This is a genomic window from Aerococcus sanguinicola, assembly GCF_001543145.1.
GTDB lineage: Bacteria > Bacillota > Bacilli > Lactobacillales > Aerococcaceae > Aerococcus > Aerococcus sanguinicola.
The window spans coordinates 1,326,443-1,787,815 of sequence record NZ_CP014160.1 but is presented as its reverse complement, the minus strand read 5'-3'; the positions used below and the strand labels follow the sequence as shown (position 1 = coordinate 1,787,815).

Annotated in this window: 397 protein-coding genes, 16 tRNA genes, 3 rRNA genes, 5 pseudogenes and 1 riboswitch (2 of these 422 only partly in view); of the genes and pseudogenes, 92 read left to right on the top strand and 329 right to left on the bottom strand. The window is 46.3% G+C overall.

Annotated elements, in window-relative coordinates; all coding sequences use genetic code 11:
- From AWM72_RS07995 to AWM72_RS07985, 3 genes are all read left to right on the top strand, one after another.
- Positions 1-305: the 3' portion of a biotin transporter BioY gene (locus AWM72_RS07995; protein ID WP_067976014.1), read on the top strand. 247 nt of this gene lie to the left of the window's left edge; 305 of the gene's 552 nt are visible here — the last part of the coding sequence; the start codon falls outside the window, past its left edge; the stop codon is at positions 303-305.
- A 360-nt stretch (positions 306-665) separates the two neighbouring features.
- On the top strand, positions 666-1,502 hold the full coding sequence (locus AWM72_RS07990) for a MetQ/NlpA family ABC transporter substrate-binding protein (protein ID WP_067976011.1): 837 nt from the start codon (positions 666-668) through the stop codon (positions 1,500-1,502).
- Positions 1,503-2,195 carry a 5'-methylthioadenosine/adenosylhomocysteine nucleosidase gene (locus tag AWM72_RS07985; protein WP_067976006.1) on the top strand — a complete coding sequence of 231 codons (693 nt, stop codon included), beginning with the start codon at positions 1,503-1,505 and terminating at the stop codon, positions 2,193-2,195.
- Positions 2,196-2,229: 34 nt separating this feature from the next.
- Here AWM72_RS07985 and hflX read toward each other — a convergent pair whose 3' ends face one another.
- The 12 genes from hflX to AWM72_RS07925 all read right to left on the bottom strand — a co-directional run bounded on the left by hflX (position 2,230) and on the right by AWM72_RS07925 (position 13,112).
- Positions 2,230-3,450, bottom strand: coding sequence for a GTPase HflX (gene hflX / locus AWM72_RS07980; RefSeq protein ID WP_067976003.1), 1,221 nt, complete (start codon positions 3,448-3,450; stop codon positions 2,230-2,232).
- 24 nt (positions 3,451-3,474) lie between these two features.
- Positions 3,475-4,419 (bottom strand): tRNA (adenosine(37)-N6)-dimethylallyltransferase MiaA, encoded by a 945-nt coding sequence (gene miaA / locus AWM72_RS07975; RefSeq protein ID WP_067975996.1) that lies wholly within the window; start codon positions 4,417-4,419, stop codon positions 3,475-3,477.
- On the bottom strand, positions 4,416-6,131 hold the full coding sequence (gene recN / locus AWM72_RS07970) for a DNA repair protein RecN (RefSeq protein WP_067975992.1): 1,716 nt from the start codon (positions 6,129-6,131) through the stop codon (positions 4,416-4,418). Before recN ends, miaA begins: the two co-directional genes overlap by 4 nt.
- A gap of 32 nt (positions 6,132-6,163) precedes the next feature.
- Positions 6,164-6,982, bottom strand: coding sequence for a TlyA family RNA methyltransferase (locus AWM72_RS07965; protein WP_067975989.1), 819 nt, complete (start codon positions 6,980-6,982; stop codon positions 6,164-6,166).
- A gap of 21 nt (positions 6,983-7,003) precedes the next feature.
- Positions 7,004-7,876, bottom strand: a complete 873-nt coding sequence (locus tag AWM72_RS07960) for a polyprenyl synthetase family protein (RefSeq protein WP_067975986.1) — start codon at positions 7,874-7,876, stop codon at positions 7,004-7,006.
- 7 nt (positions 7,877-7,883) lie between these two features.
- On the bottom strand, positions 7,884-8,114 hold the full coding sequence (locus tag AWM72_RS07955; RefSeq protein ID WP_067975983.1) for an exodeoxyribonuclease VII small subunit: 231 nt from the start codon (positions 8,112-8,114) through the stop codon (positions 7,884-7,886).
- Position 8,115: 1 nt separating this feature from the next.
- Entirely contained in the window at positions 8,116-9,492 is a 1,377-nt protein-coding gene (gene xseA, locus AWM72_RS07950; RefSeq protein WP_067975981.1) for an exodeoxyribonuclease VII large subunit, read from the bottom strand.
- On the bottom strand, positions 9,492-10,337 hold the full coding sequence (locus AWM72_RS07945) for a bifunctional 5,10-methylenetetrahydrofolate dehydrogenase/5,10-methenyltetrahydrofolate cyclohydrolase (RefSeq protein ID WP_067975978.1): 846 nt from the start codon (positions 10,335-10,337) through the stop codon (positions 9,492-9,494). Before AWM72_RS07945 ends, xseA begins: the two co-directional genes overlap by 1 nt.
- A 75-nt stretch (positions 10,338-10,412) precedes the next feature.
- A complete protein-coding gene (gene nusB / locus AWM72_RS07940) occupies positions 10,413-10,973 on the bottom strand; it encodes a transcription antitermination factor NusB (protein ID WP_083272352.1) in 561 nt (186 codons plus the stop codon).
- A gap of 22 nt (positions 10,974-10,995) precedes the next feature.
- A complete protein-coding gene (locus AWM72_RS07935; RefSeq protein WP_067975972.1) occupies positions 10,996-11,355 on the bottom strand; it encodes an Asp23/Gls24 family envelope stress response protein in 360 nt (119 codons plus the stop codon).
- Positions 11,356-11,388: 33 nt separating this feature from the next.
- A complete protein-coding gene (efp, locus tag AWM72_RS07930; RefSeq protein ID WP_067975967.1) occupies positions 11,389-11,946 on the bottom strand; it encodes an elongation factor P in 558 nt (185 codons plus the stop codon).
- An 86-nt stretch (positions 11,947-12,032) separates the two neighbouring features.
- Positions 12,033-13,112: a M24 family metallopeptidase gene (locus AWM72_RS07925; protein ID WP_067975963.1), complete on the bottom strand. Its 1,080-nt coding sequence runs from the start codon at positions 13,110-13,112 to the stop codon at positions 12,033-12,035.
- Between the two features lie 160 nt (positions 13,113-13,272).
- On the opposite strand from AWM72_RS07925, the gene comGA reads away from it, so the two are divergent.
- From comGA to AWM72_RS07840, 16 genes are all read left to right on the top strand, one after another.
- On the top strand, positions 13,273-14,334 hold the full coding sequence (comGA, locus tag AWM72_RS07920) for a competence type IV pilus ATPase ComGA (RefSeq protein ID WP_067975960.1): 1,062 nt from the start codon (positions 13,273-13,275) through the stop codon (positions 14,332-14,334).
- Complete coding sequence (gene comGB, locus AWM72_RS07915; protein ID WP_067975957.1) at positions 14,240-15,322, top strand: competence type IV pilus assembly protein ComGB; 1,083 nt, start codon at positions 14,240-14,242, stop codon at positions 15,320-15,322. The genes comGA and comGB overlap by 95 nt, the downstream gene beginning before the upstream one ends.
- Positions 15,319-15,627 (top strand): competence type IV pilus major pilin ComGC, encoded by a 309-nt coding sequence (gene comGC, locus AWM72_RS07910; protein ID WP_067975954.1) that lies wholly within the window; start codon positions 15,319-15,321, stop codon positions 15,625-15,627. The genes comGB and comGC overlap by 4 nt, the downstream gene beginning before the upstream one ends.
- Positions 15,611-16,045 carry a prepilin-type N-terminal cleavage/methylation domain-containing protein gene (locus tag AWM72_RS07905; protein ID WP_067975950.1) on the top strand — a complete coding sequence of 145 codons (435 nt, stop codon included), beginning with the start codon at positions 15,611-15,613 and terminating at the stop codon, positions 16,043-16,045. The genes comGC and AWM72_RS07905 overlap by 17 nt, the downstream gene beginning before the upstream one ends.
- Positions 16,023-16,322 carry a hypothetical protein gene (locus tag AWM72_RS07900; RefSeq protein ID WP_067975947.1) on the top strand — a complete coding sequence of 100 codons (300 nt, stop codon included), beginning with the start codon at positions 16,023-16,025 and terminating at the stop codon, positions 16,320-16,322. The genes AWM72_RS07905 and AWM72_RS07900 overlap by 23 nt, the downstream gene beginning before the upstream one ends.
- Positions 16,276-16,779: a competence type IV pilus minor pilin ComGF gene (comGF, locus tag AWM72_RS07895; protein WP_083272350.1), complete on the top strand. Its 504-nt coding sequence runs from the start codon at positions 16,276-16,278 to the stop codon at positions 16,777-16,779. The genes AWM72_RS07900 and comGF overlap by 47 nt, the downstream gene beginning before the upstream one ends.
- A complete protein-coding gene (locus tag AWM72_RS07890) occupies positions 16,760-17,554 on the top strand; it encodes a hypothetical protein (protein WP_067975940.1) in 795 nt (264 codons plus the stop codon). The genes comGF and AWM72_RS07890 overlap by 20 nt, the downstream gene beginning before the upstream one ends.
- 315 nt (positions 17,555-17,869) lie before the next feature.
- A complete protein-coding gene (locus tag AWM72_RS07880; RefSeq protein ID WP_067975933.1) occupies positions 17,870-18,193 on the top strand; it encodes a hypothetical protein in 324 nt (107 codons plus the stop codon).
- The gene (locus AWM72_RS07875; RefSeq protein ID WP_067975929.1) at positions 18,193-19,206 is read left to right on the top strand and encodes a V-type ATPase subunit; all 1,014 of its coding nucleotides are present in this window, start codon (positions 18,193-18,195) and stop codon (positions 19,204-19,206) included. The genes AWM72_RS07880 and AWM72_RS07875 overlap by 1 nt, the downstream gene beginning before the upstream one ends.
- A 17-nt stretch (positions 19,207-19,223) precedes the next feature.
- Positions 19,224-21,179: a V-type ATP synthase subunit I gene (locus tag AWM72_RS07870; protein WP_067975926.1), complete on the top strand. Its 1,956-nt coding sequence runs from the start codon at positions 19,224-19,226 to the stop codon at positions 21,177-21,179.
- A gap of 17 nt (positions 21,180-21,196) precedes the next feature.
- Positions 21,197-21,637 carry an ATP synthase subunit C gene (locus AWM72_RS07865; protein WP_083272349.1) on the top strand — a complete coding sequence of 147 codons (441 nt, stop codon included), beginning with the start codon at positions 21,197-21,199 and terminating at the stop codon, positions 21,635-21,637.
- A 16-nt stretch (positions 21,638-21,653) separates the two neighbouring features.
- Positions 21,654-21,962 carry a V-type ATP synthase subunit F gene (locus AWM72_RS07860; RefSeq protein ID WP_067975922.1) on the top strand — a complete coding sequence of 103 codons (309 nt, stop codon included), beginning with the start codon at positions 21,654-21,656 and terminating at the stop codon, positions 21,960-21,962.
- A 15-nt stretch (positions 21,963-21,977) separates the two neighbouring features.
- Entirely contained in the window at positions 21,978-22,559 is a 582-nt protein-coding gene (locus tag AWM72_RS07855; RefSeq protein ID WP_067975917.1) for a hypothetical protein, read from the top strand.
- Positions 22,559-24,319 carry a V-type ATP synthase subunit A gene (locus AWM72_RS07850; protein ID WP_067975912.1) on the top strand — a complete coding sequence of 587 codons (1,761 nt, stop codon included), beginning with the start codon at positions 22,559-22,561 and terminating at the stop codon, positions 24,317-24,319. Before AWM72_RS07855 ends, AWM72_RS07850 begins: the two co-directional genes overlap by 1 nt.
- Positions 24,320-24,331: 12 nt before the next feature.
- Entirely contained in the window at positions 24,332-25,744 is a 1,413-nt protein-coding gene (locus AWM72_RS07845) for a V-type ATP synthase subunit B (protein ID WP_067975908.1), read from the top strand.
- Complete coding sequence (locus tag AWM72_RS07840) at positions 25,744-26,376, top strand: V-type ATP synthase subunit D (RefSeq protein ID WP_067975904.1); 633 nt, start codon at positions 25,744-25,746, stop codon at positions 26,374-26,376. Before AWM72_RS07845 ends, AWM72_RS07840 begins: the two co-directional genes overlap by 1 nt.
- 217 nt (positions 26,377-26,593) lie before the next feature.
- On the opposite strand, the gene AWM72_RS07835 is transcribed toward AWM72_RS07840, so the two are convergent.
- The 3 genes from AWM72_RS07835 to pflB form a co-directional block, all read right to left on the bottom strand.
- Positions 26,594-27,838, bottom strand: coding sequence for an MFS transporter (locus tag AWM72_RS07835; RefSeq protein ID WP_067975900.1), 1,245 nt, complete (start codon positions 27,836-27,838; stop codon positions 26,594-26,596).
- A 225-nt stretch (positions 27,839-28,063) separates the two neighbouring features.
- Positions 28,064-28,828, bottom strand: a complete 765-nt coding sequence (gene pflA, locus AWM72_RS07830; protein ID WP_144435184.1) for a pyruvate formate-lyase-activating protein — start codon at positions 28,826-28,828, stop codon at positions 28,064-28,066.
- A gap of 32 nt (positions 28,829-28,860) precedes the next feature.
- Positions 28,861-31,098, bottom strand: coding sequence for a formate C-acetyltransferase (pflB, locus tag AWM72_RS07825; protein ID WP_067975894.1), 2,238 nt, complete (start codon positions 31,096-31,098; stop codon positions 28,861-28,863).
- A gap of 264 nt (positions 31,099-31,362) precedes the next feature.
- Between pflB and gpmA the strand changes: the two genes are divergently transcribed.
- Positions 31,363-32,040: a 2,3-diphosphoglycerate-dependent phosphoglycerate mutase gene (gene gpmA / locus AWM72_RS07820; protein ID WP_067976620.1), complete on the top strand. Its 678-nt coding sequence runs from the start codon at positions 31,363-31,365 to the stop codon at positions 32,038-32,040.
- A 79-nt stretch (positions 32,041-32,119) separates the two neighbouring features.
- On the opposite strand, the gene AWM72_RS07815 is transcribed toward gpmA, so the two are convergent.
- From AWM72_RS07815 to AWM72_RS07800, 4 genes are all read right to left on the bottom strand, one after another.
- Positions 32,120-33,859: an ABC transporter ATP-binding protein gene (locus AWM72_RS07815; protein ID WP_067975890.1), complete on the bottom strand. Its 1,740-nt coding sequence runs from the start codon at positions 33,857-33,859 to the stop codon at positions 32,120-32,122.
- On the bottom strand, positions 33,852-35,585 hold the full coding sequence (locus AWM72_RS07810; protein ID WP_067975887.1) for an ABC transporter ATP-binding protein: 1,734 nt from the start codon (positions 35,583-35,585) through the stop codon (positions 33,852-33,854). The genes AWM72_RS07815 and AWM72_RS07810 overlap by 8 nt, the downstream gene beginning before the upstream one ends.
- Before the next feature lie 327 nt (positions 35,586-35,912).
- Positions 35,913-36,647: a YebC/PmpR family DNA-binding transcriptional regulator gene (locus AWM72_RS07805; protein WP_067975883.1), complete on the bottom strand. Its 735-nt coding sequence runs from the start codon at positions 36,645-36,647 to the stop codon at positions 35,913-35,915.
- A gap of 74 nt (positions 36,648-36,721) precedes the next feature.
- Positions 36,722-37,618 (bottom strand): diacylglycerol/lipid kinase family protein, encoded by an 897-nt coding sequence (locus AWM72_RS07800; protein ID WP_067975880.1) that lies wholly within the window; start codon positions 37,616-37,618, stop codon positions 36,722-36,724.
- Between the two features lie 115 nt (positions 37,619-37,733).
- On the opposite strand from AWM72_RS07800, the gene AWM72_RS07795 reads away from it, so the two are divergent.
- Positions 37,734-40,238, top strand: a complete 2,505-nt coding sequence (locus AWM72_RS07795; protein ID WP_067975877.1) for a transglycosylase domain-containing protein — start codon at positions 37,734-37,736, stop codon at positions 40,236-40,238.
- A 91-nt stretch (positions 40,239-40,329) separates the two neighbouring features.
- On the opposite strand, the gene AWM72_RS07790 is transcribed toward AWM72_RS07795, so the two are convergent.
- The 3 genes from AWM72_RS07790 to AWM72_RS07780 form a co-directional block, all read right to left on the bottom strand.
- A complete protein-coding gene (locus AWM72_RS07790; RefSeq protein WP_067975873.1) occupies positions 40,330-41,340 on the bottom strand; it encodes a substrate-binding domain-containing protein in 1,011 nt (336 codons plus the stop codon).
- A gap of 356 nt (positions 41,341-41,696) precedes the next feature.
- Positions 41,697-42,260, bottom strand: a complete 564-nt coding sequence (locus AWM72_RS07785; RefSeq protein WP_067975868.1) for a YtxH domain-containing protein — start codon at positions 42,258-42,260, stop codon at positions 41,697-41,699.
- Between the two features lie 20 nt (positions 42,261-42,280).
- On the bottom strand, positions 42,281-42,790 hold the full coding sequence (locus tag AWM72_RS07780) for a DUF948 domain-containing protein (RefSeq protein WP_067975865.1): 510 nt from the start codon (positions 42,788-42,790) through the stop codon (positions 42,281-42,283).
- Between the two features lie 212 nt (positions 42,791-43,002).
- Here AWM72_RS07780 and AWM72_RS07775 point away from each other — a divergent pair, with 212 nt between their 5' ends.
- The gene (locus AWM72_RS07775; protein WP_067975860.1) at positions 43,003-43,890 is read left to right on the top strand and encodes a mechanosensitive ion channel family protein; all 888 of its coding nucleotides are present in this window, start codon (positions 43,003-43,005) and stop codon (positions 43,888-43,890) included.
- A gap of 47 nt (positions 43,891-43,937) precedes the next feature.
- Here the strand turns inward: AWM72_RS07775 and AWM72_RS07770 are convergent, their stop codons facing one another.
- Positions 43,938-44,537, bottom strand: coding sequence for an XTP/dITP diphosphatase (locus AWM72_RS07770; protein ID WP_067975855.1), 600 nt, complete (start codon positions 44,535-44,537; stop codon positions 43,938-43,940).
- Between the two features lie 11 nt (positions 44,538-44,548).
- Positions 44,549-45,349, bottom strand: coding sequence for a glutamate racemase (racE, locus tag AWM72_RS07765; protein ID WP_067975851.1), 801 nt, complete (start codon positions 45,347-45,349; stop codon positions 44,549-44,551).
- Positions 45,350-45,440: 91 nt separating this feature from the next.
- Here racE and mgsA point away from each other — a divergent pair, with 91 nt between their 5' ends.
- Positions 45,441-45,902: a methylglyoxal synthase gene (gene mgsA, locus AWM72_RS07760; RefSeq protein WP_067975847.1), complete on the top strand. Its 462-nt coding sequence runs from the start codon at positions 45,441-45,443 to the stop codon at positions 45,900-45,902.
- A gap of 536 nt (positions 45,903-46,438) precedes the next feature.
- On the opposite strand, the gene trxA is transcribed toward mgsA, so the two are convergent.
- The 4 genes from trxA to zapA all read right to left on the bottom strand — a co-directional run bounded on the left by trxA (position 46,439) and on the right by zapA (position 50,336).
- A complete protein-coding gene (trxA, locus tag AWM72_RS07755; protein ID WP_067975842.1) occupies positions 46,439-46,750 on the bottom strand; it encodes a thioredoxin in 312 nt (103 codons plus the stop codon).
- Between the two features lie 82 nt (positions 46,751-46,832).
- The gene (locus AWM72_RS07750) at positions 46,833-49,235 is read right to left on the bottom strand and encodes an endonuclease MutS2 (protein WP_067975838.1); all 2,403 of its coding nucleotides are present in this window, start codon (positions 49,233-49,235) and stop codon (positions 46,833-46,835) included.
- Between the two features lie 24 nt (positions 49,236-49,259).
- Complete coding sequence (locus tag AWM72_RS07745) at positions 49,260-49,835, bottom strand: hypothetical protein (protein ID WP_067975834.1); 576 nt, start codon at positions 49,833-49,835, stop codon at positions 49,260-49,262.
- Positions 49,836-49,856: 21 nt separating this feature from the next.
- Positions 49,857-50,336, bottom strand: coding sequence for a cell division protein ZapA (zapA, locus tag AWM72_RS07740; RefSeq protein WP_158444759.1), 480 nt, complete (start codon positions 50,334-50,336; stop codon positions 49,857-49,859).
- 229 nt (positions 50,337-50,565) lie between these two features.
- Here zapA and AWM72_RS07735 point away from each other — a divergent pair, with 229 nt between their 5' ends.
- Together AWM72_RS07735 and AWM72_RS07730 are read left to right on the top strand one after the other, a co-directional pair.
- Positions 50,566-52,206, top strand: coding sequence for an ABC transporter permease subunit (locus AWM72_RS07735; RefSeq protein WP_067975828.1), 1,641 nt, complete (start codon positions 50,566-50,568; stop codon positions 52,204-52,206).
- Entirely contained in the window at positions 52,199-52,942 is a 744-nt protein-coding gene (locus AWM72_RS07730) for an amino acid ABC transporter ATP-binding protein (protein WP_067975825.1), read from the top strand. Before AWM72_RS07735 ends, AWM72_RS07730 begins: the two co-directional genes overlap by 8 nt.
- 45 nt (positions 52,943-52,987) lie before the next feature.
- Here the strand turns inward: AWM72_RS07730 and AWM72_RS07725 are convergent, their stop codons facing one another.
- The 13 genes from AWM72_RS07725 to guaA form a co-directional block, all read right to left on the bottom strand.
- Entirely contained in the window at positions 52,988-53,872 is an 885-nt protein-coding gene (locus AWM72_RS07725) for a DUF368 domain-containing protein (protein WP_067975820.1), read from the bottom strand.
- 147 nt (positions 53,873-54,019) lie between these two features.
- Complete coding sequence (locus AWM72_RS07720) at positions 54,020-55,825, bottom strand: DUF2207 family protein (protein WP_067975816.1); 1,806 nt, start codon at positions 55,823-55,825, stop codon at positions 54,020-54,022.
- Positions 55,819-56,370, bottom strand: a complete 552-nt coding sequence (locus AWM72_RS07715; protein ID WP_230080815.1) for a LemA family protein — start codon at positions 56,368-56,370, stop codon at positions 55,819-55,821. Before AWM72_RS07715 ends, AWM72_RS07720 begins: the two co-directional genes overlap by 7 nt.
- A 19-nt stretch (positions 56,371-56,389) precedes the next feature.
- Positions 56,390-57,076 (bottom strand): tRNA (N6-threonylcarbamoyladenosine(37)-N6)-methyltransferase TrmO, encoded by a 687-nt coding sequence (gene tsaA / locus AWM72_RS07710; RefSeq protein WP_067975813.1) that lies wholly within the window; start codon positions 57,074-57,076, stop codon positions 56,390-56,392.
- A gap of 62 nt (positions 57,077-57,138) precedes the next feature.
- Positions 57,139-58,062, bottom strand: coding sequence for a pseudouridine-5'-phosphate glycosidase (locus tag AWM72_RS07705; RefSeq protein WP_067975809.1), 924 nt, complete (start codon positions 58,060-58,062; stop codon positions 57,139-57,141).
- A 117-nt stretch (positions 58,063-58,179) separates the two neighbouring features.
- Entirely contained in the window at positions 58,180-59,151 is a 972-nt protein-coding gene (locus AWM72_RS07700; RefSeq protein ID WP_067975807.1) for a diaminopimelate dehydrogenase, read from the bottom strand.
- Between the two features lie 15 nt (positions 59,152-59,166).
- Entirely contained in the window at positions 59,167-60,480 is a 1,314-nt protein-coding gene (gene lysA / locus AWM72_RS07695; protein ID WP_067975804.1) for a diaminopimelate decarboxylase, read from the bottom strand.
- 181 nt (positions 60,481-60,661) lie between these two features.
- The gene (locus tag AWM72_RS07690; protein WP_067975802.1) at positions 60,662-61,573 is read right to left on the bottom strand and encodes a magnesium transporter CorA family protein; all 912 of its coding nucleotides are present in this window, start codon (positions 61,571-61,573) and stop codon (positions 60,662-60,664) included.
- A 391-nt stretch (positions 61,574-61,964) separates the two neighbouring features.
- Positions 61,965-62,534: a serine O-acetyltransferase EpsC gene (gene epsC / locus AWM72_RS07685; RefSeq protein WP_067975798.1), complete on the bottom strand. Its 570-nt coding sequence runs from the start codon at positions 62,532-62,534 to the stop codon at positions 61,965-61,967.
- Positions 62,524-63,438: a cysteine synthase A gene (gene cysK, locus AWM72_RS07680; RefSeq protein WP_067975794.1), complete on the bottom strand. Its 915-nt coding sequence runs from the start codon at positions 63,436-63,438 to the stop codon at positions 62,524-62,526. The genes epsC and cysK overlap by 11 nt, the downstream gene beginning before the upstream one ends.
- A 193-nt stretch (positions 63,439-63,631) precedes the next feature.
- Positions 63,632-65,908 carry a CAMP factor family pore-forming toxin gene (locus AWM72_RS07675; RefSeq protein WP_067975791.1) on the bottom strand — a complete coding sequence of 759 codons (2,277 nt, stop codon included), beginning with the start codon at positions 65,906-65,908 and terminating at the stop codon, positions 63,632-63,634.
- A 337-nt stretch (positions 65,909-66,245) separates the two neighbouring features.
- Positions 66,246-67,469, bottom strand: coding sequence for a mechanosensitive ion channel (locus tag AWM72_RS07670; RefSeq protein WP_067975787.1), 1,224 nt, complete (start codon positions 67,467-67,469; stop codon positions 66,246-66,248).
- Positions 67,470-67,677: 208 nt separating this feature from the next.
- Positions 67,678-69,219, bottom strand: a complete 1,542-nt coding sequence (gene guaA, locus AWM72_RS07665; protein ID WP_067976615.1) for a glutamine-hydrolyzing GMP synthase — start codon at positions 69,217-69,219, stop codon at positions 67,678-67,680.
- 215 nt (positions 69,220-69,434) lie between these two features.
- On the opposite strand from guaA, the gene mvk reads away from it, so the two are divergent.
- Genes mvk through fni form a run of 4 tightly spaced genes read left to right on the top strand, consistent with a single transcriptional unit; the run spans position 69,435 to position 73,592 of the window.
- Complete coding sequence (mvk, locus tag AWM72_RS07660) at positions 69,435-70,397, top strand: mevalonate kinase (protein ID WP_070485805.1); 963 nt, start codon at positions 69,435-69,437, stop codon at positions 70,395-70,397.
- 10 nt (positions 70,398-70,407) lie between these two features.
- A complete protein-coding gene (gene mvaD / locus AWM72_RS07655) occupies positions 70,408-71,397 on the top strand; it encodes a diphosphomevalonate decarboxylase (RefSeq protein ID WP_067975780.1) in 990 nt (329 codons plus the stop codon).
- Between the two features lie 23 nt (positions 71,398-71,420).
- A complete protein-coding gene (locus AWM72_RS07650; RefSeq protein ID WP_083272346.1) occupies positions 71,421-72,506 on the top strand; it encodes a phosphomevalonate kinase in 1,086 nt (361 codons plus the stop codon).
- Between the two features lie 21 nt (positions 72,507-72,527).
- Positions 72,528-73,592 carry a type 2 isopentenyl-diphosphate Delta-isomerase gene (gene fni, locus AWM72_RS07645; RefSeq protein WP_067975772.1) on the top strand — a complete coding sequence of 355 codons (1,065 nt, stop codon included), beginning with the start codon at positions 72,528-72,530 and terminating at the stop codon, positions 73,590-73,592.
- 61 nt (positions 73,593-73,653) lie between these two features.
- Here the strand turns inward: fni and AWM72_RS07640 are convergent, their stop codons facing one another.
- The 4 genes from AWM72_RS07640 to murB form a co-directional block, all read right to left on the bottom strand.
- Positions 73,654-73,971 (bottom strand): AzlD domain-containing protein, encoded by a 318-nt coding sequence (locus AWM72_RS07640; protein ID WP_067975769.1) that lies wholly within the window; start codon positions 73,969-73,971, stop codon positions 73,654-73,656.
- Positions 73,968-74,681, bottom strand: a complete 714-nt coding sequence (locus tag AWM72_RS07635; protein ID WP_067975766.1) for an AzlC family ABC transporter permease — start codon at positions 74,679-74,681, stop codon at positions 73,968-73,970. The genes AWM72_RS07640 and AWM72_RS07635 overlap by 4 nt, the downstream gene beginning before the upstream one ends.
- 15 nt (positions 74,682-74,696) lie before the next feature.
- On the bottom strand, positions 74,697-76,367 hold the full coding sequence (locus AWM72_RS07630) for an ATP-binding cassette domain-containing protein (RefSeq protein ID WP_067975763.1): 1,671 nt from the start codon (positions 76,365-76,367) through the stop codon (positions 74,697-74,699).
- 152 nt (positions 76,368-76,519) lie between these two features.
- Complete coding sequence (gene murB, locus AWM72_RS07625; protein WP_101603535.1) at positions 76,520-77,419, bottom strand: UDP-N-acetylmuramate dehydrogenase; 900 nt, start codon at positions 77,417-77,419, stop codon at positions 76,520-76,522.
- A 178-nt stretch (positions 77,420-77,597) separates the two neighbouring features.
- Between murB and AWM72_RS07620 the strand changes: the two genes are divergently transcribed.
- Complete coding sequence (locus AWM72_RS07620; protein WP_067975756.1) at positions 77,598-77,840, top strand: hypothetical protein; 243 nt, start codon at positions 77,598-77,600, stop codon at positions 77,838-77,840.
- Between the two features lie 76 nt (positions 77,841-77,916).
- On the opposite strand, the gene AWM72_RS07615 is transcribed toward AWM72_RS07620, so the two are convergent.
- The 14 genes from AWM72_RS07615 to AWM72_RS07550 all read right to left on the bottom strand — a co-directional run bounded on the left by AWM72_RS07615 (position 77,917) and on the right by AWM72_RS07550 (position 96,956).
- Positions 77,917-78,456: a GNAT family N-acetyltransferase gene (locus tag AWM72_RS07615; RefSeq protein WP_067975752.1), complete on the bottom strand. Its 540-nt coding sequence runs from the start codon at positions 78,454-78,456 to the stop codon at positions 77,917-77,919.
- A gap of 2 nt (positions 78,457-78,458) precedes the next feature.
- The gene (tsaE, locus tag AWM72_RS07610) at positions 78,459-78,926 is read right to left on the bottom strand and encodes a tRNA (adenosine(37)-N6)-threonylcarbamoyltransferase complex ATPase subunit type 1 TsaE (RefSeq protein ID WP_067975747.1); all 468 of its coding nucleotides are present in this window, start codon (positions 78,924-78,926) and stop codon (positions 78,459-78,461) included.
- Positions 78,927-79,246: 320 nt separating this feature from the next.
- A complete protein-coding gene (gene pta, locus AWM72_RS07605) occupies positions 79,247-80,227 on the bottom strand; it encodes a phosphate acetyltransferase (protein WP_067975744.1) in 981 nt (326 codons plus the stop codon).
- Positions 80,228-80,323: 96 nt separating this feature from the next.
- Positions 80,324-82,753, bottom strand: coding sequence for a phenylalanine--tRNA ligase subunit beta (pheT, locus tag AWM72_RS07600; RefSeq protein WP_067975738.1), 2,430 nt, complete (start codon positions 82,751-82,753; stop codon positions 80,324-80,326).
- 8 nt (positions 82,754-82,761) lie between these two features.
- Positions 82,762-83,808 (bottom strand): phenylalanine--tRNA ligase subunit alpha, encoded by a 1,047-nt coding sequence (gene pheS, locus AWM72_RS07595; protein ID WP_067975734.1) that lies wholly within the window; start codon positions 83,806-83,808, stop codon positions 82,762-82,764.
- A 428-nt stretch (positions 83,809-84,236) separates the two neighbouring features.
- Positions 84,237-84,578, bottom strand: a complete 342-nt coding sequence (locus tag AWM72_RS07590) for a winged helix-turn-helix transcriptional regulator (RefSeq protein ID WP_067975730.1) — start codon at positions 84,576-84,578, stop codon at positions 84,237-84,239.
- Position 84,579: 1 nt separating this feature from the next.
- Positions 84,580-85,119 (bottom strand): HD domain-containing protein, encoded by a 540-nt coding sequence (locus tag AWM72_RS07585; protein WP_070485794.1) that lies wholly within the window; start codon positions 85,117-85,119, stop codon positions 84,580-84,582.
- A gap of 23 nt (positions 85,120-85,142) precedes the next feature.
- On the bottom strand, positions 85,143-85,901 hold the full coding sequence (locus AWM72_RS07580; protein ID WP_070486003.1) for a TrmH family RNA methyltransferase: 759 nt from the start codon (positions 85,899-85,901) through the stop codon (positions 85,143-85,145).
- A gap of 4 nt (positions 85,902-85,905) precedes the next feature.
- Complete coding sequence (gene pepV, locus AWM72_RS07575) at positions 85,906-87,300, bottom strand: dipeptidase PepV (RefSeq protein ID WP_067975721.1); 1,395 nt, start codon at positions 87,298-87,300, stop codon at positions 85,906-85,908.
- 206 nt (positions 87,301-87,506) lie between these two features.
- Positions 87,507-89,432, bottom strand: a complete 1,926-nt coding sequence (locus tag AWM72_RS07570) for a LysM peptidoglycan-binding domain-containing protein (RefSeq protein ID WP_067975716.1) — start codon at positions 89,430-89,432, stop codon at positions 87,507-87,509.
- Positions 89,433-89,686: 254 nt separating this feature from the next.
- Positions 89,687-91,369, bottom strand: a complete 1,683-nt coding sequence (locus tag AWM72_RS07565; RefSeq protein WP_067975710.1) for a putative polysaccharide biosynthesis protein — start codon at positions 91,367-91,369, stop codon at positions 89,687-89,689.
- Between the two features lie 182 nt (positions 91,370-91,551).
- Positions 91,552-92,415 (bottom strand): pyridoxamine kinase, encoded by an 864-nt coding sequence (locus AWM72_RS07560; protein WP_067975706.1) that lies wholly within the window; start codon positions 92,413-92,415, stop codon positions 91,552-91,554.
- Positions 92,416-92,426: 11 nt separating this feature from the next.
- Entirely contained in the window at positions 92,427-94,841 is a 2,415-nt protein-coding gene (leuS, locus tag AWM72_RS07555) for a leucine--tRNA ligase (RefSeq protein WP_067975703.1), read from the bottom strand.
- A gap of 357 nt (positions 94,842-95,198) precedes the next feature.
- Positions 95,199-96,956, bottom strand: coding sequence for a muramidase family protein (locus AWM72_RS07550; RefSeq protein WP_067975700.1), 1,758 nt, complete (start codon positions 96,954-96,956; stop codon positions 95,199-95,201).
- Positions 96,957-97,132: 176 nt separating this feature from the next.
- On the opposite strand from AWM72_RS07550, the gene mnmM reads away from it, so the two are divergent.
- The 4 genes from mnmM (at position 97,133) to AWM72_RS07530 (ending at position 99,578) form a co-directional block, all read left to right on the top strand.
- The gene (mnmM, locus tag AWM72_RS07545) at positions 97,133-97,717 is read left to right on the top strand and encodes a tRNA 5-(aminomethyl)-2-thiouridylate-methyltransferase MnmM (protein ID WP_067975696.1); all 585 of its coding nucleotides are present in this window, start codon (positions 97,133-97,135) and stop codon (positions 97,715-97,717) included.
- Entirely contained in the window at positions 97,704-98,384 is a 681-nt protein-coding gene (locus tag AWM72_RS07540) for a hypothetical protein (protein WP_067975693.1), read from the top strand. Before mnmM ends, AWM72_RS07540 begins: the two co-directional genes overlap by 14 nt.
- Positions 98,385-98,498: 114 nt before the next feature.
- The gene (radC, locus tag AWM72_RS07535) at positions 98,499-99,197 is read left to right on the top strand and encodes a RadC family protein (protein WP_067975689.1); all 699 of its coding nucleotides are present in this window, start codon (positions 98,499-98,501) and stop codon (positions 99,195-99,197) included.
- Between the two features lie 180 nt (positions 99,198-99,377).
- Positions 99,378-99,578 carry a cold-shock protein gene (locus tag AWM72_RS07530; protein ID WP_067975685.1) on the top strand — a complete coding sequence of 67 codons (201 nt, stop codon included), beginning with the start codon at positions 99,378-99,380 and terminating at the stop codon, positions 99,576-99,578.
- A gap of 259 nt (positions 99,579-99,837) precedes the next feature.
- On the opposite strand, the gene glmS is transcribed toward AWM72_RS07530, so the two are convergent.
- The 8 genes from glmS to AWM72_RS07490 all read right to left on the bottom strand — a co-directional run bounded on the left by glmS (position 99,838) and on the right by AWM72_RS07490 (position 110,063).
- Entirely contained in the window at positions 99,838-101,646 is a 1,809-nt protein-coding gene (gene glmS, locus AWM72_RS07525) for a glutamine--fructose-6-phosphate transaminase (isomerizing) (protein WP_067975681.1), read from the bottom strand.
- 298 nt (positions 101,647-101,944) lie between these two features.
- Entirely contained in the window at positions 101,945-104,584 is a 2,640-nt protein-coding gene (locus tag AWM72_RS07520) for a valine--tRNA ligase (protein ID WP_067975677.1), read from the bottom strand.
- 287 nt (positions 104,585-104,871) lie between these two features.
- Complete coding sequence (locus AWM72_RS07515) at positions 104,872-105,516, bottom strand: DNA-3-methyladenine glycosylase (protein WP_230080817.1); 645 nt, start codon at positions 105,514-105,516, stop codon at positions 104,872-104,874.
- The gene (locus AWM72_RS07510) at positions 105,516-105,911 is read right to left on the bottom strand and encodes a rhodanese-like domain-containing protein (RefSeq protein ID WP_067975674.1); all 396 of its coding nucleotides are present in this window, start codon (positions 105,909-105,911) and stop codon (positions 105,516-105,518) included. The genes AWM72_RS07515 and AWM72_RS07510 overlap by 1 nt, the downstream gene beginning before the upstream one ends.
- A 6-nt stretch (positions 105,912-105,917) precedes the next feature.
- Positions 105,918-106,892, bottom strand: a complete 975-nt coding sequence (locus AWM72_RS07505; RefSeq protein ID WP_067975672.1) for an ROK family protein — start codon at positions 106,890-106,892, stop codon at positions 105,918-105,920.
- A gap of 31 nt (positions 106,893-106,923) precedes the next feature.
- Positions 106,924-107,586 (bottom strand): rhomboid family intramembrane serine protease, encoded by a 663-nt coding sequence (locus tag AWM72_RS07500; RefSeq protein WP_067975669.1) that lies wholly within the window; start codon positions 107,584-107,586, stop codon positions 106,924-106,926.
- A gap of 140 nt (positions 107,587-107,726) precedes the next feature.
- Positions 107,727-107,882, bottom strand: coding sequence for a 50S ribosomal protein L33 (gene rpmG / locus AWM72_RS07495; protein WP_067975665.1), 156 nt, complete (start codon positions 107,880-107,882; stop codon positions 107,727-107,729).
- A gap of 93 nt (positions 107,883-107,975) precedes the next feature.
- Positions 107,976-110,063, bottom strand: coding sequence for a penicillin-binding transpeptidase domain-containing protein (locus tag AWM72_RS07490; RefSeq protein WP_067975663.1), 2,088 nt, complete (start codon positions 110,061-110,063; stop codon positions 107,976-107,978).
- A gap of 160 nt (positions 110,064-110,223) precedes the next feature.
- Between AWM72_RS07490 and AWM72_RS07485 the strand changes: the two genes are divergently transcribed.
- Positions 110,224-112,902, top strand: coding sequence for a YfhO family protein (locus AWM72_RS07485; RefSeq protein WP_083272345.1), 2,679 nt, complete (start codon positions 110,224-110,226; stop codon positions 112,900-112,902).
- 92 nt (positions 112,903-112,994) lie between these two features.
- Here the strand turns inward: AWM72_RS07485 and AWM72_RS07480 are convergent, their stop codons facing one another.
- The gene (locus tag AWM72_RS07480) at positions 112,995-113,600 is read right to left on the bottom strand and encodes an NUDIX hydrolase (protein WP_067975659.1); all 606 of its coding nucleotides are present in this window, start codon (positions 113,598-113,600) and stop codon (positions 112,995-112,997) included.
- Between the two features lie 100 nt (positions 113,601-113,700).
- A complete protein-coding gene (locus AWM72_RS07475; protein WP_067975654.1) occupies positions 113,701-114,309 on the bottom strand; it encodes a superoxide dismutase in 609 nt (202 codons plus the stop codon).
- Between the two features lie 172 nt (positions 114,310-114,481).
- Here AWM72_RS07475 and AWM72_RS07470 point away from each other — a divergent pair, with 172 nt between their 5' ends.
- Positions 114,482-115,330 (top strand): DUF1189 domain-containing protein, encoded by an 849-nt coding sequence (locus tag AWM72_RS07470; RefSeq protein ID WP_067975651.1) that lies wholly within the window; start codon positions 114,482-114,484, stop codon positions 115,328-115,330.
- Between the two features lie 378 nt (positions 115,331-115,708).
- Here the strand turns inward: AWM72_RS07470 and AWM72_RS07465 are convergent, their stop codons facing one another.
- The 14 genes from AWM72_RS07465 to nagA all read right to left on the bottom strand — a co-directional run bounded on the left by AWM72_RS07465 (position 115,709) and on the right by nagA (position 131,717).
- The gene (locus tag AWM72_RS07465) at positions 115,709-117,061 is read right to left on the bottom strand and encodes a DEAD/DEAH box helicase (RefSeq protein WP_067975648.1); all 1,353 of its coding nucleotides are present in this window, start codon (positions 117,059-117,061) and stop codon (positions 115,709-115,711) included.
- A gap of 21 nt (positions 117,062-117,082) precedes the next feature.
- The gene (locus AWM72_RS07460) at positions 117,083-118,042 is read right to left on the bottom strand and encodes a DHH family phosphoesterase (RefSeq protein WP_067975644.1); all 960 of its coding nucleotides are present in this window, start codon (positions 118,040-118,042) and stop codon (positions 117,083-117,085) included.
- A 7-nt stretch (positions 118,043-118,049) separates the two neighbouring features.
- The gene (locus AWM72_RS07455; protein WP_067975640.1) at positions 118,050-119,372 is read right to left on the bottom strand and encodes a DRTGG domain-containing protein; all 1,323 of its coding nucleotides are present in this window, start codon (positions 119,370-119,372) and stop codon (positions 118,050-118,052) included.
- Positions 119,362-120,531, bottom strand: coding sequence for a DNA polymerase IV (gene dinB / locus AWM72_RS07450; RefSeq protein ID WP_067975637.1), 1,170 nt, complete (start codon positions 120,529-120,531; stop codon positions 119,362-119,364). Before dinB ends, AWM72_RS07455 begins: the two co-directional genes overlap by 11 nt.
- A 143-nt stretch (positions 120,532-120,674) precedes the next feature.
- Positions 120,675-121,331, bottom strand: a complete 657-nt coding sequence (locus AWM72_RS07445) for a metal-dependent transcriptional regulator (protein WP_070485782.1) — start codon at positions 121,329-121,331, stop codon at positions 120,675-120,677.
- A 187-nt stretch (positions 121,332-121,518) separates the two neighbouring features.
- A complete protein-coding gene (locus AWM72_RS07440; protein ID WP_067975630.1) occupies positions 121,519-121,815 on the bottom strand; it encodes a post-transcriptional regulator in 297 nt (98 codons plus the stop codon).
- Positions 121,816-121,821: 6 nt separating this feature from the next.
- On the bottom strand, positions 121,822-122,283 hold the full coding sequence (gene yajC / locus AWM72_RS07435; RefSeq protein ID WP_070485780.1) for a preprotein translocase subunit YajC: 462 nt from the start codon (positions 122,281-122,283) through the stop codon (positions 121,822-121,824).
- Positions 122,284-122,375: 92 nt separating this feature from the next.
- Positions 122,376-123,515 (bottom strand): tRNA guanosine(34) transglycosylase Tgt, encoded by a 1,140-nt coding sequence (tgt, locus tag AWM72_RS07430; RefSeq protein WP_067975627.1) that lies wholly within the window; start codon positions 123,513-123,515, stop codon positions 122,376-122,378.
- 305 nt (positions 123,516-123,820) lie between these two features.
- The gene (ptsP, locus tag AWM72_RS07425) at positions 123,821-125,548 is read right to left on the bottom strand and encodes a phosphoenolpyruvate--protein phosphotransferase (RefSeq protein ID WP_067975624.1); all 1,728 of its coding nucleotides are present in this window, start codon (positions 125,546-125,548) and stop codon (positions 123,821-123,823) included.
- A gap of 78 nt (positions 125,549-125,626) precedes the next feature.
- The gene (locus AWM72_RS07420) at positions 125,627-127,588 is read right to left on the bottom strand and encodes a PTS fructose transporter subunit IIABC (protein WP_067975621.1); all 1,962 of its coding nucleotides are present in this window, start codon (positions 127,586-127,588) and stop codon (positions 125,627-125,629) included.
- 22 nt (positions 127,589-127,610) lie between these two features.
- The gene (gene pfkB, locus AWM72_RS07415) at positions 127,611-128,537 is read right to left on the bottom strand and encodes a 1-phosphofructokinase (RefSeq protein WP_067975618.1); all 927 of its coding nucleotides are present in this window, start codon (positions 128,535-128,537) and stop codon (positions 127,611-127,613) included.
- Positions 128,534-129,295, bottom strand: a complete 762-nt coding sequence (locus tag AWM72_RS07410) for a DeoR/GlpR family DNA-binding transcription regulator (RefSeq protein ID WP_256364773.1) — start codon at positions 129,293-129,295, stop codon at positions 128,534-128,536. The genes pfkB and AWM72_RS07410 overlap by 4 nt, the downstream gene beginning before the upstream one ends.
- 174 nt (positions 129,296-129,469) lie before the next feature.
- Complete coding sequence (locus AWM72_RS07405; protein ID WP_067975611.1) at positions 129,470-130,540, bottom strand: alpha/beta fold hydrolase; 1,071 nt, start codon at positions 130,538-130,540, stop codon at positions 129,470-129,472.
- Positions 130,541-130,568: 28 nt separating this feature from the next.
- Positions 130,569-131,717 (bottom strand): N-acetylglucosamine-6-phosphate deacetylase, encoded by a 1,149-nt coding sequence (gene nagA, locus AWM72_RS07400; RefSeq protein WP_067975607.1) that lies wholly within the window; start codon positions 131,715-131,717, stop codon positions 130,569-130,571.
- Between the two features lie 203 nt (positions 131,718-131,920).
- Between nagA and AWM72_RS07395 the strand changes: the two genes are divergently transcribed.
- Complete coding sequence (locus AWM72_RS07395; RefSeq protein ID WP_067975605.1) at positions 131,921-132,628, top strand: glucosamine-6-phosphate deaminase; 708 nt, start codon at positions 131,921-131,923, stop codon at positions 132,626-132,628.
- Between the two features lie 59 nt (positions 132,629-132,687).
- Here the strand turns inward: AWM72_RS07395 and thrB are convergent, their stop codons facing one another.
- From thrB to AWM72_RS07370, 5 genes are all read right to left on the bottom strand, one after another.
- Positions 132,688-133,563 (bottom strand): homoserine kinase, encoded by an 876-nt coding sequence (thrB, locus tag AWM72_RS07390; protein ID WP_067975602.1) that lies wholly within the window; start codon positions 133,561-133,563, stop codon positions 132,688-132,690.
- 12 nt (positions 133,564-133,575) lie between these two features.
- Complete coding sequence (locus tag AWM72_RS07385; protein WP_067975599.1) at positions 133,576-134,856, bottom strand: homoserine dehydrogenase; 1,281 nt, start codon at positions 134,854-134,856, stop codon at positions 133,576-133,578.
- Positions 134,857-134,877: 21 nt separating this feature from the next.
- On the bottom strand, positions 134,878-136,413 hold the full coding sequence (locus AWM72_RS07380) for a Mur ligase family protein (RefSeq protein ID WP_067975596.1): 1,536 nt from the start codon (positions 136,411-136,413) through the stop codon (positions 134,878-134,880).
- Between the two features lie 97 nt (positions 136,414-136,510).
- A complete protein-coding gene (locus tag AWM72_RS07375; RefSeq protein ID WP_067975593.1) occupies positions 136,511-136,738 on the bottom strand; it encodes a YkuJ family protein in 228 nt (75 codons plus the stop codon).
- A gap of 415 nt (positions 136,739-137,153) precedes the next feature.
- Positions 137,154-137,420 (bottom strand): phosphocarrier protein HPr, encoded by a 267-nt coding sequence (locus tag AWM72_RS07370; RefSeq protein ID WP_067975590.1) that lies wholly within the window; start codon positions 137,418-137,420, stop codon positions 137,154-137,156.
- A gap of 368 nt (positions 137,421-137,788) precedes the next feature.
- On the opposite strand from AWM72_RS07370, the gene AWM72_RS07365 reads away from it, so the two are divergent.
- On the top strand, positions 137,789-140,047 hold the full coding sequence (locus AWM72_RS07365) for an ATP-dependent Clp protease ATP-binding subunit (RefSeq protein ID WP_067975587.1): 2,259 nt from the start codon (positions 137,789-137,791) through the stop codon (positions 140,045-140,047).
- Positions 140,048-140,120: 73 nt separating this feature from the next.
- Here AWM72_RS07365 and AWM72_RS07360 read toward each other — a convergent pair whose 3' ends face one another.
- Positions 140,121-141,695, bottom strand: a complete 1,575-nt coding sequence (locus tag AWM72_RS07360) for a peptide chain release factor 3 (protein WP_067975583.1) — start codon at positions 141,693-141,695, stop codon at positions 140,121-140,123.
- 143 nt (positions 141,696-141,838) lie between these two features.
- Here AWM72_RS07360 and AWM72_RS07355 point away from each other — a divergent pair, with 143 nt between their 5' ends.
- The 4 genes from AWM72_RS07355 (at position 141,839) to AWM72_RS07340 (ending at position 146,653) form a co-directional block, all read left to right on the top strand.
- Complete coding sequence (locus tag AWM72_RS07355) at positions 141,839-142,279, top strand: GNAT family N-acetyltransferase (protein WP_067975580.1); 441 nt, start codon at positions 141,839-141,841, stop codon at positions 142,277-142,279.
- Positions 142,280-142,543: 264 nt separating this feature from the next.
- On the top strand, positions 142,544-145,174 hold the full coding sequence (gene ppdK, locus AWM72_RS07350) for a pyruvate, phosphate dikinase (protein ID WP_067975577.1): 2,631 nt from the start codon (positions 142,544-142,546) through the stop codon (positions 145,172-145,174).
- Between the two features lie 40 nt (positions 145,175-145,214).
- Positions 145,215-145,847, top strand: a complete 633-nt coding sequence (locus AWM72_RS07345) for a CBS domain-containing protein (protein WP_067975573.1) — start codon at positions 145,215-145,217, stop codon at positions 145,845-145,847.
- Positions 145,844-146,653, top strand: a complete 810-nt coding sequence (locus tag AWM72_RS07340) for a pyruvate, water dikinase regulatory protein (RefSeq protein ID WP_067975571.1) — start codon at positions 145,844-145,846, stop codon at positions 146,651-146,653. Before AWM72_RS07345 ends, AWM72_RS07340 begins: the two co-directional genes overlap by 4 nt.
- An 83-nt stretch (positions 146,654-146,736) precedes the next feature.
- On the opposite strand, the gene metA is transcribed toward AWM72_RS07340, so the two are convergent.
- From metA to AWM72_RS07320, 4 genes are all read right to left on the bottom strand, one after another.
- Positions 146,737-147,675, bottom strand: coding sequence for a homoserine O-acetyltransferase MetA (metA, locus tag AWM72_RS07335; RefSeq protein WP_067975568.1), 939 nt, complete (start codon positions 147,673-147,675; stop codon positions 146,737-146,739).
- Positions 147,676-148,140: 465 nt separating this feature from the next.
- Positions 148,141-149,511 (bottom strand): magnesium transporter, encoded by a 1,371-nt coding sequence (gene mgtE / locus AWM72_RS07330; protein WP_180754557.1) that lies wholly within the window; start codon positions 149,509-149,511, stop codon positions 148,141-148,143.
- Positions 149,512-149,542: 31 nt separating this feature from the next.
- Positions 149,543-150,466, bottom strand: coding sequence for an RluA family pseudouridine synthase (locus AWM72_RS07325; protein WP_067975562.1), 924 nt, complete (start codon positions 150,464-150,466; stop codon positions 149,543-149,545).
- A gap of 34 nt (positions 150,467-150,500) precedes the next feature.
- Entirely contained in the window at positions 150,501-151,295 is a 795-nt protein-coding gene (locus AWM72_RS07320; RefSeq protein WP_067975559.1) for an NAD kinase, read from the bottom strand.
- Positions 151,296-151,652: 357 nt separating this feature from the next.
- Between AWM72_RS07320 and AWM72_RS07315 the strand changes: the two genes are divergently transcribed.
- Positions 151,653-152,243: a CYTH domain-containing protein gene (locus tag AWM72_RS07315; protein WP_067975555.1), complete on the top strand. Its 591-nt coding sequence runs from the start codon at positions 151,653-151,655 to the stop codon at positions 152,241-152,243.
- Positions 152,244-152,276: 33 nt separating this feature from the next.
- Positions 152,277-153,014 carry a DsbA family protein gene (locus AWM72_RS07310; RefSeq protein ID WP_067975551.1) on the top strand — a complete coding sequence of 246 codons (738 nt, stop codon included), beginning with the start codon at positions 152,277-152,279 and terminating at the stop codon, positions 153,012-153,014.
- A 61-nt stretch (positions 153,015-153,075) separates the two neighbouring features.
- Here AWM72_RS07310 and pepF read toward each other — a convergent pair whose 3' ends face one another.
- The 3 genes from pepF to trpS all read right to left on the bottom strand — a co-directional run bounded on the left by pepF (position 153,076) and on the right by trpS (position 157,119).
- Positions 153,076-154,872 carry an oligoendopeptidase F gene (pepF, locus tag AWM72_RS07305; protein WP_067975549.1) on the bottom strand — a complete coding sequence of 599 codons (1,797 nt, stop codon included), beginning with the start codon at positions 154,870-154,872 and terminating at the stop codon, positions 153,076-153,078.
- A 26-nt stretch (positions 154,873-154,898) separates the two neighbouring features.
- Positions 154,899-155,918: a competence protein CoiA gene (locus AWM72_RS07300; RefSeq protein WP_067975547.1), complete on the bottom strand. Its 1,020-nt coding sequence runs from the start codon at positions 155,916-155,918 to the stop codon at positions 154,899-154,901.
- Positions 155,919-156,126: 208 nt separating this feature from the next.
- Complete coding sequence (gene trpS, locus AWM72_RS07295) at positions 156,127-157,119, bottom strand: tryptophan--tRNA ligase (protein ID WP_067975545.1); 993 nt, start codon at positions 157,117-157,119, stop codon at positions 156,127-156,129.
- Positions 157,120-157,568: 449 nt separating this feature from the next.
- Between trpS and spxA the strand changes: the two genes are divergently transcribed.
- Both spxA and AWM72_RS07285 read left to right on the top strand, forming a co-directional pair.
- Entirely contained in the window at positions 157,569-157,964 is a 396-nt protein-coding gene (spxA, locus tag AWM72_RS07290; RefSeq protein ID WP_067975540.1) for a transcriptional regulator SpxA, read from the top strand.
- Positions 157,965-158,234: 270 nt separating this feature from the next.
- Complete coding sequence (locus AWM72_RS07285; RefSeq protein WP_067975537.1) at positions 158,235-158,882, top strand: adaptor protein MecA; 648 nt, start codon at positions 158,235-158,237, stop codon at positions 158,880-158,882.
- Between the two features lie 590 nt (positions 158,883-159,472).
- On the opposite strand, the gene lplA (AWM72_RS07280) is transcribed toward AWM72_RS07285, so the two are convergent.
- From lplA (AWM72_RS07280) to AWM72_RS07220, 13 genes are all read right to left on the bottom strand, one after another.
- The gene (gene lplA / locus AWM72_RS07280; protein WP_067975534.1) at positions 159,473-160,492 is read right to left on the bottom strand and encodes a lipoate--protein ligase; all 1,020 of its coding nucleotides are present in this window, start codon (positions 160,490-160,492) and stop codon (positions 159,473-159,475) included.
- Positions 160,493-160,502: 10 nt separating this feature from the next.
- On the bottom strand, positions 160,503-161,018 hold the full coding sequence (locus AWM72_RS07275; RefSeq protein ID WP_067975530.1) for a GNAT family N-acetyltransferase: 516 nt from the start codon (positions 161,016-161,018) through the stop codon (positions 160,503-160,505).
- Positions 161,019-161,156: 138 nt separating this feature from the next.
- Positions 161,157-162,074, bottom strand: a complete 918-nt coding sequence (locus tag AWM72_RS07270) for a MetQ/NlpA family ABC transporter substrate-binding protein (protein ID WP_067975526.1) — start codon at positions 162,072-162,074, stop codon at positions 161,157-161,159.
- A gap of 26 nt (positions 162,075-162,100) precedes the next feature.
- Positions 162,101-162,781, bottom strand: coding sequence for a methionine ABC transporter permease (locus AWM72_RS07265; RefSeq protein WP_371325972.1), 681 nt, complete (start codon positions 162,779-162,781; stop codon positions 162,101-162,103).
- Positions 162,778-163,830, bottom strand: coding sequence for a methionine ABC transporter ATP-binding protein (locus tag AWM72_RS07260; RefSeq protein WP_067975518.1), 1,053 nt, complete (start codon positions 163,828-163,830; stop codon positions 162,778-162,780). Before AWM72_RS07260 ends, AWM72_RS07265 begins: the two co-directional genes overlap by 4 nt.
- Positions 163,831-164,166: 336 nt before the next feature.
- Positions 164,167-165,078 carry a DUF975 family protein gene (locus AWM72_RS07255; RefSeq protein WP_067975515.1) on the bottom strand — a complete coding sequence of 304 codons (912 nt, stop codon included), beginning with the start codon at positions 165,076-165,078 and terminating at the stop codon, positions 164,167-164,169.
- 54 nt (positions 165,079-165,132) lie between these two features.
- On the bottom strand, positions 165,133-166,080 hold the full coding sequence (locus AWM72_RS07250; protein WP_067975512.1) for an LCP family glycopolymer transferase: 948 nt from the start codon (positions 166,078-166,080) through the stop codon (positions 165,133-165,135).
- A 115-nt stretch (positions 166,081-166,195) separates the two neighbouring features.
- The gene (gene brnQ, locus AWM72_RS07245) at positions 166,196-167,527 is read right to left on the bottom strand and encodes a branched-chain amino acid transport system II carrier protein (protein ID WP_083272341.1); all 1,332 of its coding nucleotides are present in this window, start codon (positions 167,525-167,527) and stop codon (positions 166,196-166,198) included.
- Positions 167,528-167,969: 442 nt separating this feature from the next.
- On the bottom strand, positions 167,970-168,560 hold the full coding sequence (locus AWM72_RS07240; protein WP_067975506.1) for a YdcF family protein: 591 nt from the start codon (positions 168,558-168,560) through the stop codon (positions 167,970-167,972).
- A gap of 135 nt (positions 168,561-168,695) precedes the next feature.
- The gene (locus AWM72_RS07235; protein ID WP_067975504.1) at positions 168,696-169,055 is read right to left on the bottom strand and encodes a metal-sulfur cluster assembly factor; all 360 of its coding nucleotides are present in this window, start codon (positions 169,053-169,055) and stop codon (positions 168,696-168,698) included.
- Between the two features lie 15 nt (positions 169,056-169,070).
- Positions 169,071-169,535 (bottom strand): hypothetical protein, encoded by a 465-nt coding sequence (locus AWM72_RS07230; RefSeq protein ID WP_067975501.1) that lies wholly within the window; start codon positions 169,533-169,535, stop codon positions 169,071-169,073.
- Between the two features lie 59 nt (positions 169,536-169,594).
- Positions 169,595-170,188 (bottom strand): sugar O-acetyltransferase, encoded by a 594-nt coding sequence (locus AWM72_RS07225; protein ID WP_067975498.1) that lies wholly within the window; start codon positions 170,186-170,188, stop codon positions 169,595-169,597.
- A 9-nt stretch (positions 170,189-170,197) separates the two neighbouring features.
- Positions 170,198-171,685: an FAD/NAD(P)-binding protein gene (locus tag AWM72_RS07220; protein WP_067975494.1), complete on the bottom strand. Its 1,488-nt coding sequence runs from the start codon at positions 171,683-171,685 to the stop codon at positions 170,198-170,200.
- A 257-nt stretch (positions 171,686-171,942) separates the two neighbouring features.
- Between AWM72_RS07220 and AWM72_RS07215 the strand changes: the two genes are divergently transcribed.
- Positions 171,943-172,443 (top strand): ECF transporter S component, encoded by a 501-nt coding sequence (locus tag AWM72_RS07215; RefSeq protein ID WP_067975491.1) that lies wholly within the window; start codon positions 171,943-171,945, stop codon positions 172,441-172,443.
- Positions 172,444-172,515: 72 nt separating this feature from the next.
- Here the strand turns inward: AWM72_RS07215 and AWM72_RS07210 are convergent, their stop codons facing one another.
- The 9 genes from AWM72_RS07210 to AWM72_RS07170 form a co-directional block, all read right to left on the bottom strand.
- Positions 172,516-173,262, bottom strand: coding sequence for an SDR family NAD(P)-dependent oxidoreductase (locus tag AWM72_RS07210; RefSeq protein ID WP_067975488.1), 747 nt, complete (start codon positions 173,260-173,262; stop codon positions 172,516-172,518).
- A gap of 28 nt (positions 173,263-173,290) precedes the next feature.
- A complete protein-coding gene (locus AWM72_RS09540; protein ID WP_067975487.1) occupies positions 173,291-174,184 on the bottom strand; it encodes a methylated-DNA--[protein]-cysteine S-methyltransferase in 894 nt (297 codons plus the stop codon).
- 834 nt (positions 174,185-175,018) lie between these two features.
- Positions 175,019-175,669 carry a pyroglutamyl-peptidase I gene (pcp, locus tag AWM72_RS07200; RefSeq protein ID WP_067975484.1) on the bottom strand — a complete coding sequence of 217 codons (651 nt, stop codon included), beginning with the start codon at positions 175,667-175,669 and terminating at the stop codon, positions 175,019-175,021.
- A 21-nt stretch (positions 175,670-175,690) separates the two neighbouring features.
- Complete coding sequence (locus tag AWM72_RS07195) at positions 175,691-176,614, bottom strand: DUF979 domain-containing protein (protein WP_067976607.1); 924 nt, start codon at positions 176,612-176,614, stop codon at positions 175,691-175,693.
- A 5-nt stretch (positions 176,615-176,619) separates the two neighbouring features.
- Entirely contained in the window at positions 176,620-177,318 is a 699-nt protein-coding gene (locus AWM72_RS07190; RefSeq protein ID WP_067975481.1) for a DUF969 domain-containing protein, read from the bottom strand.
- Positions 177,319-177,532: 214 nt separating this feature from the next.
- Positions 177,533-178,831 carry an SLC13 family permease gene (locus AWM72_RS07185; RefSeq protein ID WP_067975478.1) on the bottom strand — a complete coding sequence of 433 codons (1,299 nt, stop codon included), beginning with the start codon at positions 178,829-178,831 and terminating at the stop codon, positions 177,533-177,535.
- A gap of 380 nt (positions 178,832-179,211) precedes the next feature.
- Positions 179,212-179,967, bottom strand: a complete 756-nt coding sequence (locus tag AWM72_RS07180) for an SDR family NAD(P)-dependent oxidoreductase (RefSeq protein WP_067975474.1) — start codon at positions 179,965-179,967, stop codon at positions 179,212-179,214.
- A 12-nt stretch (positions 179,968-179,979) separates the two neighbouring features.
- Positions 179,980-180,420 (bottom strand): lipocalin-like domain-containing protein, encoded by a 441-nt coding sequence (locus AWM72_RS07175; protein WP_067975471.1) that lies wholly within the window; start codon positions 180,418-180,420, stop codon positions 179,980-179,982.
- An 88-nt stretch (positions 180,421-180,508) separates the two neighbouring features.
- Positions 180,509-181,522, bottom strand: a complete 1,014-nt coding sequence (locus AWM72_RS07170) for an amidohydrolase family protein (RefSeq protein WP_067975469.1) — start codon at positions 181,520-181,522, stop codon at positions 180,509-180,511.
- A gap of 99 nt (positions 181,523-181,621) precedes the next feature.
- Between AWM72_RS07170 and AWM72_RS07165 the strand changes: the two genes are divergently transcribed.
- On the top strand, positions 181,622-182,734 hold the full coding sequence (locus AWM72_RS07165; RefSeq protein WP_067975465.1) for a mechanosensitive ion channel family protein: 1,113 nt from the start codon (positions 181,622-181,624) through the stop codon (positions 182,732-182,734).
- A gap of 74 nt (positions 182,735-182,808) precedes the next feature.
- Here the strand turns inward: AWM72_RS07165 and AWM72_RS07160 are convergent, their stop codons facing one another.
- The 7 genes from AWM72_RS07160 to ribD all read right to left on the bottom strand — a co-directional run bounded on the left by AWM72_RS07160 (position 182,809) and on the right by ribD (position 190,773).
- Complete coding sequence (locus AWM72_RS07160; RefSeq protein WP_067975461.1) at positions 182,809-183,312, bottom strand: VanZ family protein; 504 nt, start codon at positions 183,310-183,312, stop codon at positions 182,809-182,811.
- A gap of 113 nt (positions 183,313-183,425) precedes the next feature.
- Complete coding sequence (locus AWM72_RS07155; RefSeq protein ID WP_067975458.1) at positions 183,426-184,643, bottom strand: sodium/glutamate symporter; 1,218 nt, start codon at positions 184,641-184,643, stop codon at positions 183,426-183,428.
- A 698-nt stretch (positions 184,644-185,341) separates the two neighbouring features.
- Entirely contained in the window at positions 185,342-187,210 is a 1,869-nt protein-coding gene (locus AWM72_RS07150; RefSeq protein ID WP_067975455.1) for a flavocytochrome c, read from the bottom strand.
- A gap of 137 nt (positions 187,211-187,347) precedes the next feature.
- A complete protein-coding gene (ribH, locus tag AWM72_RS07145; RefSeq protein ID WP_067975452.1) occupies positions 187,348-187,830 on the bottom strand; it encodes a 6,7-dimethyl-8-ribityllumazine synthase in 483 nt (160 codons plus the stop codon).
- Positions 187,831-189,039 carry a bifunctional 3,4-dihydroxy-2-butanone-4-phosphate synthase/GTP cyclohydrolase II gene (locus AWM72_RS07140; RefSeq protein ID WP_067975448.1) on the bottom strand — a complete coding sequence of 403 codons (1,209 nt, stop codon included), beginning with the start codon at positions 189,037-189,039 and terminating at the stop codon, positions 187,831-187,833. It lies immediately after the preceding gene.
- A gap of 13 nt (positions 189,040-189,052) precedes the next feature.
- Positions 189,053-189,688: a riboflavin synthase gene (gene ribE / locus AWM72_RS07135; RefSeq protein WP_067975446.1), complete on the bottom strand. Its 636-nt coding sequence runs from the start codon at positions 189,686-189,688 to the stop codon at positions 189,053-189,055.
- Positions 189,673-190,773 (bottom strand): bifunctional diaminohydroxyphosphoribosylaminopyrimidine deaminase/5-amino-6-(5-phosphoribosylamino)uracil reductase RibD, encoded by a 1,101-nt coding sequence (gene ribD / locus AWM72_RS07130; protein WP_067975442.1) that lies wholly within the window; start codon positions 190,771-190,773, stop codon positions 189,673-189,675. Before ribD ends, ribE begins: the two co-directional genes overlap by 16 nt.
- A gap of 138 nt (positions 190,774-190,911) precedes the next feature.
- A riboswitch (FMN riboswitch) is annotated at positions 190,912-191,025 on the bottom strand.
- Positions 191,026-191,239: 214 nt separating this feature from the next.
- Between ribD and AWM72_RS07125 the strand changes: the two genes are divergently transcribed.
- Positions 191,240-191,422: a hypothetical protein gene (locus AWM72_RS07125; protein WP_067975439.1), complete on the top strand. Its 183-nt coding sequence runs from the start codon at positions 191,240-191,242 to the stop codon at positions 191,420-191,422.
- 552 nt (positions 191,423-191,974) lie between these two features.
- Here the strand turns inward: AWM72_RS07125 and AWM72_RS07120 are convergent.
- From AWM72_RS07120 to AWM72_RS07040, 17 genes and pseudogenes are all read right to left on the bottom strand, one after another.
- The gene (locus AWM72_RS07120; RefSeq protein ID WP_067975436.1) at positions 191,975-193,054 is read right to left on the bottom strand and encodes an extracellular solute-binding protein; all 1,080 of its coding nucleotides are present in this window, start codon (positions 193,052-193,054) and stop codon (positions 191,975-191,977) included.
- The gene (locus AWM72_RS07115; RefSeq protein ID WP_067975431.1) at positions 193,038-193,799 is read right to left on the bottom strand and encodes a response regulator transcription factor; all 762 of its coding nucleotides are present in this window, start codon (positions 193,797-193,799) and stop codon (positions 193,038-193,040) included. Before AWM72_RS07115 ends, AWM72_RS07120 begins: the two co-directional genes overlap by 17 nt.
- A complete protein-coding gene (locus tag AWM72_RS07110) occupies positions 193,777-195,363 on the bottom strand; it encodes a sensor histidine kinase (protein ID WP_067975428.1) in 1,587 nt (528 codons plus the stop codon). Before AWM72_RS07110 ends, AWM72_RS07115 begins: the two co-directional genes overlap by 23 nt.
- A 521-nt stretch (positions 195,364-195,884) precedes the next feature.
- Positions 195,885-196,991 (bottom strand): annotated as a pseudogene (locus tag AWM72_RS07105) (PTS sugar transporter subunit IIC); the annotation flags it as partial.
- 674 nt (positions 196,992-197,665) lie between these two features.
- On the bottom strand, positions 197,666-198,073 hold the full coding sequence (locus tag AWM72_RS09595) for a protein-export chaperone SecB (protein ID WP_083272371.1): 408 nt from the start codon (positions 198,071-198,073) through the stop codon (positions 197,666-197,668).
- 15 nt (positions 198,074-198,088) lie between these two features.
- A complete protein-coding gene (locus AWM72_RS07095; RefSeq protein WP_067975422.1) occupies positions 198,089-198,364 on the bottom strand; it encodes a hypothetical protein in 276 nt (91 codons plus the stop codon).
- A 2-nt stretch (positions 198,365-198,366) separates the two neighbouring features.
- Positions 198,367-198,924: a hypothetical protein gene (locus tag AWM72_RS07090; protein WP_067975419.1), complete on the bottom strand. Its 558-nt coding sequence runs from the start codon at positions 198,922-198,924 to the stop codon at positions 198,367-198,369.
- A 263-nt stretch (positions 198,925-199,187) separates the two neighbouring features.
- On the bottom strand, positions 199,188-200,339 hold the full coding sequence (locus AWM72_RS07085; RefSeq protein WP_067975416.1) for an ImmA/IrrE family metallo-endopeptidase: 1,152 nt from the start codon (positions 200,337-200,339) through the stop codon (positions 199,188-199,190).
- 140 nt (positions 200,340-200,479) lie between these two features.
- Positions 200,480-201,565 (bottom strand): DUF5067 domain-containing protein, encoded by a 1,086-nt coding sequence (locus AWM72_RS07080; protein WP_067975412.1) that lies wholly within the window; start codon positions 201,563-201,565, stop codon positions 200,480-200,482.
- A gap of 222 nt (positions 201,566-201,787) precedes the next feature.
- Positions 201,788-203,299 carry a DNA/RNA helicase domain-containing protein gene (locus AWM72_RS07075; RefSeq protein WP_067975409.1) on the bottom strand — a complete coding sequence of 504 codons (1,512 nt, stop codon included), beginning with the start codon at positions 203,297-203,299 and terminating at the stop codon, positions 201,788-201,790.
- Between the two features lie 56 nt (positions 203,300-203,355).
- Positions 203,356-203,886 (bottom strand): HEPN domain-containing protein, encoded by a 531-nt coding sequence (locus tag AWM72_RS07070; protein ID WP_144435182.1) that lies wholly within the window; start codon positions 203,884-203,886, stop codon positions 203,356-203,358.
- Complete coding sequence (locus tag AWM72_RS07065; protein WP_067975401.1) at positions 203,834-204,838, bottom strand: hypothetical protein; 1,005 nt, start codon at positions 204,836-204,838, stop codon at positions 203,834-203,836. Before AWM72_RS07065 ends, AWM72_RS07070 begins: the two co-directional genes overlap by 53 nt.
- 584 nt (positions 204,839-205,422) lie before the next feature.
- A complete protein-coding gene (locus AWM72_RS07060) occupies positions 205,423-206,118 on the bottom strand; it encodes a hypothetical protein (RefSeq protein WP_067975398.1) in 696 nt (231 codons plus the stop codon).
- Between the two features lie 73 nt (positions 206,119-206,191).
- Positions 206,192-207,292 carry a hypothetical protein gene (locus AWM72_RS07055; RefSeq protein WP_067975394.1) on the bottom strand — a complete coding sequence of 367 codons (1,101 nt, stop codon included), beginning with the start codon at positions 207,290-207,292 and terminating at the stop codon, positions 206,192-206,194.
- Positions 207,293-207,534: 242 nt separating this feature from the next.
- Positions 207,535-210,225 (bottom strand): G5 domain-containing protein, encoded by a 2,691-nt coding sequence (locus AWM72_RS07050; RefSeq protein WP_067975390.1) that lies wholly within the window; start codon positions 210,223-210,225, stop codon positions 207,535-207,537.
- Between the two features lie 189 nt (positions 210,226-210,414).
- The gene (locus AWM72_RS07045) at positions 210,415-210,957 is read right to left on the bottom strand and encodes a hypothetical protein (protein WP_067975386.1); all 543 of its coding nucleotides are present in this window, start codon (positions 210,955-210,957) and stop codon (positions 210,415-210,417) included.
- 7 nt (positions 210,958-210,964) lie between these two features.
- Positions 210,965-211,849 carry a Kiwa anti-phage protein KwaB-like domain-containing protein gene (locus AWM72_RS07040; RefSeq protein WP_067975382.1) on the bottom strand — a complete coding sequence of 295 codons (885 nt, stop codon included), beginning with the start codon at positions 211,847-211,849 and terminating at the stop codon, positions 210,965-210,967.
- Between the two features lie 277 nt (positions 211,850-212,126).
- Between AWM72_RS07040 and AWM72_RS09715 the strand changes: the two genes are divergently transcribed.
- Complete coding sequence (locus tag AWM72_RS09715; protein ID WP_083272370.1) at positions 212,127-213,122, top strand: acyltransferase family protein; 996 nt, start codon at positions 212,127-212,129, stop codon at positions 213,120-213,122.
- Positions 213,123-213,497: 375 nt separating this feature from the next.
- On the opposite strand, the gene AWM72_RS07030 is transcribed toward AWM72_RS09715, so the two are convergent.
- From AWM72_RS07030 to AWM72_RS06955, 16 genes are all read right to left on the bottom strand, one after another.
- Positions 213,498-214,919, bottom strand: a complete 1,422-nt coding sequence (locus AWM72_RS07030) for a lipopolysaccharide biosynthesis protein (protein ID WP_067975376.1) — start codon at positions 214,917-214,919, stop codon at positions 213,498-213,500.
- A 203-nt stretch (positions 214,920-215,122) separates the two neighbouring features.
- Entirely contained in the window at positions 215,123-215,653 is a 531-nt protein-coding gene (locus tag AWM72_RS07025; RefSeq protein ID WP_067975372.1) for an Ltp family lipoprotein, read from the bottom strand.
- Between the two features lie 229 nt (positions 215,654-215,882).
- Entirely contained in the window at positions 215,883-216,794 is a 912-nt protein-coding gene (locus AWM72_RS07020; protein WP_067975368.1) for a glycosyltransferase family 2 protein, read from the bottom strand.
- Between the two features lie 8 nt (positions 216,795-216,802).
- On the bottom strand, positions 216,803-217,735 hold the full coding sequence (locus AWM72_RS07015; RefSeq protein ID WP_067975364.1) for a glycosyltransferase family 2 protein: 933 nt from the start codon (positions 217,733-217,735) through the stop codon (positions 216,803-216,805).
- A 20-nt stretch (positions 217,736-217,755) separates the two neighbouring features.
- A complete protein-coding gene (locus AWM72_RS07010) occupies positions 217,756-218,841 on the bottom strand; it encodes an EpsG family protein (protein ID WP_067975360.1) in 1,086 nt (361 codons plus the stop codon).
- 135 nt (positions 218,842-218,976) lie between these two features.
- Positions 218,977-220,125 carry a glycosyltransferase gene (locus tag AWM72_RS07005; RefSeq protein ID WP_083505589.1) on the bottom strand — a complete coding sequence of 383 codons (1,149 nt, stop codon included), beginning with the start codon at positions 220,123-220,125 and terminating at the stop codon, positions 218,977-218,979.
- Position 220,126: 1 nt separating this feature from the next.
- Positions 220,127-221,251, bottom strand: a complete 1,125-nt coding sequence (gene wecB, locus AWM72_RS07000; protein ID WP_067975357.1) for a non-hydrolyzing UDP-N-acetylglucosamine 2-epimerase — start codon at positions 221,249-221,251, stop codon at positions 220,127-220,129.
- Entirely contained in the window at positions 221,251-222,363 is a 1,113-nt protein-coding gene (locus tag AWM72_RS06995) for a polysaccharide biosynthesis C-terminal domain-containing protein (protein ID WP_067975355.1), read from the bottom strand. Before AWM72_RS06995 ends, wecB begins: the two co-directional genes overlap by 1 nt.
- A gap of 2 nt (positions 222,364-222,365) precedes the next feature.
- Positions 222,366-223,415: a polysaccharide biosynthesis protein gene (locus AWM72_RS06990; RefSeq protein ID WP_067975350.1), complete on the bottom strand. Its 1,050-nt coding sequence runs from the start codon at positions 223,413-223,415 to the stop codon at positions 222,366-222,368.
- A 7-nt stretch (positions 223,416-223,422) separates the two neighbouring features.
- Positions 223,423-224,643, bottom strand: coding sequence for a glycosyltransferase family 4 protein (locus AWM72_RS06985; RefSeq protein WP_067975347.1), 1,221 nt, complete (start codon positions 224,641-224,643; stop codon positions 223,423-223,425).
- Position 224,644: 1 nt separating this feature from the next.
- Positions 224,645-225,490 (bottom strand): NAD-dependent epimerase/dehydratase family protein, encoded by an 846-nt coding sequence (locus AWM72_RS06980; RefSeq protein WP_067975344.1) that lies wholly within the window; start codon positions 225,488-225,490, stop codon positions 224,645-224,647.
- A complete protein-coding gene (locus AWM72_RS06975) occupies positions 225,490-226,116 on the bottom strand; it encodes a sugar transferase (RefSeq protein ID WP_067975341.1) in 627 nt (208 codons plus the stop codon). The genes AWM72_RS06980 and AWM72_RS06975 overlap by 1 nt, the downstream gene beginning before the upstream one ends.
- A gap of 26 nt (positions 226,117-226,142) precedes the next feature.
- Positions 226,143-227,942, bottom strand: a complete 1,800-nt coding sequence (locus AWM72_RS06970) for a nucleoside-diphosphate sugar epimerase/dehydratase (protein WP_067975339.1) — start codon at positions 227,940-227,942, stop codon at positions 226,143-226,145.
- A gap of 62 nt (positions 227,943-228,004) precedes the next feature.
- Positions 228,005-228,742: a CpsD/CapB family tyrosine-protein kinase gene (locus tag AWM72_RS06965; protein ID WP_067975336.1), complete on the bottom strand. Its 738-nt coding sequence runs from the start codon at positions 228,740-228,742 to the stop codon at positions 228,005-228,007.
- A complete protein-coding gene (locus tag AWM72_RS06960; protein ID WP_067975333.1) occupies positions 228,742-229,509 on the bottom strand; it encodes a YveK family protein in 768 nt (255 codons plus the stop codon). Before AWM72_RS06960 ends, AWM72_RS06965 begins: the two co-directional genes overlap by 1 nt.
- A 673-nt stretch (positions 229,510-230,182) precedes the next feature.
- Positions 230,183-231,601 carry an alanine/glycine:cation symporter family protein gene (locus AWM72_RS06955; RefSeq protein WP_067975331.1) on the bottom strand — a complete coding sequence of 473 codons (1,419 nt, stop codon included), beginning with the start codon at positions 231,599-231,601 and terminating at the stop codon, positions 230,183-230,185.
- Between the two features lie 325 nt (positions 231,602-231,926).
- Here AWM72_RS06955 and AWM72_RS06950 point away from each other — a divergent pair, with 325 nt between their 5' ends.
- Positions 231,927-232,907 (top strand): nuclease-related domain-containing protein, encoded by a 981-nt coding sequence (locus AWM72_RS06950; protein ID WP_067975325.1) that lies wholly within the window; start codon positions 231,927-231,929, stop codon positions 232,905-232,907.
- Between the two features lie 552 nt (positions 232,908-233,459).
- On the opposite strand, the gene rplT is transcribed toward AWM72_RS06950, so the two are convergent.
- From rplT to AWM72_RS06930, 4 genes are all read right to left on the bottom strand, one after another.
- Complete coding sequence (gene rplT / locus AWM72_RS06945; RefSeq protein ID WP_067975321.1) at positions 233,460-233,819, bottom strand: 50S ribosomal protein L20; 360 nt, start codon at positions 233,817-233,819, stop codon at positions 233,460-233,462.
- A gap of 34 nt (positions 233,820-233,853) precedes the next feature.
- The gene (gene rpmI / locus AWM72_RS06940) at positions 233,854-234,054 is read right to left on the bottom strand and encodes a 50S ribosomal protein L35 (protein WP_067975318.1); all 201 of its coding nucleotides are present in this window, start codon (positions 234,052-234,054) and stop codon (positions 233,854-233,856) included.
- 30 nt (positions 234,055-234,084) lie between these two features.
- Positions 234,085-234,609, bottom strand: coding sequence for a translation initiation factor IF-3 (infC, locus tag AWM72_RS06935; protein WP_101603559.1), 525 nt, complete (start codon positions 234,607-234,609; stop codon positions 234,085-234,087).
- A gap of 430 nt (positions 234,610-235,039) precedes the next feature.
- A complete protein-coding gene (locus AWM72_RS06930) occupies positions 235,040-235,876 on the bottom strand; it encodes a MetQ/NlpA family ABC transporter substrate-binding protein (RefSeq protein WP_067975315.1) in 837 nt (278 codons plus the stop codon).
- A gap of 168 nt (positions 235,877-236,044) precedes the next feature.
- Between AWM72_RS06930 and AWM72_RS06925 the strand changes: the two genes are divergently transcribed.
- The gene (locus AWM72_RS06925; RefSeq protein WP_067975312.1) at positions 236,045-236,569 is read left to right on the top strand and encodes a DNA-3-methyladenine glycosylase I; all 525 of its coding nucleotides are present in this window, start codon (positions 236,045-236,047) and stop codon (positions 236,567-236,569) included.
- A 662-nt stretch (positions 236,570-237,231) separates the two neighbouring features.
- Here the strand turns inward: AWM72_RS06925 and lplA (AWM72_RS06920) are convergent.
- From lplA (AWM72_RS06920) to AWM72_RS06825, 21 genes are all read right to left on the bottom strand, one after another.
- The gene (gene lplA, locus AWM72_RS06920; protein ID WP_067975309.1) at positions 237,232-238,260 is read right to left on the bottom strand and encodes a lipoate--protein ligase; all 1,029 of its coding nucleotides are present in this window, start codon (positions 238,258-238,260) and stop codon (positions 237,232-237,234) included.
- Between the two features lies 1 nt (position 238,261).
- Positions 238,262-239,155: an SIR2 family NAD-dependent protein deacylase gene (locus AWM72_RS06915; protein WP_101603546.1), complete on the bottom strand. Its 894-nt coding sequence runs from the start codon at positions 239,153-239,155 to the stop codon at positions 238,262-238,264.
- Positions 239,156-239,699: 544 nt separating this feature from the next.
- Positions 239,700-241,637: a threonine--tRNA ligase gene (gene thrS / locus AWM72_RS06910; RefSeq protein ID WP_067975305.1), complete on the bottom strand. Its 1,938-nt coding sequence runs from the start codon at positions 241,635-241,637 to the stop codon at positions 239,700-239,702.
- A 925-nt stretch (positions 241,638-242,562) separates the two neighbouring features.
- The gene (locus tag AWM72_RS06905; RefSeq protein WP_067975301.1) at positions 242,563-243,039 is read right to left on the bottom strand and encodes an Asp23/Gls24 family envelope stress response protein; all 477 of its coding nucleotides are present in this window, start codon (positions 243,037-243,039) and stop codon (positions 242,563-242,565) included.
- A gap of 91 nt (positions 243,040-243,130) precedes the next feature.
- A complete protein-coding gene (locus tag AWM72_RS09235) occupies positions 243,131-243,304 on the bottom strand; it encodes a DUF2273 domain-containing protein (protein WP_083272369.1) in 174 nt (57 codons plus the stop codon).
- 20 nt (positions 243,305-243,324) lie between these two features.
- Entirely contained in the window at positions 243,325-243,894 is a 570-nt protein-coding gene (gene amaP / locus AWM72_RS06900; protein WP_067975298.1) for an alkaline shock response membrane anchor protein AmaP, read from the bottom strand.
- Positions 243,895-244,500: 606 nt separating this feature from the next.
- A complete protein-coding gene (gene dnaI, locus AWM72_RS06895) occupies positions 244,501-245,427 on the bottom strand; it encodes a primosomal protein DnaI (RefSeq protein WP_067975294.1) in 927 nt (308 codons plus the stop codon).
- A 1-nt stretch (position 245,428) separates the two neighbouring features.
- Positions 245,429-246,871 (bottom strand): DnaD domain protein, encoded by a 1,443-nt coding sequence (locus tag AWM72_RS06890; protein WP_233419254.1) that lies wholly within the window; start codon positions 246,869-246,871, stop codon positions 245,429-245,431.
- Positions 246,872-246,894: 23 nt separating this feature from the next.
- On the bottom strand, positions 246,895-247,401 hold the full coding sequence (gene nrdR / locus AWM72_RS06885; protein WP_067975287.1) for a transcriptional regulator NrdR: 507 nt from the start codon (positions 247,399-247,401) through the stop codon (positions 246,895-246,897).
- 62 nt (positions 247,402-247,463) lie between these two features.
- Complete coding sequence (coaE, locus tag AWM72_RS06880; protein WP_067975285.1) at positions 247,464-248,081, bottom strand: dephospho-CoA kinase; 618 nt, start codon at positions 248,079-248,081, stop codon at positions 247,464-247,466.
- Position 248,082: 1 nt separating this feature from the next.
- A complete protein-coding gene (mutM, locus tag AWM72_RS06875; RefSeq protein WP_067975283.1) occupies positions 248,083-248,916 on the bottom strand; it encodes a bifunctional DNA-formamidopyrimidine glycosylase/DNA-(apurinic or apyrimidinic site) lyase in 834 nt (277 codons plus the stop codon).
- 547 nt (positions 248,917-249,463) lie between these two features.
- Positions 249,464-252,133: a DNA polymerase I gene (gene polA / locus AWM72_RS06870; RefSeq protein WP_067975280.1), complete on the bottom strand. Its 2,670-nt coding sequence runs from the start codon at positions 252,131-252,133 to the stop codon at positions 249,464-249,466.
- On the bottom strand, positions 252,126-252,656 hold the full coding sequence (locus tag AWM72_RS06865) for a hotdog family protein (protein WP_067975277.1): 531 nt from the start codon (positions 252,654-252,656) through the stop codon (positions 252,126-252,128). The genes polA and AWM72_RS06865 overlap by 8 nt, the downstream gene beginning before the upstream one ends.
- Before the next feature lie 646 nt (positions 252,657-253,302).
- Complete coding sequence (locus AWM72_RS06860) at positions 253,303-253,800, bottom strand: Asp23/Gls24 family envelope stress response protein (RefSeq protein ID WP_067975274.1); 498 nt, start codon at positions 253,798-253,800, stop codon at positions 253,303-253,305.
- A gap of 267 nt (positions 253,801-254,067) precedes the next feature.
- Positions 254,068-254,571, bottom strand: a complete 504-nt coding sequence (gene folK, locus AWM72_RS06855; protein ID WP_067975271.1) for a 2-amino-4-hydroxy-6-hydroxymethyldihydropteridine diphosphokinase — start codon at positions 254,569-254,571, stop codon at positions 254,068-254,070.
- Between the two features lie 14 nt (positions 254,572-254,585).
- The gene (gene folB / locus AWM72_RS06850; protein WP_067975268.1) at positions 254,586-254,954 is read right to left on the bottom strand and encodes a dihydroneopterin aldolase; all 369 of its coding nucleotides are present in this window, start codon (positions 254,952-254,954) and stop codon (positions 254,586-254,588) included.
- 11 nt (positions 254,955-254,965) lie between these two features.
- Positions 254,966-255,523, bottom strand: a complete 558-nt coding sequence (folE, locus tag AWM72_RS06845; RefSeq protein WP_067975265.1) for a GTP cyclohydrolase I FolE — start codon at positions 255,521-255,523, stop codon at positions 254,966-254,968.
- Positions 255,524-256,819 (bottom strand): bifunctional folylpolyglutamate synthase/dihydrofolate synthase, encoded by a 1,296-nt coding sequence (locus tag AWM72_RS06840; RefSeq protein ID WP_067975262.1) that lies wholly within the window; start codon positions 256,817-256,819, stop codon positions 255,524-255,526.
- Between the two features lie 9 nt (positions 256,820-256,828).
- Entirely contained in the window at positions 256,829-258,634 is a 1,806-nt protein-coding gene (locus AWM72_RS06835; RefSeq protein WP_067975260.1) for a M3 family oligoendopeptidase, read from the bottom strand.
- A gap of 793 nt (positions 258,635-259,427) precedes the next feature.
- The gene (locus AWM72_RS06830) at positions 259,428-259,982 is read right to left on the bottom strand and encodes an ECF transporter S component (protein WP_067975257.1); all 555 of its coding nucleotides are present in this window, start codon (positions 259,980-259,982) and stop codon (positions 259,428-259,430) included.
- Positions 259,983-260,003: 21 nt separating this feature from the next.
- Positions 260,004-261,005: a nucleoid-associated protein gene (locus tag AWM72_RS06825; protein WP_067975254.1), complete on the bottom strand. Its 1,002-nt coding sequence runs from the start codon at positions 261,003-261,005 to the stop codon at positions 260,004-260,006.
- A gap of 142 nt (positions 261,006-261,147) precedes the next feature.
- Between AWM72_RS06825 and AWM72_RS06820 the strand changes: the two genes are divergently transcribed.
- A complete protein-coding gene (locus AWM72_RS06820; RefSeq protein ID WP_067975251.1) occupies positions 261,148-261,687 on the top strand; it encodes a DUF924 family protein in 540 nt (179 codons plus the stop codon).
- A 344-nt stretch (positions 261,688-262,031) separates the two neighbouring features.
- Here AWM72_RS06820 and AWM72_RS06815 read toward each other — a convergent pair whose 3' ends face one another.
- Genes AWM72_RS06815 through ytpR form a run of 4 tightly spaced genes read right to left on the bottom strand, consistent with a single transcriptional unit; the run spans position 262,032 to position 265,746 of the window.
- Positions 262,032-262,928, bottom strand: a complete 897-nt coding sequence (locus tag AWM72_RS06815) for a UTP--glucose-1-phosphate uridylyltransferase (RefSeq protein ID WP_067975248.1) — start codon at positions 262,926-262,928, stop codon at positions 262,032-262,034.
- 38 nt (positions 262,929-262,966) lie between these two features.
- Complete coding sequence (gene murC / locus AWM72_RS06810) at positions 262,967-264,286, bottom strand: UDP-N-acetylmuramate--L-alanine ligase (RefSeq protein ID WP_067975245.1); 1,320 nt, start codon at positions 264,284-264,286, stop codon at positions 262,967-262,969.
- Positions 264,279-265,079 carry a hypothetical protein gene (locus AWM72_RS06805; protein WP_067975242.1) on the bottom strand — a complete coding sequence of 267 codons (801 nt, stop codon included), beginning with the start codon at positions 265,077-265,079 and terminating at the stop codon, positions 264,279-264,281. Before AWM72_RS06805 ends, murC begins: the two co-directional genes overlap by 8 nt.
- Positions 265,080-265,110: 31 nt before the next feature.
- Positions 265,111-265,746, bottom strand: a complete 636-nt coding sequence (ytpR, locus tag AWM72_RS06800; protein WP_067975239.1) for a YtpR family tRNA-binding protein — start codon at positions 265,744-265,746, stop codon at positions 265,111-265,113.
- A gap of 303 nt (positions 265,747-266,049) precedes the next feature.
- Between ytpR and AWM72_RS06795 the strand changes: the two genes are divergently transcribed.
- Positions 266,050-266,412, top strand: coding sequence for a hypothetical protein (locus AWM72_RS06795; RefSeq protein ID WP_067975236.1), 363 nt, complete (start codon positions 266,050-266,052; stop codon positions 266,410-266,412).
- A gap of 236 nt (positions 266,413-266,648) precedes the next feature.
- Here AWM72_RS06795 and trmB read toward each other — a convergent pair whose 3' ends face one another.
- The 4 genes from trmB to AWM72_RS06775 form a co-directional block, all read right to left on the bottom strand.
- Positions 266,649-267,305 carry a tRNA (guanosine(46)-N7)-methyltransferase TrmB gene (trmB, locus tag AWM72_RS06790; protein WP_067975233.1) on the bottom strand — a complete coding sequence of 219 codons (657 nt, stop codon included), beginning with the start codon at positions 267,303-267,305 and terminating at the stop codon, positions 266,649-266,651.
- A 417-nt stretch (positions 267,306-267,722) separates the two neighbouring features.
- Positions 267,723-268,523, bottom strand: coding sequence for a phosphotransferase family protein (locus AWM72_RS06785; RefSeq protein WP_067975230.1), 801 nt, complete (start codon positions 268,521-268,523; stop codon positions 267,723-267,725).
- A 99-nt stretch (positions 268,524-268,622) separates the two neighbouring features.
- On the bottom strand, positions 268,623-269,858 hold the full coding sequence (locus tag AWM72_RS06780) for an ABC transporter permease (RefSeq protein WP_067975221.1): 1,236 nt from the start codon (positions 269,856-269,858) through the stop codon (positions 268,623-268,625).
- 2 nt (positions 269,859-269,860) lie between these two features.
- Positions 269,861-270,589 carry an ABC transporter ATP-binding protein gene (locus tag AWM72_RS06775; protein ID WP_067975216.1) on the bottom strand — a complete coding sequence of 243 codons (729 nt, stop codon included), beginning with the start codon at positions 270,587-270,589 and terminating at the stop codon, positions 269,861-269,863.
- A gap of 189 nt (positions 270,590-270,778) precedes the next feature.
- Between AWM72_RS06775 and AWM72_RS06770 the strand changes: the two genes are divergently transcribed.
- The 3 genes from AWM72_RS06770 to AWM72_RS06760 all read left to right on the top strand — a co-directional run bounded on the left by AWM72_RS06770 (position 270,779) and on the right by AWM72_RS06760 (position 272,650).
- The gene (locus tag AWM72_RS06770) at positions 270,779-271,210 is read left to right on the top strand and encodes an HIT family protein (protein WP_067975213.1); all 432 of its coding nucleotides are present in this window, start codon (positions 270,779-270,781) and stop codon (positions 271,208-271,210) included.
- 7 nt (positions 271,211-271,217) lie between these two features.
- Positions 271,218-271,592 carry a YtxH domain-containing protein gene (locus tag AWM72_RS06765; RefSeq protein WP_067976598.1) on the top strand — a complete coding sequence of 125 codons (375 nt, stop codon included), beginning with the start codon at positions 271,218-271,220 and terminating at the stop codon, positions 271,590-271,592.
- A gap of 95 nt (positions 271,593-271,687) precedes the next feature.
- Complete coding sequence (locus AWM72_RS06760; RefSeq protein ID WP_067975210.1) at positions 271,688-272,650, top strand: peptidylprolyl isomerase; 963 nt, start codon at positions 271,688-271,690, stop codon at positions 272,648-272,650.
- A gap of 846 nt (positions 272,651-273,496) precedes the next feature.
- Here the strand turns inward: AWM72_RS06760 and AWM72_RS06755 are convergent.
- The 9 genes from AWM72_RS06755 to queG all read right to left on the bottom strand — a co-directional run bounded on the left by AWM72_RS06755 (position 273,497) and on the right by queG (position 285,616).
- Entirely contained in the window at positions 273,497-274,645 is a 1,149-nt protein-coding gene (locus tag AWM72_RS06755; RefSeq protein WP_067975196.1) for a 5-methyltetrahydropteroyltriglutamate--homocysteine S-methyltransferase, read from the bottom strand.
- A 127-nt stretch (positions 274,646-274,772) separates the two neighbouring features.
- Positions 274,773-275,351, bottom strand: a complete 579-nt coding sequence (locus tag AWM72_RS06750) for an LOG family protein (protein WP_067975193.1) — start codon at positions 275,349-275,351, stop codon at positions 274,773-274,775.
- A gap of 334 nt (positions 275,352-275,685) precedes the next feature.
- The gene (locus tag AWM72_RS06745) at positions 275,686-276,642 is read right to left on the bottom strand and encodes a 3'-5' exoribonuclease YhaM family protein (RefSeq protein ID WP_067975191.1); all 957 of its coding nucleotides are present in this window, start codon (positions 276,640-276,642) and stop codon (positions 275,686-275,688) included.
- 32 nt (positions 276,643-276,674) lie between these two features.
- Complete coding sequence (locus AWM72_RS06740; protein WP_067975189.1) at positions 276,675-279,437, bottom strand: ATP-binding protein; 2,763 nt, start codon at positions 279,435-279,437, stop codon at positions 276,675-276,677.
- Positions 279,438-279,450: 13 nt separating this feature from the next.
- Entirely contained in the window at positions 279,451-280,716 is a 1,266-nt protein-coding gene (locus AWM72_RS06735) for a metallophosphoesterase family protein (protein ID WP_067975186.1), read from the bottom strand.
- A gap of 531 nt (positions 280,717-281,247) precedes the next feature.
- Complete coding sequence (locus AWM72_RS06730; RefSeq protein ID WP_067975183.1) at positions 281,248-281,616, bottom strand: YlbF family regulator; 369 nt, start codon at positions 281,614-281,616, stop codon at positions 281,248-281,250.
- A gap of 31 nt (positions 281,617-281,647) precedes the next feature.
- The gene (locus AWM72_RS06725) at positions 281,648-283,789 is read right to left on the bottom strand and encodes a transglycosylase domain-containing protein (RefSeq protein ID WP_067975180.1); all 2,142 of its coding nucleotides are present in this window, start codon (positions 283,787-283,789) and stop codon (positions 281,648-281,650) included.
- 118 nt (positions 283,790-283,907) lie between these two features.
- The gene (gene trmL, locus AWM72_RS06720; protein ID WP_067975178.1) at positions 283,908-284,420 is read right to left on the bottom strand and encodes a tRNA (uridine(34)/cytosine(34)/5-carboxymethylaminomethyluridine(34)-2'-O)-methyltransferase TrmL; all 513 of its coding nucleotides are present in this window, start codon (positions 284,418-284,420) and stop codon (positions 283,908-283,910) included.
- Positions 284,417-285,616 carry a tRNA epoxyqueuosine(34) reductase QueG gene (gene queG, locus AWM72_RS06715; RefSeq protein ID WP_083272368.1) on the bottom strand — a complete coding sequence of 400 codons (1,200 nt, stop codon included), beginning with the start codon at positions 285,614-285,616 and terminating at the stop codon, positions 284,417-284,419. Before queG ends, trmL begins: the two co-directional genes overlap by 4 nt.
- Before the next feature lie 235 nt (positions 285,617-285,851).
- Between queG and AWM72_RS06710 the strand changes: the two genes are divergently transcribed.
- Positions 285,852-286,433 carry a xanthine phosphoribosyltransferase gene (locus tag AWM72_RS06710; protein WP_067975167.1) on the top strand — a complete coding sequence of 194 codons (582 nt, stop codon included), beginning with the start codon at positions 285,852-285,854 and terminating at the stop codon, positions 286,431-286,433.
- Positions 286,434-286,508: 75 nt separating this feature from the next.
- Here AWM72_RS06710 and AWM72_RS06705 read toward each other — a convergent pair whose 3' ends face one another.
- The 21 genes from AWM72_RS06705 to AWM72_RS06600 all read right to left on the bottom strand — a co-directional run bounded on the left by AWM72_RS06705 (position 286,509) and on the right by AWM72_RS06600 (position 298,110).
- Positions 286,509-287,465 (bottom strand): NAD(P)-dependent oxidoreductase, encoded by a 957-nt coding sequence (locus AWM72_RS06705; RefSeq protein WP_067975164.1) that lies wholly within the window; start codon positions 287,463-287,465, stop codon positions 286,509-286,511.
- A gap of 479 nt (positions 287,466-287,944) precedes the next feature.
- Positions 287,945-289,339 (bottom strand): L,D-transpeptidase family protein, encoded by a 1,395-nt coding sequence (locus AWM72_RS06700; protein ID WP_067975161.1) that lies wholly within the window; start codon positions 289,337-289,339, stop codon positions 287,945-287,947.
- Between the two features lie 414 nt (positions 289,340-289,753).
- Positions 289,754-290,497, bottom strand: coding sequence for a beta/alpha barrel domain-containing protein (locus tag AWM72_RS06690; protein ID WP_067975157.1), 744 nt, complete (start codon positions 290,495-290,497; stop codon positions 289,754-289,756).
- A 201-nt stretch (positions 290,498-290,698) separates the two neighbouring features.
- Positions 290,699-290,784, bottom strand: a tRNA-Leu gene (locus tag AWM72_RS06685).
- 21 nt (positions 290,785-290,805) lie between these two features.
- Positions 290,806-290,876, bottom strand: a tRNA-Cys gene (locus AWM72_RS06680).
- A gap of 18 nt (positions 290,877-290,894) precedes the next feature.
- Positions 290,895-290,966 (bottom strand) — tRNA-Gln (locus tag AWM72_RS06675).
- An 8-nt stretch (positions 290,967-290,974) separates the two neighbouring features.
- Positions 290,975-291,047: transfer RNA gene (locus tag AWM72_RS06670), tRNA-His, on the bottom strand.
- A 19-nt stretch (positions 291,048-291,066) separates the two neighbouring features.
- A tRNA-Trp gene (locus AWM72_RS06665) sits at positions 291,067-291,137 on the bottom strand.
- 39 nt (positions 291,138-291,176) lie between these two features.
- Positions 291,177-291,257, bottom strand: a tRNA-Tyr gene (locus AWM72_RS06660).
- 4 nt (positions 291,258-291,261) lie between these two features.
- A tRNA-Phe gene (locus AWM72_RS06655) sits at positions 291,262-291,334 on the bottom strand.
- Positions 291,335-291,351: 17 nt separating this feature from the next.
- Positions 291,352-291,424, bottom strand: a tRNA-Asp gene (locus AWM72_RS06650).
- Between the two features lie 23 nt (positions 291,425-291,447).
- Positions 291,448-291,520: transfer RNA gene (locus AWM72_RS06645), tRNA-Val, on the bottom strand.
- Between the two features lie 20 nt (positions 291,521-291,540).
- Positions 291,541-291,612, bottom strand: a tRNA-Glu gene (locus AWM72_RS06640).
- Positions 291,613-291,636: 24 nt separating this feature from the next.
- Positions 291,637-291,723, bottom strand: a tRNA-Ser gene (locus AWM72_RS06635).
- A 33-nt stretch (positions 291,724-291,756) separates the two neighbouring features.
- A tRNA-Asn gene (locus AWM72_RS06630) sits at positions 291,757-291,830 on the bottom strand.
- A 10-nt stretch (positions 291,831-291,840) separates the two neighbouring features.
- A 5S ribosomal RNA gene (gene rrf / locus AWM72_RS06625) occupies positions 291,841-291,956 on the bottom strand.
- Between the two features lie 84 nt (positions 291,957-292,040).
- Positions 292,041-294,946: ribosomal RNA gene (locus tag AWM72_RS06620) — 23S ribosomal RNA — on the bottom strand.
- A 172-nt stretch (positions 294,947-295,118) separates the two neighbouring features.
- Positions 295,119-295,191 (bottom strand) — tRNA-Ala (locus AWM72_RS06615).
- Between the two features lie 22 nt (positions 295,192-295,213).
- Positions 295,214-295,287: transfer RNA gene (locus AWM72_RS06610), tRNA-Ile, on the bottom strand.
- Between the two features lie 78 nt (positions 295,288-295,365).
- Positions 295,366-296,915 (bottom strand): 16S ribosomal RNA (locus AWM72_RS06605).
- Together the 16S, 23S and 5S rRNA genes with 14 tRNA genes alongside form the textbook arrangement of a ribosomal RNA operon.
- Before the next feature lie 400 nt (positions 296,916-297,315).
- On the bottom strand, positions 297,316-298,110 hold the full coding sequence (locus AWM72_RS06600) for a hypothetical protein (RefSeq protein ID WP_067975154.1): 795 nt from the start codon (positions 298,108-298,110) through the stop codon (positions 297,316-297,318).
- A gap of 80 nt (positions 298,111-298,190) precedes the next feature.
- On the opposite strand from AWM72_RS06600, the gene proC reads away from it, so the two are divergent.
- Positions 298,191-298,997: a pyrroline-5-carboxylate reductase gene (proC, locus tag AWM72_RS06595; protein ID WP_067975149.1), complete on the top strand. Its 807-nt coding sequence runs from the start codon at positions 298,191-298,193 to the stop codon at positions 298,995-298,997.
- An 86-nt stretch (positions 298,998-299,083) separates the two neighbouring features.
- On the opposite strand, the gene AWM72_RS06590 is transcribed toward proC, so the two are convergent.
- A complete protein-coding gene (locus AWM72_RS06590) occupies positions 299,084-299,539 on the bottom strand; it encodes a Fur family transcriptional regulator (RefSeq protein WP_198434471.1) in 456 nt (151 codons plus the stop codon).
- A 206-nt stretch (positions 299,540-299,745) separates the two neighbouring features.
- Between AWM72_RS06590 and AWM72_RS06585 the strand changes: the two genes are divergently transcribed.
- Positions 299,746-300,852: an FUSC family protein gene (locus tag AWM72_RS06585; protein WP_067975142.1), complete on the top strand. Its 1,107-nt coding sequence runs from the start codon at positions 299,746-299,748 to the stop codon at positions 300,850-300,852.
- 71 nt (positions 300,853-300,923) lie between these two features.
- Here the strand turns inward: AWM72_RS06585 and pulA are convergent, their stop codons facing one another.
- Both pulA and AWM72_RS06575 read right to left on the bottom strand, forming a co-directional pair.
- Entirely contained in the window at positions 300,924-302,888 is a 1,965-nt protein-coding gene (pulA, locus tag AWM72_RS06580; RefSeq protein WP_067975140.1) for a type I pullulanase, read from the bottom strand.
- Between the two features lie 590 nt (positions 302,889-303,478).
- Positions 303,479-304,747 carry an SGNH/GDSL hydrolase family protein gene (locus AWM72_RS06575; RefSeq protein WP_067975136.1) on the bottom strand — a complete coding sequence of 423 codons (1,269 nt, stop codon included), beginning with the start codon at positions 304,745-304,747 and terminating at the stop codon, positions 303,479-303,481.
- 170 nt (positions 304,748-304,917) lie between these two features.
- Between AWM72_RS06575 and AWM72_RS06570 the strand changes: the two genes are divergently transcribed.
- Positions 304,918-305,484, top strand: a complete 567-nt coding sequence (locus AWM72_RS06570) for a DUF402 domain-containing protein (protein ID WP_067976595.1) — start codon at positions 304,918-304,920, stop codon at positions 305,482-305,484.
- A 523-nt stretch (positions 305,485-306,007) separates the two neighbouring features.
- Here the strand turns inward: AWM72_RS06570 and mutY are convergent.
- The 5 genes from mutY to AWM72_RS06545 all read right to left on the bottom strand — a co-directional run bounded on the left by mutY (position 306,008) and on the right by AWM72_RS06545 (position 311,946).
- Positions 306,008-307,255, bottom strand: coding sequence for an A/G-specific adenine glycosylase (mutY, locus tag AWM72_RS06565; protein WP_067975133.1), 1,248 nt, complete (start codon positions 307,253-307,255; stop codon positions 306,008-306,010).
- A 1-nt stretch (position 307,256) separates the two neighbouring features.
- Positions 307,257-308,300: a recombination regulator RecX gene (gene recX, locus AWM72_RS06560; RefSeq protein WP_067975130.1), complete on the bottom strand. Its 1,044-nt coding sequence runs from the start codon at positions 308,298-308,300 to the stop codon at positions 307,257-307,259.
- Positions 308,301-308,341: 41 nt separating this feature from the next.
- Positions 308,342-309,058, bottom strand: coding sequence for a hypothetical protein (locus tag AWM72_RS06555; RefSeq protein WP_067975127.1), 717 nt, complete (start codon positions 309,056-309,058; stop codon positions 308,342-308,344).
- Between the two features lie 283 nt (positions 309,059-309,341).
- Positions 309,342-310,886 (bottom strand): ClC family H(+)/Cl(-) exchange transporter, encoded by a 1,545-nt coding sequence (locus AWM72_RS06550; protein WP_067975124.1) that lies wholly within the window; start codon positions 310,884-310,886, stop codon positions 309,342-309,344.
- Between the two features lie 172 nt (positions 310,887-311,058).
- Positions 311,059-311,946, bottom strand: a complete 888-nt coding sequence (locus AWM72_RS06545) for a DMT family transporter (protein WP_067975117.1) — start codon at positions 311,944-311,946, stop codon at positions 311,059-311,061.
- Between the two features lie 241 nt (positions 311,947-312,187).
- On the opposite strand from AWM72_RS06545, the gene AWM72_RS06540 reads away from it, so the two are divergent.
- From AWM72_RS06540 to AWM72_RS06520, 5 genes are all read left to right on the top strand, one after another.
- A complete protein-coding gene (locus AWM72_RS06540; protein ID WP_269465291.1) occupies positions 312,188-312,922 on the top strand; it encodes an amino acid ABC transporter ATP-binding protein in 735 nt (244 codons plus the stop codon).
- A 15-nt stretch (positions 312,923-312,937) separates the two neighbouring features.
- A complete protein-coding gene (locus AWM72_RS06535; protein WP_067975113.1) occupies positions 312,938-313,765 on the top strand; it encodes a transporter substrate-binding domain-containing protein in 828 nt (275 codons plus the stop codon).
- 1 nt (position 313,766) lies between these two features.
- Positions 313,767-314,408, top strand: coding sequence for an amino acid ABC transporter permease (locus tag AWM72_RS06530; protein WP_067975110.1), 642 nt, complete (start codon positions 313,767-313,769; stop codon positions 314,406-314,408).
- A 20-nt stretch (positions 314,409-314,428) separates the two neighbouring features.
- Entirely contained in the window at positions 314,429-315,088 is a 660-nt protein-coding gene (locus AWM72_RS06525) for an amino acid ABC transporter permease (protein ID WP_067975107.1), read from the top strand.
- 413 nt (positions 315,089-315,501) lie between these two features.
- Complete coding sequence (locus AWM72_RS06520; RefSeq protein ID WP_067975104.1) at positions 315,502-316,470, top strand: glutathione S-transferase family protein; 969 nt, start codon at positions 315,502-315,504, stop codon at positions 316,468-316,470.
- A gap of 72 nt (positions 316,471-316,542) precedes the next feature.
- Here the strand turns inward: AWM72_RS06520 and recQ are convergent, their stop codons facing one another.
- Positions 316,543-318,324, bottom strand: a complete 1,782-nt coding sequence (gene recQ / locus AWM72_RS06515; RefSeq protein WP_067975101.1) for a DNA helicase RecQ — start codon at positions 318,322-318,324, stop codon at positions 316,543-316,545.
- A gap of 270 nt (positions 318,325-318,594) precedes the next feature.
- On the opposite strand from recQ, the gene AWM72_RS06510 reads away from it, so the two are divergent.
- Positions 318,595-320,091, top strand: a complete 1,497-nt coding sequence (locus AWM72_RS06510; RefSeq protein WP_067975099.1) for an AcpB/EbpR/MafR family transcriptional regulator — start codon at positions 318,595-318,597, stop codon at positions 320,089-320,091.
- A 32-nt stretch (positions 320,092-320,123) separates the two neighbouring features.
- Here AWM72_RS06510 and mmuM read toward each other — a convergent pair whose 3' ends face one another.
- Complete coding sequence (gene mmuM / locus AWM72_RS06505; RefSeq protein ID WP_070485656.1) at positions 320,124-321,011, bottom strand: homocysteine S-methyltransferase; 888 nt, start codon at positions 321,009-321,011, stop codon at positions 320,124-320,126.
- Positions 321,012-321,153: 142 nt separating this feature from the next.
- Positions 321,154-322,689, bottom strand: a complete 1,536-nt coding sequence (locus AWM72_RS06500) for an AbgT family transporter (protein ID WP_067975092.1) — start codon at positions 322,687-322,689, stop codon at positions 321,154-321,156.
- Positions 322,690-322,953: 264 nt separating this feature from the next.
- On the opposite strand from AWM72_RS06500, the pseudogene sdaAA reads away from it, so the two are divergent.
- Both sdaAA and sdaAB read left to right on the top strand, forming a co-directional pair.
- Positions 322,954-323,835 (top strand): annotated as a pseudogene (gene sdaAA / locus AWM72_RS09680) (L-serine ammonia-lyase, iron-sulfur-dependent, subunit alpha); the annotation flags it as partial.
- A gap of 12 nt (positions 323,836-323,847) precedes the next feature.
- On the top strand, positions 323,848-324,531 hold the full coding sequence (gene sdaAB, locus AWM72_RS09675) for an L-serine ammonia-lyase, iron-sulfur-dependent subunit beta (protein WP_305781701.1): 684 nt from the start codon (positions 323,848-323,850) through the stop codon (positions 324,529-324,531).
- A gap of 447 nt (positions 324,532-324,978) precedes the next feature.
- Here the strand turns inward: sdaAB and AWM72_RS06490 are convergent.
- The 16 genes from AWM72_RS06490 to AWM72_RS06415 form a co-directional block, all read right to left on the bottom strand.
- Positions 324,979-325,059, bottom strand: a tRNA-Leu gene (locus AWM72_RS06490).
- A gap of 131 nt (positions 325,060-325,190) precedes the next feature.
- Positions 325,191-326,117: a KPN_02809 family neutral zinc metallopeptidase gene (gene ypfJ, locus AWM72_RS06485; RefSeq protein WP_067975087.1), complete on the bottom strand. Its 927-nt coding sequence runs from the start codon at positions 326,115-326,117 to the stop codon at positions 325,191-325,193.
- 89 nt (positions 326,118-326,206) lie between these two features.
- Positions 326,207-327,259: a uroporphyrinogen decarboxylase family protein gene (locus AWM72_RS06480; protein ID WP_067975086.1), complete on the bottom strand. Its 1,053-nt coding sequence runs from the start codon at positions 327,257-327,259 to the stop codon at positions 326,207-326,209.
- Entirely contained in the window at positions 327,259-328,134 is an 876-nt protein-coding gene (locus AWM72_RS06475; protein WP_143485108.1) for a uroporphyrinogen decarboxylase family protein, read from the bottom strand. Before AWM72_RS06475 ends, AWM72_RS06480 begins: the two co-directional genes overlap by 1 nt.
- Positions 328,135-328,136: 2 nt before the next feature.
- Positions 328,137-329,195, bottom strand: a complete 1,059-nt coding sequence (locus tag AWM72_RS06470; protein WP_067975084.1) for a uroporphyrinogen decarboxylase family protein — start codon at positions 329,193-329,195, stop codon at positions 328,137-328,139.
- Between the two features lie 11 nt (positions 329,196-329,206).
- Entirely contained in the window at positions 329,207-330,994 is a 1,788-nt protein-coding gene (locus tag AWM72_RS06465) for an ASKHA domain-containing protein (RefSeq protein WP_067975081.1), read from the bottom strand.
- Positions 330,995-331,004: 10 nt separating this feature from the next.
- Positions 331,005-331,670, bottom strand: a complete 666-nt coding sequence (locus AWM72_RS06460) for a cobalamin B12-binding domain-containing protein (RefSeq protein WP_067975078.1) — start codon at positions 331,668-331,670, stop codon at positions 331,005-331,007.
- A 258-nt stretch (positions 331,671-331,928) separates the two neighbouring features.
- Entirely contained in the window at positions 331,929-332,831 is a 903-nt protein-coding gene (locus tag AWM72_RS06455; protein WP_067975076.1) for a diacylglycerol/lipid kinase family protein, read from the bottom strand.
- A gap of 138 nt (positions 332,832-332,969) precedes the next feature.
- Complete coding sequence (gene folP / locus AWM72_RS06450; protein WP_067975073.1) at positions 332,970-333,953, bottom strand: dihydropteroate synthase; 984 nt, start codon at positions 333,951-333,953, stop codon at positions 332,970-332,972.
- Positions 333,954-333,976: 23 nt separating this feature from the next.
- On the bottom strand, positions 333,977-334,510 hold the full coding sequence (locus AWM72_RS06445) for a SixA phosphatase family protein (protein WP_067975070.1): 534 nt from the start codon (positions 334,508-334,510) through the stop codon (positions 333,977-333,979).
- A gap of 741 nt (positions 334,511-335,251) precedes the next feature.
- Positions 335,252-336,451, bottom strand: a complete 1,200-nt coding sequence (locus AWM72_RS06440; protein ID WP_067975067.1) for a coenzyme F420-0:L-glutamate ligase — start codon at positions 336,449-336,451, stop codon at positions 335,252-335,254.
- A gap of 97 nt (positions 336,452-336,548) precedes the next feature.
- A complete protein-coding gene (fabV, locus tag AWM72_RS06435) occupies positions 336,549-337,751 on the bottom strand; it encodes an enoyl-ACP reductase FabV (protein ID WP_195852684.1) in 1,203 nt (400 codons plus the stop codon).
- Between the two features lie 62 nt (positions 337,752-337,813).
- A complete protein-coding gene (locus AWM72_RS06430) occupies positions 337,814-338,482 on the bottom strand; it encodes a YoaK family protein (RefSeq protein WP_067975058.1) in 669 nt (222 codons plus the stop codon).
- A gap of 10 nt (positions 338,483-338,492) precedes the next feature.
- Positions 338,493-338,792: a DUF4298 domain-containing protein gene (locus tag AWM72_RS06425; protein ID WP_067975055.1), complete on the bottom strand. Its 300-nt coding sequence runs from the start codon at positions 338,790-338,792 to the stop codon at positions 338,493-338,495.
- 129 nt (positions 338,793-338,921) lie between these two features.
- Positions 338,922-340,004 (bottom strand): dual-specificity RNA methyltransferase RlmN, encoded by a 1,083-nt coding sequence (gene rlmN, locus AWM72_RS06420; protein WP_067975052.1) that lies wholly within the window; start codon positions 340,002-340,004, stop codon positions 338,922-338,924.
- A 179-nt stretch (positions 340,005-340,183) separates the two neighbouring features.
- Positions 340,184-341,332, bottom strand: coding sequence for an MFS transporter (locus AWM72_RS06415; protein WP_067975049.1), 1,149 nt, complete (start codon positions 341,330-341,332; stop codon positions 340,184-340,186).
- 220 nt (positions 341,333-341,552) lie between these two features.
- On the opposite strand from AWM72_RS06415, the gene AWM72_RS06410 reads away from it, so the two are divergent.
- Both AWM72_RS06410 and AWM72_RS06405 read left to right on the top strand, forming a co-directional pair.
- Entirely contained in the window at positions 341,553-342,824 is a 1,272-nt protein-coding gene (locus AWM72_RS06410; protein ID WP_067975046.1) for an amidohydrolase family protein, read from the top strand.
- 206 nt (positions 342,825-343,030) lie between these two features.
- Positions 343,031-343,103 (top strand) — tRNA-Lys (locus AWM72_RS06405).
- 585 nt (positions 343,104-343,688) lie between these two features.
- On the opposite strand, the gene AWM72_RS06400 is transcribed toward AWM72_RS06405, so the two are convergent.
- The 11 genes from AWM72_RS06400 to AWM72_RS06355 all read right to left on the bottom strand — a co-directional run bounded on the left by AWM72_RS06400 (position 343,689) and on the right by AWM72_RS06355 (position 349,793).
- Positions 343,689-344,108: an ArpU family phage packaging/lysis transcriptional regulator gene (locus AWM72_RS06400; RefSeq protein WP_067975043.1), complete on the bottom strand. Its 420-nt coding sequence runs from the start codon at positions 344,106-344,108 to the stop codon at positions 343,689-343,691.
- Positions 344,109-344,198: 90 nt separating this feature from the next.
- Positions 344,199-344,585, bottom strand: a complete 387-nt coding sequence (locus AWM72_RS06395) for a type II toxin-antitoxin system HicB family antitoxin (protein WP_067971970.1) — start codon at positions 344,583-344,585, stop codon at positions 344,199-344,201.
- A gap of 30 nt (positions 344,586-344,615) precedes the next feature.
- Positions 344,616-344,807, bottom strand: a complete 192-nt coding sequence (locus AWM72_RS06390) for a type II toxin-antitoxin system HicA family toxin (protein WP_067971975.1) — start codon at positions 344,805-344,807, stop codon at positions 344,616-344,618.
- A 304-nt stretch (positions 344,808-345,111) separates the two neighbouring features.
- Positions 345,112-345,279: a hypothetical protein gene (locus AWM72_RS09410; RefSeq protein ID WP_158444756.1), complete on the bottom strand. Its 168-nt coding sequence runs from the start codon at positions 345,277-345,279 to the stop codon at positions 345,112-345,114.
- A gap of 14 nt (positions 345,280-345,293) precedes the next feature.
- Positions 345,294-346,106: a bifunctional DNA primase/polymerase gene (locus tag AWM72_RS06385; RefSeq protein ID WP_067975040.1), complete on the bottom strand. Its 813-nt coding sequence runs from the start codon at positions 346,104-346,106 to the stop codon at positions 345,294-345,296.
- A gap of 313 nt (positions 346,107-346,419) precedes the next feature.
- Complete coding sequence (locus AWM72_RS06380) at positions 346,420-348,033, bottom strand: hypothetical protein (protein WP_067975036.1); 1,614 nt, start codon at positions 348,031-348,033, stop codon at positions 346,420-346,422.
- A 14-nt stretch (positions 348,034-348,047) separates the two neighbouring features.
- Positions 348,048-348,344 carry a hypothetical protein gene (locus tag AWM72_RS06375; protein WP_067975033.1) on the bottom strand — a complete coding sequence of 99 codons (297 nt, stop codon included), beginning with the start codon at positions 348,342-348,344 and terminating at the stop codon, positions 348,048-348,050.
- A 186-nt stretch (positions 348,345-348,530) separates the two neighbouring features.
- Complete coding sequence (locus tag AWM72_RS06370; protein ID WP_067975031.1) at positions 348,531-348,824, bottom strand: helix-turn-helix domain-containing protein; 294 nt, start codon at positions 348,822-348,824, stop codon at positions 348,531-348,533.
- A 114-nt stretch (positions 348,825-348,938) separates the two neighbouring features.
- Positions 348,939-349,256: a hypothetical protein gene (locus AWM72_RS06365; RefSeq protein WP_067975029.1), complete on the bottom strand. Its 318-nt coding sequence runs from the start codon at positions 349,254-349,256 to the stop codon at positions 348,939-348,941.
- A gap of 12 nt (positions 349,257-349,268) precedes the next feature.
- On the bottom strand, positions 349,269-349,475 hold the full coding sequence (locus AWM72_RS06360) for a hypothetical protein (RefSeq protein ID WP_067975023.1): 207 nt from the start codon (positions 349,473-349,475) through the stop codon (positions 349,269-349,271).
- Between the two features lie 102 nt (positions 349,476-349,577).
- On the bottom strand, positions 349,578-349,793 hold the full coding sequence (locus AWM72_RS06355) for a helix-turn-helix transcriptional regulator (RefSeq protein WP_067975020.1): 216 nt from the start codon (positions 349,791-349,793) through the stop codon (positions 349,578-349,580).
- Between the two features lie 108 nt (positions 349,794-349,901).
- On the opposite strand from AWM72_RS06355, the gene AWM72_RS06350 reads away from it, so the two are divergent.
- Both AWM72_RS06350 and AWM72_RS06345 read left to right on the top strand, forming a co-directional pair.
- Complete coding sequence (locus AWM72_RS06350; protein ID WP_067975018.1) at positions 349,902-350,846, top strand: helix-turn-helix domain-containing protein; 945 nt, start codon at positions 349,902-349,904, stop codon at positions 350,844-350,846.
- 102 nt (positions 350,847-350,948) lie between these two features.
- Positions 350,949-352,106: a tyrosine-type recombinase/integrase gene (locus AWM72_RS06345; protein ID WP_070486175.1), complete on the top strand. Its 1,158-nt coding sequence runs from the start codon at positions 350,949-350,951 to the stop codon at positions 352,104-352,106.
- 291 nt (positions 352,107-352,397) lie between these two features.
- Here AWM72_RS06345 and AWM72_RS06340 read toward each other — a convergent pair whose 3' ends face one another.
- Together AWM72_RS06340 and AWM72_RS06335 are read right to left on the bottom strand one after the other, a co-directional pair.
- The gene (locus AWM72_RS06340; protein ID WP_067975013.1) at positions 352,398-352,670 is read right to left on the bottom strand and encodes a type II toxin-antitoxin system RelE/ParE family toxin; all 273 of its coding nucleotides are present in this window, start codon (positions 352,668-352,670) and stop codon (positions 352,398-352,400) included.
- Positions 352,663-352,914, bottom strand: a complete 252-nt coding sequence (locus tag AWM72_RS06335) for a type II toxin-antitoxin system RelB/DinJ family antitoxin (protein WP_067975011.1) — start codon at positions 352,912-352,914, stop codon at positions 352,663-352,665. Before AWM72_RS06335 ends, AWM72_RS06340 begins: the two co-directional genes overlap by 8 nt.
- Positions 352,915-353,166: 252 nt before the next feature.
- Here AWM72_RS06335 and AWM72_RS06330 point away from each other — a divergent pair, with 252 nt between their 5' ends.
- A complete protein-coding gene (locus AWM72_RS06330) occupies positions 353,167-354,429 on the top strand; it encodes an NRAMP family divalent metal transporter (protein ID WP_067975008.1) in 1,263 nt (420 codons plus the stop codon).
- A 101-nt stretch (positions 354,430-354,530) separates the two neighbouring features.
- On the opposite strand, the gene AWM72_RS06325 is transcribed toward AWM72_RS06330, so the two are convergent.
- From AWM72_RS06325 to AWM72_RS06290, 8 genes are all read right to left on the bottom strand, one after another.
- Positions 354,531-356,735: a glycoside hydrolase family 3 protein gene (locus tag AWM72_RS06325; RefSeq protein ID WP_067975006.1), complete on the bottom strand. Its 2,205-nt coding sequence runs from the start codon at positions 356,733-356,735 to the stop codon at positions 354,531-354,533.
- 165 nt (positions 356,736-356,900) lie between these two features.
- The gene (locus AWM72_RS06320) at positions 356,901-357,812 is read right to left on the bottom strand and encodes a LysR family transcriptional regulator (RefSeq protein WP_067975003.1); all 912 of its coding nucleotides are present in this window, start codon (positions 357,810-357,812) and stop codon (positions 356,901-356,903) included.
- Positions 357,813-357,877: 65 nt separating this feature from the next.
- Positions 357,878-359,107 carry an oxidoreductase gene (locus AWM72_RS06315; RefSeq protein ID WP_067974996.1) on the bottom strand — a complete coding sequence of 410 codons (1,230 nt, stop codon included), beginning with the start codon at positions 359,105-359,107 and terminating at the stop codon, positions 357,878-357,880.
- A gap of 177 nt (positions 359,108-359,284) precedes the next feature.
- Positions 359,285-369,082, bottom strand: coding sequence for an Ig-like domain-containing protein (locus AWM72_RS09625; RefSeq protein ID WP_067974993.1), 9,798 nt, complete (start codon positions 369,080-369,082; stop codon positions 359,285-359,287).
- A 619-nt stretch (positions 369,083-369,701) separates the two neighbouring features.
- Positions 369,702-371,231, bottom strand: a complete 1,530-nt coding sequence (locus tag AWM72_RS06305; RefSeq protein ID WP_067974989.1) for a helix-turn-helix domain-containing protein — start codon at positions 371,229-371,231, stop codon at positions 369,702-369,704.
- 340 nt (positions 371,232-371,571) lie between these two features.
- Entirely contained in the window at positions 371,572-372,921 is a 1,350-nt protein-coding gene (locus AWM72_RS06300) for an aspartate aminotransferase family protein (RefSeq protein WP_067974986.1), read from the bottom strand.
- 633 nt (positions 372,922-373,554) lie between these two features.
- Positions 373,555-374,577, bottom strand: coding sequence for a PTS sugar transporter subunit IIC (locus AWM72_RS06295; protein ID WP_067974983.1), 1,023 nt, complete (start codon positions 374,575-374,577; stop codon positions 373,555-373,557).
- A 563-nt stretch (positions 374,578-375,140) separates the two neighbouring features.
- Positions 375,141-376,217, bottom strand: a complete 1,077-nt coding sequence (locus AWM72_RS06290) for a PTS sugar transporter subunit IIC (RefSeq protein ID WP_067974979.1) — start codon at positions 376,215-376,217, stop codon at positions 375,141-375,143.
- A gap of 285 nt (positions 376,218-376,502) precedes the next feature.
- Between AWM72_RS06290 and AWM72_RS06285 the strand changes: the two genes are divergently transcribed.
- The 5 genes from AWM72_RS06285 to AWM72_RS06265 all read left to right on the top strand — a co-directional run bounded on the left by AWM72_RS06285 (position 376,503) and on the right by AWM72_RS06265 (position 381,550).
- Positions 376,503-377,174, top strand: coding sequence for a helix-turn-helix transcriptional regulator (locus AWM72_RS06285; RefSeq protein ID WP_067974975.1), 672 nt, complete (start codon positions 376,503-376,505; stop codon positions 377,172-377,174).
- A 184-nt stretch (positions 377,175-377,358) separates the two neighbouring features.
- Positions 377,359-378,420, top strand: a complete 1,062-nt coding sequence (locus tag AWM72_RS06280; RefSeq protein ID WP_067974971.1) for a siderophore ABC transporter substrate-binding protein — start codon at positions 377,359-377,361, stop codon at positions 378,418-378,420.
- Positions 378,421-378,795: 375 nt separating this feature from the next.
- Positions 378,796-379,782: an ABC transporter permease gene (locus AWM72_RS06275; protein ID WP_067974968.1), complete on the top strand. Its 987-nt coding sequence runs from the start codon at positions 378,796-378,798 to the stop codon at positions 379,780-379,782.
- Positions 379,779-380,801, top strand: a complete 1,023-nt coding sequence (locus AWM72_RS06270) for an iron chelate uptake ABC transporter family permease subunit (protein WP_101603914.1) — start codon at positions 379,779-379,781, stop codon at positions 380,799-380,801. Before AWM72_RS06275 ends, AWM72_RS06270 begins: the two co-directional genes overlap by 4 nt.
- On the top strand, positions 380,798-381,550 hold the full coding sequence (locus tag AWM72_RS06265; protein ID WP_067974965.1) for an iron ABC transporter ATP-binding protein: 753 nt from the start codon (positions 380,798-380,800) through the stop codon (positions 381,548-381,550). Before AWM72_RS06270 ends, AWM72_RS06265 begins: the two co-directional genes overlap by 4 nt.
- 160 nt (positions 381,551-381,710) lie before the next feature.
- Here the strand turns inward: AWM72_RS06265 and AWM72_RS06260 are convergent, their stop codons facing one another.
- The 6 genes and pseudogenes from AWM72_RS06260 to AWM72_RS06230 form a co-directional block, all read right to left on the bottom strand.
- Positions 381,711-382,589, bottom strand: a complete 879-nt coding sequence (locus AWM72_RS06260) for a glycine betaine ABC transporter substrate-binding protein (RefSeq protein WP_067974962.1) — start codon at positions 382,587-382,589, stop codon at positions 381,711-381,713.
- A gap of 93 nt (positions 382,590-382,682) precedes the next feature.
- Positions 382,683-384,437, bottom strand: a pseudogene (locus AWM72_RS09575) (ABC transporter permease/substrate binding protein).
- Positions 384,430-385,659, bottom strand: coding sequence for a quaternary amine ABC transporter ATP-binding protein (locus AWM72_RS06245; RefSeq protein ID WP_067974949.1), 1,230 nt, complete (start codon positions 385,657-385,659; stop codon positions 384,430-384,432). Before AWM72_RS06245 ends, AWM72_RS09575 begins: the two are co-directional and overlap by 8 nt.
- A 227-nt stretch (positions 385,660-385,886) precedes the next feature.
- Positions 385,887-386,753, bottom strand: a complete 867-nt coding sequence (locus AWM72_RS06240; RefSeq protein ID WP_067974947.1) for a PPK2 family polyphosphate kinase — start codon at positions 386,751-386,753, stop codon at positions 385,887-385,889.
- 38 nt (positions 386,754-386,791) lie between these two features.
- Entirely contained in the window at positions 386,792-388,219 is a 1,428-nt protein-coding gene (locus AWM72_RS06235) for a DASS family sodium-coupled anion symporter (RefSeq protein WP_067974945.1), read from the bottom strand.
- 12 nt (positions 388,220-388,231) lie between these two features.
- The gene (locus AWM72_RS06230) at positions 388,232-388,681 is read right to left on the bottom strand and encodes a pyridoxamine 5'-phosphate oxidase family protein (RefSeq protein WP_067974942.1); all 450 of its coding nucleotides are present in this window, start codon (positions 388,679-388,681) and stop codon (positions 388,232-388,234) included.
- 143 nt (positions 388,682-388,824) lie between these two features.
- Here AWM72_RS06230 and AWM72_RS06225 point away from each other — a divergent pair, with 143 nt between their 5' ends.
- From AWM72_RS06225 to brnQ (AWM72_RS06205), 5 genes are all read left to right on the top strand, one after another.
- Positions 388,825-389,874 carry an LLM class flavin-dependent oxidoreductase gene (locus tag AWM72_RS06225; protein WP_067974940.1) on the top strand — a complete coding sequence of 350 codons (1,050 nt, stop codon included), beginning with the start codon at positions 388,825-388,827 and terminating at the stop codon, positions 389,872-389,874.
- A gap of 2 nt (positions 389,875-389,876) precedes the next feature.
- Positions 389,877-390,953, top strand: coding sequence for an LLM class flavin-dependent oxidoreductase (locus tag AWM72_RS06220; RefSeq protein ID WP_067974938.1), 1,077 nt, complete (start codon positions 389,877-389,879; stop codon positions 390,951-390,953).
- A gap of 3 nt (positions 390,954-390,956) precedes the next feature.
- Positions 390,957-391,523, top strand: a complete 567-nt coding sequence (locus AWM72_RS06215; protein ID WP_067974936.1) for an NADPH-dependent FMN reductase — start codon at positions 390,957-390,959, stop codon at positions 391,521-391,523.
- Positions 391,524-391,591: 68 nt separating this feature from the next.
- Positions 391,592-392,134 carry a glutathione peroxidase gene (locus tag AWM72_RS06210; RefSeq protein WP_067974933.1) on the top strand — a complete coding sequence of 181 codons (543 nt, stop codon included), beginning with the start codon at positions 391,592-391,594 and terminating at the stop codon, positions 392,132-392,134.
- A gap of 273 nt (positions 392,135-392,407) precedes the next feature.
- Positions 392,408-393,721, top strand: a complete 1,314-nt coding sequence (brnQ, locus tag AWM72_RS06205) for a branched-chain amino acid transport system II carrier protein (protein WP_067974930.1) — start codon at positions 392,408-392,410, stop codon at positions 393,719-393,721.
- A 378-nt stretch (positions 393,722-394,099) separates the two neighbouring features.
- Here the strand turns inward: brnQ (AWM72_RS06205) and AWM72_RS06200 are convergent, their stop codons facing one another.
- The 6 genes from AWM72_RS06200 to AWM72_RS06175 all read right to left on the bottom strand — a co-directional run bounded on the left by AWM72_RS06200 (position 394,100) and on the right by AWM72_RS06175 (position 398,184).
- A complete protein-coding gene (locus AWM72_RS06200) occupies positions 394,100-394,294 on the bottom strand; it encodes a hypothetical protein (RefSeq protein WP_067974927.1) in 195 nt (64 codons plus the stop codon).
- A 1-nt stretch (position 394,295) separates the two neighbouring features.
- Positions 394,296-396,434, bottom strand: coding sequence for a ferrous iron transport protein B (gene feoB, locus AWM72_RS06195; RefSeq protein WP_067974925.1), 2,139 nt, complete (start codon positions 396,432-396,434; stop codon positions 394,296-394,298).
- Positions 396,435-396,444: 10 nt separating this feature from the next.
- Positions 396,445-396,666, bottom strand: a complete 222-nt coding sequence (locus tag AWM72_RS06190; protein WP_067974923.1) for a FeoA family protein — start codon at positions 396,664-396,666, stop codon at positions 396,445-396,447.
- Between the two features lie 18 nt (positions 396,667-396,684).
- Positions 396,685-396,897 carry a FeoA family protein gene (locus AWM72_RS06185; RefSeq protein ID WP_067974918.1) on the bottom strand — a complete coding sequence of 71 codons (213 nt, stop codon included), beginning with the start codon at positions 396,895-396,897 and terminating at the stop codon, positions 396,685-396,687.
- Positions 396,898-397,147: 250 nt separating this feature from the next.
- Complete coding sequence (locus tag AWM72_RS06180) at positions 397,148-397,450, bottom strand: hypothetical protein (protein ID WP_067974915.1); 303 nt, start codon at positions 397,448-397,450, stop codon at positions 397,148-397,150.
- Positions 397,450-398,184: a YaaA family protein gene (locus AWM72_RS06175; protein WP_067974909.1), complete on the bottom strand. Its 735-nt coding sequence runs from the start codon at positions 398,182-398,184 to the stop codon at positions 397,450-397,452. Before AWM72_RS06175 ends, AWM72_RS06180 begins: the two co-directional genes overlap by 1 nt.
- Positions 398,185-398,490: 306 nt before the next feature.
- Here AWM72_RS06175 and AWM72_RS06170 point away from each other — a divergent pair, with 306 nt between their 5' ends.
- Together AWM72_RS06170 and pcaG are read left to right on the top strand one after the other, a co-directional pair.
- A complete protein-coding gene (locus AWM72_RS06170; protein WP_070486210.1) occupies positions 398,491-399,240 on the top strand; it encodes a dioxygenase family protein in 750 nt (249 codons plus the stop codon).
- Positions 399,233-399,919 carry a protocatechuate 3,4-dioxygenase subunit alpha gene (gene pcaG, locus AWM72_RS06165; protein WP_067974907.1) on the top strand — a complete coding sequence of 229 codons (687 nt, stop codon included), beginning with the start codon at positions 399,233-399,235 and terminating at the stop codon, positions 399,917-399,919. Before AWM72_RS06170 ends, pcaG begins: the two co-directional genes overlap by 8 nt.
- A 60-nt stretch (positions 399,920-399,979) precedes the next feature.
- Here pcaG and AWM72_RS06160 read toward each other — a convergent pair whose 3' ends face one another.
- The 22 genes and pseudogenes from AWM72_RS06160 to rlmD form a co-directional block, all read right to left on the bottom strand.
- Complete coding sequence (locus AWM72_RS06160; protein WP_067974904.1) at positions 399,980-400,888, bottom strand: class II fructose-bisphosphate aldolase; 909 nt, start codon at positions 400,886-400,888, stop codon at positions 399,980-399,982.
- Between the two features lie 187 nt (positions 400,889-401,075).
- The gene (locus AWM72_RS06155) at positions 401,076-402,530 is read right to left on the bottom strand and encodes a Na+/H+ antiporter NhaC family protein (protein WP_067974903.1); all 1,455 of its coding nucleotides are present in this window, start codon (positions 402,528-402,530) and stop codon (positions 401,076-401,078) included.
- A 13-nt stretch (positions 402,531-402,543) separates the two neighbouring features.
- Positions 402,544-403,593: an aldo/keto reductase gene (locus AWM72_RS06150; RefSeq protein ID WP_067974899.1), complete on the bottom strand. Its 1,050-nt coding sequence runs from the start codon at positions 403,591-403,593 to the stop codon at positions 402,544-402,546.
- On the bottom strand, positions 403,587-403,940 hold the full coding sequence (locus AWM72_RS06145) for a TIGR04076 family protein (protein ID WP_067974895.1): 354 nt from the start codon (positions 403,938-403,940) through the stop codon (positions 403,587-403,589). The genes AWM72_RS06150 and AWM72_RS06145 overlap by 7 nt, the downstream gene beginning before the upstream one ends.
- 363 nt (positions 403,941-404,303) lie before the next feature.
- The gene (locus tag AWM72_RS06140; protein ID WP_067974893.1) at positions 404,304-404,729 is read right to left on the bottom strand and encodes a hypothetical protein; all 426 of its coding nucleotides are present in this window, start codon (positions 404,727-404,729) and stop codon (positions 404,304-404,306) included.
- Positions 404,730-404,856: 127 nt separating this feature from the next.
- Positions 404,857-407,292 (bottom strand): ABC transporter permease, encoded by a 2,436-nt coding sequence (locus tag AWM72_RS06135; protein WP_067974892.1) that lies wholly within the window; start codon positions 407,290-407,292, stop codon positions 404,857-404,859.
- Positions 407,285-407,965 (bottom strand): ABC transporter ATP-binding protein, encoded by a 681-nt coding sequence (locus AWM72_RS06130; protein ID WP_067974887.1) that lies wholly within the window; start codon positions 407,963-407,965, stop codon positions 407,285-407,287. Before AWM72_RS06130 ends, AWM72_RS06135 begins: the two co-directional genes overlap by 8 nt.
- 401 nt (positions 407,966-408,366) lie before the next feature.
- Positions 408,367-409,158, bottom strand: a complete 792-nt coding sequence (locus AWM72_RS06125; RefSeq protein WP_233419249.1) for a sensor histidine kinase — start codon at positions 409,156-409,158, stop codon at positions 408,367-408,369.
- 44 nt (positions 409,159-409,202) lie between these two features.
- The gene (locus AWM72_RS06120; protein ID WP_067974880.1) at positions 409,203-409,844 is read right to left on the bottom strand and encodes a response regulator transcription factor; all 642 of its coding nucleotides are present in this window, start codon (positions 409,842-409,844) and stop codon (positions 409,203-409,205) included.
- Positions 409,845-410,358: 514 nt separating this feature from the next.
- Positions 410,359-411,309 (bottom strand): ABC transporter permease, encoded by a 951-nt coding sequence (locus AWM72_RS06115; protein ID WP_067974878.1) that lies wholly within the window; start codon positions 411,307-411,309, stop codon positions 410,359-410,361.
- A gap of 2 nt (positions 411,310-411,311) precedes the next feature.
- Positions 411,312-412,052 carry an ABC transporter permease gene (locus AWM72_RS06110; RefSeq protein ID WP_067974875.1) on the bottom strand — a complete coding sequence of 247 codons (741 nt, stop codon included), beginning with the start codon at positions 412,050-412,052 and terminating at the stop codon, positions 411,312-411,314.
- 11 nt (positions 412,053-412,063) lie between these two features.
- Positions 412,064-413,005, bottom strand: coding sequence for an ABC transporter ATP-binding protein (locus tag AWM72_RS06105; protein WP_067974872.1), 942 nt, complete (start codon positions 413,003-413,005; stop codon positions 412,064-412,066).
- Positions 413,006-413,016: 11 nt separating this feature from the next.
- Positions 413,017-413,595, bottom strand: a complete 579-nt coding sequence (locus AWM72_RS06100; RefSeq protein ID WP_067974869.1) for a TetR/AcrR family transcriptional regulator — start codon at positions 413,593-413,595, stop codon at positions 413,017-413,019.
- Between the two features lie 206 nt (positions 413,596-413,801).
- Positions 413,802-414,182 carry a YbgA family protein gene (locus AWM72_RS06095; protein ID WP_067974864.1) on the bottom strand — a complete coding sequence of 127 codons (381 nt, stop codon included), beginning with the start codon at positions 414,180-414,182 and terminating at the stop codon, positions 413,802-413,804.
- A gap of 84 nt (positions 414,183-414,266) precedes the next feature.
- Positions 414,267-414,917, bottom strand: a pseudogene (locus AWM72_RS09670) (sensor histidine kinase); the annotation flags it as partial.
- A 407-nt stretch (positions 414,918-415,324) separates the two neighbouring features.
- Positions 415,325-416,021: pseudogene (locus tag AWM72_RS09665) on the bottom strand (response regulator transcription factor).
- Between the two features lie 41 nt (positions 416,022-416,062).
- Entirely contained in the window at positions 416,063-416,773 is a 711-nt protein-coding gene (locus tag AWM72_RS06080) for an ABC transporter permease (RefSeq protein WP_067974858.1), read from the bottom strand.
- The gene (locus AWM72_RS06075; protein ID WP_067974855.1) at positions 416,774-417,568 is read right to left on the bottom strand and encodes an ABC transporter permease; all 795 of its coding nucleotides are present in this window, start codon (positions 417,566-417,568) and stop codon (positions 416,774-416,776) included.
- Positions 417,558-418,271 (bottom strand): ABC transporter ATP-binding protein, encoded by a 714-nt coding sequence (locus AWM72_RS06070; protein ID WP_067974851.1) that lies wholly within the window; start codon positions 418,269-418,271, stop codon positions 417,558-417,560. Before AWM72_RS06070 ends, AWM72_RS06075 begins: the two co-directional genes overlap by 11 nt.
- Before the next feature lie 259 nt (positions 418,272-418,530).
- On the bottom strand, positions 418,531-420,234 hold the full coding sequence (sppA, locus tag AWM72_RS06065) for a signal peptide peptidase SppA (RefSeq protein WP_067974848.1): 1,704 nt from the start codon (positions 420,232-420,234) through the stop codon (positions 418,531-418,533).
- A gap of 214 nt (positions 420,235-420,448) precedes the next feature.
- Positions 420,449-420,922 carry a hypothetical protein gene (locus AWM72_RS06060; protein ID WP_230080870.1) on the bottom strand — a complete coding sequence of 158 codons (474 nt, stop codon included), beginning with the start codon at positions 420,920-420,922 and terminating at the stop codon, positions 420,449-420,451.
- Between the two features lie 219 nt (positions 420,923-421,141).
- Positions 421,142-422,542 (bottom strand): 23S rRNA (uracil(1939)-C(5))-methyltransferase RlmD, encoded by a 1,401-nt coding sequence (rlmD, locus tag AWM72_RS06055; RefSeq protein WP_067974843.1) that lies wholly within the window; start codon positions 422,540-422,542, stop codon positions 421,142-421,144.
- A 459-nt stretch (positions 422,543-423,001) separates the two neighbouring features.
- On the opposite strand from rlmD, the gene AWM72_RS06050 reads away from it, so the two are divergent.
- Positions 423,002-423,730: a lysophospholipid acyltransferase family protein gene (locus tag AWM72_RS06050; RefSeq protein ID WP_067974841.1), complete on the top strand. Its 729-nt coding sequence runs from the start codon at positions 423,002-423,004 to the stop codon at positions 423,728-423,730.
- 19 nt (positions 423,731-423,749) lie between these two features.
- On the opposite strand, the gene AWM72_RS06045 is transcribed toward AWM72_RS06050, so the two are convergent.
- The 4 genes from AWM72_RS06045 to AWM72_RS06030 form a co-directional block, all read right to left on the bottom strand.
- On the bottom strand, positions 423,750-424,697 hold the full coding sequence (locus tag AWM72_RS06045) for a linear amide C-N hydrolase (RefSeq protein WP_067974838.1): 948 nt from the start codon (positions 424,695-424,697) through the stop codon (positions 423,750-423,752).
- 52 nt (positions 424,698-424,749) lie between these two features.
- A complete protein-coding gene (locus AWM72_RS06040) occupies positions 424,750-426,486 on the bottom strand; it encodes an Mbeg1-like protein (protein ID WP_067974835.1) in 1,737 nt (578 codons plus the stop codon).
- Positions 426,487-426,950: 464 nt separating this feature from the next.
- Positions 426,951-428,126 (bottom strand): aminotransferase class I/II-fold pyridoxal phosphate-dependent enzyme, encoded by a 1,176-nt coding sequence (locus AWM72_RS06035; protein WP_067974831.1) that lies wholly within the window; start codon positions 428,124-428,126, stop codon positions 426,951-426,953.
- Complete coding sequence (locus AWM72_RS06030) at positions 428,123-428,617, bottom strand: Lrp/AsnC family transcriptional regulator (RefSeq protein WP_067974828.1); 495 nt, start codon at positions 428,615-428,617, stop codon at positions 428,123-428,125. The genes AWM72_RS06035 and AWM72_RS06030 overlap by 4 nt, the downstream gene beginning before the upstream one ends.
- Positions 428,618-428,762: 145 nt before the next feature.
- Here AWM72_RS06030 and AWM72_RS06025 point away from each other — a divergent pair, with 145 nt between their 5' ends.
- Together AWM72_RS06025 and AWM72_RS06020 are read left to right on the top strand one after the other, a co-directional pair.
- On the top strand, positions 428,763-429,557 hold the full coding sequence (locus AWM72_RS06025; protein WP_067974825.1) for a polysaccharide deacetylase family protein: 795 nt from the start codon (positions 428,763-428,765) through the stop codon (positions 429,555-429,557).
- A 91-nt stretch (positions 429,558-429,648) separates the two neighbouring features.
- Positions 429,649-430,629: a DUF1002 domain-containing protein gene (locus tag AWM72_RS06020; RefSeq protein WP_067974821.1), complete on the top strand. Its 981-nt coding sequence runs from the start codon at positions 429,649-429,651 to the stop codon at positions 430,627-430,629.
- A 57-nt stretch (positions 430,630-430,686) separates the two neighbouring features.
- On the opposite strand, the gene rlmH is transcribed toward AWM72_RS06020, so the two are convergent.
- Entirely contained in the window at positions 430,687-431,166 is a 480-nt protein-coding gene (gene rlmH, locus AWM72_RS06015; protein ID WP_067974818.1) for a 23S rRNA (pseudouridine(1915)-N(3))-methyltransferase RlmH, read from the bottom strand.
- A 157-nt stretch (positions 431,167-431,323) separates the two neighbouring features.
- Here rlmH and AWM72_RS06010 point away from each other — a divergent pair, with 157 nt between their 5' ends.
- Both AWM72_RS06010 and AWM72_RS06005 read left to right on the top strand, forming a co-directional pair.
- Positions 431,324-432,703, top strand: a complete 1,380-nt coding sequence (locus AWM72_RS06010; protein ID WP_083272423.1) for a TrkH family potassium uptake protein — start codon at positions 431,324-431,326, stop codon at positions 432,701-432,703.
- A gap of 9 nt (positions 432,704-432,712) precedes the next feature.
- Positions 432,713-433,387, top strand: coding sequence for a potassium channel family protein (locus AWM72_RS06005; RefSeq protein WP_067974816.1), 675 nt, complete (start codon positions 432,713-432,715; stop codon positions 433,385-433,387).
- A gap of 507 nt (positions 433,388-433,894) precedes the next feature.
- Here the strand turns inward: AWM72_RS06005 and AWM72_RS06000 are convergent.
- The 9 genes from AWM72_RS06000 to AWM72_RS05960 form a co-directional block, all read right to left on the bottom strand.
- Complete coding sequence (locus AWM72_RS06000) at positions 433,895-435,175, bottom strand: S1C family serine protease (RefSeq protein ID WP_067974810.1); 1,281 nt, start codon at positions 435,173-435,175, stop codon at positions 433,895-433,897.
- Between the two features lie 81 nt (positions 435,176-435,256).
- Complete coding sequence (locus AWM72_RS05995; RefSeq protein WP_372595698.1) at positions 435,257-436,066, bottom strand: MBL fold metallo-hydrolase; 810 nt, start codon at positions 436,064-436,066, stop codon at positions 435,257-435,259.
- 127 nt (positions 436,067-436,193) lie between these two features.
- Positions 436,194-437,843, bottom strand: coding sequence for a DUF2207 family protein (locus AWM72_RS05990; protein WP_067974804.1), 1,650 nt, complete (start codon positions 437,841-437,843; stop codon positions 436,194-436,196).
- 12 nt (positions 437,844-437,855) lie between these two features.
- Positions 437,856-438,704 (bottom strand): two-component system regulatory protein YycI, encoded by an 849-nt coding sequence (locus AWM72_RS05985; protein WP_067974801.1) that lies wholly within the window; start codon positions 438,702-438,704, stop codon positions 437,856-437,858.
- Between the two features lie 10 nt (positions 438,705-438,714).
- On the bottom strand, positions 438,715-440,181 hold the full coding sequence (locus AWM72_RS05980; RefSeq protein ID WP_067974797.1) for a YycH family regulatory protein: 1,467 nt from the start codon (positions 440,179-440,181) through the stop codon (positions 438,715-438,717).
- Positions 440,178-442,040, bottom strand: coding sequence for a cell wall metabolism sensor histidine kinase WalK (gene walK, locus AWM72_RS05975; RefSeq protein WP_067974794.1), 1,863 nt, complete (start codon positions 442,038-442,040; stop codon positions 440,178-440,180). Before walK ends, AWM72_RS05980 begins: the two co-directional genes overlap by 4 nt.
- A gap of 3 nt (positions 442,041-442,043) precedes the next feature.
- Positions 442,044-442,751, bottom strand: coding sequence for a response regulator YycF (yycF, locus tag AWM72_RS05970; protein ID WP_067974791.1), 708 nt, complete (start codon positions 442,749-442,751; stop codon positions 442,044-442,046).
- Positions 442,752-442,978: 227 nt separating this feature from the next.
- Positions 442,979-444,460 carry a C40 family peptidase gene (locus AWM72_RS05965; RefSeq protein WP_067974789.1) on the bottom strand — a complete coding sequence of 494 codons (1,482 nt, stop codon included), beginning with the start codon at positions 444,458-444,460 and terminating at the stop codon, positions 442,979-442,981.
- Between the two features lie 396 nt (positions 444,461-444,856).
- On the bottom strand, positions 444,857-445,684 hold the full coding sequence (locus tag AWM72_RS05960) for an exodeoxyribonuclease III (RefSeq protein ID WP_067976588.1): 828 nt from the start codon (positions 445,682-445,684) through the stop codon (positions 444,857-444,859).
- Between the two features lie 118 nt (positions 445,685-445,802).
- Between AWM72_RS05960 and AWM72_RS05955 the strand changes: the two genes are divergently transcribed.
- Positions 445,803-446,165 (top strand): TIGR02328 family protein, encoded by a 363-nt coding sequence (locus AWM72_RS05955; RefSeq protein ID WP_067974786.1) that lies wholly within the window; start codon positions 445,803-445,805, stop codon positions 446,163-446,165.
- 129 nt (positions 446,166-446,294) lie between these two features.
- Here AWM72_RS05955 and AWM72_RS05950 read toward each other — a convergent pair whose 3' ends face one another.
- The 12 genes from AWM72_RS05950 to AWM72_RS05895 form a co-directional block, all read right to left on the bottom strand.
- Positions 446,295-447,554: a YkvI family membrane protein gene (locus tag AWM72_RS05950; protein WP_083272434.1), complete on the bottom strand. Its 1,260-nt coding sequence runs from the start codon at positions 447,552-447,554 to the stop codon at positions 446,295-446,297.
- A gap of 233 nt (positions 447,555-447,787) precedes the next feature.
- Entirely contained in the window at positions 447,788-449,215 is a 1,428-nt protein-coding gene (gene gatB / locus AWM72_RS05945) for an Asp-tRNA(Asn)/Glu-tRNA(Gln) amidotransferase subunit GatB (protein WP_067974780.1), read from the bottom strand.
- Positions 449,216-449,226: 11 nt separating this feature from the next.
- Positions 449,227-450,681 (bottom strand): Asp-tRNA(Asn)/Glu-tRNA(Gln) amidotransferase subunit GatA, encoded by a 1,455-nt coding sequence (gene gatA / locus AWM72_RS05940; protein WP_067974776.1) that lies wholly within the window; start codon positions 450,679-450,681, stop codon positions 449,227-449,229.
- Positions 450,681-450,986 carry an Asp-tRNA(Asn)/Glu-tRNA(Gln) amidotransferase subunit GatC gene (gene gatC, locus AWM72_RS05935; RefSeq protein WP_067974773.1) on the bottom strand — a complete coding sequence of 102 codons (306 nt, stop codon included), beginning with the start codon at positions 450,984-450,986 and terminating at the stop codon, positions 450,681-450,683. The genes gatA and gatC overlap by 1 nt, the downstream gene beginning before the upstream one ends.
- Positions 450,987-451,171: 185 nt before the next feature.
- Positions 451,172-452,305: a CamS family sex pheromone protein gene (locus tag AWM72_RS05930; protein ID WP_067974770.1), complete on the bottom strand. Its 1,134-nt coding sequence runs from the start codon at positions 452,303-452,305 to the stop codon at positions 451,172-451,174.
- A 67-nt stretch (positions 452,306-452,372) separates the two neighbouring features.
- A complete protein-coding gene (gene ligA / locus AWM72_RS05925; RefSeq protein ID WP_067974766.1) occupies positions 452,373-454,367 on the bottom strand; it encodes an NAD-dependent DNA ligase LigA in 1,995 nt (664 codons plus the stop codon).
- A 20-nt stretch (positions 454,368-454,387) separates the two neighbouring features.
- Positions 454,388-456,862 (bottom strand): UvrD-helicase domain-containing protein, encoded by a 2,475-nt coding sequence (locus tag AWM72_RS05920; protein WP_067974760.1) that lies wholly within the window; start codon positions 456,860-456,862, stop codon positions 454,388-454,390.
- A gap of 610 nt (positions 456,863-457,472) precedes the next feature.
- The gene (locus tag AWM72_RS05915) at positions 457,473-458,129 is read right to left on the bottom strand and encodes a GntR family transcriptional regulator (protein WP_067974756.1); all 657 of its coding nucleotides are present in this window, start codon (positions 458,127-458,129) and stop codon (positions 457,473-457,475) included.
- Positions 458,130-458,205: 76 nt separating this feature from the next.
- The gene (locus AWM72_RS05910) at positions 458,206-458,847 is read right to left on the bottom strand and encodes a glycoside hydrolase family 73 protein (protein WP_067974752.1); all 642 of its coding nucleotides are present in this window, start codon (positions 458,845-458,847) and stop codon (positions 458,206-458,208) included.
- Between the two features lie 133 nt (positions 458,848-458,980).
- The gene (locus AWM72_RS05905) at positions 458,981-459,688 is read right to left on the bottom strand and encodes an ABC transporter ATP-binding protein (protein WP_067974749.1); all 708 of its coding nucleotides are present in this window, start codon (positions 459,686-459,688) and stop codon (positions 458,981-458,983) included.
- A 1-nt stretch (position 459,689) separates the two neighbouring features.
- Positions 459,690-460,454 (bottom strand): ABC transporter ATP-binding protein, encoded by a 765-nt coding sequence (locus tag AWM72_RS05900; protein WP_067974746.1) that lies wholly within the window; start codon positions 460,452-460,454, stop codon positions 459,690-459,692.
- 1 nt (position 460,455) lies between these two features.
- Positions 460,456-461,373: the 3' portion of a branched-chain amino acid ABC transporter permease gene (locus AWM72_RS05895; RefSeq protein WP_067974743.1), read on the bottom strand. The gene runs 69 nt beyond the window's last position; 918 of the gene's 987 nt are visible here — the last part of the coding sequence; its start codon lies off the right edge, out of view; its stop codon occupies positions 460,456-460,458.

Here is a 461,373-nt window from a genome sequence, read left to right as displayed (position 1 = left end):
CTTTCTATGGACCATCTTCTACCTATCTCTTCGCTTATCTCATGACAGCCTTCCTCATCGGCCTTGCCCGAGACCATCAACTCCTTAGTCAGGATCGTCCTCTCTTTGTCCAATACTTGGCTATTTGGATTCCTGGCGTCTTGCTCACTAATCTCGTTGGTGCGATTGGAATGAGTCACTTCGGCAATATGCCCTATCTAACTGCCGCTGCCAGTACACTCGTTTTCTATATTGGGGACTCGATCAAAGCTTTCTTAGTTCTCATCTTAGTCAAAAGGCTCAATAAACTTGCCATTTTTAAATAGCCCTAGCCTTTGTAAAAGGTCAACTGAGGCTGGGACAAAAGTTCCGGCCTCTTTTAAAAAAGCGAACATTTTTCAAAAACGTGTTCCAAAAGTCAGGCCTGACATCCACTTCACGAACTATGTCCAATCGTTTACCAACGATTTCCCATAGTTCGTTCCAGTGGTTCAGGCCTAATCGACTTTTGTCTCACTCTCTTTCTTTTAAAGGTTCACGATTCTTCTAGATTAGTTTAGCTAAAAGTCGTGAACTTTTAAAAGCCTTTGATCAGCCTTGGTCGCTTTTTGATATCTACTTAGCCCGAATTCAATCTTTCCCCAGCTATCATTTTAGCTTATGATGGCATAAAGGAGTTTTTTACTATGAAGAAATTAATTAGTCTACTATGTCTAACACTCTTGGTCTTAACGGCCTGCCAAAACAATTCAGCTAAGGAAGAAGCTGAGCAAAGTAACACCGTCAGTGTGGCGACTTTTGGCTCTGACTTGGATATCTGGAAGCATGTGGCCCAGTCCCAAGCCGCTAAAGATGCGGGGCTTGAAATAGAAGTTAAAGACATTACGTCCAATGCCCAACTCAATGACTATACAGCCAAGGGCGAAGTCGATGCCAATGCCTTCCAAACCCTAGACTTCCTAGAGACTTGGAACGCTGACCACGGCAATAGCCTAGCTCCCGTCGCAACTACTTACATCGAGCCAATGGGCATCTACTCCAAGCGCATCGATTCCCTCGATGAGCTTCAGGATGGCGCGACTGTTGCGATTGCTAATAATCCTTCCCAGCAATCCCGCGCACTTAAACTTTTAGCCAATGCTCAACTGATCAAGCTCAAGGAGAGCGATGGACTAGTCAGCCTGAGAGATATCCAGGATAACCCTAAAAATTTAGAATTTATTGAAGTCGATGACACGCTAGGTGTACGGGTCCTAGAAGATGTTGACATTGCACCAATCGGTAATACCTTTGCTATGGAAGGCGGCCTTCGGGTCCAAACAGACGCTCTTTTCAAAGAAGATCCTGCCCATTCTTCTAAGGAAAACTACAATGTCATCGTAAGTCAAAAAGAGCATGCAAATGATGACAAATTAAAAAAATTAGCTGAAGTCTACCACGCCCCCGAAAATGTTCAATTTATTGAAGATAAGTTCCAAGGGTCCAAGGTAGTTATTAAGGAAAGCTTAGAGGGAGCCCAATAAATGAAAATTGCTATTATTATCGCCATGGAAGAAGAAGTCAAGCCAATTCGCCAGGCCCTAGAGCTAGAAACAGTAGACCACTTCCAACAGGTAACGGTCCAAAAAGGCCAGATTGCAGACCAGCAAGTCTACGTGATTGAGTCCGGTATTGGGAAAGCCAATGCTGCCATGGGGGCAACTTTGGCTATCGAACGCTTCCAACCCGATCTACTCCTTAATTTTGGTGTCGTTGGGGCGCTCAAAGACCACTTAGGCATCGGCCAGGTCTTTATTCCCAATGACTTTTGCTACCATGATGCTGATGATACAGCTTTTGGCAGCCCCTTAGGACGGGTTCCCCGCATGCCCGTATCCTACCCCCTCCACCAAAAAATCAAGGCCTTTGCTGATCAATTTATCCAGGACCAAGGTCTAGAAACAGGTTTACTCCTAAGTTCGGATGCCTTCATGGCAGACCCCAAACGCATCGCTTGGGTAAAAGACCACTTCCCCACTGGCCAAGTTGTGGATATGGAGGCAACTGCTATTGCCCAAGTCGCTTATACTTATGACCTACCCTTCCTCTCGCTGAAAACCATCAGCGACCATTCCGATAGTCCGGAAGATCCCGCCCGACTCTACCAAAACCATAAAGATCAAGTCGCCAAAAATGCAGCCCAAGTCTTTTTTGACTTAATCGACGCCTTAAAATAAGCATTAAAAAAAGCTAGTTTAAAAGCTAGCTTTTTTAATGGCTTATTTTACTTTGCGGTCGCTTATAGCCTTTGACCAAGTAAGTATTCTTTTCCTCATCAAAAATAAAGGATTCAATGTATAAGCTGTCTGCCTGACCGAGAAATTGCGAAGCTTCCTGGCTAGGCAGGTCGATTTCAAAATAATCATAAATAGATTGAATCTGGGTAATAATCCCCTCTTCTAACTTTTTAATACCTTGTGGCGAACGGGCGGAGATCGCGACATAAGGTGAAGATGGGGATACGAAGTCCGCGGTTTCTACCTGGTCCATCTTATTGTAAACAAAGAGATGAGGAATTTTGAGCATATCTAGGTCATCTAAGAGCTGGCAGACCGTTTTTTCTTGGGCTTTGGCATAAGTTGACGAAGCATCGATCACGATCAATAAGAGGTCCACATCCCGGCTCTCTTCCAAGGTGGAATGGAAGGCATCGATAACCATGGGTGGCAGGTCTTGGATGAAACCAACTGTATCAGTTAAGGTCATTTGAAAGCCATTCTCTAAGCTAAAGCTCCGGGTTAAGGGGGTCAACGTAGCGAAAAGCTGGTCTTCTTCGTAAGTATCGGCCTGGGTGAGACCATTGAGAATGGTTGATTTGCCAGCGTTGGTGTAGCCGACAAGACCAATCTTAAAACGGCTGGATGATGTTCGCCGGTCCCGGCTAATTTCCCGGTGTTTCTCTGCTTCTTTCAATTGTTTCTTGATTCGGCTGATATCATCACGGAGAGTCCGCCGGTTGCGTTCGAGCTGGCTTTCACCCGGTCCCCTAGTGCCGATACCACCGGCTAAACGTGAGAGGGCCAGTCCTTGACCGGCTAAGCGAGGAAGCAGGTACTCATTTTGGACGAGCGCCACTTGGAGCTTAGCCTCTTTAGAATGGGCCCGCAAGGTAAAGATATCCAAAATGAGCTGAACACGGTCAATCACTGGCCAATCCAGGGCTGCCTCAATATTACGAACTTGTGAAGGGCTCAATGCATCATAAAAAATAATCAGGTCAGCAGACAGGGTTTCTGCTAAGGATTTTAATTCAGCTAACTTTCCTTGGCCAATATACGTTCTGGGATCAGGATGGTCTCGGCTCTGGGTTAGCGTCGCAACGAGCTTACCTCCAGCCGTCTTAATCAATTCTTGGCACTCTTCTAGACGCATCTGGAAATCCTGGTCAGTTTCTGACTTATCTTCTAATAATACAGCAATAACTTCTTGCATAGAGACTCCTTTCTCAACTAGTGACTAAGTTTTAAGGAAGCGCTTAACTTCTTCTACTAGACGCTGGTAGTCGGTTGCTTGGGGATCATCCACAAGGTCATAGGTCTGAGCAGCAGGCAAGCGGTGGCGGATCCAAGTTAATTGTCTTTTGGCATAGTGGCGAGTATTTTTTTGCAGGCGCTGGATGCCTGCCTCGAGGCTTTCTTGACCGCTCAGGTAGGGAAAGAGTTCTTTATAGGCAATAGCCTTCATCGACTGGGCATCAGGCGGTAAGTCTTGCTGGTAAAGCCACTTGGCCTCTTCGAGGAGACCTTGGTCTACCATTTCAAGCACCCGCTGGTTGATCTGTTCATAGAGCTTCTGCCGGTCCCGAACTAGAGCAATAATTAATAAGTCATAAGGACTGTCCTGGTGTCGGGACTGCTTCTGGTCAGAAAATTTCCCTGACGAAAACTGGCACACTTCAAGCGCTCGAATCACCCGGCGTTGGTTATTGGGATGGATGGCTTCCGCTGCTTTGGGGTCAACAGTTTGCAATTTTTGATGGAGAGCTAGGGCCCCATACTGGTCAGCGTAGCCTGCCATAGCTTCACGAAAGGCCGGGTGCTCAGCAACTTCCGACCCTAAGTCAAAATCATAAAGCAAGGCCTCAAGGTAGAGACCCGTTCCGCCCACTAAGAGTGGCAAGTGCCCCCTTTCATGGATCTTCGTGATGACTTCTGTGGCATCCCGCTTAAAGTCGGCCACACTATAGCTTTCGTGAACTTCCCGTAGATCAAAGAGATGGTGGGGAATGGACCCGCGTTCTTCTGGACTGATTTTAGCGGTACCGATATCTAGGTGGCGGTAAACCTGCATGGAATCGCCATTAACTACCTCGCCGGAAAATTTTTGCGCAAGGTCTAAACTTAATGCGGTTTTTCCGACACCGGTGGGGCCACAGATGACAATAAGCTTCTCTTTAGTCATAAAACCTCCTCATAAGCTTGGTGCATGGCTTGGCGGTCCTTCGCTGCTTGGTCCAGCTGGTCTTCTGCAGCTAAGCGCGAACTTTCTGTAATCTGTTCGCCGGCTAAGATACGAGCTAATTCTTCAACCCGCTCTTCTCGGTTCAGATCTTTAACTTGGGTCATAGTCCGTCCATCCTTCTCAGACTTGTGGATGTAGAGCTGCTGGTCTGCCATGGCAGCGACTTGGGCCAAGTGGCTGATACAAAGTACTTGAGCACCTAATGAAATTTGATACATTTTCTCTGCTATGGCTTGGGCAACACGGCCGCTAACACCTGTATCGACCTCATCAAAGACGATGGAAGTCACCCCTTTAGCCTCTTGGAAGACGGCTTTCATCGCCAACATCAAGCGTGAAAGTTCTCCGCCAGAAGCCACTTTAGTTAAAGCCTTAAAGGGTTCGCCCGGATTAGTAGCAATGTAGAATTCCACCCGGTCCATCCCATTTTTGTAGAAACGGTTAGATAGGTCGATCTGCACTTTGAACTTAGCCTTAGCCATATAGAGTTCCTTCATCTGGTCCATGATGACTTGTTCCAAGTCTTTGGCCGTTTGACTCCTATCTTCATGCAGCTGGTGACCCAAGTCGAGCAAACGGTCTTTGGACGTCTGGAGCTTGCTTTCAAGGTCTTCCTGGTGGCTCTCTCGGTGGTCCAGCCGTTCCAATTCTTCCCGTGCTTGATCAGCATAGGCCAGGATCTCTTCAATACTCTGTCCGTACTTGCGTTTTAATTTTTGAATAGCATTGAGCCGCTCTTCAATCTGGTTGAGTCGGTCCTGGTCATAGACCATATCCTCCATGTAATGGTGGATATCCGAAGACAGGTCTTGGAGGCCATAATAAGCGGCATCCATTTGTTCAATAAACTGGTCAAATTGCTGGTTCATTCCCGCCAAACGGGCTAATTCACCAGACATTTGCCCCAAGTGGTCGATGACATTCACTTCTTCGTAAGAGAGACCAGCTGTCACGAACTGCAGGACTTCCGCAATCTTTTGGTAGTTCTGTAGTTCTTCCCGTTCCTCTTCAAGGACTTGGTCTTCATCAACTGTTAATTGACTAGCATCGATTTCCGAAATTTGAAAGCGGAGCAAGTCCACGCGTTGGGCCAGTTCCTGTTCATTTAAGGAAAGTTGGTCCAGTTCATCTTTTAAACTTTGATAGTGCTCGTATTCTTTCTGGAAGTCTTCTAGATTGCCTTGGATTTTTTTACCGGCAAAATAATCCAAAAATTCAATATGGCGACTGGCATCCATTAAACTTTGGTGTTCATTTTGGCCGTGGATATCTACCAAGTAGCTGCCGATTTTCTTTAACAAGGCTACGGTCAAGATCACTCCATTGACGCGGATGACATTCTTCCCTGACCGGTGCATCTCCCGACTGATCAACAGTTGAGAATCCTCAAAGGGAATCTTTAAATCTTCAAGTAAGCGCCGGCCATCCTCTGCGAGCTCTGGCATAAAGAAAATACCCGACAAGAAGAAAGAGTCACAATGGTAACGGATAAAATCAGAAGCCCCCCGGCCTCCAATCAAAAGCCCGACCGCATCAATGATAATTGACTTACCGGCCCCGGTCTCTCCCGTTAGGACGGTCATCCCATCTTCAAAATCAATTTCTAGTTCTTCAATAATAGCGAAGTTACGAATGGTGAGATGCTGTAACATGGTGTCAATCCCTTCTTCTCTTCAAGTCATCACTAAGCATGAAATTGGTCATGGGCAGCTTTAACTACTTCTTCTGGAGAAGTAGTCAGTAAATTCTGCCCCTGGTCACGCCGCTGATTCTCCAATAAGGCCAAAAATTCAATATTACCTGATCCGCCCGTGATTGGGGAATAGGTTAAGTTGAGGATATCGTAACCCAGGTCCTGAGCCATCTTAAAGGTCCGGTCCAAAACTTCCAGGTGGACCTTAGGATCTCTTACAATCCCCTTCTTGCCCACCTGGTCACGCCCTGCTTCAAATTGCGGCTTAATTAAGGCAACCACTTGCCCCCCTGCTTTTAGGATCGGAACAAGGGGTGGGAGAATCAAACTAAGGGAAATAAAGGAGACATCAATGCTAGCAATATCTGGCTGGCCAGCTTTGAAATCTTCCACTTTGGCATGTCTAAAATTTGTCTGTTCCATAACAATTACCCGGTCATCCGAGCGCAGCTTCCAATCCAACTGGTTGGTGCCGACATCTAGGGCATAAGACTGCTTAGCTCCTGATTGCAAGGCAACATCAGTAAATCCACCCGTTGATGACCCAATATCTAAGAGAATCAAATCCTTAAAGTCGATATCAAAACTATCCCGAGCCTTAACTAATTTCAAGCCGCCCCGAGAAACATAGGGCATATCCTCCCCCTTTAATTCCAATATAGAAGTATCCGGAATTTTCTCCCCGGCTTTATCCAGGCGTTCATGCTTTTCATTATAGATTTGTCCTGCCATGATGTAGCGTTTGGCCTTCTCCCTGGAATTGGCGAGACCTTGGCGGACAACAAGGACATCTACGCGTTCTTTGCCCATCTTTCTCCTATCTCCTCATGCTTAAACTTTCAAATAATCGAGAAAATCGCGGATCAAAGTAGTATCCATGACTTCTTCTAAGCGACTTAGTATTTCTTCACAGCGTTTGATTTCTCCCCTCAAGGCCTCTTGGGCAGCTTCTAGGCCCAGGAGCGCTGGATAAGTATTCTTTTCCAGCTCCTGGTCAGAATGGGTGTGTTTTCCTCGTTCTTCATCTGTCCACAAGACTTCTTGGAGGTCATTTTGGATCTGGAAGGCAAGGGCATAGGCTTGAGCAAAACTAGCCATTTCAAGCTTGGTTTGGTCACTGACTTGGACCAGTCCAAGGGGGGCCTGGAGACTAAAGCGAATCAAGGCCCCGGTTTTTTGGTCGTATAAAGCTTTCAATTGAGCCAAGCTAACTTTTTGCCCTTCATAAATGATATCCTTCATCTGGCCAGCCACCATTCCCTGGTCCCCAGCAGCTTTGGCTAATTGGGCGAGTAAGCTGACCCGACTTTCAGCTGCTAGATCAGTATCCTGACTGATCACTTCAAAAGCCTTAGCCTGCAGGGCATCGCCAGCTAGAATAGCCGTTGCTTCATCGAAAGCTTTGTGGTTACTTGGTTTTCCCCGGCGATAATCATCATCATCCATGGCAGGTAAATCGTCGTGGATCAGTGAATAGCAATGGATATATTCGATCGCCTTGGCCAGGCTAAAGGCTGACTTAGGGTCTCCACCGAAAGCCTGGACAAGAGCCAAAATAAAGAAGGGACGGAGTCTCTTACCACCATTTGTTAAACTATAACGGATACTGGGGTGGATGCTAGTGGCGTCTTGTTCAGGAAATTCTTCTAACAGGGCCTCTTCAAAGGCAGCTGCATAAGACCGCCTAAAGTCTTGTAAATTCATCTTATCCCTACCCTTGCTTATCAAAGTCTTCGAGTTCATCATTCTCGTTCATCAATTTAACCATGGTCTCCTCAGCCTCTTGCAAGCTGTCATTACAGTACTTGCTTAGGGCCATTCCGTCCTGGAAATAAGTCATGGAGTCAGCTAGGGGAATATCCCCGTTCTGTAATTTAGCAACAATTTCTTCTAATTTTGCCATGGCTTGTTCAAATGTCAAATTTTCTAAGTCAATTGCCATTCTAATTCTCCTTTTTATCTTCTTTATCCCATAAGGAAGCCTCTTCAATCCGGTCAACCTGAGCGAAAACTTGACCATCGAGTAGTTGAACTTCTAAATGATCGCCAGCTTGGAGGTCCTGCACGCTGTTAACATGCTGGCCATCCTTACTCAGATAGGCATAGCCTCCTGACAGACGTTTGAGAGGGGACAACAAGTCCAATTGGGTAACAAGTCGGTGCAAATCTTGGTCCTTCTTTTTCACTTGGTCGGCAAAGGCCTGGGCAAGCTTCTGACTCGTCTGTTGATAGAGGTGCTTGGACTGTAAGAGCTGATAGCGTGGGTTATATTTAGCTAGCAAGTCTTTTAGACGGCGTACCTGGTCCTGCTGGCTCTTTAATTTTTGCTGCAAGTTAGCTTGCAAGTCGCCTTCCAAGCCGATCAGTTTCATCCGATAGCCATCGTAAAGTTTCTGTGGCTGGGTAAAAATATAGGACTGCTGGCTACTAGCTAGTCGCTGCCTGTAATACTTCAAACGCTGGCCCTGGACAGTATAGAGACGTTTTCTAAGTTCTTGGATCCGAAAGACCAAATCTGCTAAGAGAACCGGCGTTGCTAGTTCGGCGGCAGCAGTCGGCGTCGGTGCGCGCCGGTCGGCCGCTTCATCGGCTAAGCTGTAGTCCGTTTCGTGGCCGACCGAAGAGATAACGGGGGTCTTACAGGCAACAATCGTCCGTGCGACTTCTTCTTCATTGAAACACCACAAGTCTTCAATCGAGCCGCCGCCCCGTCCGACAATAATCACATCATAGGCCCCAGTCTGGTCCGCACGTTTGAGATTGTTAACGATACTGTCCTTGGCCCGGTCGCCCTGAACTACTGTGGGATAGACCACAATTTCAACAATGGGATAGCGCCGACGGACAGTCGTTATAATATCGCGAACCACAGAGCCCGTGGGTGAGGTGACTACGGCAATTTTTTTAGGATAGGGAGGAAGCGCCTTGCGTTCAAAATTAAAAAGACCTTCCTTACTTAATTTGTCTTTGAGCTGTTGGTAGGCGATATAAAAAGACCCAATCCCATCAGGTTGGATGTCTTCAACATAAAGTTGATAGGAGCCTTGCTTTTCATAGAGCCCCACCCTTCCTTTAACTAGAACTTTCATCCCTTCTTCAAGGTCAAAAGGAATACGCTGAAATCGGCCGCGAAAAATCACAGCCGAAATCAGCGCATTATCATCTTTTATGCTGAAATACTGATTGTTTGCCTTGCCCCGCGACCGGTAACCAGAAATTTCACCCGTGAGATAGACTGTCTCTAAGTAAGGATCTCGGGTAAATTTAGCTTTGATATACTGGGTGAGCTGGCTCACTGTCAAGTATTTACCTTGCGTCATTAATTTGCCTCTTTTTCTAATCGCGTAATCATTTGATCAAAAAGCATCACTTGGGTAACAGGGCCTACACCACCTGGAACTGGGGTTATCGCCCGTGTCTTAGGGGCAACATTTTCATAATCCACATCACCTAAGAGTTTGCCATCTTCGGTATAGGTTGTCCCAATATCAACGACAGTCGCCCCTTCTTTAATCATATCTTCAGTCACAAGATGGGGCACGCCCGTTGCGGAACAGACAATGTCAGCTTCACGCGTAAATTTAGCCGTATCATTGGTGAAGATATGGCAGAGGGTAACCGTTGCTTCTTTTTGCTCTAAGAGTTCAGCCAATGGACGGCCAACAACCGTACTGTTACCAATCACCACGCAGTCTTTACCTTTGAATTCAGTATCTGCTAGTTCGAGCATTTTCATCGCAGCCAAAGGAGTATTGGGGATAGTTGAAGGACGCTGGTGGAGTAAGTTACCTAAATGGATAGGATGGAGAGCGTCTACATCCTTATTAGGATCTAGGGCCACACGAATTTGAGACTCGTCGATATGTTCAGGCAGAGGCATTTCAACCATAATCCCATGGGTATTAGGATCTTGGTTTTTCTCTTCAATTGCCTTAATAAGATCTTCCGTAGTGGTTTCAGCGTCTAGTTCAACTAAGTGGTAGTCCACGCCAACAGTTTCCGCAAAGCGGCCTTTTACTTTAGCGTATTGGGCATTAGCGCTGCGTCCTTGGACTAAGAAAGTTGTCATCGAGGGATGAATACCTTTTGCCTTTAGGGCCTCAACACGTTCAGCCATTTTTTTCTTTTGCTCTTTCACATAATCTTTAGAATAAATTTCAATCATTTTCTGTTCCTCATTTCTTATATTTTTAAGCAGTCTGGGACATCCCAGTGATTGAATTAATCCTCAAGGTCATTTTTATTTTTCCATTGTATTTGACAAAACACCATTAATAAAGCGTCGCGACCGGTCGTCCGAATAGCGTTTGGCGAGTTCAATCGCCTCATTAACCGCTACTACCTTAGGAACCCGGTCTTCTGCAACGTAGAACATTTCATATAGAGCTAGACGTAAGATAGCTAAATTAATTTTTTCCAAACGTTTGACTGACCATTTACCTGAGATAGACTGGTCCAACCTCGCATCAATGGCTTCTTGGTTGGCCAGAACACCAGAAACTAATTGTAAGAGATAGGGAGGAAGTTCTTCCCCCTCTTCAAAATCAATTGCCGTAAAATCATTGCCTTTGCTAGGGCTTTGTTGCTGTTTTTCGAAAAATTGTTCTTTATCTTTGAGCGCTTCTAATCCCTCTTCATCGACTTCCTCATACTTAACGACCTGCTTCAACTGGTCTAAGTTTTCTAGAACATAAGTCATACATGCTTCTGGAGCCAGTTCCGGATTTAATGCTTGCTGGTAGAGAACTAGGAGAGCAATTTCTCTAATTTGTGAAGTGCCTAATTTCATTCCTTTATTCATCCTTTAAGCTTCAGACCCTATCCTAAATATTAAGTTCAGTCACTTTAATATTGATAGCGTCAAGTTGTACATCTGTCATAAAATAAACTTCTTCGAACACGTGTTGTTGCAAGCGGGTCATGGTTTCTGGCACATTGACACCATACTTTAAGGAAAGTGCAATTTCCAAAAAGATCTCATGGTCCTCATTCTGATAGAGGATTACCGCTTGGTCACGGTTCATCCAGTCATTAAAATTGGCACGCCAAGAAGAAAGCAAGTTTACTTCTTCAAAATCTCTACAAGCCTGGCTTGCAATATCTTCGATAACTTTTGGTGCAATGTTGAAAGAACCGAGACAAGCCTGGTCTTCAGCTGTTAGCATTCCCGTTCGTTCTGCCATGTTCACATTCCCCCCACTCTCTATTTTACAAGCTTAAGCGCGTGATACATATTCTCCGTCATTGGTGTTGATGATCAGATGGTCTCCCTCGTTAACGAAAAATGGGACATTAACCACCAAACCTGTTTCCATAGTAGCTGGCTTGCTACCACCTGAGGCTGTATCCCCCTTGATACCGGGTTCTGTTTGTTTAACTTCTAATTCTACTGTTGTTGGCAGGCTAACCCCTAAGATTTCACCTTCATAAGAGGTTACTTGAACTTCCATATTTTCTAATAAGTACTTCAGTTCTTCTTCAATCTGTTCGCTTGGAATTTCAATTTGTTCAAAAGTTTGATTATCCATGAAAACATGCATATCCCCAGAAGCATAAAGATATTGCATGGCATCATTGTCAATATGAGCAGTTTCTACTTTTTCGCCAGCGCGCCAAGTCTTATCGAGAAGCGCACCTGTCCGTAGATTTTTTAATTTAGAGCGAACAAAGGCACTCCCCTTACCTGGCTTAACGTGTTGAAAATCCACGATGCGGTAGAGTGTATCGCCATCTTTAATGGTTAAGCCGTTTTTAAAATCATTTGTTGTAATCATAACTCGTCCTCCAATTCAAATACGTTATAACTAATCTTATCATATAAAAGCCAACTAGCGAACAAATATCCTTATTTTATTTTAATTTAGAGAATAATTAATTCGCGGCTAGCTGGGGTTAAGATGCGGTTACCTTCTTCAGTAATGACTAGGTCATCTTCAATGCGGACCCCACCAATGCCTTCTAGATAAATCCCCGGTTCATTGGTAATCAGTTGGCCCACTTGAAGGGCTTCATCGTAAGATGGGCTGGCATTGGGAGCTTCATGGATTTCTAAGCCAATGCTGTGGCCTAGCGAATGGCCAAAAGCGTCGCCGTAGCCAGCTTGACTGATATAGTCTCTGGCGACAGCATCCAAAGCCTGGCCGCTGATTCCTGGTCGGGCAGCTTGGCTGACCCGGCGGTTGGCTTCTTGGACAATGGGATAGATTTCTTTTAATTTGGCGCCTGGATCCCCCAAGGCAAAGGTCCGCGTCATATCGGAACAGTAACCTTGGTAGTAGCAGCCATAGTCTACTGTAATCAAGTCACCTTGCTCAATTTTTTTCTGACTCGCTACACCGTGTGGCATAGCTGACCGTAAGCCTGACGCCACAATGGTATCGAAGGAAACGCCAGAAGCACCTAAACTTCGCATGTGGAAGTCGATAGCATTAGCAAGTTCAATTTCTGTCATACCGACCTTCACTTCATTGAGCATGAAGTCATAAGTCTGAACGGCAATCTCACAAGCCTTTTCAATTAGAGCGATTTCTTCTTCGTCCTTGAATTGTCTGAGCACTTCAATCGCACCCGAAAATGGCACTAGATCAATTTCTAAAGCTTCATCGAGGGCCATATAGCTTGCAACTGAAACGTCCTCATCTTCAAAGGCCAAGTGGTCACAAGAAATAGCATTGAGCGTGCGTTTGATAAAGGCCAGGGGTGAATCCTGACTCGCTGAACCCCCGGCAATCACGACTTCAAGATCAGGGCACTGGCTTTCCGCTTGCTCACGGTAGCGAAAATCAGTAATAAGATAAGCTTTCTCCTGGGTCACAAGGACTTTAGCTGAGGTCCCCGTGAAACCACTGAGATAGCGGATATTATAAGGATTGCTGACATAGAAGGCCTTGATATCTTCTTCTTTAAGTAAGTCCTGTAATTTTTTAATTCGTCTCTTCATTAAGACACCTTCTTCTCTAAAACATCTATGAATTTATTATAACATAGATAAATCCACTTCAAAAAATGAATCGTTCTTTTACTTTTTTAATATGACTTAGTGAATTTTTGATCTGAGGCGTTTATATATCTATGACCGATAAAAATGAAAGGAGTTTCTTATGGAAAATTTATTTGAAGAGGTGATTGCACGCGCCCGACAGGTTCAGTCAGAAGATATTCAAATCTTCCCTCAGAGCGATCACTATCAAGTGCTCTTGCGAACCGCTACGGGCATTGAAGAAATCATGACTTTAACGGATGAAATAGGACTCCGACTCATCCGTTTCTTAAAGTACCGCAGCAATATGGATACCGGCGAGCGTCGCATACCCCAAGACGGCAGCTTCGTTTACCAAGAGGGTGAAGACCCGATCGAATTAAGGCTCTCTAGTATTGCTAATTACCGCCTGGAAGAGTCCTTGGTTATCCGCTTGCTCTACTCCCAAAAAGACCACAAGCCCTTCCTCGAAGACTTGGATCCCTCCAGCTATCGCGCCCTCTCGAGCGCTATGCAAAAACAAAGCGGCCTGATCATCTTCTCTGGTCCAGTCAGTTCAGGAAAAACGACTACCATGTATGAATTACTGAGGGAAAACTATGAAAAGAAACGGCGGTCGGTTATTACCATGGAAGACCCTGTTGAAATTAAGGACGACCGTTTCCTCCAGACACAGATCAATCGAGCAGCTGGGGTGGACTATGACCAGCTCATCAAAGCAAGTCTACGCCACCATCCCGATATCTTACTCATTGGCGAAATTCGTGACGCCCAGACGGCTCGCATGACCATCCGCGCGGCCCTGACTGGCCACCTGGTTCTGGCGACGATCCATGCTAAGGACTGTGTGGGCGTTATTGGTCGGCTAAAGGAGCTCGGCATCACGAATGAGCAACTCATCCAAACCCTGCTCATTATCTCTTCCCAGCGCTTGGTACCCTGTCAGAAGCCCCATCCTAGTCAGCATGACCGCATCTGTTTAATCGAATGGATGGCTGGACAAACGATTGCTTCGGTCGTTGTTCACGGACAAGTTCCTCCAAGCATGACCACTCTGAACCAAAAATTAAAGGAGGCCCGCGAACAAGATGTCATCAGTCAAAGAACCTTCCAAGAATATTACCTGGAAGAAAATTATCCATTACGAAATTACCAGCAGCTGGACCAGTCAGCTCCAAGCTAGTGTGCTCAGCTACATTTCAGAGATGCTGAAGGAAGGTTTCTCCTTACAGGATACCCTCCCCTTCCTAAGCATTGTCTACCCCAAGCAGGCTACAACTTTCCAAGCCATGGAAAATGATATCCTCTTGGGCAAGAGCTTCTCTGAAGCCTGCCAGCACCTTAAACTCCAAGGCAACCAACGCTTTCAAATTAAGATCGCAGAAGCCCACGGTGCTTTTGCTGATAAGTTGATGGAAGTCGCAAACTATCTGAAATTACGAGAAGCCAATACCAAGCAGATCCGTCAAACCTTAACCTACCCTTTTTTCTTAGTATTCCTCATCCTAGGTATGCTTTTTGTCATGCGGTCCTTTCTCCTCCCCCAGATCCAGGAGATGGGTTCAGGCGAAGAGTCTTCCTTAGTCATTTTTCTCCGCTATTTCCTAGAGAACCTACCTCTCATCCTGGTCTACAGCAGCCTTATCACCGGCCTCGTCGGCTTAGTTACTTATTATTTTCTAAAAAAATTAACAGCGCTCAAACGCGCTCAAATTTATGTTGCCCTGCCCTTTATCGGTCATTACTTCCGTCTCTATTATACCTATTTTTTTGCTTATGAATTTAGCCAGCTATTTGCTCTGGGCTTTCCCATCCAGGAGATTATCCAGAGTTTTCAAGAGCAGAATGAATCGGATTTCTTAAACAGTTTTGGTTATTTTATGGCCAAGCGTTTGGAAGAAGGTCGGGCGACCGATGATATTTTAAGTCAAGCAGGTATCTTCACCCAAGAATTCCCTGCCATAGTCCTTCAAGGCGAGTACCTGAATCAATTAGCAGTCAAAATGCGCCTCTATAGCCAGCGCTGCCTTAAGGACTTTTTTACAAAGAGCCAGCAGGCCATCCAGATTGCTAAAAATGCCCTCTTTATCTTTGTCGCCCTCCTCATCCTGCTCGTTTATCTCAGTCTAATGTTACCCATGCTCAATTTACTAGGAGGTTTAAACGCATGAGACACACCATTAAAAAGTATCTAAAAAAACTCAAAAGCAGTGACCGACGAGGCTTCACGCTTTTAGAAATGATCATTGTTCTCTTCGTTATCGCTGTTCTTTTACTACTGGTTATTCCAAATATTGCCCAACAAAGAGATAATATCCGCTCGCAGGGAGATGAAGCCCTACTGACCACCTATGAAACCCAAGCCTCCCTCTTTCTTACCAATGAAGGGCGAGAAGCTAATAGCATCCAAGAACTAGTAGAAACTGGCTACCTCAGCCAAGACCAGGCTGACCGTCTCAATGAAATCCAGCGCTAGGCCAGGCTTCACCCTATTAGAAATGGCCCTGACCCTGCTAGTGGTTGCCGCCATTAGCCTGGCAACTTGGAAGGGCTTTCGCTTGATTAGTTTAGAATTCCATGCCAGAAATCAAATCCAAAGCGTGATGGCTTATTACGACCGCTGCTATAAGCGGGCCTATCTAAATGGTGAGCGCTTTTTTATGGTTGCTATAAGCCAGCAGGTTAACTTCTACCAGGATTCGACCCAAAGCCAGCCGATTAAAAGTTTTCAACTGGACGATGGGCTTAAGTTAAACCGGCCAAGCTACCTTATCCTTAATGGTTACCAGACACAACTTCCTCCAAGCAGTCTCTACTTCAAACATCCTGAAGGACATATCCGCGTCACAATTCAGATGGGAGGTAGTCAGTATGTTATTCGAGAATATGACTAGGAAGCGCGGCTACTTGCTGGTAGAAGCAGCGGCCTCCCTCTTCCTACTCAGTCTTTTGATCCATTACTTAGTCACCGCTACGCAGCTTCAAATCGACCAGCTTAACGCTGCCCAAGCCAGGCTAGACCAGGCAGAGCTGCATTTCCAGTCCCTCCAAAGCTTGAGTCAAGATCCGACCTGGCTCAAGCAATTAAAAACAGAGGGCTACAAGTTAGGAGAGGAGTTTGGGGATGAAGAAACCATCTATATCCAACTATTGGCCGAAGAAACTTTCTAGATCGGACCAAGCCTTCACCCTCTTAGAAGCATGCTTGAGTCTCTTTTGTTTTTCCCTCCTGCTCCATGGCTTTTCAACTATTATAAATCATGAATTCACCTATTTTAAGACCCTTCAAGCAAGCTATGCAGACGACTGGGCTTTCTTCCTCATTAAACTACAGAGGCAAAGCTATCGAGGAGAGCTCGTGTCCTGTCAGCCCCGAGCCTTTGTCTTCCGCTTAGCAGACGGGCGCGATTACCGCTATGAATATTACCAAAATGCAGAAAGCCAAATGATTCGCTTGCGGATCGACCGCCAAGGCCACCAACCCCAGCTAATGGAGGTCGAAGACTTTAGCTGTCAACAGATTGGACCTCAAAGTATTCACATTAAGCTGAGCTTTAAAAATGGTAAAACTTACCAAAGTCGCTTGTTCTTTAAGGGAGGTGACCGCAATGAAACAAACCTCCCCTAAGCGAGCTTCGATCTTTTTGACCAGTCTCTCTTGTTTTTTTACCATCCTCTTGCTTTACCAATTGAATCTTCAACTTTACCAAGCCCAAGTAGAGAATGTAATTACTATGGAGGGAGCTTTAAAGGCTGAAAGTCTAGCCCTACTTGCCCTGGCTTTAGAGGACGAAACTAGGACTGAACAACGCGATCAAAGTCAATCAGTTAGCAAAAGTTTAGAAGAAGAGCTTTCCAAAGAGAAAGAATTAAGTCAAAATTTAAAAAAGCTGGAAAAAAAGCAGAAAGAAAAAGAGGCTAAATTTAAGCATGGCCTGCGAGAAAAAGAAGCAACTATTGAGGGCTTGCTTGAAGAATTGCACGAATTGGAGATGAAATTTGCTAATTTCGACGCGATAGCCTATGATAGAGACATAGTTGACGAGGAGGACAGCTCTTCTCCTGTAGCCCATGCAGAAGCATCAGAGTGGCTAGCCAACTATGAAGACTTAGCCCAGCAAATTGAACATGAGCAAATGGAAGTCCAGGCTCTAAAAGAGCACTGGGACCAGGAACGCTTGGTCAGTCAAAAAGAAAGTGATCGGCTCAAAAAGGAGCTAAAAGAAGCTCAGTCAGCTAAGGCAGATAAAAGACAAGAGCTCAATCACTTAAATGAGCAAAGTAAAGCGCCTAAATATTATCGATTTAACTTAGGTGAGGTAAAACTCAAACTAGAAGAAGACATCTGGTATTGCCAAGTCATTCTCGATAACAATGGTGAGAGCTATCAATTCACCTACTGACTGCCTTTGATATCACAGCTATCCTGGCCATAGGATTCTAGTGAACCAAGACATGAGCAAAGAAAGTGCATTATTCCTGACTTTTGCAAGGGATTCTTGAAAACGTTCGATATTAAAAAGGCTGGAGCTTTTTTGTTCCGGCCTCTTTTTTATACCGACAATCAGTTCGTGCAAAAATCCAGGCCCTAGGAGATTTATTGATTCCTTTTGCATCTTTGTGACCTTTTTACACAGCTATCATATCTTGAATTACCTATAATATACTCATGTTCTGAAAAGAATATTAATTTCAAATAGAAAGGGAGGCGAAAGCAAGTGAATCAGGTCATTGAACGACTTGTCGCGATTGAAAAAAAGGCTGAGAACAGTGAAGCTAAGGTACAGGAAGAAAAATTCCAATTGCGTCAATCTTATGATGAACGCAAAGCCAAGTACCGGGAAGAAAAAGCCCAAGCTTACCAAGCAGAACTCGATCATTACCGGCAAAAATTCTTAAAACGTCGGGATGAGGAAAAGGCCAGCTTGACCCAGCATTTCAACCAGCAAGTCGATACCATAAAGAACTTGGTTGAACAAAAGCAATCGACATATGTTAATGATTTCATGGAAAAAGTGAAAAAATTAGGGGTGAAGCCGTAATGAATGATTACACTGCTATTGAAAGCAAAATTCGTGCCATGCGTGCCAAACTCTTGAGTCCTAGCTTTATCCAGGAAGACTTGACAGCCAATACCATCGATGAATTTTATCGCTTTCTTTCTAGCCAAAGTAATTACCGGCAAGTGATGCCGGAACAATTGCCAAGACAAATCCCTCGTGATGAGCTCGAAGCCGTTATTATGCATGGTGTCCAGCTTGATTTCATCAAACTTTACCGTTTCGCAAGTATCAAGCAAAGACAAGCCCTGCAACTCTTTGGGGTACGCTATGAAGTTTCCTTTATTAAAGAAGTCATGCACCAAATGGATAACCTGCACCAGCTAAATTTAAGCCTTAATCCCTTTACGGACTACCTGGATAAAAACCGCCGCTTTCATACGGCGGAATTGCTGGTTGCTCACTCTATCCATGATGTCATCCATAGCTTTAGGGATACTATCTATGCGCCATTTTTTGAAAATTTTGCGCTCAATAACCAGGTGGATTCCTACAATCATTATGAATTAGAGTCGGCCCTCGACCAATATATCGCCTTATATGTCGACCGCAAGGCACGCCGGGTGTTAAAAGCAAAGGAATTAACTTACTTTAAAAAACTGAATGGAACGAGCTACGATTTGATGAATATTTGTATCGTTTACCGTTTAAAATTTCTTTTTCACTATGATGAAACAGAAATCCGTCCAGCTCTTTTTAAGACCTACCACCGCTTGACAGACCCCGTTCTTGACCAATTACTCCTGACTAATGATGTATCAAGCTTCCAAGCCATCGTTGATGACTTAGGCTACGGTCAAACTCTAGACTTTACGCAAGCATATTTCCCACTGCTAGCCCAACATAAACTTGTGGACCAATTATTTCAGCGTTATGTCCGGGCCCTGCCCCACTCCATGCTCACTATCTTCGAATATTTAGAAGATAAGGAGACAGAAGCTCGCCTACTCATTCAAGAGCTTGAAAAAATCAGCTATGCTCATCTAACTGCATAAGAAAGGAGTCTGAATAGATGATCACACAGATGAATCTAGTGAACATCACTGGCCCACGCGATGACATTGACCGCATGGCTGACCAGTATCTCAGTCACTATGATGTCCATTTAGTGAATGCCTTAAAAGAATTATCCGAAATTAAAACCCTAAAATCTTATACTTCCCCTAATCCTTACCAACCTTGGGAAGACCGGGTGGATAAACTTTTAGCTAATGCCAACTATAAGGAAGAAACCTACCGCGATATGCGCGACGACCAACTGACCTTCGAGGGCGTCAAGGACCTCATCGAGCAAACCGAGGAACAATTATCAGGTGAACGTCAAGAGCTTGCTAGCTATGAGGCTTCCTACCAAGAATTAAAGGACCACTATGATGCCTTTAAACCCTTTACCGGTATTGATTACCCACTCGAAGACATCCTGGCTATGACCCATTTAAAATTCCGCTTTGGTCGTTTTACCAAAGAAAATTTCTACAAATTCAAAAAATATATTGATGCCATGGTCCCCTCCATCTTCGTTGAATCGAAAGAATTAGCGGACTATGTCTATGGCGTATACTTCACGACCACAGAAGCCCGGCAGCGGGTAGACGCCCTCTACTATTCCCTAGCTTGGGAACGAATCCGCCTACCGGAAGGCAGCGGGACCATCCAAGAGATTGTGGATGACCTTGGCCAAGAGCTCGGTATCCTGGAACAAAAAATTAACCAATCCAAACGCCGGCTCCATGACCTCACTAAGCCTTATATCAATGGCCTAATCAAGGCCAAACACCGGCTGCGGGACTTCTCCCAAGCTTACGGCGTCAGAAAATACGCCGCGATTACGCGAGAAGAATTTGCCCAAAAAGAAACCCGCTACTTGCTGATTGGTTGGATGCCTAGTGACCAAACAAAGAGCTTGGAGGATGCTGTAGCGCATGATGACCAAGTCACCATGTACATTGAAGACGAGAAAGACTCCTCTTCCAGCATGACCCCTCCAACTAAAATGAAAAACAATTTTTTCGTAAGACCCTTTGAATTGATCACGCGCATGTACGGTGTCCCTAACTATCACGAGATGGATCCAACGGGGTTAGTCGCAATTACCTATTCGCTACTATTTGGGGCAATGTTTGGGGATGTTGGACACGGCATTCTTCTAATGTTGCTCGGTTTCATCGGTTTCTTACAGCCCAAACTTGCTTTGGCTAAGATGTTTATCCCCATCGGCTTATCGTCGATGATCTTCGGTTTTCTTTATGGGACTATCTTCGGCTTTGAAGATGTCCTAGAAGCTATCTGGCTGCGTCCCATGGGAGCCATGACCCAGGTTCCTTTCTTTGGGCAATTGAATACCGTCTTCATCGTATCGGTGGCCTTCGGGATGTTCCTGATTTTAATGACCATGCTCTTAAACATCCAAAAACGCCTTAAGAACGGCGAGAAGCTTGAAGCCATCCTCGACCGCAATGGAATAGCTGGTTTCATCTTCTACGGTATCCTGGTTTTCATGCTTGTGATGTATATGAGCGGTCATGCTATCCCAGCCCTAGGCCTGCTCTTACTTATCTTAGCCCTAAGCTTTATCACCATTGCCTTCAATGAACAAATTAAAAACTTTATCTTGAAGCAAAAAAACCAGGGCCAAGATGGACTAGTCATTACCCTACTTTCAATTTTCTTTGAAAGTTTCGAAACCCTCTTAACCTACTTCTCAAACACCATTTCCTTCGTCCGGGTCGGTGCTTTTGCACTAAGCCACGGTGCGATGATGGGAGTTGTCCTCATGTTTGCGAATGCAGAAGCAGGTTTAGACCATGTCAACTGGCTCGTCTTCATTCTCGGCAACCTATTTGTGGTTGGTTTTGAAGGGCTTGTTGTCTTCATCCAAGTGCTCCGGCTAGAATTCTATGAAATCTTTAGCCATTTCTATGAAGGCAACGGCATTGAATTTAGAAGTATTTGGAACAATATAGAATAAAAAAAGGAGTTTTATAAATGACGATTGAAATGATGATTAAAGTAACCCTCACTGCTACTTTTGTACTAGCTTTTGTCCTTCCTTTTGCTTACTATTTCTCTGGTAAAGCCTCCCGTAATCGGTATAAGAAGACCCTGGCAGGCAATATTTTAACCCTAGTCTCTGGTGTTGCTATTGCTTTGATCTTAGCCTACCACCCCGAAAGTGTCCAAGCGGCAGAAACAGCTGCAGCTAGCGATGGTTTAGCAACTGGTCTAGGCTACTTAGCAGCTGCCCTATCAACTGGATTATCATGTGTCGGCGGCGGGATTGCCGTAGCGAGTGCAGCCAGTGCAGCCCTTGGTGCTATTAGTGAAGACGATTCAATTTTTGGTCGTTCCCTAATCTTTGTCGGCTTGGCCGAAGGTGTGGCTCTTTATGGTTTGATTATTTCCTTTATGATTTTAGGTCAACTCTAGGAGGGAGATCTACCCTGTGAAACAGTACGTCATTAGTGATAACCTAGATAGCTTAACGGGTATGCGTTTGGCGGGAATTGATGGGGTGCTTGTTCAAGAAGCAAAAGACTTTCGGCCCAACTTTGACGCAGTCATCAAGGATAAAGACTACGGCATTGTGATGATTTCCCCTGCCTTAATAGAAGCCAATCAAGAAATCATTGACGAGGTTCGCTTTAACCAAGCCACCCCTTTGATTGTCGAATTACAAGGTCCCAAAGATTTCCAAACAGCTGAAAATCAAATTGCCAAGACCATCCGTCAAGCAATTGGTATATCAATCTAGTAAGGAGTGTCCCCTTTGGAATTAAATGAAAAAATCGACTATTTCAACCAAGAAGTTAAGCTCCAAGTCAAAGAGCATGTGGATGAACAAGTCGACCAATATCGCCAAAACTTAGAGGCTGATTTCAATGAGTTCATCCAAAAGACTGACCAAGACTTTGATGAACAATTGCAAGCCAATAAGCAAGCTGTCCATAAAGAATACAACAAAGAAATTTCCGAACTACAAATCAAGCAACAAAGAGAACTCTATTTGAGCGAGAACAAAGTAAAAGAAGCCCTCTTTAAAGAATTTGAAGCAGCCATTCAAAATTATAAGGAAAGTCCAGCCTATCTCGACCAGCTTAAAGAAGTCGTCAAGAATATCCTGGCCTTTGCCCAAGGCGAGAAATGCGATATCTATCTCGACCAATCCGACGCCAGCCTACAAGCTGAACTAAAAGAAGCGGTCCAACACGACATTACCCTATCAGACCGGGACTTCACCGGAGGCATTCGGGGGGTCATGCGGGAACGGAATATTCTCCTCGACTACTCTTTCTCGACTTTGCTTAACTTAGAAGATGAGAACTTTACAATTAAAGAGGTGATTAATTAATGGCTAGCGTGATTTATGCAATCAATGGTCCAATTGTCCGGGTCAAAGGAAAAACCAATTTTTCCATGCAAGAAATGGTTTATGTCGGTGAACAAGGCTTAATTGGTGAAGTGATCCGGATCGACCAAGCCTACACCACTATCCAAGTTTATGAAGAAACCGAGGGACTGAAACCAGGTGAAGTCATCCATGGAACAGGCATGCCAATCAAAGTGTCCCTCGGTCCAGGTATGCTCGGCAACATTTATGATGGGATCCAACGTCCGCTTAAAGAAATTGAAAAGCAGACAGGTTTCTACATTAAACGTGGGGTCCAAGTCGATGCCTTAGACCAAGATAAAGAATGGGAGGTTAGCCCCCTCGTTAAAGTGGGTGACCAAGTAAGCGGCGGAGATATCATTGCTGAAATTCCAGAAAGTCGGTCTCTAGTCCACAAAGTCATGGTCCCCTCTGGTATGATTGGTGAAGTAACTGAAGTCGTCCCAAGTGGTAGCTACCGAGTTAGCGATACCTTGGTCAAGCTGCAGACTTTCGATGGTTCTATCCAAGAAATTAAGGCCTTCCAAGAATGGCCCATCCGCCAAGCTCGGCCTGTCGCCAACCGGCTAAAAAGTTCTAAACCTCTCCTCACCGGCCAGCGTATTATAGATAGTGTCTTCCCAATTGCTAAAGGTGGGACGGCTGCTATTCCAGGCGGTTTCGGAACAGGTAAAACCACTATGCAGCACCAGATCGCTAAATTTGCGGATGCCGATGTGATTGTCTACATTGGTTGTGGCGAACGGGGTAATGAAATGACAGAAGTACTCGAAGACTTCAGTAAGTTGATCGACCCACGAACTAATGCTCCTTTGATGGAAAGAACCGTTCTGATTGCTAATACCTCGAACATGCCGGTAGCCGCTCGGGAAGCCTCTATCTACACGGGCTTAACCATTGCCGAATACTACCGGGATATGGGCTATGATGTAGCGATTATGGCCGATTCCACCTCACGCTGGGCGGAAGCCTTGCGGGAACTCTCAGGTCGTCTGGAAGAAATGCCAGCCGAAGAAGGTTTCCCTGCTTATTTAGCCAGTCGGATTGCCACCTTCTATGAAAGAGCCGGTGATATGGAAACCTTGAACAACCAAAACGGTTCCGTCTCCATCATCGGTGCTGTTTCACCTCAAGGGGGCGACTTCTCTGAACCTGTGACCCAGAACACCAAGCGCTTTGTCCGTTGTTTCTGGGGGCTCGATTCTAACCTCGCCCACTCCCGCCACTATCCCGCCATTAATTGGATGAATTCCTACAGTCAGTATGTAGATGAATTGTCCGGTTGGTATAATAAAAATGTCAGTGAAGACTTTATCAAAAACCGGGCTGAAATGATGGCCCTCTTGCACGAGGAAGACCAACTCAACGAAATCGTGAAGTTAATTGGTTCAGATATCTTACCGGACCACCAAAAACTTGTCCTACAAACTGCTAAGGTTATTCGCTTAGCTTTTCTCCAACAGTCTTCCTTCCATGAGATTGACGGGGATGTGCCTATTCAAAAACAAGCTAAGATGCTGGACGTCATCCTCTACCTCCACCACCGATCCAAACAACTGATCCAATGGGGGATGCCGATGTCCTATCTCCAACAGTCACCCATCTTTAATGAAGTCATCAATATGAAATTTAATGTAGCTAATGATAACTTGGATGCCTTTGATCATTACTATCAAAGCATCGACCAATTCTATGACCAAGCTATCGAACAAAACGGATAAGGGGGAATATAAATGCCAATAGAATATCTCGGTTTAGCGTCCATTGACGGTCCTCTTGTTGTCGTCGATGGCGTACGCGGTGCCGCTTATGGTGACATTGTGAACTTTCGCGTCAACCGCAGTGAATTAAAAAAAGGCCAAGTCATCGCTATTGAAGGCGAACGTGCTATGGTTCAAGTTTTTGATGCTACCACCTCCATGTCCTTAGACAACACGCACTCTAGTTTTAGCGGACATGGGATGGAGATTGAACTTGCACCAGAAATCCTAGGACGGGTCTTCAATGGGGTTGGGGAAGCAATCGATGGCCTTGGAGCTATCCACTCCAATATCTCTCGTGAAGTCAATGGAGCGCCCTTAAACCCTGTCTCACGGATCTATCCCCGGAACTATATTGAGACGGGCTTTTCCGCAATCGATACCCTGATGACACTCATCCGGGGACAAAAGTTACCTATCTTTTCAGGCGACGGGATGCCCCACAATGAGTTAGCTGCCCAAATTGTAAAACAAGCCAAACTTGGGGATAACAGTGATGAAGAATTTGCTATTGTCTTTGCAGCCATGGGCGTTAAGCATGATATTGCCGACTTCTTCCAAAGATCCTTCGAGGAAAGTGGCGCTCTCGACCATGTGACCATGTTTGTCAATACCGCAGACGATCCGGCCATGGAACGTCTGATCACACCACGGGTTGCCCTAACCACAGCGGAATACTTAGCTTACGACTTAGGCAAACAAGTCCTAGTCATCCTAACCGACATGACCTCCTTCTGTGAGGCTTTACGTGAGGTTTCTTCTGCCAAGCAAGAAATCCCATCACGTAAGGGCTATCCAGGCTATCTCTATTCTGAACTTGCAACCATTTATGAGCGGGCCGGCATCGTCCAAGGTCGCAAGGGGTCAGTAACCCAAATCCCTATTCTAACTATGCCCAATGACGATATCACCCACCCTATCCCTGACTTAACCGGCTATATTACGGAAGGACAAATCGTTCTGGACCGTGACCTCTACGGTAAGAATATTTTCCCTCCAATCGGTGTACTCCCCTCCCTATCGCGTTTGATGAAAGACGGAATCGGTGAAGGCTATACCCGGGAAGACCATGAAGATGTGGCCAACCAACTCTTCGCCGCTTATTCAGGCGCCGCGGAAGCGAGAAGCCTAGCCTCCGTTATTGGGGAAGAAGAACTATCCGATATTGACAAAAAATATCTGGAATTTGGTGAAAAATTCGAAGAAGAATTTGTTGGTCAAGCTGCTGATGAGACCCGGACGATCCAAGAGAGTTTAGACCTAGCTTGGGAACTCCTGCGGGCCTTCCCACGTGAAGAATTGAACCGAATGGATACTAAGATTCTAGACCGCTACTATGACTCCAGTGATCATGAGCCAGAAAGTGAAGAAAATGGTGAGGCCTAATGGATATTAATGCTGCCCCTACTCGGGGTAACTTGATGCAGGTTGAAAAATCGCTCAAACTCTCCCGCAACGGTTATAATCTGATGGACCGCAAGCGGATGATTCTCATGAACGAAATCATGACCTTATCTAAAGAAGCCAGTCAAATCCAAGAAAAATTAAAGGCCGCTTACGGCGAAGCCTACAAACAATTGAGTATTGCTACCGGTGAGATTGGCATGGTTAATGTCGAACAAGCCGCTTATGGTGTTCCTATTTCCGACGCCCTGGACATCAAGATCCGTAGCGTTATGGGGACAGAAATCCCTGAAACGCGGCTGCCTAAAGAAAAACTTGAACCTAATTATTCACTCTTTGATACAAGCATTGCTGTTGACCAAGCCCGCATTGCCTTTGAAAAGGTCAAAGAGCTCCAAGTTAAACTAGCTGAGATTGAAAACTCAGCCTATCGTTTAGCGAATAACATTCAAAAGACGCAAAAGCGGGTCAATGCCCTGCAAAATATTACCATTCCACAGCTAGAAGATGCCCAAGTTGCCATCTCCTCAGCTCTGGAAGAAAAAGAAAGGGAAGAATTTACCCGCTTGAAGGTGGTCAAAGCGATCCTAGCCAATAAGGCAGAAGAGGCCTAAACATTGACCCCAGCCTAAAATACCAAAAAGAGTGTGACAAAAGTCGATCAGGCCTGAACCACTGGAACGAACTATGTCCAATCGTTGGTAAACGATTGGACATAGTTCGTGAAGTGGATGTCAGGCCTGACTTTTGGAACACGTTTTTGAAAAATGTACGCTTTTTTAAAAGAGGCCGGAACTTTTGTCCCAGCCTCTTTTTTCTTTCGTATGTAACTTATTTGGTCATAAATTTTTGTGACCGTTGATAAGCGCCTACCCAAAGAACAGCCATCAAGATCGACAAGATGGCTAAAGTAAGCCATGAATAGTTGTAAGAACCGCTGACATCAGCGATTGTTGCTGCTAAGAGTGAGCCTGAAGTCATCCCGAGCATCAAGGCACTCTGCATGTAACCATAAGCCTTAGGATAGTCTTCAGAGCTAAAGATAGCTGAAGCCATCAGTGGCGGTAAGACCGTACCGATCGCATTCCCTAAGCCGAATAATACAGACATGATGAGAACAAAGCTGTAATTAGCCCCTAACATCATCAGGAGATAGGCCAAGGTGCAAAGAGCAGACGCATAAATCGTCGCTAGCCGTACACCAAACTTGTCGTTAACTACACCAAGGATCAGTTTGCCTAGGATACCAACACCAGAGTAGATGGAAACCATGAGAGCCATCTTTTCAGCACCGTGTAAATTTTGAACGGCCGGTGGGAATTGTCCTAAGCCCCCATTATTCGAAATACCAATAAAGGCTGTCCCAATCAGAAGCATGATAAAGAATGGTTTCTTAACAACTTCTGTCATCGGTAAATTAACCCCAGCTTGGCTGGTCGTATCTTCAGAATTTTGATCAACTTGCCCAGCTCCTAAAGCATGAAGGCCCTTGTCTTCAGGTTTCTCAACAAAGAGGAAGAGAACAATAGGCAAGCAGACAAGCAGCATGATAATAGCATAAGTCAAGTAGGACATCCGCCAACCCACTTCCTGGATCAAGAAAGTGAGTAATTGACTAAAGATAATACCACCAACACCTAAGCCAGCGAAGGATAGACTTAAGGCAGTCCCTTTTGATTTGACGAACCAATTATTAACCAGCATGGATACTGGAATAATCGTCGTGGCTGTGTACCCAAAACCAACAAAAATAGATAAGAAATAAAAAACATAAATATTTGGTGCAAAGCCATACAAACCATAAGCAATGGCATAAACGAGAATACCAATCAAATAAAAACGTTTAAAATTACCACGCTTAGCAAACATTTGAGAGACAAAGGGTGATACAAAGATCCCCATGCCTAAAACAATTGAATTCACAATTGCAAAAGCACTATTAGCAATACCAAACTCCTCAACCACATGTGGTTGGAAAAGATTAGCAACTGCGACAGAGGCTGGTCCCATACAGGCTAGGATTAAGATGGCCCCGAGGACAATCCACCAACCATAAAATAATTTACCTTTTTCCATTAAATTCCTCCCATTTCAAATTCATTACTTATTAACTATAGCAGATATTTATCAATTTGTTTGATTTTTTCAGGAAAATCTTTGATTTTAACTAATATTCTTATCATTTCAAAGCAAAAGTGTGCAAAAAGGAGCATATTAAAAGATAAAAACACCCCCAAACAAGCCTCAAGAGACTTGTTTGGGGATGTTGAGATGCTTTGACCAGGATGCTGGCCAAGCCTATTACATGGACCGGTAACCTTGGTAGTCATCGACTTTCAGGATACGTTTAGCGTTGGCTACGCGGTCTTCTGTTGGTGGCTCCACACCTTCAAGTTTATATGGAATGCCAAGTTCATGGTACTTATAAACTCCCATGGTGTGGTAAGGAAGGATTTCAACCTTTTTAACGATATCACCTAGACTCTGGATAAAGTCAGAGAGCCCCTGTAGGTCTTCGTCAAAGTCCGTCCGCGTTGGTACGAGGACATGGCGAATCCAGATAGGCTGACCTTTTTCCTGCAAGAAGCGGAAGAGGTCTAAGATATTCTCATTAGGTGCTGTCGTTAGCTTGAGGTGACGTTCAGGATTAATTTGTTTCACGTCCATCAAGATCAGGTCTGTATATTCCAAAAGTTCTTCAAACTTAGCCAACCACTCTGGCTCGCGGGTGAAAGGCCCCCCCCAAGAATCCAGAGTTGTATGAACACCATGCTTTTTGCACAATTTGAAGTATTCAATTAAGAAATCAATCTGTAATAATGGTTCTCCCCCAGAAACGGTTACGCCACCCTTTTTCCCCCAATATGGCTGATATTTGACAGCTTCTCGGAAGAGCTCTTCGGCCGTATAAGGCGTTCCCGCATTAATCTTCCAAGTATCTGGGTTATGACAGAATTGACATCTTAAGCGACAGCCCTGCATGAAGGAAACAAAGCGAATCCCAGGACCATCTACAGAACCAAAACTTTCAAGAGAGTGGACATAGCCAATTGTTTCTGTCATCATGATTCCTCATTTCATTACTTAAGTCGTCGAGCTTACATCCCTTCGTGCATGGTACGGTTAATAACTTCTAATTGTTGTTCGCGAGTCAATTTAACGAAGTTCACCGCATAACCAGATACACGGATGGTTAATTGTGGGTATTCTTCTGGGTGATCCATCGCGTCAAGCAAGGTATCACGGTCGAAGACGTTAATGTTTAAGTGGTGGCCACCTTGTTTAGAGTAACCGTCTAACATTGACACTAAGTTATCAATCTTAGTTTCTTCATCACGACCTAAAGCCTTAGGTACGATTGAGAAGGTGTTAGAAATACCGTCCATTGAGTAGGTGTATGGTAATTTAGCCACTGATGAAAGACTTGCTAAGGCACCGTGTGAGTCACGTCCGTGCATTGGGTTAGCCCCTGGTGCAAAGGCCACGCCGGCTTCACGGCCATCAGGAGTTGACCCTGTATTCTTACCATAAACGACGTTAGAAGTGATGGTTAAGATAGAAGTTGTATGGACAGAACCACGGTAAGTAGGTGTCTTACGGATCTTAGTCATGAATTTCTTCAAGAGTTTAACCGCAATTTCATCAACACGGTCATCATTGTTACCATATTTTGGATAGTCGCCTTCGATTTCGAAGTCAACAGCTACCCCATTTTCATCACGGATTGGTTTAACTTTAGCATATTTAATTGCTGAGAGTGAGTCAACCGCTACGGAGAAGCCAGCAATACCTGTTGCCATGGTCCGTTTAACATGGGAGTCATGGAGGGCCATTTCCAGGCTTTCATAGGAGTACTTATCATGCATATAGTGGATCACATTTAATGTATTCACATAGAGTTTGCAGATCCAGTCCATCATGTCATCGAATTTGTCAATCACTTCATCATAGTCTAAGTATTCACTATCGATTGGTTGGTAACGAGGTCCAACTTGTACTTTAGAAATTTCGTCTACCCCACCGTTAATAGCGTAAAGTAAAGTCTTAGCTAAGTTAGCGCGGGCACCGAAGAACTGCATTTGTTTACCAATTTCCATAGCAGACACGCAGCAGGCAATCCCATAGTCATCACCGTATTGTGGGCGCATAACTTCGTCATTTTCATATTGGATAGAGCTGGTCTTAATTGAAATTTCCGCACAGAATTCCTTGAAGCCTTGTGGTAAGTCTTTAGACCAAAGAACAGTTAAGTTTGGTTCTGGAGCAGTACCCATGTTCTTCAGGGTTTGTAGGTAACGGAAGCTGTTCTTAGTTACTAAGGAGCGTCCATCTAAGCCCATACCTGCAATCGATTCAGTTACCCAAGTTGGGTCCCCAGAGAAGAGTTCATTGTATTCAGGGGTACGTGCAAATTTAACGATACGCAATTTCATGATTAAGTGGTCGATGAGTTCTTGCGCTTCAACTTCAGTTAAAGTTCCGTTTTCAAGGTCACGTTGGATATAGATATCCAAGAAGGTAGACGTACGTCCGAATGACATTGCAGCCCCATTTTGTTGCTTAACGGCAGCTAGATAAGCTAGGTATAACCATTGGATAGCTTCGTGAGCATTTTCTGCAGGACGGCTTAAGTCAAAGCCATATGTCTTACCAAGTTCTTTTAATTCAATTAAAGCACGGTATTGGTCAGATAACTCTTCACGGTGTTGGATAACGTCTTGTGACATATCCATGCCATCACCATCGTTGAATTCTTGTAATTTTTCATCCATTAAGAAGTCAATACCGTATAGGGCAACACGACGGTAGTCACCGATAATCCGACCACGACCATAAGCATCTGGTAAACCAGTGATGATCTTGTTGTGACGAGCTTTACGCATTTCAGGTGTGTAAGCATCGAATACCCCTTGGTTGTGGGTCTTACGCCAATCGCGGAAGATATGAGAAATTTCAGAGTCAACTTCATAGCCATAAGATTTAGCAGCTTGTTCACTCATCCGAATACCACCGAATGGTTGTAAGGAGCGTTTGAATGGTTCATCAGTTTGAACCCCAACGATTTTTTCTTTATCTTTATCGAGGTAACCTGCATCATGAGAGGTGATAGTTGATACAATCTTTGTATCCATATCAAGAACGCCACCATTTTCTCGTTCTTGTTTGGTTAAGTCCATCACTTGATCCCATAATTCAGTAGTATTTTCAGTTGGCCCTTCTAGGAATGAAGAGTCACCCGTATATTCTGTATAGTTATTTTGGATAAAATCGCGAACATTAACTTCTTCCTGCCATTTTTTACCAGTGAAGCCTTTCCATGCTTTAGTCGTATCCATTATAAATTCATCTCCTTTTGTAATTAATTTCACAATATAACAGATCTGTCTCTAATTATAACAGCTTACCAAACAGATTGCTACACTTTTCACGTGGAAAATTATTAAAATTTAATAATATTTTATGGAAGCGCTTTTAATTTAAGGATATTAGCAAAAGGATTTGCCCCTAATCTTCAAATAGCGTAAAATATAGGTTAGCAAAGCAAATTTGCTTTGGTGAATAATAATGCTTGTTCATTAATTATTTTTAGGAGGAATTTTATAATGAAATTAGTTTTCATCCGTCACGGCGAAAGTGAATTAAACTTAGCCAATGTTTTCACAGGTTGGTTAGACCCTCGCCTCTCAGAAAAAGGGGTTAAAGAAGCTCAAAAAGCTGGTCAAGACCTTAAAGAAGCTGGCATTGAATTCGACACGGTGCATACTTCCATGTTATCACGTGCCATCCAAACGACTTATAATGTCTTAGACCAAATGGACCGTCTCTACTTACCCGTCAACAAAAACTGGCGCTTAAACGAACGTCATTATGGAGGCCTACAAGGCTTAAATAAAGCTGAAACCGCTGAAAAATATGGGGATGAACAAGTCCACATCTGGCGTCGTTCTTTCGATGTTCGCCCACCATTAGCTGAAGAAGGCATCGATGATCCACGCTATGCTGACTTAGACCAAAACCGTCTGCTTGCTGGCGAATGCTTAAAAGATACCCTAGCGCGTACCCTACCTTACTGGGAAGACCACATTGCTCCTGAATTAAAACAAGGCAAAAATGTTTTAGTTGTGGCACACGGCAATAGCCTCCGTTCCATCACTAAATACCTAGAAAACATCTCTGACGAAGATATTCCTTCAGTAGAAATCGCAACTGGTGAACCTATCGTTTACGATTTAGACGAAGACCTTAATGTTGTTAACAAAACTATCTTAGAAAAATAATCAGTAAGCTTTTAGAAGCTATAACAAAAGCCAGGTCAATCACTTCCTATAAGTTGATTGACCTGGCTTTTTATCTGTTCTATTCTTTACTGAAATGGCTAAACTGACTATTATAGAGCTGATAATAGAAGCCTTGGCGGGCGAGCAAATCCTCATGCTTGCCTTGTTCAACGATTTGCCCCTGGTCAAGGACGAGGATCACGTCAGCATTCTGAATGGTGGATAGGCGGTGGGCGACGACAAAACTTGTCCGCCCTTGCATCATCTGGTCAAAGGCTTCTTGAACCAAGGCTTCCGTTAAGCTGTCGATGGAACTCGTTGCTTCATCAAGTATAAGCATTTTAAAGTTCGTCAGCAGGATGCGGGCAATACAGATTAATTGCTGCTGGCCAGAAGATAGGTTGGCTCCAGCAACCTGGACGGGACTGTCATAGCCCTGGTCCATCTGCTCGACAAGGGGGTGGAGGCAGGCTTTTTTACTTGCAGCAATCACTTCTTCATAAGTCGCGTCAGGCTTGCCGTAAGCAATATTGTCGTAGATGGTCCCTTCAAATAGCCAGGAATCTTGGAGGACCATGCCGAAGAGCTGTCTCAGATAATTCTTGTCCAGCTGACGGCTATCCACCCCATCAATTAGGATACGCCCACTATCAAGCTCATAGAAACGCATCAAGAGATTAATCAAGGTCGACTTACCTGCTCCGGTCGGTCCGACAATCGCAACTGTTTGCCCCGCTTGAACTTCTAAGGAGAAGTCTTCAATCAATGGCTGGTCTTTCTGATAAGAAAAAGCGACTTGGTCAAAGCTAAGTTGCCCTTTAAAACTAGGGATCTGAGCAACTTGGTAAGAATTGCCGGCCTCTTCTTCTCCCAGCAAGTCAAAAATTCGCTCATTAGCAGCGAGGGCTGTCTGCATCTCATTCACCACAGCGGATATATCATTAAAAGGCTTACTGTATTGGTTGGCATAGGCGAGAAAACTAGAAAAAATCCCCACCGATAGTTGACCGGAAACAACTGCAAAAGCACCGTAGAGACCGACTGCCCCATAAACTAAACTATTGACCACCCGGGCTGAGGGATTGACGAGGGCACCGTAGAATTGGGACCAAATACCGGATTCGTGGAGCTCTTGGTTGAGCTGGCTAAAGTCTTCTTCCGCCTGGTCTTCATACTGAAAGCTCTTGACGAGCAGCTGGTTAGCTGCGAGCTCCTCTGTATAAGCATGGAGCTGGCCGCGCAAAGCTAACTGGGTCTGGAAAAAGCGATAGGTGCGGTTGGCGATAAAACTGGACACTGCAATCGACAAAGGCGTCAGAACAATGACAATTAAAGCTGTGCGTACATGGATAGATAGCATCATGACTAGCACCCCTATAATCATAGCGATACCAGAGAAAAAGTTGGTAAAACTTTGGACCAGACCACTTCCCACCAAATCGACATCGTTGATCGCCCGGCTGACTAAGTCACCATGGGCATGCTGGTCGATAAAATGCAAGGGCAATTTTTGCAGCTTTTTAAAAAGATCGATCCGCAAACGGCCCATGAGTCGGTAGCTCAGCTGGTTAATCAGCCGGTTCTGCCCCCACATAAAAAAGGCGGCGAGACCGGCACTGACCAAGAGATAAGCCAGCTGCCGGTATAAGCCAGCAAAGTGGACTTGCCCCCTGCCGACGACCTGGTTGACCGCTTCACCGATTTGAATCGGAATCAAAATTTGACAGGCAACGGATAAGCTAGCCAAAATTAGGATAAAGACTAAACTTAAGCTCTCCTTCCTTAAATAAGATAGAAGTGCACGTAAAGACCTAAGCAAGGGACTCGCCTCCTTCTACTAATTTTTGTGACTTGGCCATGGCATAATAGCTAGGACTCTGAGCAAGTAGCTCATCATGCTTGCCAACCGCTTCGACTTGGCCATAGTTTAAAACAATAATTTGGTCAGCTTCAAGCACTGAGGCTAAGCGTTGGGAAACCAATAAGACGCTAGCTGATTTTTGGGCAAGGGTCGAACGAATCCGAGCCTCGGTGGCAAAATCAAGAGCGCTCAGAGCGTCATCTAAAATAAGAAGACCGGCCTCCTTGACCAGGGCACGAGCGATTGTCAAGCGCTGGCGTTGGCCCCCTGAGAAATTTTTCCCGCCCTGACTCACTGGGGCATCCAAGCCCCCATCAAGCTGGCTGACAAAGTGAGCGGCCTGGGCGTCTTCCAGGGCCCGCCAAAGCTCTTCATCTGTTGCATCTGCCTTGCCCAAAAGCAAGTTAGAACGAATCGTCCCGGTCAAGAGGCTGGCACGCTGGGGAACCAGGCTGATCATTTGTCTAAGCTCAGTAAGGGCCATCTCTTGGGTATCCTGTCCATTCAAAAAAATCTGACCGCTTGACGGCTCATAAAAACGCTCAAGCAAATGAATCAAAGTGCTTTTCCCTGCCGCCGTAGGACCTACAATGGCATAAAAGCCACCAGGTGCTAAGTTTAGATCAATATTTTTAAGTACAGCTTTTTGGCCGTAAGCAAAGCTTAGCTGGTCGATCTTAATAGCAAGTGCTGGTTCTTCTGGGTGTACGGGTGGGTATTGACTGGGCACAGGATCTACAATACTTGGCTCAAGAGCTAGCAATTCATCCACGCGTTGGATCCCAGCTACCCCGCGACTGATCATTACAAGCACTTGGACCAAGACATTAAGGGCTAGAAGGATGGTATTCATATAATTGACAAGGGCAATCACTTCGCCTTGTTGGAAGGCCCCTCGGTTCACTAGCCCCCCGCCAAAATACAGAATAAGAGCAATCAATAAATTAACCACAAAGAGGCTAGCAGGATTGGCCAGCGACTGGACCCGGGCCAGGGCAGCCTGCTGGTCCCTCCAGTCTTGGTTAGCCTCTTCGAAGCGCTGGACTTCACGCTTCTGACTGGCGAAAGACCGGATGTCTCGCATCCCTGATAAATTTTCAGCAAAGAGTTGCCCCAAATAGTCTAAGGCTTTTTGGATACCGGCCAAGATGCGGTTAGAAGCCAAGGTAATTAGGGAAAGAATCGTTCCCAAAACCAAGCCGCCCAAAATAAAGATAGGAGCAAGCTGGGGACTAACAATAAAGGACATGACCATGGCACCGACCAATAGGACCGGACAGCGTGAAGCCAGGCGGATGGCCATGGCAATACAGACCTGGATATTGTGGGTGTCATTAATCATCCGATTGGCAATCGAACTTGCCCCTAAACTTTGACTCTGCTGCAGGTCCAAGCGGTTAAGCTGGTCAAACAAAAGAGACCGCAACTTGGTTCCCGTGGATTGGGAGACTAAGGAAGCGAACCATTGGCAGACTAAGGCCAAGAGATAGCCACACAGAGGCAAAATAAACAAGAAAATCCCCCGGCTCTTAATATAGTCCAAATTTCCTGTATGAATCCCGTAATTAATAATATGAGCCATTAAAAACGGCACCAATAATTCTAAGATGGCTTCAAGGCTCTTAAAAATAAAACCCGTCAGCGCCCGCCACTTATTTTCTTTAAGCACATCAATGACACGCATAGCCAGGCGACTCTCCCTTCATTCGTTAAAGATTAGTTCTAGAATAGCAAATTTACAAGACCTGCTCAAGTTTGGTCCTAAAGAAAGAGAGTGTGACAAAAGTCGATCAGGCCTGAACCAGCTAACGCATACTATATCTGTAACTCGCTACGCTTCGAACAGCTATAGCAACTGTCCACAAACTATGGGAAATCGTTGGTAAACGATTGGACATAGGTCGTGAAGTGGATGTCATGCCTGACTTTTGGAACACGTTTTTGAAAAATGTTTGCTTTTAAAAAGAGGCTGGAACTTTTGTCCCAGCCTCTTTGTTCACATATTTTTGACTTAGTCTTCAGGTAATTCTGTCGTGTAATAAACGTTTTGCACGTCATCATCATCTTCAAGCTTGTCGATCAGATTTTCAAAAGTTTCTGCCTTGTCAGCTGGTAAATCAATCAGTGTCTTAGGGACCATGGTTAATTCGGCACTGGCAAGTTCGTAACCGTCTTCTTTCAAAGCATCACGCACATCACCAAAGTCTTCCGCTTGACTATAAATTTCGAAAACTTCGTCCGAAACTTGGAGGTCCTCAGCGCCTGCTTCTAAGGCTTCCATCAGCATGGTATCTTCATCAACATCTAAGCCTTCACGTTCAATGGCAATATAACCCTTACGGTCAAACATAAAAGCAACAGAGCCTGATTCTCCCAAACTGCCCCCATTCTTGTTGAAGATGGTCCGCACATTGCTCAGGGTACGGTTAGTATTGTCTGTTAAAGTTTCGACATAAACGGCAATCCCATTAGGACCATAGCCTTCATAAGTCACTTCATCGTAATCTTCACCACTATTTTGATTACTACCTTTATCAATGGCACGCTCAATATTAGATTTTGGCATGTTGGCGGACTTAGCTTTATCCATCACCATCCGCAAGGCGGGGTTGGAGTTCGGCTCCGGTCCACCTTGTTTAACTGCCATATAGATTTCCCGTGATAATTTTTGGAAAACCTTGGCACGTTTGGCGTCTTCCGCGCCCTTTGTGTTTTTAATTTTACTCCATTTATTATGTCCTGACACAAAAGCCCCTTCTTTCCTAAAGTAATTTTCAAATTAACGTATCAATAATAGCAAATTTTAGGGCTTTACGCAACTTAAGTTCTTAAGTCAGGCACGAACAGCTCGAGCTGGCCTGCTAGGACCTCAACTTGAACAGGCAGCTTGGGCCCGGCATCTCCGTCGACATTGGAAGTCATTGGCCGATCTAGGGCCTTTAATTGGATATGCTTAGCCCGTCTGTACTGGACAAACTTAGAAGCAGAAATATCCCCTTGAAGAGCACTCTGAAGGAGCTCAGGAACAAATTCAATACTGTGCCGGTTCTTGAGAAAGAGTAGGTGGGCCCAGCCATCATCAATCCGAGCGCGCTCAACCATATGTTCGATCCCGCCTACTGAGTTCGTTAAGCAGATCAAGATAAGTTCAGTCTCAACGATATGGTGGTCGCCATCCGTGATGATCTCATAAGTCTGGGCATTGGATTGGAAGAAGGCTTGAACGCCGTCTGCCACATAGGCCAACTTACCTAGGCGCTTCTTGGCTTCTGCCTTGGTTTCTTTAACGGCTTCAGGAATCTGTCCCACAGCAACAACATTCATAAAGTATTGGTCATTAATCCGCCCCAGATCGACAGAGCAAGTTCGTAGGCGGGAAAGCTGCCTGAGCGCCTCCTTGGGTTGTTGGGAAATTTTCAAAACCCGACCAATATCATTCACCGTTCCTAGAGGCATATAGCCCAAGGGTCGATCAAAGTGATAAGGGGCCAGTGCATTCACCGCCTCATTAAGGGTGCCATCACCCCCTGCCACAAAAATAGCATCCACCTGGTCGTGGTAGTGGCCAATAATGCGCGCCATATCACCCACTCCTCGGGTAAAAACCAAATGAGTATGCGCAAAACTTTTGGCCAAAGTCCAGTCTAATTCGGGAGCGACTGCACGTCCCAAGCCGTTACCAGCGACAGGATTGATAATGAGTAAACAGTTTTCCATGGGCCGTCCTCCTTTAGGCTTATTATACTAGAAATCTTAAGTTATAGCCTAGCTAAAGCCCCTCTTCTTGCCGTCTTTTGTTATAATAAAGAAAATCAGTCCACGGAGGTGACTTATGCCAAATTCTTCTCAAAATAAAATTCTTTCTTTTCTTAGTCATTTGAGCCGTCTGCTCGCTCTAACTGGCCAAGCTCTTAAAGCCTGCCTGGCCTTATTTTGTGCCTTTGCTGCCCTCATCCTAGGCCTGGGACTAGGTTACCTGCTTGGTCTGACGGAAGATGCCCCCATTCCGAGCCGGCAAGAGATGGCCCAGGCCATGGTGAATACAGAAGAACCCTCACAATTACTTAGCCAGGACGGCCAGGTCATTGCCCAGGTCCAGCCAGATATTCGACGCGAGAATATTCCCCTCGACCAGGTTAACCCCCTCATTGTTAATGGCCTAGTGGCAACCGAGGATGAACATTTCTTCGACCACCCTGGCTTCGTACCTAGCGCGATCATCCGAGCAGCGGCTTCTTATCTCTTTGGTATCGGCAACCCCTCAGGCGGATCAACCCTCAGCCAGCAGTTAATCAAGCAAACGCTGTTGACTAATGAGGTCAGTTTGGCCCGTAAGGCAAAGGAACTACTGCTCGCCATCCGTTTGGAAAAGTTTTTCACTAAAGAACAAATCCTTGAAGCCTATCTCAACTTCTCTTCCTTCGGCCGGAATGCGAGAGGAGAGAATGTTGCAGGTATTGAGGCTGCTAGCCAGGGGCTTTTTGGAAAAAAAGCAGCTGACGTGAACATCCCCCAAGCTGCCTTTCTCGTCGGGCTAGCACAGAATCCCTACAGCTACACCCCCTACCAGCAAAATGGCAAATTTAAGCCCGAAGAACAAATGAAACTAGGCATTGACCGGATGACGGAAGTCCTGGAGCGGATGCGGATTGAAGAAGTCATTTCAGAGGAAGAATTTCAAGCCGCTAAGACTTATGATATCCGCCAAGACTTTATCCCAAGCGAAGAAAAAGCCCCTGAAAGTCAGGACCCCAACAGCTTCCTCTTCCAAGCCCTCAAGCGCGAGAGCTTGTTCATCCTCACCCAGAGTCTAGCTGAAGCCCGAGGAGAGGATTGGGAAGCTGTCAAAAAGCAACCTGAACGCTTGGCCAATTATTATGATGAAGCTGAGCAAGCTTTTAAAAATCGCGGTCTTGAGATTCAAAGCACGGTTCAATTGGACCTCCACCAGACCTTGGAGGCTAAACTCCAGCAAAATGCAGGCCGATTGGGAAGCCCCCGCCAAGGCGATATCGTCCAGAATGGGGCGGTCCTCATCGATAATCATACAGGGGCGATCTTAGCCTTTACGGCAGGGGTTGACTACAGCAAACAGCAAACGGACCATGCTTTCTCCACACGTCGGTCGCCAGGTTCGACCATCAAGCCCCTACTTACTTATGGGCCCGCCCTCCAAGAGGGATTGATTAGTCCCGCAACGCGTCTTGCTGATAACTATATCCGGACCCAAGAGGAAGATGGCTCTTACTATGAGCCGAGTAACTATGGCCAGACCATCTCTAACCAAATTGTCACTGCCCGACAAGCCCTAGCCCAGTCCCTCAATAACCCAACCGTCCACCTCTACCAAACACTAGTCCAAGAAGGAGCTGACCTCAAATCCTATATGGACAACCTGGGCTTGGGACAAGCCATTGGCGACCATGAATACCAGAACCTGGCACTCAGCTTAGGTGGCACGCAAACTGGACCAACAGTTGCCGAAATGGCTGCTGCCTACGCCGCCATTGCCAATGGTGGGATCTACCACAAGCCTCACCTCATCCAAAGTATCCGCGACCGGCATGGCAAGCTTTACTACCAAGCCCAGTCAGAAAATAAGCGGGCCTTTAACTCAGATGTGGCCTATATACTGGCTGATATGCTGAAGTCGGTTAAAATAGAAGGCCTCTGGCAAGACCACCAGGAAGCCTTACCGGCAGACTTAGACTGGCTAGTTAAAACAGGCACCTCCGAAGGCTATATTGATAGCTGGGTTGTTGGTAGCACTCCTGCAGTCAGCCTCGCCTCCTGGATCGGCTACGACAATCCAAGCATCCAACAGAGTCTCGACCAGGCGGATGATAACCAAGCTTTTGGCCGTCCCTCAGACCGCCATGCCAAGTACTGGCTGTCAGCTATGAATACCCTCTATGCTAATAACGCTCAGCTTCTTGGCGCTGGTCAGCACTTTGACCGACCGGATAGTGTCCGTGAATTCTCTATCGTAGAGAAAACCGGTCAAGCCGCTGGAGACTTCCCTGGTCCCTACCAAAGCCGCTATCATATCCCAGCTGAAGAGGCAAAGAAAACAGAGCTCTTCCCCCAAAATATGCCCCTGCCTAATGCTAGCTTTAACTATGCCATCGGGGCTGAGCTGGATGAGCTAGCCTTTGAGCTAGAAGACTACCGGATTAAAGATTCAGATGCGACTAACCAGCGCTTTCGTTCCATCCTCCAAAGCTACCGGCGACGCTTGGAGAGAGCTTTTAATCGACCATTCAATGCCATTAAAGGCATTAAAGAAAAGGAAGACCAAGCCTCAAGCGACCGGTCTAATGCAAGTGAAGCCGCCTAATTAAGTCCATAAATAAAGCCCTCAAGCTTTTCCTGAGAAAGCTTTGAGGGCTTTTTTATTCTGCATGACTAAGAAATAAAGCTAGTTTTAGCTATTTGGTAGAATCGCGAACGATAATCTTATAAGGCAGAATGTTTTTGTTTTCAATTACTTCTTCTTCAACTGACTTATCACCCATTAACTTGGTTAGTATTCGCATGGCAACTGCTCCAATATCATAAAGTGGAGGCGCAATGGTTGTAAGTTGGGGGCGGACAATTTCTGTGATGATAGAGTTATTGGATGAGACAATCGAAATATCTTCTGGCACCTTGAGTCCCTTGTCTTGAACATAGTTGCTGACTCCAGCTGCTAATTCATCCCCAATAATCATAGCAGCTTGAGCCTTGGAATCGATCAGCTCTTGGCCAACCTCTTCAGCTGCCCGGTAGCGGGAGTTTTCAGCCGTTAAGCACAAGGCCGAATCCAAGTCCTTGTTGTGGCTAGCCAAGGCCTTCTTATAGCCATTAAAGCGGCCGAGTTCATCATCGACTTGATACTCAGGAGCGGAGATAAAGGCTACATCCTCAATCCCCTGGTCGAAGAGGCGAGAAACAGCCTCTGCTACAGCTGATTCATAATCAATATGGACAGAAGGCATTTTGCCTTCAGGATCAATCATGCCAGCCAAAACAATCGGTGTCCGAGTCCGTTCAACTTCATGGCGGATCTTATCAGTCATCGTGTGGCCTAAATAAACCAAGCCATCCACTTGGCGGGATAGGATATCCGTTACCACTTTTTCTTCCCGGCCTTGGTCAGCATTGGCCATGATGATACTATAGTCATACATAGCGGCGATATCGTCAATACCTAACGCAAAGCTTGAAAAATACAGGTTCGTAATATCGGGAATAATAACCCCAACCGTGGTGGTCCGCCGGCTTGCTAGTCCCCTTGCCACAGCATTTGGACGGTAGTCTAATTTTTCAATGACCTTCATAACTTTCTCACGTGTGGATGGTTTGACATTGGTATTGCCATTAACCACACGCGATACCGTTGCCATGGAGACTTCTGCTTCACGAGCAACATCATAGATTGTTACAGTTTGTTTGTTCATGCTTTCCCTCCTCGATTTTTCCACATGTAGTCACAGTAAGTATAAGCAAGTCTTCAAAGAAATGCAAGCGTTTACTATAAGATTCTTATAAGCTTTCATCTCTTTTTCAAATGAGTTATAGCGTTTTCACTAAAATAAGCACAAGTACTATTTTGACACTAAGTGCGGATAAATACAATACATAATTTCTTAAAATTTGAATTTTTTTACATTTATTAATGAAAATTTTACATAATGAGCGTGTGACAAAAATCGATCAGGACTGACTTTTGGAACACGTTTTTAAAAAGTTTGTTTTTTTAAAAAAAGAAGCTGGAACTTTTGTCCCAGCCTCCTTTTTCTCATTTTTTCTTGATTTAAGCTTTAGCCTTAGCTTCAGCTTGGTCTTTAGCATCTTTGGCTTCTTCTTTTGCGACATCCTTAGCTGCTTTAGCATCAGCTTCGGCTTGGTCTTTAGCTGCCTTGCCTTCTGCCTTGACTTCTTCACCGGCTGCTTTCGCTTCATCCTTGATTTCTTTACCAGCAGCTTTTGCTGCTTCCTTACCCTCTTCTGCGCTTTCTTTAACAGAATCAGATGCTTCGTTGTAAGCCTCGGCGATATCGTGCTTAGCAGCTTGGTACTGTTGATTAACTTCTTCGCCTGTTTCAGCTAATTGCGACTTAATGTTGCTTGCAGATTCTTTTAAGTTAATGCGGATATCATCAGCAGCAACATAAGCGGTATCATAGATTGCAGCCCCTTTTTCTAAGGCTAAATCTTTGTAATCGCGGGCTGTATCGCGAGCTTGACGAGCTTGTTCGTTGATATCTTGGCGTAATTCTTCACCAGACTTAGGTGCAAATAGTAAGGCTGTCACTGCTGCTGCAGTCCCTCCCACGAAGGCGCCTAATAAGAATGATCCTAAATTATTTTTACTCATGATAATAACTCCTTTAACTCTTAAAATGCTTTACTTTCTGATGCTTCTTTTACCTTACGTATATAGCGCTTTTGCTTGAGCCGCTTAGCGGTCTGACCGAGTTTTTCAACAGCGCCTGACTTTTCTTTAGCTGTCCCTGCAGAAAGTTGGCTATTAATTTGGCTAGCCGACTTATCCTGAGCTTTTTGGTCTTTTTGTCGGATGCTGACTACCAGATCCCGAGTTGCATCATTGACGTCAGAAACTGATACGCCGAGGTCACCGATTGCCTTAAATAGTGGATCCACGGTGCTCACCTTACCATTGACATCATCCATCAGCACATTAGTCTTATTCAAAAGTCCCTGTGCTTCAATAGATAAGTCATCGACATCACGCCGCAAAACAGCCAAGGTATCATTAACTTCTTCAACTGTCTGACTCACATTCTTAATGGTCGTTGTAAGTTCTCTCACTAAAAGAACCAAAAAAACAACCAAGACTGCAAAAGCTATGGCAGCAATTAAGGCTGCAGCTCCGCCCCATGTCATCTTGCACATCACCCCTTATATTATCGGGTAAGCTCTTCAGATTTATAGTCATTGCTTCCCATTTTCATAGGATAATCATACCATTTTTCTTTAGAGAATACAAAAAATAAATCTTTTTTCCTTTAGCAAAAGCGGCAAGCCAATCAGAAAACTTTACTTTTTCATGCTTTCTCCTTAAAATTAGAATACTTAAAAGAAACTAGGAGGAAGCCATGTCACAAATCCAAACTTTTTTTACTAATTATTTTTCTAAAATTGAATGGGACCAAGTCATTAGCTCTTGGTTGGGTAATATCATTCAAATTGTTATCACTGTCTTAATTCTCTCGATCGTCCGCCGCTTGTTGACTCGCTCGGTTGATTTTTATTACGACAAGGCTGAACGTTTTGAGAAGAATCCAGCCCGTCAACAAACCTTGCGTACCTTGATCCAAAATTTTATCCAGTATACCTATTACTTCCTCGTCATCTACTCTGTCTTAGCGATCTTGGGCGTTCCAGTCGCTACACTGATGGCTGGTGCCGGGATTGCCAGTGTGGCGATTGGTATTGGGGCTCAAGGTCTAGTTAATGATATTGTTAACGGCTTCTTTATCCTCTTAGAACACCAATTTGATGTGGGCGATACGGTTCTCATCAATGATTATGAAGGCGAAATTTCTAAGCTAGGCATCCGGACCACAGTCATTAAGGACTTTAACGGGGACCTACACTTTATTTCCAACCGTAATATTACGGATGTCACCAACCGGTCTCGCTACCCTATCCGCTGCGATATCGACTTGAGAATTTATCCCGATTCGGATGCTGACCAAATTGAAGCAGTGCTCAAGGCTTGTATGCAAGAAGAGCAGCCGAATCCCTTGCTCGCCCAAGATCCCATCTATCTGGGAGTCTTCCGCGATAGCAACCGCTTCAACCTGATTTACCGGGTCCGTCTCTTTGCGGTTAATGGTATGCAGCTAGATGTCGAGGGCAAGTACTATAGCAAACTCACTGAAGCCTTAGACCGGGCAGGCATTAGCCAACCTGAATCTCAATTCAATACTTCCATGGCCATGCTCCAAGCCCGTGAAGAAAAATTCAATGAAAATGTCTAATCGACAAAAACCAGCTTCCAAATTTAAGGAAGCTGGTTTTTATATGCTTAGAGCTTTAACTTGCCTTGGTCCAAGTCCTCTTGGAGGGCTGCCAGGGCTTGACCGCGGTGGCTAATGGCTGCCTTTTCCTCTGCTGTCATTTCAGCGGTGGTCATTCCCTTGCTGGGTACATAGAAGAGAGAATCGTAACCAAACCCATTCGTCCCTCGCTCTTCTGTTAAAATTTCGCCTTCTAATTTTCCTTCATAGTCTGCTAGGATTTCTCCATTGGCTCCAGCAACGACCAAGACACAGTGGAAGGCAGCTTGCCGCTTGCTTGGATCGACATCCTGCAATTCCTCTAATAGTTTGATGCGGTTAGCCGCATCCGATTTTTCTGGACCTGCATAGCGCGCGGAATAAATACCGGGGGCTCCGTCCAGAGCATCTACCGATAAGCCTGAGTCATCCGCAATCACGATTTCTCCTAAAGCTTGAGCAGCAGTCCGCGCCTTTATCCCGGCGTTCTCCAAGAAACTGCGTCCATTTTCTTCAATATCTGCCATTTCTGGATGGTCTAAAAGGGTTTCTACCTGATAATCAGCAAAGATCATTTCAAATTCTTTAGCCTTACCCGGGTTTTTAGTAGCAATGACAATTTTTTTCATCCGTTATCCTCCTATAAATCAGTTAATTTAACTTGTTTCACAATCATTTCTTGGCCCAACCAGTCCTGACCAATTTCCTTAAATAAGCGCACCGAGCCTGTCGTATAGAATTGCTGTTTAGCTTGTCCAGGCCGAGATTCGGCCAAGCCCAGATAGTCCAACAAGATCGATAATTCTGATACGGCTTCCGCCCCTGAATCGATCAAAGTAACTTCTTTCCCCATAACATGTTGAATGGTTTGTTCTAATAGTGGAAAATGGGTACAACCTAGGATCAGGGTATCGAGATCCTTTTTGCGCAAATCTGCTAGGGTCTCAGCCACTAACTTCTTAGCTAAAGAAGACTGGTATTGGTGACTTTCGACTAAAGGGACAAAGGCGGGGCAAGCCAAGGGAAAAAGCTCTAAGTGGTTATTTTTAGCCCATAAAGCTTCCTGGTAGGCCCCGCTTTCGATCGTCCCCTGGGTGCCCAAAATCCCGATGCGTCCCTTGCGTGTGGCTTTATTGGCGGCTCGGGAACCAGGCTGGATCATCCCAATCACCGGAATATCCAAGCGCTTGCGCACCTCTTCCAGACACACCGCGGAGGCCGTATTACAGGCAATAACGAGCATTTTAGCCCCCTGCTTGACCAGGAAATCGACCAACTGATTGGTAAAGGAAGAAACTTCCTCCTCAGGTCTCGGGCCATAGGGGCAACGAGCATTATCACCGATATAGATTAGGGACTCATTGGGCAGTTGACGCATGGCTTCTTTAACAACCGTTAAGCCCCCGACCCCCGAATCCAGAAAGGCAATAGGTAAATTCATAAACTTCTCAAATCCTTTATTTTCAAATTCGTGTTACAATTGATTAGAAGATGATTATAGATTTTTTACTTAATTGAAAGGTGGCTTTTAAATGAAAATTGCTTTAATTGCTCATGACAGCAAGAAAGATCTTATGATTGCTTTTACGACAGCCTATAAGGAAATTTTACAGGAACATGAGCTTTTTGCAACCGGTACGACAGGAAAGAAGATCCAAGAGGCAACAGGACTCAAGGTTCATCGCTACCAATCTGGTCCCCTCGGTGGTGACCAACAGATCGGTGCAGCGGTCTCGCAAAATGAAATGGACTTAGTGATCTTCCTTCGTGATCCCCTAGCTGCCATGCCCCATGAGCCTGATGTCAATGCCTTGATTCGTCTCTGTGACGTCTACAATGTACCGCTAGCAACTAACATCGGAACAGCAGAAGTTCTCATCCGCGGCCTTGAAGCAGGTTACCTAGACTGGCGGACCCAATACGACCAAGGCGCTATCAACAAAGACATCCGCGCCAACCTCGCCCACGGCAACCCAGACCGACCAATCAAATAAGTACAGGGTGTGAGCAAAGGCGGCTAGAAGCTTACCACTGGAGCACGAACGAAAAAGGGCAAGCTGTGCTTGCACGTTTCGATCGTGTGAAGTGGAGAAGCTTCTGCCTTTGCGAACCCGACTACAGGGTGTAAGCAAGAGCGCTTAGTCTTGAATGATTGGAGGCTCATCGAAAAAGGCTGACGTCAGTCAGACGTTTCGATGAGCTGAAATCACTTCAAGGCTGCTCTTGCGAACCCGACTACACAGGGTGTGAGACTTGGCGGTTAGGCTTGGATGATTGGAGCAAGTAAGGATAAGAGCGAAACATTCGCTCGTTCCTTACTTGTGAAATCACTCCAATCCTGCCAAGTCGAACCCGACTACACAGGGTGTGAGGAAGCTGTGCGACCGAGCCCGACTAAACAAGGGTATGGGACGGACTAGCGTGCCTCCCTCGCAAGAACAAGCGAGCTAACTCTAAGCGAGCTTGTCAAACAATCATTCATATTTAAGCACATGAGCGGTTAGGCCTGGCCCAACCACTCAATTTTTGCTTATAGATATTGTTCTAAAATTTGTTCCAATTTTTCTTTTGGTGTATAACCAATTAAGGTTTCAACTGCTTCGCCATCCTTCTTAATAAGAAGGGTTGGAATCGACATAATGCCAAATTGACGAGCTGTTTCTTGGTTTTCATCCACATCGACCTTAGTGAATTTGACTTGGTCGCCCATTTCATCATCTAATTGTTCAATGACTGGACTTTGCATCCGGCAAGGGCCACACCAAGTTGCCCAAAAGTCAACCAGGACCAGTCCGTCTTGAGTTTCTGCTTCAAAGTTTGCATCAGTTAGTGCTTGTACCATAAGATACCTCCTTGGTATTTCTTTGCTAGTGTAAATTTAGTATAACATAGGCTGCTGTTTTTTAGATAAGTTTTGCCTGGATTTAGTCTTCCTTAAACTTGACAATGGTCGCACCGTTGCCGCCCATATTATAGGGAGCAAAGTGGAAATCCACCACCCGAGAATGGCGTTTGAGATAGTTTTGCACGCCCTTGCGCAAGGCCCCTGTACCATGACCGTGGATAATCGTGACCTGGCCATAATTAGCCAGGAGCGCAGCATCAATATAGGCATCCAAACGTTTCATGGCATCATCATAACGTTCTCCTCTTAAGTCGAGACTGGATGACACTGACTTAGCTTTAGAGGCTTTAACACTAGCTCTAGCTGGCTTATCTGTTGCTGCCTGCTTGCTCTTACGGAGAAGTTTGAGATCCTTGCGTGGCAGGGTCATCTTCAAGATCCCCATCTGAACTACCCATTCATCGTCTTCCCTTTCTTCCATAACGACGCCTTCTTGACCATAAGGAATCACCTTCACTTCATCGCCAACTTCTAAAGTTTTAGCCGCCTCTTGGGCCGCTTTTTCTTTTTTAGCCTTCTTAAGTACTTTATTCTGCTGCAACTGCTGTTCTTCGTAGGTTAAATCGTCAAGAGCTTTCTTTTTATCAATCATCTCGTGCTCTTTGACCTGTGACTTACCCTGGTCGAGCTGCCATTGGCGAATATCTTGCAGGATTTTATCGGATTGTTTCTTACGTTTTTCCACAATCTCATTGGCTTCTTTTTTAGCCCGCTGCAGGTATTTTTCCTTATCTTCCCGCATGGCTTGGTAGGCTAATTTTAAATCATGGAGGAGGTCGTCGGCCTTCTGCATGTTCTGATTGAGTTGCTTAGACTTGCGTTCAAACTTCTGCCGCTGTTCATCCAGAGAGAGGAGCATATCATTAAGATTGTGGCTATCGCTAGAGATATAGGAGCGAGCTTCTTGGATAATATCTTGGTCGAGTCCCAAACGACTAGCGATATCGATAGCATTAGACCGTCCGGGCTCCCCAATCAAGAGCCGGTAAGTGGGACTCAGAGTCTTCTCATTGAATTCGACACTGGCATTGATGCTGGCTGGGTGTTCGTATGAGAAGGCTTTAAGTTCTGGATAGTGGGTGGTTGCCATCACCTTGGCTTGACTATCTGATAAACGGTTCAGGATCGCCATGGCCAAAGCTGCCCCTTCTTGAGGATCTGTCCCAGAGCCCAACTCATCGACTAAAACCAAGCTTTGGCTATCCACTCGCTCCAAGATCTGAATAATATTGGTCATATGCCCAGAGAAGGTACTCAAGTTCTGTTCGATCGACTGCTCATCACCAATATCAGCGAAGATTTCATCAAAAACTTCAACCTTTGAACCTGGTTTAGCCGTAATAAATAGCCCAGACTGAGCCATTAACTGAATCAGACCTACTGTTTTAAGGGTGATGGTCTTCCCACCTGTATTGGGTCCAGTGATAATAATCATTCGATAGTCCGAACTGAAGTAAATATCGTTGGCTACGGCCGTATCGACATCTAGGTAGGGATGGTAGGCTGCTTTAAGGGCAAGCTGGTCCCCTACTTGTGCAAGTACAGGTTTACTGGCCTGGTAAGCTTTAGCCAATTGAAATTTGGCATGGATAAAGTCTAAATGCCCGAGCAGCTCGTTATTGGACGCTAAATCCGCTAGAACGGGGACTAAGTTGGCACAGAGTTCAGCCAAAATCCGCTCAATTTCTTCCTTCTCTTCTCTTTTGAGAGCCTGCAAACGGTTGTTGCTTTCCACTACCACTTGAGGTTCAATATATAAGGTTTGTCCACTAGCACTCTGGTCGTGAACGATCCCCCCAAAGGCATGGCGGTAGGAATGTTGGACAGGGAGAACATAGCGGTCATTTCGAATCGTTACCAGCTGGTCGCTCAAATAGGCGCTTTTATTGGATTTAATAATTTGGTTCAGCTGGCGGCGAATATTGTTCTCCTCGTTGTGGAGTTGGCGGCGGATCTGCATTAAGCGGCTGCTTGCTCCATCCTTGACAGTACCATCAACTTCAATGGCCGCTTCCAAGGCCCGTCTCTCTTCCGCCAAAGCGATTAACTGGTCCAGGTAAGTTTGGATCCATTCAAAGGCTTCCTCCTCTTCCTGGAGCCGCCCCTGGAAGTTAAGCAAGCCCTTAACTAGGGTCAATAGCTGTAGAATTCCTGCTAGCTCTTGGCCATTTAAAGAAGCTTGGATCTCCAGGCGCTTTAAGCTAGGTCGAATATCGTTCACCCGACCCAGTGGCATTTCCAAGGTCAAGGCATCCAAGCGGCAAAATTCTTCAACTTCATCAAGCGCTTGTTGGATTTCTTTTCGATTTGTCATGGCTGTAAGAGACTGGCTCTTCTCGCTAGCTAGCGGGTGTTGGCAATATCCCTTAACCTCCTGACGAATACGGTCAAATTCAAGTGTTTCAAATATTTTATGATTCAAACAGAGCATCCTCCTTCGCTAAAACTAGAGATTTAGAGCTAATCCATCAAAAATAAAAGCAAATATCCACTGACTTAACAGGGGACTTTGAAATAAAAGTCTAGAAGCCAAGAAATCGTCGCCTAAAAATGACTGCACTTGTGGGAGCCCTATAAAAGTTAGCAGCTGTAAGCTGAAAAAAATTAAAAAATAGCTATCTAGCAAGGCATAAATCCCCACTAAGCTGAGCTGGCACTTGGTCGGCTGCGCCCTCTTCTGACTCGTGGCATGAACAAGTAGGGGTCTAATTAAGCGGCGCAATAGAAATAAAGTAAAAACGAAAACGAAACAAAAAGCCGCTAATCTGAAAAAGGCTGTATCCAAGTTAGGAATCAGTTCTCTTGGATAAAAAGCGTAAGTCGTATCTAAGTCATGGCCTGGCAGAGGGAGGAAAAGTTCCAAGGGACCTAGCAAACTCGGGCTCAAAAGACGAGCAAGGGTAAAGGCCAAGCCCAAGGTCAAGGCATAGCCCCATGCTCCCCAGCCTCCCAATAAATAGGATCTTCGATAATAGGCTAAGCCCTTGATCAAACTAAGCAATAAAAATAAGATAAGAATCATAGCCAGATGCGCTCCTTTGCACTAGTGGCGGCGGGTCTTAGTCAAGCCTCCCTGCTTGCGATCCGATGAAGTGCTCGGGTGACTTGCTGTCGTTTCTTGGCTTTGGTCGTGACGATCGACTGGACTGGCTGAGTCAGAGGCTTCCCGCTCTTTTAACAAACGTTGAAAGGCTTTGGCAAAATTTTTATGGAGAAAATGAATTTCTTCTTTTAACGCTTTGACTTCAGCTTCTAACCCTCCAATATCGCTGGCCATTTGTTGGCTTTGCTTGCGACTCTCGGTTGACAGCTCGAGATCTAAGCGGTCGGAAATGGCATTGACTGCCGCTAAGAGAGCTTGTTCTTCAGTTGAGATAGCATAATGGCTAGCCTGCATCTCCTTCATTTGTTGGTTAAGAATTTCAACTACCTGGTCGACATGCGCACGCGACTTGTCGCTGACAATAGTATAGTCTTGGTTAGCAATTACGACTTGATGACGCATTTTTTTATTCTTCGTCATAGGCATCCTTTCTCTCCTTAACTGGTCATTCTCTATCTATTTTAGCATGAGTCGATTAAAGGCGCTAGTCAGTCGCTTTTATTTCCATTGTATTTATCCCATTAGAAATCTCAGCTTTTATGATTTTTTTTGACAAAAACCAGGCGTTCCATGGTATCATTGAGAACGACATACTAGATGTCAACCGCTTCTGTCGGTTGAATTTTCATCAAGATTGGAGAGAATACATATGACAAGAAAGGTATTGTCCTTTTTTGCTGTTTTAATGACAGTTTTTCTGGCAATTGCAAGTGTCTTGCCCCAGCCAGCCCAAGCTGCTGAGTCTGAAGCTAGCACGCAGTTTAACCAAGAAAAAATTGAACAGGGTTTGGAAAGCCCGGGGATCCTGAGAGTCGGAATGGAAGCTAATTACGCGCCCTTCAACTGGACCCAAACTTCCGATGCCAATGGGGGTTTTGAAATTTCTAACGCAGATGGCCAATTCGCCAATGGCTACGACCTACAGATTGCTAAGCGCCTGGCTGACAAGCTAGGGCTCAAGCTAGAAATTGTCAAACTGGATTGGGATGGCCTTCCCCCAGCCCTGGAATCAGGCAAGATCGATGCGATTATCGCGGGCATGTCCCCGACGCCTGAACGGCTCCGCCAGATCGACTTTTCAGATCCTTATTATAATTCGGATATCGTTGTCGTTACCCGTAAGGACAGCCCTTATGCCAATGCCAAGAGCTTGAAAGACTTCGAAGGCGCCCGCCTTACCGGCCAATTAAATACCTTCCACTATAACTTAATCGACCAGGTGCCAGGTGTTAAAAAAGAGACTGCCATGGATTCCTTCCCTACCATGATCTCATCCGTACTCAGTGATAAGATCGATGGCTATATCTCCGAACGGCCAGGTGCCCTAGCTGCCCTAGCAGCTAATGATGATTTAACTATGGTGAGCTTTGAAGAAGGCCAAGGTTTTGACCTCGGCGACCAATCCAGCTCGATTTCGGTTGGCTTGCGCAAGTCCTCCCCTCTCACTTCAGAGATCAATGCCGCGCTAGCGACTATTTCTGAAGATGAACGGAACCAAATCATGGAAGACATGGTTGATCTCAACCAAAGAAACCAAGAAGCGGGGTTCTGGGGCGAAGTCGCTGGGATCTGGAAGACCTACAGTTCCCAATTCATCAAAGGGGCAGCAAATACCATGTTCATTGCCCTCGTTTCAACCTTAGTCGGCTTCTTTATTGGTCTCTTAGTGGCCATCTACCGGACCATTAAGGTGCCTAAACATAATCGTTTGGGGCAAACACTTTATAAGATCGTTGACTTTATTATCATGGCCTATATCGAAATCTTCCGTGGCACGCCAATGATGGTTCAAGCCATGCTGATCTTCTATGGGTCCAAGCTCTTCTTTAACATCGATATGAGCTCCATGTTTGCTGCCCTACTGATCGTGTCTGTGAATACCGGAGCCTACCTAGCCGAAGTGATCCGAGGCGGGATTATCGGTGTCGACGATGGACAGAGCGAAGCTGCTAAGGCCATCGGGATGAACCATTTCCAAACCATGACCTATGTGGTGCTTCCCCAAGCTATCCGCTCAATCTTACCTGCCCTGGGTAATGAGTTTGTGATTAACATCAAAGATACCTCTGTCCTTAACGTAATCGCTGTAACGGAGCTCTTCTTCGTGACCCGTTCAGCCGCCGGGACAACCTATCTGACCTTCCAAACCTTCTTCATTACCTCAATCATCTACTTCGTCTTAACCTTCACCACGACCCGTATCTTGCGTCTCGTCGAACACAAGATGAGCGGCAGCGATTCCTATACTGTTTACCAATCATCAACAAGTGAGGTGGAAATTCATGACTAATGCAATCTTAAATGTTGACCACTTAAAGAAAGCATTTGGCGATAATGTCGTACTTAAGGATATTGATTTCTCAGTCAGTCCAGGTGAAGTCATTTCCATTATTGGCTCATCCGGATCCGGTAAATCAACCCTCTTGCGCTGTCTGAACCTGCTTGAAGAACCCACTGAAGGAGACATTCGCTTCCATGACCAATCAATTCTCGCCAGCCACTTTGACCAAAATAAATTTCGAGCCAAAGTTGGTATGGTCTTCCAGCAATTCAACCTCTTCAAAAATATGAACGTCCTCGAAAACTGTGTGATTGGCCAAGAAAAAATAATGAAACGCAGCCGCAAAGATGCGGAACAAGTGGCCTTAGCTAACCTGGAAAAGGTTGGCATGGCCCCTTACCGTGATGCCATGCCCCACCAACTTTCGGGGGGGCAGCAGCAGCGGGTAGCCATTGCTCGGGCCCTCTCCATGGATCCAGAATTACTTCTCTTCGATGAGCCCACTTCTGCCTTAGACCCGGAAATGGTTGGCGAAGTTCTCCAGACTATGACCCAGCTAGCCGAAGAGGGACTGACTATGATCGTTGTTACCCACGAGATGGCCTTTGCTCGGGACGTCTCCAACCGCATCTGCTTCATGGATAAGGGATACATCGTAGAAGATGGCGAACCTGACCAGGTGATCAACCACCCTAAACATGAACGAACTAAAGAATTCCTAACCCGCTATTTAGCTGAAAAATAAGAAAAATTGGCAGTGCCTAGTTTAAAAACTAGGACTGCCAATTTTTTATTTGGAATATTTAGCTTCAATTTTGGCGAACCACAGGGAGAAAATCACCCCTGCAACCAGCATTAAAACAGATAAAAGTAAGTTGGAGAAGAAGCTCAATCCAGAAGCTGCCAGACCTTCCGCGGTGAAGGTTGGAAAGACGACAGTCGGGAAGATAGCCAGTGAAGACCCGATGACTGTTCCTAAGATAAAGTGGTACATTTTGGAATAAAAGTGGGCAAAGAGCCAATTGGCGACCTTAGCTAGAGCCAATACACAGATTAAGCCCCCTAAAGCGAGAGGAATAATCACTGAGAAATCTAAAGCGGCGATACCTGCAGACATCTTCTCATAGAGACCAAAGTAAATCAAAAAATTACTTGGACTCATCCCCGGTACAATGACACCTAGACCAATTAAGGCCCCAGACATTAACCAGACAAAGAAATTCGGTTCAACCGCTGTGAGCGCGCTCCCACCGACAACCATGAGCAAGAAGAGTAAGACCGCACTGACCCCCATAATAGCCAGGTCAGCTGTTGATCGCCCTTCTTCCCCAGCTTGCCGGTAGAGGGAAGGGAAGGTACCAATCACAAAACCGATAAATAAGCAGGTAAAGAGCCCTTCATAGGCTCCAAAGGCTTCCTTAACCACAAAGGAGAAAAGCAAGATCCCCAACACAAAGCCGATCCCAACTGGAATAAAGTAGCGGACATTCTGCCAGAAATTCTTGGTTAGGTTACCTAAAAAACTCAAAATTTCATCATAGAGCCCAAAGATAACTGCGAGAACCCCGCCCGATAGGCCAGGCAGGATGCCACCGATTCCAACTAGGGCACCTTTGAATATCCTAAAAAACCAATCTTTAGAAAATAAATCATTACTTACTTCTTGATTTTTCACATTTAAACCTCCATAATCTTTCACTTAACTTCTCAATTATACATGAAAGCCAGATAAATTTAATTAAAGAAGACTAAAATTTTATAAGCTAAGAAAAAACTCCCCTCCCTAGACCTAGGCCTAGGCAAGAGAGTTCAAAAGGCAGGCTTAGCGGACACCTCCGCCGCTGCCGCCACCGAAGGAACCGCCACCTCCTCCGATACTAGTAAAGCCGCCGCCCCCAGAGCTAGAAACTTCGCTCATACTCGTTGCCTTCACATAAGACTGGTTGATGGACCGGCTGATCCAGTAATAATTCATTAGAGGGACTTGGTTGAAGCTAGAATACTGGTAGTAGTTGGGATAAACTTTTTCAAATTCCTTTTCTACTTCTTCCAAGATCCCATAGGCGCCGGCATAAAGCATCATTTGATCCCAGAGACCAACTTCTTTAGCCCCTCTTTCATTGAGCAAGGAGTAATCGGCAAGATAATTCTTAAAGCCTACGACTTGGTCTCTAAAGACAAAACCTTGATCAGTCAGTGGCAGGTCTACCAAGTCATCCGCCTGGTCGCGTTCCGTCTTTTCCTTGGCTGCTTTAGCTCGTAATGACTTCAAATAGCCAGCTTCCTTCAGATAGGACTTACTGTGGGTCTTCATCTTGGCCAAGGCTTGGATGAATTTTTCTGGGTTATTCTCCACATAATGGCTGAATTCTGCCTGGCTGAGCTGGTCTCTCTTACCTTGAGCCTTAGCCATCAGCTGGTAAATACTCCCAGCTGGTCCAGATGGTGTCTGGTCAGCAACTAGGCTAAAGAGACTCTCTTCCTTGCTTCTAAAGAGACCAGATTCTAGGTTAGTCTCTATCAGTAAGGCCCCTGAAGCAACAAGGTCAAGCAAGGCAACGGTGAGATAGTTTGCCTTGAGGTCTTCAACTTCCATATCTTCCAATAAGGCATAGATTTGATAGACATCCTCCGCCGGCGTTTCCCGGTGGTAGTGGCCCTTCAAACGCTCTTCTGCCTGGGCCATGGTCGGATAATAACGAGCTTTCAGTTTACGCTGCTTGTAGATATGGTAAGCGCCCATAGCTCCAGATACTCCGACAAGAGCAAGACCCGCTAGGATGATTTTCCCTAGATGGCGGTCCATAAAGCGGTCAAAGGCTGAGGGACCTTTGGCATTCAAACTACCGGTTTGGAGATCTTCATAAGTAGCTTCCGGGTCGTAGTCCTCATAGTTATAATCGCTGCCCTCAAAAGCGGTCTTGAGATAGTCTTCAAAGGACTTGTCCACTTTGAGCCCAGTCTGATAGGTCCCCGCCGGAATACGGAGGAGAAGGGTTGCATAATTAGAGTCATCGAAATCTCCCTGACTGCTAGCTATGATCTTGCCGTTTTCAAAGGAGAGTTTCCCCCTAAAACCAAAGGCCCAGGCCCGATAGTTATTCTCTAAGGTCAGAGGCTCTAGGTCTGACTGCAGACTAATCTTAATTTGCTCTGGAGCTGGCGACATAGAGTCATTGACCAACTTCCAGAAGACCATCTGTTCGGTCTGGCTCTGAGCGACAAAATTATTAATTTGATAGGAGATTTCATAAGTATGGGAACCATAAGAACCAATTCCCCAGTTTAATTCCCCTTCTGCTCGACCATAATGGCCTGACTTCTCTTCTTGGGAGGCTTCCACATCCCAATTTTCTCGGTGGGTCAAGGGCTGGCCGTCAACTTTAACTTGGTAATCGACGAGTTCTTGGTCGTCCAGCATGGTCATTGGTTTATAGAGCTCCGTCCCCTCATCGACAACCATATCCCAGACTTCTCGGATCCTGGCACTGCCATCTGGCTGGAGGGTCACGTCAACCTGGATCCCCTTATTCTCATTGGCCCAGACCATTTCTCCAGGCAGGACCATGACAGTAAGGATAAGGCTGACTAAGAAGAGGAGGAAGCGCTGGTGTCCAGGCTTTACCATTGTGGCATCTCCGCCTTGTCAGGACTAGACTTAAAGTAATCCTTAGCCTGAAAACCAGTTAAGTTGGCAATAATGGAATTAGGAAAGACCTTGATCAAGCGGTTAAACTTAGTCACCATGTCATTAAAGACCATACGCGACTGGCGGACATTGTTTTCATACTTGTCGACGCTCGACATGGTCTGTTGGTAAACACCTGATGCTTTAAGATCTGGGTATTGTTCGACTACCACGTCAATGGCCCGCATGGCTCGTTCGAACTGGGCTTGGTCTTCTTCGATTTGACTGACACTCGATTGGCGGCTGACCCCAGATCGTTCGTGGACAATTTGCTTCAAAGTGTCCGCTTCGTGGCTCTGATAGGACTTAGTCGCTGAAATTAAATTGCTCAAAGCATCCCAGCGCGATTCCACTTGAGCCGCAATTTGGGCCATGGCATTGTCTACCATTTCAGCTGTGCCAATCATTTGATTATAACGTCCAATCCCCCACACCACAACTAGGGCAATAAGTGCTAAAACAACGAGTCCAATTATCATTCCCATAATGATCCTCTTTCTATTTTTAACGTTCAGGTAATTCTTGTACTTCGATCACTTGTAACTTGCCATCTGCGACCGTAAAAATAATATTCTGTTCATAATAACGCATGCCATAACGCTTCTCTTTATGTTGTTGGTAAGCTGGGCGGGGATCCAAGGCTAAGGCCTGGTAGGCACCCGGTCGCTTATCTTCAGGAATCTTTGCTAATTCGGCTGGCGGAAAATTAACATCTAAGCGCTCAAAATTTGCTTGGTCGACGAAACCCGAAGCCGCTTGGCTATGCGAATCTGCTTCAACTGAGTAAGGTTTAATATCGTATACCGGTGTTTCAGACACCATATCCACCCCTTTGACGTAGAGAACGGGCCCCTTGTCTTGAGTCCACTCAATCCGGTCTAAGCGAACAGAGGACAAGCCTAGACGGTTAGGGCGAAAGGGAGACCTCGTCGCAAAGACACCCAAGCGCTGGTTGCCACCGAGTCTAGGTGGACGCACCGTCGCTTTGGTCTGCTCAGCTGCCACTTGAGAAAAGCCCCAAATGAGCCAGAGATAATCAAAGTCCTCAATGCCCCGGATATAGTCCTTCTGCCGGTAAGTTGGAGTAAATTCAATCCGGCCCTCCAAATCAGTCGCCAAGGAGCTCTGTCGGGGGGTCCCAAATTTCTCTTTGAAGGCTGTATAGATGTAAGCGATTGGTTGAATTTCCATTCTGATACTCCTTTACTTGGAAAAAAGGGCTGGGCCTCAGTGCCCAGCCCTTATGTGATGGCTTATGAATTTGCAATTTCATTGTAGGCAACCGCAATTTGGGCACCTAAAACCGCATTGTTATAAACCAATTTAATATTGGCATCTAAGCTGCGTCCATCTGTTAATTCAACAATCTTAGCGAGTAAGAATGGCGTAGTATCCTTTCCTTTAACACCAGCTTCATCCGCTTCACGAATGGCTTGGTCAATAATTTGATCAATTTCTTCGTGAGGAATTTCGTCTTCCTTCTTAATTGGGTTAGTTACCAACATCCCTTGCCCCAATTCAAGATCATGAGAGATCTTCATCATACGGGCAATTTGTTCTGGAGAATCAGCCCGAGTGTTAAGCTCATAGTCAGAGCTTGAAGAGAAGAAAGCGGGAAGTTTATCTGTTTGGTAGCCAACCACTGGCACACCCTTTGTTTCAAGGTATTCCAAGGTTCTTGGTAGGTCCAAGATAGCCTTAGCCCCAGCACAAACAACAGTTACAGGGGTTTGACCAAGTTCTTCCAAGTCAGCCGAAACGTCCATGTGTTCATTGTAGCCGCGGTGAACCCCACCAAGACCGCCTGTTACAAAAACATCGATGCCTGCCATGTGGGCCCCAATCATAGTCGTTGTTACGGTTGTAGCACCGAGACCGCCCTTGGCAATAACTTCTGCCATATCTCGGCGTGAAACTTTCGCCACGTCTTTTTCACTGGCCAGACGCTCCAAGTCTTCTTCAGTCAAGCCAATTTTGATCTTGCCATCCATAATCGCAACGGTAGCTGGGGTAGCTCCGTGGTCACGGATAATTTGTTCCACTTGCTTAGCCATTTCCACATTTTGTGGGTAAGGCATGCCATGGGAAATAATTGTCGATTCGAGAGCCACAACTGGCTTCCCTGCAGCTTGTGCTTCTTTCACTTCAGGACTAATTGATAGATAAGTCTCTTTCATATATACGCCTCTTTCCAAGTATTATCAGCTTAAGAATAACATATTTTTCTAACAAAAACCATTATAATTCCTTCATCTGATAAGGATAAGGGCAAGTTTTCCAACTTTTATTTCGGCTTATAAGAGTTCTTGACGCAGGGTCTGCCCATCTTTAGCTGAAAGATAGGCAGGTGCAATATCGAAGACGGTCTTGGCCCCGTATTGCCCCTCTTTAGCTAAGCGGGCTGCAGCCCTTGCATAGGCCACATTAACCGCCGCCGTAAATTCTGGATTGGAGTCCAGTTTGAGGGTAAAGTCATAGACCTGCTTTTGTTCAGGGCTCGTTTGTCCCTGGCGGATAACCGTCCCTCCATGTGGAATCCCTGAATGGTCACGGTCTAATTCTTCTTGGCTGATAAAATGAACGTCCACTTGGTCATAAGGGGCAAAGTAGTCCGGCATGTTGACAATTTCTTCTTTAACTCGACCGCCATCGGCACCCTCTTCTAAGACTGCATAGACTAAACGACTGTGGGCTGTGCCTTGCTTGTAGTCAATGCTTTTCCCAGCATGGAGAGTTTCAATCAGGTCTTGGTTAGGGATAGTGTATTGGACAGCATCCTTGACGCCCTCCACCCGGCGTACTGCATCCGAGTGGCCCTGGCTGACCCCCTTGCCCCAGAAGGTATAGGTATTGCCTTCAGGGAGGATAGCCTCACTGAGTAAACGGTTTAAAGAGAAGAGCCCAGGGTCCCAGCCTGTAGAAATCACAGCGACAGTTTGATTCTCCTTGGCTACCTGGTCTATTCGGTCAAAGTAGCTAGGGATTTCTGCATGGTTATCATAGGCATCGACGGTATTAAATTTAGCAGCAAGGGCTGGCCCCTGGTCTGGTATATCAGAGCGTGAGCCCCCGCAGAGGATCAAGACATCGATCTCATCGACAAATTGATCAATATCAGCTAAGGCATAGGCAGGGCTTTCGGTGTCCAATTGTGCTGGGTCGCGCCGGCTAAAAATACCCACTAATTCTAAATCTGAGGCTGACTTAAGGACTGCTTCAACACCACGTCCTAAATTTCCATAACCTACAATTCCAACTTTTGCCATTTTTATCACTACTTTCTATTCATCCATTTCATAGCTGAGATCATTCCGCATCATATCGGCATAAGTCTCCCGTTTAACCGCCAAGCGATCCTTACCATCTTCCACAAAGACCACTGCGGGCCGTCCCATCCGGTTATAGTTAGAACTCATACTATAGGTATAGGCTCCCGTGTTGGGCATTAAGAGCAAGTCGCCAGCTTCCGCTTCGGGCAGAGCTGCTGCCTTCAAGAGGACGTCCCCGCTCTCACATAACTTACCGCCTACCCGGTAGGTCGCTTGAACAGGATCCTTTAGGCGATTGGCTAGTACTGCTTCATACTCTGCTTGGTAAAGGGCAGGTCGGATATTATCGGACATCCCGCCATCCACAAAGATAAAGGGCAGACCTGCTTTTGTCACTTTAACTTGACCGACAGTATAAAGGGTTGACCCGCTGGCATTGATCAAAGAACGTCCCGGCTCAATACTGATCGCTTGGAGCTCGCTTAAGCCTTGCTTAGCAGCTTCTGTCTTAATATATTTAGCATAGTCGCTTAAGAAGCTTGCATAGTCAAAAGGCTGATCACCTTCAGCATAGTAAACACCGAAGCCGCCACCCAGATTCAACTCCTGGACCTTCATTCCGTAATTTTCAGACATTTTCTTAGCAAAAGAGATGACACTTTCAGCTTCTTCAAAGAAGAAATTTCCCTTGAGAACTTGAGAGCCAATATGGCAGTGGAAGCCCGCCAAATCAACCTGGGGATCAGCTAGCATATCCTGGATCAGGCCTTCAATTCTAGAATCCGTCATCGACATCCCAAACTTAGAATCTTCCGTGGTGGTTTGGATGTACTGGTGGGTTTCTGCCGCGATGCCTGGATTGACCCGGAGCAGGAGGCGGATCCTTTGACCAGCTTCTGCTGCGACCTCACTAAGATGTTGGTAGTCAGCGATGGAATCCACCACATAGGTACCCACACCCGCTTCCAGCGCCTCACGGATCTCACTAGCCAGCTTATTATTGCCGTGGAAATAGATCCGCTCAGCGGGCATACCAGAGGCGAGAATCGTATAGAGTTCGCCCCCACTCACCGCATCGATATGGAGGCCTAAACTTTTGACTAATTGGACCATATACTTATTCAAAAAGGCCTTTGAAGCGTAGACCACCCGACAGTCCAGTCCATCTACCTGGAAATTATCCTTAAAGCAAGAAATCTTCTCCTTTAAGGCCTTCTGGTCAATAATTTGAAGAGGTGTGCCATATTTTTCTTTTAGTGTTTTAACCCCTATTCCACCAATAAACAATTCATTGTTTTTTTCTTCCATTGTGCCCGTTAAATCCACTCAGACATTCCCCCTCTTATTATTTTCTAATGTTAAAAGATTATCAATTATTTCCTAGCTTGTCAATTCTTAGGGCGGTAAAGTTAGCATCTGCCAATACCGATATAAGATCATTTTCATAATCTGAATTTATGTTTTATCATTTATTCATAAGTTAAACAATAAAAGGACTAGCTCCATGCTAATCCTTAAAGTAAAATTTAATCAAAAGATGAACGATAATGCCGATGACGATACTGAATATAATCGTTCCTATCCAGCTCAGTGGCGAATCAACACCAGGTAGAGGCATATTCATTCCAAAAAAGCCCGTTACAATGGTAGGAATAGTGAGGATAATGGATAGGACAGTCAACACCCGCATGGTTTCGTTCAAATTATTATTTAAGACATTATTAAAAGTCGAGCCCAGTTGTTCCAAGATCTGTGAAGAAAGCTCGGTCATTTCTACCAGCTGCTTGGCTTCGATTTGAACATCTTCTAATTCATCCACTTCATCATCCGTCAAGCCCCTAACGACCCGGCCTAGACGGAATTGTTCAAGAAGTAAGACATTTTGCTTAGCAGAAGTCAGGAAGTAGGCAGTCCCTGTCTCAACGTCAGATAAGGCTAGCAAATTATCCTTGGTTGTCCGCTCCCGCAATTCCTTAGTCAAGCGGTTACGCTCTTGGACCATGGATTCAACAATAGGGAAGTAGGAGGTGGTGATAAAGTAGAGACACTCAAATAAGAAAGAATGAATGGAATAATTCTTCTCAGCCGCTAAAATTTCCCGCATGCCATCTATAATATATTGGTTTTCTTCATTAGAAATAGTAATAATTCGTTGATCCTTAATAAAGAAAGTTACCGGAAAAGTTTCGTTAAAACTATTAGCCAGACGACGCTTGGGCGCATTATAAATGAGAAGCAAACAATCATGGTCATCGTCGTACTCGACCCGGGCCCTTTCGTTGCGGTCTAGGGCATAGGCTGCCATTTCCGCATCGATCCCATAAGTGACAAGGTGTTTTTGTAGGACCTTGGGAGATTCAACCTGGATATTCACCCAAGTATTAGCCTTTTTCGGTCCAAATATTACTTTACCAATCATAGATAGCCTCCCTTACTTATTTGATTATAGCATATCCACCTACTGATAACATCGATAAATAAAAGCGGAGCCAGGACGTAGCTCCGCTTCTTTGACTATTTATTTAGGGATAGAGTTGACGAGCTAATCGCGTGTCTTCACACCCTATGTAGTCGGGTTCGAGGATGCAGAAAGGGCTCCTCTTCGCAAAAGGCCGTCGAAGGCTTGTAGCCTTCTCTCTGCCCTTTTACTCCAGAGCTCCCTTTCTCCCGCATCCTCTCACACCCTTGTATAGTCGGGTTCGACTTGGCAAACTCGGAGTGATTTCACAAGTAAGGAACGAGCGAATACTTCGCTCTTATCCTTACTTGCTCCAATCATCCGAGTCTAACCGCCAAGTCTCACACCCTTGTTAGATTTCGTATTCGCCAATTCGGTTCCAATTTTTGTCGTGAAGGATGATGCGAGCGGGAACCCCTACGGCAGTCGCGTAGGGGGGAACGTCTTCTAGGACGACTGCTCCGGCCCCCACTTTGCTATGGTGGCCGATTGTTACATTACCTAGAATAGTTGCGCCTGTTCCAATTTCCACATAGTCCTTAATCGTTGGATGGCGCTTGCGTCCTTTTTCTTTACCGGTCCCGCCCAGAGTTACGCCATGATAGATTTTAACCTGGTCACCGATCTGGGCAGTTTCCCCGATGACAATGCCCATGCCATGGTCGATAAATAAATTATCACCAATCTCTGCCCCAGGATGAATTTCAATGCCTGTCTCCCGTTTGCTTTTTTCAGACAGGCGACGGGCTTCAAACTTCTCCCCTTCGAGGTAGAGAGCATGGGCTTGGGCATGGTCGCGCAAGGCTTGGATACCGGGATAAAGCTCGTAAACCTCTTGCCAAGATGTTGCGGCAGGATCTTCCTGATAGATATACTGAGCGAGTTCTATCCAGCGCGTCTCGTCCAGGTCCTTAGTCTTCATCGCTATAAACTCCAGATGATAAGTAACGTTCGCCTGTATCTGGTAGGACAGTCAACACATGGTGGTCAGGGCCTAATTCTTTAGCTAAGCGCTGGGCAGATACATAGTTAGCCCCAGAAGAAAAGCCGGCTAAAATGCCATATTTATGGGCTAATTCAACAGCCCCAGCAATAGCGTCCTCATTGGATACTTTATCGATGTAATCGATGACAGATTGGTCAAGGATCTTAGGAATAAAGTTAGCCCCCAAGCCTTGGATCTTGTGAGAGCCTGCCGTTCCTTCAGTAAGGAGTGGTGACGCTTCAGGTTCAACCCCCCAGACTTTGGCATCTGCCTTCTCTTCTTTGAGCACGCGGCCAACGCCCGTTACAGTTCCGCCTGTGCCGATCCCAGCTACGAAGCCATCAATCTCTGGTAGGTCTTCTAAAATTTCACGGGCCGTTGTTTCTACGTGGGCTTGGACATTGGCTTCACGTACAAATTGTCCAAAAACAGGAGCACCGATTTCTTCAGCAATCTCTTCGGCCTTGGCCCCGGCTCCCTTCATTCCTTCGGCACCAGGTGTGAGGATGAGTTCAGCCCCATAAGCTTTCATCAGATTGCGACGTTCGATACTCATGGTTTCAGGCATAACGATAATCACACGCAGTTTTAAAGCCGCGCCTAACATGGCTAGAGCAATCCCCGTATTACCAGAAGTCGATTCGACAATGGCGCCCCCTTCTTCGATTTCCCCGCTATCAATCAAGCTCTGTAAAATATACTTAACCGGACGATCCTTGACAGAACCACCTGGATTACGGGATTCGAGTTTAACATAGATACTAGCGGCATCTTCTGCCGTTTGATCTAATTTAATGACAGGAGTATGGCCAATTGCTTCAGATACATTATTATAAATCATTTAGGTCACCTCATTAAGCTTAACTTATTTTTTGTTAGTTGCCCTTATTGTAGATGGAATCTTCCTTCAGGTCAAGGCAAAAGTCCTCAAATCTTGTTATGATTTTTTCCGAACGCCCCTAATCGCCACAAACAAACAAAAAAACTAGCAGACCGATTCTAGAAGAGCGGTCTGCTAGTTGGAAGTGGATCAATTATGCGAGTTCAGCTCGGGCTGCAGCGAGGGCTTGACGAAGGGCATTAGCTGCTTCATCAACTTCAGCGTTGCTAGCCTTCAAGCTGAGGCGAGTTCCTACAGCCTTGGTGATCACTTTATTTAAATTATTGTAGGCATTGAAAGAAACCTTACCGAGCAATTCGCTATCGCGGATGCTCCGAACTTCACGGATCAAGTCGCGAAGTTCGAGTTTTCTTTCTTTAGAAGCACGGGCATTCAAGGTTGCTTGTGCAATTTCACGAGCTTCATTTAACTGACCCTTAATTTCTTCCATCACAGCTTGGACATCGACTGTTTTAGCGTGAAGGTCTAATTGTAGGCCAACAGCCTTAGTTAATGTTGCATTGAGTGCCGTGTAAACTTCAGTTGGCACATTACCTAAGATTGACCCATCACGTTCAAAGCGGGTGTTCCAAATAAGGTCTTTCAATTCACGTTTAAGGGCATTTGGAGCGATTTGTTGGTCAGCTGGGATGCTTTCTAAGTAAGCAACGGCTTCCCCGTAAGCTGCCTCAAGTTCAGCAACTGCGTCGTCAATTTGGTAAACGCGAGTTTCTGAGTATAATTGAACCCCAACAGCTCGTGTAATGGCCTTGTTTAGCTTGTGGTAAACTTCAAATGGTACTTTAGAAAGAATGTATTCGTCACGTTTGAAGCGGGTGTCCCAGATAGCCTTGTCCAATTTTTCCTTAATATAAGTCGTAGCGATATCTTTAGGGGTGATATTCCGGTAAGCATTACCGAAGACTTCTAAGGCTTCTAATTCATTCAAACGTTTAGTCAAACGTTCTGCCGTTGAGAAAGGATCGACAACAGACATAAAGGCATGGGTAATTTCTAGACCAGCTTTTGAGTGAACGATTTGTGGTTTCATCCGCCATTCTGTCGTTGCTGTTTTAATTAATTCGGCACCCTTGCGCAAGACGCGAGCGCGTAAACGGAAGGTGTTTGGATTGTAGAAGCTGCCTGGGTGGTAGCTAACAACCATACCGTCTGCAACGCTACGTCCGATATCCATAGCCATTTGCCCTAACTTGTCAAGAACATAGTTGACTGGTGTGCCATTGAAAGTTACTTCAGAAGGAATTAATTCAGCAATAGCACCAACGACTTCTGTTGAGAGATAAACATCTTGGCGAACTGCTTCTGCTTTGAGTTCAGCGATACGTTGGATCAATTCACCAATCTTAGTGAAGTTTAAGTTAACAGGTAGGATCGAATCCATGATCGCTCCGATACCAGCAGCAGGCCGTTCCCCTTTTTGTAAGTTTTCTAATAAGCTAAGGACGCTATCTGTTGTCCCAGTTACTTTGCCCACTAATTTCTCAAAATCTTCGAAGCTAAAAGCAGGCTTGTCTTCACCAGCTGCATAGAAAGAAAAGCCAGAAGCTCGGCTAACACTTGGTTGGCCTTCTACGATGTGGTGAGTTTCGCTTTCATCTGGTCCTAATTCGCCGTAACGGATCACAAATTTAGAAAGTTCTTCTAGAAGTTCGTGATCTAATTTATTGTCTACGAGAACTTCCCCTAAGGTCTTCAAAACGTCTTCGCTAGCCGCACGGTCTTCGTCTTGAACTGATACAGCAATAGCAACAGATAGAACTTTATTGAAGCCTTCAGGATTTTCCTTAGCGAAATTTTCTAATGCAGCGAAATCAATAGCCTCTTCTTCTGCAGGCGCTTCGTCAACGTCTACTGTTTCTTTTTCACTTTTTGCAGCTTCTTCACTGCTATCTTTACTTTCTACTTTTGATTCCTTGCTTGTTTCTTTGTCAGCGTCTTTGCTGTCAGCTTTTTCACTAGCTTTATTTTCTTCTACAGAATCTGTAGCTTCCTTGGCTGGAGCTTCAGGACGAGCTGCGTCTTCTTTTTCAACTGCTTCAGCAGGAGCCGCTGGAGCTTGGTCTGAAACAGCAGCTTCAGCTGCCTTTTCTTCTACAGGATTTTCAGGTGCCATTTCAGCTAATTCTGCTTCCAGAGCTTTAAGCTCTTCTTCTGGTAGAGCTGTTTCAGCTTTTGCTTCTGCTTCAATGCTTTGCTCTTTTTCAGGAACAACGGGATTAACAGTTTCTGCAGGCTCAACTTCAACGCTTGATTCCACATCCGCTTGTCCTGCGCCAGCTTGGTCAACTTCAGCTGCTAACACAGCTTCTTGTGAAGCAAAGAGTAAACCGATACCGAATGCCAAAGATGCGGCACCCAAACTTACCTTACGACTTAACATAGTATGTGAATGAGCTTTAGATTTATTCATCTTCATCTTCCTCCTAAATTCACGATAAACTAAGCGACAACACCAGCAATCATCCTAAGCGCTTACAAGGATGATATAAAACAAAAAAGAAACAATTTATGTATCATTTCTTATCTATAGTTTATGCCCTTAAAATGCATTTGTCACCCTTTTGGTAAAAGTTATTTTAAAAAATATTAAAGAAAGCTTTAATATCAAGCTTTCATAATCTTATAGGAAGACACTATTGTATTTTTTGTACATGGTCAGGAACTAAATGTCGAACAATTAATGTATTATTTTTATAAAAAAAGCCGGTGCACAACTTGTGTGCACCGCACTCTTCTTCATTCGTCATTTACTTTTCCTCTTTTTGGTTGATTTTGGAGTCGAGACGTTCCAATTGCTTGCGGGCAAAATCGCGTCCCCCTAAACCGAAGGCCAGCGCAAAGGCAACCGAAGCCCCGCCCACAATTAACATGAAGCCAATATTAACAATAGAAGCGGCGAATTGTAATTGGTCTAAGGCCATAAAGATGGCTAAGATGACCAAAGCGTATTGAACAGTATTAGCTAAAAATTTAGACCCTGTCGATTCTCTAAGGAAATTAGCCAACAAGTTCCCACCAATGACGCCCAGGCAAAGGATAGCGATAGCAGACAGAACTAAAGGCAAGTAGGCAATCACCGCTTGGCCGATCTGTGAGAGAACATCAAGCTGTAAGACATTTAAGGCTTGAACTAAGAAGAAAATACCAATAACAGCCTTTACTGCATGTCCTAAGATAGCGCTTAGCTGAAGGGAATGGGCATCTTCCTTAACATTAAGATACTTAGTGAAACGGTCAATATTAGCCGCACTCAATAAGTTTTCCACTAAGTCGCCGATCAACTTGGCAAGTAGAGCGCCTACACTCACAAGGACCAGGGCTACTAGGATATTCGGAATAGCAGCCAACATGGTATTGAGTAGGTTAACGATTGGTTTCGCAATTGATTCAATCCCCAAAACCTCTAGCGCAGCCGTCAATAAGGGGATAAAGAGTAAGACATAAACTAGCATAGCTAGACCCTTAGCCACTTGTTGGCCCTTGCTGCGGGTCTGGCCTTCTTCAGGATCAGTCTGCAGAAGCCCTGCCAACTTACCGTCAATATTGACCCGCTCTAAGAGATTTTGTACAATATCGCGGACAAAACCGCAGAAGTAGAAAGCTAATACTAAGATCAGAATTGAACCAATGATATTGGGGATGAAGGCAAAGAACTTATCGAACATATTAGTGATTGGTTCCATGACCCCTCCAATATTCAAGCCTTGTAAGATGGCAGGCAGGAAGAAGACAAAAACTAAAAAGTAAGCGACCTTGGCAATTGTCTGGAGCAAGCCCCTAGCATCCGTTTCATCCTGGGCTACGCCCCAGCTTAAGAAGCGTTGGTCAGCGTGGATAGCTTCCAGACCCTTGAAGGTTAACTTACGAACAATCACAGCGATAATCCAAGCGACCAGTAAGAGTAAAACCGTTCCTAAAATATTAGGAATCGCCGAAAGAATCGGCTCTAAAAAAGCATTTATGGCATCCATTTCTTATTCCTCCTATTCTTATGATAGTTTTAGTATAACAATTATTAAGAAAGTTTTAAAACGAAAGCGTTTCTTTTTTATAACTATTATTTATCCAATCTATATAGGCGGAGAAAAAAGATCAGCTAACAGGGTACAGAGCCCTCTAGCTGATCTTTGATGAATAATGATTTTTTAAACTAATCAACTCGTTTATAGTTCTAAATTCTTATTCCCACTCAATGGTCGATGGTGGCTTACTGGTGATGTCATAGACGACGCGGTTGATCCCAGAGACTTCATTGACAATCCGGCGGCTAATGGTATCTAAGAGCTCATGCGGTAAGCGGGACCATTCGGCTGTCATCCCATCAATAGATGTGATGGCTCGGATACCAATCGTATATTCATAAGTTCGCTGATCGCCCATGACGCCGACGGATTTGAAGCCTGGCAGTACCGTAAAGTATTGCCAAACATCGCGTTCCAAACCATTCTTAGCAATTTCTTCGCGCAGGATAGCATCGGATTCACGCACAATGTGTAATTTTTCTTCCGTAACTTCTCCGATTACACGGATGGCTAGACCAGGACCTGGGAAGGGTTGGCGCCAAACAATTGGATCTGGCATACCTAAGGCTGTTCCTAAAGCACGGACTTCATCCTTGAAGAGGGTATTCAGCGGCTCAATTAATTCAAAGCTCATGTCTTCTGGCAGACCGCCAACATTATGGTGGGATTTAATCGTTTGAGCAGTTTCTGTCCCTGATTCAATGACATCGGTATAGAGGGTCCCTTGGGCAAGGAAGTCTACTCCATTTAGTTTGGTCGCTTCGTCATTAAAAACTTCAATAAATTCATTACCGATAATCTTACGTTTTCTTTCAGGGTCTTCAACTCCAGCTAATTTGCCAAGGAAGCGGTCTGCAGCATCCGCTTTAATGATGTTTAAGCCAAATTTGCCACCTAAAGTTTCCATCACTTGGTCAGCTTCACCCTTACGCAAGAGCCCATGGTCCACAAAGATGCAGACAAGCTGGTCGCCAATAGCCCGTTGGAGAAGCACACCCACTACGGATGAATCCACACCGCCAGAAAGTCCCAAGAGCACCTTGCGATCGCCCACAAGTTCTTGAATTTCTGCTGTCTTGATTTGAATAAAGTCTTCCATAGACCAATCCCCTGAAGCACCGCAGATATTGAAGACAAAGTTACGTAACATTTGGTTACCGTTTACAGAAGCGCGAACCTCTGGGTGGAATTGGAAACCGTAAATCTGTTCCGCTTCATTCTCAAAAGCAGCGGCTGGGCTATGGGGAGCAACCCCAGTAATTTCAAAGCCTTCAGGAATTTCAGCAATCCGGTCCCCATGGCTCATCAATACTTGCTCTTCCTCTTCTAAACCAGCAAAGATTTTAGAATCTGTTTTCTTGATGGTCATTTCTTGTTGGCCGTATTCCCGCTTATCGGAAGCTTCAACTCGGCCACCCAGTTTTTGGGTGATCAATTGCATGCCGTAACAAATACCGAGGATAGGAATACCTAAGTCAAAGATGCCAGCATCGACATCAAAGGCGCCATCAGCATAGACAGAATTAGGGCCTCCAGATAAGATAATCCCTTTGACATTACCTTCTGCTTGGATCTCTTCTGCCGACAAGCGATGGGATAGTAGTTCTGAATACACACCAAACTCACGGATGCGACGGGTAATTAACTGATTGTACTGACTGCCGTAGTCGAGCACAATAATTTTTTCTACAGCTTTCATACTTTCATTTACTGCCACTTTTCCACTCTCCTTTATTTCCTGGACAGCTCAATACATAAGCGTCTCATTATAATGTAGTGTATACGTTTAGCCACGAAGATGCAATAAATCTTTTTTAATATTTTGATGAATTCAATTGAGATTCACCATTCTCCTTCGTGTTTTGCTTACAAATATTGTACAATAGATAGGAATGGAAATGGAAGTGAGACAAATTGAAAAGAGGAATAGGTAAAGCCCACGGAAAAATTATTTTAAGTGGTGAGCACAGTGTGGTCTATGGCTACCGTGCCCTCGCCCTACCGATTGAAGCCGTCACCATCCAAGTTAGCCTAGAAGAATCTTCTGGGCCGACTTTTCTTATGAGTGAACTCTACCAGGGAGCCCTAACGGCGGCACCTAGTCATTTAGATAACCTCCGTCAACTCTGGCAAAGTCTACAGGAAGACCACAACGACCGAGGAGATTTTTTGATCCGCATTGAAAGTAATATTCCCGCCGAACGCGGTATGGGAAGCTCCGCAGCTGTTGCAGTTGCCTTGATTCGAGCCTATTATGATTTTTACGATGCGGACTTAGACCAGGAAAGTCTCTTAGCTTATGCTGATCTGGCGGAGACGATTAGCCATGGTAATCCCAGCGGTCTAGATGCTCGTTTAACTGTCTTAAACCGTCCCCTCTCCTACCAGAAAGGACAAAGCATGGAAGTTTTTTACTTCCAGACACCTTATTATTTGCTGGTAGCTGACACTGGGATTCCAGGCAATACCAAGGAGGCGGTGGCAGGCATCCGCCAAGCTCTGGACAGCGAACATCCGTCCCGCCACTTAGCCGCTAAAGCAGCCCTAGAAGAACTCGGCCAAGCAAGCGAGGACCTCTACCAGCACTTAAGCGGAAATGCTCCCGCTAGCTTAAAAGCGATTGCGCAAAGCCTGCAGTCTTCTCAGGTCAACCTCCAAGCCCTCCAAGTTTCCAGCCCCGAGCTAGACATGGGCATCCGCCTCTGCCTCAACCATGGGGCTGCTGCCGCCAAACTCACAGGAGGGGGTAAAGGGGGCTGTTTTATTGCCCTCACGCAAAGCCAAAAAGAAGCAGAAGACCTAGGCCAAAGCTTAGTTACTAAAGAAATGATTGTTGACTACTGGCTTATCCCACTAGCCAGTCCGGAACCGAGCTAAGGAGGATATTATGACGACTTACCAAGGCATGGCGCGTGCCCATACAAATATTGCACTGATTAAATATTGGGGAAAGGCGGATAGCGAACTCTTCATTCCCATGAATAGCTCCCTTTCCCTCACCCTAGATGCCTTATATACGGATACCAAAGTTTGCTTCTCAGAAGAGTTAAAACAAGATAGCTTCTGTCTGAATGGGGAAGAACAAGCTGAAGGGGCCGTCGCTAAAATTAGCCGCTTTTTAGACTTCTTCAGAAACCTAGCCCAACTTGACCTGCCTTGCCGGGTGGAGAGCGTCAACCATGTGCCAACAGGAGCAGGCCTAGCCAGTTCGGCTTCTGCCTTTGCGGCGCTAGCAGCTGCCTGTCGCCAGGCTTTGACCTTAGACTTGACCGACCAAGAACTATCAACTTATGCTAGACGAGGGTCAGGTTCAGCCACCCGCAGCATCTTCCCAGGCTTTGTCAAATGGGAAAAAGGAGACCGCCATGAAAACTCCCGTGCCGTCCCGCTTGATCCAGCTGACTGGGGGGTAGCCATGGTTATCCTAGCCCTCAATACCCAGCACAAAAAAATTCCTTCTCGACAAGGCATGGCCCATACGATTGAGACCTCTGCCTTCTACCCCGCTTGGCCCCGTCTCGCCGAGAAACATCTCAAAGAGATAGAGGCTGCTATCCAGCGCCGCGACCTAAAAGCTATCGGACAGATTGCGGAAGCCAACGCTATGGCCATGCATGCGACCATGCTCGCTTCTAACCCGCCCTTTACTTACTTTGAACCGGCTAGTTTGGAAGCCATGGACCAGGTCAGAAGCCTGCGTGACCAAGGCTATACAGCCTACTTTACCATGGACGCAGGCCCCAATATCAAAGTCCTCTGCCCGGCTTCTGAAAGTCAGGAGATTGCCCAGGCTATGGAAGAAGCCTTCCCAGAGGCCAAAGTGATCACAAGCCAGGTAGGCCCTGGTATCCAGACCCTCGACCACTGGCCCTATTAAAAACATTTAGAAAGGAATTGTTTATGAAAAATTGTCATGTTAAAGTACCCGGGAAATTATTCTGGGCAGGAGAATATGCTGTGACTAAAAGCCAGCAGAAGGCCCTCGTTGCAGCTGTCGATGCCTTTCTCAAGCTAGAGATTGAAGCAAGTGACCAGAATGAAGTCATCAGTGATCTGGCTGCTGAAAAGCTTACTTGGTCCAGAACCAATGCTGGTAAAATTGTCAGCACCAGTCTAGGAGCCGATAAGTTCGAGCTCATCTGGGAGGGCATTCGCCTGGCCGAACGGTACTTGCAAGCTAAGTATCCTGATCTCGAACTTGGCAGCTACCGGCTCCGCATAAAAAGCCAGCTCCATGACCAGGAAGGCCATAAGTATGGCCTAGGCTCTAGCGGGGCTGTTCTGGTAGCCTGTCTCTGGGGGATCCTCCAAGCCTTCTCTGACATCCCAGAAAGTCCGTCCGCCGCTGACCGGCTCAAAGTCTTTAAACTAGCAGCCATTGCAGAGTCCCGCTTAAAGATGAAAGGCTCATTCGGCGACCTAGCTGCTGCAAGCCATGGGGGCCTCCTCCTCTATCAAAATTTTGACCGAAAATGGTTTCGCCGGGCCAAGAAAACAACCGGACAAGATGTTCTCAAATTATTAGATAGCGACTGGCCTGGCCTCACTATCCAAAGTTTAGCCTTCCCCGATGATTGGGCTTTCTATGCCTTCTGGGTGGGGCAGGAAGCCTCAACTGAAAAGCTCCTTAAGCGCCAGCAGACCCAGCTCAGCCAGGACTTTTTGGACCAGTCTCAAGAACTTGTCGAAGCCCTTGCCCAAGACTTAGAAAAGGGAGATTTTACCAACTTTAATCGCCACTTAAGTGCTAACCAAGACCTGATTGAAGACCAATTACAGAGCCAGGGCTCCTACTATGCCAGCCCGGCTTTAGAAGAGGTCGTCAACTCAGCCAGAGAAGCTGGCCTAGCCGCCAAGGTATCGGGTGCCGGCCAAGGCGACTGTGCCATCGCTATCGCTCCCAACCGCTCCAGTGCACAGACCTTCCTTGAAGAGGCTCAAGCAAAGGGCTTGAACCACCTAGATTTAAAAATTTATTTCGTATAAAAGATAGAGGTGATATTTACGATGACTAACCGGAAAGATGACCATGTCAGAGAGGCTGCTGCCAACTATAAAGAAGAAAAGATCAGCGATTTTGACCATGTGCGTTTCGTCCACAACAGTATGGGCCAATTAGCAGAGGAAGATATTGACCTCTCCAGCCACTGGTTGGATCAAGATTTCCCTCTCCCCTTCTACATCAATGCCATGACTGGAGGGAGCGAATGGACCCGCGAAATTAATGGGCGATTAGCTCGATTAGCCCAGGCTCTCAAACTCCCTATGGCTAGCGGGTCTCTGTCAGCTGCCCTCAAGGATCCCCAACAAGAAACTTCTTTTCGCATTATTCGTGAGATATATCCAGAGGGCTTCATCTTAGCCAATGTGGGGGCTGACCGGAATGGCCAGGACGCCAAAAAAGCTGTCGAAATTCTTGAAGCAGACGCCCTCCAAGTCCACCTAAACCTCCCCCAGGAAATCGTCATGCCCGAAGGCGATCGGGATTTTCGGCGGATCAGGGACCACTTACTGGATATCAAAGACCAGGTCAAGGTCCCCATCGTCATTAAAGAAGTGGGATTTGGCATGAGCCGAGAAACCATTAATGAACTCTACCAATTAGGTTTCTCGACCATCGATATCAGCGGCCGGGGTGGGACTAACTTTGCCCAAATTGAAAATCAGAGACGCCCCGACCAAGATTTTGCCGAACTTTTTGACTGGGGGCAAAGCACTGTGGTCAGTCTCTTAGAAGCCAGCCAGGCACCCTCTGACCTCACCCTGCTAGCTTCGGGAGGGGTCCGCCAACCTCTCGATATGGTTAAGGCACTGAGCCTAGGCGCCCAAGCAGTCGGTATGAGCGGCTACTTCCTCCAGCTCGTTCTCAACCATGATCTAGCAGACAGCCTGCAAAAAGTCCAAGAATTCACTGATAAGCTGAAGCTGATCTACCTCCTGCTTAACTGCCGCAATAGCCAAGAGCTCAAACAGCTAGACCTAGTCCTCAGCGCTGGGCCTTGGCACTGGGCCCAAGTCCGAGGCATTGATGCCCAGGCGCTAGCCCAACGCTCACAGCAGAGAGACCGCTAATTCATAGACAAGCAAAAATGCAGACCTTAGAGTCAAAGTCGACTCCAAGGTCTGCATTTTCTTAAAAAATAAAATAAAGTAAACTAATCGTTAGCACCCCAGCTAAAACCGTTTTGATTAAGTCTTTGGTCATATATGCCACAATAATAGCAACCAGCGAAGCGATGAGCTTGAGATTGACCAAGGGATTCAGGCTAAAGTCTTCCTCCCAAAAGAAAATATCACAAGTAATCATCGCTGTAAACAAAGTAATCGGTACATAGGGCATGGCCAAGCGGATAGACAAGGGTAAGTCAGCCTTACGGGTCAAAACACCCGGGATCACCCGCATCAAAACCGATAGCCCGCCAATAATCAGAATAAGAAGGGTTAGGCTCATAAAGACAGATCTCCTTTCTCTTCCAATAAATGCCGGTCCATGCGATAAGCCAGGTAGCTTGCCAAAAGGGTCACCAGGACAATCACTAGACTCGAAGGTGCGAAGAGCCTTAAGACCAGACTCATCGCAAGGCTGATAAGGGTTATTGAGAAAGTTTTGCGGCTCTTAATCTGAGGGATTAAGAGGCCGATAAACATGGCGATGAGCACATAGTTTACGATAACCGTTGGGAAGGCAAAGAACTGACCCAAGATAGCCCCCGCAACCGTCCCACACAGCCAGGTGAGGTAAGTAGTCAGGGCAAGATAGAAGGCCTGGTCGAAGGTCCATTCGCCTTGCCCCTGGTCAGCTTCTTGGAAGTTCACAACATTTAGGGCATAGGATTCATCGGCTGTAAACTGGCTGAGCCAGGCTAATTTCCAGGTCTTTTCCTGAGGTAAATAGGAAGCTAGGGAAGAGGTCAGAAGCATCTGGCGGGAGTTAAGCAGTAAGACTAAGCCGATAATGACCCAAGTTGAGGCCCCAGCTAGGACCAAAGAAGCTAGCATAAATTGTGCTGACCCGCCAAAGATTAAAAGCGAGCTAAGAGCAACCTGCCAGTAAGACAGACCTGCACTGGCTAAGAGGACTCCACAAGCGATGGACAAAGGAATATAGGCAATGATAACTGGCCAAGCCTGTTGGACAGCCTGCTTGAAGTACTGGTTCATACAATCCCTCCTCCACTAACTTTGTTGGACTTCGCGGTCATAGTCCATAAATTTACGGATAAAGGTATAGGGATCCACGAGACCGATGCGCTTGGCAAAGACAGAGAGAGAGCTTTCCCTCAAGGCCGCTTGGTCGACTAAATTCTCGTTAGAAGTCACATAAACAGGATCCGTATCTGCAATGATTTCCCCTTCGGACATCACGAGACAGCGTCGGGTATAGGCTAAGAGCACTTCCACATCATGGGTGTTCATAATCACAGCAATTCCCTTCTCTTGGTTGATCCGGTAAAGACTACCCATAAAGTCAACCATATGCTTGTAGTCTTGGCCCTCCGTCGGCTCATCGATAATAATGAGCTCGGGGTCCTTCAAGAGCACACAAGCCAGAAGCAAGTGTTTGAGCTGGCCATAGCTTAAAAATTTCAACGGATAATGCTTAAGATGGTCAAAGCCAATTGCAGAAAGAAGCTGGTTGAAGAGGGCTTCCTTATCTGGTGAGAGTTGGCAGCCAGCTTCTTGATAGTTGGCATAGAACTTCTCCAATTGCTCCCATGGGGTCGCCCCAACGATCAAAGGCCTAAAATTCTGAGGCAGGTAGGCAATCTTATTTTTAACCTTCTGCCGGTTAGCGGCGGTTATTTCCTGCCCATGCCAGAAGACCTGGCCTTGGTCCGCTTCTAGGCACTGGCTGAGAATCCGACTGAGGGTTGTTTTCCCCGCCCCATTGGCTCCAACTACACTAAGCATTTCCCCCTGACAAATCTTCAAATCAAGGTCTTTAAGGGCATGGTTTTTATGATTGTAGTGGTAGGAAACATCTTCCAAGCGGATAAGTTCTTCCGTCGATTCTTGATAACGAAAACTAGGAATAGAGAGGGCCCAGTCTTCCATAACATCTTTTAATTTAGGGCCAGATATGTGGTTGACATGGGCGATATGGTGGACTTGGTCGAGGGGATAGCCGGCATAGCGCATGGCCGTCACATAGAGGGGCTCCCGCACATCAAGATTGGCTAGGATCGCATGGTGGAGTAAGTCTGATAAAGAACCATCGAAGACCAGACGGCCGCCTAGTAAAACCAGGACGCGGTCAATATGCCGGTACATCATCTGTTCTAAACGATGTTCAACAACCACAATTGTCGACTGAGTTTTCATATGGAAGTCATCCAAGGCATCGACAAAGTGCTCCGCCGCTCTCGGTGCCAAATTTGCCAGGGGCTCATCAAAGATATAGACCTTCTTGTGGTCCTTGATATGGTCCATCATCCGGTAGAGGTCTTGCTCGCCAGCAGACAAATCATTGAAAGACCGTTCTTGGGAATCCTTAGCCAATAAAGACCAAATTTGTTTAGTGAAATCTCCTTCATCTTGAGGGGCTAGGTCCACTAGCTCTTGATCGGCTGAATCTTCTGAAATAAAGTCAGCGATATCCTTCCCTTTAAAGCTTTCCACGTTATGATCACAGTAGCTCACGCTGCCTTCGATCTTTCCAGGATTAGCTGCTGTCCCTAATTCTTGGTTCAAGGCCTTAAGAAAACTTGTCTTGCCTGACCCATTTGCCCCCAATACAAGGACCTTTTCTCCCTTTTCAATGGTCAAGTTAATGTCTTTAAGGGCTGGAAACTGTGCCCCAGCATAAGTAAAAGAAAAATTATTAAATTTAATCCAGGCTTCCCCCATCCTTGCCAACTCCTTTCGCCAAATACTGCTAAGGCCTTATTCCTCTCCAGCAGTGATTTAAAATAAAAAACACAAATAAACTTCTCCATGTATTTTAACATAATTTTAACACAGAAGAAGTTTATCTGATTGATTCATGTTAAGTTTTATCTCTAGTCGCGGCCAATAATCCGCACTTCTGTCTCTAAGTCGACGCCATAGCGGTCCTTAACCACATCTTGGACATGGGCAATGACGGCTAGATAGTCAGTCGCTGTGGCCTGGCCGATGTTCACGATAAAGCCCGCATGTTTTAATGAAACTTGGGCCCCACCAACCGTATAGCCTTGGAGGCCGGCCTCTTGAATCAGCTGGCCCGTGTAATGTCCCTCAGGCCGTTTGAAGACACTGCCACAAGAAGGCAGGTCCAGCGGCTGCTTGGATTCGCGTAAGTGGGTCAATTCAGCCATCCGCGACTCAATGGCGTCTGGATCCGCAGAATGGAGCTGCATATGCACCCTAACGACAACCCCGCCATTCTCCTGAAAACAGCTATGCCGGTAAGCAAAGTCAAGCTCTTGAAGAGTGAGCTGACGCAGACTGCCTCTTTGATCGACATAGTCCACACTGGATACAATATCAGCCATCTCGCCGCCATAAGCACCCGCATTCATAAAGACGGCGCCGCCCAGACTCCCCGGAATCCCACAGGCAAATTCTAGCCCACCGAGGCTGTGGTCGGCAGCTAGGCGGCTGACATCAATCAAGCGGGCTCCCGCTTCAACAACCAAACTCTGGTCTTGGACCTCAGCTGCCTTCATATCTGTTAAGATCATGACGATCCCTTCAATGCCGCCATCCCGAACAATTAAATTGCTGGAATTGCCCAATACCATGATAGGGATCTGTTCGGTTTTAGCGTATGACACAAAATCTTGAACTTCCGCAATGGTCTGAGGAAAAACCAGGATATCGGCCGGTCCCCCTGTGCGTGTATAGGAATAAGAGCTCAAGGCCTCATCGAACTTAACCTTTGCTTGAGGAAAATGCTCAAGAAATTTATCTTTCATCACTTAACGATCACCTTTCCCGCCTAATCAATACTTTCGTCCCTCCATCATACCACAAGTCCAAATAAATGAAAAGATAGCTTAAATATTTGGCCCATCCTAGTCTTAAGCCTTATAATTTGCTAAAATAGATGCATTGACCAGCTCTTAGCCAAAATACTATAAGAAAGGACAATGACTCATGACCAAAGAAAGACGTCAGGCCCTCTTGATGACTGCCCTCAGCCTCTTCTTTTCGGCTAAACAATTGATGGCAGACCCCCAGTCTTTAAACCACTGGAACCTCATTTTGAGCCTCCTCATCCCTATCGTTGCTATCATTTTTTCACTCAATGACCAGGCTGCTCGTTGGCGCTGGGGCCTCGCCCTCGCTAATCTCTTCTTATTCTTCTTCATGCTCGCTATCACCTTTAAAGCATGGTAAAAAATAGCCAGGGCCCAAGTCTCCTCCAACTTCATCAATGAAGTTAAAGCTGAGATTAGGTCACTGGCTATTTTTTTTATTGGTCTTCGCTGTCATCCACCCGACGTCCCATCATCAAGACATCCTGGTAACTTTCTTGACAGAACATTGCAGCAGGGGTCTTGCCAATCAATTCAAAATCAAAGTGTTCATAGAGCTTGATGGCACGAATGTTCTCCGCATTCACTTCCAAGCGCAGATAGCGTAAGGAAGGGCTCTCCTCTGCCCACTCGATCATATCTTCCATCATCACCCGGCTGAGACCCATGCCCCAGAAGCGACGGAGAAGACAAATGCCGATCTCTCCGACATGACCTGTCTTGGGATTGGTCGGTGCACCAATACTAGCGACCCCAATAATCTCCCCATTAAGGCTAGCCAGCAAGAGGCGGTTATTGGTCGTCTCTTGAATTTGTTTCAGATAACGCGTCTCCTGTTCTTGGTTAATCCCTAGACCTTCCTCATCGAAGGTCAAATAAGGACTCTCAGCCCCAACCTGGCGGTAAAAATCTAATAGTTGCTTAGCATGCTTGGGCTGGCCATCTTCAAAAACAATTTCGATTTCTTCTTTCTTCATAACTAGCAATACTCCTCTTCTATAATCCGGGCCAGTTGCTTACCCCGCGGTCCAAAGCCTTCAAAATGCACTTGGCGGTCATCCTCCTGGCCCTTGCTAATGCTTAGCCACAAATAATTCGTCGATAAGTCCTCTTCAATAAATTGTGGCCACTCGATAACCGTTAAGCCGTCCCCTTCTAAATACTCTTCCAGTCCCATACCCTCAGCCCCTGTCTCTTCCAAACGGTAGGCATCCATATGGTAGAGCGGAAGCCGGCCAGATTGGTATTCACGGATAATGGTAAAAGTTGGGCTCTTAATATTCCCAGAAATTCCCAGCCCTTCTGCTAAGTAACGGGTGAAGGTGGTCTTTCCTGCTCCTAGGTCCCCAGCCAAGCAAATAATATCGCCGGCTTTAACATAGGAAGCTAAATAGTGGGCAAAGGATTGCGTGTCGGCCTCCCCCTGCCAATTCAAAGTCGCAGACATCCTATCCACTCCTTTCATTATATTGTCGATTAGTCTTATTTTATCACCAAAGCAAGAAGGGAGCAAAAAGAAAAGAGAGTGTGACAAAAGTCGATCAGGCCTGAACCAGCTAACGCATACTATATCTGTAACTCGCTGCGCTTCGAACAGCTATAGCAACTGTCCACGAACTATGGGAAATCGTTGGTAAACGATTGGACATAGTTCGTGAAGTGGATGTCAGGCCTGACTTTTGGAACACGTTTTTGAAAAATGCTTGCTTTTTAAAAAGAGGCCGGAACTTTTGTCCCAGCCTCTTTTCTAAATTCTTATCCGCTCGCTTAGTCATCCAACAAAGCTTGGTTAGCGGTAATGATTGAAATCTTATAAACATCTTCTTCGTTACATCCGCGTGAGAGGTCAGAAATTGGCTTAGCCATACCCTGTAAGATAGGCCCAATTGCTTCGAAGCCGCCAAGTCTTTGAGCAATCTTATAGCCAATGTTACCCGATTGGATTTCTGGGAAGACAAAGACTTTTGCTTGGCCTGCTACCTTAGAATCAGGTGCTTTTTGTTTGCCGACAGATTCAACGAAAGCCGCATCGAATTGTAATTCACCATCGATGTTGAAGCGTTCAGGCGCTTTTTCTTGAGCAATTGCCACTGCTTCAGCAACTTTCTCTTGTTGGGGAGCAGAAGCAGATCCCTTGGTAGAGAAGCTTAGCATAGCCACATTTGGTTCAATATCGAACAATTCAGCAGTCTTTGCAGATTCAATGGCAATTTCAGCCAGAGCGTCCTTGTCAGGGTCAATGTTAATGGCGCAGTCTGCGAAGACATAGCGTTCATCGTCACGAACCATGATGAAGGCACCTGAAGTGGAACGAACGCCTTCTTTAGTCTTAACGATTTGGAGGGCAGGACGAACGGTATCCCCTGTTGAGTGGACAGCCCCTGATACCAAGCCATCAACCTTGTCTTGATAAACTAACATTGTCCCGAAGTAGTTTTCATCTTTAAGAATTTCACGAGCTTGTTCTTCTGTTGCTTTGCCACGACGGCGTTCTACAAAGGCATCTACCATTTCATCAAAAGCATCGTAGTTATTGGGATCTACAATCTCAATTCCAGACAAATCGAAGCCGAATTCTTTTGCCTTAGCTTGTAAGTCATCAGGGTTACCTAGTAAGACAGGTTCCACTAAACCATCTTGCTTCAAGCGAACAACGGCTCCTTGAATGCGCTCTTCAGCACCTTCAGGGAAAACAATGCGCACTTTTTTGTCTTGAATTTTAGCTTTTGAGCTCTCAAACATATCCATTATTTTGACCTCCTAATTTATTATCATATGTCTACTTTTATCTTATCATACTTTGACCAAAATTCCTCTTGAAGTGGTCGAATTCTCACTCAATTCTTAGCGAACTTGGGCTCCCAACTCCTGACTTAGAGATTGAATTATAGCGTCCACATTAGCCGTAACCTCGTCGTCTTGGAGGGTGGCTTCTGGGTTCAGGTAAGACAGTTGATAAGCTAAAGATTTCTTACCTGCTTCGATCTTGTCACCAGTATAGAGGTCGAAGACTTGGATATCCCGCAAGTATTTGTTCCCTGCTTCTTGGATGCAGGCTTGGATTTCAGCGTGACTGACACTTTCATCAACGAGAAGGGCAATATCCCGCTTAATGCCTGGGAATTTTGGAATACTTTCTTGGACAATCGTTTGCTTAGGTAGGTCAAAGAGCCGGTCTAAGGACAGTTCAAAGACGTAAGTGGCTTGAGCCAAGTCATAGCTATCCGCTGTTTGTGGGTGGAGCTGGCCGATAAAACCAAGAACAATTTCTTCTTCCCCGAGATCAGCTAAAATACGGGCGGTCCGTCCTGGATGGGTATCAGCGATATCATGCGCAGCCTGGTAGCGGATACTGCAAGCCAGGTTCATGGAAGCGAGCAAAGCTTCAACAATCCCCTTCATCGCAAAGAAATCAACTGCCTGGTCTTGACCTTGCCAAGATTGGTCGATGCGGTTACCAGTCCAAACGGCTGCCAAGTGGTTTTCTTCAACTGGCTGGCCGTCTTCCCAGTAGGAAATGCGGCCGCTCTCATAAATGGCAACATTTTTGATATTGCGAGCGATATTATAACGGGTGATATCGAGATCAGTAGTCAGCAAATTGGTCCGCATGAAACGGTGGTCTTCACTCATCGGGAAGTCCAGCTCAACGGCTGCTCTTTCTTCTAATTGCAAGACATTTAAAGCTTCCGCACTGACCAAGTTATAGCCAATGACTTGGTTGAAGGAAAGAGCTTGCATGGTCTGACGAGCTCGACGGTCGAATTGTTGGCGCTCGGTCAGGCCAATTTTATAACCTTGGGCGTCAGGGAGATGGGAAGGAATCTTGTCGTAACCATAGATGCGAGCAACTTCTTCTGTTAAGTCAGCTGGAATATGAATATCCCAACGGCGTGGCGGAACAGTTACAGTGAAGTGGTCGGCATCCCCTTCTAAGCCAAATTGCAAGTCGGCAAAGACTTGTTCAATATCCTGGTAAGTTAATGCGGTCCCTAAGACACGGTTAATATAAGCCAAGGAAGAATCCACCTTCACATCCCCATGATCTAATGTAGAAGCTTGGGCAAATCCTGGTTCTAAGTCGCCCGAAGACCAGGCAACCATTAATTGAGCGGCATAATAGCCCGCTTCCGCGATCGTCGCTTGGTTAACCCCACGTTCATTACGCATGCTAGATTCGCTTCTCAAGCCTAAGCGGCGGGCTGTCTTACGAATATGGATAGGTTCAAACATCGCTGCTTCAAGCAAGACATTTTGTGTGGACTCATCAATTTCCGTATCGTAGCCCCCCATAACGCCCGCTAAGGCAATTGGCTTTTGGCCATCCGTAATCACGATATCTTCCTCCGTCAACTGACGCTCTTCGCCATCGAGAGTTTGCAGGGTCTCACCCGCTTGGGCCATCCGTGTTTCAATCTTGCCTGTTCCTAATTTATCGTAGTCGAAGGCATGTAGAGGCTGGCCGTATTCGAGCAAGACATAGTTGGTCGCATCTACAATATTATTAATAGGACGGATGCCTGACTTCATTAAGCGCACTTGGACAGCTAGCGGACTAGGCTGGATCTTCACATTGCGTACCAAGAAGGCATTGTATTCAGGGACCATGTCTGGATCATCCACTTGAATGGAGACAAGTTCTGCCAGGTCCGATTGCTTAGCGAATGTGTCAACATCTTCACTAGAAAACTCAGGCTGGCGGCCATAAATAGCAGCCACTTCCCAAGCATTCCCTCTGACTGACAAGGCATCTGCCCGGTTAGGTGTCACATCCAAATCAAGAATCGGATCGTCTAGCTTGAGATAGTCAACAATCGAAGTTCCGACTGGTGCATCTTCTGGTAAGACAGCAATCCCATTAGCAAATTCTTTAGGAACGACATTTTCTTCAAAGCCGATTTCTTCTAAGCTACAAATCATCCCTTGGGAAACTTGGCCGCGCAGTTTTCCTTTCTTAATCTTTACATTGCCTTTAATCCGTGAGTTAGGAAGGGCGACGATAACTTTTTGATTGCTTGCAATATTAGGCGCGCCACAGACGATTTGATAAGGCTCTTCTTCACCAACATCGACTTGGCAGATATGGAGGTGGTCTGAATCTGGATGGTCAACAACTTCGAGGGTATGTCCAACAACAACCTTCTTCAAGACACTCCCTAGATTTTCCAATCCATCGACTTCAATCCCTGTCCGTGACATCTTATCAGCGAGTTCTTCCGCTGTAATCCCCTCTAGAGAAATAAGTTCATTTAACCATTCAATTGATACTTTCATTTACTTGCTTACCCCTTTTCTTGGAACTGTGTTAAGAAGCGTAGGTCATTTTGGTAGAAGTGACGGATATCTTCAATTCCGTACTTCAACATAGCCACCCGGTCTGGCCCAATCCCAAAAGCGAAACCGGTATACCGCTCACTATCTACGCCTGACATTTCTAAGACATTTGGATGGACAACCCCTCCACCGAGGATTTCAATCCAGCCACTCTGCTTACAGATATTGCAGCCCTTGCCTCCGCACTTAAAGCAAGAAATGTCGATTTCAACAGAAGGTTCAGTGAATGGGAAATAGGATGGGCGAAGACGAATTTCCCGGTCTGCCCCGAACATGTGTTGGGCAAAGACTTCGAGGGTCCCCTTCAAATCAGCCAAGCCTACATTTTCAGCCACTACCAAGCCCTCAATTTGGTGGAATTGGTGGGAGTGGGTGGCGTCATCATCATCCCGACGGTAAACCTTACCTGGACTGATCATCTTAAGCGGACCCTTGGAGAAGTCGTGCTGGTCCATGGTCCGTGCTTGGACAGGTGAGGTGTGAGTCCGCAAGAGGACGTCCTTATTGACATAGAAGGTATCCTGCATATCGCGGGCCGGATGGTTTTCTGGTAGGTTCATCCGCTGGAAGTTGTAATAGTCGGATTCAATTTCTGGACCTTCGACAACTTCATAACCCATGGACACAAAGAGGGTCTCAATATCCGACATCACTTGGGCAATAATGTGTGGCTTACCGAGCTGAACTTCTTGACCAGGCAGGCTAACATCAATTGTTTCAGCTGCCAAGGCTGCTTCTAGAGCTTCAGCTTGGAATTTTTCCTCTTTTTGGTCCAATGCAGCCGCTAACTTGGTCTTCAATTCATTAGCGAAGGCCCCCACTTTAGGCCGTTCTTCATTGGACAAGTCCTTCATTCCCCGTAAGGTCTGGGTCAATGCCCCCTTCTTACCGAGATAATCAATCCGTAATTGTTTAACACCATCAAGATCCGTTAGCTGGGATAATTGATCATGCATTTCCTTCTCTAAAGCTTTCAATTGTTCAATGATATCCATGATAACTCCTTTTATTCAATGCCATTTAATTTAATAGAAAACAAAAAAGCCTTCCATCCCTCAAAGGGACGAAAGACCGCGGTACCACCCTTGTTTCAGCTGACAAAAATTACTGCTGACACTCAAAGCCTTTAACGCTGGCTTGCGGACACCTTTTCCATCCGGTCCCGGTGCCTACTCAAGAAGTGAAAGGGCCTAGTCCATGTAGAAGAAACTCTCAGTCGCTGATTTCTCTTCCTGGCTACACTTGTGACTATTTCCGTCTTCTATCAACGTGATATTACAACTTATTATAAGCAAAATTCAACTTAGCGTCAACTCAAATCCTGTATAAAGCCAATACCAGACCAAAGTTTTAAAACAGAAGCTATCAGCAAGTCTGAGTAGAAAAGGCTGAAGCATTTTGCCCCAGCCCTTTATTTTTTATATTAAATTTTATCATCTTTAGCCATCCACTCATCAGCCCATTGGTGAAGATTGTTAAGAACAGGTTCTAACTCCAGACCTTTTTCGGTCAGGCTATAGAGCGCCACCTGGTGGGAATCAATTTCTGTAGTTTTGCGACATACGATACCTAACCGGCCCAGTTGACGCAAGCGCTCGATTAACACCCGGTCAGAAATACCATTGATACTGTCACGCAATTGCCCAAAACGCAAAGGCTCATTTAATAAACTTTGGATGATTAGACCGTTCCATTTCTTACCAATCAACTGAAAACCACGTTCAAATTTAGGACACAGTGTCGGCACGTGTTTCTCTGTTGTCATCTTAATCTCTCATTTCTTCTCTCAGGTCTAAGCCCAAGAAATATTTATAAACTTTACACTGGAAGCTTGTGCTAAAGTTACGGAAAAGCGGATAAGCAAAATCTTCGCAAGCTACCCACTTATCAACCATGGTCACGATATAAGATTCCCGATACTTAGGAAGTGCAGCCGTTGCCAGCCACATATGCTTAACAATAATATCTTCTTCGATTGGATTGAGGCTTGTTAAAGCACGCGAATTCTGCAAGGCAATGTAGGGATGGTTGCTTAAGTGATTGCCGTGTGAGAATGATAACTCGCCAGGCATATAATAGAACAAGTCATGCATTAAGCCTGCACGTGCCACCGACCGGTAGTCTAAACCTAACTTACGCGCAATCTTATAGCTCTTGTAGGATACTTGAAAAGAATGAATCATCCGGTTTCCATGAATATGTTGGGGGAAGCGTTCCAAATCTTTAATAAATTGATGGTCTTTAATATCGGCTACGAGCTCTAAGTAGTCGCTGTCAGATTCCCATGGTCGTGTGTGTTTGTGCATTCACTCATCACTCTTTCTACTTTCTAAATCACGGGACGATATTCGTACATCATAATTGCAGCTGCAATGGCGACATTTAAGGATTCAGCCTGCCCAGTCATAGGAATATGCAAACTGACATCCGCCAATTCAATACAGTCGGGGCTAACCCCGTTACCCTCATTACCTAATATAATGCCCCATTTTTTGGCATCTGTCAAACAGTAATCCTTGACACTCTGTGAATCACTGGACAGGGTGGAAGCAGCGATCCGGTAACCCTGGCTCTGCAATTGAGGGATGGCTTGGTCCAAGTCAGCCTGGACAATTTGGAGTTTGAACTGGCTCCCCTGCATGGCGCGCAAGGCCTTACTATTATAAGGATCAACGCTCCCTTTACCAAGGATCAGGCTGTGGTAACCTAGGGCATCCGCTGTCCGGATAATAGTGCCCAGATTACCTGGGTCCTGGAGGCCATCGAGGAGGAGAATAGCAGAAGATGTCAACTGGTCAAGCGCGACCGGTTCAGGCAAGGGCATCACCGCAAAAACCGCCTGAGTGCTTTCTGTTTCTGCCAGATAACCGGCTAGCTGTGGACTGATCAATTGACAGTTACAGTTCGCATAATCAGCCTTAAAGCTAGCCTCCGTGCATAAGATTAATTCTGGCTGTTTTCCCGCTTCTAAGGCCATTTCCAATAAGTGAGGGCCTTCCAGAAGATAGCGCTTGGCCTTCCGCCTTCCCTTCGCTTGCTGCAATTTCTTAATGGCTTTAATCTGCGGGTTCTGTTTGGATTCAATCATCATCTTATTTGATTAAGCGGTAAATGGCTTCAGCATAGATAGCCATCGCCTTTTCAAGGTCTTTGAGGCGGGCGAATTCATTGGCTTGGTGCATGGTATCTGGTGAATCAGGGAAAAGTGCACCGAAGGCCACGCCGCGTTCGAAGAGACGCCCGTAAGTTCCGCCCCCGATCACTTTTTCTTGGCCAACTTCACCAGTATATTTCTCGTAAACATCGAGTAAGGTAGTTACCAAGGGGTCATCAGCTGGCACATAGTGGGGAGCCTTGTTCGACTTGCCATCTTCCCGGCTAAAGGCATAGTCTTGGCCGAGCTCATCCAAACGGCTACCAATCTCTTCATAGCTAATGCCCTGAGGCACCCGCATGTTTAAAGTGACCTTAACTTGGTCGCCCTCAACTGCAAAGACGCCTGGATTAAGGGTGAGATCTCCCATCACGTCATCATGGTGGGCAAGGCCTAATTTTTCCCCATAGAAGTCTTCGTGAAGACGGTCTGCCGTAAAGCTGATAAAGCTATTTTTAGCTAAATCGTCGCTCAGTCCCTGCAAGAAAAGAGCCAGGTAAGTTGCCGCATTTTCTCCTTGAGAAGGATCCATAGCATGGGCTGCTTTCCCTTCACAAGCGACAAGGACTTGCCCTTGGTCTGTTGCTTCAACCGTTAAGCTGGCAGCTGGATGAGCTTTTTGGAAGTCTGCTACAGCAGCTTGAACTTGGTCGAGATCTTTGTTCGCCAAACGGGCTTGGGCTTCAGCAGGCACCATGTTCTCACGCTGGCCGCCTTCAAAGCTGACTAAGTCCCCTTGGAAAGGTGAAAAAGTGAGATGACTGGTGTACTGGCCTTTTTCCCCATTAATAATGGGAAATTCAGCATCTGGTGAGAAGCCAAAGTCCGGTTTCACTTCGCTTTCAAAATAGCGGTCCATGCACTTCCAGTCGCTCTCTTCATCGGTCCCTACGATAAAGTGCACCCGTTTAGAAACAGGAAGTTCCAAGTCTTTAATAATCTTTAGGGCATAGTAAGCAGCCATGAGAGGCCCCTTGTCATCACTTGCTCCCCGGGCATAGAGCTTGCCGTCCTTGATCACAGGATCAAAAGGATCCGTCTCCCAATATTTATCCACAGGCACCACATCCACGTGGGCTAAGATACCCAGGATTTCGTCGCCCTCACCAAATTCAACCCGGCCGGCAATATTATCGATATTAGCGGTTTGGAAACCATCGCGCTCAGCCATAGAAAGGAAGGTCTCTAAGGCCTTTTTAGGGCCTGGCCCAACCGGTGCTTCTGCACTAGCTTGGCTGTCATCTCGTACACTATCCACTTTCAGTAAAGTAAAGAGGTCTTCATAATAAGCCTCATAGCGTTTCTGTGCTTCTTGTGTCCAATGAATTGTCATAAGGTAAACGCCTCCATCTTTTTTATCAATTATAGCATATTTCCCCTCAGTTTAAAGCCACTTACTATATGAAAGCTTTAAAAACTTTATAAAATTTAAATCTTTACGATCAAAAGAAAGAGGCAAGTTGCCCTGCCTCTTTATCTGAATGAGGCTTGAGAAAAGCTCCAGCCTCTTATTAATTAACGAACTTTTGTTAAAGTCTCCTATTTAATCACTAATTGGTCACCAATTTGTAGGAAATCAGACGTCAGATGGTTCCATTCCTTCAATTGGTCGACACTAACACCATGACGAACCCCAATCAACCAGAGCGAATCCCCTGCTTTGACGGTATAGTTGGTCTTTTCGGGGCTATTATCAGCCATCTGTTCTTTAACACCTGGCTTCATTTCCCAATCGATCACATAGTGGCCATTATCCCAGTTGACATAGAATTCTTTGTGGCGCTTGTAGTCAAAATTTTGACGCCCGTAACGGACAGCATCCTTAATGCTTTGGAAATTCTTGGCATCTCTGACATAAGGATTAGTGGTCTTCTCTGTTTGAGGAGCGTTTGAAGTCTTTTGGCCGGCTGCTTTCTTAACAAGCAGTTGGTCACCAGGATGGATCACAGAATTGGCATTCAGTTGGTTCCACTTCATCAAGTCATTAACCGTTACGCCTTCTCTTTGACTAATGCCCCAGAGTGAGTCGCCTGCTTTGACTTTGTAATTGGCCTGGCCTTGATGGCTTACTTTCACTTCTTTTGGCTTGGCGACTTGGTCTTTCATTTCCCATTCGAGGACATAGCGGCCATCCTTGCCTAAGTTCACATAAAATTCTTTGTGTTTGGTGTAATCAAAGTGGGCCCGCCCATATTGAACTGCTGTTTTCACATCATCAAAGCGCTTAGGATCAACTAAGCGTCCTTGTGCTGTGACTTCAGGAGCAGGAGTGGGCTTTACTTGATTATTTTCAGCTACTTGAGGGGCTTGGATGACTAGCTTTTGTCCAGGATGGATAACACTTTGAGCGGTTAAATGGTTCCACTTCATGAGATCTTGGATGCTGACCCCATGGCGGTGGCTAATGGCCCAGAGTGAATCGCCAGCCTTGACTTGGTAGTCACTAGCTTGTCCTTTTGCCTTGCTTTCTGCCTGATCAACCTTCACTTGAGGCGCTTGGCTTGCCTTAACTTGAAGCTTTTGTCCGGGATGGATGACGCTCTGTGGCGTCAATTGATTCCATTTCATCAGGTCTTGGATGCTGACGCCATAACGTTGGCTAATGGCCCAGAGTGAATCGCCAGCCTTCACAGCATAAGTGGCTGCGCTTGGAGCCTTCTTATCATCTTGACGAAGGGCAGGTTTTTGTCTTTGACCCGCTTGCATTTCCCAATCGACCGTGTAGGTGCCATCTGCTTGCCAATTCACATAGAATTGTTTGTGGCGCTTGTAATCAAAATGGTCGCGGGCGTATTTAACCGCTGCATTGACATCCTTAAAGGTCTTTTGGTCACGAACATAAGGGCTTCCAGTCTCTTCAGCAGCTTGTTCTGTTTCTGTGTTAGTTGCTATTTCTTTGCTTGGTGCTTTAGCCGGAGCCTTGACCACGAGTTGCTTACCAGGAAGAATCAGGCTATCCGTCTTGAGTTGGTTCCATGCCAATAAATCATCCAAGCTGACCCCATTATTCTTAGCAATCCGCCAGAGCGAATCGCCTGCCTTAACTTGGTAAGTCGTTTCTGCAGCTTCAGCTTGTTTTGCTGTTTCTGCTTTTGGTGCAGGACTTGTTGGCGTGCTCGTGCTAACTGGTGCTTGATTTTCTAGCTGGCTAGCAGGCTTTGCAGCTTGACTGGCTGGCTCTTGTGTCTGAGCTGCAGGGCTTTGGTCTTGGATATACAAGGTATCCCCTGGGTGCAAGACATAGTTATCCTTCAGTTGGTTCCAGTTCTTCAATTGGTCAATGCTGACGCCATAAGTATTCCCAATCTTCCAGAGTGAATCTCCCGCTTGAACCTGGTGTTGGTTAATTTCATCAGCTTTTACACTTTCTCGACATAATTGATAAGCGGCAGTAGATACTAAGGCAAGTGATGCAAGTGATAATTTCTTAATAACTTGTCCTTTATTCTTTGTCATTGCTTCCATTGTTAAAACCCCCTCGCTTTAACATTTAATCTTCTAAGTGCTTCTATCATACCGCTAACCAAGAGGAATGGGAAGGCTTTTGTTACAAATATTTCATAGTTATCGTAACATTTGTAATATTAATTAAATTTATGGGGAGACTTCCCTTCCTATCTTTATTATAACGTAAAGCAAAACTTAATGCTAGCGCTTTCATATTTGGGATAAATAAAAACACAGCAAACTTTAGAACTAGTTCGCTGTGTTTAAAAAAACTAGCTAAGTCCTAACTTGCGGCGCAGCTCTTCAGCGCGTACACCGAGAACCAGGTCTAGCTTGTGGCTCTTAAGCATTAAGAGGAGGTAAACCCATACCGCAACGGCAACTACCAAGAGGCTAATGACAATTGAGCCGAGGAGATTAGGCATGGGCAGGAGATAAGCTAGAATCAAGTAGAGCAGGCCTGCCACAAGGAACATAATAAAGGCAGAGAGAACAATCGGTAAACTTTCATTTAGGAGTTCCCGGTAGCGGAAGCCAACTAAACGATGGATGTGGTAGAGATAGTAGAGAGAAATCGTTGTGAAAGAAATAATCGTCGCTAGCATAGCGCCAGGTGTTCCGAGGAAGTAAATTAGAGGATATTGCCATACTAACTTCATCACCAAGCCCAGAGCTAGGCCGATTACCGCTTGCTTATGGTGGTCCATTGCCTGTAAGACGGAGACTAGGACCGAGTAAGCGCCCATTCCCAGAGCGGTGAAGCAAGAAATTCTCAAATACATGCTACCTAAAGCATCCGGCCGATAAACTAAATTATAAACGGGGCCGGCCAAGATAAAGAGACCTAAAGCTACTGGCAACATAACCATTAAGAAGAGTTGCAGGTTATGAATGACCAAGTGGCTAGTCTCGCGTAGAAGGGGTTGGCTAGTTGATCGTTCCTGATGGTCCAATTCCCGTGAATAAGTATTCGCAATCACTGGAATAGAAGTTGCTCCGATAGCCAGGGCCAGGGAGACGAGGACAGTCACTAATTTATTAATATTAGCGGAAAAGATCCCGTATTCGTAAATGATATCAGCCTGTCCTAAATTGCTCACCTTCTCCATGATAGGCATGAAGGTATTGGTATCGATCAACTGGGTTAATTCAATACCAGAGCCTGTAATGATGAAAGGAATGGCGATCATAATAATTTCTTTGATCATCCCGGACGTTTTGACCTGGTAGCTGGCCTTCTTAGTCAGTGACACCGGATACTCCTTGCGGTGGCGCAAATAATAGAAAGCTAGGGTCAAAATGGCCACTGCCCCACCGATGAAGGCGGCAAAAGTCGAATAGCTAACCGCAGTGACAACAGAGCCATCGAAGATACGACGGATGACATAAACCGACGCCAGCATATAAGCCACCCGGAAAAATTGTTCCGTAATCTGAGAAATGGCACTTGGCTTCATATCCTGATGACCTTGGAAGTAGCCCCTAAAGATCGAAAGTAAGGGGAAGAGAATCAAAGCAGGCACTAAAGACCGAATGGTAAGAACAGCATGGCTGACCTCCCGTGTTGGCGTCGATTCTGCCAGCCAGGGCGCTGCGAAGAAGAGGACGAGGCCCGAAACGAGGCCCATTACTAACATGAGAATGGTCCCACTCCTAAAGAGCTGCTGGCTCGTGTCATATTGTTTACGAGCATTGTAGTAGGCCATCTGCTTAGCGATGGCTGAAGGCACACCGGCTGTAGAGATGACCAAAAAGATTGAATAGTATTTATAGCCGATATCATAAAGGGCATTGGCTTCGGCCGCGGTTTGGGGATCTCCCATCCAGCGGACCCAGGGAATAATATAAAGCAAGCCGAGTAATCTGGAAGCAAAGGTCCCCACTGTCATCCAGGCTGAGCCCGAACTCATACGCTCGGCAGCATCCGATCGAATCGGAGCTTTTTCGTTTTCCATTTAATATTCCAACTCTCTTTCATTGGATGAACCAAAGTTAATTTAAACATTAACTACATGATATATAATTCAATTTCACTTTGCAATAACTTGCCTGTCAAATTTACAGAATTATAAGGTCAAAAGAAAAGATATAGCCCGCTTCAGAAAAATCTCTGAAGTGGGCTATCATCTCATTTAAGTTATTCATTTGCTTTTTTCTCTTGGCGGACCATGGCAGAAAGGTCACCAAGCAAGGTCTCGAAGGCCAAACCTTCCCGGTCCACATCGGGTTCATCAATGGAACGGGCCAAGGCCTGACTGACCTTGGTGACTGCTAGAGCAGAAGCATCGGCCAAGCTAAAGCCATTGACTAAAGCTCCCACCAAGATACTACCAAAGATATCCCCAGTGCCATGGAGCTTGCGACCAATAAAATCAGACTGTTTGAGCCCTTCTTCATCCTTATCGGCATCATAATAATGGGCACCGGTTTGCCCTTCCCCGTCATAGCCAGCCCCCGTTAAGACCAAGGACGTCTTCTTAACCTGGTTGCAGGCATGGACGAATTGCTGGAAGAGCTCATCTTCAACTAAGCCTTCTTGATAAGGCAAGCCATAAATCAGGCTGGCCTCCGTCTGGTTGGGCATAATCAAATCAGCAATATCGCATAAGCTGCGCATCTTATCGGCATAAGCCTGGTCAAAGCCAGGATAGAAAGCCCCATCATCGGCCATAACTGGGTCTAAGTAGAACTTTCCCCCTTCAGTTAGCAGGTCTGGAAGGGTCTCTAGCAAGAAATCGATCTGCTGGATATTTCCCAGGTAACCGACATAGACTGCATCGAACTTAAGGCCGTAAGTCTGCCAATTTTCAACAATTTTAGGCATCTCCTGACTGAGGTCGAGATAGGTATAATTCTCAAAACCAGGTCCAGTATGGGTAGACAAGAGAGCCGTGGGAAGGATAGTCCCGGTCAACTCCATACTGGAAATGATAGGCAAGGCAACAGTGGTTGAACACTTGCCATAGCAGGAAATATCATGAACAATTAAAACCTTTTTCACACAATCTCCCCTTAGTTGGCTACAATATTAACCAGTTTATTTGGTACGGCGATCACTTTACGGATGGTTTTACCTGCAATCTCAGCTTGGATCAGTTCGTGAGCTTGGGCACGTTCAGCTAATTCTTCTTTCGACAAGTCTGCAGGCACTTCATCATGGGCCTTGATCTTCCCATTGACTTGGTAAACCACTTCAATTTGGTCGTCCGCCAAGAGGCTTTCATCGTATTCTGGCCATGGCACATAAGAAATCCCAGCTTGGCCAGTCAAACGTTCCCAGAGCTCTTCACCCAAGTGAGGGGTAATTGGCACAAGTAATTGAACAAAGCCCTTCATGTATTCAAAAGCTAGGGCTTCTGCCTTGTAGGCTTCGTTAATGAAGACCATTAATTGGGAAATAGCTGTATTAAAGTGTAATTTCTCATAGTCTTCTGTGACCTTCTTAACGGTTTGGTGGTAAACCTTGTCCAGTTCGCCAGTATTAATAGTTGTGATCCGGTCGCGCAGCTCGCCTTCTTGGTCGATCATTAAACGCCATACCCGGTCGAGGAACTTACGAGAACCAGCCAAACCTTCTTCACTCCAGGCAATCGAAGCATCTAGAGGGCCCATAAACATTTCATAGAGACGGAGGGTATCTGCCCCATAGGCTTCCACCACATCGTCAGGGTTCACCACATTGCCTTTTGACTTAGACATCTTTTCATGGCCTTCACCCAGGATCATGCCTTGGTTGAAGAGTTTTTGGAAAGGTTCCTTGGTTGGGACAATGCCTAAGTCGTAGAGGAATTTATACCAGAAGCGGGCATAGAGCAAGTGGAGAACCGCATGTTCTGCCCCACCGATGTAGAGGTCCACATTGAGCCAGTAGTTAGCAGCTTCTTCGCTAATCACGGCTTGGTCATTGTGCGGATCACAGTAACGCAAGAAATACCAAGAAGAGCCTGCCCACTGTGGCATAGTATTGGTTTCCCGTTTGCCCTTCATCCCTGTTTCTGGGTCTGTGACATTGAGCCAATCTTCAAAATTAGCCAGAGGAGATTCGCCTGTCCCACTTGGTCGAATATTTTCTCCCTTAGGTAAGAGCACAGGCAGGTCTTCTTCCTTAACCGCTGTTGTCGTTCCATCTTCCCAGTGGATAACAGGGATTGGTTCGCCCCAATAACGCTGGCGTGAGAAGACCCAGTCGCGTAGACGGTAAGAAACCTGGGCTTCACCCGCGCCTTTTTCTTCCAAGACTTCAATGGCTTTCTGGATGGCTTCTTCCTTATCTAGACCATCTAATTCAGCGGAATTGATATGTTTACCGTCACCGGTATAAGCTTCTTCTTCGATATTGCCACCTTCAATGACTGCTTTAATCGGAATATCGAACTGCTTAGCAAATTCATAGTCCCGGCTATCGTGGGCAGGAACGGCCATAATGGCACCAGTCCCGTAAGACATCAGGACATAGTCTGCAATCCAAACCGGAATTTCTTCTCCACTCAGCGGATTAATGGCATAAGCACCCGTAAAGACGCCAGTTTTTTCCTTGGCGAGGTCGGTCCGTTCCAGGTCCGCCTTATGAGAAGCTTCTTCCACATAAGCTTCGACTGCTTGGGCTTGGTCAGCCGTCGTAATCTTCTTCACTAAGGGATGTTCAGGCGAGAGCACACAGAAAGTTGCCCCATATAAGGTATCTGGCCGAGTGGTAAAGGCTTCAAAGCTTTCCTCACTATCCTTGATTTGGAAGTTAACTTGGGCCCCTTCTGACCGTCCAATCCAATTGCGTTGCATTTCCTTGATGCTCTCTGGCCAGTCGAGGTCATCTAAGTCTTCCAGCAAACGGTCCGCATAAGCCGTAATCCGCAGTACCCATTGTTTCATTGGGCGACGCACAACAGGATGGCCGCCCCGTTCGGAAAGCCCATCAATAACTTCTTCATTGGCGAGCACAGTCCCTAAGGCCTCGCACCAGTTGACCATGATTTCATCTTCATAAGCAAGCCCCTTCTCATAGAGCTTGGTAAAGATCCACTGGGTCCACTTATAGTAATCGGGGTCCGTCGTGTTCACTTCACGGTTCCAGTCATAGCTAAAACCGAGTGACTTAATTTGATTCTTGAAGGTTTCGATATTTTGTTCAGTGAATTGGGCGGGATCATTCCCCGTATCCAAGGCATATTGTTCAGCTGGCAAGCCAAAAGCATCCCAGCCCATAGGATGGAGGACATTGTAGCCCTGGGCCCGTTTCATCCGCGAAACAATATCTGTTGCCGTATAACCTTCTGGGTGACCCACATGGAGGCCGGCCCCAGATGGGTAAGGGAACATATCCAAGGCATAGTATTTAGGCAAGGAATGGTCCTCTAAAGTCTTAAAGCTATCGTGTTCTTCCCAATAGCCTTGCCATTTCTTTTCAATTTCTAAATGATTAAATGTCATCTTCTTCTCCTTTTCTATATCGATACAAAAAGCCCTAGCAAAATTTGCTAGGGCGTCTTTTACGCGGTACCACCTAAGATAAAACAACTTCTCATGGCCTTAACGCGGACGAAACGCCATAGCTTCACCAGTCGCTTAGCTATGGAGGTCTGTTAGATGAGTTCAACAAATGCCATGATATGCTCCCAGCTAACGCATACTCTCTTGACATGGCACGCTTGCCTACTACTTCTAACCCTTTTATCATATGGACTCATTGTATCACAGGATCGTCTCCCATGCCAGGGCCAAGTTTCTTCTCATAAAAAAGCCAAGTCCAAGTTAAGGACCTGGCATGGTGGCTTCCTTGGCCTCAGCCTATTTACCAGGAATGGTTAAGCTTTGACCAGGCAGGATCAGTGAATCTTGTTTCAAATTATTAGCTGCTAAAAGCTCATTTAGCCCTACCCCATGGTTAACTGAAATCCGGTAGAGATTGTCCCCCGCCTGGATAGTGTAGGCTTGGCTTTGAGCTGTGGCTGGACTGCTACTTGCTTGGCTTTGGCTGGCCGCATTGGCAGGCGCTTGGGCTGGAGTCTGTGCTTGGCTCCTTGCTTGAACTGGCGCTGCCTGGCTGGTCACTGCTTGAGAAGCAGGAGCCACTTTAGCAGGCGATTGGCTCAATTTCAATTCTTGGCCGACATAGATGTTAGACCCAGTGAGTCCGTTCAATGCCTTCAATTCTTGGACCGTCATGCCATTAGCTGAAGCAATCCGCCAGAGGGTATCACCCGCCTGAACCTTATGCCCGCTAGCAACCGGTGTCGCTTGGCTAGCTGGTGCTAGAGGACGGCTTGTCGCAGGTGCTTGTGTCGTTTGCTTAGCGCTCGTCTGACCACCAGAAGTGGAGAAGACTTGGCCTGGATGGATTAAGTTAGACGTTAAGCCATATTGCGCTTTAAGAGCTGAAACAGTCGTTCCTAGATTACGAGCAACGGTGTAAAGGCCATCACCTGGCTTAACCGTATAGGACTTGCCAGTCGACTGGCTACTTGTTTGCTTAGGCATTTGCTGACTTGGTGCCGGCTTAGACGCTTGACTACTATTGGCAGCCCCTACACTGAAGACTTGGCCTGGATGGATTAAGTTTGACGTTAAACCATATTGAGCCTTAAGAGCAGAAACGGTCGTCCCCAGCTTTCGTGCGACAGTATAAAGGCCATCGCCTGGCTTAACCGTATAAGACTTGCCCGTAGACGGCGTATTAGCCTGCTTAGTGTCTTGACTGCTTGGAGCTGGCTGAGCCTTTTGACTGCTAGTGGAGGCTCCCACGCTGAAGACTTGGCCTGGATGGATTAAGTTTGACGTTAAACCATATTGAGCCTTGAGGGCGGAAACACTTGTCCCTAAGTTGCGTGCCACTGTATAAAGGCCATCCCCTGGTTTAACCGTATAAGACTTGCCAGTACTTTGCTTTTGACTAAGATTTTGACGAGCTTGGGTCTTAACTGATGGCGCGCTGCCTCCTTGGTCATAGGCAGTCAAACCATACGTTTCGATCAAGTTGTTTAGCTTGGGGCCATAAGAGGTGTCCGTCGCATAACGGCCAGTTAGCCAAGCTGTCGCATCACGATAGGAGTTGGTATTCGATTTCCATGCCCCACTGTAGAAATTAGAATTAAAGGAAGGGCCGTTCTTCAAGAGACCCACATAGTCAATTAAGGACTCACGATAAGATGGATAAGCTCTAAAACCGTCACGGATCCCATAATAAGAACCTGAGCCATTATCTTCAAGGGTATTCATCACGACTGAATTGCCTTGGTAGTTTCCTTTGATACCGAAGAGATTGTTATAAGGTGCTTGAGATAAGCTACTTGATCCCCAGCCTGATTCAAGGACGGCTTGAGCAATCATCACAGAAGCATAGAGGTCATTTTGACCTGCAAGTTCAGTGGCATGGGGAACCACTTTGTTTAAGAATTGATTGGTTCTGGTCGAAGTGGCTGTGACTGCGACTTGGTCTGCAGACACGGTTTCTGTTAGGTCGGCACTGACTGCTGCCACAACAGCTGCAGACCCACAGATTAAGGCACCAGTTTTCAAAAGTTGAGCTTTATTTAATGTCAATTTCAACGTGTCAGCCTCCTGTTTAAATTTACTTGTTTCTATTATAATTCAAATCTAGCTAAAATGGGGTGAATTTTATAAAAGTATGGACTTTTAATATTTGTAACCTTTTTGTAATCTAGGAGGAAATGCTATAATAAGCCTAAGCTTTGAACTCCAATTTAGAATCGAGGTTGCAATTCATGCATAATATTATCCAAATCTACCACCACATCATAGAAGAGAGCCTGAGTCCCGGTATGACAGCGCTCGATGGCACCGCTGGAACAGGCCAAGATACTGCCTTTTTAGCCCGTTTAGTTGGCCAAGAAGGTATGGTCTATGCCTTCGATATCCAAGCTGAGGCGATCCAGCGCAGCCAAGAACGCTTAGAGAAAGAAGCGTTGGACCAGCAAGTGACTCTCATCCAAGCGGACCATGCCTGCTTGGACCAGTATTTGCCAGAAGGGCTTGCAATCGATCTAGCTTGCTTTAACCTAGGCTACCTGCCCGGTGCGGACAAGGCCATTATCACGCAGGGCCAATCAACTTGTCAAGCCTTGGACCAATGTTGCCAGTATCTTAAAGCAGGGGCTAAGATTCTTGTCGCCGCCTACCTAGGACACCCAGGAGGTATGGAAGAATATGAGACGGTCTGCCAACACCTAAGCCAGTATCCCCAGGAGGCTTTCAATATTAGCCAAGTCCAGTTCATTAACCAACGCAATCTCCCACCTCGCCTGATCATTATTGAAAAGAGAGGAGGAAGTGCGCATGACAACCATTAAAAAGCTAGCCAATTTTAAGGTCTATAGCTTGCATTTAGCCAGTCTATCAGCCCTAATCCTGGCCTTCCAAGTGGACCAGTGGCGCTGGCAAGCCTGGGCCGTGATTTTGCCCTTTCAATGGCTCTTAACCGAACTTTTCTATTGTTTTACAGACGGTAAAGAACTTAGTCTAGTCAAGAACATCAAAGGCCTCCTCCTTACTGAAGTTCTTGTCTGGCTGCTCTTCATCCTGGCCTATTTTGAATTTGGTTGGCCGGTTCCTCGCCTCCTCATCCTCTCCTACCTTTTAGTCCACTCCAGCCTGCTCAGCCATAAACTGGTCAAGTTAATGCCCCACCTGGCCTATGTCGGTAGCCTCATCATCTATACTTACCTTATTCTCTATACGAATAGCCAGCTAGTTAGCCACCAATACACCGCTTTCTACCTCGCCCTCTTTCTAGGCCTGGCTGCCCTCTTCACGCGCTCGGAAGTCCACGATCCTATCTTTTCTGGTGAAAAGAGCTTCTATCGATTCTTGGGCATTCTTAGCCTCATCGCGAGTTTGATCCTGGCTAGCTTTCTTCTTCCTCAAGGCGCTTGGTTTATCCTCATCGCCTATCTTCTCGCCCTCCTTATCCAGTACGACCACAAGCAGGCTCTCAAAAAGAGAACTGCTAATCAATAAAAAGTTTTGGGTCTCCTCAGTCATAGCTGAGGGGATTTTTGTTTTTATCTTTTTAATATCTCACTTAATGAATTAGTCGATCGATGGTTTATATATCTATAAGGAGGCAGAAAAATGACAGATAATTTACCCCTCATTCTTCAATTCAAAGACCTTGATAAAGAATCCCGGCCCCGTGAACGACTGATTGCTGGTGGAGCTGAACGCCTCGCCAATTATGAATTGTTGGCTATCCTCTTAAGAACAGGAAGCCGCCAAGCCTCGGTCCTAGACCTAGCCGTGCGCGTCCTAAAGTATTACGAGAACCTCTATGACCTGCGCTATGCGTCCATCGAGGAGCTCACTAAGATTCCTGGCATTGGCCAAGCCAAGGCGGCCGAACTCCTGGCCGCTCTTGAATTTGGCAAGCGGGTCAATCAAGCCCAGTGTCCAAAATTTGGTCAGATTGGTTCTAGCCAGGAGGCAGGCAACTGGTTGCTCAATGAGATGCGCCACTACAAACAAGAACATGTCTTGGTCCTCTTTCTCAATACTAAGCATGAAGTAATCCGTCAGCAGACCATCTTTATTGGTTCCTTAATCATGAGCGTGGCCCACCCCCGAGAAATCTACCACGCAGCCGTTCGCTGCTGCGCAGCCCGCATTATCGTTGGCCATAACCATCCTTCAGGCAACCCCTCTCCTTCCCAGGCTGATATCGATTTTACCCAGCGACTCCTAGACTGCGGCAGCTTACTAGGCATTGACCTACTCGACCATATCGTGGTAGGGAGCGAAGACTTTGTCAGCCTACGCGAGTTCGGTATTTTTTAAAATAAGTCTAAATTGGAGTCTTATGATTTGCCCAACTTATAAACTACTGATATAATACTAGTCAGTGACCTTTAGGATTTTAATTTAAAAGTTTTAACTAGCATTAAAACGGCTAATTTTTCCTCTTAAGCTTCACTAAATATTTTATTGTGCCAAGGCACAGGGAGGATTTTATACATTATGGAACAAGGAACAGTTAAATGGTTTAACCCAGCAAAAGGTTTTGGCTTCATCGAACGTGAAGGTGCTGACGATGTCTTCGTACACTTCTCAGCTATCAACGATGAAGGCTTCAAAACACTTGAAGAAGGTCAATCTGTTGAATTTGAAATTGAAGAAAGCGACCGTGGCCCACAAGCGGCTAATGTCAACAAATTATAATTCTTCAAAAGAGAGTGTGGCAAAATTCGATCAGGCCTGAACCACTGGAACGAACTATGGGAAATCGTTGGTAAACGATTGGACATAGTTCGTGAAGTGGATGTCAGGCCTGACTTTTGGAACACGTTTTTGAAAAATATTCGCTTTTTAAAACGAGGCTGGAACTTTTGTCCCAGCCTCGTTTTTATGCCCAAAAAGGCCGCAGGAGAAGGTACTAAGCCCTTTCCTGCGGCTTTTTCTAATTTTATAGCTAATTCGCCTATTCGACGGTTACGGATTTGGCTAAGTTTCTTGGTTTATCCACATCATAGCCCCGTTCAATCGTGGCGTAGTAAGCGAGAAGTTGAGCGTAGACGATGCTCACCAGCGGCAAGAGACACTCTTCTACCTGCATCACCAGCAATTGGTCCCCCGGTCTTTGGCAATTTTCGCTGGCAATATGGATAACTTGAGCCCCGCGCGAGCGGACTTCCTCCACATTACTCCGCACCATTGCAGCCGTCTTCTCTTGAGTAATCAGCGCAATGACCGGCGTCCCTTCTTCAATTAAAGCGATAGTCCCATGCTTCAATTCACCAGCAGCAAAGCCCTCTGCTTGGATATAAGAAATTTCTTTTAATTTAAGGGCTGCTTCCAAGCTAGAGTAATAGTCCAATGACCGCCCAATATAAAAGGCAGTCGATTGGTCAGCAAAATACTGACGGGCTAGGTCATGGCAGCGATCTTTTTCACTCACAGCTGCTTCCATGGCCTGGGCTACCCGCCCCAATTCCTGCTTCATATCGAAGGCGAGCTTTTCGCCTTTTGCTTGGGCCAAGGCACCGGCAAGAATGGCCAATACCGCCATTTGCGCTGTGTAAGCCTTAGTCGAAGCAACCGCGATTTCTGGTCCCGCATGGAGGAGGAGGGTATCGTCTGCTTCACGCGACAAGGTAGACCCTGGCGTATTGGTAATCGTTAAAGAAGGATAGCCTTCTTCATTGGTCTGAACCAAAACTTGCCGGGAGTCAGCAGTTTCTCCAGATTGGGAGATATAGATAAAGTAAGGCTTCTCACTCAATAAGGGGCGGGCATAGGCAAATTCCGAAGCGATACAAACCTCAACCGGAATCTTAGCCAAGGATTCAATCAAGGCCTTGCCCATTAAACCGGCGTGCATCGAAGTCCCCGCCGCAATGATATAGAGGCGGTCGGAAGCTTGGATCTTCGCTAGAATATTAGGATCTACGTTTAAATTTCCCTGGTCATCACTGTAGGCTTGGACAATCCGACGTAGGACTGCGGGTTGTTCGTCGATTTCCTTAAGCATGTAATAAGGATAGGTCCCCTTCTCCAAATCATCCGCATTGAGACGGGCCGTATAAGCTTGGCGTTGGATTGGCTGACCAGACGCATCTTGGATATGGTAGGCGTCGGCTTCCAGGTCAATGACCTCTCCATCATGGATTTCTAGGTATTGGTCGGTCAATTGAATGGCCGCCATAGCATCAGAAACCAAGCAATTAAAGCCTTGACCAAGCCCCAATAAGAGTGGACTTTTGTTCTTAGCCGCGTACAAATGATCAGGATTCATTTTATCCAAGAGCACAAAGGCATAAGAGCCCTCAACTTCATTCAAGGCCCGCAGGAAGGCTTCCTGACCAGTAAGTTGGTCTTTCTCGGCGAAGTAAGCGATCAGTGCAACGACCACTTCCGTATCCGTTTGGCTCTTAAAGGGATAATCTGCTAGATATTTTTCTTTGACTTCCTGATAATTCTCAATTACCCCATTATGGACCAGGCTAAAACGACCATCCGCGGATTGGTGGGGATGGGCATTGGCCTCGCTAGCCACACCATGAGTCGCCCAGCGGGTATGCCCAATCCCAGCACTTGCTGATGGGTCAGCTTCGACCTTATCCCGCAAGGCTTGGATCGGTCCAGCTGCCTTAAAAAGCCGACCTTGCCCTTGAGAATTAACGGTAAAAATCCCCGCTGAATCATAACCTCTGTACTCCAGACGTTCTAGTCCGTTCAAGAGGGCCTCTGTGACGTCCCCTTGACCAATAAATCCAGTAATTCCACACATATAAATTTCCTCCTAAAGATAGAATAACTAGATCTTCCAGCATCTGGCCTGCCCCTTGTGTATTTGAGGGCCTGCCTATAGACCATGCAGCCTCTGAACCATCCGCCGATTATTCGATAAGTTCAGTCCTCGTCACCTATTCCTAGGCCTGGCGCTATCCCTATAGGATTTCCTTAAATGAATTAGAAGATCCCTTCTATTTTATACTAAGCTTTTTTAGCTTGTCAATCAATTACCATAAAGCGTATTAATAGAAAAGGCCGGGACCTTCTGTCCCAGCCTTTTCGTTATTATAAAGCTAAGCTTTTAAATCTTCAATACGTTCCAGGGTAGCTTGAAGTTTTTCTTGGTATTGGCTACCTTTTTCCCGTTCCTTAGCGACAACTGCTTCAGGAGCATTATTGACAAAGCCTTGGTTGGCTAATTTTTTCTCAACTCGGGCAACTTCATCCCGCCATTTATCGGCTTCTTTTTCAAGACGGGCAATTTCTTCGTCGAGATTTAAGAAACCAGCTAGAGGAAGGTAGACTTCACCGGCATCGAAGAAGAGAGTCATGGCCTTATCGGGGACTTCTAGATCTGTCGCAATGGTAAGATGGTCAGGGTTCAGGAATCGGTCCAGATAATCACTATTAGCCTCTAACATGTCCTTAGTGGCTGGACTATCCGCCTTAATTTGGATATCGATCGCCTTAGAAGGCGCCACATTGTTCTCATTCCGTGCATTGCGGACCGCACGGATAAGGCTGATTAAAGCCTCCATTTGCTTGGCTGCCTCTTTATCGATTTGATCCGCTTGAACTTCGGGATAGGCTGCAGTCACGATGCTACTACCTTCATGGGGCACATTTTGCCAGATTTCTTCCGTAACAAAAGGCATGATCGGATGGAGCAAGCGCAGGATTTGGTCAAGGGTATAGGCAAGAACTGACCGGGTCGTTAACTTAGCGGCTTGGTCATCGCCGTTCAAGACTTCCTTACTCATTTCAATATACCAGTCACAGAAGTCATCCCAGATGAAGTGGTAGAGCGAGCGTCCAGCTTCACCGAATTCAAAGTTATCGAAGTTACGGGTGACTTTTTCAATCGTTTCATTTAAGCGGGTCAGGATCCACTTATCGACAATATTCGTCACCTGGCTCAGATCGATTTCATCATAGCTGAGGCCATCCAGGTTCATCAGGGCATAACGGCTGGCATTCCAAATCTTATTGATAAAGTTCCAAGCAGCCTCTAGTTTTTCTGGATAGTAACGGATATCCTGACCAGGTGTCGATCCAGTGGCTAGGAACCAGCGGAGGGCATCTGCTCCGTATTGGTCCACCACATCCATTGGGTCAACCCCATTGCCCAGAGACTTGGACATCTTGCGGCCTTCTGAATCGCGAATCAAGCCGTGGATCAAGACATTTTGGAAGGGACGACGACCGGTAAATTCCAGGGATTGGAAGATCATCCGGCTGACCCAGAAGAAGATAATATCATAGCCTGTTACCAGGGTGTTGGTTGGGAAGTAGCGTTGGTAGTCCGCTGCCTCTTCATCCGGCCAGCCCATGGTAGAGAATGGCCAGAGCGCACTGGAGAACCAGGTATCGAGGACGTCTTCATCCTGGGTCCAGTTTTCTTCGTCAGCAGGAGCTTCCATGCCGACATAGATTTTCCCTGTTTCATTGTGGTACCAGGCTGGAATTTGGTGGCCCCACCAGAGTTGCCGTGAGATTACCCAATCATGGACATTCTCCATCCAAGAAGTAAAGGTTTGTTCAAAACGTGGAGGGTAGAAATCTACGCGGTCTTCCGTTTTTTGGTTAGCCAAGGCCTTCTCAGCCAGCGGCGCCATCTTCACAAACCATTGGGTCGATAAGCGGGGTTCAACAACGGCATCTGACCGTTCGGAGTGCCCCACACTGTGGACCATTTCTTCAATTTCAACCAAGCTACCATCCGCCTTAAGGTCCTCAACAATGGCCTTGCGACACTCTTCCCGGGTCATGCCCTGGTACTTGCCAGCCTTTTCGTTCATGGTCCCATCGGCATTCATCACATTAATCCGCTCCAGCTGGTGGCGGTTGCCGACTGCGAAGTCATTCGGATCGTGGGCAGGTGTAATCTTAACCACCCCGGTCCCAAATTCCCGGTCCACATAGCTATCTGCGATTACAGGAATTTCCCGCCCGACTAAGGGTAAAATCACCGTCTTACCGATATAGTCTTGATAGCGTTCATCGTCAGGGTGGACTGCTACAGCCGTATCCCCAAGCATGGTTTCAGGACGGGTAGTTGCTAGGCGGAGGCTGCCAGAGCCATCAGCCAAGGGATATTCCAGGTGGTAGAAGGCCCCCGCATCATCCTTATAGACCACTTCGATATCGGACAGAGCGGTTTGGAAGACCGGGTCCCAGTTGATAATATATTCGCCACGGTAGATCAATCCCTTCTCATAGAGGGTCACAAATACCTTGCGAACTGCTTCAGATAAACCGTCATCTAAGGTAAAGCGTTCGCGGTCATAATCAACCGAAATCCCCATCTTGGCCCATTGCTTACGGATGGTTTCAGCGTATTCTTCCTTCCACTCCCAGGTCTTATCGATGAAGGCTTCCCGACCTAGGTCATAACGAGAGACATTTTCTTCCTCACGCAATTTTTGTTCGACCTTAGCCTGGGTAGCAATCCCGGCATGGTCCATCCCAGGTAGCCACAAGGTGTCATAGCCTTGCATCCGTTTCTGGCGGATAATCATATCTTGGAGAGTCACATCCCAAGCATGGCCCAGGTGGAGTTTACCCGTCACGTTGGGTGGTGGGATCACAATCGAATAAGGCTCTACATCAGGATTGGCATTGGGTTCAAAAACCTTGCTATCCAGCCATTGGTCATAACGGCCAGCCTCAACTTCATTGGGCTGGTACTTTGTTGGCATATCAATTTCTTGCATGACAGACTTCCTTTCTTAATTGACAACTTTTTCGACAGGCAGGCGTCCCTTCATAAGGAAAAACACCCCATCCCTCGAAAGGGATAGGGTGTAAGTTTACACGGTGCCACCTAATTTTTTGACTCGAAGATAACGGCCTTAAACCGGACAAATTTGTCAGTTTGCAAGCTACACCCTAAAGCTCTGCCATGGGTTTCCCACCAACTCCCACTCGCTTAGGACAGATAATTTTAAGGCCTCTTGCGCATTACTTTTTTCATATCACTACGCTAAATTGTAACAGTTTTTTAGTTATTTGGCAATTCTTCTTTCCAGGCCTGGGCCAAGTTGGACTGACGCTTGGGCATTTTGGAGACAGCAGGGTGTCCCTCGACATAAAAGCGTAAGTGCTTGTCTGTCCAGTCCCCTTTATTAGGAATGCCGATCCTAGCCGATGAAGCAATTTGTCGAGGATAGCGCCGCTGATCGAAGTCTATATAGAGGGGGCCCTCTTCTACTGATGTGCCATAGTCCCGTGCCTTGTCAACTGCAAGCGCTTGGCAGAGCTTACCCGGGCCATTCGCTAATTCAAGCCCTGTTTTCTGCCGGCGCTCGGTCATAAGGTCAAGGCCTTCTGCTGGCTCCAGAGCACGGATTAAGACCCCTTGTGGAATACTTGGAGACTGGGTGATCATATTTAGACATAACTGGCCGTGGATATTATAAATATAGAAGATGCCCGCCTCGTGGTAGAAGGCTTCTGTGCGCGCTGTCCGCTTAGCTCCATAAACATGGGCTGCTCGGTCATTATGACCCAAATAGGCCTCCGTTTCCACGATCCACCCTGCTGTCCGGCCCTCTGCTAGGTCGCTAACCAATAGGCAACCGAGGAGGTCTTGTGCTATGTCAATCGTCGTTAGGTTAGGATCTTTAAAGAAGATCTCTTCTCCCACTATGCATCACGGCGTTTAGTCCGCCCGTCCCATTCTCTAAAGCCCCCTTGGAGGATATAGAGGTCGGTAAAACCAGCCTTATAGAACTTAGCGGCAGCTCGTCCGGCTAAGGCTACCCCATCATCATAAAGATAAATGGGTTGGCTCTTGTTGAAGCCTGGCACCCCTTGTTGGAGACTGGAATAAGGGACATTCCGTGCGCCAGTAATATGGGCCGAACGGAACTCATTGGCTTCCCGCACATCCACCACTTGGGCCTGGCGCATACCGGCTTCAAAATCTTCCTGGGATAGGGTAGTTGCTACCTGTTTGCGCTGCCACCACTGGTAGGCAAGGTAGATCCCGTAGCCTAGGATAATGGCTAATAAAATGCATAAAATAATATTTTGACTCATAGTATCTTACTCCTTTAGATCATTTTGGACAAGGGAAGCTGCTCCAATCATTCCCGCATCATTGCCTAGGCTGGCAATCTTAATCTCAACGCTTCCCTTAATCCCTGGGTAGAGACCAGCTTCAAAGGCCGGCTCCAGACCCTGGATTAAATAATTTCCGGCTTGGGCCACCCCGCCACCTAAGAGAATACATTGAGGATGGACGCAGTTAGCGATTTGGCTGAGGCAGCGGCCCAAATAAGTGAGACATTCTTCCACAACTGCCTGAGCAAAGACATCCTTAGCCCTAGCTTTTTCAAAAATTAACTCGGTATCAATTCGGTCAGGATGGGCTTGGACAAAGCTCTTGAAGGAACTTTCAGGGCTTTCCTCTTGTTTGGCTCGGGCCAAGGCTGTTTGACGGAAGCCGGTTGCTGAAGCAATGGTTTCAATACAACCCCGATTGCCACAGGTGCAGAGAAAGCCTTCCGGATTGGCCTGGATGTGTCCGATTTCCCCGGCGTTACCCGCGCCTACCAGTAATTGGTCGTTAACAATTAAGCCTCCACCAATGCCCGTGCCCAAGGTGACCAGTAGGAGGTGGCGGTAGTCTTTACCAGCTCCTTTGGCATGTTCTCCGAGGGCTGCCACGTTAGCATCATTTTCCAGGGCCACTTTCACCCCAGGAAAGGCCTCCTGGAAGGCCCCCCGGATGTCTTGGGCTTTGGCCCAGCCCAGGTTAAAGGCCCCTTGTACACTACCGGCTTGGCGGTCAATGCTGCCAGGAGTCCCCATGCCAATCCCAATCAAATCACTCGAAGTCAACTTGCGTTCTTTAAGTTCGCCTTGGATCGAGGCAATTAAGTCAGGGATAATGGCTTGCCCGCCATTTTTAGCATTTGTCGCGACTTGCCAGCGCCCCACTTCATCAAGCTGGCGGTCAAATAAAGCCAGTTTAGCAGAAGTGCCTCCTAAGTCTATTCCTACAATATATTCAGCCATTTGAATGTCCTCCTCTTTCAATCAACACATACTAAAATAATAGCTGGTAAATGCCTGCCTTGGCAAGAATGAAATAAACGATGGCCACATATACAGCGAGAGCTAAGACGATTTGCCAGATTTTAACTTCATTTTGCTTCTGAGCAAAGATAAAAGAACTCAACAAGCCTCCCAGAGCCCCACCTAAGTGTCCTGCGATATCCACATTAGAAGCCATAAGATTTAAAACTATGTTCATAGCAATAAGTGTCTTATAAGTCCGTCCTAGGGCTTCATAGTAAGGATTATTGGGATGCATATAGGCTTTAACAATAAAGAAGGCAAAGAGGCCGAAGAGGGCCGTTGATGCCCCGGCTGAGATAGCAGCTGAGAACTGGTAGCTCATCAAGTTTCCCATCAAGCCAGAAAGTAAATAAATGGCCAAAAACCGCCAATGGCCCACGATTCTTTCGACCATGGGACCTAAGTAATATAAGGTAATCGAATTAAAGAGCAAGTGGGTAAAGTCAATATGGATAAAGATAGGGGTCAGCAACCGCCAATACTGGCCCGCCGCAATCAAGGCATTCACCTTGGCTCCAAATAAAACTAAAATATCCGCTCGCTCACTGCCTCCCAACCAGGTCATTAATAACCAAACGATAACTTGGATGGCTAGCAAGCTATAAGTAACAATGGGCTGCTTTTGCTTCATAACATCCTCCCTTCCCTTTAAGGTCCATAGATTTATTATAGAGTAGCTTCTTGTGAAGGTAAAATAAAAAGAGGGAAAAGCACTCTCCCTCTTTGCACCGGCTCCTCACAGAGGAGAGCTCGGCATGACTTGTCTGAAACTTATTTCTTAACTTCGCGGAATAAGCAGACACGTTTTAATTTTGGACTATATTTCTTTAATTCTAAACGATCAGGATTGTTACGTTTGTTTTTTTCAGTTAGGTATAAACGTTCACCCTTGCATTCAGTATTTTCTAAAAGAATGTTAACGCGCATTGGACTACCTCCCATTGATTTGATTTCATTTGCTCTTTTTTAGCATACCACAATATTTTAGCATATGATTTAAGACTTTGCAAAATGATTTTTCTAGTTGTCTGATCCTTGGCTGGCTTCTTGACTCTGGTCTGCTTCATTTTGTTTCGTATTGTGACCAAAGTAAGCAGATAAAACATCATAGCCTACACTTTGAGCGTCGACATCCGCAGCCGATGAAGACTTGGCAGGGATAACAATCGAAATGGCAATGCGCGGATTGTCATAGGGAGCATAGGCCACAAAGGTCGAATTGACGATGCCGCGTTCATTGGTTTCTGCCGTCCCGGTCTTAGCGGCGACAGACACTGGGAAGCTCCCAAAGAGATCATTACTCAAGCCATCTGGATCTGCGACAACCGCCCGGAAGCCTTCTTGGATGGCTTGGATGGCGGCGGGTTCGATCTGGACTTCATTGAGAAGACGGGGTTGGCTCCTGTAGATCAACTGGTTAAAGTTTTCTTTAGCTTTTTGGCTGGTATCCGTCTTTTCAATCGACTTCATTAAGTGCGGAGCATAGCGTTTGCCCCCGTTGGCAATGGTTGCCACATACTGGTTGAGCTGCATGGGGGTATAGGTATCAAACTGACCGAATGACATGTCCAAGTAGTTCCCTGGAGCAGACTCTCCACCATTCAGACCGGTGGATTCATTCTGAAGATCAATACCGGTCTCAACTCCTAGGCCAAATTGAGCATAAACATGACGCAATTTGTTCCCTAAATTAGGATCGAGGTCAACCAGAGACATCCCGTCTGTGTATTCCGGCATGCCACCAATCGCCATAGCCACCCGAATCATGTAAACGTTAGAGGAGATAGCTAGGGCCTTGCGGTCATCCAAAACTACCCGGCGGCTTGGATCAAAAGCATACCACCAAGACGCTTTGATTGGCGTTCCTGAGAAATTCAAGGCCTGGTCGACAAAAGTATTGTCTCCCCCTGGTTCAAGGACATCATAGTAGTAGCCGGCCGCAATGGTTGCTCCCTTCACGGTTGATCCCATTTCAAAGGAAGCGTTGATTGTTCCTAAGGCATCATCGTAGAGCTTACCATCTTCACCCCGGCGCTTGCCGCCCAGGGCCAGCACCTCGCCATTGCGTGGATCTGTTGCGACCACATAAATCTGATTATTTTCGCCAGTAGACTTATTTTCTAAGTAGTCTTCGGCGATGGCTTCGACTTGCTTCTGCAGGTTGGTATCGATGGTTAGGCGGAGGGTGTTTCCGATATCGCCAGAGTATTTTTGCCGGTTTTGGACGAGTTCGCCATTCTGGTTAACTTCGGTCTCATACTTGGCCTTGGCCCCTCTCAGATCTGCCTCATACATTTCTTCAAGATAGGATTGGCCGACCCGGTCATTACGGGCATAGCCCTTGGCCAGGTAGCGGTTAGCCCGGTGACTTGGCAGCCCCTCTTTCTCGGTCGTAACAGAGCCTAGGACACTGCGCAGGAGGTCTTTTTCAGGGTAGACCCGTTTCCAATCAATGGTTGTTGTCACCCCAGGCAGGTCGGCACTGTGCTCGCTGACCCGGGCCACTTCTTCATTAGTCACGTTCTCATGCTTAATCAGGGTCGTGCTGAAGGCGTAGGCGCTATTCATCTGCTTATAGATCGCGGCAGCTTCCTTATCTTGGTCAGATAACTTGCCCAAGTCTTCTGACTGGATACGGTTGAGCTGGGCATCATAGAGTTGGCCGCCCTTCAAACGTTTCTCCTCGCTGGATAAGCGGTCATTAAGTTCATCTTCATGACTTGCTGCCCAATAGTCTTTCAGGTCACGTTCGGTTAAGGCTTCGGTATCCATTTCAATGAAGTCGGCTAACTTACGTGCCGTCTTAGCCATATCTTCCCCACTGGTATTCTTGCCCCGTGTGTAGCCGATTGCCTGTAAGCCTTCATTATCAACTAATTTATGGCCATCTCGGTCGACAATATAACCACGAGGCACACCCTCTTTAGCTACATTTGTCTCCGTTAAATGGACCAATTCTTCGAAGGTCTGACCATTGACTAACTGCAAATAACCCAAACGGAAGATCAAGAGGGCAAATCCAGCAAAAACTAGGACCAAAAGAATATTTAAGCGATTTAAATAACGATCCCAGTGCGTTTCTTTGCGCTTAACTTGCTGCTTGTCCAATTCTTCACCTTCTTTCAGACATTTATTATAGCAAATGGACCGTTTGAATGAAAGCCGCAGGGCCCATTTTTATCTTAAGCTTAAAGGATAAAAGGACTTGGCTATTCGCCCTGCTTATATTAAGATTAGTTGAAGACGTGATTCTAAGAAGGAGGTCCCTATGAAGCTGATCAGCCGCTATTACCAGACCCTAAAAGAAAAAATCCACCATCATCCCCTAGCCTGGTCCCTAGTGGCCAGCTTTGGCTTACCTTTTGTCATCCTTATGGTCTTTTATTTCTTTGGCATAGGTCTTTTTCCTTTCGGTGATGGAAGCCTCTACACCGTTGATTTGGGCCAGCAATATATCGACTTCTATGCCTATTACCGCAATGTTCTCCTAGGGCAATGGGACCAAGCCCTCTACAGCTTTCAAAAAGCCCTAGGAGGAGAAATGCTGGGAACCTGGTCTTATTATTTAATGAGCCCCTACCTACTTATCTTGCTCCTCTTTCCCAAGTCTTGGATGACCCTGGCTGTCGCCCTAATCATTGCAGCTAAAATTGGAACGGCTGGGGCCAGCTTCCAATACCTCCTGGCTAAGCACTATGGCGATATTTCCTGGCGGTCGCTTAGCTTTGCCTTTGCTTACGCCCTGATTGGCTATGTCTCCGCTAACCAGCTAAATGTCATGTGGTTAGACGCCTATGCCTTCCTCCCCTTAGTCGTCTACGGCTTGGAGAAACTCCTAAAGAAAGGGTCATGGCCCGTCTATATTCTGAGCCTGGCCTATATCCTCATCGCTAACTATTACATGGGCTTCATGGTCTGCCTCTTCCTGGTCCTATACATGGTCTATGCCCTCATCCGCGACTTTTACTGGCCCAAGTGGCAGGCCAGCTTGCAAGAAGTCTGGCGCTTTACTTGGACTTCCCTAGCCGCAGCTGGCCTAGCTGCCCTGGTCCTCCTGCCGACTTACCAGGCACTCAGTCTAAGCAAGGGCACCTATGCGAGTGAGGTCAACTGGGAATGGGAACTAGCCTATCCAATCCAGGATCTTTTGAGCAAATTTTACCTGGCCCCCTTTAACTTCGACCAAATGCCTGAGGGCCTGCCCAATGTCTATATCGGTAGCCTGGGCCTAATTGCCCTCGCCCTCTACTTCGGCCAAAAGAAGATTCCCAGCCAAGAAAAATGGGGGGCTGGCCTAGTCCTCCTCCTGCTCATCCTATCGATGAATGTCAAAGCCCTCAATATCATTTGGCATGGCTTCCAACCCCCTATCTGGTACCCCTACCGCTTTAGCTTTGTCTTCAGCTTCTTTTGCCTCTTCCTGGCCTACCGGGGCTACCGACACTTACGGACCTTCCGGCTCAAGACAGCCCTTATCCTCTTGGGGCTTTTCACCGCGTCCACGGTCTATGTCCTCAGCCAAGGCGAGCGTTTCGACTACCTGCAGGGGCCCTATATCCTGGCCAGCTTTGTGATCTTTATTCTCTGTAGCCTGATGCTATTCTTTATCGACCGCCGTCCTATTTGGTCAACTTTTCTCATTTATTTGCTCACGGTTGTGGAACTTTCCGCTAATACTTGTCTGAGTTTGTCAGCTATCTCTTATCTCAGTCATTCTGAAGTCGCGGACTACAACCAACTGACCGAAGACTTCATTGAAGAGCTCAATCCTGCTAGTAAGGACTTCTACCGCATCAGCAAGCTCTTCCAGCGCACCAAGAATGATCCCATGCAGCTCAACTACTACGGCCTCAGCCATTTCAACTCCACCATCGAAAAGTCAACCACTGAGCTCTTCCGCTATCTGGGCCTGCCAACCAGTGAAGGTTTTGTGTCCTATAATAACGGAACTCTGATTACCGATGCCTTCTTTGGTGTCCGTTACTTGGTCGAAAGTAAATCTCAGACGACAGACCAAAGCAGTAACCAGCTCCATCTCCAAGCAGCTAGTCATCGGCCCGATATTAAACGCTATCCTTTAGTCCAATCTGACCCTTATTTAATGGCTTACGAAAACGATAGTGCCCTCCCCTTAGCTTATAGTCTACCTAGGGAGATCTTAGACCTTAAGCTCCACAATGCCTATCCCATTTTGCTCCAGGACCAGCTCCTGCAAGTTGCCAACCGCCAAGCCGTTAAGGACTACTACCAGTATTTCCAAGTGGCCTCTTTTGCTGGTCTGGAATTAGATAAGGTAGAGAGTGCAGATCCCAAACAGATCAATACTCACTACCGAAAAACTTCAGATAAGGGCGATGCCTGGATTCATTTCGATATCCAGCTTAATTCCAATGACTCCTATTACTTGACGGTACCTGGCCATCTGAGCGAAGATGACCTAGTCTTCTACCTGGATGGCGAGCCCCTGGCCTATGAGAAAAGCTTCAATAGTGTCCAAGTCTATAACCTAGCAGCCAATGAAGCCGGTCAGAGCCACCGTTTCTCCATCAAACTGCTAGCGGATGACCTGGACTTAAACAATGTCAACCTCTACCGTCTCAACCCAGACCTGGTCAGTCAAAGTGCCAGTCGACTCCAGGCTTCCGGCCTCAAGATAGACCGCTTCAGCAACCGCCAAATCCAGGGACAGGTCGAAAGCCAGGAAGACCAAGATTGGCTGGTCTTCACCCTTCCTTATAACCAGAACTGGACCTTCACCGTCGACGGCAAGAAAGTCGCTAGCCAGCCTGTCCTAGACGGCGGATTCACAGCCATCCCCCTTGGCAAGGCGGGTAAGCACCAGATTAGCTTATCTTTCTGGCCTAGCGCCCTAACTACCGGCCTGGTCGTCTCTGCAACAACAGCAGGCTTCCTCATCCCCCTCTACCGCAGAGACAAGAAAAAATAAAAACGACAAAAAGTCGCCCCCTTCTCTAAAACTTAAGAGAATCGAGGCGACTTTTCCTGTCTATCAATTAAAGAAAAAGGAAACTTGCTAAGCTAGTCAAATGCAACCTGCCAGTCCTGGCCTGCCTCTTTAGCCTCATAGCACTTAGCCAAATGAGCAGGAGAGGTGCGGTAGACTGATAGATCTGGCAAATCATCCAAAGCAAAGAAGGCACAAGCAGAGGTTTCATTATTGGCCTGAAAATCCACGCTCTCCAACTGGCACTCGACGAATACCTTCACCACCGTAAAGAAGGTATCATTAGCATGACTAGTTTCAAGAAAGAGCAGGCGGTCAGCATGGACCTTGGCTCCCGCTTCCTCCCAGGCTTCTTTCTCGCAATTTGAAGCCAAGGTTTCTGTAATATCCATCCAACCCCCGGGCAGGGCCCATTGCTGGTTTCTTTCCTTAACCAAGAGAATTTCATCGTCTTGCCAGATAACCGCCCGGGTGTCAATCTTAGGCGTCTGATAGCCCTCCTCCTCGCTAAAAACCATGGCAATCTCATCTGCTGAGGCATCCGTCAGCTGGTCAAACATCTCCTGTGAAATGGCTCGGATCCTTTCGAATCGTTCCAAGTCAAAATCATTCTCGGTATAATAACATCCTGCCTGGCCTAGAGCCTGGAGCTCCTTGGCCCATTTCATCCATTTTGACATCTAATCCCTCCCTTGCATTGATTATACCTGACTAAATTCTCTTACAAAAGGGTCAAAAAAAGAAGCCAGGGTCAAACCTAGCTTCTCAATAAAGAATGAACTATTTAGCAGCTGCATATAATTCGTTAACGTAGTCCCAATTCACAAGATGCCAGAATGCATCGATATAGTCAGCACGTACATTGCGGTATTTGAGATAGTAAGCATGTTCCCAAACATCCAAACCTAAAACAGGCGCTTGACCATTCATAACAGGTGAATCTTGGTTAGGGGTTGAAACGATCTTCAATTCACCGTTTTCAACAACGAGCCAAGCCCAACCTGAACCAAAGCGACCGCTAGCTGCACTGGCAAATTCTTCCTTGAACTTGTCGAAAGAACCGAAAGTCTTGTCAATAGCTTCTTTGATTTCGCCAGTCGCTTCACCACCAGCATTAGGAGCAAGCATCTTCCAAAATTCACTGTGGTTGTCGTGGCCACCTACATTATTGATGACAGCTTGACGAATGTCTTCTGGCACTTGGTCGATATTGGCTAAAATTTCTTTAGCAGACTTGTCGGCAAATTCATCATGCCCTTCCAAAGCTTTGTTGGCATTGGTCACATAAGTGTTGTGGTGTTTGTCATGGTGCAATTTCATTGTTTCTTCATCAATGTAAGGTTCTAAAGCATCATAAGCATAAGGTAATTCTGGTAACTCAAATGGCATATTTAACTTCCTCCTTTTTCTATTCTTCTTAAAGTGTAACAAGTCTTAGCCCGAGATTCAAAATATCCGCTCAAGGCTTTTAAATTTCAGTTAAGGAACTAAGTTTTTTGGTCGTCTGGCTAGGATTTTGCTATACTTAATAAGAAGTACAGAAGCTAGAAAGAGGCATCCTATGATAGCAACTTGGAAATTATTTATCTACAGTATCTTTAAAATTGAGCGCACCATCCCAGCTCTAACTATGAAACTAGGCAAGAAAATCGCCTACTTAGCCCTCCTGACCCTGGTCAGCGCAGCAGCCCTCTTCGCCAATATTTTCCCCGTTCTTGAACTGATCGAAGACAATGGCGAGCAGGTAGCCCAGTCTATTCCGGCCTTCCAGGTAAAGGATGGCGAGATTAGTCAGTCGGAATCGGATGGTTTCGTCAATAAGACGGACCTCATCACCTTCGCCTATGACCCTAAAAACCAGATTTCTGACCAAGAAATGCAAAACATTGAGAAGAAACCCAAACTGGTTATTCATGCCCAAAAAGATCAGGTCACGATTGCTGCCCTCAACCAAAACTACCAGCTTCCCTACCAGGACCTTGCTGGACAGGGCAAGGACTTAAACCAAGCCAATAGCCAAGCGCTCATCCGCCAACTGACCCAGGTTACTGGCCTCACCATGGTTCTCCTATTTGCCAGCTTATATATTTCTTCATTCTTCTATGTCGCCTTCCTAGCCCTAATGATCAGTCTGATCGCACAGATCCTGAAATTAGGAAGGCCCCTCCATTTAAACTTTGCAGATCGATTTAACCTCGGACTCTTCAGCATGACCCAGTCCCTGGTAGTCTTCAGCTTGCTTAATCTCTTAGGCCTGATGGTCCCCTTCCAATCGGAGCTCATCATCCTTCTAGCCCTCTTCCGTTTCTGGATTATGACTTTGAGAACCCATGTGGTAAAATTAAGCGAAGATGAGCTCAAAGCAAAAATTAAAGAAATTGAAAAATATTTTGACGATAAGAATAAATAAGAAAAATCCTAAAGGCTAGCTCCTTCTAGAGCGCCTTTAGGATTTTTTGTTTTAGCCGATTAGACCACTAAACTTTGCGAGTTTTGTTCACTCTCTTCTCTGTCCTTTTAGTACAGAAGCCCCTTTCTCCCGCTAGCCTTCGCACCCTTCTAGTCGGGTTCGACTTGTCAGGCTTGGAGTGATTTCACAAGTCAGAAACGAGCGAATGCTTCGCTCTTATTCTGACTTGCCCCAATCATCCAAGCCTAAGCGCCAAGTCTCACACCTTTAGTAGTCGGGTTCGAGGATGCAGAAAGGGCTCCTCTTCGCAAAAGGACGTCGAAGGCCTACAGCCTTCTCAGTATGAACTGAAGGGCGTTTTTTATGGATTAGACTAGATTAAAAAGAATTGCGGTCCTTATTGGCCTTGCGTTGGGCCCGGAGTTGTTGGCGGCGTTTCTCCCTAGCCTTGGTAGACTTATGCTTCTTAATTTGCCGGTCCAATTTCTTCTTGTAACCTGGTTTGACTTTCTTTCGTTTGTTTTTGGCAATCATGCCCTTCACTGTATGGTCCGTTTCTTCTTGGTGGTGTTCCTTGCGTTGGCGACTTTGGTCATGGTGACTAACATCTCGCCACTCGCCGTTCTTCAAGTCCATCACTTCAAATTGGATACCCTTCTTCTCCAACCATTCAACTGCAGGCTGTTGGTCGGGTTCGTAGAAGGTGATTGCGGTGCCAGGCAAGCCTTGCCGGCCGGTCCGACCTACCCGGTGGATGAAGAATTCCAATTCATGAGGGATTTCATAATTAATAACATGGGAAACTCCATCGATATCAATCCCCCGAGCAGCTAGGTCCGTAGCTACCACGTATTGGAAGTCTAATTGCTGGATTTGCCGCATGACACGGCGGCGGTCGCGGGCAGACATATCGCCGTGGATCTTAGCCACCGACAGCCCACGTTGGCGCAAGGCCTCATAGACCTGGTCAACCTTGTCAATCGTATTGGCGAAGACCAGAGCTAAATAGGGTTGGCCTACCGTCAAGGCCTCATAGAGCAAGTCTTCGCGCTTGCGCCCACGGACTGGGAGGAGGATGTTACGGATGGTTGGTGAGATCAATCCTTCATTCGCAATCGTCACCCATTCCGGAGCAGCCATATACTTTCTTAGAAAAGGATGGAGCTTCTCTGGAATAGTGGCCGAGAAGACATACATATGCAAGTCTTCAGGCATCCGGCTAGCAATTTGGTCAACGGTTTCTAGAAAGCCCATATCCAGAGTCATATCCGCTTCATCCACAACAAAGTGCTGGCAATGATGGAGGTTGACTAGTTGCTGTTGAACCAAATCTAAAATTCTTCCGGGCGTCCCCACAATCACATGGGGGGCGCGGTGGGTTAGGCGTTCAGCCTGACGCTTGGTATCTGTCCCCCCGAAGGCCCGCTCTATCCGCAAATCAAAGGGGGCAAATTGGCTGATTTGACTGGCATTCTTATAGAGCTGCTCGCCTAATTCGCGAGACGGCGCCGTAATCACTAACTGGGTCCGGTCCCGGTCTTCAAGCTTATCGAAAAGAGGCAGTAGGAAGGCATGGGACTTTCCCGATCCCGTCTGGCTCTGTGCCACCAAGCTCTTGTCTGCTTGGATCAGGGGGATGACCTCTTCTTGAATCGGGGTAGCTTCATGGAAGCCTAAGTCTTGGATGGCTTCTTCAATATAAGGCGCAAAATTATAGTCTGAAAATGTCATTATGGACTCCTTTCACTCGGGCTAAGCTTGGCCTAGCTGGTCCTGGTAAGTCTGGGCAGCATCATGGAGGGCTTGGACGACTTTATCCTGATCTGCAGCTGAAGGGATGCTCGCCCCACTGGCTTTGGGATGGCCGCCACCATCAAAGGCCTGGGCTACCGTATTAATGGTCGGACCCTTCGAGCGAATTCGGCAGCGGTAAGTGCCATCAGCTTGTTCGACGAAAACCACCCAGGCCAGAACGCCTTTGATTTGTCCAGGCATTTGCACAATGCTGTGGCTCTCCGCTTCGCTTAAACCAAGTTCGCTAAGAGTGGCCTGGCTCAGGCTGACACTGACAACGAGACCATCTTGACTTCTTTGTGTATGGTCGAGGACATAGGCTTGGAGCCGGGCTTGACCAGGCGTAATCTCCATGGAGGCCTGCATCAATTGACTGGCCGGGAAGTCAAAGGCCAAAAGTTTACCTGCTATAGCTAAGGTTTCAGGACTTGTGTTGTCGAAGAGGAAACGTCCGGTATCTCCTACGATCCCTAAGAAGAAATTCTGAGCAGCTCGAGCCGTCATTTTTAAAGCATTTTGTGGGTCTAAGACCGTCCGCGCCCATATTTCTGAGCAAGAGCTCGCTGTGGTATCCACATAAGAGAGATCACCATAGGGTTCATTATTGGGATGGTGGTCAACTTTGACCAAGCGTTCGCCAGAGCTATAGCGGTCATCATCGATACGAGCCGTATTGGCTGTGTCATTAACAATCACTAGGGCCTGATTAAAGGTCTCATCATCCACCTGGTCCATAGCCGCAAATTGAGCTAAGGAAGGCTCCGTTTGCCCAACTGCATAGATTTTTTTGTCAGGATAAGTCGCTTCCAAGACAGCCTTTAAGCCGAGCTGGGAGCCTAAAGCATCAGGGTCGGGGCGCTGGTGGCGGTGGATAATCACCGTATCGTAAGCAGCAATGGCTTGTAAAATTTCTTCCATAAATGATCTACTCCTTCATATCCAAGGGAATTTGCATGGTCAGAGTGGCCTTGGCCATCAATTGTTGCCCATGATAGACATGGACTTCAACATAAGCATGGCGTCGGCCCAAGGTCAGGACGCGGGGATGGATTTCCAGTGTACTATTCAATTGCACTAAGCGCAAATTGAGGAAGTGGACACTTTCAATGATGGCGGTCTTTTGGACAACATCAGCAAAGTATTTTTCAACGACTAATTGGATCACCCCAAGCAAGAGTCCTGTTGAAAGGGTGCCTAATTGGTTAGACATGGTCGCATCTGAAAGCATCCGGTAGCGGGGACTATCGAGGCTGTCATCGAGACACTCAAGCTTCTCTTCAAGCATGGATTCGAGCCGGCTATTGCGGTTGACATGGTGCTGCTTATATTCCAAGGTCCGTAAAACATCCTGGCGGGAAACGATACCCAGAAGATGGTTATTGTCGTCCACTACAGGTAGGAGTTCCAAGCCGTCCCAGACCATCATATGGGTCACACTGACCACACTCATAGAGAGCTTGGCCACCAAGGGGTCAGCGGTCATACAAGATTCAATAACTTCCCGGTCTTCCTTCCCGAGCAAGTCCTTAGCTGTTACAATCCCCTGCAATTCATAATTCTTATTAACCACTGGAAAACGACTGTGGCGGGTTTTCTCATTGAGCTTACGATAGTCAACCACATGGCTATCGGTAAAAAGATAAAAGGTCTTCTCAAAAGGAATAAAGATGTCTTCAACTAAGACAATATCTTGCTGGATAGCCCGCTCAATCATGGCCTTATTAATGACTGTCGCTGTGGAATAGGTGTCAAAAGCCACACTCATGATAGGGATCTGCTTCTGGTTGGCCAGGTCGATATTGGCTTGGGAGGGTTGGAAGCCCCCGGTAATCAGGACGGCCATTCCGTGCTCTAGGGCCACTCGTTGGATATCTTCCCGGTCCCCAACAATCATCAGGGCTTCAGGTCTCAGATAGGTCATCACGGCTTCCTCTTGCATGGCACCAATAATGAATTTGGTGATTTCGCCATCCAGTCCCCGCTCGCCCCCATGGACGGTACAATCAGTTAAGCGGACAATTTCACGGATGGTCAAGCGCTTGGTTTGGTCGTAATCATAGGGTTCAATCCGAACCGTACCAACCCGTTCGACAGTCCGGACGAGATTTTGATTTTCGGCCTCTTTGATGGCCCGATAGGCGGTACCATCGGATACCTTCAAATCACGAGCAATACGCCGCACGGAAATCTTCGTATCAATTGGTAAATCGCGGATATAATTCAATATTTGCTCATGCTTAGTCGTCATCTTTCTTCTCCTTTGTTTCTGCTTGATAGTCTGGAGTTGGCGGCTTAAGGGGCAGGCTCAGATTTTCAAAATCTTGAGCAGTAAGTTCAGACAAACCGACCCCCAAGAGGCGGATGCCCTGGTCAACTTGGCCAAATTCCTCCCATAAATCTTCGGCGTGGAAGGCGATCTCCTCCGCATCATAGATAGGCGTCTGCAAAGACCGCTGCCTGGTCATAGTAGCAAAGTCTGGGTAACGGAATTTGAGGGTGACCACCTGGCCGTGGAGCCCTTTATCTTCTGCCGATTGACTGACCTCAGCTGCTAGTCGCTGGAGCTGCTGGCGAACCTCATCTTCATGATAGAGGAAGGGATAGAGTGTGGTTTCCTTACTAATTGACTTGCGTTGGCGCTTGACCCGGACTGGCCGGTCGTCAACGCCCCGGACCCGTTCGTAGATCCGCAAGCCAAGCTTCCCAAAAATTTCCAGGCATTCTTCCTGACTCAAGGCCCGCAAATCGCTTCCCTTATGAACCCCTCGCTCATGGAGACGCTCAGCTGACTTCTTGCCGATGCCATAGAAGTCATCGACGGGCAGCTGGTCCAAAAAGGCCAGCGCTCGCTTGGGCGTAATTACCGTCATCCCCCCCGGCTTCCGATAATCTGAAGCGAGTTTAGCTAAGAACTTGTTATAAGAAACACCGATACTGGCTGTCAATCGGAGCTCCTGGTAGATACTTTCTTGGATATCACGGGCCAAATACATAGCATAGGGCTGGTTGAGCTTATTCTCCGTCACATCTAGGAAGGCCTCGTCAATGGACAAGGGCTCAATTAAATCCGTATAGCGGGCAAAGATTTCCCGGACTTGGGCTGAAACCTCCCGGTAATAAGCATGACGGGCAGGAACAAAAATCGCCTGAGGACATAGTCGGTAGGCTTCTGCCGCACTCATGGCCGAATGAATGCCAAATTTACGTGCTTCATAGCTGGCTGTTGCGACCACTCCCTTACCGCTATTCTCTTTGGGATGGCGGGCAATCACTAAGGGCTTACCGCGGTAGCTGGGTTCATCCCGCTGCTCGATGGAAGCATAGAAGGCATCCATGTCGACGTGTAAAATTTTTCTTTTGGCTTCAATTTTGGGTTCCTCAAATTCTAGAATCCCAATCGTCCGCATACTAGCCCTCCATTCTCCCTAGACTTAAAAACTTCGGCCTCTTTTTTGACTAAGGAACTTTTTAGCAAAAAGCTGTTCCAAAAAGCAGTCCTGACATCCAGTTCCATAGTAGGCTCCAATGGTTCAGGCCTAAGCGATTTTTATCACACGCTGACTTCCACAAATATATTTTGACTCGCGCCAGCATTTAAACGTAAGCTCTGGCCTTGGTCTAAATCTTTCAGGACCAGGTCATTACTATAGGCTTCCCGGTCAACGAGTTCATAAGCTTTATTCATGCGCAGGCCATGTTCATCCAAATAGGCCAGGAGCTGGTCATCATCTACCACCCGGCGCACGATAAAGGAAGTCCCTAAGTGAATATTTGCCAAGGCCTCCATGGCTTCGTGTTCTGAATGCCCTGCTTGGTCAGGAATCGCACCACCATGAGGACAGTACTTTGGATAACCCAGATAGGCCTCTAAGCGGTTGATGAAGTCATCCGAAACATAGTGCTCTAAGACTTCGGCTTCGGGGTGGACTTCATCCCAAGGGTAACGCAATTCATCGTGTAAGAAAACTTCCCAGAGCCGGTGGCGGCGAATAATCTGCGAGGCAAAATAGCTTCCTTCCTCCGTTAAACGAACGCCCTGGTAGGGAACATAGACAAGATAGCCTTCAGCCTGCAGCTTGTTCAACATCTCAGTGACGGAAGCAGCTGAGACATGGAGCGCTTGACTAATTTCCTTATTGGAGATATTACGCTCATCACCCTTCAATTGGTAGATTGCTTTCATGTAATCATCTTTACTTCTAGACATAAGACCTTCATTCACTCCCTCATTTGATCTGGTTCAACTTGGCCAAGCCCATAAATTATCTAACCTCTATTATACATGAAATTAATAATTTTCAGAATGATAGAAATTTCCTCCGTCTTGAAATTTAACCAAGAAAAAAACAGGATAACCAGCTGGCAAAAGCTTCCTTCTGGCATCCTGTTTCCGACTATAAAAGATTAGAGATATCCATATCATCAAGCTTAGGAACCGACAGTGTGGACGCTTCCAGATAGGCGTAATCGAAGTAGTCATTGGCTGTGAGCGCGTTCACAGCTTGGCGTTTCTGACGAATACGTTTGGGTTTCTCCTTCTTCCAGGCATAAGTCGTAAAGTAGGCTTCAATATCCTGACTCCTAATCTCTGGATAGCCTTCTTCTTGAAATTGCTTGGCCTTACGCTCAAAGGCTGCTTTCAGCCAGAAGCGTTCCCAGTCACTAAGTGCGATCGCTTCCGCTAGTGGCATGTTTCCCTATTCCTCGTCTTGAGGATCCGCTTGACCTTCGCGCACTTCAAGTCCATCCTTTTCTTCTACTTGGTCGGCTTCCTGAGTTTGGACTGTTTCTTCTTCTGCTTCTTCAGCAGCTTGAGCCTCAGCAGCATTAGAAATAGCTGCATTAGCCGCTTCAGTCCCTGCTGGATCCGCCTTCTGTGTCCGAGCAATCGCTGAACGTTCGAATACGAGCAGGACCCCTTCACAATCTAAGGTAATGGTGTTCTTCACTTCATCGATCTCATAGATGACACCATGAAGGCCGCCGATCGTTACCGCATGGTCACCGACGCCCATAGAGGATAACATGTCCTTATGCTGCTCTTGGCGTTTTTTCTGTGGACGGATCATTAAAAAGTACATAATCCCACCAAAAACAATAAAGTATAACAAGAGACTCATTAAGCCTCCGCCAGATGCTGCAATATAGTATGAATTCATTCTAATTAGTCGCTCCTTTCAAAAGTAAATACCGTTAATACGTCTATTCTAACATAGCTCGTCTCCTAAGAGGCTAATTAGCCCTTTAATTCCTAAAAGTTTTTAGGATTTTTAGTATTTAGGCCGTATGCTTCGAAGAATTCTTCCTTAAAATCTAAAAGATTGTCATCACGGATTGCTTGGCGGACCTGGGCCATGAGATCTAAGAGGAAGTGGAGGTTATGGATAGAAGTTAGGCGCAGACCGAATGTCTCATCCGCCTTAAAGAGGTGGCGGACATAGGCCCGGCTAAAGTTCTGGCAGGTATAGCAAGAACAGTTTGGATCGATGGGGTTAAAGTCCCTCTGATAAGGGGCATTCTTAACCACCAAACGCCCTTGGCTAGTCATGCAGGTCCCATTCCGCGCAATCCGCGTCGCCAAGACGCAGTCAAACATATCGACCCCACGAATAACACCTTCAATTAAGGCATCTGGGCTCCCTACCCCCATCAGGTAACGGGGTTTGTGTTCAGGCATGACGGGGGTCAGATAATCGAGGACTTGGTACATCTCGTCCTTGGATTCCCCAACCGATAAGCCACCAATAGAATAACCTGGGAAGTCCAGACTGATCATATCCTTAGCGTGCTGGAGGCGCAGGTCCTTATAACCTGCTCCCTGGAGAATCCCAAAGAGAGCCTGGTCATCTGGTCTCTGATGGGCCTTGAGCCCCCGTTCAGCCCAGCGCGTCGTCCGGTCAATGCTGTGCTTAACATAGTCATAGTCATGGTTAAAGTCTGGACACTCATCCAAGGACATGATAATGTCTGCGCCCAAATTATTTTCGATTTCAATCGCTTTTTCAGGGCTCAAGAAGAGCTTACGTCCATCCAAGTGGCTCTTAAAGTGGGCCCCTTCTTCGGTCAATTTCCGACTGTCGCTCAAAGAAAAAACTTGGAAGCCACCGGAATCCGTTAAAATTGGCCGGTCCCAATTCATAAATTGATGGAGGCCACCTGCCTCCTTAACAATATCATCACCTGGTCTTAACCAGAGATGGTAGGTATTGGAGAGAATAATCTGAGCATTCATGGCCTTTAATTCTTCCGGTGACAAGCTCTTCACGGTGGCCAAAGTACCTACTGGCATAAAGATAGGCGTTTCAATAACGCCATGAGGAGTCTTAATTTCCCCCAAACGGGCCCCCGTGTGTTTTTCTTTTTTGATTAATCGATATTCCAAAGCTGGCATGGACTGGCATCCTTTCTATCAAAGCTAAAGCCTAGCATTCATTGCTTCAATCATCATTTAATCCTACCACATTCCAAGCCCTAGCTGCAAGCTTGGAACAATATGTATAAGAAAAAAGAGACTGGGACAAAAGTTCCGGCCTCTTTTAAAAAAGCGAACATTTTTCAAAAACGTGTTCCAAAAGTCAGGCCTGACATCCACTTCACGAACTATGTCCAATCGTTTACCAACGATTTCCCATAGTTCGTTCCAGTGGTTCAGGCCTGATCGACTTTTGTCACACTCTCTTCGCGCTTTGGCGCTACTTAATCAATTTTAACGGCTTGCTTGACCAGAGCCACAACTTCATCTGCTGTTGTAGCTTCATTTAAGGCTTTATCAGCTAAAGCTGCCATTTCCTTAGTATCTAATTCCGCCATCAAGGCCTTGGTTCTCAGGATGCTTGAAGCAGACATGGAGAATTCATCCAAGCCCATACCAACGAGCAATGGGGCAGCGATTTGGTCGCCAGCCATTTCCCCACACATCCCGGTCCATTTACCTTCTTTATGTGATGAATCAATCACATGCTTAATCAGACGAAGGACAGATGGGTTGTAGGGTTGGTAGAGATAAGACACATGCTCATTCATCCGGTCTGCTGCCATAGTGTATTGGATCAAGTCATTGGTCCCGATAGAGAAGAAGTCGACTTCCTTAGCGAACTGATCAGCAAGCACAGCTGCTGCAGGAATTTCAATCATGATACCGACTTCAATATCTGAAGCCACTTCATGGCCTTCCCCTTCAAGTTCTTGGCGCACTTCTTCTAGGAAGGATTTAGCTTCACGGAACTCTTGCAGGCTAGCAATCATTGGGAACATGATCTTCAAGTGGCCGTGTGCTGAAGCACGGAGCAAGGCCCGAAGTTGGGTGCGGAAGAGGTCCTTTTGGTCGAGGGCAATCCGAATGGCCCGGTAGCCCAAGAAGGGGTTCATCTCTTCAGGCAGGTCCATGTAAGGCAATTCCTTATCGCCACCGATATCCATAGTCCGGATCACAACCGCCTTGTCGCCCATAGCTTCCAGGACTTTCTTGTAGGATTCATACTGGGCTTCTTCTGTTGGCATCTCATCAGAATCCATATAGAGGAATTCTGTCCGGTAGAGGCCGATCCCTTCTGCCCCATTATTGAGGGCCCCGTCCACATCCTTAGGGGTCCCAATATTAGCGCAGAGTTCAAAATGTTGACCGTCTTTCGTTACGGTTTCAGCATCTTTTAGGAGTGCCCATTGCTTGCGTTTTTCTTCAAAAGCAGCCGCCTTTTCACGGTAAGTGGCAAGCTCTTCTTCAGTCGGGTTAACAATAACTTCCCCGTCTAAACCGTCAATGACAACGATATCGCCATCATTTACGGATTGGGAAATCTTAGCCGTCCCTACGACAGCAGGAATTTCTAAAGAGCGGGCCATAATCGCGGAGTGAGAAGTCCGGCCCCCAATATCGGTCGCAAAACCGAGCACGTATTGCTTGTTCAATTGGGCCGTATCACTTGGAGTTAAGTCGCGGGCGATCACAATGGCTTCTTCATCGATCGTCGCTGCATTGGGGATGTTCACCCCTAATAACTTAGCTAGGATCCGGTTAGAAACATCACGCACGTCAGCTGCCCGTTCTTGCATATAGGCGTTATCCACCATTGCTTCAAAAGTTTGGATAAAGAAATCTGCCACTTGGCGTAGAGCTGCTTCAGCGTTAACTTTGTCGCTTTCAATCTTAGCTGTGATCTGACCGTTAAATTCAGGGTCATCGATCATCTGTAAGTGAGCATCAAAAACAGCTGCTGCCTCAGGGCCAACATTTTCCAGAGCTGATTCGTAAACTTTTTCAATCTCTTGACGAGCCTCTAAACGAGCCTCTTCAAAGCGCGCTTGTTCAGCTTTGGCATCTTCAATCGTTTTTTCTTCAAAACTTAGGTCTGGTTCAGCCAGTGAATAGGCCTTAGCAATTGCGATCCCATCACTTGCTGCAATACCTGTTAATTGTAAGGTCATAGGTCCTCCTTAGTTAAAAGCTTGTTAATGCGTTTACATACTTATTGTACTATAGATTTGCTTAAAAACCTATAGGAATTACTTAGCTTTTTGGTCGCGTTTGAGGAAGAAGTTTAAGAGTAGAGCTCCCACTACAGAACCAACCAACCAAGCAATCACATATTGAACAGGGTGGGTTACCCCATTGGTTAATACGGCAAAGATCCCACCGTGTGGCACATAGCTGACACAGCCAAAGAACATGCTCAAGGCACCAGCCACACCAGCACCAATAGCTAGTGAAGGAATTACGCGGACTGGATTAGAGGCTGCAAAAGGAATGGCCCCTTCGGTAATGAAGGCTGCCCCCATCACATAGTTAACCATAGCAGAGTTGCGTTGGGCTTCTGGCCATAAGTTACGGTTTAGGGTAGCAGAGATGGCGATGGCCATTGGTGGTACCATCCCACCGACCATAACAGCAGCCATAACATCTGAACCTGCCCCGTTGGCTTGGGTAACTAAAGCTGTACCAGTCACATAGGCTGCCTTGTTTAAAGGACCACCCATGTCAATAGACATCATGGCACCGACGATGAAGCCGAGAACGACGCCGAGTTCACTAGGAATGGAAGCCAGGCCATTGGTTAAGGCATCCATGATCATGCCCATTGGGGTATTGACAACAAAGAACATAGCTAAGCCCATGAGCAGGACACCGAAGAGTGGGTAGATGAAGATTGGTTTCATCCCTTCCAAGGACTTAGGCAACCAAGCAAAGGCTTTCTTCAAGAGCCAAATAATTCCACCAGCTAAGAAACCGGCAACTAAAGCACCCAAGAAGCCAGATGGCGCTGCATTGGCGAAGTAGCCTTCTTGGTTAAAGGCAGTCAAGATTCCTGGATTGGCAAAGACGCCCCCCATAGCCCCTACAACTAAACCTGGCGTATCAGCGATGGATTGCCCGATAAAACCAGCCAAGACTGGAAGCATCATGGCAAAGGCTAAACTACCTAGGGTATTTAAGAAGTGGGCAATCTCATTAAAGCTTGGGTCTGCTGGGTTAGCGGAATTAATGCCCCAGAAGAAGGAAATAGCAATTAACATCCCCCCTGCCACGACAAATGGCAACATGTGGGAAACCCCATTCATCAAGTGTTTGTAGATTTGACGGCCCAGTGATTCATTACTTGAATCTTCCTCTTCCTCATGGGCGGATTCACTAGCATGGAAGGTCTTCGCTTCCCCTTCTGCTGCTTGACGAATCAATTCATCTGCCATGTTAATCCCATCCGCTACCTTACGGAAGATGACAGGTTTACCATCGAAGCGATTAATTTCTACTTTACGGTCAGCAGCTACAATAATAGCTGTGGCTGCATCGATATCCGCCTTGGTCAAGCGGTGGTTGACCCCACCCTGGCCATTGGTTTCAACTTTGATCTTGTAGCCAGCTTTTTCAGCCGCTTGTTTGAGCTTTTCTTCAGCCATATAGGTGTGGGCAATCCCGGTTGGGCAGGCGGTGACAGCTAAGATGTAAACATCATCGTCAGCAACAGCTGGTGCTGCTTCCACTTCCTCTTCTTCTTCAGCCTCTTCTTCCTTATCCGGATCAAATTGGTCCATGATAGCAACCACATCGGTAGTCGTTTCAGCTTCAAGTAAGGCTGCCTTGGCTTCCGGTTTCATCAAGACACCAGATAATTTAGAGAGGGCTTGTAAGTGTTCATTGCCTTCGCCTTCAGGTGCTGCAATCATGAAGATTAATTTAGCCGGTTGCCCGTCCATAGATTCCCATTCGATCCCTTCCTTGCTGCGGCCAAAGATAACCGCTGCTTGCTTAATGGAAGGATGTTGGGCATGCGGAATCGCGATCTCATCGCCCACCCCAGTGGTTGACATTTCTTCGCGGGCCTCTAATTTCGCCACATACTCATCGACATTGGTCACGCCGCCAGCTTGGGCAAATTTTTCTGCCAGGTGCTTGAGCGTGTCGGTCTTCGTTGTTGTCTGTAAGTCCAAGTCCATTGCGTCTTGGATAAATAAATCTGCTAATGCCATAAATAACTCCCCTCAAATGCTTCTATTTAATTTCTTTGACATTAATTTCTTGGTAAAGTGCATAAACTTTGTCGGCTGTTGCAATCCCTGCGGAATAAGTGGTGGCAGATCCAGAGGCCGCACCTTGTTGCAAGCTTTGGGCATAGTCTTCTGTTTCCAGATACTTGGCCATAAAGCCAGCCAGCATGGAATCCCCGGCACCAGTTGGGTTGACCACTTGACCATTCGGTACGTCAGACTGGTAAACTTCCCCATTAGCTGCTACCAGGAGGGCACCCTTAGCCCCTAAGGAAACCAGCACATTCTCTGCGCCTTCCTCTTGAAGCTTCTTAGCATAGTAGATGATGTCTTCAACACTTTCAATCTTGACATTGAAAATTTCACTCAACTCTTCATTATTCGGCTTAATAATGAATGGCTTAGAAGCGAGGCAGGCACGCAAGAGATCGCGGTTAGTATCTAAGACAAAACGGGCGCCCTTGTCCAAGCAAATATCGGCAATTTGCTTAAAGTCATCGGCTGTCATCCCAGGTGCCTTGTTGCCCATTAAGAAGACCACATCACCGGCCTGGAGTTCTTGTTGGAAGAAGGCTGCAAGTTCCGCGCGTTTTGCTTGTGGAATTTGAGGGCCTTCGCCGTTAACCTCTGTTGCCGTTGCTTGACGGGTATTGATCTTCGCATTAATCCGGGTAAAGCCATCGACCTCGATAAAGTAGGGGTCGATTCCTTCAGCCTGGAGTTCGTCTTTAATGAACTGACCGGTAAAGCCGCCTAGAAAGCCCGTTGCTCGGTTCTCGTGGCCTAAACGTCGTAAAAGAATGGACGCATTAACCCCTTTACCCCCAGCGACATAACTTTCTTCAGCTGAGCGATTCAATCCGCCTTCAACTAATTGATCGAGCTGGTAGACCATGTCGACGGCCGGATTAAAAGTAATTGTATAAATCATCCCTTCACCTCTCTTAAATTAATTTGTTCGCTGCATTGTTGCTTGAGCTCAGGGCTCAGCTCACTCGTTATCACAATTCCTGTGTCCGCATCGGCCACCTTGGCAAAAGACATCTTGTCCAATTTGCTGCTGTCAGCGAGGAAATACACCTGGCCGCCTTGGCTGATCGCCTCTTGCTTAATATTAGCCTCCTCGATATCTGGAGTCGTCATGCCAAAATCGGGGTGGATAGCATTGATCCCCATGAAGACCTTGTTAAAGTGATAATTCGCAAGTTGCTGAAAAGCTTGGGAACCGACGACAGCCCGCGTATTTTTCTTCAGATTACCGCCCAACATAATCGTATCGATGGCTAAAGCATTCAAAGCCATGGCTTGTTCAATTCCATTGGTAACCACCAAAATATCGAGGCCCGCTAAATGGGGAACCATCTGTAGGGTGGTTGTCCCAGCATCTAAATAAATAATATCCTTGTCTTGAACTAAGTTAGCCGCTGCCTTGGCAATCGCTTCCTTCTCTTCAATATGTTGGGTCAATTTCTCGTCGAGTGACTTCTCATTATCCAATGAATAGTGCCGTCTGGCGCCACCATGAACGCGGGTTAGCTTCCCTTCATCTTCTAAAGTGGATAAGTCACGGCGGATAGTCGCCTCAGAAGCCCCGAGTTGGTCAACCAGACTGGTTACCTTGACTAGGGATTCTTTCTCGAGCATCTCCACAATGAGTTGCCTTCTTTCTGTCGCAAGCGTTTTCAACACCCCCTCTCAATTAATAGAATACCATGTTCGAAGGATCGTTTCAATCATTTTCGATCATATTCGATCACTTTTTTTGATATTAATACCCTTAACTGGTCAATTATGGTCACCATCAATCATTTATCTCGCCAAACCAAAAGAAAATTATGTAAAAAGAGGCTGAAAATTTCAGCCTCAATCTTTCAAATGATAGTATAAATAATCCTTCAGGCACTGGCTAAAGAGCTTCTTATGCGAGAGGAAAGGGCTGTGGCCGGCTCCAGGGATAATACGGAAAGCCTTCTGGGGAGCTTGGACTTGGTCAAAGAAGTCAAAGACTTGGTCTAGGGGGGCTTGCCAGTCCAGGGATCCTGAGACTAGGAGCAGAGGGACCTCCAAGCGATCGATAGCTGATAAGTCCATACGCTGGGCCTCTTCCATCAGGTCAGCTTGAATCTGGGTAAAGCGCGTCCCTTGGCAGGCCATAAGCCCATACCAACGCAGGTCGGCCCAGCTTAGATCAGGTGAGCTGAGAACTTGCCAAACAACCTTTGCTTGGGCCTTCCAGGGAATCGTCCGCAGATAATCTTGGGCCAAGCGCTCCACCTTAAGATAATTCTTTGCTTCAATATAGCGAGACTGGAGGGCATGGCGGGTAGCTCGCTTGGCCTTAGTCAAGGAAGCCAGGGCCTGGCGGTCACCAAGACGGTTGATGACCCCCTCAGCCATATCCAAGATGAGGAAATTACCGGCAATCATGTCCGTAATCTGACTGATCCCCACATAGGCTAAGAGCTTGCCTGGATGGGCCTTGGCATAGCCTAGGCCCAAGATGGACCCAAAAGAATGGCCGACCAAGATCAGCCTCTCCTTACCGTAACGCTGGCAAAGTTTATCGACTAAGTCATCCAGGCTCGCTTCCAATTCCTGGTAGCTGGGGCCCTCCTGATAGCGGTCCGGATTAAGGTAGTAAGACCGCCCTGAACCAGCCTGGGTCCAGTAGCAGATAATAAAATCGTCTTCCAATGCTTTCTGGTAGCTATAAGTAAGCGCCGGATTAGGGAGACCTGGCCCTCCGTGAACCCATAAGATAAGGGGCTTGGTCCGATCTTGCCCCCGCACCTGGACCGCCTGCCGGTAAGCCCGGGGTCCGAGGTCAAATACCAAGTCCTCAGCCAGTTCAGCTCGGTAGAGACGCTGGTTGACCTTTCGATAAATATAGAGAAAAGCGAAGACGAGGACGAGACAAAGCAGGCAAGTGATCATAAATGAGCTCCTTTTTAGGGCGGCCAGGCTAGGCTTGGTAGCGGCATTCCCCTTTGAGATAGGTGGCTTTAAGATCCAAGTTTTCGTCCAGAATAATGAAGTCCGCATCCAGGCCAGGCTTAATTTGACCACAGACATTTTCCAAACCTAGCGATTTGGTTGGGTAATAGGAAGCCATCCGGACAGCTTCGGAGACCGACGCTAAGCCCCATTCCACCACATGCTTGACAGCTGTCTTTAATTCTAGGATGGAACCAGCTAAGTTACCGCCCTCCTTCAAGCGGGCAGCTCCATCTTTAACGATGACTTCAAACTCACCTAGCTTGGAAGGCCCATCTGCTAAGCCCCCTGCTCGCATGCAGTCGGTCACGAGGAGGCTTTCTTTTGGCCCACGTTGGTCGACTAGAATTTGAGCAGCGCGCGGATGGACATGGTAACCGTCACAGATGAGTTCAGCATAGACCTCCTTGAAGCTGAGCGCTGCTCCCACCATACCCGGTTCGCGGTGGTGGAGACCAGACATACCATTGTAGGTGTGGACAAAGAAGTCAGCCCCCGCTTCATGGCAGGCCTTGGCCTGGTCATAGCTCGCATTAGAGTGGCCTAAGCCGACATGGACGCCCAGATCTTTGGCAGCTTTGACAAAGTCAACTGCCCCTTCACGTTCTGGCGCAATCCCGATCCGGTTAACTAAGCCCTTGGAAAGTTGCCGCCAATTTTTCAGCTGGTCAATTTCTGGATCTAACATGTAATTGGGGTTCTGTGCGCCCTTGTATTTCTCGGTAAAAAAAGGACCTTCTAGGAAAATTCCTTGGACCTTGGCTCCACTTAAGTGAGGTGCTGTATCACCAATCATCTGGCAGACTTGGTTGAGCTCTTCCGTTGGTGCAGTCAGGGTTGTTGGCAACCAAGAAGTGACCCCACAAGACAATAAGCCTTCCGCAATCGCTGCCAGGCCTTGGGGATCTGCGTCCATTACATCATGGCCCAAGAAGCCATGGATATGGAGGTCAAAGAGGCCTGGTGCCAGGGTAACTTCCCCTAGATCCACATAATCCCGCCCCTCCTCAAGTTCGGTGTAAATGCCAACAAATTTGCCGTCTGCTACTTCAACATAGGCATCACTTAGGTCTTCCTGGCTGAGGATCACCCGCTTGGCCTTGTAAATTTCTGACATCTCTGTTCATTCCTTTCTCATATCTGCCCCAATCACTTATCACATGGCAGAGCTTATTACTGACCTTTATTTTACTCTGTCCCCCTAGAAATTCAAGACTCTTTCAGTCCGCTAAATTTCTTTTAATTAAAGAATGAAAGTTTTTTCACCGGCATTCATGGTAAAATAGTCCTAAAGCTTAAAATAGAAAGAAGGACTTAGACATGCCCTACCAAGTATATGCCGACAAAGAAAGTGCCTCACAAGCCGTATTTGAGCTTTTTAAGGAAGAGCTCAGCACTAATCCGCAGACCGTCTTTGGCTTAGCAACCGGCTCAACGCCAGAAAAACTCTACCAGTTACTTAGAGAATCTGATCTTGATTTCAGCCAGGCCACTTCAATCAACCTGGATGAATACTATGGTCTACCGGCTGACCATCCCCAATCCTACCATTATTTCATGCAAAAAGAACTTTTTGCTGCCAAGCCATTCCGCGCCTCCTACCTTCCTGACGGTAGTACAGATAACCCTCAAGCGGAAGTTAAGGCCTATGAAGCCATTATTGACCAAAACCCCATCCAGGTCCAAATCCTAGGCATCGGTCACAATGGCCACATTGGCTTCAATGAACCTGGATCACCTTTCGATAGTCTAACCCGCCTAGTTGACCTCACTCAGTCGACCATCGAAGCTAACCAACGCTTCTTCGATAGCATTGACGAGGTCCCCACCCAGGCTTTGAGCATGGGGATTGCGAGCATTATGAAGGCGGACAAAGTTATCCTTATGGCCTTCGGTGAAGAAAAATCCAAAATCGTCCAAGCGGCATTAGAAGGGCCAGTGACTGAAGAAGTGCCAGCCAGCGTCCTTCAAAACCACCCCAATGCCCTCTTCATCCTCGACCAAGCTGCCGCTAAATATCTAAAGTAAAACTTAATAGGCGATTAAAAAGGCAGCCCGCAAATTTTCTGCGGGCTGCCTTTTTTCATTTAATCTAGCCAGCGTGCGCCCTCTTCGTCGAGGTCCAGTACACGAATCTGAGCATCTTGGATATCATGGCTGAGTATGTCAGCTAAGTCTTCAGCATTTTCCTTATGGGCCAGGGTCATGATAGTTGGCCCAGCGCCACTTAAGTAAGTGCCATAAACACCAGCCTGTCCGTCTAAGCTTTGGCGCACTTGCTTAAGTTCAGGAACCAAGGGGCTACGGTAGGTCTCATGCAAGAGGTCCATCTCCATAAGATGGCCAGCTTCTTCCAATTCGCCGACAGCTAGCTTACTAGCTAGGACATTGCCGATACCATTGGCTCTCACAGCTTGGGCGAAGTCCAATTGCTTGGGGAGGACAGCCCTTGCCTGACTAGTCAGGAGCTGCTTATTAGGAATGGTCACCACAAAGGCAATGTGGGGGAAGGTATGCTTGGTCCATAAGACCCGGTCGGCTTCCAGGGCCACCCCTATCACTAAGCCTCCTGCCAAGGCAGGCGCCACATTATCCGGGTGCCCTTCAATCGCATTGGCCATATTAATCTTCTCTTCTTCTGACCAGCCTTTTTGTCCTAAACGGTCGGCTAATTCAATCCCTGCAATAATAGCGCTAGAACTTGATCCTAGGCCTCGCGCTGAAGGAATATCGGAATGCATAGCGAGTTTATGGGCAGGCACTTCTGGGGCCAATTTTTGGATGGTTTGGATGATCAGGTTGTCCTCACCGTGAGGAATGTCATCGCCCAAGTCATGGTCAATCCACCAAGCATCAGCTGGCTCTAACACATCCATGGTTAAGTAGAGGCTGACCGCTACACCAATTGAATCAAAACCAGGGCCCAGGTTAGCTGACGTCGCAGGTACAAGTAAACGTGTCATCGTCCGCCTCCTCTAGTCTAAGACATTATAAGAAGCAGCGCATGCCATCTGGTCAGCTTCCTCTACGAGTTCAAGCAAATATGCCTTCTCTTCCATAGTCATCAAATCCGTCACCACAACTACCTCAGCTTCTTCACTGTCGCTAGGCAGTTGAAGGACATGGGCAAGGCTGATATTTGCCTTGGCAAAAAGTTCCGTCAAACGGGCAAAAGCGCCGGTTTGGTTGACCAATTTAAAGCGGAAGAAGGCCCGTCCTGTTACATCCTTGGCCTTTGACCAAGTGCTTTCCCGGTTAAAACGGGCAAAAGGTGCGCCAACTGTGCTTTCATTCATGTTGCGACCAATCGCAATAATATCAGCCACGACGGCAGAGCCTGTTGGTAAGGCGCCAGCCCCCGCACCATAGAACATCAATTCCCCACTAGCTTGGCCAACCGTATAAACAGCATTCATTTCTGCATTAACCGTAGCTAGAGGATGGCTATTAGGAACAAGGGTAGGCGCTACTTCAGCATAGACCTGGCCATCCTGGCAAGAGGTCGAACCTAATAATTTGATGATATAACCGAGCTGCTTAGCTACTTGGATATCAGCTTGTTTAATTTGACTAATCCCTTGAATAGGAAGGTCATCTAGGCTAATCTCTGCTCCAAAAGCCATCTTAGTCAGAATAACTACCTTACGGCCTGCATCCAGACCTTCGACATCAGCTGTTGGGTCAGCTTCTGCGAAGCCAAGTTCTTGGGCATCCTTTAAAACCTTTGCATAGTCTGCCCCCTCTTGGGTCATCCGGCTGAGGATATAATTCGTGGTTCCATTGAGAATTCCCCGCACTTGGACCAATTCATCAGCCACAAGCGAATTAGATAGGGCACGGAGAATGGGAATTCCCCCAGCAACCGCCGCTTCGTAATAAAGATCGAGGCCTTTTTCCTGGGCTAAGTGGCTGAGGCTTGCCCCATGGACAGCGATCAAGTCTTTATTCGCTGTCACCACATGCTTGCCGGCATTAAGGGCTGCTTCAATGCAGTGTTTAGGGAAATCAATTCCCCCCATCAATTCTGCCACAATTGCAATCTCAGGATCATTTAGGATGTCATCCAGCGATTCTGTTAGAGGAATTTGTTCAGCTAAGTCTCCAGTGACTTCATCCACAGACTTCACCAAGGCCGTCTTCACAACAACTTCCTTACCGAGGATAGCTTGCATCTTCTCCTGGTGTTGGAGGATAATTTCTGCCGTCCCTCCCCCTACTGTCCCTAAACCTAGTAATCCAATATATAGTTTATCCATCTTTCGGACCTCCTCTTTCTCTTACTTAGAAGTTGACTGCGCTTTGTCATAGACTTTCAATTCAGCCTGGGCATAGTGCACATCCCCTAAATAGTCTTCCTTATTACCATTAATCTTCATAAAACATTCATCGCCCTTACCGGCTAAAAGAACCACATTTGGCGCTTGGTCTGCCGCTGCATCCACAAAAGCTTGGTGGATGGCTTGAGGTCGGTCCAATATAATCTCTGCTTGGCCACCAGCCTCTAAGACATGCTGGTGGAGAGTTTGACAGATCGTTTCAACAGACTCGGTACCTGGGTCATCCATGGTCAAGTAAATGGCGTCCGCCTCCTGGGCAGCAACCTGGGGCAAGTCTTCGCGCCGACCGATCCCGCGATTTCCCGGTGCCCCAAAGACAATCCGGTAGCGGTGGTCAGGGAACATCTGCTTAGCAGCATGGAAAAGCTGCTCAAAACTCAAGAGATTGTGGGCAAAGTCCACGATAGCCTTCAGCTGGCCATCAGCTGACTGAAAGACCTCCATGCGTCCTGGTGCCTTAATTTGAGCCAAGGCTTGGTTAATCAAGGCATAAGGAACACCGTAATGACGGGCAATGGCTATAGCGACCAGGGCATTTTCCACGTTGAAGATTCCCTGCATACTCATAGTCATTTCTTCCTGCCCTTCCGGATCGTGGAGGGTAAAGCGCTGGCCGTCCGCTTGCGCCTGGATATCTGTCGCATAGTAATCAGCGCTCGCATCATTGAGACTCACTGTTATAATCTCTTCGACTTCGGGACTCCTTTGGGCACGGTCTAGAATACGGTCGTAGTGGTCGCTATCTTTAACGAGAACGGCACACTTGGCCCGGTCAAAAATTTTAAGCTTGCTTTCAAAATAATCCTCAAAATTAGGGTGTTCATTAGGGCTGATATGGTCTCTTGAAATATTTAAAAAGGCTGCCACATCAAATAGGACTTGATCGACCCGACGATACTTCAAAGCCTGGCTGGACACTTCCATGGTCATGAAATCGCGCTGGCTCTGACGGGCATGGTCAAAGTGCTTAAACAATGGCAAGGATTCCGGCGTCGTTAGCTGGGAAGCGCCCCGATCAATCCCATCATCGAAACGATTAGAGGAGAGGAAGGCTGTTGCTGGCTTGCCTTGGTCCTCTTGGTAGGCATCGAGGATGGCATGGAGATAGGCTGTGGTCGTCGTCTTGCCCTTGGTTCCCGTAATCCCAATCAAGTCAAAGTCCTGGTAGGGAGACCCATAAAAAGCGTCAGCCACTAAGGGCATTGCCCGGCGGACATCGCGCACCTGGCAGTAAGGAAGGTCAACTTGGGGATAATGATCTTCCGCTATATAAGCGACCGCTCCCTTGGCCTTAGCCTGGTCAAGAAACTTCGGATCAAAGTGTGCCCCCTTACAAAAGAACAAGCAGCCCGGCTCAACCTCTCTGGAATCATAGCTAATTTGCTTAACTTCCAAAGCTCCCGGCCAATTCAAGTCCACAATTTCATCTGCTTCAGCTAGTCTATCTGCCAGCTTATCCAAGTTCAATGCATTCACTACCGCTCTTCACCCTTCCTTATCCGCTTCAAAAAAAGAGCCGTGCCAAACACGACCCAGCGTTTCAGCAGCTAACTGCCGATAATCGGATTTCGTTCTATTGCAACAATTCAAAGATTTCAATGGCAACTAAGTCAATATCGTCAAATTGGAAGCTTTCATTAATTGTATGGTCATGCAATTCAAAGCTCTCAGTTTCACGATCGTAACGAACTTGGCAGCGTTCCTGACCTTCAAATTCGAAACGTCTTACCTCAATCTCAGAATCATCTGCCGTCATCGCTTCTAAACGGTTAAGAATCGCTTTTAACTGTGATGTTTTCATAAGAAAACTCCTTTCACTATATCCCAAATTACCCTATTAAATATAAAGTAACTTAGCTAAAATTGTACACTAATTCCTTGCTCCTGTGAACAATTATTCTAAATTTCTTAGCCAGAGCTATCCATTCCTCTAGCGTCTTACTTTATTCTAGCATAGTCTCCCAGAGACTTCTTGAACAATGCATGAAAAAATCCCTAAATTATTAAAAAAGCTCTTGCGATAAAAGTTGACAATTGAATGAATAGAGTTTGTGAAGTCGAAGAGGATGGGACAAAAGCCCCAGCCTCTTAAAAAGGAGCTTGTTTCGAAAATCTGTTCCAAAAGTCAGTCCTGAACGACTTTTGGAACAGTCTCACTCTTTATAAAGAAACAAAAAAAATAACCGGTGCGAGCACCGGTTAGTGAAAGTTTTCAATTATTCAGACAAACCTTCGTTTGACATTGTTTCTTTAATAGCTGCGATAGCTTCTTCTTCGTCGCTACCTTCAGCTGTAATTTCAACATCTGCGCCTTTACCAACACCTAAAGACATAACGCCCATGATGGATTTAAGGTTAACAGATTTACCTTTATATTCCAAGTTGATTTCAGATTCAAACTTGCTAGCAGTTTGAACTAATAAAGTAGCTGGACGTGCGTGGATACCAGTTTCAGCAGTAATATTGAAAGTTTCTTTTTGCATAATAAATATCTCCTTAATCTATATTATTGACTTCACTTCGTAGCAGAATACTCAAACTCAAGAGAGATGAACATACTCCTAAATAATAATTTACCACGTTTGCGCACTTGAAACAAGGCCCTGTGGTAAAGATTACTTAATCATATGATACCGCTATCAGTTTTTTTATGCAAGTCTTTACCTAAATTTTTAGCAGATTCACATCTTTATTTTTTGCCAGCTAATTTGTACACTTTCTGGGATAAATTTAAGGCTTAAAACTTGAAAGTCAGTAAAGGTCAATGTATAATGTAGATATAGTCAGTATTGGTCAAGATATCTTGACTCACTACTTGACCAAGTATTTGTAAAGATAAAGGAGTGACCCTATGATTTGTCAACGCTGTGGCAAGCGCCAAGCCGCGATCCATATGTATGCCAATGTTAACGGCAAGCGCCAAGCCATCAACCTCTGCCAACATTGTTATCGCGAAGTCATCAATGATGGCGGCTCCCAAGAAAACCACCAACAAAATAACCCAAACCAAGACCTCCCTTGGAATGACCTTGATAGTATTTTTAGAAGCCTCCGCCAGAACCCGGCAGGCTTCCAGGCCTCTTCCAAGCAGGGAGAGAATCCTTTTGCTAACTTCACCGCTGGTCAAGGGCAAAGTACAAATAATGAACAGAGCCTGCTGTCAACTTATGGCACGAATATGACGAACCTGGCTCAGAATGACCACTTCGATCCCATAATTGGACGCGACAATGAAATTCGCCGAGTGATCGAAATCCTCAACCGTCGGAACAAAAACAATCCCGTCCTGATCGGGGAAGCCGGTGTTGGGAAAACGGCGGTAGTTGAAGGCCTCGCCCAAAAAATTGTGGCGAAGGAGGTCCCTGAAAAACTTCAAAATAAGGAAGTGATTTCCTTAGATGTAGCCTCCTTGGTCCAAGGAACCGGTGTGCGCGGGCAATTCGAGGAAAAAATGCAACAATTAATCCAAGAAGTCAGTGCCAATGATGACATTATCCTTTTCATTGATGAAATTCATGAAATTGTCGGTGCCGGTAGCGCTGAAGGCTCCATGGACGCAGGAAATATCCTCAAGCCAGCCCTAGCCCGGGGTGAGCTCCAATTAGTTGGGGCAACCACCCTCAATGAATTCCGCCAAATCGAAAAAGATGGGGCCCTCGCCCGTCGCCTCCAACCCGTTTATGTGGAAGAACCAAGCGTGGAAGAAACCCTTGAAATTATCCAGGGCATTACGGATAAGTATGAGAAATACCACAATGTTATCTACAGCCCAGAGGCCATTGAAGCCACTGTCCGCCTATCTGACCGCTACATCACTGACCGTCAGCTCCCGGACAAAGCCATCGACCTCTTAGATGAATCAGGCTCGCGCAAGAATCTTACCATTCCTTTTGTGGACTTGGAATCGCTGGACAAGCAAATTACGCAATTGAATGACCTGAAGCAAATGGCAACCGAAGCCGAAGACTATGAAAAAGCGGCCTACTACCGGGACCAATTAGCCAAATACCAAGAAATGCGCGACAACCATGTGGATGTCCCTGAAAAACGCCCCCGGGTGGAAGTCGAAGACATTCAATCCATTGTGGAAGAAAAGACCGGCATCCCTGTCTCTGACCTCCAAGAGCAAGAACAAAACCAGCTCATCAACTTAGAGGAAAACTTGCAGTCCCGTGTCATCGGACAGGATGAAGCGATTGAAGCTGTCAGTCGGGCTATCCGCCGCAACCGGGTCGGCTTGACTGCTGGTGAACGTCCTATCGGTAGCTTCCTCTTCGTTGGGCCGACTGGTGTTGGTAAGACAGAACTTGCCCGTCAACTCGCCCGCGAACTCTTCGGTAGCAAGGATGCCATGGTGCGCTTTGATATGAGTGAATACATGGAGAAACACAGTGTCAGCAAGCTGATCGGTTCACCACCTGGCTATGTGGGCTACGAAGAAGCTGGTCGTTTAACCGAACAAGTCCGGCGCCGCCCTTACTCCCTGATCCTTCTCGACGAGATTGAAAAGGCCCACCCCGATGTCCTCAACCTCTTCTTGCAGATCATGGATGACGGCCGACTCACTGACTCCCAAGGCCGGGTGGTTTCCTTTAAAGACACCATCATCATTATGACCTCTAATGCGGGATCAGCCGGTGTCGAATCCAGCGTCGGTTTCGCCGCCAGCCAGCAAGGTAAGACCAAGACGGTTCTCGACAAGCTGGACGACTACTTCAAGCCGGAATTCCTTAACCGCTTCGACGCCATTGTCGAATTTGAACCATTGACTAAAGAAGAGCTCATTGTCATTATTGACCTCATGCTCAAAGAAATGAATCACCTGCTCAAAGGTCAAGGCATTCAGGTCCAAGTGAGTCCAGAAGCCAAGGATGAACTCGTGGAACTGGGTTATAATCCTAAACTAGGCGCCCGGCCCCTCCGCCGTGTCCTCCAAGAACACATCGAAGACCAAATCGCGGATGCCTATCTCAAGCACCCAGAGTTGAAGGAAATCAGCTTTGACCTGGATGATGACAAGAAGATTACCGTCAGTGAACTGAAGGAAAATAATGCGTCTGACTCGGAATCAGATGTTGATAGTGTGAGTGATGACGAAGAAAGTGAATAACTTCAAAAGATAAAAGTGCAGTCCTGAAAATTCGGGACTGCACTTTTTGATTGTTATAAATATTGTTTTTTTCTTAAAGCAAGCTCTTCAATTCGACATCCGGATACTTGTCTTGGAACCAGCGCTCAGCGAAATTATTTTCAAAGAGGAAGACAGGCTGGCCGTAGCGGTCCTTGCAGAGCAGGTTCCGGCTCGATGACATATTGGGATCGAGGTCGTCTTCGTCAATCCAGCGCGCGGTCTTAGAGCCCATAGAAGACATAATCACTTCAGAATTGTATTCATTTTTCAAGCGATCTTCGAAGACTTCAAACTGCAAGTGACCTACAGCTCCCAGGATATATTCTTCAGTAAACCAGGTCTTATAGAGTTGGATGGCCCCTTCTTGGACCAGCTGCTCTACTCCCTTGTGGAAGGATTTTTGCTTCATCACATTCTTAGGTGTCACCTTCATAAAGAGCTCTGGCGTAAACTGGGGCAGGGGCTTGAACTGAACCTTCTGGCTGCCTGCATAAATAGAGTCTCCGATCTGGAAATTGCCGGTATCATAGAGGCCGATAATGTCCCCTGCAACCGCTTCGCTCGCGTTCTCCCGGCTGTCGGCCATAAAGCGGGTCGTATTATTGAGTTTCAGCTTCTTATCATTGCGGGCCAATTTGACCGTCATCCCCTCTTCGAAACTCCCCGAACAAATCCGAACAAAGGCAATTCGGTCGCGGTGCCGGGGATCCATATTAGCTTGGATTTTGAAGATAAAACCAGACATCTCTGGATCTAAAGGGCTGACCACTTCGCCATCCTGGGTTTCCACTGGACCCGGTGCTGGTGCAAAATCAACAAAGCTATCCAGGAAGGTTTGGACGCCAAAACCAGTCAGGGCAGAGCCAAAGAAGACAGGAGTCAGCTTCCCGTTAAGGATGGCTTCCTTGTCAAAGTCATTGCCAGCTTCCTGGAGCAATTGGACATTCTCCAAGGCTTCTTCATAGAAAATAGAAGACTGGATCGGGTGACTTTGGGCGAGGTCGCCGGATTCATCCAAGGCGAGGAAAGGATCCTCCGCTTCTGGATGGTTGAGCTCGATCCGTTGATTATAGATATCATAAATGCCTTCCAGGCTCTTGCCCATGCCGATTGGCCAATTCATTGGATAGGCATCAATCCCTAAGATATCCTCCAATTCGGCCACCAAGTCCATGGGCTCACGGCCATCGCGGTCCAACTTATTCATAAAAGTAAAGATAGGAATGCCCCGCATGGCACAAACCTGGAAAAGTTTTTTAGTCTGGGGTTCGATCCCCTTAGCCGAATCGATCACCATGACAGCCGCATCCACAGCCATCAAAGTTCGGTAAGTATCTTCAGAGAAATCCTCGTGGCCAGGGGTATCTACAATATTGACCTGGTGACCGTCATAATCGACCTCCATAACGGAAGAAGTAACGGAAATTCCCCGTTTCTTCTCAATATCCATCCAGTCAGACTTGGCATATTGACCAGTCTTTTTCCCTTTGACGGTCCCGGCTTGGCGGATGGCCCCAGAGAATAGTAGGAGCTGCTCAGTAATCGTTGTTTTCCCCGCATCTGGGTGGGAAATAATGGCAAAAGTGCGCCGTTTTTGAACTTCTTCTTTAAGATTCATCTTCTTCATCCTTTATATTTAACTCTAACTGTTTTTTACATCCCCTCATTCTATCATAACTTCTAAGCAAGTAAAATATTAGCCGCTAGATATTTTATTAGCTTTACCCACAGCTTTAGTGCTAGAATTAAGCAAAAAAAGGAATGATGCGCATGAAATTTAAATGGACCCAAGACCTTAACTCCCAAACTTACCAGGATGCCCTGGCTATCCGCAAAGCCGTTTTTATCGGTGAACAAGGGATCGACCCCGCACTGGAAATCGATGACAAGGAAAGGCTAGCTAGACACCTGGTGGCCTATCGAGCTGGTGAGCCCTTAGCCTGCGCCCGACTCCTCCCCCTCTCCCAAGAGACGGCCAAGGTCCAACGCGTCGCTGTCTTGAAGGCCCAAAGAGACCATGGGATTGGGCGAGAGCTGATGGCTGAATGCCAAGCTTATAGCCAAGAACAAGGCTTTAAAGAACTCATCCTCCATGCCCAGGTCGGTCGCGAGAACTTCTACCAGCTATGCGGCTACCAAGGGGAAGGCGACTACTTTGAAGAAGCTGGCATCCCCCACCTGCAAATGCGCCTCTCCTTAGCTGAAAAATAGAGTAAACAGGAAAACAGTTAAACTGACTGCTTTCCTGTTTTTCTTTGAGGATGTATTTTCATCTATAATGCATCACATATCATATAAAAGCTCTAATATCATATAAAACATTTGTGAAAAAAGAATTTTTCCTTCATAGATCTGCATTTAAAAAGCTATTCCGCCCCCTAAGTAGCTATTCACAATCAAAAAAGCGCTTGCAATTATATGTGTTGCATTATATAATCTTTGTGACGTATCACTTAGCAGTCAAAGGAGGCTATTATGTCACAAAATGTTTATGCTTTCACAGAAGGTCATGCTGGAATGCGCGATTTACTGGGCGGCAAGGGAGCTAACTTAGCCGAACTCTGTCGTTTGGGACTGCCTGTTCCCCAAGGTTTTACCATCACGACCCAAGCTTGTCTCGACTATCTTAAAGACCCTAAGCAAGGGCTAAGTACTGACCTTAAAACGGATATTCAAAAAGCCATCCAAGAATTGGAAGCACAAACCCACAAGCAATTTAACCAAAAAGACCAACTCTTACTGGTTTCTGTCCGCAGTGGGGCTAAAATCTCCATGCCAGGGATGATGGATACCATCCTGAATGTGGGCTTAAACGACGAGAATGTGGAGGCTTTGGCCCAAATGACGGATAACCCCCACTTCGCCTATGACTGCTACCGGCGGCTCTTACAGATGTACGCCGATGTGGTCTACGGCTTGGACAGTCAATTATTTGAAGACCGACTCAGCCAGGCCCGCCGCAAAGAAAAGGTCACTGCCGATTACGAGCTCAGCAGCCAGGCTCTAAGAGACTTAGTGGCAGACTTCAAAACCATCTACCAAGAAGAATTGAACTTCCCCTTCCCCCAAGATGTCCACCAACAAATCTATGATGCGGTAGAGGCGGTCTTTAAATCTTGGAACAACAAGCGGGCCCGCGTCTACCGCCAGCTCCACGATATTCCTGATGACCTGGGTACAGCTGTCAACATCCAAGAAATGGTCTTTGGTAATCTGGGGCCCCATTCAGGCACGGGTGTCCTCTTTACCCGCCATCCTGCAAGCGGAGAAAAGGAACTTTTTGGTGAATTCCTAGTCAATGCTCAGGGAGAAGACGTGGTAGCCGGTATCCGAACCCCCCAAGCCCTCGATGAAATCAATCAGCAAGCCCCTCAGATCTACCAAGAAATTGAAAGCCTAGCGAATAAACTCGAGGCCCACTACCATAATATGCAAGATATCGAATTTACGATCGAGGAAGGCAAGCTCTACTTCCTCCAAACCCGGGATGGGAAGCGGACCGCCAAGGCTGCGGTTAAAATTGCGGTAGACATGGTCAAGGAAGGGCTCATCACCAAGGCCGAGGCCCTCCAACAAGTCGATGCCAAGAGCCTTGACCAGTTGCTCCACCCTAGCTTTACAGAAGAAAACTTAAGCCAGGCAGAACTCCTATCAGAAGCTGGACTAGCAGCCAGCCCAGGAGCCGCCAGTGGGGCGATTGTATTCACAGCAGACAAGGCCAAGGACTGGGCCGAAGCTGGCAAAGCTTGCATCCTCGTCCGTCAAGAAACCTCGCCTGAAGATATTGAAGGCATGACGGCTGCCCAAGCTATCCTCACCTGCCATGGCGGTATGACCTCCCACGCAGCGGTTGTCGCTCGCGGCATGGGCAAGTGCTGCGTGACTGGCTGCCATGACTTGAATGTTGATGAAGGTCAAGGCCTCCTCCACTGTGGCGACCGCTTGCTCCACGAAGGTGATAGCATATCCGTCGACGGCAATACAGGCAAGGTCTACCTGGGCCATGTTCCAAGCAGCCCCAGCAAGGCCGGAGCTGACTTCGAAGCCTTAATGACCTGGGCCCGTGAAGAGAGCCGCCTCGCCGTTCGCATGAATGCTGAAAATCCCCAAGACATCCAAACAGGTTTTGACTTCAAGGCGCAAGGGATCGGTCTCGTACGCACTGAGCACATGTTCTTCCAGGCTGAACGCCTCTTAGAAATTCGCCGCTTTATCCTTTCTTCAAATGACAACGACCGCCATGCGGCACTAGAAAGAATTGCCGGCTACCAAGAAGCAGACTTTAAAGCTATCTTTGATCTCAGCCAGGGGCAAAAAACGGTCATCCGCTTACTTGACCCTCCCCTCCATGAATTCTTGCCCCAGGATGAACAAGAAATTCTAAGCCTGGCCCAGTCGCTTGAACTTTCTGAAGAAGCCCTCAAGGACCGAATCCAACAATTGAAGGAAGTTAACCCGATGCTGGGTCACCGGGGCTGCCGGCTCGCTATGACCTATCCCGAACTTTATGAAATGCAGGTTCACGCTATCCTAGCCGGTTCCAGGTCCAGCCAAGAAGCCGGTGGTCAGGACTTAAAAGTGGAAATTATGATTCCCCTGGTTAGCCTAGCCAAAGAATTACAGCTTTTAAAACAAAGACTAGAGGAAACAGCAGACCGCTATCTAGCTGAACACCAGATGACTTTATCTTATAAAATTGGTACAATGATAGAGATTCCAAGGGCTTGTCTAACGGCTGACCAAATTGCCCAGGATGCCGACTTTATGAGCTTTGGGACTAATGACCTGACCCAAATGACTTTTGGCTATTCCAGGGACGATGCTGGCAAGTTTATCCACCAATACCTGGCAGATGGCACCCTAGCCAAGGATCCTTTCCAAAGTCTCGATCAAGAAGGCGTGGGCGCCTTGATCAAGCTTGCCTGCCAAAAAGCCCGGTCCGCTAAGCCTGATATTCCGATTGGGGTGTGCGGTGAAGTAGCCGGAGACCCTGCTTCGATCGCCTTCTTTGATGCGATTGGACTCGACTATATCTCCTGCTCGCCCTTCCGCCTCCCCATTGCCCAATTAGCAGCCGCCCAAGCCAGTCTTCTAAACCGGGCCTAACCATTTGTCGTCGCTAAGAATTAGAAATTGAGGAAGATGCATGAAATTTAGCCAACGCCAAGAGGAAATTATCCGCATTGTCAAGAAAAAACAGCCCATCACAGCTGATGCCATTGCTGACCATTTCCAACTTACCAAGTCTACCCTGCGTAGCGACCTAGCTGTCCTCACCATGGTCGGGATACTAGACGCTAAACCAAAAATTGGTTACTTCTATACCGGGCAAAATGTTGAACCGCTCTGGTCCGACCAATTTTCTGACTTGACAGTGGCGGATGTGATGGGGTCTGCTATCCAAGTGAGCCCAGATAGTTCCGTCCAAGAGGCAATCACCCTGCTCTTCCTCTATGATTCCGGTTCGCTCTATGTGAGCCTTCCCGAAGACCAAGAGCTCTTAGGGATTGTCTCGCGCAAGGACCTCCTGCGGGCCAGCCTTTCAGGAGGCGACCAAGGTCAAACGGCTCTAGCGGTCATTATGACCCGGATGCCCAATATTCTGGTCACCCGTGCGGACACCCCCCTCATCGAAGCGGCCAAAATCCTAGTTAAACACGAGGTGGACTCCTTGCCCGTGGTCGAAGACCTGGAACACTTTAAAATTTTGGGAAAACTATCCAAAACCCATCTTGTCCGTTTATTTGTTCAATCCCTAGTTAGCGAGGAAGATTTATGATTCACAAAAATATCTATATATTATCAGATGCTGTTGGCGAAAGCGCCCGCCTCATGGCCCAAGCTGTTCTTGCCCAGTTCCAGCACGGTCTCAAGCCCCAGATTAAACGCTACCCCTTCATCCAGGAGACAGAAGACCTCCTCCCCATCCTGGAAGATGCTAAGAAAGAAGAGGCTCTTTTGGCCGCCACCTTTGTGAATCAAACGCTCGACCACTGTGCCCGGAACTTTGCCCAAGACCAAGGCCTGGCTTATGTCAACTTTATGCAGGAGATGATTGACCAAGTCAGCCAGACCACCCAGTTAGCGCCGAGCCAAGAAATTGGAGCCCAGCGCCGGGTCAATCAAGATTACTTCAACCGCATGGCCGCCATGGAATACGCCATCAAGCATGACGACGGCAAGCTCAGTCAGAAGAGCCTGCTGGAAGCAGATATTATCCTGCTCGGCGTCTCGCGCTCAGGTAAAACGCCCCTTTCCATGTACCTGGCTAACCATTCCTGGAAGGTTGCCAACTTCCCTCTCATGCCAGAAGTCCAGCTCCCGGAAACCCTCCGTCAAGCGCCCCCTAAGAAACTCTTTGGTCTGATTGCTTCCCCGCGCTATATCCTCAATGTGCGTACCCACCGCTTGAAAGACCTGGGCTTGACCGGGGAGGCTCCTTATAGCCAGCTAGACCGTATCAAGCACGAACTCCAACATGCCCGGTCCATCTACCAAGAACTCGGTGTCCAGGAAATCTCCATTGAATACAAGTCCATTGAAGAAAGTGGTTCTGAAATCGAACACTTACTCGAACTGCTTTAAAGCTAAAAATTGACATACAAAAAGGAAGCCACAACCAGGCTTCCTTTTCTTGTTGCTATCATTACGGTGACATATAGCAGAGCCTATTTTTCAACCCGCCATTTCTCTGGAATCTGTTCAATAACAAATGGCGTATCTTGGTAGACATAATAGTTCAGCCAGTTGCTAAAGAGCATATTAGCAGCTGTCCGCCACTTCAATGGCGGAGCTTGCTTGGGATCATCGTTCGGATAGTAATTACGGGGCATCTGGATGGTCTTACCCGCGTCAAGGTCGCGGCGGTATTCCTTATCCAAGGTCTCAGCATCATATTCCACGTGCCCAAAGATAAAGACGAAACGCTGGTCCTTGCTGTAGGCCACACTCACACTACCGTCCTCCGAATAGGCAAGAACTTCCAGCTCATCCTGGGCTTCAATATCTTCGCGGCGAACTTCTGTGTGCCGGGAATGAGGCATGAGGAAGACATCATCTAAGCCCCGCCCTAGACTGTTTTCTCGGTCATTCAGCCGCTGCTCGTAGATACCAAAGAGCTTATCCTTAAGCGGAAACTTATTGATCCCATAATGATGATAAAGGGCAGCTTGGGCTCCCCAACAAATGTGCATGGTGGAGAAAACATGGCCCTCGCTCCAATTCATAATCGCTTCTAATTCTTCCCAATAATTAACAGCTTCAAAGGGCATAGTTTCCACCGGCGCCCCCGTGATGATCATCCCATCAAAGTAACGGTCCTTAATATCTTCAAAGGTCCGATAGAAAGTTCGCAAGTGCTTTTCCGAAATATGCTTGGAAGTGTGACTAGCCGTATGAAGAAAAGTGATATTGACCTGCAAGGGCGAGTTACTTAATAGACGGAGCAGCTGCTCTTCGGTTGCTTCCTTAGTCGGCATCAGATTCACAATCACAATTTCAAGGGTACGGAAGTCTTGCATCTCCGCCCGTCGATCATTCATAACAAAAATATTTTCCTCTGCTAAACGGTGAATCGCTGGTAAATTACCCGCAACTTTAATCGGCATATCCTCAACCTCCTAATATCATTCGAAACGTCGCTACTGCTCACAACTCATTGATATGAAAATTATTCTTTAACCACTAGCTAGCCAGGCTAAAGAGTCGAGCAGTTTTTGAGCTTCCTATCAAATAAAAACGTCCCTACAGTACCCCACTGTAAGGACGTTGATAACGTGTTACCACCTTAGTTTACAGGCTTAGACAGCCTGCCTCATTCGCCATAAGCTATGGCAGTGCTTTAATGGGCACTAAACAGAAGGACTCACAAGCCTAAATACGGCTTATTCTATCCTTCCCTGCTCACAGACCATATTCAATCGCTTCAACGCATCCGTTCTCAGCTTACCGGATTCTCTGTGCCGCGCCACCATCTACTCATCTGTTCTTCGCTTTAATCTTGATATCACTAAACTATCACTATTTTAATCTATTTATAAAGTAAGGTCAAGTTTCCGGTCCTAGCTCGATAATTACATCAACAAAGGCAGGAACTGCGCTGCGATCGTAAAGTAAATCAATACCGAAGTCAAGTCACTCAAAGTCGTAATAAAGGGACCCGAAGCAACGGCGGGATCGAAGCCCAAACGGTCCATTAAGATGGGGATCAAGCTCCCCGCTAAGTTGGCTACGGTAATGGCACAGAGCATAGCAATTCCAACCACAGCTCCTAAGACAAAGTTAGACTGCCAGAAACCAACGATCAACATAATGGTCAGTCCCGTAATCGCCCCACAGAGGAGCCCCGTTACAATTTCTCGCATAATCATCGAAAAAAGCGAGGTCGATTGGTCATCAGGCAGGGCAAGCTTGCGAACCGCCACGGCCAAGGACTGGGTCCCCGCATTCCCAGCCGTCCCTGTGATCAGGGTAATAAAGAGGGACAGGGTAGCGACTTCTGAAATCATGCCTTCAAATTGGCTAATCAAGCTCGATGTCCCCATTCCCAGGCAAAGCAAGGTAATCAACCAGGGTAAGCGGGACTTGGCAGACTTGGATGGACTCTCATACTGCTCATCCACGTCCACCCCTGCCAGACCGGAATAATCAGCCATGGCTTCGTCATCCATAACATCAAGGATATCATCAACAGTAATAATCCCCAGCAATTCGCCGGTTGCTTCTACCACTGGAATGGCGAAGAAATCATAGTCCTTAATGGTTCGGGCCACCTGGCTCTGCTCCTCATCGACATCCACCGAGATCACCCGGCTAGACATGACATCAGAGACCAAGACATGGCCTTCACTGAGGATGAGATCACGCAGAGAGAGAACGCCCACTAAGCGGTTATCATCGTCGACAATATAGAGATAGTAGATACTCTCCGCATTTTCGGCCTTGGCTCGAAGCAGGGTCATAGCGGAACGGATGGTTTGGTTGGCCTTAATCGAGACAAACTCCGTGGTCATAATCCCCCCGGCCGTTTCATCGCCATAATTCATCAGGACCTTAAGTTCATCCGCCCGCGCTTTCGGCATCAAACGCAGATAGGTTCGCATCTTCTCCGGTTTCAGGTCATTCAAGATATCCGCAGCATTATCGGTGTACATCTCGCCCAGGACCACTGCCGAATACTCGTCATTCATTTCATTCAGGAAGGCTAAGATCAGGCTTTCATCTTCATCATCGATAATATCATAGATTTCAGCCAGCTCCTGGGGTTCTAGGAATTCATGGACGAGCTGGCGGTCAGCAAATTCCAAATTCAAATAAATCTGCGCTTGAACAAAGGTATGGTTTTTGAAGAATTCTTCGCGAAAAGCCACCCGGTCATTTCGCCTCAAGCAGGCCATGACCCCTTCAAAAACCTCTTCATCAGTCATTTGTTGGCTTTCATAGATTTCTGGATTTTCAGCGTTTTGGACTTCTTTTTTATCTACCATTTTCACACTCTTTCTCTTGGGCTTCAAAGTAGCGCGTCTGCCAATCCGACAATTCATCAGCTAAAGGGGCAATAATCTGCAAGTGGTCACCGGTCAAGGGATGGTCAAAGGATAAGCTCCGGCAGTGGAGGGCCTGGCGGTCAAGACCGGCTGCCATCTCTCCTCCATAGAGACTGTCTCCATACAAAGGCGCCCCTGCATGGGCAAAGTGGACACGGATCTGATGGGTGCGCCCGGTATGGAGGCGGACCCCATAGAGGTAACCAGCTGCCGTCTCCCGCAAGAGCTGGTATTCCGTCAAGGCCGGCTTACCATCTGGATCAACCCGGCGCTCAATGATCGAGCCCGGCTTCCGACCAATTGCTGCTTCAATAAAACCTTGGTCCTTGGGCTGGAGAGGGTCAGGAGTAAAGGCCCAATAACGCTTATCAATCCCGCCCTGACGCAGGCTCTGGTCCAGGAGCGAGTGGGCAAATTGGTGCTTGGCAAAAAGCATCACGCCGCTAGTATCCCGGTCCAAGCGCGTCACCACATGGATGACCTGGTTATCATAATTCTGTGCTTGGTAATAGGCCTTTAAGATATTCGCCATCGACCCCTGGGGATTGTGGAAAGAAGGAATGGAAGTATAATAAGCCGGCTTATTGACGGCTAGGTAATGGTCATCCTCAAAGAGAATGTCCAAGGGCCCTGGCAACCCTTCAATCTCCTCCTGCTTCCCTTCATCTGGGATTAAGACCTTAATCCGATCGCCCACCACGGCCTGGGTCCCCACATAGCGAGGTTCATCATTCAAGAGGACCTCCCCACCATGGTATTTAATTCGCGCTAGAAGACGGCGCGAAATCCCCTTCCCCCGCAAAAATGTGCGAACATACATGTCTTGGTGGACCGTCCATTCAAAAGATAACACAGTGCTTCATTCCTCCCTTGTGTCCTGTGCAGAGCTAACCAATAAAGCTTGTCTTGACACGGTTCCAAAAGTGTAAGTGACGGTAACGGGCAAAATGAATCCGCTCTTCGGCAATCCGAAATTCAATCTGCTTAACCTCCTCAAGAGGGGCTGAGTATTGGTCAACAAATAAGTAGACGCCTGAAATCTCCCCATCACCTGGTCGGAGCACAATCCATTCATCCGGTGCAATCAACATCGAAGAGCTCAAGGTACGGAAGACCCGGTTGTTGAGCGAGGCGATCTCTGTCAGCTGGAGGGTCTGCAAACGCGGATGGACCACGGCTCCCCCTAAGGACTTATTGAGCCCGGTTGAGCCGGTGGGAGTCGATACACAAAGGCCATCCCCTCGAAAGACTTCAAAGAGCTCATCGCGGATATAAACTTCGCAAGTCATGGTCCCCTCATAGCGTCGAATAGCCGATTCATTCAGAGCCAAGCGTCGGCTGCTCAGCCCATCACTATGAACAAGGCGCACTTCCAAGAGAGGGTAGGAGACATGCTCACCCTGGTCCCGGCTAATGGCGTCGACCAGTTCGGCCACTTGGTTGTCCTTCCAATCCGTATAGAAACCTAGGTGGCCAGTATGTAAGCCGATAAAACGCACCCGGTCAAGCTGGTCTTGGTAGGCATGGAAGGCATGGAGCAAGGTGCCATCCCCGCCTATACTGATCACAATATCCGGTTGGTCTTGATCAAGCAAGATCCCCCGCTCTAAAAACAATTCTAGTATTTTTTCTTTTACTGCCAAGGACTGTGTCTTTGGATTATTTACAATAGCAACTTTCATGCGAGCCAGTCCCCCTTTCTTTTCAAACAAACACCCCTATTTTATCATAAAAAGCTTAATAAGCTATAAAAAATCCCTCTCTCATGAAGACATAAACCGTGACAAACTAGCTTTCTGTTAGCCCATTTTCCCCTACAGCCCTAAGCAATAGCCTTTATCTATAAACTTTATATCCAATTATAATAAGTGCAAAACCTTGCCTAGTCCTTCTTTATCAGTTACAATTCATATGGTTAAAGATTATTTTTTGGTCATCCTAAATTTAATCTTATGAGACTTCAGCCAAGCACATTAGTTTCTATCTCCCCTGAGAATTGCTATAATGGCCTTGAAACAGGGAAGGAAAGGAGCGATCAAATGGAAGAAGAAGTCGAAATCGAATATAAGAATATCCTTTCCCCAACTGAGTACCAGGCGCTTATCAGCGAATTTGAAGATTGCGAGCAAAGGATCAAACACTTACACAATATGTATTATGACACGGCTGACCGGCAACTCAAAGCCGGAGGAATGGGCTTACGTATTCGCCAAGCGGATAACTACCAGCACCTCACCCTCAAGGTCCGCCAAGCTGACCAAGAGATGCGGGAATATACGGAGAGACTCTCAGTAGAAGATCTTACAGCCAGTCTAGCCCAGGGACGCCCCGTCATCAAAGAGAGCCTCAAACACGTCCTCGCCCAGGCTGGTATCGCCTGGCAAAACTTGGAAATGATTGGGCAGTTCAAAACTTTGAGGCGTGAGCTCCCCTACCAAGGCCAGCTCCTTGTCCTCGATGCCTGCCAATTCGACCACTACCAAGACTATGAACTTGAGATGGAGGTCAACAATTCCCAAAGAGGCTGGCAAGTTTTCCAAAACTTTTTAGAAGAGCGTCAGATTGAACGGCGACCTGCTGCCGTCAAAGTTGCCCGTATGCAAGCGACTGTCCCCGATTATACATTTTAGCATAGGCTCAATTGGAAGGAGGTTATCAGCCTTATGAAGCAATTTCAGTATTCTCACAAGCAGACGACCGACCTAACCGCAGAAGACCACGACCATGTCTTCGAGCTCTTCCTATTCGTTAATCCAATGGGAAGTAATTGCCATTCTTGTGAAGAGGAAGTTCTAGACTTTATGGAGCATACCGACAAGCGAGTGTACTATCGCTTCATTGCCTGTAATGACTTCCGCTTATTCAACGAATACTTAAAACAAAAAAACTGGACCAAGCTTAGCCTGGGAGAGCGCAACCGCCTCTACTGCCACATGCACCAGATTGCAGTAGGCTACAAGGCTGCCTTGCTCCAAGGCAAGAAAGTTGGCCGGCAATTTCTCATGACCATGCAGGAGCACTTTGGTCTCGCCGAAGAAGAATTTACCAAAGAACGAATGCTTGAACTCGCCAAAGAAGCTCGCGTCGACCTGGAGATGTGGCAGGAAGATATTGATTCGGGTTCTGCCCTTAAGTCCTACCATACAGATCTCAAAATCGCCCAGCAGATGAAGATTCGTTCAAACCCTAGCCTGGTCATCTTCGACAATTTGGATTTTCGCTACGGTCTTAAATTAGACCAGGATATCACGAAGGACAACCTGGACTATATCACCGACCAAATGATTCATCCAACAGAAGACAGTTTATTCAATTACCAAGCCAGCCATTATCATAACAAGGCCAACAAAAGCCAAGTGTCCACCATTAACACCGGCAACCTGCGCCTACTCAATAAATAAAAAAGGAGACCCCTTGAAAAGCCAGCTTAACTCGCCAGCTCTTCAAGATCGGGTCTCTTTTTTAAGCCATTAATTGTTTCAGTTCTTGGAGGCGGGTCTTGAATTGGTCAAAGGCAGAATCCAAGTAGTCCCCCTGGGTCATATCCACACCAGCGCGCTGCATCACCTGAATCGGGTAATCGCTAGAGCCCGCTGATAAGTAGCTTAGGTAGGCACTAACAGCCCCCTCTTCCCCACGACTAATCCGTTCAGCCAAACGATTAGCAGCAGAAAAGCCCGTCGCATACTGGTAGACATAGAAATTGTAATAGAAATGCGGAATCCGTGCCCATTCCATAGCAATCGTCTTATCTTCAGGGTCAACAGCCGATCCGTAATAGCGCTGGTTGAGTTCAAAATAGGCCTGGTTGAGGGTCTCTGCCGTCAAACTCCGCCCTGCAGCTGCCTCTTCATGCATCCACTGTTCGAATTCTGCGAACTGGGTCTGTCTAAAGAGCGTCCCCTTCACGCTATCCAGGTATTGGTTGAGGATATAGATCCGGGTCTCTGTATCTTCCACCGTCGCTAAGAGATATTCAGTTAAGAGATTTTCATTCGTGGTCGAAGCAATCTCAGCCAAGAAGATCGAATAATCTCCATAAACATAAGGCTGGTGCTTGCGGGTGTAGTAAGAGTGCATACTGTGGCCCAGTTCATGGACCAGGGTATAGACATCGTTTAAAGAATCTTGCCAGTTGAGGAGGACATAAGGCTTGGTGTCATAGGCACCAGATGAATAAGCCCCTGACCGTTTGCCGATATTCTCATAGACATCAATCCAGCCTTCCTCAAAGGCCTGTTCCAGATCAGCCAAATAAGCTTGGCCAAGGGGGGCTAGGGCCTTGCGGGTAAGGTCCTTAGCCTCTTCAAAAGTAAAGCGGATAGGCGCCTCACCAGCTAGGGGCGTATAGAGATCATACATCTGCATCTTTTTCAAGCCGAGCTGGTCTTTGCGGAAGTTTAAGTAGTCGTGGAAGTCTCCTAAGTGGTCATTCACCTTTTCTACCAGGCGTTCATAGACAGCCACAGGAATATGGTTTTGGGCCAGGGCTGCTTCCCGTGCACTGTCATAGTGGCGGAGCTTAGCCTTGTAATTGTGGCTCTTCACATTATTACTCATATTCTCGGCCAGGGTATGGATCAAGCCTTCATAGCCCTGGTAGAGATTGTGGAAGGCCTGGCGGCGCAAGTTGCGGTCCGAGTGTTCTAATAAGCGGCCATAACTCCCATGGGTTAAGGAAATTTTCTGACCATCCGCCGCTTCAACCGGATCAAAAGTTAAATCAGCGTTATTAATCATGCTAAAGATTCGTCCTGGGCTAGAGAAGATTTCCCCCGCTGCTGCTAAGGCTTTTTCCAAATCAGGGTCCAGGACATGGGCCTTCTGGTCTCTCAATTCCTTAAAGAATTGCCCGTAGTCCTCACGCTCAGCGAGGCGGTCCAAACTGTCATCGGGCAAGGCCAAGACTTCAGGCTCAAACCAAGACAGAGCACTCGAGACCTCAGTCAAGAGACCACTGGCTTTGTTGTTATAGTCCAAATACTTGGCGTTGGTCGTATCCTGGTCGTGCTTGAGATGGGCATAGACATAGAGCCGTTCCAGTTGCCGGCTAATCTCTAAAAGAACCTCGAGGGCGCTAATCACCTGGTCCTCCCCCTCATGGAGCTGCCTCTGGTAAGGGGCTAGACGATCTAAATGTTGGCTAAAGTTAGCTAAATCTTTTTCAAAGTCTTCATCTTGGGCATAAATCGAGCTCAGATCCCACTGGTAGGCAGGATCCATAGCCTCTCTAGCTTGGGCTTCTTTAATTTCTGACATCTGATATCCTCCTTTATTCTCTCTTTCTATTCTAGCATAGTCTCACCCGCCTTCAAAAACTGAGGCAAGCTTTGGAAGAGATGGTTCAAAAAAGCTTCTCTTAATGCTAATTCAAAAACAGGATGCGGTCGCCAAGTCAAGACTTGGTCCAAGTCATCTCTAGTCAAAAAGCCCTGGTCAACCAAGTAAGTATAGGCTAAAACTAGCCAAAAGGGCTCTTCAGTGAGTAAAGATTTGTCTGTGACTAAGACCAAGATCTGGGGCAAATCCATGAGGGAAAGGCCGACCTGGTAGAGGCAATTGAGCAAGCGACGCTCTGACTGGCTGGGCCGCCTTAGGATCTCCAGTAAGCGACCTTGGTAATACGTGGGAGGCAGACTATGGATGGCCTGCTTAGGGATCAGTTGGCTAAAGTTGAAACCCTCCTCCCAGCCCGTCAACTGACAGAGTGCGAGGTAGTCCGGGAGCGATAGCCGGTAGACAGTCCCGAGCCTCCCATAATAATCAAGAGCATATAGACGAACATCAGCCGCTTCCTCGTGCCAATAAGGCAGGCAGAGGCCTAGCTGAGCAAAGGGCTTGAGGAAGGGCCACAAACGCTTTAAATAAGCTGGTCGAAGCTTGAAGTGGGGTGACTGGTGGCCGAGCAACCAGAGCAAATTAAATCCTGCCAAATGATAATCACTGGTCCGCTTCCCCGCTTCCTCAGCTGACATTTGCGCATATTGGATCTCTAAAACCCAGCGCTTATCTACGCATAAGTCAGCCCGTCGTTTAATTGTGTCAATAGGCAGTTCCGTCAAGACCTCATAGCCTCCTGCCCTTAGGATCTCTGCCATCTGCTCCTTAGAAGCCCGGTGGCGGTCAGATTCCCCTCCCCCAGTAGAGCGCTTAGCTTGGTGGGCGAAGTAAGGGCGACCTCGCCGCGGTTGGCAGAAGTTTACTTGCTGGTGGCAAGTCGGACAATAAAAGCGCGGCTGGCTCTCCAAAGTCCCCACCTGGCTCGCTGCAATCAATTGATTATTTTCGATATGTGCAAAAAACATCTCACGCACCTCCTATAGATATATAAACCAAAGCATGCCAAATTCACGAAAGTTTATTTAGAAAATAGGAAGCCAAAAAGTTAGTAGGAGCTAATTTTGATCAAAAGCGGAACGCATGCTCACCCATACGATTTAAATAACAAGCAGATAAAAAAGCAAGTTCCCTTTTTGATAGGAAACTTGCTTTTTTTTGACTATAAAACTTGCATTAATAACGCAGCCCCATAGCATCTTCCATCTCAGCCAGGGTTTGGTTGGCAATAACTTCAGCCTTCTTAGCCCCTTCGCGCAAGATATCTTCCAGTTCATCAGACTCGAGCAAGTCATAATAACGGGCTTGCATCGGTGATAAGAAATCAGCCATCACTTCAGCCAAGTCGCCTTTAAAGGCTCCATAACCTGAGCCCTCATACTCGCTGACTAAGTCGTCAATGCTCCGATTCGAGAAAGCTGAATAGATGTCTAAGAGGTTGGATACCCCTGGTTTTTCTTCAGGATCATAGCTAATGACACCGGAAGAATCCGTCACGGCAGACTTGATCTTCTTAGCAGCCTTCTTCGGTTCATCCAATAGCGATATAAAGGCCTTCTGATTATCATCTGACTTGGACATCTTCTGACTTGGATCTTGCAAGCTCATAATCCGGCCCCCTGACTTAGGCGTCAAGTGTTCTGGTTTGGTTAGGATAGGCTGGTCCTTGCTGGCAAAACGCTTGTTAAAGCGGTCCACAAAATTCCGGGTCAGTTCCATGTGTTGCTTCTGGTCATCCCCCACAGGCACTAGGTCGGCATGGTAGAGGATAATATCTGCCACCATCAAGGTTGGATAGGTCAAGAGCCCTGACATAACAGACTGTTTCTTGGCTGACTTATCCTTAAACTGAGTCATCCGTTCCAACTCGCCCAGAGGAATCAGGCATTGGACCAACCAGCCTGCCTTAGCATGAGCCGCAACATCCCCCTGTACGAAGATGGTTGACTGATGTGGATCGACCCCCAAGGCAAGATAGAGAGCCGCTAAACGCCGTGTATTCTCTCTTAAGCTTTCTGGATCTTGGGGCACCGTGATGGCATGCTGGTTCATAATACAATAGATGGCATCGTGGTCATCTTGCAGGTCAACAAATTGCTTGAGCGCGCCCACATAGTTCCCTATGGTTGGGATGCCACTCGGTTGAACCCCTGAAAAAATTTTTTTCATTCCTGCTTCCTCCTAGTTAGTAAATTACCTTCTTATTATAGCATTAGCCCTCAAGGAATTCAGTAGAAGACTGTTTTTTCCTGCGACTTTTAATTCAAAAATTGCTTTTAATGGCATTAAATCAGATCTGTGGTAAAATAGTGAGTTGCACTTTTTTATTTAAAAAAACTATATATCCTTCAAAGGAGCGAGATCTCAAGCTTTAATTATTGCGAGTGAATAAAAAAAGAAATAAAAATACAAAAAATGTTTTTATTTTTTCTTTATTGTAGATAAATCCATTTCTTTACAAATTACTTACAATTTAAAAGCCCTTCATGTCAGGCTTTTAACCCTTCTTCGTATTTAATCAAATTCTTACTTTCGAAAGTAGCTTTAAATGGATTTTAATAATTGTTATAATAAGTATGTTGAATGATGCATTAGTCATTTCTTAAGGAGAGATGCAAATGGTAAAATTATACACGTCACCAAGTTGCACTTCATGCCGTAAAGCGCGCGCTTGGCTAGAAGAGAACGAGATAGCTTATGAAGAGCGCAATATCTTTTCCGAACCCCTCAGTTCAGATGAAATCAAAGACATTTTACGTATGACTGAAAATGGGACTGAAGAAATTATTTCAACAAGATCTAAGGCTTTCCAAGAATTGGACCTAAATCTTGAAGAAATCGGTTTGAATGAACTGTTTGATTTAATTCAAACAACGCCAGGCTTACTTCGCCGTCCAATTATTATGGATGAGAAGCGCCTGCAAGTAGGATACAACGAAGATGAAATTCGTCGCTTCCTACCTCGCAAAGTTCGTAAGATTGAACTGCATGAAGCTTTACGTAAGATGGGCTAATAATTCATCTAAGGAGTGTGTTTTACGCACTCTTTTTTATTTACTTCTCTAACTAATTAGCATTGACAACTAGGCCTTACAAACAAATTCAAAAGCGGAGCGGATGCTCACTTACAGGCTATACATTTTTATTCTTGCAAAGATTTTTGTGACATTCAAGCAAAAAAGCTTAAAATTGCTTCTTTTCGCATTTTTCAATCAGAATCAATTTACTATTCTTGCTTTTTACGATAGACTAGAATAAACAGCAAGAGATTGAGGTGAGACCAAATGGAAATGGAATATATCAATGAAAATACTATGCGTGTCTTTATCGCGTCAGAAGACCTCGTTGACCGAGGAATTTCCTTCACCGATATTATTAGCGACCAGAAGGCTGTCGAAAGTTTCTTCCTATCTGTCTTGGAAGAAATGGATACCTCCCGGCGCTTCCAAGACTCGGAAGCCCTCACCTTCCAAGTGATGCCTAAAAAGGGAGGAATTGATCTCTATATCAGCAAGACGGGACCTGAAACTTCCCCTGAAGAAGAGCGCCGAGCTTATAAGAAATTGCTCGATATCATCGAAGAGGGCGAAGCCAAATTAGAACAGGAAGATAGCATCTTGAGCAAGGACTGGGATCAAGAAGACTGGAACCAGGTCATTCTTGGCTTCCAAAAATTCGATGACCTCATCGCCTTCAGCCACGCCTATCCCCTAAGAGACGTCCAAGTCGACCTCTACCAGCTAGGCGGCCAATTCTATTATCTTTTAACCTTTAACCCGACTGAATATGATCCTGGAACCATCGAGAACGCCATCTATTGTGCCCTCGAATACGGACAACTTCCTTCCATCAATCAGGCGGTTCTAAGAGAACACGGCCAAATCCTAGCAGAAGGCCGCGCCAACCAAACCATCGCCAATAACTTTAAATAAAGGGTGTGAGACTTGGCGATTAGACTTGGATGATTGGAGCAAATAAGGATAAGAGCGAAGCATTCGCTCGTTTCTTATTTGTGAAATCACTCCAAGTCTGCCAAGTCGAACCCGACTATAAGGGTGTGAGGTTTGGCGTTTAGCTTTCGTTCACTGGAGCAAGTCGCCAGAGCAGTCTGCAAGACTGCGGCGGAGACTTGTGAAGTGACACGAAAGCTGCCAGACCGAACCCGATTAAGGGTGTGAGACTTGGCGCTTAGGCTTAGATGATTAAAGTAAGTTGGAATAAGACTTTGACCACATAAGCACCCGACCAAGAAGCTAGCCAGCTATAATACAGTCTGGCTAGCTTCTTTTTTACTAAAATACATATTCTTTAGATAAACTATCGCGAGGCGAGCCCTCAGGAGACCAATTAGCTGACCCTCCTCCTTCAACCCATCGCCCACAAAATAAATCCTCTCACAGCATAACAAAGGCCCCAAAACCATCACTCAGCGGATCGTTTTGGGGCTTTTCCCTTCTTTATGAAATTTGAGAACCAAACCAAGACAGGCAAAGTCACTCACACCTGCCACTTCCCTGACCAACTAATAAATCAAGTCAATCAAGTCTTCGACGGAGATATTGCCAAAATATTTATTAATATCAAGGGCTGAGAAAGTCTCTCTTAGCCCCTCTTCCGTATAGTCCGAGCCTCTGAGGGCATCTTCTACATCGGAGATTTCGCCCAAGCCGAAGAAGTCCCCATAAATTGAAATTTCTTGAATTTTTCCTTTAGAGATATTGAATTGAAATTCAATTTGGCCAGCTGGCGTCCGGCCTTCGCGGATCAGCTCATAGTCTGGATCCTTGCCATAATTCCAGTCATTATTCCCAGTGTAACGGTCTCTAAAGCGGAAGATTTCTTCCCAGTCTTCATCCGTCAATTGGTACTCTTTGACTTGGTCTAAGCTATCCACATCAAAGATAAATTTCAGGAGAATTTCACGGAATTCATGGATAGAAATATTTTGATAATCATCGTTCAAGAAAGGTTTAATGTTCGTCACCCGGCTGCGAACGGATTTAACGCCCTTAGACGTTAATTTTTCTTTTTTAGGCTTTAAGACCTCTGTTGTTACCGAAATATCCACATCAAACATCAGGGTCCCGTGGGCGGTCATCCGGCCCTTGTGGCTGTACATGGCATTACCAGAGAACTTCTTGCCATCAATCACCAAGTCATTGCGGCCACGTAACTCTGCGCCCTCAACCCCCATCTTGTGCAAGGCATCAATCACAGGGTCTGTAAACTTCTTGAAATTGCGGAAGGAATTGCCGTCATCATCGGTGATAAAGCAGAAAGAAATATTTCCTAGGTCATGGTAGACCGCTCCCCCACCTGAAAAGCGGCGGACGACATGGATATTATGGTCACGCACATAGTCCTGGTTAATTTCGGCCCGGGTGTTCTGGTTTTTACCAATAATAATAGAAGGCTCATTAATATAAAAAAGAAGAATGGGCTCATCTAAACGTTTCTCATTGAGTAAATAATATTCAATGGCTAAATTAAGCCTAGGATCATAGATTTCTTCACCTTGGTATTCATTCTTTACGTAATACATCGTTTCCTCCTTAAATTAATGCATAGTCATAGGTCCAGCGAAAGCCCCCATTGGCTAAGTAAGTCGACCCCGTGCGCTTAAAGCCCTCCCGTTCAAGGATATGCTGCATGACCCGATTATCTGGATGGGTATCCACCCGCAGCGACCGCTTCCCATCTGCTTTAGCAATGTTTTTGATCGTTGTGAAGACAGTCCTGCTGAGCCCCTGGCCTCTTTGCTTAAGGCTGATCATCACCCGGTGGATCGCATAGTAAGGGGCCTCTGTCTGCCAAGCCCCCTCAGCTAAGTCATCATAGGCTGGGTCTTCATCAGCTAGCACGAAAAAGGCCAAAATGTTCTTTCCTTCATCTAAGCAGACATAGGCCTGGTCAGCCTCAATCACTGAGCGAATGTGATCAATAGTTACTTCCCCATTCTGCCACTGGTCCACTCCCTGGTCGGCCAAGTATTGGATGCTGGCCTTCAAAATATCTTCTAATCGATCGAGATCAGCCAAGCTGGCCTTGCGATAAGCTACACTTTCCATAGTTGGCCTTCTTTCCTAATAAGATACTTACATTATAGCAAAAGATAAGGCTTTCATCTAGACCGAGCCAAGCCAAGAAAAAAGCTAGCTCCCAGCACACTTCTTCCAAAGTAATACTGGGAAACCAGCTAATCAATACTATTTCTTTTTGGCAGCCTTCACTTGCTCATCGAGAGCCTTGTAATCTGCAGAGATATTATCATTATCAGACCAAGCCTTTTGGTCAGCGCCATCGGTTACTTCCTTAATCTTGGCCTCTGTTTCAGGCGTTTGATAGGTTTCAACAACCTTCTTAATGGCTTCATCATTGGCACGGTCTTTCTGGGTGGCAATGATACACTTGTACTGGGTCCCAACCTTGGCTAAATCTTCGGTATCGATGAAGATCCCGTCCTTGAAGGGATTCAAACCAGCATCTACGGCATAGTTAGTGTTGGCAACAACCGCATCGGCATCCCCAAGTGAACGTGGCACTTGAGCCGCATCCAATTCCGTAATCTTAACATTCTTTGGATTCTCGGTGATGTCATTAGGGGTTGGTGAAATGCCAGCATTGTCATCAATTTCAATCACGCCTGCTAATTCTAAGAGGAGCAAGGCCCGACCGCCATTGGTTGCATCATTAGGGATAGCAATTTCAGCGCCATCTTTGAGATCATCCAATGACTCAACCTTGTCGGAATAAGCCGCCATGGCTGAAATATAAGTATAGCCGACAGGTTGGAGGTCTTGTTGTTCACTGCCATTGAAGTCATGCAAGAAGGCCATGTGTTGGAAGGCGTTAAGGTCGAGTGATCCATCAGCTAAAGCCTTGTTAGGTTGAACATAGTCGGTAAAGACTTGGACATCTAGGTCAACCCCCTTGTCCTTAGCACGCTCCGCAACATCTTCCCATACTTCGCGTTCCACATCGCCAACTACCCCTACCTTGAGCTTGGTTGGCTCAGCGGATGAACCGCTGCTTGCTTGGTCATCACTGCTAGCCCCGTTCGAACAAGCTACCAAGGCAAAGGCAGCCGCTGTTAAGAGCCCTAATTTTTTAAAACTTGCTTTCATAAATAAATTCTCCTTTAATTGTTAATCTAATGCTCAATGCGGCGGACATACCAGTCAGCAACCGCTTGGGAAATAAAGACAATAATCAGAATAATGATAGTTGAAACAATCGTCACGTCGGTTTGGAAACGGTTGTAACCCCGGGTGATAGCCAGGTTACCCAAGCCCCCACCCCCGATGGTACCGGCCATAGCGGTTAAGCCAATCACATTAATGATCGATAAGGCAGAAACCCGGATAATACCTGGCAGTGCTTCTTTAAGATAAACACGACTAACGATTTGCCAAGTGCTCAAACCCATAGAGAGGGCGGCTTCAATCACACCCGGATTCACTTCGATCAAGGCATTCTGAATCTGACGGGCGAAGAAAGGCACTGTGGCCACAACAAGTGGCACAATAGCGGCAGTTGTCCCGATTGAAGTCCCTACGATAAAGCGGGTAACGCCCACTAAGAGGGCCATCATAATAACAAAAGGAATGGAACGGAAGATGTTCACTATCTTATCCAGAATGCTATAAGCCACACGATTTTCCTTCAAGCCACCCGGCATGGTCAGAACGAGGAAGATCCCCACCACAATCCCCAGGGCAAAACCGATGATACAGGTCAGGATGGTCATATAAATCGTTTCAATCGTCGCTGTGACAAATTCGTCTGGAATTTCACTCACATTAGGCAATAAATTCGTTAAAAAATCCATTATTCAACACCACCATTTCCTTCAACTTGATATTCCCGCCATTTAACGCCATTGTCGTCAATAAACTTAACGGCATCAGCCATGGCTTGGTCATCCCCACTAATCGATACCAACATGGTCCCTGTCGGAATGCCTTGGAGCACTTCAATATTCGCATAAAGAATACTTGGAAGAACGCCGAAATCGCGTGCTAGCCGGGCTACCAGAGGGTCTCCTGTATCCGCACCCGCAAAGTCAATGCGGATAATTCGATCAGAAGAGTTCACATCGACCAACTGGGAATTAGCTAGGACGGAAGCAATTCCCTTCTCAGTCGGACTCGCTGACTCAATAAAGTTTCTAGTTAATTCAGTCTGTGGATTGGAGAAGATATCAAAGATTGACCCTTCTTCCATCACATAACCATCCTGCATGACCGCTACCCGGTCACAAATTTCTTTAATCACGCTCATCTCGTGGGTAATAATGACAATGGTGACTCCGAGCTGTTCATTGACAGTCTTTAACAATTGCAAAATCGACCGGGTTGTCTTAGGGTCCAAGGCTGACGTTGCCTCGTCACAGAGGAGAACGTCAGGGTCATTGGCTAGGGCCCGAGCAATCGCTACCCGCTGCTTTTGTCCCCCAGATAATTGGGAAGGATAAGCATCCCGACGATCCGATAAATTAACCAGTTCTAAGAGCCGGTCTACTTTTTCACGAATTTCTTCCTTGGATAAGCCTGAATCCTGGAGGGGGAAGGCCACATTACCGGCAATCGTCCGCGCATTCATCAGGTTGAAGTGTTGGAAGATCATCCCGATATTTTTGCGGGCCTTTCTTAAGTCACTATTGTTGAGTGCGGTCATTTCATAGTCACTCACCCGCACCGTCCCACTAGTTGGAGCTTGGAGCATGTTAATGGTACGGACTAAGGTCGACTTCCCGGCCCCAGAATAACCAATCACACCAAAGATTTCACCCTTAGCAATCGACAAGCTCACATCTCGAACGGCATGGACTTTACCACTTGCTGTATCAAAGGTGACATCGACATTTTGTAAATCAATCATAGCTATCATCCTTTACTCTCTCAATTGAAGCCTCAGTCCAAATACATGGCTGGCTCCTTAACTGCCAATGAACCTCAGCGATTCATTTTTCATCTGCTTTTTTTAAGAAAAGTAGACAAGTATCTATACTAATTTATTTTATCATTTTTTTAGCTTTTAGAAAGCATTGATTTCCAATAGCCTTTGATCGATTGAAACGATCACTATATAATGATAAAACACGGAGATTGCACATCGTTTTATCATTTAAGACAAGCTTTTCTTAGCTTATTGTGAAATTTTATTCATGATCACTAAAAAACCCAAGGCACAAGGCCTTGAGCTTAATTGAATCGCTTAGAGGGCTTCGCCTTGCCCAGCTAAACCTTGTCCAGGGAAGCAAGACGTTCCCTTTTCCTTATCTTCTAGGGCGGTGTAGAAGAGGGCCTTGGCCACATTCAGGCGCAGACTGTAATAGAGTCCAATTAAGGCCGCTACTAAGAGGGCAAAGAAGAAGAGTGAGAAAGCCAGGACATAGCTAGGCCCTTGCACAGGACTTGTAGCAATGGCGTAAGCAAAGAAAGCGACAATGCTGACGATGACGATTAGGATTGGAATCCAGATATAAGTTAGGATTAAGCCTAAAAGTTTCCAGCGGTTGCCCTTCATCATACGGAAGCTTTCCTTCATCACTTGCCAAGCTCCCATCTCGGGATAATCACCCAAGAGCGGCGAAACCATAGCTAGGGACAAGTCCAACCAAGTGGCGATAATCCCTAGTATGATCCCTGCTAAAATAAAAATTCCAAAGAAGGCTGCATAGCCTTGCCATTCTTCAGTAGACAGTATGATAGCGCTCATAAAACCGAAGCCAGAGAGAACCCCCACTACTATCGTTGGAATTAAGCCAATTAAGGCAAGCAAGAAGAGGGCTAAGATATTGCGGCCCAATTTTTCTTTAAAGGGCTGAACCAAGCTTCCCTGGTCATAGGAGCCGCCATGGCGAACCAGACGCACTAAGCCCCACATGATCCCCATAGAGAAAAGACTGGAAGCTAGCGTTGAGATCAGGTTGAGCAAGGGAGTCAAGCCAAAGCGAATGGTCAAGCCTTGCTGGGGATCCAAGCTGATCAACTGGTCAATCAAATAGTCGAGGGCAAAAACAACAAGAAAGCCAATCACCATATCCCCTAAAATGCGCCAAAAATTACTGTGACTGATGGGTTTTTCGTGCTGACGGATGGTTCGATTACTTAGGTCAAGTTTCATTTGAATTGCCTCCTTAATGGCTTGCAAAGTGTACGGTTAGCTGGAAGCTTGCCCTTAGTCACTTAGAGATGCTTTAGGCAGTTCCAGGTGTTGGCGCAGACGGTTGGAAGCCTCTTGGCGGTCTTCTTCTGAGACAATGCTCAGATAAGTTCCTGTTGACATATCGTCCGTCCCCTTGAGGACCCCCTGCTCAATGGCATCAGCCGTATTGCGGTAGTCCTTGGCCAGGACCATCATATCGGACAGCTGGAGGTCTGTGCGGACGTTTTGACGGACGATATCCGATAGGTCTTTGAGGTGGGTCAGGCTTTGAACGGAACGCAGAGAATCTAGGATTCCTCTGAGAACCACTTGTTCACGCCGGGCCCGGCCAAAGTCCCCTTCCGGATCTTCGTAGCGCATGCGGATATAGGCCATGGCTTCCTGACCATCGTGGAGGGTAATACGACCTTGGGGGAAGCTATAGCCCATGTTGCTGAAGCTGAGCGGGTTATCGACCTGGATGCCACCTAGGCTATCCACAATATTCACTAGGCCTGTCATATTGACCAAGGCATAGTAATCAACAGGAACATTCAAGAGCTCTTGGACAGCTCCAATGGTCGCCTCAATCCCCCCTTGTCCGTAGGCTGCATTGATCTTCGTGCCAACTTGTTCGCTGTAGGTATCCCGGGGAATACTCAGCATTTTAGCGGACCCTGTCTTGGGATTGAGAGTCAGCAGGATGAGGGCATCCGTATTCTGTTCTCCAGTAGTCCGGCCATTGCCTGAGTCCATACCTACCAAGAGGACAGAGATGGGATCTTCTCCTAATTTCGGATTGCGTTCAGCAGATTCTTTGGCCTGGTCTCTCCCCTGAGTTGGCGCATAGAGGTCGTCTGCTACCTGCTTAGCACCAAAGTAAGCCCCCCCTAGAACAATTAGGACCAAGAGGGCAAGACCGGCCAGGATCCAAGGCCATATTCTCCTCTTGTGTCGTCGGTAGTGGTCACGTTGAGGCATCATACCCTTCCTTTCTATCATCGTATTCTACTTTTATTATAAAGCGTTTTGGTCAACAGTACAATTATAATCAAAAAACTCCAGTCACTGCCAACTGGAGTTTTGGATAAATCGCTTAATCTTTTCTAATAACATAGGAATGAACGAGACCAATGAAGAGGCCAAGAATGGCGGGGAGGACCCAGGCAAAACCATAGCTATAGAATGGAAAAACGGCCGTGGCAAAATGATCTAAAGCTGGAATTGACCCTGTAGGCAGGGCATGCTGGAGGTCAAAGCAAGCAGGAACCAGGGTAAAGCCCAGGGTCCAGCGCATAATCACTGGTCGCTTCGTCCAAGCTGGCACCAAGTGAAGGAGGGCAATCACAATCGAGAGGGGGTACATAAAGGCCAAGAAGGGGACTGCCCAAGCCAAAATCGCATTCAAGCCCGCATTAGCAATCACAAAGGAAATCCCGATAAAAACATAGGTCCATTTCTCCTGGTCGAGCACATTGGGATAGATCTCCGCAAAGGTTTCCGCACAGGAGACGATGAGGCCAATGGCGGTCTTGAGGCAGGCCACAAACATAACCACGAAGAGCAGGATCCCCGCAAAGACGCCAAACTTAGTGGATACAATTTGGATCAAGGCTTCGCCCCCGTTTTGGGCCAGGCCAATGTCTTCCAAGCTCCGGGCCCCCAACATGGTCAGGAGGAAATAGATCACAGCCATCAAGCCCATGCTCAAGGCCCCACTCTTAATGGTTCCCATGGCTACGTCCCGGTCTTCTGTCACCCCAACTTGGTGGATGGACCGCACGACCAAGATGCCAAAGATCAAGCCAGCAATCACATCCATGGTATTGTAACCATTTAAGAAACCTTGAAGAAAGGGCGCCTCCTGGTACTTAGGAGCAACCGGAAAAGCGGTAAAGGAAAAACTATCCCCAGTCAATAGGACGCCCGCTAAAATCAAGGCTAGAAAAATGAGAAAGACCGGGTTCATCCACTTGCCCACCCAGGTCATAATCCCTGATGGCTTGAGAGAAAAATAAGCCACACAAATAAAAAAGAAAATCGAATAAGCAAAGAGTAAGAGCGGATGTTGGGTAAACTGACTAAAGCCAATTTCATAAGACACCGTCGCTGTCCTGGGAATCGATAAGAGCGGCCCAAGGACAAAGTACAAGAGTGCCGTAAAGATATGCCCGTACTTGGGAAGGACCCGCTCCGACATATCATTGAGTCCCTTAGATCCGGATACTCCAATAGCTACCACAGATAGGAGGGGCAAACCCACCGCTGTTACCACAAAACCGAGAGCAGCCGGCCAGAGATTAGCTCCAGCTTCCTGCCCCATTTGAACGGGAAAAATCAGATTCCCGGCCCCAAAAAATAAACCAAATAACATAGACCCGATGACGGTTGACTGACGCCAACTCAAAGTCTGGTGTTGATTCTTCAATGCAATCACTCCTCTTTCGCAAATTTATACCAATGATTAAAATTTTAGCATAAATCAAAGGCACTTAAATTATTTTATAATGAGGATAAGGCTGGCACTATCTCTATCCTATCATTTTCTCCTATTCTTGAAGATAAAATCATGGTATCCAATAAAATTTTAAGGTCCAAATTCAAAAGCGCAAAGCATGCTCCCAAGCACAATTTGTTAAAAAAGCAAAGAGAGTGTGATAAAAGTCGATCAGGCCTGAACCAGCTAACGCATACTATATCTGTAACTCGCTGCGCTTCGAACAGCTATAGCAACTGTCCACAAACTATGGGAAATCGTTGGTAAACGATTGGACATAGTTCGTGAAGTGGATGTCAGGTCTGACTTTTGGAACACGTTTTTGAAAAATGTTTGCTTTTTAAAAAGAGGCCGGAACTTTTGTCCCAGCCTCCTAATGGTTCACAAAATGATAAAGATACAAGAGATAAGCCCAGTACTTGTAGAATTCTTGCTGGGCAAAGTCTTGGATATAGTCCGGTCCTTCCTTCCAAGTCACCCAGTGGTCGCCCTGGCGGTGGTAGGCGGCAACGAAGGTAAGGTCGAAGCCATAGCGACGGTTGACCCGCTCGAAGATCATCTTGGTCCTCAGCATATGATAGTCTGAAGAAACAACCAAAGCGGAGCTATAGCCTGCCTCTTCCATCATCTTCAAGCTATGGGTCGCATTCTCATAGGTAGAGGTCGCTGTGGCATCATTGACAATAGCGGACTCTGGCACCCCATGCTCGGCATAGTATGCGCCATTAATTTGGTCATAGGGCGACACAATCAGCTTACCAGACCGGCTATAGCCTCCCCGGTAAAGGTTAGCCGCCCGTTCGGCCCGCTCCTCTGTAATCATCCCTTCTGGCACAATAATCACATCAGCTTGCTTGGGCGTCTCATCCACAATTAAATGATCCATGATCACAAAATATGACAAAGAAATAAAAGCCAAAGCTAGCCCGAGAGCTAGAATGGCTCCTAAAAAAAATCGTTTCATATGCACCTTTCCAAGCCTAGTCGTGATTCCTTAAGAGACCTAAGTCCTCACAGTGCCCTCCCCTAGGCTTTCCATCGGTCCAGCTTTTCTGGACCAAGCGAGGGAGCTTCCAAGTCGGCCCCTTCCTTCAATCAATTAGCGGATCCCTAAAGCGATGCGGGCGTAACGCGAAAGACGTTTGGTTGTCCAAGCAGGCACCCAAACCAAGTCAATCTTCATTTCTTTAATCGCATCGACATCATCCAGGGCAATGGCTGCCGATTCCATGAGCACATCCTGGAGAGGACAGCCCATAGTGGTTAGGGTCATCTTAATCAGGAGATGGCCCTCCCCGTCATAGAGCAAGTCATAAATCAGACCCAGGTTAACAATATCAATGCCAAGTTCTGGGTCAATGACTTGCTCTAAGGCCTGGATGCACTCCTCATAGAGGGCTTCGTCCATAAGTTTCAAGTCTTCAAATTTGGAAAGGTCGGTAAAATTTTCTTCACTCATATAAACTTCCTTTCTTTATTCGGATCGTTCAGCGACTTTGACGGTCTTATTATTGATGGCTTGCTCCAGTCGCGGATAGAGGTCCCGGGCAACGCTAGCACCCAAAGTCATGAGCTCATAGAGTACCCGGACGTCCTCACCGGTCCGCGATAGGCAACGCGTATAGATTTCCCCATCGCCCGAGAGGATCAGGTTGTAATAGCCGCTCCTTTCGCGGTTCAAATCATTGATGACTTCGAGGGCCTTGGCCGTCTGTTGGTAATCTTCCACCTGGCAGAGCTGGCGGTAGTTAATTTGAAAGTCCGTAGTGGCTTCTCCCTCGTTAAAGTCCCGGGCAATGATATGGCAAGGCACGACCTTGTCTTCCCCTAACTGATAAGCTAAGGCAAAGAGGTGCTGGCCATCATCTAAAGGCCGGTATTCTACAGGGACCTTCATTTCTTTAAATAATTGGCTTAAAATCTCCTGGATTGCTGGCATGACAAACTCCTTACTATTTTGTTGTCGTTTTCAAGATCTCGCTTTTTAACTCTAACATTCTAAGGCTCATTTGTAAATGAATTGCCCTGGTCCTGGTCGATCGTCTTAATCACCCGGCCGGGGACCCCCATGACGAGAGAGTTCTCTGGGATATCCTTGGTAACCACCGACCCGGCCCCAATCACAGAGCCCGAACCGATACTGACGCCTGGCATCACGGAGACATTAGCCCCGAACCAGCAGTCAGAACCAACCTTAATAGGTCGGGCTTGCTCCAAGCCGGCATTGCGGGCTTCTGCCCTCAGGGGATGGGCTGCCGTATAGAAGCCACAATAAGGGCCAATAAAGACATGGTCCCCGAATTCAATTCGGGCCCCATCCATAAAGTAACAGGCGTGATTGACAAAGCAGTGCTTGCCGAAGTGAATATTGTCGCCGTAGTCCACATAAAGCGGTGCCATGACTTCCAGGCCTTCACTTAGGTCCCCTAGCAGCTTAGCTAAGGCAGCCTCAGCTTCTTTGCGATCAGCAGGATCGACCTGGTTGAAACGATGGGCCCTGCTTTTTGCTGCTTCTCGCTTGGCGAGGATATCCGGATCATAATTGGCGTCGTACCATTGGCCGGCGCGCATTTTTTCATAGTGACTTAACATATATACCTCCTAAGGCCAGAGTCCTGATTGTCGGTAGTCTTGGCCGCAATAGTGCCAGTTGATCACATCCTGGGCATAGCGTTGGATGGTGGTCGTTGAATTATTGTGGTAGACCGAGGGAGCAATTAAGAGGCCGTGGGGATGGACATGGTCTAAGCGGCCAAAGCGCGGCGAAATTAGCTGGTAGCGGTTGACATCTAGGCTAACTCCCTGGGCTGGATCAGGATTCAACCAGCCCTTGTCACGCAGGTTATAGAGGAGGCTATCTTGGGGTAAAGCTTGCCTTAAATCGAGATTGATCCCTGTCGCATTGACAATATAGTCCACTTCTTCAATAATCATGCCCTCCTGGTCGAGCAGGTAGTAGAGCCCAGTCTGCTTATCATAAACAATTTCTTCAACACCCGAACAGGAGCTGAGGCAGCCTTCATCGGCTAGGTCTAACAAGCGCTGAGCTGAATCCAGGGGCATCTTACCCTTGGCCAGGGAAAAGACCTTGTCGTACTTGTCCGCGAATTGCTGACGGTCGCTTAGGCTCAGATACTGCCAGTAATGGAAGAGGAGACGGGTCACCCGGGTGGCCAAGGCCTCCAAAAGCGCTCCTTGGCTGGTCCAATCCAGAGCACGTCGGATCCCTTCAATGCCTTGGCTGAGACTCACTTCCTGGCATTCTGCCCAATCTAGGCCTATGTTCTGGCATTCTGCCTGGATCCACTGGTCGACCTGCTGGTAGGTCAACCCCTCTTCCGCTTCCTGGGCTGCTTGAAAATTCTCCTCACTGAGATAAGCCCAGGCCAGGTCTTCGGCCTCCTTACCGCTCACAATCGGAAATTGATTGCCCCGGGAGAAGGCCAAAATTTGATTGGGCTGGCAAATGTCGGCCAAATATTTAATCACATCGATAGCGGACAAGCTCGTCCCAATCACAGCCACCCGTCGCAAGCCTTCCTCATCCATCTGATAACGGTCAGCCTCTAGGGGATAGGCTTGGTTGAGATAGCGGGGCGTTCCTTCCAATCGATAGAAGTCACTAGTCCCCAAGTCCCCACAGCAAAGATGGATGCGGTCGAAGCCCGTATAGACCTGGCCGGATTCGGTCTCAAGACACCAAGTCTCCGCCTCTTGGTCGAAGTTGACTTTAGCCACATACTCCTTCACCAGCTGGGCCTGGAGCTTCTCCAAGAGCGTCTCCACCCGGTCTCTTAAATAGCTGCCAAAGAGATAGCGGGAGCTATATTCAGGCCAGTCGCGGTCGGGATCCTTGACCTTAAGCCAAGTTTCAAAATCACCGGGATAAGCTTGGTCATAGGTCAGACCGGCATTTCGTGTATTCATCAGGGCCCCTTCATAAGACTCCGTGAAGGGGATCCCCCGTCCCAAATAAGGCTCACGGTCAAAAACAACTAAGTCAAAGTCATGGGACTGAGCCAAGTGCTGGTAGGCTGCCAAACAAGCCGAGCCAGAAATCCCTAAACCGATAATCGCAATTTTTTCCATTGTCTCTAGTCGCTCCTTGTTCGCTTTTACTTTCTTTATTATAACATTTCTAAGCTAGAAGACGAAAGCATCTACCAATACTTCACTGGCCACTGCCAAGGCTCAGCAGAAGCTTCGCTTAGTCCCTATTATTTGAAGGCGAGTCTCCCTTTGACTTAAAGTTCAAACATGTGAACCCTTACACAAAAATTTGCAGTTTAGCCCAAAACTCCTTATACTAAAGATTAAAGAAATATTAAGATAAAGGAGTCCTTTGCATGAAAACTAAGCTTCCCTTAATCGCCGTTCTGACGGCACTCACCACTGCCCTATCGATCCTAGTCGTTATCCCTATTCCAGCCACTAGCGGGATCTTTACCCTCTGTGATGCAGGCATCTATGCCTCTGCCCTCCTGCTTGGCCCAGTAGCTGGCGGCATCGTGGGTGCAGCCAGCGGGGCCCTTATCGACCTCATCTCCGGCTATCCCCAGTGGATTATCTTTTCCTTTATCATCCACGGCCTCCAAGGTTATATTGCCGGCTACTTAGCTAAGAAAAAATTACCCGGTGGCAACTGGACAGCGCTCATCCTAGCTAGTATCTGGATGATGGTCGGCTATGCCATTGGGACAGGGATCCTCTATAACTGGGCCGCAGCCATCCCATCCATTCCTGGCAACTCCCTGCAAAATATCTTCGGTATCCTCGTAGCTATCCCCCTCAACCGCAGCATCCGTCGCCTTCGCCTACCTGCCCTCCAAGCTTTTATAGAAGACTAAACTAAAGGACCTTCCTCATCAAACAAGAAGATGAGGGAGGTCCTTTCTAATTTTATAGTTAAACCTGGTGGATTAGCTCATGGTCCAGCCGCCGTCAACAGGGAGGGCATGCCCCGTCGTATAAGAACCAAGGTCCGAAGCTAAGAAAAGAGCTGCCTTAGCCACATCTTCCGCTTCCCCAAAGCGTTGCATAGGGATAGGTGCTAGGAAGCCTTGAGCAATGTCAGGGTCTTCCAAGAGTTCATTAGTCATCCCCGTTTTACCTGTGCCTGGACAAATGGCATTGCAGCGAATCCCCGCACTGGCATAGTCCACGGCAATCGCCTGGGTCATAGACACCACTGCCCCCTTAGTAGCGGCATAAGAGACCGCATCAGGGAAGCCGATCAGACCGGCAGCGGACGCCGTATTAATGATATTCCCCTTGTTTTCCTTGAGATAAGGCATAGCAAATTTAGAAGCTAGGAAAGCCGCTGTAACATTGATGGCCAAACTCTTCTGGAAGGCATCGAGCGGTGTTTCTTCCACATTGCCTGGAACATAGATGCCCGCATTATTGAAGAGAATGTCAATGCTTTGGTAGGCCTCAACAGTTTCTTCAACCATGGCTTTGACAGCCGCTTCGTCAGCCACATCAGCTTGGATAGCCAGGGCTTGGCCCCCTGCTGCTTCAATTTGACTGACGGTTTCTTCAGCCGCTTCACGATTAATATCGACCGCAGCAACTTTGGCCCCTTCCTTGGCGAAAAGTAAGGCCGTCGCCCGACCAAAACCAGAACCGGCACCCGTAATTAAGGCAACTTTATTTTCTAATAACATAATATAATATCCTCCTTTGTATTCTGCTTTAACGTTTATCTTTGATACGAACTTGAATGGTGATCAGAGGCTCTATGCCCTGGTCAAAGTTTAGGCTTAAAATTCGTGCCTCTAAAATATTCCCATGGCCAAAATAAAGCAACTGGCTAATGAAGTGATTGTTATCTGCCGGGAGATAGCCTAACTGATACCCCTTATAAGCCACTTGGACAGCATCTGAATCATAAGGATTATCCGCTTCTACCAAGAGATCCACCGACGTCCCCACTTTCAGATCATCAATCACATCCAAACCGTCATAGTAGCGAAAGCCCTCGACTTTGAAGCTATCTAATTCGCGCGACCGGTCATACTTGACCAAATATTTATCCTTTTTTTCCATTTCTTCAGCTCCTTTATTTTTTAAGTTGATTGGCGAAAAATTAATGACTTGCCCCCGGTCATCGAAAGTCAGACCTTCCCCTTCTAAGAGGGCCTGCTTACGCTGGGGACCATAAGCATAACCCGTCAGCTGGCCCCGACTCGAGACCACCCGGTGGCAAGGGACCAGTACGGCAATGGGATTGCGGCCCACTGCGCCGCCGATTGCCTGGGCAGACATGGAGGTCTGGTAACGGACTTCATAGGTCTTAGCCAGGTCGCCATAAGTCGTTACCTGGCCATAGGGAATCTCCCTTAATAAGGCCCAAACCCGCTCCTGGAAGGGTGTTCCCTGGAGAACCAGGCTCTCAGGCGCTAGCTGGACGGCTTGCCCGGCGAAATAAGCATCTAAGGCCTGGCAGACTTCCTCCAGCTCAGGGCAGCTATCTGCCGGTTGACTATCCTGGGGCAGGTCATCGTCAAAGCTGAGCCCATATAAGTGGTCCCCTTGATAAGTCAGTTGGATGACTCCCAATTTAGATTGATAATAAGCACTCAGCACCCTAAGCCCCCTTTCATTGAATCTGACCGTCCCAAGCTTCAAGTCAAGTGTACAAAATTTTACCCAGAGATGAAAGCGAAAAGCTAGTCCTTATCTTCCGGCTGGCGCATGTATTTGGTAAGAAAGGCTGTCCCAACCACTAGCAACAAGAGAAGGCCAATCGCTAAGACAAAGTCCCAGGTGTTAGGCGCAACCGCTTTGTCTTCCTAACAAGGACCTTTCTATAATAACTTTCTCTATTCATTATAACAGTTTGTGAAAACGTTTCAATATTAAAAAGCGATGGAAGTCCTATCTGCCTATCGAGAAGAGTCGCTGGATAGGCTTTGGACTCCCACCGCTTTTTGGGGATGGTTTTATTCAGTATGTCAACCCACAATCGAAAGCTCTATTTGAATGTTGGTCATCATTGACCCACAATCACAGCATTTAATTGGATCTTGGTCAATTTAACCGCCAGCCCCCGCACCCTTTAGTCGGGTTCGTGCTAGCAGCTTTCCTGTCACTTCGCAAGTCTCCGCCGCAGTCTTGCAGACTGCTCTGGCGACTTGCTCCAGTGAAGTAAAGCTAACCGCCAGCCCTCTCACCCTTTCCTAGTCGGGTTCGGTCGCGCAGAAGTGGCTCCTCTTCACAAAGCGCCGTCGAAGACTTTCAGTCTTCTCTGTCGCTTTGCTCCAGCGGTCCACTTCTACCCGCGCTCCCTCACACCCTATAGTCGGGTTCGCAGTTGCAGACTTGAAGTGACTTCACCCAATCGGAACGATCGGCTAAAGCCGCTCTTTTCCGATTGGGCTCCAGTCATTCAAGTCTAGGCGCAACTGCTCTCACCCTTATTTAATGCGTTTTTCCTCCGACGCTGTGGAGGTCTTCTTTGCCGTCATAGGCGACGATGGCTGAGATGGCGGCTTCTAGGCCTCGGCTGATGTCGGTGAGGCCCATAGATGGGGTGTTGGGACGGTCCACGACTTGTTCGGGAAGGTAAGGGATATGGATGAAGCCGGCGCCCTTAACTTCGGGATAAGTCTTGTCGATCAGGTAGAGGGTCTGGTACATGATGTGGTTGCAGACGAAGGTGCCGGCTGTATTAGAGACTTCTGCAGGCAGTTGGGCTTCCTTAATAGCCGCTACCATAGCTTTGATAGGGAGGCTGGAGAAGTAGGCTGCTGGGCCGTCCGCTTGGATAGGCTGGTCGATGGGTTGCTTGCCCTCGTTATCCGCAATCCGGGCATCATCCCAGTTAATAGCCACCCGTTCTGGGGTTAAGGCATAGCGTCCCCCTGCCTGGCCCACATTGACCACATAGTCAGGTTGATGGTCTGCGATGGCCTGGCTCACAACCTCCGCACTTTTCACAAAGACTGTCGGAATTTCTAACTTAATGACTTCTGCTCCGGCAATTTGGTCAGGAAGTGTTTTGACGGCTTCAGTGGCCGGGTTGATCTTATCTTCACCAAAAGGATCAAAAGCTGTAACTAAAATTTTCATCGATAAAGCTCCTTTCTTTTATTAAAAGGCCCAAATATATAAGAGCACAATATGGACCACGATCATAATAAGGGCAAAAGGCAACTGGCGCTTGATGACGCCATTGGGATCAGTCATCTCAAGCAAGGCCACAGGGAGGGCGTTGAAATTCCCTGCCATCGGTGTCAGCAAGGTCCCACAAAAACCGGCTGTCATCCCTAAGGCACCCACAACAACTGGATCCGCTCCCTGCATCAGGACAAAGGGAACCCCGATACCAGCCGTGATGACCGTAAAGGCGGAGAAGGCATTCCCCATCACAGCGGTGAAGAAGACCATGCCCAAGACATAGGCCACCGTCCCCCAGAAGCGAGAACCCGCTGGGACAACACCTGCCAAGAGCTGGGCCACAATCTCCCCTACCCCGGCATTGACAAAAATCACCCCCAGAGCCGCTAAGAGCTGGGGCAGGATGCTTGTCGTACCGACTTGCTGGGTCATCCGGTCCGTCTCATAGAGGGCCTCCTTGGCTGAAGGCTTAAAGAGAGCCAGGGCGACCAGAGTTCCCAAGAGCGAGCCAATCCCAATCGAAGAGGCACTGGACTCTGGAATCAGTCGGGCCACAATGACAGCGGACAGGGCCATCACCAAGACTGGCAAGAAGAGTTTCCAACCAAAGCGCTTAGCAGCGGCTTCCTGCTTGACTTTATCTTCAACAAAGGCCGTTCCTGCCCCAAATTGCTTGAACAAGGTGATAACACCCAAGAGGACCACCAAGATCCCAGAAAGCAGACCAGGTAAGAGGCGGCCGAAGACAAAGAGCAATCCCAGAATGGCCCAAAAAGCTGCAGTTCCCCAACGTTTGGGATTAGTGGTATCCTGGGCCCCTTGATAGGCGGAATAGAAGAAGATTAACCCACTCAAGATAAAGAAAAATTCTAAAACATAGCTAAATAAAGTTTCCATGGTCATTAGTCTTTCCCTCCCCTATCCGACTTGCTATAAGTGTTCAACCGGTCCAGCCGGCGGTCAAAGATATAGTTCGAAAGCAGGCCAAAGACGAAGGCCAGGAAGGCAACAACTAAGGAGGCCAGGGCAATTTGCGCCGCGTCAACGGGATAGCCCAAGGACTCCATGGTGCCCACGATAAGCAGGGTGCCCGCCGCACCAACAAAGCCGTTCTGGGCGAAGAAATTCCCGATATTTTCCATGGCAGCCGACTGAGCCTTGATTAATTCCTGGCTCTTAGCGTCCGTCTTTTGGTAACGGGCCTTAGCAGCGGACTGGGCCATGGGTTCCACCAGGGGCCGGACAAAGGCAGGGTGGCCACCCAAGCGAACTGAGATAATTCCTGCCACTTCCCGGATTAAGAGATAGAGGCTGAGAAATTTTCCCGCCGTCAAGCCCTGGATGCGGTTGACTAAACGGATGGCCTGCTCTTTTAAGCCATAGCGCTCCGATAAGCCCACAATGGGAAGGGTTAGGACAAAGAGCGTGACCAGGCGGTTGGCCACAAAGGCGTCCCCCAGGCTGGTCAAAAATTCGGCAATCGACATGCCTGAAGCGAGGGCGGTAACAGCTGCTGCGATCACCACCACGGCAATAGTATCCAACTTCAAGGCAAAACCGATCACAATGATCAGGATGCCTAGTAAGGGTAGATAGGACATAATATTTTCCTCCTATATAAATTTCATCTATTATTATAGCATTCCATTAGCGGCTGACCTAATATAAAATTTTCCTGATTGCTTCTTAGCTGCCAAAAATACCCTGCTAGCAAGGCTAAACAGGCAAGCAAAAAAGCAGACCAGGTGCAGGAAAGTTCCTGTCACTGGGTCTGCTTTTGCTTTCAAGTCATCCATATTTTTTCACGATCAGTTCTTATAAGATAGCGAATACTGATAAGACCATGGCCGTTGCGACGGCAGCGCCCATGCAGGTTGGGGCCACTTTGAACAAGAGGCGACGGTAGAGGGCACGCTGGCTGTCTTGGCAGTAAGAGCCAGTCGCCAGGTAGAGGCTACCCGTATCGGAGAAAGGCGAAGCCCCTGTTGAGAAACCGCCGACAATGACCAAGCAGGCCAATAGAAGAACTGGCCAACCCGTCGCCCCCGAAATGGCAGCCAAGGCTGGGAAGAAGAGCGGTGCCAGGACGCCGATGGTCGAACTGAAGATTGACATCAGGCCACACAGAATGGTTAGGACAATTGGAATGGTTAGCTTAGGCATGTAAGAGATCAACTTGGCCATCTCTTCCGTGATGCCCAGCTCAATTCCCAGACTAATCAAGAAGGTCATCCCGCAGGCCACCCAAATCGTCTGCCAAGGAATCTGGTCAAAGACCTTGTCCCGGGGCGCCAAGTTCATCATATAGGCAATAATCCCGAAGATAATGGTCAGGAAGCTGAGGTTGATGTGTTCACTAATAAAAATCAAAGTTGGGAAGGCATCAGTAAAGTTGGTAATCATGGCGGGAAGCAAGAGCACCACAGCAAAACAAGCGATCAAGGCCAGGGTTTGTTTTTGCTTGGAAGTAAAGGCTTGAGGCGGATCAATTTCGACACTCTCCTGGCCGTAGCGGTAGTGTTGCCAGAGACTGAGCCCGGCAATAAGCACCAAGGGATAGAGGATCGACACGCCGAAGATCTTCCAAGTCATCTCAGCCGCCTGGTCAGCAAAGCCCGATTCAGAGAGGACCCCGAGGATGATCGCGCCATGGGGGCCAAAAGGAATATTCCCGCCATTCATCCCCCCTAGGATAACGGAGATCGCAGCCACTGTCTCATTCATCTTGGTCTGCCGGCAGAGCTGGAGGGCAATCGCTCCGACAATCGGCACAGAACCCCAAGTCCCTGCCCCCAAACCAGACAAGAGGGCCGCGGTCAGATAGAGACCCAAGGGAATGAGTGAGGTATGGTGGCGGAAGCGGTAGATCATGTGGTGGCCCACCGCCTCCAAGGTGCCGTTCATCTTAGCAAAACTAAAGAAGAAGGAAACCCCAAAGATCACCATGAATAGCTCGATAGGCCATAGAGCGAAGACTTGGTCCGTAGTAAAACCAAAGACAAAGACCGCCAATAAATAAGCAAAAGCGACCGCGACTAGTCCCGCATTTAAACGGAAACGCTCCCCAATCACAATTGCCAAGATAATGGCCCCAAAAATAATAAGACTATTCATTTACATTTCCTCCTCTTTTAGAATATTCAGACGAATTCTCGGATAAAAAAGCACCCTTCAAGAACCTCTGCGGTCCTCAAAGGGTGCGCTAGCACGGTACCACCTTTGTTGCCAGGCAAAAGCTGGCCAACTCTCTTCCCCTAGGGGAATGCCGGTTAATGGGGGCACCAGATGCTGGGATTGAGCACTTCGACTGAGTCATCAGCTCATCCTAAAAGTCGAGTTCACCAGCTTGTCAGGTCCCCTTCCAGCAAACAGGGACTCTCTAGGCTGACGAGGACTGGCTACTACTACTTCGTCATCGTTTCTTTATGAAATTATCCTTATGATAACACAGTCTAAGAGATAGTCAAGCTGATTTTAATCTTTTTTTAATTTTACTAACCTTCGCCACCGGTTACACCGAGCGCTTCCCCGGTAATGGCAGCTGCCGCATCGGAAGCCAGGAAGTAGACGGCTGAAGCAATTTCATCGGCTTCCAAGAGACGTCCTAACCATTGGCCGCCGATAATATGGGTCTTGAGCGCTTCGTCTTCACTCGTGCCATCTTCCTCAGCCAATTTAGCTAATTGGTTGTCGATCAGCTTGGTGTGGGTTGGGCCAGGCAGGACACAGTTGGCCGTAATGCCATCCTGGGCATATTCCTTAGCCACCACATTGCTGAAGCCGATTTGGGCGGATTTAGCCGCACAATAGGCGGACTTGTATTTATCGGGACGACGGCCGTGGCCTGAGGAAATAGTAATAATCCGCCCCTTAGACTGGGCTTTCATAGAAGGCAGGGCATACTTGGTGCAGAGGAAGGTTCCTCCCATAATCACATTAAAGACTTGTTGGAATTTCTCATATGGGAAGTCTTCAACGGAAGAAATATACTGCATGCCGGCATTGTTCACGAGCACATCAATGGCCCCGCGTTGGTCAACAATCTCTTCCATCACTGCCTTCACCCGGTCTTCCTTCGACACATCGACCCCATAGCCTTGCGCCTGACCGAGCGCTTGAGCAGCTTCTTCAGCGGCTTCCTGGTTCAGGTCCAAGATAGCCACCCAGTCTCCAGCCTTGACAAAGTGTTCAGCAATGGCATAGCCAATCCCCTGGGCTGCCCCAGTGACAACAACTGTACGTTCACTCATTTCATTTCCTCCTTAAGCTTGACTGTGATCTTCCGCCCGTTTCCACACTAATTGGTCTTCAGGCTTCAAACCGTTATAGATCTTCAATTTGCCATCTTTAATTTGGGCCACACGAGGTTGGGACTGACCGAGCCAGGTTGGATTCATGGAGACATCCATGTGGTGGGTCAATTCTCCCTTGTCTTCATCGATTTCATAGCGGCCAGAATAAGCCAAGTAACCGGCAGCCGCCTGAGCCATTTCCTCTTGGGTCCCCTTGTGCAGGTCCCCTGACGCATAGGCTGGCCGGCCTTGCGCCATAAGCTGAGCGGACATATAGCCATCGGGAGTATAGAGGATGAAGCCCTTAGCATCCTCACCTAAAGGATAGACCACTTGGCCGGATTCATCAGTCGTTTGATAAGATATCAATTCCCAAGCACCAATCACTTGGTCACGCATCGATTCTGTCATGAAAATTCCTCCTTATTTTTTTCATTGCTATTTTCAGTATAGCACGCTTTCGGAGAAAGGAGCGGGTTTTATAATTTTATAAGCACCATTATCCAATCCCATAAAGTTTTTCCGCATTGGCATAGGCGATGGCTTCGAGGTCTTCTTGGGCTAGGCCAAAATTAGCCAGATAGTCCCAAGCATTGTCCCGGATCACATAGGGGTAGTCCACCGACCAGACAATCCGTTCGGGGCCAAAGTAATCCAGGCAGAGCTTAAAGGGGCCGTCATAGAACATCCCACTCGGCGTATAGTAGAAATTGTGCTTGAGGTAATAGGCAATATTGTGGTCCAAGTGGGTCAGGTCCACGGGCAAGTTCTCATCCAAACGTTCGAGGAAGTAAGGCAGGCCTTCCCCCCAGTGGCCGGCTACCAATTGGAGCTTTGGATAGCGGTCGAAAATCCCCGACAAAATCAGACGGAGCATGTGGACGCCAGCTTCATAGTGCCAGCCCATGCCGTGGCCAGACAGGACCGTCATCACTTGGTCCGACCAATCGCCCTTATAGTAAGCGGTCAGCACATCCTGCTTGATTTCGCCTGGATGGATTTGCAGGGGGACACCCAGCGCTTCCGCCTTGGCAAAGATAGGATCATAGCGCTTGGCATCGAGAAATTCTTCCTGGAAAGTCCCCTGGAGCAAGGCGCCCTTGAAGCCTAGTTCGTTGACTGTACGTTCTAATTCTGCTGCTGCCGCTTGAGGCCGGTCCACCGGTAAGCAAGCCAGTCCATAGAAGCGGTCAGGATGCTTCTGGCAAGCCTCAAACAAGTTATCATTGGCTTGCTGGGCCAGGTCGACAGCTGCCTCTCCTTTGAGATCCATGGGGCTGTTATTGCCGTAGCTCAGAATTTGAACCGAAACCCCGGACTGGTCCATATATGCCAGGCGTTTTTGGTCCAAATCGACAATCGGTCCCCCGGTCTCCACCATCCGATCCAAGTAGTTGGAAACAAAGGAAGCCTTGGCTGCCTGCTCAGGCGATAGGTCAGCCTGATTGAGGGCCTGGTACTGGTCATTAATAGTCTTTGACATATAGTGTTCTTCTACCGTAATTAATTTCATTTCTCCCACCCTTTCTCCCTTCATTATAAGCCGAATAGCCTTCAAGCACGAAAGAAAAGCTTGAATCTGCTATAATAGGACCAAAAAAGAAGGTGCCTTATGACTCAAATTCTTAAAGATTGGCTCGACTATCTCAGTGCCCACGGGATCGGCTACTGGATTGCCGGCCTGCTCAGCTTTCTCCTCCTCCTTGCCCTCTACTTCCTCTGCCGTAAGCTCCTCCAGCGCTTCAACCGAGACCATTCCCTCTTCCTCCTGCTCCAGTCCATCCTCAACTGGCTGGCCTCCTTTGTTTTTATTATTTTCTTTATTTCCTATTTCTCCCACTCCCGCTGGTTCTTCAACCCCCTCTTCAAGCTAGGGCAAACGGATGTCTCTGCCTTCCTGCTCTTCTCAGTTGGCTTTGCTATTCTTTTAGCCATCCGCTTCGTCAATGGGGTCAAGCGCTTCCTCTTGCCTTCCATCTTCCGTCGCTATGACATCGATCCAGGGGCCCAGGCGACCATCACTACCCTCTTCACCTACATTGTCCTGATTGCGGTAGTCTTCATTACCCTCAAACAGCTCAACTTCGACCTGACTAGCCTGAGCGTCTTCGCTGGCGTGATCGGGGTTGGTGTCGGCTTCGGGATCCGCAATATCATGAACAACTTCATCTCCGGTTTGATCATCCTCTTCAGCCGGCCCATCCGCGTCGGCGACCTCGTTGAAGTTGAAGATACTGTCGCAACGGTTGAAGAAATCCGCATCCGGGAAACCATCGTGCGTACCCGCCGCAATGAGCGGATGCTGATCCCTAACAGCTATTTTTTGGAGAATTCCTTCGTCAACCGATCTTATGGCGATCCAGAAATCCGCGTCACCGTGTCTGTCGGCATCGACTATGATTCAGACCTCCAATTGGCCCGCCAGCTCCTCCTCCAGGCCCTGAAGAACGTCCAAGCCCAGTATCCAGAAATCCTCGATGAACCCAAGGCTAGGGTCTTCCTCACCGAATTCGCGGACTCTTCCATTAACTTTGAACTCTGGTTCTGGCTCAGCCAGCAAAATAACGAACGAGAACAAATCATCACCACCGAAATCCACTATGAAATCTTCAAACTCTTTGAAGAAGGCGGCATCGAATTCCCCTACCCCCGCCAAGACGTCCGCATCCTCAACCATATGGATAACAAAACAGGCAAACAACATACACCTGAAGAAATCCAGTAAAAATGACAAAGAAATAGCCTTGCCCCTCACTTCATAAGAAGAAGGGACAAGGCTATTTTTACAGCAAAAGCAAACTACTCAATAGGCCTCTTGCGGAAAATCTTTTCAATCAGCTGGTAGATTAAGAGCAAACACAAGGCTCCGCAAGTGTCCAGGAAGACATCCTCAACCAGACCTGACCGGTTAACCGTAATCGTTTGGCGGAGCTCATCAAAGGAAGCAAAACCAAAAGTCAGGGCCAGGCTGAGAAAGAAAGTCAGGCCCCGACCCCGGCAATAGGGGCGGAGGGCCAGGTAGAGGAGGACTCCCAAGCTGCCGAAGAGGACAAAATGGACCCCCTTGCGGATAAAAAATTCCACAAATCCGGCATAGGACAAAGCCTCGATGCTAATTTTTTCTCCCGCATAAGTAAAGCGAATTGGCGCTAAGAGCCCAGCAAAAGGTTCGCCCGCTAGCAGGCGGCGCAGAATAGGTTGGAGACTCTGGGCTTCATAAGGCATAGATGAAGACACCCAGGTCCCTATAAAAACTAAAACAATCAAAGCCAAAGCTATCCAAGATAAACGCTTATCTGACATCCAATCCCTCCTCAGCTAAAGTCTCCTAAGTATAGCACAAGGGCCCTAGGTAAAGAAAAAGTTTTTATCAAAAAAAGCCGAACTCGGCTAATCGAGCTCGGCTGCTTTTGCAACTAAAGGAAGTTGATAAAGCCATAAATCATAAAAATATTCACAAAATCAATGAAGAGGGCGCCGACGATGGAAACAGCCAGGAAGGCCAAGGGACTCGGTCCGTATTCCTTGGTAAGCTGCTGCATGCAGGCCATGGCGTTAGAGGAAGACCCCATCCCAAAGCCGATAAAACCGGCTGTCATTACTGCTGCGTCGTAGTTGTTCCCCATCAGTTTATAAACCACATAGCGAGCAAAAGCGATGGTGATAATAGCTTCCAGGGCAATGATAATGAGCATTGGAATAGCCATATCGAGAATGGTCCAGAGCTCTAGGCCCACCATGGTCAGGGACAGGAAGATGTTGAGGGAAATATCAGAGGTAAAGCCCAGGGCCTCGTCATCTAGGATGGGCTTATCCCGGGCATCTGAGATATTCCGCACGGTAGCAGCCACAATCATGGGGCCGATATAGAGGGGGAAGCTGATTCCGCCTACCAAATAACCCACAAAGAAGTTGAGCAGCTTGGTCACAAAAATCCCTAAAAAGATAACAACCAGGGTCCCATAAAGCATGACTGCAATCCGTTCCCCCGTCATCTTCTGCCGCTGGCTGTGCGACTTGTAGCGGTCGCCCGTATTGGCTGAAGCATCCGGGTCCTTAGCTGAAAGATTGTGCTTCTTGATAGCCGTGGAAGCGACCGGCCCACCCGACACCGAACCGAGGACAATGCCCAGGGTGGCAGCAATCACACCGACCGAAGTTGCCGTATCAAAGCCCAGGGCCTCAATAGAAGGCGAAACCGCTGCAGCTGTCCCCGGACCACCAACTAAGGCTGGCGATCCCAGTAGGAGGGCTAGAGGCCCTGGAATGCCGAAAGCCTTACCCAGACCTAAAGCCAGAAAATTCTGGACAAAGATCGCTAAAATCGAAACAAAGAGGAATTTACTAACAATCCCCTTAGCGCGAACCAGGGCCTGCAAGCTCGCCTCAAAGCCGATGGTGGTAAAGTAGATCACCATAAAGAGCATGGCATATTCCGTATCAATTTTAATCACCATCAAGTTAGCCAGCCTTAAAATCGTATTTACAACGGCGAAGATCAAGCCCCCTACAATGGCTGGAGGCAAAGAGTATTCTTCTAGCTTGGGGAATTTATTGATGATCCATTTCCCAAATAAGAGGGTTAAAACAGCAAAACCCATGGACTGGATACTATCAAATTCAATGGTCAACATAAGCGCACCTCGCATTAATCAGTTTTATTTACTTACTATTTTATCATAATCTAAAAATTTTATGTTATAAAACATATCGTAAATAAAATAATCTTTTACTGATAAGGCGAATTGACGCGTGATATTGAAACAAATTGCTTATTTTTGCTATAAGAATGGATGAAGCATAACATAATACGTTAGATTACTTTACGTTGTGCCATAAAAAGACAAGAGACTAGCCCTTCTAAGCAGTCTCTTGTCTTAAGTTTGAACAATCCAAAACTAAATAGGCTTGCCCTTTTTCGCTCGTGCTCCAGTGCAAAGCTTCTGAACGCCTTTGCTCTCACCCTTTCTAGTCGGATTCGCAGAGGCAGAAGCTTCTCCACTTCACACGATCAAAACGTGCAAGCATGGCTTGCCCTTTTTCGTTCGTGCTCCAGTGCTAAGCTTCTAACCGCCTCTGCTCTCACCCTTTCTAGTTGGGTTCGAGGATGCAGAAAGGGCTCCTCTTCACAAAAGGCCGTCGATAGCTTATAGCTTTCTCTGTCCTTTTGCTCCAGAGGTCCCTTTCTAAACGCATCCTCTCTCACCCTTCTAGTCGGGTTCGCAAGAGCAGCTTTGGAGTGCTTTCGCAAGTTGGGAACGTGCAAGCGATGCTTGCCCTTATCCTAACTTACTCCAAGCATCCAAAGCTAAACGCTCTTGCTCTCACCCTGTTAGGACTGACTGGCTTCTTGACCAGCGATTCGTCCGAAGGTGAAGATGTCGGCTAGGGAGTTGCCGCCTAAGCGGTTGCCTGCATGGATACCGCCTGCTACTTCACCTGCCGCATAGAGACCTGGTATCGCTTGGCCATCTGCATCGAGGACTTGGGCCTGGCTATTGATCCGCAAGCCGCCCATGGTATGGTGGATGGCCGGCTTGCGCGGCGTTGCATAGAAGGGGGCTTCCTCTACTTTGAGATCAAAAGCTCCTTTGTTGAAGTCAGGGTCTTCTCCAGCTTCCACATAAGAGTTATATTTTTTCACAGTCTCTTCCAATTGCTCAGGATCCATATCAATCTGCCGAGCCAAATCTGCGACCGTATCGGCCTTGTAGAGGGTCCCGTCAGCAACTTGTTGGTCAATCTTTTCCTGGCTGGTGTTATAGGCCGTAGCCTTGATGCGTTCATCCGCAATCAGGTAGAAGAGGCCACCATTAGCGATCGCCGCAGCTGAAATCTCATCACGCGTGCCAAATTCATTAACGAAACGTTGGCCTTCCTGGTTAACCATAAGGAAGTTAGCGGGTGGGACTTGGAGACCTGTGAAGAGGGCACCTGTTTCTGGGTCACAGGTTGGCAGCATCTGAATCATGCCCATATCCACTAGGTCAGCGCCGACTGCTTGGCCCAGACGGATGCCGTCACCTGTAATCGCTGGCGAATTAGAGGTCTTCACATCATCATCAATCCGTTCCCAGTAAGTATTATACTCTTGGAGCATGGGGGTATTGGCCCCGAAACCACCCGTTGCTAAAACAAGAGCCTGGGCTTCGATCCGCATGGCCGCGCCTTGATAGGTCCCTTTTGCGCCGACGACTTGGCCTTGGTCGTCTTGGATCAGCTCAGTCACATCAGCTTCCGTATAAATGCTGCCCCCCTCTTTTTCGATAAAGCTCTCAAGGGCGTGGACATAGGCATAGCCTTCATCGGAACGTGGCTTGTGACCCCGCCGCCACATAGCCCCCACTGGCATATCAACATGGTCGCGGTCGAAGTCCACACCAAGCTCAGTTAACCAGTTCACACTGTCTAAAACATTGTCTGTCAAGGTCTTAACCAAGTCATAGTTACCATAAACCCGGTTACCAGACAAGTCTTCACGTTTGCCACCCAGATAGGTTTGAATGCGGTGAAGGAGAACCGAGTCAAAGAGATAGGCCTCCCCTTCTTCATTAGCTTCTAAATAGTCTTGGATTTGTTGGCGAAGTTCGCGGAAGTCTTCTAAGTATTCGTCATCAATCTCCGCTTCAGGCGTCGCTGCAATCTCTTCTAGCGTATGCCCTTCGCCTGGCAAAGCAGCAAATTGATTTTGCCAGTCTGGGTCAGCCGCATTCATCGGTCCCCCTGTTCGCACGGTATTGCCCCCAATAGCTGGGAACTTGTCCAGGACGATAACTTGCTTGCCTGCTTGAATAGCTGAGGCAGCAGCGGCTAAACCAGCACCCCCGCCCCCAATCACGAGGACATCTGTCGTTTCTTCCAGGGCTTCGGCTGCCTGGTGTTGGACCTTAGGACGAGCTTTTAAGACTTCGGGATCAGCTCCGGCCTGGCGCACAGCTTCGGCTACCCCATCAATAATCCCTTGGCTGGAGACCGTTGCTCCTGAGACGGCATCCACATTCAAGGTCTGCCCTTCGATGATATCAGCCGGAACCTTGACGAATACCGGGTTGGCAATCCCCTTACTCTCCGAACTGGCATCAACTTCGATCCGTTCAATCCGGTCTTCCGAGAGCTCAACCTCCATAGGCAAAGCGCTGTTATGGCCAGCTGCCTCCACCTGGTAGGTCCCCGGCTGGTAACGCAATTCTTGATCAGTCATTTTGCTTCCCCTCTTTCGTGATTATTCTCACAATAAGGGTAACACATTCCAGACAATTATTCAGTGCCCAAGCCTCAAATAACAAAAAGTAGCCGCGCTGGTTCCCGGCTACTTTTTCTGGGTTAAAAAATTGACGATTAGTCTTTATCAGATGGTCCTTCCACGGCGCGTATAACATTGACCATTTCGATAGCTGCTTGGGCACACTCAGAACCCTTGTTACCTGCCTTGGAACCGGCCCGCTCGATGGCTTGTTCGATGGTATCGGTCGTGATAACACCGAAGAGGACAGGGAGCCCTGTCGCCATAGATACTTGTGAAATGCCCTTGGAGACTTCGGCGCAGACATAGTCATAGTGGGAAGTTGCCCCGCGGATCACGGCACCCAGGCAAATAATGGCGTCATAGCGGCCCGTCTCAGCCATTTTCTTAGCGAGCAAGGGGATTTCGAAAGCCCCAGGAACCCAGGCCACATCGATGGCTGCTTCTGCCACGCCTTCGCGCTTGAGGCTGTCGAGGGCGCCGGATAAGAGTTTTGACGTAATAAAATCATTGAAGCGGGAAACAACAATCCCTACTTTCATATCTTCTGTGTATAAGTTGCCTTCAAATCTTGTCATTTAATTGTCCTCCTTTAAGTCTAATAGGTGTCCCATCTTAATTTTCTTGGTCAATAGGTAGTTGGCATCGTGGGCATTGGCTGGAATTTCCAGAGGCAGGCGCTCTGTAACCGCGATACCATTGGCTTCGAGTTCTTGGACCTTGTCAGGGTTGTTGGTCAGCAAGTGAACCGAGCGAAGCCCTAAAGCCCGGAGCATCTGCGCCCCGAGATAGTATTCCCGAGCATCGGCAGGTTGGCCTAGAGCAAGGTTGGCTTCCAGGGTATCCAGTCCTTCCTCCTGCAGGTGATAGGCCTTGAGCTTGTTAACCAGGCCAATCCCCCGACCTTCCTGGCGCATATAGAGGAGGACGCCCTGGCCCGCTTGGCTAATCTGAGCCAAAGCCTGGTCGAGCTGGGCGCCGCAGTCACAGCGCTCTGAGCCAAAGACATCCCCAGTCAGGCATTCCGAGTGCAGGCGGCAGATGACGTCCTCTGCCTGGTCCAAGTCCCCCATGGTCAAGGCCAGGTGCTCTTGACCGGTCAAGCGGTCGACGAAACAAGCCAGGCGGAAGTCCCCATAGCGCGTGGGCAGGGCCACGTCGGCTAGCTTGTCCAGGAGCTGGTCATAACGTTTGCGGTAGGCTTGGAGGTCTTCAATGGTCAAGAAGTCCAAGCCGTGATCCTTGGCAAAAGCCTTGAGCTCGGGCCCTCGCATCATCTGGCCATTGTCCGCCATGATTTCACAGCAGAGCCCACAAGCCTCTAAACCAGCCAAGGCCACCAGGTCAACCGTCGCTTCCGTATGGCCATTGCGTTCCAGGACCCCACCCGACTTGGCCACCAAGGGAAACATGTGACCCGGCCGGCGAAAGTCTTCAGGACAGGCATCTTCAGCTACAACTTTACGGGCCGTCAAGCCCCGCTCTTCGGCTGAAATCCCCGTCGTCGTCGCCACATGGTCGATAGAAACCGTAAAGGCCGTCTGGTGGTTGTCAGTATTGTGGGCCACCATGGGCTGGAAGTCGAGTTTTTGGGCAATGGCTTCGCTCATCGGCATGCAGATCAAGCCCTTTGCCTGGCTAGCCATGAAGTTGACATTGTCTGTGGTCGCAAATTCGGCGGCACAGATCAAATCCCCCTCGTTTTCACGGTCCTCATCGTCCATGACAAGCACCAGCTTGCCTGCTTTAAGGGCAGCTAATGCCTTTTCCACACGTTCTTTAAACATCCTTATCCTCCTCCTAGAATCCTTGCTCGCGCAAGTAGGCCTCAGTCAGGTCAGAAGATTCTGCCTTAGCCATAAAACGTTTCACATATTTACCAATCATATCGGTCTCAATATTGACCCAATCGCCGACCTTCTTCTGTGTCAGGTTGGTCTGGTCCAGGGTATGAGGGATGATAGACACCCGAAAGCCTTGCTGGTCGACTTGGACCAGGGTCAAGCTTATCCCATCGATGGCCACACTGCCCTGGTTGACCATATCGTCCAAGAGATCCTTGCCCGCCCTAAAATCATAGAGTACCGCATTGCCCTGGGGACGGATGGCTTGAAGCTGGGCCTTACCATCAATATGGCCCGAAACAAAGTGACCGCCTAAACGGTCCGAAGCTGCCATGGCCCGTTCCAGGTTGACTGCGGATCCCCGGTCGAGCTGGGCCAGAGCGGTCATCTGCCAGGTCTGGGGCATCACGTCAACTGTGAAAGAAGATTGGTCAAAATCGGTCACGGTCAGGCAGATCCCATTGACCGCCACACTATCCCCTACTTGGATGCCCTCAAGAACCCTGGCAGCCCCAATTTGGACCACACAGGCCTGGGAGGACTTCTTGATGGCCTTGATCTTCCCTACTTCTTCAATTAATCCGGTAAACATCCGGTCACCACCTTACTTTCTATCAAAACATCTTTTCCGACTTGAGACCAGGCAAAGGATTCGAGTTGAATAGCTTGGTCTGGCGTTTCAACGCCTTGGCCAGCGACCGGCGACATGGCCTGGCCACCGAATAGCTTAGGAGCGATGTAAGCGTGGACTTCATCGACAAGGCCCAGCGCCAGAGCTGACCAGGTCAGGGTGCCCCCTGCTTCTAAGAGGACGCTATCCAGATCCATCTCCCCGAGTCGGGTCATCAATTCAACCAGGTCCAAGTGACCTTGGCGGCGGCCCAGCTCGATGATGCCACAGCCCGCGTCTCGGTAAGGCGCTTGGCGGTCCGCCTCCCGGCAGGTCGTCGCCAGATAGCTAGGTACTTGGTCAGCCGTCCGGACGACTTGACTGTCTAAAGGCGTTCTGAGCTCTGAGTCGCAGATAATCCGGACTGGGTCCATGCCCCCATCCAGCCGGCAGGTCAGGAGGGAATCATCAGCCAGGATGGTATTGACCCCCACCATGATCGCTGAGAGCGCATGGCGGGTCTGGTGGACACGCTGGCGGGCTTCCGGCCCCGTCACCCAGCGCGAGGCCCCCGTCCGCGTAGCAATCTTACCGTCTAAAGTCATGGCGTACTTGGCTACCATATAAGGCCTATGACTAACGATAAATTTTTCAAAGACCCGGTTTAAGTGCTGGCATTCTTTTTCTAGGACACCAACTTTAACTTCCAAGCCCGCTTCCTTGAGGGCTTGAACCCCCTTGCCTGCCACCTTGTCATGGGGGTCTAGGCTTCCGACAACCACCCGCTGGATCCCACTTTCAATCACAGCTTCCGTACAAGGCGGGGTCTTTCCATAGTGGCAACAAGGTTCCAAGTTCACATAGAGGGTAGCCCCCTGAGGATCTTCCTGACACGCAGCCAAAGCTTCCCTCTCCGCATGGGGCTTGCCGTAAGCTGTGTGGTAACCCTGGCCTAAGACCCGGCCCTCCTTAACGATCACGGCTCCCACTAAGGGATTCGGATTCACCCAGCCCCGACCTTTTTCAGCCAGGTCCAGGGCTTGCTGCATCCATTCTTCATCTCGCATCGAAACACCTCCAAAAAAATAATGCCTTGAATAGAGCTATCCAAGACATTACAAAGAAAAGATTTAATTTGGCTAATAAAAAAATACTCTGAAACGATCATTGTCATTCCAGAGCATTCAAAAGCGCTAATTTCTTCTTTCGATCTTCTTTCATCCAGACTATACTGTCGGCTTTGGAATCTCACCAAATCAACCTTGCGGCTCGTGGGCTTTACCACCGGTAGGGACTTGCACCCTGCCCTGAAGATAGATATTCAACTGCCTATATTATAGCCAGCCCCCCTAACAAAGTCAAGAGATATCCTGAAAAGGTTTACATCAAGCTTGACAGGCAGGGTCGAACTTTCTAAACTTAAATTAAAAATAGCAAGGAGCCCCCTCATGAAAAAAGTGCCCGATCCCCGCCTACCATGACGAGGCCTTCCCTACCATCCTTGCCCAAGATAAGCAAGGCTTCTACTTCGTGATGGCCATGCCTTACGGGATCGACCCCGACCAATTGAAAGCTGGCGACCCATACGAAGCCTACACCATCATAGGTGGGGAGAGCGTAGACCTTGCCCCCTTGCGATTAAATAGCGACCAAGAGACGACCCAGGTCATCCATGCCAGCCGCATTCTCCGTGATGGCATGGAAATCAGTCAGTAGAAAGAAAGCGGACGAGCTTGGGCTGGTCCGCTTTTTGATGCTGTGCTTTGTTATCTCTGGCTTTTGATTTGCACTCAAATCTGATGAACGCAAACTCATATTCCCAATTTGCTCATAAAGCTGCCGAACGCAAACTCATATTCCCAATTTGCTCATAAAGTTGTCGAGCACAAACTCATGTTTTCAATTTGCACTCAAAGCTCGTGAACGCAAATTCACACTCCCAATTTGCACATAAAGTTGTCGAGCGCAAATTCACTCTCGCTATTTGCATATAGACCTTCCATATGCAAGTAGAAAAGCTTTAAGTACTGCTTACCTGAATCTCATTTGCTCCAGTGAATGCAAGCTACCCCCTCTTCCTCACGCCCTGTATAGTCGGGTTCGCAAGAGCAGACTTGAAGTGACTTCACCCAATCGGAACGATCGGCTAAAGCCGCTCTTTTCCGCTTGGGCTCCAGTCATTCAAGTCTAGCCGCTCTTGCTCACACCCTCTAGTCGGGTTCAGGCTAGCAGAAATAGCTCCTCTTCACCAAAATCCGACGAAGTCTTTCAGTCTTCTCTGGCTTTTGGTTCCAGAGGTCTATTTCTCCCGCTAGCCTTCACACCCTCTTGTTGAAACCGATTTTGGATTTGTTTTTGTTGGTCCAGGATGTCCCAGCTTTCGTCGGATAGGCGGTTGATGCTTTGCCAGTCACGGAGCTTGGAGGTCTGGCCTTGGTTAGCTAGGATGGGACGTTGGTATAAACTATCGGCTAGGGAGCTTTGGACGGGGGCTGATAAGAGGTAGTCGACGAATTCCTGGGCCAGGTCCAAGTGCTTGGTCCCCTTGGCGATGCCGACTGCAGCGGGCAGGTAGAGGGTGCCCTCCTCAGGGTAGATCAAGTCCAATTCTGCCCCATCGGCAATCATTTGTTGGGCCACAGCTTCTGTAGACAAGCCGACTGCCACTTGCCCTTGGACGAGACTCTGGTTGACCTCCGAAGATTCCTTATAGATCTGGGCTTCCTGGGCCAGGTAAAGTTGGCGCACATAGTCCCAAGCCGCGTCCGATTGATAGCCGCCCTTGGCCAAAAGAATAGTCAGTAATTGGGAGAAGCCACTGGAAGAGAGCCGGGGGTCGGCCAGACCAATCTTACCCTTGAGCGCCGGATCGAGCAAATCTCCATAAGAATGAATAGTCAAATCCTGGGTCAGCTGGCGGTTGGCCAAAATCACCGTCCCCTCCATGGCATAGGGCGTATAGGTCTGGTCCTTAGACCGGAAGATAGCTGGCAGCTTATCCGCTCCCTTGGCAGTATAGGGGATAAAATAATCCCGGTTAGCTTCATACCAGAGGCTCGATCCGCCAAAAAGCAGGTCTGGAGCAGGATCGCCCTGGCCCGATTTGAGTCGATCAAAAAGCTTGCCTGTTGCATCCTGGATGACTTGAACCTTGACCCCATAAGCCTGCTCGAAAGCGGGAACGACCGTTGCCAACAAAGCCTCCGAATTGGGCGAATAAATCACCAGGCTTTTTTCTGGACCGGAGTCTTTTTCCTCCACTTGCCTAGTTGATTGAAAATAAACCAGGCCTAGAAGCAAGAGCAGGACTAGGCCAAGTCCCAGCCAAAATTTAGTCTGTTTTCTCATCCTGGCCTCCCTTTCTAAAGGCTGTGGGAGTCATCCCCACATACTTCTTAAAGACCTGGTCGAAGTAGTTATAATCGGAAAAGCCAAGGTCTGTAGCCAAGTCTGAAATCCTCAAGTCTTCCTGGGCTTCTAAGAGTTGGACGGCTTGGGAAATTCGATAGCGCTGGATATAGTCGCTCAGGCTAACGGTCAGACTGGCCTTGATCTTCCGGTAGAGATAGGACTCGCTGTAAACCAGGACCTTTGCCATCCGCGCCATGGTCAGCTTCTCCTTGAAGTGGGTGTGGACATAGGCGAGAACCTCCTGGACGAGGGCATCAGGGTCTGCAACGAGGCCAGACAAGAGCTCATCTGCCAGACCCTGCCTTTCCTCTTCCGGTGCCAGCCGGGACAAGGCTTCGCGGACAGAAGCCAGGAGTTCCTCTTCATCGATCGGTTTGGTCACAAAGTTCACCACCCCGTAGCGGATAGCCGCCTTGGCATTGGCGAAATCATTGTAGCCCGAGATAATAATCTTCTCAAAAGTCAGGTCTGACACGGCGTCAAACATCTCAAAAGCCCCCATGAAGGGCATGGTGATATCCGTCAGCACCAGGTCGGGCTGGCTGTCGCGGATCAAAGCTGCGCCCTCCTGACCATTCGAGGCCTCGCCGACCACCAGGGCTCCCAGCTGGGCATAGTCCACACCGTAGACCAACCACTTACGAATCCATTCTTCATCTTCAACGATCACAATCCGGTACATGAGCCGGCCTCCTTATCCAATAAATTAAACACGCCCCCTCGTCCGAGTCCTTCACTTCCAACTGGGCCTCAGGGTATAGAAAATGCAGGCGCTTGATCGAATTCATCAAGCCGTGCTGGCCGCGGTTGGCAGCCAAGTCTGCGGCTAAATGAGCCCGCGCCTCCTGACTAAAGCCCGGCCCATTATCGGCCAGACAAAAGAAGACCTGGTCCTCCTCGCAATCCACGGTCAAGTCAATCCGCAAGTCCGGCCGCTGGTCCCGCCCATACTTAATGGCATTCTCAATCGCCGAAAGCAAGAAGAGCCGGGGCACCTGGACCTGGCCCAAAGCCTCCGGACAGTGAATGGCATAAGAAAATTGGGGAAAGCGCACCTGGGTGACCTGGAGATAATGGTCAATCACCTTCAGATCTTCAGCCAGGGCAGCATCCGCCATCTGCCCACCCATGGAATAGCGGAGGATGGTCGTCAGCGAGCGGATCAACTGGCTGCAGACTTTGGGGTCAAACTGGCTAGTGATCCGGATCGTCTCCAGCGTATTGTAGAGAAAGTGGGGGTTGAACTGGGCCTCCAACATTTTGCGCTCATAATTGACCCGGTCCCGCTCCAAGTCAATCTGGTCGGCATTGAGCTGGCGGATCCGCGCCAACATCAGGTTCATGGCCTGGGCTAAGTAGGCAAAGTCTGCCTCATAGTCCCCCTCAAGACGCTCCTGGTCCCCCTGGGAAATGCGCCGGGTCTCTCCCACCAAACTATCGATAGCCTGGCTGTTGTGCTTGGCCAGATAAGCCGCGAAATGATTGGTCAATCCCACCATGAAAAGAATCAAAAGTAGGAGTCCAGCCAGAGAAATCGCCAAGAGCGACAGGATAGGCAGGAAGAGAATCTGGGTCTGGAGCTGGAAGCCGGAAGCGAGGGGCGTCTGCTGTCTAAGGTAGACCTGGTTATTGACCCAGGCAAAATGTCCACGCCCCGCCACATGATCAAGATTCGCAGACTTGTCAGAAGCCAGGACGCGGCTATAGGGATTCAAGAGGATATAGGATACCGCATCGATCCGGTCTGCCTGAACCAGGTCCTGGCCCTTGATCAAGTAAACCGCCAGCTTATCCGGCTGGCGACGGTAGACCATCAAGTAAGGCTGGCCCGCCACATCGAAATAAGTCAATCGCCCTGCCTCACCCTCGCCACCGGCCAAGAGCTGGCGGTAGCTTGCCGGCAAGGGCCGGTCGGGTGCATTATTATAGACTTCTTCCCCCTCCCCATCGAGCAGGAAAACTTGTCCCTCCAAGTGGTTGTCAGCCTGGGTCCGGTAGAAGCGGTAGGACAAGTCCCGCCCCGGTCCCTCTGCCGCTAACATGGCCTCGAGGACCCGGTCCGCCCCAGCTAAATCATCCGCAAAAGCCGCCGCAATCCCCTCCGTATCGCGCCGCAACTGGGTCGTCTGCTCAATATAAGCATAGGCCATAAAAACAAGTACAAGAATCGTCGACACCAGGACCACCGAGAGCGTCCCAATCCTTACCATATCCCGCTCCAAAGATTCTCGAAACGTCTGAGCCATAAGCCCACCTCCTTGCTTATCTAGTATAGACCATTTAAAAGAAAAAACACGAATTAAATTTCATGATTATCCCGGTACCGGCATCTTCTTAAGCGTTAATGCCGGTAGCTCTTTTGATTCGGCATTATCTCTAATGACAATGCCGGTGCAGGCAAAAAGTCTTCTTTTATCTCTTTCCTCAGCCACAAAGGCCAAAAATTAAAGAAGAATGAATGCTTACCAAAGATATTTTGAAATAAAAAATTCATTATTTTATTATTGATGACTACTAAATTTAAGAAGCATTTCTATTTTGAGCAGGAGTGGCGCTTTAATTTTGGTCGTTAGCCATTTGAGTCTCGCTAGGCGAGAGACCTTGGCTCGAGCCGGTGCCATGGCTCTATAACGACCAAAAATTAAAGCAGAACGTATGCTCACTAGTACAATTTAAAAAGGAAGCAAGACTTCAAAAAAACAGAAATCCCGTCCCTTAAGACAAAATTTCTGTTCTTTTTGATCTAGTCTTTAACCTTGTAGTCCGATTCATCGAAGCCGAGCAGGAACTGAGCCACGATCGTCACAACGGTCACAATTAAGATCGTGATGATGGCTTCAACGAGATAGGATTGGTCCTTGGACACCCACATAGGCAGGCTCAGAAGGGCCGGCGTCACGTAGATAAAGGCCTTCATCTTCATCAAGCTGGCGAAGATCCCACCAGCACAGGCACCGATCATGGAAGCGTACATCGGTTTTTTCAAAGGCAGGTTAACCCCGTACATGACAGGACCGGTTGTCCCACCCAGTAAGGCAGTCAGTCCGGTTGAAAAGGCCAGGGACTTCAGCTCCTTGTTCTTAGCCCGCAGACCGATGGCGAGACCGGCAGCGGCTTGGGACATGTTGGCGCAGAGGGCAACCACGCGGATAATGGGGTCGTAGCCCTGCTCCGCCACCAGGGTAATGGAGATAGGACTGAGCGACTTGTGGACACCAATGGAAACCAACCATGGATAGGCCGCAGCCAGGAGTGGAATGGCGATAAAGCCAATGTTGTCATAGAGCCAAACTGACCCATCTGCGATCACATGGGAGACCCAGTCGCCGACCGGACCAAAGACAAGGAAGGTCAGCGGTGCAGTTACCAACATGGTCATCAAGGGAACGCCGAAGACCTTGATCATATCTGGGATAAACTTGCGGAAGAAACGTTCAATGTAAGACATCATCCAGACCGTCAGGAGGGCCGAAACCAGGGTCGTGTCATACTCAATCAGGGGAATATGGAAGCCCAAGAAATTAACATCCGTTCCCGCTTCAATCATCTTAACCCAAGTGGGGTGGACAGTCATCAAGCCCATGAAGGCACCTAGGTAGCGGTTGGCCCCGAAGACCTTGGCAGCCGAGAAACCGACATAGCCGGGCAGGAAGTAGTAAGACGTATCAAAGATAAACTTCAGGAAGATGTACAAGCTATCGTCCTCAGCCAAGACGCCGGTCAGGTTAAGGACTAGGACAATGACCTTACCTAGCCCAGCCCCAGCCATGATCGGAACCACTGGAGAAAGGGATGCCGTGATGGCCTTGATTGCCTTGTTGAAGACGGATTCCTTCTTCTCTTCCTTGGCTTCTTCTTTCGGACCTTGGTCCATCAGGTCGAGGACCTTCTCATAGATTTCCTGGCGGCTGTTCTGGATGTGGAGGGTCAGCTGGTAGCCGTCCAGGTCCAGGGACTGGATGCCGTCAAGACTGGCCAATTGGTCCAATTTCACTAAGGAGAGGTCTTTGAGTTCTAGCTCAATTCCCTCATCTACTAATTCGATATATTTAATATTGTCCGAGCCGGCTAAGGCAGCCAAAATGGCCCGGGATTCCTGTTCAAACACAAGAAAAACCTCCTCATAACTTCTATAGTTGAATTATAGAAGAGATGAAAAGGCTTAAATAGGGAAGAAGTGGGCTAGAATGTGGAAAATTCTATACTTTTTGGATGATGCAAAGTGAATTGTGCTCTGAGCATACGTTGCGCTGTTGAATTTGGTCCTTGAAAAGCCATGGCACCGGCTCGAGCCAAGGTCTCTCGCCTAACGAGACTTAAAGGGAGAGTAAGGCTTACGCCAACTCTCCCTAATTCGCTTCGTTTGCTTGGTCATGGCTAACGATCAAACTCGAGCTCCACTCCTGCTCAGAATCATAATGGTGCTTAAACTATAGAAGTGCTATTTTCCACATTGCTAGCTATAGAAATGACAGGAAATCAAATAGACGGTTTACTTTTGAATAGTGTGCCCTGCTACAAAAATCGTTTTGTACCTATAAAATTTCATCATTCACTTTCACTTGTGAAATTATTAGTATTTACTGTTGGTATAACAATTGCATCTTCATTATCTAATGAGCTAACAACTGAAATAAATGTTCTTAAATATGGGAAAAGAATTGCCGTACCATTAACTCTAAGATAATCGATGTGATTAATTTTTTCATTAATTTTAAATTGTCCGACTACCGTCATACTAATCGCCCGCTGAATATCATTATTTTTACTTCTAGCAGCTACAGAAGTCGATAATTCGATTTGGGCAATTTCTTTATCCTCACTTACACCAATATTTGCAGAAATATCCCCTATCTTAGGATCTAAATTATTAACTTCATTTAGTTCATTGAAATGTTGCAATCTAATGTTTGAAATGCGATAACTCAATAGCTCAATTACAGGTTGATTATCCATTGAAGAGCTTCCTTTCTACACTGCACACGAAAGATTCTGTATTTCTTGATATGCATTCGACTTATAATTAAATGTTTCAAAATACAGTCTCTTCTTTGATTTCTTTTGTATATTATCATTTTCATTTTCTTGAATTTTAGTTTTATATGAGTAGATACCCTCCATATTTATAGAAAAAATTGAGCTGTAAGATGCATACTTATCTTGAGAATAAAAGCCTGGTTTTAAATCAGTTCTAATCTCTATATCCATCTCATTAGCTATTTGTTCCAACTTTTTTAGGTCTATCATAATTAAATCTCCTCCTCTAAAAATAATTGGACTTTTTCAAAATCAATACTTTCATTATCATAAATACAAAACTGAACTTGTAAATTAAAAATACCAAATTCCTCTAAGTTCCATAAATGCTTAGGAGAAGGTTTATAGTAAGTTTGTTTACTTGCAATTTTAGAGGTATATTTAACATACATTTCAATTAAATAGGCTCGCATTTCAATTTCATTAACCATTTGATCAGTATTTAAACTAATGCCTTGTGACTTTAATTCTTGCAAGAAATTAAATAGTTTTTGTCTATCTTCCTCAGTATCTAAATCAAGTAAATCGTTTCTATTGATCTTAAAGTTTTGTATTTGTAATATAGCTAGTTTTTTTAATCTATCACGTCTACACGCCTGTACGCCCCACCATTTTGCTTTTTCAAGGTCATTTATAAAGAAATAAATTCCATTTCCTAACCAATGATCATTTCTTTTTCTGAAAGTAAATTCTTTGTTTTTAAGGATTTCAGTAGCACCTCTAGCAGTTGTTCCATGATAGAGAAGATAATATATTACATCATCGGTCACCGTATTCACCTTTTCATTGCTACAAAGTAATTATTAAATTAATATATGACTTTGGAAGGATCCTTGCTAAAAGTATATACAATAATACCCTTAGATTAAGTAATTACTAAGGGTACGATTGGTAAATAATTGACTTCTTCTCTTCCACAAATTGATTATAACATTTCACTAGTTTGTTAGCTAGACAAAAGCTAAACCTTCCTATATTTCATTCAATCAAATCAATTTTTCTAATATAATGATACCAAAAAGTTAAGTTATGACTACAGCTTTTGTAACATACTAAGTGGCATATTCAATAAATTAGCTGCATCACTGTATCTAATATCCCCTGCATAATAGGCATTGAACACAGTCTCCGTTACGAGAGGATCGAGCCGGGACTGCAAAGTTGTCCAAAAATCAGGACCTCCTGAAGCTTGTTTTCTTTTAGCTTCACTTTGCCTAAATTGTTCACTGACTTCTTCGGCAACTTCTTGATATAAGGTTTGGTCAATAAAGTCGGCATCTAAAGCACGGCGCGCAATAACGATTTGGCTCACCTTAAATTTCCTAGATAAGTCTTCAATTAAAGCTCTAGTTGGGGTCTGGTCATGCCAAGACTTCAGAAAAGCAGCTCGAGGGACTAAAATTTCAGCCGCAAAAGCATTGCATAGTCTCTCAGACTGGCTAAGATCATTTGGCATCTTATTAGCTGACAAAACATCTTCTTGGCCTAACAAAATATGCCCAAATTCATGGAGAAGAGAGAATAAGCGTCCATTCTTAGAATCCTTGCCATTGATAAATATAAAGGGAGCATAGTCGTCCAAGATGACGAAAGCTCTAAATTCATCCAAATCAAGCGACCGATGCGTATTCAAAGCAACTTGCGATTGGACGACCACACTCGTCCCTATAGCATTCAAGCGCTGTCTAAAATATTTAAAAGCGCCTTGCCCTTGGAGATCTTTTTGCCAAACATGCGGAAGCCCTAAAAGTTTTCTTGCTTCATTCGCAAGTTCTTCAACATCGTCCACCGCGTATGTTTTATATTTAGCGACATAGTCCAAGTTCTCAAAGCCTTGCCGCTTACGATAGTCTGATAAAAAAGCCTGTTGATCCTCTACCCATTGAATACTCTCAATCAGTTCACGGGAAACAGATGAATGATCTTCTTTAGACCCCAAAGTCCGATAAGCAATCAGATCTGGTGTATCGTCAACTGGCTGCTCAAGGAAAAAATAACCAACTGGTACATGCAGTTCCTTACTTAAATCGACAAGCTGCTTAAAAGTAGGATAAATTTCCCCTGATAACCACTCGTCAAGTTTCTTAAAAGTAGACTTATTCGATAGGTCAACTTCCGTTAAGAAGGCTTGATCCATGTAATATTTAATCAGCTTCGGATTAACTGGCACGCGAGCTGTCGGCATTCAAATCCCCCCTCTCTCATTAAGCTCATTGTAGCAGAAATGGCCAAGAAAGACGACTGAGATCATCCTACGCCTAAGAAAAAAAGCCCTCCCCTAAGTCTTCTAATTGACTTAGGAGAGAGCCTTCGTTCATGAAATATCTAATAGGATGGTGCTGGATTTGTTGCACTCCAGTCTGGCCAATCACCTGAGTAATCGTAATCGTCTACTGGTGCATCATCTATATAACCGCTAGCTCCAGGTCCAGCAGATGGGGCACTAGGAGAAGGCGACGATGAACCCGGCTGTATATAAGGCGCTTGGCCATCATCAGATGGGAGACCTTCAGGGTAGCTCGTATCAGATGCTCCACTAGGCTGGATAGGTTCAGGGGTAGCATCATAGGGATCACGCCCACCATAAGTTGTTGAACCATATAAGTCATCGAGATCGATATAGGTCAAAGCCTCATTAATTTCGGCATCTGTGTAACCTTCTGCCTTCAACCAATAAATAATATTGCCTTTAGTGACGGCGCCATTCAACATGGCGTTCAAGCTCTCAATGATTGCCCCTTCCACCCGCTTAGAAGGATAATTCCCCTTCTGCTTGGTCTTAGTCCCTCTTGCAGTCGAAGATGTGGCGTCAGCCTTCTGTCCACTCGCCGTCTTCTTGAGCAAGCGGTCCTTCAATAGGTCAGCAGGGTTATAGTCCTGACTGCCTAGAAGTTTGCCCTGAGCAGTCTTGGCGAACAGGGTCACCGGCGCCTTCATATCCGCGATCTTGAAAGCAATGGCGGTCTTAGCACTTTCGTTTCGCTTCAGTTTCTTGTTCTGGGTCTTCCTGTAACGAGCATCCGGAAGTTTGGCGATAGCCAGGTCATTGTCCAAGTTATCATCCAACTGATCTTGGTGCTGGGTTGGAACAAAACAGCGGATCCAAGCCTCGAAAGGCGATAGCTCTTCCTCCGACTTGTTGGTCGCTTGGTACCAGAAGGCAATCACAGGGGCCTCCCCCTCTTCGTTACCCTCGGCCCCAACAGGCAGGACACGGACGTCCTCTATCTCGATATCAATATCCACCGTATCCAGGTAGGTCCCGTCAAAATCCTCGGGCACATTCTCATAGAGCTTCAACTTATCTGAGCGATAAGCTCCCGGTAAGGCAGACGACGGTGATTCCTTCTCACAAGCACACAAAACCAGGCCTACTATAACCAGCAAGGCCAAGCGGTATAATTTCCTCATCAGTCACTTCCTCCACAATCCATAATGAGAAAATTATAGCAAATTGGGGGATGGTGGTGTATCAAAGATCTTAATGGGTGTGAAAGTTTTTATCTAATCTTATGATTTTTAAAATCTAGGAGCAGTTTCACCATAAAAATATAGTTTAAATATAAAATTTATATCCAATTATGATAATAAATTTATAGTAGCTTTAAGTTACATTTCAACATATAAAAATGATTATCTACTTAAAAATTTTATTAACGAGTTGAAAACTTCCTCATTATTTTCAATAACAAAGACTATTTCTGTTGTTGCCCTAGTGATATTTTGAAATAACATCTTCGGTCCTGAGTAATAACTACCTCTCGTTGGACTTTTTATTTCCATTTTTCCTTCTTGATTTCTCTCATAATAGAAGAATTCAGGTATTATAACTACCGTCTTGTCAAACTCTTGACCTATCGTATATTGTGGAATGTTTTCACTTATTTTATAATCGTCAAATAAATCATAGTCGTATTGTGAAGGAGTATAACTCAATATTTTATATCTTTTATATCCATATGCTTTACATATTGCTTTAGTTTGTTCATGATCTGCAGTGTAAATTAATTTTATTTTCTCATCAGAGTTATCAATAACTTTAATTTGCTTTGGTCTATACTCCATAACTTGATCTATAAATACCGATAAATCTTGGTTAGTTCTAATATTCTTACTTAACTTATATTTTCTTCCATCATGTTCCTCTATATATTCAAAAAATTTTGCTTTTGCTTCTTCACCTTCACTATTTTCAAAAAAAGTTTGAAAAGGATCAAAGAAAAAATTTAACAGTATATTTTTTTCTTCAGCCTGATTCATAACATTTTCCATTTGATTTGGAAATATTCTTTGTGCTTCATCAATAAATATATATTTAGTGCTTTCAGAAATTTTTCCTGCTTTAAAAAATCTAGATTCGACTATATTAAAACCATTTTCCTGTAATTTTCTATGCCCACTATTCAAAGTCCCACAATGTATAATTAAGATATCTTCTTTAGTCTTATTGCAATTATTAATCAAATCTTGCACAATGCTATATAACAATAGAGATTTACCTGTTCCAGGCCCACCCTCGACCGCTATACAATAACTTTTATGATACGTTTTTAGGATTTCTTCTTGATGACTCGTTAACATATATTCTTCTTTTAAAAATTTTTTTGTGTTATTGAAAGGGTTTACTAAGTAATATTTAGGATGAAATATCTCGTCTAAATTACTCATTTGGATAATATCTTGGTTAATGATCATTTTATAAATATAAAGAAAGTCAACCTCAATAATACTATTAATATTTCCATTTTTAATACTACTAGCCAAACAAGTATTAGTTCCCGTATCTACAGAAATAATTTCAAAGTTATTATTTATTGCCTTTAAATAATACTCATTTCTATGAATTTGACTCATTTGTTTTTCCATGGTTGATCCATTTTTTATTTCAATATTTAAATTATAGTTATTTCCAAATCTTAGCAAATCGAATTCTTTTCCAATTTGTGGTATTTCATATCCACATTCAAATCCATTACTTTTCTTTATAAACTTATCAATTTCTACTCCTTCCAAAGATAACAGTTTGTCTACTAGCTTTGAGATAGATTCAAATTCTTCATCTCTCAAGCTAATCCCACTTTTTCTTAAATCTTCAGTATTTATCCCTTTATTTAAGCCAATATTTTTCAAAGTAATTAAGTCCATACATTCTCCTTCAAATTAATTCTGCATATCTCAAAAATTCAAAAAGTAAATATACTTTAAAAACGATTCATCTGAAATTCTCTAATCGCTGTTTTTGGTACTCCAAGTTCATTCATTACTAAGTAGTGCAGAATCTGCTCTAGAAGATTTAGTATCTCTACGACCTCATTAGGATCTGTAATTCTACTTTTATATTTATCAGGATCATCTCCATGAGTACGATAATTTCGAGTATCAACTAACTTGTGTGCAAGACTAGATATTGACTTGGAAGGACTCTTGTCTTCTTGTTTTATTTCACTTTTTATTGGATCAGGAAGCTCTTTAAATAATGTATTTAATTTTTTCCTAAGGTTTTTTTCATCATCATATTTAATATTCTCAGAAAAAACCTTAGTAAATTCAACATCTACATTATCTTGAATATATTCTAAAATTCTAGCTTGATTTTCATAGTATTCTTGAGGTTTATTATCCTTTATTTCTCTATAATTCCTGCAGAATACTTCTAAATATCTAATTAAATTCAATAGTTTATTTTCTGCAAAAGTTGGCATTGATAAAATCAGCAATAATACCGTCAACAATGAACTGCAACTTCTCTTTTTCTTGATACCAACTTTGAATCAAATCTTCGAAATTTTTAAATATTGAATTTGCAGTCATTCTTAACCCTTTTCCTACTACATTATTACTGCATAATTGAGTATAATAATATCTTCCTTTGACTATTGGAGCTCTATTTTTTTCTTTATTCTGTTCTATCTGAACCTTTGTATTTTGTACATTTTGATTATCATTATTCAATTCTTTAGTGAATTCTATGAACGTATGTCTTAAACTTTTAAATAAGACAAATTCATACAAATTTTTTATATAATTTGCGTGATCTAGCAATTCATAAAAATCGATCACTCCATTTGTACTAGATAAAATATAATTAATCTCTTCCTTATATGTAAAACTATGCCATCCATGATGGGGTATAGGTTGTAGCACTTCTTTAATTAGAAGGTTTTGATCTGTAATAGTGTATTTTATCGCCGAGGAAGGTTTAAATATAAACTGATAGGTACTATTAATTCGATCTTCTATTTCTTCAAAGTTTTTCCTATTTAAAATATCAGTAATCGTCTCGATCCCAAACTTTAATTTATCAACTTTTAATATTCTGTAGTCTTTTGAAAAAAGATCCAACACATCAGAGTTTATACCATTCTCATTGAAAGCCTCGCCAAAAAGCACTTCAATGATAAAAAATGAATTTACTATAAAATCACTAACTACGTAGCCGGGTATTGAACTATTCCACTTCTTCATGATAATATTATTCAAAATTATAAGTTTTCCATCTTGCGATAAACCATATAATCTTTGGATTTGATCTGTTTCTACATCTAAACCCTGAATTCTTAATATAATATTATCTGAATTATATGTTAAACTTCCAAAATAGTGATCTCTAATATTTTGACCATCCAAAAACCACAAACCTTCGATTACAAAGTCTTCTTCTAAGTTATACTTGCTTAATCTCATTATTAATCCCCTCCATAATTCTTATAGTTCAATTCTAAACGACTACATATAGTTTTTTCAACATAACCTTCGCACTATATCTAGTGTTTTCCAGAATTATTATTTGAATTTAATCTACACAATACTTTGAGATTAACCTTTACCTTAGATTTCAGTGTTGTGTCATTGTTAAAAGCCAAAAGAAAAAATACAGATTATGTGTTTCATCAGTAATTTAATAGACTAAACTAAATTTTCAAATGAATATGGACCCCCTGCAATTGAAATCGAGTCGTAGTTAATAAATTTAATCCACAATTACCCAATCGTCCCATTCAATGCTATAATAACCGTAGAAAGTATGTAGACCAATCATGTCAGCTCACTCCCTTAAAGTTCTAGCTTCACGGAATATTTATCGCTTAGGTGTGGGATAAGCGTGTGGGTTAGTATGGGCTAGTCGATTATCACTTCTTGTTCAACCACCAAGAATAGCGTTCAACCACTAGAACAATACACTGAGCACAGATAGATCTACATTACAAGATATCCCCCTAGAGGCTGCTAGTTCTAGGGGGATTTTTTGCGGTTATGTGGGAAGTCTTTCACTCGTCCCATATTTGCAATGCATCGAGGAGTGGTTGGACTTGGCTTGGGGTGTAGGGTTCGACAGGTAGTACGAAGGCATTTTCTAAGACTTCGACTGCAAGTGCTGCGTCGGCTTCTGGACTACTGTGCCAGTGGTAGGGGCACCGATAAATAGTAACCGTGCCATCGTAATTACTGGAATATTGGAAGATGGAAGCCCCTGCCATGGTTTTGCCCATATGTAAACTCCAGGTGTCATTGGGCCAGACTGGAGAAAGCTCTGGCGCGTTGGGATCCACTGGGCTTCCTGCTGGTAAGAAACTAGCGTCTATGTGGTCGCCATCATTGCCATAAGGAAAAAGCTCGGTATTATCCATTAAACTTAACCAGACCCGGACCATTTCAACTTCTTTGTTGGTGTAGCCGGGATATTCCTTGGATTCTTGGTACTCCTCGGCTTGGTAGAGAGCTCTGGAATCTGGCTCAACTGGTGCTTCCTCGCGCTTAGCTGGTGCCTGACTCTCAGAGCTGTTGGGTTGGCTTGAGCTCTCACTTGATGAAGTGCTAGAAGATTGAACTTTGGCGACTGATGAAACTGCTTGTTTAGGTGCAGATTCAGAAACACTTGATGCCGCTCCCTGGTCAGTGGTCGATCCAGCGCAGGCGGACAAGGCCAGGCTAGCGAGTAAAAGTAAACTTATTTTGCCTTTCATAGGATACTTCCTCTCTATCTAAAATATCATGGCTAGCTAAAAAAATTAGTTTCCAATACTTTAAACTAAGCTACTAAAGTCTAGTTAACCTTTCTTTTTCAAAATTAAAGAAAGAATTTAACCATTGTTCTAGTTCTTTTGAATATTGTATTAAATCTTGATGGTATTCTTCATATTTTTTACCATTAAAACACTCTTCTACTAAACCAAACCACATTTTCCCTGTGTTAAAATTATTTTTTGATATCACTACACTGGAATTTTTATCAATAAATCCATAGTGCATCATACAATTTCTAAAAGTACTAGAAATAATTTCCTTTTTCCCATAATTTAGCAATGAAGTTAATTGAGAGAGATTAATTTTCTCCTTATCGTTTTGTTGTAAATATGCTTCAAATCTATTTAATGCGGTAAAAACATTATGAACGTTAACATATAGAATACGAAATACCCAGTTATTATCGGCATCAAGATATCTCAAAAGATAATTATTGGTGAACCCCAATATACTGGCTAAATGAAGTAACATTAAATTCTGCTCTTTACTTAGAGCTATTCGAAATACATTATCCATTTTATCTGTATGATAATCTTTATAAAATAGAACAGGTTTTTTATCCTTAAATAAAGTCACATCTGAAAAGTCAATAAAACATCTATTATATTCTACTATAGACCGTATTTGAGAGCCCATTCCACATCCTATTTTAAAACACTCTTCTCCTAAAATGTTTTGATCATATTCTATATTTAAGCATATTGAAGCGCATTGAGTATTCCCAATCAAGTTACCTTTTTCATCAAAATATATTCCTAAATCATAATGCAATTTTAAATTTTTAAGTATAGGAAATCGCATTAGATTTACAAAAAAATTATCTTGTGTATCAGATACTTCTTTGACCTTTCTACGAGTTTTAGAATGGCCATCAGAGAAAAACTTAAGACCATTCCTAATATCTTTTACTTTTTCAACGAAATCATCATTATTCATTTCTAATTCTAAAAATTCACTTGAAGAACGTATATGTAAAGCTAAATAAGGTAGTATAAACAATATAAAGACACCATCATTTACTGTTGACATTAACCTTAACAATGTCTGACCATCATAACTAATTAAACTTTTTGATAGTAAATTTACTTGTTCATGTTGATTGATATAAAACACCCCATCTAATTTTTCTAAACTTCAATAACTTAAAAAATTTGTCTCATAAAATTACTTTACTCTCAAAATAATTGTTCTCCAAATATCAAAGCTAATTTCAGATTGATAGTTTTTGCCAGTCCTCCCACCACAAATTCACCTCTATTATACCACCTCAAAAAGCAAAAAAGCTTCCATGCACAATACATCCCCCTAGAAACACTACTTCTAGGGGGATGTCCTTATTTAGCTATCCTCTATCATTACTCTTTTCTCCCCTTCTTGCCAGCACGCAAACTTAGACACAAGCCGAGTGCTAGGCTAGACAGTCCTAGGCTTAGGGCAGGCTGGAGTGATCGTGCGCCTGTCTTGGGGAGCTGGGTGGAAACGCTTGGGCTGTGAACAAATGGATCTGAACTGGACCTTACTTGCGACTGACTAGAAGCTGTCACTTGAGCAATCTTACCCTTTGCTTGGTCCTTCGCTGAATCAGACTCTTCTGAGGCACCTGCTCGGCTTCCTTGAGCTTCCGAGTGATCCATTGACTTCTCATCTTGAGATGCAAGCGCTTCACTTGCAGATACTTCATCAATACCTTGACTCATCTGACCAGAATCTATAGACACTGCTACTGCACTTACTAGATCAGGACCAACTTCGTCTTGAGCTGCTGCCACAACTGGACCTTCAACAGAAGCTTCCGTACTTACAGCACCCGTCGTCACCTGATCAAAACCTTCTTCCTCAGCCTGTCCGTTGCGCGAAGGAGTCGGTCTATCCTCCTCTACATGAGGCATCTCAGTCCCCTCTTGCTTAGCCGCATGACCTGGGCTAAGATTCGGTGCTTTTTCACCCGTCTCCTTAACTGGCGTTACTTTCGTCTCAGAAACAGTCTCTTCAGGAACTCTTGAAGCTGGTGCTTTCTCTACAGGGCCCTCCTCTCCAGGAAGTTCTGCACCACCCTTGCCTGTGCCAACACCAATAATCAGGTCTTGGCCGGGGAAGTCCTGGCGAGAAATCTCCTGGGTCTTGAGGATATTATTCTGGTGGCCCTTATAAATCCGATTGGTGACCTCGGTATAGCGATTCACGCCGTCCTGGATGATCACATGCTCACCCAAAGCCAGATCGTCGCGCGGCTGAATCACCGTCTTGAAATTCTGCTCATTAATTCGAAGCACCTGATCTTCGGTTTCAGGGACCAGGCGGATGTGGTAGCCTGGGAGAACTTCGAAGTAACCGGGGATGGATTCGTAAAGGTGGCCTGTAATTACATCTCTAGGTGCAGCTTTCTTATCAGGTCTTTTCTTAGTTCCATATTCAATAACCTGATCAATCCCTGGAATCTCCCAATCTTTCAAAAACTCTCTATTTAAAAATTTACCATCTACCGATAAAATATCTCGGGTTAAATAATAGCGTAAAGAAGGTCGACCCTCCTCTATCACGCGCTCTTCTCCAACATACATATCAGGATTTTTTATGTATATTGGGTAAACATATTTACCGTCCCATACAGTTATTTTATCTTCAACAATCGGTGAAGGTACAACTTCCACAGTCATCGATTTAAGTATACCGTCAATATTAATAAATAAAATTGTTTTTCCAGGCTTAAGAGCTGTTATTGACCCATCCTCATTGAATTTAACAATTTCAGAATTTAATGAATACCTATTTCCTTCAAAGCTGTGTACCAATCTACGACTCGCACCATAAGAGTTTACAAAAATTGGCAATTCATATTGTGATCCTTCAAAAATTGGTGGAAAATCAATACTTTGATATTGGCTATGCTCTTTAAAATTTTGGTTAAACAGAATAATAAATTCGCCTTTATAATTCTTGGAAGCATCTTTTTCCTGATATTTATCTGAAGATATTAGACTAAATGATTTAGGTCTATCTGATTCCCATGGCTGATAATCTACAGCTAAGGCGAATGACCTATTTCTAGGATTTAATACTAGATTCAAAAATTTTGAAATATTTGATTCTTCTATCCCTTGATTATAACTATGCTGAGTTATAACATCTAACCCAAACTGTTTAACAATATTTTCTTTTAAAGTCAAAGAACTATTAATTTCATTAAGGACTACTCTATCGCAATATGATTCATTAGCATTAGTCGTTTTAGAAAGCTCTTCATAATCTCTTAAAGAAAAATAAGCATCCTTAGCTTCCCCTAGATTTAACAAAGCTAAATTTTCTAAATCACTATTCCACGAAAGACGATTAACATATTCTTCCTTGGTACTAATACCTTCAGCTTTCAATCGATCTCGAAGACGTTTACCATTAATCCAAACCCCCTCAACCCGTTCGCCAGTTTTAGGATTAACTTGTTCACCGATTAATTCACTGTTTCCTTCCATATCCCAAACAATCGAACGTAATTCTTTAATCGCTGCTAGGCCATCTATTTTAGCTTTTTCTTGATCAAGATTTACGAATGACTGCAGAATAATTGGTTCATCCAAATTAGTATCCAAGTCCAAGGTTGGTATAGATTCACCTTTTGGAATAACAGCTTTGCCGGTATAAGTTTGCTTATAAATGACATCCTCGTTTTCATCCTGGGGAGGCATTTTAATACTCTCATTAGTATTAGAAATCACCACCTCAACCGGCGTTTCAACTAATTTCTCATAGTCTTCAATAACCTTCTGATCCTGCTCTTTACGATAGGCTTGGTGGCGGTCATCGGCAGAGCTTGAACTTGCTTCCTCACTAGGAGCAGATTCTGGACGAGTTGGCGCTGGTTTTACTTCGCTTGGTCTAGCTAAATCTGCTGCTGGGCTGCTTTCAACTAGCTTATCACTCGCAGCGTATTCTGCAGCGGGCTGCTCTTCGGCCTGGACCTGCTCGCCCTGGGCAAGAAATGCGGTGAGGATCAAGGAAGTCGTGGCTAGAGGTAGGAAGGATTTTTTCATCGGTATTCTCGCTTTCATTTATTTTATTCTAAAAAGTCAATCTGAAACACTAGATTAAAAGGCAACTGAAAATGTGTTAATGGGTATGTAAATCTGCTTATAATCTACATTTTCAGTTGCCTTGATTTTAAAATTTAATCTTTCAGTTTGATCTTTTATTAACTTAAGAATATAGTTTATTAACGAATATCTATAATATTAAAAAAGTTAAATGTAAAAAATTTGACTAGTACCTATTTGATCAGCTTTGAGAGCGTTATTTTTTATTTCATATAATGTTCTTTTAGAAATAATAATATGATCTTTATCATTCGTGTATATATGGTATCCTAATAAAATTAACATAATATTAAAATGGAGAGCATTATTCCTTACGAAATATATTCCTAATAATACAATAAACAGAAAATTAACTAGTATACTAGTTTTAGAAGATATATCTAATGATAACAAAGGTACTATGTAGGTTACAAAATAATTCAGTACTTCTACATCAATTTCTTTCAAATTATCAACACTATATTTCCTGCCATCAGATGCACTTTCCTTTTTTATAGCAATTAACCAGAATATTAATGCCATACTTGAAAATAATACTGCTAAAAATACTACTTTCCAAAAAAAAATATTGTTTACTAGTGTCTTATAGGCAGCTTTCCAAGTTAAATCATACATATTTTGAATGAAAATCAAAACAACAAGTGGAAGATATGATGATATATATAAAAGGATCCTAAACAAAAGGTTCATAATAACTTTATCTCCCTTCGTCTACTCCGTCTTCCTCTCCAATAAAAGTTCTGTAATATGCATCCTGCATCAAAAGTACAATTTCTCCTAACTGACTCTTATCTTCGTAACAAATTTGATCCCCAATTATAGAAATCGGTAAATCAAAACGATTTATTACAGCCTCCGTTCTACGCATATGCTTTAAAAACATAGTGGCTTTATCTATATCACCTTCTAATTTTGAAACTCTTTTAACCAAATTTTTATTATCCAGAAGATCTTCTTTTAAAGCATCATATCCAATTATTTTATTTTTAAACATATCTGCTTCCAATACAATTTCAGCTTTATCGTAAAATTCGGCATCTAAATTAAATATTCTCTCAAAAGCAGTATGATAAAATACAATAATCTCATTTTCGTATACTAAAAAATCAATTTTATCATCTATTGTTAATATATCCTCGGTTTCAATACTCTTATAATAGCCTTTTAATATTTTACCAAGTATACCTTTTCTAAGTGCCTTATTCTTATTGTGTCTCCTAAAGAGATAAATACTTTTATCTTGAATTTCAAATTCATATATGAAAAAATCTATAAGAATAGGTGTTATTTCACCAATTCCAGCCTCTTCTTTAAAAGTTTCAAAAAATTCAGTAACTGAATCAAAATCTTGGAATTTAACGGTTTCAACTGTTCCTGAAATAGTTCTTGTTGGGTTATATTCGACTTGCTTAATGTTTGCTTTAGTCTCAAGATAATCAATTGATATTCTCTTAAGCTCATTTTTAACCTGATCTGTGATATTTGGTGTAAAAGTTACGTATCCTTGAGGATTCTTTTGACACATATGGAGATGAATAATATTTGAATTTCGAATCTGATTTACCACTGTGTCTAAATTCATAACGACTCCTCCTCAAATCTAAAATAGTTACTAATTTAATTATATCTAACTAATCTAGTATAATCTATAAAATACTCTAGTTTAATTTTCACATACATAGTTACCTACAATGATTGAATACTAACGGTATAACAATAAAAGAAAGGAGTTTCTGTATAGTATGAAAAGCTCAAAACTAAACAGGCAAAGTAACATTGAACTATTAAGAATAATTTCAATTATAATGATTATTTTTCACCATTTTGCAGTACATGGTGGATTTAATTAGGAAACGTCAATTATTACCATACCCCGTCTTTGGTATAATTTAATTGTATTAGGCGGCAAGGTTGGCGTTAATATTTTTATTCTAATAACAGGATATTTTCTTATAACAAACTGTAGCAAAATTCTTGATATTAGAAAAATCATAAAACTTTGGGGACAGATAATTTTTTACTCACTAAGTATATTTGCTATATGTTCGATATTTAAGATTCATGATTATGAAATCATAACAGCTGTAAAATCGCTATTCCCGATCACTTTCTCTTCATGGTGGTTTGCAAGTACTTATTTCGTGCTGTACATTATTCATCCATTTTTAAATATATTACTCAATTCACTGAGTAAGAAGACTTATCAAATTTTTCTAACATTGCTTATTATCATGTGGTCAGTCATCCCTACCTTTACAACTTCAGACTTTCAAAGTAATCCCTTGTGGTGGTTCGTAACTTTATACGCGCTCGCTGGATATGTTCGTTTATATGGATTTAACCACACCTTTACCACTAAAAGATATTTTATAATGTGCGGAATCTTTTCATTATTAACGTATTTATCGAGTATAGTTTTTACTTTATTAGGAACACAATGGAATATCTTTTCCACCTATGCAACATATTTTTATGGTATGGAAAAGATACCTGTTCTACTAATTTCCCTGACCCTATTCTTAGCATTTACAAATCTTCAAATGAACTATACTAACTCTATAAATACATTAGCAACTGCAACTTTTGGTGTGTATCTTATTCACGAGAATATTATATTAAGGCCTATTTTATGGATTAATATTTTCCAAAATTATCAATATCAAAATTCCTTACTTTTAATCCCGTACTCTATTATTGTGGTCTTATTAGTTTATGCAATATGCACGGTGATAGATTTAATAAGGCAAAAATTTTTTGAGAAGCCTTTTATGGTCATTGTGGATAAATACGCCGATAACCTAATAAACGCGTTAGCTAAAATTTATGACATATGTAAAAAGATGATGTTCGGATAATTTGTCAAAATTATAGAATTCAAAATTTTAAATCTCTACTTAGATATAGCAAAAATCTGATACCTATCATTCTAATGATATACTTCTCTTCTAATAAAATTATGTAATAAAAATTTAAATACAGTAATCAATTTGAAAACTTAGTAGATCCTAAAGAATATAGAGATAAAAAGTTTTCAATCATAACATAATCCCTCTAAAAGATAAGCTTTTTAGAGGGATTATTTATTAAGATATATAATATATTGATTACTTCCCATGCATACTTCACTTTACTACAACTTAATAATACATTTTTTACACAGATAAATCTAGAACAATAAAAGAAAAGCTAAAGAGTACAAAATAGTTTATTATTTAGATTCCTAAAAACACTTATCCTCTTATCAGCTTCATCAAGTCTTCCCATTGCTTAGTAACTAACAGACCAATGAGCAAGCTGACTAAGAAGATAATTCCTTTAATAAACAAGTTAATGAATGAGTTAAAAGGTAAGCTTGGTAGTATGATAAAAGCTAGTAAAGTTATGAATCCAATAATCAATGGTTTAATCAGCACGAATAGGAACTCTCTTATGTTACTATTAAAGGCTTTATTTAACATTAAGTAATTAGTCTGGAAAAAGTTTAGGCTAAAGCTGATAACGACCATCGTTGCAACCCAATAAATGGAACCCTTGTAAACTCCAATAATGATACTAATGATATTGAGCGTTGTTGATAGTATGCCTGATAAGAGCAAGAGATCTGTTCGATTGGCTGATTGGAAAAAAGCCCCAGTTGTTGATTGCAACATCTGGATCCATATTGAGATACTTAAAATTTGAAAGACGAGCACACTCTCTCCCCACTGGGCACCGTAGAGAAAATAAATAATATCTTCTGCTGAGAAGAATAAAAAGATTGTCAAAGGAATGGCGAAATTAGCTAATACCTTAGATATATTAAGATAACCGTTTTTAATCTGAATGAGATCATTTTGAAAATCAGAAAAAATCGGTTGGATTGCAGAAGTAATGACCCCAGTAAAAATAGTATTGGGATACAAAGTTAACTGATAGGATTTATCATAATAACCTAACTGGTCTGCTGGCATATATCTCCCAATTAAGATACTATCCAAGTTTCTTGAAAAGTAATTGATGATATTAAACAACATCTGGTTCTTAGCAAAAGGAAAAATCTTTTTAAGGGGTTCAAGTGAAACTTTAAAAGCGAACTTCAATTTGGTACTAAATAAATAAATCACTAATTGAACAAGCGCTCTTGCAATATTACCAAAGATAATGGAGTAAAAAGAGAAGCCCAAATAAGCAAAGGTCACAGAAAAAATTCCATTAAACAAACTACCCATGACTTGGGTAAAATTCACCTGTTTAAAACGTTTTTCTTTTAGCAATAAATTTTGGGGAACCATGCACAAACTGTTAAAAAGCAAGGCAATCGCCATAACAGGAACTGCTCGAACAAGCTCCGGTTTATTGTAAAATTGACTAATTGGGTGGGCAAGCACCGCAAAAATAATCGCTAAAAATAAAGAAAAATAGATCGAAAAAGAATAAATTTGATTGGTTTCATGACGATCAATATCTTTTCTTTGTATAATTGCTGGTCCAATGCCGAAATCTGCTAGAAGTTGGAAGAAAACCAAGAACACATTGACAATTGCTACAATCCCAAACTCAGCTGGTGTGATAAGACGTGCTAGTATTACTTGGAGAAGTATTTGTATAACCACATTGGAATACTTACCGATAGCATTGTAGATGATTCCCTCTTTTAATTTGTTCAATATCATTCCTACTTTCTAACAAATATGAAAAGCCTTCAATTCTATCTTATCAGAGCTTTTGCTAGGTCCTTCTATATTCAACTTCAATAGGTGCATGGATTATCTGATAATTATCAACTTTTAATGAAAGAAGTTTAGAATTTTTAAAGCTGTAAACTTCTTTCATTAAAAGGTTGGATTTAAATCCAACCTTGGACAAAATTCATTTGTTACTCAGGCAAATTGTCGATAGCATATTGGGCTTCTTCTGGAGTAAACTGTTCGCCATACTCAGAAACTAATTGATCATATACTCCATCTCTAGAGAGTGCCATGTCTTCATAATAACTTTTTGCCTTATTAAGGGCATTTTCCTTCCAATCGGCTTCTACATTGTCGATAGCATATTGGGCCGCTTCTGGAGCAAAACCTTCACCATACTCAGAAGTCAGCTGATCATAAACGCCCGCTTTTGACATGTACATTCTATTAGCATAGCTATCTGCCTTCTTTAAGGCATTCTTATACTCTTGTGGCACTTTCTCTTCTTCTTTTTCTTGAGATTCCGCCGACGCTTTCGATTCTTGTGCAACCTCTTCCGTCTTAGCTTCGTTGTTACTTGTATCTTGTGTGTCAGAGTCAGAAAATATAGTACCACAAGCGCCAATCAGAATAATGACACCAAAAGCAATGCCACCCCACTTCAAGCAACCCCCGCGTTTTACTTCATTTCCATTTTCGTCATAATATTTTCTTGCCATAAAGACTCCTTTATAAATAAAATTTTCCTTTGTGCTGTACTACAATATTTACTCTAAGACTGGATGGCCTATCCTAGAGGCCTCACCTCCTCAAATGTTTAAATTTAATATTCTTCTTTGAATAATTGATAGCGATACCAAAATCTACCAGCATTTGGAAGAAGAAAAAGAACATATTAACAATTGCTACGATATTAAATTAGGTTAAATTTACAAGGCATATATCTAATCATATTTTCGATTTAATCTTTTTCAAAATAGAATTTACAGGTTTAATCCCTATTTTTATCAAATACATATTTTCTTTGAGAGTTAATTTAGAAGAGCCAAAAATCATTGATCCTAATCGATTAATAGTTTTTGAAAAATATTCTTTAACTTCTTTATCTAAATTATTCTCACTTACGTATCGGTTAAGTTCTTTTACTACAGTAAAATATCCTATTGCATGTTGTCTGGACGATTTAGCTCTTGTCATTATAGAATTATTACGATATCTTCTTTTAAAATAAGGTTCATTAACAAACATTAAACGATTAGCATGAGATAGAGCAATTGGCGTAAATAATTCATCTTCATGTATAATGCCTTCTAAGAAATGGAGATTATTATCTTTTAATAAATTTGCTTTAAAAAAATAAATACACACAGAAGAAGGAATAATATCTTGAACTTTAAAAAAATCGTTTATACTGTAAACATAATTTTCGTTAAGTTCTTGAGAACTATATAATGTTTCACTATAATTTTCTTTTGTATAATTTTGATCAAAAAAACTTTCAGCATTAAATCGAATAACATCTGATTGATATTTTTCCATATTATTTACTAGGTTCTTTATCATCTCTTTTTCAATCAAATCATCACTATCAAAAAAGTATATATATTCACCTTTAGCTAATTTCAAACCATTATTTCGTGCATTCGATAATCCACCATTAGCTTGTGAATGAATACGAAATTGAAATTCACTTTTTTCTTTCAGTTTCTTCGCAATTGATAAAGAAGCATCTGTACTTCCATCGTTAATCAATACTATCTCAATATTTTCATAGCTTTGATTAAACACAGATAATAAAGCTTCCTCTAAATATTCCTCCACATTATACACTGGCATAATAACTGACACTAAAGGCTGCATAGAAATTACTATCCTTTCAACTTTGATAATTTGATTTCATAGTTAAGTTTATTTTTTGCTAAGAAAAACTTCAACCTAGTGATTTTATGATCAATATTCTTAAATTCATATCTATATAATGATTCTTTCAAATATATTAAATCATCTAATGTTGTTTTAAACTTCTTCTTCAATATGGTTCCAGTTAACATTCTAAAATAAGATTCAATGTATTTTTGTACTATAGAGATATCCATTTTTGCTCTCTTCAACAAATCAATACATAACTGTGACGAATAAATTTGAGTAAGAATTTTTTTATTATTTAAGTTATTAGAAATAGAACCATCATTAATTGAATAATGAATCAAAGGTTTGGATAAATATTGGATTCGAGTACAATTCAAAACATACTCAACAACAAAAGGTAAGTCACTTGTCACTTTAATTTTTTCGTTGAATTTTATTTTTCTTTCTCTAATAATCTGTGTTGAAAATAATTTATTCCACAAATATCCTTTACTACCATTTGGTCGTATAATATCAAGCAACACTTGTTCCTTATTTTCAATACATTCATTAAATCTAATGAGCTTGTCATTTTGGTAATAACTACAAATCGTTAAGTCAATATTTTTTTCATTCTGAAACGGTTCAAAAAGTTTTTCAATAAAGTTATTCTCAATGTAGTCGTCACCATCAAGGAAAGTTACAAGATTACCCGTCATAAGTTTTAATCCTAAATTTCTAGCTGCTGCAACTCCCCCATTTTCTTTATAATGATAGTGGAATCTTGAATCTTTTTCTGCATATTTTTTGCAAATAGTACTTGTAGTATCAGTTGAGCCATCATCAATAATAATCACTTCCAACTCATTATATGATTGGTTCATGATGCAGTCTAACATTCGGGCAATATTTTTTTCTTCATTATATGCTGCTATTATAATTGAAACTAGCATATCAATTACTAACCCCCTCTCTAAAAGAAAGAATATGGAACAATTTTATGAGGATTTGTTTGAATATAACCATGATAAAACAATACTATCGCAATAAAGAATAGAACTAAAGTTGAATAACGAGTAAATAGGTGAAGAGTTTTATTTTTTCTTAGAAAATATCCCATATAACTTTCGAAAAGATAGGGTACAAAGATAATCATAAATTGATAATAATACAAATTAAATCTTGTAAAATAATAAGAATAGGGCGATAGAAGTTGAACCCCTAATGTAATTGAAGATAATACTTGTAAGGACCTATATAGTTTATCTTGCTTTACAGTTTTTTCAAACAACGGTAACAATATCCCAGCTATATATATAACTATTATAAATATTTCATCCATGCCAAAACCATCCATGTATGAAAAATTAAAATTTGTGAGTAAAAGTGGTTGAAACCACTTTAATACTTCATAAACTATTAAACCTCCAAAATAAAACACTACAGGTAGTACCAATACAAAAAGTTTATTATAGATTTTTTGGATAAATTTTGAGTTAACTAGTGGATAAACTATAAAAAAACTTATAGCGGTTGTATGGACTAATGTTGCTAATGTTGTAACTATCAAGAATTTCACTAAATTCTTCTCGATCAAAAATTTAAAAGAAATAAGTAAAATACTCATTGCAATTATTTGTCTCAAACCACTAAAACCAAAATCGTATAAACCAAAATATAAATATAAGCCGTAGGACATATAAATATTCTTAGAGTACTTATAAATATATATTGAGAGTATTAAGAAGACAAATAAAGAAACTATACCTATAAAAACTTGAAAATTTATATGTAATACATTAAAAATATAACTAATAAAATTATATCCTATCTCAAATTGTCCATCTATTATCTTATCAAAATTGGATGTTAGATTATAAAAGGTTTGGTAACCTGGAAGGTCTCCTCCTACATGTGTCCCCCTCAATCCCTGAACAATAAACAAATGAAGTGAACTAAATATAGTAAAAAGCAATCTACTTATCTTATCATCAGGAATGAAACTACAAATAATCGCATATAATGTAATAAACAAAAATATCCACTCATATATCGTCATTATTTTCCTCCTTTCCCAGTTAATTTATTAGTGAACAGCTCAGTTCAAAGATAGATTAATCTTTTTAATTCAAATTTAATCGTTCCTTGTATAAATTTAAATATTGTTTGTAATTCTTCTCTTTATTGAACTTCTCTAATACTCTTCTACGACAGTTTTTTTAACAGCTGGAACTTTACCTCCCCACTTTTCAATAGCATTTAGTAACATATCAAAATTTCCTTGGTCAACAATAGTTCCAGTATTTTCATTTATACTTTCACCGCTTCCTCCAGTATCATAAGTTATTACTGGAGTTCCACAAGCCAAAGCTTCTATGTTTACAGTAGGAAAATTATCAAAATAAGTTGGATTTACAAAAACATCACTCGCATTATAGATATCTTTTAGTTCTTCAACAGAATTCGTTCTCTCAATAGTTACAATATCTCTTGGTAATTTATTTTTGATTTGAGGGTCACTTCCTACTAATACTATTTGATAGTCAGCTGGAGATAACAGTTGAGACAGTTTTATAAAATCATCTAGACCTTTCCTAGGATCCCAAATAGATGCTACTCCCAATATTACAATTTTTTGTTCTGAGTTCCATTGCTTTCTTAGATAATTGCTCTTATTAAAATCAATTTTAAAGATATCGGTATTTACTCCGTTATAAATAGTCATGATGGGATACTTATTTAAAAAAGATTTTGACACAATACTTTCTAGCCAATGAGAAGGAGTTACAATAGTCATATTTTTAATTGACGTAAACAATTTTTCCTTATCTCGTAAATTTTTTTTAAACTGCCCAAAACCAACTGTTTTAGGATAATTTTTTAACTCATCACGATTTTTAAGACTAGTAGGAAGGGTGCCGTCATCATTTAAATTAAAGTTTGCACTGTGACCTGAAATTGACCATTGATCATGCAATAACCAAACAACAGGCGTATCTTTTGTCGATAAATAATTGAATAAAATCTCAATATTTAAATAGTAGCCATGTATATTATGAAGATGAATAATATCTGGATCAAATTCTTCAATCTCTTCAATTAACTGTCTAGTAGCTTGTCTTGAGGCAAATCCATGACGATCGAATAATCGAGAATAAACTCCATGTAACGCCTGATCTATTTTTGAGCCAATTTTAATAGTCTTATAGCCAGGAGTAGACTTTCCTCTTCCATAGGCAATGACACATTCGTGACCATTTTCTTCAAGAAAATCATATAAGTCTCTGCAAATACGTCCAGTAGACCCAAAATCGATTACTGAATTTATCTGTAAAACTTTCATTTTACTTACTCCACACCACACGATTTACATAATCTGTATAAGAAACAATAATCCTCAATACCTTATCTGATACATTTGGCATTGAATAATCAGCCACTTGTCTTAGTGTATCTTTCTCTTGTGTTTCTAAGATAGTCAGTCCTTGAAGAATGCGCTCCTTATTTAAGCCAACCATCATCACAGCGGCTTCTTCCATTGCTTCTGGTCTCTCGTGAGCTTCACGTAGGTTGAGGGCTCTAAAACCTAAGATGGAAGACTCTTCAGAGATTGTTCCGCTGTCACTAAGAACTGATTTAGCATTCAATTGAAGATTATTATAATCAATAAATCCCATTGGCTTCATGAGATGAATAAGGTCGTTAAACTTAACGCCTTTATCTTCAATCATTTTTCGAGTTCTTGGATGAGTTGAAACAATAACTGGTAATTGATAGTGCTCAGCCACTGCGTTCAGAGAATCAACTAAATTTAAGAAGTTTCTTTCTGAAGAAATATTTTCATCACGATGGGCTGATACCACAAAATATTTGCCTTTTTCCAAGTCTAATTTTTGGTAACTTTCTGCTTTTTGGATCTCATCTAATTTATTATGAAGCACCTCAAACATTGGGCTTCCTGTCTTAATAACTTGATCAGCGGGTAAACCTTCTGCTAGGAGATATTCCCTAGCAATATCTGAATAAGTTAGATTAATATCTGAGATATGATCAACAATTTTTCGATTAGTTTCTTCTGGTACACGTTGGTCAAAACAACGGTTACCCGCTTCCATATGGAAAATAGGAATATGGTGGCGTTTTGCTGCAATAGCACAGAGACAGGAATTTGTATCTCCAAGCACCAAGAAAGCATCGGGCGCTTCATCATTTAATATAGGATCAATATTGGCTAGAATTTGTCCCACAGTGGCCATTGGTGAATCACCTGCTGCATTGAGGAAGTAATCAGGTTTTCTAAGACCAAAATCTTCAAAGAAAACTTCATTTAATTCATAATCATAGTTCTGACCAGTATGGACAAGGATATGTTCGATGGCTTCTGAAGCTTCTAAACTTTGAATAACTGATGATAGGCGGATAATCTCAGGGCGAGTCCCTACTACAGTCATGACTTTAAGTTTCTGCATTATTCTACCTCCAATGGATATGTGTCAGGATTATTGGGATCAAACATTTCATTCACCCACATCACAGTAACTAAATCAGTTTCCCCTGTATTGACAATGGAATGGGTATAGCCAGTTGGAATATCCACAACTTCAAGTTCCTCTCCCGAGACGGGATATTCAATTACCTTGTCTGAATCTAATTTTCTAAATTTTACAACCCCAGTTCCTGAAACAACCAGGAACTTTTCATTTTTTGTATGATGCCAATGATCACCTTTTGTAATACCAGGTTTTGAAACATTAATTGAAATCTGTCCAGCATAAGGAGATTTAACAAATTCAGTAAATGATCCACGATTATCCTCGTGCATAAGTAATGGATAAGAAAATTGGTCTTCAGGTAGGAAGTTTAAATAGGTAGCATACAATTTATTAGTAAAATCATCAGATAAATTAGGGATTATACGGTTTTCACGCGAAGATTTAAAAGATTCAAGTAGACCGACAATCTCGCCTAGACTTCTAGGATAAGAAACCGGAACCTTATAATATTCACCGTCTTGATTTCCCTCTCCCTGCATAGCTCGAATAAATTCATCAACCACGTCATCAATATACATCAGATTGAGGACTACTTTTTCATCGTTGACTTGGATAGGTAAACCGCGCGCAATATTGTAACAGAAGGTTGCAATAACAGTATTATAATTTGGACGCGACCATTTACCAAAGACATTCGATAAACGGTAAACATAAACTTGAACACTATTTTTCTTGCCATAATCGAAGATATAGTCCTCAGCTAATTTTTTGCTTTGTCCATAAGCATTATCTCTTTCTGCCTGAATTGAACTTGTCACTAATACTGGGGCTGGATTATTATTTTTTACTAACTGATCTAATAATTTTTGAGTAAGGTCTGCATTGCCTTTTTTGAATTCACTCTCATCTTTTGGTCGGTTGATTCCAGCTAGGTGGAAAACAAAATCAGCTTCTTTAGTATATTTCTCTAAGTCTTCTTCAGATGAATTGAGTTCATAGGCTAAGACTTCTATATCATCCATATAATGTAAGCTAGCAATAAGATTGCGCCCAATAAAACCTTGAGCCCCTGTCACTAATACCTTCATTATTAATTTTCTTCCTTCCATTTACGCAATTCTTCTTGAATAAGTGGAACAGTTAGAAGTTTTTCTTTTACTTCTTCGACTGTCATTAGAACTGTATTATCGGAGTTAAATTCTTCAAGAGGGTTACGTTCTTCATCCCCTTCTTTGAAGTATTTATCATAATTTAAATCACGTTTATCTGCCGGCACCCGATAGAAATTCCCCATATCAATGGCATGGGCACACTCTTCATTAGTCAGAAGGGTTTCATACATTTTCTCTCCATGGCGAATCCCAATTACTTGGCTAGGAGCGTCTGGATTAAAGAGCTGCCGTGTAGCTTCCATCAAATCTCCGATGGTAGAAGCTGGCGCTTTTTGAACCATAATGTCTCCCGATTCAGCATGCTCAAAGGCATAAAGAACCAAGTCTACAGCCTCTTCCAGGGTCATAATAAATCGTGTCATGAGTGGATCTGTCACAGTTAAGGTCTTGCCTTTCTTCATTTGTTCAATGAATAATGGTACCACAGAACCGCGAGATGCTAATACATTACCGTAGCGCGTACAGCAAATCATAGTATCTTCAGGATCAACGGTTTTTGATTTGGCAACAATTACTTTCTCCATCAAGGCTTTAGAAATTCCCATCGCATTGATTGGGTAAGCTGCTTTATCAGTAGATAGACAAATTACTTTTTTTACGCCAGCTTCAATAGCTGCTGTTAATAAATTTTCAGTCCCTAAGATATTTGTCTTAACGGCTTCAATTGGGAAGAATTCGCATGATGGGACTTGTTTTAAGGCCGCTGCGTGGAAGATATAGTCTACATTGCGAACGGCAGGACGAATGCTATCTATGTCTCTAACATCACCAATGTAAAATTTCAACTTATCACTAAATTCTGGAGCAATTTGTTGGTATTTATGGCGCATATTATCTTGTTTTAACTCATCCCTAGAAAAAATACGGATTTCTTTAAGGTCTGTTTTTAGGAAGCCATCTAAGACAGCGTTACCAAATGAGCCTGTTCCACCAGTAATTAAAAGGGTTTTATCTTTAAAAAGTGACATATGTCCTCTACCTTTCATTAATAAATTCTTCAAGTTGATCCATCAATCGTTCTTTAGAAAAATATTTTTCCGCATACTGTTTCGAATTAACTGCCATTTCATCCAAACGCTTTTTACTCATTGCTAAGTATTCTCTTATCAGGTTCGTTAATTCAGAAACATTTCCGGCCTTACAAGTTAGTCCAGATTGACTTTCATTAACAATCTGTTCAACTTCCCCACTTGCACTAACCAACAAAGGCTTTCCACAAGCCATATAGGTCTGCATCTTAGCAGGGATTGTTTTATCATAAATCGGATGTTCATCAAAACTTAGGAAAGCAACATCAACTTCGGATAAAATATCAGAAATTTTTGTTGAAAGTTGTCGATCTATAAATTGAAAATATTCTTCAACATCTAATCGACTGATTTCTCTTAATAAATCTTCCTTAGCACGCCCATCACCTACAATTAAGAACAGAATCTGATCAGCTTTTTTCTTTAATTCATAAGCTACTTTAGGTAATATTTGTAAGCCTTGCGCATAACCTATATTTCCTGTAAAACCAATAGTGAATAAATCAGGTCGATTGACCCATTGATAATCTTCTTTATTTTTTTCTTTAGTATAATAGATTTCTTCAGCATATTGTGGCCAATATTTAACCTTATCTGAATCAATATCATAATCAGATTGAATGGAATTTACAAAACTCCTCGATGAAGCCATTATCATATCCGTATTTTTATATATGGAAGTTACCATTTTTTTGACATTATTGATTATTGCTGGATGCTTTATTCCTGCAGCTACTTCCAAATTTTCAGGCCATAAATCTAATACATATAGCAATGATTTTATTTTTAATCTTTTGGCTAAACATGGCCCGATTAAAGCCTGAGTCATTGGACTCACTTCATAGGTAAATATGACATCCGGTTTTAACTTTGTTGTTTTGGCAAAGTAGTAACCTGACATAACAAAGGATACATAGTTAAAAGCTAATTGTACCGAGGACTTCCCTCTAGCAATCAACGGAATCCTAATGATTTCTACGCCCTTATAGTTCTCAGTTCTTTTGGACTTATAGTCATAGCCAGAATAAAATTTACCTTCAGGATAATTTGGTATTCCTGTAAGAACTTTTACCTCATAACCTCTATTAGAGAGCTCTACCGCAATATCATTGATTCTAAAATCTTCAGGATAGAAATACTGACTGATTATTAGTATCTTCTTTATCATATTACTCCTCATCTATTAGTGAACGTTTGATGGACTCTTCCAAACTGATATTTTCTTCTCTGTAATTTAACATCTCATCATAGTAAAGATTACCGAAAACTTTTCCAAGCGTTCCTTTACTAGCCATTTTTTTAATTAGTGGATTAAAAGCCCGAGTTGTAGCCAAGCGATGACTAGAGAGTTTAGCGATTTGGCCAACCATTTGACTGGTACATGTATATTCCTCATTTTGGGGATGCATTGTACCGGATAGTTCTTGATCAATTATCGCCTTTAATTCAGCCATTAAATTATCAACATAGATCATACTTCTTCGATTAGAATAATCTGGAAAAATTGGAGTTGATTTTGCGAGTTTGACTAATCTAGGGAAGTTTCCTTTTGAATGTGGCCCATAAACCATTGGCGGTCTTACAATCGCAATTTTAAAAGTTTCGTCTTCTAATTTTTGAAGACCTATTTCCCCTTGCAATTTACTATCACCATAAAAGTTATCTGGATTTGGAGGAGTATCTTTGGTAATTTTTTCAATTTGACTACCAAAGACAATCATACTTGATAGGTGGATAAATTGCTGGACACCATCACTTTTGGCTTTTTGGGCTGCAGCGATTGCTAAATCACGGTTAACTTGGTAATAGAGATCCTTTAGTTTAGGATCTGAAGAATTATGAGCAATGCCTGCAACATTAAGAATTGAATCATACTCTCCCCAATTTTCATCCTGCCAATTCGTATCTTTAAGTGAAGTTTGAACGACTTCATACTGATCAGGCCATTGAGAGAGATAATCAGTGAAGCGGTCTCCCAAATAAGAATTCTTCCCAGTGACTAGTACTCTCTTCACTATTCTTCCTCCTGTAGTTCTGCTTTTGCTTGTTCGATGGCTCCTGTGCCACCTTCGACAACCCCATCGTGCTTGAGGACGCTGATGATTGTCCCAAAGAAACATTTGAAGTCCATTATAGGGCCCATATTTTCGACGTATTGTCCGTCCAGGCGTGCCTTGACATCGATAGGCAATTCGTCCCGGCCATTGATCTGCGCCCAGCCAGATAGGCCTGGTAGCACATCATTAGCCCCATAACGGTCCCGTTCATCTGCCAGGTCATCTTGGTTCCAGAGCGCTGGTCGTGGGCCAATAATCGCCATTTCACCTTTGAGGATGTTGATAATTTGAGGCAGCTCGTCCAGGCTGGTCTTTCTTAAGAAGGCGCCGGACTTGGTAATGAAGGCTTGGGGATCGTTTAAGAGATGGGTTGGCATATCAGCGGGTGTTTCAGCTAACATGGAACGAAATTTATAAATTTCAAAAAATTCTCTATCCTTACCAATTCGTTTCTGCTTAAAGAAAACAGGACCCTTGGAGTCCAGTTTAATCCATATGGCAATAAACAAAAATAAAGGAGAGAGAATGATCAGTCCGATTAAAGCTAGGATACAGTCTATCAAGCGTTTAATCTTTACATACATTCTTATCTCTCCAATCTTTACTCGAATTACACATCCCGATGCACAAAGCTGGTCAATTTCTCATTGAGGTCGCCCTGGTCTGTGACGAGGTCCAGGCTCTCAACGAAGGCTTTGATTTCTTCGAGACTCTTGTTATGGACGCGGCCGACGAAGATGTTGTCATCGATTTGTCGGTCGGTGGTTTCGTCGTTGAGGAGGAGTTCTTCGTAGAGCTTCTCCCCTGGTCGCATGCCGGTGTAGATGATTTCGATTTCGTCTTCCGAGTGGCCGGACAAAGCAATCATCTTCTTGGCCAGGTCCTTGATGTAGACTTCTTCTCCCATGTTAAGGATGAAGAGCTCGCCCCCTTCTGCCAGGGCACCAGCCTGGATGACCAGGCGGCTGGCTTCAGGGATGGTCATGAAGTAGCGGCGCATGTCCGGGTGGGTCACGGTGACGGGGCCTCCCGCAGCGATTTGCTTCTTGAAGAGCGGGATGACCGATCCCCGGCTGCCCAGGACATTGCCGAAGCGGACGGCTGAGAAGGTGGTCTGGCTGTCCTTGTTGAGGCCAGTAACTATCATTTCCGCGATCCGTTTGGTGGCGCCCATGACATTAGGTGGATTATTGGCCTTGTCGGTGGAAATCATGACGAACTTCTTGACGCCAGCCTTTTCCGCAGCCTTAGCGACATTGTAGGTCCCGTAGATGTTGTTCTTAACGGCTTCGGTCGGATTCCATTCCATAAGGGGCACGTGCTTGTGGGCCGCCGCATGGTAGACAATATCCGGCTGGTAGCGCTGCATGAGGAAGTCTAGATGTTCCTTGTCCTGGATATCCGCAATTACTGGAGTAATTTTCGTATTTGCGAGTTCTAAGCTCCGAAGCTCCTGGTTAATCAGGTAGATGGAATTCTCCCCATGGCCCAGGAGGATCAGTTGGGCAGGGCCGAAGCGGACGATCTGCCGGCAGATTTCGGATCCGATTGAGCCCCCTGCCCCCGTGACTAGGATGACTTGGTTGGAGATGGAGTCAATGACGGGTTCATCGTCCAATTCAATTTCCTTTCGTCCTAGGAGGTCAGAGATTTCAATTTCTTTCATGGCCATCTTGTATTCCCCGGCCAGGACGCGTTCTACTTCAGGCATCTGGTTGACGGTGATGTCGAGCGCGTTCCCCATCCGGACCACTTCTTCCACCGCATCAGCTGGCATGGAAGGGGCGGTGATGGTGATCATGTCGATGCGTTTGTTCTCCACAATTTGGGGAATATCGGCGATGGTTCCTAGGATAGGCACGCCTTTGATGTAGATATTTTGTTTCTGCGGGTCATTGTCCACTGCCCCAATGATAGCGTACTTCTCAGGGTGCTTGGAGAAGTTCTCAATGAAGAGGTTGCCGGCCTGGCCTGCCCCGACAATGAGCAGGCGGGTAGCTTCGTTTTCAGCCATTTTGACCCCATTCTTCCGGTCAATATAGAGCCGCCAGATGACCCGGGTCAAGATCATCCCCACTGTCGCGAAGAGCAGGAGGAGGAAGAGGTAGCGGTGGCTGATTACGGTGAAGAGGATGGTCCCCACGATGAAGGCCCCCGCCCCAGCGATCAAGTTAGCGACGACGACTTCCTGGGCATCCCGCAGGCCGAAGAAACGGACCAAGGCGGAGAAGTTGTGGAAGTAGAGGCCAGCTAGGACATAGATCAGATAGTAGATGCCTGTGACGATGGAATAGTGGCCAAAGTCGGTAGCGACATAATACTTAATTAAATAAACGGTTAAGAGGGCTCCTATGCCCACACAGACCAAGTCGTTGAGCATGAGGATGAGTTTTTTTGTTTTCCGAGACATGTTTCACTTCCTATTCTAATTACATGCACTATCAGGAAGAGTCAATGGCTGCTTAAGTCGGCTTAATCTTCCTCATGGCCATAGCCATAACCGTAGCCATAGCCGTAACCGGTATGTTCCTTGGACACGCCATTGAAGACCACGCCTAGGATATTGGCTTCGGCTGCGTCGAGCAGGTCCTTGGCCTTGGTAATATTGGGACGTTCCGCGATTCCTTCCCGGGCGACGAAGACGACCCCGTCAACTTTACGAGAGAGGATCTGGGAATCGGCCACTGAGAGCAAGGGCGGTGCGTCGTAGATGACCAGGTCGAACATGGTCTCTAGAGTCTTCATTAGGTCGTTCATCTTGTTGGATTGAAGCAACTCAGATGGATTGGGTGGCTTGGGCCCAGCGGCGAGGACGTAGACATTGGCTTCCGGTACATAGCGGATCATGTCCATGGTCTGGGCTTCGTTCTGGGTCAAGAGATTGGTCAGCCCGTAATTGGTCTTCAGGTTGAAGGTGTTACGAACGGTCGGCTTCCGCATGTCGGCATCCACTAAGAGGACCCGCTTGCCGGTGTCGGCCATCACCGAAGCCAGGTTGGCTGCCACGGTGGACTTACCTTCGAAGGGTCCGGTTGAAGTCAGCATGAGCGAGTTGAGGGTCCCGTCGACCATGGAGAATTCAATGTTGGTCCGCACGGTCCGGAAGGCTTCTGAGATGGGATGATTAGGCTTAACAGCTGTGATCATCGAAGCCCCCAGGCGCTGGTTGCGGTTGAGTTGTTCAAGTTTCTTCCCTTTGTGGTTAAACATTAGTCCTCACCTCCTTTACGGCGACGGAAGGTCCGACGCGCTTCTGATGTTTTTTGGCTAGAGATGGACTTGAGCCGAGACTCGGCGACTTCCTTTTCAGATATCTCGGGGATGAGACCTAAGACGGGCAAGCCGATCTCGTCGAAGAAGGCTTCATCCTTGACGGTCCGGTCGGTCGCATAGCGGATCAGCTGCCAGATGACACCGATAGCCCCACCGATAATAGCCCCAATCAAGAGGTTGAGGATGGGTTTAGGTGAGACCGGCCCTTGGGCTGGTTCTGCCACGGTCAGGATGGACACATTGTTCACATTCATAATCCGTTTGACTTCTTCGGAGAAGTGCTTGGCAATCGAATTGGCCAGGGTCGCCGACACTTTAGGTGAGGTGGACTGGACCGTTACCGAGAAGACCAGGGAATTATTGTCGTTTTGGACACTGATCATGTCGTTTAATTCCTGGACGCTCAAGTCTACTCCCGTCTCTTCGATCACCTTCTCCAGGACCACGGGCTTCTTGATGATGCTCTGATAGGTATTCAAGAGCGTCAGATTGGCCTGGAGGGTGGATTGGTCCACCTGCTCACTGTTGGAATTGGTGTCATTAACCACCAAGTCAGTCGTTGATTGGTACTTAGGGGTCATCACGACAAAGGTCAGCACGGCCGCTACAGCCAAGCCAGCCACGGTGGTGACGATAATCCGTCCTAAGCCTTGCCGTAGAATGTGAAAGAGTTCTACGAGCGAGATTTCTTCAGTCGTTTCCATATTGCCTCCTCATCGGTGCCGAGTTCTTGGCACCTGCTTCTATTCACAAAAAAAGGTCGTCTAAAGTCACGTCTCATTTAGCCGACACTCTTTTTACACTATCTATAATCTTAAAGGAAATTATAAGATATTTCACTCTTTTTTCACACTTTTTTTATTACAAATCTGTGACATTATACATTGTCTTAACAATTAGCGCCTATGAATGGATTTGTGGTCGAGATTATGGTTTGGGAATTGTGCTGGTGAGCATCCGTTGCGCTGTTGAATTTGGTCCTTGAAGAGCCATGGCACCGGCTCGAGCCTTGGTCTCTCGCCTAACAAATCTCAAACGGACCGTACGGCTATCGCCTACGCTCCGTAATTCGCTTTACTTGCTTTTCATGGCTAAGGACCAACTTCAACGCTCCACTCCTGCTCATCAATGAATTGGGTGATGAACTTTTAAGTGGTATTCGAGCTTAGGGAAAGGCAGACCATTCGATTCTGTGAATAATTTTTCCCTTATTAAACAGTGGCCTATTCAAAAGCATGTGCGTCTAATTTAAGAAGTATCCTTTTTTATAGAAAATAGTAATCCCCTAAGAATAGATTTTTTAGCGTCTATTCTTAGGGGATTTTTAACGACCAAACTCAAAGCGAAGCGAATGTTCTAGCACAATTTAGCTATTTTTTATTTCCAATAATCCAGTTGGCTGTCGTCTAGGCCGATATTTTTGGCGTAGAAGACGGGTTTTTGTCCGGCTTTGCGCTGTTTGCTGTAGTCGGAGAGCGCAGCTAGGGCTGTTTTGCCGAGGATTAGGATGGACGGTAGGTTGATTAGGGCCATGAGTGCCATCATGACGTCGGCCATTAACCAGACGAGGTCGGCTTGTTGGATGGCGCCGAGGAAGATGACGCCTGCAGCGACCAGGCGGAAGGCTATCATGAAGGAGGCCCGGGGCATTTTGCCGAAGATGTAGGCCAGGTTGTTATCCACGTAGTAGAGGTTGCCGATCAGGGTGGTGAAGCCAAAGAGCATGAGGGAGATGGTGATGAAGAGATTCCCATAGCCCCCGAGGAAGGTGGACAGGGCGGCTTGGACGTAAGGTGCGCCTGAGAGTTCTGGGCTTGGTGTCACACCTGAGCTCAGACACATGAAGGCTGTCGCCGAGCAGATAACCAGGGTGTCGATGAAGACGGACATCATTTGGACGAGACCTTGCTTGACGGGGTGGGAGACGTGGGCGGCTGCCGCTGCGTTAGGCGCTGACCCGATCCCGGCTTCGTTGGAGAAGAGGCCACGCTTGATCCCGTACATCATGCTGGAGCCCGCGATCCCTGAGAAGATAGCCTTGAAGTTGAAGGCATCCTGGAAGACGAGCTTGAAGACGGTCGGCATGTAGTTGAGGTTGAGGATGATCATGAGGACTGCCACCGCCACGTAGATCATGCCCATGAAGGGAACGAGGAAGCTGGTGAACTGGATAATCCGCTTGCCCCCACCGAGGACGCAGTAGGCCGTTACTAAGGCTAGGCCGGCACCCACCAGGATCGGTGTCCACTGTGGGTCGTAGAAATCATAGACCTGGAAGGAATCGCGGAGGTTGAAGGCGGCCAGCATGTTGAAGCCCACCGCATAGGTTAGGATCAGGAAGATGGAGAAAATAATCCCCAAGGTCCGGCTGTGGAGGGCCGATTCAATATAGTAGGACGGTCCCCCGTAGCTCTCGCCAGAGAAGGTGTCCCGACGCTTGTAGATCTGGGCTAGGGTCGATTCGATGAAGGCTGAAGCGCCCCCGATCAGAGCCACGATCCACATCCAGAAGACGGCGCCGTAGCCCCCGAGGCAGATAGCCGTGGCCACCCCGACGATGTTCCCGGTCCCTACCCGCGAGGCGGTTGAGATCATCAGTGCCTGGAAGGAGGACACCGATCCCTCTTCCTCCGGCGCTTCCATAACCACATGGACAGCTTCTTTAAAGTTACTTAATTGAACAAATTTGGTTCGGAATGTGAAATAAAGGCCTATTCCTAGCAATAAGATAATCAGGACTGGATAGTATAAGAAATCGCTGATTGGACTTAGAAAGCCTGTAATCATTTCTGACATCCAAATCTCCTCCTCTTCGAAAAGTTTTCTTTTTCTCTAGAATAAGGGATCTTATAATTGCCGTCAATTTCTAATCTTTATTTTACGATTGGTTATGCTTATGGATGGTCGAGTGATGTAAGTTTTTATAACATTGTCGATTGGCTGGCGACCGTGATTTCAGGGATTTGTGGAATGTCAATTTTTATGCCACATTCACTTGATTTTTATAGTTTTTTCAATTTTTGAACAATTATTGCATTTATTCTGGGGAGATTTTATAACATTTAATTTTGTTTGATGAATTTTAGACACTTTCGTTTATATATGAATAGGAGGGATTTACATGCAGATGACCCATGAATTATTAAGCCTGGAAATTTTGAATCACCGCCAGTGCCTGGACGCCGACCAAGCCGAACGCCTGCACGCCTTGCGCCTGGGCTACTGGGGCGAGTGGGAGTTCCAGCGGATTTTGAAGAAATATTTGACGGGCGATTTTTACCTATTGACGGATTGTTACTTCGGCGAAGCCAACCCCACCCAAGTCGACGCGATCCTGGTCTGCCCCAGCGGCTACTATCTCTTTGACGTCAAGAATTACCGGTCGCCGGTCCGCTATGAAGCGGGAACTTTTTACCACAACGACAAGCGCTGGCGCCACAATATTTTTATCCAGCTGGAGCGGATGGTCGACCGTTTCAACCAAGACCTAGACGGACACGGCCGCCCCCAAGGCAAGCAAGGCTACCTAGTCTTCATTAACGAACGCCACCAAGTCACTGTCGACGAGAGCTGGAGCCACGGTGTCCTGCGTCGCAACGATATCTGGGAATTCTTGAGAGACCTAGCCCAAGCACCAGCGCGATACAAGACAGACCAGCTCCTAGGCTTGGTCCAAGGGAAATTGCGCCCCAACCCCTATGAGAAATGCCAAGCCACAACTGACCACTGGGCGCGGATGCAGGGAGGGATTTATTGTTGGCGGTGCCGGGCGAGGCTTGGGAATATTTATAACCGGAGACGCATTTCTTGTAACAATTGTGGTTTTATTGAGAATTCAGAAAGTCTAGTTCATCGCCACTTATGTGAGCTATCAGTTCTTCTTTATGACCAACCGCTGAGCCTATCACTAGCACGGGAATTTTTAGGAAAACAATGTTCAGACCGCAGCTTGTATCGTATTTTTAACAAAAATTTCAATCGCGTTAAAAGAAACAGCTACCACAACCCCTTCAAGCAAGATCCTGATATTTCTCATAAAATCGTTTGGCCTATTGACTTAGAACGCGATTATTATTGGATTCATCAAAAATTTTTAACCTAAGAGCCATAATACTTAGAATATTTTTGAAATGAATACAATGATCATAGCAGCGCCTAAAAGATATCAGGCTTTCACTGACTTACTGCCTTTTCTCTTGAGAACTGGCAGTTTCTATTACTCTTACTGCCTCTGCTCTTGAGAACTGGCAGTTTCTATTGATCTTACTGCCTTTTCCCTTAAGAACTGGCAGTTTCTATTGTTCTTACTGCCTCTTCTCTTGGGAACTGGCAGTTTCTATTACTCTTACTGCCTCTTCTCTTGAGAACTGGCAGTTTCTATTACTCTTACTGCCTATTCCCTTAAGAACTGGCAGTTTCTATTGATCTTACTGCCTTTTCCCTTGGGAATTGGCAGTTTCTTAATAAAACACCCCCATCCCCATCCAAAATAAGCAATTTCTCTAGCCCCCTACAACGAAAAAGCAGAGGCCCCAGCCTCTGCTTTCCCCACCATCCATACAATACAAGGAAGGCGGACCTAGCGCCCGCCAACCACTCTTATCCCAAAGGAAAAGCACCGCCACGGTGGGCGGTGCTTTACTGCTTTATATGATTATTTTTCTAATGCTGCTTTTGCTTGGTCGCAGATTGATGCGAAGGCATCAGCATCGTTGACTGCAAGGTCAGCAAGCATTTTACGGTTGATTTCAATGCCAGCTTGTTTTAAGCCGTTGATTAATTTGCTGTAGCTTAAGCCGTTAACACGTGCTTGGGCATTGATACGGGTGATCCATAGACGACGGAAGTCACGTTTTTTCTGACGACGGTCGCGGTAAGCGTACATGTAGGACTTCATGACAGCTTGTTTAGCCATCTTGTAGTTTACACTTTTAGATCCGTAATAACCTTTTGCTAATTTAATATATTTTTTACGTCTTTTACGACTAACTGTTCCACCTTTAACTCGAGCCATTCGAAAATTCCTCCTTGTTTCTCTAGATTATTGCTTATTTGTAAGTATCTAACATTTGTTGGATACGTTTTTGGTCAGATTGGTGAACCATTGCAGCTGGTTTGTGCTGACGACGTTGTTTCTTGGTCTTACCATGGAAACGGTGAGAGCGTTCTGAATGACTACGTTTTAACTTACCTGAAGCGGTAAATTTGAAGCGTTTAGCCGATGCACGGTGTGTTTTTTGTTTAGGCATAATAATTTCCTCCCATTTTTGTTAATTGGATTATTTGTCTTCAGGCTTAGGTGCTAGCATAAGCTGCATAGACCGGCCTTCCATCTTAGGTTTTTGCTCAACGGTGGCGATATCGCTCATCTCGTCAGCAAAACGTTCCAGTACCTCACGTCCTAAGTCCTTGTGCGTAATGGCACGGCCTTTGAAACGGATGGATACCTTAACCTTGTCACCCTTCTTGATGAACTTGCGGCCTTGACGTAATTTCGTATTGAAATCATTGTCATCAATGGCTGGGCTCAAACGAATTTCTTTAACTTGGATGGTCCGTTGGTTCTTACGCTGTTCACGGGCCTTACGTTGTTGTTGGTAACGGAACTTGCCATAGTCCATGATCCGCGCAACCGGTGGCTTAGCACCTGGTGACACGAGAACAAGGTCAAGTTCATATTCACTCGCTTTATCAAGAGCATCTTTCTTAGAAAGAACACCCAACTGTTCACCCTCAGGATCAATCACGCGCATTTCGCGTGCTCGAATCGATCCATTGACGATGTTATCTTTTTCTTTTGCGATAATTATCCCCCTCCATAGTTCAAATTTGCATTCATCATTCTTTGAGATTTCAGCATAGAAAAAGCGACGGAAAATTAAAATTACCCGTCGCTGCTCGCACAAGGGTCCCTTGTGCACTTGAATCTATCAACCCGAGGACGTCTTTGTCAACTCAGGTGAGAAACGGGTAGGTCTCTGCTTCTTGTCTCACTTTGCTATCATACCATGTCCCCCTCCCCGGGTCAAGGGGAAATTCGAAAAAATCGTAGGCTATCAAAAAAAATCTTGGATTCTACTTACACTGCTAATTGCATTTAACGATCCATTTCAAAGCAGAAGGGATGCTCAACAAAATAAAAGACCAGGAGCAAACCCCCGGCCTCTCTTTAAACAAGAAAAATGTTCCAAAAGTCAGGTCTGCCCGACCTTTGGAACATAGTCTCTAAGTCTACTATTCCGGTAAGATCCAGTAAGCTTGACTGGATTCTTGGTTGATTTTTTCAACGGCATCTTTGACTTGGTCGGACTTGTAGGCTTTGGAAACGGCCTTGACCCAGTCCTTATCCTTGTCTTCTTCACGCACAACCAATTGAAGCATGAATTCTGGTGCCACGTCTTCATAGGCCAGGGCGGTCTGGAAGTCAATGCCGGCATCGAAGGCGCGCGAACCTGGGATGGCAGCTAGGGCCAGGTCCGGTGTGGTTCGGGCCAAGTTAGGAGAGCTAATAACTTCAATCTTTAAGTTCTTAGGATTTTCAGTAATGTGCTCCACATTCAAGTTGGCCTTGTCTGCATTAGGGTCGAGGGTAATCAGTCCTTCTTTTTCCAGTAAGAGCAAGTCGCGGGACAGGTTGGATGGATCGTCCGGCACCCCGATTTGATCGCCGGCTTCTAGGCTGTCGAAGCTATCCTTTTGGCCTGGGAAGATGGCCATAGGAACGGTCGGCAAGGGTTGGATATTGGTCAGGTGGGCATCTTTTTCCTCGTTGAAGTTCTCCATGTAGAGGGTGTGCTGCTCGATATTGAGGTCAGCTGCCTTCTCTTCGAGGGCCACGTCTGCTTCACGCAGGTCGGTGAATTCGACGGTTTCGACCTTGTAGCCATCTTCTTCGAGAATTGGTTTTACCACATCAAGGAAAAGATCGCTATAGGGGCCCGGCGAGGTGGCGAGACGGATATCCTGGCTATCCTCGGCAGCTGCCTCATTCTGTGAGGCCTGGTTAGAACCGCAAGCTCCCAGAGTCAAGAGAGCCAAGACGGCAAGGACTGCTGTTTTAAATTTGTGCATACGAACACTCCTATCTGCTTACTTTTTATAAGTTTTATGGTCTTAGTCTAACACATTCCTTGTCCTTTGAGAAATGAAAGCCTCTCCCGACTGATAGTTCTTCCCCATCATTCCTGAACAAGCATGCTATAATGGTAGTAAAGCAAATGGAAAGGATGACGCAAACAGATGACAGCACGTTGCAGCTGGGCCACGACGCCCGAACTTATTGCCTACCACGACCAGATTTGGGGCAGACCGACCACTGATGACCAGGCCCTCTTCAAAGCCCTAAGCCTGGAAATCATGCAAGGTGGCCTGTCCTGGGAAACCGTCCTTAAGAAAGCTGAGGACTTCGATTCAGCCTACGACCAGTTCGACTACCGAAAGATCGCCCGCTATGACCGCTACAAGTACCAAGGGCTCCTCCAAGACAGCCGACTTATCCGCAACCGGCGCAAGATCCAGGCCATTATCCACAATGCCCAAGTCTTGGTTGACCGTTTGGCGGAGGGGGAAACTTTCGCTGATTATCTCTGGGACCTGATCGATGACACCAAGAAGCAAAGCGACTCCAATGACGCAATGAGCCAAAAAATCCTCAAGGCGATGAAGAAGGACGGCTTCACCTACATCGGCCCCGCCACCATGACCGCCTTCCTCGAAGCCATCGGCGCCTTCAACCCCCACCAAGCGGCCTGTGATTGGGCGTAAATTTATAAAATTATTTCTTCAATCGTATGATTGAGCATCCGTTTCATACAAGCATTTTTAAAAGCACGGCTGCCAAAACAAGGCATCGTGCTTTTTAATTTGCAGTTATTTATATCAACAGCTATCAACACTTCCATAAGAGCAGCTAAGCAGATTAATTGTGAGCAGGAGTGAAGCGTTGAAGTTGGCCCTTAGCCGTGACCAAGCAAGTTTCAGGGTGAGAGGGCTGGCGGTTAGCTTTCGTTCACTGGAGCAAGTCGCCAGAGTAGTCTGCAAGACTGCGGCGGAGACTTGTGAAGTGACACGAAAGCTGCCAGACCGAACCCGACTAGATGTGAATTACGGCTAGTCGGCGTAAGCCGTACAAGCCAAAACCTGCTCCAAAAGTCAGCTCTGACTCCACTTCACAAAGGTTGGCCGAGCCTCTTCAAGGCTCTTCCATCCTTTATTCCAGTGGTTCAGAGCTTAACGACTTTTGTCGCACTCTAATTTTGAATCTCGCTAGGCGAGAGACCTTGGCTCGCCCCGGTGCTGCTTTAGCCGTTGGAGCGCTAGCGACTTACGGATAAAGTACAAAACGGCGAAAGCCGTTCTTGACCCTCTGAAATTTAATGATCAATTTCAAAGCGGAACGGATGCTCACCTCCGCGATTTAACTTCTCTTACTGCTCCAAAATCAAGCCCACAATCTCATCTGCTGTGATGGTTCCGAAGTATTGGCTGAGGTCAAATTGCTTGAGCTGGTCGAGGAGGTCTTGGCGGCGGAGTGGGGTGCCAACCAGGGCCGATTCAATATCCGAGATGGGTTGGCTGCCGAAGAAGTCGCCGTAGATCTTGCAGTCCTTGATCCGGCCTTGTTCGATGGCCAGGCTAATGTCGAAGGTACCCCCCTTGAAGTGTTCATTGCGGTTGTATTCGAAGCGTGGAGAGGCACCAAAGATCCAATCCCAGTTGGCATATTTTTCTTCCATCATTTGGTCGATGGCTGCCCAGTCTTCATCGGTTAGTTGGTATTTTTTGATCTGGTCATAGGATTCGACGCCCGCTGTCTTCACTAGGATGAGTTCTAGGAATTCTTCACTAGTCAGGTCCTTGTATTCAGGGTCCACATAGTCGCGCAAGTTCCCGACCCGGCTGCGCACAGACTTGATCCCTTTCGACTCGATTTTTTTCTGGTTAGGACGGAGGGCATTGACCATGTTGTCCATATCCACGTCGAAGAGCAAGGAATAGCCCCCGTAGACCCGGCCATTCTTCATGGTCATAGCGGCCCCGGAAACCTTCTTGCCGTCCACCATCAAGTCGTTACGCCCACTCTTCTCGACCTGGTCAACCCCGATCTCACGAAGGATCTGCATCACGGGCTGGTACATCTTATCGAAATTGGAGAAGGCATTGGTGTCCTGGCTGTCCATCAAAAAGCAGATATTAATCTCACCCCGGTCCAGGTAAACCGTGCCGCCGCCCGTATCCCGGCGAACCATCTGAATATCATTCGCCTCCACATAGTCCATATTCACTTCTTCCATGGCGTTCTGGTAGCGACCAATCTGAACAAAAGGATCGGTCATATATGGAAAAAGAATGGGTTCGTCCAAGAAAATGTGGTTCTGGGCGTAGACCTGCATGGCCATGGCTACCGCACCATTATAGATCCACTCGCCGTCGCGTTTCATTTCAATAATATACATCTTATCGATCACTTCTTTCGTCTAAATTCTCAAGGTCTTCCAAAAGTTGGCGGATATCCGCTTCCAGCCAAATCGTTTGAGGCCGGATAGCTGGCGGAATCCGATAGTCCTTTAGGTTGACCGTTAGATAAAGGGCCTGGGGGAAGGCCTCAGTCATGGCTTGGAAGGGATGTTTAATGACCTGGGGCGCCATATAGCCGCAACCCATCTCGAGGAGCAGGATCTTTTTATCCTGATTGCGGGCTAGGAAGCTGTCATAGCGGGCTTTTTCTTCCTTGAAGGCCTGGTCTTCCACCATCCAATCCCAGTGGTTGCGCCGGTTTAATTCCATCCGCTGGCCGCATTCTGGGCACCGGGGAATCAGGTCAGCTGGCACCCTCATGTTTTCTTGACGATCCACCATTTCCACTACCAAATCATCGATCCGGTAGCGCTTGGGATGGCAACCATACATGCACTGCATGAGGATATACTTGCCCTGGACGTCGAAGACCTTGTCCGGGTCATAGTCCGCCTTCTCGAAAGCATTATCCGCGTTGGAAGTAATGATGTGGTAATTGCGCCCCTCCAAGGCCTGACGCAGACGGACATAAGATGCCCCTAGCCCCTGGTCCAAATAATTCAGCTTGACAAAACGGCTGAAGAAGGCCCAGGACTCCGCCTCGTTGGCAAAGGGAAAGACCGAAGCCTGGAACATATCCAGCCAACCGTACTTGGCAATAAAATCCGGAAAGGCATCCTGGAAGCGCGGCCCCACATAAGCGAAGCCATCCGCGGCCCCCATGCCAGCACCTACTCCCACTAAGATCGCATCAGCCTCATCCAAAGCCGCCTCTAAAAGCTCAGCCTGGGACAGCTGTCCTTGTGATTCTAAAACCTGCCAATTACTCGTCAAATTCGCCGCCTCCTTCTCTATCATACACCGTCTATTATAACGCATATGAGCGCTTTCTTCATGAATTTCTGCTTAATCTAAGTCGCTTCGCTCCAAGAGCTGAAGCTGCTCGAGACGGTGCTATGCTTTAGCCGTTGGAGCGCTAGCGACTTACGGATAAAGTACAAGACGGCTTCAACCGTGTTGATCCCCTGAATATTTAACGATCAAACTCAAGACGGAACGCATGCTTATTAGCACCATCTTTTTATTCAATACTTATTAAATACCCATTTTTTTGATTTGGCAGCAATTCAATCGTGAGCAGGAGTGGAGCGTTGAAGTTGGTCCTTAGCCATGAAAAGCAATCAAAGGGAATTACGGATCGTAGGTGTAAGCCGTACGATCCGTTTGACTCTTGCTAGGCGAGAGACCGAGGCTCGAGCCGGTGCCATGGCTCTTCAAGGACCAAATTCAACAGCGCAACGCATGCTCACCAGCGCGATTTATTAAAGAATTTCAGAAAAAAGCCCAGCCAAAAACAGCTGGGCTTAAAGTGATTCAATTATTCGTGGTTTTCAACAGCTTCTTGCAAGCTGGCGAAGAATTCTTGGAAGTCTTGGCTTTCAGTCTTCTTCGAGCCGTAGCGGCGGACCGTTACCGAACCTTCTTCAATTTCCTTGTCCCCAAAGACAAGTTGGAATGGAATCTTATGGGTTTGGGCTTCACGGATCTTGTAGCCCATTTTTTCATTGCGGTCATCAACCTTCACGCGGAAGCCTTTTGCCTTCATTTGGTCAGCAATCTTGTAGACATAGTCAGCGTGGGCATCTTCGTTAACTGGGATCAGAACAGCTTGGGTTGGCGCTAACCAAGTTGGGAAGGCCCCCTTGTATTCTTCGATCAGGTAGGCAACGAAGCGTTCCATGGTTGAGATGACACCCCGGTGGATAACAACGGGACGGTGGGTATTTTGTCCGTCTTCACCCACATAAGTGATGTTGAAGCGTTCAGGTAAGAGGAAGTCCAATTGAACCGTTGACAGGGTTTCTTCTGTCCCTAGGGCGGTCTTGGTTTGAACGTCTAGTTTAGGCCCGTAGAAGGCTGCTTCCCCTTCTGCTTCGAAGTAGTCTAAGCCTAAGTCATCCATCGCTTCCTTCAACATAGTCTGTGCCTTTTCCCACATTTCATCGTCATCGAAGTATTTATCGGTGTCGTTAGGGTCGCGGTAGGACAGACGGAAGCGGTAGTCGGTGATGTGGAAGTCTTCGTAAACTTCACGGATGAGCTTGAGGACGCGGGTGAATTCATCCTTGATTTGGTCTGGACGAACAAAGATGTGGGCGTCGTTCAAGGTCATTTCACGGACACGTTGGAGCCCAGATAGAGACCCGGATTTTTCATAGCGGTGCATCATCCCAAGTTCTGCGATCCGGATAGGGAGTTCGCGGTAGGAGTGGATATGGTTTTGGTAAACTTCCATGTGGTGGGGGCAGTTCATTGGGCGGAGCACTAATTGTTCGCCGTCGCCCATATCCATTGGTGGGAACATGTCATCACGGTAGTGGTCCCAGTGACCTGACTTCTTGTAGAGGTCGACATTGGCCATGATTGGCGTATAAACATGTTCGTAGCCTTGAGCCACTTCCTTGTCCACAATGTAGCGTTCGAGAATACGGCGGATAGTTGCCCCTTCAGGTAACCAGAAAGGTAGGCCTTGACCCACTTCAGGGGAGACTAAGAAGAGGTCTAATTCCTTACCTAGTTTCCGATGGTCGCGTTCCTTGGCTTCTTCCCGACGTTTGAGGTCAGCTTTCAGATCTTTTTCATTGAAGTAGGCCGTCCCATAAACCCGTTGCATCATTGGACGGTCAGAGTCTCCGCGCCAGTAAGCGCCGGCTAATGATAACAATTGGAAGTGCTTGATATAGCCGGTTGATGGCACGTGGCCGCCGCGGCAGAGGTCGGTAAATTCCCCTTGGCTGTAGATGGTAATCTTCTCATCTTCAGGAAGGTCGTGGATTAATTCAAGCTTGTAAGGGTCTTCCTTGAAGATTTCCTTGGCTTCTTCCCGGCTCACTTCGCGGCCTTCGATTGGGAAGTCTTCTTGGACAATCTTTTCCATTTCTGCTTGGATGGCTGGCAGGTCTTCTTCCTTGACTTGTTGGCCTTCCCCATTGTCGGTGTCATAGTAGAAACCATTCTCAATAGCAGGACCTACACCGAAGTGGATGTTTGGATAGATCCGGCGCAGGGCTTGGGCTAATAAGTGGGCGCTGGAGTGGCGCAAGATTTCCAAGGCTTCCTCTTCATTGGACTTAGGATCGATCAATTCAATCGCCCCAGCCTCTTCGATGGGATCATCTAGGCCCTTCAACTGACCATCTAATTTATAAGCCAAAACGCGTTTAGCCAAGCTGTTGGAAATAGATTTGGCTACTTCGCGGCCCGTAACGCCTGCGTTGAATTCTTTCACCGCACCATCTGGGAATGTAATTTGCATGGTTATCCTCCTTAAAAAATAAAAAAGCCCTAACTGAAGTTTCCTTCAATTAGGGACGTGATCTTAATCAATACGTGGTTCCACCCAATTTTTGCCTATTTAGGCACTCGTTCATGACCGATATCGGGGTTCACCGTTCAACTTCAATCATTGAAAGCCTCCGGAGTGGTCGCCATCTCTGTTTGCGGATCTTCCACCAAACAATCCGTCTCTAGCATTCAAACAAAAACTTTGTCTCCATCACTGGCGCTTAACTAGTCTAACCCTATTAAAGCACTATTCAGATGAAAAAGCAAGTCAAGCTTTTCAAAAAAGCTGACTGGAGCTCACCCTGCATCTATCAGCTAGCCTTTTGCCTTGGGAGGCTTTGAGGACAAACTGAAGGACGCCATCTGTATTCAGGAGCTTTGAGGGCAAGTCGGAAGCTGGAATTTGCATTCAGCTGTTCTGAGGACAAACTGAAGAGTGCAATTTGCATTCAGCTGTTCCGAGCGCAAACTCAAAAGTGCCATTTGCATTCAACAGTTCTGAGCGCAAACTCAAGCGTGCCATTTGCATTCAGCTGTTCTGTGCGCAAACTCAAACAGCTATTTAATAAATTCATTCCTAAGCCCCAAAGTTGACGGCCGCTAGGTGAAGGACCTGGGCTCAATCCGATAGATCCTTTGCCAAAGATTCTACTTGCCTGAACTTACCTCCTTTTTTCCTTGAACTTCCGGCTAAGAAGGTACTAAACACCAGTAATTAAACAATAATTTTTATAACAGTTCGTTTGTGAGCTGGAGTGGAGCTTTGAATTTGATCGTTAGCCATGACTCTATAACGATTAAATTCAAAAGCGAAACGGAGGATCACTGCACAACGTTATAAAGATCAAAATAAAAAGCCTGGGCAAGGAGCCCAAGCTTTGCTGGTGTTTAACGAATTATTGAACGCGTGAACCGTCTGAGTATTCACCGTCTTCGTGTGCACGACGACGTTCTTCAGCAGCTTTACGTTGGTCTTCGTTTTGTTTACGTTCCCATTCACCGCGAGTTACAACGTCGTTAACGTTCATGTTAACTTCAACAACTTTTAAGCCAGTCATCTTGTCAACATTTTCAGTAATTTTCTTGATTGCTGATTCGAAAGCAGCAGGAATGTCCTTGCCGTATTCAGCAATAACTTCTAAGTCTAAAGCAACTTCTTTTTTACCTACTTCAGCGCTAACGCCTCTTGTTTCGTCTTCGCCAGAGCCTGAGAAGAAGCCTTTAATACCAGAAGTGAAGCCACCTTGTAATTCAAGGATTCCTTCAACGCCTTGTACTGAATAGTTCGCGATTTTTTCGAGAACTTTGTCAGCGAAAGTTAATTCATTTTCGTGTTGTACTTGGTTTTGTTCATTAGCTTTTTGTTCTGCCATGATTATCATCCTCCAAAAATTTTATTACAATTGCTTGTACTCTAATCATACTGATTTCTCAAATTATTTCAAATAATATGCCTTCGAATTTTTATAAATTCTTGTCAAAATATTTACCAGCGTAAAAACCAGCTACCGCAAGGACGGCCACCAAAATAGCGGTCCCAATATTGCTTGCCAAACTGATGACAGTAAATAAGAAAGCTGCAGCGGTACAGATAATACGCCATCTATAGGCATACCATGACTCTGGTGGTTGTTTCATTGCAAGGCCTCCTCCTTTAACTATCTCACGCGTGGTGCATTCTGAGCTGCTTGAGCTTGAGCCGCGCGGGTATCAATTTGGTTAACTTTAACATTGACGGACCCTGGCTTGCCACCGAGTTTACGGCTAACTGCTGCTTCCACCTGTTCTTGGACAGCTTTAGCAATGGTCGCAACGGGTGCGTCTTGGCTAACATCTACGGTAACTTCCAGCTTGGTGTCCCCTGGATGATTGCCCATCTTAGCTTCAGCTTGTGGGTGCTTGACCGCATCAACTGAGCGCGCAGCATGTGTCGCAGCTGCTTCTGCTACTGTGTGGTCAACCCTAACCTCACCATGCTCAGTGTCCACTTGCAACCAGGCCTTCTTCGAGGTGGCAAAGCAAGCATAGAGCAGGAAGATGAGCGCAATTGCAGCTACTATAGCCAAGACAATAGCAACCGTGGTGCTGACTTCCGGAATGCCTAAGACATAATAGGCAACAAATTCCGTCAAGTAAGGAATCGGATACAGCACAGCAATAGCTGCAAGCAAGGCTAAGATTGCAATTAAAGCACCTAGAACTTGGATGAATTTAACAAATCCGTTCATAGGAAGGCTCCCCCCTATTCATATTCAATTTAAAAAATAACAAGTATCTCTTATACCTTTAGATTAGCCTTTATTTCCCTCGAATGCAAATTATATGACTTTTAATCCAGAAAAAATCCTAGCTGTCCCTCAAATAAAACTCTCTAAAACAAATTGCATTTGTGAGCATCCGTTACGCTTCCGAAGTTGATCGTTAAATGTTCAGATGATCAACACGGCTGAAGCCGTCTTGTACTTTATCCGTAAGTCGCTAAAGCTCCAACGGCTAAAGCATAGCACCGGCTCGAGCAGCTTCAGCTCTTGGAGCGAAGCGACTTAGAGATGAAGTTCAAGGCTGCGTCAGCAGCGTTGCTACCTTCTTCTCACCTAACAATTTTCAAAGGGCTCGTACGACTAAAGTCTACGAGCCCTAATTCAAATTGCTTACTTTTCATGGCTAACGATCACCTTCAACGCTTCACTCCTGCTCATAATCAAGCGCTCTGCCGACATTAAATTTGTCATCAGCTATGTAAAGTGAAAAAATAATTTAAAAGTCTCTCAACTAGACCCTTGATGTAGCCTAGTTGAGAGACTTTTTGTCAGCTAAAACATACAATAATGTTCTTAATCATGGCGGCGGTTGCGTCCACCAACTTCGATTTCTTCGGCCAGAAAGGCAATTCGTTCCATAATCCGGCCCGCCTTGACGGGTTCGATATCACCAGAATTAGTTCGCGCTAGGTGGGTCTCCAATTCTTCAAAGTTAAAGTTAGAAGAAAAGAAGGTGGGCAGCTGTTCGTTCATCCGGTACTGGAGGATAACTCCAAGGATGTCGTCCCTAAGCCAGGCGGAATTGCTCTCAGCTCCGATGTCATCCAGCATGAGGAGGGGCGCCTTCTGCAGGGCTTCCAGCTTGTCCTGAACAGTATTGCTAGCGATGCTCTGCTTGATCGACTGGGCAAACTGGGGGTAGTGGACTAGCGTCGTTTCATACCCCTTGTCTGCCAAGTCATTGGCAATGGCCGCAAGGAGGAAGGTCTTCCCCACCCCGAAGGCCCCGTGGAAATAGAGGCCCTTGTGAAAACGGTCGGGGGCCTTGAGATAGTCCGTAGTAAAGGTCAGCGCCCGGCTAGCCGCTTCCTGGCGGGCAGGGTCGTCGACGTCGAATTGGTCGAAATTCGCTTCACGCAGAGACTTGGGCAGGTCCACCAGGGTAATCCGGCGGTCGCGCTTGAGTTCCGCTTGCTTGGCCAAATAGTCCTCATTAGCCACATATTGGACATCAATATAGTTCACATTCATCTGCAATTGGGGGTGGAAATTAGGGATCTTGGGCTCATAGCCCGCTTGGATTCGCTTCTTTTCTTGGACGAATTCATAGATCTTGGACAGACTGCGCTGGATCATAGGCTCATCCACCTGGTCCTGGTGCTGGTCGATAAAGGCTTGGACATCGGGATCGCTGAGGGCCTCTGCTTGAATTTCCTTAAGTCTTTCTTTGTAATCCTTTTGCTCTAGGATTTTTTTGATTTCTGGTCCGATATTTTGCATCTTAACGATCCTCCTTGTGCCTTTGGGCGATTAGGTCGCGCAGGTTTTGAGACTGGTCCGTCGTTTGTTGGTTCGTTTGGTCAGCTGGCTTGGGCGCTTCTCCACCAGTTTTGAACCACTTGGGCTTGACCTCCTCGCGGCCTGAGCGTTTTTGATAATTTTTCTTTTGGTAGCGGGCTTGGCGTTGCTGCTGCATCCGCTTAATCTTGGCTTGTTTTTGATGGTCGAGGCGGCCGCGCAGGTAGAGCAAGGCGGCTTCGGGTGAATCCACCTTATGCTGGGTCCAATCATCTGCCGTGGCTTCTAACAAGGGGCGGCTCAAGCGGTCCTTGCCATCTTCCACTAGGTAATAGTGAATCATAACATTAAGAGTAGACGGATTGAGAATGCCCATCTGGAGGATGTCTCCAATAGCCTGGGTCTCATTCTTGGTCAAAAACCCCCCCTGCTGGTCCTTGATCGACTTGGCAAAAGGCACTGAGGGATAATTGCGCAGGGTTGCTGTAAATTCCAGGTCCTCATCACTCAAGCCCTGTTCTTTCCAGAGCTTCTGGGCCTCTTCCTGGGCCTGGGCTTGAACTTCCTGCAATTCTTGGCTGCGTTCCTTGAGTGGGGCCTTGTTATCGGCCTCAGCCTGAGCCAGGGCAATGGCCTGGTACTTGTCCAGGTCAATCTTATTTTCCTTGATATCACAAGCTTCTAGGGCCATGCGCTGGAGGCTGACCTCATCGTAGCCAAAAATCTCATGGAGGGTCTGGGTCATATCGATCACTTCTTTAGTGAGCGCCTTCTCCCCCACAAAGCTGCCCTGGAGGAGTTCCTTGAAGGCCTGGAGATCGAACTTAGAGTTTTGGCCCAGGTCAAAATGCTTGTCCCCTTCATTGGTACGGACCAAGTGTTCCCTTGTCTCCTGACTGACCGGGTAGATAGCCTGGGGCAAGCGGTAGACATCACGGAAGGAAGCGGTCACTTCCCGCCAGTCCGCCTGCTCCAAAGCCTGGTAAGGCTGCCAGGAGAAGCGGTCAACCAAGCGGTGAAAGCGGTCCTCGCCCACATAATAAATGAGTAGGGATGACATCAGTGAATCTGTAAAGAATTTATCCGCCGGCAAGGGCGCCAACAAATCATAGCGGGTCTGGACCTGCTTGTCGGGATTCTGGTTGTGGAAGACTTGGACCAAGCCCAGGGCCTCCAGCCGCTGCCTCGCCCGGATATACTCTTCCTTGCCCATCACCAATTGCTCCATCAAGTCCGAGTGACGGAGAATCGAGGAGTGCCAGGCCCCTATTTCAATCTGGGCCCGCAAGCTCTGATAGAGGGCTGCGCTCTCCGCCCCCAGCATGGGCTGGTAGAGGTGAAGAAAAACAGCCATATCATTTTCCGAAAGCCATTCTTTCTGGTAGATGATAAGGCCGCTCTGTGGTTCTAAATTTTCCCATGGCATAAAGGCCAAATTAACACTCCCTTCTAGTCCGTGTCTCCATCCAAATCGAGGTTCTGCTGGCCCTCAACCTGTTTACGTTGCAATTGGCGGAGGGATTCAATCTCTTCTAAGAAGACAGTTGGATCTTCGAAACGGCGGTAGACACTCGCATAACGGATATAGGCCACTTCATCAATAGCAGGCAGGCGGTCCATGACCATCTCCCCAATATCTTGGGAGGAGACTTCATCATGGGGCCGGGCCCGCAACTCAGACTCAATCTCTGACACTAAGCGCTTCAAGTCCTCCAAGGCAACGGGTCGCTTCTCACAAGACCGGACCATGCCGCGCAGTAATTTCTCACGTGAGAATTCCTGGCGGTTACCGTCGCGCTTAATCACTAGTAGTGGCGGCTGTTCCACCCGCTCAAAGGTGGTAAAGCGGTAGTCGCAGGCCAAACAAGCCCGGCGACGGCGGATAGCACTCCCTTCCTCGGTGGGACGGCTATCCACCACTTTGGTATTATCATGATGGCATTTTGGGCATTGCATAAGATTCTCACCTATTTCTTTACAAGAAGGACGTTTTCATGCCTATTATAGCATAAGCCCAGCTATTCAGCGACAGGATTTGGCCTAAAACCGCTGATTCCTAGCCAAGCATCCAGCTGTTGGTAGGTATAGGACAGGTCTCTGCCATTATCGATCAAAATATCCGCCCACTCCGCCTTGCGTTCGATAGAGATCTGGGAACAAATCCGCTGGAAGGCCTCCCCTTCACTGAGCTGGTCGCGGGCCATCAAGCGTTCCAGTTGAACCGACTCGGAACAGTAGACCACCATCACCTGGTCACAGTCTTCCTGGTAGCCCTCTTCATAGAGCAAGGGAATGTCAAGAACGACTAACTCGTGCCCTGCAGCATCATAGGCTTGGGCCTCCTGGATGATCCACTGGCGGATATGGGGTTGGAGCAGCTGGTTCAGCTCTTGGCGGGCCCGGTCATCCGCAAAAATGAGCTGGCCTATTTTTTTCCGGTTAATGGTCTGGTTGGGAAAGATATAGTCCTCCCCAAAATGTTCCCGGATAGCTTCCAATCCTGGTTGGCCGGGTTCCACCACGGCCCGGCTGCCCAAGTCGGCATCGACAATGGGATAGCCTAGGGACTGGAAGTGCTTGCTGACCGAGCTCTTGCCCGTCGCAATAGATCCGGTTAATCCTAAATGAAATGTCATCTTATCTCCTTTCCTTCTTTAAGACTTGGCAGCGCGGACAAAAAGTGGTCCCTCTCTGCCCGACCTTGATCTTCTTCATCGGGGTCTGACAGCGGGGACAAGGCAGCCCTGCCCGTCCATAAGCATTGAGGGTCTGCTGGAAGCCCCCACTGTGACCTAGGGCATCGGTGTAGGACCGAATCGTTGTCCCACCCTTGGCCATGGCCTCTTCAATCACTTTCCCAGCATAATGGACTAAGCGGTTGGACTTAATCCTAGACACCGTATTGGCCGGCTGCTCAGGATGGAGGCGGGCCCGGTAGAGAATTTCGTCAGCATAGATATTGCCGATACCAGCCACCACATGTTGGTCCAAGAGTACCAATTTAATAGCCAACTTGCGCCGCTGTAGCTGCTGGTAAAAAGTATCGGCATCCAAATCCCAAGGTTCCGGTCCCAAGTTAAGCCGGGCTAATTCCTCATCCAATTGCGCCTTGGGAAACAGCCGGATACGACCAAACTTGCGCACATCATGGTAGCGCAAGTCGCGGCCATCATCGAGCTGGAGAACGAGGTGAGTGTGCTTATCCACGGCCTGGTCGCTAGGCAGGACCAGCCACTTGCCTTCCATCCGCAAGTGGCTAATCCAGGCCCATTCCCCCCAGTCAAAGATTAAATACTTGCCCCGGCGGCCTAAGCCTTCGAGGCGGAGGCCCAGCATAATCGTTTCAAATTCTTCAGGGCTGGGCTGGTCAATGATCTTGGGCCAGCTTAAGCTAAGCCCGGTCACCCTGGCTCCTAGCACTAAGTCTTCCAACCCCTGGCGGACACGGTCCACTTCAGGTAATTCTGGCATCTTTCATCCTCCCTTCATACGAAAACGAAAAGCCTGGCCGCAACGCTATTTGCGGCCAAGCATAAAGTAAGGGTGTGAGGGCTAGCGATAGAAATAGACCTCTGGAGCAAATAGCCAGAGAAGACCGAAAGTCTTCGGCGGCTATTTGTGAAGAGGAGATATTTCTGCTAGCCCGAACCCGACTATAGGTTGTGAGCAAGAGCGTTTAGCTTTGGATGCTTGGAGTAAGTTGGAATAAGGGCAAGCATCGCTTGCACGTTTCCAACTTGCGAAAGCACTCCAAAGCTGCTCTTGCGAACCCAACTAGATAGAATTAGGGATAATAGGCGTTAGCGCTTATTACCCCTCTAAAATACAAGGATCAAATTCAAAGCTTCACTCCTGCTCACAAATAACAAAGCAGATATTTTTTATACTCGCTGCTAGTTATTAAAAAGTTTTGAAATTATATTTCCTGTTTTATAGGAAATTGTTATCAAATAATTAGCATTAAGCACACCAAATGCTTCTATATGCCCTTACGATTACCCATTAAACAACAAACACCTTATTTGGCATCGTACCAAGTATCACCGTAGTTACTATCTACAATCAGAGGCACGTCCAGTTCAACGGCGGATTCCATCACTTGAGGGACCAATTCTTCCAAGCGGGCGATTTCTTCTTCGGGTGCTTCGAAGATCAGCTCATCGTGGACTTGGATGAGCAGTTTGGCTTGGAGGCCCTCCTCTTCTAAGGCAGTCTCCATCTTCAACATGGCCAGCTTGATAATATCAGCGGCTGTCCCCTGGATAGGCGTATTCATGGCCGTCCGTTCGGCGAAGGACCGCACGTTAAAGTTGCGTGCCCTAATGTCAGGCAGGTAGCGGCGGCGGTGAAAGAGGGTTTCCACATAACCCTTCTCGCGGGCAGATTCCACAATCTCATCCATGTAGACCTTAACCTTGGGGAAGTTATCGAAGTAAGAATCAATAAAGGCCTTGGCTTGGGGCCGGGAAATATTGAGGTTCTTACTGAGTCCATAGTCGGAAATCCCATAGACAATCCCAAAGTTCACTGCCTTGGCGTCCCGACGCTGGTTAGGCGTTACATCTGCCTCGTCAATACCGAGAACGCGGCTAGCCGTGGTTCGGTGGATATCCCGATTCTCCTTGAAGGCCTTCTGCAGGTGCTCGTCTCCTGAAATATGGGCGAGGACCCGGAGTTCAATCTGCGAATAGTCCGATGAAAAGATCTTCCAACCGGGTTCAGATGGCACAAAGGCTTGGCGGATCTTCCGACCGTTCTCTGTCCGAATCGGAATATTTTGCAGGTTAGGGTCTGCCGAAGACAAGCGTCCCGTAGTGGTCAGGGTCTGGATAAAGCGGGTGTGGACTTTGTGGTCCTCCTGGATAAAGTTCTGGATGCCCTCGATATAAGTCGATTGCAACTTAGCCAGCTGGCGGTAGTCCAAGATCAAGTCGACAATCTCTGCCTTGCCCTGTAATTTCTCCAATTCCGATTGGGCCGTCGAATAGTGGCCGGATTTGGTCTTTTTACCAGCTGGCAAGCCCATTTCCTCGAAGAGGACATCGCTCAATTGTTGGGTGGAGTTGATATTAAACTCATGGCCAGCTTCTTGATAGATGGCGGCTTCTAGGTCATCCAGCTGGCCTTCGATGGCTTCATGCATGCTTTCCAGGGTGGACCGCTCAACACGGATCCCCCGAATCTCCATGTTAGCAAGAACGAGGGCCAGGGGCAATTCCATGTCGCGGTAGAGTTCTGTCATCTGGTCCGCTGCCAGGCGTTCTTTGGCTAGGGGCACCATCCGGCAGATCACATCAATCTTCCGAGCCAGGTGGTCGTGCATCTGGCTTTCATCTTCTGGGACGGCCTGCTTTTTGCCCTTGCCGTAGACCATTTCGTCATAGGCCAGGTCATCAATTCCGAATTCACGCGCCGCTTCCGCTAGGTCATTGGAATTATCCTTGGCGTGGACCAAGTAGGAAGCAATCAGGACATCTTCTGACACCCCTTTGAAGTCGATCCCTTCCCGGGCCAACATCACCTTGGTCCGCTTGGCATCGAAGACCTGCTTGGTGCGACTAGCATCTTCTGCCCATTCCCTAAAGGCTGACGAGTCCAGGGCCACTTCCTTGGGCAGGACATAGACCTGGTCGGAATTCCCCAGAGCGAAGGCAATAATCTCCCCTTGGTGGTAGTTCTTGGCAAACATTTCACCATAGAAGGCCATCTCTTCCGCTTGAAAAATCTCAGTCGTCACTTGGTCAGTTTCTATCAAAACTTGGTAAGGAATGTCCCGAGCTTCTGCTTGGACTTGGTCCGAAAGATCGGCGTCTTCCAAGAGGTCGGCCATAAAGCGGTTGAAATTCATTTCTTTGTAAAAGTCAACTAGGGCTTCTTGGTCAAGGTCCCGCTTCTTAATGTCATCGTAGCCAATTTCTAGCGGGGCATCGTCCAGGATCCGGGCAAGCTTTTTGGATAGGAAGGCAGCTTCTTTGTCCTTGATGAGGTTTTCTTTACGCTTTTTGCCGGAAACCTTATCAATATTGTCGTAAACGCCCTCCATAGACCCAAATTCGTGGAGGAGCTTGAGGGCCGTTTTCTCGCCGATACCGGTCACCCCAGGATAATTATCGGAAGAATCGCCCATGAGTCCCTTCATGTCCACAATCTGCTCAGGGGTGATCTGCCAGGCATCTTGGATAGAAGCAGGTGTATAGGCTTCTAGTTGGCTCACCCCGCGCTTGGTAATGTCCACGCGGATATTGTCGCGGGCCAGCTGGGTCAAGTCCCGGTCACCCGAAATAACCACCACATCGAAGGTCTCTGGATCAGCCTGCAAGGCCAGGGTCCCGATAATATCATCAGCTTCATAGTTAGCCAGTTCATAATGGGCCAGGCCGAAAGCATCTAATAAGACGTTAAAGAAAGGCATCTGCTCCCGGAATTCATCCGGTGCACTCTGCCGGCCGCCCTTGTAATCATCATACATCTCCGTCCGGAAGGTGGTCTTCCCCGCATCCCAAGCCACCAAGGCATGAGTCGGTTCTTCCTTATCTAAGACCGTCTTCAGCATGGCATGGAAGGCATAGAGGGCATTGGTATGCAAGCCATTCTTATTGACAAAAGAATCCAAATTTTGAATCGCATAGAAGGCCCGGAAAGCCAAAGAAGAGCCATCAAATAAAAGTAATTTATTATTTTTAGTCACTGTTTACATCGCCTCCATCGACACGCTTCAATTCACTCGAATCAATAATTTTGGGTTGGTCAGTCAGGGCTTCTTCGGGCGGAAGAACCATCAGCATGGCATCCAGGACCCGGTCCTCCCCGGTGGTTTCATTATTGCCGATGACATGGATGGTCACGTAACCCCGCCATTCCTCGATCCGGATCACTTCAAAATGATAGGTAATGGTCGAATCGTGGCGGATAGCCTTATTAATCGTGAAATTCATCTCTACCAACATGGACCCCGGCCCCGGGAAATGCATAGAAACCGTCCGCGTAATCGCCCCCATCAAGGCAATCGGAGGAATCACCGTCTCCAGATCAACCACCTGGTGGGCCTCCTCCGTCTTCAAATAGCGGGGATTAATATCATTCGTTACCCCCATGTAGAGGAGAATATCCCGCTCCCGAAAACGCTCCGTCATGGTAAACGTATCCCCCACATCAATCGCATGCAGAGGCTTGCCAAAAGACAAACCATCATCATTATTATAAGCCACCATAACACACCCTCACTTCCTAATTATCTCTACTCATTCTATCAAATCCACAAAAGAAACACAAAAAAAGGGAGGGTGAGAGCAAAGGCGTTCAGAAAGGAATGACTGGAGGCGAAAGGGATAAGAGCGGCTCTAGCCGGTCGTTCCCTTTCGCTGAAGTCACTTCCTTTCTGCCTTTGCGAACCCGACTAAGGAGGGTGTGAAAGCTAGCGGGAGAAATAGGCCTCTGGAGCCAAAAGCCAGAGAAGACTGAAAGTCTTCGGCGGCTTTTGGTGAAGAGGAGCCACTTCTGCACGACCGAACCCGACTAGGGAGGGTGAGAGCAAGATTCTTAGATCTGGAGCAAGTTTCAAACGGAGGCTCCGTTAACAAGTAGGATCAAGCCAACTCTCAAATGGAGTCCCCATTAGCAAGTAGGATCAGGTCAACTTTCAAACGAAGGCTCCATTAGCAAGTAGAACCGGGCCAACTTTCAAATGAGGGCTCCGTTAGAAAGTAGAACCGGGCCAACTTTCAAATGGAGTCCCCATTAGCAAGTAGAACCAGGCCAACTTTCAAATGGAAGCTTCAATAAAAAGTAGCCAAACAAAAAACTCCCTAGCTATCCACACGCCTGGATCTCTAGGGAATTTGTTCAATTGCATGCTAATTAGTCATCAGGAAATTGTTTGTAGTGAACCTTGCGATAGTCTTCTTCCGTCATGATATCGCGAACATTGACATTCACTTCCACAACTTCTAAACCCGTTGCTTCATGGATACGTTTGCTGACATTTTCAACAATTTCATCGAAGATCTTAGGAATTTCCTTACCATAAGCCACGACAATATCGAGGTCCACGGCAACTTCCACATTACCAACTTCAGCGTTCACGCCGTCTTGGTAGTGGTCCCCTTCTTCATGTCCCTTGTCTTCTTCTTGATCTTGACCTTCTTGCTTATCCCCTTGGTCGTCATCAGAGAAGCTTTCTTGAGTTTTTTCTTTAACTTGGTCAGCGAAGTTAGCGGCTTGGGACAAGGCCGTATTGAAGGCGTTCCCTTGAGTAGTTAGGACCCCATCGACTTCTAGAACGGCACGGCTCGCAATTGTTTCAATCGCTTGCGCATCAAAATTTAAATCATTTTCTTGCTTGATTTCTTCAGCCATTTTGAATCACTCTTTTCTCTCTTTAATTAACTTGCTAGATTTATGTTTACAATAGCATAAAATCATTGAAATACCAAAGTATAAGCCTTCAAGAAAATCTAGAAAGAGAGCCTTGTCAAAAGTCGCATATCTAAAACATAGCTAAGACTTTTTTCCAGACGATATTGATCCTTTCAAAATTTAACAATCAAATTCAAAAGCGGAAGGCATGCTCATTCGCCCAATTTTAGAAGAAAAGCCCAGGACATCTCGTCGCTGGGCATCACGCTATTCGTAAATCCGGACATCCGCCTTTTCAGCTTCAGGCAGGGCATCACGCAGGGCTTGGATGGTCTGACCCGTACCAGGTAAGACAAAGTCCGCTGCAATCTCTGCCATGGGGAAGAGGACAAAGGCGCGCTCTTGAATGCGAGGATGGGGCAATTCTAAAATTTCATGGTCAATAATTTGGTCTTCATAAGCAAGCAGGTCCACGTCAATAGTTCGTGGCCCGTTCTTAATCGTCCGCACCCGGTTGAGATCATCTTCAATCTGCTGGGCAATCCCTAATAAGGCGAAGGGATCGCAGGTGGTTTCGACTTCGAGAACCATATTCAAGAAGTCTGCTTGGTCGGCATAGCCCTTGGGTACCGTTTCATAGATGTGGGACTTTTGGACAACAGAGGTGGATTCATTCCGGTCCAAAGCCTTAATCGCCCGGTTCAAAAACTCCCGGCGCGGCTCAATGTTAGACCCCAGGGCAATATAGGCATGGTGGGTTTCAACTGGCATATCTGCTCTCCTTCCTAATGACGTTCACGGTAAATCTCAACAGCGACTGAATCGTAGTGGCCCGGAATCGGTGGATCGGGCTTGGTGACCTTGACCTGCAAGGCGTCCACTAAAGCTTGGCTAGCCAGGACCTCATCGGCAATGGCTTGGGCCAGACGTTCAATCAGCTTGAAGGGCTCCCCTTCGACAACACGCTTGACACTGTCATAGACCTCGCCATAGTGGGCACTATCAGTCATTTGGTCCGTCTGACCGGCCCGGCTCAGATCCAAGTAGAGAGCCAGGTCAACGATGAAACGCTGGCCAAGTTTGGTCTCTTCAGGAAAGAGACCGTGGTAGGCATAGAAATTTAAACCATTTAAATAAATGCAATCTTTTTTCACAAGCCCCACTCCTAAGCTCGAATCATCGATAGGACTTCTTTACGCAGTTCAGAGTTTTCCTTAAAGCAACCGAGAGCAGATTTGGTGACGGTAGAAGCCCCTTCTTTGTGGACGCCACGGATGGACATGCACATGTGCTCTGCTTCAAGTACAACGAAGACCCCTTCCACTTCGAGATTATCAGCAATCGTATGCGCCACTTCTGTCGTGATCTGTTCCTGTAATTGGAGACGGAGGCTGATATCCTCTAAGATTCGCGCCAGTTTGCTTAAGCCAACTACCTTGTCTGCTCCGGGTACATAGGCAATATGGCCAACCCCGTAGAAGGGCAAGAGGTGGTGCTCACACATAGAATGGAAGGGAATATCCTTGACTAAGACTAGTTCACTGTCTTCAGCCGTGAATTGCTTTTCCATGTGTTGGGCGGGGGTTCTTTGGTAACCATCCAAGAGTTCAGCATACATCTTAGCCACCCGTTTCGGCGTTTCCTGCAAACCTTCCCGGTCGGGGTCTTCCCCAATCCCGATTAATAAGTCACGAATTGCTTGTTCAATCTTTACTTTATCCATTTAAATATCATTTCCTAACTTCTTATTAATTAGATTTCTCATATAGCCTACATAATAGAAACTCCCAAAAATTACCAAGACGGCGTCCTCATCCAAGAGATCCATTGCTATTGTGAAGGCGTCTTCATAAGAAACAGCTGGGACTATTGTATCATATTGTTCAGGGTATATGGAAACGATTTTATTCCTGAGTTCTTGAGCACTTAAAGCGCGGGGCGTATTGGGACGGACAGTCACAATCTGATCCAGGATCGGAGCAATCTCAGCAACCGCATGGGTCACGTCCTTATCCGCCAGCATGCCCATAATGGCAACGATGCGTTGGTCGGGAAAATAGCGCTCGAGATTGAGCTTAAGCTGGCTGACCCCATCTAAATTATGCGAACCATCGACAACAATGGTGGGCTGGTCGTGCATAATTTCAAAACGGGCTTGCCATTTCACTTGGTCCAGGCCTCGGGCAAGGGCTTGGTCAGAAATGGGATAGCCCTGCTGGCGCAAGCTCTCGACAGCCTCCAGGACCACACTAGCATTCTGCAATTGGTGGGCTTCCAGGAGGTTAAGCTGCCAAGTCTGTCCCTTATAGCTAAAGACTTGCTTACGGGCTTGGTTGCTAGGCAGGTCTTGGATGTCGTCAGGATCAACTTCTAAATACGGCGCACCCATTTCTTTCGCCCTAGCTTGGATAACAGCTTGGGCTTCAGGATCCTGAGGGTAGGAAATCACGGGGCGGCCGGCTTTAATAATGCCTGCTTTTTCACCAGCGATTTCCCCTAAAGTATGACCTAAGATACCGACATGGTCGAAGGCAATCTTCATCAGCAAGGTCAGAAGAGGTGCTTTCACCAGGTTGGTCGCATCCAAGCGGCCCCCCAGCCCTACCTCCAGAACAATCAGATCGCAATCCTGGTCGGCAAAGATTAACCAAGCCATGGCAGTATAGACTTCAAACTCTGTCAGGTGGAGGTCCAAGCGCTCACAGGACCCCTTGATAGCCTGAGCTGCCCGAATAATCGCTTCATCGGAGATAGGCACCCGGTTGACCATGATCCGCTCATTGAAGGACATGATGGAGGGTGAGGTATAAAGCCCCACTTTATAGCCCGCTTCTTCTAGAATTGTTGCTAGCATCATAGCCGCTGATCCCTTGCCATTGGTTCCAGCAATGTGGATAGTGGGCAAGTGATCTTGGGGATTGCCCAAGTCTGCCATTAATTGAGCCATGGTATCCAAGCCGAGAACCATTTTCCCTTCTTCGGCTAGGGGTAAGAGCTCTTCTAATGTTTCATAATCCATAATTTTCTCCTATTGATTGTTTTCTAAATAAGCTTGCCCTTCGTGGACAAAGGCACGGACATCTTGGAGGGCTAGCGCGACGCCTTCCTGCCAGAAATCGATCTGGGTCAGGTCAACGCCTAAGTGTTTAGCCGCCAAATCTTCGACGGTCATCACCGCCGTATCCCGCAAGAGGGCCACATAACGTTCAGTGAAGTGGTCCGGATCTTTCATCAATTCGGCCAAAATCCCCTGGCTAAAGAGATAGCCAAAGCTATAAGGGAAGTTGTAAAAAGGCACATCTGAAATAAAGAAATGCAGCTTGCTGGCCCAGAAATGCGGGTGATAGCTATCCAGTGCGCCCGCAAAGGCTTCGCGCTGAGCCGATACCATGAGCTGGTTCAGACGCTCTTCCCCCACATAGCCGGCCTGACGTTCACTATAAAAATTCTTCTCAAAGAGATAGCGGGCTCGGATATCCATAAACATAGCTGTCGTGTTCTCCAGTTTGGCGTTGAGCAATTGGAGACGCTGGCCAGGGTCTTTGGCTTCCGCTAATTGGCTGCTCGCAATCAAGTTTTCTGCCAAGGTAGAAGCAGTCTCCGCCACATTCATGGCATAGCCCTGCTGCCAGGTCGATAAGTCCCGCATGACATAGGAATGGAAGGCGTGGCCCAACTCATGGGCTAGGGTACTCACATCTTGGGCAGACCCGGTGAAGGTCATAAAGATCCGCGATTCGCCATTGGCCAGGGGCTCCGTGCAGTAACCGCCTGGACGCTTACCTGGCCGGTCTTCCGCTTCCACCCAGCCTGCCTTGAGGGCTTGGTCCGCAAAGTCCGCCATTTCTTCACTAGTCTTCCGGAAGTGGTCTACAACAAATTGGCAGGCTTCTTCCCAAGTATAGCGCTGAACCTGGCTGTCACTGAGGGTCAAGGGTGCAGCGATGTCTTGCCAATTCAACTTATCCAGTTGCAATAATTTTTGTTTGGTCTTAAGGAATTGCAGGAGGTCCGGACGAGCCGCGTCTACCGCTTCCCACATGGCTCCTAAAGTATGGTAGGTCATCCGGTTCTGGCGCAGAGGCTCCTCGAGAAAGTCGTCCCCGTGGGCCTTCTGCTCAGTCATCCGGTAGCCTGCCAGGTGGTTTAGAATGCGGGCAAAAACCGGCCCCATTTCAGTAAAAGCGGCTTCCCAGGCCTTGAAGAAAGCTGCCCGTTTCTTGGGATCCGGATCATCCAGCATATGGTTCATGGCCTGGCCGACTGAATATGTGGTCTTGCTGCCTTCAGGTTGGATATGAAGGCAGGCGACCAGGCTATCATAGGTCTGGGACCAAGCTTCGATACCATCGCGGTCCAAGGCCAAAAGCAAACGTTCTGTCTTAGGGTCCAAGGCCTGACTAGCTTCCCGGCGGCGCTCTTCTAAATGGAAGCGGTAAGGCGCAAGCACTGGACTCGCCAAGAGGTCTTGCCATTCTTCTTCAGACCAGGCAAGGAGCTTTTGGTCAAAGTTTAAAGCAAGCCCGTCGAAGCTCTCCAGAAGTTGGCCCACCCGGTCGAGGGCTAAGACTGGCACCTCTGCTTGAATATCAGTATCCGCTGCCATTTGGGCAAAGCTATCCAGGGTCACTAGTTCCTCTTCCAGGCCTTCCAAGTCTTGGATGAGTTGGTAGAGGGCTTGGTCCGCTGCTTCGCCTTTCGCTTCAAAAGCTTTCACTTTCTTACTTAAAAGTTCTTTTTCAATTTTGGCAGCTTCAAGGCTTTCCTTAAAAGCTGACCCTTCCACCCCGCCTGGGTAGAGGTCGTCGAGCTGCCAAGTGTTTGGATAAGTCATTGAATCCTCCTTAATTGTTGTGTGAGCTTAAAATAATGGTAGGTGTTTCTTGAAAATTGATTTGATTAGGCTCGCTATTTGCCTGTTGGTCGAAAAAGTATGTTTTCTATTGGCATACAGGGGCATCGCGTCAGATTGATGCTTGCTATCTGCATTCGGACCTTCCGAGTGTAGATTGAACACTTGCTATCTGTACTCGAGCCCTCCGAATGCAAATTGAGCATCCGCTATCTGTACTCGAGCCTTCTGAGTGCAAATTGATTACTTGCTATCTGCATTCAGGGCCTCCGAGTGCAAATTGGACACTTGCTATCTGTATTCGGGCTCTCTGAGTGAAGATTGGCCGCCTGATATTTGCATTCGGGCCCTCCGAATGCAATTAGGTAATGCGTTAGGCAGTTAGAATTATATGCCAACCTTCACATCCTTTTTTAGTCGGGTTCGGTCGCGCAGAAGTGGCTCCTCTTCACAAAGCGCCGCCGAAGCCTTGCAGTCTTCTCTGTTGCTTTGCTCCAGAGGTCCACTTCTAACCGCGCTCCCTCTCACCCTTTCTTAGTCGGGTTCGCAAGAGCAGCTTTGGAGTGATTTCACAAGTCAGAAACGAGCGAATATTTTGCTCTTATTCTGACTTGCTCCAATCATCCAAGCCTAACCGCCAGCCCTCACACCCTTTTTTAGTCGGGTTCAGGTTAGCAGAAATAGCTCCTCTTCACAAAAATCCGCCGAAGACCTTCAGTCTTCTCTGGCTTTTTGCTCCAGAGGTCTATTTCTCCCGCTAACCTTCACACCCTTTTTACAATATTTTTTCGCGGATGAGGCGTTGGCAGATGGGGACTAGGATAAGCATGAAGGCGAGGTTGCCTAGGGCGTGGCCGGTGTCGTAAGGGAGGCCGGCTAGGTAGTAGGTCCAGAAGGGCATGCCTAGGCCGAAGAGGATGAGCATCATGTAGCTGACAATGAGGCCGTAACAGTAGCCTGCGACTAGGGACCAGGCGAGGACGGCTAGGGGGTATTTGAAGAGGCCTAGCTTCATTAAGAGGTAGCTGATCAAGACGACCGCCCCATAGGCTAGGATCTGCCCCAGGGTCCAAGGTCCCATACCGAGGATGAGGTTGCTGAGAAGCATGATGAGGGTGGCGACAATTAAGCCCCCTGACAGGCCAAAGAGTGGCACAGCTAGGATGACCATATCCGTCACAGGTTGGACATTAGGCAGGCCACTGACTAAGACCCGTCCCACCACGGCAACTGCTACCCAGAGGCTCAGATTGGTCAAACGACGGGTTAATGAGAGCTGCTGGAAGTTTGGATAGCGGACCAGGTCCAGGTCTAATTTGGGTATTTTCATTTTTGTTTTTCCTCTTCTACTTTAGAACATATTTTTGATACTTTCAATATTCTTCAATTCGATGCCAATGGTCCCATCCGGATTATTCTTAATTTCCACCACTTCAGGGTCATTGAAGAGCTCAAGAGGAATGGTCAATTCAATGCCGTTGTCGAATTTAAGTTTTTGACGCTGCATTTTGGCCGATAGCATGTCTGGACTGGCAGCTTGTTGGTGAATCATTCCCATTTCTTCAGTTTCCCGCAGATAGGTCTGTTTCTGGCTGACATTGTCGCCGTAGAGCTGGTCAGCCAGTTTGCGGTTATCGAACTCTTGGTCGTCATAAACCGCGTGGTAGAGAATATCTTTAGCCTCTGCCAGAGCTTGGTAGTCTGCTTCATTGTAATGCTTGGCCGTCTTTTCAACGCCTTTTCTTATAATTTTAATGTTTTCATTCATATTGAGATTGGCTTCGATTCCCAAGAAGACTTCGCTCAAATAAGGCATCCGCTCGCCCGTTTCTTCCATCAAATGATTTTTTTCAATCAGGAAGTACTCGCTTGTCGTCGGACAATAGAGAAAGCCCTCATCAATGGCTTGTTTGGCCTTGGGCAGGATGGACCGGTGGACAATTAAATCATTGCGCAGGACCTCCTCATCCGTTGCGACAAAGTGGGTGAAGGATTCATTGTGGTTCAACTTGAACATCCCGACGAAGGGAAAATCATTGAGCACAATCGATACCCATAGTAGGTCTGCCGGTGGGATGTCCGGATTTAGGCGCAGGATCTGGAAGAATTTAGAGGTCATGGGTCGGGTCGTTGCTTGGAAGTCCCTAGCCAGGCTCTGAAGGTTCTCATAGATGGGCGCCGTTTCAGGGATCACACCATTCTTCTGCTTGCCTGTCTGCATGACCTGGTTCACCTTGCAGTCGACATAGTGAATAATAGTCTCATCCCGAAAGTCTAAAGCCGCTTGGGAGAGGATGGGTTCACTGGTGTTGACATCGTAAATATGGAGGATAGCATCCCGAATTTGAATCATGGTCTTCCCTCTTTCTAGATAAATTACACCCCTTCATTTTAACGAATTTACAGCTAAAAAGCGAATCAAATTCGCCAGGCCCGAAACAGGACCCCTAAGCTATTTTATGCTATGATTAAAATAAAATTAAAGGAGGCCAACAATGTCAATCGAAGCAGTTTTAAATTTTTGGTTTGAAGAATTGGGTCCGGAGCAGTGGTTTAATGGTGGTGAAAGCGTAGACCAAGCCATTGCCGACCGCTTTAGCCAGCTCCACCAGGAAGTCAAAGACGGTGAACATGCGGATTGGCGGGAAAGCCTGCGCGGACGCTTGGCAGAAATTATTGTCCTGGACCAATTTTCCAGAAATCTCTATCGGGGGAGTGGCCAAGCTTATGCCCAAGACGATATGGCGCTCGCCCTGGCCCAAGAATGCATCCGGCTGGAAGACCTCTCTTCGCTCAGTCCAGAAGCTCGCAGTTTCATCTACATGCCCTTCATGCACTCCGAATCCCTCGTCATCCACGACCAAGCCATGGAACTCTTCTCCTCAGAAGAAGCCCTAGCCAACAATCTAAAGTATGAAAAAGCCCACTATGAAATCATTGAAAAATACGGCCGCTACCCTTACCGCAATGAGACACTAGGCCGGGAAAACACACCCGAAGAAGAAGAATATTTGAAACATAATAAGGGTTTCTAAAATATCAAGTAAAATAACCCCCTCCATTAGATTTCTATGCTGATGGAGGGGGGCCTATTCTGGGATTTTTGTGGGGCTACTTGCTAATAGAGCCCTCATTTGAAAGTTGCTCAGGCTCTACTTGCTAATGGAGTCCTCGTTTGCAACTTGAACCAAGTCTAAGAACGAAAATAACCTAGTAAGAAGTCAATCATCCTTACTAGGTTATTTATTATTTTATATTTTTAAGCGCCTCTGCTCTCACCCTCTTTAGTCGGGTTCGGTCGCGCAGAAGTGGCTTCTCTTCACAAAATTCCGCCGAAGTCTTTCAGACTTCTTCGATCTTTTGCTCCAGAGATCCACTTCTACCCGCGCTCCCTCTCACCCTTTAGTTTAGGGATTATTTCGTTTTTGAGGTAGTCTTTGAATTCGGGGCCGGTTTGTTTGTGGCGGAGGGCGTATTGGATGCTGGCTTTGACCATGCCTAGGGGTTCGCCGACTTCGTACCATTCACCGGTAAAAACAAGACCATTGACGCCCTGGTCTTGGGCGATTTGGCTGAGGGCATCACTGAGTTCGATTTCGCCTGATAAGGGATTGACTTCTTGGCCTTCTAGGGCGCGGAAGATGCTTTGGTCTAAGACATAGCGGCCACAGATGGCGTACTGGCTGGGGGCTTGGTCCTGAGGTTTTTCGACCACATTACGTGCGGGTAAGATGCCATCTTCAGCTTCTTGGTCAGGGTCTAGGATGCCATAAAGTTGGGTCAATTCTTCGTCAATTTCTTGGACTAAGACAGAACTCTTGCCGGTCTTGTTGTAGGCTGCCATCAAGGCTTGAGAAGCTGGTTCTTCGCTCACCAAAATATTATCGCTCAGCATCAAGAGGAAGGGTTCTTCCCCCACAAAGGATTCAGCTAGGGCAACCGCGTCGCCCAGGCCCTTAGGATAGTGCTGGCGTTTGAATTGGATATTCTCGAGTGTAGAATCTTGGACCATAGCTAGGAGTTCATCCTTGCCCTTGGCTTCCAAATTCTCTTCCAGTTCAATATTGGCATCGAAATGATCTTCCACCGAGCGTTTGTGACGACCGGTAATCACAAGAATTTCTTCAATGCCAGCTGCTAGGGCTTCTTCAACGACAAATTGGACGGCTGGCTTATCCATAACGGGAATAATTTCCTTGGCCATAGACTTAGTTGCGGGGAGAAAACGGGTCCCTAAACCAGCCACTGGAATAACAGCTTTTCTAATCTTTTTCACTTGCTTGGCTCCTTTCAGCACAGTTTACGGCTCAGTCTCTAACGTGATTTCAAGGCTTCAGCGTAAGCTCGACCATACTTAGGTACATCCCCTGCTCCCATGAAGAGGACAACAGCATCGTGGTAGCCCATGAGTGGTCCCATATCGTCTAAATTTAGAATTTGCACAGGCTTGGTCACTTTGGCAGCTAAGTCTTCACTGGAGACTTGGTGGGTATCCTGTTCGCGGGCTGAAGCGAAGATCTCACACAAGAAGACTTCATCAGCTTGGTCGAGGGCTTGAGCGAATTCATCCATCAAGGCCAGGGTCCGGCTATAGGTATGGGGCTGGAAGACGGCAATGATTTGCTTCTCTGGATAGCGCTGCTTGGCGGCGTCTAGCGTAGCTTTAATTTCTGAGGGATGGTGGGCATAGTCGTCCACCAGGGTCATATCAGCCACTTCCGTCACATTGAAGCGTCGTTTTACGCCCGCAAAGCTTGACAGGGCTTCTTGGACCTTATCAGCCGGAAATTCTTCCAAACAGCAGAAACCAATTACAGCCAGGCTATTGAGGATATTGTGCTCCCCGCAGCCCTTGATCCGAAACTGGCCGTAATGCTTACCTAGAACTTCTACATCAAACTGGCAGCCGGTCGTATCGCGGACCACATGATGGGCAACAATATCATAGTCCCCGTCAATGCCGTAGTAGAGCACATGGTCCTTGTCCGCTAGACGTTGGAGGTAAGGGTCATCCCCGTACATGATGGCCTTCTTTTGCACCTGGTTAGCGAACTGGCTATTAGCGTCAAAAACCTGTTCAATATTTTGGTAGTAGTCGGGGTGGTCAAAATCAATATTGGTAAAGATGGCATAGTCGGGTTCATAGGCGAGAAAATGTTCCCGATATTCATCCGCTTCTAGGACAAAGTATTCGGCCTGCTCGTCGCCATAACCTGTGCCGTCCCCAATTAGATAAGAGGTAGGAACATTGAGGGAGAGGACATGGGACATGAGCCCAGTGGTTGAGGTCTTGCCGTGCGAGCCGGTAATGGCCACACTGGTATAATTTTTGATAAAATGTCCTAAGAACTTATGGTAGCGGGTAACTTTTAAGCCGAGCGCTTCAGCCTTCTTCACCTCAGGATGGTCATCGGGGAAGGCATTGCCTAGGATAATTTCCATACCTTCATGAATATTATTCGGGTCGAAATCTAAGATACGAATATCTGCCGCTTCTAAACCTTGTTGGGTAAAGAAATAAGTCTCCACATCTGAGCCTTGTACCTTATAGCCTGCTCCGTGTAAAACGAGTGCCAGGGCACTCATCCCTGAACCCTTGATTCCTGTGAAGTGATAGATCGTTTCTTTATTCATGGTTATGCTTATCTCCTGTTCCTTGGTGTTTCGAATAATAAGGGGTCTGGTCGCTGTCTTCATCGCTCAGGCCAGCAAAGACACTCCCCTTGGCGTAGCGTGGTCGCTCTTGGGCCATAATCGCTTTAAAATCTCGGTTAAGGCCCCCCTGACGTGGCTTGGTCTGGGCCGGCTTATGTTCAGTCGACTTAGCCGGCTGACTAGCTGCCTTACGCGTGGCATTGGCTTTGCTTGGTTGCTGGCTGACCGTGTTTGACCGGGCCTTGGTCCTTTCTTGACGCCGCTTCTTGTCTCGTTCATGGTCCTTTTTTTCCGAGCTCTGGACCGCATGCGACTGGGCCTTCTGCTGGATCGAAGGGACTTCCGAGGGGCGGAAAGGCCGCCGGAATTGATAGTTCTCGTAAGCGCGCAAGTCTCGCCGAATCTTCTCATAGCGGGCTTCTCGGTCCTCATCCCGGTAGAGGGCATAGTCTTGCTGCCCCTCATGTTGGCGATTGGGCCGGCGATGATTCGAAGCTGGCCTTTGTAAATTATTGAGCGGTTGTTGGCGGGCCTGGTCGAAGCGGTGCTGGCGTTTAGCTTCCTGTTGATGGCTTTGAGGGGTCCACCAATTCTCATAATTCTGTGGCTGACGGTCGCGTTTCTGCTCATTGAGGTCAGACCGCCAGTTCATATAATTTGGAAAGTAGGGTTTCTTCACGTCATCGGCTAAGAGCTTGTCGTCCTTCTTTTGGTAGAAGGGCTGAAAATGCTCTTCACGCTCACGCTTCAACCGTTCATCATTCCATTTCAAGGCTCCCCCTCCTTAGCTTCTTAGGTCTCTTCTAATCGGTCGTTAAACTTGATAGGTCAAGTTCTGAAAATGGTGTTCCAATTGGCACATCGTCTTTAATTTCAATAATGCCTTGGAGCTTATGTTCAGGGTCAACGCCCAATTCATAAGCTGAACACAGCATGCCTGAACTCTGCACGCCGCGCAATTCGCTTGGCCAAATCACCAGGCCATCTGGCATCACGGCACCCGGCAAGGCCACAACGACCTTCATGTCTTGGTGGACATTGGCTGCCCCACAGACAATCTGATAAGTTTGGTCTTCGCCAACCTGAGTTTCCGTAATATGGAGATGGTCCGAATCCTCGTGGTCAACGCAGGACTTGACATAGCCCACCACAATCGCTGGGTCATTATTAGTACTGATTGTTTCAAAGCCCTTCTCATAGAGCAATTGATTAAGGGTATCGAGCTGCTCATCGCTCAAGTGAACTTGGCCTGAGCCCTCTAATTTAATATAGTCAGAGATGGAATGGAAGTTATAGCCCATGGTATTATCCGTCTCTTTGTTATAAATCCGTGTAATTCCTGCAATGGTTTCCGTTGCGATTTGGTCTTTTTGTAATTGGCCGCGTGTCACCATCAAGACATCGCCGACGCCCTTCGGATTGTAAAAACAGATCCACATGAATAATTTGCTCCTTTTCTTCATTTACTGGCAGCACTTGCTACCTTGCTTTGGCTTCATCCCTAGATGAAAAAATAGTCTAGTTAATTTCTAAACTAGACAAGCCTTCTCAATATAAAGCATCAGATCATTCCTTTCAAATTATATACTTTTTACCTAAAAAAGGCAACGCCCCTCCATCATAGGCTGGAATTATTCAAGAAATTCGCCAAATTCAGCTTTCCTTGCCTTTCCATCTGTTAGCGTTTTAATTTAAGCTTTTTCTTGCTATAATAGGACTAATAGAAGAGAGGAGTGTTTCTTTTGGTATTTGATTTAAAGGATAATTTAAAAAATAAGGCCTATGCCCTAGCTGGTACCCTATTCGTCTGTGGCGCTGTCATTGGGGCTGTCTCGACTGCCCTCTACATCGATAGCCGGGACAAGAATGAACGGGCCAAAGTAGACGGTCAGAGCGTGATTGAAGAAGTCAAGGCCCTCTTAGCTCAGGATGGCGAGATTGAAGGCTCTTGGATTGAGCTCCAACCCCTGAAGAAAGAGCGCTACGGCCAAGAACAAGTGCTTTACTTCGGTGGCGTCTCCCGCCAAGAAAAAGGCCACTTAGTCCAATACGAATTCATTGCAGACGCCCAAAGCGGTCAAATCATCGACCTCTACCAAGTCTAAAAACAAAAAGAAAAGAGCGTGACAAAAGTCCTTCAGACCTGAATCACTGGAACAAAGCCTGAAGATCGTTACAAACGATCATCAGACTTTGTGAAGTGGATGTCAGGCCTGACTTTTGGAACAGATTTAAAAAAAGTTCTTGGTTTAAAAAGAAGCAGGAATTTTTGTACTAGCCTCTTCCCGCATCAATAAAAAAGTTCGGCAGTTAAAACGCGCCGAACTTTTTTGTGTTTTATTTAACTTTCATGTTGAGGGTAGTAGGCCTCCAAACGGTAAATGGGCTGGCCCTTAGCCGCAAACTTCTCTTCATACTCCGTCATGATATTGCCCTCAAAATCACTGGCATGGAGATCTAACCAAACTTGGCGGAAGGCCATGCCATATTGGGACATACTGGCCAGGGAATATTCAAAAAGTCCCTGGTTATCGGTCTTAAAGTGGATCTCCCCTTCTGGCTTGAGAACTTCCTGGTATTGAGCTAAGAAATTAGGACTGGTCAACCGGCGCTTGGTGTGGCGGCGCTTAGGCCATGGATCCGAGAAATTCAAATAGATGCGGTCTAAGCTGTGGGCTTCAAAAAAGTTTGAAATCTCACGGCCATCTGACCGGATAAAGCGCAAGTTAGGCAAGTCTTGGTCTTCATCCAAGACCTTCTGCAGGGCCATGACAAGGACGTCCGAGTACATCTCAATCCCTACATAGTTAATCTCTGGATGGGCCTTGGCCATACCAATCAGGAATTGGCCCTTGCCCGTCCCCACTTCCACATGGAGGGGCTGGGCCTGGTCAAAGACCTGGTCCCACTTGCCCTGAGCCTGGTCCGGTTCTGGAATCACAATATTAGGGTAATCTTTAATCATATCGATTGCCCAAGGTTTATGTCTTACACGCATCATGCGCCTCCTTATTTCGCTTTCAATCCTTAGTCTACTTTCAAAATCTATCCAAGCAGGTCCAAAAGACTAGTCTTATAGCAAAAATAAAAGCGGGCCAAGCACTCTAAAAGAACCTGCCTGCTTCTATTAATTCCCTACTTTTAGTGTTGGTGACTAGTTATTAATTAAGGGATATTTTCTTTATCAGCTAATTTTGAGCAGTAGTGAAGCTTTGAATTTGATCGTTAGCCATGAACAAGCAAGCGATGTGAATTAGGGATAGTTGGCTTTAGCCTTACTAGCCCTTTGAAGCTCGCTAGGTGAGGGACCTTGGCCCGAACCGGTGCCATGGCTCTTTAACGATCAAATTCAAAAGCGGAACGAATGCTCTCGCCCATTTGATTTTGGCAAAGAATCCTTCTATTCTGTCTAAAGTTAATACTGGTCTTGGAAATACCGGTTATCGTAAATATGTCTCAGTTTCAAAATCGCTTCATTGACATCCACTTGCCGATCCTTGCGGTAGCTTTCCTTAATTAAGAGTAACAGATTAATTAAGGCAAACCACTCGATCCGCAGATAAGAACTTTCATCCACCTGGAGGCCATAGCGCTCCCACCAGCTCTCCCAGTCTTCACTCGGGATATATTGGACAAGAACCTGGGTCAAGTCCGAGATGGGATCCGCAATCCGAACCGATTCCCAGTCGACTAGGTAGAGGCGGTTCTGTTCAGACAGTAAAAAATTCTTACGGTTGAGGTCGCCGTGGCAAACCGTCTTAAGGGATTGCTTAATGAAGGGAGCCGTCTCTTCTAAATAAGCCAAGACCTCATTCAAGAGGCTATGGGAAGCCAAGTGGTCGTGGAGCTGGTCTTCATAGTCAGCGATAAAGTCACTGCATGCCCATTCCTGACCTCCAATCTTCACTAGCATCTTATAGAGATGGTCCGAATGTTGGTAGCGGTGGATGAGCTTGATAACCTGGCTTTGGTGCATCTCTTGTTCCGTCAGGGTGTGGCCGCGCAGCCATTCTTGGGCCGAGAAGGTATCTCCCGTACTGGTCCGTTTTGACCAGATCAAGCGCGGCGTAATTCCCTCCATGGAGAGAGCAGCAAGGAAAGGAGAAGAATTGCGTTTGAGGAAGACACGCTCCTGCTTATGGGTGCCCATGAAGGCCTGGCCCGTATCCCCGCCAATCGGATGCAAGGTCCACTCCTTATCAAACTGATATTCCAATGCTGTCCCCTCCCTTTTCTTTAAGATGATTTTCCTTTTCCAAACGGTGCAAAAGAAAAACTAAAGCATTCATTATTGTAGTCATTATTTTCCATATAGTCAATCATTTCGTTGGATCTTTTGGCTCTTTCTGCCGCGCCGACGTCCTGTCTTTTTCTTTTGGAGCCTAGCTGGTAAGTAGAAACGGATAAAAAGAAATTCTAAAAGGAGACCAGCTACTAGGTAGAAAGCAGCCAGAAGCCCAAAAGCTGCTAAGAAGAGAGCCAGATTCAAAGCGATCACTTGGAAAGTGTAAACTTGCCAGAGTAAGCTTTGGAAGGCCTGGTGACCCGCTTCTTCTGCTTCTGGGTAAATCTTCAACATGGTCTGCCCCTGCTTGAGGCTAGCCAGGGGTAAGAGTTGGAAGTGACTAGCATAATTTAAGAGGAGGAAGACGAGGAGGCTTAAAGGATGTTTGGGCAGGGTGAAGGCCAGTAAGAGGCTCAGGAGGGTCAAGCGCCGCCAGATAGGAAAGAGGTCCGTCGACCGCCAAAAACTGCGGCTATAGAGATAAGCATGGGCAGAAGGCGCCTTGGCCAAGGACAGGTTCAAGCCGTCGAGATAGGCCCGGCGCTTGGTCTGCTTCTTGCCTGCTTTTAAATCGACGAATAAAGACAGGAAGGCAGTCATGGCTTGCTTGCTCTGTCCTTCGCTCACGAGGAGATTCTGCCAATCCCAGCGGTCGCCCCAAGTCAAATGGCCGCCTTGCCAAAGACAGAAAAGAGTCGCCAAGCCCAAGGCCCAAACTGGATGGAAGGTAAAGGCCAAGAGATAGGTCAGGAGGGGGAATACCAAGCCTAGCCCATTTGCTTGCTTGCCTTGGTCCTGGAAGCCACGGATTGCCCTCATCAGACTTGCCGCCTTCAAAAGCACAAAGCTTGCACCGAGAGCTAAGACTTCCCAGCCTGTCCACTGCTGGCCCCATTTAAGATAAGGCCAAGCGACCAGGCAGAGCAGGGGAGCCAGTAAAGCTTGTTTAAGAAGCGATGACTTGAAGGCTTCTTTAAAATAAGACCGCCATTCTGTTTCTAGGGGGAGGAGGAATTGGATATCCGCCTCCTTCAGATAGGTCCTTACGCCCCCTGCCCAAGTCAGCAGGGTAAAGGCTAGGACCAGGATGCCATCTGCGACCAGGTCCCTGCCTTGGAGTTGGTGGACCCAGGTCGAATAATTGAGTGAAAGCGCCCCCACAAGAAACATCAGGGCAATAACAAAGTGGTCATTAAAGATATAGCGACTGTAGTGGAGAAAATCTTGAAGGGCTTTTTCTTGACGTTTTTTGAAGAGTTCTTTCAAATTTAACCCTCCCTTGCCAGTTGGATATAAAGCTCTTCCAGGCTAGCTTCATCTTGGCCAAAGACCTGGCGGATATCTTCCAAGCTCCCCTGGGCGCGCAAATAGCCCTCGTGGAGAAAGAGGAAGCGGTCGCAATACGTCTCCGCATTAGCGAGAACGTGGGTCGACATCAAGACCATGGCCCCCGCTGCCCGCTTGGCCTCCAGGATTTGGATAAAGTCATGGGTTGCTAAGGGATCCAAGCCCAGGAAGGGTTCATCAATAATATAGAGGTCAGCTTCAACCATCATGGCGCAGACAATCATCAGCTTCTGCCGCATTCCCTTAGAGAAGTGTTTGGGCATCCAATCAAGCTTCTCATCCAAGCGGAAGGTCTTCAACATGGGCATGGCTCGGTCTAGAATTTCCCCCTTGTCGATCTGGTAGGCGAGACCAATCATATTCAGGTGTTCACGCAGGGTCAGCTCATCATAAATCATCGGCATCTCCGGAATATAGGTAAAAGCCTGGCGGTAGGCCTGGTTATCTTCATCCAGGGTCTGGCCATTGAGGCGGATCTCCCCGGTCTGGGCTTTGAGTAGGCCGATAATATGCTTAATCAAGGTGGACTTGCCTGCTCCATTCAAGCCAATCAGTCCGATAATTTCCCCCGCTTGGATATCAAAACTTATGTCATGGATGACGGGCCGGTTGAGATAACCGCCTGTCAGCTTCTTGACGCTGAGACTCATTCTTGTCTTCCTCTCCTCTTTTTTCAATTTAAGTCTAGTTTATCAAAGTTTGCTAGCGAATTTAACTTTAAAGTTTAAAGTTTTAGCTAAGACAGGGACCTTGATAGTCCGCGCTTCAATTGTCCCCTTCCCTAGATTATGCTAAAATGAGCCTAGTATAAGAATTATCAATTGAAAGTGGTGGATCAAATGACTGATTGTATCTTTTGTAAGTTAGCCAATGGGGAAATCCCGACCAATATCGTCTATGAAGATGAAGTTGTGACTGCCTTCTTGGACACCAGCCAAGTAACGGAAGGTCATACCCTCATTGTGCCTAAGAAGCACCTTAAGGATATCTATGACTATGACATCAAGGATTCTGGCGCTATCTTCCGTCGTATTCCGATTGTTGTCCAAGCCCTTCAAGCTGCCTTGCCGGATATGCAGGGAGTTAATATCCTCAATAATAATGGAGAAGTCGCTTACCAAAGTGTCTTCCACTCCCATATCCATCTGATCCCTCGCTATAGCCGCGATGGCGATGATTTCAAAGTTGTCATGCCGGATAATGGCGACCAATATACGGACGAAGACCTCGCTAAACTCGCCCAACGTATCCACGAAAAGGTTGAGGTGTAGGATGGCCATGAGTTTTTTTAAAGGTTTATTGACCGGTGCTGTTTTGGGCGGTGTCACAGCCCTGCTCAAAAACCCTAATACTGGTGAAGAAAACCGACGCAAGTTACGCGCCTACAGCCAAGATATTACCGCAGCTTCCCGGAAACTGGAAGGCAGTCTAGCCGAAACCCAGATTGCCCTATCAGACCTAGCCAACCAAGGTTTGTCGACGGCTAAAGTCGCTCGTGATGACCTCAGTGAAGCCATTCGTGACTTCCAGACCTCTACCCTTCCCCATCGCAATGCCATCCAGGAGAAACTTGCCAAGATCAATGCGGACCTTGAACAGACCCAAATGAGCCTAGAAGACCTAGAAGAAAGACTCCAAGCTGATAAAGAGTAAATTTCTTTAAAGGATCCTAGAATACTGCTCAGCATGAGTCGACTTATGTTATATTTAAGCTACAAAAAAAAGAATTTTGATCAAGGAGTCATCGCATGAATTGGAATAAAAAATTAAGCTTAGGCGCCCTTACCTGCGCCGCAGTCCTCAGCCTCGCCGCTTGCTCCAGCCAGAATGAAGCAGGCCAGAATGTGATTGCCAAAGGTGAAGGCATCGAGGTAACGGAAGATGAATTAGTTAAAGAACTTAAGGCTTCAGCCGGCAATGCCGCTGTCCAACAATTGGTTTTCGGCGAAATCTTTGAAAATGAACTAGGCAAGGACCGGGTTAAAGAAATCGAAGATGAAGTGGACGCCGATACGGTCAAACTCGTGGCCCAGTATGGCGACGAGGACAAGTTCAAAGAAGTCGTTGCCGCTAATGGCTATAGCAGTGTGGATGAATACAAGAAAGCCCTCCGCTACTTCAAGCTATTAACAGAAACCATTTCTAAGAATATCAATGTTTCTGACGACGAAGTGAAGAAAGCCTATGAAAACTACGAAGCTCCTCGTAAGGTCTCCCACATCCTGGTCAAGGACGAAGACAAGGCTAAAGACCTGATTAAACAAATTAATGAGGGCGGCGACTTCGCCAAATTAGCAGAAGAGAATTCTGAAGACAAGGGCTCAGCCAAAGAAGGTGGTAGCCTGGGAGAAGTCACTAAGGGTATGATGGTTAAGGAATTCGAAGAGCCTGCTTTCAAGCTCAAAGCCGGTGAAATGACTCAAGAACCTGTCAAAAGTCAATACGGCTGGCACATTATCAAGGTAGACGAGGTTGGCAACAAGGGATCTTTCGACGAAGAGAAGGAGAAACTTGAAAAACAACTCCGTAAAGAAAAGATGGATGACCCTAAACAAGTCCAACAAGTGCTCAAAGACGTCTTAGACAAATACCAAGTTAAAATTACTGACAAGGACTTCAAGAATGCGCTAGACACCTTCCAAACTTCCAATGACCAAGAAGCCGCTAAAAAACAGGCTGAAGCTGAAGAAGCTAGCGAAGAAAGCAAGTAGTTCTCTATACAAAAAATATAATCTATTTAAAAGCCAGGAAAACAAGCTCATCGGGCTAGTTTTCCTGGCTTTTTTGTTTGGAATGATGACCTTGCACTTTCTAATGAGAGGGTCTCAGCGCATAATGCCTTGGCAAGTCGCTAACAGCGCCAGTATTAGCGACTAGGGTATTGGCAACTTGCTAATGATGGTCCTGTTTGCGACTAGAACATCAGCAACTTGCAAATGATGGATCCGTTTGCGAGTTGACCAGTGTCAACTTTTGAATGATGGCCCCGTTTGCAACTAGGACAAGGGCAACTTGCTAATGGCAGCTCCGTTCGCGAGTAGAAGATCAGGAAGTCTCAAACGATCCCTCTATTCACAACTTGCTCATTTAAATTACCCTTTTTTTAAGAATGAAAACAATCTAGCCCGGCTGAACTGCGCCGAGCTAGATTGTTCGTCAATTGTTTATGTATTCTGAGCTCTTGCTCTCACCCTTCCTAGTCGGGTTCGGTCGCGCAGAAGTGGCTCCTCTTCACAAAGCGCCGCCGAAGACTTTTAGTCTTCTCTGTTGCTTTGCTCCAGAGGTCCACTCCTACACGCGCTCCCTCACACCCTGTCTAGTCGGGTTCGATCTGGCAGCTTTCCTGTCACTTCACAAGTCTCCGCAGCAGTCTCAAGCTGCTCTGGCGACTTGCTCCAGTGAAGGAAAGCTAAGCGCCAGCCCTCACATCCTTTTCTAGTCGGGTTCGCAGTTGCAGACTTGAAGTGACTTCACCCAATCGGAACGATCGGCTAGAGCCGCTCTTTTCCGTTTGGGCTCCAGTCATTCAAGTCTGTACGCAACTGCTCACACCCTTTTTATCCCCAGACTTCTTCTGCGATGGAGCGGACGAGGGCTAGTTTTTCCCATTGTTGGTCTTCTGTTAGGCTGTTGCCTTCTTCAGTTGAGGAGAAGCCGCATTGGGGGCTGAGGCAGAGGTTGTCTAATGGAATATATTTGGCTGCTTCGTGGATGCGTTTGATGACCGCTTCCCGGTCTTCTAATTCCCCTGTCTTCGAGGTGATTAGGCCGAGGACGACTAAGCGGTCATCGCCCACCTTAGCTAGGGGTTCAAAGCCACCAGCGCGGTCTGAGTCGTATTCCAGGTAATAGGCTTGGGCGTGTTCCTTAGCGAATAGTTCGTCTGCTACGGAGTCATAGCCACCTTGGCCAAACCAGTGTGACCGGTAGTTGCCCCGGCAAACGTGGCTAGTGATGGTTAGGCCTTCAGGTGCCCCGTCGATTGCCAGGTTATTGACATAGCGGTAGAGGCCTGCTAAGTAGGCTTTTTCATCAGCCTTAGCCTGACGTTCGTCTTCTGGATAGTCTTCGAGGTGGATGTCCACCAAACGTCCCCAGGTACAGTCATCGAACTGGATCACTTTAGCGCCTTCAGCTGCGAAATCTTCTAGGACATCGATATAAGCCTTAGCGATGGCTTGGGCTAATTCGCGGTGTTCATCTTCTCCATAGAAAGCTTGGGTAGTCTCTTGGTTGTGTGGTTTGAGTAACTCTTGTAACAATTGAGCAGGTGCTGGAACTGTTTGCTTCACTTCACGGTCGGCCGACTTATGGTCGCGGACGAATTTAAAATCTTCCACAAAAGGATGCTTATGACCATCTAATTCACGGCTTGTTAAGGAAGCAGTTTCTGCCCGAGTCTTCATATCGTGGAACTGGCCACCTTCATCGATGAAGCGCTTTTCAATCCCATTTAAGCCCCACATGAAGTCGTAGTGCCACCAGCTGCGACGGAATTCACCGTCGGAAACAGCTTGTAAGCCTGCTTCTTCTTGTTTTTGAATCAATTTGATAATTTCTTCATCTTCAACCTGGCGTAAAGCCTGGGCATCAATTTCGCCTGCTTCATAAGCCTTGCGTGCTTCTTTTAATCGAGCTGGGCGTAAAAAGCTTCCCACTGTGTCAAAGCGATAGGGTTGTTGTTGACGTTTTGTAAATTCTCCCATTTTAAATCCTCCATTTTTTGTTCGTTAGAACCGATCAATTGGTTCGATATAAATTCTAGTATACGGCTAATTTGACCGATTTAAAAGCTATCACTCGATACAGCTTATAGAACAAGTATGTTCGCTTTTATTGATCACTTAAACGGTCATAGCTCTTTACTTGTCGAACTTGGTAGTGGGTCAGGATATCGTCGAGCTCAGACAGGTCAGAAATAAAATTAATCCGCTCATAGTCCTCCTGGGCTAGAAATCCTGCCTGACACATATTCATGAAAAGCTCCTGCATGGGCCGGTAGTAATCAGCCACATTGATAAAGACGCAGGGCCGGTCTGATTGGCCTAAACGTGCCAGAGAGATGGCTTCCGAAATTTCTTCCAGGGTTCCTGGTCCGCCGGGGAGGGCCAGGCAAGCGTCAGATAGGTCAAGCATCCGCGTCTTGCGTTCGGCCATGGTGTCCACAATTTCTAGGTGCGTGAGACCTTGGTGGGCAATTTCATGGTCTTTAAGAAAGGCTGGCATCACACCGTAGACCTCTCCTCCCTGGGCCAGGACCTCATCTGCTAGGATCCCCATGAGCCCTGTCCGGCCGCCACCATAAACTAGGCGGTGGCCAGATTGAGCGATCCATTGCCCCAGTTCACGTGCAGCCTCTGCATAAACAGGATCCTTACCAGGATTGGCCCCACAATAAACAAGTATATCCATTGATTATCACTTCTTTCTCTTAGAAGAAAAACAGACCCAGCACCCCTTCAGCAGGGACTTAACTGGGTCCTCTTTTCTGTTTATTTGCTTTAATTTATTAAAATCGCTGACCGATGTCAATAAAATATACTGATGAACATGTTTATGAGCAGAAGTGGAGCTTTGAATTTGAACGTTAGCCATGAACAAGCAAGCGATGTGAATTACGGATAGTCGGCGTAAGCCGTTACTAGCCGTTTGAAGCTCGCTAGGTGAGAGACCTTGGCTCGAGCCGGTGCCATGGCTCTTCAGCGATCAAATTCAAAAGCGGAACGAATGCTCATCAACACATTGCTTAGTCTTGGTCTAACTTAGGCCGGTAGAAGGGCCGGCCGTCCATCCCCGGAATATAGGCCGAGAATTCACCAGGAGCGGTCTTCTCCAGAGCGGCGCTCACCATATACATGGAAGCATCCAAGTCATCAATGCGGTGGAGGACTTCCGCTTCTAAGACATGGGGCGTCACAGGACTCCCGTACTCCTTCTTACCGTGGTGGGCGAGGACCATATGCTTCAAGAGCATGAGTTCTTCGCTAGTTTGGTCTAAGCCCAATGCCTGGATGGCCAGGCTTACTTTCTCTGCCACTAAAGAGATGTGGCCTAAGAGATTGCCTTGGACCGTATAATTACCGCTGAGCGGATCGGAGAGCTCGCTCGTTTTGGCGATATCGTGGAGGATAACGCCGGCATAGAGAAGGTCCGCATTGAGGATAGGATAGAGCTGCTGGATGGCCTTGGCCAGAGCCAACATAGAAACCGTATGATAGGCCAAGCCCCCGACAAAGGCGTGGTGGTGCTTCTTCGCTGCTGGATAATAGTAAAAGTCATCCCCTACCTCATCGAGGATATAGCGAACCACTTGTTGGATTTCTGACAGCTGGAAGTCAGCCAGCGTGTCTTCGATTTCTTTTTGCATCTCTTCCTTAGTCATGGGGCCTTCTGGCATATAGAGCAAGGGGTCATTGGGTTCATGCTGGTCGGCCAGGCGCATCTGTTCAATCCGAAATTGCGGTTGACCATTGAAGAGCTCCCGGCGGCCGTAGAGGTAGACCACCCGTCCAACTTGGAACTTTTCTGCGTCGGCGTCCGTCATCCCCCAGAGCTTGCCGTCTAGGATGCCTGACCGGTCCTGGAAGGTCAAAGCAAGGTAGTCCTTGCCATTCCGGTCTTGGCGAATATCAGCATTTTTAATCAGGGCAAAGCTTTTAAAGTTGGTATCCATCGCAGCGTCAAAGAGTCTTGTCGTTTCCATTCTCCCATCCTTTCACAACTGGGTCTTCGTAGTTAAATCCGGGTAACTTCCTTGCTGGCACGGTTGAGGGCTGCACTCTCATCGATGGTTAACAGGATGATTTGTTGGTCCTGGCTCCGTTCATCGAGGAAGCGGTAAATGTTTTGCCGGTAGTAGTCATCAATATGGGCAAAGGCTTCATCGATTAGAATCGGCATATTCAACTGGCCAAGCTGGGCATTCAAGAAGGCGAAGCGCATAGCCACAAAGAGTAAGGCCTTCTCTCCGCGTGAGAGTTGGTCCACAGCAAGCCAGAGATTATCTTCGCTAAGGACTTCCACCGTTTCATTCTGATAGCGCAGTTTCTCCAATTCCCCATTGGACAGGTCATAGAGATAGCGGTTAGCATGGCCTAAGACACGTTCTAAGGCCTCGCCTTCCTCACCAACACTGGCCTGTTCGAAGGTAGCCACAGCCATCTTATTAGCTGCCCATTCAACGGCTGAATCATAGGCTTGGTCGACATCACTGGCATGGTCGGCTTGAAGCTTGCTGACTAGACCACTAGCTTCGAGTTCACGAATCTGCATTTCCAACTGGGCATTGCGTTGGACCAAGTCTTGGATGCGCTGGGTCAATTGCCCCAGGGTATGGACATTATCCTCTAATTGTTGGTCGATGGTCTCATCCTTGTCATGCAGCTGAGCAGCTTGGGGATTGAGCGAGTGGTTGAGGAGGTCGAAACGTTCCTTCTTCGCCAACATTTCCGCTTCCTTAGCCAGCACATCTTCCACCTCATCCGCTGATTCGAAGCCATAGCGGTCCAAGAAGTCTTGGCGGGCCCGACGCAGGCTTTGGATGCTTTGGTGGAGTTCTTGTTTCTGGTTCTTCTCAGCTTGGTAGGTCTGAGCCGTAAAAGCATGGTCCATTTCCAACTGACGCAGGCTATGGTAGTCATCCTCAAAGGCTTGGAAGACGGAATCCTGGGACAGCGGATTGTTAGAAATCGCCTGGGCATAATCTTGCCATTCCTGGTCATGAGCCGCTGCATACTGGGCCGCTCCTGTCGCCTGGATTAATTGGTTGCTTTCGGCTTCCAGGGCATTGATTTGAGCCACGTAGTCATGGTCCAACCAGATCAGGGGCTGGATATATTCGGAACCTCCCTTTTCTTGAACGAGGGCTTGGAGTTCCGCCATAAAGTTCTGTGATTCATTTTCTAATTCCGCTAACTGGTCATTTTGGATATCGATCCGGCGTTGGATTTCCGCCTGCTCGCTTTCAATATCGCGCAAGTCCAGGTCGAAAGCCTGGGATTCTTTCTTTACCGAACGCTTGCCCAGACCGCTCTGTAAGAAACCAATAATAGTAAAGAGCGCTCCCAAGGCACCTGCTGCAAGGCCTGACCCCATCATGAAGGGTTTATCGGTTACAAAGTAGAGGATAGCGAGGATCAGAGCAAGAACAATTAGAATTAAGCCAAAAGTCTTCAACCATGAACTGGTCCGTTCTTTGATGGTCCCCTTGAAGCTATTGTACTCCGATTGGACTTCATCGTACTCATCGTGGAGGTCCTGGTTTTCGGCCATGAGGTCCTGGAGGTCATGCTTGGTATTCTCATAGAAAATCCGGCGATTATCCAATTCCTGGCGGCGATTTTGCCATTCCTGGCGCTCACTTGCCGTTAACTCTTCGGGTAATTCATCAATGGATTCAGCACCCAGGGCAGCCAAGAGCCGGTGCTCTTCATAGCGCTTCTGGATGAGCTGTTCCTTGAGCGCCTCATCACTGTTCAACTGTTCCCGGTAAGCCCGGGCTTCAGCTAACATCTGGTCAGAAACATGGTCATGGTTCAGTACCCACTCTTGACCAATCGTCAGCAAGCTATCTTGGCTTGGCTCTTCTTCCGCCTGGTCTTCATCGAGAACCAGGAAACCATCCGTTTGGTCCATCTGGTCTTCATAGCGGGCCAGGTCTTGGTTCAAGTCATGCCAAGTCTCGGCTGCTCCTTCTGGGAAATTGTGGAAATCATAGCCGGCCAATTCAAAGCCTAAAGCATTTTTCTCTTCCACCGAACCGGTCTCTTGCGAAGCGATCTGCAATTTAACCTGTTCATCTTGGGCCTGGGATTCTTGCTGGCGCAGGCCTTCGAGCTCGGCTTGGTTGGCTTGGAGCTCTTCTTCTAAGGCAAAATAATTCTGCTCATTAGCTGCGGCTTGGTCCAGGCGTTGGCTGCTCGCAGCGACTTGGTTGAGTTCTTGGTTCAGCTGAGGCTTTTGACCATTAGGCAGGTAGAGGTCAGCGGCTTGGGCTTCCAATTCTGGTGTAATGCCGTTGAGGACTTGGCGGCCACTAACCCCCAAGCTGACCAAACTCTTAGCGAACTGGTCTTCATCCTCCCAGACAAAGGCTATCAAGTCTTCCTCATCAAAACCAAAGTAGGTTAGGTAGTCTTCCTTGGATAGGCCTTCAAAGAGTTCATCGAAAGAAGAGACCTCCTCACGGGGATTGTCATTCACCGTCATAAATAATTGCTGGCGGCCTTGTTGCTTAATCCGTTCAATCATCACCTGGCCGTAGATGGTGTCCGTCAAATAGAGACGTCCCCCGTAGTTCACATTGGGGTTAACATCATAATTGCGGCTGTGCTTGCGCCGCATATTCGGAAAGCCAAACATAATCGACAAAATAAAGCTCATCAAGGTCGACTTACCCGAGCCATTCCCACCAATAAAAACATTCAAATTTGGTTCTAGGTAGAAGGTCTGGTCGACCCACTTCCCGTAACCAAAAATTTCAATCTTTTGAATTTTCATTTTTTACCCTCACTTAATTTTCTTTTTGTTCCACCGCTTGGCGAACGATAATCTTTTCGACAGCTCGGTTGAGTACATCCGCCTTGAAGGTCTCCCCATCAATCTGGGGCAGCATATAGCGTTGCCAGAGCTGGTTTTGCATCAGGGGCTGGATTAATTGTTCCCATTCGCCCTCTGCTTGCAAGCGATGGAAGCTCTGCTGGAGCGCATCCTGGAAAGCCTTGGAATAGGACCAAGAGCTCCGTTCATCAATGACAAGCTTCAGGTCTGCCAGGTAGATCTCTTGGTCGCGGTACTGGTCCTGGTTACTCAAGCTCCACTGCAATTGGTCGCGCAATTCTTCAGCATAGCGGTCCCACCAGTAGAGACTCTCCTCATCACCATCTGTACGGAAGGCTAAGCGGATCACCAGATTCACCGCCTCATTCTTCGCATACATGACTTCTTCATGGAGGGCACGCTCCACCACATTGCGCAAGTCTTCAATATTTTCAAGTTTTGGCAGGTCTCTTAAGGGCGCGCTGAACTGCCAATCGGTGGTTTCGACAAATTCAAGTTCCGCCTCCTGGTACTTCTGCAAGCTAACCAAGTAGACCCCCTTAGGTCCGCTCTCCTTGAAGCTAGAACCTTGGATGTTCCCTGGATAAACCACCGGTGGATGGTCGGCTAAGATTTGCCGTTTATGGATATGCCCGAGCGCCCAATAATCATAGCCCAGGGCCGTTAAGTCAGAGACATTGAAGGGCGCATAGTGGTGCTTGCCTTCATGGCGCTGGTTTTCCCCATGGATGACCCCGATTTGAAAATCAATACCCGCTTGGCGTTTGGGAAAGTCTTGGACCATATCCCGCTCAATCCAAGCTTGTCCGTAAGAAAAACCGGTCAGCATCACGTGCTCGCTTGACTTAGCCTGGAAGTGGTAAGAATCAACATGGTCGGGGAAGATATAGACATTATCTGGCATAGCCAAACGATGGGCGTCCCCTTGAACATAATCGTGGTTACCGTGGCACACAATGGCTGGGATTCCCGCTTCAGCCAAACGTTCCATTCCCTGGCGGAAGGTGAATTGGGCTTGGAGGGAAGCTGGTTCATTGTGGTAAATATCCCCGCTCACCACCACAAAATCAACGGTCTCATTTATCGCTGTTTCAATAATATTATTGAAACTAGCTGTGGTGGCCTGGCGGAGTTTCTCATATAAGCTGGGATTGGTCTTCGATATTTTCTTAAAAGGCTGGTCTAAGTGCAAGTCAGCCGCATGTATAAATCGTATCATTGTATTTAATTCTCCTAATGGCTTGAACTGGGAATAGTTATTTTTACATTCTTAGATCTTTTTCTAGCTTGGGCAAAGTCGCCACTAGCCTACTACTCCTACCTTACAAGTTTACCATATCAAAAGCCCCGCTTACAATCATTCCGAACAAACTTTCGCGCCCAACTAAGCCAGAAGCAAAGGCCCAGCCAGCTGATCTCAGACAAAAAAATGCCCCCACAAGCTCCTGCCGAGCTATGGGGACACTTTCTAATTCTCTACTTCTAATATTGATGATTAGAAATTAACTAAGACATAATTTATATATCAGCTAATTTTGAGCAAAAGTGGAGCTTTGAATTTGATCGTTAGCCATGAACAAGCAAGCGTAGCGAATTACGGAACCTAGGCTTTAGCCGTACGGTCCGTTTAAGTCTCGCTAGGCGAGAGACCTTGGCTCGAGCCGGTGCCATGGCTCTTTAACGATCAAATTCAAAAGCGCAACGGATGCTCACCAGCACGATTTAATAAGAAAAATATTTGCCTTAATTCTTAGGCTTGGTCGCCTTTTTGTTCATTGGCTTTTTGGTAGACTTCATAGATTGGTTCAGTAACCACCTTGTTAATTTCTTCCACCAATTGGTTCAATTGCTTCTCAGCTTGTAAAAGCTTGCTGATGGTTTCATTCGCAGCCATTTCTTTCTCCAAGTCTTGGGCTTCTTTGATTTCTTCTTGGCTGATTTCATTGCCTAACTGCATCTTCGTTTGAACATCCACTTGGAGTTGGCGGAATTTATTATAGAGGGCAAAGGCTTCCTCGTCTTTGACAACTGCCTCCATGGCATTCTTTAAGCCTTGGTAGTCCTCGTGGTCACGGATTTCCCGTTCTAATTGGTTAATGGTGTCATAAATATTGGCCATTCCATTTCCTCCTTTACTTGTCTTCATTGGCTTAATATATCACGTTCAGCCAGTTTTGAAAAGTGATTTGGCCGGAAAATGAAGAAATCAGGTCGCGGGCCCCTTCCATCAAGCGGTCTAAGAGGCTCGAGGCATTGTCTTCAATCGTGGCCTGGTTGTTGCTGGTCTCTTCCCCATCATTGGACGCAATCCCGTTCACTTCATTATAGTAACGGGTCGAAGCGGCTTCCAGGTTGAAAGGCGTGTTGGGACTGTTGGCCAGGAGTTCCGCCATAATATTTTGGAAGGTGTTCCCTGATTGGACAGGCGAACTATTCCAGAGATAGTTTTCTGAGCTGGTTTGGTCAAAACCATACCAGCTAGCAACCACCATGTCTGGCGTATAAGCCACGTACCATTCATCATTGACCCCGTCGCCGGCCCCGCTATTGCCAGCCTGGCTGAGTTCAACTGTTCCGGTCTTACCCGCCAGTTCATAGCCTGCTGGTTCAACGGCCGCCCCGGTGCCGCCATCATTATAAACATCGAGCATCATTCGGGTCATTTCCTTGGCATCAGCCTCAGAGAGGGCTTGGTTCTGTTTGGCTTTCTGTTCTTCGACAATGATATTACCCGAGCTGTCCACAATTTTTTGGATGAAGACGCCTTCTGAGCGTTTGCCCTTATTGACAAAGGCCGTATAGGCGCTAGCCATTTCCATGGGCGAGGCCCCCTTAGACAAGCCACCTAAGGCAGAAGATAGGGTCTTATCGCCATCGCTATAAGGAATGCCGAAGTCATCCAACTTGGCCATAGCGGTATTGACACCGATCTTATTCATCAGCCAAACCGCCGAGGTGTTCTTACTCTTAGCTAAAGCCTGCCAGAGGAGAATTTCACCCTGGCTCTGCTTGTCGTGGTTCTCAGGCTTGTACTTGTCTGTCCCGTACTCTTGGACTTCATCTGGAATCACATCATTGGCTTCAAAGCCATTCTCTAAGGCTGGGGCATAGACGTTCAAGGGTTTCAAGGTAGAGCCTGGTTGGCGCTTCATCTGGGTAGCTCGGTTGAAGCCCCTAAAGGAGTGACCCCCAGTGCCACCAACTGTCGCCAGGACACCCCCACTATAAGGGTCCATAACAACCGTTGCCGATTGGGCAGTATTCCCCGCTGGTGAGACAGGGAAGAGATTGCTCTGGTCATAGATACCTTGGAGGCCTTCTTGGTAGTTGGGATCCAAGTTGGTATAGATCCGGTAGCCCCCCTTCATCAAGTCATCCTCACTGAGCCCGTGCTTATTAATGGCTTCTTCAATCACCGCATCGAAGTAGTAAGGGTACTTATACTGGTCGCTACCTACATCATTATTCTGCTGGGGCATGTCCGAAGCCATGGCAACTTGGGCATCGTCTTGAGAAATGAAGCCATTGTCAGCCATCAGTTGAAGAACCGTGTTACGCCGGTTGAGGGCTTCATCATAATTATCAACCGGGTTATAGATACTCGGCCCCTTCAAGGCCCCCGCTAGGACTGCCGCATTGGCTAAGTCCAAGTTAGCAGCTGAGGTCCCAAAGTATTTCTGACTGGCATCTTCCACCCCATAAACCCCGTTCCCGAAATAAGAATGGTTCAAATACATTTCCAGAATCTTATCCTTGGGGTAGGTCTTTTCGATTTCAAGGGCAATAAAGAGCTCCTTAAACTTCCGCATCAGGCTCTGCTCATTGGTCAGGAAGGAGTTCTTCACTAATTGCTGGGTCAAGGTCGACCCTCCACCGACAACCGAACCGCCGTGAAGGACATAGCCGACCGCTGCCCGAGCAATCCCGATGGGGTCGAAGCCCCGGTGCTTATAGAAACGCTTGTCTTCCGTTGAAACTACCGCGTTTTTAACATTATCTGAAATCTGATCGATGGTTACATAGGTCCCGTGGTCTGACGACAGGGTCCCCGCTAGGTTGCCTGAATTATCATAAACCTCTGTCGTGACCTGGAGTTGTTTTTCCAGATTATCAACATCGGTCATCTTGGCACTAACTAATAAATAACTTTCAAAAATCAAGGCAAAAAATAAGCCAATAAAGATAAGCCATTTGGTCAGGCGGAATTTTTTCCAATAGGCTTTAAACTTCTCCTTAAAGCCCTGGCGCTCTTCCCCCTTTACTGGTTTTGCTTGGCCTTTATCACCGCGCATAAATAATCTCCTACTCTCTCTTCTATTGAACTAAGGCGGATTAAACCACTCTCCTATTTTCCCATGTTGGGCTTGGAATTGCAATTTCTGCTGGGGAACTTAAACGAAACTTATCCTCCTAGTCCAGCTTATCATGGTCGTAATGGTGGCTCTTCTCCAGCTGGTTGAAGTCTTGCTGGCGGAGCACTTCGTAGATCACAATGGCGGCACAATTCGACAGGTTCAGAGCACGAACATGGGTATCATCCATGGGCAGGCGTAAACATTGAGCCTCGTGGTCGCGCATGAAGTCTTCAGGAAGGCCTGTTGTTTCCTTACCAAACATCAAGAAGAGGTCCTCATCCGCTTGCTGGCGGTAGTCAACCTCTGTATAGGTATGGTGGGCAAACTTAGTGATTAAGTAGAGCTTGCGGTCTCCTAAATAAGCCATAAAATGCTCTAAATCCTTGTGCAAGGTCACATCCACACTGTGCCAATAATCCAGACCCGCCCGCTTGAGGTGCTTGTCATCCAAGGAAAAGCCCAGGGGTTCGATGAGATGCAGGTGGGTGTCAGTCGCAGCACAGGTCCGAGCAATATTGCCGGTGTTTGGTGGAATCAGGGGTTCGTATAATACAATATGGTTGGTCATCTTGATCGCTTCCTTTGTCTTTTATTTCTTTTCTTTTTGAGTCTTTCAACGGCTTGGCTGAATTCAACCACTGTCTCTTGGTCAGGGGATGGCTGAGCCTGCTCAGCCTCCAGCCGCTCTTCCATGAAGCTCAGCAGTTCTGGGTTAAAATGCCGCTCGATGATGCTGACCGCATAGGCGGCTGTTCCTCGGATCATGGGTCGGGGGTCTTTCTCAATCAATTCCAGTAAGAGTGGAATCGACGACCGGTCCCGGTAATTAGCTAAGGCTAAGATGGCATTGCGCTGGAGAGGTTTCTTCCCCCGCCAAGCTCCTGCTAGGTGGCCAAACTTGTCCTTAAATTCCCGGTTGGACATGGTCAGCATGGGTTGGAGCAAGGGCTCTACTTCTTCGCGCTCGGGCTCCATGGCCCCATGGTAATGGCTGTCCACATTCTGATTGTAAGGACAAACCTGCTGGCAGATGTCGCAGCCATAGATTTGATGGCCCACTTGACGCCTGAATTCTTGGGGAATATAGCCCTTGGTCTGGGTGAGATAGGAAACACAGACCTTGGCATTCATCTTGCCATCCCCGATCAAGGCCCCTGTCGGACAGAAATCCAAACACCGGGTGCAGTCCCCACAAGCATTGGCCTTGGGCGTATCCGGCACCAAGGGCAGGTTGGTAATAATCTCGCCCAGGTAGATAAAAGAGCCAAATTTTTCATTAATGATCAGACCATTGCGGCCGATAAAACCGATGCCTGCCCGCTGAGCTACCGCGACATCAGGCAGCTCTCCCGTATCGACCATGGTTTTGGTCTCGATATCAGGATAAAGCCCTTCTAAACGCTGGACCAAATCGCTAGCCGCCCGGTGGAGGATACTGTGATAGTCTTCCCCCCAACTGGCGCGAGCAAATTGTCCCCGCCGTTCACCGCGGCTATGCTCCTTAGGGTAGAGGGGCTTATTGGGATAGGCCATAGCAAAACTAATAATCGAAGCAGCCCCTTCCATCAAGGCTTTAGGGTAGAGGCGTTCCTCAATCACCGGGTGTTCAAAGCCCGTGGTCCGCCCTTCTTCCTTAGCTTCTACCAGGGACTGGCGGATATGGGTGAAATCATCGGCAGTGGTAAAGCCGACAAGATTCATGCCGACTTCATCTAAAGCCAGCCGGCGAATTTTTTCGGTTTCAACTTGCCAATCCATTGCCATTTGTCCTCCTCCCTTCTAAATGAGCTTGCTGATCTTTACAATTATAATCGATTCCCTATATTTTGCAATCTAACCCAGGTCTGATTTTCATGAGAATTCGCTAAAAATTTGCGACAATTTGATAAAAGATCGATTTTTTTACCTTTTTGGGGGGGCTTTGTGCTATGATAGAGTAACACTTAATGTCCATACAGGCAATCGATTCAATAAATTATTTATGAGGGGAGTTCTGAAAGTGAATATTTTACAGCAACGAATTATTGATGATGGCGAGGTTTTTCCAAATAATGTCTTGAAGGTTGATTCCTTCTTAAACCATCAAATTGACCCACACATCATGTACAGCATCGCCAATGACTTCTACCAACACTTCAAGAGCGCAGGCATCACGAAGATCCTAACCATCGAAGCCTCCGGTATTGCACCCGCTATCTTTGTGGCACAGAAGTTTGATGTACCGATGCTCTTTGCTAAGAAAAAAGAACCTTCTACCCTACAAAACCAAGAAGTCTATACTGAATTAGTCCATAGTTATACGAAAAACACGGACAGCAATATTATTGTTTCCAAACAGTTCCTCAATGCAGATGATAAGGTCCTGGTTGTGGATGACTTCCTTGCTAACGGCGAAGCGGCCATGGGCTTGATCTCCATCGCTGAACAAGCAGGAGCAGATGTCGCCGGTGTCGCTATCTGTATCGAAAAATCTTTCCAAAATGGTCGCCAACGCATCCTAGACCATGGCTACGAAGTTTACTCTGCTGCCCGCATCGCTTCCCTTGAAAACAACCAAGTTCGCTTTAATGACGGGCATTAATCTCGGTTCTTTAACGAAAATAAATACAAAGAGGCTGGAATAAAAGCTCCAGCCTCTTTTTTGCATTCTTTTCTCTTATTTAATTAAATTCTGTGGCTGTCCTTCCGCAAAGGCTAAGGCATTCTCAAAAGCGGTGTTCGCCCGGAGAACCATGGCTTCATCGGTCAGATAGCCGATATGCGGAGTTAGGATGGTATTCTTCGCTGACAACAAGGGCTCATCTTCATTAAGTGGTGGCTCTTGGTCGAAAACATCAATACCTGCCCCGGCAATGGCTTCCTCATTTAGCGCGTCTGCCAGTGCCTGGCTGTCCACGATCGGTCCTCTTGCCACATTGATCAGGGTGGCCTCCTTCTTCATTTTACCGATCATTTCTTTAGAGATGAGGCCCTCTGTTTCAGGAGTAGCTGGCAGGTGGATGGAAATAATATCGGATTCCGCCATGACTTCCTCTAAGCTGGCATAGCGCATGCCCAAAGCCTTTGCTTCTTCCTTCTCTGAACGATTATAGCCCATAAGCTCAGCCCCTAAAGCGTGGTAGAGCTTAGCCGTTGCTAGACCAATAGCCCCCGTCCCAATAATGCCTACCTTCGCTTGGCTAATTTCCCGTCCTTGGATAGGGCCTGGAAAATCAGTCGTTTTGCGGGCATCCTGGTTACTGGCTGGCAGCTGGCGGAAGAGCGATAAGGCAAGACCAAGAGACAATTCCGCAACAGCCTGGTTGGCATAGCCAGACGCATTACAAATGGCAATTCCCTTGTTAGCTGCTGCCTCTTGGTCGACATGGTCCACCCCTGTAAAGGCCACATCAATCAACTGTGTCTGGTCTAATTGCTCAATCACTTCTGCCGGATAAGGGGTGTTGCCGATAATGACAATATCAGCATCCTGGCTACGGGCGAGGAGTTCATCTGGATCCGTGGTCCGGTCTTTATAATAAGTAAAGTCATGCCCCGCTTCTTTCAGCTTTTGAGCGAGTTCTTCGATATAAGTGTCATCAACTCTTAAATTTTCAAGTAAATTAATCTTCATAAGGGCCTCCTTCGTAACTTCTTCACTTGCTTATTCTGCTTCCATTATAACCAAAAAATCCCATTAAAAAAAGCCAACCCCCTTGAGTTGGCTTTAATGGATTCTTAGTGTATCCGATTGATGAGCAGCTTGTGGCTTTGAAGAAGAGCTGACCGCCAGCCCTCACAGCCTAGTTGGGTTCAGGCTAGCAGAAATAGGTCTTCTTCACAAAGAGGGCTATTCTCCCACTAGCTTTCACACCCTAGTCGGGTTCGCAAAGACAGAAAGGAAGTGACTTCAGCATAAGGGAACGACCGGCTAAAGCCGCTCTTATCCCTTTTGCCTCCAGTCATTCCTTTCTAACCGTCTTCGCTCACACCCTTTTTAGTCGGGTTCAGGCTAGCAGAAATAGCTCCTCTTCACAAAGAGACGTCGAAGACTTGCAGTCTTCTCTGTCTCTTTGCTCCAGAGGTCTATTTCTCCCGCTAGCCTTCACACCCTTAATTAAATACGACGACTGGCATGCCGACGTGGACGAGGGAGTAGACGGTTGGCATGACGGAGGGTTGGACGTTGATGCAGCCGTTTGAGCCGTTTTGGTGGTACCAACCGCCGCCAAAGACGGGTTGCCAGTTGGCGTCGTGGATGCCTTGTCCGACATAGTCAAAGGGCACCCAATAGGATACAGGAGAGGCATACTTGTTACCTGTCTTTGGATCGTAGCCGCGGAGGACTGATGGTGACTGCATGTTGTTCACTGCGAAAGCCCCTGGATTAGTTGGGGTCATATCGTGACCAGATACGATATCCGTGCTCAATTGCAATTCGCCATTGAGATAGATGAACATCTTTTGGTTAATCATATCGACTTCCACATAGTCCTGACCAAAGAAGTTATCTTGCCCGTAACCGGAGCCAGCAATGGATGGTTCGATGACGGTATCTTTACCTTTTAAGGCTGCTTGGGCAACTTCATCAGCTGCTTTGGAGCGGTCGATATACCAGCCGTAAGTCCCTGGCTGAACTGTCACGACACCGGCCATGGTGGACTGGAAGTCATGAGAAGTTAAAAGACCAGAAATTTCTTGGTTTAAGCCTTGGAGATAGACGTTAACCTGGTCCATATCAACAGCGGGCTCCCCTTGGTCATCAATATACAACCAGCTAGCAATTTCTTCTTCAGGAATCTGGTGTTCCTTACCATCACCTTTAAGGACCAATTTTGACCCCTTAATATCATCGAGTTTTTTGATCTTAGATTGCAAGCTCGGATCGTCTTCCTTAAGGGTTGGTTGGATGTAAGCATCCGCTAAGTTAACCTGGTAGTTGCCGTTATCGATATTCTTATTGAACAAATCTTGCAAGGCATCTGCTGAAATTTGATTCCCTTGGACCGAGTCAACAACTGTGAAACCTTGGTCTGAAGAATTCTCCAAGCGAGCGTTTTCGGATTCTTTACGCTGGGAATTATCAATCCCTAATTGGTTCATAATCTTATCAATAGTTGCCCCATCCAAGTCTCCATCGACATACTTACCTTGAAGTTGACGGTCTGTAAAGAAGGCGAGCGGCCAAGCCCATTGATTTTGTTCATCGAGCATTTTTTTCAATGCGGTTTGGCTTTCAATCGGCAGTCCCAAACTATCGATTGGCAGTTGGGCAACTTCCTTGTCCCCTTCTTTCACATCAATAGTTTGACCCGCAATTTTTTCTGAAACTTTTTGGTCCGCTTCTTCTAAGCTCATATTTGAAACCGTCGTAGCGGAGACCTGAGTACGGGGAAGAAAATGCTGAGTATAATAGTAAGCTCCCCCACCATATAGTCCCAATACAACCACAAGGGCGATAGCTAGTCCCCACACTAGTCCCTTCGAAGACTCATTCTGCCTAGACATATATTTCCCTCCATTTTCTTCGATAAATAAAGGACCTCCTTTTAAGGATGTCCTCATGAATAAACTTTCAGTTATTTCTACACCTTATAGAATACACGATTTAGTGGGCTTTGTAAAACATATTAGACCTTCTGAATAATTTTTTAAACTTTTAACTTGCCTTTCCTAGCAATAAAGGTCATCATGAAAGAAAAGTAATTGAAAGGAAGTTTCCATGCCTCCACAGTCTAAATTTCAAGAATTTTTACTCATTCTGTCCAGTATTATATTAATGGTTACTGCGGTTTTTTCAGGTCTATATATCCTCAGCCTCCAACCCAGCCTGGTTGTTCGTCTACTAGTTTACCTGATGTTTCTTATTATTTTCCTCAGTGTTGGCCTCTCCATTTACTGGTTCGCCTTTCGCAAAAAATCCTAATCTTGGTCTTCTAAGTGTTGCTCATACTCGTTAAGAGTCATCCCATCATGACTTTCAATGAATTCTTCCCGTCTTTCCTTGCGGTAGACATCCATTTTCTTTTTGAAGAGCTCACCCGTCGTAGGCGGTGTCCAAGAAATGGCATTGGCCCCCGCCGCAATGACTTCGCGAATGCTGTCATCAGTCTTGCCCCCTGTCGCAATGATAGGAACATCTGGATAGCGTTCACGGATCCAGGCTACCAAATTAGGGGTATCCTTACCGCTCGCAACATTGAGAATATCCACACCTGCTTTGAGCCGGGCATCGATATCATTATAGGCAGATACAATCGTCGCGATAATGGGAGAATCAATGGTTCCCTCAATCATCTCGATAGTTTCAACCGGCATTGGGGCATTAACAACGACGCCCATAACTCCCTCTGCTTCTGCAAATAAAGCAATATCCGCGCTGCGCTTACCGCTAGTTAAGCCGCCACCAACGCCTGCAAAGACTGGGGCTGTGCTGACAGTTGAGATGGCTGAGACAATAGATGGATGCGGCGTTTGCGGATAAACAGCCAGAATCGCATCTGCATTGCTATAGCAAATTGTCGCAACATCCGTTGAAAAGAGAAAGGATTTTAAGCGACGCCCATAGATCCGGATACCAGAAGCGTCACGAATCACATCAGGAACTTTGAGGGTATCTTTTCTTAAAGCCGAGCTCACACTCGGTGTTTTTTTGGGTGTTTTCACGTCTAATAGCTCCTTTTTTTAAATTCAGCTATATTTTATCATCTTTTAGAAGGCAAAGAAAACCATTTTGACTAGTAAAATAAAAGGATATTCTTTGATTCTTTTTGATTTTTCTAAAACAAAGAACATCCTAGAAACATTGATTTAACAATATTTCTAGGATGTTCTAAAATTCTTTGACGCTCTTATTTGAGCTTAGAATGCCGACGGTGGGGGTCGAACCCACACGTCCGGTAAAGGACATTGGATTTTGAGTCCAACGCGTCTGCCAATTCCGCCACGTCGGCATATCGTATGAAGGCAAAGAAAGGCGGTAGTCGGATTTGAACCGGCGATCAAGGTTTTGCAGACCCATGCCTTACCACTTGGCTATACCGCCATACTTTAAAATATAAAACTGGGGTAGCTGGATTCGAACCAACGCATAACAGAGTCAAAGTCTGTTGCCTTACCACTTGGCGATACCCCAATAATAAGGGCGAATGAGGGGAATCGAACCCCCGAGTGTCGGAGCCACAATCCGATGCGTTAACCACTTCGCCACATCCGCCATATTAAAATGGATAAAACAGGGACAGTAGGAATCGAACCCACATTGACGGTTTTGGAGACCGTAGTTCTACCGTTAAACTATGTCCCTATTCAATTAAATCCCTGACAACCTTTAAAAAGATTGTAATGGTGGGAATAGGATTCGAACCTATGAACCCGAAGGAGCGGATTTACAGTCCGCCGCGTTTAGCCACTTCGCTATCCCACCAGAGTGGTCCAAGACAGAGTCGAACTGCCGACACCTTGAGCTTCAATCAAGTGCTCTACCAACTGAGCTATTGGACCTTTTTTTAAAAGTTGTACGGTCCCGACGGGAATTGAACCCGCGATCTCCTGCGTGACAGGCAGGCGTGATAACCCCTACACCACGGGACCCTAGTAGCTTAATAAACTACTTATGGAGAATGAGGGGTTCGAACCCCCGACATCCTGCTTGTAAGGCAGACGCTCTCCCAGCTGAGCTAATTCTCCGGTGTATTGACAACTTTTAATGACCCGTACGGGATTCGAACCCGTGTTACCGCCGTGAAAGGGCGGTGTCTTAACCGCTTGACCAACGGGCCAATACACTTAATATTTAAATGTTACGGAGAGTAAGGGATTCGAACCCTTGAAACAGTTTCCCGTTTACATGATTTCCAATCATGCTCCTTCGGCCTCTCGGACAACTCTCCAGGCTGGATTGCAGGATTATCCTCACTCACCAACTCCGCAAGTAGGACTCGAACCTACGACATCTTGATTAACAGTCAAGCGCTACTACCAACTGAGCTATTGCGGAATAATGAACTGCGCGGCAGCGTCCTAGTCTCACAGGGGGCAACCCCCAACTACATTCGGCGCTAAGAAGCTTAACTGCTGTGTTCGGCATGGGAACAGGTGTGACCTTCTTGCCATTACCACCGCACAATTTCTATTTAGTTGAGAAAAGCTTGTTCTCTCAAAACTGAATCTGCTCGTAATGACCCAACCACTCATACAATCTTATCCTTTGGATAAGTCCTCGACCGATTAGTACTGGTCCGCTCCATATATCGCTATACTTCCACTTCCAGCCTATCTACCTGATCATCTCTCAGGGGTCTTACTACTTTAAAAGTATGGGAAATCTCATCTCGAGGGGGCTTCACGCTTAGATGCTTTCAGCGCTTATCCCTGCCGCACATAGCTACCCAGCTCTGCTCCTGGTGGAACAACTGGTACACCAGCGGTGCGTCCATCCCGGTCCTCTCGTACTAAGGACAGCTCCTCTCAAATTTCCAACGCCCGCGACGGATAGGGACCGAACTGTCTCACGACGTTCTGAACCCAGCTCGCGTACCGCTTTAATGGGCGAACAGCCCAACCCTTGGGACCGACTTCAGCCCCAGGATGCGATGAGCCGACATCGAGGTGCCAAACCTCCCCGTCGATGTGAACTCTTGGGGGAGATAAGCCTGTTATCCCCAGGGTAGCTTTTATCCGTTGAGCGATGGCCCTTCCATGCGGAACCACCGGATCACTAAGCCCGACTTTCGTCCCTGCTCGACTTGTAGGTCTCGCAGTCAAGCTCCCTTCTGCCTTTACACTCTGCGAATGATTTCCAACCATTCTGAGGGAACCTTTGGGCGCCTCCGTTACACTTTAGGAGGCGACCGCCCCAGTCAAACTGCCCGACTGACACTGTCTCCCGACCAGATCTATGGTCGCGGGTTAGAGTGGTCATGTCACAAGGGTAGTATCCCACTTGTGCCTCCACCGAGACTAGCGTCCCGGTTTCAATGGCTCCTACCTATCCTGTACATGTCACACAAACACTCAATATCAACCTGCAGTGAAGCTCCATGGGGTCTTTCCGTCCTGTCGCGGGTAACCAGCATCTTCACTGGTACTACAATTTCACCGAGTCTCTCGTTGAGACAGTGCCCAAATCGTTACGCCTTTCGTGCGGGTCAGAACTTACCTGACAAGGAATTTCGCTACCTTAGGACCGTTATAGTTACGGCCGCCGTTTACTGGGGCTTCAATTCAGAGCTTCGCATACGCTAACCCTTCCTCTTAACCTTCCAGCACCGGGCAGGCGTCAGCCTCTATACGTCATCTTTCGATTTGGCAGAGACCTATGTTTTTGATAAACAGTCGCTTGGGCCTATTCACTGCGGCTGGCCTTGCGGCCAGCACCCCTTCTCCCGAAGTTACGGGGTCATTTTGCCGAGTTCCTTAACGAGAGTTCGCTCGCTCACCTTAGGATTCTCTCCTCAACTACCTGTGTCGGTTTGCGGTACGGGTTGTCTGATTCTCACTAGAAACTTTTCTTGACAGTGTGACATCAGCAGCTTCGGTACTAAACTTCCCTCCCCGTCACAACTCATCCTTAGGATGTTAAGCCTTTTACTCAACATCAGACTTGTTGCTTGGACGCGTCTTTCCATCTCCGCGCTCTGCTTAGCCTCCTGTGTCCTTCCATTGCTCAAACAAATCAGACAAGTACAGGAATCTCAACCTGTTGGCCATCGCCTACACCTTTCGGTCTCGGCTTAGGTCCCGACTAACCCTGGGAGGACGAGCCTTCCCCAGGAAACCTTAGTTATTCGGTGGACGGGATTCTCACCCGTCTTTCGCTACTCATACCGGCATTCTCACTTCTAAGCACTCCACATGTCCTCACGATCATGCTTCGCCGTCCTTAGAACGCTCTCCTACCATGTCCTTAGACATCCACAGCTTCGGTGTTCAGTTTAGCCCCGGTACATTTTCGGCGCAGGGTCACTCGACTAGTGAGCTATTACGCACTCTTTGAATGATGGCTGCTTCTAAGCCAACATCCTAGTTGTCTGTGCAACCCCACATCCTTTTCCACTTAACTGAAACTTTGGGACCTTAGCTGGTGGTCTGGGCTGTTTCCCTTTCCACTACGGATCTTATCACTCGCAGTGTGACTCCCGGATTAAAATATTTGGCATTCGGAGTTTATCAGTTTTCGGTAATCCTTGTTGGACCCCTAGAACAAACAGTGCTCTACCTCCAATATTCATCATCCGAGGCTAGCCCTAAAGCTATTTCGGAGAGAACCAGCTATCTCCAGGTTCGATTGGAATTTCACCGCTACCCACACCTCATCCCCGCCTTTTTCAACAGACGTGGGTTCGGCCCTCCAGTGCGTTTTACCGCACCTTCAGCCTGGACATGGGTAGATCACCTGGTTTCGGGTCTACGACAACATACTCAACGCCCACTTCAGACTTGCTTTCGCTGTGGCTCCGACTCTTCGTCTTAACCTTGCATGCTATCGTAACTCGCCGGTCCGTTCTACAAAAAGTACGCCATCACCCATTAACGGGCTCTGACTGCTTGTAGGCATACGGTTTCAGGTACTCTTTCACTCCCCTCCCGGGGTGCTTTTCACCTTTCCCTCACGGTACTGGTTCACTATCGGTCACTAGGTAGTATTTAGCCTTGCCGGATGGTCCCGGCGGATTCCGACGGAATTTCACGTGGTCCGTCGTACTCAGGATACTGGTAATGTTAGTTGGGTTTTCGTCTACAGGATTCTCACCTTCTCTGATTGGCCTTCCCATGCCATTCGACTAACCCGCCTAAATCATAGGTCCCAGTCCTACAACCCCAAAGAGCAAGCTCTTTGGTTTGGGCTCTTTCCGTTTCGCTCGCCGCTACTCAGGAAATCGATTTTTCTTTCTCTTCCTACAGGTACTGAGATGTTTCAGTTCCCTGCGTCTACCTCTAACAAGCTATGTATTCACTTGAAAGTCATCATCGATCAAGATGATGGGGTTCCCCCATTCGGAAATCTCCGGATCAAAGCTTACTTACAGCTCCCCGAAGCATATCGGTGTTCGTCCCGTCCTTCATCGGCTCCTAGTGCCAAGGCATTCACCGTACGCCCTTATTCACTTAACCGTTGGTTAAGTTGTATGATGTGCGAAAAGTTTAATTAAACTCTTTCGGTTTTTTACTCTTGGTAAAATTGGTTTATATCCTTAACCGCTTCCTGGTGGTCGCAGCTAAAAATATGGTTATTACTTGCAGTATTCAGTTTTCAAAGAACAAGTTGCAACCGCATTGGTTGCTATGGAGAATAGCGGGATCGAACCGCTGACCTCCTGCGTGCAAAGCAGGCGCTCTCCCAGCTGAGCTAATCCCCCATAGGATTTTTTATTTAATTAATGGGCCTGAATGGATTCGAACCATCGACCTCACCCTTATCAGGGGTGCGCTCTAACCAACTGAGCTACAGGCCCGGTTACTTTCCATTTCGCTTGAGATAGGCCTCTCAAAACTGAACAAAGTGACGATTGTGTATTCCGTTATATCCTTAGAAAGGAGGTGATCCAGCCGCACCTTCCGATACGGCTACCTTGTTACGACTTCACCCCAATCATCTGTCCCACCTTCGGCGGCTGGCTCCAAAAGGTTACCTCACCGACTTCGGGTGTTACAAACTCTCGTGGTGTGACGGGCGGTGTGTACAAGACCCGGGAACGTATTCACCGCGGCGTGCTGATCCGCGATTACTAGCGATTCCGGCTTCATGCAGGCGAGTTGCAGCCTGCAATCCGAACTGAGAATGGCTTTAAGGGATTCGCTGACTCTCGCGAGTTCGCAGCCCGTTGTACCATCCATTGTAGCACGTGTGTAGCCCAAGTCATAAGGGGCATGATGATTTGACGTCATCCCCGCCTTCCTCCGGTTTGTCACCGGCAGTCTCGCTAGAGTGCCCAACTAAATGCTGGCAACTAACAATAAGGGTTGCGCTCGTTGCGGGACTTAACCCAACATCTCACGACACGAGCTGACGACAACCATGCACCACCTGTCACTTTGTCCCCGAAGGGAAAGCTCTATCTCTAGAGTGGTCAAAGGATGTCAAGACTTGGTAAGGTTCTTCGCGTTGCTTCGAATTAAACCACATGCTCCACCGCTTGTGCGGGTCCCCGTCAATTCCTTTGAGTTTCAGCCTTGCGGCCGTACTCCCCAGGCGGAGTGCTTAATGCGTTAACTGCGGCACTGAAGGGCGGAAACCCTCCAACACCTAGCACTCATCGTTTACGGCGTGGACTACCAGGGTATCTAATCCTGTTTGCTACCCACGCTTTCGAGCCTCAGTGTCAGTTACAGACCAGAAAGTCGCCTTCGCCACTGGTGTTCTTCCATATATCTACGCATTCCACCGCTACACATGGAGTTCCACTTTCCTCTTCTGCACTCAAGTTTCCCAGTTTCCAATGACCCTCCACGGTTAAGCCGTGGGCTTTCACATCAGACTTAAGAAACCACCTGCGCTCCCTTTACGCCCAATAAATCCGGACAACGCTTGCCACCTACGTATTACCGCGGCTGCTGGCACGTAGTTAGCCGTGGCTTTCTGGTAAGATACCGTCAAGACTGTAGCAGTTACTCTACAATTTGTTCTTCTCTTACAACAGAGTTTTACGATCCGAAAACCTTCTTCACTCACGCGGCATTGCTCCGTCAGGCTTGCGCCCATTGCGGAAGATTCCCTACTGCTGCCTCCCGTAGGAGTCTGGGCCGTGTCTCAGTCCCAGTGTGGCCGATTACCCTCTCAGGTCGGCTATGCATCATGGCCTTGGTAAGCTTTTATCCCACCAACTAGCTAATGCACCGCAAGACCATCTATGAGTGACAGCAAAAGCCGTCTTTCCAATTTGTCAGATGCCTGACAAATTACTATGCGGTATTAGCACCCGTTTCCGGATGTTGTCCCCCGCTCATAGGTAGGTTCCTTACGTGTTACTCACCCGTCCGCCGCTAACGTCAGAAGTGCAAGCACTTCGTCGGTTCGCTCGACTTGCATGTATTAGGCATGCCGCCAGCGTTCGTCCTGAGCCAGGATCAAACTCTCATGAAAGATTCATGAGCTTTGATAAGCTCGTTATTGCTGACTTTTTATAGTTGTTTGCTCAACTATTTATTGTTTGAATTGTTGGTTCATCAACTCGAAGTTGATGCCCTACACAATTGGTTCGTCTTCTTTGTTCAGTTTTCAAAGGTCTATCTCGCCACCTCATCGAAGCGACTCATTAATAATATCATATCTCTCGAATGCGTGTCAAGCATTTTTTAAAAGTTTTTTTGTTCTTTCTAAAAAAATTAAACCCGTTCGAGAAGTACTCAACTATCATATCAACTTGTCTGTTTCTTGTCAACAAGTTTTTTTATTTTTTTCGTTTGCGTTTCGAGCGACTGGCGCTCTCTCAAACGACAAAAATTAGTTTACCAAGTATTCCTTCTTTTGTCAAAGACTTTTTCTATTTTTTTGCAATTAATTTGATTTGGCCCAACAAAAGCCCACTCGTAATGATAATAAAGCTCAGAGCTAAAAGACTTGGCTGTTGGGTGAAAAAGGCTGGTAGTAGGGTTAAAACTGAGCCTGGAAGTGCTGCTAAGGTCACTAAAGTAAAACAATCTTCAAAATTCATCAACTGGGGGAAAGAAACCCGGCGTCTCCGGTTGAGATATGTCGCTGTTAAAAAGCTATAGGCAAATACCAGAAAAACAAAGAAAATATGGCGGAAAGCTAGTAGAGTCACAAAGCGACTTTGGGCTTGTTCTTTCTCTTGAAAAGTTTCTAGGTCATCTAATAATTTATCCATACTTTGTGGAACTTGCCAATGACTAGGGTAGGCCCCCTGTCCCCCTTGCCCATCTTTTAGCCGGTAAAAATATTGGTCTGGTAAAAAAACAAAGTAAGCTTGGTCAGAGGCTTCAATCTCTCCTAGCTCTTCAGCACTAGGAAAATAGTAGAAGTGCAAGTCAGCAACTTGGTCTTGTCCTCTATGGTCCGTTTCTTCAAAATAACCAGCTGAAAAAGAATTAGCCGATAAATGTCGCGGTGTCTGACCAGTAAAATAGGGTTCAAGCTGGGTGAATTCTTGGCTCAAGTCTTGGTCCACTTTTCCCTGATAAGTATTGATAAAGGGCAGGCAAAGAATGATGGTAGCTAAAAGGAGCAAAAGAGATCCAGTAATAATGGACAAACGATGGCGAAAGGCTAAATACACTTTCGTCCAGTAACTGAGGGTGCTTTTGATTGCGCTCAACATTTGCTAGGCCTCCTTGGGATTTAAGTTTGAGGAATAGGATTTGTGCTATAATAGTAAAAAAAATTAAAGGAGTCAGATTTATGCCAATCATTTCGATTATCGGAGCAGGAAATATGGGCGGCGCTATCGCTCGGGGGATCTCAGAAAATCCGCCCTTCCAAACGATGGAAGTTCGCCTTGCAGATCCTAATGCCGATACCCTTAAAAAATTTGCCAAGCTTCCTGCTATCACTTGCTTCACTGACAACCAAGAGGCGGTTACCGGGGCTGACTATGTGATCTTAGCCCTTAAACCAGCCTACATTGAAGGCGTTATCCGGGAAATCCAAGACCAACTCGCTCCCTCTTCCCTAGTGGTCTCCATCGCCACTAGCCTGAGCCTTGAGCGAGCCAAGCAAATACTGGGAGCAGACCAGAAATTTGCCCGCGTTATGCCGAACACGCCTGCCCAGGTTGGTGCCGGAATGGCAGGTATTGTCGGCAATGACCGCCTAACAGCTGATGACCGAAATGGCCTTCTAGCTATCTTTTCCAGTTTAGGCCAAGCCCGTTTTGTGGGTGAAGACCTCTTGAATACGGTAACGGCATTATCCGGATCAGGGCCAGCTCTCATGTACATGATCCTTGAAGCCATGGCGGATGCTGCAGTTCTTACTGGAATGCCCCGGCAAGATGCCTATGATTTTGCTAGTCAGACCATGCTGGGAGCAGCTAAGATGGCCCAAGAAAGCCAGCTCCACCCTGGTGAATTAAAGGACATGGTCTGTACGCCTGCCGGCACAACCATCGCTGAAGTCCAAGCCGCTGAAGCCTTGGGAATCCGCTCCACTATAATCGAAAGCCTTCTAGCTGGCCATGACAAGGCCAAGGAGTTAGCCGAAGACTAGGCCTAAAGTAAAGAAGAAGCTGGGACAATGAGCCTAGCTTCTTTTTTCATCACGCTTGATCATAACTTATTTTTAAGGCAATTCGACTAGCCATGGTCTTCCGTTTCTTGGCGTTCAAGTTGACAGTCTTGGCATAGGCCATAAATTTCTAAACGATGGTTATTGACCTTAAAGCCTGTATAGGCAGCCGCATAGGACTCCAACTCATAGAGAATCGGATAATAGAGGTCGACAATCCGGCCGCAGTGCTCACAGATCACATGGTAATGGCGATCCAAATCAAAGTCGAAATGGCTAGCATCATCCCCATAATTCAATTCACGGACGAGGTGCATCCGGGTCAAGAGATTCAAATTATTATAGACGGTTGCCAGGCTCATGCTCTTAAAATGCGGCGACAGTTCATTGAAAATATCCTCTGCTGTCGGATGGTCCTTGGTCTCAATGAGGTATTTAATAATTGCTTCTCGCTGGGGCGTGATCCTCACTTTATGTTCGCGTAGGGCAGTAATGGTTTTGGCGTATTTACTTTCATTATCCATCACAGGGCGCGTCATCTTTTCTCCTCCTCTCACATTATAATTATTCCATTCTATATCAGTATACCTCTTATTAAAGGGAGGCGCTAGCCCCAGCCTTAAATTTTATTCTAAATGGCGCAATAAGGCTTTACTATCTAACAAACAATGGTAAGCTTATAGGGAAGCAAGCTACAACAAATTATCTGCAAAGGAGACAAAAAGCAAAAATGAAATTGGGTGCCCGAACGATTAAGACTGGCATTGGTGTTATGGTGGCCATTATTATTTCGAGTCTTTTACCCCATATCGATCCAACGATGCCGGCCTTTACAGTCGTTTTAACCATGCAACAATCCGTTGGCAAAACTTGGGAATCAATGTCAAATCGTATTATCGCTGCTTTCATGGGGGGGCTCTGTGCCGTCATCATGACCACGCTCTTTGGCCGCAATGCGGGAATTATTGGTTTAACTGTTATTATCTTTATTGTCTTGATGAATTCGATGAAATTGTCCAACGCCATCTCTATTGCTGCGATGACAGTGGTTATTATCATGCTCTCCCCCTTTGATTCGGACCAGGAAATCATTCTCACCGCCAGCAAGCGGGTGATTGAGAGTTTGCTTGGAGTCATTATCGCCTTTCTGGTCAACCTCTTCATCCTCCCGCCCAAATATGATGCGGTGGTCTACGATGAAATTAATACAACAAATACAGAGATCAGCATCCGCTTGAGAGCTATTCTTAGAAAAAATGGTGAGTATTCGACCTTGAATTCTGACCTCTCATGGGCAAGGCATAAGATCCGCCACATCCAAGAACTCTTTGAACTACTCAAAGAAGAAAGAGTCTGGAGGGGCAAAGGGATTACCGAATTCAAACGTAAATTGGTCATCCTTCGCAGCTTCATCCAAGCCCTCAACCATTCCACCCGCCTCCTCCGTTTGCTCCATGAACATACCAATGTGGTCTTTGAATTGCCGGATAGCTTACGTTTAGAGATTCGCGAGCGGATTGAAACCCTGTGTGCAGCCCACGAACAAATCTTTCTTAAGTTCGATGGGCGGATTTCTCCCACTGAAGTGAACTTCTTCCAGTCCACTTCCCAATACCGCCAACACCTAATCGACAACATGTTCAAAGCTGCCCGGCTTTCAGAAGATGAGACAGATACTTCCCAGCTTGAACGATCGAATGCGATTATCTTGATTACCTCCACGATTATTCGTTATGAGGAAAGTCTAATGCGGCTCAATATGTTAGTCCGCAGCTACCATCTCCACCACGTTGATGACAAATTTCAAGCCGATAGCCTTAAAGGACTTGAAAAATAGCCGTCAACTAAAAATATCAACAAAAAGGCCTTGAAGTTAACTTTTTCCAAACTTCAAGGCCTTTTTAAATTTTATTTTGTCACTTGTTCAAATATCGTTGCGGCTAGAAAGGCTAGTTCTGCTTCTTCTTGATAAGTTTCACGCATTTCTTCATCTGTGTAGAAGCGTCCCTCGCTGGCTCTTAGCTTCCAAGTTCCTTCTGGCAAAGAGACAAGCTGCTTATATTTGCTCGCGTTATAAGCAACTAAGATTTGCCGGTCAGCGGCCTGGTAGACTGCTATGATGATTTGCGAATCCGCCCTTAAAATTTCTAAGTGATCATAAATCGCTGCAAAAGAAGTTAAGCGGAAAACCTCGTGCTTCTTGCGGTAATCCAGCAAATCCTTAAGGTAAGTCACCGCTTCGATTTCATCATCGCGCTTGTCCCAATCCAGCGCATTAATCTCGACCGGTGCATTGTAGGTATTTCGCAGATTGAGTTTACTGCGCAGGAACTCCTGGCCGGAATGAAAGAAAGGAATGCCTTCTGTTAATGCAATCAGCGTATTGGCCAAGAGTTGACGGCGACGGCGGAAACCAACTACTTCATGAGACCGAGTGATGGCCAACTTATCCCAGAGCGTCCAATTATCATGGACCGCACAGTATTGGATGAGCTGCTGGGGGGCATGGAAGTGGTAGTCCTCCCCATTGAGGGTCTGACTCCCCTTCAAATTCTCAACAATTTGAAATTCCATGTGCTTTTTGTTAGAGATGAAGCCGGTATCGTGGCCCTCCTCAAAGTCATTCCCCCGCAAGGCATCGCGGAAGCGGTCATTGAAGAAAGAAATTCCCTCGAGCTGGCTGGCATTCTCCAAGCAAGCTTTATCCTGGTCCGCTAGGCAGTGGCCCATATTCCACCCCTCGCCCAGAATAATAATATTGGGGCCCAGTTGGTCAGCCAACTGGCGAACGGCTTGCATGGTTTCCACATCAATCAAGCCCATCAAGTCGAAACGGAAACCATCCACATGGTACTCTTCTACCCAATAACGGATGGCATCCAAGAGATAACGACGCATCATCCGCCGCTCTGTGGCTAGCTCGCTCCCCACCCCTGATCCATTAGCGGGATGGCCCGATTCATGGAAGCGCAGATAGTAGTCCGGCACCGTAAGCATCAAGGGATGACTCTCTTCATCATAAACATGGTTAAAGACCACGTCCATAATCACCCCCAGCCCCTTCTGGTGGAGGGCCTGGATCATTTGCCTGGTTTCTATAAGCCGGGTCACTGGGGTAAAAGGATCGCTAGCATAAGAGCCCTCCGGCAAGAAATAATTCTGGGGATCATACCCCCAGTTATAGTTGCGCCCACTCTCTCGCTCTTCATCAACCGTGGCAAAGTCAAAGAAAGGCATCAGTTGGACATGGCTGATTCCTAAATCAGCTAAATAATCGAGCCCTGTTGCCAAGCCCTGGGCCGTTTTCGTTCCAGATTCCGCTAGGCCTAGATACTTACCGGGAAAGCGAACACCAGAAGAAGGGGCAGCAGTTAGGTCGCGAATATTAGCTTCATAGATCACCACTTCACTTGCGTCCATCTTAGGCCCCTGGTCTTCTTCCCAAGCCTCAGGATAAGCGCTAGTCGGATTAACAACTACCGACCGGCCACTGTTCACCGTGGCTGCTTTGGCATAGGGATCTTGGGAATAAACACAGCTCCCATCCGGAAAATAAAGGCGGTAGCTGTAGGCCAGATTGTGGCAGTCCCCTGCTATACTCGCTTCATAAGTTCCCTTTTTTTGCCGCTTCATCGGATAGGAATCGTACAATTCGCTATACAAGTCTTTAAATACAAGTAGATCTACTTGCTGAGCCAGGGGTGCCCAGAGCACAAAACGGGTGAAACGTTTATGGTAGACTGCCCCCAAAGCGCCACCGTAAGCATAGGTCTGGTCAAATTCTTCGCTTAGAGCATAGTTATGCATAGCCTCGCGAATCGTTTGAGGGGATTCAATCCCAGACAGGGCAAATAAGTCATCAAGCAATTCCATTCTATATCTCCTTAATCTGGCAAATGCAGGCTGCCAGTACATAGGCCTCTCACCCGCTTAAGCCCTAAAAGTCCCTAAGCCAATGAATCAACCTCATCAAAATTCACATCACCCTCATTATAGCAATAATTCACTAACTAGTGCATTAACTTTCGCTCATTAAGGAAAGGGTGTGAGCAAAGGCGTCCAGAAAGGGATGACTGGAGGCAAAGAGGATAAGAGCGGCTTTAGCCGGTCGTTCCACTTTGCTGAAGTCACTCCCTTTCTGCCTTTGCGAACCCAACTAGGAAAGGGTGTGAGACTTGGCGGTTAGCTTTCGTTCACTGGAGCAAGTCGCCAGAGCAGTCTCATAGACTGCGGCGGAGACTTGTGAAGTGACACGAAAGCTGCCAAGTCGAACCCGACTAGGAAGGGTGTGAGGGAGCGCGGGTAGAAGTGGACCTCTGGAGCAAAGCACCAGAGAAGACTGAAAGTCTTCGACGGCGCTTTGTGAAGAGGAGCCGCTTCTGCGCGACCGAACCCAACTAAAAAGCCTCCCCCTAAGGAAAGGCCTTTTGACTTTAATTCTCTACATTGTCTACTGAATCTTATTATTGTCTCTGTGCTCCCCAATTAGCATTTCCTTGGTTACCATTCGCATTGCCGTTACCGTATTGCTGATTACCACCGGACCCTTGCCACTGGTTAGCCGGGTTATAGCTACCTTGGTTGCCATTCGCATTCCAATTGTTCTGCTGGTTATTTTGATTGTTTTGATAATTTTGATTGCCATTCGCGTTCCAATTGCCTTGCTGGCCCTGGGCTGGAGCGGCCTGACTAGCTTGGGCACGCGATTGGCTAGCTGCTTGGGCTTCTGACTCTGCCCGTCTTGAAGACTCAGCTGCTGCTTCTGATTGGGCAGCCGCTTGGGCTTGTGCCTGGGCCTCCGCTTCCGCTTGGGCGCGGGCTTCCTCGTCTCTAATTTTGGCTTCGGCCTCTTTTAGTTGGTCGAGATCATCATTTTTGCCCTTGAAACCGTGGCGGGCATCGATTGTGGTTTCGCTTAGTTCCTTAGTCAGCAATCGACTCCATAAGTCTGCCCCCTGGTTGGTCAATTGCCCATCCTCAGAATAAAGTTCTTCCAAGTTTAAGTCGTCAGCTGCTAACTTATCCTTGAAATCAGCCCACATATCGTAATAGTTATAGTTCAAATCATCGAGGACCTTAGCGATCTTATCCTTATAGGCATCACTATCTTCGTCATTATTCAAGCTAGGACTAATAACAAAAATCGGTAGGGCTTCAGGTTTGGCCAAACGTAGCTGGCGATAAATGCGTTCAATATTCGCTTTACTTCCCGCTTCATCGATCCCAGCCTGGGCCTCAGCCGCCAGGTTCAGGGGAACTAAGATAAGTTGACCCTCGCTATCGGCTACTTGTTGGGCATAGCCACTGGCTAAGAGATCTGCAGTTGACATGCCACTGTAGTTTAACTTATTAACGGCAAGCTGGTCAAAACCTTTATCCTTGAGACCAGCTACTGCCGTTTCCAACCAATCGGCGGTTTGGTTGAGCGAATCCACAGCTAAGACGCCGACTTGGTCCGCTTCCCGGTTGACATAGGCCAAATATTTAGCTGCTGTTGTGTTCTCACGGTTCTGTTCAAAATCTGCTGCCGCCTGGTCTAACGAACCCGACTGACTGGGTGCTTGATCTGTCTTTTGCTCTCCTTGGTTATGTCCCTGGAAGAGCGCTGTTTCCTCGGCCAAACGCGCCTCTTCTCGCCGCTGGCCAATCACATAGGACCCGCCAATAATGATGAAACCGACAACCACTGTCGCTAGCATGGCTAGCAGGCTTTTCTTGTTGAATTCCCTCATAAATCTAACTCCTCGTTTATATTCTTTCCATTTATTGTAGCATAAAAATTTAGCTAATCGAACAGCAGACTCTCTTTAATAATTTCTAATTAAAAATTCTATTTTTAGCCAAGCTATGTTATACTATTTAAGAATAAGATTGAATACTGATGCAGAAAGCAGGTTTTTTGATGCGTAATCCTCAAGAAGGAGAATACATCGCAGTCAAAAGCTATAAACATGACGGCAGTTTGCATCGCACTTGGCATGATTGTATGGTGCTCAAGACCTCTGATCAGAGTATCATTGCTTGTAATGACCATACCCTTGTCAGTGAATCCGATGGTCGGCGCTGGGTAACACGCGAGCCCGCCCTTCTCTATTTTCATAAGAAGTACTGGTTCAATATTGTCACGATGATCCGCCAAAAAGGTACATCGTATTATTGTAACCTGGCTTCCCCTTATATTATGGACAAGGACGGCCTTAAATACATTGACTATGATTTAGATATCAAAGTCTTTCCGAATGGCGATAAAAAGTTACTCGATGTAGATGAATACCTCGACCATGGTCGAAAGATGGCCTATCCTTACGATATAGACTATATCGTCACTTGCCATCTCTATGAATTGAACCGCTGGATTGAAGAAGGCAAAGGCCCCTTCTCTAAGGCCTATGTAGACTTGTGGTATGAACGTTATTGCCAGCTAAGCCAGCGCCAACAACAGCATAAGAAAAAGCGCCGCCAGCACTAGCTGTCGCCCTTTCGATTTGATTGTGAAGTATTCGAAAGTTCATAAAAAAGGCTGAGTTTTAAAGCTCAGCCTTTTTGCTTTGTCTCTTATTAACTGATTGCTTTGGGGCTTTCGCTGGTTACCTGCTTGCTCCCAGTCATCCAAGCCTGAACGCCAAGTCTCACACCCTGCTTAGTCGGGTTCGAGGATGCAGAAAGGGCTCCTCTTCGCAAATGCCCATCGAAGGCCTCCAGCCTTCTCTGGTCTTTTACTCCAGAGGTCCCTTTCTACCGCATCCTCTCACACCCTGTTCTAGTCGGGTTCGGTCGCGCAGAAGTGGCTCCTCTTCACAAAAAATCTTTCGAAGGCTTGCACCCTTCTCAAGCTTTTTGCTCCAGAGGTCCACTTCTACCCGCGCTCCCTCACACCCTGTGTAGTCGGGTTCGCAAGAGCAGGCTTGAAGTGACTTCACCCAATCGGAACGATCGGCTAAAGCCGTTCTTTTCCGCTTGGGCTCCAGTCATTCAAGTCTAACCGCTCTTGCTCACACCCTGTTCTTTTCATAGGCTTGCCAGATTTTCATTTGGACGGTGGGGAAGGCATGCTGGGTCATGTCGCTGAGTTTGAGCCAGGACCAGTTGCTGGCTCCTTGCTTGGTTAAGCGGTCGATGACTTGGTCAGGGTCTTCCTTTAGTTGGCCTTGGTAGACGCGGATGTGCCAGACTTGGTGGCTGAAGACATGTTTGACTTCGGCGAGCTGGCGCTTGTAGAAGATAGGACTGACATGGTAGTGGGCTTGGCTTTCGGCAAGTAAATTGTCGTAGATCGCCTGGTCGTCTTCAGCCACTTGGTCGGCGAAGAGAGGACCGAGTGGCATGTCTTCTTTAGCCGCCTCCTTGCGCTCAAGGAGGGGGACGGTCCACATCTTAGCCAATAAACCCGTCTCGGGGCGCTGGCAGATAAGGACCCGCCCAGCTTTATCTTCCAATACCAAGGCATCATAGTAGTAATGCTTGGCCTTGGCTTTTTTGCTTTTGACAGGATAATCCAAGGTCGTCCCCGTTAAAGTCGATAGGTTGAAGTCTCTTAGGGGGCTGGCTTCTGGATTAGGATCCTTGGCCCTTTGATAACTCGAACCCAGGTCCATAATGGCTTGGTTGAAATCACCTGGACGTTTAGGATCCACGAGATACTCGCCCAATGCCTGAAAAATCTTCCGGTTCTTAGCCTGGGCAATGTCTGCACTCACTGTAAAAAGCCGGGCGAAGACCCGCATGGCATTGCCATCGATAGCTGGCGTCGCAACATTGAAAGCAATCGAAGCAATGGCGCCTGCTGTATAAGGACCAATCCCCTTAAGTGATTGGATTTCCTTTAAGTCACTGGGAAACTCACCATCATAATCGTCCATAATTGTTTGGGCAGCCACCTGCATATTGCGAACCCGAGAATAATAACCCAAGCCTTCCCAAGCCTTTAATAGGTCCGCTTCTCCAGCTTGGGCCAAGGATTGAATATCCGGGAACTTTTGCATGAAGTTCTGATAGTAAGGGATAACCGTGTCCACCTGGGTCTGTTGGAGCATGATTTCGGAGACCCAAACGGCATAAGCTGATATCGATTCGCGCCAAGGAAGGGTGCGGCCATGTTGGTCATACCAATCCAGCAAAGTGGTCTGAAACTTCTCATTGGTCTTAGGTCCCCAGACTTGAACGCCGTGGATATCTGGTCCCAAGTCTTCAATGGCACTCCGCCCCAACCAATCTTCGGGCTTATGGTCTTGTATCTGCAAATTATCCCTCTTCTTTCTCCATCTCTTGGTCTAGCCATTGCTTAATCGCCCCTGCTTCAAAGCCCCGGCGGTAAAGCTGTTGTTTAACTTTAAAATAGCGCTCTTTAGGGTCTAGGCGGCGGTACTTGCGCCAGTACTTCTGGCCTTGCTGGTCCAATTTATCATCTTCTAGATCGTCATCAACAAGGTCTTGACTCGCTCTTTGGACCGCTTGCTTGGCTGCATCACTATCGAAGCCCTTCTGCATCAAATAGCGCACTGTGCGCTGTTCGCTATCGCGCTGGGCATATTTTCGCATTTGTTGCTTCAAACGTTTAGCCGCCAGTTCTTCAATATTATCCTGGGCAGTTTGGTCATCATACTCCTCCAGAGCTTGTTGGATGATCGACTCGCTGAGGCCCTTTTCCTTTAGTTTGCGCTGAATTTGACCGGGACCCTTCTTCTGCAGGCGCATGGCCGTCCGGGTATAGGACTGGCCATAGACCAAGTCATCGACGAGTCGCAGTTCTTTTAAGCGCTGGATGGTTTGGTCAATCACCCCTTCAGGCCAATCATCCCGCTGGAGCCGTTGACGGATCTCCTTCTCCGAACGCAATTGGTGGCTCAGATAATTCACTGCTGTCTGATAAGCCTGGGCAGCGGCTTCAGCTGCTTGGATCTCGCCTACTCGCTCAGCACTTAAGACCTGACCCTTGGCCAAAGCAAACTTAACCAGGGTCGCTTCACTTACAGGAAAGGCATAGCTTTGGTTGAGATAAATATTAAAGCGATGTTTGCGCCGCTTTTGCGCTTCAATCTTGGTAATTTCACCGGACAGCCCTGCCTCTTCAGACTTTTCCTGGTCATTGTCTGTTCCCGGACGCTGCGGTTTTTGATCTAACTTTTTTGCTTTCAGCGCTTGCGCCGCTTGGACCAAATCTTGAGCCGGGCGGGGCTTCTCCTTCTGCTGACTTGGTCTCTTAGCTTGGTCAGCAGAGGCTTTTTTCACATGATCACCGGATAAGTCTGAGAGCCGCACTGGGCCTTGATAGCTCTTCTTTGCCATAGCTGAGCCTCCTTTCGCCCTTTACTATAGCACACTTTAATCTAATGGATAAAGTCTAAGACCCGTTCGTGCCAGAGCTCCAGTTGTTCACTGTAGCGCTCCCTGTGAATTTCTTCAGCTGTTTGGTAGAGCTCACTAAATTGGTCAGAAGCTTCAGTATAGCGCATTCTTTGGAAGAGGTGACTATTTTCTAAATCCTCTATTTTGAAATAAGAGGGCTGCTTAGGTGTATGCAAGAGAACTGACATATTGAGAAAGACCCAGCTAAAATAAGCCTGTCTCACCAAGTGAATAAAACGGCTGGGACGCACATCGAGAGTTAGGTGGATATTGGTCATGCCCTCCACAATGGTGTGGCGACTCTTCTCCTTCAAATTAGGCAGGCGGTAAACCTGGTGGAGGGCTAGCCAGGAAGGAGTGCCCCGCTTAACAGATTTCAAGGGAACAAAAATCAAGTCCGCACTCACGACAGGCTGAAAAGGTTTCTTTGTCAGTTTCTGATGGAAGAACTGTTCCTTAGCCATCCGCTCGCTATAATTCTGGATCAGGATTTCCGGCTTTGATTGGGTCCTAAAGATTGACCCGTCACTACATACCACCAAGGTACGACCAGCCTTGCGGTCAGCATCTGCTTGGTAGTGGAGATAGACCACCTGCTCGCGAAGATTCAGCGTCTTTACACGTTTAGCTCGCTTGTAAAGAGCTTCTAGGTCCTCGGTCACAGAAAAATCGGCCACCAAAGTCTGAGTTCCTAACATTACAAGTATACCTCCAATTAATCGTATTTTATCGTCTGAAAACATAAAATTTTAGACACTTATAGCCTAGCAAATTTTTATTCCATCTGGGGATTTTTCATGAAAGATTTACATTTCTTTTACCTAAAAATTACATTAGCCCAATCACTGGTTAAACACCCCTTTCATAAAATGTTTACCAAATAAAAAGAACAAGCACTTTCTAAGCGCTCGTTCTTTTAGACGAATAATTGCTTATTTTCTTTTGCAATACATTATTGTTTTGTCTTTATAAATAATCGGCCTAGGTCTTGGCAGCCTCTCGGAAAAGTTTCTTGGTAGCTGCTAAATGATCCTTGGAGGTCACAATCAGAAGTCGATCTTTGGCTTGGATGGTAGTTGCCCCCTTAGGCACAAGGCTGGCCCGACCGCGCACAATGGAAGCGATGAGAATTTCTTGGGGGAGGTCCAGGTCAGCTAGTTTCTTCCCCGCTAGCGAGGAAGTTAAGGGCACATCAAATTCCAAGATAGCGGCTTCCTTTTCTTTATGGTCTTGGGGGAGAGGCCGCATGCGGTCATAGAGGCTGTCGTAGATAGGGGCCACCTTGAGGGCTTCCGCAAGCAGGTAAGCTGTGATGGCCACAATGGCTACAGGCAGGAAGTTCTGCAAACTCCCTACCATCTCTAGGACAAGAACCATGGAAGTTAGTGGCGAACGGACGACTGCCGTCAGGACCCCTGCCATGCCAAGAACGACAAAATTAGCTAAGAGATCAGGATCTAAATCAATAAATAGGCTGAAAACTTGAAAGCTGACTGCCCCAGTCAAACATCCCATCACGAGGGTGGGCAAGAAGATACCGCCCGGTGTTGAAGTCCCATAACAGAAACAGGTGAAGAGTAATTTACCGATGAGGACTAGGATTAAGCTTTTAAGGGGCCAAGGCATCTCTAAATACTGGTAGACCAAGTCATGCCCGCTACCTGCCAAGGCAGGGAAAGCCCACACAATAAGCCCCGTTAAGAGAAAACCTAGGGCAATCCGAACCACAACATTCGGGAAGTGCTTCTGTAAAAAGCGCTGGAAGGCTAAAAGGACCTGGTTGAAGGTCGTCCCCACTAGGGCTGTCACAAGGCCCAGAATAATAATTAAGTAATAACTAGATTGGGGAAGAAGTTGGTCCATTTTGATCGCAAAGGACGGCGTCAAACCAAAAACCCACTTGGATACCAGGTCGGCACTGATGGATGCCAAAAGAGCAGGAATGAGAATAAAGGGGGAGATATTCTTATGGACTTCTTCAACCACAAAGAGGGTCGAGGCAATCGGTGCATTGAAGGCAGCTGACAAGCCGGCGCTGGCTCCCGAGGTTAGAAGAATACGCTGGCTCAGGTCGCCATGCTTGCGCCATTTAGTATAGGCCTTGCTGATTGCCGCCCCGATCTGGATAGATGGCCCTTCCCGCCCCAGGGACATCCCCGCTAGCATGGCCATAAATCCCCCCAGATATTTAGAAAAGAGCGTGGGCAGGGGGCGCATAGACATCTCACCCAAAAGTTCGCCTGACACCTGGGGAATCCCAGACCCACTGGACAGGGGCGCCAATTGGACAAGAATACCCGTTAAGGCCCCCATTATCCCTAAAAATAAAAAAAGCGCAATTAGCCAAGGAAAATTTGTTATCTGGTAGAGGGCCTGCTGCCAAGCCCCAGCATAAGTCAGGATGTAGCGGTAAACCACCGCCCCTAAGCCAGCCAGGATCCCTACCAAGATCCCCTCCGTAGCTAGCGCCAGCTTCGAGCTCGATTGTTTGAAAGCAGCGCTCAATTGTTTTTGATTGGATTCCAACACAATCCCTCCTTGAAATAAACTACTCTTAGTATAGCACAGGCAGAAGCACTCTTTTTGTAAAAAAAGGTGTGAGCACAGGCATTCAGCAAGGAATGACTGGAGCCCAAACAAAAAAGACTGGAATTTTTCCCAGTCTCTTCTTGTAGCATACATATCTTGAATTTAAAGCTTAGCGAGATAACTGCTTGCGGGTCAATTGGCGGTTGTAGAGGAAGGTGACTAAGCCCCCTGTAAAGATAATGAAATAGCCGAGAATACTCCAGCCATCAGGTACCTGGCCAAGGAAGATGAAGCCGAGGAGACCACTGAAAACAATGCTGGAATAGTCAAAAATAGAGATCTCATTAGCTGGTGCAAACTTATAAGCCAGGGTAATCCCGAACTGGCCGAAGCTGGCAGCCAAGCCTGCCCCTAAAAGAGCTAATAAAGACTTTTGGTCGAGGGGGACATAGTTAAAGATTAAATACGGCACACAAACTAAACAGGAGAACCCTGAGAAGAAGGCCACCGTAAAGGCACTGGGGACTCCCTGCTTATTAAGCTGACGGACCGCGGTATAGGCTCCGCCCGCGCTCAAGCCCCCAAGAATAGTGACAAGGTAAGGCAGGAGGTCGGCTGTTGCCCCAGTCGGTTTGCTGACTAAGAGAACTCCCACAAAGGCAAAGCCCAGGGCGATCAAGTGTTGCTTATCCATCCGTTCCTTGAGAAAAATCGCTGAAAAAACAAGCGTCGCAAAAGGTGCCAGCTTATTGAGAACGGAAGCGTCAGAAAGAAGCAGGTGGTCGAGGGCATAGTAATTACAGAAGACCCCAACCGTTCCCAAGATCGACCTTAAGAGGAGGGTCTTCCAGGGCAAGTCACCCACCTGGACCTGGTTCTTAACTTGGGACCAAGACCGCAGCAAGAGGGTCAAGGCAACGGCGAAGGCAACAATATTTCTAAAAAAACTCTTTTCAATAGTGGGGAGGTCTCCGGCTAAGGGGATGCAAAGATTCATCACAGCAAAACCAAAAGCAGAGATCAAGATGGCAATAATGCCCTTATTACGATTTGTCACAGCAGCATATCCTTTCTATCCTTTACATTTCAATATCTCTACCCTACATGCTTTCGAGCCTGAATTCAAGCCCTTAGACTCCTCTTTTCATTAGGCTTAGCTTGACTTAACACCTAATACATAGGGCCCATTTATTGTGAAATAAATAACTTGTATGGAAATTCACTTATACATAGCCCTAATTTATGCTATTATCTTTTTAATAAGTTTTTTCTAATTATTTTGTAAGGAGTTGTTCATTATGATCATCGAATTTAAAGACGTCGAAAAGTATTACGGCGACTATCACGCCCTAAAAGCCATTAACTTAGGCATCCAAGAAGGTGAAGTCGTCAGTATCATCGGGCCCTCAGGTTCAGGTAAGTCAACCCTTATCCGCTGCATCAACGCCTTGGAAAAGATTTCCAGTGGACACCTCTATTGCGATGGTCGGGACGTTTCCGACCCCAAAGAAAATATCCGCCAGGTCAGACGCGACTTTGGCATGGTCTTCCAACATTTTGAACTCTATCCCCATAAGACCGTGCTTGAAAACATCACTCTCGCCCCTCTCAAGGTCCTCAAAAAGACCCCAGAAGAAGCTCACGAACGCGCGGAAAGATTATTGAAACGGGTAAATCTATGGGACAAGCGTGACCACTACCCTAGCCAACTCTCCGGCGGGCAAAAGCAGCGGGTAGCCATTGCCCGTGGCCTCGCCATGCGGCCCAAAGTCCTTCTCTTCGATGAACCAACCTCCGCCCTCGACCCTGAAATGGTGGGCGAAGTCCTCAACGTCATGAGAGACATTGCCGAAAGCGACAAGATGACCATGGTTGTCGTCACCCACGAAATGCGTTTTGCCAAGGAAGTCAGCACACGGACCCTCTTCATGGAGGCCGGCGAAATCATTGAAGACCGGCCCAGCCAGGACTTCTTCTCCCAACCCCAAAGTCAACGGGCCAAAGACTTCCTCCAAGTTGTCAACGCTTATTAGTCAGGAGGCCATCTCATGAAAAAAAGACACTTACTCTTGCTCTTGGTCAGCTGCTTGACTTTACTTGGGGCCTGCGGAAAAAATAGCCAAGCGCAAAGTATTTTAGACAAGATCCAAAGCAGCCAGACCCCACATATCCGTTGGGGCATCAAGAACGATACCCGACTCTTCGGCTACTATAATATTGCCAAGCAAGAAGTGGAGGGTTTCGATATTGATATCGCCAAAGCCTTAACCAAAGAAATTGCTGGCCCTCAAGCCCAAGCCGATTTTGTCGAGGTGACTTCTAAGACACGGATTCCCCTCCTCAAGAATGGTAATATTGATGCCATTATCGCCACCATGACCATCTCAGAGGAACGGAAGAAACAAGTTGATTTCACAGATGTTTATTTTGCTGCCGGACAATCCTTGCTCGGCCCAGAAGACTCGCCCCTCCAATCGGTCCAAGACCTAGGCCCCCAAAACACTGTCCTAGCCGTTAAGGGCTCCAGTTCCGCCGAATCCATCCGCCAATTCGCTCCCCAGGCTAAGGTCCTTGAACTGGAAAACTATGCCGAAGCCTTCACCGCCCTACAATCCGGCCAGGGCGACGTTATGACAACCGACAATGCAATTTTGCTAGGTATCGCTGACCAGAATCCCGGCTACCGCTTGATCGGCGAAGCTTTTACCAAGGAACCCTATGGCATTGCCGTAGACAAGAGTCAAAAAGACTTCCGTGATGAGGTCAACCGGGCCTTGGTTAAAATTAAAGCGGATGGGACTTATGACAAGATCTTCCATAAATGGTTCCCCGATGCTGGCGAAAGCGCCAATGCTAAAAATTTAAAGGAGGCCTAGTATGTTTACCCTTTTGCACGACTATTTACCTCTCTTGTTAGAAGGCTTTGCCCACACCCTCCTCGCCTCTGCCATTGCCCTAGTCGCCAGCTTCCTCTGGGGGAGCTTGGTGGGGATTTGGCAGAGCGCAGGCAAGGGGCTTCTGAAAGCATTCGCGACCATTTATGTCGAGATCTTTCGTAATATCCCGCTCTTAGTCATCGTCATGTTCTTCTATGTGGTTCTCCCCCTCTTTTCGGTCAAACTTTCAGGTTTTACATCTGGTGTGATCGCTCTTAGTCTCTATACTTCATCCTTTATTGCAGATATTATCGCAACTGGGATCAAGGCCATTCCGCGCGGCCAGTTCGAAGCCGGTCTCTCCCAGGGGTTCACAGCTCGCCAATGCATGGCCTACCTGATTTTTCCCCAAGCCTTCCGCCAGTCTCTGCCAGCTTTAGGCAACCAAGTGATCAATCTGGTGAAGAATTCCTCCATCCTCGCTATGGTGGCAGGGCTCGACCTCATGTACTATGGGGACCTGGTAGCGCTAGAGACCTTCGACACCTTCGCAAGCTATAGCCTAGTCGCCGGCTTCTACCTCTTGCTCACGGTTCCTTTAACCCTATTCATACAAAAACTCGAAAAGAATTATAGCCTCTAAGGCACGAAAGGAGTTTAACAATGGACTTTTCCGGTGCTTTCCAATGGATTAATATCAACTTCCTCCTCCAAGGCCTCTGGGTAACGGTCAAACTCACCTTACTCACCATTAGCCTCAGCCTATTCTTCGGCAGCCTCCTCGGTATCCTCCGCTATCTCAAGATGCCCATTATTTCTAACGTGCTGGGCTTTCTCATCGACACTGTTCGCAACCTCCCCCTCTTGTTAATTATCTTCTTTACTTACTTCGCCCTGCCCCAAATCGGAATCAAAATGGATATCTTCTGGGCAGCTGTAGCCGCCATGACCCTTTTTGAATCGGCTATGATTTCAGAAATTATCCGGGGCGGCATCCTGGCCCTGCCTAAAGGACAATTCGAAGCCGGCCTGGCAACCGGGCTCAGCCGCAGCCAAACTATGGCCTATATCATCATGCCCCAAGTCTACCGAACCATGGCCCCCTCCATCGTCAGCCAGCTCATTGCCCTCATCAAGGACACCAGCCTAGCTACCATCATCTCCCTGCCCGAACTCATGCACAACGCCCGCATCATCTACGGCCAAAACTCCAGCTACATCCTCGGCACCTTCGCCCTCGTCACTATCATGTACTGGCTCATCTGCTACACCCTCTCCCAAACCACCCAGTATCTTAATAAGGGTGTGAGCAAAGGCGCTTAGAAAGGGATGACTGGAGGCAAAGAGGATAAGAGCGGCTCTAGCCGATCGTTCCACTTTGCTGAAGTCACGCCCTTTCTGCCTTTGCGAACCCGACTACAAGGGCGTAAGACTTGGCGGTTAGGCTTGGATGATTGGAGCAAGTAAGGATAAGGGCGAAGTATTCGCTCCTTCCTTACTTGTGAAATCACTCCAAGCCTGCCAAGTCGAGCCCGACTATAGGGTGTGAGGGCACGCGCTTAGCTTTCCTTCACTGGACCAAGTCAGCTGAGCCAGTCTGTATGAATTAGCCAATGCGGAAAACAGACAAAACATATTTTTCTTATCATTCGCCAAGCGTTTCATTCGTTTTTTGCTATGATTTTCGTTATAATAAAAATATATCGAAACTGAAATAATAGAAAAGGAGTGTTGGTATGGGACTACTCGTTAATGGCGAATGGCGCGACCAATGGTATGATACTGAAAGCACAGGTGGGCATTTCGAACGGGATGCTGCTAAATTCCGTAACTGGGTGACTAAAGATGGTCAACCAGGCCCTAGCGGCGAAGGCGGCTTCAAGGCCGAAGCGGACCGCTACCATCTCTATGTTTCCTTGGCCTGCCCTTGGGCGAGTCGGGTCTTAATGATGCGGAAGTTGAAGGGGCTAGAAGATATGATCAGCCTCTCTGTGGTCAACCCCTTAATGGCTGAACACGGTTGGACCTTTGACGAGGCGGATGGCGTGATCAAGGATCCAGTCATCGACGCGGACTATCTCTATCAAATCTACACCCATGTGGCCCCAGATTTCTCTGGCCGGGTGACGGTGCCCGTCCTCTATGACCTCAAGCAGGATACCATCGTAAGCACCGAATCTTCTGAGATCATCCGCATGTTGAACTCTGCCTTCGATGAAGTTGGCGCCAAAGAAGGCGACTACTATCCTGAAAACTTGCGCGAAGAAATTGACCATTGGAATGACAAGATCTACGACAATCTCAACAACGGTGTCTACAAGGCAGGCTTTGCGACCGACCAAGCGGTTTATGAAGAGGAAGTCGCTAATGTCTTCAAGATGCTCGATGAACTGGAAGCCCACTTGGAAGACCACAGCTATTTAGTCGGTGACCAATTCACAGAAGCAGATATCCGTACCTTCACCACCCTGGTCCGCTTCGATAGCGTCTACCATGGCCACTTCAAGTGCAACTACCATCAATTAGTAGACTACCCTAATCTTTGGTACTATACCCGTAAGATTTACAATATGCCAGGAATTGCCGATACAGTAAACTTCCAACATATTAAAGAACACTACTACCGGTCACACGACACCATCAACCCAAACGGTATCGTTCCAGCAGGCCCTATCCTTGACTGGAGCTTGCCTGAAGACGAATAAAACAAAAGCAAATACAAACACAAAAAGAACTTCTAGCGCCAGGCTAAACGAGCCAGTCTAGAAGTTCTTTTTTTAACCTTCCAACCATTCCTCAATACGCTCAATAAAGATATCCGCATACTTGGAAGCCTTGACCTGGCCTACCCCGCTGATATCAAGAAAGTCATCATAGGTCTGGGGCTTTTCTTCAGCCATTTCCAAGAGGGTCTGGTTGTTAAAGATAATATAAGCTGGCACCCCTTCATCTCCTGCAAGTTCATAGCGGAGCTCGCGCAAGGCTTCAAAGAGTTCCTCATCACGTTCAGATAATTGACTGGCCACCGCTGTTTTCTGAGCTGACTTAGCTTGGCTGTGCGCCTTATAGGGTCGCGCTTTGATGGTCAGTTGCTTGTCCCCCTTGAGCAGGGCCTTGGAGGCTGGGGTCAGTTCAAGGCCCTTGTATTGGTTGAGGCTGAGGTAACCTTGGGACAGCATCTGGGAGATAATATCCTTGACTTCTTTCTCCGAATAATCTGCTAAGAGGCCATAAGTAGATAAGCTATCGAAGCCCTTGTCCCGCACTTTCTGGGCCTTGCTGCCGCGGAGGACATCACAGACCATGGACATGCCATAAGCCCAGCGCATGCGAACTAGGCAAGAAAGCACCATCTGCCCTTCCCGGCTGGCATCACGAACATCGATGTCCTCTAAGCAACCTGAACAGTTCTGGCAAGGCTCAGCCAGGTTTTCGCCGAAATAACTTAAGAGGTACTGGCGCAGGCAGCCGGCATAATCGGCATAGTTAATCATGGCCTGGAGACGGCGTTCAGAGCTTGGATCCTGGCTCTGCCCGATCAAGAATTTAGCCGCCACAATATCCTTGGCATGGTAGAGGAGGATGGCTTCAGCAGGCAAGCCATCGCGCCCTGCCCGGCCTGCTTCTTGGTAGTAGCTCTCCAGGTCCGTTGGCATATTATAGTGGATCACCTTGCGCACATCCGGCTTATCAATCCCCATCCCAAAGGCATTGGTTGCCACAATCAGGTTAACTTCTTCATAGATAAAGGCATTCTGACCAGCTTCACGCTCCTCAGCAGATAGACCGGCATGGTAGCGGACGACCTTAAACTTGGCCTGGCGGAGGCGGTCATAGAGCTGGTCGACTTGTTTGCGGGTATTGGCGTAAATAATCATGGCCTCTTCTGGATGCAGCTCTTGGCGGAGGGCTTCCCACTTAGACTGGGGCTCTAAGACGCGGAGTTTCAAATTGGGCCGGTCAAAGGAATTCACCACCAGCCGAGGATCTTCAAGTCCCAATTGCTGGATGATATCCTGGCGTACATAAGCCGTGGCCGTCGCCGTAAAGGCCGAAACGACGGGCCGCTGGTCTAAGGCTTCAATAAAACCACCAATTTCACGATAAGAAGCGCGAAAATCATGGCCCCATTGGGAAACGCAGTGGGCTTCATCCACTGCCACTTGGCTCAGCTTAACTTCCCGCATCCAATCGATAAAAGCCGGATGCTTTAACCGCTCCGGAGCCACATAGAGCAAGTCCAAGTCCCCTTGACCTAGGGCTTGACGCAGGCACTGAACCTCTTCCCAGGACGAAGCCGAATTGAGATAGGCTGCTCGAATTCCATGCTCATGTAAGCTATCCACCTGGTCCTTCATCAGCGAAATCAGCGGAGAAATCACTAGGGTTAAGCCCTCCAGCGCTAGGGCGGGCAGCTGGTAGCATAGGGACTTTCCCCCACCTGTGGGCAAGACACCTAGTACATCCCTACCGTCTAGAATTGCCTCTACAATCTCCTCTTGTCCCGGCCGGAACTGGCTATAGCCATAGTGATAGGCTAAGAGGTCTTGAGTGGCCATGTCATCGCTCCTTTTTCTTATTCTGTCCTTATTCTACTAGAAGCCCCGCACATAATAAAGAGGAAGCTGGTCAAGCTGAAATTTCAATAAAAAATTCTGAACAAAAATTATAAGTCAAGTGAAGACCATCAATTCATATTTTCTATATTCTTAGGGGCTTCATAAAGCCAATTAAATGCTATAATTAAAGCATTAGCTTTTTTTCAGAAGAAAAATATTTCATCTTTCTTCTGCACCTAAGCCAGGCTAATTGAGAAGGTAGGTTTTATTATGTACTCTGTGTTATCATCTGCTGAACAGCACCAACTGCGCTTACTTCACATCCTCTATCGGTCGACCGACTGGATTACGATGATTGAATTAGCGGAAGCCATCGATTGTTCGGACCGCATCCTAAGCAAGGACTTGTCTTATATTGAGAATAATTTCTCCTCATATTTGACCATTGAGCGGTCAAAATTCGGTATCCGCGGCATCTATGCCCCTTCTGTTGACTACTATACCTTCGTTCGCCTCTACATGAGAGACTCCGTCGCCTTCAATATTCTAGAACAGATCTTTTTTCACCCGGATATTTCAACCCAAGAAATTTCCGATGAAATCTTTGTCAGTCCATCAACCGTTTATCGGAATATCAATCTTTTGAACCAGGCCCTGCGCAGTCAGTTTAATTTTGAAATCTCTAACAGCCCCTACCGCTTCGTTGGCCCTGAGACCAATATTCGCCTCTTCTTCATGTTCTTCTTCCGCGAAAAATATAGTCCGCTAGAATGGCCTTTCGAAGAGGTTAACCTGCAATATTGTGAGCTCTTCCTCAGCACCGCTTGGAAGGTAACCTGCCACCAATACACCAACGCCTGGTTCCAATCAGGCAAAATCTTATTAGCGATCGGCATCATCCGCACCCAAAAAGGCCATCTCATCCAATCCAAGGATATCCCCCTCTTTAAGGGCATCTACCAGGACCTTATCGACGAACTCGAGAAAAATGACGACCTCAAAAATATGGAGCAAAGTTTTAACTTTAAGTTGAACTTGACCAATGCCGTCCAACTCTTCATGCCCGTCCTCAATCAGAATATCTATGTCGACCTCCGCAATTTCCAGGCAGAAATCAGCGAGCGCCCATTAATTCAGCGGTCGGTTGAATATTTGAATCAATTCTTGGATACCATCTGCCAGGAGGCCCATGTCCATATTGAACACCGCGACCGCCTCATTCTCAGCCTGCATAACTATGCCTTCTTAACAACCGTCGCAGATATTCAAAAGGACAGCCTCTTAATCGACCGGAAGGCAGACTACATCGAAACCATGTCCCACTTCTACCCCGACCTCTATGACCTCATTGTCAAAGAAAGCGAGCATTATTTCCAGTCGATCGGTCTCAAACCGCTTCCCTACGGCCTGACCAATTTCATCTATGCTCTCTATACCGGCTGGGAAAAACTTCACACCCATATGCACCTGGCCCATCAAAAGCTAGTCGCCTATATCGTCAGCAATTATTCCAGCGACCACGCCCACCGCATCCAGGACGCCTTGAACAACCGTTTCGGCTTAGTGATCGACTTCCATATTTACAAGCAATTCCCACTCAAGCGCAAACTGATTGAAAATCTCAAATGCGACCTTATCATCTCAACCTTCGATATGCCGCATGACTTCAAAATCCCCAACCTCTACGTCCAAACCCTACCAACCGAGCAAGACTACAACTGGCTGGCCGCCTTCCTCAAACAAAAACGCCAGCAGGAACGGAATTAGAGAAAAAAACCAAGCCGCTGTGCTTGGTTTTTTTACTCTTTATTTTTGATATAAGCATCCAAATTTTGTCGGACTTCTCTGATATCTTGGGCTGTAGTGCCACAGCAACCGCCAATAAAGCGCGCTCCTTTATCATACCAATCAGTCACCCAGTCACTGATGGACACCTCCTTCTGCCCTTCAAATTGCTTGGTTTTCGGATTGTAGGTCCCGCCTAGATTAGGGTAAACAATAAAAGGTTTGAGAGCGGAAGGCCCCATGGTATCCAAGGCAGGGCTCACCCAAGCCGCTGGGCAGCAGTTGACACCATAAGCAATAATTTGTGGATGCCAATCCAGCAGGGTCTGTAAATCTTCCAGGGCTGTGCCATCACTCATATGGTAAGGATCTTTAAGGCTGACAGTGAGGCAGGCTTTTTGGTCGGGAAATTTCTCCAAGAGCTTGAGCAAGGTCTTCACTTCCACAAAATTAGGAATGGTTTCAAAGAAAATTAAGTCCACTCCCGCTTCAACCAAGAGGGCAAAGCGCTCCGCATGGAAGGCATAAAGCTCTAAATCAGAGAGCTCGTAATCCCCCCGATACTCTGACCCATCCGCTAGAAAAGCGCCATAGGGTCCGATAGAGCCAGCCAACCATTTCGCCTGATCGCCTCCACTGGCAGTCCGCGCCTGCTTGGCTAAAAAGACAGCCTTACGCATTAAGGTTCGCGCTTCAATATTCTTATGGCCAGCCTTGACAAAACCTTCCACGCTGGCTTGATAGCTGGCTGTAGTGGCTATATTAGCTCCCGCTTCAAAGAAAGCTTGGTGGGCTGCTTTAATCGCCTCAGGAGCTCTTTCCACGAGGCGGGCTGTCCATAGGGGATGGTTGAGTTCCTCTTCATAAGCTTGTAATTCCGTGGCTAAGCCCCCGTCGAGGATGACGACCGCTTACTTTTCCAGAGCTTTTACAATATCCGACATCAGCTTTCATTCCCTTCTCTTATCAGTCTCTTAAGCTTAGCATAGCCCAATCATGAAGAAAAGAAAAAAGAAGTGCTCACAGTGAACACTTCTTTTCTTCTTAAACGTGGAGGCCTGCGCCCGGTCCCAGGGGTAGGTTTAAGACGTACCACGCAACTAGCATGAGCGTCCAAAAGACAAGGAAGGCGATGGAATAAGGGAGCATTACGGAAATGAGAGTTCCTAGTCCTGACTTCTTGTCGTAGCGCTGCATGAAGACTAGGATCATGGCGAAGTAAGACATTAGAGGCGAAATAATATTAGTCGATGAGTCCGCCACCCGGTAAGCCATTTGGGTCAGTTCGGGGGAAAGTCCGAGTTGGAAGAACATGGGCACGAAAATTGGCGCCATAATCGCCCACTTGGCTGATGCCGAGCCAATAAAAAGATTGACAAAGGCCGTTAAAAGAATGAAAGCTAGGATCAAAGGAATCCCTGTTAAACCGACCGTCTTCAAGAATTCAGCCCCTGAATTAGCCAATAAGAGGCCCAAGTTAGTATAGGAGAAGTAAGCAATCAACTGGGCTGCGAAGAAGGCCAAAACAATATAAGAAGCCATCGACTTCATTGAAGCCGTCATAGCGGCCACGAAGTCATCCGATGAGGAAATCTTCTGAGTCTGCCGGCCATAAGCCAAGCCAGGGATAGTAAAGAGTAAGAAGATATAGAAGATCAAGCCATTGTTTAAGAATTCCTGCAAGTCATACTGGCCCGTCGCCTCATTCAAGGAACGAAGGGGGGCCCCTTCAGGAACCATAGCCAGGCCGGATATAACGAGGAAGACAAGCAAAGCAATTCCCGCATGCTTGAGTCCCCGGTTTTCATCTGGAGTCAGGGCTTGGTCATCGTGGACCGCATTGCCCTCGTAGTGGCCCAGGTGGGGTTCTACAATTCGGGTGGATACCCATGTCCCTACTAGGGTTAAAACGATGGTGGAAGCCATGATAAAGTACCAGTTGCCGGTGATTGATACGGTATGTTCAATTCCTACACTGTTCAAAGCAGCATTAGTAATCCCCGTCAGGAGAGCATCAGTCGGTCCAAACATTAGGTTAGCCGAAAAGCCCCCCGACACCCCCGCAAAGGCCGCTGCTAAACCAGCAATCGGATGGCGGCCCGCTCCTGCAAAAACAATAGCTCCCAGCGGAATAACCACCACATAGCCCGCGTCCGAAGCGATATTTGAAATGACACCTGCGAATACCACGACTGCCGTAAGCAGGCTATCTGGAACCTGGGTAACAAGTTTCTTCAGGGCAGATCCAATCAAACCTGTCCATTCAGCCACGCCCACACCGAGCATGGTGACGAGGACCGTTCCCAAGGGGGCAAAGCCCGTAAAATTCGTTGTGGCATGGTTGAAGATGTAGCGGAGGCCTTCCCCACTTAAGAGCGAGACCGCTTCTACAGTCACCTGCTCATTAGCCTTGGCATCGAAGTATTCTGCACTGGCTCCCAGTTCCGCAAAAATAGCGGATAAAACCATTATAACGATAGATAAAATAATAAAGATAATCACAGGATGGGGTAGACGGTTCCCAACCCGCTCCACCCAATCGAGAAAGGACTGGAGCGGCGTCTTCTTTTCTACTTCCATTATTTTTCCTCCTTAGTCGACATAATTTTGCCCATTATAGCACTTCCACGTCTAAATAGCGACTATTCACTAATTTTTTATTAACAAATGATTAAGATGCATTAATGTTTCATAATCCCCTTAATTTAATTAGAAAACAGTGGCCTAGCCCTAAATTCTTTAACACTTAATACAATAATAGGGGAATTCACCTGACAACGCTTTCAATTTATATTATAATAAGTCTGAGCTTGCATCATTATACTATTTAAAGGAGGCTTATTAATGTCTTTTACAAATTTAAAAGAATTAATTGAAACTGCAACAGAAGAGAATAAGAAAATTTACGAATTGATGCTTGAGACTGAATCAGAGTATCAAAAGAAAAGCATTGATGAGTTACGTCAAGCGATGGCTGACCAATTCGATGTAATGGTGGAATCTGTACGCAAGGGAACCAAAGAAGCAGCCATGTCTCAAACTGGGATTACAGGCGGTGACGGACACCGTCTCTACGAATATGTCCATGATGCAGGCATGGATTCGCTGGTTAATCCTGATACCTTAGAAGTAGCTGCTAATGCCATGGCTGTTAACGAGGTCAATGCTGCCATGGGCCGGATTGTGGCTACACCAACAGCTGGTTCTGCCGGCATCCTACCTGCTGTTATCACCCACATGTATGATACAGGCAAATATGAAAAGGATGAATTAGTTAACGCTATGTTCACTTCCTCAGCGCTCGGCCTAACCATTGCCAACCAAGCTTGTATCGCTGGGGCTGAAGGAGGTTGCCAAGCCGAAATTGGTTCTGCAACAGCTATGGCTGCCGGTGCCCTAGTCGAACTCAAGGGCGGAACACCTGACCAAGTCGGCCATGCTCTCGGTCTAGCCTTGAAGAACTCCCTAGGTCTGGTTTGCGACCCAGTAGCTGGCCTGGTTGAAGTGCCTTGCATTATCCGTAACGGCCTCCATGCCATTACTGCTCTAGCTGCTGCTGATATGGCCCTAGCTGGCGTGAAGAGCGTTATTCCAGCGGATGAAGTCATCGGTGCCATGTATGATATCGGTAAAGAAATGCCTGCTTCCCTGCGTGAAACCGGGATTGGTGGCTTAGCTGGTACACCAACTGGTAAGTCCATCAAAGAAGAAGTCTTCGGTTCACGTGGTGAGCTCGAAATGAATACCAAGACCGCCAATTACAAGTCTGCCTATGATATCATCGGCCCTGTAATGGTCGGTCCATCCTCCTCTCACACGGCTGGTGCTGCCCGGATCGGGAACCTGGCCCGTCAACTCTTGGGTGAAGAACCAGAAGAAGTTGTCTTCAGTCTGATGGATTCCTTCGCTAAGACTTACCAAGGCCACGGGACTGACCGCGCCCTAATTGGTGGCGTCCTCGGTTATGAAACTTTCGATCCAAATATTGCAGATGCTGAAGAAATGGCAGAAAAAGCTGGTCTCAAATACCACTTCCTGGAAGCTGACTTCGGCAACTACCACCCTAATACTGTACTTGTTGACCTCTGGGGTGCTAATAATTACATCAGCGTGATTGCTAGCTCCATCGGTGGGGGTAAGATTGAAGCTCAAAAAATTGGTGAATACGACATTAAATTCTCTGGTGAACGACCTACCCTCTTTGTTTACCACAAAGACAAAGTTGGTGTCATTGCAAAATTAACAGACTACCTGGCTGATAAAGGTTTCAATATTTCCTTCATGATGAACCAACGCCAAAAAATCAATGGCCCAGCGATTTCTGTCTTTGAAGTCGATACCGAAGTTTCAGACGAAATTCTAGATGATCTGAAGAAAGAATTCCCAGGCATTGAAAAACTTCAATATGTTAATGTTAATTAGGCATTAGCTTAAGCTGAGTCGAAAGGCTCAGCTTTTTTTGTTTTAGAAATTTTGCTAACAAATCAGACTTGATAAAAAGCACAAAAAAAGCCACGGCTAAACCGTAGCTTCATATCTCTGGAGGCTTAATGCAGTCCCTCCTCAACTCTTGCGGAGCTTTATCCCTCAAGCAATCCCTCAAGCTTTATACTGGAGGGGTATGCTTTCAAAGATTTGTTTTAAATTGACTTCATAAATAATAAAAGAGCCTCAACTGAAGCTCTTTCTCGCACCCTATAGTCGGGTTTGCAAAGGCAGAAAGGGATCCTCTCACACCCTGTTCAGTCGGGTTCGAAAGAGCAGCTTTGGAGTGCTTTCGCAAGTCAGAAACGTGCAAGCGGTGCTTGCCCTTATTCTGACTTACTCCAAGCATCCAAAGCTAAGCGCTCTTTCTCGCACCCTGTTCAATGCAGAAGATGGGAGTCGAACCCACACGTCGTTAGACACTGCCGCCTGAAGACAGCGCGTCTGCCATTCCGCCACTTCTGCTTAATGTATACTAGCTAATTCCTTATCTAGCAACTCTTTTATTGTACGCCTTTTTTAGGAAAGACGCAAGACCTAGCAGTATATTTTTCAAAAAAGAAGAGGACCAACTTGGCCCTCTTTTCATCATGATTTTATTTTTCAAAATCAAGATAGGTGTTAAAGGTATCCCCATGGTCCAAGTCGCCGTACTTGTAACCGCGCTCGAACCAGGCTTGGCGCTGCTTGGCAGAGCCGTGGGTGAAGCTGTCAGGCACCACTTGTCCATAGGCGGCTTCCTGGAGGGTATCATCTCCAACGGCATTGGCCGCTTGGAGAGCCTCTTGGATATCGCCACTCTCTAGTAAGCCTTGATTTTCCGCATAGTGGGCCCAGACACCAGCCAAGTAGTCAGCCTGGAGCTCTAGACGAACAGAGAGCTGGTTGGCTTCCGTCTCTCCCGCAGACTGGACAGCCCGCTGGTATTGATCCATGATGCCGAGTTCATTTTGGATATGGTGGCCTACCTCATGGGCTAGCACATAGGCCATGGCAAAGTCGCCAGGTGCCTGGTAGCGGTTCTTCAATTCCCGGTAGAAAGAAAGGTCGATATACACCGACTGGTCACCCGGACAGTAGAAAGGCCCCGCCTGGGCTGACCCGAAGCCACAGCCCCCAGTTTGCACATGGTCGGTATAAAGGACAAGGGTCGCGGGGTCATAGGACTGGCCTTGGCTTTGGAAGAGTTCTGACCAGAAATCTTCGGTCGATCCCAAGACAGCTGACAGGAAGTCCTTCTCCTCGCTTGAGGCACCGGCCTGCTGGGTCTCCACCTGCTGGCTGGTCTGGGCTTCTTGATTGCTTGTTTCTTGACCTAGGCCGCCCCCTAAGAAGCTGCCGCCGCCAAATAACATCATCAAAATAATGATAATCACAAGCCATTTCCCACCGCCCCGCCTTGACATCAGGAGCAGGCTTAAAAGACCGCCTAAGCCACTGCCACCTGACCGTGACGGCCGTCCCATGCTCTGGCCTCGCCGGTCATCGACGTTCTTACTCCGTCTCAAATCATCCCATTTCATCAGAATCCCCCATCTCTTATGTGCTTAATATGCAAGCCCTTTATTTTACCTTTATTATAGCACGAATCAATCCTAAAAAAGACTAAAAACTACTTGTCATCGCGGCTATAGCGGCGGGCCGCTTCCATATAGGCTTGGATATTTTCTTCTGGCGTATGATAAGGCACACTGCAGCCAGGGCCGAGCAGATAGCCGCCTTCATGGTCAGCAGCTTGGGCGTAAGACTGGGCTACCTGGGCTTCTAAATCTTCTGGCTGGCCTTGTAAGAAATATTTCACCGGATCAATATTTCCAATCAAGCCACAGTCAGGGCCCAAACCTTCCTTAGCCGCTTGGAGGTCAACGGTTTGGTCAGCACTGAAATAGTCAATCCCAGTTCCTGCAATATAGGGCAAGCTCTTGGTACAGTCCCCACAGATATGGAGGGTGACTGACTTACCATAATGGTGGATCCGATCAACAATTTCTTTGGTATAAGGCTGGCAGAACTTCTCGTATTGCTTAGGACTTAAGAGCGCTCCGGAGGCAACCGGATCGGTGAGAGAAAAGCCAATGGAAGGGTTGGCCGCCGCAAAGTCATCAATAATCTGTAACAAGGCATCCGTTACAAAACGCAGGAGCTGGTGGACTTGGTCGGTCTTCTTGCGGGTGGCGCGCAGGAGCTGTTCCGGTGGGTAGAGGCTAGCGGCACTCGTTATCGGACCACTTAATTCATAATCAATGCGGTAGTCCGGCCCCAATTTCTTCTGGATCAGTTCAATAGCCTCATAGTGCTTCTGCTGGTTAGGGTCATTACGAAGACGGAGACGGCCTGCATCGAGTTGGTCAATGGCTGCCAGGTCATCCAAGGCATAGGAAACAATGGCATCTGAACTATCTTCAGATGCTTTAAACTGGCTGCCCAAGGCGTGTCCCATTCCGTAGAGGCCAAAGTTAACCGAGTAATTATCCGGTGCGAATTTTTCGGCAACGGTAATTTCTTTTTGGGCAATATTTTCAGCGGTCATTTCGGATTCGCGGTAGGTCATTCCAGCCAATTTGGCTCCTACCGTTCCGTGAAAGAGCATAATTGGACGGCGATCGACGGCTTGACCGGCTTGATAGGCTTGCAAGCGGTCAACGGATGTCATCGTTTCTGTCATTAAAAATCACCTTTCTCTTGCTTGTTTATTGGATTGAGCTTATAGATGCCCTCTTGCAAGCTCCCAGTCACGAGTCCCTTAGCGGACCAGGTCTCCCTAAAGAGCACCTGGGGAAAATCCTGGGCTGGGGCCAGCTTGGGGCCGCATTCCAGCCAGCCTAAAGCTGCCAAGCCGCGGTAAAGGCCTGGAGACAGGTAGAGCTTGGCTCCTCGCGCTTCAACTGAAGGCAAAAGCCTCTCGACTAAGTCCCTCTGCAAGCCACCAGCGACTTGACCATAGTGGCGGGGGCCTAAGAGCTTTCGATCCCCCGTTGGATCAGCTAGGGCGAGCACGCTGGCCCCCGCATCAAGAGCAGCTTGGCCTACACGAGTCAAGCCTTGAACTAAGGGCGCCATCACTGCCTGGTAACTCGCTGGCTGGCGGCGAGCACATCCTAGCAAATCATTGAAATCATAGAGCTGTTCAGCCAGGGTAAAGGGGCCAGTCAGGTTAAAGCAGATCTTCTCTCCCTTTTGACTGAGTCGCTGGCAGGCCGCCAAGGATGCGGCTAAGGCATTGTCCGTCAGCGGTAGAGCTCCCAGCGGTCCATGGTCTAGCTGGCGCTTGCTTTTGGGGTCTAAGCGGTCTCCCAGGTAACGGTCATGGTAGACCTGGCTGCCATATGCTTCGGCTTCCAGGGAATGGTTAAGAGGCAGAAGACAATAGTTCTGCCGGTAGTACTGACGATATTTTTGGACCAGGGCGGCCAGGCAAGAAGGCCAGTGGTTAATGGTCGTTAAGTCGTCTATACTAGCTCCCAGGACTTCAGCGGGAAAAGGCCGGGCACAGTCCAAAGACCGGGCTGGGACATAGGGCTGACCTTTGTACAAAACCATGGCTAGGCCCAATTTTGCGCCGCTTTTTGGGCACAGGGGACAGCAGTTTCCATAAAGGCCTCCACATTAGCTACTGGGGTATCCACGGGCAATTGGCAGCCCGAGCGAATAATAAAGCCTCTTGGATTGTCCCCTGCTTTGGCAAAACAATCTTCAACTGCCTGGCTAACTTCTTCAGGACTGCCTTGGAGGAAGCACCGCACCGGGTCAACATTGCCCATCAAAGCAATCGCTTGGCCCACTTTTTCCTTGGCTTGGCCTAGGTCAACGGTTTGGTCAAGGCTGATCATATCCACGCCCGTCTCCACAATGGCTTCAAGGTGGTTGCTGATATCCCCACAGATGTGCATCCCCACACAGCGGTCATGGGCCTTAATGAAGTCTACCATTTCCTTAGTATAGGGAAGGACAAAGTCTCGGTATTGCTTAGGGCTAATCAAAGCGCCCGAAGCCACTGGGTCATAGATAAAGAAATTCAAGTCCGGCATTTGAACCGCCCGCTCAATAATTTCCTTCACCCGGTCGGTCACAAAGCGCAAGAGGCGGTGGAGCCCTTCCTTATCCTTACGCGTCGCCCGCAGCATCTTCTCGGCGGGATAGATGCCTGACGCAAGGGTAAACGGCGCGGAAATACAGTAGCAGGGGTGGCATTTTGACCCTACTGCCCCGTCAATCTTATCCAGAGCTTCCAAGTTGATCCGTTGGGAGATATCCCGGTCGAAACTCGTCGCCTCAACCTTCAATTGATCCACTTGGTCTAAGCTCTTGAGGGCATGGTCAGCTACTGAAGGCGCGGACTCACGCGGGCTCTTAATCTTAGACCGGTGGCGGATGGCAAAGTTAACCGAAGTATAGCTCACAGACAAGGCATCTAAAGCAAATTCACGATAGATGGTGAGCTCACGTTTGGCTAATTTATCCGCCGTATTAAAACTCTCCCGGTAATTCATCCCCGCTAATTTAGCGGCAAAACCAGCGTGGCAGAGGGTAATTGGGAGCCGGTCGAGACTTTCCCCAGCCTTTAGAGCCTGCCAACGTTGATTTGCTGTCATTTCTTTCATCATAATCTCCTCTACTTTCTTTTTAATTTTGGAAAAAGTGATGCCCGAGCGAAGACACGGTCATAGTCGTCTAAGCGCGATAATTCAATATAATCAATCCGCCGGGCGAGGGCTTCTAAGCCCTGGGCGGCATCTTGGTCCATCAGGTAAAGATAGGCCCCACTATGGGACGAGTTCCCAATATATGAGAGATGGCCCGCAAAGCCTTCCGGTAAGAGGCCGGTCTTGATCAGACTGGCCTCCGCCAAATGCCGACCAAATTGCCCCGCCACAAGGACCTGGTCGATCTGCTCAGCTTCCAGCTGGCTTGCTTCCAAGAGGACTTCCACCCCTGAGCGAATAGCTCCCTTGGCCAGTTGAACCTGGCGGATATCGTGCTGGGTCAGGCTAACTTGGGAAGCCACTTGGAGAGAGCGTTTACCTTGGTCATCGACTTTGAGATAAGGTCGGCGGGCATCATCTGGGGCTAAAGACTCCGGATCAATAATCCGCCCCCGGTAGCTGATCAGACCCGCCCGCAAGCCTTCCCGGATCAGGGCGAGGACGCCACTGCCACACAAACCTTGGGGCTTTCCTCCACCAATCACTTGGAGGTCAAATTGACCATCCTGCCATAAACATTCCTCAACTGCTCCTGCAGCCGCCTTCATGCCAGATGAAATCATCATCCCTTCCAAGGCTGGCCCGGCGGCACAGGAACAAGACACATAACGGTCCCCATCTTGGACTAACATCTCCCCATTGGTCCCAATATCAATCAAGAGCCGGCGCTTTCCAAGCTCACTAAAGCCAGCCGCATAGGCCCCAGCGACCACGTCCGACCCAATATAGGCCGAAACTGCCGGCAGGGTCATGACCTGGGCCGAGCTAGGAATTTTTCTCAGGCCGAATGCTTTAGCGGAGAGTTGCTGCCCGGAACGAAAAACCGGCAGGTAGGGCGACTGGCCCAGCGGACGCGGATCGATCCCCAAAGCAAGGTGGGTCATAACGGTGTTGCCGGCCAAACTGAGGCCATAAACCGCACTTTCAGGGCAATCTGCTTCCTGGCAGAGCTCATCGATTAAGCTCTGGATGGCCCGTCTAATGGCTTGTTGGAGCTGCTTCAGACCGCGCCCCCCTTCCGTCATGACATAAGAAATCCGGTTCAAGACATCCGCCCCCTGTTGGATTTGCGGGTTGAGGGCAGAAGCCTGGCTGACTTCCTCCCCGGTCTCTAAGTTGATGAGGCTAGCAGCTAGGGTGGTCGTCCCGATATCCACAGCCAAGCCATAAATCCGTGCATCTTCCGCTTGCAGGTCGAGGGCCAGGACTCGGTCATCACAGATAATGGCCCGGTAAGTTTGATTACGCTCGATTTCAAGCCCCTGCCAGACTTGCGCAGGAAAGGATGAAACGTCCAGCTCTTGCACCAGGCGGGTCTCTAAATCTGCCCCCGCTTGAAGCAAGTCCCGGTCCAATTTAAAACTGGCTTGGCGCCAGCGTTTAGGCCCAGTCAGAGCGAGACGGTCTCCCGTGACTAAGATCCGGTGGTCCCTTTCCATATTAAGAAAAGCCAGGCGCAAATCGGATTGAGGCCGCGCCCGGCAGGCTAGCGGATACTTGCCCGCCAGACCCTGGTAAGCCTCAGCCGCCAGCTCACCTTCCAAGAGCTTAAAACGACACTTGCCACAAGTGCCTTTGCCCCCACAATCGCCAGGCACCGGCAAACCGGCTTCGACCAAACAGGCGTAGAGACTTTTCCCTGACGCCGGATCATAGTCTACCACCTGGTCCCAAGCTTGAACCTGAATCTTCACCACAAGACCCCTCCTAATCCTCGCCTTCTCCAACTAAACGTTTGGCTAATTCAACGGCTTCAATGGCATCTTCAGAATAGCCATCCGCCCCAATTTCATCGCAATAATACTGAGAAACCGCCCCGCCACCAATCATCACCTTGAACTGGTCACGGACGCCCCGCTCTTCCAAGCGCTCAATCAAGGTCTTCATCCCTGTCATGGTCGTAGTCATCAGGGCGGAAAGACCAATCAATTCCGCCTCTTCCTCGATGGCCCGGTCGATAAAATCATCCAGTGGCACATCACGCCCCATGTCGATCACTTCAAAGCCACCCACTTCGAGCATGACCTTGACCAGGTTCTTACCGATATCGTGGGTATCCCCCTCTACTGTCCCAAAAATAATTTTATGGCGGGCCTGGCCGCCCTCTTCCTTGCGTTCCAACAAGAGGGGCTTAAAGATAGCCATGGCTTCATTTAGGGCATCCGAACAGATCAGGACATCGGTCACATAGTACTCTTCTTCAGCGAAGAGGACGCCAGCCCGGCTCATCCCATCTACTAAGCCTTCCATGATGGCATCCTGAACATCATAACCTGCTTGGACATACTCCTCAGCTGTATCGATAATCTCTTCATCCTCCATCTCAAAGACCATATCCGACAATTCTTGGATTAATTCTTCTTTTGAACGCATGATTGCTCCCCCTTTATTTCGTCTTCTCTACTATAACACGTTATCGCTTTCACTTGTAAGCTTTTTCATTATTTGCCGATAAGCTCTCCATAGAAAAAGAAGCTAGAACAAAAGCCTAACTTCTTAAATAGATTGTATTTGTGAGAATCCCTTGCCCTTTTGAATTTGTCCCTTGAAGGGTCAACCTCAGCGCTCCGCTCCTGCACAAAGCTTTTGGCAAAAGACTAAGCAACTTTTGTCACAGTGCTTTACCAGACACTAATCCTCCATAGCTTCTGGGACATAGAATTGGATATGTTGGGGGAGGACTTTTATTTGAGCAGGGAGCTTAGGTCCCATATCCCCATCCAAGTCGAGCTGGATGTCTTCTTTGTCGGGGCAAGTAATGGAAAGTTCCCGGCAAGTGAAAGCGGTAATGTTTTCATTCTCATTCAATTGGCCAAAGACCATATCCTTGAGAGCCGACAATTTAGCCCCCAAACCTTCATCCGTCACAATTACGACATCGAATTCCCCATCCTGGAGGCTGACCTTCTTCTTAGAGAAGCGCAAGTTCCCGACCTGGTTGGTTAAGAGAACAAAGACATGGCTGGCCTTGCCTTCAAACGATTCCGTATCCGATTTGATTTGAAGCTCGTGGACTTGGTCATTGGGCAGTGCTTTTACAATATTTTTGGCATAGGCGAGGGTTCCCAGGCGTTCCTTCTCTTCTGAACTCGTAGAAGTCGTCGCATCAATCATCTCGCCAAAGCAAGCGTAATAGCTAAAATAGGTATCATTACACTTGCCGATATCGACGGCTCGAACTTCTTCCAAGTTAATCTGTTCGATACTCTCTTCAATATCGTTGGACATGTTAAAGAGCTGGGCATAGGTATTGTTGGTTCCACCTGGCAGAAAACCCATCTTGGGCCGGTGGTCTTGTTCAGCGATGCCATTGACCACCTCATTAATGGTCCCATCCCCACCGATCACATAAACACTATCATAGCCTTCTTCACAAGCCTGGCGGGCAAAATCGGTCGCATCCCCATCGCCCTCAGTCTCCATAAGCTCTACTTGGTCAAAGTGAGGGGCCAACTTTTCTTTCAATTGTTGGGCGTAAGAAGCCCCTTGGTTATCACCTGATGTGGGATTCACAATAATCATCAAGTTCTTCATAACAGTCTTCCTTTCACATAAATTCTTTTTAGCCTTATTATCACCTGTTTAAATCAAAAAAGCTAGGTTGAACCCTTGGCTAAGCCTTAATAAGTCTTAAAGAAAAAAAGGACAAGCCCTAGCTCGTCCTTTCGCTCCTTATTTCTTATCAGCATAAGCTCCAAAGTTGACATCTTCCATCTGGTCGGCTAAGCGAACTGCATCGCCAATCTGACAAGCAATCCGGTGGTGGGCCATGGTATGGACACGGACAACTTCAATCCCCTGCCGAGCTGCAATAGTAGACAGGGCGGCTGAGGCTTCATCCCGGTTTTCAAATCCTTCCTCAGTTGACACATCCACATTATAGCCGGCTTCTTCCACCATATTCTGGATGAAACGTTTGCGGGAAACACCCAAGAAGATCCAATAGCCTTTATCATGGAGGAGACCCATCTTTTGAATCAAGCTGAGATTCTCTCGCTTGGTCAAACCAAAACCAATGCCAGGGTCTAACATGATCCGGTCATCATCAATTCCCGCTTCATGGGCGCGTTCTAAACTCTTGTCCAAGTAGGCCATCATGACGTCTTCAATTGGCATCTCCTTGAAGGCTGCTTTTTCTTCATCTGTAAAGACTGTTTGGTCCCCAAATTCCGGGAATTTTTGCGAGCCGGGATGGTCAGGCCGAGCGGTAACAGGGTTAAACATCAGGATTGCCCCTGCCTGGGACTGACCCACCACTTCAGCCATTCGTGGATCGCCTAAGAAGCCCGTGATGTCATTAATGATATCGACACCAGCTTCAATCGCAGCCTCAGCGACATCCGCCTTCCAAGTGTCCAGAGAAAGTGGGACATCCGTCACTTCCTTGAGGGCCTTGATCACAGGGACCACCCGATTGATCTCTTCTTCAATGGCGACATAAGTACTGCCTGGCCGGGTCGATTCCCCGCCGATGTCGATCATCCCCGCTCCCTCTTTGATCAATTTCTGGGCCTGGGCGACAGCCTTATCAACGCTATTGTACTGGCCACCATCTGAGAAGGAGTCAGGGGTGACATTGACAATGCCACACAGGATAGTTGGTTCTTGGTCGTTGCTTAGTGTCTTATCATGGTAACGAAAATGGCTAGATCGCATATCAGCTACTCCTCTTCTATTAATTAATGTGCTTTAATGTATTTAACGAGACGGCCCTTACCTTCCTCATCGATCGCAAGGAGGGCAGCATCCCCCTTGTCAAAGTCATGGGAAGAGCCCCCAAAACGACGGAGCCAAGCACTCACATAAGGTTCATGGGCGACAAGGACCAAGGCCTGTCTTTCTTGCATCCAGTCCTTAATAGCCGCTTCTCCTCCTAGATCTGAACTTTCCGCAATCTCTAAATTAGAAGATTGGGCAAGGGCTTCTTGGAAGGCTTGAGCAGTTTGCTGAGCCCGGCTGAGGGGGGAGGATAAGATTTGAATGTTAAAGGGGCTCAAGCGGTCTTCAAATTCCTGGTAACGATCTTTTAGGTAAGCTGCTTCCCCCGCCAACAAGGGCGGATCAGCAGGATTCGCCTCATAATCGGGTCTACCGTGACGGATGATCAGCAAGTAATGAGCAATTGCTTGGTCTTTAGCTTGGCCTTTTCCTGTCGCACTTGCTTTGCTTTCTTCAGGGGCCAAAAAAGATTTCAATGATTGAAAGAATGACATAAATTAGCTCCTTTAGTTGGGTTCGCAGTTGCAGACTTGAAGTGACTTCAGCCAATCGGAATGATCGGCTAAAGCCGCTCTTTTCCGTTTGGCCTCCAGTCATTCAAGTCTGAACGCAACTGCTCTCACCCTGTTTTAGTTGGGTTCGAGGATGCAGAAAGGAGTCCTCTTCAAAACAGTCCGCCGAAGTCTTTTAGACTTCTCTGGACTGTTGATCCAGAGGTCCCTTTCTCCCGCATCCTCTCACACCCTGGTTAGTTGGGTTCGCAAGAGTAGAGTTGAAGTGATTTCAGCTCATCGAAATGTCTGACTAGCGCCAGACTTTTTCGGTGAGCTTCCAATCATTCAAGTCTAAACGCTCTTGCTCACACCCTGGTTTAGTCGGGTTCGACTTGGCAGACTCGGAGTGATTTCACAATTAAGAAACGAGCGTATACTTCGCTCTTATTCTTAATTGCTCCAATCATCCGAGTCTAACCGCCAAGTCTCACACCCTGTTTAGTTGGGTTTGGTCTGGCAGCTTTCGTGTCACTTCACAAGTCTCCGCCGTAGTCTTGCGGACTACTCTGGTGACTTGCTCCAGTGAAAAAAAGCTAGCGCCAGCCCTCACACCCTGGTTTAGTTGGGTTCGCAAGAGCAGCTTTGGCGTGCTTTCGCAAGTCGGAAACGTGCAAGCCTTGCTTGCTCTTATTCCGACTTACTCCAAGCATCCAAAGCTAAACGCTCTTGCTCTCACCCTGTTTAGTCCGAGTAATTGTCGAAGTAGCCTTGGATGTAGATGAAGGGGGTGCCTTTGTCGCCGCTGCCGCTGGTGAGGTCGGCTAGGGAGCCGACGAGGTCAGTGATTTGGCGGGGGGTGGTGCCTACCGAGCTGTGGTGGGTGTCGCCTTCATTTTCTTCGTGTTTCTTGATATGGTCGCGCATGGCGTCTTCTAGGGCCTGGCCGCTGAGATCGCTGAATTGGTTGTCAGCCAGGTATTTCAGTTTCATCTCATGAGGAGTACCTGCTAGCCCGTCAGTGTAACCAGGGGAAACAACGGGATCGGCGAGTTCCCAGATATGGCCGACTGGATCCTTGAAGGCCCCATCCCCGTAGACCATCACTTCAATTGTCGCTCCAGTTTCTTCAGCAATCTGTGCTTGGAGTTCACAAACAAAAGTCATCGCATCACGGGGGAAGAGTTTCAGCGTGTTTTCACCGGAGAGATTGGCACCCAGTAGCCCGAATTCTTCATTGTAACCTTCTCCCTGGCTAGGTGCTTGGTTGAGAATGTTATCGAGGCTCAAAACCACTGCTTGGTCATCTGCCTTCTTCAATTCACGTTTCAACCGGTCCCGGCTATGGGTGGTGCAGACCAAGACATCCTGGCTGTAATCAAGAATCGTTTCCACCCGGTTAGAGAAGATAATCTCACATTCTGCCCCTTCGCCTTCCACACATTCCTTATAGAGGGCCACATAGTTTTGACCTGTGAAGGGGTGCTTAGGTTGACCAAAAGTTTGGACGAATTCTTCCTCAGTTAATGTCGTCGACCAAGGATTAATATCAGCTTCCTCAAGGGCTTGGTCTGAAATCAGGGCATTGCCCACCTCATCGCGCGGATAAGCGAATTGGATCACCACTTTGGACTTGGCTCGGGCGATGGCTTGGAGAATAGGATAGAAGCGGTTGCGGCTGGTAATCGGGAAGACAATTCCAATCGTATCAGAAGTGAACTTCTTGTTGAGGTCTTCTGCGACCGCATCTAGGCTCACAAAATTACCTTGGGCGCGAGCCAAAATTGATTCCGTTACCGCGATAATATCCTTATCTTGAATCTTAAAGCCTTCTTGGTCCGCAGCTTGAACGAGGGTTGCTTTCACAATTTGGGCGAGGTCGTCGCCTTCTTTAATAATAGGTGCACGCAGTCCCCGAACGACAGTACCTAGCAGTCTTGACATGTTCATCATCCTTTTATCAGTCTATTTTATAAAAAACAATACGTCTCCATGATAGCATGTTTTGCCCTCGCCGTGCACCTTTATTTCAAAAAAAGCGCTAAGCTTCTAGTGCCTTCAAGTCGTCTAAGCTAACTGCTTCTTGAGCGTCATCGCCATCGACATCGAAGCCATTTAGGTTCAGAAATTCGTGCCAGAGCAGGTCATAGGCGGTCAGATCCGTCTTGAAATTATCAGGCGTGATTTCTTTGATAAGGGCTTCCGTTTGGGCCTGTACCTCGGGATCTAATTCCCAAAGATCGGGACGGAGGCGTCCCTTGTCATCGTAGGCTGCCTGGTTGCCGTAGACCATGTCCCGGTAGATCCGGTCCTGGTGCATAATCGGCGTTTCGTGAGTCCCGCGCTCAGCCATCACCTTGTAGAGGGCGATGCAATAAATAGGGAAGAATGGAATGACCGCGCTGGCCTTGGTGGTCACAGCCGTTGCTACAACAACTTGGGCCTTTCCGCCTAAGTATTCTAATTCTTGGTTGATCCACTCTGCCTTCTCATCACAGTCTGCCTTGGCCCGGCCCAAAGTCCCATCTTGGTAGTAAGAGCGGTTGAGGTCACTCCCCAAATAGGAATAAATAACCGTTTGGACCCCTTCAGCCAGAACGTCAGCTTCCTTGAGCAGCTTGATCCAGCCATACCAATCTTCACCACCCATGACTTTAACGGTTGCTTCGATTTCTTCTTCACTGGCTGGCTCTAAGACTTCCTCATAGAGTTCTTCTTTCTGCAGGTTAATATTAGGGCCTACGACTTCTTGGCCGATGGATTTGATCGCTGAATGGTAGGTCTCTCCTGTTTCAGGATCCGTCCGCCGACCGGTTGCCAGACTATAAACGACTAAGTCAACTTTTCCACCGAATTCTTCCTTGATGTAATGAACGACGTCATCCTTCAAGGCTTGGCTAAAGGCATCGCCTACGAAATTTTTTGCCACTAAACCTTCTTTTTCAGCCGCTTGACGGAAGAAGACATTATTGTACCAACCGGGAGTTCCCAAGTTTTTCTCCGAACGAGGTCCCTTATCATAGGATACGCCGATAGTATCTGCCCCTGCCCCGAAGGCTGTGGTAATCCGTGTCGCTAGGCCGTAGCTGGAGGACGCCCCTAAAACAAGGACCTTCTTAGGCCCTTCATAGTGTCCCTGGCTCTTCACATAGTCAATTTGATTCTGAATCTCCTGCTTGAGCCCCATGGGGTTAACGGTCATCAGCACATTGCCTCTTAAGACAGGCTTACTTTCAATTGTCATCTCATCACTCCTGATATTATTTTTCTATTAATTATACACAAAAAAGCTGGTCCTGGATAGTTTTAGGGCCAGCTCGTCACTTCAAGCTTATCGCGGAAAAAGAAGAAATATCCCGCCACCAGGAGGTCCAGAAGCCCCGCCACCAGCATTTCGTGGAAAGGGGTATACTGGTCCACCAGAGCCGCTAAGATGCCTCCCGCTAAGAAGCTCCATAAATTATTCAAATGGAAGGTCAAGCGCCAGATTTCAATAGGATGACGGTTGAGCCAGCGGCCGACCATGACACCAATATCCGTCAACAAGCCCGTCATAATCGTCGTGCGGACCGTAATCCCCCGATAAGAGAGCCGCATACCATTCTGGAAGCCCAGCGAAAAAGCGGTCAAGACTAAGAGAAGGCCAGCTGGCAAATCTAGCCAGGGTGTCGCCAGCCAGAGGAGCCCAAAGCCCGTCAGAATAGCCGTATAGCGCAAGCGGACTGCCGAATCATCATGGGGATAACAGAAGCCACTGAAGATAGTCCCCATGAGAAAGGCAAAGACAACGGACAAGGTCTCCACCAAGGCAAAATTATTCTGCTGGACAATCAATATCGGAATATTGGTCAGCGATCCCGTCTGCCCCGCCAAGGTGGTCGCAAAATGAATAATCATCGTCACATTAATATAACCTGCCAAAAAGCGCAGGAATAAAACCGACCAATAATTCGCTTGTCTGCTTTCGCTTGTCACGTCCCACCCCCTAGGCTAAAAGGTCGCGGGCCAAGTCGAGAAGGGCCAAGGCAATCCGATGCTTGTCAACTAAACAATCATAGACCCCATCTTCGCTCAGCACCTGGTAAGTCAAGTCCTCAGGCATGCCTCCAGCCTCATAGGCATCAAAATCGTCAAACCATTCTTCGCTCCCATAATAAGCTTCGAGGGCCTCTAATTGGGGCTTGATGGCTTCAAATTTAGCCAGATCTTGGTCAAAATCTTCAAAAAAAGATTGAATTTCCTTCAAGTGACTTTCCATTTCTTGGATGCGTTCTATAGCTGGCATTTTTTACTTCCTTTCTGCTGGGCTAGGCAGAGGCTGGAACAAAAGCTCCCTCCTCTTTAAAAATAACGACTCGTTAAGCAAAAATCGCTTCCTATAATCCATAGCCTAAGCGCCTTTTGTCACAGGCTCCTAGGCCTTTTCTCTTTGCCGACGTTCCCGGCGTTTGCGTTCATACTGGCTGCGCAGTTGGCCACAAGCGGCTTCGATTTCCGTCCCGAATTCTTTACGGACCACACAGTTGATATTATTTTGCATCAAGACGTCGAAGAACTTGGTGATGGCTTCTGGCTTGGACCGGCGGTAGGGGTTCTCGGGCACTGGATTATAGGGGATCAAGTTAACATAGGCTAATTTTCGCATGGGTTTGAGAAGGTCAGCCAACTCTTGCGCATGCTCTGGCCGGTCATTAACGTCATCGATCATAATATGCTCAAAGGTCACCCGGCGATTGGTCAAGTCGGTATACTCATAGATGGCATCGAAGAGCTCTTCCATGGGGTATTTGCGGTTGATCCGCATCATGGATGAGCGAACCTCATTATTGGAGGCATGGAGGGAAACCGCTAAGTTGACCTGGATCCCTTCATGGGCAAATTCGCGAATCTTGGGCGCCAAGCCAGACGTTGACACGGTAATATGCCGGGCACCGATAGCCAGCCCCTTGTCATCATTCACAATGCGGAGGAAGCGCATCACGTTGTCATAATTATCGAAGGGTTCCCCAATCCCCATCACCACAATATGGGAAACCTTGTCTCCTTCACCACGGGCATCGAGATAGCGCTGGATGTACATAATCTGGGCCACGATTTCACCCGTCGTCAGGTCCCGCTGCTTGGGCAAGAGTCCCGAAGCGCAGAAACGGCAGCCGATATTACAGCCAATTTGGGTCGTCACACAAACCGACAAACCATAGTGGTGGTACATTAGAACTGTTTCAATCATCGACTTATCGGCCAATTGGAAGAGGAACTTGGTCGTCTTATCCTCAGCCCGCTGAACAATTTCTTCTTTTAAGGGACTAAAGTTAAACTGGTCTTCCAAGTCTTGGCGGAGGCTCTCAGAAAGATTAGTCATTTCTTCAAAACTTCCCACCCGCTTGCGGTAGAGCCACTGCCAAATTTGTTCAGCACGGAAGGCCTTCTCACCCATTTCTACAAGGCGCTCTTCCATTTCCTTTCGCGTCAGACCATAGATTGATTCTTTTGTCATGAACTGTCTTACTCCTTTTTTTAAATTGCTTCTAATTTTCCTCCCCATTATAACATGACTTACAGGGCAGGCGGGGTCTCTTAGAAAAGTTTAAGCTAAGTAAAAGAAAAAAGAGTCTGGAAGGAAAATCCAGGCTCTCAAAGGACTGACTCGCTTTTATTCTTATCGTTTGTACTGTATTAAGACAAATAAGTCTTCGTACTTAAACTAATCACTAAGCCAAGCATCAGAAGGGCCAAGGCCATCAACACAATAGCGCCGGAAGAGGAAGTGGCGAGTAGCCAACCGCCAACCGTTGAGCCAATCATAATGGAGAAATTAAAGGCGGCGGACTGGAGGGAAGTTGCTACCGCGGTTCCTTGACTAACCTGACGCGTCACTGCCGTTTGGAAGAGGGTGACCAGAGCTCCGAAGCCAAGCCCCCAGAGGACAAAGGCTAAGTGGTGGATACCTGTGCTCGACAGGAAGTAGAAACAAGCCATGGCTAAGGCTGCGCTGGCCAACATGCCTGCACAGACCCAGCGCAGGTAATGATCAATAAAAATACCGGCTAGGACAACTGACAGAATAGAACCGAGTCCAAAAAGAATTTGAGCCAGTCCGATTCCTGGATAATCAATTGCCTTCACTAAGTTCGTAATATAGGTGTAGACCCCATAGTTAGCCACGACAGCTAGAACAGTCAGGAGAACAACTAAAAGGACACCCTTATTCTTCAACATGGTCAGAGGGGAATTCGACCGCGACCGCTTTTCGCCCGGCACATGGGGCAGGAAGATCTGACAGAGGAAGGCAACTAGCGCAATGAAGATAGCCATGACAATGAACTCCAAGTGGAAAGAGAAGCGGGTCCCAATCCAAGTCATTAAAGGCAAACCCAAGCTCATGCCGACTGTTGTCCCAGCCATAATCACAGCAACTGCCTTCCCCTGGTCTTTTGGCTTCACTAAGCTCATTCCGTAGGCTGAAATCATAGGCCAGAGCGCACCGGCACAGATCCCACCTAAGATCCGAGCGAGGACAGCCAGCCAATAAATCGGTAGGAGCCCAATCACGAGATTAGCTAGGCAAAAGCCAATGAGGAGGAGCATGAGGAGTTTCTTCCGGTCCCATTCAACTGTAGCTGAAATAATAGGAATCCCGCAGAAGGCTGAAGCAATGGCGTACTGGCCAACAAAGCCACCTGCCTGGGCCTCCGTAATCCCAAACCCTTCCGCCATCTGAGGCAGGACACCCGAGGGCATTAATTCCGACAAGATGGCTATGAAGGTAATACTGGCCATTAAGATAAAGAGCGGCCAGGAAAAACCTGTTCTTTCTTGGTGCATATTCTTTTCGTCCTTTCATCTATTAACTTAAGGTCCATTATAGTTCAGCTGAATGTTTTGACAAGTCCTAAATGCGTCTTTCTCGTGCGAATTGGCGCAAGTATTTATTTCCTCATGTCAATTCAAGCAAAGTCACTGTCCCCTGAATTCTAAGACTTGATTTCAACTATATAAAGCCTTAAGCTAGGTTATAGATATCATGACAGGAGGTAATTAAACGATGTCAAAAAAATTTATCAATGCATGTATCTATAAGCACGATGATGCATCTGAAATCTTAGTTGAAGACGGAAAAATCAAAGCTATTGGGACCGACCTCGGTCAAGCTGACGAAACAATTGACCTAGCAGGCCGCTTGGTACTCCCCCCATATGTAGACTCCCACTTGCACTTGGACTACTACTTCACAGGTCAAGATCCTAAGGTGAAGAATGAATCCGGAACGCTTTTTGAAGCCATTGACTTGTGGAATGACTACAAGAAGGGCACCAGTAAGGAAGAAATGAAAGAACGGATCCGCCAAGCGGTCAAAGACGTAGCTGCTTACGGGACCCAATTCATCCGCGCCCAAACCGACTGTACCGACCCTAATCTCACCGGTATTAAGGCGGCCCTAGAAGTTCGGGACGAATTAAAGGATAATATCACCATCCAAGTCGTGGCCTTCCCCCAAAACGGGATGTTCTCCTATGAAGAAGAAGGCAAGACCGGCCGTGACCTCGTTGAAGAAGCCCTCCAATTAGGAGCCGACTGTGTGGGCGGGATCCCTCATAATGAATGGAGCCGCGAAGACGGTATGGCCTCCATCAAGGAAATTGTCCGCCTGGCTATTAAATACGACAAACTCATCGACGTCCACTGCGACGAAACCGATGACGACCAAGCCCGCTTCCTGGAAATGCTCAATGCCGAAGCCATGAAGCAAGGATATGGCCAAGAAACTACCGCCTCCCACACCTGCTCATTCGGTTCTGTCAACGACGCCTACGCCTTCCGCATGATGGGACTCTTCCGCCAATCCGGCTTGAACTTCGTCTCCTGCCCAACCGAAAACCTCTTCCTCCAAGGCCGCCAAGACACCTACCCTAAACGTCGTGGCCTAACCCGGGTGAAAGAATTTGTCGACAATGACATCAATGTGGCTTTTGGTCAAGACTCGATCGTTGACCTCTGGTACCCAGCTGGTTCCGGCAATATGATGAACATCTTAGACAACGGTATCCACGCCACCCAACTCATGCGCGAAGAAGACTTTCCACGCAATTTCGACCTCATTACCTATAACGGGGCCAAATTAATGCAATTGGAAGACAGCTATGGACTAGACGAAGGCAAACCCGCTAACTTCATCGTCCTCGATGCCCCTAGCGTCTTCGAAGCCCAACGCTGCCGGGTCGAATGCCTAGCCTCCATCAGAAACGGGGAATACCTCTTCGAAAAAGCTCCCCGTGAATACCAAACGGCTTTAGACATTGATCGGAAGACTAAATAAGCCTATTGCATCCAGAAATCAGCCAAGTCCAAGTGAGGGCTTGGCTTTTTTAATCGTTATTTCCCTCTCAAAAAGCCCGTAAAATAAAAAAGATTGGCACTTTATCAGCTGCCAATAAATTTTTTTGAAAAAAATAGCGAAAAAGACTTGAAATTTTCCTCAGATAGGCGTAAGATATATTTATCGTCATTGAGCGATAACGACACGGACCGTTAACTCAGTTGGTAGAGTAGCGGACTCTTAATCCGTCTGTCGAGAGTTCGAGCCTCTCACGGTCCATTGAAGTGTTTTAGACGATAACAAAATCGCCTAAAAACGTTGATATAATAGCATTCTTCGGAAAGTAAGAAATGCTTAAAAGCGGAACCCTCTAGATTTTATCTAGAGGGTTTTCTAGAGGGATTTAAACATGATTGAAGACTAAAGACGATATTTTTAATCTGCCCCCACCGCTAAATTAGTAAGTAAGCGCCTATTAAGTTAGGTGCTTTTTTTGTATTCATTTTGATTCATCATAACAAGTTTTAACAGGTTGCTGGTATCACTCAAACGCCTAGAAATATGTCAGGTTTTGTCAGGTTCTCACTATCCACCTTTTTCCACCATTTTTAAAATAACATTGAGGTTTTATGAGGTCCTTAATCCTTGTTAGTAACATGTAGCCTTCCCCCTTTTTTGGGGGCCGAAAAGGCTATTTTTTCTTTTTGTGGTGTCCACTTTGTCCGATTCAGCTTTTTAAGGGCGCCGATTCCGCCAACTTTACCGCTTCACTCGATTAGCTCACAGTTATCTAGAGATAGGAATCAACTTATACCAACATTTTAACTCTCTTTTCTAAAGATAATCTAGAGATAGCTCACACGTTTATTTTTTTACGACTAGTTCATCTTCACCTTGCCATAAAATTGCAAAATTTAATTTAGCTTGTCTTAATTGTCGGTAGAAAGAAGATGTTGCATAGCCTTCCCCCATTGCTAGGCCCTCTATGGTCGTTGTCCGTGGCCAAATATAACGCTGGTTAATTCTCCTGGCTTCAATAACGCTAAGAAGGTCTATAGTCTTATGAATGGCTTCAAGTCCTCGCCCTGCTATGTCTCTTAATCCAACCGTCTTAAATATGGTTTCGTCCCCTTGCACCTTCTGGGGACATGGCGCATAGTCATAGCTTGAAATAATTTGCGGGCCAATCCCCATTAGTCGCTTGCATTTGTGATAGTCGTTTAGTACCTCTTCAACATTCTTAATTGTCGCTTCTTCATCTAATTTCACACCTAAATTAATCACACTTACACGCTCCCTATTTATAATTTATTTTTATTATAACAAAAGAGCCAACTATAATTAGCTGGCTCCGTTCATATAAGCGTTATTTGATTAATGGATTCCCAATTCTTCTTTTAGGGCTGTTTGTAGAACACTAGAAAAGTTCACTGATTGGGCTTCAGCACTATCATTCAGCCATTTAGGGATGGTCAATGTCTTCTTAACGGCTTGATTGCTGGCACGGTCTAGGATTGGGGCTAGCCACACATCCACAAAAACGATTCTTCCTTTTTCGGCAACAATATCCATATTTGCCTCTGGGAAATCGATTCCTTTTTTAGCATAGACGGTTAATGTTCCTTCTAATACATCCTTCGCATTAATAACCGCCTCTTCAAAGCTTTCCCCATCAGTAAAACAAGCTTCAAAATCAGGGAATTCAGCATAATAAACATTATCTTCTTCTGTGATGATACAAGGGTAAATGACTTTTTTCATGGTGGGCCTCCTCTATAGAAGGACTCAGGGCTAAAACTTCAGCCCTGTAATCCGTTCAATACTCGTTAAAGTGCCAGAAGGAATGTCCTTCTTAGTGCATTTCACGGGGCACGTTTTGCCATCTTTAACATAGATTTCATGAGAACCTGTTGTATGGTCAAGTTGCCAACCCGCTTTTTTCATCACTTTAACGACTTTTCTGTAAGGTTTTGTTTTAGACATGTCTAACCTCCTTACACTTATTATTATACGTGTTATTTATACGTATGTCAATTGATTTAGTTATTTACTTAGACAATTAAGATACATCAGCCCTAGAATCCATTTTATCGCTCAAAACGCTATTAGTTACTCAGCTACATAAGTTTCAATAGTACCAATGACTAAATACCTTGCTAGCTACTCAATCGCCTACTACCTCTACATTAGCTCCTTTTAGCTTTTAAGAGGGAAAGACCTCCCTAGCTCATTTTCCTTCTGAATCCTGGCTAATTCTTCAATCGGGCAATGTAAATAAATCCATAATTTACGCTTTCTTTTCTTTAATCGCTTTTCGTATTTCATCAATTTCCAATAATTTAATGGCATATTCTCTTATTTCTTTGTCATTTAACTTCAATTTTTTGTTATAAATCCCTAGATACCAAACAATTTCCTCAAGTTCATCAATATCCCTAATAATAGATGGCCGCATTACTTCGCCTCCCTTCACCTATTTAATGCACTATTAACAGTCGCTTCCCACGCTTTAGCCGTGAACTCGTCCCCGTTCTTGACCGTCCCAATCACACACTTTAGGGGCTCTATAGGTTGCTTGCACGTCTTGGCATAGCTTACCGCCTTAAATAAGTCGTTGTTTCTCATGATGCTGGTACCGTTAATAATTCGCTCATATGCTCTCTTACCTTCGCCGTCCCCTGTTCGTCTACTAGGAATATAGCTAAAGTCATAGTTTTTCAATACATTCTTGGCGGAATATTTATCCATGGTCTGCTGTTCATAGTTACCACTTCTGCTAAAGATACGTTTTTCAAAGTCTCCCTTGTAGCAAATAGGGGCAACTTTATTTGACTGATACCGCCCGTTATTGGTCTTTGACCCGTCTAGCATGAAGTAATTATTGTCATGGGCTTTAATGTCCACATTCTCTAAATAACCTATATGTTGACTATAATTTATCCCCTCATTCTTTCTAAAGATAACATGACTTCCGCCGCTGGGCGTTGTTTGTTGCCAAGTCTTTTTAGCATTGGCCACAAACTCATCATAGTAAGGAATTAGCTTAATAGCTTCTAAGCCGTGTTTTTCGCTGTAGGTCTTAGGGGTATCAAAATCAACACACCATACCCCACGGCACAAGACCGCTAGGCCCTGCGCTTGCTTGTATTTGCTGGCATGGTAGTTAATAAATCCCTCTGTAATAGGTACATTAGCAAACTTCAACATTGGCATTTTTTCAATCATGGGAATAACTTGTATTCCAGTTTGTAACAATGACAAGGCACATTCATAGCCGTTCATGGGGCTATTCCTCCTTAATACTTATTTATTAGTTTTTTTAGTACATTCCTATCCATCCCTAGCTAAGGTTTTTAATGAATGGTAGGTTTAAAATGTTGATATATCAACGTTTTGAAACAATTCCTAACCATTTAACCATCCTAACCATCTTTTTCTTATATACACATACATGTCTATGTAAGCAACATGCAATAAAAAATAAGTATCAGTCAACAATAAATAATAGAATGATGGTTAAGATGGTTAGGGTACTGATATAGCAGCATTTCTAATAGTTAGAAGATGGTTAAACAAGGATAGGGAAGGATAGTTTTTACCCTTCCAATACCTGAAACATTCTTTCAAATAAATCTCGGTCACCTATTACATGAACTTTTGAATTTATTCCATCTATCCATTTTTGTTTGTTTGTTTCAACACCAATATCCTTAATATCATCTTGAGCTTTTTTATATTTAAGGCTTCCATAATCTGCTTTAATTGCCTCTTGTAGCCGCTCATCTTTAGCGTATATAAATTTCTGCTCTTTTATTACCCGCAACAATATTTCTTGGGTGTCCGTGAACTCACTCGCCTTATTCACATTAGCGAACGTGTAAGGCTTAAAATTGAATTGTCCCCCTTGTGCCTTCAGGTAATCTAAACTTGCTACCAGGAAGCTAAGCCCCGCCTTTTCGTTTGGTTTACCTTTAGGAGCAATCCATTGCCACCAAGGTGTAAAAGCCTGTTCGGTCTCTTTAGGGCTCTCCTGCTGTCTATCTTTTGGGGCAATATTTACCATTCGGCGCAAGTTCGCTTTAAGGTCTGTTACCTCAATTTTTTCATTGGTGTCTAGGATAAGCACCGCCTCACTCTTGAATGAAATTTGATTCGCCCCAATATAGCGCCCCGTCAATACTTCCCCTGTCCCTATTTTTCTAAGACTAGGCCATTGTTTAGAGGTGATTCGCCCTGTTTCGTTGAGATGAGCCACTTCAGCATCAAGAAAACGCATCAATACATTTTGCTTCTCAATGCTAGAACCATACAACAAGGAATCAGAATCAACGGGAACAACTTCATAGACTGATTTTAAGGCATGCATGAATAGCCCCTTACCTGTCCCCCCTTGGTCTTTGATTAGAAAAATCTTCTCTGCTGGCACTATGTCCATCTTTCTATACATCACATATGCAAAGAGAAGGCTCATGTTATGTAAACATTCGGGCTTGTCATTCATAAAGTCAAGGTAACCTTTAGCCCACTTGGTCTGTAAATCTCCCAATTCCACGTTGGAAAAATAGCTGGCCACAAGTTCCTTCTCCTGTAGCTGATATTTTTTCATTTCTAGGGCTTCAACATCATATAGCCAGCCCTTACCAGCAATCACATAGGGCATCACTTGATAGCCGTGTTCTTTTTCAAAGTGATGCTTAAACAGGTCTTCAAAGACTTGTAAGAAATCATCTATCGCTTGATTCCTATTAACACCATAATGGTTTTTGAATTGACCATCTGTTAGTTGAATATATGAATGGGGTTCGCTTAGTAACAAGAAGCTGTCTAACTCGTGGCTGTAGATAATTTTTTCAGAACATAAATCAGCAACAAACATAGCATAGGCATTAAATCCTTTAGATGTTTTTGCGACTTCATTTTCTTGGCCATCCTTCCGCTTTTCCGTGGTGATTCGACCGTAATATAAGCCCGTTATTCCCGCCTGTATGATATAATTAAGAGGAAGAGATTTAAAATATTTCCCATACTCAAAGCCTTTTGGCATATGGAACACGTCCCCAATATTTTCTATTGATTGGCGTGGACTCTTAATATCCGCAAAATAAATCTTGTTTAAAATATCTTTGATTCTCGCTAGATTGGGTGTTGTCACTCGGTCTAGTTTTTCTTTTATTTGAAATAATCTTTCGTATAGCTTTCTAGCTTCCAAACATGATTACCTCCTTAATTAATTCCTAAGTCCCCCAATAATGATTTAGTTTCTTTTTCATCTTCACTATTGAGCAACACACAATAGACGTCTTCTAAAACAGTTGCATAGTCAGTACAAATCATTTCAATAAATACATCATCTATTCTTTTGCCAAGCGGGGTTAATTCTTTTGCAATTTCAGAATCACACCCACCAATAAAAACAGCTTTCTGGGCTAGCTCCCTTAACTCAATCAATTTAATTAGTGGACTAATCTTAGTAGCAATTAATTTGTTCTGACTTGCTGTTAAATAATTTTTCTTTTCCATGGTTCAATTCCTCCTACCTACAAAAACCTACACTTTAAGCATAAGGAAGAATTGCTTACCTGCTCTTAAATTGATATACTATAAACAAGTCGGGCGCTATGGTGGTAGCTCCCTTTATTGCTTATCTGGCGGTAAGCAAGACTTCTTTTTCCTGGGCTTATGGGGTCTTTACCTCATAAGCCTTTTTTATTGGTATGGGTGCGCTCTGATAAAGTCATTTAATACTTTTCGTTCAATGTAAATTTTGTTGCCTAACTTGCTAAGGGGTAAGTCCATTTCTTTGTGCCACTTCTCTGTAATGGTGTTTCGGCTGGTGTTGTACATGCTACAAACTTCTTCAATCGTCAGCATTTCCCTAGTTACGGCACAATCCCGCTTAGCTTCTTCCATGGCATCACGGTAAATATAGATTAGTGATGCTTTGAGCTGGTTATTAAAGTCCTCGGGCAACTCAAACTGTAGAACATTGTTATTTGTCATTGTTAAACCTTCTTTCTAGTCTTCGATAGGCAATTGAATATAAAAATACCTTGCTTAGGTTGGTGAGTTTAATATTACTGATAGTTAGTCATTGCTATAGGCAAATATGGCATTCTATGACTCGATACCGTGAACATTCTTGAGTAGGCGTTTTGTTGCCTGCTCTTTTTGTTTCTCGGTCATCTTCTTGGGGCCACGTACCCCAACACTACCTTTAATCTCCCCTTCAATGGCTATCAATTTCCCAGTGTCTTCGTGGTAGACCTTGCGACTTGATACATCATCACTTGGAATAATTTTGTTCTCCCACTTCCTAGCATGTGGGGCGTGGTTGGTATAGATAAACCACTTCTTCAATTCAGCATCATAGGTTATTACCGTTTCGGATTCTGTTCGTGGACTTGGTCGGCCCTTGCTGGTCTTAAATTCCAATTTTACGCCTCCCTAATTCTGGTACAGTTCATCATCTTGAATAATCTTATCTCCTGTCACCTCCTCATAATGCTGGGCCTGTAAATAATAATCATCATTACCCGCCTTATAACGCTCTAGGTAAACATGGTTGCTGTACGCCAACAAGCCATACAGAAACAAAAATAATATTGCCGTACTGGCTATAAAAAGCCCTAAACCCTTTAATGTTGTCTTCATAGTCTCACCTCCTAAAAGAAAAATGATTATGTTTTGTAAGTAGTTGTTACATACACACTTACTAATTCAGCCGTGGGGGCTAGTTCCACATAAATAAAGGAATCATTTCCCAACTTTATGAGTAAAAAAAATTTGATCAATTGTCAACTTCTCATCTATTTTATGAAATAAAGATAGAACTATAATTTTTTCCTTATCTGTAAAAGCTACACGGCCTTTTTCTTTCATGTAATAAGATTGTCTTGAAATTCCTAGTTCAGAAGCCATGTCAGCCTGGGTCATACCTAAAGCATTCCTATATCCTTTTAAAAGATTCATTATTTCACCTCCTGAAGTTGGGAAATGATTCTACCCTTGACATTAGTATAATTGCCACTTAGAATAATGTCAAGAACCATATCCCAACATTTTTTAAAGGAGATTATTATGACTGTAAAAGATAATGTTCCAATAGGGAATAGAATTAGGAATATACGGTTAGAAAATGGTCTAACCACTGAGCAATTTGCCGAATTATTTACCCCACCAGCATCTAAAGGAACAGTTAGTAAGTGGGAAAATGGAAAATACTTACCAAATAACAAACGATTAAAAACTATAGCCGACTTAGCTGGCATCACGGTAGAAGAATTATTACATAATAACAAATATAGTTATGAAACTATTGAACAGCTACTAAGTGATGAAGAAAAAGGAATCGCCTTCCTTAATAATCAATTTTCTAAATTATTAACGGAACATATAAATAATAACTTTAGTAAAGTTATCGAAAAAAATAATTTTGAATCTATGGATTACTTAAATGTTAACCGACAAGCTAACAATTTTTTAAAGTTATGGGCTATATTAAAAAACACCTATCGTTCAGAAGTTCAACTAACTGAAGATGATTTAAAAGGCAATGCTACACACCAGCATTCAATCATTTACGATAAAAAACTTTCTGAAGTTGCATATACAAGGCTATCTAAAGAAATAATTTGTTTGTATAAAGAAAATCAGCAAGTAAGCGAACCTTTATTTTATTTAGTAAATGAAAAAAATGAACATCTAATTGAGATAATTCAATACTTAACAAATATTGTAATCAGAATTTTCCTTATCGATAATATTGGGGAAGGCATTGACTATCTTCTAAAAAGGATTATTTCCAGTGCTCAATTGGATATAAACAATCTGTTTGAAGTTAAAGACCATCCTGTTATTTTTCAATCTAATATCATTCAAAAAAAAGAAGACTTTAATAATGCTATAAACTATGAAACATACAAGAATATCCAATCAAAACTAAATGATATAAAAAAATATATTACACTTAATTTAGGCTCTGAATATGATAAGAAACAGATAGAGACCCAACAAGACAACTAGACTATATAACTTATAAAATCTTAGTATTTTTTAGTCATACACCTAACATACACACTTACTAATTCAGCCGTGGGGGTAGATTTAGGAAGGAAAATGTTAGATATGGCAACGTATGAAAAATATACAAATTCTAGGGGTGAATTTTGGTCAGTCCGTGGCTATCTCGGCATTGAGGAAGCCACTGGCAAACAAAAGACGTTAAACAAGCGGGGTTTTAAGACAAAAAAAGAAGCACAAGACTATTACAAGCGTTGTCTGCTTGAGTTCGACAACGGCATGATTCATGTGCTTTCTAAGAATATGAAGTTTAGTCAAGTATATCATGAGTGGTTAGAAATTTATCAAAACAATGTTCAAGAATCCACTTTATCAAAAGTTCAAGATGCTTTTAGGCTTCATATTCTGCCAGCATTCGGGAATTGTCTTATTCATAAGATAACGCCCCAACTTATCCAAACAGAATTGAATGACTGGCATAAACAGTTTAAGGGCTATCGCAAAACCTATAGCTATTTTAAAAGAGTGATGAAATTTGCCTACAGTAGAGGTTACATTAAAGAATTAGTTATTGATAAGGTCATCACGCCTAAAAAGAAACTTAAATATGAATGTGACAAGAAGGATAATTATCAATTCTACAACGTTGAAGAGTTGCGCCAGCTCATGAAGATTTTAGAAGCACAAGAAAGTCGCAAATGGCATGCTTGCATTCGCACCCTGGCCTATACTGGGCTAAGACGTGGGGAAATTCTAGCACTCACTTGGAACGACATTAATTTTACCAATAAGACATTGACCGTTGATAAGGCTGTTGGCCAGTGTAACGGCAATGACCTCTATATCAAAGAGCCTAAGAATGACAATAGCTATCGCACAATCAGCGTTGACGACATCACATTGAATGTTCTTAGACGCTGGCGGGCTGAACAAAGTCAATGGCTGTTAAAGTTTGGCTTTAAGCCCCTGGGCAAGAATCAACTGGTATTCAGCAACACTAAAACTAATGGATTAATGAACCTAACCGCCATCTATACCGCTTTTAAGCGTATATGTGAACTAAATGATTTCAGATTTATCAAAATTCACGGGCTAAGGCATACCCATTGTTCCCTGCTCTTTGAAGCTGGGGTTCCTATGAAAGACGTGATGCAACGCCTGGGACATGGGGACGTAAAAACCACCATGAACATCTATACACACGTCACTGAACAATCCGAACGCAAAAGCGCCCAACTGTTTGCAAGATATGCTAATTTTTAGCGCATCTAGAGGGATAGCTAGAGGGATTGGGAAAAGACAAAAAAATAACATTCTAGAAAGTCCGCTATATCAACGATTCAAGCACTTTGTAAAGTGTTCAGTAATAGACCCTCTCACGGTCCATCGTCTATAAACAGCGTGATAACAAGCTTTTGAAGGTCTTGTTGTCACGCTGTTTTTTTATATTTCTAAATTTATGTACGAGATTTTGTACGAATGTGAGAAAAATTCACCGCCATCACGACTAAACAAGTAAATAATCGCCTATTCATTTATGTGCTCTTCAATCAACTAAAATAATTGATCATGGCTTCCTAGCCTGGTCAAAGTTATATTCCCTTCTCGATCAAGATAGATAATTAAAGTATCTCCATCTATATGAATTTCTTTATAGCCTCGCCATTGCCCCTTTAAATCATGCAAGCGATAGTGATTAAATAAAGCATTTATTTCATTGCGGGCAATTAGACGTATAGCCTGATCAATTTTTGCCATCGGATAATGTTTCTTCTTATAACGTTTATAATCTCGCTTAAAAGCACTGGTAAATTGAAGCTTAGTCATTTAAAGCCTCTAACAAATCATCGACATTGTCAAAACTTTGAAGGCTTCCGCTCTCTGCTTCGGCCCGCGCTTGTCTATTCTCAATCTGCTTTTTGGTTGCAGGCCTAAAAGGTAACTCCCCGCTATTCACGGAATACTTAATAAACAAAGTAATCGCTGTTGTCAGATCCAATCCCATTTCTTGAAAAGTTTCTTGAGCTTGTTCCTTTAAGTCATTATCAATTCTCATATTAATTCGAGCCATATAAACCCCCTCCTTCAGCTTGATTATATCCCATTGTGCTTACAATGTAAACAAATTGATCAAGCATGTGAATTTTTACAGCTTCTCCCTTTCTATCCATCTCCCAGCCCATTTTTTTCGCTAAAGCACTAATTATTGACGAGTTATTAGCCTCTTAACATTAGATTAGTGGTTGTTTTCAGAAAAGTTTTTCTTTATACTTTAGAAACTAATTCAGAGTATTCTGAAAAATTAACGTTAGGAGAACTGATTATGTCCGAACTCGTTACAACAAATCAATCAACCTGGTCCAGCAAGATCAAAGCGATGGGTCCAGGGATCCTCATGGCCTCTGCCGCTGTGGGGGGATCGCATATTGTATCTTCAACCCAAGCTGGGGCTTCCTATGGTTGGTCGCTCTTATTGCTGGTTATTCTAGCTAATATCTTCAAGTATCCCTTCTTCCGCTTTGGGGCAGAATATACGGCGGAAACCGGTAAGACCCTGGTCGAGGGCTACGCTGAAAAAGGTAAGTTCCATCTCTGGGTCTTCTTCATCCTGAATGTCTTCTTTGCCCTGGTCAATACAGCAGGCGTTGCAATTCTTTGTTCAGCTATTATCGCCAGCGCCTTCCCTATGATCACTCTGACCATCACCCAGTGGTCCATTATCCTCATCAGCCTGATCTGGGCCATGCTTCTCTTTGGGGGCTATAAGTTACTGGATGGGATGGCCAAGTGGATCATGTCCGCCCTGACCATCGCTACCGTCCTAGCTGTCATCATCGCTGCCATCGAACACCCTGAGTACAGTGCAGACTTTGTGGAACGGACACCTTGGCAGCTGGCCGCCCTCCCCTTCATCGTCTCCCTGGTCGGCTGGATGCCTGCGCCGATTGAAATTTCCGCCATCAACTCGCTCTGGTCAGCCGAGAAGCGCAAGACAGTTGACTTTAATACGGAAGATGCCCTCTTTGACTTTAACGTTGGCTACATTGGAACCGCCATTCTGGCCGTCTTCTTCGTGGCCTTGGGTGCTCTTATCCAATATCCGACTGGCCAAGCTGTTGAAGCTGCCTCCGCCAAGTATATTTCGCAATTCGTCGGCATGTATGCTTCCGTTCTCGGTGGTTGGTCCCGCTACTTGATCACCTTCATCGCCTTCCTCTGCATCTTTGGGACAGTCATTACCGTTATCGATGGCTATTCCCGGGTGAACGAAATCTCCCTGCGTTTACTTCTGAATAAGAAAGAATCCGGGAAAAATGCGCTGAATATCTGGATGACTCTGACTGCTATTATCGGTCTGATCATCATCCAATTCTTTGCGGGACAGGTGGCCACCATGCTCCGCTTCGCCATGATCGGTTCCTTCCTCACCACCCCCTTCTTCGCCCTCTTGAACTATCTCCTGGTCACCCGTGAGAACCAAAATCTCCCCAGCTGGCTCAAAGCGCTAGCCATTGCTGGACTAGTTTTCCTCTTTGGCTTTGCCCTCTTCTTCATCTATGCCCTCCTTATTGGTAAGGCTGGCTAGGAAAAATAAAAATAACGGCCAATAATTAAAGCCGCAGCTAAGTATAATCTTAACTGCGGCTTTTTGGCTATCGAAAATATTATTGATGAACATTGCTTTCCCTATTTCTCCTCATAGGTCAAGCCATAACCATATTCGTACACATTGCCCTGGCTATCCTTGTAAGCATAAGGGATGTCCATATGCTTCTCTTTATCATAGCCGGGGACGTCGTTTGGCGAGACGGAGACGCCATTGTCGTCAACCTCAACTGCGGCATTGTTGGCTGGCAGGGTCAGCGGCAACTTCCCTTTGGCTTCTGCCCGGCCGGTTTGAACGTCCAGGATGGCTTCTAGATAGGTATCGAAGCTAGCGGTCAGGGCATCGGCTAGTGGTTCCACCTGGTCCACAATGAAAGGCATGTCAAAGTTAACGTTAACTACCAATTGGTCGACCTGGTCGCGGATGTCTTTCAGGTGGTCGATATCCACTTCCGTCTCTTTGTGGACTTGCAGGTCCAGGTAGTCATCGGTGGCCTCGAAATAGGAACCAGAGACTGGTTCAGCGAAGATGAGGGCGATATCGGCCTCCCGGTAGTCATTCACGATATCCAGACCTGGGAAGCTTTCACCAACCTTTTGGCGGAGGTCCGCATTATATTCTTCCAAGGACTTGGCTTCGCCTTCTTTGGCCTTTTCAGGGTCAATTTCCTTGGTCAAGACTTCCACATAGACTTTCTTCCCTTTGACCTGGTTTTCTTTGAGCGGAAGGGTTTGGTCGGTATTCTTGAGGACGACCACCGAGTCATGGTGGGCTTCTTGGGCAGTTTCAAGACTTTCGGGAGTCCGCAGCTTGCCATTGGCCCCCTCCACCTCGACATAAGGATCTTCAAAGAGGCCCAATTGGAAGAGCTCCGTCAAGCTTTCTACTAGGCGTTGGTTGACCGTATTCTCATCCACCTTGCCTGACTCAATAGCTTCCTGGAAGACTTCGACTTCATTGGTCCCGGAAACCACGCTAGAACCCGCTTGGAGCATCTTGGCTGCCCGGTCCACCTTGTCCAGATCTTCAGCACCCCAGGCCATCTCATCGAGGACTCCGGTATCGGTATTGATGTAGCCCTTAAAGCCCATCTGGTCGCGCAGGAGCTCTTGGATGAACTGATGGTTGTAGGCAAAAGCAATCTCCTCCTCAAAGTCTCCCTTGAAAGGTGCCTGCGGGGTGTAGGACTTCTCATTAGAAGGAATGGCATAGTAAGGCATGATAGAGCTGGTCCCCGCATCAATGGCTGCTTGGAAAGGAGGCAGGTGGTAGGTCTCTAAGCTGCCTTCCGTCGCATAGATATTGAACTTGCCTTCTTCATAGTGGGGGTCAAAACCATTCTCACGGGCACCTCCGCCTGGGAAGTGCTTGGTCGTTAAGGCTACACTATTCTCATTCAAGGCTTCCCCTTGATAAGCAGGAATAATCTTTTGGATGTAGTCACTGATCTGGTCAGGATTCTCCCCAAAAGTTCCATATGTCCGGTACCAACGCGGGTCGGTCGCCGTATCCACCATGTACATGTAGCCCTTGCGGATGTTAGAAGCGAGGAATTCCTGGTGGCCAATCTGGGCAAATTCTTCCACCCTATCAAGATTATCGCCGGCAGCTAGGCCCAGGGTCCCTGGGAAGCGGGTAAAGTGGTGGCTGTCGCTCTCCGCATTAAATTTAGCCTTATCGTTCTCATTGCGGGAGTTGGAGGCGACAATGACTGGAATGCCTAAGGGAGTTTCCTCAGCCACTTCCTGAAGGGTATTCACCCAAGTCGCAATGTCTTCCGCTGACTCGTCCTCGCGCACAATGAAATGGTGGATGTGCTTGTCATTGATCATCACGGAAGTTGGATACTGGGTCTGCCCCTTGAAAGGCCCCTCTTCATGGACCTTCTCTACTTCGAGCAAGACCCCATCATGACTGGTTTCCTCCCCTTCCTTGGCCGAGATCCCCATGGGCAGGTCATAGATTACCATCTGGCCCGCCTTCTCAGCTGGAGACATCAGAGACACCAAGTTCTCCGCCCGCTCTTCAGGCTTCAAACGCCAGTCCTCATAAGGCGTCAGCTCGCCATCCTTATTCAGGTCCTTAAAGTCCAAACCATCCACCCTAATGGTCTCCACCGACCGAGCCTCCAAGTCACGCTGGTCCGTCTCCGACTTGTAGGCCGTCTCTACTTTGAGCTGGTCGCTTGCCTGAGACGAGGCCTGCTCATCCGACTTCAGCGGCGATGCCTGGCAAGCCGCCAAAAGCATGGCACACGCCGAAACAAGAAGCAATGATTTCTTCATAACAATTCCTCCGTTCAAGATAATGATATTATTATAATATAGCGCTTACATGAATTGCAAATGAAATAACAAGGAATAATTATAGAAAGAATAAGAGCAAGTAATAAAAGAAGAGAAAGATTGCCAAATTCTGACAAGAGTCTTTATTGATAATCAATCCAGGCTCTATTTTCCAACCCTTTTAAGGCCTTGATTTAAAGCTTCAACGAACTCATTTTCCAACTGCATGAACTTTCTTTTAGGATTTGAAATCCAGCCTAGAGCAAAGTGGTCTGGATAGATATGTGATAAATCAAAACTCAGCAAATCATCCATAACTATTCGATTCAGATTGTTATTGAATTGAGTATCTCGAATCACGGATATGGACTGATTATTTCTCAAGGTATCGAGCACTAGCTTAAAAGCCGTTGTGCGAATAGAAACTTTGAGGCTGCCATACTTCATTTCAAAAAATTTAACAAAATCATCAATATATTCATCTTTAAACAAGACAAACTTTTGTGCTTTTAAATCAGCGATACTAATTTCTTTTTTCTTAGCTAAGGGATGGTCTTTCGACATGTAGAGTCGAAATTGGGCAGGAAGACAGTAAGTGAACTTGAGATTTTGAAGTAAGGCATAGTGGGCTTGATTAATAACAATAAAACCTAAGTCCAGCTCCTGATCCTCTACGGCTTGAATAATATCTTTTGTATTTTCTTCGACAATACTTAATAAAAAATTGGGATTCTTCTTTTGAAATTGATTAATTTCATAGGCAAATGGCGCGAATAGTTCATTAGAAACCCCTAGTTTAAAAGATAAAAATTTTTCATCCTGTAGCTGTCTAGCTTCTGCTTTCAAATTACTCATAGCTTTTAAAACTGATTGAGCATGGTCGACAATCCTCAAACCTTCTATTGTTGTTCGGCTCCCATTGGTATCACGAACAAACAGTTTTAAGTTTACTTCTTCTTCTAACTGGTCAATCGATTGGCTGAGAGCAGACTGTGAAATATAAAGATTTTTTGATGCTTTAGAGATGCTTCCAGTCTTAGCAATTTCAACAATATATCGCAACTGATCAAGGTTCATTTCGGCCCCTCCCCATAAAAAATTCACCCCCATTATAGCATGGAATGGAGGTGAATCAGTGAAGGCTAGTTTTTATTTAGGTGATCTAAATTATATTCCGATCCTGTTCCGTCTTTAAGCACTGACTTGTCGAGACTCTCCCCTTCATGGAGATGGTAAATAGACTCTCTACCTGGTAAGAAGGGGTACATATTAGGATCTGAGAAGAGATTAATCAGACCTGGAGTTAGTTGGGAAACTTTAACTTGTTCGGGTGAGATTTCATGAATAATCTCTTCACTCCGCCCCTCAACTATCTTTTGCCCAAATTGGGGATCAATCAATGTCGCCCGTCCTACAGCAATAAGATCTGTATATTGGAGGGCATCTTCAGCATCAGCCTCAGACATCACATTACCGACAATAATCTTTTTCGTATCTTCAGCAATCACATCGTCAAAAAGCTCAGCATAGGTTTTCTCCTCGCCCGCTGGCTTGCTATTATAAGCTGGTAGAGAAAGGTGAATATAGTCAAATTCAAAATTTTCCGTTAAGTAGGCAACCAATTGCTTAGCCTCCTTATAATCATAGCCTACTGTTTCGCCATGAATTTCTTCTGGTGAGATACGATAGCCGACAATAAAATCTTTTGGCGCCGTTTCCTCCAAGGATTGAAAAACACGTTCAACAAGAGTCACAATAAAACGCATTCTATTTTCTAAATTTCCGCCCCATTTATCTTGACGGCGATTAGACCATTTTGAGAAAAATTGTTGAAGCAGATAGTGGTTGGCCCCATGGATTTCAATACCATCAAAACCACAAGCTACTGCCCGCTTAGCTGCTTGGACAAAGTCATCAATGACTGCAAAAATATCAGCTTCCGTCAGCTCTTCCACTTCATAATCTAAAAAGCCAAAATCAAACGAAGATGGAGCATAGACCTTCTCCCCTTGCTGAGCACGCCAATTCGATTCTCGTCCCGAATGCGCTAATTGAAGAATGGCCTTATTACCATCTTTCTTAAGAGTTTGAGCAATCTTAGTCATACCTTCGATGTAAGAATCATTGTAAAAACCGAGTTGTTCCCGATCATCTGCCCATGAACGCGATGGTCCGCCTGCAAAACTTACATAACTATATTCTACAATCACCATTCCTGCAGATTGTGAGCGCGCACTGTAATAATTAAGAGTGTCCTCTGTTACATACCCATCATTCTTACCAGAGTTAGTTAACATTGGGGGTTGCACAATGCGATTATTTACCTGTGCCCCATGACGAAAAGTAATCGTATCAGTTAATTTTTTTGACATCCTTTTTACCTCCTATATTTTCTTTAATCTCAGTTTATCACATTGTTTGTGATTAAAATAACAAGTTAAATTGAAGGGGGATTAAGCTGTACTTATAACTACTAGAATGTAATATTTCTTTGATATGAAAAAAACTGTGCCGATGATTATCGACACAGCTTTATCTAAATACCTAAACTATTTCTTTTTCTTTCGATCAAATACTAAGCTGCCAACACCTACAAATAGACTAACTGCAATTGTTCCAGCTGACATACCAGACACTGCACCTGTTTGAGGTAAGCGGCTATTGGCAACTACACTTTGTTTTTCTTTTGCTTGATTACGGTTAAATGAAGTTGTTTCCCCAGTAATCGTGTAGCCATCTTTAGTCTTAGGGTTTTCTAGGCTTGAATCTTGTGGTTTTAGATCTTCTGGCTTAGGATCTTCTGGCTTAGGATCTTCTGGCTTAGGATCTTCTGGCTTAGGATCTTCTGGCTTAGGATCTTCTGGCTTAGGATCTTCTGGCTTAGGATCTTCTGGCTTAGGATCTTCTGGCTTAGGATCTTCTGGCTTAGGATCTTCTGGCTTAGGATCCTCTGGTTTCGGATCCTCTGACTTAGGTTGGCAACATGGAATTTCAAGGATTTCTTTTGTATTATCCGTAAACACAATCGTTAACCGACCATCTTTACTATAGATCTTCTTAATTCCTCTGCCATCTTTACCGTCTCTGATAAAGTGACGGCTCGATTCCTTACCTTCTGGATCTTTAACAATCACCCATAGACCACTGTCACCATCTGCATTCTTACCAGGAACTGTTTCAAGACTTGGCGAGTGACCATCTTGGCCATCCTTGCCGTCACGAACAAATTCGCGTGAAACTTCATTACCATCTCCATCGAAGATAATAATCCATTGGCCACTATCCCCATGTTCATTCTTACCAGGTTCTACTTTAGCAGAAGGGGTCTTACCATCTTGACCATCACGGATGAATTCACGAACGATTTCATTGCCATGACCGTCTTCGATAATCAACCATCTGCCCACATTGCCTTGGCTATCTTTGCCTTTTTCAGTACGGATTTGTGGGGTTTGACCATCTTGGCCATCCTTACCATCTCGACCGTGGTAGATGGTATGTGTTTCAGTCGAGCCATCTGGATGCGTTATCTTAATACTTAAGCCGATTTCTTTACCATCTGAATCAAGGATTTTTTCAGTACTTAGAAGCGGTGATTTTCCATCTTTTCCGTCCTGTCCATCCTTGCCATCACGCACAAATTGACGGTCTAATTCTTGACCCGTGTCACGGTCACGGATAATCAACCACATACCTGACTGTCCGTTAAAGGTACCAGGTTCAGTTGATGCGGTTATAGACTTGCCGTCTTTACCGTCACGGATGATGTGTGTATGGTTTGTTCCATTGGCATGGTGGATGGTGATTTCTAGACCTTCTGCAGTTTCTCGTGATGAGATATCAGCTGATTTGCCATCTTGACCATCAGAAATAAATTCACGGTCAATTTCTTGAAGGGTCTCTCTATCGCGGATAATCAACCAAGCACCTGATTGTCCCTTATGGTCGCCACGTTCAGTAGTCGCAATAATGGATTTCCCATCGCGACCGTCTTTTCCATCCTTACCATCTTTCCCATGTTTAATCAGACGAGTTTCTTTTGAACCATCTGGATGGGTAATAGTAATCTTATAACCAATTTCTTGGCCATTCGGATCCACTAATGCTTCTGTCTTAATATCTGCAGACTTGCCATCCTTGCCATCTTTACCGTTGGCAACAAAGTCTCGATCGAGTTCTTTACCTGTTTCACCATCTTGAACAATGATCCAAACACCATCTTGACCTTGGAAATGACCTGGTTCTGTAGAAACAGTCACTGACTTGCCGTCCTTACCGTCTTGGCCATCTTTCCCATCAGCTACAAATTCAGTAGAGACAATTTCATCAGAAGTGAATTGGCCATCACCGTTCTTATCGAAGTAAGTGATAATCCAGCTGCCTGATTCTCCGGCTTCGTTTGGTCCATTCACGACATGAACATAAGATGATTTACCATCTTTTCCGTCTTGACCATCTTGACCTGGAGTACCTTGGTCACCCTTTTCGCCGTCTTTGACAAAGGTTTCTTTGATGATTTCCTTGCTTTCTGGGTCTCTGACGATGATCTTCACACCAGATTCAGAGTTTGGATCATTTGGATCTTTTTCAACGCGTTCACTTTCAACGATTGGCGTCTTGCCGTCGGCTCCGTTGGTGCCATCGAAGATGAATTCACGGCTGATTTCACGTTCACCTGGGTCAACTTGACCGTTATTGTTGGTGTCTTCGTGAATGATTACCCATGTGCCTGGGCGATCTTTACCTGTTTCATCAGCTTTTGTGCCGCGTTCGGTAGTTGCGAGGACTGATTTACCATCCTTGCCGTCCTTACCGTCAGCTACAAACTCTGTAGAAACAATTTCATCAGAAGTGAATTGGCCGTCACCGTTCTTATCGAAGTAAGTGATAATCCAGCTGCCTGATTCTCCAGCTTCGTTTGGTCCATTCACGACATGAACATAAGATGATTTACCATCTTTTCCATCTTGACCATCTTGGCCTGGTGTACCAGGAGCGCCTTGGTCACCCTTTTCACCTTTTTCGCCATCTTTGACGAAGGTTTCTTTGATGATTTCGTTGCTTTCTGGGTCTCTCACAATGATCTTCACACCAGATTCAGAGTTTGGATCATTTGGATCTTTTTCAACACGTTCACTTTCAACGATTGGCGTCTTGCCATCTTTACCGTCGGTACCGTTTGTACCATCGAAGATGAATTCACGGCTGATTTCACGTTCACCTGGGTCAACTTGACCGTTATTGTTGGTGTCTTCGTGAACGATTACCCATGTACCTGGGCGATCTTTACCACTTTCATCGGCTTTGGTTCCCCGTTCGGTCTTAGCTAGGACGGATTTTCCGTCTCGGCCGTCTTGACCATCTTGGCCTGGGGTACCTTGTTCACCCTTCTCACCTTGTGGGCCTTGAGGACCTTGTTCGCCACGCTCACCTGGATCACCCTTTTCGCCGTCTTTGACGAAGATTTCTTTGATGATGTCATTGGTTTCTGGGTCTCTGACAATGATCTTCACACCAGATTCAGAGTTTGGATCATTTGGATCTTTTTCAACGCGTTCACTTTCAACGATTGGCGTCTTACCATCTTTACCGTCGGTACCGTTTGTACCATCGAAGATGAATTCACGGCTGATTTCACGTTCACCTGGGTCAACTTGACCGTTATTGTTGGTGTCTTCGTGAACGATTACCCATGTGCCTGGACGGTCTTTACCTGTTTCATCGGCTTTGGTGCCGCGTTCGGTCTTAGCTAGAACAGATTTTCCGTCTCGGCCGTCTTGACCATCTTGGCCTGGGGTACCTTGTTCACCCTTCTCACCTTGTGGGCCTTGAGGACCTTGTTCGCCACGCTCACCTGGATCACCCTTTTCGCCGTCTTTGACGAAGGTTTCTTTGATGATGTCATTGGTTTCTGGGTCTCTGACAATGATCTTCACACCAGATTCAGAGTTTGGATCATTTGGATCTTTTTCAATGCGTTCACTTTCAACGATTGGCGTCTCGCCATCTTTACCGTCGGTACCGTTTGTACCATCGAAGATGAATTCACGGCTGATTTCACGTTCACCTGGGTCAACTTGACCGTTATTGTTGGTGTCTTCGTGAACGATTACCCATGTACCTGGACGGTCTTTACCACTTTCATCGGCTTTGGTTCCCCGTTCGGTCTTAGCTAGGACGGATTTTCCGTCTCGGCCGTCTTGACCATCTTGGCCTGGCGTACCAGGAGCACCTTGTTCACCCTTCTCACCCTTTTCGCCATCTTTGACGAAGGTTTCTTTGATGATTTCCTTGCTTTCTGGGTCTCTGACGATGATCTTCACGCCGGATTCGGAGTTTGGATTATTTGGATCTTTTTCTACACGTTCACTTTCAACGAGTGGCGTCTTACCGTCGGTACCGTTTGTACCATCGAAGATGAATTCACGGCTGATTTCACGTTCGCCTGGATCAACTTGACCGTTATTATTGGCGTCTTCGTGAACGATTACCCATGTACCTGGACGGTCTTTACCTGTTTCATCGGCTTTGGTACCGCGTTCGGTAGTTGCGAGGACTGATTTTCCATCCTTACCGTCTTGGCCATCTTTACCATCGGCTACAAATTCAGTAGAGACGATTTCATCAGAAGTGAATTGGCTGTCACCGTTCTTATCGAAGTAAGTGATAATCCAGCTGCCTGATTCTCCAGCTTCGTTTGGTCCATTCACGACATGAACATAAGATGATTTACCATCTTTTCCATCTTGACCATCTTGGCCTGGTGTACCAGGAGCGCCTTGTTCACCCTTCTCACCCTTTTCGCCATCTTTGACGAAGGTTTCTTTGATGATTTCCTTGCTTTCTGGGTCTCTGACGATGATCTTCACACCAGATTCAGAGTTTGGATCATTCGGATCTTTTTCAACGCGTTTGCTTTCAACGATTGGCGTCTTGCCATCTTTACCGTCGGTACCATCGAAGATGAATTCACGGCTGATTTCACGTTCGCCTGGATCAACTTGACCGTTATTGTTGGCGTCTTCGTGAACGATTACCCATGTGCCTGGGCGTTCTTTGCCTGTTTCATCAGCTTTTGTGCCGCGTTCGGTAGTTGCGAGGACTGATTTACCATCCTTACCGTCCTTACCGTCAGCTACAAACTCTGTAGAAACAATTTCATCAGAAGTGAATTGGCCATCACCATTCTTATCGAAGTAAGTGATAATCCAGCTGCCTGATTCTCCGGCTTCGTTTGGTCCATTCACGACGTGTACATAAGATGATTTCCCATCTTGTCCGTCTTGGCCTGGTGTACCTGGTGTACCTGGTGTACCTTGTTCACCCTTCTCACCTTGTGGGCCTTGAGGACCTTGCTCACCTGGATCACCTTTTTCACCGTCTTTGACGAAGGTTTCGGAGATGAGGTCACCTTGACTTCCGTCTGGGTTCACTTTATATACTCGGATCCATGAACCGCTTGGGCTGTTAGGGTCGGCTGGATTTTCTTTACCGCGTTCAGTCTTAGCGGTTACTGAAGTTCCGTCTGTCCCGTTATTTCCATCAGTTCCATCAAAGATAAATTCACGGCTGATTTCACGTTCACCTGGGTCAACTTGACCGTTATTATTGGCGTCTTCGTGAACGATTACCCATGTCCCTGGGCGATCTTTACCTGTTTCATCAGCTTTCGTACCACGTTCGGTCTTAGCGAGGATGGATTTCCCATCTTGTCCGTCTTGGCCTGGTGTACCTGGTGTACCTTGTTCACCCTTCTCACCTTGTGGGCCTTGAGGACCTTGCTCACCTGGATCACCTTTTTCACCGTCTTTGACGAAGGTTTCGGAGATGAGGTCACCTTGACTTCCGTCTGGGTTCACTTTATATACTCGGATCCATGAACCGCTTGGGCTGTTAGGGTCGGCTGGATTTTCTTTACCGCGTTCAGTCTTAGCGGTTACTGAAGTTCCGTCTGTCCCGTTATTTCCATCAGTTCCATCAAAGATAAATTCACGGCTGATTTCACGTTCACCTGGGTCAACTTGACCGTTATTATTGGCGTCTTCGTGAACGATTACCCATGTCCCTGGGCGATCTTTACCTGTTTCATCAGCTTTCGTACCACGTTCGGTCTTAGCGAGGATGGATTTCCCATCTTGTCCGTCTTGGCCTGGTGTACCTGGTGTACCTTGTTCACCCTTCTCACCTTGTGGGCCTTGAGGACCTTGCTCACCTGGATCACCTTTTTCACCGTCTTTGACGAAGGTTTCGGAGATGAGGTCACCTTGACTTCCGTCTGGGTTCACTTTATATACTCGGATCCATGAACCGCTTGGGCTGTTAGGGTCGGCTGGATTTTCTTTACCGCGTTCAGTCTTAGCGGTTACTGAAGTTCCGTCTGTCCCGTTATTTCCATCAGTTCCATCAAAGATAAATTCGCGGCTGATTTCACGTTCGCCTGGGTCAACTTGACCATTATTGTTGGTGTCTTCGTGAACGATTACCCATGTACCTGGGCGATCTTTACCTGTTTCATCGGCTTTAGTACCGCGTTCGGTCTTAGCTAGGACGGATTTTCCATCTTTACCATCGGTACCATCTTGACCTGGGGCACCTTGTTCACCCTTCTCACCATCTTTAACGAAGGTTTCAGAAATGAGGTCACCTTGGCTACCGTCTGGGTTTACTTTATAAACACGGATCCATGAACCACTTGGGCTGTTAGGGTCAGCTGGATTTTCTTTACCACGTTCAGTCTTAGCAGTAATCGATGCTCCATCTGCACCGTTATTCCCGTCAGTTCCATTCACTCCATCGAAGATGAACTCACGGCTGATTTCACGTTCACCTGGGTCAACTTGACCGTTATTGTTGGCGTCTTCGTGAACGATTACCCATGTACCTGGACGATCTTTACCTGTCTCATCAGCTTTGGTACCGCGTTCGGTCTTAGCTAGAACAGATTTTCCATCTCGGCCGTCTTGACCATCTTGGCCTGGGGTACCTGGGGCACCTTGTTCACCCTTCTCGCCTTGTGGACCTTGAGGGCCTTGTTCGCCACGCTCACCAGGATCACCTTTTTCGCCATCTTTGACGAAGGTTTCTTTGATGATTTCGTTATTTTCAGGGTCTCTTACAATGATCTTCACGCCGGATTCGGAGTTTGGATTATTTGGATCTTTTTCTACACGTTCACTTTCAACGAGTGGCGTCTTACCGTCGGTACCGTTTGTACCATCGAAGATGAATTCACGGCTGATTTCACGTTCGCCTGGATCAACTTGACCGTTATTATTGGCGTCTTCGTGAATGATTACCCATGTACCTGGGCGATCTTTACCTGTCTCATCAGCTTTGGTACCGCGTTCGGTCTTAGCTAGAACAGATTTTCCATCTCGGCCGTCTTGACCATCTTGGCCTGGGGTACCTGGGGCACCTTGTTCACCCTTCTCGCCTTGTGGACCTTGAGGGCCTTGTTCGCCACGCTCACCCTTCTCACCTTGTGGGCCTTGAGGACCTTGTTCACCTGGGTCACCCTTTTCACCATCTCTAACGAAGGTTTCAGAGATGAGGTCACCTTGGCTACCGTCTGGGTTTACTTTATAAACACGGATCCATGACCCACTTGGACTATTAGGATCGGCTGGATTTTCTTTACCACGTTCAGTCTTAGCAGTAATAGATGTTCCATTGGTACCGTTGTTTCCATCAGTTCCGTCTTGCCCATCTGGGATAAAGATAACCTTCTCATCTTCAAAGCGGTTAGTATTTGGGTTGAAGATCTTAATCGTAACCCGAGAGCCTCTCACTTGCTTACCAGTTTCTGGGTGTCGGTCGGTTACCCGTGTCGTTTCAACAATCGGTTTACTTGGTAGCAGTGGTTCCTTAGGTTTAGCTGCTGGAATTTCAACCCGCCGTCCAGTGTTATAGATAATAGTGACGCTGCCGTCAGGATTGGTCTTAGTTTCAGTAATCGCTTCAAAATTATACCCAAAGATTTGACTTTGTGGCTCTTGAACAACTTCACGAGAAACTTCCCGCCAGTATTGGCCCCGCATGTATCTAAAGTTATTAGGATTGAAGTCAGGAACGTTTGCTGGATTCACATGTTCATAGAGAACTCGCACACGACCGTCTTGTCCTGGTCGAATTTCGCGGATTTGACCGGCAGGAAGAGAAGGATCATAACGGAATTCTGTTGGGTAAGAAGAATCTTCAACCGTCATTTCATAAGCAGGTCCAGTCTCTACTTGTTGTTGTCTTCTTTGGTAAACATAAGTGATTTCTTGGGTCATACCTGCTTTAAAGTTTCCGCTGGTTGTCCGTCCATCTGGCGAATAAGTCGGATTATTTCTCGGAGCTTCGGTTCGAACGAAGGTATAACCTGGTCGATTTTCCGCACCTGTTGTGTATTGCTCGTTGACAGTTCCATATTGCGGAGTTTCTGTGATCGTATCGTCAACACTCACGACACGGCCGTTCTCATCAACGGTTTCATAGCGGTGGCGTTCAACAAAGATCCCTGGCGTATTCTGACCAGAAGCGGCAGATGAACTATGAGTTGTTGAAATCGTTAAGGTTTTCCAATGCTCTCTAGAATTAGACTCATTATTTTTGTTTCTAAGCGTCAAATGCATTTCGCTGTTAATCCGTTGATTAGCTTGTTGGTTTTTCGGACTAGTCACCGTATAAACGATATACTTCTTACCAGTAGCTGGCCCATTACCTACATTAAAGCGTACACCTTCAGAATCTTGATAAGATCTTCCAGAAACTTCACGAACATAGCGCGGGTTTACTTCCGGATTAAAGCTATCCGTAAAGGCACGATCATCCAAGACCTCATAAACCTTCATTGATTCCAGATTACTAGTATTTGATTCAAAGAGAATCGTATGTGGTCCGTGGTTCATATTACGTCCGTCACGGTTGATATACCAAACTTCTTTGGCTGTATAGTGGTTTGGATTTGTTCGATTCGTCTCAACGTGTGTTCCATCAACCGCTCGATATTTATTACTGGTACCGTCACCGTTGATATTATTAAAGTGGTATGCAATATTTTCTGTATATGGTGTTCCTGCAATCGTCACAGTGACAGGATAATTCTTGAAATTATCTGTAATCTTATCGTAGAAAGGCTGAGTCCCTTGGCGTAGAGCAGCTCTTATATTATTCTTACCATTCACCCAGTCTGTAAACCGGTAAATCACTCGGTTCTGATCAGCGTCATAGTAAGCTTTAGCTACAATTGCGTTATCCGAACCTATTAAATCCTTTGGGGTTGCTGGAATATTAAGGCCACCTGGTCTTAGATATTGACCATAATCAAGAATAAAGTAGTCCCCTGCTTGCACTTGCCCTGAGACTGCAATATCGACATCAAGCCGAGCATATCCTCCTTCATTATCGTGAACATAGTCTGTTTCACGATTATTACCATCAAGTCGCTTAAAGTCAGCATTGGTCACTTGAATTTGGTTTGCGACATTCTGTCCCCCGCGAACGGACCGGCTACTAGTAGGTAAAACCGCAAAAATTTGTCCTTTTTCACGTAAGCGCTGACTCTCTGCATAGGCTAAGCCTGCTTTTGTTAATTCCTCTCTCAAAGTTAAGCCATCGCGAATATTTTGGGGATTAATCTCAGCAAGTAAACCTTCAACATCTTTCGGATCATAAACCTCCGCTAATTTAGAACGTAAGACCTGCTTGGGATTGTCAGAAGCTGCCAGCTCTTTTGCGAAATGATCAAGCGCTGCTTGTTGATTGTTATCGCTCGTGTTTTCATTCTTAGCACCATTTTGATGCCTATTTCTCTGTTGATTATCTTCAGGGATAGACTTCTCCTCAGAGTCAGCTACAGAAGATTTTTCGCTAGAAGGTTTATCAATATTTTGGACTTTATTTTTTTCTTTATTTGAATCGACAGCTAATTCTTCAGATTGTTTATCCTGTGAATTTTCTTCCACAGGAGTTTTTGCATCATCAGTCGATACATTTTTCTCTTCTGACGAATTATTATCTACTCGATTCTTTTCATCACTAACTTCCGCATTTGATTGTTCACTATTGTTTGGAATTGAATTAGAGCTTGGTTCATTTTCTGAATTCTCTAACTCAATATTGTTTCCAGCACTTTCTCTTTCTTGTAAGCCTACCGGCACTTCTGGAATAACGTTTTCAGAAGTTTCGATTCCTTCTTGTTCTTGGATACTCGCTGCTTGGACAACAGCCATGTTTCCAGCAAAAAGTAAACCTGCTGCCACTGCTACAGAGGCTACACCAATATTTAATCGTTTAATGGAATAACGATAAAATTTATTACTTTGTTTTTCCTCTCTAAGCTTAGTATTATTTTTTCCAACCATAAAGATTTCCTCCTAGTTAAAACTACATTATTTAAGACAAGTCCAGAGTATAAAAAAAAAAAAGACAATATTTTCTTTTTATATCAGCATTTTAAAACATTTTTTGTACATTATAAGAAGATAACAAAATTATGTTTTAAGTCGTTATCTTAACGTTTTCATTGTCTTATCCTTTAAATTTAATTAGTACATTATTGTTTAAGATAATAACTTTGCTTTTCCATTCGAACTTTAGCATTATTTTTTCCAACCAAATCACACCTTACCTTCCTATAGCTTAATACATCAGGCTTATTTACAAATCATCAAATATATCTCCACTGTATCTATTAGCTACGTTGCTAGTAAGTTGAAAGCAAAAAAGCGATAAAGCAAAGGTCTTATCGGCTTTTCGCTAGATAAACTCGACTGGCACATACCCTAAGGGCCACGAAAAGATTGGAATCTTTCTTAGCTTGCATCATTTGTAGGGGCTCTTGAGTGGAAAACTTCTCCTTTCTCTAAAAAGCTAATCTGATTATAAATGCAAGAATTGTTTTCTTCTGTTTTTTATCTGCTTATCAGGTAAAGATGTGAAACAGCTCATAAAAAAAACTGACCCAAAAGAGTCAGTTTAAGTTTATTGCGTAAAGAGCATGCCCGACATATTAGAAGTATCGGAATCATTGATCTCTCTAACCGTTTCATAGATCCACAGGAAGGTATTCACATCAGGCATGGATTTGATATTAAATATATAGCGACCAGGCGTGCTTGGGATATCAAAGCTTGTCATAATAATTTTGTACGGACTATCTTCCAGAACTTCTTGCCAATTAAGGGCCTTATTGTGAACATGGACCGTCACATAGTTGTGAACAATCGGATCCAAAATTGCCTTATATTCCAGGTCGTATTGGTAATTGCCTGTATAAAGAAGAAGGTCAATCTTGATAATTTTATTCAGTTCTAAGATCGTATCTGGCCAAATAACTATAAAGTAAAAGGTAAAACCAATAAGGACTTGGTCAGGAATCTCTTCCATGATATGGAGCGACTCGATAAAATTTTTGATCATTCTCTGGACATCGATAACAAAGTTTGGATTAATACAAGCCACCTCATAGACTAGGTTACTCTGGTGGGTGATGGGATCATTCAAAATCACATTTACTTTCTTATCCATAGCAATACATAAATTGTAGATTGTTAGTGAAATCAGCTCAATATCTTCTTTTTGGGCGCTCTTCAGTTGATAATCCCGCTTGAGTTGGTACATATCAGCTTCAAATTTTTCGATGCATTGTTTGATACGCGGCGAAATCCTTAAGCTATCTTCTAAATAAGTTCGATTCAAGAGGGTTCCTGACGAAATAATCCCTGGAGTAATCTGTGGGATAAGTTCGAATAAGGGATAAGCCTTGCCTTTTGCCTGAAACTCTGTAAAAATATCTAAATTTACCATCAATACAGACAATTCATGGGTCGTAATAGGCCACTCTGACTTCTCTAAAACAAAGTGGTTAGCAAAACGTTCAAAGTTAACACCGATCTGTAAATAAACGAGCGGATTTGAGCTAAAGCTCTTTAGATAAGGAGAGGTAGAAGACAAGGTATCATACAATTCAAAAGCTTCTTGCTGGCTAATTGATTGGAAGGGCCAAACCGTATCCGGCAAGTAATGCATCAAAATAAAGGGATAAAATAAGCGAACCATAAATTCTTTCCCTTCTAAACTTAGAGGAGAGGTTGTAAGTTCAAGTTCTAAATGAGCCTCTTCAAAAAAGTGATTAATTTGTTTGATGGCCCGGTAAACCGAACTGCGGCTAGCATAAATTTTCTGGCTGAGCTCTTCAACAGAAGTATAAGAGTTACTCATCAGTTCAAAGAGTAAGCGGTAAGTCACAGCTTCTTTGCTATATTTTTTAAAATAAAAATTGCTAGCAACCATTTTTTTAAAGTCGAGATGCACCCAGATCCCTGATTGGATGACCTGAATTTCATCCGGAAACAAATTTTGTATTTCCTTTAAATCACATTTAATTGTCGCATTAGTACATGATAATCGATCCGCAAGGTCTCCATGAGTGAGGTATAAGTCATCTTCATTCTTAAAGATATCAATTAAGGTCAACTGGCGTCGGTCCTTACTTCCAAGCAATCTAATCATGTCATCTTTCTCCTTGCTAGTGATTTCAATATTTAGGGTCCTAAACACTGTTAAATAATCATAGCGTATACTGAACTAGCTTTTTGTTTATTAATCCTTATGTGATGAAATTTATGAAACAAAATTATGCGATTGCTCAGGTAAAAAAAGCATTAGATGATCACTAGGAATTTTGAAGTAAAGCTAAATTATTGGGCAAACAGCGAATTTCCCTATCTCTCTTTCATAGATTGCATTTAAGTCTCTTAGTTCAATCAAGTAAAAGCAAGTTTTGTTTTTTTGAGAAATCTTTCAGTAAATTATCTAAGAATTATACTCCCTATAGTATAATTTTGTTCCCCTACCAGCCCAATTCCACATCTTCCGCCACCTGGATCTCGCCCCGGTCCAGAGCAGCAAAGGCTTGGTCTAATCGCTCAAGGGCCTGGTCGAGGAGGTCGCGGCTGATCATGAGGGGCGGCTGGAAGCGGAGAACATTGCCCATGAGTGTGACCATGAGAACACCGTGGTCGAAGAGATAGGTCATGATCTTGCTGGCAGCTTGGCTGTCTCTTTCCTTGGTCTCAGGGTCCGTTACGAGTTCAATGCCCGCGTTGAGGCCTAGGCAGCGCACGTCGCCGATGATATGGGGATACTTGGCCTGGAGCTTTTGGAAGGCTTCCTGGACATAGGCGCCGTTTGGTGCAGTTTTTTGGACCAGCTTTTCCTCTTCGATAACGTCTAGGGTGGCTAGGGCAGCGGCAGTGCAGATGGGGTTGCCGGCCGAGGTGAAGGCGTGGCCGGGTGAGCCCAGGCTCTCCATAATGTCAGACCGGCCCACTAAGGCAGACAGGGGCAGTCCCGAAGCTAGGGACTTGCCGATTGCCATCAGGTCAGGAACAACCCCGAAGTGGTCAATGCTCCACAACTTGCCGGTTCGACCCAAGCCTTGGTTGATTTCATCCACAGCGAAGAGAATGCCGTATTCCTGGCAGAGCTCGTAGAGGCCTTGGATGAAGGCCTGGGGTGGGATAACGATCCCCGCATCGCCCTGAATGGGTTCGATCAAGACGCAAGCGACCTCTTCAGGGGCCAGGTAGGTCTCGAAGGCCAGGCGGATCTGGTCCAGGTAACGCTCAGCGAGCTGGTCATCGCTCTCCCCCGCTTGCCGGCGATAGGGGTCAGGGTAAGGCATGTGGTAGATGCCAGGCAGCAAGGGCCCCATCTTCCGCCGCATGTTGAGGCTGCAGGCAGACAGGGTCATGGCCCCGTAGCTCGACCCGTGATAGGCTCCCGTGAAGCTAATCAGGTAGGGACGCCCAGTATAAGCCCGGGCAAATTTAATCATGGCTTCATTGGCCTCCGAACCCGAGGTGGAGAAGGAAACCTTCTTCTCGAAGTCTCCTGGTGTCAGATCAACCAAGCGCTCAGCCAAGCTTTCCAACTGACTCTGGTAGGAATAGGAGGGAATATAATGAAGCAAACGTTCGGATTGCTTTTGAATAGCAGCCACAACTTTAGGATGGCAGTGGCCGACATTGGCTGTTGAAGCGCTAGCTAAGAGGTCAATATAAGCCTTACCATCCGCATCATAGACCAAGGCACCCCGGGCATGGTCCACCAATAAATCCACATAATTAATCCGCGCAGCCGAACTAATCCGCTCCCCCGCTTCGATAAAGGCCTGAGCCCGACTTTCTTCTTCCATCATCATAACTCCCTTCAGACACGATCATACTGGCTCTCTAACTATTAATATTAGTGATTAGCAATCAAAATCTATACCGATTTTTTTTGAGCAGTAGTGTAGCGTTGAAGTTGGCCCTTAGCCATGAACAAGCAAGGCGAGGGTGTAAAGGCTAGCGAGAGAAATAGACCTCTGGAGCCAAAATCCAGAGAAGTCAGAAAGACTTCGACGGATTTTGGTGAAGAGGAGCTATTTCTGCTAGCCTGAACCCGACTAGATGCGAATTACGTATCGTAGGCGCTAGCCGTACGAAACGTTTGAGGCTCGCTAGGCGAGAAGAAGGTAGCAACGCTGCTGACACAGCCTTGAACTTCATCTCTAAGTCGCTTCGCTCCAAGAGCTGAAGCTGCTCGAGCCGATGCTATGCTTTAGCCGTTGGAGCGCTAGCGACTTACGGATAAAGTACAAGACGGCTTCAGCCGTTGTTGATCCTCTAAACATTTAAGGGACAAATTCAAAAGCGAAACGAATGCTCACTAACACAATTTATAAAAAAACCGTTATACTTACCCCTGATTGTAGCACGTTTCCCAGACCAAAAGCATGAAAAAAGCTAGGCTCCGTAGAAAAGCCTAGCTTTATTAGGTAAAAAGAATTCTAATAGTCACGTTCTGCTAATTCTTGCTTGGTGATGACTGGATAATTTCTGAAGACCTTGGCTCCTAAGAAACCAACAATAAGGTTAATCACAATCAAGGCCAAACCAACTAAGAGCACTTTCATGGCTGGGTTGTAGGCAAACATAACAGCAAAACCAGCGATTGGAGTGGCCGTCCCTGGGGTTTCGTTGACCATTTGTAAGAGGGCCACTAGAATCCCACTGCAGGCCCCACCCATAAAGTTTATTCCGTAGATTGGAATCGGGTTAGCAGAGGTCACATCTGCCTGGGTCAAAGGTTCAATGGCAAAAGCGATAGTATCTTTACGTTCACCGAGTTTTAAGTGGTGGAAGATCATGTAGTTCATGAAGGAAGACCCGAAGACAGCCATGGCGCCGATTGCCATTGGGGTCCCAGTTAGGCCGAGCATAGCGGTTAGGGCCATAGAGCTCAAAGGCGCGGTGGCCACCACGGTGATAACGCCGCCGAGGATGATCCCCATGATAACAGGGCTTGATTCGGAAGAAGCAATAAGGATTTCACCGATTTGGAGGAGTGAATTATCTACCAGCGGTGCGATGAAGAGGGCCAAGGCTCGGGTGAGTGGTGCGCTGACAATGATAATAAGAATGAGGTCCAAGCCACCAGGAATCTTTTTCTGCATCCATTTAACGAGGAAGGACACGAGATAACCGGCCAAGAAACCAGGTAAGATTCCTGTTCCCGAAGCTGCCAATCCCATGAGGACCGCATAGCCAGGTTGAACGCCAATAGCAATGGCAACTAAGATGGCGGCTGCCACCCCACTGAGCGCCCCATTGGCCATCCCCACTTCTTTGAGAAATTCTAGGCCGAGCACCGATCCGAAGAAGGAATCGTGGAAGGCTTCAACTAGGAAGCTGGCGCAAGCAGCCGATGCTAAGGCACCCATGGCCTTGGCGCCATATGGGGCTTTATAGTTAAAGAGTGTAAAGATAGCTAGTACAACTAGCAACCAAATGGTACCGACAATTATATCCATAGTTTTATCCTACTTTCTTAGTTTCTGACTCGCTGAACACTGCCCCTTGCCCCTAGTATAAGAGCTGATTGAATGATTCCGGCAAGAGAAGGCAGGGGTTCAGACAAAATGATAAATCGCTTACATTACTGATTAAAAGGAATTTTCCTGGGCCTCCTTTCCCATTCACAACTTGATAAAAGCTTATCATGAAAGCGCCATCAAAACAAATAATTTATTATTACAACGATAAACTTTTATTAATTTTTCCCGCTTTAATATGAGAATTTAAATGTGATAAAATTCAGACGATTCCTTGATCTAGTGAACAGATAAATCATTTAAGCCCTATAAATAAGCGACATAATGGTAATAGATAAAGATTAGTAAACACTCATTTCGAAAGCTATATAATAGAAAGAAAATGATAAATATAATGAGAAATTTTTTTGGACTTCTTTATGGATGCCTTCTTTTTGTTTTAAGATTGTATAAAAGCCCCGATTTCCCCTTTTCAACAGAGACTTTTAACGCAAAAAAGGAAGCAGGGTCTTCCCTAACTTCCTTAAAAAAACAGTTTTTTATTAGCTTGCTTGGTGGGCATAGTAGGCTTCTGAGGAGACACCCTCTGCTTCTTTAGAGTCAGCTTCTTCTTGGATATCGTCCAAACGATTGATTGGATAATTCTTAAAGCACTTGGCAGAAACAAAGGCAGTCACTAACCCAATAACGGCACAGGCAACGGCCATAATGACAACCTTCATGGCGGGGTTATAGGCGAACATCACGGCTAGGCCCGCGAATGGTGTAGCCGTAGAAGAGGCTTCGTTCACCATACCGGCAAGGGCTACAACAAGGCCGCACAAGCCGCCCCCAATAAAGTCAGCCAGATATACTGGAAGCGGATTGGCTGAGGTGAGGTCAACCTGGGTCTTGGCTTCTAAGAAGACAGCCAAGCTTTCACGTGGACCCCCGAGTTTCAACTCGCGGTAAGTCATCCAGTTAACGAAGGCTGAGCCAAAGACGGCCATGGTCGTTACCCCCATTGGTAGACCAGTCAGACCGAGCATGGCAGATAGGGCCATAGATGAGATGGGCGAGCTAGAAACCACTGCCATGATCCCACCAACGATAATCCCCATGATAGCTGGCGCGGCATTGGAGCTAGCTTCAATACTCTTACCGATATTGAGGAGGGCAGCTTCAACAACTGGCTCGCTGGCGATCGCAATGAAACGTGCCAGAGGAGCTACCACAATAATCATCACGAGTAGGTCCAGTCCAGCAGGCAATTTCTTCTCAATATATTGAAGGATCCAGTAGCAAGTGTAACCGGCAACCAGACCGGGAAGAATTCCCAGGCCAAAAGTAGCTGCCCCACAGAGCATAGCGGCCACTGGGGAAGCCCCTAAGGCAAGGGGAATCATGCAGGCTGCGGCGGCCCCACCCATAGAACCAGCCGCCATGCCGACCTCACTGAAGAAGTCGGCATCGAAGATATTGCCCACAAAGGAATTGAGGAAAGCTTCCACCAAGAGGGTTGCGCACGAAGCATCCGCAAACGCTCCCATGGTTTCACGACCTTTAGGAGCTTTGAAGGTAAAGAGCGTAAACAAGGCTAAGACAAGGATCAGGAGAGCCACTCCAATAATTAAATCCATATTTTTACTTCCTTCTTTCTGTATCTATATTTTTCATAGCGCTTACATTTTTGTTTCTGCAAGTCCTTTCACATTACAGTTATCAACTTTAACAATGATTATTATTAGGGTCAACGCTTTCAAGGTAGATAATAAAGATTTATTCCTCTTCCCATCACCCTCTCATCTCTAGCTTTTTTTCTTCTTATTCTCTAGCGGAACTTTGTTATTTTTTTCGTTTGCGCTATAATGAATTTAAATTTAAGCATCGATAATTAGCAGCGCCTTGTGAATGGAGGCCCATGAATGGATAAAGATCGACTCAAGCATTATATAGCCCTGGTACATTTTTTGGGAGAGGTCCTTGGCGACCAATTCGAAGTCGTACTCCATATTTATGATGGTAAACGCATGTATATTGCAGAAATTGTCAACGGCGAATTGAGCGGACGCAGCAAAGACTCCCCCATCACCAAGTTCGCCCTCGAATTAATGGAAAAGGAAGACTACCGCCAGCGCGATTACCTGGTCAACTACAAGACTCGAACCAAGGCCGGAAAAATACTCCAAGGTTCAACCTTCTTCATCAAGGATGATGAGAACCAACTCCAAGGGATGATTTGTGTCAATATGGATTATTCCAAACAATTTGATCTGGCCGACCATATTATTAAGACACTCAAGCTCCCCATCTCCATTAAGACCGCCCAATTAGCTGAAAAAGAGGAAGCTTTTTCTAGCGACTTCGCGGAGATCCTGTCCGAAAATGTAAACGATATTATCACTGAAATTATCGGCCCTGATCAAATCAAATCCAATCTCAACCTAAGCCCAGAAGCCAAGCTCGACATCATGCGCCGCTTGGAAGCCAAGGGCGTCTTCAAGATCAAGGAAGCTGTGCCCCAAGTGGCCAAGGCTTTAGGTGTTTCAGTGCCTTCTGTCTACCGCTACCGGCGCATGATCCAGAAGCAATCCTAGATATTTAAAGTGATTATAGTTTATGGATTCTAAATTATATAAAGCCAGATTAAATTGGACTCATTCCCATCTGTTGAATTCTATAGTTTTTAAACAAAATCTCTGCTACAATAAGGTTGTCAATTGAAAACCTTTCTCAATTACGAGCGAGGTTTTCGAAAATAGCAAAGAAGAGGTTATTGATATGAAAGAAAAAGCATTAAAAGTTGCCCTTGTCTCCTTGTCTATGTTGGCACTCGGAGCCTGCAGCCAGGGAGAGTCTGGTCAATCTAGCCAGTCCAGCCAAGCGGAAAGCAGCCAAAGTGCGACTAGCCAGACGGAAGAAAGCACAAGTGCTAAAACGGATGCTAAGGCAGAAACCGTTGAAATCCAGGATGCTACAGGTAAGGTAGAAGTGCCTAAGAACCCACAAAAAGTGGTTGCCTTAGACAACCGGACCTTCCAAAGCTTAGAAGAATGGGGCATTAAACCTGTGGCCGTACCTAAAGATGTCATGCCTGGAAGCTCCGCCTTCGTTAAGGATGATTCCGTACAAAACATCGGCAACCACCGAGAACCTAACTTAGAAATCATTGCTGCTGAACAGCCCGACCTAGTGATTGTGGGCCAACGTTTTGCAGACTACTATGATGACATTAAGAAGTTAGTGCCAGAAGCCACGGTGATTAACCTAGACATTAATGTGAGCGAAGACAGCGAGCACCCTGGCCAAGACTTAGTGGATGGCCTGAAGAATTCGAGCCTGGCCTTGGGCAAGATCTTCGACAAAGAAGACGAAGCTAAGAAAGATGTCGAAGCATTTGACGCCTCTATTAAGCGGGCTAAAGAAGCCTATAATGGCGAAGATAAAGTGATGTCCCTAGTGGTATCAGGTGGCGAAATTGGTTTCTCAGCGCCACACTTTGGCCGGGTATGGGGCCCACTCTACGATATCTTCGACTGGAAACCAGCCCTCGAAGTGGCTAATGAGTCTTCTGACCACAAGGGGGACGATGTTTCCGTAGAAGCCATTGCCGAAAGCAACCCTGACTGGCTCATGGTTCTCGACCGCGATGCAGCCATTTCTAAGCCTGGTGAAAAATCTCAGCCAGCCAAAGATGTGCTCGAAAATGCCAAAGCCCTGGCTAATACGACAGCCGTTAAGGATCAAAAGATCGTCTACGCCCCAGAAGATACTTATACTAATGAATCTATCCAAACCTTCACTGAAATCTTCAACCGCATTGCCGATGCGATGAGTAAATAGTAGGTCCTGATATTTTCCATTCAGTTCATTCTCTGTTAAGATGAATGTGAATGAGTGGGCAATGACAAACCGACGATCATTCCGTTGAATTGGTCGAAGGATCAAAAGATCGTCTACGCCCCAGAAGATACTTATACTAATGAATCTATCCAAACCTTCACTGAAATCTTCAACCGCATTGCCGATGCGATGAGTAAATAGTAGGTCCTGATATTTTCCATTCAGTTCATTCTCTGTTAAGATGAATGTGAATGAGTGGGCAATGACAAACCGACGATCATTCCGTTGAATTGGTCGCCGGTTTCTTTCGTTATTTAAGTTTTTATTGCCTAAGCAGCAAATTTTAGTATTTCCCCGCCTAAAGGAGACAAGCCCATGCCAAAAACATCCTATAAAATGAAATTACAGCAAGCCTTAAGGGGGCGCTGGGGCTTATTGGGCCTCGGCCTTCTAGTCGTCTTTCTCGCCTATCTCTCCCTTAGGACTGGCGCTTATGATATCCAGGCCCATGAAGAGGGCTGGCAGATGCTCTGGATCACGCGCTTTCCGAGAACATTTGCCTTAATGCTTTCAGGAACGGCCATGTCCATGTCCGGTTTGGTCATGCAGCTCTTGAGCCAAAACCGCTTTGTTGAACCCACGACGACTGGAACCATTGAATGGGCGGGGCTTGGCCTGATCCTTTGTTATTTGCTCTTTCCCTCACCGAGCCTCTTCTTGCGGATGGGCTTTGCCATTATGGCAGCCTTTGTAGGAACTCTTGTCTTTTTCTATTTTATGCGCAACATCCGCTTGAAGTCAGGTCTTTTGGTCCCCCTCATTGGGATCATGCTGGGAGCAGTTGTTTCCGCTATTTCAACCTTTATTGGTCTAGCCTTCAATATGACCCAGTCCCTAGAAATTTGGTTTACAGGGTCTTTTGCCTCGATCCAGCAAGGACGCTATGAGTATCTCTGGTTGATTATCCTGGTTACCCTAGCTATCTACTTCCTTGCTGACCGTTTGACCATTGCCGGCCTCGGTCGCGACGTAGCAACCAATCTCGGCGTCGACTACCAAAAGGTGAGCCTGCTAGGAACTGCCCTCGTCGCCCTAGCTGTCGGCATTGTCGCTAGCGTCGTCGGCTACCTTCCCTTTCTTGGGCTCATCGTTCCCAATACCATTTCCCTATTTCGCGGTGATGATGTCCGGTCCAACCTAATCTGGGTCAGCCTCTTGGGCATGGCCCTGATCATGGCCTGTGACATCCTCTCCCGTTGGCTGATCGCTCCCTTCGAGCTGCCCGTCTCTGTGATCTTGGGGACCCTGGGTTCTTTCGTCTTCATTAGCCTATTACTCTACCAAAGGAGGCATCAAGCATGAAATTAAAGCCTCTCTATTTTCCAGCCTTTACCAAGGAAGCTGACCGCCGCCGCTATTGGATCCTCTTTGGGGTCATCTTCTGCCTGGGCCTCGCTTTCAGCGGGGGGCTCATCTTCTACAATAACCCTGTTCCTATCGATTCCCCCTCTTTCTTCCCAGTCATCCAAAGGCGGCTGACCGCTCTCATCGCCATGATCATCGTGGCCCTCTGCCAGGGCACAGCGACTGTCGCCTTCCAGTCTTTGACCCAAAACCGGATCATTACCCCTTCCCTGCTTGGTTTTGAAGCCCTTTATGTAGCTCTTCAAACCGCGATTGTCTTCTTCCTCGGGGTCCAATCCCTAGTCCAATTCTCAGGTCTAACGGCCTTCTGCATCCAATTAGTCCTCATGGTGTCAGCTAGCCTGCTCCTCTACCGCTGGTTGCTGACAGGTAAGTACGCGGATATGCAGATTATGCTCTTAGTGGGGATGATGCTGGGCACAGGGCTCAACTCCCTGGCAACTTTCATGCGCCGGATGCTAGCACCCTCAGAGTTCGATATCCTCCAGGCTCGGCTCTTCGCTTCCGTTAACCATGCGGAAGCCGAGCAATTCATCCTGGCCGTTCCACTCTGCCTCTTAGCTATCGCCGGTCTTTTGGCTCTCAGCTCCAAGCTCGATATCATGTCCCTAGGAACGGATGTTGCCAAGAACCTCGGCCTCAATCCCAAGCAGATTGCTATCATTGTTTTAAGCCTTGTCGCTATCCTGATGGCCATTTCTACTGCCTTGATTGGTCCCCTGTCCTTCTTTGGCTTCCTGGTAGCCAATATCTGCTATCAGCTGGTTCCGACCTACGACCACCGCTATCTCTTCCTGATGGCTATCGTTGTCGCCTTTGCTGTCTTAACAGGTGCCTATTTCTTCATGTACCATGTCTTCAATGCCCAGGGCGTGGTGGGTGTGATCATTGAGGTCTTCGGTGGTCTCAGCTTCCTCACCGTCCTCCTCAGAAATAAGAAAGGAGAATCCCTATGATCCGACTCGAAGGGCTCTCTAAAGCCTATAACGATGAAGTCAAAATCGGCCCCCTCGATCTCGAAATTCCTAAAGGTAGTTTTACTGCCCTCGTTGGTCCCAATGGTGCAGGCAAATCGACCTGCCTGATGATGATTGGCCGCTTACTCCAAGCGGATAGCGGCCGGGTCTACCTGGAAGGCCAAGCCATGGATGAAAGCAAAAGCCAGGACTTGGCCAAAAAGATTGCCGTCCTCCGCCAGGAAAACCACTTCATGACTCGGTTAACAGTCAAGCAATTGGTGGCTTTTGGCCGCTTCCCCTACAGCAAGGGACGGCTCACTGAGAAAGACTTAGAAATTGTGGATAACTATATCCACTTTCTCAGCCTAGAAAAGCTAGCCGACCGCTATCTCGACCAACTGTCTGGTGGCCAACGCCAGCGGGCCTATGTAGCTATGGTTCTAGCCCAAGAGACCCCCTATGTCCTCCTCGACGAACCCCTGAATAACCTGGATATTGCGAGCTCTATCCAGATGATGATGCACCTCCGCCAGGTGGTTAACCAGCTGGACCGGACCATCATCACTGTCCTCCATGACATCAATATCGCCGCTCGCTACGCTGATTTCATCTGCGCTATGAAGAAGGGGCAGATCGCAAGCTTCGGCTCCCCCCGCGATGTCATGCAGACCCAGAAGCTCCAAGATATATTTGACGCCAACATCCGCGTCATTGAAAGCGAAGCAGGACCGATTGCAGTTTATTAGTATCAAATTAAAAATGCCTCAAGCCGAAGGACTCCCTTCGCTTGAGGCATTTTTTTAGTAGCTGCATTAATCTATTTATTTTTTTAGATTGCTGACACCATAAGACTGGTCAAGCAATTTAGCTGAGCAGGAGCATAAGCTATACTCAACAATCCCATCTTTATTCAGCTAACCAAGCATCCACCTTGTCGCGGTTAGCGTCAACCCACTTCTTAGCTGCTTGCTTAGGGTCTGTCCCATCTGCAATATCCAGCATCACGGTCTCCATATCTTCCAGATCCCATTCGAAACGATCCAGAATCTGATAGGCACGCGGGTGGTCTTCTTCCAAGCCAAAGCGGACCATAGTATTGATGGTCTCTTCACCACCGAAGACCCCTTCTGGATCTTCCAAGTATTTTAGGTCATAGCTTTGGAACTTCCAGTGGGGCGACCAACCGGTAACGACAATTTCCTCTTCCCGGTCAATAGCCTGGCCAAGAGCTGTCGTCATCGCCCCTGTTGAGGCCGTTTCCATCTGCCACTGGCTGAGATTAGGATAGGTCTCCAAGGCTCGCTCTGCGGCCATTACGGCTCCTGTCCCTGGTTCAATCCCGGTAATGGTTGAACCAGCTTCAGAACTTAAGTCAGCAATGCTAGAGACTGGCATATAAGCAGGAACGACTAAGCCAATCTTGGCTCCTCTGAGATTGGGGCCCAAATCTTCCATCTGGTCGCCAAACTCCTCAAAGTAAGAGCCATGGGTTTGCGGCAGCCAGGCAGCTACCATGCCGTCTACATCACCCGAAGCTAGAGAGGCCCACATCACAGGCACATCAGCTGAGGTCATCTTGACTTGGTAGCCTGCTTCTTCTAAGACATTGGCGATGACATGGGTCGAAGCAATCTCCGTATCCCATTGGACATAGACCAATTCTAATTCTTCTTTGTCGGAAAAGAAATTACCATTAAGTAGCGAGGACTCATAGGCCCCCTCACTCCCCAAAGTGAAGACTAAGCCGACCAAGGCGGTTAAAGCTAATAGTATTTTTTTCATCATGACTTGTTTTTTAACTCCTTCTTAAAGGCTAAGAGGTCTTGAGACAGTTAGTCTTAAGCGGTAAAAAACAATTAATAGAATAGCTAAAGCTTTCTATTCTGCTAACCATTCTTCCACTTTATCTGGATTGGCGTCGATCCACTCAATCGCTGCTTGTTGTGGGTCTTTTCCGTTAGAGATTTCTAACATGACGCTTTCCATATCATCCAAGCTCCAATTGAATTGGTCGAGAATTTGATAGGCCCGTGGGTGGTCTCCCTTGAAACCTTGGCGAACCATGGTATTGATCGTTTCTTCGCCCCCATAGACGCCCTTAGGATCTTCAAGATATTTCAAGTCATAGGCTTGGAATTTCCAGTGAGGGGACCAACCCGTTACGACAATTTCTTCTTCGTTCGAAATAGCTTGACCTAAAGCAGTGGTCATGGCACCGGAAGAAGAGGTCTCAACAGTCCAATCGGATAGGTTAGGGTATTGGGCCACAGCATCTTCTGTCGCCGCAACCACCCTAGCACCAGGCTCGATCCCGGTAATGACAGAATCAGCTTCGCTTGAAAGGTCTTCAATGCTATTAACATCCATATATTCAGGAACAACCATCCCGATCTTAGCCCCTTCAAGGTTAGGACCGAGGTCTTCCATTTGGTCGCCATACTGGTCGAACTGTGGGCCGTGGGTTTGTGGGAGCCATGCCCCAACCATCCCATCAGCTTCACCAGTTGCCACAGCACTCCACATAATGGCATTGTCTAGGGGGGTAATGGTCACATCATAACCTTCCCGGCGGAGGACTTCAGCAATCACATTAGTTGAAGCCACTTCTGTATCCCACTCGACATAGGAGAGGGTAATGGATTCGCCATTGGAAGAGCCGCCCCCAGAGAAGAGTGAGGAACGGAAGGCGCCTGGACTGCCCAAGCTAAGTACAAGACCTAGGACAGCCACGATGCCAAGTATAATTTTCTTCATAATCGTATCTGCCTCCTATTCTTATTTACGCTTGTCTTCAGTTGCAAAGAGGGTCAAGCGGTCGATAATGATCGCCAGGATAACAATCCCGAGACCGGCCACGAAGCCTGTCCCCACTTGGGCTCTCTGTAAGGAAGATAGGACGATCCGGCCGAGACCAGGTGCCCCGATCATGGAACCCGTTACCACCATGGAGAGGGCTAGCATTACAGTTTGGTTAACCCCTGCCATAATGGTTGATTTAGCAATCGGTAATTCCACTTGGAAAAGCTTTTGTGATGGGGTCGAACCGAAAGCTTCAGCTGCTTCATCCAGGTCTTCAGGGACTTGACGGATCCCTAAATTAGTCATCCGCACGGTTGGTGGGAGGGCGAAGATTACTGAGGCGAAGACGCCTGGCACAGTCCCAATCCCGAAGAAGGCAACAGCTGGGATGAGGTAAACGAAGGCCGGCATGGTCTGCATGAAGTCAAGGATAGGTTTGAGAACCTTTTGTACAGGATCATACTTGGACGCAAGGATCCCCAGAGGTACCCCAATCACCACTGAAACCAGACTGGATACAAGGACCAGGGTAACTGTATTCATTAAGTCAGACCAGAGTCCTTGGTTGAGGATGTAACCTAAGCCAATCAGGACAAAGCTTGGCAGTGACCAGCTCTTATGGGAAATAAAGTAAGCTAGAACAGCTAGGGCAATGATGAAGATAGCTGGTGGAATCATCATCAAAAGGCCGGTTAAGCCGTCCATCACAGTAGAACCGAGGGATTGGAGGACATCGAAGAGACCACTAAAGGTATTCGTAATCCATTCAGTCGCTCCTTCCACCCAATCGGCCACTGGGAGTTGGTCTAAGGGAAATAAGGCAAGTTTATTCATCTACTGGACCTCCTTCATAGTCACTTGATGAGAGAATATCGATAATCATCCGGCGGTTAATAATCCCTAACCAACGGCCATTCTCATCGACAACCGATACCGGTAGCGACGCCCCTTGTAAGGCATCGAAGGTTTCATTGATGGTGGCATCCGGCGCAATGACAGGCACGTCGGTATGCAGGATGTCTTCTAGGTTCAGGTCTTTGCCTGCTTGGTTTTGCTTGCGGATATAAGCTAAGGCTTCCCCATCGTGGATGTAACCGCGTAAGCGTTGGGAATCGTCCCGAACCATAATTTGTGAGATATCTTCCTCTTGCATCCGTCTGAGGGCCACACGCAAGCCTTCGCGGTCCATATTAATCACGAACTCAGGGCGTTTCATGGCATTCTCAGCAGTAATAACCTTGGAACGATCCACACTCTCAACGAAGCGTTCCACATAGTCGTTGGCTGGATTCGTTAAGATTTCTTCACCGGTTCCGACTTGAACGACTTCACCATTCCGCATTAAGGCGATCCGGTCACCGATACGGAGGGCTTCATCCAAGTCGTGGGTGATGAAGATAATGGTCTTATTCACCCGTTCTTGGAGATCAACGAGTTCATCTTGCATATCGCGACGAATGAGCGGGTCCAAGGCTGAGAAGGCCTCATCCATCAAGAGAATTTCAGGGTCATTGGCCAAGGCCCGAGCTAAACCAACCCGCTGCTGCATCCCACCAGATAATTGGTCAGGATACTGGTCCTTGTATTCCGCTAAGCCCGCATTGGCAAGGGCTTTTTCAGCAACCTTACGACGTTCTTCCTTGTCGACACCTTGGACGGCCAAGCCGTATTCAGTATTTTCTTGGAGGGTCATATGAGGGAAGAGGGCGAAGTTTTGGAAGACCATGCTGACCTTCTTACGACGCACTTCGCGCAATTCTTCTGCTGAAATTTTTGTCAAATCGTCCCCATCGATTTCAACGGAACCTGAAGTTGGTTCGATCAAACGGTTGATCATCCGTAAGAGAGTGGACTTCCCTGAACCAGAAAGCCCCATGATAACGAAGGTTTCCCCCTCATGGATATCCATGGAAGCATTGTCGACCCCAACCGTTGCACCGGTTGCTTTAACAATTTCTTCCTTAGTTTTTCCTTCATTAAGCATCTTTTTCGCCCGGTCGATTTGGCCGCGCGTTCCATATATTTTTGTGAGATTGCGAATTTTTACTGAACTCATTCGTTCTCCTCCCTGTTTTTGGTTTTTCTAGTAACAGTCATAATTCCACCCTAACAAAATAAGACCCCCATTTCAAAGATGAGGGCCTTATTATTGGCTTTTCATAGATTTTAAAAATCAATTACGTTTAAATTTTCTTAACTTTTACCAGGCCTTATGCCTAAGTAAAAGTAAATGTAACAGTTTCCATAATTTTCTTCCTGAAAAATACAATGATTGTACTTATATTAGATTTCGCCTCGGCGGAGTTGGTCCGCCACTTTCTTGATTTCTGCTCGCTCCTCCTCCGAAAATTCTGGATATTGAGGATCCAATTGGGCTAAGATCTCGATCAGGGCCTGGGTGGCTATCTGGCGCGAGAGCCAGGGGTTGTCAGCCGGCAGCACATACCAAGGGGCCGTTGCCGTTGCTGTATGGTTGAGCATGCCTTCAAAGACTTCCTGGTAGTGGTCCCACTGCTTACGGTCTTCAATATCGGAGAGCGAAAATTCATAATTCTTCTTAGGATTCTCAATTCGCTCCAATAAGCGGTCGCGTTGGGTATCCTTGGACATATTGAAGAAGAGTTTTAGAACAGGAAAGCCATTAGCTGTCAGATAGTCCTCAAAGCCCTTGATTTGTTCATAGCGCTTCTCGATCAGTTCAGGGTCAGCCTTAATTTCTTCCGGTTGCTCCTCGGAATCTAAGGACTGGTGGATCTGAGGGGCAATAATATCTTCGTAATAGGACCGGTTGAGAATGGCAATCTCTCCCCGCGCAGGCAAGCCCTCATGCATCCGCCAGAGATAGTCATGGGCTTTCTCGTTATCAGATGGCTTCTGAAAGGAAGTCACCTTAAGGGCCTGGGGCTGTAAAGTGGAGAAGATATAACGGATTATCTCATCCTTGCCTGCTGCATCCAGGGCTTGGAGGACGATCAAAACGCCGCGCGTCCCTTCTGCCGTCAGCCGGTTGTGCCAGTCCACAAGATCAGGCACCAGGTCCTCATAAAGACTGTCCTTAAGCTTCTCATCATCTTCTTTTGATAAAACATGGCAAGGATAATCGGCCAAATGAATCTCTTGCCCCGTTAATTTATAGTCGTCAAGTGTCATCAGTATCCTCCTTATTAAATCATTCAAGCTTCAACTTACTAAAGCCACCCCATCAGGCTAAAGCATAGGCTCCCAATACCAAGCCAAATGAGGAGGTAAATAACCCCCATCACGGCTCCGTTGCGCCACCACTCGCCCTGGGTCACATAACCGGTAGCAAAGATGATCGAAGCCGGCCCACTGGCATAGTGGGTGGTCGAGGCACAAATATTCGTGACATAGGCTAGCATCAAGGCAGCATAGAGGGGAGGGGCTCCGGCAGCCAAGGCCACGGCTAAGAAAGCCGGATACATGGCGGTCACATGGGCAATCAGACTGGCAAAGAAGTAGTGGCTGTAGAAGTACAAGAGACAGAGGGCCACAAAGACCCACTGCCAGGAATAGCCAGCAAGAGCTCCTGCCACACGCTCACTAAACCAAGGAATAAAGCCTTGACTGTTCAACTGCTCAGCCATCATCATCAGAACCGCAAACCAGGACAAGGTATTCCAAGCTCCCGTCTCCCCTAAGATGTCCTGCCAGGATAGGACCCCTGTAAGGAGTAAGAAGGCCACAGCTAATACAGCCGTTGAAGTCGCATCCAGGAAGTGCCAGGATCCCGTTATCCAAAGCACTAAAGCCAGGACAAAAATCGCTCCTGTCCACTTCTCATCCCTGGATAAGGGCCCCTGGGCTTCCAATTCCTCCTGGGCCATCTGTGCAGCCTGGGGAGTGGCCCGGAGCTCCGGTGGCGATAGGAGCAAAAAAGCTAAGGGAACTATTAGAAGCGAGATAGCGCCGGGGACCAGAGCCCCCAAGAACCAGTTCATCCAAGTAATTTCAATCCCAAAATCAGCCGCAATGGCCTGGGCCAGTGGTTTGGTCGCGCCTGCCGTCAGAAAGAAGATGGCTACAATCGAATCACCGTGGTAGAGGCAATTCATTAGATAGGCCCCAATTCGCTTGCGGGAAGCCTCATGGGGATAAGAGTCATAAGACCGGGCCAATGCTTGGGCAATCGGTGCCATGACACCTCCTGCTCGCGCCGTAGAGGACGGTGTGGCTGAACCGAGCACTAAGTCTACGCCTAAGAGAGCATAGGTCAAGCCCAGGGTTGTTTTCCCAAAAACTTGAATAAAGCGGTAAGCCATCCGCTGGCCCAGCCCTGACTTAATGATGGCCTTAGAGATAAAGAAGGCCATCACCACCAACCAGACACTCTTAGATGAAAAACCGGAAAAAGCCTCTGAACTCGGCACCGTGTCTGTCACAAGACTTGCTGCCAAGCCAATCATAGCTACTGCCCCCATGGGTAGGGGCTTGAGGATGATCCCCAAGATAGTCCCTACAAAGATAGCCAGCATATGCAGGGCTTCCGGCCTTAAATCACCAGGTCGCCAGGGAAAGAAGTAAATCCCTGCGCTGACTGCCAAGATGATGGCCCAGCTCTGCCAGGCCTGCAAGCCCTTTTTGTTGGAAGAGGTCATCGTCCCCACCTCCTAGAGGTCTCTGGCAGGTCCATCGCCAGGAAGTTCAAAGACATACTTGTGTCCTTGGCTCAGGCTATGATAGAAGCCTTGGCCTTCGTAGACCTGGAAGACCTGGATATCGTCGCGGTCGGTTTGATCAGGATAAACCTGGTCAACGAAAGGGTTATTAGATAAGATCTCTGCCAATTTATCGCGACCAATTTCTCGGGCCTTGCCTTCAATGCGGATACTTTGAACTAAGTAATCATCGGTCTGGAAGGCCGCGATGGCTAGGTTGGGATTAGCCGATAACTGCTCGTAAAACTTCGTCTTGGGACTAGTCATGAAGAAGATCCCCTTGTCATTAGCTAAGCCAATATGGATGGGACGTGCATGCGGTTTCCCCTCAGCATCGACGGTGGCGAAGATCCCAACGCCCATATCCTCCTCGAGTATTCTTAGAATTTCTGTTGCATCCATTATTTACCACTCCTTTAAGCGTTTTCTTTATTATAGCAAAAGCTTTGCCAATTCCCTAATCATTCCGGCCAAAACTATTCGTTTCACTTTCGAAATAAATTCCCCTATAATGGGAGTGAACATTTAGCGAAAGGAGCATACAGATGACCAAACAAGCTGGCCTCGAATTGGGCCTCTATAGTCTGGGCGACCACCTGCCTCATCCAAATAGTGGAAAGAAGCTAAGCGCAGCTGAACGGCTTGAAGAAATCATTCAACTCGCCAAATTAGCCGAAGATGCAGGCTTCGATGCCTTCCAGGTCGGAGAATCCCACCAAGATTATTTCGTCTCCCAATCCAATCTCATTATCTTATCAGCCATTGCTAGGGAAACAAAGTCCATCAAGATTGGCTCAGCCGTCACTACCCTCTCGGTCCTCGATCCCGTCCGGGTCTACGAAGATGCGGCGACTATTGACCTAATCTCTAAGGGACGGATGGAAATTGTCGCTGGCCGCGCCTCTCGCGTGGGGTCATTCGACCTTTTTGGCTATGACTACAAGGACTACGACGCCCTCTTCGAAGAGAAGATCCGCCTGCTCTGGGAATTGAGGCATAAGGATCGGATCACTTGGTCTGGCGACTTCCGACCTGAGCTTAAGGACCAAGCCATCCTGCCGGAAACTTTCGCAGCGGACAGCCTACCCATCTACCGGGGCATCGGCAATTCGGATGCCTCGGCCTATGAAGCTGGCAAGCTGGGCATGCCCATCTACCAAGCCCATCTAGCTGGGGCAGCCCAGACCTATGCGCGGCGGATTCAGGTCTTCCGTGATGCCGCCGAAGAATACGGCCATGACCTGAGCACACTCCCCGTGCAAACGGGCGGCTTTCTCTTCCTGCGCGAAAGCACAGACCAGGCCTACCGCGACTTCTGGCCCCACCTGAAAGCAGGCTTCAAGAAAACCAACGGCCAGCCCTTCTCCAAGCGGGCCTTTGCTCAGGGCCAGTCGGTTAAGAGCATCACGACGGTCGGTGAGCCCCAGCTCATTATCGATAAATTACTCATGCAATACGAGCTCTTTGGCCAGCAACGTTTCAATGGTGAAATTGACTTTGGCGGCCAAAGTATGGACAGTATCAAACAAACCCTGGACCTCTTCGCTGAGCAGGTCCTACCCGTTGTGAAGAAATACACACAAAAAGGAGCATAAAAATGACAAACAATCCTCATATCATCCCACAAATTGACCGCAGCCAGGGCCTTGAATTCGGCCTCTACAGCCTAGGTGACTATATGCCCAATCCCCATACAGGAGACTGGGTCAGTCCCGAAGACCGGCTCCAACAATTCATCGAGATGGCCCAGTTAGCTGAAGATGCTGGGGTGGATATCTTCCACTTAGGAGAATCCCACCAAGAATACTTCATCTCCCAAGCTCATATGATCATCCTCTCTGCCATCGCCCAAGCAACGAATACGATTGGCATTGCCTCCGCGGCGACCATTATTTCCACCTCAGACCCCGTCCGCGTCTACGAGAATGCGGCGACCATTGATTTACTGTCCGGTGGGCGGATGGAAATTGTTGCGGGCCGGGCCTCACGCATCGGGCTGTTTGAACTTTTGGGCTATGACTTCAAAGATTATGAAGCCCTCTACGAAGAGAAATTAGACCTCCTTCTCCAGATTAACGAAGAAGAAGAGGTCACCTGGTCAGGACAATTCCGCCCTAGCCTGGATAAAGCCCGGGCCCTCCCCCGGTCTAAAGAAGGCCTCCCCATCTGGCGGGCAGTTGGTGGCCCCGCAGATTCTGCTATCAAAGCCGGCCTTAAAGGCGTCCCTATGTATATTACGACCCTAGGCGGATCCTCCGAATACTTCAAACATTCCATTGATATTTACCGGTCCGTCCTCCATGAGAAAGGCTTTGACGAAGCAACCATACCCGTGACCACTTCTGGCCTCATGTACATCCACGAAGACCAGGACACTGCCTTCAAGAACTACTACAAACACTTGGACGAAGGCATGCGCAAGGCTAATGGCACTGGCTTTGACAAGCGGCTCTTTGCCCAGGGTAAGGACTACCGGGATTCCCTCAATGTGGGCGACCCCCAGCTTATCATCGATAAAATCCTCTACCAGCATGAGCTCTTCAACAACCAACGCTATACCGCTCAAATCGACTTTGGCGGCATTCCCATGGACGACATCCGCCGCATGATCGACCTCCTAGGTGAGAAAGTCATCCCTACCGTCAAGAAATATACCCGTGAAAAGGAAGGATAAAGCATGAATATACTCGTACTCTCCGGCTCCAATGTGGGCCGCAAAACAGAAATTGCCACTAAAGCCCTCTACCAAGAACTCCAAGACCATTACAGTGACCACGACTTAAACTATCTCAATCTCAAGGACCTGGACATGGTCTTTGCGGATGGCCGTAATTTTCTAGACTACAAGGGCGATACCGAAACGGTTGCCCGTTCCGTCATGGATGCTGATGTGCTCTTCATCGGCACTCCCATCTTCCAAGCCTCCATCCCTGCCAGCCTGAAGAATGTCTTTGACCTCCTCCCCCAAAAAGGCTTGGAACATAAAACAGTAGGCATCATCGCCTCTTCTGGCTCTAACCGCCATTACCTCATTCCAGAGCTTCAATTGAAGCCCATCCTCAATTATATGAAGGCTAATGTGACTCCTCGCTATGTCTATCTCAACGACCGCGACTTTGGTATCGACGAGATCCACAATGATGACGTCCTCTTCCGCATCAAGGACCTAGTGGATGAAACCATGGTCCTTGCTGAGACCTACCAAGAAATTCTGCGCAAAGAAGATGAAAAATTCGGTTTTTAAAATTATGAGCGGATCATTTTATAAAGCCAGCAAGTGCTCTATAATATAAGTGAGGAGGAATTACAGCTATGACCATTTATGATTATTCTGTCGAGCGTCCAGATGGGAGCACCTTAGACCTAGCAGATCTCAAAGGCAAGGTCCTCTTAATCGTCAATACAGCTACCCGCTGTGGCTTTACTAGTCAGTATAAGGACCTTCAAGCGCTCTACGACAGCTATCACGACCAGGGACTAGAGATTATTGATATCCCCTGCAATCAATTTAAAGACCAGGCGCCAGGTTCTGACCAAGATATCCAAGCATTCTGCCAGTTAAACTACCAAACCGAATTTCCTCAAATGAAGAAGGCTAAGGTCAATGGCCCCGACCAATTAGACCTCTATCGCTATCTTAAGAGCCAGCAAGCTTTCCACGGTTTCGGTAAGTCAGCTAAGGGTTTGGCCCTCGCCGCTATGCTCAAAGTTCAGGATAAAAACTACCAGCAGAATCCTGATATCAAGTGGAATTTCACCAAATTCCTGGTTGACCGTAATGGCCAAGTTGTCGCCCGCTACGAACCTAGCCACTCGCTAAAAAAACTCCGTCGACATGTTGAAAGCCTCTTGTAAGTCCCTCATAACATCCTAAAGCCCTGAAACTCCTGAAAGATCTAATCACAGATCCCTTTAGGCCTTCAGGGCTCATATTTTGTTCGCATTTTTCCACAGCTCGTCCAGTCAAACACCAAAGCAATCACTGTCGATTTGTAAGGACAATTGAAACAATAAATAAGCAAAACTGATCATTTGTGGAAATTTTCTAAATAAATTTGGTAAAACTCTCTCATTCGTTTATTTTTTGTGTTATCATAGGTACCATCATAAAATAGAAAGATTGTTATAATGAATATAAAAACAAAAGACATTATTATTATTGGTTTCGCCCTCTTTGCCATCTTCTTTGGCGCTGGAAATTTGATCTTCCCGCCATATCTAGGAGTTCTGGGCGGCGAGAATTGGGTAAATGCTGCCTTTGGTTTTCTGATGTCAGACCCTCTCTTCCCCATCCTCGGGGTCCTCGTGACCATAGCCCTGGGGGGGCGGGCGGATGATTTAGGACGGCGAGTCCATCCTAAATTTGGAATTATCCTCGCCGGGATCTCAGTCGTTCTGATTGGCCCCCTCTTCTCCGTACCGCGGACCGGGGCCACAACGCATGAGGTCTTCGTCCAATCGCTTTGGCCCGACGCCCCAATTTGGATCACTTCCTTGATCTTCTTCTCCTTGACGGCCTATTTAGCCCTCAATCCAAGTAAGGTGATCAACAATATTGGGAAGTACCTGACACCAGCTATTATTATCATTCTAACGGTTCTCGTCATCTCAGCGATTATTAATCCCGTGGGTACCCCCCCAGCTAGTCAAATCGACCATACCTTCGCTTATGGCTTTAGGGAGGGTTACCAGACCATGGATGCTCTAGCCGCTTCGATTCTTGCCAGCGTGGTCATGTCTGAACTGAAGCAACGGGGCTATACAGATAAGAAGACTCAAATGAAGGCCGGTGTCCTAGTTGGGATCGTGGCCTTTGCCCTCTTAGCGGTCGTCTACTTGTCGCTCACTTATGCGGGATCAACGGTCTCTAGCCTCTTTACCATAGCGGATGACCGGACCGTCGTCTTCACCGGCACTGTAGCGCAAATTCTCGGCCCCTATGGCAATCTCATCATGGGGATCTGCGTGACCCTGGCCTGCTTAACTACGGCCGTAGGGATCACCTCCGCCTGTGCCAGCTTCTTCGTGGGTCAATCCAAGGGGCGCTGGACCTACCAGGCAGTGACACTGACCTGTGTGGCCATTGAATTCGTGATTTCCTTAGTAGGAACAACACGGATTATTGACTTCGCCAGCTTTGTATTGACCCTGATCTATCCGATCGTGATGGTCCTGATCATCTTCTCCCTCTTCGACCGTCATATTAAATACAATACCACTTATACCGGAGCGGTCATCGGTGCAGGCTTGATTGGTTTAGTCCAAGCCCTAGCCATCTTAGGCCGTTACTTCGAAGCCTTGAAGCTAGAGCCAGTCTTAAACTTTATCAGCCAGCTTCCCCTTAGCCAATATGGTTTGGAATGGTTCTTGCCTTCCCTACTCTGTGCAGCAGCCTGCACGCTCTACGCCTATTGGCAAGGTCGCCAAAGCCAGCTTAATTAAATGTTTTTTTACATTGTATTGGTGAGCATCCGTTGCGCTTTTGAATTTGATCGTTAAAGAGCCATGGCACCGGCTCGAGCCAAGGTCTCTCGCCTAGCGAGCTTCAAACGGCTAGTAACGGCTTGCGCCGACTATCCGTAATTCACATTGCTTGCTTATTCATGGCTAACGATCAAATTCAAAGCTCCACTACTGCTCACTATTAAATGAAAAAAATACTTTAATTATTAGCCACTACTACTTAACTATAGATAACTATCTAAAAAACAAAAATGCCAAGTCGATTAAATGACTTGGCATTTTTTATGCTTCTGTAACTATACAGCTCATAGATGGATATAAGTACTTCCTTCACTTATTTTGGGTCTGTAGCTTCAGCTATTTTAACTTGCAATAGTAAGAGGTCTGACCGCTAGTTTTGGCCTTTTTGATCGGCTTACAGGAGCCGGCACAGCCTTCTTGCTTGAAGGCGCAGGCAGCACAGGGGCCTTGGCCGTGGAATTCTTGATAGACGGCCCGACCAGCATAAAATATGATCGGAATAAGGATCAGCAACACTAAAATATCCCCCATCTTAAACCCTCCTTAGATGAGCCAAGGCAGGCTTGGCTTGGTATGGGCGCTTGAAGAAGACCATGTACACCATACCTGCTAAAGTCAGGCAGGCAATGGCTGTCCAAGCGTCAAAGTGACCGGTTGTCCACCAAGTCCCGAACTGGTAGATCATCAACGAGACACCGTAGGCTAAGAGGCACTGGTAAATAACCGCAAAAAGAGTCATTTTATCGTCCATCATCTCCCGGCGCAGGGCCCCCACAGCTGCCATACAAGGCACGCAGAGCAAGTTGAAGGTCATCAGGGAATAGCCTGCAATCGGGGTAAAGGCCTGGGACAGTTGAGGCCAGAACTCAGCCCCATCTTCGGCAGCTTCCGCATAACCAAAGAGGATGCCGAAAGTCCCTACCAAGTTTTCTTTGGCTAAAAGACCAGTTACTGAAGCCACAGCAGCCCGCCAGTCACCCCAGCCTAAGGGCGCAAAGAGAGGGGCCAAGACACGTCCCAGGCTCGCCAGGATAGAGTCTCCGGTTTCCACCAAGTTCAGCTGCCAGTCGAAACTTTGCAGGGCCCAAATCATCACAGTTGACAAGAGGACAATAGTGCCGGCTTTTTTGACGAAGGCCTTGGTCCGTTCAAAAACTGTCCGCAAGACCCCGCTTAAGCTCGGTAGGTGGTAGCTGGGCAGTTCAATGACAAAGGGTGCCGGATCCCCCGCAAACCAGCGGGTCTTTTTGAGCATAATCCCTGAGAGAACGATGGCGCCAATGCCCATAAAGTAAGTCGATAGGGCCACCCAGTCGGCATGGGGGAAGAAGGCCCCCGTAATCAGAGCAATAATCGGCAACTTAGCCCCACAAGGGATAAAGGTCGTCGTCATAATGGTCAAGCGGCGGTCATTGTCATTTTCAATGGTCCGCGCCGCCATGATGCCTGGGACCCCGCAGCCGGTCGAAACTAAAATAGGAATGAAAGACTTCCCGGATAAGCCGAACTTACGGAAGATCCGGTCGAGGACAAAGGCAATCCGGGCCATATAACCGCAGTCTTCCAAGAAGGCTAGGCAGATAAAGAGCACCATCATTTGCGGTAAGAAGCCTAGGACAGCCCCCACACCAGCCACAATCCCGTCCATAATCAAGGCTTGCAACCAATCCGACACGCCTAGATTCGCCAAGAGCCCGCCCAGGTGTTCAGGAACAAATTCACCAAAGACCTGGTCATTGACCCAGTCTGTACCTTGCTTACCGATCGTTGAAACAGCCAGATAATAAACTAAGTACATCACGCCCGCAAAAATAGGCAAGGCCAGGAAGCGGTTGGTGACGATGGCATCCACCCGGTCAGTCAAGCTCAACTCCTCTTGGCTTTCTTCCTGGACACAGTCGGCAATCATCTGGCTAATCCATTCATAGCGGCTCGTTGCCATAATCCCTTCTGAATCGTCATCATAGGCATTCTCCAACTGGTCGATAAGTGCCTCGATTGACTTAGCTTGGTCCTCGGATAGTTCAAGTCCTTCGACCACTTCTGTATCGCGTTCAAAAGTCTTGATCGCATACCAGCGCAAACGGTCAGCCGGCACCTGTCCGTCTATAATCTCAGCAATCTCACCAATCACCTTTTCGACCCGGTGGGGGTATTTTTTAGGGGGCTGGTAAGGAAGGTTTTCTTCAGCGCGGACAATTGCTGCTTCCGTCAATTTAGCGACCCCGGTCCATTTAAGGGCCGAAATAGGGGCTACCGGACAGCCCAGAGCCTCACTGAGACCTTGACTATCGATTTGGATGCCGCGTTTCTCCGCGATATCCATCATGTTGAGGGCCACGACAACCGGAATCCCTACTTCTGTCAATTGGGTGGTGAGGTAGAGGTTGCGTTCCAGACTGGAGGCATCCACAATATTTAAGATTAGATCAGGGTCTTCCTCCAAGATATAATTTCTAGAAATTAACTCTTCCGAAGTATAGGGAGACAGGGAGTAAATCCCCGGCAAATCCTCTAACCAGACCGAGCTATCGGCCTTGAGCGCTCCGCCTTTCTTCTCGACCGTTACCCCCGGCCAGTTGCCCACTCTCTGATTCGATCCTGTCAATGCATTAAAAAGGGTTGTCTTACCGGTATTCGGATTACCGGCCAATGCCAATTTAACCGTCATCATTCACTCCTTATTCCACTTCAACACATGCGGCATCTTTCTTCCGCAAACTCAACTCATAACCTCGAACGGTCAATTCCATAGGGTCGCCAAGGGGAGCCAACTTCCGCAGGGTCACTTGGGCCCCCTTGGTCAGCCCCATATCCCGTAGGCGTCGCCTTAAGATCCCTTCAGCGTGTACGCCCTTCACCCGAACGCTTTCTCCCAATGTCACTTGGTCTAAGGTCTTCATCTCTAACTTTCTCTCCTTTTAGCGAAGCAGGATATGCATGGCCATGGAGCGATTCAAGGCCAGGCGGGTCCCTTTCAAGTCCACAATCAAATCCCCCGCTAGTTCGTTTCGTACCGTAATTTCAGCTCCGGGAACGAAGCCCAGGTCCGTTAAACGTTTCACAATTTGCTTGGAACCGACTAGACGAGCGATCGTTCCTGTCTCTCCTTTTGTTAACATGGCTAAATACATAAGCGCCTCTCATTGATTCTAATTCTCAGTTACATGTTCATCACTTAACTATTTTATGCCTGATACCCTATTCATGTCTACCATTATTTTCACTTTTTGGGAAAGATTTGACGGACGAAAAGTTAGATTTGTCAGTATTTTTGTGGAGGACTTAATAAAAGAAAAACAATTTGAAAATTCAATCACAAATAAAAAGGACTGAGACAAATTGCTCAGTCCTTTTTAATCTATTCTGAGTAATTAAGAATACTTAAGCCAGGTCGTGGCTGGAGATACGGCGGCTAGTGGTTAAAGACCGGAAGAGAAAGTAGCAGGGCTTCCCCTTGTAATCTGCTAAGGAAGCGACTTGTTGCCCACATTCCGGACAATTCAAGGCCTTAGCTAAAGGCTGGAGGGGGAAGTTAGCCGAGTGGATGCGGTGGACCTGGAGTTTGATCAGGTTGCCCCGCCCCACCTTATAGTAAATCGCTAAATCTGCCTTGCAGACCTGGCAGGAAACTAGCAAGAGATGGCTGTTCTTGACTTTCTTCCGGTAGGGATTCTGGTAGTTCATCAGGACTGGTCCTCCTCGTCATGGATAAAGACTAAAAACCCTTCTTTAGAAGCTGACGGGGCATAAGTAAAGCCCTCTGCTTGAAAAGCTTTAAGCGCTTCGATGCTTTCTGCCTGGTCGTGGACCAAAGCATTGGCCATCTTGCCCCGTAATTTCTTGGCAGTAGCTGAGGGGGCCTTCTTCAATTTGCCCTGGCGGTATTGGCAGAATTCGACCTCAAGCCAGTCATAGCGATCAGTTTGGAGCATGCTGGCATATTCTTGACTTGCGAGATTAACCACCACTTCGCCTGGATGGAAAACCTGGTCGAAAGTTCCCTTCCAATATTGGCGTAGGGACTGACCATCGATCCGCAAGGGCATGGTAAAGTCTAAACGATAGGCCTTGATCGGAGTAAAAGCGCTGATAGGACCATACAAAGCGGACAGAATCACGACATGGTCTGCGAGATAATCCTTCTGGCTGGCGGTCAAATCCTCCAAGTCAAATTGCCGAAAAGCCAGTCCATGATAGAGCTGGATGGCTGGATAAGTCGCCTTCTGGTCAAAAGCTGCTATCATTTCCTGAACCGGACCGACTTGCTTGTCCGACAGTTTAAGCGCTTTTTGGAGCTCGCCTTCTTCCAGGCTTTGCAGTTGGTCAACGATTTGTTGACTCTTAGCGGACAGGTCCCAATCCTCGGCTAGAAGATGAGAAAGATCCTGCTCTTTGGCTGGGGATAAGATAATCTTCATAGCAAACGCCTCCTTCAATCAAGATCCATTATGCCTGATGACCTCCCCCTTGTCCACCCGGCCATCTCTTCTAATACAATATTGTTTGCAGAAATCGTTGAAGCAAGCTTCGACTGATAATCAGTCCAGACTATAAATCCTAGTTTAAAGGACTTTTTGCTTAAAAACTAACTTTCCTCTATCATCAGAAGATAATTAACGATATTTGCATGATTGTTATTATTTGCATGTTTATTTTTAGCTGTGCTAGGATACAGGCAACCCTTTAATTTAATTTTAAAGCCCACAAAAGAAAGGACGTCTTAGATGACTAACAAAAGCCTGAAGAACGCCCAAGCCTGGGAACACATTAAAAAACACGGCCACGAAATGGATGAAACAGAATTCAAATCCTTCTTCCCCCTCTTTGAGCCGGGTCCTGGCCCTGCCCTCGTTGATAAGTATGGTAAAAATGATGACCTCACCAAAAATGCCGGCACTGGCGATGAAGCTATTGGCCAACGCATTATTGTCAAAGGCCGCGTCCTCGATGAGAATGGAAACCCTGTCCCTAAAGCCTTTATCGAAATTTGGCAAGCCAATGCAGCGGGCCGCTATATCCATAAGCTCGATTCTTGGGATGCGCCCCTCGATCCAAACTTCATCGGGAGCGGTTGGACCTACACAGATGAAGAGGGCAACTACGAATTTACCACCATCAAACCAGGTAACTATGCCTGGAAACCCGATATCAACCAATGGCGACCGGCCCATATCCACTTCTCTGTGATGGGCCCTGCCCTCGCCGACCGTTTAGTGACCCAACTCTACTTCGAAGGGGACCCTCTCCTAGACTATGACGAAGGGATTTACCTCGATCTCGATGAAGACGAGCGCAAGCGCGTTGTGGCAACTTACAACCACGACTTCACCGAACCTGACTGGGCCCTAGGCTCCCAATTCGACATGGTGCTCCGCGGTTCAAGTGCTTCCCCAACCATGCCTAACCGCCACCAACTCAGTGACGAAGAACGCCAAGACCTTAAAGATAAAGGAGTGGACTTAATCGATGACTAAGCTAGACCAAGAACACCTCGACCCCATTCGAACGCCCCAACAAACAGTGGGGCCCTATGCCAGTCTAGGACTGGTGGCAGATGAAGCCAATGACCATATTACTAACGATCTCGTCGAAGACGGTGGCCAAGGCCAAGAAATTATCCTCCAGGGGAATCTCTTTGGCTCAGACGGTAAGCCTCTATTTAACGTCCTTGTTGAAATTTGGCAGGCCAATTCCGAGGGGGTCTTCAACCACCCTGCCTTCAAGGACCGGGAAGGCTATGATCCTAGCTTTGTAGGCTTTGGGCGAACCATTACCGATGAAAGAGGGGCCTATAGCTTCAGAACCTTTAAACCTGGAGCTATCCTAGAAAACGACTATCCCGAATTCTCCCAATCTCCTCATATTCTCGCCTTTGTCCATGCCAGTGGGGTCTCCTATCCTCTCTATACCCGGATCTACTTCGAAGACGAAAGCCAAGATGACCACTTCATCCAACAAGTCTCCGAAGAAGAGGCTAAGACTTTGATTGCTAAGAAAGTAGAAGGCACAGACCTGCCGACTTACCAATTTGATATCGTCCTAGATGGCGATGCCGAAGATATGGTCCTTGAATCCAAGCTCGGTGGCGAAGAAGTCGACGACCTCCCAGACGGATCAGGAAAAGCCAAGACCTACTTCTTCCATTTTAAATAAGCCATTAATATTAAAAAGCCAGGCAGTAAAAGCCTGGCTTTTTTTGAGTGATAGACTTGATTATTCTTCGTTTAATGAAGCTTCATCAAAGACAACTTTAGAGTCTTTGTTGTCGATTGGACGAGTACCCATCCAGCCGATCATTTCTTTCATAGATTCAGTAATGGCGTCAGTCCCAGCACGTAGGAGTTTACGTGGGTCATAACCCTTGTTCGCTTTGTCGATATCTTTGTCAGCTAAGATGTATTCACGGGTTGCTTTTTGGAAAGCTAATTGGAATTCAGTGTTGATGTTGATCTTAGCAATACCCAGTGAGATCGCTTTTTGAATTTGGTCTTGAGGAATACCTGAACCACCGTGCAATACCAATGGATTATCCACTGCATCAGCGATTTCTTTCAAGCGTTCGAAGTTTAAGCCTTCCCAGCCTTCTGGGTAAACCCCGTGGATGTTACCAATACCGCAAGCTAATTTGTCAACGCCTGCTTCAGCAAACATCACAACTTCATCTACAGAAGCTAATTCACCGACACCTTGGTTTTCACCAATTTTACCGATTTCAGCTTCTACAGAAATCCCGCGTTCATGAGCTAAACGAACGATTTCTTTGGTGTTTTTCAAGTTTTCTTCAAGGGGAAGATCATGGCCATCATACATAACTGAGGAGTAACCTAAGTCGATACATTCCTTAGCAGCTGCGAAGTCCCCGTGGTCTAAGTTTAAGATAACTGGAATGTCAGCTTCCATAGCATCCATTTCATTCAGGACTAAGTCACGAACCACTTTGTAGCCACCCATATATTTAGCAGCACCAGTAGACACTTGAATTAATAATGGTGTACGAGTTTCTTTCGCCCCACGAATTAATGCACGTGTCCATTCCAAGTTGTTTGTGTTGTATGCACCCACTGCATATTGGTTGTCGCGAGCGTGTTGTAAAATCTCGTTACCATTCACTAAAAAAGCCATCAAAAATACCTCCTAAAATTTTTACCGAGTTCATTATACCCTACTAATTAAATTTTTCACAGTCCTTTTTGCAAATTAAATCGCTTTCATAATCAAAAACAATCAAATCCGGTCAAAAGTTAGCAGGAAATTCAATAAAAACGATTAAAAAAAGTCATTTCAGAACAAAAATGACTTTTTATCGATTTTAATCAAGAACTTTTACTTCCTTATTTAAGTCTGCCGCTAAAACTTCCTCCCCTTTTGGTCCTTCAAAACGTCGTCCCCACCCAGTTAAGATTGAAACTATAAAAACTAAAAAGAGATTGTAACTGTGGAAGAGATAGGGAGCGATTTGAGTAACAGATAAGGGAGCAGCGAAATCATAACCTTGTGTCAATTGAGAACCAACAAAGATAAATACAGAAAGGAAGGGGACAGCCACACCTAAACCATTCGCAAAACCATCTAATAAGTTAGCTCTTCGGTAGGGATGGAGCTGACAGGCTTGGCCCAACTCATTCTGTACCTTTCCAAAAGTTGTCATTGAAGCTGAAGAAACCCCACCAAATAAAATAGTTGTTAGGGTAATGCCTAGCATCATAGCGAGCTCGGTTCCGCGAACTGTCTGGCAGAGTTTAGATTGACTAATCTGATCCGTCAAACGCTGCAAGGCACCTGAAGCATTTAAGACACCCATAATACCGTAAACAGATAAAACTAAAAGACAGGTTCCCATCATCCCTTCAATGCCTTCGGTTAGAAAACCAGTCAAGCCACCATCCTCACTTGACAGGATATCAGAAAGTTGGAGTACTCCCGTTAGTAAGCCCACTACACAACCAGAAAGCAAACCTACTAAAATAGCTAAATAAAGATTACGTTTGCGAATTGAAATGATTATCATCAAAAATACTGGAATCAGCATAAATAGTGGATTCAGGTTTTCCGAACCCAGACCTGCTGATCCAGCCTGTACAGGACCCCCACCACCAAATAAGAAGAAAAGAATGAAAGATAGTCCACCCGCAATTAAAGCGTAAGGTAAGCGAGTCCGAACCACACCCCCAACATCACAAGTCTGCTTGGAATACCGATAGTGCTGGGTCCCTGCAGAAATAATAGTTGTATCTGAAATAGGTGCTAAGTTATCACCAAAGACACCACCAGAAAGAATAGCCCCAGCCAAGGCAGCCGGATGAGCCCCTAGTAAGATTCCTGCTGGATAAAAAATAGGAAAGCAGGTAAAGAAGGAGCCGATCGAAGAGCCTGTTGCTGTGGCAATGATTGAAACGAAGAGAAAGGTCATTGCTGTATAGAGACCTCCCTTAATTCCCATGACTTGGGCGAGATAGACAAAACCAGCTGACAGATTCGCTGTCTTAATCATCTGTGAAAAAATGCCAATCGTCATCAGTAAAATAACTACTGGTACAGCTTCCCTAGCCCCTTCATAGACAGCCTCCCAATAGTCTGATGCCTGTTTGGGTTTATCAAAGATTGAGCCAGCCAGTAAGCCTAAAATAGCTCCCATGGCTAAGGCATGCATTTCAAAGGCTTTTAAAATCACAAAGAAAAGAATACAGAAGACCAAGAAAATTACCAAGGGCAGGTAGGCCATTAAATAGCCCCCTCTGAAAGTTAGCGTTTGTTTAGCTTTCATTGACTTAACCTCCTTAACCATTCGCATTCTCGTGCCGCCGGATAATTGATGAAAAGATTGAGTTAGGATCTCTCTCCAGTTCATAACAATCTCCAGGTAAACGTGGATATTGATCTAAGAAGGATCGGATAGAGTCAAGATCTTCCTGATCCAAAGTAAAATCAAAGATAGCTAAGTTATCTTGGATATGTCGACGATTTCGAATCCCAATAATACTTCCTGCTACCCCTTCTTGTTGAAGAATATAGCGAGTCGCCACGTTAGAAATAGATACCTGGTGTTTATGGGCAATCTCATCCAATAAATGCAAGAGTTCCTGGTAACCAATCTGACCCAGACTTTGGTCAATGACTTGTTGGTATTTAACCTGGGACCGCGTCTCTAATTTAATATTTGTCTGCTCGAGATATTTATCCGATAACAAGCCCCCTGATAAGGTTCCAAAACATAATTGTTGGATGCCATGGTCAATCGAATATGCTAACAGCTCCTTCTCTGGTCGACGATCAAAGAGCGAATATTGGGACTGACAAGAAATGATAGGAATACCCGCATCAACTAATTCTTTAAGATGAGCCGTGTCGAAATTTGTTACCCCAATATAGCGAATCTTACCTTTCTTCTGTAGCTTAACCAAGTGTTCAGCTACTTCAATGTAACGATCGATACTATAATCCCACCAGTGGAATTGCATGAGGTCGATATAGTCACGTCCTAATTTTTTCAAAGACCGATCAATAATCGCCTCCGTATCTTTAAAGCTCACAGTCTCCAAGACATCAATGTCGGGCACATATTTCTCGTGAATTTGGATATCATGGGCAGTTAAATGAGAGTGATGGCCTAATTCTTTCAGATATCGTCCTAAAGCCTCTTCTGCTCCCGTATAAATATCAGCCAGATCAAAAGTTGTAAATCCTAGTTCTCCTAATTGATGAAAACTTTGATTAATTTCTTCTAAATCAAGCTGCCCTCTTAAGGTATGGCCCGGCGATAACTGCCACAAACCATTAAGAACACGAGCTATACTGTAACCAGGGCTTAATTCAATTCTCTCTAACATGGATCATCATCTCCTTGACTAATCGGAACTACAGTTGTTTCAGCATGGCTAAACTGTTTCTTTTGCTGTCTCGTTATCTTAAAAACAGCCCCACAATTAGGGTCTGGACATGCAATGATAGCATCAGACCGCATCCAATCATTCTCTTGTAAAAGTCTTTGTTTGGCTGGTAACAAGGGAAGCAGCGCAGCCAAAGCGTACATAGAGAAAGATTGCGACTGTGGAAAAATTAAATTTTCACCTTCCACAATAAAATAATCTCCCTCCTGGTGACTACAGACAAAGGGTCGGTCAGTTGCCAGAACCTCAACTTTTAATGTGTATAAAGTAAACAAATCATCTACCATTTCTCTACCTCCCATAATAAATAAGCACTTGTCCTTTATTCCACAATGTGAATAAAGGACAAGTGCTTAACCTGCGGTGCCACCTCTATTAGCCAGCTTCCTGCTGACTCTCTTTAACAAGCCTTCAAAAAACTTGCCATCCATGATAACGCGTCTGACGCGGCAGCTCAAACAAATGAACTACTATCCGGTGTTAAAAAACACCCTAAGGCCCAGCCCCTAGTACAAGTAAGCGTCTCTCACTCACACGCCCTCGCTTTGACTTGCTTGTCTAGGTTTTTCCTTATTAGATATTTATTATCTAATTATAATGGCCAGGCCATCTTTAAGCAAGTTTTATCCCAAGAGAAAAATTGGATCATTCTACTTCAATTGATCCATCTTCTCAGCCAAGTCCTCCTCCAGTTCAACAATCGACTGGCGGAGCTTCTGGAGGGCCTTGAGCTGGTCTTTGATTTCGTATTGGACCTTGGCGTCAATGAAGATATTATCTAGCCAGACATCCACGAAATTATCGCCCCAGCTATCACTAAGTTCATCTGGGAGAGATAGACCGAGATCAGCCAATTCATGATCTAATTTATCTAGGCCGCGTTTGAGGTCTTCAAGCTCTTGATTAGACCTTTTCATATGATCGCGTTTCATCATTGACGAGACGAATCCCCCACCTAATAAGTCCATTACACCCCAGCTAGAGGCATCTTGCAGGGATTTAATGGCTTTATCCAAGCCCGACAAAACTTCTTGGGCTGCTTGACGCGCTTCCTTCACTTCTTCTAGTGTCTTCATCCTTGATCATCTCCTCTGCTAGATACAAAATCTTTCTTATTTATATTTAATATAGCACGAAAAAATAAGCGGGCAAAGTAAGAGTACTTTTGACCGCTTAAAGTGTTTTTATCCATCAATTTAACTTCTATACGCCTCGGATTAGGTCAATCGGCTCATGGTTTAGAATAGCACTGAGACCTGTCCAGTAAATGAGCAAGTTCAAGCCATAGACTAGAACCGCAAATCCTAGGAAGACCAGATAAGGGAAGTATAAGATTAGGGACTTCATATCAACACTCTTGAATAGACCAGCTATCCCTAGCATAATCCCTAAAGTAATCAAGACAGACAAGAGGAAGGACTTCCCTTGTTCGAAGAGAAATTCGCGACTGAAGTGGCTTCTCAAGGACTGGATATCCATACCAATCGAATAGAGGGTCCCGATTTCTTTGCGCCGGTTCATCAGGCTGAGGTTGATGGAGGAATAGCCGTTGGTGATATTCATCAGGAAGATGATGGCCGCAATCCCATAGATGATCAGCTTGAAGCTTTGAATATCTGTAAACTGTTCGGCCTGGATCTCCTCATCTGTGAAGACCTTGAAACTTTCATTATAAGTTATGGTATTTTCGATGCGGCTAGTGATTTCCTCCTTGGTCCGGCCAGCTTGTCCTTCGGGAAGTTTCAGCTTCAATTCAAAAGGATAATTGTAATTTTTATCGTCTTGCACCTCTTCCATCAGCTCTTGATAAGTCTCAAAATCCGTATAGACCATAACATTAAAGGGCAGGATCCGAGTCTGGTAGGGGCCAAGATCATCAATGGTCTGCGCAATGGGAAGGCTGCGCTGCTTCTCATTAATACTAAGGTCTAATTGATCAGGATGATCAAAGTAGGGCACTTTCTCAGCTTGGGCAAGGGGCTCGTTGGGATCTGCTTGGACCTGGTTGTAGAGGGTAAATTTCCCTGGCCTGCCGCCCAGTTTTTGGAGGTCGTCATTTTCGAGGGCGACCAGAATTCCCCTGATGTATTGGGGCTTGGTGTCAGCTATCATTTGCTCCAATTGCTCATCCAGGCCCAGTGATTGGGCGGTTTGGGATAGCTCCAGGTTAGGTTCAATAGCTAGGTTCTTTTCCTTAGAAATATAGCCCTCCCCCTCATAGTCAGCAAGAATTTCGGGCAGAATAGGGGGTAATTCACCGGTGTCATTGTAGTAGTGGACCGTGAGATCATAGCCATCATCAAAGGCATAGAAGTCCCGGTTGTAGTCGGCAATGGCATAAACGATACAGAAGATGGCCACAATCAGAATGCCAATAGCTGAGATGTAGCGTTGGGACTTGATACTGGCCATATTGTTCAGTCGAAGTTCTTTCCAAAGCTTGGGACTCCGCTTCTTGCCCTTCTTCTTAGACAGGCTAAAATTCCCCTTGAGTCCTTCAATAATATCGATCTTCGCGATCTTGCGCGCCGGATAGATGACCGCGACTAGGACAACCGCTAGGGCCACCAGGATAATGACCAGAGACAAGATCCAGTTAAAATGAACCTGGTTAAAGAAGACCACTTCGGCTTTGCCACTATTGGCGACTTCAAAGAGATAACGAATAAGGAAGAAGCCCAGGGCATGACCGATTAAAACAGGCAGGACGGAGATTGTGAGTGCCCCTTTCACCAGCAAGAGATAAATTTGAAAGTCCGTCGACCCGATGGATTTATACATGGAGAGCTCGCGAATCTTCTGCAGACCCCAAACCCAGAAAATATTTTTGATAAAGAAGACAAAGATTCCCATACATAAGAGGAGGGAAAGGGCATTAACCAGCTTAGTCATCAAATTTTTACTCTGACTGACATCCAGACCGTAGTAGCGGACCAGGGAGTCATTAAAGTCCAATTCCACTTCTTTTCCTAGTAGATCTTGAATCTCGTCTTGGATAGCCTCGCTCTGGGCATAGGCTGTCTTGAAGTCATGAAAATTGATCAAAGGGATCAATGCTTCGTCATCATCCACCAGAGGCATGCCGTAATTGATTTTTAAGTTCTCATTATAGAAATCTTTGTAGACACCAACCAGGGTATAGTGGCGGCTTTCTGTGGTCTCAAAGCTTTCTTCAGCGGTATAGGTCGACCGGGCATCGATCGTCTTCCCGTCCACCTGACGGTCCCCAAGCTCGATGGCTAGCTCATCGCCTAGGGAGAGGCCTTCCTGCTTAACTAGAGATTCATTCAGGACAATTTCATCCGCCGACTCAGGAAAGCGTCCAGCCAACAAATAAGACTCTTCTCGCATCTGCTTAACCTGAACATCCTGTCCCACCATAGAAATGAGTTGGTCCTTGTATTTAGCACTGTGGGCTCTGGCAGAAGTCCCGCCCGCTAGCTCAATGGCTTCCACTTGGTTGAGTTTAGCGATCTCCTCCTGGGACAGGTCTTCTGACAAGTGGGCATCGTAGAAATTCGTTGCCTTCAGCTGGCGGTTACTTGACGAAATATTGGTATAGCCATAGTAAAAAATCACCGTGAAAAAGAGGCTAACAATCAGAAGTGAAATGAAAATCGGTAAATTCTTCTTATTCATTGGGCTCATCTCCTACGATAGCCCCGTCGACCATGGTGATAATCCGCTGGGTCTGAAGGGCCAGGTTTTCATCGTGGGTGATGATCAGGATCGTCTGCTTGAGGGTCTGGTTGAAGTACTTCAAGAGGTCAATGATCTCCTGAGAGTTCTTCCTGTCCAAGTTCCCGGTCGGTTCATCCGCTAAGATGATCGAAGGCCGGTAGATCAGGCTGCGGGCCACGGCCACGCGCTGCTCCTGGCCTCCCGATAGCTCACTCGGAAAGGCCTGCAACTTATCGGATAAGCCCAGCTTAGTCACCAAGTCATTAAAGAAGGCGTCATCCACCTGGCGGCCGTCTAACTTCAAGGGCAGTTTAATATTATGTGCCACGGTCAGATTGGGGATGAGATTGTAGAACTGGTAGATCAGCCCCACCTTGCGCCGCCGGAACAAGGCCATTTCCTTAGACGAATAGCTGGCAATATCGGACCCTTCAATGAGTATCTTCCCCTCATTAGGCCGGTCCACCCCACCAAGCATATGGAGTAGAGTAGACTTCCCCGACCCACTCGGTCCGACAATGGCGATAAGCTCTCCCCGGTTGACGGACAGATTCACTCCATCGACAGCCCGGACTTGCTTTTCTCCCTCGCCATAAATCTTAGTCAAATTGTCAACGCGAAGTATTTCCATAAGATCTCCTCCTAGTTTGACTATAGCGGACGAAGGTGACAAGAAGGTGACAAAATAAAGGGTGTGAGTAAGAGCGGTTAGCTTTGGATGCTTGGAGTAAGTCGGGATAAGGGCAAGCCTCGCTTGCACGTTTCCGACTTGCGAAAGCACTCCAAAGCTGCTCTTGCGAACCCGACTACACAGGGTGTGAAGGCTGGCGGTTAGCTTTCGTTCACTGGAGCAAGTCGCCAAAGCAGTCTGCAAGACTGCGGCGGAGACTTGTGAAGTGACACGAAAGCTGCCAGACTGAACCCGACTAAGGGCGTGAGACTTGGCGCTTAGGCTTGGATGATTGGAGCAAATAAGAATAAGAACGACTTTAGCCGATTTATGTCTAATCGATTTTTATAACATCTTCCCTCTCACTTATAAAATTGCAGGATAAATTCTGCCCCTTGGTCGGTATTTCGGCAGCTAATTTGCCCCTGGTGTTTTTCAACAATGCGCTTGGCCATAGCGAGGCCAATCCCAAAGCCCTTAGAATCAGGATCTTTATAGAAACGCTGGAAAATCTTCTTTTGCTTGCCTTCAGCAATTCCTCCCCCATCATCTTGGATAGACAATTCCAAATAAATGGGGTTCTCCCGAGCCCTTAGCCAGATTCGACGTGTGCCTTCCTGGTTAATGGCATTCTTTAGGATATTAATGACAGCCTCGCTCAACCAGTTAAAGTGCCCGAGCATAACCGCCTCCCCTATATTAATATCAACGACAATTCCATGGTCCTCAATCTCGTCACTTAAGATATCCAGAGCATAGTCTACCACTTCCCTCAAGTGAACTGGCGACAATTTGAAACTCTCAAGATTATTATCCAGACTGGCCAACTTCAAGAGCGCATTGGACAAGTCGTTGAGCCGGTTTAATTGCTGGGAGAGAGTCGCCGGATCCGTCTTATCATTTTCCAAGGCAAAGAGCATGCCCGTAATCGGCGTCTTAATCTGGTGGGCAATGTCTTCGATATTCTGACTCTGATCTTGGGAAAGTTGCTGAACCTTTTCCTTTTCTTCAACGAGCTCAATAAATAACTTATAGATCTGGTCTTCCAACTGGGAGAAATCATCCTGCTTCATGGGAATCTGATAATCTTTCTGGTAGAGTTGGTCAATCAGATCTGTCAGCTCTTGAATCCGCCGGCGCTGGCGGAACTTCAACCAGCAAAATACACCAAGTATGCTTAGAAGCCACAATATATAAATCATAGCTTCAACCGGTAGCCGATACCGCGGACGGTTTCAATCAGATCCTTGGAGGTCTTGTCGCGGATCCGCTTAATCGTGGCGGTCAGAGTATTGTCATTCACATAGGCCTGCCGAGCATCCCAGAAGCGATCCAGCAATTGGTCCCGAGTCAGAAGCTGGCCCCGGTGTCTGATAAAGTGGGCCAAAAGACGATATTCCAAAGCCGTCAAAGCAACCACCTGCCCCTGGTAACAAATTATTCCCTGGTCTTCTTTAAGGACTAGATCGCTGTCCACTTCCATAGGCCCAAAGTCTCTCAAGCAAGCCGCAATCCGAGCCCGCAGGATATTCAGGTTAAAGGGTTTGGTGAGATAGTCCGACGCTCCCGCATCGAGAGCTTCCGCAATAAAATCCACATCAGCCACCACAGTAGTAATGATCACTTTGATATGATTCTCTAAAAAGAGTGCCAAAAGATCAAAACCATTCCCATCCGGCAAATTTAAATCCAGAATAGCCAGATCATAAGCTTGGTTCGACGCCGCTTGCCCTTCAGCAAAATTTTTCGCCAGCTCTACATCAAAGCCATGCTTGGTCAAAAAGTCGACAATCTCTTGGCCAATCACGGGGTCATCTTCAACTAGAAGTAGTGAATTCATCGTTCATCTCCTCCTTAAATGATAGCCATCCTTCCATATCATTTTATTCTTTCACTCCCATTCTATCAGATAATCTCTCGATTTATAAAAAAACAAAAAAGCGGAATTCTTAAACAATTAAAACTTGTCAGAAAACCGCTATTATCTTTTGCATTGAAATACATAACACCCTAATTATGGGTGAATAGATGGGGAAGAAAATGATAAAAAACGCTACATAGTAGAGTTATTACTAAGAAACTACTCTCAATAAAGTCATGCTACTCTGAACCCTTTCAACTTACTCTAAACCTATAAAAAGTACTCTAATTAGCTGAAAGTGTTGAAATTTACTGTAAGTCGCTCCGAACTACTCCGAACTACTCTTCAATATTTTTATTCATTTATTAAAGTGTAATATTGTCTGGATCTCGCTTTGAATTTCCGTGCCAACAAAGAACTTCTTTATCAACCACAGCTCTTAATAGCTTACGAGCTGTGGCATCACTCATTTCCTGATTAGTTCTTGACGCCATCAATCTTCAATTCTTCGCTTTTGAATGAGGTATCCTAGCAAGAAAAAGGCTAAAATATATATTAGAATAGGCCCTAACGATTGACCTAATGCCAGCGATTGCCCGTCCAAATCATCTCCGAATTTTGAGATATAGTATTGCGGGAAAAATGGCTGGATAAGCTCTTGTAGAGTGTCTCCTTTTACAGGTAACAAAGCCCCCGAAAGAAGCATGGTCAAAACAGATAGCATAGTACCGACTAGGAGTGCCCCTTGGTTTTTCTTGGTTAGGGTTGATAAGAACATACCAAAATTGGCCGCAAATAATTCGATTAAGAATAGGTATAAGAAAAGGTGTCCAGATAGAGCCAGGTCAAACATAGGCAATAAGGTAGCGCAAGCTAAAGCATTAATAATAAATAAAAGTAAGAAAGTGAAAAGTACTTGCTGGGAAAGATAAGAAAAAGTCGAAAGCCCACTAGAATAAATCCGCTTAACAATCCCTTGTCGGTCATCAAAATAAAAACGATAGAGGATTAAGGAGAGGATCATCGAAGTCATGGCTAAAACACTGAGCAGCACTTTGAAATGATCCTCGCTTGATGCCGGTTGACTGGGAATTTTCCCCTCATTGAGCCATTGACTTAAGCCTCCCCCTAAAGCTGAATTTCTTACCGTGGTCACATGGTATTTACCTTCACCCTTACTGATGTAGGCGTCATATTGACCAGTGATTAACGGAGTAAAGTCCTGCTTGTCTCCTGACAGTGCTTCAACAGTTAAAGCATCATTATCCAAGGCTAACAAGTCACTGGCACTTGAATCGACTCCTATTATAGGCTTAGGAAGATCCATAGTAATGACAAAGGCACTAGCGGCAACCGTTACAAAAACAATCAAAATTGACAACCAGAGATAAGATTGAACTTGAAATAGTCGCTTTAAATTATTATTTAGAATAATAAATTTCATTTTTACTCTCCAAAATCTTCAGGGTGATACTTTAAATGAATAATGAATAAAAAAATTAGTGACGCTAATAATAAGATCATCATGGTCGTTGAAAGAGAATGATTATTGTTATCATAAATGATTTCAAAAAAGCTCTCCATCACCTGTCCGATCGGTGACAGATTGGCTATTTGACTAATCCGCTTGCCAAAGATAGACATGGGAAAGAATAACCCCGACAGCATCGCAAAAAGGTTAATCACTAAGTTTAGAATTTTTGTGGCTAGATCTTCACTTTTTAGTAAGAGGCAAAAGGCTCCCCCATAGGTGACTGAGAAAGTCACCAAACTTAAATCAAGTAATAAGATATCAAACACATGCCGTCCCCCATAGTTAACCCATCCGCTCGTATTAAAAATCAAGATATAGCTGGCGAGGATGACATAGGAGACTGCAATAGCCACGATTAATTTAGAAAGGTAAACCTTATACCTGGCTATGGGCGAATAGACAATCCGATAATTGGCATACTTGACCTGGTGACCAAACAAGAGCTCGGGCAAGATAATCACCGTGGCCATGGATAAATAGATCATCATGGTGACGCCATAATAGTCATAGGCCGTAAGTAAATCATCACTAAAAAGCGGAGAAAAAACAAAGCCTGTCACTCTAATTAAGAGCAGCGGATAGAGTAAAAGATAGGTCATAATCGGTTTATTTTTAAAGAGATTCACCAGATCTTGTTTCATGATGGTTAACATAAGCATCCCCCTTAGTCTCTTAATCTCTTCCCAGTTAAGCTTAAGAAGACATCTTCTAGGTTCTTCTTCTTGGTTTGGATACCACTAATAGCAATATGAGATTGCAACAAAAGCGACAAGACTGCATTTAGGGAAGTGCCTGTTTTCTTCATAGTGAGATTCAAATGCAAATCGCTGTCTTGATCAGCCGTCAACACATGAGGGAGCTGACGGATCTTGTCCAATAAATCTTTGGACATGGGCTGGTTGAGGCTAATTTGATAGCTGGCATCACTGTAATCATCCAAAATATTATCCAAGCGATCATTTAACAAAACCACTCCCCCGTCCATGATGATAACTCGGTCACAAATTTGCTGGACTTCCTCCATGTAATGGGTAGTGTAGATAATCGTGGCCCCTTCAGCTCGCAAAGACTTGATGGAGTCGAGGATGTGGTTTCGAGATTGAGGGTCAATTCCCACCGTGGGCTCATCAAAAATAATTAATTGGGGATCATGGGCTATGGCACAGGCGATGTTTAAGCGCCGCTTCATCCCACCTGAAAAAGTGGCAGCTTTATCATGTTTTCGCTCTTCTAGTCCCACCTTTCTAAGCGCATTGTCAACCTTGTCCTTCATTTCAGCTTTCTTGACGCCATAGAGGGAGGCAAAGAATTTAACATTCTGGTAGGCCGAAATTTCTTCATAAATAGCGAGTTCTTGCGGTACAATACCGAGGCTTTGTTTGATTCTCTTCAAGGACAGTCCTTCATCACCAAAGTAGGTCAGCTTGCCTTCATCCGCCTTTAAAAGCGTAGATAAAATATTAATGGTGGTACTTTTCCCAGCACCATTGGGGCCTAAGAATCCCAGGATTTCACCCTTTTCCACCTGAAAATTCAGGCGATCTAAGGCTTTCCGTCCATTTTTATAGGTTTTCGATAGGTCTTTGACGGTTAAAATATTCTCCATAGTCTCGTCCTCTATTCATTAAAGCTCAGATCAAAAATTATTTTGACAACTTTCTCCATATAAGCTTCTTGTTCTTGGTCATCTTCAAAACTAGAAAAGACAGGGTAAGAGTTTTGAATCAAGTTCATGATTAATTTGGCTTTGGTGACTTGATCTTTATCCTGACCGCCATCTTGAATAATGGTTAAAATAGCAACAATGATAGCAACCATCTGTTCATTAAAATCCACCATCAGCTCTTTAAAGGCCTGGTCCTTTCGTGACAGCATCAGGATATCACTATTTAAGAACCGGTTTTCCCAGTTCTTATCCATCCCCTTGACCAAAAATTCTTTAAATTTTAATTCCGACCGGAGATTGTTACCAGTAATTTCTGCCTTAAGTTTTTCCATTTCTGCTAGTGAATAATTGAAGAAGCTCTTGATCAATTCGGTAAAGACATCTTCTTTGCTAGTGAAATAGTTGTAAAAAACACCAACAGACACTCCAGCCTCCTTTGTAATCTCCTTAGTCGTAATCGAGCTAATACTTCTATCTCTAAGCAAGTGATCAGTCGCTTTAATTAACTTTTCTTTATTATCTTTAGCCATTGTGCTCTCCCATTAAAGTTTCATAAATGAATTATAGTTCACTTTACAAAAAATATTAAATTATAATATGAACTTTATTTCATTGCTTTGATTTATTTTTCTAAAAGAACGATTAATCACTTATAAGCTCATTCCTATAGTTCAGTAAAGAAAAAAGCCCCTTCTCAGGAGCTTCTATCAGCTAATAACTATTTAAATATCCATCTCTACACTTCATATAACAAAGTAGACTGCTCCAAATAAGCATTGGGATAAAGAACCAATAAATCTCTTACGGCCTGAGCCAAGTTGTCTTTATTAGCCTCGCCCTCCCGGTATGCCGACAGGAGGGCCATAAAATCAGCTTTTTCTCGGTCGGTCGCTAATTTTTTAAAGTAGCCCCAGACATGCTGGTAGGCATTGACAACCTGGCCGCGGTCTTCGGGCATGGCCTTGGCTTGATCGATATAGGCTTCTACCACATCTAATTCTGGCTCCTCTGTTTTCAAATACTCCCGAATTTCTAAGTAGAGCTTCTGCGACTTACTCAGTACCAAATATTTATTTTGCGCCCAAAGTTTTTGACAGGCTTGGACTTGCTTGGACATTTTAAACCTCCTAGGATTCTGCTAAATCTATGATAAAGCAAGTGCCATGGAAAGCAACAATCTATTCTTAGCGTTTGATAAACACTATCCTTTTTCATAAACAGGTATAGCTAGTTCAACCCGAGCCCCCTGATTGATATTCTGGAGCTGGATATAACCAGCGTGCAGTACCATTACTTGTTTAACGAAAGCGAGACCAATTCCAAAATGCTGGTTTTTATGAGATCTTGAGCTATCCGCTTTATAAAATAAACTACCAAAATTTTCTAAAACTTCTTCTGAAAAGCCGGCACCGCGATTCCATATTATAATTCGTAAGTGTCTAGCATCTGCAACAATGTACAATCTAATTTCTTGGTTAGGCTTGGACCCATAACTTATTGCATTGTTAATAATATTATCCACCGAACGAATAATTAAATCCATATCAACATGAACTGTATACCCTTCCTTCAAGTCTTCTGAAAGATGATAAGTAATTGTCTTTCCTATAAGATAGGCACATTCATCTTTTATAACTTTAGCCAAATTTTCGACTGAATAGTCAGAAAAGTAAATAGGCTTTGTATAAGACATTTTAGCATAGCTAATTAATTGATTGAAATAATCATCTAATTGTTGGCTGGCTTTTTCGATATCTTTAAGGCATTGATAGTTTTGATTTGATTGTATGCTAAACTGCAGCAATTCTGCATTACCCTGAATCACTGTTAGCGGGGTTTTAAGATCGTGAGCCATTGCGGAAACTTTAAATAGAACATCCTTTTTTTGTTTCTTTTCCGCTTGAACCATACGCTCAATTCTTTCTTGCATCGCTTCAATATGTCGATTTGTTTGGCTGAATTCAGCAATCTGAATATCCCAGGAACGAGGGTTATGATTTAACCATAAACTTTGATGATAGACAATATCCATATCTTGTTTGACTATTTTTAATAGTTTAGTAAGGTTAATCGAAATGATTATAACAAGCATAGTACAAGCATACATCCATGAAAAAACATTGAAGAAAATATTCAATACTTCTCGGTTGAAAGAATAGCTATTGCTATGAATTTCTATACTCAAAAAAACTAGAGGAACTAGATAAGCTAGGATAATAGAAAGTCCAAACTGCCAGATAATTCTCCAAACTGTTTTTTCTATATGTCCTTGGAAGTTGAGTTTTCGTTCCATTGATAGCCTCCCCCCCCACTGTGTCCTAATGGGATTGATTGAATATACCTTCAATTTACTTCGAATTTGATAAATATATTCCGCAATTGACCGAAACTGTGTATCAGATTCAGCAGGATAGAGCCTCTCGAATAGCTCTTCAACAGTGAATATTTTTCTGGGTTGGCTGGCAAGTATGTGTACCAAGGTAAATTCACGTTTCGTCAATGATAATGGTTGATTTTTGACAAAGAGGACTTGTTGGTCAATATCAAGAAGTAAATCCCCATGTTGAATTTGATGAAATTGGCTTCGTTCTTCGCGTCGAAGGTGCATTTGCACACGAGCCTCTAATTCTTTAATGCTAAAAGGTTTTTTTATATAATCATCTGCTCCAGCATTAATGCCAGCAAGCAAATCGCTATCTAATTGCTTAGCTGTAACAAATATAATTGGTACCTTAATCTGTTTTCGAATACGTCGACAGATTTCAAGACCGTTAATTGGCATCATAATATCAAGTAAGATCAGGTCATATCCGATAAAAGATGAAAGCTCAATATCCTTAAGGTCTGCTTTCGTAACGACCTTATACCCCGAACGTTCAAGAGTATTTTTGATAAGTCGTAAAATACGGTCATCATCATCGACAACTAGGATTTTATATTTTTTTATATTTTTCATAGTAAAATGATATCACAAAAGTTCTCTAGCTAGTATGTATTTTATTGAACAGATCGATTACAAAATATCCAACCAGCGACGTTTATTAATAAAATAGACCATAGAAACTGAACGATAACCCCTTCAAAAACAGGAAGAAATAAGGGATTTTCTTGGGCAAAGAATAAATTTAGAGTAGCAATAAGAGGACAATAACTAACGAAAGGGCTAAATTGTAGTAGAATCTGACCCAAGCCTAGTAAAAGAGAAAGCAGCAGAGCTGTTGATACCAACATTGACCTAGATATAATGACTAAACTAATGCAGATAAAAATAAGGCTAACTAAGAGCAAACCACTGCAACATACGAGAGACAATAAGGAACTTGATAACGCTTGTTGGTAATATATTCTAACGAGAAGCAATGACAGGGCTACAGTCATTAACCAAATTCCAAATGTAATTGACAATAGAACAAAAACTTTACTATATAGAATATTCATTCTCCTTGGTACTGCCAGTAGGGAGTTTCTCAGACTAGCATTTAAATATTCCTGGCCAATATATAAAATACTTATCACTATAATGCCTGCTTGTCCTAAATAGAAACTCTCAGCTAACTGCTCCCACACGTAGGACTCGTTAACAATTTTAGGACTCTCGTGCAAGTAAAGGATCATCATTGGAACTAGTAAGATAGTTGTCACGGCTGTGCCACTTAACCAAGGATTATAGAAGAATTTCAAATATTCGCTTCGCAAACTATTCAACATTTATTTCATCTCCTTAAGATCTGAGTTAACGAACTGATGATAAGTTAGTAATCCCATAACCAATACCCAACAAGTTAGGAAAAAAACAGTAATTACTGGGGTATGGGCTAGCTGAATCGGAGAGCTAGCAATGAGATTCGTCGCTAAGCTAACGGGGAGCAATCTAGCGATTAAGAATCGTTCAGCTAGAAAACTTCCTAAATTATAGAGCTGGGGGATTAAAAATAGTAATACAGGTATGGCTGATTTAGCATAGAAAGCAAGGATATATGACAATTCAGCTAGCAAAGTCCATGAAATCACAGCAAACATAATCAATTGCCAAGTTCGTTCATTAAGAAAGATGGGATTAAGTCCACTAGAGCCTAGAGCAAGCTGACTCGCTGCAATGGATAGGTAGATTGAAAGCGTTGAGATTAATAAAAAGAAACAAAGGTGAGTTAATATTTTTATATGAAAAAATGTAATCTTATTAGGGTACAATAGCAGACTGGTGCGAAGGCTATTATTCTTGTATTCTAGACTGCCTAGAACACTTGCTAGGATAATCATAGCTAATATTCCTAATAAAACAGCATCAAAACCCATGTATTCAATCGGTGGAATCGCTTCAAGTAATTCTGGATTACTATCAGGTGTTCCATCAAGGCCAACAGTCAATATTTGTCTAGAGCTAAAATAGGCTAAGAGTGGCTGAAATACACACGTAGTGATTAACGCTAGCTGAGTACTTTTACTGTAAATAATTTTCAGAAATTCTGCTTGAATTGCGTTAATTAATGATCTATTTTTCATGATTGTCTCCGATCAGATTGAAGAAGACATCTTCTAAACTACTACAATCTTTCATAATTAGTGGTAAAGAGCTCTTAGCTATAACATGCCCCTTATTAATGAATACAACATAATCAGTAACCGCTTCAACTTCAGATAATATATGAGAAGATAAGAGGACCGTTCTTCCTCTATTCGCCTGTTGTCGAATAAATTCTCTAAACCAACGAATACCACTCGGATCAAGTCCGTTAGTAGGTTCATCAAGAATTAAGTACTGTGGGTCCCCTAACAAAGCTGTTGCAATGCCTAAGCGCTGCCCTTCTCCTAAGGATAGACTAGCAATTTTAGCATTTGCTTTTGCAGTAATATCTGTCAATGACAAAACCTCATCAATGCGAGAAAAAGGTATTCCATTGCTAGCTGCAGCAATTTTGAGGTGTTGAGTCACAGTCCTACTATCGGGAGCGCCTACACCATCAAATGAAGCACCTACTGTTAAAAGTGGATAAAGTATATTCTTATATCTTTTTCCGCCAATCAGAGCTGTTCCTGAATCAGCTTGGTCTAATCCTAGCAAAATACGTAAGGTTGAGCTCTTACCGGCGCCATTTGGACCTAAAAAGGCAGTAATTTTACCTTCTTCAGCTGTAAAACTAATATTTTCAAGAATTGCTGTTTTATGAATGGTCTTTGTCACTTGTCTAATTTCTATAGTATGCATCTAATTCACCTCGTCTTATGCTTTATTCTCTTTAGATTTCAAATATTTGAACTTGAGAACAATTAGATTATAGAAAGAAATATTCAGGAAAATATCAGAATTCAAAAAAATCATCCTTAATCCCTTGAAAGATTGTGAGGAAATGCTCCTTGGAAGTCCAAATAAAAACCATGCATGACAAAATCACACATGGTAAAAGATTTATTTAACTATCAGCTTAACAAGAACAGTTCAAAGTTTTAGCTATTTTCAATCTCTGCTAAATTCTCCGACGAACCGCCTCATAGAACTGAAGGGGATTCTTTTCAAGCAAGTGTCCCTTCAAGAGGTCTTCTACTGTGTTTAAAGTCAGAGGCCCGCCTACTTGTTTGAGCAAGTCACGGCTATCGACTTTCTCTTGGATATAGACAAGGGCTGGATCTTCAAGTTCTAGATGATCAGCTAAAGCTTCCACGCAATCATTCAGAGACCCGATATTATCGACTAGACCTTTTTGGAGGGCAGCTTGCCCCAGATAAACCCGGCCACCAGCTAAGGGCTCTAAGTCGTCTTCCGCTATCTTTCTCGCGAGCGATACCCGATCCTTAAACTCAGCGTAGACGGCCTCCATATTACGGGTGAGACGGTCCTTCGATTCATCAGACAGGGGCTCGAATGGGTTCAAGAAATCTGTGGCTTCTCCCTTGCTGACGCTCTCTAGATGGAGATCTAGCTTCTCCACAGCACCAGTAAATTCTGGAACCATGGCAACCACTCCAATCGATCCCGTTAAGCTGTTTCGATTAGCGAATAGCCGGTCCCCTGCACAGGCAATATAATAGCCTCCACTGGCACAATAATCTCCCATCGAAATATAGATCGGTAAGTCTAAATGCTTGAATAGTTGATAGATCTTCTCTGCTTCAAAGGCTTCCCCACCCGGGCTATCAATTCGAATAACTAGACCACGCACATGGTCCATCTGCTTGAGCTGTTCGACCTTATTCTTGACATTCTCATAAGAAATATGCGTTTTTTGGCCAGGTTTGGATTGAATCGTCCCTGAAAGACAGACCAGTGCGATCTCATCTTGGTCGCTTGATCGACTAAAAGGATTTTTCATCGACTTTAGGCCAAATGAATCTCCCTTATCCGATAAACACTTATAAGTATCAAAGGAAACCGTGCGCTCTAAGTCATGAATAGCTAATTCCTTATAGCCTAAGCAGCCATCAATCAAGCCTAAGTCTAAGGCTTGCTGGCGATCAGCTAAAACAAGTTCTCCTGACAGGACTGCCCCCTCAATATCTACTCCACGCTTTTGCTTCACTAAATTGGTGAAATACGCCAAGGCCTCATCCCCCATTACTTGCAGGGATTCTCGCCTAGCAGGGCTCATCTGATTATGGTGGTAAGCTTCACCTGCTACCTTATAGTCTCCAATTGATAAGACATGCATCTTCACACCAAACTTAGCCAAGAAATCTTTGAGGTAGAGATCGTAATAAGCATAACCTCGCAAGCATAAGCTAGCATTATTGGTATCTAGCATATAAATCTTGGATGCTAGTAAGGCCATACGATAATTCTGTTGGTTGAAATCTGTGCCATAAGCAATGACTTCCTTATGCTTCGCCATCTTTTCGAACAGAGGAAGAAGCTCTTCAATTTGAGCTAAAGTTAAATCCATCTGATCAACGTCTAGGTATACCCGCTCGATCTGTGGATCATCCACTAAGTCTTCTAATTTAGCTAGGAAAGTATAATATAAGTCGCCTGCGTCCCCGGATATCAGGGAGCTTGCTTGGTCTTCTTTCAAATCATGTGTATCAATTACCACTTGTCTAACTTCCTTGGTCATCACTTCTTTAGTCGGAGACTTAGCCTTCAGCTTCTTATAAACGATCCCAGCCAAGATCCCTAGTAAGGCAATAAAAATCACAGCGACTAGAAAGCCTTCGATCAATGCTCGAACAATAAACATGCCATCAGTCCTTTTTCAATTTAAGATTTACCACACAATTCTCTGCAGCGATGAGGTGGATAAATCCATTGTATAACAGCTGGAAGGTAAAGGGAATATGATACTTTATTGTTATATTTTTATAGTTACAGCTTTACCATGCTGCTTCCCTCTCTAATAGAAAAAAACATCTCAGGAGCTCCTCTCATCATCGCTAGCCATTAAATTGGCAAAACTATCTTTTTTCGTTTTCTGATGACCTTCGCAAATTGATTTTTTCGTTTTCATTAGGCACTCTGAGTGTAGCGATGAATGCGATAATAATTAAAACATGCAGAACAATGTGCCATAAGTCAGGTACATATCTTCCCGGTATGCTTATGAGTTGGATACAATCTTCAAAATAAGCAATTTTACCTTCAACACTACCCATCAAGCCTTTTCCGAAAATCGTATACCATTCGTGGGCAAGGAATTGTAATATAAACCAGCCAGCTAACCAACCTAATTGAATATATTTACCTATCTTATCAGTAAACAAAAATACAAAGAATACAATGATAGAAATGAGCATAAACATGCCATCTTCCTTCAAAGCTCCCTCAACTAAATACTTATCACCGACTTTCACCCCAAACATATCCAGTGAAAACCATATAAGCAATAAAAGATTAGACACAATTGCAATCTTCTTTTTTCTCATAGTCATTACTCCCCTGCTTTAAATCTAGGTTAATTATCACTTTCAACTTACGAAAAAAGTGGAAATTTATTGAAACCTAGTTTGTACATTCTTCCCAAAATCGTCGACCAGTTTCCCAATACGCCTACCCTCATTCTAGCAGAGTCCAGCTCATTTCTCCTCTAATAACCAAAAAGCGAGCTCCCCTAGAAGCCGCAACTCCAGGGGAACTCGCTGTTATCTTATTTATAGCCTTTCTTTCTCCAACAAAGCCACGGCCTCCACATGCTGGGTATGGGGAAACTGATCGACGAGTTGGATTTTGCTGAGCTGGTAGCCGTAGTCTCTGAGCCAAGCCATGTCAGTGGCCAGGGTCTTGGGATTGCAGGAGACATAGATGATCTTATTGGTGCCCAAGCGTCCGATCCGGCGCATGACCTTGCCCCCTGCTCCATTGCGGGGTGGATCGAGGAGCAAGAGGTCTGCTTGACCCCAGTCGTCTTCAATCTCAGTCAAGCCGCGTCGGGCATCACGGGCCATAAAGTGAGTATTGTCGAGCCCGTTCTCCCGGGCGTTACGCTTGGCGGATTCAATGGACTGGTCGACGATTTCGATCCCAGCAAGGGCCTTGGCCTGCTGGGCTAGGGGCAGGCTGAAGGTGCCGACCCCACAGAAGAGGTCGATGACCAGGCTCTGGTCAGTCAGGTCCGCCCAGTCCAGGACGAGGTCAATCATTCGCTGGGCCTGGCTAGGGTTAGGCTGGAAGAAGGTATCGAAGTAGAGGCGGTAGTGGAAGCCAGCCAGTTCATCGCGGATATAGTCACGGCCCGCTAAGACGGTTACTTGGTCCGCACCCATCTTATCAGCAATCTCCGTGTTCTTAATCCACATCAAGCTCTTCACCTCGGTATAGGCGCCCATCCGCCAGATTAGGTCCGCAACGGCTTCGGGGAACTGGCTGCTGTCTTCCTTGGCGAATAAGGCCAGCATCACTTCCCCAGTCTTCTGGCCTTGACGGAGGAGCAATTGACGCAGGAGGCCTTGCTTGGTTTTCTTATCATAGCCAGCCAGACCCCAGTGCTCTTGCCAGGCTTGGATTTCTTCTTTAAGCTTCATGAAGATCTCAGGAGCTAGGAGGTTGTCCTGCCAGTCCACAATCTGATACTGGTCGCCCTGGGCAAAGAAGCCCAAAGCCCCCTCCTTGGAGAAGCTGAGTTCAATCTTATTGCGGTAATGGTAGGGATCCTCCATCCCCCAGACTTCCCCCACGAGGTCTGGGTCAAAGCCTTGGTCCGCTAGATAGGTCTGGGCCATGGCCTGCTTAAAGGCTAGTTGGTCCTCATAGGCCATAAATTCGAGCGGTGCTCCACCCACTTGGGCCTGGTCGAGTTCATAGCCGCCGATCCGGCTCGGCGCAGCTTCCAGGATCCGGTCATAAGTTAAGCAAGCCCGGCGCCGTCCCCGAGCATTGGGAACTGTAATCAAGAGCCGGTCCCCAGGTAAGGCCTTAGGGATGCGGAGCTTCAACTTCCGTCCCTTACCCTGGTCTGTATCGGGAAAGCGATAAGTCGCCAGCCCCATTCCCTTGTCATCAAGGGCTTTGACTTCCACTTCCAGTTGTTCAGTCGGATAATTTTTCTTAGTCATCAACAACCACCTTCTTTGCGATTTTAAATTTATAGTTTATTTTTTATAAATAATTGGATGGCTTATTATAAAAATCAGTATACTTGAGCAGGAGTGGAGCTTTGAAGTTGATTCTTAGCCATGATTAAGCAAGCGATGTGAATTAGGGATAGTTGGCTTTAGCCTTACTAGCCCTTTGAAGCTCGCTAGGCGAGAGACCTTGGCTCGAGCCGGTGCCATGGCTCTTTAAGAATCAAATTCAAAAAGCGAAACGTATGCTCAGCAAAATTTTGAAATAAATAACCCATATTTTCTTCCAGTTAAGCATATTAAAAGCCTGGGTGCAAGATTTTTCGCCAGCTTATAAGGGCTTATACGTGGTTCTAGGCTATGCTTATGATAGAATAGTCTTAACGATTATTTAAGAGATAGCCAGATTTCCTGGTAGTTGACCAATAGCTAGGTTAAGGAGTTGATTTCATGGCAGCACATTTTGGTTGGAGCCTCCGCATTTTGAGGCGTGTCGTCCGCCTCTTCCTGCCTAAGTATCAGTTTAATGGCGAAGATTTACCGAACCTTGATCAGCCGACCATCTTCGTTTCCCACCACGAGAACCTCAAGGGCCCCTTGCGTCTGATGATCTGGACGCCCGTTTTCATGCGGCCTTGGGTCTTCGCCAAACTGACCCAATTCAAAAGCTGTTACAAGCACTTCAGCTCCTACACCTTCTACAAACGTTTTGGCCTGCCCCAAGTCCTAGCCAAATGCGTGGCCTGGCCAGCCGCCTGGATCAGTGTCTTCTTCCTCAAGAGCGCCCGGTCCATCCCTGTCTACCGCCAAAGTAAGAAGATCCGCCTGACTTTCAGAGAATCCGTGGCCAGTCTCCAAGCTGGCCAGCCCATCGCGATCTTCCCCGACATCGACTATCAAAATAGCGACCAAAGCATCGGGGAACTCTATGAGGGTTTCCTAACCATCGACCAGCTCTACTTTAAAAAGTATGGTCAGCGTATCCAATTCATCCCTCTAGTCGCCAATAAGCACAAACAAGAATTTGAAATTGGCCGCCCCCTACGCTTCACTGGTCGGATGAAATTTCGCAAGGAGCGGGAATTGATGGCCCAGGCCCTCCAAGACGAACTCAACCGCCTGGCCGATCCTTCCCTTGAACAGCTTGAAGAAAACGAAAGCCAACTCTCCGTAAAATAGGAGTTGGCTTTTTTAGTTTCTAGATTTCTAAAGAAGAAGCCTGGAAGTGGTCGGGGAGGAAGAAGGCGCGGCGGTCGCTTGCTTGGGCGAGCTCCTTGAGACTCAGCTGGTAAGGCAAGGGATTGGTCCCGGAACGAACGGTTAGGGTCTGGCTCTGGCTGGCATAGACAGAACTATAGCGGGTAAAGGTTCCCTCGCTCCGAGCACCCGGTCGGATAAAACCACGGGGAAGGGTAAAGGCAGACAGGACGTCAAAGGCAGCTGCTTGTGCCTGGCCCTCTTCCTGGATTGGAGGCGTCATTGCCTTCAGATAATAGGCCTTAATAAAACGTGACTTGGGATCATAGCCCCCTGGTAGGTCCTTGGCAGCATTGAAAGCTCGCAAGTCATCCCCTGCTAGAGTCTTTTCTAAGGACTTAAAATGCTTATCAATATCGGGTGAGTTGGTCATCACCCCGTAAGGATTGAGAGTGGCAATTAAACGGCCGCGGTCAGGCTCTAGGACCAGGCAAGCCTGGCTGGCATCTGTGAACATATAATGGAAGTCGGGGCAGATGACCGCCTGTCCCTCACGATCATGGTTGGCTAGGCAGAGCTGATCCAGGTCATCAAGGATTTCCGCAAGGGAGGCATAGTTGGCCAGGGCATAAGTCAAGAAGTGATAGCTCGACAGGTTCTTCTTGCCCGGCTGGGGAGCTTTAGCGAAGCGCGCCTTGGGGCCGACAAATTCATTGGTGATACCGATGAGCCCCTGGTCATTGACGCCTTCTTTGAGAGGGTCCAAGTCCCTAAAGCCAATCCCCAAACGACGGTAAGGACCACAGTAAGTCCCTCCCTGGTAGAGGTCATCGGCGGCAGGATAGTCAGCTGGCTGGTAGATAATATTCCAAGGCACTGGCCCTTCCACATCCATAGTCCGGCCGACCACCACCCCTTGGTCATAAGTCATCTGAATCCCTGTACACATCATAAGCCCTCCCATCATTTTAGCTCTAAGCTATCATGAATCCCAGGTCGACTCAATCCATATGCTCATGCTTGGCTTGGTCAATGAAGCGGTAGAGGTCACTCTCCTTACGATAGATTAAGTAGCTGACAATCATCTGGATGCCCTGAACGATAAAGGCCAAAGCGAGGAGGTCAGGAAGATAAAGGCTAAAATCAGGGTGGCCGACGAGGAGTACGCCCAAAAGAATTCCCGCCAGAGATAAAAGGCTCCCCCAGATTGGAACCGGCGAATCTTCGTAGCGGAGGCGGAAGAATTGATAGGCACGAACCAAGCCCATCCCGAGCATCCAGCCCCCTAGGACATAGGGAAAGATTTGCTGGCTGCCCTGGCTATAGTCATAGATCCCCCAGATACAGGTCAAGATAGAAAAACAGCCTGTCAGTAGGTTGCCGTAGTGGAGGTGCTTGCGGCCTGCCTGATAGAAATGGCGAAGGTCCCAAATGCCTGATAGGGCCGTTCCTAAGAGAAAGGCTACAGCAAAGATATGCAGGTCCTTATCCGGTTCTAAAAAGAGAAAGACGCCCATCATTATTAAAACACAGCCAATCAAAACACTAGCCAAAGACTGGTCCCTATTGAGTCGGTTGAGCCGTAAGTAGACCTCAGCTGAAAGCGACAGGGGTTTGTGGCGGCTTTGGACTTGGTAGAGCCGGTCCTGGTGGAGGTCCTCCCAAATGAGTAACAAATCATTGATAGCCTTCACCATAAAGCGGCGTTCCTCGGGCTCTAACTTTCGAGCCTCTGAATAGAGGCGGTTGATAAAGGTGCGGAAGTGTTCCGAAATATCGGTGAGGCGGAGGACCCCCGTATTATAGAGTGCATCGAATAAAAGCGTCAGCAATAATTCAATTTCCTCTGGCCCGTGCCATTTCATCCAAATATTAAGGGTTTCTTGGCTCAGCTGACTGGTCACAGTGGTCGATTCTACCCGTTTAAACTGTTTGCCTTCGATCTCCCACAGTTGGATAAAATGTTGGAGGAGAGAGATTCCACCACTCTTAATAATCATTGGTGCAGTCGCTGTGTGGAGAATAATCCCAATCAAGGAATCTTCCGGCAGGTACTCATAGACCTTAGACTGAATCCGTCTAAAGCCTACTTGCTCAAAAGTTTCCTCGTAGAAACCAGGCGAGTCTAGGACATAGATTCCTTCAATCAATTCCTGGTCTGTAGCTGATTGTTGGATAGCCGCCGCCAAGGCTAGGTTGCCACCTTTGGAATGTCCGGCGATGATGACCTGATCTTGATCATCCTGGTCCAGAACTTCCGCCAAATAGCGGCCAGCTGCCTTTTGGGAGGGCATGGTCTTGCGGTAAGCCAGCATGAAATTCTCCTGCCAGCCGACGATATGATTATCCGTCCCACGAAAGATGACTAATTTCTTATAGCCCGGAAGCTCAACCATTAGAGCCGCAAACTGCACGCCCTTTTCTTGGTCTAAGAGACTTCGAAAGCCATAGAGGCGGACTTGGCGAAAGCGTTCGGTCTCCACCAAGGCGTCGAGGACGTCATGGCGCCCCTGACTAATATAGCTCCAGATATCTCGCACATTCGCCTGGTAGGTCTTAGCGACCCAAACTTGAACCTGGGCTAGGGTCACCCAGCTTTCGCCCGTCAGATCAGCTGGCACCAAGTCATCCATCTCTAAGTTAGACAATTCCGTTAGAGCTGCAATATCAACTTCATTGAGGGGCATGTCATCGAAAGTCTGGTCACTATAGGCCGCAATATAATCCACTAAACGCATTCAGACACCTCCTTAAAGCTTGGCTCTATTATAGCACGGGCCGGGCAAGACACGAGGCGCTCACACTCAGATACCATCAAAACTAAAATTTTTCTTTAACCCTTGCCTCTGAACTAAAAAAAAACATGCCAAGACAAGGCTCCAGATCTCGACTAGATATGGATTTGCCTCACTTGGCATGGTAATTATTTTTATTGGCTCTATGCTTTTTTGTTGGTGACTAGTAATTAGTAAACACTTTTTATACTAGTTACTTGTGAGCAGGAGTGGAGCTTTGAATTTGATCGTTAGCCATGAAACAGCAAGCGATGTGAATTAGGGATAGTCGGCGTAAGCCGTTACTAGCCCTTTGAAGCTCGCTAGGTGAGAGACCTTGGCTCGAACCGGTGCCATGGCTCTTTAACGATCAAATTCAAAAGCGAAACGGATGCTCGTCAGCACAATGTGGTAAAAAACTAGTTGTATTATGCTTTTTCAGCGCGCAATTCTTTAACAAAGTTTTCAATCTTATCCATCGCCCGTTCGAGCTCTTTAATGGAATAAGCATAGGAAATCCGTAAGAAGCCGTCGCCTGATTCACCGAAGGCAGAACCAGGAACCACTGCGACTTTCTCTCGATCCAAGAGTTCTAGGGCAAATTCTTCACTGGTCATGCCGAATTCGCGAATGTCTGGGAAGGTGTAGAAGGCCCCTTCTGGTACGAAGCAAGGTAGGCCTATTTCACGATAGCGACTCATAAGGAAGTTACGCCGTTCCAAGTAATCATCCCGCATATCGGCAACCTCATCATCGCACTCCTTGAGAGCGGTAATCCCCGCATATTGCGAAGTGGTTGGTGCTGCCATGATGGTGTATTGGTGGACCTTGAGCATCTGTTCCGTGATTTCTTTAGGAGCGCAGACATAGCCCAAGCGCCAACCCGTCATAGAGAAGGCCTTAGCAAAGCCATTGATATAAACAGTCCGCTCCTTCATACCCGGAATCGAGGCGATCGAGGTATAAGGCTCATCGGCATACCAAATCTCAGAATAGATTTCATCAGTAATGCAATAGAGATCGTGATCCTTAATCACTTGAGCCAGGGCTTCAATGTCCTCTCTTAAGCAGACCGCCCCAGTTGGGTTGTTCGGATAGTTTAAGATAATGGCCTTGGTCTTATCCGTAATGGCTGCTTCAAGTTGCTCGGCTTGCATAACGAACTTGTCCTCTGCCTTCAAGCGAACAGGCACAGGCACCCCACCAGCCAGTTGGACAGAAGGCAGATAGGAGACATAGCTAGGATCCATGACGATAACCTCGTCACCTGGATTAATCAGAACCCGGCAGGCCAAGTCAATGGCTTCACTCCCACCAATCGTGACGATCTGTTCCTCTTCTGGATCATAGTGGAGGCCGTAGTGGCGGTCAATGTATTTGGCAATTTCTTTGCGCAGTTCGATCAGACCTGCATTAGCCGTATAGAAGGTCCGACCTTGGCGCAGGCTCTTAATGGCCGCTTGGCGGACCGTCCAAGGCGTATCGAAGTCTGGCTCCCCAACACCTAGTGAAATGACCCCTAGCACTTCATTCGCGACATTGAAGAAGCGACGAATACCAGAAGGTGCCATATCAAGGACGGTTTGGTTGAGGCTTTTTGTCATTGAGAGATCACCAACCGTTCCCCATCTTTTAACTTACTCTCAAAGATGGTGCCATGGTCCTTGTAGCGGTTCATCACGATATGGGTCGCCGTACCGGAAACCTCATCGATTGAGGCCAACTTATTAACAAAGCGTGAAATTTGTTGCATAGGTGCCCGCTTGGTTAAGAGCATATAATCGTAGGCCCCGCTGGTTAAGTAGAGGGCTTCCACTTCCTTGAAGCGGTACATCATTTCCGCCACTTCTTCATAAGAGGCTCCCTTGTGTAAATTAACCGAAACTTCAATCATCGCTGAAACATAGTCACTTTCTGTGGCATCCCAGTTAATCATGGTCTTATAGCCAGAAATAATACCTAACTCTTCTAATTCCGCAATGGTAGCTGATACAGTTTCCACATCTTCTTCCAACGCATTGGCGAGTGCCTTATGAGAAATATGGGCATCGTCTTCAATGTAACGAAGAAGACGGTATTGCTTCTTGTGATCCATGTGCAGACTTCCTCCTTTATGGTATGATAGACTTACAATTTGGATGGTCATTTGGGCCATCTCTTATTGGATACCTACATTTTACCACACTTTGATCCGGCTTTTACTCGAATCAAGTTGGAATATGCTCTGGAGGAGAAAATTTATGAAAAAACGAAACTTTTTGGCCCTGCTGGCTCTCCTAGCCCTCTGCCTCTTTGGCTGCAAGCAGGAAAGCGAAGCGGAAACGGACCAACCCTATGCTAAGAACGAGGCCCAAACGGAAAGGCAAGCCCCTAAATACTATATCGACCCCGCCACTTATAGCGTGCGGCCGATCGGTGATGCTAATCCTAATGTCGTCCTCTTGACCTTTGACGATGTGCCCCGCCCCCTTCCGACCAGTAATGCACCGACCATTGCTAAGCACTTGGAAGATGCCGGCGTCAAAGGTCTCTTCTTCGCTAACGGCATGTACCTGGAAGATCAGGAAGGCCGGGACGCAATTAAAGCGATTGCTGACAAGGGCCATGTGATCGGTAACCATACCCAAACCCATGCTAACCTCAACGACCTGACGGCAGAACAGACCCGTGAAGAGATCCAAGCGACCAACGAGGCTGTTGAAGGGGTCACCGGGGACAAAGTTTACTTCTTCCGTCCACCTTTTGGATCCACTAACGCAGCTTTAGACGGCCTTATGGAAGAATTCGGCATGCTAGCGATGAACTGGTCCTTTGGCTATGACTGGGTGGCCGACTACCAGGACGCTGAGGCCCTCACCAAGCAAACCTTAGAATCAGAATTCTTACAGCCGGGCGCTAATATCCTCATGCACGATACCCAATGGACAGCTGAAGCCCTGCCTGCTATCATTCAGGGTTTGAAGGACCAAGGCTATCAAATCGTTGACCCTAATGAGATTGCCCGTCCAGAAGAGATGAAGGACTTAGGCCTTTAGACTTTTTTAGGAAGAATTTAAGCAAAAGCTAAAAGCCCCCACCGCTAAACGTGCTATAATGTAGTCAAAATTGTGAAAGTAGGTTATACAAATGAAAGCATTATTGAAGAAAGTGGCCCTCGGCGCCAGCCTGGCTGTGCTTAGCTTGAACTTGGTGCCCACTGTACTTGCTGATAAGATCCAAATCAATCCCATGTTTACCTATGGAGAGAGCTTAAACCAGAGCCAATACCAAGAAACTAAGCAGGCCCTGGGTGTCCAAGATGGGGCTAAAGAAATTCAAGTGAATATTAATGAATTGAACGGTCTCCTACAAGACAACTACCCTTATCGCCAGGTTTACTCTTCGGCTTATATCACTCCAGCCAAGAACAATGGGGATGTTACCGTCGAAATTGTCACCCCAAAAACCATTACGGCCATTACTCCACTCCAGTATGAGAATGCGGCCCTAACAGCCGGAGCCGTTGATGTGGACATTAAGGTCGCTTCTGCTGTTCCCGTTGATGGTTCAGGTGCCCTAGCTGGTGTTTACAAGGCCTTCCAGGACGCTGGTTACCAATTAAACGACCAAGCTGTCAGCGTCGCCCAAGATGAGTTAACCACCACTTCCAAGATCAACGAAGAAAACCAAGGCAAGGAAGGCTTCTCTGACGAGGCTATGAATGCTGCCATTGCCGAAATCAAAACCGAGATCCAAAAGGCTAAAGATGAAAACAATGGCCAAATTGACAGCCAACAAATCCAAGTGATCGTCAACAACATTATCAACAACTATAATTTGAATGAGGTCATTTCGGAAGAGAATAAGCAGTCCATCATTAACCTGATGCAACAATTTAGCCAGATTGAACTGACCCAGGAACAAAAGGATGCCATTAATCAATTTGGCCAGGACCTCTTGAAGAACGGGGACCAAATTATCCAAAATGCCAAGTCTGCTTGGGATAATGCGGATAAGGAACAATTAGCCCAGGATGCTCAAAGTATCTGGGACCAGATTGTTGCCTTTGTTAAGAGCTTCTTCTCTAATTCGGAAGAAGCCCCAGCAAGTGCTGACCAACAAAATTAATCAAACACTAAAAGCTCGTTTCTCTTTTTGAGAGGCGAGCTTTTCTTGTAATGAGCTTTATTTATGGTAAGGCTGGTGGTTTTGGATGCGGAAGCTGCGGTAAATTTGTTCCACCAAGACCAAGCGCATGAGTTGGTGGGGGAGGGTTAAACGGCCGAAGCTGAGGTTTAAATCGGCCCGACGACGGACGGCTTGGCTAGTCCCAACTGAGCCTCCAATCACATAGACAAAGCTGCTCTTGCCATGGGTCATGGCATTCTGTAATTTCTTTGCCAAGCCTTCTGAATCCAATAAGTCGCCGTCGAGAGCCAGGTGGACCACATAGTCATCGGCTTTGATCTTAGCTAGGATGCGCTCTCCTTCCTTATCGCGGACTAGGTCGAGCTCTGCCTCCGAGCCTTCTTCCGGAGTCGCTTCATCCTTAACTTCGATCACTTCGAACTTACAATAAGCTTGGAGACGTTTGGCATATTCCGCAATCCCCTGCTTGAGGTATTTTTCCTTTAATTTACCAACAACAATCAATTTTACTTGCATGCTAATCCATCCATTCTATGCAAAATCAGTCAGTGAATAGGTCATTTTTATCTTTTAGCTAAACTTTACTTTATTTTTCTGTCTAAAGCCGCTAATATAATATCATTTCCGCCAAGCTTTTGGCTATTCTCAATGCTTAAAAGGAGTAACATATCTTATGCTTCAATTCTTAAATAAGCTCGGCAGTTCGCAAAAAATTGCTTTGAGCTTCTTAGTGGTGATCCTTATTGGTTCGGTCTTGTTGAGCCTGCCGATCTGCCAAACAGCGAGTTCCCAAGCGACTTATTGGGACAACCTCTTTATTTCGGTTTCAGCCGTTTGTGTAACGGGACTCTGGACCCAATCCATCCATGATTCCTACAATCTACTCGGACAAATCGTCATGATGGGTCTCATTCAAACAGGGGGACTGGGGCTCATGACCCTCATCAGTATCGTCTACCACCGCCTCGGCCAACGCTTAGACATCCGCAACCAGATGGCGACGGGTGATGCCCTCAACCACTCGGAACTGGATGATCTTTCCACCTTCCTGAGTCGGATTCTCAAGTACAGCCTCGTCATCGAAGGCATCGGAGCTCTTTTGCTCACGACCTTCTTCGTTCCCCGCTTTGGCCTAGCTAGGGGGCTCTTCCACAGTCTCTTCACAGCTGTTTCGGCCTTCTGTAATGCTGGCTTCGACCTGATGGGGAATAACAGCCTGCTCGACTATCAAACCGCCCCCATCTTGAATCTGACCATTATGGCTCTAATCATCCTAGGTGGCATCGGCTTTAGCGTCTGGTTCGATATCAGCCAACAGTTCCGACGCTTCTACCATGAGAAGAAGCGCATTAAGTTCTCCTACTTCATCAAGCACCTCCGTCCCCACACGAAATTAGTGCTGGGCCTGACTGTCCTCCTGATCGTCCTTGGCACCCTCCTCTTCCTTCTGGTTGAGTGGTCCAATCCTAATACCCTGGGCCCCTTAAATCCCTTGGACAAGCTCTTAGTTTCCTGCTTTCAAACGGTAACCATGCGGACGGCGGGCTTCGCTAGCGTAGACTACAGCCAAACCCATCCGGTCAGCTTGCTTATCTTTGTCCTGACCATGTTTATCGGGGGTGGTGCTGGCGGGACAGCTGGTGGTTTGAAGGTCACTACCTTCGCCTTAACCCTCATGCTCGCTTTGAAAGAAATTCGCCAGTCTAAGTATGCTAGCTTCGACCACCATACCATTCCAGATTCGACTGTGCGCAAGGCCTTTGCCATTGCCTTAATGTATGCGGCCCTCCTCTTTACAGGAAGCGCCTTACTCTTAACTTTTGACCCCCAAGTGCCCTATCTCCACCTGCTTTTTGAAGCCATTTCGGCCCTAGCGACAGTCGGGGTCTCCTGTAACCTGACCCCCAGTCTGTCCATGGCCAGCCAGGGCACCCTCATGCTCTTAATGTATATCGGACGAATTGGCCCGATGACCCTCTTCTTAGTCTTACTAGGACGCAAACGTCAGAAAATAGATATTCAGTACGCAAAAACCAATATTATTATAGGATAGGTGAATAGAATGAGTAAAAAAAATCGTGTTGTCGGCATCCTAGGCCTGGGTCTTTTCGGCTCAGCCCTTGCCAAGTCTCTCTCCCACAATGGCATTGATATTATTGCCTGTGACCGAGATGAAAAAATTGTTAATGCCCTGGAAAATGACCTGGCCATCGCTTCAATTGGCGACTTTACCGACTTAGACTTTATGCGCGAAAGCGGCTTTGGCAATTGCGATGTGATTGTCATTGCCACAGGGAGCGATTTAGAATCCTGTGTTCTCGGTGTGATCAACGCCCGTGAACTCGGCATTGAAACCATCATCTGTAAGGCCAAAAACCAATCCGCCGCTAAGGTCCTCGATGCCCTGAAGGTCAACCGGGTGGTCCTTCCTGAGATTGAATCCGGCGAGCATATCGCCGATGTCTTGAGCCGCAATTCCCTAGAAGACATGGTCAAGCTCGACAGCGAAACAGCCATTGTTGAATTCCGAGTCCCACAAAAGTGGTTGGGACATACGGTCGATGAGCTCGACCTCCGCCGCCACTATGATATCAATATCATCGGTTTGCGTAAACAGGTCAAAGAAACCCTGAATACCAAGTTCGATCCTGATTACCACTTCGGTCCCGATGACTTAGTCGTCGCTGTCGTCAATCGCGACCGCTTCGAACAAATCGACTACTTAGAGAAGCTTTAAAAACTTTTCTTGACTATCCTCTACACCTGCAGTCTCTGCTTAAGCAGTTCCTGCAGGTGTTTTTGTTTTTATTATAACAGTTCCTTGGAGCAGACCAACTTATCAACAAGCTTATCAACAATTCCACAAGGCAAAAGCCTAATTTCTCCCCATTCTGAATCATCCTAGCCTCTTTAGCTGTTATATTTTCATTTTTTCTACACAATACAATTCACAAGTATATCCCCATAATGGAGGGTTTTCCACTGTTTTTGACCTGTTTATACACAGGTCTGTGTATAACTTTCCCACATCTTTATACACAAGTCCCCAATTTAGGACAGAAAAAAAGAGGCTGGGACAAAAGTTCCGGCCTCTTTTTAAAAAGCGAACATTTTTCAAAAACGTGTTCCAAAAGTCAGGGCTGACATCCACTTCACGAACTATGTCCAATCGTTTACCAACGATTTCCCTTAGTTCGTTCCAGTGGTTCAGGCCTGATCGACTTTTGTCACACTCTCTTAATCATTAACTTGGTGTTTCATTGGAGGACTGGGCTTCGAGTTGAACTTTAACTTCCACTGGCCGGCCTTCGCGGTAGACTTCTACAGTTACTGTAGCGGTTGGATCCGTGCTGTAAAGTTTTTGACGGAGTTCGACCGTAGAATTAACCGCTTCGCCATTGAATTTAGTAATCACATCATAAGGCTTGAGCCCTGCCTTGGAAGCTGGTGTGTTGGAAATAACATCCATAATCACCACACCGTTTTCAACTTCTTTTGGTAGCTTGAGCAAGTTTTCTTGTTGGTCTAACGGGATTCGACGCAGGTCGGTCATTTGTACCCCAAATTTAGGGCGAATGACTTTCCCGTTTTCTTCTAACTGGGCGATAATTTTTTGGACTTCATGGCTTGGAATAGCGAAGCCCATGCCTTCAACATTGGCAGTAGAGATCTTCATGGAATTGATCCCGATAAGTTGGCCAGCTGAATTAACTAGGGCCCCACCCGAGTTCCCAGGATTGATGGCGGCATCCGTCTGAATGGCATTGACCTGCCAATCGGCACTCCCATCTTGGTCCAAGTCCACAGGTACCTGGCGGTCAAGACCTGAAATAATACCGTAAGTCACCGTTGAAGCAAAATCTGAGCCGAGTGGAGAACCGATGGCAATGGCTGGTTCCCCTACCGATAAGGCGCGTGAATCGCCAAATTGTGCGACTGTATGCGCATATTCAGCTGGAATCGACAAGACAGCTAAGTCGGTAAACTTATCGGCCCCGACTAATTTAGCTGGAACTTGCTCGCCTTCACTGGTAATAATTTCAATCGCATCCTGGCCATCGATGACATGGTTATTGGTCACGATATAAGCCCGATCGCCTTCCACTTTATAGATGACCCCTGAGCCCTCAGAGGCTGTCGTATACTGTTCTTCGGGGGTTTGGGCGGATTGGCTACCTGGATTCTTAAAACCAAAAAGATCATAAAGTTCACTATTTGAAGTGTCTGCCAGGTTAACGACAGAAACAACAGAACCTTTGACCTTGTCGACGATAGCGGAAACATCGGTCGTTATATTGACTGACGCTTCTTCTTGGGTCCCACTTGCTTTACTGGCTTGTCCCTGATCTTTCTTGGCTAATTCCTTATGAACAATCTCTTCTACCTCGTCCTGTGAAGTCACTTGGTTGAAAGCGCCACTCGCATAGCCGACACCTCCGACTAAGCTTGCGCCAATTAAGCCTCCCACGATAGCTGGTGTCCATATTTTCTTGAGTGATGATTTATTTTGATTTTCCTCAGGCATTTAGCTACCCCCCTAACTCTCATTTTTTGCTTTATTTTAGGTGATAATTATGAAATCTTTGTGAAATTTATTATGGCTATTTTATAAAGTCAATAGGTCGCTTGCCTCATCGGGATGGGTATTGTGGATGTGAAACTGGTCATTGACCCCCAAATCATGGTCTCTTAGAACAGAAGTCACTGTCTGCATGGCCAGCTCGGGTAAGTTATTGTCCTTGGAAAGATGGCCTAGGTAAACATGCTGGGTCTTATCTCCAATCATTTCTGACAAGGCTTCAGCTCCTGCTTCATTGGACAAGTGCCCACTATCGCTTAAGATCCGCTGTTTCAAATGCCAAGGATAGCGTCCCATCCTCAACATATCAGTATCGTGGTTACTCTCCATCAGATAAGCATCGCAATTCCGCAAGAAGCCGCGTTGGCGGTCGCTGACATAGCCAAGGTCAGTCATCATCGCAAATTGCTTATTGTCCTTCTGGAAGGCATAGAATTGGGCCTGGGCCGCATCATGACTCACCCCAAAGCTCGCCACATCCAAATCTCCGAAAGTTAAAAGCTCCCCTGGCTCCATCACGAAGCGCTGCTCGAGAGGAATCTTCCCACACTTGTCGCCAATGGCTAGCCAGGTCTCTTCATTCGCATAGATTGCCAGCTTATAGCGGCGGGCTAAGACCCCTAGGCCCTTGATATGGTCACTATGCTCATGGGTCACAAAGATCGCATCTATATTATGCATGGACCGACCGATACTGGCCATTAATTGTTCAATCTTCTTCCCGCTCAGACCAGCATCAACGAGAATTTCACGCTGGGGAGTCTGGACATAGGTCACATTCCCGGAGCTGCCACTGGCTAACATCGAAATCCGCATTGAAAAATCTTCTGAACTCATCATAACATCCCTTCTCAGTGATAATGACTAAGTAAGCCCTATAAAAAAGTCAGGGCAGACGTCAGTTTTAAGGAGTGCTTATGGTCCTGCCCTCCTCCACTCGGTCTCCCCTGAATGGTTCTCGCTTTTATTTCCAAATCATATCACTTAATTTTTTATCGTACAGGACGTCCGGCCAGTTCTGAAGCTGGCGCGGTAAACGTCCGCTAGCTACTAGTTTATTATAGTACAAAGCATTGGTCCCTGTAAACCAAGAGAGCAAGTAAAGCTGGCTTAGCTCTCTTTCGGATCGATTGATCTCTTGGTCAGTCCATTCCTTCTTGGTCAAATAATGGACTAATTTTTTGATGGCGCGCCGTTTAAAGAGAGCCTGGGATGTATAGATCGGCAAAGCGCGTCGGTAGAAAACCAGGGCCAAAAGCAGACAAAGGCCGTAGACGATGAGGGCCCCATAAGAGGTATCCATCTCTAGCATCAAGAGCAGGGCAGCTAGTGTTGCTGCCATAGCTAAGATTAAATAGCCCACAAGCAGGAGCCGGTACCACTTATTGCGGCCAGAGACGGGAAAAGACTCGGTTTTTACCCTCTTAAAGGCTTTAGCCTGGGCTTTGGCTAAGGAGCCTTTAAGAGACCTATCAGCTAATAAGTCGGAAACATAGAAGCTTTGCCCCTCTCCTAACTTTTGCCCTGCAGTCAACAAGGCCTGGTCCTGGCCCCTGGCGGCCTGATCAGCTTGGCGAACGACCAATAAGTCCACTTTTTTCTTGCCTGCTGGAGCTTGGGCCACTAGATCTATCAAGCCATCCTGGTACAAGCTAAAGAGGCTGCCATAAAAGCGCTCCTTAGCCCTTGCTTTAGAGTTCAAAGCCAAGACTTGGTAGGGATGGACTTGGTCTAAGGCTAAATGGCTGGCCGGTGCTGTTTGGGCTAAACGGTGCTTATCCCGGCCTAGGAAATAAGCTAGAATAATTAAGAGGATTGCCAAGAGAGCTGCCATACCCCAAATAAAGGCCGATTGGCGTCTGAGCTTGCTGGCTCTTTGCGCGGCTTCTTGGTCCATCTCTTGAACGATGGACTGGCCCTTGCTTTCAGGGCCTACTGTCGGATTGTTGGCCAAGACTTGAGAAGGAATATAGGCTTCCAGAAGAATGCTTTCGCCTGCTCCCTTATCCCGGACTTGGATCTCTAACTCCTGGTCATTGACCCAGCGCCAGTGGGTCTTCTGCTGGGGAGTCGTTAAGATCTGAGCATCCTGGGCCTTGACGGGCTTAGGAAATTTCAAGCGGATGCGGGCTTCGTCCACAGTCCCAGGCGCTGATAGGAGGGGTAAGCTCAAGATCGCATAGTTGCCATAGTTCGTCCAAGTTCGGTTGATGGTGGACTGGTAGCGAGCAATCTGCTGACTGTCGCTCATCTTGTTGAAAACATTGACCTGGAGCATGCTATCATCCTGTTGGGCAAAGAAGGTGCCAACTTCGTGAGAATCGCTCAAGGCAAAGGGAAAGGCGGACTTGGCATCGGCACTCCGCATGTCAATCTTCAAACTCTCCACTTCCCCCACATCGCCTAGGGCAATTTGGTGGCGGAGCTGGTCCACTTGACCTTGGATATCATAAGTGATTACTTCATTTTGTTTAATCACGCCATGTTCATCCGTTGCCAGTTCGACTTGATAATCTGTAATCTTCAGCTCCTTAGCTTGAACGGGGCCAGCCAGGAAGAGCCCTAGCCATAAAACTAAGATGCTAAAGCCTATTTTGAGATAAGTTTTGATCATGGCTGCTCCTTCCTAGGTCCCGGTATTGGTGGTCTGCGGTTGAATAATTGTCCCATTGATACCATCCACATATTCTGTTTCAATTTCATCATCACTGTGTCTGATATAGATGGTCCAAATGGGTTTGTACATATGAAGCTGGTCTAAGGCTAAGCTGGTCCGGTAGCCAATCTTAACCTTAACTACCGTTGCCTTATTGGGAATCTCATCATTGAGGTAGAGGTTCTCAATCGCTTGCTTCTCAGAAATTAAGGGGCGGTCTTCGCCCTGGACTTGGGTCTCCCCAGCATAGCTCTGCTCATAGGCGTCGACTTCCTGCTTGTCATTAAGGTGGAAGATTAAGTCCCCAGTCCCATCAATAATACCGTGGCCGTCATAGGCTTCTTGGTAGTAGGTAATGGTCGACTTGCGGGGATTATAATAGGCGAACTGGTAATCCTTACCATTTAAAAGCTGCGAGCTGTCTTTAAAGTCATTGACTTCTTTAAAATCACTGACAGACCAGGCATCTTCTGCCGTTCCTTTTTGGAGACTAGCGACCGGAATAGGCCGGTCTAATTTACTAAAGAGCCGGCCCTTGGAGTCCACCGTCACTTCCTGGTCCGTTAACTTCTCAGCCTCTTCCTGCCAGGCTTCTAAGTCTAATTGACCAGCAACGAAAGGCAATTCCCCCGTCTCATCTGACACCGAGGTTTCTGTTAGCTCTTCCAGATTCATTTCCTTCTGCACGCTAGGGGCTGTGGACCGGTTATAGTCATTGAGAAAGTAAACGGAATTCTTTCCCACAAAGATATTCAATAAGAAAAGATCTAAAATTAAGAAAGTCACAATGAGTATGTACTGTATACGTCTAAAATCCATGACTTTCCTCCTAATCTTCTTGTTCTTGATCAAGCGAAATATCTTCAGATTCTTCGCCAGTTTCGCGGTCCTTGTGATCGGTGAGTCCCTGCATATTGATATTTTCTTTAGTGTCTAGGTGGATGGTCTGGAGGTCCTTGTACTTGGACATATCCACCAAGTTATCCAACATATGCCAGCGTCCCTTCAGCTTGACATGCCAACTAGGCACTAATTCCACCAGGGCATTGGACTTATCGCTTCTCACCCAACGGTAGCCGAGTTGGATCATATCAATCTCCTGGGTCGAATAGTTATTCTCTGCCAGTATTCTAACGACATCCTTGCCGCTCATTAGCCGGACGGGTGCCGACAAGGGCGTCACAGGCGTTTGAATAGTCAAAGCTGACAGGTTCAGCCCTAGTAAGCCCTGGTCAGAGATCTTTAGCTTGATCTTCGACACATTGTGGGGCCCGAAGACAGGGAGGCCCGCAATAAATTTACGGAAGACGATCTGCTGGTTTTGCCCACTAAAGTCCGTAAACTTCCAAGAATCATAAGCAGGTTGGAAGTCTTTTAACAAGTTAAAGCTCTCTTGGATGGCTTCATCCTGCTGGAGGGCTTCCCCATCGCTACCGTCACTCGCATAGACCAATTCCAAGGTATTATTGTCCAAAAGCAGGCTCTTACCATCGGAAAAATAGCGAGAATAGTTAGCATCACTATAATCATGAATATTCTCCGGTGAAGGAAAGAGCTTGTTCAAGTAGAAATTAATCGGTTGCCGCTCAACCATATAAGTCAGGATATCCAATTCTTGAGCTTCCTTACTTAAATAGATGCGCCCTTCTCGGCACTCAAAGGGTTGGACGGCATAAAAAGTCGACTTATCCTGGTTGAGCTGGTCTTGGATGGTTTGGATGGGGCCTTCTTCTTGGGCCTCCACGGTAAAAGCCTTGTCGTTTTTTTCACTCAATAAATAAATTTTGGGATCGTCGACTGTCATAATAATCCGGTCAAAGACATAATCGCGGTGGGATTTATCGAGTTCAGGCGCCCCTTTAAGCAAGAAGGCCATGGGGATTTCATCCGAGAATTCAAATTCCACAAAATCTTTCTTATCGATGGCTTGGCGGAGGTCTTCCGACTCCTCTTCTTTAATCTTCCCGGCATCAATGGTCTTCGACAAGTCAAAGAGAGGCTGGGTCAGCTGCTTAATCAGGTCGGGATTGAAAGATTTCACATAACCTTCTTCCTTAGTGTGACGCACCACGGACTTAGGCGAGAAGACAACCTGTAAGGGAGCTGAACTAGGCTGGGTCACATTGAGTGTCCCAGTAGCCACTTGCTGTTGGTCTTGGTCTTTATTTTGTCCAAAGCCTGGGAAGGCATTGAAGACCCGAAAAGTCGGACTAAAGATAGCAAAAGTTGCTAAGAGGCTAAAGGCAACGAGTAAGATCAAAATGATATTAACAAAACGTCCCCAATGTTTTCTCATTCGCCCCACTCATCCTCTCCATAGAATTCAACATAAGGGAGACTGACAAAGAGGGTCGACCCCTTATTCTCAATACTGTTGACCCAAATGCGGCCATGGTGCATCTCAATCACTTCCTTGGCGATGGCTAAGCCCAGACCAGTCCCACCTTGGGCCCTGGACCTGGCCTTATCTACCCGGTAGAAGCGGTCAAAAAGATGAGGAATGCTCTTCTGTGGCACGCCCAATCCTTGGTCCTGGACACTGAGGGTGACTTCATTGTGGGTCGACATCAGCCGAACCGTAATCGTTCCGCCATCCGGTGAATACTTAATGGCATTATTAATAATATTATCAATGACCTGGGTCATTCGGTCCTGGTCAATCTCGACAAAGTAATCATCCCCTGCCAATTCACGGACAATGGTAAAGGAACGGTCAGTCCCAAATTGCCCAGACTGCATCATCATATCGAAACGGTCGAGGACATGGGAGACCAGGGCCGTAAAGGAAACCAGTTCAAAGTTCAATTGCTCCTTACCCGAATCCATATTAGATAGGTGGAGGAGGTCGCCAATCATCCGGATCATCCGGTCGGTTTCGTTTTGGATAACGCCCAGAAATTCTACCGCCAGGTCTTGGTCAGCTATCGCCCCATCTGCCAATGCTTCACTATAAGACCGCACACTGGTCAATGGTGTCCTCAATTCATGGGAAACATTGGAAACAAATTGCCGGCGGTCGCGCTCAATCTTTTCCCGTTCGGTAACATCTGTCAAAACCCAGACTAGGCCAGAGATAAAGCCACTGTCCCGCTGGATGATCGAATACTCACCCTTGATCACCGATTCTTGGTCAGGGGTGGACATGTCGATTAGAATCTCGTCATTACTATCAAAGAGCTCACGGAAAGTATAGCGGTCCTGTAATTTGAGGACTTCCATAATGGAGTGACCCATCACTTCCTCTTCTGAGGCTGAGATAAAGTCCAGGGCCTTACGGTTGGTGAGGATAATCCGCCCCCGCCGGTCCGTTGCCATTACCCCATCGGTCATGTGCTTGAGCACCGAATCCAGACGCTGACGCTCCGACTCAGTGGACTCTTGAGCTTCCTTGACGCGAACAGACAGGTAGTTGATAGATTCCGCCAGGTTACCGATTTCATCGTCACTGTAAACCTGAACTTGTCCATTGAAGTCCCCATCCGCAATTTTCTCGGCTTGGTCCTTCATGGCCTTGAGCGGGCGGGTAATCCCGGTTGAAATCAAGAAGGCCAAGACGATAGTAAATAAGAGGGAAACAGCCGATGAGGTCAAATAGATGATAATAATGTTTTGAATCTGCCGGTAAACGCTCTCAATATTGACCCGCAGATTTAATACGCCGACCAATTGTCCCGAAGAATCCGAAGATAGGATAGGCGCCACATACTGTTTGACCCGGATATTCTGCTCGGCATCATAAATTTCACGCGAAGAAGCGGTATTATTGTAGAGGGTCTGGTCGATATCCTCCCTGGTCACCCGTTGACCCAAGTGTGCCTGGCTGTTGGGGCTGGAGCTCGCCACCAAAAAGCCATTGCGGTCCAAAATCTGAGACTCCAAGATATTATTAGAATTGAAGCGGTGAAAGATCGTATTTAGACGGTCCGCCTTCTCCTGGTTATCCAAGTTGTCATCATCCAATATGGGCCGGGCACTTTCCTCCAAGAAGCTCATCTGCACACTAACCTGCTCATCAAAAGAAGCTAGCATTTCAGATTCGAGCTGCTTGATAAAATAAGCCCCAATAATTTGGAGCGAGAGGAGCACCACAAGGATAAAGATCATCGGAATCTTAAAGAGGACCGATTTATAAAATGGGATGCCTTTCTTCGCCATGGCTTACTCCTGGTTGAGGTCTTGGATGAAGTAACCGACGCCCCGTCTAGTCATCAAAATTTCAGGATGGGAAGGTGACGTTTCAATTTTTTCCCGGAGTCGGCGGACTGTCACATCCACGGTGCGCACATCCCCGAAATAGTCATAGCCCCAAACAGTTTGCAGGAGGTGCTCCCGGGTCATCACTTGACCAATATGGCGGGCTAAGTAGTGGAGAAGTTCGAATTCACGGTGGGTCAACTCAATATCTTCCCCATTCTTAGACACCATATAGGCCTCTTCGTGGATGACCAAGTCACCTACTTCAATATTGTGGGTCTTTTCCTCCTTAGCTTCCGGTTCAGCTGCAATAGCTGAACGACGTAGGTTAGCCTTGACACGGGCAGAAAGCTCCCGGTTGGAGAAGGGTTTGGTCACATAGTCATCCGCCCCCATCTCAAGCCCTAGCACCTTGTCAATTTCATCGCTCTTGGCCGTCAGCATAATGATAGGGACTTGGCTCTCCTTGCGAATTTCCCGGCAAACCTCAATCCCATCTTTCTTAGGCAGCATGAGGTCTAATAAGATCAAGTCTGGTTCATATTCTTCAAAGTAATCCAAAGCCATCTCACCATCTGAGGCGACATAGGTCTCATAGCCTTCTTTTTCTAAATTATATTTGATGATATCAGATATGGCTTTTTCATCATCAACGATTAACACCTTTTTCATGTTTGCACTCCTTTAATTCATGAATTAACAGACGATTCAAGCGCTTTTTTCATTAATCTATTATACCTTGAGCCCAGCTAAAGTTCAATTCTTCACCCGGAGCCAAGGACTCTCCTCCCATGATAGCACAAAAAAGTCCATCGGTTTGCTTGGCAGATCACCAGCCGATGGACTATATATAGAAAAAAAGTCGAGCGGGGTAGGTCTCGACTTTTTTGATTCAAATCTTATTGATAAGCTTGCATGCTTACTGCGAAGTTTGGTGCAAAGTATTGAACGTTAGATTCTGTTACAGTTTGGCCTGGAGCAGGTGCGTGGATGTAGCCCCCTTGGCTGTCAGTAGCAAGCGCTACGTGGTAACTAGAACCATGGTTCCCCCAGAAGTAAAGGTCGCCAGCTTGAGCTTGGCTAACAGCGATAGTTGGACCAGCTGATTCTTGAGGAACTGTCCAGCCACCGATGTCTTGGCCAGTTGCTTCACGGTAAACATAGTTAGTGAACCCTGAGCAGTCAAAGCCGTTAGGTGTCTTACCGCCCCATACATAAGGAACACCAGTGTATTGACGAGCAGTTGCTACGACATTTTGGTTTCCTTGCTTATTTTGTTGGGCTTGTTGTTGCTGTTGTTGTTGAGCTTGAGCAGCTTCCTGTTGACGTTGAGCTTCAGCTTGTTGAGCCTCTTGTTGACGTTGAGCTTCGGCTGCTTGAGCTTCTTGTTGACGCTGAGCTTCGGCTGCTTGAGCTTCTTGTTGACGCTGAGCTTCAGCTGCTTGAGCTTCTTGTTGGCGTTGAGCTTCGGCTGCTTGGGCTTCTTCTTGGGCCTTGGCTTCAGCTGCTTGAGCTTCAGTTTGAGCCTGTTCTTGGTTATGGCTTGCTGGTTGGGCAACTACTTCTTCTTGAGCTACTTGATTAGCAGGTTGAGCCACAACTTCTTCTTTAGCAGGTTGAGCGATCACAATTTCTTCAGCGTCTTCTGGAGCAGTTTGGTAAGCAGCTGCTGGAGCTTCTTCTGCTGGAGCTTCTTCTACTTCAGGATAAAGTACAAGAACTTGGCCAGCGTAAATAAAGTCGCTAGATAAACCATTCAAGGCACGCAAGCTTTCAACGCTAGTTCCTGCAGCTTGAGCAATTGCTGGAAGGGTATCCCCTGCCTTAACAGTATAGGTATTGCCGTTAATGGTAATCACATGAGCTTCTTTTTCAACAACAGGAGCTTCTGTAGCTACTGTGTCAGCAAGTACTTTACCATTTTCTGCTTGATCAGCTTGGGTATTTTGAGCCGCTTCAACTTGACCCTTAACCTTTAATTGCTGACCAACTAAGATGAGGTCCCCGCTGATTTGGTTTAATTGACGGAGAGCGTCAGCCGTTGTATTGAACTTAGCTGCGATTTGGTTTAAAGTGTCACCAGCTTGAACGTGGTAAACAGCATCTGCAGCTTGACTAGCAGCTTGGCTAGCTTGAGTGTCGATTTTAACCGTTTCAGTTGGGATATTGAATTGTTGGCCCACTAAGATATGGTTAACATCTTTAATATTGTTTTCTTTAGCAATAGCGTCAACGCTTGTTCCGAAGCTATTTGCAATAGCTGACAAGGTGTCGCCGGCATTTACTTTATATAATTCATCAGCAGACGCGGTCTGTGCGAAAGCTAGTAAAGCTGTGGTCGTTGCTAATGAAGTTCCTACCATAGTTTTCAATTTAGTCATTTAAATTTTACCCCCTGAGTTTTACTCAAAATTTAATTCTCTATTATTATAACCATCTTTTCCCCAAATTGGGATAACAGTTAGATTACAAATTATTTCACTTTGTTGCAAAAAAAGTCTTGACGGCTTTTAAATAATATGCGGATAAAGCTGATGACAGCCTCTTTTCCCTGCTCTAAGCTTTTAAAGGTCTTTATTAATTTTTACAAATTCTTACTAAACGCTTTGAAATTCAAAGAAAATTCACTCTTTTGTAACATAACTGTAAACTTAACCTCTAATTTTTTGCTTGTCTATGACTTAGCCCCGGGCTAGCCAGAAGATGGTCGCGAGAACGAGGATAATGAAAACTGCTAGGAAGAATTTAGGATATCGTTTCTGCATGGCGCATCCTTTCTATAAGTCGACTTCAAGATAAATTGGCGTGTGGTCCTGACGGTCACCAGAATGAATCATTTCCGATTTTTGGACCTGGTCTTTGAGGCGGTCGCTGGTCAAGAAGTAATCGATCCTCCAACCAGAATTATTGATTTTACTGGTTTTGACACGTGGGGCCCACCAAGAGTAGACCCCTTCCACATCGCCATGGAGGTAGCGGAAGGTATCCGTAAAGCCGCGGTCTAACAAGCGCGTAAAGCCTTGGCGTTCTTCATCTGTAAAACCAGCTGAACGTCGGTTGTTCTCAGGATGGGCCAGGTCAATTTCCTGGTGGGCGACATTATAATCTCCCGTCGCAATCACCGGCTTGTCTTCATCCAAACTAGCTAGGTAGTCGGCATATTTTTGGTCCCAAACTTGACGGTCCGCTAGACGTTTAAGGCCATTCCCTGCATTTGGGGTATAGACTTGGTTGAAATAAAAGTCTTCAAATTCTAGGGTAATCAGCCGGCCTTCCTGGTCCATGGTATCCGGTGCTTGGATTTCGGGATAGCTAATAATAGGATCTAAAGCTTCCTTAAAGAGGACCATATTGCCAGCATAGGACTTGCGGGCAGGTTCAACCGATGAAACCCAGGCATAGCGATAACCGGGGAACCAGTCAGCCAAGGCTTCCTGGTGCTTCTTGGTCGGCCCCTTGCTCGATAGCTTGGTCTCCTGGATGGCAATAACATCTGCCTCATAAGTCTGGATAGTCGCTAAGACATCCCGGGACATTTGAGCGCGGTTCGAATCACTCGTAAGTGCTGCATTCAGCGAATCAATATTCCAAGAAATAAATTTCATCATTTAAAATAACTCCTTCGTGTAATCGTGCATCCAGTTTAACATAAAATTCTCCACCCCTTCTAATTAAAGCTCGAACAGAACTATGTTAAACTATTTACAAAGGAGGGCGTTTGATATGCGACTCTGGCACCAGGACCTGATTCCAGCCTTACCCCGCCAACAGCTCCTAGGCCAGCACCGAGAGTGTGCTGCACTGCGTGGAGGCGGCTGGGGGAAGAAACACGCAACGGTCGACTATGTTTTTAACTATTCCCCCTACCGGCTCTATGCCTACCACCAGCTCGTTATCGGTGAAATGAAGGCTCGGGGCTACCATCCTGACCCAGCTTGGGAAGATAAGAATTATCGGGGCAAGAAGTGTGCGCCCTACTCTAATTTAGAAGCAGTTCCTATCAGCCAGCCCATCTTTCCCGAACACGATGCGGCTTATATGGACGAGTGCCTAGCTAACCTCAGAAATAAGGGGATCAAACTTTAAGTTAGCCTTTGACACATCAAGCAGCTCATTTATTTGGAAGAATACCATACAAAGCCCCTGCTTTTAACAGCAAGTGTTGAGCAGGGGCTTTGTATGGTATTAGTCTGTTTCAGTCTCTGGTACTCAATCTTAGTCTTGAGGAGCCGCATCTTCACCAAATTCTTCTTGACCAATTTCAGTCACTTCATCATATAGTTCCTTATTATCCACACGCGATTCATCGTAAAGGTCGCGCATCTGGGCAGCGTCCTCCCGGTCAAAGTCATAGTCCTCCGATAAGCGCCGCTCCTCATGTTCCAGTAAACGTTCGCGAATGCCGCTCTCTTTATGAATGTGGCGGTAACGTAGGCCCCATTGGATGATTAATAGGGCAATCACGAAGAAGCCACAATAGCCAATAAAGGGGAAGAGATAGGCCACTAAGGTTTCAAAACCAATAAAAGAAAGGACAAAACCAACCGCTACTAAAAAAATCATATTGCGGCTGAATTTTTCTGGTTGGGCTCTCGACACCCGCTTGGCTAGGGCATAGTAGGTTCCGATGGCTGTATTGTAAATCATACCAAAGATAATCAGCGCCATGACCAAGCCCAGCGTTGGATTAATAGCGTTGAAGAGGGCTAAGAGGGGCATGGATGACCCTGCCACCTGGTCGATATTCAAGCTAATGGAGAAGAAGGAAGCGAAGAGGAGGGCACCAACCAAGAGGCCTCCGAAGAGCCCGCCAAAACCTGCCTGCTTGGGACTGTACTGTTCCCCACCAATCACAACTGCCATGGACAAGGCTAGCATCAAGGCCAGGCAGGAATAATTCAGAGTCGAAATCAACCAATTCGGCAGAGTCGTCGGTTGACTAGCTGATAGTGCCATCGCCTCCTCAAAGGTCAGAGGCTGTTGGATCAGGGTATGGATAAGGATCCCAATCAGAAAAACAATGACAAAAGGCGTAATGGCACCAATCAAAGTCGTCACTCGGTCCACATCCATATAGGCAGTGACTATAACCAGGCCCGACAAGATCAAGGCCCCCACCCAGATGGGCAAGCCGAACTGCTGGTTGAGATTAGTCCCCGCTCCCGCAATCATAATAAAGCCCGTACAGAAGAGATTCATATTAATGATAAAATCAATAATTTTTGACACCAGGGGCGAAGAAATATGGTTGAAAAGTTCGCTGTGCTCCTGGGCCTTGTAGTAAGAGCCAAACTGAAGGAGGACGATCCCCCCAATAACAAAGAGGCATGCCGACAGGGCCACACCCCAAATTCCCTCTTTGCCAAAACTAACAAAGTACTGCAGCATCTCCTTACCACTCGCAAATCCTGCCCCAATGATAACACCCAAGTAGGCTAGGCCGATGTGGAACATATTTTTTATTTTAGCATCCATAGTAAGCCCTTTCCCTTCATTAACATTAACGTTTTCTTTACTTTAATTATAATGGCAATTTATTTTAATACCAGTAATAAGGGCAGGACTCTCTTTGGAAAAAGTGTTTGACCTATTATTTAGACGGACCCACTAGCAAGCCAGCTATCGCTTAATAAACAGGACATCCGATTTTAAAATGAGGCAAGAAAAAAACTCCCCTGTCCAAGACAAGGGAGCTATTTGAATCAGTCTTAACGCTTATCTAATTCTTCTTTAAGCAATTGGTTGACAACTTGTGGGTTGGCTTGACCGCGCGTTTCCTTCATAATCTGACCAACTAAGAAGCCCATTGCTTTCTTCTTACCAGCTTGGTAGTCTTCCAAGGATTGAGGGTTGGCATCAATGACGTCGTTAATCATTGGCACTAATTGTTCAGGATCAGAGATTTGAACCAGTCCTGCTGATTCAACATAGGCCTTAGCAGACCCGCCCTCTTCAGCGAGGTGTTTGAAGACTTTCTTCCCGATCTTGCTAGAAATCGTCCCGTCTTGGATAAGTTGGATCATTTCCGCTAAGTTATCAGCTGTTAAGCCGATTTCGTCAAGGCTCTTGGCATTATCGTTTAGGTAGGCAGAGACTTCGCCCATCAACCAGTTCGACGCTTGCTTCGGATCGGCGCCCGCAGCTAGCGTGGCGTCGAAGAACTCAGACATTTCACGGGTCAAGGTTAAGACCTTGGCGTCGTATTCTGGCAGACCGAATTCTTCAATGTAACGTTTACGGCGTTGGTCTGGCATCTCAGGCATGTCAGCCTTGATTTGGTCTAATTCTTCCTGGCTCACTGTAAATGGAGGCAGATCAGGTTCTGGGAAGTAACGGTAGTCCGCTTCTCCTTCCTTAACCCGCATCAAGACTGTCTTGTTATTGGCATCGTCCCAACGTAGGGTAGATTGTAAGATTTGGTCACCGCTGTTAAGAACCTGAGCTTGGCGTTTCTCTTCATAAGCCAGGCCGCGACGCACATTGTTAAAGGAGTTCAAGTTCTTAATTTCGGTCTTAGTTCCGAAAGCTTCTTGCCCATAAGGACGGAGGGAAATATTCGCATCGCAACGCATCGAGCCTTCTTCCATCTTCACATCGGAAACATTGATAAACATCATGATTTCACGAATCTTTTCAAGATAGGCATAGGCTTCTTCAGGCGAGCGCATATCTGCTTCAGAAACAATTTCAACAAGGGGTGTCCCTTGGCGGTTTAAGTCAACCAGAGAGCCTTGGCCAGAGTGGATACTCTTCCCGGCATCTTCTTCCAAGTGGATTCGTTCAATCCCGATCCGCTTGGTCTCTCCATTGACTTCAATATCGACATAACCATGTTCACCCAGTGGCTTATCTAATTGAGAAATTTGATAAGCTTTAGGGTTATCTGGGTAGAAGTAGTTCTTCCGGTCAAAGTATTGACGTGGGTTCACTTGGCAGTTTAAGGCCGTCGCAGCTCTTAAGCCATAATGAACAGCCTTTTTATTAGTGAAAGGCAGAACGCCTGGATAGCCCCAGTCCACCACATTGGTATTCTCATTTGGGGCAGCTCCGAAACTGGTAGGAGCACTAGAAAAAACTTTAGACTTGGTCTTTAATTCGACATGGACTTCCAGACCAATGACTGTTTCATAATTCACGCTGTTTCCTCCTATTCTGGGTGTTTACTTTGGTAGTCAGTTGCTTGTTCGAAGGCATAAGCCGTCTTGTAGAGCGTGGATTCATCGAAGTAGTTACCAATTAATTGGAGCCCAATTGGCAAGCCATCTTCATCAAATCCGGCTGGAACCGACATGCCTGGCAGGCCAGCTAGGTTGACCGGCACGGTTAAGAGGTCAGCCATGTACATTTGTAGAGGATCATCGACGCGCTCACCCAATTTATAAGCGGGTGTCGTGGAGACAGGTCCTGCAATGACATCATATTTTTCAAAGACCGAAGCCAGCTCTTGACGGAGTAGGTAACGCACCTTACCTGCCTTGTTGAAGTAGGCATCGAAGTAACCGGAAGAAAGGGCAAAAGTTCCCAGCATAATACGCATCTTAACTTCTGGTCCGAAACCTTCAGACCGTGTGCGCACATAGAGATCTTCTAGGTCCTTAACGTTTTCTGCTCGGTAGCCGTAGCGGACACCGTCAAAACGTTGGAGGTTAGAAGAAGCTTCTGATGAAGCGAGGATATAGTAAGCAGGAATACCGTACTTCAAGTGAGGAATGCTGACTCCTTCAACAATAGCCCCTAATTCTTCTAATTTAGCAATGGCTTGACGGACATTTTCTTGTACCTTTTCATCGACGCCTTCAGCGAAGAATTCTTTTGGTACAGCGACTTTGAGCCCTTCAATGCCGTCATCGAGGTTTTGGCTATATTTAGGTACTGTCAAGTCAGCTGTCGTTGAGTCGTGGTCATCATGGCCAGCAATGGCTTCGAGAATAATGGCATTATCTTCCACCGTCCGGGTCATTGGCCCAATCTGGTCAAAGGAGCTCCCGAAGGCAATCAGCCCCCAACGAGAAACCAGGCCATAAGTTGGTTTTAGACCAACAATCCCTGTGAAAGCAGCCGGTTGGCGGATAGACCCCCCAGTATCAGAACCTAGGGCCGCAACGACTTCGCCCCCAGCGACAGCCGCAGCTGAACCACCGGAAGAACCACCAGGAACCCGGTCGGTATCCCATGGGTTGCGGGTTTGACCGAAATAAGAAGTTTCCGTAGACCCGCCCATAGCGAATTCGTCCATATTTAACTTACCGATAATAATAGCACCAGCAGCTTCTAAGCGGTCGCAGACCGTTGAATTATAGACTGGAACAAAATTTTCTAACATCCGGGAAGCCGCTGTTGTCCGCAAGTTTTCCGTCACAATGTTGTCCTTAATCCCCAAAGGAATCCCTTGTAGGGGACGGTCGGTGCTGTAGCCGGCTTCATCACTCGCCTTAGCAGCTTCGAGTGCCGCTTCTTCATTCAGAGTGATAAAAGCATTGTAAGTTTCATCTAAAGCTTTGATGCGAGCGATGGTCTCTTCAACCAGTTCAACAGCTGTAATGTCGCCATCGACTAATTGCTGGTTCAGGCCACGGATTGTTTCCTCAAATCTCTTACTCATTAGGCATTGTCCTCACTTTCATCGATAACTGTTGGTACACCAATAAAACCATCACGAGGGGTTTGCGCATTCTTCAAGAGCACGTCAGCGCCAGGGCCTGGTACGGGCTCATCTTCGCGCAAGACATTTTCCAGATCAATCCCCCAGGTCATAATCGGCGTATCTGTTGTATCCACTTCCTCTAACTGGTCTACCATGTGGATAATATTTTCGAATTTGTCGGTAATTTTATCAATTTCCTCATCCGTAAAGGATAATTTTGCTAATTTTGCAACATGCTGAATTAAATCTTTGTTTACTTCCATGTTGTCGCCTCCTTAGTCGCTTACTTTATAACATTACATTTAGGTCAAAATTTGACTGAGCTGGTTGAGCAAAAGATGGTGGTTCAAGGCCACATCTTAACTGGAAAAGCTCCAGCAAAGACTGTCATCCTTCTTATTTTATCATAATCAGAAAAGGGTCACAACGGCAAGGATCCTACAAGTCTTTAGGAGATCATTTCATAAGTGAAGTTATTCTCGCCCGCTTGCCTTTCCATAATAGCACGTATGCCACTCGGTCCTTCCACGCGGATAGTAATACTTCCTCGATTGTTCCTAAAGATTGTATTGGCCGTGTTCATGGTATGTTGGACCAGGGCAACGAGCTCTGAATAGCCATCGAACTGGGTATTGATTTCAATATCAATCTGGCTCAAGCGGCCTTCTTCATATGTTCCTACCCCAGATATGCCACTCAGGCGAGGGAAGAAATCTTCAACTTCGGAAGTGAAACGCGCAAAGGCTACATTATCCTCCTCAGCTGCCGCATCGTCAACGCCGAAGACCAGGTGCTGGGTGTCATAGTTCTCCCAGTCCGAGAAGGCCGTCCCAGCTACCGAAACCACTTCTGAAGCATAAGATCCACCAGCTAAACTATCGGTAGGGCCATTGTAGAAGAGGGCCACTTGAATAGGAAGTTTGGCATATTTTTTATCCTTGCGAATCCGTGCCACCACTTCTTCTGCAATCTGCTTGCCATGTTCCAAGGCTTGGTCCTTGTCGATACTTATTTTTTCCTGGCTTTCTCCATTGCTGAAGGTATCTTCTGAATTGAGAGCCAAACCGATAGTGACTCCTTCCAGCTGGTAGTTATCCTCAGCATCTTTTTTCATGAAATTATATTCTAGAATACTGTTGAGATACTTAGGCTGGTAATCTTCTCGCTTATCCGAGGCACTGCCTTCGGGGTTGAGCCCCTCCGGATTGTCTTTAGTCTTAGCCCCTAGCCACTGGTTGGCCATTTCTCGTGTAATCAATTGACCTTCTTGGAAGTAATATTCTTCCGTCGAGAATTGCCCCTCTGCGATCCGGTAGAGGCCCTCTTCAAAGTTGCGTAGGTTGGCTTCTGAACTTGGCCGGGCCATCAAGCCCCGACTCTCGCTCATCTTATAATGGCCGTCTTCAATCGCAGCTGGGTAATGGTTAATGGAAAGAGCCGGGGCATCTTGTTCTTCAGCTTGCGAGGCTTGCCCACTGCTCTCCTGGGCCTGACCTTCCTCGGCCTGGTCTGGACCCTGGCAGCCCGCAAGAGCCAGGGCCAGACAGACGAGCAAGCCCAATTTATGGTGTAATCGTTTCATGACTCATTTTTCCCCTTATTATAAAAACTAGTTTCTCTTATTTTAGCATAATTCTCTGGCCAGGTCTTTAATCGAGACGGTCAACCATATCAGCTTCTGTAAAAATCGTCACATCCAAATCCTGAGCCTTAGTCAGCTTACTCCCTGCATCAGCGCCAGCAACGAGAATATCCGTATTCTTAGAAACAGACCCGGTTACCTTACCACCCAAGGCTTCGATGGCTGCCTTAGCTTCCTGGCGCGTATACTGGTCAAGCTTGCCGGTCAGCACCACTGTCTTACCTTGCCAGAAGGAATCCTGGTCGGCGACGCTTTCCGGGCTAGCACCTAAATAAGTCATATTGAGTCCACTTGCACGCAAGCGGTCAATCAAGGCTAGAACCTCATCATTTGCGAAGAATTCTTCAAGTGAGTCAGCGATAATTTCACCGATCCCATCAATGCTTAGGTAGGAGGCCTTGTCAGCTGCAATCAGTTCTTCCATACTAGGAAGATGAGCGGCCAGGTCTTTAGCGGCCTTGGCTCCGACATGGCGGATACCGAGGGCAAAGAGCAAGCGTTCCAGAGAATTCGCCTTGGAAGCCTCAATGGCCGTCAAGATATTATCAGCAGATTTATCGCCTACCTTATCGAGATCGAGTAAACTTTCCTTATCTAATTGGTAGAGGTCTGAAGGGTCGCCGACTAGGTCACGGTCATAAAGCTGTTCTAGTAAACGGGGGCCTACCCCACTGATATCCATGGCATTGCGGGATACAAAATGGTAGAGCTTCTCCTTGGCCTGGGCCGGACAAGCTAGATTCACACAGCGCAGGGCAACCTCATCCTCTAAATGGATCAAATCACTGCCGCAAACGGGGCAAGTTTCGGGAATTGCATAGGGCTGACTATCAGCTGGCCGTTCGTCTTCTAAGACACGGACCACTTCGGGGATGATATCCCCTGCCTTATGGATAATGATTTGGTCGCCCAAACGCAAGTCCTTGTCCTGGATCAAGTCGGCATTGTGGAGGCTGGCCCGCTGCACCGTTGAACCAGCTAAGAGAACAGGCGTCATCACCGCTGTTGGAGTGACGACCCCAGTCCGCCCTACCGTCCACTCAATATCCTTTAATTCGGTCTGAGCTTGTTCGGCTGGGAACTTGTAAGCAATGGCCCAGCGCGGTGCCTTGACGGTATAACCTAGAGCTTCCTGGTCTTCAAAACGATCCACCTTAATCACAATACCATCGATTTCATAGGCGAGTTCATGACGCTTCTCCTGGACCTCATCCACATAAGCCCAAACTTCTTCAGCTGTCTGACAGATCCGGTAATTAGGGTTAACCCGCAAACCCAGCTCGGGCAAACGGGCCAGGAGTTCAGACTGGCTAGAGACACCCAATGACTCATCAAAGACGCCGCTGTAAAGAAAGACATTCAGCTTTCTTTGGGCCGTGACCTTAGGATCGAGTTGGCGGACCGAACCAGCTGCCGAGTTACGGGGATTGGCAAAGGTGGCTTGTCCTGCCTCTTCACGCTGTTCATTCAACTGTTTGAAAGAAGCCTTGGGCATATAGATCTCCCCGCGCACTTCCAGGTCTTGGGCCTCCCGCAAGCGCATCGGCACGGCCGAGATCGTCTTCACATTCGCCGTAATATCTTCGCCTACCGTGCCATCGCCCCGGGTAGCCGCCCCTTGGTAGGCCCCCTCTTGGTAGCGAATCGAAACCGACAGACCATCAATCTTCATTTCACAAACAAAGCGGGGCATAAAGCCTAAACCCCGTTCCACAGAAGCCATGAAGTCTTCTAATTCCTGACGGTCGAAGACATCCCCCAAAGATAACATCGGCGTGGGGTGCTGGACCTTCTCAAAACGATTATCTAACTTATCCCCAACGCGTTGGGTCGGTGAATCAGCCTGAATATAATCTGGATAGCGGGCCTCCAAGTCCTCTAAACGTCGATAGGCTTGGTCGTAGTCCGCATCAGTCACGCTCGGTTGGTCTAAGACATAGTACTCATAGGCATAGTGGTTCAATTGCTCGGTCAATTTTCGAATTTCTTCTTTAGCATCCACTGGCTTTTGACCCCTCCTTCTTAAACTTTCTCAATCGGCGCAAAGGCTGCTAACAAGCGTTTGATTCCCTGCGCTTTAAAGGCAATATCTAATTCTTGGTCATTCCCCTCGCCGGTCACTTTGACAACGGTGCCTAGGCCCCACTTCTTATGCTGGGCCTTGTCGCCAACTCGCCAGGCGGTTTCTTGGTCAGCTGACTTGCTTTGACCTTGCGGCTTGTCAAAGACGGACCGCTTGGCTTCCTTGCCTTGTCGGTCGTAATAAGTCTGAGCCCCTGCCCGTTCCTGCTGCTTGCCTTTGAGGTAATTGCGGTAAGAACCGGCTTTCCTGGCTTGGCTCTGGCCAAAGTCGAAGGAAAAGCTGGTCGCTTGCTTAGCGGATTGGTCGAGATGTTCAGCATCGATCTCTTCAATGAAGCGTGAGGGGGCATGGGCTTCACGCTTACCATAGAGCATGCGACTGTAACTGTTGCTGAGATAGAGTTTCTCTTCAGCACGGGTAATCCCAACATAGGCCAAGCGCCGCTCCTCCTCTAATTCATCTGGGTCTTGAGCTGCCCGAGACAAGGGGAAGAGACCTTCTTCCATACCGATCATAAAAACAATAGGAAATTCCAATCCCTTAGCCGCATGGAGGGTCATCAGGGTCACCTGGCCGCTAGCGCTTTCTTCCTCTTCGCCTGTATCTGATACCAGGGAGAGGTCGGTGAGAAAGGCTAGTAAACGGTCTTCCTCAAGTTCAGGAGCCGCTAAATCTTCCTCATCCAATAAGCGGTCCAAGGTGTCATCGCCAAAGAGACTGATTGCCTCTTGCTTTTGAGCCGATGGTCCAGGACCTTCTGGCAATTGGATAGCTTCCACTTGGACCGGCTGGCCTTGGTCATCAGCCGCCGCTGCTGCTTGCCGGTCGCCCGCTTCCTCCCGCCAACGCTTATCAAATTCATCCGCAACGGAGAGGAATTCCTGGATATTCTCCAAGCGTGTCTGAGCTTCCAGAGTCTTCTGATTTTCTAAGTCTTCCTGGTAGCCAGATTGGTCTAAAAGCTTCTCTGTTAGTTGGCGGATGCTGAGTTCAGCTCGTTCCTGGTTAAGGTCAGCTAGCATCTGCGCAAAATTTTTCAGCGATTTAGCTGCCTTACCTGAAATCGGTGCATAATCAACATGACCTGCTGCCTGCAAGAGGGTCAAGCCCTGGTCACTGGCAAAATGGCGCAATTTATCCAAGCTGCCTGGCCCTACGCCCCGCTTAGGTACATTCACTACCCGGGTAAAGCTGAGATTGTCTTGGGGATTAGCCAGTAAGCGTAAATAAGCTAGGATATCTTTAATTTCTTTGCGGTCATAGAATTTCAAGCCCCCGACAATGCGGTAAGGCAGGTTAGCCTTAACCAGGTTTTCTTCGACCACCCGTGATTGGGCATTGGTCCGGTAGAGGACAGCCACATCCTTGTATTGGTAGCCTTTTTGGAGGGCCTTTTTAATTTCTTCAATAACAAAGTAACTCTCATCCTGCTCCGTTTGTGCCCGGTAATAATGGATCTTCTCGCCTTGGTCATTGTCTGTCCAGAGATCTTTTTCTTTGCGCTTCTGGTTGCGACCGATCACGTTGTTAGCTGCAGCCAGGATCGTCTTAGTGGACCGATAATTCTGTTCCAAGAGAACGACTTTGGCTTCGGGATAATCTTTTTCAAAATTTAGGATATTCTCCATATTAGCCCCCCGCCAGCCATAGATGGACTGGTCGGCGTCTCCCACTACACAGATATTCTTGAAGTAAGCAGCCAATAGTTTAACTAGGCGGTACTGGGCTTCGTTAGTATCCTGATATTCGTCTACATGGATATATTGGAATTTCTGCTGGTAGTAGCGCAAAACCTCCTTCTGTTCTTCAAATAAGCGCACCGTATACATGATTAAATCATCAAAGTCCAAGGATTGAGCCGCCAATAATTGTTTCTGATAGGCTACATAGCACTTAGCCACGATATCTTCAATCAGGCCAGAATGCGTGTCAGCATACTGGTCAGGTGTCTGCAAATTATTCTTAGCATCCGAAATCTTACCCAAGATCATCCGGGGCTTGAACTTAGTCGTATCGAAGTTGAGGTCTTTCATCACTTGTTTAATTAAGGTCTGCTGTTCAGCCGGATCAGCAATGGTGAAGGAACGCGAAAGCCCGATTGCCTCTGCTTCCCGTCTGAGGATGCGGACACACATGGAGTGGAAGGTTGCCACCCACATGGCCTCTGCGCCTTGACCAATCAACTGGTCCACCCGCTCGCGCATTTCTTTTGCGGCCTTATTGGTAAAGGTAATCGCCAGTAGGTTCCAAGGGCGGACATCCTTCTCGCTTAGAATATAGGCCATCCGATGGGTCAAGACCCGGGTTTTACCCGAGCCTGCCCCAGCCATAATCAAGAGCGGTCCTTCGGTACACTGTACAGCTTCTTTTTGTTTATCGTTGAGTCCTTGAATTAAATCTTCCCTGCTTGCCATCTTAGTCTCCCTTCACTAAATACTTCTCAAGTCTATCATTTATCCCTCGCCCCTTCAATCTCCAGGGACCCATCAAGACAAGAAAAAAAGGCCTGATCAAAGGCCTTCTTTTGGGGTAGCTTTACTTTAGTTGGGTTCGAGGATGCAGAAAGGGCTCCTCTTCATAAAAGTCCGTCGAAGGCTTCCAGCCTTCTCTGGCCTCTTACTCCAGAGCTCCCTTTCTCCCGCATCCTCTCACACCCTGCTTAGTTGGGTTCAGGCTGGCAGCTTTCGTGTCACTTCACAAGTCTCCGCCGCAGTCTGGTTGACTACTCTGGTGACTTGCTCCAGTGAACGAAAGCTAAGCGCCAGCCTTCACACCCTTTTTTTAGTCGGGTTCGACTTGGCAGACTCGAAGTGATTTCACAAGTCAGAAACGAGCGAATGTTTCGCTCTTATTCTGACTTGCTCCAATCATCCGAGTCTAAACGCCAAGTCTCACACCCTTTTTTAGTCGGGTTCGGTCGCGCAGAAGTGGCTCCTCTTCACAAAGTGCCGCCGAAGACTTGCAGTCTTCTCTGGCACTTTGCTCCAGAGGTCCACTTCTACCCGCGCTCCCTCACACCCTTCGTTAACTATTGATTTGGTTGAGGATGAGTTGGTTCATCCATATTCTTACTTGTTTGCGGGCGTTGGGGTAGTCTGCTTCTTCTATAGCACGGATGAATTCGGGATAGACGTCCGAGGTTTCGTTCCGTTCTTTTGTGAAATTACGTTGGTCTGCTTTGACATTTTTTAAATAAAGTTCATGCAAGGTGGCAATAGTACTTAAGCCAATTTGACGGAAGTAAGAGTTGGAATGATAGAAGGCTAAAAAGCGAAAGAGCTTGAACTCTGCCGCATAATAAGTTGCATCATCTTCCGACTCTCGTCCTCGTTCCATTTCTTCAACTATCTCATGCAATTCTTCCTTGTCTACATGAATATCCTTATTTTGCATGTGTTGGAATAAGTGCATAGCCATCAGCTCAACAAACTGTAGCCGCTCGACAATAGCCGTTGAAGTTAAAGAAGATTTGATTACAACCGCTCCCTTATAAGGTTCAATCTTAACATAACCTTCTTCTTCAAGTTGGGCCATTGCACGACGTACAGGCGTCCGGCTCATCCCTAACTTGTTGGCGATTTCAACTTCCTTCAAGTGGGTATCAGGCAACAAAATATTATTATCTATACGTTCTTTAAGATACTCATAAGCAGTATCTTTATAGCTTTGCGTCTTGGCCACCAAATTCCCCTCCAATCGACTGTTAGTTGATTTTAACTTACTTTTAATATAGCACAAAGAATTAAAAATGCAAAGTTTAAAATATTGTATTTTTATCTAGCTTATCATATTTTGTTAAACCATAGCTTTCGATGATTTCAATTAATTTTTCTGCATAGTGAGGATCTGTTGCATAACCTGCTTCCTGCAAGGCGTAAGCCGCTGTCTTGTAATCTTCAGCTTGACGCACCGGCAGATAGAGGTCTGGATTCCAATCGGTTCCCTCCTGCATCAAACGCCCATGGTCAGTTACCGCTGCCTTCCAAGAGGGGTAGACCTTAAAGGGGGCCTCCACCGTCTCATAACCAGCCGCCGTATATTCCTGGGTAGGCAAGTGGACCGCCCGCTCACTCCCATAAGCCTTCCGCCCAAAAAGGTTATTATAGTCGCGGGCGAGCTGGCTACGGCCAAAGTCCGATTCGATGGCTGCTTGAGCTACCACCAAGCTGGGGAGAACGCCGGATTCCTTGGCATTGGCGGCCGCATAGTGCCCAATCTCATCCAAAAATTCCTCTGTCGTCTGATCTTCCTCATGACTCTCTAATCTTATAGATGGCCAAATTAGGAGCCCTAGCGCAAAGACAAAAAGCGCTCCAAGGAGGATTTTCTGCCTCCGCGAGCGAGCTGGCTGCTTACCTAATTTAAATTTTTTTAAGCGAGACTTTTTGCGCTTTGCCATAGCATTCCTCCTCTCCTTCTATTTTACACAATTGAACAAGAAAAAGAAACTTTGGTCGCCGGCCCATCAAGCAAAAAACTGCACCCTTTGCCCAGGCAGACTGCCTGCAAGGATGCAGTGAATGGAAGGCTTCCTAGCCCCCCAGATAGGCTTTTTGGACTTCTTCTGAATCTAAGAGTTCGCTGCCGCGACCTTCTGCCGTAATCCGACCGACTTCAAGCACATAAGCATAGTCTGAGATTTCTAAGGCAGACTTGGCATTCTGTTCAATCAAGAGCACCGTTGTCCCTTCTTCTTTGTGGATCTTTTGAATGATCTCAAAGATTTGTTGGATAATAATTGGCGCAAGCCCCATGGAGGGTTCATCGAGTAAGAGTAACCTTGGCTTGGCCATCAGAGCTCGGGCCATAGCTAGCATCTGCTGTTCCCCACCGGAAAGGGTCGCCGCATCTTGGTTCAAGCGCTCCTTTAGAATGGGGAAGAACTCAAACATATGTTCAATATCTTCAATGATTTGTAAACGGTCGGTCCGTGAATAAGCGCCCATCAAGAGGTTTTCATAGACGGTCATCTTAGGGAAGACATGACGGCCTTCTGGAACCTGAGAAATCCCATTGCGGACGATTTGGATGGTCGACATCTTCTGTAGGGGCTTACCTTCAAATAAGATTTCCCCTGTCGTGGGCCGCAAGAGACCTGAAATGGTCTTGAGGGTCGTCGTCTTACCCGCCCCATTCGAACCAATCAAGGAAACAATCTGTCCTTCTTCAACTTTGAGGTCAATTCCTTTGAGAGCCTCAATCATGCCGTATGAGACATGGATATCTCGGATATCTAACATTTTAATCGACACCTCCTAGGTATGCTTTAATCACGCGGTCATCCGACTGAATTTCTTCTGGGTTCCCTTCTGCAATTACCTTGCCGTATTCTAGAACATAAATGCGTTCACAGATATTCATAACCAAGGACATGTCATGCTCAATCAAGACTACCGTAATCCCCAATTCATCCTTGATGCGGTGGATTAATTCGGTTAATTCTGCCGTTTCACGCGGATTCATCCCGGCAGCTGGTTCATCCAAGAAGAGTAACTTCGGTTCAGTTGCCAAGGCCCGCACAATTTCCAAACGCCGCTGCTGTCCATAAGCGAGGTTCTTAGCCTTCTCATTCGCCAGATCTTCTAGGTTAAAGACTTCGAGCAGTTCGATGGCCCGGCGGTAGAGCTGGTTGCGGTTCCGGTAGTAAGCGGGTAAACGCAAGACACTAGTCAAGAAGCCAGCCCCATGTTCTGTATGGAGGGCAATCAGTACATTCTCTAAAACCGTTAGATTGGCAAAGAGTCGAATATTCTGGAAGGTCCGGCCGATACCTGCCTGGTTAATCTTCTCAGGTTTCGCTCCGGAAATATCTTGGCCAGCAAATTCAATATTGCCGCTGGTCGGTTCGTAAACCCCAGTAATCAAGTTAAAGAGTGTGGTCTTCCCAGCCCCGTTTGGACCAATCAAACCAATCAGTTCATTACTTTCGATTTCTAAATTGACATCGGAGACAGCCGTCAAACCACCAAATGTTTTGGTCAATTGATTTACTTTTAGCAAAGTCATCTTAATCCTCCTTTTTCAATTTAGAATATTGTTTCTTCTGTTTAAAGAAAGGTGAAAAGCGCAGTTCAAATTCTCCCATCAGGCCAGATGGTTTAAAGATCATAATGGCAATGATGGCTAGGGCATAAACAATCATCCGCAACTGACCGTAAGGCGCTAGGATAACGTTCAATAGCTCTAAGAGAATAGCTGCTGCAAAGCTCCCGGTAATCGAACCAATTCCCCCGAAAACAACAATAATCAAGATATCAATAGATTTTTGGAAGGTAAATTGGCCCGGTGTAATCACACCAAAGTAAGAAGCATAGAGAGTTCCAGCGATGCTTGCAGTCAAAGCCCCTAAAACAAAGGCAATGGTCTTATAGCGAGTTGTCTGTAGGCCGACTGATTCCGCGGCAATCTCATCTTCACGGACAGCAATCATCGCCCGGCCCGGACTGGAGTGGATAAAGTTCACAATAATCAAAGTCGTAATGACAACAAAGACATAGAGGGTAATCCAGTTAACATTTTGTGGGATCCCAGCAATCCCGGCTGCCCCATTGGTAATCTCGAGGTTCATAATAGTAATCCGGATAATCTCTGCAATCCCCAAGGTAGCAATGGCCAAGTAGTCGCCACGCAGGCGTAAGGTTGGAATCCCAACCACTAGAGCGAGGACAAAAGTAATCACGAGGCCTAGGCCCATCCCCAGGAACATCCCTTGGACACCTGGGATAGCCTTGGAAACCAGGGCGGCACTGTAAGCCCCGATAGCCATAAAGCCAGCGTGTCCCAAGGAGAATTGGCCGGCATAGCCGACAATCAAGTTCAACCCCACCGCAAGAATAATATTAATACCAATCTTCATCAGGATATTCTGTGTAAAGGCAGTGACTTGTCCCGTCCAATAAGAGGCTAAGATAAAGGCAAAGACCCC

Coding starts and splice junctions, on each gene's coding strand:
- AWM72_RS07990 (WP_067976011.1), top strand. CDS start 666: ATGAAGAAATTAATTAGTCTACTATGTCTAACACTCTTGGTCTTAACG.
- AWM72_RS07985 (WP_067976006.1), top strand. CDS start 1,503: ATGAAAATTGCTATTATTATCGCCATGGAAGAAGAAGTCAAGCCAATT.
- hflX (WP_067976003.1), bottom strand. CDS start 3,450: ATGCAAGAAGTTATTGCTGTATTATTAGAAGATAAGTCAGAAACTGAC.
- miaA (WP_067975996.1), bottom strand. CDS start 4,419: ATGACTAAAGAGAAGCTTATTGTCATCTGTGGCCCCACCGGTGTCGGA.
- recN (WP_067975992.1), bottom strand. CDS start 6,131: ATGTTACAGCATCTCACCATTCGTAACTTCGCTATTATTGAAGAACTA.
- AWM72_RS07965 (WP_067975989.1), bottom strand. CDS start 6,982: ATGGGCAAAGAACGCGTAGATGTCCTTGTTGTCCGCCAAGGTCTCGCC.
- AWM72_RS07960 (WP_067975986.1), bottom strand. CDS start 7,876: ATGAATTTACAAGACTTTAGGCGGTCTTATGCAGCTGCCTTTGAAGAG.
- AWM72_RS07955 (WP_067975983.1), bottom strand. CDS start 8,114: ATGGCAATTGACTTAGAAAATTTGACATTTGAACAAGCCATGGCAAAA.
- xseA (WP_067975981.1), bottom strand. CDS start 9,492: ATGACGCAAGGTAAATACTTGACAGTGAGCCAGCTCACCCAGTATATC.
- AWM72_RS07945 (WP_067975978.1), bottom strand. CDS start 10,337: ATGATTGAAATTTATTCTAAAGATTATGTGAAAGAGCAAAAGAAAAAA.
- nusB (WP_083272352.1), bottom strand. CDS start 10,973: ATGAATAAAGGAATGAAATTAGGCACTTCACAAATTAGAGAAATTGCT.
- AWM72_RS07935 (WP_067975972.1), bottom strand. CDS start 11,355: ATGGCAGAACGAACGGGAATGCTAACAGCTGAAGACCAGGCTTGTCTC.
- efp (WP_067975967.1), bottom strand. CDS start 11,946: ATGATTACAACAAATGATTTTAAAAACGGCTTAACCATTAAAGATGGC.
- AWM72_RS07925 (WP_067975963.1), bottom strand. CDS start 13,112: ATGAAGAGACGAATTAAAAAATTACAGGACTTACTTAAAGAAGAAGAT.
- comGA (WP_067975960.1), top strand. CDS start 13,273: ATGGAAAATTTATTTGAAGAGGTGATTGCACGCGCCCGACAGGTTCAG.
- comGB (WP_067975957.1), top strand. CDS start 14,240: ATGTCATCAGTCAAAGAACCTTCCAAGAATATTACCTGGAAGAAAATT.
- comGC (WP_067975954.1), top strand. CDS start 15,319: ATGAGACACACCATTAAAAAGTATCTAAAAAAACTCAAAAGCAGTGAC.
- AWM72_RS07905 (WP_067975950.1), top strand. CDS start 15,611: ATGAAATCCAGCGCTAGGCCAGGCTTCACCCTATTAGAAATGGCCCTG.
- AWM72_RS07900 (WP_067975947.1), top strand. CDS start 16,023: ATGTTATTCGAGAATATGACTAGGAAGCGCGGCTACTTGCTGGTAGAA.
- comGF (WP_083272350.1), top strand. CDS start 16,276: ATGAAGAAACCATCTATATCCAACTATTGGCCGAAGAAACTTTCTAGA.
- AWM72_RS07890 (WP_067975940.1), top strand. CDS start 16,760: ATGAAACAAACCTCCCCTAAGCGAGCTTCGATCTTTTTGACCAGTCTC.
- AWM72_RS07875 (WP_067975929.1), top strand. CDS start 18,193: ATGAATGATTACACTGCTATTGAAAGCAAAATTCGTGCCATGCGTGCC.
- AWM72_RS07870 (WP_067975926.1), top strand. CDS start 19,224: ATGATCACACAGATGAATCTAGTGAACATCACTGGCCCACGCGATGAC.
- AWM72_RS07865 (WP_083272349.1), top strand. CDS start 21,197: ATGACGATTGAAATGATGATTAAAGTAACCCTCACTGCTACTTTTGTA.
- AWM72_RS07850 (WP_067975912.1), top strand. CDS start 22,559: ATGGCTAGCGTGATTTATGCAATCAATGGTCCAATTGTCCGGGTCAAA.
- AWM72_RS07845 (WP_067975908.1), top strand. CDS start 24,332: ATGCCAATAGAATATCTCGGTTTAGCGTCCATTGACGGTCCTCTTGTT.
- AWM72_RS07840 (WP_067975904.1), top strand. CDS start 25,744: ATGGATATTAATGCTGCCCCTACTCGGGGTAACTTGATGCAGGTTGAA.
- AWM72_RS07835 (WP_067975900.1), bottom strand. CDS start 27,838: ATGGAAAAAGGTAAATTATTTTATGGTTGGTGGATTGTCCTCGGGGCC.
- pflA (WP_144435184.1), bottom strand. CDS start 28,828: ATGATGACAGAAACAATTGGCTATGTCCACTCTCTTGAAAGTTTTGGT.
- pflB (WP_067975894.1), bottom strand. CDS start 31,098: ATGGATACGACTAAAGCATGGAAAGGCTTCACTGGTAAAAAATGGCAG.
- AWM72_RS07810 (WP_067975887.1), bottom strand. CDS start 35,585: ATGCGTGTCATTGATGTGCTTAAAGAAAATAAGTGGCGGGCGCTGACG.
- AWM72_RS07800 (WP_067975880.1), bottom strand. CDS start 37,618: ATGGAAAACTGTTTACTCATTATCAATCCTGTCGCTGGTAACGGCTTG.
- AWM72_RS07795 (WP_067975877.1), top strand. CDS start 37,734: ATGCCAAATTCTTCTCAAAATAAAATTCTTTCTTTTCTTAGTCATTTG.
- AWM72_RS07790 (WP_067975873.1), bottom strand. CDS start 41,340: ATGAACAAACAAACTGTAACAATCTATGATGTTGCTCGTGAAGCAGAA.
- AWM72_RS07785 (WP_067975868.1), bottom strand. CDS start 42,260: ATGAGTAAAAATAATTTAGGATCATTCTTATTAGGCGCCTTCGTGGGA.
- AWM72_RS07780 (WP_067975865.1), bottom strand. CDS start 42,790: ATGACATGGGGCGGAGCTGCAGCCTTAATTGCTGCCATAGCTTTTGCA.
- AWM72_RS07775 (WP_067975860.1), top strand. CDS start 43,003: ATGTCACAAATCCAAACTTTTTTTACTAATTATTTTTCTAAAATTGAA.
- AWM72_RS07770 (WP_067975855.1), bottom strand. CDS start 44,537: ATGAAAAAAATTGTCATTGCTACTAAAAACCCGGGTAAGGCTAAAGAA.
- racE (WP_067975851.1), bottom strand. CDS start 45,349: ATGAATTTACCTATTGCCTTTCTGGATTCGGGGGTCGGGGGCTTAACG.
- mgsA (WP_067975847.1), top strand. CDS start 45,441: ATGAAAATTGCTTTAATTGCTCATGACAGCAAGAAAGATCTTATGATT.
- trxA (WP_067975842.1), bottom strand. CDS start 46,750: ATGGTACAAGCACTAACTGATGCAAACTTTGAAGCAGAAACTCAAGAC.
- AWM72_RS07745 (WP_067975834.1), bottom strand. CDS start 49,835: ATGATTCTTATCTTATTTTTATTGCTTAGTTTGATCAAGGGCTTAGCC.
- zapA (WP_158444759.1), bottom strand. CDS start 50,336: ATGACGAAGAATAAAAAAATGCGTCATCAAGTCGTAATTGCTAACCAA.
- AWM72_RS07735 (WP_067975828.1), top strand. CDS start 50,566: ATGACAAGAAAGGTATTGTCCTTTTTTGCTGTTTTAATGACAGTTTTT.
- AWM72_RS07730 (WP_067975825.1), top strand. CDS start 52,199: ATGACTAATGCAATCTTAAATGTTGACCACTTAAAGAAAGCATTTGGC.
- AWM72_RS07720 (WP_067975816.1), bottom strand. CDS start 55,825: ATGGTAAAGCCTGGACACCAGCGCTTCCTCCTCTTCTTAGTCAGCCTT.
- AWM72_RS07715 (WP_230080815.1), bottom strand. CDS start 56,370: ATGGGAATGATAATTGGACTCGTTGTTTTAGCACTTATTGCCCTAGTT.
- tsaA (WP_067975813.1), bottom strand. CDS start 57,076: ATGGAAATTCAACCAATCGCTTACATCTATACAGCCTTCAAAGAGAAA.
- AWM72_RS07705 (WP_067975809.1), bottom strand. CDS start 58,062: ATGAAAGAGACTTATCTATCAATTAGTCCTGAAGTGAAAGAAGCACAA.
- AWM72_RS07700 (WP_067975807.1), bottom strand. CDS start 59,151: ATGGCAAAAGTTGGAATTGTAGGTTATGGAAATTTAGGACGTGGTGTT.
- AWM72_RS07690 (WP_067975802.1), bottom strand. CDS start 61,573: ATGATTGGTAAAGTAATATTTGGACCGAAAAAGGCTAATACTTGGGTG.
- epsC (WP_067975798.1), bottom strand. CDS start 62,534: ATGAAGACTAAGGACCTGGACGAGACGCGCTGGATAGAACTCGCTCAG.
- cysK (WP_067975794.1), bottom strand. CDS start 63,438: ATGATTTATAATAATGTATCTGAAGCAATTGGCCATACTCCTGTCATT.
- AWM72_RS07675 (WP_067975791.1), bottom strand. CDS start 65,908: ATGAATAAATCTAAAGCTCATTCACATACTATGTTAAGTCGTAAGGTA.
- AWM72_RS07670 (WP_067975787.1), bottom strand. CDS start 67,469: ATGGATGCCATAAATGCTTTTTTAGAGCCGATTCTTTCGGCGATTCCT.
- guaA (WP_067976615.1), bottom strand. CDS start 69,219: ATGAAAGCTGTAGAAAAAATTATTGTGCTCGACTACGGCAGTCAGTAC.
- mvaD (WP_067975780.1), top strand. CDS start 70,408: ATGACGACTTACCAAGGCATGGCGCGTGCCCATACAAATATTGCACTG.
- AWM72_RS07650 (WP_083272346.1), top strand. CDS start 71,421: ATGAAAAATTGTCATGTTAAAGTACCCGGGAAATTATTCTGGGCAGGA.
- fni (WP_067975772.1), top strand. CDS start 72,528: ATGACTAACCGGAAAGATGACCATGTCAGAGAGGCTGCTGCCAACTAT.
- AWM72_RS07640 (WP_067975769.1), bottom strand. CDS start 73,971: ATGAGCCTAACCCTTCTTATTCTGATTATTGGCGGGCTATCGGTTTTG.
- AWM72_RS07635 (WP_067975766.1), bottom strand. CDS start 74,681: ATGAACCAGTACTTCAAGCAGGCTGTCCAACAGGCTTGGCCAGTTATC.
- AWM72_RS07630 (WP_067975763.1), bottom strand. CDS start 76,367: ATGGGGGAAGCCTGGATTAAATTTAATAATTTTTCTTTTACTTATGCT.
- AWM72_RS07620 (WP_067975756.1), top strand. CDS start 77,598: ATGACCAAAGAAAGACGTCAGGCCCTCTTGATGACTGCCCTCAGCCTC.
- AWM72_RS07615 (WP_067975752.1), bottom strand. CDS start 78,456: ATGAAGAAAGAAGAAATCGAAATTGTTTTTGAAGATGGCCAGCCCAAG.
- tsaE (WP_067975747.1), bottom strand. CDS start 78,926: ATGTCTGCGACTTTGAATTGGCAGGGGGAGGCCGACACGCAATCCTTT.
- pta (WP_067975744.1), bottom strand. CDS start 80,227: ATGGATATGTTTGAGAGCTCAAAAGCTAAAATTCAAGACAAAAAAGTG.
- pheT (WP_067975738.1), bottom strand. CDS start 82,753: ATGAAAGTATCAATTGAATGGTTAAATGAACTTATTTCTCTAGAGGGG.
- pheS (WP_067975734.1), bottom strand. CDS start 83,808: ATGGATATCATTGAACAATTGAAAGCTTTAGAGAAGGAAATGCATGAT.
- AWM72_RS07590 (WP_067975730.1), bottom strand. CDS start 84,578: ATGACAACAGAGAAACACGTGCCGACACTGTGTCCTAAATTTGAACGT.
- AWM72_RS07585 (WP_070485794.1), bottom strand. CDS start 85,119: ATGCACAAACACACACGACCATGGGAATCTGACAGCGACTACTTAGAG.
- AWM72_RS07580 (WP_070486003.1), bottom strand. CDS start 85,901: ATGATTGAATCCAAACAGAACCCGCAGATTAAAGCCATTAAGAAATTG.
- pepV (WP_067975721.1), bottom strand. CDS start 87,300: ATGACAATTCATTGGACACAAGAAGCACAGAAACGCTATGAGGCTTAT.
- AWM72_RS07570 (WP_067975716.1), bottom strand. CDS start 89,432: ATGGAAGCAATGACAAAGAATAAAGGACAAGTTATTAAGAAATTATCA.
- AWM72_RS07565 (WP_067975710.1), bottom strand. CDS start 91,369: ATGGAAAACGAAAAAGCTCCGATTCGATCGGATGCTGCCGAGCGTATG.
- leuS (WP_067975703.1), bottom strand. CDS start 94,841: ATGACATTTAATCATTTAGAAATTGAAAAGAAATGGCAAGGCTATTGG.
- mnmM (WP_067975696.1), top strand. CDS start 97,133: ATGCATAATATTATCCAAATCTACCACCACATCATAGAAGAGAGCCTG.
- AWM72_RS07540 (WP_067975693.1), top strand. CDS start 97,704: ATGACAACCATTAAAAAGCTAGCCAATTTTAAGGTCTATAGCTTGCAT.
- radC (WP_067975689.1), top strand. CDS start 98,499: ATGACAGATAATTTACCCCTCATTCTTCAATTCAAAGACCTTGATAAA.
- AWM72_RS07530 (WP_067975685.1), top strand. CDS start 99,378: ATGGAACAAGGAACAGTTAAATGGTTTAACCCAGCAAAAGGTTTTGGC.
- glmS (WP_067975681.1), bottom strand. CDS start 101,646: ATGTGTGGAATTACTGGATTTATTGGTCAAGGGGACGTCACAGAGGCC.
- AWM72_RS07520 (WP_067975677.1), bottom strand. CDS start 104,584: ATGCAAGAAATTGATATGCCAACAAAGTACCAGCCCAATGAAGTTGAG.
- AWM72_RS07510 (WP_067975674.1), bottom strand. CDS start 105,911: ATGAGTCAAAATATTATTTTATGCATTTTATTAGCCATTATCCTAGGC.
- AWM72_RS07505 (WP_067975672.1), bottom strand. CDS start 106,892: ATGGCTGAATATATTGTAGGAATAGACTTAGGAGGCACTTCTGCTAAA.
- AWM72_RS07500 (WP_067975669.1), bottom strand. CDS start 107,586: ATGAAGCAAAAGCAGCCCATTGTTACTTATAGCTTGCTAGCCATCCAA.
- rpmG (WP_067975665.1), bottom strand. CDS start 107,882: ATGCGCGTTAACATTCTTTTAGAAAATACTGAATGCAAGGGTGAACGT.
- AWM72_RS07485 (WP_083272345.1), top strand. CDS start 110,224: ATGAAGCTGATCAGCCGCTATTACCAGACCCTAAAAGAAAAAATCCAC.
- AWM72_RS07480 (WP_067975659.1), bottom strand. CDS start 113,600: ATGTCAAAATGGATGAAATGGGCCAAGGAGCTCCAGGCTCTAGGCCAG.
- AWM72_RS07475 (WP_067975654.1), bottom strand. CDS start 114,309: ATGCCATTTGAGTTACCAGAATTACCTTATGCTTATGATGCTTTAGAA.
- AWM72_RS07470 (WP_067975651.1), top strand. CDS start 114,482: ATGATAGCAACTTGGAAATTATTTATCTACAGTATCTTTAAAATTGAG.
- AWM72_RS07465 (WP_067975648.1), bottom strand. CDS start 117,061: ATGACATTTTCAGACTATAATTTTGCGCCTTATATTGAAGAAGCCATC.
- AWM72_RS07460 (WP_067975644.1), bottom strand. CDS start 118,042: ATGGAAGAAATTTTACAAGCCATTGCTGCTTACGATACGGTGATTATC.
- AWM72_RS07455 (WP_067975640.1), bottom strand. CDS start 119,372: ATGACGACTAAGCATGAGCAAATATTGAATTATATCCGCGATTTACCA.
- dinB (WP_067975637.1), bottom strand. CDS start 120,531: ATGCGGACGATTGGGATTCTAGAATTTGAGGAACCCAAAATTGAAGCC.
- AWM72_RS07445 (WP_070485782.1), bottom strand. CDS start 121,331: ATGTCTAGAAGTAAAGATGATTACATGAAAGCAATCTACCAATTGAAG.
- AWM72_RS07440 (WP_067975630.1), bottom strand. CDS start 121,815: ATGCCACTAGCGGAAGCGATCGCACTTAGTGACTGGGAACGCTTCTGG.
- yajC (WP_070485780.1), bottom strand. CDS start 122,283: ATGAATTCATACTATATTGCAGCATCTGGCGGAGGCTTAATGAGTCTC.
- tgt (WP_067975627.1), bottom strand. CDS start 123,515: ATGCCAGCTTTGGAATATCGATTAATCAAAAAAGAAAAACACACGGGG.
- ptsP (WP_067975624.1), bottom strand. CDS start 125,548: ATGACCTTACAATTAACAGGTATTGCAGCAAGTGATGGGATCGCAATT.
- AWM72_RS07420 (WP_067975621.1), bottom strand. CDS start 127,588: ATGGCATTAGCAGATTTATTTATCCAAGACGCAATGGACTTGGACTTA.
- pfkB (WP_067975618.1), bottom strand. CDS start 128,537: ATGATTTATACAATTACTTTTAATCCGGCCGTCGACATGGTCTACCAG.
- AWM72_RS07405 (WP_067975611.1), bottom strand. CDS start 130,540: ATGATCACTTGCCTGCTTTGTCTCGTCCTCGTCTTCGCTTTTCTCTAT.
- nagA (WP_067975607.1), bottom strand. CDS start 131,717: ATGTCAGAAATTTACAAGGCCAAGCGGGTGATCCTCAGCCAGGAAGAC.
- AWM72_RS07395 (WP_067975605.1), top strand. CDS start 131,921: ATGCCCTACCAAGTATATGCCGACAAAGAAAGTGCCTCACAAGCCGTA.
- thrB (WP_067975602.1), bottom strand. CDS start 133,563: ATGACACGTTTACTTGTACCTGCGACGTCAGCTAACCTGGGCCCTGGT.
- AWM72_RS07385 (WP_067975599.1), bottom strand. CDS start 134,856: ATGGATAAACTATATATTGGATTACTAGGTTTAGGGACAGTAGGGGGA.
- AWM72_RS07375 (WP_067975593.1), bottom strand. CDS start 136,738: ATGAAAACATCACAGTTAAAAGCGATTCTTAACCGTTTAGAAGCGATG.
- AWM72_RS07370 (WP_067975590.1), bottom strand. CDS start 137,420: ATGCAAAAAGAAACTTTCAATATTACTGCTGAAACTGGTATCCACGCA.
- AWM72_RS07365 (WP_067975587.1), top strand. CDS start 137,789: ATGATTTGTCAACGCTGTGGCAAGCGCCAAGCCGCGATCCATATGTAT.
- AWM72_RS07360 (WP_067975583.1), bottom strand. CDS start 141,695: ATGAAGAAGATGAATCTTAAAGAAGAAGTTCAAAAACGGCGCACTTTT.
- AWM72_RS07355 (WP_067975580.1), top strand. CDS start 141,839: ATGAAATTTAAATGGACCCAAGACCTTAACTCCCAAACTTACCAGGAT.
- ppdK (WP_067975577.1), top strand. CDS start 142,544: ATGTCACAAAATGTTTATGCTTTCACAGAAGGTCATGCTGGAATGCGC.
- AWM72_RS07345 (WP_067975573.1), top strand. CDS start 145,215: ATGAAATTTAGCCAACGCCAAGAGGAAATTATCCGCATTGTCAAGAAA.
- AWM72_RS07340 (WP_067975571.1), top strand. CDS start 145,844: ATGATTCACAAAAATATCTATATATTATCAGATGCTGTTGGCGAAAGC.
- metA (WP_067975568.1), bottom strand. CDS start 147,675: ATGCCGATTAAAGTTGCGGGTAATTTACCAGCGATTCACCGTTTAGCA.
- AWM72_RS07320 (WP_067975559.1), bottom strand. CDS start 151,295: ATGAAAGTTGCTATTGTAAATAATCCAAAGACACAGTCCTTGGCAGTA.
- AWM72_RS07315 (WP_067975555.1), top strand. CDS start 151,653: ATGGAAGAAGAAGTCGAAATCGAATATAAGAATATCCTTTCCCCAACT.
- AWM72_RS07310 (WP_067975551.1), top strand. CDS start 152,277: ATGAAGCAATTTCAGTATTCTCACAAGCAGACGACCGACCTAACCGCA.
- pepF (WP_067975549.1), bottom strand. CDS start 154,872: ATGTCAGAAATTAAAGAAGCCCAAGCTAGAGAGGCTATGGATCCTGCC.
- AWM72_RS07300 (WP_067975547.1), bottom strand. CDS start 155,918: ATGTTTTTTGCACATATCGAAAATAATCAATTGATTGCAGCGAGCCAG.
- trpS (WP_067975545.1), bottom strand. CDS start 157,119: ATGAAAAAAATTTTTTCAGGGGTTCAACCGAGTGGCATCCCAACCATA.
- spxA (WP_067975540.1), top strand. CDS start 157,569: ATGGTAAAATTATACACGTCACCAAGTTGCACTTCATGCCGTAAAGCG.
- AWM72_RS07285 (WP_067975537.1), top strand. CDS start 158,235: ATGGAAATGGAATATATCAATGAAAATACTATGCGTGTCTTTATCGCG.
- lplA (WP_067975534.1), bottom strand. CDS start 160,492: ATGTATTACGTAAAGAATGAATACCAAGGTGAAGAAATCTATGATCCT.
- AWM72_RS07275 (WP_067975530.1), bottom strand. CDS start 161,018: ATGGAAAGTGTAGCTTATCGCAAGGCCAGCTTGGCTGATCTCGATCGA.
- AWM72_RS07270 (WP_067975526.1), bottom strand. CDS start 162,074: ATGAAAGCAAGTTTTAAAAAATTAGGGCTCTTAACAGCGGCTGCCTTT.
- AWM72_RS07260 (WP_067975518.1), bottom strand. CDS start 163,830: ATGATTGATTTACAAAATGTCGATGTCACCTTTGATACAGCAAGTGGT.
- AWM72_RS07255 (WP_067975515.1), bottom strand. CDS start 165,078: ATGAAACTTGACCTAAGTAATCGAACCATCCGTCAGCACGAAAAACCC.
- AWM72_RS07250 (WP_067975512.1), bottom strand. CDS start 166,080: ATGCCTCAACGTGACCACTACCGACGACACAAGAGGAGAATATGGCCT.
- AWM72_RS07240 (WP_067975506.1), bottom strand. CDS start 168,560: ATGAAACGATTTTTTTTAGGAGCCATTCTAGCTCTCGGGCTAGCTTTG.
- AWM72_RS07235 (WP_067975504.1), bottom strand. CDS start 169,055: ATGAGTGAAGAAAATTTTACCGACCTTTCCAAATTTGAAGACTTGAAA.
- AWM72_RS07230 (WP_067975501.1), bottom strand. CDS start 169,535: ATGCCAGCAATCCAGGAGATTTTAAGCCAATTATTTAAAGAAATGAAG.
- AWM72_RS07225 (WP_067975498.1), bottom strand. CDS start 170,188: ATGTTAAGTCACTATGAAAAAATGCGCGCCGGCCAATGGTACGACGCC.
- AWM72_RS07220 (WP_067975494.1), bottom strand. CDS start 171,685: ATGGAAAAAATTGCGATTATCGGTTTAGGGATTTCTGGCTCGGCTTGT.
- AWM72_RS07215 (WP_067975491.1), top strand. CDS start 171,943: ATGAAAACTAAGCTTCCCTTAATCGCCGTTCTGACGGCACTCACCACT.
- AWM72_RS07210 (WP_067975488.1), bottom strand. CDS start 173,262: ATGTTATTAGAAAATAAAGTTGCCTTAATTACGGGTGCCGGTTCTGGT.
- pcp (WP_067975484.1), bottom strand. CDS start 175,669: ATGAAAATTTTAGTTACAGCTTTTGATCCTTTTGGTGAAGATAAGATC.
- AWM72_RS07195 (WP_067976607.1), bottom strand. CDS start 176,614: ATGGAAACTTTATTTAGCTATGTTTTAGAATTTTTCTTTATCTTGAGT.
- AWM72_RS07190 (WP_067975481.1), bottom strand. CDS start 177,318: ATGTCCTATCTACCCTTACTAGGCATCCTGATCATTGTGATCGGTTTT.
- AWM72_RS07185 (WP_067975478.1), bottom strand. CDS start 178,831: ATGAATAGTCTTATTATTTTTGGGGCCATTATCTTGGCAATTGTGATT.
- AWM72_RS07180 (WP_067975474.1), bottom strand. CDS start 179,967: ATGAGTGAACGTACAGTTGTTGTCACTGGGGCAGCCCAGGGGATTGGC.
- AWM72_RS07175 (WP_067975471.1), bottom strand. CDS start 180,420: ATGACAGAATCGATGCGTGACCAAGTGATTGGTGCTTGGGAATTGATA.
- AWM72_RS07170 (WP_067975469.1), bottom strand. CDS start 181,522: ATGAAATTAATTACGGTAGAAGAACACTATATGTCAAAGACTATTAAT.
- AWM72_RS07165 (WP_067975465.1), top strand. CDS start 181,622: ATGACTCAAATTCTTAAAGATTGGCTCGACTATCTCAGTGCCCACGGG.
- AWM72_RS07160 (WP_067975461.1), bottom strand. CDS start 183,312: ATGTCAGATAAGCGTTTATCTTGGATAGCTTTGGCTTTGATTGTTTTA.
- AWM72_RS07155 (WP_067975458.1), bottom strand. CDS start 184,643: ATGTTGACCATTGAATTTGATAGTATCCAGTCCATGGGTTTTGCTGTT.
- AWM72_RS07150 (WP_067975455.1), bottom strand. CDS start 187,210: ATGACTGATCAAGAATTGCGTTACCAGCCGGGGACCTACCAGGTGGAG.
- ribH (WP_067975452.1), bottom strand. CDS start 187,830: ATGACAAGATTTGAAGGCAACTTATACACAGAAGATATGAAAGTAGGG.
- AWM72_RS07140 (WP_067975448.1), bottom strand. CDS start 189,039: ATGTTTAAAGAACGTGTGGAAAAGGCATTAGCTGCCCTTAAAGCAGGC.
- ribE (WP_067975446.1), bottom strand. CDS start 189,688: ATGTTTACCGGATTAATTGAAGAAGTAGGGAAGATCAAGGCCATCAAG.
- ribD (WP_067975442.1), bottom strand. CDS start 190,773: ATGCGAGATGAAGAATGGATGCAGCAAGCCCTGGACCTGGCTGAAAAA.
- AWM72_RS07125 (WP_067975439.1), top strand. CDS start 191,240: ATGGCCATGCCTTACGGGATCGACCCCGACCAATTGAAAGCTGGCGAC.
- AWM72_RS07120 (WP_067975436.1), bottom strand. CDS start 193,054: ATGAGAAAACAGACTAAATTTTGGCTGGGACTTGGCCTAGTCCTGCTC.
- AWM72_RS07115 (WP_067975431.1), bottom strand. CDS start 193,799: ATGTACCGGATTGTGATCGTTGAAGATGAAGAATGGATTCGTAAGTGG.
- AWM72_RS07110 (WP_067975428.1), bottom strand. CDS start 195,363: ATGGCTCAGACGTTTCGAGAATCTTTGGAGCGGGATATGGTAAGGATT.
- AWM72_RS09595 (WP_083272371.1), bottom strand. CDS start 198,073: ATGGATAATCAACCTGTAATTGAGCTATTGAGTTATCGCATTTCAAAC.
- AWM72_RS07095 (WP_067975422.1), bottom strand. CDS start 198,364: ATGATAGACCTAAAAAAGTTGGAACAAATAGCTAATGAGATGGATATA.
- AWM72_RS07085 (WP_067975416.1), bottom strand. CDS start 200,339: ATGCCGACAGCTCGCGTGCCAGTTAATCCGAAGCTGATTAAATATTAC.
- AWM72_RS07080 (WP_067975412.1), bottom strand. CDS start 201,565: ATGAGGAAATTATACCGCTTGGCCTTGCTGGTTATAGTAGGCCTGGTT.
- AWM72_RS07075 (WP_067975409.1), bottom strand. CDS start 203,299: ATGGACTTAATTACTTTGAAAAATATTGGCTTAAATAAAGGGATAAAT.
- AWM72_RS07065 (WP_067975401.1), bottom strand. CDS start 204,838: ATGAGATTAAGCAAGTATAACTTAGAAGAAGACTTTGTAATCGAAGGT.
- AWM72_RS07060 (WP_067975398.1), bottom strand. CDS start 206,118: ATGAAAGGCAAAATAAGTTTACTTTTACTCGCTAGCCTGGCCTTGTCC.
- AWM72_RS07050 (WP_067975390.1), bottom strand. CDS start 210,225: ATGAAAGCGAGAATACCGATGAAAAAATCCTTCCTACCTCTAGCCACG.
- AWM72_RS07045 (WP_067975386.1), bottom strand. CDS start 210,957: ATGAACCTTTTGTTTAGGATCCTTTTATATATATCATCATATCTTCCA.
- AWM72_RS07040 (WP_067975382.1), bottom strand. CDS start 211,849: ATGAATTTAGACACAGTGGTAAATCAGATTCGAAATTCAAATATTATT.
- AWM72_RS07030 (WP_067975376.1), bottom strand. CDS start 214,919: ATGATATTGAACAAATTAAAAGAGGGAATCATCTACAATGCTATCGGT.
- AWM72_RS07025 (WP_067975372.1), bottom strand. CDS start 215,653: ATGGCAAGAAAATATTATGACGAAAATGGAAATGAAGTAAAACGCGGG.
- AWM72_RS07020 (WP_067975368.1), bottom strand. CDS start 216,794: ATGCAGCCTTTAGTGTCAGTTATTATGCCAGTGTATAATGTGGAGGAA.
- AWM72_RS07015 (WP_067975364.1), bottom strand. CDS start 217,735: ATGCTAGTTTCAATTATAATAGCAGCATATAATGAAGAAAAAAATATT.
- AWM72_RS07010 (WP_067975360.1), bottom strand. CDS start 218,841: ATGACGATATATGAGTGGATATTTTTGTTTATTACATTATATGCGATT.
- AWM72_RS07005 (WP_083505589.1), bottom strand. CDS start 220,125: ATGAAAGTTTTACAGATAAATTCAGTAATCGATTTTGGGTCTACTGGA.
- wecB (WP_067975357.1), bottom strand. CDS start 221,251: ATGCAGAAACTTAAAGTCATGACTGTAGTAGGGACTCGCCCTGAGATT.
- AWM72_RS06995 (WP_067975355.1), bottom strand. CDS start 222,363: ATGAAGGTATTAGTGACAGGGGCTCAAGGTTTTATTGGGCGCAATCTT.
- AWM72_RS06990 (WP_067975350.1), bottom strand. CDS start 223,415: ATGTCACTTTTTAAAGATAAAACCCTTTTAATTACTGGTGGAACAGGC.
- AWM72_RS06985 (WP_067975347.1), bottom strand. CDS start 224,643: ATGATAAAGAAGATACTAATAATCAGTCAGTATTTCTATCCTGAAGAT.
- AWM72_RS06975 (WP_067975341.1), bottom strand. CDS start 226,116: ATGTATGTAAAGATTAAACGCTTGATAGACTGTATCCTAGCTTTAATC.
- AWM72_RS06970 (WP_067975339.1), bottom strand. CDS start 227,942: ATGTCTCGGAAAACAAAAAAACTCATCCTCATGCTCAACGACTTGGTC.
- AWM72_RS06965 (WP_067975336.1), bottom strand. CDS start 228,742: ATGTTTAACCACAAAGGGAAGAAACTTGAACAACTCAACCGCAACCAG.
- AWM72_RS06960 (WP_067975333.1), bottom strand. CDS start 229,509: ATGGAAACGACTGAAGAAATCTCGCTCGTAGAACTCTTTCACATTCTA.
- AWM72_RS06955 (WP_067975331.1), bottom strand. CDS start 231,601: ATGTCAGAAATGATTACAGGCTTTCTAAGTCCAATCAGCGATTTCTTA.
- AWM72_RS06950 (WP_067975325.1), top strand. CDS start 231,927: ATGCAGATGACCCATGAATTATTAAGCCTGGAAATTTTGAATCACCGC.
- rplT (WP_067975321.1), bottom strand. CDS start 233,819: ATGGCTCGAGTTAAAGGTGGAACAGTTAGTCGTAAAAGACGTAAAAAA.
- rpmI (WP_067975318.1), bottom strand. CDS start 234,054: ATGCCTAAACAAAAAACACACCGTGCATCGGCTAAACGCTTCAAATTT.
- AWM72_RS06930 (WP_067975315.1), bottom strand. CDS start 235,876: ATGCACAAATTTAAAACAGCAGTCCTTGCCGTCTTGGCTCTCTTGACT.
- AWM72_RS06925 (WP_067975312.1), top strand. CDS start 236,045: ATGACAGCACGTTGCAGCTGGGCCACGACGCCCGAACTTATTGCCTAC.
- lplA (WP_067975309.1), bottom strand. CDS start 238,260: ATGTATATTATTGAAATGAAACGCGACGGCGAGTGGATCTATAATGGT.
- thrS (WP_067975305.1), bottom strand. CDS start 241,637: ATGCAAATTACATTCCCAGATGGTGCGGTGAAAGAATTCAACGCAGGC.
- AWM72_RS06905 (WP_067975301.1), bottom strand. CDS start 243,039: ATGGCAGAACAAAAAGCTAATGAACAAAACCAAGTACAACACGAAAAT.
- AWM72_RS09235 (WP_083272369.1), bottom strand. CDS start 243,304: ATGAAACAACCACCAGAGTCATGGTATGCCTATAGATGGCGTATTATC.
- amaP (WP_067975298.1), bottom strand. CDS start 243,894: ATGAACGGATTTGTTAAATTCATCCAAGTTCTAGGTGCTTTAATTGCA.
- dnaI (WP_067975294.1), bottom strand. CDS start 245,427: ATGCAAAATATCGGACCAGAAATCAAAAAAATCCTAGAGCAAAAGGAT.
- AWM72_RS06890 (WP_233419254.1), bottom strand. CDS start 246,871: ATGCCATGGGAAAATTTAGAACCACAGAGCGGCCTTATCATCTACCAG.
- nrdR (WP_067975287.1), bottom strand. CDS start 247,401: ATGCAATGCCCAAAATGCCATCATGATAATACCAAAGTGGTGGATAGC.
- coaE (WP_067975285.1), bottom strand. CDS start 248,081: ATGACATTTCATTTAGGATTAACCGGATCTATTGCGACGGGCAAGAGC.
- mutM (WP_067975283.1), bottom strand. CDS start 248,916: ATGCCAGAATTACCTGAAGTGGACCGTGTCCGCCAGGGGTTGGAAGAC.
- AWM72_RS06865 (WP_067975277.1), bottom strand. CDS start 252,656: ATGGTGGCTTATAATAATGATGATGGTTTGTCTTTTGGCAAGCCTCTG.
- AWM72_RS06860 (WP_067975274.1), bottom strand. CDS start 253,800: ATGGCTGAAGAAATCAAGCAAGAAAATGATTTAAATTTTGATGCGCAA.
- folK (WP_067975271.1), bottom strand. CDS start 254,571: ATGCCAGTTGAAACCCACCATGCCTATATTGCCCTGGGGTCTAACATT.
- folE (WP_067975265.1), bottom strand. CDS start 255,523: ATGGATAAAGTAAAGATTGAACAAGCAATTCGTGACTTATTAATCGGG.
- AWM72_RS06840 (WP_067975262.1), bottom strand. CDS start 256,819: ATGGATTATGAAACATTAGAAGAGCTCTTACCCCTAGCCGAAGAAGGG.
- AWM72_RS06835 (WP_067975260.1), bottom strand. CDS start 258,634: ATGACTTATCCAAACACTTGGCAGCTCGACGACCTCTACCCAGGCGGG.
- AWM72_RS06830 (WP_067975257.1), bottom strand. CDS start 259,982: ATGAAAATACCCAAATTAGACCTGGACCTGGTCCGCTATCCAAACTTC.
- AWM72_RS06825 (WP_067975254.1), bottom strand. CDS start 261,005: ATGATTCAAATTCGGGATGCTATCCTCCATATTTACGATGTCAACACC.
- AWM72_RS06820 (WP_067975251.1), top strand. CDS start 261,148: ATGTCAATCGAAGCAGTTTTAAATTTTTGGTTTGAAGAATTGGGTCCG.
- murC (WP_067975245.1), bottom strand. CDS start 264,286: ATGAATAAAGAAACGATCTATCACTTCACAGGAATCAAGGGTTCAGGG.
- ytpR (WP_067975239.1), bottom strand. CDS start 265,746: ATGTGGATCTGTTTTTACAATCCGAAGGGCGTCGGCGATGTCTTGATG.
- trmB (WP_067975233.1), bottom strand. CDS start 267,305: ATGCGTGTAAGACATAAACCTTGGGCAATCGATATGATTAAAGATTAC.
- AWM72_RS06775 (WP_067975216.1), bottom strand. CDS start 270,589: ATGAGTCTCAGCGTCAAGAAGCTGACAGGCGGTTATCTCAACCGGCCC.
- AWM72_RS06770 (WP_067975213.1), top strand. CDS start 270,779: ATGACTGATTGTATCTTTTGTAAGTTAGCCAATGGGGAAATCCCGACC.
- AWM72_RS06765 (WP_067976598.1), top strand. CDS start 271,218: ATGAGTTTTTTTAAAGGTTTATTGACCGGTGCTGTTTTGGGCGGTGTC.
- AWM72_RS06760 (WP_067975210.1), top strand. CDS start 271,688: ATGAATTGGAATAAAAAATTAAGCTTAGGCGCCCTTACCTGCGCCGCA.
- AWM72_RS06755 (WP_067975196.1), bottom strand. CDS start 274,645: ATGGGAGAATTTACAAAACGTCAACAACAACCCTATCGCTTTGACACA.
- AWM72_RS06750 (WP_067975193.1), bottom strand. CDS start 275,351: ATGGATATACTTGTTTATTGTGGGGCCAATCCTGGTAAGGATCCTGTT.
- AWM72_RS06745 (WP_067975191.1), bottom strand. CDS start 276,642: ATGGAAACGACAAGACTCTTTGACGCTGCGATGGATACCAACTTTAAA.
- AWM72_RS06740 (WP_067975189.1), bottom strand. CDS start 279,437: ATGAAAATTCAAAAGATTGAAATTTTTGGTTACGGGAAGTGGGTCGAC.
- AWM72_RS06735 (WP_067975186.1), bottom strand. CDS start 280,716: ATGATACGATTTATACATGCGGCTGACTTGCACTTAGACCAGCCTTTT.
- AWM72_RS06730 (WP_067975183.1), bottom strand. CDS start 281,616: ATGGCCAATATTTATGACACCATTAACCAATTAGAACGGGAAATCCGT.
- AWM72_RS06725 (WP_067975180.1), bottom strand. CDS start 283,789: ATGCGCGGTGATAAAGGCCAAGCAAAACCAGTAAAGGGGGAAGAGCGC.
- trmL (WP_067975178.1), bottom strand. CDS start 284,420: ATGACCAACCATATTGTATTATACGAACCCCTGATTCCACCAAACACC.
- queG (WP_083272368.1), bottom strand. CDS start 285,616: ATGGCAATGGATTGGCAAGTTGAAACCGAAAAAATTCGCCGGCTGGCT.
- AWM72_RS06705 (WP_067975164.1), bottom strand. CDS start 287,465: ATGAAGATTAATTTACTTGAAAATTTAAGAGTTGATGACACTTATATC.
- AWM72_RS06700 (WP_067975161.1), bottom strand. CDS start 289,339: ATGTCTAGGCAGAATGAGTCTTCGAAGGGACTAGTGTGGGGACTAGCT.
- AWM72_RS06600 (WP_067975154.1), bottom strand. CDS start 298,110: ATGTTGAGCGCAATCAAAAGCACCCTCAGTTACTGGACGAAAGTGTAT.
- proC (WP_067975149.1), top strand. CDS start 298,191: ATGCCAATCATTTCGATTATCGGAGCAGGAAATATGGGCGGCGCTATC.
- AWM72_RS06590 (WP_198434471.1), bottom strand. CDS start 299,539: ATGGATAATGAAAGTAAATACGCCAAAACCATTACTGCCCTACGCGAA.
- AWM72_RS06585 (WP_067975142.1), top strand. CDS start 299,746: ATGAAATTGGGTGCCCGAACGATTAAGACTGGCATTGGTGTTATGGTG.
- pulA (WP_067975140.1), bottom strand. CDS start 302,888: ATGGAATTGCTTGATGACTTATTTGCCCTGTCTGGGATTGAATCCCCT.
- AWM72_RS06575 (WP_067975136.1), bottom strand. CDS start 304,747: ATGAGGGAATTCAACAAGAAAAGCCTGCTAGCCATGCTAGCGACAGTG.
- AWM72_RS06570 (WP_067976595.1), top strand. CDS start 304,918: ATGCGTAATCCTCAAGAAGGAGAATACATCGCAGTCAAAAGCTATAAA.
- recX (WP_067975130.1), bottom strand. CDS start 308,300: ATGGCAAAGAAGAGCTATCAAGGCCCAGTGCGGCTCTCAGACTTATCC.
- AWM72_RS06555 (WP_067975127.1), bottom strand. CDS start 309,058: ATGTTAGGAACTCAGACTTTGGTGGCCGATTTTTCTGTGACCGAGGAC.
- AWM72_RS06540 (WP_269465291.1), top strand. CDS start 312,188: ATGATCATCGAATTTAAAGACGTCGAAAAGTATTACGGCGACTATCAC.
- AWM72_RS06535 (WP_067975113.1), top strand. CDS start 312,938: ATGAAAAAAAGACACTTACTCTTGCTCTTGGTCAGCTGCTTGACTTTA.
- AWM72_RS06530 (WP_067975110.1), top strand. CDS start 313,767: ATGTTTACCCTTTTGCACGACTATTTACCTCTCTTGTTAGAAGGCTTT.
- AWM72_RS06525 (WP_067975107.1), top strand. CDS start 314,429: ATGGACTTTTCCGGTGCTTTCCAATGGATTAATATCAACTTCCTCCTC.
- AWM72_RS06520 (WP_067975104.1), top strand. CDS start 315,502: ATGGGACTACTCGTTAATGGCGAATGGCGCGACCAATGGTATGATACT.
- recQ (WP_067975101.1), bottom strand. CDS start 318,324: ATGGCCACTCAAGACCTCTTAGCCTATCACTATGGCTATAGCCAGTTC.
- AWM72_RS06510 (WP_067975099.1), top strand. CDS start 318,595: ATGTACTCTGTGTTATCATCTGCTGAACAGCACCAACTGCGCTTACTT.
- AWM72_RS06500 (WP_067975092.1), bottom strand. CDS start 322,689: ATGGAAGTAGAAAAGAAGACGCCGCTCCAGTCCTTTCTCGATTGGGTG.
- sdaAB (WP_305781701.1), top strand. CDS start 323,848: ATGAATACCAAGACCGCCAATTACAAGTCTGCCTATGATATCATCGGC.
- ypfJ (WP_067975087.1), bottom strand. CDS start 326,117: ATGAAATGGGATGATTTGAGACGGAGTAAGAACGTCGATGACCGGCGA.
- AWM72_RS06480 (WP_067975086.1), bottom strand. CDS start 327,259: ATGACAGAAACGATGACATCCGTTGACCGCTTGCAAGCCTATCAAGCC.
- AWM72_RS06475 (WP_143485108.1), bottom strand. CDS start 328,134: ATGGTTTTGTACAAAGGTCAGCCCTATGTCCCAGCCCGGTCTTTGGAC.
- AWM72_RS06470 (WP_067975084.1), bottom strand. CDS start 329,195: ATGAAAGAAATGACAGCAAATCAACGTTGGCAGGCTCTAAAGGCTGGG.
- AWM72_RS06460 (WP_067975078.1), bottom strand. CDS start 331,670: ATGCGTTCAAAAGAAGAATTAATCCAAGAATTGTCGGATATGGTCTTT.
- AWM72_RS06455 (WP_067975076.1), bottom strand. CDS start 332,831: ATGAAGAACTTGATGATTATTGTGAATCCCACATCAGGTGATAACCAA.
- folP (WP_067975073.1), bottom strand. CDS start 333,953: ATGCGATCTAGCCATTTTCGTTACCATGATAAGACACTAAGCAACGAC.
- AWM72_RS06445 (WP_067975070.1), bottom strand. CDS start 334,510: ATGTCATTCTTTCAATCATTGAAATCTTTTTTGGCCCCTGAAGAAAGC.
- AWM72_RS06440 (WP_067975067.1), bottom strand. CDS start 336,451: ATGTCAAGACTGCTAGGTACTGTCGTTCGGGGACTGCGTGCACCTATT.
- fabV (WP_195852684.1), bottom strand. CDS start 337,751: ATGACAATTGAAAGTAAGCCTGTCTTAAGAGGCAATGTGCTGATGACC.
- AWM72_RS06425 (WP_067975055.1), bottom strand. CDS start 338,792: ATGCCAGCTATAGAACGCATCCAAGAAATGGAAAGTCACTTGAAGGAA.
- rlmN (WP_067975052.1), bottom strand. CDS start 340,004: ATGACAAAAGAATCAATCTATGGTCTGACGCGAAAGGAAATGGAAGAG.
- AWM72_RS06415 (WP_067975049.1), bottom strand. CDS start 341,332: ATGCACCAAGAAAGAACAGGTTTTTCCTGGCCGCTCTTTATCTTAATG.
- AWM72_RS06410 (WP_067975046.1), top strand. CDS start 341,553: ATGTCAAAAAAATTTATCAATGCATGTATCTATAAGCACGATGATGCA.
- AWM72_RS06395 (WP_067971970.1), bottom strand. CDS start 344,585: ATGAAAAAAGTCATTTACCCTTGTATCATCACAGAAGAAGATAATGTT.
- AWM72_RS06390 (WP_067971975.1), bottom strand. CDS start 344,807: ATGTCTAAAACAAAACCTTACAGAAAAGTCGTTAAAGTGATGAAAAAA.
- AWM72_RS09410 (WP_158444756.1), bottom strand. CDS start 345,279: ATGCGGCCATCTATTATTAGGGATATTGATGAACTTGAGGAAATTGTT.
- AWM72_RS06385 (WP_067975040.1), bottom strand. CDS start 346,106: ATGAACGGCTATGAATGTGCCTTGTCATTGTTACAAACTGGAATACAA.
- AWM72_RS06375 (WP_067975033.1), bottom strand. CDS start 348,344: ATGGAAAAGAAAAATTATTTAACAGCAAGTCAGAACAAATTAATTGCT.
- AWM72_RS06370 (WP_067975031.1), bottom strand. CDS start 348,824: ATGACAAATAACAATGTTCTACAGTTTGAGTTGCCCGAGGACTTTAAT.
- AWM72_RS06360 (WP_067975023.1), bottom strand. CDS start 349,475: ATGAAGACAACATTAAAGGGTTTAGGGCTTTTTATAGCCAGTACGGCA.
- AWM72_RS06355 (WP_067975020.1), bottom strand. CDS start 349,793: ATGAATCTTTTAAAAGGATATAGGAATGCTTTAGGTATGACCCAGGCT.
- AWM72_RS06350 (WP_067975018.1), top strand. CDS start 349,902: ATGACTGTAAAAGATAATGTTCCAATAGGGAATAGAATTAGGAATATA.
- AWM72_RS06345 (WP_070486175.1), top strand. CDS start 350,949: ATGGCAACGTATGAAAAATATACAAATTCTAGGGGTGAATTTTGGTCA.
- AWM72_RS06340 (WP_067975013.1), bottom strand. CDS start 352,670: ATGACTAAGCTTCAATTTACCAGTGCTTTTAAGCGAGATTATAAACGT.
- AWM72_RS06335 (WP_067975011.1), bottom strand. CDS start 352,914: ATGGCTCGAATTAATATGAGAATTGATAATGACTTAAAGGAACAAGCT.
- AWM72_RS06330 (WP_067975008.1), top strand. CDS start 353,167: ATGTCCGAACTCGTTACAACAAATCAATCAACCTGGTCCAGCAAGATC.
- AWM72_RS06325 (WP_067975006.1), bottom strand. CDS start 356,735: ATGAAGAAATCATTGCTTCTTGTTTCGGCGTGTGCCATGCTTTTGGCG.
- AWM72_RS06320 (WP_067975003.1), bottom strand. CDS start 357,812: ATGAACCTTGATCAGTTGCGATATATTGTTGAAATTGCTAAGACTGGA.
- AWM72_RS06315 (WP_067974996.1), bottom strand. CDS start 359,107: ATGTCAAAAAAATTAACTGATACGATTACTTTTCGTCATGGGGCACAG.
- AWM72_RS09625 (WP_067974993.1), bottom strand. CDS start 369,082: ATGGTTGGAAAAAATAATACTAAGCTTAGAGAGGAAAAACAAAGTAAT.
- AWM72_RS06305 (WP_067974989.1), bottom strand. CDS start 371,231: ATGATTAGATTGCTTGGAAGTAAGGACCGACGCCAGTTGACCTTAATT.
- AWM72_RS06300 (WP_067974986.1), bottom strand. CDS start 372,921: ATGATGGAAGAAGAAAGTCGGGCTCAGGCCTTTATCGAAGCGGGGGAG.
- AWM72_RS06295 (WP_067974983.1), bottom strand. CDS start 374,577: ATGGATATAATTGTCGGTACCATTTGGTTGCTAGTTGTACTAGCTATC.
- AWM72_RS06290 (WP_067974979.1), bottom strand. CDS start 376,217: ATGGATTTAATTATTGGAGTGGCTCTCCTGATCCTTGTCTTAGCCTTG.
- AWM72_RS06285 (WP_067974975.1), top strand. CDS start 376,503: ATGGATAAAGATCGACTCAAGCATTATATAGCCCTGGTACATTTTTTG.
- AWM72_RS06280 (WP_067974971.1), top strand. CDS start 377,359: ATGAAAGAAAAAGCATTAAAAGTTGCCCTTGTCTCCTTGTCTATGTTG.
- AWM72_RS06275 (WP_067974968.1), top strand. CDS start 378,796: ATGCCAAAAACATCCTATAAAATGAAATTACAGCAAGCCTTAAGGGGG.
- AWM72_RS06270 (WP_101603914.1), top strand. CDS start 379,779: ATGAAATTAAAGCCTCTCTATTTTCCAGCCTTTACCAAGGAAGCTGAC.
- AWM72_RS06265 (WP_067974965.1), top strand. CDS start 380,798: ATGATCCGACTCGAAGGGCTCTCTAAAGCCTATAACGATGAAGTCAAA.
- AWM72_RS06260 (WP_067974962.1), bottom strand. CDS start 382,589: ATGATGAAAAAAATACTATTAGCTTTAACCGCCTTGGTCGGCTTAGTC.
- AWM72_RS06245 (WP_067974949.1), bottom strand. CDS start 385,659: ATGAGTTCAGTAAAAATTCGCAATCTCACAAAAATATATGGAACGCGC.
- AWM72_RS06240 (WP_067974947.1), bottom strand. CDS start 386,753: ATGACACTTGACGACTATAAATTAACGGGGCAAGAGATTCATTTGGCC.
- AWM72_RS06235 (WP_067974945.1), bottom strand. CDS start 388,219: ATGACCTCTTCCAACAAAAAGGGCTTGCAGGCCTGGCAGAGCTGGGCC.
- AWM72_RS06230 (WP_067974942.1), bottom strand. CDS start 388,681: ATGGATGCAACAGAAATTCTAAGAATACTCGAGGAGGATATGGGCGTT.
- AWM72_RS06225 (WP_067974940.1), top strand. CDS start 388,825: ATGACCAAACAAGCTGGCCTCGAATTGGGCCTCTATAGTCTGGGCGAC.
- AWM72_RS06220 (WP_067974938.1), top strand. CDS start 389,877: ATGACAAACAATCCTCATATCATCCCACAAATTGACCGCAGCCAGGGC.
- AWM72_RS06215 (WP_067974936.1), top strand. CDS start 390,957: ATGAATATACTCGTACTCTCCGGCTCCAATGTGGGCCGCAAAACAGAA.
- AWM72_RS06210 (WP_067974933.1), top strand. CDS start 391,592: ATGACCATTTATGATTATTCTGTCGAGCGTCCAGATGGGAGCACCTTA.
- brnQ (WP_067974930.1), top strand. CDS start 392,408: ATGAATATAAAAACAAAAGACATTATTATTATTGGTTTCGCCCTCTTT.
- AWM72_RS06200 (WP_067974927.1), bottom strand. CDS start 394,294: ATGGGGGATATTTTAGTGTTGCTGATCCTTATTCCGATCATATTTTAT.
- feoB (WP_067974925.1), bottom strand. CDS start 396,434: ATGACGGTTAAATTGGCATTGGCCGGTAATCCGAATACCGGTAAGACA.
- AWM72_RS06190 (WP_067974923.1), bottom strand. CDS start 396,666: ATGAAGACCTTAGACCAAGTGACATTGGGAGAAAGCGTTCGGGTGAAG.
- AWM72_RS06185 (WP_067974918.1), bottom strand. CDS start 396,897: ATGTATTTAGCCATGTTAACAAAAGGAGAGACAGGAACGATCGCTCGT.
- AWM72_RS06180 (WP_067974915.1), bottom strand. CDS start 397,450: ATGAACTACCAGAATCCCTACCGGAAGAAAGTCAAGAACAGCCATCTC.
- AWM72_RS06175 (WP_067974909.1), bottom strand. CDS start 398,184: ATGAAGATTATCTTATCCCCAGCCAAAGAGCAGGATCTTTCTCATCTT.
- AWM72_RS06170 (WP_070486210.1), top strand. CDS start 398,491: ATGACTAACAAAAGCCTGAAGAACGCCCAAGCCTGGGAACACATTAAA.
- pcaG (WP_067974907.1), top strand. CDS start 399,233: ATGACTAAGCTAGACCAAGAACACCTCGACCCCATTCGAACGCCCCAA.
- AWM72_RS06160 (WP_067974904.1), bottom strand. CDS start 400,888: ATGGCTTTTTTAGTGAATGGTAACGAGATTTTACAACACGCTCGCGAC.
- AWM72_RS06155 (WP_067974903.1), bottom strand. CDS start 402,530: ATGAAAGCTAAACAAACGCTAACTTTCAGAGGGGGCTATTTAATGGCC.
- AWM72_RS06150 (WP_067974899.1), bottom strand. CDS start 403,593: ATGTTAGAGAGAATTGAATTAAGCCCTGGTTACAGTATAGCTCGTGTT.
- AWM72_RS06145 (WP_067974895.1), bottom strand. CDS start 403,940: ATGGTAGATGATTTGTTTACTTTATACACATTAAAAGTTGAGGTTCTG.
- AWM72_RS06140 (WP_067974893.1), bottom strand. CDS start 404,729: ATGAAGACACTAGAAGAAGTGAAGGAAGCGCGTCAAGCAGCCCAAGAA.
- AWM72_RS06135 (WP_067974892.1), bottom strand. CDS start 407,292: ATGAATAAGAAGAATTTACCGATTTTCATTTCACTTCTGATTGTTAGC.
- AWM72_RS06130 (WP_067974887.1), bottom strand. CDS start 407,965: ATGGAAATACTTCGCGTTGACAATTTGACTAAGATTTATGGCGAGGGA.
- AWM72_RS06120 (WP_067974880.1), bottom strand. CDS start 409,844: ATGAATTCACTACTTCTAGTTGAAGATGACCCCGTGATTGGCCAAGAG.
- AWM72_RS06115 (WP_067974878.1), bottom strand. CDS start 411,309: ATGAAATTTATTATTCTAAATAATAATTTAAAGCGACTATTTCAAGTT.
- AWM72_RS06110 (WP_067974875.1), bottom strand. CDS start 412,052: ATGTTAACCATCATGAAACAAGATCTGGTGAATCTCTTTAAAAATAAA.
- AWM72_RS06105 (WP_067974872.1), bottom strand. CDS start 413,005: ATGGAGAATATTTTAACCGTCAAAGACCTATCGAAAACCTATAAAAAT.
- AWM72_RS06100 (WP_067974869.1), bottom strand. CDS start 413,595: ATGGCTAAAGATAATAAAGAAAAGTTAATTAAAGCGACTGATCACTTG.
- AWM72_RS06095 (WP_067974864.1), bottom strand. CDS start 414,182: ATGTCCAAGCAAGTCCAAGCCTGTCAAAAACTTTGGGCGCAAAATAAA.
- AWM72_RS06080 (WP_067974858.1), bottom strand. CDS start 416,773: ATGTTGAATAGTTTGCGAAGCGAATATTTGAAATTCTTCTATAATCCT.
- AWM72_RS06075 (WP_067974855.1), bottom strand. CDS start 417,568: ATGAAAAATAGATCATTAATTAACGCAATTCAAGCAGAATTTCTGAAA.
- AWM72_RS06070 (WP_067974851.1), bottom strand. CDS start 418,271: ATGCATACTATAGAAATTAGACAAGTGACAAAGACCATTCATAAAACA.
- sppA (WP_067974848.1), bottom strand. CDS start 420,234: ATGTTTATTGTTCGAGCATTGATCGAAGGCTTTCTAGTCGCTGTGATT.
- AWM72_RS06060 (WP_230080870.1), bottom strand. CDS start 420,922: ATGACTATGAGAAAAAAGAAGATTGCAATTGTGTCTAATCTTTTATTG.
- rlmD (WP_067974843.1), bottom strand. CDS start 422,542: ATGACTAAGAAAAATTATCCGACTGAACAACTGGAAGTGGAAGTCAAA.
- AWM72_RS06050 (WP_067974841.1), top strand. CDS start 423,002: ATGGCAGCACATTTTGGTTGGAGCCTCCGCATTTTGAGGCGTGTCGTC.
- AWM72_RS06045 (WP_067974838.1), bottom strand. CDS start 424,697: ATGTGTACAGGGATTCAGATGACTTATGACCAAGGGGTGGTGGTCGGC.
- AWM72_RS06040 (WP_067974835.1), bottom strand. CDS start 426,486: ATGCGTTTAGTGGATTATATTGCGGCCTATAGTGACCAGACTTTCGAT.
- AWM72_RS06035 (WP_067974831.1), bottom strand. CDS start 428,126: ATGACAAAAAGCCTCAACCAAACCGTCCTTGATATGGCACCTTCTGGT.
- AWM72_RS06030 (WP_067974828.1), bottom strand. CDS start 428,617: ATGGATCACAAGAAGCAATACCGTCTTCTTCGTTACATTGAAGACGAT.
- AWM72_RS06025 (WP_067974825.1), top strand. CDS start 428,763: ATGAAAAAACGAAACTTTTTGGCCCTGCTGGCTCTCCTAGCCCTCTGC.
- AWM72_RS06020 (WP_067974821.1), top strand. CDS start 429,649: ATGAAAGCATTATTGAAGAAAGTGGCCCTCGGCGCCAGCCTGGCTGTG.
- rlmH (WP_067974818.1), bottom strand. CDS start 431,166: ATGCAAGTAAAATTGATTGTTGTTGGTAAATTAAAGGAAAAATACCTC.
- AWM72_RS06010 (WP_083272423.1), top strand. CDS start 431,324: ATGCTTCAATTCTTAAATAAGCTCGGCAGTTCGCAAAAAATTGCTTTG.
- AWM72_RS06005 (WP_067974816.1), top strand. CDS start 432,713: ATGAGTAAAAAAAATCGTGTTGTCGGCATCCTAGGCCTGGGTCTTTTC.
- AWM72_RS06000 (WP_067974810.1), bottom strand. CDS start 435,175: ATGCCTGAGGAAAATCAAAATAAATCATCACTCAAGAAAATATGGACA.
- AWM72_RS05995 (WP_372595698.1), bottom strand. CDS start 436,066: ATGAGTTCAGAAGATTTTTCAATGCGGATTTCGATGTTAGCCAGTGGC.
- AWM72_RS05990 (WP_067974804.1), bottom strand. CDS start 437,843: ATGATCAAAACTTATCTCAAAATAGGCTTTAGCATCTTAGTTTTATGG.
- AWM72_RS05985 (WP_067974801.1), bottom strand. CDS start 438,704: ATGGATTTTAGACGTATACAGTACATACTCATTGTGACTTTCTTAATT.
- AWM72_RS05980 (WP_067974797.1), bottom strand. CDS start 440,181: ATGAGAAAACATTGGGGACGTTTTGTTAATATCATTTTGATCTTACTC.
- walK (WP_067974794.1), bottom strand. CDS start 442,040: ATGGCGAAGAAAGGCATCCCATTTTATAAATCGGTCCTCTTTAAGATT.
- yycF (WP_067974791.1), bottom strand. CDS start 442,751: ATGAAAAAGGTGTTAATCGTTGATGATGAAAAAGCCATATCTGATATC.
- AWM72_RS05965 (WP_067974789.1), bottom strand. CDS start 444,460: ATGACTAAATTGAAAACTATGGTAGGAACTTCATTAGCAACGACCACA.
- AWM72_RS05960 (WP_067976588.1), bottom strand. CDS start 445,684: ATGAAATTTATTTCTTGGAATATTGATTCGCTGAATGCAGCACTTACG.
- AWM72_RS05955 (WP_067974786.1), top strand. CDS start 445,803: ATGCGACTCTGGCACCAGGACCTGATTCCAGCCTTACCCCGCCAACAG.
- AWM72_RS05950 (WP_083272434.1), bottom strand. CDS start 447,554: ATGGATGCTAAAATAAAAAATATGTTCCACATCGGCCTAGCCTACTTG.
- gatA (WP_067974776.1), bottom strand. CDS start 450,681: ATGAGTAAGAGATTTGAGGAAACAATCCGTGGCCTGAACCAGCAATTA.
- gatC (WP_067974773.1), bottom strand. CDS start 450,986: ATGGAAGTAAACAAAGATTTAATTCAGCATGTTGCAAAATTAGCAAAA.
- AWM72_RS05930 (WP_067974770.1), bottom strand. CDS start 452,305: ATGAAACGATTACACCATAAATTGGGCTTGCTCGTCTGTCTGGCCCTG.
- AWM72_RS05920 (WP_067974760.1), bottom strand. CDS start 456,862: ATGGCAAGCAGGGAAGATTTAATTCAAGGACTCAACGATAAACAAAAA.
- AWM72_RS05910 (WP_067974752.1), bottom strand. CDS start 458,847: ATGGCAAAGCGCAAAAAGTCTCGCTTAAAAAAATTTAAATTAGGTAAG.
- AWM72_RS05905 (WP_067974749.1), bottom strand. CDS start 459,688: ATGTTAGATATCCGAGATATCCATGTCTCATACGGCATGATTGAGGCT.
- AWM72_RS05900 (WP_067974746.1), bottom strand. CDS start 460,454: ATGACTTTGCTAAAAGTAAATCAATTGACCAAAACATTTGGTGGTTTG.